At 45.2% G+C, this 461,373-nt stretch carries 352 protein-coding genes, 3 tRNA genes, 3 pseudogenes and 3 riboswitches; of the genes and pseudogenes, 132 read left to right on the top strand and 226 right to left on the bottom strand.

The window, feature by feature from the left end:
• Positions 1-34: 34 nt before the first annotated feature.
• The 5 genes and pseudogenes from P3L47_RS15870 to P3L47_RS15850 form a co-directional block, all read right to left on the bottom strand.
• Positions 35-757 (bottom strand): DUF2589 domain-containing protein, encoded by a 723-nt coding sequence (locus tag P3L47_RS15870; RefSeq protein WP_277781432.1) that lies wholly within the window; start codon positions 755-757, stop codon positions 35-37.
• 21 nt (positions 758-778) lie between these two features.
• Complete coding sequence (locus P3L47_RS15865) at positions 779-901, bottom strand: hypothetical protein (RefSeq protein ID WP_277781431.1); 123 nt, start codon at positions 899-901, stop codon at positions 779-781.
• 55 nt (positions 902-956) lie between these two features.
• A pseudogene (locus P3L47_RS15860) lies at positions 957-1,088 on the bottom strand (nucleotidyltransferase domain-containing protein); the annotation flags it as partial.
• A 74-nt stretch (positions 1,089-1,162) separates the two neighbouring features.
• Complete coding sequence (locus tag P3L47_RS15855; protein WP_075559962.1) at positions 1,163-1,561, bottom strand: type II toxin-antitoxin system HicB family antitoxin; 399 nt, start codon at positions 1,559-1,561, stop codon at positions 1,163-1,165.
• Positions 1,562-1,601: 40 nt separating this feature from the next.
• On the bottom strand, positions 1,602-1,781 hold the full coding sequence (locus tag P3L47_RS15850; RefSeq protein ID WP_075557305.1) for a type II toxin-antitoxin system HicA family toxin: 180 nt from the start codon (positions 1,779-1,781) through the stop codon (positions 1,602-1,604).
• A gap of 456 nt (positions 1,782-2,237) precedes the next feature.
• On the opposite strand from P3L47_RS15850, the gene P3L47_RS15845 reads away from it, so the two are divergent.
• From P3L47_RS15845 to P3L47_RS15830, 4 genes are all read left to right on the top strand, one after another.
• On the top strand, positions 2,238-3,296 hold the full coding sequence (locus P3L47_RS15845) for a fimbrial protein (RefSeq protein ID WP_277781430.1): 1,059 nt from the start codon (positions 2,238-2,240) through the stop codon (positions 3,294-3,296).
• The gene (locus P3L47_RS15840; protein WP_277781429.1) at positions 3,290-4,210 is read left to right on the top strand and encodes a FimB/Mfa2 family fimbrial subunit; all 921 of its coding nucleotides are present in this window, start codon (positions 3,290-3,292) and stop codon (positions 4,208-4,210) included. Before P3L47_RS15845 ends, P3L47_RS15840 begins: the two co-directional genes overlap by 7 nt.
• A 6-nt stretch (positions 4,211-4,216) precedes the next feature.
• Entirely contained in the window at positions 4,217-6,598 is a 2,382-nt protein-coding gene (locus tag P3L47_RS15835) for a hypothetical protein (protein WP_277781428.1), read from the top strand.
• A 216-nt stretch (positions 6,599-6,814) separates the two neighbouring features.
• Complete coding sequence (locus P3L47_RS15830) at positions 6,815-7,678, top strand: AraC family transcriptional regulator (protein WP_277781427.1); 864 nt, start codon at positions 6,815-6,817, stop codon at positions 7,676-7,678.
• Here the strand turns inward: P3L47_RS15830 and dnaB are convergent, their stop codons facing one another.
• Entirely contained in the window at positions 7,679-9,208 is a 1,530-nt protein-coding gene (gene dnaB, locus P3L47_RS15825; protein ID WP_258916739.1) for a replicative DNA helicase, read from the bottom strand. It abuts the gene before it with no gap.
• 195 nt (positions 9,209-9,403) lie between these two features.
• On the opposite strand from dnaB, the gene P3L47_RS15820 reads away from it, so the two are divergent.
• Positions 9,404-10,330 carry a magnesium transporter CorA family protein gene (locus tag P3L47_RS15820; RefSeq protein WP_277781426.1) on the top strand — a complete coding sequence of 309 codons (927 nt, stop codon included), beginning with the start codon at positions 9,404-9,406 and terminating at the stop codon, positions 10,328-10,330.
• 6 nt (positions 10,331-10,336) lie between these two features.
• On the opposite strand, the gene P3L47_RS15815 is transcribed toward P3L47_RS15820, so the two are convergent.
• From P3L47_RS15815 to P3L47_RS15760, 12 genes are all read right to left on the bottom strand, one after another.
• Complete coding sequence (locus P3L47_RS15815; RefSeq protein WP_122359798.1) at positions 10,337-10,624, bottom strand: HU family DNA-binding protein; 288 nt, start codon at positions 10,622-10,624, stop codon at positions 10,337-10,339.
• A gap of 12 nt (positions 10,625-10,636) precedes the next feature.
• On the bottom strand, positions 10,637-11,392 hold the full coding sequence (locus P3L47_RS15810; protein WP_277781425.1) for a tyrosine-protein phosphatase: 756 nt from the start codon (positions 11,390-11,392) through the stop codon (positions 10,637-10,639).
• Positions 11,393-11,407: 15 nt separating this feature from the next.
• Complete coding sequence (locus P3L47_RS15805; RefSeq protein ID WP_277781424.1) at positions 11,408-13,774, bottom strand: GumC family protein; 2,367 nt, start codon at positions 13,772-13,774, stop codon at positions 11,408-11,410.
• A gap of 12 nt (positions 13,775-13,786) precedes the next feature.
• Positions 13,787-14,569: a polysaccharide biosynthesis/export family protein gene (locus P3L47_RS15800; RefSeq protein ID WP_075559961.1), complete on the bottom strand. Its 783-nt coding sequence runs from the start codon at positions 14,567-14,569 to the stop codon at positions 13,787-13,789.
• A gap of 16 nt (positions 14,570-14,585) precedes the next feature.
• Positions 14,586-15,791 (bottom strand): carboxypeptidase-like regulatory domain-containing protein, encoded by a 1,206-nt coding sequence (locus tag P3L47_RS15795; RefSeq protein ID WP_277781423.1) that lies wholly within the window; start codon positions 15,789-15,791, stop codon positions 14,586-14,588.
• Between the two features lie 55 nt (positions 15,792-15,846).
• On the bottom strand, positions 15,847-17,073 hold the full coding sequence (locus P3L47_RS15790; protein ID WP_277781422.1) for a YjbH domain-containing protein: 1,227 nt from the start codon (positions 17,071-17,073) through the stop codon (positions 15,847-15,849).
• Entirely contained in the window at positions 17,070-17,819 is a 750-nt protein-coding gene (locus tag P3L47_RS15785) for a YjbH domain-containing protein (protein WP_277781421.1), read from the bottom strand. Before P3L47_RS15785 ends, P3L47_RS15790 begins: the two co-directional genes overlap by 4 nt.
• Before the next feature lie 12 nt (positions 17,820-17,831).
• A complete protein-coding gene (locus tag P3L47_RS15780; RefSeq protein WP_075557293.1) occupies positions 17,832-18,101 on the bottom strand; it encodes a DUF4248 domain-containing protein in 270 nt (89 codons plus the stop codon).
• Positions 18,098-19,285, bottom strand: a complete 1,188-nt coding sequence (locus P3L47_RS15775; RefSeq protein ID WP_277781420.1) for a DNA primase — start codon at positions 19,283-19,285, stop codon at positions 18,098-18,100. Before P3L47_RS15775 ends, P3L47_RS15780 begins: the two co-directional genes overlap by 4 nt.
• Complete coding sequence (locus P3L47_RS15770; RefSeq protein WP_242507057.1) at positions 19,282-20,664, bottom strand: replicative DNA helicase; 1,383 nt, start codon at positions 20,662-20,664, stop codon at positions 19,282-19,284. The genes P3L47_RS15775 and P3L47_RS15770 overlap by 4 nt, the downstream gene beginning before the upstream one ends.
• Entirely contained in the window at positions 20,664-21,167 is a 504-nt protein-coding gene (locus tag P3L47_RS15765) for a hypothetical protein (protein ID WP_129733996.1), read from the bottom strand. The genes P3L47_RS15770 and P3L47_RS15765 overlap by 1 nt, the downstream gene beginning before the upstream one ends.
• A 312-nt stretch (positions 21,168-21,479) precedes the next feature.
• Entirely contained in the window at positions 21,480-21,923 is a 444-nt protein-coding gene (locus tag P3L47_RS15760; protein WP_129733997.1) for a hypothetical protein, read from the bottom strand.
• A gap of 350 nt (positions 21,924-22,273) precedes the next feature.
• Between P3L47_RS15760 and P3L47_RS15755 the strand changes: the two genes are divergently transcribed.
• Genes P3L47_RS15755 through P3L47_RS15745 form a run of 3 tightly spaced genes read left to right on the top strand, consistent with a single transcriptional unit; the run spans position 22,274 to position 23,530 of the window.
• The gene (locus tag P3L47_RS15755) at positions 22,274-22,720 is read left to right on the top strand and encodes an HU family DNA-binding protein (RefSeq protein WP_075557288.1); all 447 of its coding nucleotides are present in this window, start codon (positions 22,274-22,276) and stop codon (positions 22,718-22,720) included.
• A gap of 4 nt (positions 22,721-22,724) precedes the next feature.
• Positions 22,725-23,186, top strand: a complete 462-nt coding sequence (locus P3L47_RS15750) for a glucosaminidase domain-containing protein (protein ID WP_075557287.1) — start codon at positions 22,725-22,727, stop codon at positions 23,184-23,186.
• 26 nt (positions 23,187-23,212) lie between these two features.
• A complete protein-coding gene (locus tag P3L47_RS15745; RefSeq protein ID WP_277781419.1) occupies positions 23,213-23,530 on the top strand; it encodes a hypothetical protein in 318 nt (105 codons plus the stop codon).
• On the opposite strand, the gene P3L47_RS15740 is transcribed toward P3L47_RS15745, so the two are convergent.
• The 33 genes from P3L47_RS15740 to rfbA all read right to left on the bottom strand — a co-directional run bounded on the left by P3L47_RS15740 (position 23,520) and on the right by rfbA (position 62,626).
• On the bottom strand, positions 23,520-23,924 hold the full coding sequence (locus tag P3L47_RS15740; protein ID WP_277781418.1) for a WbuC family cupin fold metalloprotein: 405 nt from the start codon (positions 23,922-23,924) through the stop codon (positions 23,520-23,522). The genes P3L47_RS15745 and P3L47_RS15740 overlap by 11 nt on opposite strands.
• A gap of 10 nt (positions 23,925-23,934) precedes the next feature.
• On the bottom strand, positions 23,935-25,077 hold the full coding sequence (wecB, locus tag P3L47_RS15735) for a non-hydrolyzing UDP-N-acetylglucosamine 2-epimerase (RefSeq protein ID WP_277781417.1): 1,143 nt from the start codon (positions 25,075-25,077) through the stop codon (positions 23,935-23,937).
• An 11-nt stretch (positions 25,078-25,088) separates the two neighbouring features.
• Positions 25,089-26,237: a capsular polysaccharide biosynthesis protein CapF gene (locus tag P3L47_RS15730; RefSeq protein WP_277781416.1), complete on the bottom strand. Its 1,149-nt coding sequence runs from the start codon at positions 26,235-26,237 to the stop codon at positions 25,089-25,091.
• Positions 26,238-26,252: 15 nt separating this feature from the next.
• Positions 26,253-27,326 carry a polysaccharide biosynthesis protein gene (locus P3L47_RS15725; protein WP_277781415.1) on the bottom strand — a complete coding sequence of 358 codons (1,074 nt, stop codon included), beginning with the start codon at positions 27,324-27,326 and terminating at the stop codon, positions 26,253-26,255.
• Positions 27,327-27,339: 13 nt separating this feature from the next.
• Complete coding sequence (locus P3L47_RS15720) at positions 27,340-28,311, bottom strand: MraY family glycosyltransferase (RefSeq protein WP_277781414.1); 972 nt, start codon at positions 28,309-28,311, stop codon at positions 27,340-27,342.
• A gap of 25 nt (positions 28,312-28,336) precedes the next feature.
• Entirely contained in the window at positions 28,337-29,554 is a 1,218-nt protein-coding gene (locus tag P3L47_RS15715) for a glycosyltransferase family 4 protein (protein WP_277781413.1), read from the bottom strand.
• Positions 29,555-29,775: 221 nt separating this feature from the next.
• Entirely contained in the window at positions 29,776-30,387 is a 612-nt protein-coding gene (locus P3L47_RS15710; protein WP_277781412.1) for a DapH/DapD/GlmU-related protein, read from the bottom strand.
• Between the two features lie 167 nt (positions 30,388-30,554).
• On the bottom strand, positions 30,555-31,649 hold the full coding sequence (locus tag P3L47_RS15705) for a glycosyltransferase family 4 protein (RefSeq protein ID WP_277781411.1): 1,095 nt from the start codon (positions 31,647-31,649) through the stop codon (positions 30,555-30,557).
• A gap of 279 nt (positions 31,650-31,928) precedes the next feature.
• Positions 31,929-33,032: a glycosyltransferase gene (locus tag P3L47_RS15700; protein ID WP_277781410.1), complete on the bottom strand. Its 1,104-nt coding sequence runs from the start codon at positions 33,030-33,032 to the stop codon at positions 31,929-31,931.
• A gap of 152 nt (positions 33,033-33,184) precedes the next feature.
• Entirely contained in the window at positions 33,185-34,132 is a 948-nt protein-coding gene (locus tag P3L47_RS15695; protein WP_277781409.1) for an EpsG family protein, read from the bottom strand.
• A gap of 21 nt (positions 34,133-34,153) precedes the next feature.
• Positions 34,154-35,107, bottom strand: coding sequence for a glycosyltransferase family 2 protein (locus P3L47_RS15690; RefSeq protein WP_277781408.1), 954 nt, complete (start codon positions 35,105-35,107; stop codon positions 34,154-34,156).
• Positions 35,108-35,180: 73 nt separating this feature from the next.
• On the bottom strand, positions 35,181-36,185 hold the full coding sequence (locus P3L47_RS15685) for a glycosyltransferase family 2 protein (RefSeq protein ID WP_277781407.1): 1,005 nt from the start codon (positions 36,183-36,185) through the stop codon (positions 35,181-35,183).
• The gene (locus P3L47_RS15680) at positions 36,178-37,143 is read right to left on the bottom strand and encodes a polysaccharide pyruvyl transferase family protein (RefSeq protein ID WP_277781406.1); all 966 of its coding nucleotides are present in this window, start codon (positions 37,141-37,143) and stop codon (positions 36,178-36,180) included. Before P3L47_RS15680 ends, P3L47_RS15685 begins: the two co-directional genes overlap by 8 nt.
• A 24-nt stretch (positions 37,144-37,167) precedes the next feature.
• The gene (locus P3L47_RS15675) at positions 37,168-37,947 is read right to left on the bottom strand and encodes a hypothetical protein (RefSeq protein ID WP_277781405.1); all 780 of its coding nucleotides are present in this window, start codon (positions 37,945-37,947) and stop codon (positions 37,168-37,170) included.
• A 293-nt stretch (positions 37,948-38,240) separates the two neighbouring features.
• The gene (locus tag P3L47_RS15670; RefSeq protein WP_277781404.1) at positions 38,241-39,779 is read right to left on the bottom strand and encodes an MATE family efflux transporter; all 1,539 of its coding nucleotides are present in this window, start codon (positions 39,777-39,779) and stop codon (positions 38,241-38,243) included.
• A gap of 559 nt (positions 39,780-40,338) precedes the next feature.
• A complete protein-coding gene (locus P3L47_RS15665) occupies positions 40,339-40,632 on the bottom strand; it encodes a nucleotidyltransferase family protein (RefSeq protein WP_277781403.1) in 294 nt (97 codons plus the stop codon).
• A 34-nt stretch (positions 40,633-40,666) separates the two neighbouring features.
• Positions 40,667-42,583, bottom strand: a complete 1,917-nt coding sequence (locus tag P3L47_RS15660) for a UDP-N-acetylglucosamine 4,6-dehydratase family protein (RefSeq protein WP_277781402.1) — start codon at positions 42,581-42,583, stop codon at positions 40,667-40,669.
• Between the two features lie 461 nt (positions 42,584-43,044).
• On the bottom strand, positions 43,045-45,288 hold the full coding sequence (locus P3L47_RS15655; protein ID WP_277781401.1) for a GH92 family glycosyl hydrolase: 2,244 nt from the start codon (positions 45,286-45,288) through the stop codon (positions 43,045-43,047).
• Positions 45,289-45,359: 71 nt separating this feature from the next.
• On the bottom strand, positions 45,360-47,534 hold the full coding sequence (locus P3L47_RS15650; RefSeq protein ID WP_345799078.1) for a beta-N-acetylhexosaminidase: 2,175 nt from the start codon (positions 47,532-47,534) through the stop codon (positions 45,360-45,362).
• A 456-nt stretch (positions 47,535-47,990) separates the two neighbouring features.
• On the bottom strand, positions 47,991-48,335 hold the full coding sequence (rplT, locus tag P3L47_RS15645; RefSeq protein WP_022455800.1) for a 50S ribosomal protein L20: 345 nt from the start codon (positions 48,333-48,335) through the stop codon (positions 47,991-47,993).
• 105 nt (positions 48,336-48,440) lie between these two features.
• Positions 48,441-48,638 carry a 50S ribosomal protein L35 gene (gene rpmI, locus P3L47_RS15640; protein ID WP_122359765.1) on the bottom strand — a complete coding sequence of 66 codons (198 nt, stop codon included), beginning with the start codon at positions 48,636-48,638 and terminating at the stop codon, positions 48,441-48,443.
• 53 nt (positions 48,639-48,691) lie between these two features.
• Positions 48,692-49,333 carry a translation initiation factor IF-3 gene (infC, locus tag P3L47_RS15635; RefSeq protein ID WP_277781399.1) on the bottom strand — a complete coding sequence of 214 codons (642 nt, stop codon included), beginning with the start codon at positions 49,331-49,333 and terminating at the stop codon, positions 48,692-48,694.
• A 33-nt stretch (positions 49,334-49,366) separates the two neighbouring features.
• Positions 49,367-51,322, bottom strand: a complete 1,956-nt coding sequence (thrS, locus tag P3L47_RS15630; protein ID WP_122359763.1) for a threonine--tRNA ligase — start codon at positions 51,320-51,322, stop codon at positions 49,367-49,369.
• A gap of 156 nt (positions 51,323-51,478) precedes the next feature.
• Positions 51,479-53,566, bottom strand: a complete 2,088-nt coding sequence (locus P3L47_RS15625) for a tetratricopeptide repeat protein (protein WP_277781398.1) — start codon at positions 53,564-53,566, stop codon at positions 51,479-51,481.
• A 225-nt stretch (positions 53,567-53,791) separates the two neighbouring features.
• Positions 53,792-54,118: an acyl-CoA carboxylase biotin carboxyl carrier protein subunit gene (locus P3L47_RS15620; RefSeq protein ID WP_277781397.1), complete on the bottom strand. Its 327-nt coding sequence runs from the start codon at positions 54,116-54,118 to the stop codon at positions 53,792-53,794.
• A 29-nt stretch (positions 54,119-54,147) separates the two neighbouring features.
• A complete protein-coding gene (locus tag P3L47_RS15615; protein WP_122359760.1) occupies positions 54,148-55,695 on the bottom strand; it encodes an acyl-CoA carboxylase subunit beta in 1,548 nt (515 codons plus the stop codon).
• 19 nt (positions 55,696-55,714) lie between these two features.
• Complete coding sequence (def, locus tag P3L47_RS15610) at positions 55,715-56,272, bottom strand: peptide deformylase (RefSeq protein ID WP_122359759.1); 558 nt, start codon at positions 56,270-56,272, stop codon at positions 55,715-55,717.
• Between the two features lie 3 nt (positions 56,273-56,275).
• Positions 56,276-56,698: a Holliday junction resolvase RuvX gene (ruvX, locus tag P3L47_RS15605; protein ID WP_122359758.1), complete on the bottom strand. Its 423-nt coding sequence runs from the start codon at positions 56,696-56,698 to the stop codon at positions 56,276-56,278.
• A 69-nt stretch (positions 56,699-56,767) separates the two neighbouring features.
• Complete coding sequence (locus tag P3L47_RS15600) at positions 56,768-58,165, bottom strand: undecaprenyl-phosphate glucose phosphotransferase (RefSeq protein WP_122359757.1); 1,398 nt, start codon at positions 58,163-58,165, stop codon at positions 56,768-56,770.
• 99 nt (positions 58,166-58,264) lie between these two features.
• Positions 58,265-59,401, bottom strand: a complete 1,137-nt coding sequence (locus P3L47_RS15595; protein WP_122360470.1) for an OmpA family protein — start codon at positions 59,399-59,401, stop codon at positions 58,265-58,267.
• Positions 59,402-59,513: 112 nt separating this feature from the next.
• On the bottom strand, positions 59,514-60,665 hold the full coding sequence (gmd, locus tag P3L47_RS15590) for a GDP-mannose 4,6-dehydratase (protein ID WP_122359756.1): 1,152 nt from the start codon (positions 60,663-60,665) through the stop codon (positions 59,514-59,516).
• A 15-nt stretch (positions 60,666-60,680) separates the two neighbouring features.
• Positions 60,681-61,754 carry a GDP-L-fucose synthase family protein gene (locus P3L47_RS15585; RefSeq protein ID WP_277781396.1) on the bottom strand — a complete coding sequence of 358 codons (1,074 nt, stop codon included), beginning with the start codon at positions 61,752-61,754 and terminating at the stop codon, positions 60,681-60,683.
• Entirely contained in the window at positions 61,751-62,626 is an 876-nt protein-coding gene (rfbA, locus tag P3L47_RS15580) for a glucose-1-phosphate thymidylyltransferase RfbA (protein ID WP_277781395.1), read from the bottom strand. Before rfbA ends, P3L47_RS15585 begins: the two co-directional genes overlap by 4 nt.
• A 256-nt stretch (positions 62,627-62,882) precedes the next feature.
• Between rfbA and P3L47_RS15575 the strand changes: the two genes are divergently transcribed.
• Entirely contained in the window at positions 62,883-63,455 is a 573-nt protein-coding gene (locus tag P3L47_RS15575; protein WP_122359753.1) for an HdeD family acid-resistance protein, read from the top strand.
• 135 nt (positions 63,456-63,590) lie between these two features.
• On the opposite strand, the gene P3L47_RS15570 is transcribed toward P3L47_RS15575, so the two are convergent.
• Positions 63,591-64,691, bottom strand: coding sequence for a T9SS type A sorting domain-containing protein (locus P3L47_RS15570; RefSeq protein WP_277781394.1), 1,101 nt, complete (start codon positions 64,689-64,691; stop codon positions 63,591-63,593).
• A 167-nt stretch (positions 64,692-64,858) separates the two neighbouring features.
• Here P3L47_RS15570 and P3L47_RS15565 point away from each other — a divergent pair, with 167 nt between their 5' ends.
• From P3L47_RS15565 to P3L47_RS15540, 6 genes are all read left to right on the top strand, one after another.
• A complete protein-coding gene (locus P3L47_RS15565) occupies positions 64,859-66,856 on the top strand; it encodes an OPT family oligopeptide transporter (RefSeq protein WP_122359751.1) in 1,998 nt (665 codons plus the stop codon).
• Positions 66,857-66,864: 8 nt separating this feature from the next.
• Positions 66,865-68,178: a SpoIID/LytB domain-containing protein gene (locus tag P3L47_RS15560; protein WP_277781393.1), complete on the top strand. Its 1,314-nt coding sequence runs from the start codon at positions 66,865-66,867 to the stop codon at positions 68,176-68,178.
• Positions 68,179-68,483: 305 nt separating this feature from the next.
• Complete coding sequence (locus P3L47_RS15555; RefSeq protein ID WP_277781392.1) at positions 68,484-69,944, top strand: sodium:solute symporter; 1,461 nt, start codon at positions 68,484-68,486, stop codon at positions 69,942-69,944.
• Positions 69,945-69,948: 4 nt separating this feature from the next.
• Entirely contained in the window at positions 69,949-70,551 is a 603-nt protein-coding gene (yihA, locus tag P3L47_RS15550; protein WP_277781391.1) for a ribosome biogenesis GTP-binding protein YihA/YsxC, read from the top strand.
• Positions 70,552-70,755: 204 nt separating this feature from the next.
• The gene (locus P3L47_RS15545) at positions 70,756-71,058 is read left to right on the top strand and encodes a hypothetical protein (protein ID WP_233576948.1); all 303 of its coding nucleotides are present in this window, start codon (positions 70,756-70,758) and stop codon (positions 71,056-71,058) included.
• A complete protein-coding gene (locus P3L47_RS15540) occupies positions 71,043-71,366 on the top strand; it encodes a type II toxin-antitoxin system RelE/ParE family toxin (RefSeq protein ID WP_277781390.1) in 324 nt (107 codons plus the stop codon). Before P3L47_RS15545 ends, P3L47_RS15540 begins: the two co-directional genes overlap by 16 nt.
• Before the next feature lie 42 nt (positions 71,367-71,408).
• Here the strand turns inward: P3L47_RS15540 and P3L47_RS15535 are convergent, their stop codons facing one another.
• The 3 genes from P3L47_RS15535 to P3L47_RS15525 all read right to left on the bottom strand — a co-directional run bounded on the left by P3L47_RS15535 (position 71,409) and on the right by P3L47_RS15525 (position 74,826).
• Positions 71,409-71,840: an HIT family protein gene (locus P3L47_RS15535; RefSeq protein ID WP_122359746.1), complete on the bottom strand. Its 432-nt coding sequence runs from the start codon at positions 71,838-71,840 to the stop codon at positions 71,409-71,411.
• A gap of 99 nt (positions 71,841-71,939) precedes the next feature.
• The gene (locus tag P3L47_RS15530) at positions 71,940-74,240 is read right to left on the bottom strand and encodes a TonB-dependent receptor (RefSeq protein WP_277781389.1); all 2,301 of its coding nucleotides are present in this window, start codon (positions 74,238-74,240) and stop codon (positions 71,940-71,942) included.
• A gap of 232 nt (positions 74,241-74,472) precedes the next feature.
• Positions 74,473-74,826, bottom strand: coding sequence for a hypothetical protein (locus P3L47_RS15525; RefSeq protein WP_233576946.1), 354 nt, complete (start codon positions 74,824-74,826; stop codon positions 74,473-74,475).
• Between the two features lie 89 nt (positions 74,827-74,915).
• Between P3L47_RS15525 and P3L47_RS15520 the strand changes: the two genes are divergently transcribed.
• Genes P3L47_RS15520 through P3L47_RS15490 form a run of 7 tightly spaced genes read left to right on the top strand, consistent with a single transcriptional unit; the run spans position 74,916 to position 86,743 of the window.
• Complete coding sequence (locus P3L47_RS15520) at positions 74,916-78,152, top strand: DUF4132 domain-containing protein (RefSeq protein ID WP_277781388.1); 3,237 nt, start codon at positions 74,916-74,918, stop codon at positions 78,150-78,152.
• A 7-nt stretch (positions 78,153-78,159) separates the two neighbouring features.
• Positions 78,160-80,085, top strand: coding sequence for a DUF4132 domain-containing protein (locus P3L47_RS15515; RefSeq protein WP_277781387.1), 1,926 nt, complete (start codon positions 78,160-78,162; stop codon positions 80,083-80,085).
• A gap of 37 nt (positions 80,086-80,122) precedes the next feature.
• Positions 80,123-81,235 carry an ATP-binding protein gene (locus P3L47_RS15510; protein ID WP_233576945.1) on the top strand — a complete coding sequence of 371 codons (1,113 nt, stop codon included), beginning with the start codon at positions 80,123-80,125 and terminating at the stop codon, positions 81,233-81,235.
• The gene (locus P3L47_RS15505) at positions 81,196-83,589 is read left to right on the top strand and encodes a DUF5682 family protein (RefSeq protein ID WP_277781386.1); all 2,394 of its coding nucleotides are present in this window, start codon (positions 81,196-81,198) and stop codon (positions 83,587-83,589) included. Before P3L47_RS15510 ends, P3L47_RS15505 begins: the two co-directional genes overlap by 40 nt.
• Entirely contained in the window at positions 83,574-84,722 is a 1,149-nt protein-coding gene (locus tag P3L47_RS15500; RefSeq protein ID WP_277781385.1) for a VWA domain-containing protein, read from the top strand. Before P3L47_RS15505 ends, P3L47_RS15500 begins: the two co-directional genes overlap by 16 nt.
• Complete coding sequence (locus tag P3L47_RS15495; protein WP_277781384.1) at positions 84,698-86,455, top strand: SWIM zinc finger family protein; 1,758 nt, start codon at positions 84,698-84,700, stop codon at positions 86,453-86,455. The genes P3L47_RS15500 and P3L47_RS15495 overlap by 25 nt, the downstream gene beginning before the upstream one ends.
• A gap of 18 nt (positions 86,456-86,473) precedes the next feature.
• Entirely contained in the window at positions 86,474-86,743 is a 270-nt protein-coding gene (locus P3L47_RS15490; RefSeq protein WP_122359738.1) for a hypothetical protein, read from the top strand.
• Positions 86,744-86,772: 29 nt separating this feature from the next.
• Here P3L47_RS15490 and P3L47_RS15485 read toward each other — a convergent pair whose 3' ends face one another.
• Together P3L47_RS15485 and P3L47_RS15480 are read right to left on the bottom strand one after the other, a co-directional pair.
• Positions 86,773-87,579 (bottom strand): alpha/beta hydrolase, encoded by an 807-nt coding sequence (locus P3L47_RS15485; RefSeq protein ID WP_122359737.1) that lies wholly within the window; start codon positions 87,577-87,579, stop codon positions 86,773-86,775.
• 120 nt (positions 87,580-87,699) lie between these two features.
• Positions 87,700-88,800, bottom strand: a complete 1,101-nt coding sequence (locus P3L47_RS15480) for a cytochrome-c peroxidase (protein WP_427910517.1) — start codon at positions 88,798-88,800, stop codon at positions 87,700-87,702.
• 131 nt (positions 88,801-88,931) lie between these two features.
• Between P3L47_RS15480 and P3L47_RS15475 the strand changes: the two genes are divergently transcribed.
• Complete coding sequence (locus tag P3L47_RS15475; protein ID WP_122359736.1) at positions 88,932-90,278, top strand: MATE family efflux transporter; 1,347 nt, start codon at positions 88,932-88,934, stop codon at positions 90,276-90,278.
• A 46-nt stretch (positions 90,279-90,324) separates the two neighbouring features.
• Here the strand turns inward: P3L47_RS15475 and P3L47_RS15470 are convergent.
• Both P3L47_RS15470 and P3L47_RS15465 read right to left on the bottom strand, forming a co-directional pair.
• Positions 90,325-90,412: transfer RNA gene (locus P3L47_RS15470), tRNA-Ser, on the bottom strand.
• A gap of 102 nt (positions 90,413-90,514) precedes the next feature.
• Complete coding sequence (locus P3L47_RS15465) at positions 90,515-92,737, bottom strand: TonB-dependent receptor plug domain-containing protein (RefSeq protein ID WP_277781383.1); 2,223 nt, start codon at positions 92,735-92,737, stop codon at positions 90,515-90,517.
• A gap of 200 nt (positions 92,738-92,937) precedes the next feature.
• Here P3L47_RS15465 and phoB point away from each other — a divergent pair, with 200 nt between their 5' ends.
• Together phoB and phoR are read left to right on the top strand one after the other, a co-directional pair.
• The gene (phoB, locus tag P3L47_RS15460; protein ID WP_277781382.1) at positions 92,938-93,624 is read left to right on the top strand and encodes a two-component system response regulator PhoB; all 687 of its coding nucleotides are present in this window, start codon (positions 92,938-92,940) and stop codon (positions 93,622-93,624) included.
• A 16-nt stretch (positions 93,625-93,640) separates the two neighbouring features.
• The gene (phoR, locus tag P3L47_RS15455) at positions 93,641-95,407 is read left to right on the top strand and encodes a two-component system sensor histidine kinase PhoR (protein WP_277781381.1); all 1,767 of its coding nucleotides are present in this window, start codon (positions 93,641-93,643) and stop codon (positions 95,405-95,407) included.
• 122 nt (positions 95,408-95,529) lie between these two features.
• On the opposite strand, the gene P3L47_RS15450 is transcribed toward phoR, so the two are convergent.
• The 5 genes from P3L47_RS15450 to aspT all read right to left on the bottom strand — a co-directional run bounded on the left by P3L47_RS15450 (position 95,530) and on the right by aspT (position 104,186).
• A complete protein-coding gene (locus P3L47_RS15450) occupies positions 95,530-96,876 on the bottom strand; it encodes a citrate/2-methylcitrate synthase (RefSeq protein WP_277781380.1) in 1,347 nt (448 codons plus the stop codon).
• 19 nt (positions 96,877-96,895) lie between these two features.
• Positions 96,896-98,155, bottom strand: coding sequence for an NADP-dependent isocitrate dehydrogenase (gene icd / locus P3L47_RS15445; protein ID WP_122362934.1), 1,260 nt, complete (start codon positions 98,153-98,155; stop codon positions 96,896-96,898).
• 215 nt (positions 98,156-98,370) lie between these two features.
• Entirely contained in the window at positions 98,371-100,617 is a 2,247-nt protein-coding gene (locus P3L47_RS15440) for an aconitate hydratase (RefSeq protein WP_277781379.1), read from the bottom strand.
• A 197-nt stretch (positions 100,618-100,814) separates the two neighbouring features.
• Positions 100,815-102,464: a bifunctional aspartate transaminase/aspartate 4-decarboxylase gene (locus P3L47_RS15435; protein ID WP_277781378.1), complete on the bottom strand. Its 1,650-nt coding sequence runs from the start codon at positions 102,462-102,464 to the stop codon at positions 100,815-100,817.
• Between the two features lie 24 nt (positions 102,465-102,488).
• A complete protein-coding gene (gene aspT / locus P3L47_RS15430; RefSeq protein ID WP_122362937.1) occupies positions 102,489-104,186 on the bottom strand; it encodes an aspartate-alanine antiporter in 1,698 nt (565 codons plus the stop codon).
• A 143-nt stretch (positions 104,187-104,329) separates the two neighbouring features.
• Positions 104,330-104,525: riboswitch (cobalamin riboswitch) on the top strand.
• A 93-nt stretch (positions 104,526-104,618) separates the two neighbouring features.
• Between aspT and P3L47_RS15425 the strand changes: the two genes are divergently transcribed.
• The 5 genes from P3L47_RS15425 to cbiD all read left to right on the top strand — a co-directional run bounded on the left by P3L47_RS15425 (position 104,619) and on the right by cbiD (position 111,961).
• A complete protein-coding gene (locus tag P3L47_RS15425; protein ID WP_277781377.1) occupies positions 104,619-105,533 on the top strand; it encodes a sirohydrochlorin cobaltochelatase in 915 nt (304 codons plus the stop codon).
• Between the two features lie 99 nt (positions 105,534-105,632).
• Entirely contained in the window at positions 105,633-107,045 is a 1,413-nt protein-coding gene (gene cobJ / locus P3L47_RS15420; RefSeq protein WP_277781376.1) for a precorrin-3B C(17)-methyltransferase, read from the top strand.
• On the top strand, positions 107,042-108,250 hold the full coding sequence (cbiE, locus tag P3L47_RS15415; RefSeq protein WP_122362939.1) for a precorrin-6y C5,15-methyltransferase (decarboxylating) subunit CbiE: 1,209 nt from the start codon (positions 107,042-107,044) through the stop codon (positions 108,248-108,250). The genes cobJ and cbiE overlap by 4 nt, the downstream gene beginning before the upstream one ends.
• 7 nt (positions 108,251-108,257) lie before the next feature.
• On the top strand, positions 108,258-110,102 hold the full coding sequence (gene cobM / locus P3L47_RS15410; RefSeq protein WP_277781375.1) for a precorrin-4 C(11)-methyltransferase: 1,845 nt from the start codon (positions 108,258-108,260) through the stop codon (positions 110,100-110,102).
• A 17-nt stretch (positions 110,103-110,119) separates the two neighbouring features.
• Positions 110,120-111,961, top strand: coding sequence for a cobalt-precorrin-5B (C(1))-methyltransferase CbiD (gene cbiD / locus P3L47_RS15405; RefSeq protein WP_277781374.1), 1,842 nt, complete (start codon positions 110,120-110,122; stop codon positions 111,959-111,961).
• Here cbiD and P3L47_RS15400 read toward each other — a convergent pair.
• Complete coding sequence (locus P3L47_RS15400) at positions 111,948-113,504, bottom strand: ATP-binding protein (protein WP_277783711.1); 1,557 nt, start codon at positions 113,502-113,504, stop codon at positions 111,948-111,950. The genes cbiD and P3L47_RS15400 overlap by 14 nt on opposite strands.
• A 92-nt stretch (positions 113,505-113,596) precedes the next feature.
• Between P3L47_RS15400 and P3L47_RS15395 the strand changes: the two genes are divergently transcribed.
• The 8 genes from P3L47_RS15395 (at position 113,597) to P3L47_RS15360 (ending at position 123,835) form a co-directional block, all read left to right on the top strand.
• Positions 113,597-114,874 (top strand): site-specific integrase, encoded by a 1,278-nt coding sequence (locus P3L47_RS15395; RefSeq protein ID WP_277781373.1) that lies wholly within the window; start codon positions 113,597-113,599, stop codon positions 114,872-114,874.
• A 509-nt stretch (positions 114,875-115,383) separates the two neighbouring features.
• On the top strand, positions 115,384-115,944 hold the full coding sequence (locus tag P3L47_RS15390; RefSeq protein WP_277781372.1) for a DUF3575 domain-containing protein: 561 nt from the start codon (positions 115,384-115,386) through the stop codon (positions 115,942-115,944).
• Positions 115,945-115,959: 15 nt separating this feature from the next.
• Positions 115,960-117,483, top strand: coding sequence for a DUF3868 domain-containing protein (locus tag P3L47_RS15385; RefSeq protein WP_277781371.1), 1,524 nt, complete (start codon positions 115,960-115,962; stop codon positions 117,481-117,483).
• Complete coding sequence (locus P3L47_RS15380; RefSeq protein WP_277781370.1) at positions 117,476-118,429, top strand: FimB/Mfa2 family fimbrial subunit; 954 nt, start codon at positions 117,476-117,478, stop codon at positions 118,427-118,429. Before P3L47_RS15385 ends, P3L47_RS15380 begins: the two co-directional genes overlap by 8 nt.
• A gap of 18 nt (positions 118,430-118,447) precedes the next feature.
• Positions 118,448-119,227: a DNA-binding domain-containing protein gene (locus P3L47_RS15375; protein ID WP_277781369.1), complete on the top strand. Its 780-nt coding sequence runs from the start codon at positions 118,448-118,450 to the stop codon at positions 119,225-119,227.
• Between the two features lie 136 nt (positions 119,228-119,363).
• Positions 119,364-121,064: an Lcl domain-containing protein gene (locus P3L47_RS15370; RefSeq protein WP_277781368.1), complete on the top strand. Its 1,701-nt coding sequence runs from the start codon at positions 119,364-119,366 to the stop codon at positions 121,062-121,064.
• A gap of 172 nt (positions 121,065-121,236) precedes the next feature.
• Entirely contained in the window at positions 121,237-123,522 is a 2,286-nt protein-coding gene (locus tag P3L47_RS15365) for an FISUMP domain-containing protein (protein WP_277781367.1), read from the top strand.
• A gap of 34 nt (positions 123,523-123,556) precedes the next feature.
• Positions 123,557-123,835: an HU family DNA-binding protein gene (locus tag P3L47_RS15360; RefSeq protein WP_075557690.1), complete on the top strand. Its 279-nt coding sequence runs from the start codon at positions 123,557-123,559 to the stop codon at positions 123,833-123,835.
• 49 nt (positions 123,836-123,884) lie between these two features.
• Here the strand turns inward: P3L47_RS15360 and P3L47_RS15355 are convergent, their stop codons facing one another.
• A complete protein-coding gene (locus tag P3L47_RS15355; protein ID WP_122362951.1) occupies positions 123,885-124,562 on the bottom strand; it encodes a hypothetical protein in 678 nt (225 codons plus the stop codon).
• Positions 124,563-124,694: 132 nt separating this feature from the next.
• Between P3L47_RS15355 and P3L47_RS15350 the strand changes: the two genes are divergently transcribed.
• Complete coding sequence (locus P3L47_RS15350) at positions 124,695-125,603, top strand: Rpn family recombination-promoting nuclease/putative transposase (protein ID WP_277781366.1); 909 nt, start codon at positions 124,695-124,697, stop codon at positions 125,601-125,603.
• 149 nt (positions 125,604-125,752) lie between these two features.
• Here P3L47_RS15350 and P3L47_RS15345 read toward each other — a convergent pair whose 3' ends face one another.
• From P3L47_RS15345 to P3L47_RS15335, 3 genes are all read right to left on the bottom strand, one after another.
• Entirely contained in the window at positions 125,753-126,751 is a 999-nt protein-coding gene (locus tag P3L47_RS15345; RefSeq protein WP_277783710.1) for an ABC transporter ATP-binding protein, read from the bottom strand.
• A gap of 2 nt (positions 126,752-126,753) precedes the next feature.
• Positions 126,754-127,791 (bottom strand): iron ABC transporter permease, encoded by a 1,038-nt coding sequence (locus P3L47_RS15340; protein WP_277781365.1) that lies wholly within the window; start codon positions 127,789-127,791, stop codon positions 126,754-126,756.
• Between the two features lie 165 nt (positions 127,792-127,956).
• Positions 127,957-129,117, bottom strand: coding sequence for an ABC transporter substrate-binding protein (locus P3L47_RS15335; protein WP_277781364.1), 1,161 nt, complete (start codon positions 129,115-129,117; stop codon positions 127,957-127,959).
• 49 nt (positions 129,118-129,166) lie between these two features.
• Positions 129,167-129,369: riboswitch (cobalamin riboswitch) on the bottom strand.
• Positions 129,370-129,437: 68 nt separating this feature from the next.
• Between P3L47_RS15335 and cobI the strand changes: the two genes are divergently transcribed.
• Positions 129,438-130,136 (top strand): precorrin-2 C(20)-methyltransferase, encoded by a 699-nt coding sequence (gene cobI / locus P3L47_RS15330; RefSeq protein WP_277781363.1) that lies wholly within the window; start codon positions 129,438-129,440, stop codon positions 130,134-130,136.
• A gap of 88 nt (positions 130,137-130,224) precedes the next feature.
• Here the strand turns inward: cobI and P3L47_RS15325 are convergent, their stop codons facing one another.
• Entirely contained in the window at positions 130,225-130,677 is a 453-nt protein-coding gene (locus tag P3L47_RS15325; protein ID WP_277781362.1) for a hypothetical protein, read from the bottom strand.
• A 392-nt stretch (positions 130,678-131,069) separates the two neighbouring features.
• Here P3L47_RS15325 and P3L47_RS15320 point away from each other — a divergent pair, with 392 nt between their 5' ends.
• Positions 131,070-132,737: a formate--tetrahydrofolate ligase gene (locus P3L47_RS15320; protein ID WP_277781361.1), complete on the top strand. Its 1,668-nt coding sequence runs from the start codon at positions 131,070-131,072 to the stop codon at positions 132,735-132,737.
• Between the two features lie 81 nt (positions 132,738-132,818).
• On the opposite strand, the gene P3L47_RS15315 is transcribed toward P3L47_RS15320, so the two are convergent.
• On the bottom strand, positions 132,819-134,120 hold the full coding sequence (locus tag P3L47_RS15315) for a zinc-dependent metalloproteinase lipoprotein (RefSeq protein ID WP_122362956.1): 1,302 nt from the start codon (positions 134,118-134,120) through the stop codon (positions 132,819-132,821).
• 192 nt (positions 134,121-134,312) lie between these two features.
• On the opposite strand from P3L47_RS15315, the gene P3L47_RS15310 reads away from it, so the two are divergent.
• Entirely contained in the window at positions 134,313-136,598 is a 2,286-nt protein-coding gene (locus tag P3L47_RS15310; RefSeq protein ID WP_277781360.1) for an NADP-dependent malic enzyme, read from the top strand.
• A gap of 84 nt (positions 136,599-136,682) precedes the next feature.
• Here the strand turns inward: P3L47_RS15310 and bamJ are convergent, their stop codons facing one another.
• Positions 136,683-137,129, bottom strand: coding sequence for a BamJ family beta-barrel-assembly machinery protein (bamJ, locus tag P3L47_RS15305; protein ID WP_277781359.1), 447 nt, complete (start codon positions 137,127-137,129; stop codon positions 136,683-136,685).
• 220 nt (positions 137,130-137,349) lie between these two features.
• Between bamJ and P3L47_RS15300 the strand changes: the two genes are divergently transcribed.
• The 4 genes from P3L47_RS15300 to P3L47_RS15285 all read left to right on the top strand — a co-directional run bounded on the left by P3L47_RS15300 (position 137,350) and on the right by P3L47_RS15285 (position 144,791).
• Positions 137,350-138,747, top strand: coding sequence for an efflux transporter outer membrane subunit (locus P3L47_RS15300; RefSeq protein ID WP_277781358.1), 1,398 nt, complete (start codon positions 137,350-137,352; stop codon positions 138,745-138,747).
• 26 nt (positions 138,748-138,773) lie between these two features.
• Entirely contained in the window at positions 138,774-139,892 is a 1,119-nt protein-coding gene (locus tag P3L47_RS15295) for an efflux RND transporter periplasmic adaptor subunit (protein WP_277781357.1), read from the top strand.
• Between the two features lie 7 nt (positions 139,893-139,899).
• Entirely contained in the window at positions 139,900-143,034 is a 3,135-nt protein-coding gene (locus tag P3L47_RS15290) for an efflux RND transporter permease subunit (protein WP_277781356.1), read from the top strand.
• A 290-nt stretch (positions 143,035-143,324) separates the two neighbouring features.
• Positions 143,325-144,791 (top strand): catalase, encoded by a 1,467-nt coding sequence (locus tag P3L47_RS15285; RefSeq protein WP_075557238.1) that lies wholly within the window; start codon positions 143,325-143,327, stop codon positions 144,789-144,791.
• A gap of 92 nt (positions 144,792-144,883) precedes the next feature.
• Here the strand turns inward: P3L47_RS15285 and dnaJ are convergent, their stop codons facing one another.
• Positions 144,884-146,044, bottom strand: coding sequence for a molecular chaperone DnaJ (gene dnaJ, locus P3L47_RS15280; RefSeq protein WP_277781355.1), 1,161 nt, complete (start codon positions 146,042-146,044; stop codon positions 144,884-144,886).
• Positions 146,045-146,081: 37 nt separating this feature from the next.
• Positions 146,082-146,666: a nucleotide exchange factor GrpE gene (locus P3L47_RS15275; protein WP_122362962.1), complete on the bottom strand. Its 585-nt coding sequence runs from the start codon at positions 146,664-146,666 to the stop codon at positions 146,082-146,084.
• A 218-nt stretch (positions 146,667-146,884) separates the two neighbouring features.
• Here P3L47_RS15275 and P3L47_RS15270 point away from each other — a divergent pair, with 218 nt between their 5' ends.
• Genes P3L47_RS15270 through corA form a run of 3 tightly spaced genes read left to right on the top strand, consistent with a single transcriptional unit; the run spans position 146,885 to position 151,890 of the window.
• The gene (locus P3L47_RS15270) at positions 146,885-148,312 is read left to right on the top strand and encodes a DUF4136 domain-containing protein (protein WP_199715751.1); all 1,428 of its coding nucleotides are present in this window, start codon (positions 146,885-146,887) and stop codon (positions 148,310-148,312) included.
• A gap of 14 nt (positions 148,313-148,326) precedes the next feature.
• Positions 148,327-150,795 (top strand): endonuclease MutS2, encoded by a 2,469-nt coding sequence (locus P3L47_RS15265; protein WP_277781354.1) that lies wholly within the window; start codon positions 148,327-148,329, stop codon positions 150,793-150,795.
• Positions 150,796-150,807: 12 nt separating this feature from the next.
• Complete coding sequence (corA, locus tag P3L47_RS15260) at positions 150,808-151,890, top strand: magnesium/cobalt transporter CorA (protein WP_277781353.1); 1,083 nt, start codon at positions 150,808-150,810, stop codon at positions 151,888-151,890.
• Here corA and P3L47_RS15255 read toward each other — a convergent pair.
• Positions 151,887-152,486: a recombinase family protein gene (locus P3L47_RS15255; protein WP_122362965.1), complete on the bottom strand. Its 600-nt coding sequence runs from the start codon at positions 152,484-152,486 to the stop codon at positions 151,887-151,889. The genes corA and P3L47_RS15255 overlap by 4 nt on opposite strands.
• 286 nt (positions 152,487-152,772) lie before the next feature.
• Between P3L47_RS15255 and P3L47_RS15250 the strand changes: the two genes are divergently transcribed.
• The 4 genes from P3L47_RS15250 to P3L47_RS15235 all read left to right on the top strand — a co-directional run bounded on the left by P3L47_RS15250 (position 152,773) and on the right by P3L47_RS15235 (position 160,208).
• Positions 152,773-153,162: an HYC_CC_PP family protein gene (locus tag P3L47_RS15250; protein WP_122362966.1), complete on the top strand. Its 390-nt coding sequence runs from the start codon at positions 152,773-152,775 to the stop codon at positions 153,160-153,162.
• A 189-nt stretch (positions 153,163-153,351) separates the two neighbouring features.
• A complete protein-coding gene (locus P3L47_RS15245; RefSeq protein WP_277781352.1) occupies positions 153,352-157,098 on the top strand; it encodes an efflux RND transporter permease subunit in 3,747 nt (1,248 codons plus the stop codon).
• Positions 157,088-158,566, top strand: a complete 1,479-nt coding sequence (locus tag P3L47_RS15240) for a TolC family protein (protein ID WP_277781351.1) — start codon at positions 157,088-157,090, stop codon at positions 158,564-158,566. The genes P3L47_RS15245 and P3L47_RS15240 overlap by 11 nt, the downstream gene beginning before the upstream one ends.
• Before the next feature lie 4 nt (positions 158,567-158,570).
• Positions 158,571-160,208, top strand: a complete 1,638-nt coding sequence (locus P3L47_RS15235) for an efflux RND transporter periplasmic adaptor subunit (protein ID WP_277781350.1) — start codon at positions 158,571-158,573, stop codon at positions 160,206-160,208.
• An 81-nt stretch (positions 160,209-160,289) separates the two neighbouring features.
• Here the strand turns inward: P3L47_RS15235 and P3L47_RS15230 are convergent, their stop codons facing one another.
• A complete protein-coding gene (locus P3L47_RS15230; RefSeq protein WP_122362969.1) occupies positions 160,290-160,517 on the bottom strand; it encodes a winged helix-turn-helix domain-containing protein in 228 nt (75 codons plus the stop codon).
• Between the two features lie 294 nt (positions 160,518-160,811).
• Between P3L47_RS15230 and P3L47_RS15225 the strand changes: the two genes are divergently transcribed.
• Positions 160,812-161,111 carry a GNAT family N-acetyltransferase gene (locus P3L47_RS15225; RefSeq protein ID WP_122362970.1) on the top strand — a complete coding sequence of 100 codons (300 nt, stop codon included), beginning with the start codon at positions 160,812-160,814 and terminating at the stop codon, positions 161,109-161,111.
• Between the two features lie 14 nt (positions 161,112-161,125).
• Complete coding sequence (locus P3L47_RS15220; protein WP_122362971.1) at positions 161,126-161,347, top strand: (4Fe-4S)-binding protein; 222 nt, start codon at positions 161,126-161,128, stop codon at positions 161,345-161,347.
• A gap of 83 nt (positions 161,348-161,430) precedes the next feature.
• On the opposite strand, the gene P3L47_RS15215 is transcribed toward P3L47_RS15220, so the two are convergent.
• Entirely contained in the window at positions 161,431-162,066 is a 636-nt protein-coding gene (locus tag P3L47_RS15215; RefSeq protein ID WP_277781349.1) for a hypothetical protein, read from the bottom strand.
• Positions 162,067-162,243: 177 nt separating this feature from the next.
• On the opposite strand from P3L47_RS15215, the gene P3L47_RS15210 reads away from it, so the two are divergent.
• Positions 162,244-163,452 (top strand): DUF4861 domain-containing protein, encoded by a 1,209-nt coding sequence (locus tag P3L47_RS15210; RefSeq protein ID WP_277781348.1) that lies wholly within the window; start codon positions 162,244-162,246, stop codon positions 163,450-163,452.
• A 390-nt stretch (positions 163,453-163,842) separates the two neighbouring features.
• Here the strand turns inward: P3L47_RS15210 and P3L47_RS15205 are convergent, their stop codons facing one another.
• Genes P3L47_RS15205 through P3L47_RS15195 form a run of 3 tightly spaced genes read right to left on the bottom strand, consistent with a single transcriptional unit; the run spans position 163,843 to position 166,250 of the window.
• Positions 163,843-164,187 carry an MGMT family protein gene (locus P3L47_RS15205; RefSeq protein WP_277781347.1) on the bottom strand — a complete coding sequence of 115 codons (345 nt, stop codon included), beginning with the start codon at positions 164,185-164,187 and terminating at the stop codon, positions 163,843-163,845.
• A gap of 5 nt (positions 164,188-164,192) precedes the next feature.
• A complete protein-coding gene (locus P3L47_RS15200) occupies positions 164,193-165,053 on the bottom strand; it encodes a DUF6599 family protein (protein WP_277781346.1) in 861 nt (286 codons plus the stop codon).
• Positions 165,054-165,065: 12 nt separating this feature from the next.
• Positions 165,066-166,250, bottom strand: coding sequence for an aldo/keto reductase (locus tag P3L47_RS15195; RefSeq protein ID WP_277781345.1), 1,185 nt, complete (start codon positions 166,248-166,250; stop codon positions 165,066-165,068).
• Positions 166,251-166,402: 152 nt separating this feature from the next.
• Here P3L47_RS15195 and P3L47_RS15190 point away from each other — a divergent pair, with 152 nt between their 5' ends.
• The 6 genes from P3L47_RS15190 to P3L47_RS15165 all read left to right on the top strand — a co-directional run bounded on the left by P3L47_RS15190 (position 166,403) and on the right by P3L47_RS15165 (position 172,114).
• On the top strand, positions 166,403-167,680 hold the full coding sequence (locus tag P3L47_RS15190; protein ID WP_277781344.1) for a carboxypeptidase-like regulatory domain-containing protein: 1,278 nt from the start codon (positions 166,403-166,405) through the stop codon (positions 167,678-167,680).
• 53 nt (positions 167,681-167,733) lie between these two features.
• Positions 167,734-168,285 (top strand): RNA polymerase sigma-70 factor, encoded by a 552-nt coding sequence (locus P3L47_RS15185; protein WP_277781343.1) that lies wholly within the window; start codon positions 167,734-167,736, stop codon positions 168,283-168,285.
• Complete coding sequence (locus P3L47_RS15180) at positions 168,282-169,151, top strand: FecR family protein (protein ID WP_277781342.1); 870 nt, start codon at positions 168,282-168,284, stop codon at positions 169,149-169,151. The genes P3L47_RS15185 and P3L47_RS15180 overlap by 4 nt, the downstream gene beginning before the upstream one ends.
• A 74-nt stretch (positions 169,152-169,225) precedes the next feature.
• Positions 169,226-170,752 carry a carboxypeptidase-like regulatory domain-containing protein gene (locus P3L47_RS15175; RefSeq protein ID WP_277783709.1) on the top strand — a complete coding sequence of 509 codons (1,527 nt, stop codon included), beginning with the start codon at positions 169,226-169,228 and terminating at the stop codon, positions 170,750-170,752.
• Between the two features lie 497 nt (positions 170,753-171,249).
• A complete protein-coding gene (queD, locus tag P3L47_RS15170; protein ID WP_277781341.1) occupies positions 171,250-171,582 on the top strand; it encodes a 6-carboxytetrahydropterin synthase QueD in 333 nt (110 codons plus the stop codon).
• Positions 171,569-172,114 carry a 7-carboxy-7-deazaguanine synthase QueE gene (locus P3L47_RS15165; protein ID WP_122362981.1) on the top strand — a complete coding sequence of 182 codons (546 nt, stop codon included), beginning with the start codon at positions 171,569-171,571 and terminating at the stop codon, positions 172,112-172,114. The genes queD and P3L47_RS15165 overlap by 14 nt, the downstream gene beginning before the upstream one ends.
• A gap of 174 nt (positions 172,115-172,288) precedes the next feature.
• Here P3L47_RS15165 and P3L47_RS15160 read toward each other — a convergent pair whose 3' ends face one another.
• From P3L47_RS15160 to P3L47_RS15150, 3 genes are read right to left on the bottom strand one after another with little or no spacing between them, the layout of a single operon-like run.
• On the bottom strand, positions 172,289-173,629 hold the full coding sequence (locus tag P3L47_RS15160) for a dihydroorotase (protein WP_277781340.1): 1,341 nt from the start codon (positions 173,627-173,629) through the stop codon (positions 172,289-172,291).
• 45 nt (positions 173,630-173,674) lie between these two features.
• Positions 173,675-176,455, bottom strand: coding sequence for a polysaccharide lyase family 8 super-sandwich domain-containing protein (locus tag P3L47_RS15155; RefSeq protein ID WP_277781339.1), 2,781 nt, complete (start codon positions 176,453-176,455; stop codon positions 173,675-173,677).
• Between the two features lie 18 nt (positions 176,456-176,473).
• The gene (locus P3L47_RS15150) at positions 176,474-177,211 is read right to left on the bottom strand and encodes a polyprenol monophosphomannose synthase (protein ID WP_122362984.1); all 738 of its coding nucleotides are present in this window, start codon (positions 177,209-177,211) and stop codon (positions 176,474-176,476) included.
• 181 nt (positions 177,212-177,392) lie between these two features.
• Between P3L47_RS15150 and mfd the strand changes: the two genes are divergently transcribed.
• Genes mfd through P3L47_RS15135 form a run of 3 tightly spaced genes read left to right on the top strand, consistent with a single transcriptional unit; the run spans position 177,393 to position 185,300 of the window.
• Complete coding sequence (gene mfd / locus P3L47_RS15145) at positions 177,393-180,740, top strand: transcription-repair coupling factor (RefSeq protein WP_277781338.1); 3,348 nt, start codon at positions 177,393-177,395, stop codon at positions 180,738-180,740.
• Positions 180,741-180,752: 12 nt separating this feature from the next.
• Positions 180,753-182,654, top strand: coding sequence for an AMP-dependent synthetase/ligase (locus P3L47_RS15140; protein WP_277781337.1), 1,902 nt, complete (start codon positions 180,753-180,755; stop codon positions 182,652-182,654).
• Positions 182,655-182,696: 42 nt separating this feature from the next.
• Positions 182,697-185,300, top strand: a complete 2,604-nt coding sequence (locus P3L47_RS15135; RefSeq protein WP_277781336.1) for a beta-mannosidase — start codon at positions 182,697-182,699, stop codon at positions 185,298-185,300.
• 48 nt (positions 185,301-185,348) lie between these two features.
• On the opposite strand, the gene P3L47_RS15130 is transcribed toward P3L47_RS15135, so the two are convergent.
• Both P3L47_RS15130 and P3L47_RS15125 read right to left on the bottom strand, forming a co-directional pair.
• The gene (locus P3L47_RS15130) at positions 185,349-185,675 is read right to left on the bottom strand and encodes a helix-turn-helix domain-containing protein (protein WP_122362987.1); all 327 of its coding nucleotides are present in this window, start codon (positions 185,673-185,675) and stop codon (positions 185,349-185,351) included.
• A 3-nt stretch (positions 185,676-185,678) separates the two neighbouring features.
• Positions 185,679-186,026 (bottom strand): type II toxin-antitoxin system RelE/ParE family toxin, encoded by a 348-nt coding sequence (locus P3L47_RS15125; RefSeq protein WP_122362988.1) that lies wholly within the window; start codon positions 186,024-186,026, stop codon positions 185,679-185,681.
• 179 nt (positions 186,027-186,205) lie between these two features.
• Here P3L47_RS15125 and P3L47_RS15120 point away from each other — a divergent pair, with 179 nt between their 5' ends.
• The 4 genes from P3L47_RS15120 to P3L47_RS15105 all read left to right on the top strand — a co-directional run bounded on the left by P3L47_RS15120 (position 186,206) and on the right by P3L47_RS15105 (position 194,068).
• Positions 186,206-188,797: a DUF5686 and carboxypeptidase-like regulatory domain-containing protein gene (locus tag P3L47_RS15120; protein WP_122362989.1), complete on the top strand. Its 2,592-nt coding sequence runs from the start codon at positions 186,206-186,208 to the stop codon at positions 188,795-188,797.
• Entirely contained in the window at positions 188,775-190,097 is a 1,323-nt protein-coding gene (locus tag P3L47_RS15115; protein ID WP_277781335.1) for a Na+/H+ antiporter NhaC family protein, read from the top strand. Before P3L47_RS15120 ends, P3L47_RS15115 begins: the two co-directional genes overlap by 23 nt.
• A gap of 87 nt (positions 190,098-190,184) precedes the next feature.
• Positions 190,185-190,375, top strand: a riboswitch (cobalamin riboswitch).
• A gap of 73 nt (positions 190,376-190,448) precedes the next feature.
• The gene (locus tag P3L47_RS15110) at positions 190,449-192,764 is read left to right on the top strand and encodes a TonB-dependent receptor (protein WP_277781334.1); all 2,316 of its coding nucleotides are present in this window, start codon (positions 190,449-190,451) and stop codon (positions 192,762-192,764) included.
• Between the two features lie 8 nt (positions 192,765-192,772).
• A complete protein-coding gene (locus P3L47_RS15105; RefSeq protein WP_277781333.1) occupies positions 192,773-194,068 on the top strand; it encodes a PepSY domain-containing protein in 1,296 nt (431 codons plus the stop codon).
• A 916-nt stretch (positions 194,069-194,984) separates the two neighbouring features.
• Here P3L47_RS15105 and P3L47_RS15100 read toward each other — a convergent pair.
• On the bottom strand, positions 194,985-195,938 hold the full coding sequence (locus P3L47_RS15100) for an NAD-dependent epimerase/dehydratase family protein (protein WP_122352562.1): 954 nt from the start codon (positions 195,936-195,938) through the stop codon (positions 194,985-194,987).
• 251 nt (positions 195,939-196,189) lie between these two features.
• Between P3L47_RS15100 and kbl the strand changes: the two genes are divergently transcribed.
• On the top strand, positions 196,190-197,380 hold the full coding sequence (kbl, locus tag P3L47_RS15095; RefSeq protein ID WP_277781332.1) for a glycine C-acetyltransferase: 1,191 nt from the start codon (positions 196,190-196,192) through the stop codon (positions 197,378-197,380).
• 84 nt (positions 197,381-197,464) lie between these two features.
• Here the strand turns inward: kbl and P3L47_RS15090 are convergent, their stop codons facing one another.
• Positions 197,465-197,635 (bottom strand): hypothetical protein, encoded by a 171-nt coding sequence (locus P3L47_RS15090; protein WP_199715755.1) that lies wholly within the window; start codon positions 197,633-197,635, stop codon positions 197,465-197,467.
• A 125-nt stretch (positions 197,636-197,760) separates the two neighbouring features.
• Here P3L47_RS15090 and P3L47_RS15085 point away from each other — a divergent pair, with 125 nt between their 5' ends.
• Positions 197,761-198,615, top strand: coding sequence for a histidinol-phosphatase (locus P3L47_RS15085; RefSeq protein ID WP_277781331.1), 855 nt, complete (start codon positions 197,761-197,763; stop codon positions 198,613-198,615).
• Positions 198,616-198,769: 154 nt separating this feature from the next.
• On the opposite strand, the gene P3L47_RS15080 is transcribed toward P3L47_RS15085, so the two are convergent.
• The 8 genes from P3L47_RS15080 to P3L47_RS15045 form a co-directional block, all read right to left on the bottom strand.
• A complete protein-coding gene (locus P3L47_RS15080) occupies positions 198,770-201,217 on the bottom strand; it encodes a glycoside hydrolase family 38 N-terminal domain-containing protein (protein ID WP_277781330.1) in 2,448 nt (815 codons plus the stop codon).
• Between the two features lie 26 nt (positions 201,218-201,243).
• Complete coding sequence (locus tag P3L47_RS15075) at positions 201,244-203,259, bottom strand: RagB/SusD family nutrient uptake outer membrane protein (protein WP_277781329.1); 2,016 nt, start codon at positions 203,257-203,259, stop codon at positions 201,244-201,246.
• A 13-nt stretch (positions 203,260-203,272) separates the two neighbouring features.
• Positions 203,273-206,725, bottom strand: coding sequence for a TonB-dependent receptor (locus P3L47_RS15070; protein ID WP_277781328.1), 3,453 nt, complete (start codon positions 206,723-206,725; stop codon positions 203,273-203,275).
• Positions 206,726-206,917: 192 nt separating this feature from the next.
• Positions 206,918-207,982, bottom strand: a complete 1,065-nt coding sequence (locus P3L47_RS15065) for a FecR family protein (protein ID WP_277781327.1) — start codon at positions 207,980-207,982, stop codon at positions 206,918-206,920.
• A 91-nt stretch (positions 207,983-208,073) separates the two neighbouring features.
• A complete protein-coding gene (locus tag P3L47_RS15060) occupies positions 208,074-208,676 on the bottom strand; it encodes an RNA polymerase sigma-70 factor (RefSeq protein ID WP_277781326.1) in 603 nt (200 codons plus the stop codon).
• Positions 208,677-208,833: 157 nt separating this feature from the next.
• Positions 208,834-209,406: a cob(I)yrinic acid a,c-diamide adenosyltransferase gene (locus P3L47_RS15055; protein WP_277781325.1), complete on the bottom strand. Its 573-nt coding sequence runs from the start codon at positions 209,404-209,406 to the stop codon at positions 208,834-208,836.
• 1 nt (position 209,407) lies between these two features.
• Positions 209,408-211,036: a flotillin family protein gene (locus P3L47_RS15050; RefSeq protein ID WP_277781324.1), complete on the bottom strand. Its 1,629-nt coding sequence runs from the start codon at positions 211,034-211,036 to the stop codon at positions 209,408-209,410.
• 19 nt (positions 211,037-211,055) lie between these two features.
• Entirely contained in the window at positions 211,056-211,550 is a 495-nt protein-coding gene (locus P3L47_RS15045; RefSeq protein ID WP_122363001.1) for a hypothetical protein, read from the bottom strand.
• Positions 211,551-211,651: 101 nt separating this feature from the next.
• Here P3L47_RS15045 and P3L47_RS15040 point away from each other — a divergent pair, with 101 nt between their 5' ends.
• Positions 211,652-212,359, top strand: coding sequence for a DNA alkylation repair protein (locus P3L47_RS15040; protein ID WP_277781323.1), 708 nt, complete (start codon positions 211,652-211,654; stop codon positions 212,357-212,359).
• On the opposite strand, the gene P3L47_RS15035 is transcribed toward P3L47_RS15040, so the two are convergent.
• Positions 212,352-213,683 (bottom strand): cobyrinic acid a,c-diamide synthase CobB, encoded by a 1,332-nt coding sequence (locus P3L47_RS15035; RefSeq protein WP_277781322.1) that lies wholly within the window; start codon positions 213,681-213,683, stop codon positions 212,352-212,354. The two genes, P3L47_RS15040 and P3L47_RS15035, sit on opposite strands and share 8 nt — an antisense overlap.
• A gap of 189 nt (positions 213,684-213,872) precedes the next feature.
• Complete coding sequence (gene panB, locus P3L47_RS15030; RefSeq protein ID WP_075557868.1) at positions 213,873-214,700, bottom strand: 3-methyl-2-oxobutanoate hydroxymethyltransferase; 828 nt, start codon at positions 214,698-214,700, stop codon at positions 213,873-213,875.
• Positions 214,701-214,850: 150 nt separating this feature from the next.
• Here panB and P3L47_RS15025 point away from each other — a divergent pair, with 150 nt between their 5' ends.
• From P3L47_RS15025 to P3L47_RS15015, 3 genes are all read left to right on the top strand, one after another.
• On the top strand, positions 214,851-215,366 hold the full coding sequence (locus P3L47_RS15025) for an outer membrane beta-barrel protein (protein WP_075560016.1): 516 nt from the start codon (positions 214,851-214,853) through the stop codon (positions 215,364-215,366).
• Positions 215,367-215,528: 162 nt separating this feature from the next.
• Positions 215,529-216,605 (top strand): GNAT family N-acetyltransferase, encoded by a 1,077-nt coding sequence (locus P3L47_RS15020; RefSeq protein WP_277781321.1) that lies wholly within the window; start codon positions 215,529-215,531, stop codon positions 216,603-216,605.
• Between the two features lie 31 nt (positions 216,606-216,636).
• Positions 216,637-217,104, top strand: a complete 468-nt coding sequence (locus P3L47_RS15015; protein ID WP_277781320.1) for an alanyl-tRNA editing protein — start codon at positions 216,637-216,639, stop codon at positions 217,102-217,104.
• Between the two features lie 77 nt (positions 217,105-217,181).
• Here P3L47_RS15015 and P3L47_RS15010 read toward each other — a convergent pair whose 3' ends face one another.
• Genes P3L47_RS15010 through P3L47_RS15000 form a run of 3 tightly spaced genes read right to left on the bottom strand, consistent with a single transcriptional unit; the run spans position 217,182 to position 220,029 of the window.
• A complete protein-coding gene (locus P3L47_RS15010) occupies positions 217,182-218,138 on the bottom strand; it encodes an ABC transporter permease (RefSeq protein ID WP_277781319.1) in 957 nt (318 codons plus the stop codon).
• The gene (locus tag P3L47_RS15005; protein ID WP_075557871.1) at positions 218,131-218,871 is read right to left on the bottom strand and encodes an ABC transporter ATP-binding protein; all 741 of its coding nucleotides are present in this window, start codon (positions 218,869-218,871) and stop codon (positions 218,131-218,133) included. Before P3L47_RS15005 ends, P3L47_RS15010 begins: the two co-directional genes overlap by 8 nt.
• 3 nt (positions 218,872-218,874) lie before the next feature.
• Complete coding sequence (locus tag P3L47_RS15000) at positions 218,875-220,029, bottom strand: COG1470 family protein (protein WP_075557872.1); 1,155 nt, start codon at positions 220,027-220,029, stop codon at positions 218,875-218,877.
• Between the two features lie 322 nt (positions 220,030-220,351).
• On the opposite strand from P3L47_RS15000, the gene P3L47_RS14995 reads away from it, so the two are divergent.
• The 5 genes from P3L47_RS14995 to P3L47_RS14975 all read left to right on the top strand — a co-directional run bounded on the left by P3L47_RS14995 (position 220,352) and on the right by P3L47_RS14975 (position 227,456).
• Positions 220,352-221,623 (top strand): phosphoglycerate kinase, encoded by a 1,272-nt coding sequence (locus P3L47_RS14995; protein ID WP_075557873.1) that lies wholly within the window; start codon positions 220,352-220,354, stop codon positions 221,621-221,623.
• A gap of 95 nt (positions 221,624-221,718) precedes the next feature.
• Positions 221,719-222,342, top strand: a complete 624-nt coding sequence (locus P3L47_RS14990) for a DUF6563 family protein (protein WP_277781318.1) — start codon at positions 221,719-221,721, stop codon at positions 222,340-222,342.
• A gap of 75 nt (positions 222,343-222,417) precedes the next feature.
• The gene (proS, locus tag P3L47_RS14985) at positions 222,418-223,899 is read left to right on the top strand and encodes a proline--tRNA ligase (protein WP_277781317.1); all 1,482 of its coding nucleotides are present in this window, start codon (positions 222,418-222,420) and stop codon (positions 223,897-223,899) included.
• Between the two features lie 134 nt (positions 223,900-224,033).
• A complete protein-coding gene (locus tag P3L47_RS14980) occupies positions 224,034-225,593 on the top strand; it encodes a DUF4435 domain-containing protein (RefSeq protein WP_122363008.1) in 1,560 nt (519 codons plus the stop codon).
• Between the two features lie 96 nt (positions 225,594-225,689).
• On the top strand, positions 225,690-227,456 hold the full coding sequence (locus P3L47_RS14975) for an ArnT family glycosyltransferase (RefSeq protein WP_122363009.1): 1,767 nt from the start codon (positions 225,690-225,692) through the stop codon (positions 227,454-227,456).
• Positions 227,457-227,458: 2 nt separating this feature from the next.
• Here P3L47_RS14975 and P3L47_RS14970 read toward each other — a convergent pair whose 3' ends face one another.
• The gene (locus tag P3L47_RS14970; RefSeq protein WP_277781316.1) at positions 227,459-228,835 is read right to left on the bottom strand and encodes a 3-keto-disaccharide hydrolase; all 1,377 of its coding nucleotides are present in this window, start codon (positions 228,833-228,835) and stop codon (positions 227,459-227,461) included.
• Positions 228,836-229,031: 196 nt separating this feature from the next.
• On the opposite strand from P3L47_RS14970, the gene P3L47_RS14965 reads away from it, so the two are divergent.
• Positions 229,032-229,667 carry an HAD family hydrolase gene (locus tag P3L47_RS14965; RefSeq protein ID WP_277781315.1) on the top strand — a complete coding sequence of 212 codons (636 nt, stop codon included), beginning with the start codon at positions 229,032-229,034 and terminating at the stop codon, positions 229,665-229,667.
• A 152-nt stretch (positions 229,668-229,819) separates the two neighbouring features.
• On the opposite strand, the gene P3L47_RS14960 is transcribed toward P3L47_RS14965, so the two are convergent.
• The 6 genes from P3L47_RS14960 to P3L47_RS14935 form a co-directional block, all read right to left on the bottom strand.
• Positions 229,820-230,326, bottom strand: coding sequence for a porin family protein (locus P3L47_RS14960; protein WP_277781314.1), 507 nt, complete (start codon positions 230,324-230,326; stop codon positions 229,820-229,822).
• Positions 230,327-230,365: 39 nt separating this feature from the next.
• A complete protein-coding gene (locus tag P3L47_RS14955; protein WP_277781313.1) occupies positions 230,366-232,006 on the bottom strand; it encodes a dipeptidase in 1,641 nt (546 codons plus the stop codon).
• Between the two features lie 10 nt (positions 232,007-232,016).
• On the bottom strand, positions 232,017-233,426 hold the full coding sequence (gene nhaD / locus P3L47_RS14950; protein ID WP_122363014.1) for a sodium:proton antiporter NhaD: 1,410 nt from the start codon (positions 233,424-233,426) through the stop codon (positions 232,017-232,019).
• A 102-nt stretch (positions 233,427-233,528) separates the two neighbouring features.
• Positions 233,529-234,365, bottom strand: a complete 837-nt coding sequence (nfo, locus tag P3L47_RS14945) for a deoxyribonuclease IV (RefSeq protein ID WP_277781312.1) — start codon at positions 234,363-234,365, stop codon at positions 233,529-233,531.
• 37 nt (positions 234,366-234,402) lie between these two features.
• Complete coding sequence (locus P3L47_RS14940) at positions 234,403-234,879, bottom strand: PaaI family thioesterase (RefSeq protein WP_122352533.1); 477 nt, start codon at positions 234,877-234,879, stop codon at positions 234,403-234,405.
• Between the two features lie 173 nt (positions 234,880-235,052).
• Positions 235,053-235,592, bottom strand: coding sequence for a pyruvoyl-dependent arginine decarboxylase (locus tag P3L47_RS14935; protein WP_122352532.1), 540 nt, complete (start codon positions 235,590-235,592; stop codon positions 235,053-235,055).
• Between the two features lie 293 nt (positions 235,593-235,885).
• On the opposite strand from P3L47_RS14935, the gene P3L47_RS14930 reads away from it, so the two are divergent.
• Entirely contained in the window at positions 235,886-236,551 is a 666-nt protein-coding gene (locus tag P3L47_RS14930) for a superoxide dismutase (RefSeq protein ID WP_277781311.1), read from the top strand.
• Between the two features lie 202 nt (positions 236,552-236,753).
• Positions 236,754-237,119, top strand: a complete 366-nt coding sequence (gene trxA, locus P3L47_RS14925; RefSeq protein WP_122363017.1) for a thioredoxin — start codon at positions 236,754-236,756, stop codon at positions 237,117-237,119.
• Positions 237,120-237,209: 90 nt separating this feature from the next.
• On the opposite strand, the gene P3L47_RS14920 is transcribed toward trxA, so the two are convergent.
• Positions 237,210-238,616: a Gfo/Idh/MocA family protein gene (locus P3L47_RS14920; RefSeq protein ID WP_277781310.1), complete on the bottom strand. Its 1,407-nt coding sequence runs from the start codon at positions 238,614-238,616 to the stop codon at positions 237,210-237,212.
• A gap of 229 nt (positions 238,617-238,845) precedes the next feature.
• On the opposite strand from P3L47_RS14920, the gene P3L47_RS14915 reads away from it, so the two are divergent.
• Together P3L47_RS14915 and P3L47_RS14910 are read left to right on the top strand one after the other, a co-directional pair.
• Positions 238,846-238,919 (top strand) — tRNA-Thr (locus P3L47_RS14915).
• A 102-nt stretch (positions 238,920-239,021) separates the two neighbouring features.
• A tRNA-Tyr gene (locus P3L47_RS14910) sits at positions 239,022-239,104 on the top strand.
• A gap of 418 nt (positions 239,105-239,522) precedes the next feature.
• On the opposite strand, the gene P3L47_RS14905 is transcribed toward P3L47_RS14910, so the two are convergent.
• From P3L47_RS14905 to P3L47_RS14795, 23 genes are all read right to left on the bottom strand, one after another.
• A complete protein-coding gene (locus tag P3L47_RS14905; protein ID WP_277781309.1) occupies positions 239,523-240,521 on the bottom strand; it encodes a glycoside hydrolase family 130 protein in 999 nt (332 codons plus the stop codon).
• 33 nt (positions 240,522-240,554) lie between these two features.
• Positions 240,555-242,501, bottom strand: coding sequence for a sodium:solute symporter family protein (locus tag P3L47_RS14900; RefSeq protein ID WP_122363020.1), 1,947 nt, complete (start codon positions 242,499-242,501; stop codon positions 240,555-240,557).
• Positions 242,502-242,676: 175 nt separating this feature from the next.
• Positions 242,677-243,564, bottom strand: coding sequence for a beta-propeller domain-containing protein (locus P3L47_RS14895; RefSeq protein WP_277781308.1), 888 nt, complete (start codon positions 243,562-243,564; stop codon positions 242,677-242,679).
• Positions 243,565-243,643: 79 nt separating this feature from the next.
• Entirely contained in the window at positions 243,644-244,516 is an 873-nt protein-coding gene (gene lsrF, locus P3L47_RS14890; protein ID WP_122363022.1) for a 3-hydroxy-5-phosphonooxypentane-2,4-dione thiolase, read from the bottom strand.
• A gap of 36 nt (positions 244,517-244,552) precedes the next feature.
• On the bottom strand, positions 244,553-245,167 hold the full coding sequence (locus tag P3L47_RS14885; RefSeq protein ID WP_122363023.1) for a DAK2 domain-containing protein: 615 nt from the start codon (positions 245,165-245,167) through the stop codon (positions 244,553-244,555).
• A 9-nt stretch (positions 245,168-245,176) separates the two neighbouring features.
• The gene (locus P3L47_RS14880; protein ID WP_122363024.1) at positions 245,177-246,193 is read right to left on the bottom strand and encodes a dihydroxyacetone kinase subunit DhaK; all 1,017 of its coding nucleotides are present in this window, start codon (positions 246,191-246,193) and stop codon (positions 245,177-245,179) included.
• A gap of 37 nt (positions 246,194-246,230) precedes the next feature.
• Positions 246,231-246,551: a hypothetical protein gene (locus P3L47_RS14875; RefSeq protein WP_122363103.1), complete on the bottom strand. Its 321-nt coding sequence runs from the start codon at positions 246,549-246,551 to the stop codon at positions 246,231-246,233.
• A gap of 39 nt (positions 246,552-246,590) precedes the next feature.
• Positions 246,591-249,035: a cytochrome c biogenesis protein CcsA gene (locus tag P3L47_RS14870; protein WP_277781307.1), complete on the bottom strand. Its 2,445-nt coding sequence runs from the start codon at positions 249,033-249,035 to the stop codon at positions 246,591-246,593.
• Positions 249,036-249,148: 113 nt separating this feature from the next.
• Positions 249,149-253,159: an SUMF1/EgtB/PvdO family nonheme iron enzyme gene (locus P3L47_RS14865; protein ID WP_277781306.1), complete on the bottom strand. Its 4,011-nt coding sequence runs from the start codon at positions 253,157-253,159 to the stop codon at positions 249,149-249,151.
• A gap of 44 nt (positions 253,160-253,203) precedes the next feature.
• On the bottom strand, positions 253,204-253,923 hold the full coding sequence (locus P3L47_RS14860) for a cupin domain-containing protein (protein ID WP_122363027.1): 720 nt from the start codon (positions 253,921-253,923) through the stop codon (positions 253,204-253,206).
• Positions 253,924-253,992: 69 nt separating this feature from the next.
• Complete coding sequence (locus P3L47_RS14855) at positions 253,993-255,087, bottom strand: chorismate transformation FkbO/Hyg5 family protein (RefSeq protein ID WP_277781305.1); 1,095 nt, start codon at positions 255,085-255,087, stop codon at positions 253,993-253,995.
• 12 nt (positions 255,088-255,099) lie between these two features.
• Positions 255,100-256,872, bottom strand: coding sequence for a YncE family protein (locus P3L47_RS14850; RefSeq protein WP_122363029.1), 1,773 nt, complete (start codon positions 256,870-256,872; stop codon positions 255,100-255,102).
• Positions 256,869-257,690, bottom strand: coding sequence for an IclR family transcriptional regulator (locus P3L47_RS14845; protein WP_277781304.1), 822 nt, complete (start codon positions 257,688-257,690; stop codon positions 256,869-256,871). Before P3L47_RS14845 ends, P3L47_RS14850 begins: the two co-directional genes overlap by 4 nt.
• A 99-nt stretch (positions 257,691-257,789) precedes the next feature.
• The gene (locus P3L47_RS14840; protein WP_277781303.1) at positions 257,790-258,884 is read right to left on the bottom strand and encodes an ABC transporter permease; all 1,095 of its coding nucleotides are present in this window, start codon (positions 258,882-258,884) and stop codon (positions 257,790-257,792) included.
• Between the two features lie 10 nt (positions 258,885-258,894).
• Complete coding sequence (locus tag P3L47_RS14835) at positions 258,895-260,037, bottom strand: ABC transporter permease (protein ID WP_122363032.1); 1,143 nt, start codon at positions 260,035-260,037, stop codon at positions 258,895-258,897.
• Position 260,038: 1 nt separating this feature from the next.
• Positions 260,039-260,773: an ABC transporter ATP-binding protein gene (locus P3L47_RS14830; RefSeq protein ID WP_277781302.1), complete on the bottom strand. Its 735-nt coding sequence runs from the start codon at positions 260,771-260,773 to the stop codon at positions 260,039-260,041.
• A 220-nt stretch (positions 260,774-260,993) separates the two neighbouring features.
• Complete coding sequence (locus P3L47_RS14825) at positions 260,994-261,896, bottom strand: ABC transporter ATP-binding protein (RefSeq protein ID WP_277781301.1); 903 nt, start codon at positions 261,894-261,896, stop codon at positions 260,994-260,996.
• A 14-nt stretch (positions 261,897-261,910) separates the two neighbouring features.
• Positions 261,911-262,825, bottom strand: a complete 915-nt coding sequence (locus tag P3L47_RS14820; protein WP_277781300.1) for an HlyD family secretion protein — start codon at positions 262,823-262,825, stop codon at positions 261,911-261,913.
• 12 nt (positions 262,826-262,837) lie between these two features.
• Entirely contained in the window at positions 262,838-264,130 is a 1,293-nt protein-coding gene (locus P3L47_RS14815; protein WP_277781299.1) for a TolC family protein, read from the bottom strand.
• Positions 264,131-264,138: 8 nt separating this feature from the next.
• Positions 264,139-264,780, bottom strand: a complete 642-nt coding sequence (locus tag P3L47_RS14810) for a TetR/AcrR family transcriptional regulator (RefSeq protein WP_277781298.1) — start codon at positions 264,778-264,780, stop codon at positions 264,139-264,141.
• A 141-nt stretch (positions 264,781-264,921) separates the two neighbouring features.
• Positions 264,922-266,124: an L-serine ammonia-lyase gene (locus P3L47_RS14805; RefSeq protein ID WP_122363038.1), complete on the bottom strand. Its 1,203-nt coding sequence runs from the start codon at positions 266,122-266,124 to the stop codon at positions 264,922-264,924.
• Positions 266,125-266,151: 27 nt separating this feature from the next.
• Positions 266,152-267,285 (bottom strand): acyltransferase family protein, encoded by a 1,134-nt coding sequence (locus tag P3L47_RS14800; protein ID WP_277781297.1) that lies wholly within the window; start codon positions 267,283-267,285, stop codon positions 266,152-266,154.
• A gap of 11 nt (positions 267,286-267,296) precedes the next feature.
• On the bottom strand, positions 267,297-268,412 hold the full coding sequence (locus P3L47_RS14795) for an acyltransferase family protein (protein ID WP_277781296.1): 1,116 nt from the start codon (positions 268,410-268,412) through the stop codon (positions 267,297-267,299).
• A 100-nt stretch (positions 268,413-268,512) separates the two neighbouring features.
• Between P3L47_RS14795 and P3L47_RS14790 the strand changes: the two genes are divergently transcribed.
• Entirely contained in the window at positions 268,513-269,994 is a 1,482-nt protein-coding gene (locus P3L47_RS14790) for a cobyric acid synthase (protein ID WP_277781295.1), read from the top strand.
• 13 nt (positions 269,995-270,007) lie between these two features.
• Here P3L47_RS14790 and P3L47_RS14785 read toward each other — a convergent pair whose 3' ends face one another.
• The 3 genes from P3L47_RS14785 to P3L47_RS14775 all read right to left on the bottom strand — a co-directional run bounded on the left by P3L47_RS14785 (position 270,008) and on the right by P3L47_RS14775 (position 272,344).
• A complete protein-coding gene (locus P3L47_RS14785) occupies positions 270,008-270,733 on the bottom strand; it encodes a tyrosine-protein phosphatase (RefSeq protein ID WP_277781294.1) in 726 nt (241 codons plus the stop codon).
• 266 nt (positions 270,734-270,999) lie between these two features.
• Positions 271,000-271,872 carry an urea transporter gene (locus P3L47_RS14780; protein ID WP_277783708.1) on the bottom strand — a complete coding sequence of 291 codons (873 nt, stop codon included), beginning with the start codon at positions 271,870-271,872 and terminating at the stop codon, positions 271,000-271,002.
• On the bottom strand, positions 271,859-272,344 hold the full coding sequence (locus P3L47_RS14775; RefSeq protein ID WP_233577218.1) for a UpxY family transcription antiterminator: 486 nt from the start codon (positions 272,342-272,344) through the stop codon (positions 271,859-271,861). Before P3L47_RS14775 ends, P3L47_RS14780 begins: the two co-directional genes overlap by 14 nt.
• 96 nt (positions 272,345-272,440) lie before the next feature.
• On the opposite strand from P3L47_RS14775, the gene P3L47_RS14770 reads away from it, so the two are divergent.
• Both P3L47_RS14770 and P3L47_RS14765 read left to right on the top strand, forming a co-directional pair.
• A complete protein-coding gene (locus P3L47_RS14770) occupies positions 272,441-273,763 on the top strand; it encodes a Gfo/Idh/MocA family protein (protein ID WP_277781293.1) in 1,323 nt (440 codons plus the stop codon).
• Between the two features lie 105 nt (positions 273,764-273,868).
• Positions 273,869-276,031, top strand: coding sequence for a sensor histidine kinase (locus tag P3L47_RS14765; protein ID WP_277781292.1), 2,163 nt, complete (start codon positions 273,869-273,871; stop codon positions 276,029-276,031).
• 60 nt (positions 276,032-276,091) lie between these two features.
• On the opposite strand, the gene P3L47_RS14760 is transcribed toward P3L47_RS14765, so the two are convergent.
• The 9 genes from P3L47_RS14760 to P3L47_RS14720 all read right to left on the bottom strand — a co-directional run bounded on the left by P3L47_RS14760 (position 276,092) and on the right by P3L47_RS14720 (position 297,411).
• Complete coding sequence (locus P3L47_RS14760; protein WP_277781291.1) at positions 276,092-278,374, bottom strand: GH92 family glycosyl hydrolase; 2,283 nt, start codon at positions 278,372-278,374, stop codon at positions 276,092-276,094.
• A 6-nt stretch (positions 278,375-278,380) separates the two neighbouring features.
• On the bottom strand, positions 278,381-280,723 hold the full coding sequence (locus P3L47_RS14755; protein WP_277781290.1) for a GH92 family glycosyl hydrolase: 2,343 nt from the start codon (positions 280,721-280,723) through the stop codon (positions 278,381-278,383).
• 248 nt (positions 280,724-280,971) lie between these two features.
• Complete coding sequence (locus P3L47_RS14750) at positions 280,972-283,821, bottom strand: glycoside hydrolase family 38 N-terminal domain-containing protein (RefSeq protein ID WP_427910572.1); 2,850 nt, start codon at positions 283,819-283,821, stop codon at positions 280,972-280,974.
• Between the two features lie 54 nt (positions 283,822-283,875).
• Entirely contained in the window at positions 283,876-285,021 is a 1,146-nt protein-coding gene (locus P3L47_RS14745; protein ID WP_277781288.1) for an MFS transporter, read from the bottom strand.
• A 12-nt stretch (positions 285,022-285,033) separates the two neighbouring features.
• Positions 285,034-287,397 carry a GH92 family glycosyl hydrolase gene (locus tag P3L47_RS14740; RefSeq protein WP_277781287.1) on the bottom strand — a complete coding sequence of 788 codons (2,364 nt, stop codon included), beginning with the start codon at positions 287,395-287,397 and terminating at the stop codon, positions 285,034-285,036.
• Positions 287,394-288,518 (bottom strand): ROK family protein, encoded by a 1,125-nt coding sequence (locus P3L47_RS14735; RefSeq protein ID WP_277781286.1) that lies wholly within the window; start codon positions 288,516-288,518, stop codon positions 287,394-287,396. The genes P3L47_RS14740 and P3L47_RS14735 overlap by 4 nt, the downstream gene beginning before the upstream one ends.
• Positions 288,519-288,549: 31 nt before the next feature.
• A complete protein-coding gene (locus P3L47_RS14730; protein WP_277781285.1) occupies positions 288,550-290,301 on the bottom strand; it encodes a class I mannose-6-phosphate isomerase in 1,752 nt (583 codons plus the stop codon).
• A 4-nt stretch (positions 290,302-290,305) separates the two neighbouring features.
• Entirely contained in the window at positions 290,306-291,604 is a 1,299-nt protein-coding gene (locus P3L47_RS14725) for an amylo-alpha-1,6-glucosidase (protein ID WP_277781284.1), read from the bottom strand.
• Positions 291,605-291,771: 167 nt separating this feature from the next.
• On the bottom strand, positions 291,772-297,411 hold the full coding sequence (locus P3L47_RS14720; RefSeq protein WP_277781283.1) for an alpha-2-macroglobulin family protein: 5,640 nt from the start codon (positions 297,409-297,411) through the stop codon (positions 291,772-291,774).
• A gap of 239 nt (positions 297,412-297,650) precedes the next feature.
• Between P3L47_RS14720 and pbpC the strand changes: the two genes are divergently transcribed.
• Positions 297,651-299,987 carry a penicillin-binding protein 1C gene (gene pbpC, locus P3L47_RS14715; RefSeq protein ID WP_277783707.1) on the top strand — a complete coding sequence of 779 codons (2,337 nt, stop codon included), beginning with the start codon at positions 297,651-297,653 and terminating at the stop codon, positions 299,985-299,987.
• Between the two features lie 77 nt (positions 299,988-300,064).
• Here pbpC and P3L47_RS14710 read toward each other — a convergent pair whose 3' ends face one another.
• The 7 genes from P3L47_RS14710 to P3L47_RS14680 form a co-directional block, all read right to left on the bottom strand.
• A complete protein-coding gene (locus P3L47_RS14710) occupies positions 300,065-305,671 on the bottom strand; it encodes a T9SS type A sorting domain-containing protein (RefSeq protein ID WP_277781282.1) in 5,607 nt (1,868 codons plus the stop codon).
• Positions 305,672-305,683: 12 nt separating this feature from the next.
• A complete protein-coding gene (locus P3L47_RS14705; protein WP_277781281.1) occupies positions 305,684-307,066 on the bottom strand; it encodes a hypothetical protein in 1,383 nt (460 codons plus the stop codon).
• Positions 307,063-308,085 (bottom strand): FimB/Mfa2 family fimbrial subunit, encoded by a 1,023-nt coding sequence (locus tag P3L47_RS14700; RefSeq protein ID WP_277781280.1) that lies wholly within the window; start codon positions 308,083-308,085, stop codon positions 307,063-307,065. Before P3L47_RS14700 ends, P3L47_RS14705 begins: the two co-directional genes overlap by 4 nt.
• Before the next feature lie 19 nt (positions 308,086-308,104).
• Positions 308,105-310,015, bottom strand: a complete 1,911-nt coding sequence (locus P3L47_RS14695; RefSeq protein WP_277781279.1) for an Mfa1 family fimbria major subunit — start codon at positions 310,013-310,015, stop codon at positions 308,105-308,107.
• 24 nt (positions 310,016-310,039) lie between these two features.
• Positions 310,040-311,470 (bottom strand): DUF3868 domain-containing protein, encoded by a 1,431-nt coding sequence (locus P3L47_RS14690; protein WP_122363056.1) that lies wholly within the window; start codon positions 311,468-311,470, stop codon positions 310,040-310,042.
• Positions 311,471-311,483: 13 nt separating this feature from the next.
• Positions 311,484-312,077 carry a DUF3575 domain-containing protein gene (locus tag P3L47_RS14685; RefSeq protein WP_277781278.1) on the bottom strand — a complete coding sequence of 198 codons (594 nt, stop codon included), beginning with the start codon at positions 312,075-312,077 and terminating at the stop codon, positions 311,484-311,486.
• A 555-nt stretch (positions 312,078-312,632) separates the two neighbouring features.
• Positions 312,633-313,616, bottom strand: a complete 984-nt coding sequence (locus tag P3L47_RS14680; RefSeq protein ID WP_233577221.1) for a tyrosine-type recombinase/integrase — start codon at positions 313,614-313,616, stop codon at positions 312,633-312,635.
• A 194-nt stretch (positions 313,617-313,810) separates the two neighbouring features.
• Here P3L47_RS14680 and P3L47_RS14675 point away from each other — a divergent pair.
• A pseudogene (locus P3L47_RS14675) lies at positions 313,811-314,845 on the top strand (AAA family ATPase).
• Positions 314,846-314,889: 44 nt separating this feature from the next.
• Here P3L47_RS14675 and P3L47_RS14670 read toward each other — a convergent pair.
• Complete coding sequence (locus tag P3L47_RS14670) at positions 314,890-315,291, bottom strand: hypothetical protein (RefSeq protein WP_277781277.1); 402 nt, start codon at positions 315,289-315,291, stop codon at positions 314,890-314,892.
• A 708-nt stretch (positions 315,292-315,999) separates the two neighbouring features.
• On the opposite strand from P3L47_RS14670, the gene P3L47_RS14665 reads away from it, so the two are divergent.
• Positions 316,000-316,440: a DUF5053 domain-containing protein gene (locus P3L47_RS14665; protein WP_122363060.1), complete on the top strand. Its 441-nt coding sequence runs from the start codon at positions 316,000-316,002 to the stop codon at positions 316,438-316,440.
• Positions 316,441-316,575: 135 nt separating this feature from the next.
• On the opposite strand, the gene P3L47_RS14660 is transcribed toward P3L47_RS14665, so the two are convergent.
• A complete protein-coding gene (locus P3L47_RS14660) occupies positions 316,576-316,776 on the bottom strand; it encodes a tyrosine-type recombinase/integrase (RefSeq protein ID WP_233577223.1) in 201 nt (66 codons plus the stop codon).
• A gap of 32 nt (positions 316,777-316,808) precedes the next feature.
• Positions 316,809-317,264 carry a phage integrase SAM-like domain-containing protein gene (locus P3L47_RS14655; protein ID WP_233577225.1) on the bottom strand — a complete coding sequence of 152 codons (456 nt, stop codon included), beginning with the start codon at positions 317,262-317,264 and terminating at the stop codon, positions 316,809-316,811.
• Between the two features lie 1,023 nt (positions 317,265-318,287).
• Between P3L47_RS14655 and cas6 the strand changes: the two genes are divergently transcribed.
• The 8 genes from cas6 to P3L47_RS14615 all read left to right on the top strand — a co-directional run bounded on the left by cas6 (position 318,288) and on the right by P3L47_RS14615 (position 326,858).
• Positions 318,288-318,947, top strand: coding sequence for a CRISPR-associated endoribonuclease Cas6 (cas6, locus tag P3L47_RS14650; protein WP_122363061.1), 660 nt, complete (start codon positions 318,288-318,290; stop codon positions 318,945-318,947).
• A 10-nt stretch (positions 318,948-318,957) separates the two neighbouring features.
• Entirely contained in the window at positions 318,958-319,551 is a 594-nt protein-coding gene (locus P3L47_RS14645) for a hypothetical protein (RefSeq protein WP_233577227.1), read from the top strand.
• Complete coding sequence (gene cas3 / locus P3L47_RS14640; protein WP_122363063.1) at positions 319,548-321,701, top strand: CRISPR-associated helicase Cas3'; 2,154 nt, start codon at positions 319,548-319,550, stop codon at positions 321,699-321,701. Before P3L47_RS14645 ends, cas3 begins: the two co-directional genes overlap by 4 nt.
• A 12-nt stretch (positions 321,702-321,713) precedes the next feature.
• Positions 321,714-323,033 carry a hypothetical protein gene (locus tag P3L47_RS14635; RefSeq protein WP_122363064.1) on the top strand — a complete coding sequence of 440 codons (1,320 nt, stop codon included), beginning with the start codon at positions 321,714-321,716 and terminating at the stop codon, positions 323,031-323,033.
• A gap of 20 nt (positions 323,034-323,053) precedes the next feature.
• Entirely contained in the window at positions 323,054-324,121 is a 1,068-nt protein-coding gene (locus P3L47_RS14630) for a CRISPR-associated protein Cas7 (RefSeq protein WP_277781276.1), read from the top strand.
• A 215-nt stretch (positions 324,122-324,336) separates the two neighbouring features.
• Complete coding sequence (locus P3L47_RS14625) at positions 324,337-325,611, top strand: hypothetical protein (protein WP_277781275.1); 1,275 nt, start codon at positions 324,337-324,339, stop codon at positions 325,609-325,611.
• Between the two features lie 132 nt (positions 325,612-325,743).
• Positions 325,744-326,391: an outer membrane beta-barrel protein gene (locus P3L47_RS14620; protein WP_277781274.1), complete on the top strand. Its 648-nt coding sequence runs from the start codon at positions 325,744-325,746 to the stop codon at positions 326,389-326,391.
• A 29-nt stretch (positions 326,392-326,420) separates the two neighbouring features.
• The gene (locus P3L47_RS14615) at positions 326,421-326,858 is read left to right on the top strand and encodes a Riean_0653 family protein (RefSeq protein WP_277781273.1); all 438 of its coding nucleotides are present in this window, start codon (positions 326,421-326,423) and stop codon (positions 326,856-326,858) included.
• 9 nt (positions 326,859-326,867) lie between these two features.
• Here P3L47_RS14615 and nhaA read toward each other — a convergent pair whose 3' ends face one another.
• From nhaA to P3L47_RS14580, 7 genes are all read right to left on the bottom strand, one after another.
• Positions 326,868-328,223 carry a Na+/H+ antiporter NhaA gene (gene nhaA, locus P3L47_RS14610; RefSeq protein WP_122363069.1) on the bottom strand — a complete coding sequence of 452 codons (1,356 nt, stop codon included), beginning with the start codon at positions 328,221-328,223 and terminating at the stop codon, positions 326,868-326,870.
• A 59-nt stretch (positions 328,224-328,282) separates the two neighbouring features.
• The gene (locus P3L47_RS14605; RefSeq protein WP_277781272.1) at positions 328,283-329,485 is read right to left on the bottom strand and encodes a cation:proton antiporter; all 1,203 of its coding nucleotides are present in this window, start codon (positions 329,483-329,485) and stop codon (positions 328,283-328,285) included.
• A gap of 102 nt (positions 329,486-329,587) precedes the next feature.
• Positions 329,588-330,184 (bottom strand): IMPACT family protein, encoded by a 597-nt coding sequence (locus P3L47_RS14600; protein WP_277781271.1) that lies wholly within the window; start codon positions 330,182-330,184, stop codon positions 329,588-329,590.
• Positions 330,185-330,187: 3 nt separating this feature from the next.
• Positions 330,188-330,406: a hypothetical protein gene (locus P3L47_RS14595; RefSeq protein ID WP_028726734.1), complete on the bottom strand. Its 219-nt coding sequence runs from the start codon at positions 330,404-330,406 to the stop codon at positions 330,188-330,190.
• An 89-nt stretch (positions 330,407-330,495) separates the two neighbouring features.
• Positions 330,496-333,336: an excinuclease ABC subunit UvrA gene (gene uvrA / locus P3L47_RS14590; RefSeq protein ID WP_277781270.1), complete on the bottom strand. Its 2,841-nt coding sequence runs from the start codon at positions 333,334-333,336 to the stop codon at positions 330,496-330,498.
• Between the two features lie 82 nt (positions 333,337-333,418).
• Positions 333,419-334,390 carry a transglycosylase SLT domain-containing protein gene (locus P3L47_RS14585; RefSeq protein WP_277781269.1) on the bottom strand — a complete coding sequence of 324 codons (972 nt, stop codon included), beginning with the start codon at positions 334,388-334,390 and terminating at the stop codon, positions 333,419-333,421.
• Positions 334,371-335,732: a T9SS type B sorting domain-containing protein gene (locus P3L47_RS14580; RefSeq protein ID WP_122363074.1), complete on the bottom strand. Its 1,362-nt coding sequence runs from the start codon at positions 335,730-335,732 to the stop codon at positions 334,371-334,373. The genes P3L47_RS14585 and P3L47_RS14580 overlap by 20 nt, the downstream gene beginning before the upstream one ends.
• 80 nt (positions 335,733-335,812) lie before the next feature.
• Between P3L47_RS14580 and P3L47_RS14575 the strand changes: the two genes are divergently transcribed.
• Both P3L47_RS14575 and P3L47_RS14570 read left to right on the top strand, forming a co-directional pair.
• Complete coding sequence (locus P3L47_RS14575) at positions 335,813-337,612, top strand: LysM peptidoglycan-binding domain-containing protein (protein WP_277781268.1); 1,800 nt, start codon at positions 335,813-335,815, stop codon at positions 337,610-337,612.
• Positions 337,609-338,274, top strand: a complete 666-nt coding sequence (locus P3L47_RS14570; RefSeq protein WP_122363076.1) for a porin family protein — start codon at positions 337,609-337,611, stop codon at positions 338,272-338,274. The genes P3L47_RS14575 and P3L47_RS14570 overlap by 4 nt, the downstream gene beginning before the upstream one ends.
• Positions 338,275-338,285: 11 nt before the next feature.
• Here P3L47_RS14570 and P3L47_RS14565 read toward each other — a convergent pair whose 3' ends face one another.
• Entirely contained in the window at positions 338,286-342,212 is a 3,927-nt protein-coding gene (locus P3L47_RS14565; RefSeq protein ID WP_345799047.1) for a hybrid sensor histidine kinase/response regulator transcription factor, read from the bottom strand.
• 520 nt (positions 342,213-342,732) lie between these two features.
• Between P3L47_RS14565 and P3L47_RS14560 the strand changes: the two genes are divergently transcribed.
• Both P3L47_RS14560 and P3L47_RS14555 read left to right on the top strand, forming a co-directional pair.
• Positions 342,733-345,045: a beta-N-acetylhexosaminidase gene (locus P3L47_RS14560; RefSeq protein ID WP_277783706.1), complete on the top strand. Its 2,313-nt coding sequence runs from the start codon at positions 342,733-342,735 to the stop codon at positions 345,043-345,045.
• 467 nt (positions 345,046-345,512) lie between these two features.
• Positions 345,513-348,620, top strand: a complete 3,108-nt coding sequence (locus P3L47_RS14555; protein WP_277781266.1) for a glycoside hydrolase family 2 TIM barrel-domain containing protein — start codon at positions 345,513-345,515, stop codon at positions 348,618-348,620.
• A gap of 93 nt (positions 348,621-348,713) precedes the next feature.
• On the opposite strand, the gene P3L47_RS14550 is transcribed toward P3L47_RS14555, so the two are convergent.
• The 11 genes from P3L47_RS14550 to P3L47_RS14500 all read right to left on the bottom strand — a co-directional run bounded on the left by P3L47_RS14550 (position 348,714) and on the right by P3L47_RS14500 (position 360,139).
• On the bottom strand, positions 348,714-349,028 hold the full coding sequence (locus P3L47_RS14550) for a helix-turn-helix domain-containing protein (RefSeq protein WP_277781265.1): 315 nt from the start codon (positions 349,026-349,028) through the stop codon (positions 348,714-348,716).
• 4 nt (positions 349,029-349,032) lie between these two features.
• Complete coding sequence (locus P3L47_RS14545) at positions 349,033-349,380, bottom strand: type II toxin-antitoxin system RelE/ParE family toxin (protein WP_277781264.1); 348 nt, start codon at positions 349,378-349,380, stop codon at positions 349,033-349,035.
• A 355-nt stretch (positions 349,381-349,735) separates the two neighbouring features.
• Positions 349,736-350,185, bottom strand: a complete 450-nt coding sequence (locus P3L47_RS14540; RefSeq protein WP_277781263.1) for an HU family DNA-binding protein — start codon at positions 350,183-350,185, stop codon at positions 349,736-349,738.
• Between the two features lie 108 nt (positions 350,186-350,293).
• Entirely contained in the window at positions 350,294-350,695 is a 402-nt protein-coding gene (locus P3L47_RS14535) for a hypothetical protein (protein ID WP_277781262.1), read from the bottom strand.
• Between the two features lie 120 nt (positions 350,696-350,815).
• Positions 350,816-352,867: a RagB/SusD family nutrient uptake outer membrane protein gene (locus P3L47_RS14530; RefSeq protein WP_277781261.1), complete on the bottom strand. Its 2,052-nt coding sequence runs from the start codon at positions 352,865-352,867 to the stop codon at positions 350,816-350,818.
• A gap of 12 nt (positions 352,868-352,879) precedes the next feature.
• Complete coding sequence (locus P3L47_RS14525; RefSeq protein WP_277781260.1) at positions 352,880-356,167, bottom strand: SusC/RagA family TonB-linked outer membrane protein; 3,288 nt, start codon at positions 356,165-356,167, stop codon at positions 352,880-352,882.
• A 364-nt stretch (positions 356,168-356,531) separates the two neighbouring features.
• Positions 356,532-356,993 carry a DUF4293 domain-containing protein gene (locus P3L47_RS14520; RefSeq protein WP_122363082.1) on the bottom strand — a complete coding sequence of 154 codons (462 nt, stop codon included), beginning with the start codon at positions 356,991-356,993 and terminating at the stop codon, positions 356,532-356,534.
• 158 nt (positions 356,994-357,151) lie between these two features.
• Positions 357,152-357,484 (bottom strand): DNA-directed RNA polymerase subunit omega, encoded by a 333-nt coding sequence (locus P3L47_RS14515; protein ID WP_122363083.1) that lies wholly within the window; start codon positions 357,482-357,484, stop codon positions 357,152-357,154.
• 25 nt (positions 357,485-357,509) lie between these two features.
• Positions 357,510-358,322 (bottom strand): outer membrane protein assembly factor BamD, encoded by an 813-nt coding sequence (locus P3L47_RS14510; protein ID WP_277781259.1) that lies wholly within the window; start codon positions 358,320-358,322, stop codon positions 357,510-357,512.
• A 67-nt stretch (positions 358,323-358,389) separates the two neighbouring features.
• On the bottom strand, positions 358,390-358,815 hold the full coding sequence (locus P3L47_RS14505) for an amino acid-binding protein (protein WP_028726750.1): 426 nt from the start codon (positions 358,813-358,815) through the stop codon (positions 358,390-358,392).
• Positions 358,816-358,837: 22 nt separating this feature from the next.
• Complete coding sequence (locus tag P3L47_RS14500; protein WP_277781258.1) at positions 358,838-360,139, bottom strand: phenylacetate--CoA ligase family protein; 1,302 nt, start codon at positions 360,137-360,139, stop codon at positions 358,838-358,840.
• Positions 360,140-360,279: 140 nt separating this feature from the next.
• On the opposite strand from P3L47_RS14500, the gene P3L47_RS14495 reads away from it, so the two are divergent.
• Entirely contained in the window at positions 360,280-361,449 is a 1,170-nt protein-coding gene (locus P3L47_RS14495; RefSeq protein ID WP_277781257.1) for an MFS transporter, read from the top strand.
• Positions 361,450-361,609: 160 nt separating this feature from the next.
• On the opposite strand, the gene P3L47_RS14490 is transcribed toward P3L47_RS14495, so the two are convergent.
• From P3L47_RS14490 to P3L47_RS14475, 4 genes are all read right to left on the bottom strand, one after another.
• Positions 361,610-362,629, bottom strand: a complete 1,020-nt coding sequence (locus tag P3L47_RS14490; protein WP_427910571.1) for a metallophosphoesterase family protein — start codon at positions 362,627-362,629, stop codon at positions 361,610-361,612.
• A 104-nt stretch (positions 362,630-362,733) separates the two neighbouring features.
• Positions 362,734-364,221, bottom strand: coding sequence for a SusD/RagB family nutrient-binding outer membrane lipoprotein (locus P3L47_RS14485; RefSeq protein ID WP_277781255.1), 1,488 nt, complete (start codon positions 364,219-364,221; stop codon positions 362,734-362,736).
• Positions 364,222-364,236: 15 nt separating this feature from the next.
• Entirely contained in the window at positions 364,237-367,419 is a 3,183-nt protein-coding gene (locus P3L47_RS14480; RefSeq protein ID WP_277781254.1) for a SusC/RagA family TonB-linked outer membrane protein, read from the bottom strand.
• Positions 367,420-367,521: 102 nt separating this feature from the next.
• Positions 367,522-368,058: a hypothetical protein gene (locus P3L47_RS14475; protein ID WP_122363089.1), complete on the bottom strand. Its 537-nt coding sequence runs from the start codon at positions 368,056-368,058 to the stop codon at positions 367,522-367,524.
• 441 nt (positions 368,059-368,499) lie between these two features.
• On the opposite strand from P3L47_RS14475, the gene P3L47_RS14470 reads away from it, so the two are divergent.
• Positions 368,500-368,646, top strand: coding sequence for a hypothetical protein (locus tag P3L47_RS14470; protein ID WP_167369474.1), 147 nt, complete (start codon positions 368,500-368,502; stop codon positions 368,644-368,646).
• A 47-nt stretch (positions 368,647-368,693) separates the two neighbouring features.
• A complete protein-coding gene (locus P3L47_RS14465) occupies positions 368,694-369,002 on the top strand; it encodes a DUF6169 family protein (RefSeq protein WP_235848750.1) in 309 nt (102 codons plus the stop codon).
• A gap of 56 nt (positions 369,003-369,058) precedes the next feature.
• Here P3L47_RS14465 and P3L47_RS14460 read toward each other — a convergent pair whose 3' ends face one another.
• Entirely contained in the window at positions 369,059-373,081 is a 4,023-nt protein-coding gene (locus P3L47_RS14460) for a GLUG motif-containing protein (RefSeq protein ID WP_277781253.1), read from the bottom strand.
• Between the two features lie 770 nt (positions 373,082-373,851).
• Here P3L47_RS14460 and P3L47_RS14455 point away from each other — a divergent pair.
• The 8 genes from P3L47_RS14455 to P3L47_RS14420 all read left to right on the top strand — a co-directional run bounded on the left by P3L47_RS14455 (position 373,852) and on the right by P3L47_RS14420 (position 379,802).
• Positions 373,852-374,343, top strand: coding sequence for a hypothetical protein (locus P3L47_RS14455; protein WP_277781252.1), 492 nt, complete (start codon positions 373,852-373,854; stop codon positions 374,341-374,343).
• A gap of 336 nt (positions 374,344-374,679) precedes the next feature.
• Positions 374,680-375,144 (top strand): hypothetical protein, encoded by a 465-nt coding sequence (locus P3L47_RS14450; protein WP_277781251.1) that lies wholly within the window; start codon positions 374,680-374,682, stop codon positions 375,142-375,144.
• 17 nt (positions 375,145-375,161) lie between these two features.
• Complete coding sequence (locus P3L47_RS14445; protein WP_277781250.1) at positions 375,162-376,559, top strand: replicative DNA helicase; 1,398 nt, start codon at positions 375,162-375,164, stop codon at positions 376,557-376,559.
• On the top strand, positions 376,556-378,076 hold the full coding sequence (locus P3L47_RS14440) for a CHC2 zinc finger domain-containing protein (RefSeq protein ID WP_277781249.1): 1,521 nt from the start codon (positions 376,556-376,558) through the stop codon (positions 378,074-378,076). Before P3L47_RS14445 ends, P3L47_RS14440 begins: the two co-directional genes overlap by 4 nt.
• Before the next feature lie 98 nt (positions 378,077-378,174).
• Positions 378,175-378,426: a hypothetical protein gene (locus tag P3L47_RS14435; protein WP_277781248.1), complete on the top strand. Its 252-nt coding sequence runs from the start codon at positions 378,175-378,177 to the stop codon at positions 378,424-378,426.
• Positions 378,427-378,499: 73 nt separating this feature from the next.
• Positions 378,500-378,814 (top strand): nucleotidyltransferase domain-containing protein, encoded by a 315-nt coding sequence (locus P3L47_RS14430; RefSeq protein ID WP_277781247.1) that lies wholly within the window; start codon positions 378,500-378,502, stop codon positions 378,812-378,814.
• Positions 378,811-379,218: a HEPN domain-containing protein gene (locus tag P3L47_RS14425; RefSeq protein ID WP_122362497.1), complete on the top strand. Its 408-nt coding sequence runs from the start codon at positions 378,811-378,813 to the stop codon at positions 379,216-379,218. The genes P3L47_RS14430 and P3L47_RS14425 overlap by 4 nt, the downstream gene beginning before the upstream one ends.
• 134 nt (positions 379,219-379,352) lie before the next feature.
• Complete coding sequence (locus tag P3L47_RS14420) at positions 379,353-379,802, top strand: HU family DNA-binding protein (protein ID WP_122362498.1); 450 nt, start codon at positions 379,353-379,355, stop codon at positions 379,800-379,802.
• Positions 379,803-379,832: 30 nt separating this feature from the next.
• Here the strand turns inward: P3L47_RS14420 and P3L47_RS14415 are convergent, their stop codons facing one another.
• Positions 379,833-380,060: a DUF4248 domain-containing protein gene (locus P3L47_RS14415; protein WP_075557144.1), complete on the bottom strand. Its 228-nt coding sequence runs from the start codon at positions 380,058-380,060 to the stop codon at positions 379,833-379,835.
• A gap of 98 nt (positions 380,061-380,158) precedes the next feature.
• Between P3L47_RS14415 and P3L47_RS14410 the strand changes: the two are divergent.
• A pseudogene (locus tag P3L47_RS14410) lies at positions 380,159-380,596 on the top strand (glucosaminidase domain-containing protein); the annotation flags it as partial.
• A gap of 177 nt (positions 380,597-380,773) precedes the next feature.
• Entirely contained in the window at positions 380,774-380,917 is a 144-nt protein-coding gene (locus P3L47_RS14405; protein ID WP_165359923.1) for a hypothetical protein, read from the top strand.
• Between the two features lie 111 nt (positions 380,918-381,028).
• Here the strand turns inward: P3L47_RS14405 and P3L47_RS14400 are convergent, their stop codons facing one another.
• A complete protein-coding gene (locus tag P3L47_RS14400) occupies positions 381,029-381,700 on the bottom strand; it encodes a response regulator transcription factor (RefSeq protein ID WP_277781246.1) in 672 nt (223 codons plus the stop codon).
• Between the two features lie 10 nt (positions 381,701-381,710).
• A complete protein-coding gene (locus tag P3L47_RS14395) occupies positions 381,711-383,183 on the bottom strand; it encodes a sensor histidine kinase (RefSeq protein ID WP_277781245.1) in 1,473 nt (490 codons plus the stop codon).
• Between the two features lie 162 nt (positions 383,184-383,345).
• On the opposite strand from P3L47_RS14395, the gene P3L47_RS14390 reads away from it, so the two are divergent.
• The 3 genes from P3L47_RS14390 (at position 383,346) to P3L47_RS14380 (ending at position 386,680) form a co-directional block, all read left to right on the top strand.
• Positions 383,346-385,490 (top strand): outer membrane beta-barrel family protein, encoded by a 2,145-nt coding sequence (locus tag P3L47_RS14390; RefSeq protein WP_277781244.1) that lies wholly within the window; start codon positions 383,346-383,348, stop codon positions 385,488-385,490.
• 213 nt (positions 385,491-385,703) lie between these two features.
• On the top strand, positions 385,704-386,435 hold the full coding sequence (locus tag P3L47_RS14385; RefSeq protein ID WP_277781243.1) for a tetratricopeptide repeat protein: 732 nt from the start codon (positions 385,704-385,706) through the stop codon (positions 386,433-386,435).
• A complete protein-coding gene (locus tag P3L47_RS14380) occupies positions 386,420-386,680 on the top strand; it encodes a hypothetical protein (protein ID WP_277781242.1) in 261 nt (86 codons plus the stop codon). Before P3L47_RS14385 ends, P3L47_RS14380 begins: the two co-directional genes overlap by 16 nt.
• 6 nt (positions 386,681-386,686) lie before the next feature.
• On the opposite strand, the gene P3L47_RS14375 is transcribed toward P3L47_RS14380, so the two are convergent.
• The 7 genes from P3L47_RS14375 to P3L47_RS14345 all read right to left on the bottom strand — a co-directional run bounded on the left by P3L47_RS14375 (position 386,687) and on the right by P3L47_RS14345 (position 399,978).
• Positions 386,687-388,414: an endo-alpha-N-acetylgalactosaminidase family protein gene (locus P3L47_RS14375; RefSeq protein ID WP_277781241.1), complete on the bottom strand. Its 1,728-nt coding sequence runs from the start codon at positions 388,412-388,414 to the stop codon at positions 386,687-386,689.
• Between the two features lie 52 nt (positions 388,415-388,466).
• Positions 388,467-391,502, bottom strand: a complete 3,036-nt coding sequence (locus P3L47_RS14370; protein ID WP_277781240.1) for a glycoside hydrolase domain-containing protein — start codon at positions 391,500-391,502, stop codon at positions 388,467-388,469.
• Between the two features lie 20 nt (positions 391,503-391,522).
• A complete protein-coding gene (locus P3L47_RS14365; protein WP_277781239.1) occupies positions 391,523-393,031 on the bottom strand; it encodes an endo-alpha-N-acetylgalactosaminidase family protein in 1,509 nt (502 codons plus the stop codon).
• A gap of 94 nt (positions 393,032-393,125) precedes the next feature.
• Entirely contained in the window at positions 393,126-393,614 is a 489-nt protein-coding gene (locus P3L47_RS14360; protein WP_122362507.1) for a DUF5018-related domain-containing protein, read from the bottom strand.
• 30 nt (positions 393,615-393,644) lie between these two features.
• A complete protein-coding gene (locus P3L47_RS14355; RefSeq protein ID WP_277781238.1) occupies positions 393,645-395,498 on the bottom strand; it encodes a RagB/SusD family nutrient uptake outer membrane protein in 1,854 nt (617 codons plus the stop codon).
• 15 nt (positions 395,499-395,513) lie between these two features.
• A complete protein-coding gene (locus P3L47_RS14350; RefSeq protein WP_277781237.1) occupies positions 395,514-398,828 on the bottom strand; it encodes a TonB-dependent receptor in 3,315 nt (1,104 codons plus the stop codon).
• A gap of 262 nt (positions 398,829-399,090) precedes the next feature.
• Positions 399,091-399,978: a FecR family protein gene (locus P3L47_RS14345; protein ID WP_122362510.1), complete on the bottom strand. Its 888-nt coding sequence runs from the start codon at positions 399,976-399,978 to the stop codon at positions 399,091-399,093.
• A gap of 312 nt (positions 399,979-400,290) precedes the next feature.
• Between P3L47_RS14345 and P3L47_RS14340 the strand changes: the two genes are divergently transcribed.
• On the top strand, positions 400,291-400,854 hold the full coding sequence (locus P3L47_RS14340; RefSeq protein WP_122362511.1) for an RNA polymerase sigma-70 factor: 564 nt from the start codon (positions 400,291-400,293) through the stop codon (positions 400,852-400,854).
• Positions 400,855-400,999: 145 nt separating this feature from the next.
• Here P3L47_RS14340 and P3L47_RS14335 read toward each other — a convergent pair whose 3' ends face one another.
• From P3L47_RS14335 to P3L47_RS14305, 7 genes are all read right to left on the bottom strand, one after another.
• A complete protein-coding gene (locus P3L47_RS14335) occupies positions 401,000-402,577 on the bottom strand; it encodes a glycoside hydrolase family 43 protein (RefSeq protein ID WP_277781236.1) in 1,578 nt (525 codons plus the stop codon).
• 145 nt (positions 402,578-402,722) lie between these two features.
• A complete protein-coding gene (locus P3L47_RS14330) occupies positions 402,723-404,372 on the bottom strand; it encodes a glycoside hydrolase family protein (RefSeq protein WP_277781235.1) in 1,650 nt (549 codons plus the stop codon).
• A gap of 205 nt (positions 404,373-404,577) precedes the next feature.
• Positions 404,578-407,490, bottom strand: coding sequence for a glycoside hydrolase family 2 TIM barrel-domain containing protein (locus P3L47_RS14325; RefSeq protein ID WP_427910516.1), 2,913 nt, complete (start codon positions 407,488-407,490; stop codon positions 404,578-404,580).
• A 104-nt stretch (positions 407,491-407,594) separates the two neighbouring features.
• Positions 407,595-409,202, bottom strand: a complete 1,608-nt coding sequence (locus P3L47_RS14320) for a RagB/SusD family nutrient uptake outer membrane protein (RefSeq protein ID WP_277781234.1) — start codon at positions 409,200-409,202, stop codon at positions 407,595-407,597.
• A gap of 39 nt (positions 409,203-409,241) precedes the next feature.
• Positions 409,242-412,553: a TonB-dependent receptor gene (locus P3L47_RS14315; RefSeq protein WP_129734205.1), complete on the bottom strand. Its 3,312-nt coding sequence runs from the start codon at positions 412,551-412,553 to the stop codon at positions 409,242-409,244.
• A 227-nt stretch (positions 412,554-412,780) separates the two neighbouring features.
• Positions 412,781-413,758, bottom strand: coding sequence for a FecR family protein (locus P3L47_RS14310; protein ID WP_277781233.1), 978 nt, complete (start codon positions 413,756-413,758; stop codon positions 412,781-412,783).
• Between the two features lie 98 nt (positions 413,759-413,856).
• Complete coding sequence (locus P3L47_RS14305; protein ID WP_075559945.1) at positions 413,857-414,399, bottom strand: RNA polymerase sigma-70 factor; 543 nt, start codon at positions 414,397-414,399, stop codon at positions 413,857-413,859.
• A gap of 150 nt (positions 414,400-414,549) precedes the next feature.
• Here P3L47_RS14305 and cysK point away from each other — a divergent pair, with 150 nt between their 5' ends.
• Both cysK and P3L47_RS14295 read left to right on the top strand, forming a co-directional pair.
• Positions 414,550-415,497, top strand: a complete 948-nt coding sequence (cysK, locus tag P3L47_RS14300; protein ID WP_129734209.1) for a cysteine synthase A — start codon at positions 414,550-414,552, stop codon at positions 415,495-415,497.
• 460 nt (positions 415,498-415,957) lie between these two features.
• Positions 415,958-416,398 carry a MarR family winged helix-turn-helix transcriptional regulator gene (locus P3L47_RS14295; protein WP_122362517.1) on the top strand — a complete coding sequence of 147 codons (441 nt, stop codon included), beginning with the start codon at positions 415,958-415,960 and terminating at the stop codon, positions 416,396-416,398.
• A gap of 105 nt (positions 416,399-416,503) precedes the next feature.
• Here P3L47_RS14295 and P3L47_RS14290 read toward each other — a convergent pair whose 3' ends face one another.
• Together P3L47_RS14290 and P3L47_RS14285 are read right to left on the bottom strand one after the other, a co-directional pair.
• Complete coding sequence (locus P3L47_RS14290; protein WP_277781232.1) at positions 416,504-417,154, bottom strand: LuxR C-terminal-related transcriptional regulator; 651 nt, start codon at positions 417,152-417,154, stop codon at positions 416,504-416,506.
• A gap of 85 nt (positions 417,155-417,239) precedes the next feature.
• Positions 417,240-417,389: a hypothetical protein gene (locus P3L47_RS14285; RefSeq protein ID WP_277781231.1), complete on the bottom strand. Its 150-nt coding sequence runs from the start codon at positions 417,387-417,389 to the stop codon at positions 417,240-417,242.
• A gap of 357 nt (positions 417,390-417,746) precedes the next feature.
• Between P3L47_RS14285 and P3L47_RS14280 the strand changes: the two genes are divergently transcribed.
• Positions 417,747-418,139: a DUF4956 domain-containing protein gene (locus P3L47_RS14280; RefSeq protein WP_345799077.1), complete on the top strand. Its 393-nt coding sequence runs from the start codon at positions 417,747-417,749 to the stop codon at positions 418,137-418,139.
• Between the two features lie 117 nt (positions 418,140-418,256).
• Positions 418,257-419,018 (top strand): exodeoxyribonuclease III, encoded by a 762-nt coding sequence (locus P3L47_RS14275; protein WP_277781230.1) that lies wholly within the window; start codon positions 418,257-418,259, stop codon positions 419,016-419,018.
• A gap of 98 nt (positions 419,019-419,116) precedes the next feature.
• Here the strand turns inward: P3L47_RS14275 and P3L47_RS14270 are convergent, their stop codons facing one another.
• Together P3L47_RS14270 and P3L47_RS14265 are read right to left on the bottom strand one after the other, a co-directional pair.
• On the bottom strand, positions 419,117-419,671 hold the full coding sequence (locus tag P3L47_RS14270; RefSeq protein WP_277781229.1) for a GNAT family N-acetyltransferase: 555 nt from the start codon (positions 419,669-419,671) through the stop codon (positions 419,117-419,119).
• Positions 419,672-419,893: 222 nt separating this feature from the next.
• Positions 419,894-420,565, bottom strand: a complete 672-nt coding sequence (locus P3L47_RS14265; RefSeq protein ID WP_277781228.1) for an SGNH/GDSL hydrolase family protein — start codon at positions 420,563-420,565, stop codon at positions 419,894-419,896.
• A gap of 92 nt (positions 420,566-420,657) precedes the next feature.
• Here P3L47_RS14265 and P3L47_RS14260 point away from each other — a divergent pair, with 92 nt between their 5' ends.
• Together P3L47_RS14260 and P3L47_RS14255 are read left to right on the top strand one after the other, a co-directional pair.
• Positions 420,658-421,326: a DUF2490 domain-containing protein gene (locus tag P3L47_RS14260; RefSeq protein WP_277781227.1), complete on the top strand. Its 669-nt coding sequence runs from the start codon at positions 420,658-420,660 to the stop codon at positions 421,324-421,326.
• A gap of 99 nt (positions 421,327-421,425) precedes the next feature.
• Positions 421,426-422,109, top strand: coding sequence for a queuosine precursor transporter (locus tag P3L47_RS14255; RefSeq protein ID WP_277781226.1), 684 nt, complete (start codon positions 421,426-421,428; stop codon positions 422,107-422,109).
• Between the two features lie 5 nt (positions 422,110-422,114).
• Here the strand turns inward: P3L47_RS14255 and P3L47_RS14250 are convergent, their stop codons facing one another.
• From P3L47_RS14250 to P3L47_RS14220, 7 genes are all read right to left on the bottom strand, one after another.
• The gene (locus P3L47_RS14250) at positions 422,115-423,095 is read right to left on the bottom strand and encodes a FimB/Mfa2 family fimbrial subunit (RefSeq protein ID WP_277781225.1); all 981 of its coding nucleotides are present in this window, start codon (positions 423,093-423,095) and stop codon (positions 422,115-422,117) included.
• A gap of 101 nt (positions 423,096-423,196) precedes the next feature.
• A complete protein-coding gene (locus tag P3L47_RS14245; RefSeq protein WP_183669422.1) occupies positions 423,197-423,802 on the bottom strand; it encodes an HAD family hydrolase in 606 nt (201 codons plus the stop codon).
• 17 nt (positions 423,803-423,819) lie between these two features.
• Positions 423,820-425,148 carry an ABC transporter substrate-binding protein gene (locus P3L47_RS14240; RefSeq protein WP_122354909.1) on the bottom strand — a complete coding sequence of 443 codons (1,329 nt, stop codon included), beginning with the start codon at positions 425,146-425,148 and terminating at the stop codon, positions 423,820-423,822.
• Positions 425,149-425,170: 22 nt separating this feature from the next.
• Positions 425,171-425,962 (bottom strand): ABC transporter permease, encoded by a 792-nt coding sequence (locus P3L47_RS14235; protein ID WP_122354911.1) that lies wholly within the window; start codon positions 425,960-425,962, stop codon positions 425,171-425,173.
• Complete coding sequence (locus P3L47_RS14230; protein ID WP_277783703.1) at positions 425,959-426,732, bottom strand: ABC transporter permease; 774 nt, start codon at positions 426,730-426,732, stop codon at positions 425,959-425,961. Before P3L47_RS14230 ends, P3L47_RS14235 begins: the two co-directional genes overlap by 4 nt.
• 38 nt (positions 426,733-426,770) lie before the next feature.
• Entirely contained in the window at positions 426,771-428,153 is a 1,383-nt protein-coding gene (locus P3L47_RS14225; protein ID WP_277781224.1) for a polyamine ABC transporter ATP-binding protein, read from the bottom strand.
• Between the two features lie 140 nt (positions 428,154-428,293).
• Positions 428,294-429,484 (bottom strand): uracil-xanthine permease family protein, encoded by a 1,191-nt coding sequence (locus P3L47_RS14220; protein ID WP_122362527.1) that lies wholly within the window; start codon positions 429,482-429,484, stop codon positions 428,294-428,296.
• Between the two features lie 63 nt (positions 429,485-429,547).
• Between P3L47_RS14220 and msrA the strand changes: the two genes are divergently transcribed.
• Positions 429,548-430,054 (top strand): peptide-methionine (S)-S-oxide reductase MsrA, encoded by a 507-nt coding sequence (gene msrA, locus P3L47_RS14215; protein WP_122354919.1) that lies wholly within the window; start codon positions 429,548-429,550, stop codon positions 430,052-430,054.
• A gap of 82 nt (positions 430,055-430,136) precedes the next feature.
• Here msrA and P3L47_RS14210 read toward each other — a convergent pair whose 3' ends face one another.
• The 6 genes from P3L47_RS14210 to rbsK all read right to left on the bottom strand — a co-directional run bounded on the left by P3L47_RS14210 (position 430,137) and on the right by rbsK (position 435,322).
• Positions 430,137-431,069 (bottom strand): glycosyltransferase family 2 protein, encoded by a 933-nt coding sequence (locus tag P3L47_RS14210; protein ID WP_122354921.1) that lies wholly within the window; start codon positions 431,067-431,069, stop codon positions 430,137-430,139.
• Between the two features lie 5 nt (positions 431,070-431,074).
• Positions 431,075-431,455, bottom strand: coding sequence for a GtrA family protein (locus P3L47_RS14205; RefSeq protein ID WP_277781223.1), 381 nt, complete (start codon positions 431,453-431,455; stop codon positions 431,075-431,077).
• Positions 431,430-432,185 (bottom strand): hypothetical protein, encoded by a 756-nt coding sequence (locus P3L47_RS14200; RefSeq protein WP_122354923.1) that lies wholly within the window; start codon positions 432,183-432,185, stop codon positions 431,430-431,432. The genes P3L47_RS14205 and P3L47_RS14200 overlap by 26 nt, the downstream gene beginning before the upstream one ends.
• 155 nt (positions 432,186-432,340) lie before the next feature.
• Positions 432,341-433,342 (bottom strand): GRP family sugar transporter, encoded by a 1,002-nt coding sequence (locus P3L47_RS14195; protein WP_277781222.1) that lies wholly within the window; start codon positions 433,340-433,342, stop codon positions 432,341-432,343.
• 7 nt (positions 433,343-433,349) lie between these two features.
• On the bottom strand, positions 433,350-434,363 hold the full coding sequence (locus P3L47_RS14190; RefSeq protein WP_277781221.1) for a nucleoside hydrolase: 1,014 nt from the start codon (positions 434,361-434,363) through the stop codon (positions 433,350-433,352).
• 29 nt (positions 434,364-434,392) lie between these two features.
• Positions 434,393-435,322, bottom strand: a complete 930-nt coding sequence (gene rbsK, locus P3L47_RS14185) for a ribokinase (protein ID WP_122374412.1) — start codon at positions 435,320-435,322, stop codon at positions 434,393-434,395.
• 297 nt (positions 435,323-435,619) lie between these two features.
• Here rbsK and P3L47_RS14180 point away from each other — a divergent pair, with 297 nt between their 5' ends.
• From P3L47_RS14180 to P3L47_RS14160, 5 genes are all read left to right on the top strand, one after another.
• A complete protein-coding gene (locus tag P3L47_RS14180) occupies positions 435,620-437,155 on the top strand; it encodes a hypothetical protein (protein WP_277781220.1) in 1,536 nt (511 codons plus the stop codon).
• Between the two features lie 72 nt (positions 437,156-437,227).
• Positions 437,228-438,952, top strand: coding sequence for an ABC transporter ATP-binding protein (locus P3L47_RS14175; protein ID WP_277781219.1), 1,725 nt, complete (start codon positions 437,228-437,230; stop codon positions 438,950-438,952).
• A gap of 3 nt (positions 438,953-438,955) precedes the next feature.
• Entirely contained in the window at positions 438,956-440,722 is a 1,767-nt protein-coding gene (locus P3L47_RS14170; RefSeq protein ID WP_277781218.1) for an ABC transporter ATP-binding protein, read from the top strand.
• Between the two features lie 80 nt (positions 440,723-440,802).
• On the top strand, positions 440,803-441,066 hold the full coding sequence (locus P3L47_RS14165; RefSeq protein WP_277781217.1) for a hypothetical protein: 264 nt from the start codon (positions 440,803-440,805) through the stop codon (positions 441,064-441,066).
• Entirely contained in the window at positions 441,056-441,394 is a 339-nt protein-coding gene (locus tag P3L47_RS14160) for a type II toxin-antitoxin system RelE/ParE family toxin (protein ID WP_075557049.1), read from the top strand. The genes P3L47_RS14165 and P3L47_RS14160 overlap by 11 nt, the downstream gene beginning before the upstream one ends.
• 89 nt (positions 441,395-441,483) lie before the next feature.
• On the opposite strand, the gene P3L47_RS14155 is transcribed toward P3L47_RS14160, so the two are convergent.
• From P3L47_RS14155 to P3L47_RS14085, 15 genes are all read right to left on the bottom strand, one after another.
• Entirely contained in the window at positions 441,484-442,212 is a 729-nt protein-coding gene (locus P3L47_RS14155) for a nitroreductase family protein (RefSeq protein ID WP_277781216.1), read from the bottom strand.
• 46 nt (positions 442,213-442,258) lie between these two features.
• Positions 442,259-442,858: a DUF1062 domain-containing protein gene (locus P3L47_RS14150; protein WP_277781215.1), complete on the bottom strand. Its 600-nt coding sequence runs from the start codon at positions 442,856-442,858 to the stop codon at positions 442,259-442,261.
• Between the two features lie 363 nt (positions 442,859-443,221).
• Positions 443,222-443,707: a hypothetical protein gene (locus P3L47_RS14145; RefSeq protein WP_277781214.1), complete on the bottom strand. Its 486-nt coding sequence runs from the start codon at positions 443,705-443,707 to the stop codon at positions 443,222-443,224.
• A gap of 107 nt (positions 443,708-443,814) precedes the next feature.
• Positions 443,815-444,096, bottom strand: coding sequence for an HU family DNA-binding protein (locus P3L47_RS14140; protein WP_122362706.1), 282 nt, complete (start codon positions 444,094-444,096; stop codon positions 443,815-443,817).
• 115 nt (positions 444,097-444,211) lie between these two features.
• Positions 444,212-445,054 carry an Rpn family recombination-promoting nuclease/putative transposase gene (locus tag P3L47_RS14135; RefSeq protein ID WP_277781213.1) on the bottom strand — a complete coding sequence of 281 codons (843 nt, stop codon included), beginning with the start codon at positions 445,052-445,054 and terminating at the stop codon, positions 444,212-444,214.
• A 479-nt stretch (positions 445,055-445,533) separates the two neighbouring features.
• The gene (locus tag P3L47_RS14130; RefSeq protein WP_277781212.1) at positions 445,534-448,125 is read right to left on the bottom strand and encodes a BACON domain-containing protein; all 2,592 of its coding nucleotides are present in this window, start codon (positions 448,123-448,125) and stop codon (positions 445,534-445,536) included.
• Between the two features lie 45 nt (positions 448,126-448,170).
• Positions 448,171-449,334 (bottom strand): BF2992 family fimbrillin-A clan protein, encoded by a 1,164-nt coding sequence (locus P3L47_RS14125; protein WP_277781211.1) that lies wholly within the window; start codon positions 449,332-449,334, stop codon positions 448,171-448,173.
• Between the two features lie 25 nt (positions 449,335-449,359).
• Positions 449,360-450,475 carry a fimbrillin family protein gene (locus tag P3L47_RS14120; RefSeq protein WP_277781210.1) on the bottom strand — a complete coding sequence of 372 codons (1,116 nt, stop codon included), beginning with the start codon at positions 450,473-450,475 and terminating at the stop codon, positions 449,360-449,362.
• Positions 450,476-450,496: 21 nt separating this feature from the next.
• A complete protein-coding gene (locus tag P3L47_RS14115) occupies positions 450,497-451,792 on the bottom strand; it encodes a fimbrillin family protein (protein ID WP_277781209.1) in 1,296 nt (431 codons plus the stop codon).
• A gap of 43 nt (positions 451,793-451,835) precedes the next feature.
• Positions 451,836-452,810, bottom strand: coding sequence for a fimbrillin family protein (locus P3L47_RS14110; protein ID WP_277781208.1), 975 nt, complete (start codon positions 452,808-452,810; stop codon positions 451,836-451,838).
• Between the two features lie 66 nt (positions 452,811-452,876).
• The gene (locus P3L47_RS14105; protein WP_277781207.1) at positions 452,877-453,869 is read right to left on the bottom strand and encodes a fimbrillin family protein; all 993 of its coding nucleotides are present in this window, start codon (positions 453,867-453,869) and stop codon (positions 452,877-452,879) included.
• A 12-nt stretch (positions 453,870-453,881) separates the two neighbouring features.
• A complete protein-coding gene (locus P3L47_RS14100) occupies positions 453,882-454,835 on the bottom strand; it encodes a DUF5119 domain-containing protein (protein WP_277781206.1) in 954 nt (317 codons plus the stop codon).
• A 14-nt stretch (positions 454,836-454,849) separates the two neighbouring features.
• Positions 454,850-456,322 (bottom strand): DUF3575 domain-containing protein, encoded by a 1,473-nt coding sequence (locus tag P3L47_RS14095; RefSeq protein WP_277781205.1) that lies wholly within the window; start codon positions 456,320-456,322, stop codon positions 454,850-454,852.
• Between the two features lie 490 nt (positions 456,323-456,812).
• On the bottom strand, positions 456,813-457,730 hold the full coding sequence (locus tag P3L47_RS14090; protein ID WP_277781204.1) for a tyrosine-type recombinase/integrase: 918 nt from the start codon (positions 457,728-457,730) through the stop codon (positions 456,813-456,815).
• A gap of 966 nt (positions 457,731-458,696) precedes the next feature.
• Positions 458,697-461,270, bottom strand: a complete 2,574-nt coding sequence (locus tag P3L47_RS14085) for an SIR2 family protein (RefSeq protein ID WP_277781203.1) — start codon at positions 461,268-461,270, stop codon at positions 458,697-458,699.
• Positions 461,271-461,373: the final 103 nt, after the last annotated feature.

Raw genomic sequence — 461,373 nt, 5'->3', positions numbered from 1 at the left:
CTCTTCCTGATTAAACAATTAATTATCAAAACCTTTAAGACTCAGGTTTAGGGTCAGGCTCAGGCTTAGCTGATGCCGGTATCGGCTCGATGCAACTTGCCATAATATCCATCAGCTTCGATAAACCTTCAGTTTGACGTTGCTGGCTGGCTGACACATGCACCTGATACTTTGCAGTCTGATTCGTTGAACGGGTATTTTCACGGGAAGAACCATTTGGCTGAATATTGGTGGATACATCTGCAGAGGAGGTAGACTTTTCTGAATTTGTCTCCGTCACTTCCATCTGGAAATCGATATCGACACGGTCAATCAACAAGGATGGAATAGGTACTAATCCGATAAAGGGGGCCTCCACTGTTTGCTCCATTGGTTTAATTGCTCCGTCTTGTTCAACAGGGCGATTTAGTTTGAACTTTAAGATACGTGTATCTCCCTTTGTTCCTTCTTCACCCTCTCCATAGAATGCATCTAATGCAATAGCAGCAAGCTTCTCCTGTGCCTCAGCAGCGGCAAACAACGGGCCACCGATTAATTCACGCATAGGTAATCCTTTGAATTTATCAGCCGCACTATCACCAACATTCTTTTGGGGATCAGGATTTGGTGCGGGTGTATCATTGCCACCATCTACAGATTGAACCTGAGGTTTTTTTATCAGATTTGTAATCGCTTGCTCCACTACTGGCTTGCCAGCAGAATTACCTTGTTCAGGCTCCTGTTCGGGATTTTCCTGTTTCTTTGTTTCTTCATTCATGATCTTTGATTTTTAAGATTATTAAATCTGTTTATTATATTCATCCATCAAGCGGGCTACGTCTTCGGGTGTATCTTTTACTTTGAAACGGACCGTGATATCCATTGTATCATTAGCATCGGCTTTGATACCGTCCATATTCATCTGCAAGTCTGTTCTATTTTTTCTGTGAAAGGGGAAATTATAGGGAAATTGGGAAAAGGAAGAAGTCTATATCACTATCAGGCCGTGCGTCGCCACGTGCTTCACTGCCATAAAGAATTGCAGTAGCATCGGGAGCCACCTGTTTTAATACTTTCTTTATTGCTTTCACTATTTCCGGACGTTTCATAAACCTGATATTATATCATACAACAATCACAAAGGTAACATAAAGCAAACAAAAATAATGGTATCAAGATATGACTATAAAGTTATACTAAGAAGTTCGTTCGCGAACTTATGTAGTCCGTTGGAGATACGTTCGACCTGTTCACGGCGAGGTTTGCTCTTATGGTTCAAATAATTGGATAATTGTTTTTGATTTATGCCTGTGATCTTTTCAAGACCCGACAGGGAAAGAATACCGGAATAATATTCCAGAAAGCTTTGTACATCCAGTTTAAATTCCAACTTATACTCCCCTTTTATTTGATCCGGCCATTGTGAAACCGGCAGATCGGACTTGATAAGTCGTATCGCTTCCAGTATATTATCTTTCACAGCCTGAATACTGTCGCCAGCTCCATAGATGCCATCACAGTTATCAGAATAGCCACTGAAATAATCGGAAGTCTTCTCAATAACAATCTTAATCGTTTCCATATCTTTCATTTAATTGTTTATCCTTACTGAAGTATGAGGCTTAAATTCCATACTTTTTAATAATCTTGTTCGCTAATCCCTTACCCATTTCTTTTGCTCCATGGTAAGGAATCGGTTCTGACTTAATCCCGTTCTTTTCATAGAAATAGTGAGAACCCTCGGCATAAAGGAATTTCCATCCTGCCGCAATAAAACGTCTGTGAAGTTCTGTTGATTTCATAACTATCACTTATTGTTTTACATTACAAATGTAGTAATATTTCTATTGATACAACAATAATAATAGAAATATTACCACGATTTCATATAATCCAAAGGGGTTACAGCTGAAAGTATTTCAAACTGCCATTCAGTAGTCATCGAAACATATATTCGTGAGATTTAGGGTACGGAGGGCTTTTAATCTGTATTTTCATAGTTATTCATGTTTTAATTAAACAGAAGCAAAGATAAGGAATACGAATAATATAAACACCATACATTTGCCAAATATATTCCCTAACCACTGATTTTTACGCCATCATATTTAATTGTTCTTTAAATATTTATATTATTAGATCGGAATATATAAACGAACGCCACTTTTATATAAGAGCAGAACTATTGCAACATCGTAGATTTGCAGAATCAAAACCATAAATAATATAAAGAGTGTTTATTTCAATCTATTAAAAAAATGAGAACAACGAGTAAATTAATCACAGGAATGCTTGCACTGGCTTTATTGAGTGCCTGCAGCAACGACGAAATGAATGAAGGAGGTAACGGAGAGAAAGCATCTATCACGATCACTTTGAAAGGTGAAAACCTGTCATCGAAAGCGACGGGCAACACTTCGGATACCGAAACCGACGAACGGAAGATCGTAAACTATAAAGTCTACGTTTTCAGTTATAACAGCGGCGTATTGGAAAAAGAGGTAGACGGTGCTGTCAGTAATGGTATAGCAGGATCAACACAGGTTGACGGGCTGAATACTGCCGGTACGAAACGCGTAGTAGTTATCGCCAACCTCCCCGCCGGATTTCCAGCCGTCAGCAACTATACTGACTTTGAAACGGCTACTTTCGACCTCGGATTACAAAACCCGGCGAACCGTGCAACAACAGGTCTTGTCATGAGCGGCGAGTCCTCAGAATTGACATTGACCAGCGGAAGCCCTGTCCCGGTAACCGTAAGCATCAGACGCGTAGTTGCCAAAATCGAACTGGGTTCGGTCACCATTACCCCGGAAACCGGACACACCGAACCGTTTGTCCTGACCCATGTCAGTATCCAGAAAGCAAAGTCGAAAGCGACTATCGGACCGAAGACAGTCCTGTCTGAGATACCGTTTTACGGCGGATTCGGTGGTACGGAAAGTGCTGTCCCCACACCCGACAACTATCTGTTGGACGCCATCACAACCGATCAGCCGAACGGAACTGCCAAATCTTTCGATAATTTCTTCTATGTATTCCCGAACGAGGAAACAGGAGCAGAAACCTTGCTGACCATCAGCGGAACATATAAAGGGACTATCACCCATTTCCCGTTCCGTATCAACAGCATCGTTTCCGGTACCGCCGACGGAACACTCATCAAACGGAACACCCGTTATATACTAAATGTAACGTTGAAGAAATTAGGAAGCGGAACGACCGATCCCGACGGTCCGGGTGATCCGGCAGCAGTCGAGGTAACTGTCACTACCGAAGGTTGGGAAGGTCCGCTGGTACAGGATGTAGAATGGTAAGATCGACAATCAGGACTATCGTTCTGTTGTTGTTGATTTTGGGGCAGACAAGCTGTATTCGCGAAGGTTTACAGGAGTGTAAAGAAGAGTATTTCGTGACTATAAAAGTGGTGGATGCACTCACCGGAGAAAATATCACCGACTCCGGAGAAGTCAGCCACGCCGATCTGTTCGTCTTTGATGCGGACGAGCAATATCGGTACACCGTCAGAGCCGACTCGAACCAGATCCGGCAAAGAATACCGATACCCATCACGCTCGAAAATATCGATCACTACTGGCTGTCCGTCTGGGGAAACCTGGATGGGAACCAGTATATCACTAAGCTGGAACCTTCCAATACCCTCGATAACTCGACAGTCTCCGCATCCGTCAAAGAAGACGAAAACCAGTCTCAGACATTGGACGACCTCTTTTTCGGCTTTGCGCAGATCAGCAAATCCTCTAAATCCCCGATCAGAAATGAAGAAATAATCATTTCCAGGAAAAATGCCCGGATGTATCTGACTGTCCGGGGTCTTCCTATCCTTCATAAGGCGGTAGATTATTACTTCACGATCCATCTGAACAACAACGGATATAATTTTAAAGGGACACCGATCCCGAATGCAATAGTAATCAAGCAAAACGGCATCACGCTCGCAAACAACGATTTTGTCTCTCCCTCCTCCTTCAACCTGATCCATACAGACAGCAGCCGGGAGGATTACGCGACTGTCAATCTTTACAGAAGATCGGATGCAGAATACGGAGAAGACATACTTATAGCTAGTATAAATTCTGATTTAAATGGAAATCCCATTGTTCTTCCGGCCGGCCGGACAACCAATCTGCTGATCGACCTGCGCCAGGAGATCAGTGTTCACATCAAAACAAGCCCCTGGGACAAGACAGAGCAATGGGTCGAATGGTAATTAATTATGAATAAAAGATATCAAGCTTTCAACCGGACAACAATCTGGCTACTGCTTCTATTGACATTCGGTCTGACGACCGTTTCCTGTACCGACGAAACGTTTGTCGGCGAAGGAAGCAGCAAGCACACGGAAGACCGGATGGCAGTCCGGCTGACCATCAGCACACCTGCTGCCCAAAAGCCGGAAACCCGGAGCACGAAACAGGAAGAACAGATCGAAGAAATATGTATACTGGTGCTCTCCCGGCAGTCGGCGGATGCCGAATATCAGTTTCTTTACAGCGTAGAAGGAATAAATATTAATCGCCCCAACAGCAATACGACGACCTTCACCGCTATGCTCAAATCATCAAACGACCCGGTCAAGCTCATACTGATCGCCAACGCCAGCCAAACCATAGCAGAGAAATATCCCGAAGCAGGCGATACGGAAACCCGTCTCAAAGAGAAGCTGGTGTACGAACTGGATAACGGCAACGGCAGTCCGAAACTGATCACCGGCTATCTGCCGATGTACGGCGAATACTCGCTTCCGAAACTGGATGCAGGGCAGGTCAATGCCGATATACAGATCAGGATGTTGCGCTCCGTAGCGAGAGCGGATGTCTATAATAACGATGCGACAGGACATTTCCGTTTGCAGAGCATACAGGTGTTCCGTCCGTACGATAAACTGCAGCTTATCCCTGCCCACACGACTGTCAACAGCGAAGGAGGGCCGAAAGTCGATGCACCTTCCCTACCCGATCAGTCGGTTTTCTATCCAGTCGGATTCCCCATGCCGCAACAGAATATTACAGGTGGCGATACTTCGATCGAACAGATATATCTTCCGGAAGCCCCGGCTCCGACTACCGAAAAGCAGATCAGCGATGCGACCTGCCTTGTAGCCGGAGGTATCTATGATGATGGTGTCCATCCTGCCAAAACAGTATATTACCGGATCGATTTCAAGCCGTCCGGACATCCGTTCGGACAGATCCTGCGAAACCACCGGTATATGTTTGTTATCCAGAAGGTATCGACTGCAGGTTGGGAGACACCGGAAGAAGCTGCGGTAAATGTTCCGTCGGGTATTGTCGCCACCGTCGAACCATGGGATGAGAATACCACTGATATGTATTTCGACGGAGAGCATCATTACGGCGTTTCCTCCCGTCATGTCAAGCTACAATACCGGTTGGGCTCGCAGGAGGTTGTCTACATCGACACCGATCTGACGGGCGACCTTTTGCAATGGGTGGATGCGGAAGGTAATCCGCTTGATGGCGGTAAACTATCCACCTCTTTGTCGAGCAACCGTTTTGAAGTTTCCCTGATCGAAGGGACGGACACTTACAACAAAATACAAAAACAATTGCTGTTCCGTGCCAAACAAGCGAATACCACCTATTCCGATTACTCGGAATATATGATGATTCATGTCAACCGCTGGAAAATATTGATCACGATCACCCAAACGGCCAACAGAAACGGCAACGAGATCGTCCGCGTGTTAAGCTCCGACGAGATAGGCGGTTTACATCATACGACCGCTAAAGCCATGCGTGCCATACTTGACAATCATTTCGGTCCCGGAAAAATGGTACAACTCGGAGGCATAGAATACACCTCCGTCCCTCCCGGAATAACGATCAAGGATGCGCTGACTTACGAAAAGCTGTCGCAACAAGATATCCTGGTCCTGTCCAACAACACCCGCCCCGACTCTGCCACAGCCCGCCGCATACTGGACTGGCTCGGGGCACGCAAGAACAGGGTGCTTGTCCTGGGCTTCGACTGGAAAGATCCAGGTATCACCGACAGTTATAGTAACGGTCATCCCGAGTATGCCACAACAACCAATTACCAGGTCTTGAAACTGCTGCGGGATGATGTAACACCTTACTGGTACAACGGAGGAACGAACACTTCGATCGGCGACACAGGCCCGGTTCGTGAGGATATGATCGCTTCGTTTGATATCAATGCGGACAATAGTTATTTCTTCCGGACAGGTCCTTTCACGGCACCGGAAAATATCGAGATCACCAGTTGCGGATACTGGCTGGAAGATGTCTGGTGGGGACGTATGGAGGTACATAATCCCGATATCGTGCCGCTTATTGTCTTCAAGGACATAGTCAGGGACGATGGTTCAGGCCGCCTTCCTGTCTATACACCCAATCCGGGAGGCGACGGCCGGATGATCATGGGGATAGACAAGAAAAAACGGATCGTATATGTCGGCGATATGCAATTTTTCGGTGTCGGCATCGGCAATGACCTGAAGAAAAGCTCACGGATCGACAACACGAACGGCAACCTGACAAACAACTATTCGCGGATCATGGCAAACCTCTGGGCATGGATGATCGAAGAGGTTGTCCTGGGAAACAGCGAATAAGGCGTTTTTCGAAACAAGAAAACAGGATGATGTTTCTAATTTCGACACAAACAGGATTTTTAGCATCAAAATAGGCTTTTGTCACAAGCTGATTTTGTTCTAATTCCGAATAATACGTTGGGAAGTCTTATTCAAACTTAGTTATAGCACTTAAAGATCAGAGGACGACATCTAATTTTGTGGAATTCTGATAAATACAAAAAGCAATTATCGATTATGGGAATTCTTTATAAACACGAACACGTTGCCTGCAACGATTTTCAGTTCCCTGTGCAACGGACTTTCCAGGTTTTCCGTCCGCAGCCCGGGGTAAAATGTACCGAGCCGGATAATGCCCGCTCCATCCTCCTTTTTCTGCTGGATGGAGAGATAGAGTTCAGTAACGACTCGATCCAGAAGCATATCCTGCAAAAGAATGAGATCGCCTTGATACCGGCGGGGAGTACCTATTCGGCAGAGATAAAAGTGCCATCCCATGTGGTCGCCTGTTGGTTCAGCAACGATATCAGGCTGTGCAACCGCATTCATCTGGAGTCTTTATCGGAACACAAAAAAGACATCACTTACAGTTATAATACACTTCCTTTCCAGGGCGAGGTAAAGACTTTCCTCTACTTGCTCAACGAGTATATGGAAAATGGTATCGGATGCAAGCACCTGCAGGAAATGAAACTGCAGGAGTTGTTTATCCTTTTCAGGGCTTATTATGCGAAGGAACAGTTGGCCGCCTTCTTCTATCCGATCCTGAGCCGGGATACGGATTTCAACCATTTTGTACTCTCCAACTACAAGAAAGTGACGAATGTGGAAGAGTTTGCCCGCCTGGCTCATATCAGCCTGTCGGCATTCAATCGCAAATTCAAGAAGCATTTCAGCGAACCGGCTTACCAATGGATGCTACATCGTAAGACAGAAGGTGTGCTGGACGATATCCGGAGCACGAACAAGTCCTTCCTGACGATCTCGCTCGACTGGAATTTCTCATCACAGGCACACCTGACAAAGTTTACCAAACAACAATGCGGCCTGTCCCCTTCGCAAATCCGGGAACAGGCCGCACATGATCTTATCCTCGACTGATCAGAACGGAACCTCGCTGCTGCTGCCCTGGTTCAGGAAATCTGCACCGGCAGGCGGTATCGGAGGTAACGGGTCGCTACTGTTCATATTCGATGAAAATTCGCGCACAGCTACATCCTCATCTATATTCATAAACTTCGCATAATCACCTTTAAAGCGCAGACGCACATCACCTGTCGCACCGTTACGATGCTTGGCGATAATGATCTCTGCCAGGCCAACCAGCGAGTTACCACGCTCATCTTCCGTGATCTTATAATATTCCGGACGGTGGATAAAACAAACCATATCCGCATCCTGCTCGATCGCTCCCGACTCACGAAGGTCGGCCAACTGCGGACGCTTTCCTTCGGCTCCCTGACGGCTTTCCACACCACGGTTCAACTGCGACAGTGCGATGATCGGTATGTTCAACTCCTTCGCCAACCCTTTCAATGAACGGGAGATTGTACTTACCTCCTGCTCACGGCTACCGAAACTCATACCACTCGCATTCATCAACTGAAGGTAGTCGATGATGATACATCGTACCCCATGCTCACGCACCAGACGGCGAGCCTTGGTACGCAACTCAAACACCGAAAGACTCGGCGTATCATCCACATAGATAGGTGCATCATACAACTCCTTGATCTTGAAGTCCAGCTGTTCCCACTCATAACTTTCCAAACGTCCGCTCTTGATCTTCTCGCCCGGGATCTCACATACGTTTACGATCAGACGGTTTACCAACTGGACGTTACTCATTTCAAGCGAGAACAAAGCAACCGGCACATTATGATTCACCGCCATATTCTTCGCCATGGAAAGAACGAACGCCGTCTTACCCATCGCAGGACGGGCAGCAATAATGATCAAGTCGGAATTCTGCCATCCCGAAGTGATCTTATCCAGCGCATCGAAACCGGTACGCGTACCGCTCAGACCCTCCTTCTGGTTCGCCGCTTTCTGCAACAAATCCATCGCATCCTTGATAACGGGATTGATCTGGGTTACGTCCTTCTTTACATTCCGCTGGGATATCTCAAACAGTTTTCCTTCCGCTTCCTGCATCAGGTCTTCCACGTCGATCGTTTCGTCAAAAGCCTTTCCCTGGATCATCGCAGTGAAAGAGATCAACTCTCTCGCCAGGTATTTCTGGGCGATGATACGGGCATGATATTCGATATGCGCGCTACTGGCAACCTTGCTGGTCAGCTGCGAGATATAAAACGGTCCGCCCACCTGGTCCAGTTCGCCGCGCTTCCTCAACTGCTCCGTCACCGTCAGCATGTCGACCGGCCGCTGGCTGGCTGCCAGATCCACAATAGCCGCATAGATCATCTCGTGCGACTTTTCGTAAAAGCATTCCGGCTTCAAGATCTCACTGATGATCGAATAAGCATCTTTTTCAAGCATCAAGGCACCTAAAACGGCCTCTTCCAACTCACGAGCCTGTGGCTGCAGACGTCCCATATCAGACACTACAACAGGTTTTTGTTTCCCCTTTCCGGAGTTTCCTCTTCCGGTATTTTTAGTTCCTTCTGCCATTCTCTTTAGTAATTTTCGAATGCCAAAAATACGATTTTTATTTGGTATTCATTCCTTTTTTCTACCTTTGCAGCCGTAAAAAGTAATTAACTAATTATGGACGACAGTATTCCGCGAGAAACATTAACAAGTAAAAATTAGCGGACGGAGGTTTCTTATTACCTCTGTTCGTATCAACAACGAAAGGAGGCAATAATGAGATCGTTTCTTTATTGTGAAGCCGGCTTTGTGGAAAAAGACAAGTGGCTTCCCGACTGCTGGGTAAATGTAGAATGCCCTACCCCCGAAGATATCCAATACCTTTTAAACCAGTTTCACGTACCCCAATCATTCCTGAGCGATATCGAAGATACCGACGAACGTCCGCGTATCGAGTATGAAGGGAACTGGTTGCTGACAATCCTGCGTATCCCGGTACAGAGCACCGAAAGCGGTATTCCTTTTACAACTGTCCCGATCGGCATCATCACGAATAACGAGATCATTATCTCCGTCTGTTATCATAAGACGGAGTTATTGCCCGATTTCATTCGTTACAGCCGGCGCAAAGAGCTCGTCGTACGTCATAAATACGACCTGATCCTGCGACTGATCCATTCGTCTGCCGTCTGGTTCCTGAAATATCTGAAACAGATCAACAACGAAGTGGCACGTGCCGAAAAAGCGTTGGAGAAAAGTATCCGTAACGAAGACCTGCTGCGGTTGATGAAGCTGGAGAAAAGTATGGTTTATTTCAATACGTCCATCCGTGGAAATGAAGTGATGCTCTCGAAGCTGCAAAGTATTTTCCAGGAGCCGATGTATATGGATGCCGAACTGGTGGAAGATGTGGAAACCGAGTTGAAGCAGGCGCATCTCACAGTGAACATCTACAGCGATATCCTTACCGGAACGATGGATGCCTTTGCCTCCATCATCTCCAACAATGTGAACACCATCATGAAACGCATGACCTCCATATCGATCATCCTGATGGTTCCGACACTGATAGCCAGCTTCTACGGGATGAATGTGATCAACTATGTAGAAGAACTGCCGCACGGATTTGTCGTGATCGTACTCTTTTCCATCACCTTGTCGGCACTGGCATTCTTTGTCTTCAGGAAGATCAAGTGGTTCTGATCATATTTACTTTTCTTCCCCGTTCAGCTTTCGGACCAGATCATCTGCCGGTCGGAACTTCACCGAATTTCTAGGTGCAAGTACGATCGGCTCCATGGTTTGCGGGTTACGTACAGGGCGCGACTTCTGGTACAGAAGAGAAAAGACCCCAAGTCCTCCGATCCTCACCTTATGATCCGATTTCACCTCTTCAAAGACAGTACTTATAAATGTGTTCAATATGTTACGTACTTCAGTCTGCGTATATCCCGTCTGCTCTGCAATAGAATATATCAACTCTCTTTTGTTCATCATATCTCTTATAAATTAAATTATTTGTTTTGGCAGTGATCCGCTGTGCCAAAGCGAATCGTTATTTTCAAACAGTTCACCGACCTGCCGTATCCGGTTCGCTGACAAATACAGGTTTTTCAAGCCTTTCTCATAATCACCCAGCCGGCGAAAATCCGAACCGACATAATCGTAAAACCCTTTATCCAGTAAATTACGGGCAACCGTCCTGGACAGTTTCCCATACAGTCCGGCCAACGAAAATAAATTCAGCTGAAATTTATACCCCTTGTCTTTCAGGAAAAAATAATCATCCTGCGTCATATACCGGTACAGCTCCGGATGCGCGATAACAGGTTTATATCCCTCCAGGACCAGGTCGAATAAAAATGTCAGGAATCTCTCCGGAGCCGACGAACAGGAAGTCTCCACCAATATCTGCTTTCCGGGGAAAGTCAGTATTTCTCCCCTTTTACGGGCATCAAACCCACTATCCAGCATATATTCGCCAGCCAGGTATAATTCCATATCCGGCGGACAACACTCTTTCAGAATAGAATATTTAGCCTGTAAAAGTTCCGGCGAATTATTCTTGCACTCATCTGCGATATGGGGAGTAAGGAAGATGCGTTTCACCCCCACCTCCTTCATTCTCTTCAAGGCAGCCATCGAGTCCATCAAAGACTCCGATCCTCCGTCCACACCGGGAAGCAGATGTGCATGCACATCTGTCATTCCCTCAAGCAATGTGGTATAAAGAATGTTTCTCTTCGGTACAATCCAGGTCAACATGACGAAAACCTATAATTATTTTTTCTTTTCATTTCCATAGCCGTACCCATAACCATACCCGTAACCATATCCATATCCGTAACCATAGCCATAACCTGAATGGCTATAGCGTACACCATTCAGGATCAAGCACATATTCTTGAATTTCTCCTGTCTGTACAGCTTTTCCAGTTCCGGTAGCTGACGGCGGTCCATCAATCCGGCACGCAAGATATAAATAGTCAAGTCGGCCACCCGATTCACAATGGCAGCATCGGCAACCATACCGGCAGGCACATTATCCAGAATGATATAGTCATACCGTTCCTTCAGCGCCTCCATTAAAGTCTCCAGACGACTGCTCAACAAAAGTTCCGAAGGATTGGGAGGAACCGGTCCTGTATGGATAATATCCAGGTTTTCCGCAAGTTCCCCTTTCTGAATGATAGCATCTATATCATCCACCTTCCCGGATAAATAATTAGTTACCCCCATGTTAGCGGCGCCGCTAACATGGCTTGTAAGGGTACCCTTACGGATATCGAGGTCGATCAGTATCACCTTCTTGCTGGTCAGTGCAAAGCTCATGGCGAGGTTCATCGACACAAAGGTCTTACCCGCATTCGGATTGAAAGAAGTGAACATCACCACTTTCATATCTTTCGCTTTCACACGCATGAAATCCATATTCGTACGCACGATACGGAAAGCCTCCGAGATACTGTCGCGACCGTTTTCACGCACGACTATCTCATCCTTATTCTTCTTGTCGCGCAAAGGGATCTCTCCCAAAAACGGAATCGATACGGCATCCTCCACATCCTTACGCGTACGCACAGTCGTATTCATGACCACTTGCAGCCAGATCACGCCCGCCGGAATAGCCAGCCCCAACACCATAGCCGCCAACAGGATCATCATCGACTTCGGAGCAACCGGAAGCCGGCTTCCCTGTGCCGCATCGATCACACGGGCATTACTTTCCGTAATCGCCTGCGACAAGGCGTTCTCTTCCCGCTTGTTCAACAGGTAAAGATACAGCTCTTCCTTGATCTTCTGCTGGCGTTCGACCGACAGCACATATTTCTGCTGCGTCGGAACTGCCGAGATACGGCGTGACGTCTGCACCTCCCGCTCCTTGATATTTTTGATCTTGATATTCAGACCGACAATCAGGTTGTCCACCGCCCGGATAATGGTCTGTTTCATCGCATTCAACGAATTGTTCAGGTCCATCACCACCGGATTCTTGTTACTGCTGTTGCTGATCAATTTATCCCGTTTCAGCAACAGGTTGTTGTACTCGCTGATCTGTCCCTCGATATTCACATCGGCAATGCCCGTATTGGCAGGTATCAGATCCGAACTTTTATGCGGATCGGTCAGATAATCGCGGATATATTTGGCAAGCGTCCGCTGGTTCTCCAGCCCCAACCCCTCTTTGCTGTACTGGCTGCTTTCCTGCAAGTACATGCCCGTTTCCGAACTGATGTCCGTCAACTGGTTTTCACGCTTGTAAGTCTCGATATCGGCATCCACGCTCCCCAACTCCTTCTCAATAATGATCAGACGGTCATTGATGAAGTTGGACGTGTTCACCGTCACCTGGTTCTTGTCGTTGATCGCATCCTCGTTGTAAACGGCAATCAGCATGTTCAGTACATCTTCCGCACGCGGGATGGAGACATCCTGCAAAGTCAGGTTAATGATCGTCGCCGTCTTACTGGCCAGTGCCACCTGCAGCGCATTGCTATAGCTCAAAGTGACATCCTCCCGGTTCTTCTTGCCGACAGCGACCGGCTTGCCGAAGTATTTATCCGAGTAATACAGCGTCGGAGTCACCACCAGCTTGCCGACAGGTGTAGTTACCGTATCGTTCAGTGCGATCTTCTGCATCTTTCCTTCGTCCGTGGAGAAGTCCGACAGCATCACCTCCTTTTCCGACAAAGGGGTCACCGTCAAAGAAAACGCCTGTACCACCTCCGTTTCCGGAAACTGTACGGCAACGGGCGACTGCGTATACAGCTCCACCGTACGCAATCCCTCCTTCACCGTATAGCTGACATCCAGATTCAGCCGTTCGGCAACAATATTCATCAAACGCTTCGACTTGAATACCAGTACCTCGTTGTCCACATTGCTTTTTACATTGAACATGTTCAACTCTTCAAAAGCAGCCGACTCACTGAGACCGCCCCCCTTTGCATTATCCTTGATCAGAACGGAAGCCGTACGCGTATACACTTTCGGTGCCCATTTCAGATACAGGAATGCCGCCCCGCTACAGAGCAGGACAGACAAGAGAAACCAATACCAGTTAGCCCGGACAATATTGAAAAGATCCCTCAGATTCAGTTCGTTTTCTTCTTCACGCAGATAAGTTGTTTCTTGTTCAGAATTCATTGGATCATCCGGTTATTTAAAGATTAATACTGCGATGGTCGTCAGGAGGGAGATGACGGAAACCCAGACTCCGATTGTGTTATTCTGGTTGATGCCGCTCTGTCCCGACTTCGCTTTATTCGGTTCCACATACACGATATCGTTCTGCTGCAGATAATAACAGGGCGAATTAAATATCTCCGCCGAGCGCAGGTCGTGGAAAAGGATCGTACGCTTTCCGTTGTTTTCACGGATCACGCCTACCCGGTCACGTCGTCCGTAGATGGTCAGGTCGCCCGCCATACTCAACGCTTCCAGTAGCGTAATACGGTCGCCGGAGATAGTAAAACTACCCGGACGTCCCACCTCTCCCATGACGGACACCTTAAAGTTCAGGAACTGTACCGTCACGATCGGATCCTTGATCAGATCCCCTTCTATCAGCTTGTTCTTCACCAGCTCCGTCAACTGCATACGGGTCAGCCCCTCCACATGGATCTTTCCCAGGATCGGGAAATCGATATCCCCGTTCGTATCGACCAGGTATCCCAAGACGCGCTGTTGTCCGGTACTGTTCGATCCCAGCTGATAGGTCACCATCGGCATATTGAAAGGCAGTGCCAGTTCCGGATCGCGGCTGTTCACCATGATAGCCAGCAGGTCATCGCTATGGATAATCACTTCGTATTTCTGCTCGATCTCCTGCTGCTTCAACGGGACGACATCCTGTAAATAGAGTATCTTTTTTGTCGATGTGCAGGCGGTAAAAAATACCGCCACACACACCAACAGATAGGTCACATATTTTCTCATCATATTCATTTACGGGGTTTTAGTTATGTTCGGGTTTCATATTACCCTGTTCCTTTTCGATGCTTTGTGACACGGTTCCGTATTTTTCGGCAGTAATGCTTTCAGTCCCTGCACTTGTCTCTACCTGGAAAGTATACTTCACCAATGCCTGCTTGAAAGCAACCGACATCTTCATATCCCCGCATACTGCCACCTCTTTGGATATTTCCGTTTCAGAGATACCTTCACCGCTGGATAACGTATTGGTCAGGGCTGCCATCAGCTTTGCCTCGATACCGCCTGTCACACCTGCGCTCTTGGATACGATCCTCCAGCCGTCTTTCATCTTGAAAGAGAACGTCTTCGATACGGCAGTCGTCTTTCCCAGGTTATCTATCACTTCGGAGAAAACGGATTCACTACCCGGTTCGGCAGAAAAGTCGGTAGCGACCTTCACTTCATGCACGGAGAAACCATTCAGGCGAATCACATACGATTTATTTTCCGCATCGAAATCGGCTTCCCCTTCTTCCGTACCGTTTACATAATGTTTCGCTTTCGTGAAATAAACGCCGTTCTCAGCCTCTTCCGCCTTCACCTTTATCTCCACAGGCTTGTCGAAGGTCAGACCGTCCGGTTCACAACTCAGGCTGGTCAAAGAGAGGGCAGACGATGTTTCCACCGGTGTAGAAGTAGCGATCGCCTTATCGGCAGCCTCTTTCACCTTCTTATCGGCAGCAGGCACAAACGGAGTAATCGTCACATCTGTTTCCGTCTTCACAGCCCCGGCAGGGATAGCCACATCGACATCCTCCGAAGCAGTCACCTGCGTATCTTTCTCCGGATCGACTTTGACAGCATCCGCTTTCTTTGTCAATACCTGTGAATAAGAGACGATGGTTCCTTTATCGGCATCGTTGTCGATGGTTACTTCATTTCCGATCGTGATATAGCCGTCTTTTGCGAAGCTCAGTTCAAATGTACCTTTCTTGGTCACTTCTATCAGATAAGTACCTGCTGCATCGGTTTTCGCCGATACACTTCCGGCCGATACAGCTACATCAGCCAGGGCATTTACCCCGTCCGTCACCTTACCGGTGATGAAATAGGCATCTTTCTCCAGCGGGTTTTCCACGATTTCCGGAACGGGTTCCACTTCATCGTCTTTACAGGAATTAAAAAATAATCCGCCAAACACCAGCGTTGCAGCCAACAGGCCCAACGAACAATAATTAGTTGTTTTCATACTTGATAAGTTTAATATTAATATTTAGTATATATTTTGAGTTCAGTTGGTTTTATTATCTTGTAATGATCTTTAAAACCTCTTTTCGAACGAAGTCCGGTGCATCATACCCCCGGCTGCCGTTCTCATCGGGACGGACCTCATAGCTGTAGCCCAGCAGCTCATCGCCGTAGGAACCACCATGTCGCGCCCTGTATTCATGGGCGAAGTATTCCGGTAAGCGGAAACGGACCGCCCGGCGTTTCCCCCGCTTCGTCCCCGGAATGGGAATAGCAAAATGGAAACCGCCATTCACTTCCCCGCCGGTCAGCATCCCATACACACCGACCGTCACCTCTCCGAAATGACGACGGCAATCCAGCCGTGCCCCCATATCTCCGTACACCAGCCGCACAGCCGCCAGGTCGATCTGCAAATCATACCGCGGTTCATTATATCGTCCCCATACCGATCCCGTCACTTTCCTCCAGGTTGACACCACCCATTCCCCGCCATAGCAGGTACTCGATCCGGTCAGTCCGACATTCGCCCCGACCATCCACCGTCCCCGGGCAGGCTGATAACGCAAAGCAGCATCCACCCCCATCCGGTTACCCGTAAAGTTACCCGCCGTCAGCCGTCCCAGCACACCGCCCGGCAAACGGAACTCCTGCCGGAGCGTGATCACTCCCGGACGTATGTATTTCCGATAATCCGTCATATTCGTATAAAGCGGCAATATCACCTGCCCTGTCAGTACCGCCCCTTTCCAAAGGTCCATCTCGATGGCAGGCGAGAAATTGACTGCCACCCCATACAACTTGTCGAGCCACGAATTTTGCAGGAACAACTCCGGATACAGGACCACATCGACCCGTCCCGCCATCCGGTTCCGGCTCTCCTTTCCTTTCAACCGGCGCATCGCCTCGTCCGTATCGTAGCTGACCTCCAGGGCCTCCACCTCCCGGGGCAATGTCAGCAGCAACCGCGGTATCCGGTCATCCAACACCACCAGCTCATATCGGACAGCCTGTTCCGCCTCCGGCAGTTTCCGCAAACTCTCCGCCACCGCAGCCAGTCCCCGGTAAGTCCCCCGGTAAATATTATCCTCGTAAGCGACAGTGCAAACCGAATCGGTCCGTGCCACCCTCACTTCCTCCATACCCAGCGACAACAACACCTGCTCTGCCGCTTCCTCCACCGACCTGCCCGTAGGCAGATGATTTTGCGAATGCTGCCCCTGTACAGCCACAGCCATCCCCCACAACAGCAGGAGACTCGTCATCCAACACCTCCGCCTCATGGTCTGCCCCCTTTCTTACCCAGTAACACCAGTTCGTACCGTACCCCGCACGACACCGCTTCCAGGTCATAGCAAAACACATGCACCGTAAAATGATTGAAAAGCCGGACACTCCCGCCCATATTCACCGCGTTTCCGTCATACTCCGCCATCAGGGAAAGCGGACGGCAAAAGGCCGGTGAATAACTCATTCCTCCGAAAACCCCGTCACGAACGGCATGTTTGCGGAACGGGATATTCCATCCGAACGTGAATGCCAGGTCATGACCGCCGGGCAGGAAATGCTTCGTCGCTACTCCGTACACCGACGAGAAATAACGGTTTCCGGTAACTTCACTGAACGTATTCAACTGTCCGGTCGTCAAAGCGTCATTGCTCCCCACGACCACCGACGGCCAGTATTTCCCCTCTTTCAGCGGACGTATCCTGAGCGACACCGAACGATCCTGGTTCCACTTCCCGGTCTTGAGTTTCAGCAGCGTACAGCGATACCCTATTTCCAGGCAAGGCAGAAAAGTCATATTCAGGAAATAATTCCCCGAATTATAATCCCAATACTCGGGAAGCATCTGTTCCGGCAGGTAATTCACCCCCGCCATAAATGTCCCGTCCGCCTGCATATCCGCCGTCGGGATATTCAATAACCCCGTCACTCCCATCGAATGTTGGGCGTGAAGACCGCCTGCCATCAGCAGCCAACAGGCAGACAGAATCAGTTTCTTAAACCGGATCGATATATTCATCATAAACACATTTTTTTAAGGTTCCCCGAGCACCTCCACAATACACCCTACCTGACGTGGTGTCAGAATACGTTGTGTACGGTTCCAGCCCGTCTTTGTCAGGCTACGGATCAGACCGCCATTCGCTATCACCCAGGCTTTCAACCGGCGGGAAGCAGCCGCGGGAGTCAGTGTCGGACTATACAACACGCCTAGTTCCATCCAGGTAAAACTGCGGTTCTTCCACTTCTTTTCCTCTTCTTCTTCCACAGATTTTTTCTTGTCTTTTTCATCTTCCCGTTTCATGCCCACCTCCAATCCATAGTAGCCGGACGTTTCTGCCTCTGCGACAGACCGGTCAGGTGAGCAATCCCGGTATTCAGGCGACGAAGCGCCTGCATCCTTTCCGTCATATCCGTAATGCCAGACAACGTCTGTATCCCTGTCCGGATACGTTCCAATAACAAAGCCTCTTCCGAGGGCGAGTTCTCTGCAAGCTTTTTCCGGAGATAACCGGTAAACCGCTCTTTTCCCCAAAGCCGGAACAACGAGTCGGGATCTTCCCCCTCCGGCAATTCTACCCCGTAAGCCCGTATACCCTGCATCCTTAGAAGCGAAACGGCCTTTTCCGAAGCATTTCTTCCAGCCGTATCCGCATCCAGCATCACCAATACCCGCGATGTATATTTCTTCAGCAGCGCAATATGGCCGTCGCATAAAGCCGTTCCACAAAGCGCCACTGTATTTCCGAATCCCGCTGCATGCATCGCCAGCACGTCTTTGTAGCCTTCCACCAGTATGGCATATCCTTTTCCCCTAATTGCCTTGCGGGCGATATTCAATCCGTAAAGAAGCTCGTTCTTACGATAAAGTTCACTGGTCGGCGAATTGATATATTTAGGAGAGCCCGGTACCTCCGTCAGTCGACGCGCTCCAAATCCTACCAGTATGCCTTCTTCATCCCGTATCGGGAATATCAGCCGGTTACGCATCGCTTTCCATTCCCCGGCAACCATAGCCGGGGAAGTTCCTACCTCAAAATCAAGCCAGGTCGGAGTCAGGTCCGAATCTCCGGAAGCGGCAGGAAGGAGAGACGAAAAAAACTGAAGGTTTTTTTCAATTGAAAATTGAGAATTGAAAATTGAAAATTTTTCTGTTTCACAAACGGGGTTTGTCAATTTGAGTCCGGGTTTGACTTCGGATTTAATTTTCAATGTTCCATTTTCAATTTTTAATTTCTTCACCGCTTCCTTAAACGACAGCCCTTCTATCTTCTGTAAAAAATGGATCACATCCCCTTTCTCCCCGCATGCAAAACAGGTAAAATATTGCTTCTCCTGGTTAACAACCAAAGAAGGATGATGATCTTCATGGAACGGACAAAGCCCCAGCAGGCTTTTGCCTTTCCGTGTCAGCTGCACATATCGTCCGATGACCTCTTCGATCTGCAGAGCCGACTGTTTTATATGATTTATTTCCTGATGCGTCATGATGTTACGGTATTACAATAGTTTGTGATTTTTGTATACGAAGGATTATAACGGAACCGTGCAATGCCGGTCGCCCCGTTCCTATTCTTCACAATATAGAGTTTGCCTACTCCTACCAGGCTTTCACCCGTCCGTTCATCTTTCGTAATGCCATGCTTCTCGGGACGGTAAACAAACACGACACAATCCGCCACCTGCTCGATCGTACCCGAATCTCTCAGGTCGCTCATCACCGGGATATGTGCCCTGTCGGCACGTGTATCACAGGCCCGGTTCATCTGCGAAACAAGCAGTACCGGACAATCGGCCTCCAGGGCCAGCTGTTTCAGGGCTACCACATTACGCCCCACGACCTGATCCTGTGTTTCATTCTTCTGTCGGACAGACGACAGCAGGTGCAAATAATCGATCACCACCAAATCACATTCCCCTTGTTTGCTTTTCAGCATCACCTTGGCACGTATATCGCTGACGGTGTTGCAAGGCGTATAATCCATATAGAGAGGAAGATGTTCCAGTTTGCGGCTTGCCTCTTTCAATTGCTCCAGTTCCTTCCCGGTCAGTCCGCTGATCCGCAAATGGTCCGGATCCACATCCGTCATACCGGCCAGGATACGGTTCAGCATCTGCAAATCCGACATTTCGAGGCTGAACAAACAGACATGCTTCCCTTCCTTCGCTGCATTGACGGCTATATGAAGTGCCACCGCAGTCTTCCCATCACTCGGACGGCCCCCTAGAATGATGATTTCGCCCCTGTGCAAACCTCCCGTTACATAGTCGAGCTCCTCTATCCCGGTCAACAAACGGGTCACATCCTCCGATGCCCCGGCACGCCTGCTATGCCATTGCAAAGCTTCCTCCGCCAATTCTCCTACCGTACGCATCGCTTTTCCACCGGCAGTGTCGCGCCGAAGCTCCTGCAACGACTGTTCCGCTTCCGCAATCAGCTTGTCGGGATCGGCATCGAATTTCCCGGAACTAAAATTTAACGTCACGAACAACTGCATCAGGCAGCGTAACTTATATTGCCGTTTCACCTCTTCGGCATAACGTATTACATTCTCCGCATTGCGCACATTCAGCATCGCCGGAAGCAGGAACGACAGTCCATTCAGTTCCTTCCAGCGGGCTTCATCCTGCCGGCGCATTCCGGTTTCTACCGTCACCATATCCGGCTGCACGCCCTGATCGTACAAATCCATGATTACCCCGAAGACAAATCCCAGCGATTTATCCGAAAACATCTCCTCACGTAACATCGTGGAGACCTGCATCGGAGCATCCAATGAAGTCATCAGGCAACAAACCAGCGTACTTTCCAGTTCGACAATGGTCATACCACCCATTTCCATATTATTCGTCTTATCCGCATCCATCAGGCATTCCCCCTTTCCTCCGGATTCAAATCCTGCATGTTCCGACCTCCCATCGCACGTTCCACGTCGGCCATCCTGCGCCCGGCTTCTCCGGCCGAAGCATCCTGCCAGTCATTCATTTCCGGCTCGTGCCCGGAAAAAAGATCATAATTGCAAATCCCGATACGGGTACCTCCCTTTACGACGTTCAACACGATCAGTTTGTCCATTTCAAGCATCTTCAGATAATAACCTACCGAACCGAGGCTGATAGCCGTGAAACGAGCCAGTTCCGAATGAGTACCCACATATTCTCCCCTGCGGCAAACATGTTTGTTTTTTCCCAGCATCACAGTTCCATCACGAAAGAAACTCAATGTGATCAGCGCCATATACATACAGGCCAACTGACGCTTTTTTTTCTCCGGATGCAAAGACAGGTTTAATAACTTGCGCGGCATTTTGACAAACGCTTTTCCCAGGAAATCTGTTACCCGGCTACTGTTTTGAAGATCTTTGTTCATAACCGTAAATATTAATATCTATTAGTATTTACGTTGTTATACGATTTCTATTTGCAAAAATCATTGAATTATCTTGCTTCTTCCTTACACGCTATTTGCTTTCTATCCGACCGGAAGCGGTTCCTCTTTAATATAGTAAGAAGTATTTCTTTTTATAAGAAATTTATAAATACAAGATTTTTCCATTTTTTCGGAAAACAAGACCGTATATCAACGACTAAAACAAAGGTAGACAGTAGCTTTCGTATATAAAAAACTGTTTTTCGCGTATATTTCACAATCCAACAGGCAATATATCAACCGGTTAATTATTTAAATTCCTTCTCTCCTGGCAGGTTCCCGCTTTATTTCCATCCTGATCCCATCATGGATATGCTGATAATCCTCATGAGCCACTTTCAGCAGGTTGCAAACAGAACTCTGTTCGTAACCCGTATCAAACACCAGATTGATAAATTCAGCCAATTCCTCATACGAACTCTCTTCAAACATGCCGTTTCGAAACATTCCCGACATATACTCGATAAATAATTTCGGCTCCATTACCCGGATACGCTCCAAATTAGCCGGTCCGATATCATATCCGCAATACAGCAATATCATCTCCCTGTAATTCGTAAAAAACGATTTAGCCAAAACGTTCCATGTTTTCTTTTCCCTTATCTCCGGATCACCCAACAATAAAGCCAGCAATAAAATATAATGGCTGTTATTCTTCACTCTTCCAATCGATTCCTCCAGGGAAGGATACGACAAATATTTCCCTGTTATTTCACGGACGGTCTTTTTAAAAAAGCGATTATCCGTTGTTCAATTTGCTTGTTTATTTTGTTAATCATATTCATTCTCCAATTAGGCATCCATATAGCCTGCGAGATTGTGAAATGATATATCCTTTATATGTAAAACATACATGTTTCGCGTTTAAAACATATATGTTTTAACGTTGAAACACCCGTGTTCTGAAGCCTGTTAATTAACTGTCGTTATCTGCTCCTATCCCACTCTTGCTGCACCTATCTGTCTGTGGGTTTTCAGGCCGCCGTACCTTTGTAATGTTATCGATAACCAACAATTTTCAATTATTAATTTTTAATTTCCCGACTATGCCATTAAAGTACAGACTTGTAAAACGCAAGGACATGAGCAAGGGGGCTGCCGAAGGAACCGAGCTCTACTTTGCCCAGACCAGTATTACCAAAAAAGTAGATCTCAACCGTATCTGCGCCCGTATCAGCAAATACAGCACAGCCAGCCGCGGTGATATCCTACTTGTTTTAGACGGTTTTATCACCGTCATGAATGAATCCCTTGCCGATGGCGAATCGATCCATTTGGGCGATTTCGGCAGCTTCCGTATGGTAGCCGGCAGTAAAGGGGCTACTACAGAAGAAGAGTTTAAGACCTCTTTGTTCAACCGTGCTCATATCGTTTTCTATCCGGGAACGATGTTGATGAATCTTGTTCGCGATGCCAGTTTTGAAAAATGGACCCTTCCCGGTTCAGTGACTCCTCCCTCAGGCGGGGAAGACGACCGTCCGGTAATCGAATAACGTTATGACAAAGCAAAATTACATCAAACAGTATCTGCCTCTCGCCCAAAAGGCGGGAGAGCGGTTCGGGATGAATCCGATCATCCTCCTGGCCCAGTCGGCCATTGAAACGGGTTGGGGCGAAAGCTCGCTGGCCGTGGAGTATAACAACTTTTTCGGTATCACTGCCTACGGCCGTCCGAATCCTTTCTGGGATGGTGGTCGCACAGACTTGTCTGCCACAGGAGACCGTCCGGCTCTCTGGTTCCGTCGGTATCTCACTGCCGAAGATAGCTTCCTCGACTTTGCCCGTTTGATCCACTCGGCTTATCCCATAGCCGCAACCCTCACCTTCCATCCCGAAGCCTACGCCAAGGAGATCGCTTACAGCAAATACATCAGCGAAGTAAATGGCGACAACCGCGCTGCTTATCAGCGGATGCTGGTGTCGATCTGCCGGTCGATCGAGCGGTTACCGGCCAATTAATTTTCAATTTATAATTTTCAAATTCCATGAATGTCCTTGAAACAATTCTCAACTTCCTCACCAGCCTTGCCCGGATCATCTTCCCCCGCAAGCGAAAACCGGCAGCCGGTGACTGCCCCTGTCCTCATCCTCTGCCTGCTCCTCCTGAGCCTCCTCTCCCTCCTGATGAGGGAAACGGAAGTGACCCTGACCTGCATCGGGGCGATACTCTCGCTCTCGCCCAGGGAGACTGGGGAAACCGGCAAAAAACTCTGCCGTCCGGAGCCGACTGGCTCGGAATGTCGGGATATAGCCTGATGCTGATGGGCGGGGTTGGGTGTTTGTATAAATGGTTTATTGCGTAAGCTTCAATACATCGTTTTCCCCTAATGGAGTATAAGGACCGTCTTTTACTTCAAACAATACAGAACCGGCTTCCAGTACTTCCAATGTATGCCACTGGTTAGCCGGTATATGTACACCATAGTTTCCAGCCAACGGATCCAATAGGGTTGATTCGATTTCTTCTTTCTCATCAGAATAAAACATAACCCGAATCTTTCCCCGCAACAACAGGTACGTTTCCGCCGTATGCGGATGGCGATGGATAGGCAATATTGTACCCGGTTCCAATGCATTCAAAAGGCGTTGTGCCTTCGCATCCAAAGAATCATGAAAGTTATAATTCATACGCAAGCGCGGAGAGTCCTGGGCTTGCTTGGTTACTTCGTTTAATAAGGTAGAGTTAATAAGTTGCATAACTGTGATTTTAATATTTTCTCCACACCATCTTATTTACGACTCCGGTATAGCTTTGTATTAGTTTAACAACCTTCACCGATACATTCTCATCCACATAGTTAGGAACAGGGATTCCTAAAGCACCGTCTTTATTCATTTCAACAGCTACATCCACAGCTTGTAATACCTGTTCTGTCGTAATGCCTGCTAAGATGAAATTCCCCTTATCCAATGCTTCCGGACGCTCCGTACTCGTACGGATACATACCGCAGGAATAGGATTACCGACAGACAAGAAGAAACTGCTTTCTTCAGGCAGCGTACCCGAATCGGATACCACAGCGAAAGCATTCATCTGAAGATGATTGTAATCATGGAATCCCAACGGTTCATGTTGTATCACACGCGGATCGAACCGGAAACCACGTTGTTCGATATATTTCTTTGAACGAGGGTGACAAGAGTACAGGATCGGCATATCATACTTCTCGGCCATCGCATTTACCGCATTCATCAGATTGAAGAAGTTTGTTTCCGTGTCGATATTCTCTTCCCTATGGGCAGACAGTAAAATATATTCTCCTTTCTTCAATCCCAAACGTTCCAGTACATCGCTAGCCTTGATCTTTTCCAGGTTATTATGCAATACCTCTGCCATAGGTGAACCGACTACATAGGTACGTTCTCTCGGTGTACCGGCAGCATTTAGATACCGGCGTGCATGTTCGGAGTAGCACATATTGACATCGGCTGTCACATCCACAATGCGACGGTTTGTTTCCTCCGGAAGACATTCATCGAAACAACGGTTACCCGCCTCCATATGGAAGATAGGAATATGCAAACGCTTCGCCCCGATAACCGACAGGCAAGAATTTGTATCTCCCAGCACCAGAACGGCATCAGGCTTCACCTCCACCATCAATTTATACGATTTGGCAATGATATTTCCTATTGTTTCCCCCAGGTCCGCACCCACTGCATCCAGATAATAGTTAGGAGCACGAAGTCCCAAATCATCAAAAAAAACCTGGTTCAGTGTATAATCGTAATTCTGTCCGGTATGGACCAAGATTTGATCGAAGTACTGATCACATCGTTTGATAACGGCAGCCAACCGGATGATTTCCGGACGGGTGCCGATTATAGTCATTAATTTTAGTTTGCTCATAGTGTTATCTTTTATACTTCCTCAAAATAAGTATCCGGACGGTTTGGATCGAATGGTTCATTGGCCCACATAAAAGTCACCAACTCTTCCGTATCGGAAAGATTAATGATATTATGCGTATAACCGGGAATCATTTCGACCACTTCTATCTTTTCTCCACTAACTTCGAAATCGATTACTTCATCTGTTCCGATCTTACGAAGCTGGATCAAGCCATGCCCGCTTACGACCACAAATTTTTCATTTTTGGTATGATGCCAATGTTGCCCCTTAGTTACCCCCGGTTTAGAAATGTTCACAGAGAACTGACCACGATCCGGCGTACGGATGATCTCTGTAAAACTACCGCGATCATCTGTTTTCATCTGTACCGGATAACAGAATTTCTCTTTCGGTAAATAAGATAGATAGGTCGAATATAACTTCTTCGTAAAAGGATCACCCAGATCGGGTACACCTAAGTTACCCGGCATCTCTTTGAATGAATAAAGCAGATCGACAATACCTCCCAATGTAATCGTATGAACCACAGGAACGACACAAAAGTCTCCCTCGTGATGTTCATTACCAGATAAAGCAGCAATCAATTCGTCTACTACATCATCCACATAGACCAAATTCATCACCACACTCGGATCATTCACCCGGATAGGCAGATCATTGGCTATATTGTTACAGAAAGTTGCCACCGCACTGTTATAATTGGGTCTGCACCATTTTCCGAACACATTCGGGAAACGATAAACCAATACTTTCGCCCCGGTTTCTTTCGCATACTCGAACAACAGGTTCTCTCCTGCCCTTTTCGATTCGCCATACGGATTATCCAATGCCGCCTGCGTAGATGATGAGATCATCACCGGGCAAGTATTGTTATACTTTTTCAATGTATCCAGTAAAGTAGATGCAAAACCGAAGTTACCCTTCATAAATTCCGCCTGGTCTTTCGGACGGTTCACACCTGCCAGGTTAAAGACAAAATCGGCTTTCTTACAATAGACATCCAGCTCAGCCGGATCGCTGTCTATATCATATTCGAAGACCTTTAGATCAGTTCCCGAAACAGGATAATTCCGGGCTTTCCCCGATTGGATATTATGGAGTTGGGAAACAAGGTTCCGACCGACGAATCCTTTGGCACCAGTAACTAATATGTTCATTACATTAAAATTGATTTATTCGCTTCTGATTTCTCTTGGTTTTGCCCGTTCGATCAGTCCAAGATCTTCCTGAATGAAACGTAAGCGGAGTAATAGTTTTTTCATGCCTTCCACATCCAGACGTGTGGTGTTATGGCTGTGATAGTCTTCAATCTTAGAGAGACATTCGCTTCCTTCGGTAAAGAACTTATCATAATTGAGATCGCGTGTATCGCAGGGAATACGATAATATTCGCCCATATCGATTGCCTTCGCCATCTCTTCCCGGGTAACCAGTGTTTCGTATAGTTTCTCTCCGTGACGTGTACCGATTACCTTCACTTCCGTATCCAGATACTTCGGATCGATCTGTGCGTATGTCTCTTTCAAGGCTTGTGCCAGAACAGATAGAGTAGCTGCCGGAGCTTTCTGAACAAACAGATCACCGTTATGGCCATGTGTAAAGGCATAGATCACCAAATCGACTGCATCATCCAGGGTCATCATAAAGCGGGTCATTTCCGGATCGGTAATAGTGATCGGTTTCCCTTGTTCTATCTGTTCCACCCAAAGAGGGATCACCGACCCACGGCTTGCCATCACATTGCCATAGCGGGTACAGCAGATAGTAGTCTGCGCCCCTTCGCCCAACTCACGTCCTTTAGCAATCGCCACCTTTTCCATCAAAGCCTTGGAGATCCCCATCGCATTGATCGGATAAGCGGCCTTATCGGTCGAAAGAACGACTACATTCTTTACGCCATGTTCAATAGCGGAAAGCAGCACATTTTCCGTACCTTCTACATTTGTACGCGTAGCTTCCATCGGAAAGAATTCACAACTGGGGACTTGCTTTAATGCTGCTGCACTAAACACATAATCCACACCGCGCATAGCGACATCCACAGATGTTTTATTACGCACATTCCCAATATAGAATTTCACTTTAGGATTTTGTAAAGCGTGACGCATATCGTCCTGCTTTTTTTCATCTCGGCTAAAGATTCGGATTTCTTTGATATCGGAGTTGATGAAACGCCGGAGGACGGCGTTACCGAAGGAACCGGTACCGCCGGTGATTAAAAGGGTTTTACCAGCAAAAATGCTCATAATATAGTTTTTATTAATTATTTAATGATCTTAAATAGGATTCATGTAAATGATAGTAACGTTTCATGAAAAAGAGATACCCTCCACATAAAACGACTAATACTGTTACCAAATACAACCAATGATTCATTGATAATAGAACCATTCCAAAAGAGACAAGTAATTGTACAATCATATAAAATGAAGATACTACTACATGCGGAATCTTCAATTCATTCGCCATCAACTGATAAGCATGTTTACGATGTGCTTGTCCCAAATTTTCATGTAACAAAATGCGATGACAAATCGTTAATACCGAATCCACACCATACAACGCCAGGAACACAATATAAGTAAAATCCCCAGTCTGCAAGATTAATTTTCCAAGTGCAAACACGATAATAAAAGCTATGCTCAATGAACCTACATCCCCTGCGAAACACTTCGCCCACTTACGGAAGTTGAAAAAACAAAAGACTAACAAACTCAGTAGTGTTACCCACAGAAAATTCGCATCAATAAACGACATTTTATGGTTAAGAAAAATTAGAGGCAATAATACCGCGATGGAATATCCCCCTGTAATACCATTGATACCATCCATAAAATTGTAGGCATTCGATATTCCCACACAAACGATAAGAGCCAAAAGAATAATCCACCAACTCTGCCAGTTGAGAATACCAAACTGATAAAACATCAGGAACATTGCTACAAACTGCACAATCAAGCGCACACTATCCGGTAGAGAACGAATATCATCTATAAAACTAACCAATGCCACTAAGGTCACTCCTACCAAAAACCATGGATATTGAAACCTGAAAATGACACTCCAAATCCAGACTCCAATCAGAAAGATAATACCACCACCACGTAGGACTATTCGTTTGTGTGAACTGCGTTCGTTAGGTTTGTCAATGATGTTAAATTTATCAGCAATACGAAAATAGAGTAATTCTGCCAGTAAAAGAGTAAAAAAAAGAAGAATATAAATCAACATAAAAACAGATTATTTAGAATAAAATTTATGATAATTCCATTATTCGATCTAAATGTTCAAGACATTTTTCTTTTATAAAATACTTGTTATAATATTCCAGTCCTTTCATACCTTTTTTTTCTAATAATACTCTATCAGACTGCGATAGTTCTATTACCAATCTTGCAAAACCTTCAGCATCACCTGAAGACAAACACCATCCACAACCAGCTTCATTTATAACATCAGCCCCTTCACCATTTAACACAGCTATTATAGGTCGTGCTGCAGCCATATAAGCTGAAATTTTAGCTGGAGCATACAAGCGAAACAAAGGGTCATCATTTAGTGTCACTAACATAACATCAGCCTGCTTAAAAAACAAAGGCATAGTTTCAACAGGATAACGACCAAGAGTAAAAACAGTTTCTTCCAAACCATGTTTCTCCACAAAGTTTCGTACCCAATCCAATCGACGGCCATCTCCTACGATTACCCATTTAATATCTTTATATTCTTTTGTCAACAAAGCAGCTCTCATAGTACATTCAAACCCATGAGCATCCCCTACCGCACCAGCAAACATCAATTTAAAACCATTTGGCAAATCTGGTATTTGGTGATTCTGTTTTTTTACATTAGAATCTATACTTTCAGACCACTGCGGATAATAGATTATTTTATCTTGATAATTTCCATACTTTAGTATATTATCAAAAAAACTACGCGAACTAATCAATATACAATCTGAATACTTATATTCACTTTTTACAAAATAGTCAAAAAAAGACAGTATCCACTTATTATTAATACCTCCTGCCGCTTTTAAACTCTCCGGCCATAAATCTAGAACCCATGTATATAAAGGAATTCCACGTAAACGTTTATACAATACACCTGGAGCAGACATCATTACCGGTGACAATTGTTGTACAAATACCTTGTCATACTTATGCCCTATAGAATGAAATAATATATAAATCCAAGCAATGATAAAGAAACTAAAATAATTAAGCATCAACATAATTTTATTGTTTCCACGAGGAATAATTGGAAGACGAGTTACTTTCACCCCATTTATAATTTCATTTCTTTTTCTGAACCAACTATACCCTTTAAAAAAAGTGCCAACAGGATAATTGGGAATTCCCGTAACTACATGCACATCATGCCCTTTTTCTGCTAAATAAAAAGCAATATCATTACCACGAAACGTCTCTGGATAAAAATATTGACAGATATAAAGGATTTTTTGTCTGTCCATATAACTAACAATAATTAATTAAATTTCCTCTGTGGAACATGTAATACTCTTATTCTATGAAAATTACTTTCTTATTTATCTATGTTTATATTGAATCATTCTAAAAAGTTCTCATTTCTTTCAGTATAGGATTCTTACCTATGTAATACTCTATCTCCTCCATTTTGTATCTATAAGACCCCTACAGCAAATTCAATCAAACTATTCTCGATTAAATATTATTATTTCAATTTTGTATTTAAAAATATATTCTCCAAATCTATACGAGAAAATCGATCTTTCTCTGAGTATAGAACTTTTTCATGTTGGAGAATCTCATCAATCGTCCATTTAAATTTTATTGGTTTGGCAGGAACACCACCTGCGAGACAATAGGGAGGTATATCTTTCGTCACAACAGCTCCTGCTGCTATTGTACAACCTCGTCCCACCGTAACTCCTGATAATATTGTAACGTTTCTTCCAATCCAAACATCAGATTCAATAAGAACATCTTTATCTAACCCTTTAGGCTTTTCATCTTCTTTCACCGAACGATAAAAACGTCCTAAAATCATCGCGTGATTTCCTGTACTCACTTTTAGACCTTCGGCTGCTCCTGAATGAGGCTTCATAATAAATTTTGCATTTGCAGTTAGAATATTAGCATTTGTCAACCCATTATCGCCATATAAAAAAACATTTTTAGGATTGGAAAACCACAAAGGAGGGTTCAACATTACATCTTCTCCACAGAAGCCGAAAGATTTTTTGGAATATCCAAAATAAAATTTATACAAAAAATAAAAACCACGTACAAATCTATTATTCTTTATTTTTCTTATCAAATTCATAAAAATGTTTGATTATTTAAATTTTAGAATTAAATAACGCATCAATTACAGACAAAAAATCAACCTCTACATATATATTGATTCTCCTGTATCTTTTAGTATTTGAACCAATATTGCCATTTGAAACTGGTTCCATAAATACTAATTATTTATCAACAAAAGTGTTCTCATTTGCCACTATTCCATATATTTATTAATTGTTTCCATATAACATGCATAGAATAAAGATTTATAACTCTCTCTGCTGCTTTTTTCCCCATTTTTATTGATTGCAATGGATTATCTAGTAAGTGCTGTAATGCATTCTTTAATGGAATCACCGTTTGAGGCTCTACTAAAACTCCAATATCATTAGCTAACATCTCAGGAATAGCACCTACAGAAGTAGCTACAATTGGACATTCACAAATCATACTTTCTAATATAACATTCGGAAAACCTTCGGTATAACTAGGAAGCGCAAATACTGTTGCAGTACGCATCTCATATACAACCTTATCATAAGGTTGTTCGCCCATAAAAGTAACCCAATTAGTCGACCCTTTTCGCAAAGCTATTTGCTTAAGATCTCTATCTAATCCATCCAAAATTCGACCAATCAAGACTAGATGAATATCCGGGATATCAAGACAAGCCTCTACTAATTCAAAAACCCCCTTTGTCTTTACCACATGCCCTACATATACAATTTTACGAGATTCGCGATTTACTAATCCTTGTTTATTCATTATTTGTAAAATCCGAGGGGAAAGAGGATTTGGTAGATAAACAATATTATTAAAACCTTCTAATTTAAGAGTTTTGTAAGACATATTATCAATCACAACAATTTTATCTGTCATCAACATAACCTTACATAACATTTTCCATTCCCAGTTTCGTCTTTTCGATAATTCTGGAATTCTTCCAAAATGAAAATGAATTATTGTTTTCTCCCCTTTTTTACGTGCATACCATAACATTATCATATCCTTAAACAGACTTAGAGATCCACTTGATGTTAAATGAAATACCTCTGGAGAAAAACGATTCACTTGCTTATAATAATTATATAAAATTTGTCTGTAATCAACCCAAATACTACGAAGCCTAAACCACATTGACACATTAGTATTCACAAACATTGAACGTCCCATTGGAACAATACACAAATCAATTTCACTATTCTCAACTGAATCATAATATTGTTTTATATGTTCAGTCCAACGAGTAATTCCACCGGGAATACCACCATAAGGGGCACATAACAAAACTTTAAGCATTTATTCTAATTTTAAAAATCAATAGATTTATATACAACTTCCTTTTCTTTGAAATTTAAGTCCACTTTTCTAATGTATATCGATTATATCTTAGAAGAAGATGAATGAGAAAATTCTTCTATGTAATGAAAATGAATATTTTTTATAAACTAGTCTGTTTTGTGATATAAAAACAAACAAAAGAATTATCTAATATCACTAAAGAATGATAAAAAAAATACACTTAATTGTCAACCATTTCAGGGTATCTAGCTATTATCTATCCATTAATGAATTTTCTTATTCTTTATGATTCACTTGAGAAAACAGTTGTAGATATTGTTTTGTACACTCCTTAATACTATAAGGATAATAACTTTCTAACGTTTTTCGCTTCATTTTTAAGAAATCTTCATCAGACATATTTAAAAATCGTTTTAATACATTATAAACAGCTTCCTCTGTCAAGTCTTCCGCTAAAAGCCCATTTTCTCCATCTTTTACTACATCAACAATACCTCCAACAGGAGTACAAACAGGAATAGCCCCTGTACCTAAAGCCTCTATTAAAGAAATAGGCATTCCTTCAAAAGAAGAGAATAAACAGTAAGAATCTGACATTTTTAAATATTCTAAAGGATTTTTCTTTTCTCCAAGAATATGTAATATTTCACATTCACATAATTTTACCTGATTCAATATATCTGTCCGAGAAGTTTTTCCAATCATTAAAAATGAAAAATCATATCCTTCTTCATATAATCGTTTAACACATTTCGCAATTAATGGTTGTCGTTTTATCTCTGAAAATCTTGCTAAATTAATGAGTACACGTGTTTTTGACGTACGCCTAAATATTTTAAATTCATTCAAAACAGCTTCTGTAATATCAATTTTCTCAGGAATGACTCGACCATTAAAAACTATTGGTGCTTCTATTCCATAAAATTTTCTAAAACTTTTATTAGATTCTTTAGATATAGTCACCGGAATCACTAAGCCGCTTTTAAAACACAACTTTCTAATAAAACCTCCTCTAAAACCTTCTGCTTCTTTATCTGCATCATTATGTATTGTCAATAAATACAAAACATTATGATTAAAAAATATAGATGGAAGAGCATAGTAAATAGCAGATAAATGAAGATGTACTACATCAGGCTTCATTTTACGAATAACAGATGAAACCGATATAAAGGCCTTAAAAGATAAACCCAATTCCTTCCCTAATGTAATGTGGGTAACAGCAGAAGATAACTCATGAGCATAAAAATTCAAATTATCCTCTTTGTAATAGGTTAATAAGATAACTTCATGGGATTTTGCCAATTCATTAGACAAATCAACTACTAATCTTTCAGCACCCCCAGAAGCTAATTGTGGAATTATTTCAATAATTTTCATATTTTCAAACACAAATCACCAATAATTATTTATAAACAATGAAATTTGCAATATATCGTTGAAAAATATTAAACCAATCGAAAATTTCACCAACTTATTTCTTTTGGTTGTAGACAAATAATAGGCAAACACAATTGTCAACGGAAAACACATCATATGTAGTGTTCTACTTGCAACAAAAGAAGATGTTTGTTGTCCCAAAAATAACATTGCAATATAAAATAAGACAAATGAGTACCTAAATAAATAAATAATATATTTAGGTACTTTCTTTTATTAATTACATACTCCTTTATTAATAAATAGAACAATATGAATCTAGGTATATATTGAAAAAACAAATGTATTATTCCATTTAAGTTTGCTAGACTTTTTTCTTTTTCCAAATATAACATAGAAAAATCTGTAGTTCGAGTTGCAAGAAAACCTGTATTTAGAATATCAAAAACAAAAGGAACAACGAATCCTCGTAATATAGGATATACTAAAAGCATCATCCAAATAATCCGCTTGTTTATAGGAAACAACATGCAGACTGATATAATAACAAAAAGAACTATACTTTTATGTAGATAGAGCGAGAAAACACATCCTAAGATTGCTAATATATTATAAATTATTTTAAGGTCAGAAGGTGGCTTAATAAAAAAAGACGAGCAATATAAAAATAAAGATATTCCAAGACAGCCTCTTGTAAGTGTAAATTGTTGAAGTAAAAGTAAGGCAAAAACAAAACTAACCGAACGAATATTCAACTCATAGCGACGGAAAGTTGCTATTAACAGTATCAAAGCAGTTCCCCATACAGAAAGCCTCCAAATATAATAATTATTAGGCAAAAAATCTATTAACCAATAATAGAAAGGTTCTACGTGTATTGGAATCTTTGCATAAAGCATTTCATTATAAAGATATTCATAATGATAAGTATCAGCCTCAGTATAACCCAATACTGAAAAAGAAAGAACAAAAATTACTAAAGGGAAATATCCTACATTATTACAGCTATATCTATTATATTCATCTCTATATTTACACAAAAACAATATAAATATAAGCAAATTTATTAAAGCTAATTGCCCATTATAATTAAATTCCATAAAGAATAAATATATTTTTAGCTATAGTTTGAAAAAATATAATCCCAAATCTGTTAATATTATTTTCAATTTCATCCTAAAAGAGATTTTTGCAGTCAATGTATCAATTATACTCACATCAGGAAATGCCTCATTCCATATTCTATACCCATCTTGACTATTTGATATTTTACATAATTCTTCCTTAATTAACAGCTTCAATATTACAATTTCCCTACTATATTTACTTACTAAATCGTGTCTTTGTAGAAATGTCAAAATCTTATAATAATTATTACATGACTGCTTATATCGATTATAAATTTTATCAACAGTAAATGCATTAGATATTGAAAATTCATTCATATAATAATAATACATAGACATAGGTAAATACCTAATAGATTTAGCATTATATACTAGCTGTATTGTACAACACAAATCTTCTCGCATATTATCTTCTGGATAAATAAAAGTCTCGTTATATAATATTGAACGTACCATTTTTGTACAGAGAGAGCTATGAACTTTACCACTCAATAAATCACCTAATAAAATAAATTTATCCTCATTAATGTTTGACTTACATTCTTTCAATATACTTATTTCATTTGCCAAACAAAAGTCACACATCGTGATATCATAATCACCACTCTTCGCTTCAACATACATTATTTCATACATGTCTTGTTTTACCCAATCGTCACTATCACAATGTATCACATACTCTCCAGTAGCATTAAGTATACCCCACTTACGAACTGCAGCCTGACCGCTATTTTGCTCCATACGATGTATTACTACTTGATTTTTTCGGAAAGGATATTCTTCAAGTATCTTAAGAAGTATTTTTATAGAATTATCAAGTGAACAATCATCAATAAAAAGATATTCTATATCTTCCAATGTCTGCTCAAATAGAGAACGAGCACAACGCTCTATATATTTTTCAACCCCATAAACAGGAACTATAACGGAAACTTTAGGAGTCTTCATTTTGTTAACCTAATATTGTACAAGTTATAGAATACATCAATTTTTTTTATGCTACAACTTTTCTACATCAAATTTATCGACAAAACTCCCTTCTCTTTATTATTCTCCAAATAATAGAATAAGATATAGTAAAAAGTCGACTCTTATTCAAATACTTCAACAATTTTATAGGGAAAATATAATATAAATAAACATAAAAGGAACAGAGATAAAGATGATCTTTATGTGTAGACTGATATAAATGAAAAATCAAATCTTTTAATCGTGGATACAAAAATGAATTATCATGAATTACATTTACTAAATTACGCACAAATTTTAAACAAAAATGATATCGAAATAATGTTTTTCCACGCAATAGAATATCTTCACAAATAATTATAAGACTATATATTCTTTTATCTTTACTATTTCCTCCAGTTATACCTTCAGGATTCAGATAATAAACATAAATAGGAACGAAACAGATAGCAATACTCTGAGCTGCTTCTGCCAAAAAATAATTAAAATGTTCATCCTCATGATAAATACCTTCTTTGAAAGACAAAGTATTATTTCTTATAAACTCTTTTCTTAAGAGTTTATTCGGAGCTGTCATGCTTACATGACAGCCCAAAAGAATGGTCGAAATTATTTCATTAGAATTGTTTATGTATTCTTTCAAAGCTACATTATTTTGAAGAGAATTATAACGCCTTGCCACATACCAGTCACCATAAACTATATCCACTCCCGGATATTTGTTAGCCAAGGTCACAAGCGTACTTATGGCATGGGGCATTATCTCGTCATCACTATCCAAATAGAATATATAATCACCTTTTGCTGCCTGTGTCCCTGTATTTCGAGCGGCAGAAAGTCCTCGATTACGTTCATGACGAAACTTTCTGAATACGATATTACCGCCATAAGACTCAAGTAATGCTTCTACTATCTGCATACTTTTGTCTGGTGTACAATCATCAACCAGTATACATTCAAGTTCTCCTTGATAGTCCTGTCTTAGGACAGAACGCAAACACCGTTCAATGTGTTTCTCTACGCCATAAACAGGTACTATTATAGATACACTAATCATTTTTCGAATATATATATATATTATCACAGCCTTTCAGCCATGCATCATAGCATCCACTAATTTTACCGTAACTGTTATCCAAGATATAGATTTCCTTGTCTAATAGGAAAGAAAGTATCATGACATGTAACCGAGTAGTATAAATGGTTTTATAGGAACTAATAAATCTAACAGCATCACGAGTAACAACACAACGATGACCATATTTCATCAATAGAGTAATCAAACATCTATAAAACTTGTTCTTCCTTTTACTCAATCTTAAATATAGAGCACATACCACACGCATGCTGAAACTATAATTTCCACTCATGGCCGGCCAATCTTTTCTCTCCACATTTTCTCCAATTATATCTGCTTTATCTTGGACCAATTCCTTATCATTACGTTTTAAATATAATACTTTATCAGTTTGTTTTACTGCACAACGATATAGCAGGTTAACGTCCATATGAAAAGCTAAATCCGGAACAAATAAAGTCTTCGCAAAAGAAAAAAATGTTGTCGCATAATCAAATGATTGCTTATCACGTGTGCAAATAGTCAAATTCTTACATTTAGCCAGACGCTCAGCGTCTTCTTTTGCAACAATCGGATTTTGGTAAAAAATAGATTGAGGCAGAATCATGATAGGGTTATCAGGGTATCGAGTTATGATATCCATTACTCCACTCCAAGCTTTTCTCCATAAGTCACCAAAGAAACCACCTCCTATGATAAGAATTACCGTATCTTTATTTAATGGTTGATAGCGGTACTCATCCCAGCCACACGTTCCGATACATTTATGTGGACATCCTTTAAGCAGAGACAATGCACCATTCCAAATCAATGTGTCACCAGGATTGATGTAATAAGGAAGTCCCCAAAGTACATAATCAGAGGTTATGAGCGGAAGTATTTTCTCATCTATCAATGTTCTTAATTCAAATATACGTTGCTGTCTATTCTTTTTCATTCAATTCAGTTTATTATTTCCTCATCACCTGAACATTCTTTTTAGCTTGTTGACAACTCTTTGTTCAAATATGTGTGTACGGGAAATCAATTTTTGTGAGACAGAATATTCAGTATTACTTTCCTCTAATTTACTATTAAAAAAAGCTTTCAACTCCGGTTGCAACCAACGACCACCATCTGTACGCTCACGATCTCTAATATCGCCATAATGTACATCGTTTGCATGAGGTATCAAACCAAGAGTCAATAAAGAATGACCATTATAACAGTGAGCCAAAGGACAATGCCCAACAGGTTCTTCCGGCAATGGCAGTTCAGGATGAGCAAATACATCCCCCAAAGACCTACCGCAATAACAAGGAGTGGCATTACCTGTTGTAAGGTCAATATAAAGACTCCATGCACCAGCATAACAAAAATCAGTTTGCCGCTTGCCGAATATTTGCGACTTATATTCCCAAAAGTCAGAATGGAACTGTCCCCATACTTTTTCATACTCTTCAAGAGAAAGATTCGTTAATCGATCAGTCCTTTTAGTTCTGTCATCTCTCGCAATTGTAAGTTGTGGAAGTGCACCAAAGTTTTTCATGGAGAAATCCTTGATTTCATCTATATAAGGAATTAACTCATCGGTAGGAACTAATTCAATATTGGCAGAAGCTCCAGCATCCCATATTTTATGGACGTTCTCAACAAAGCGATTTAACCATTCTTTTTTCTTTAATTCCAAATAATGAAAGGAACATTTAAACTCAAGACGCTTCAACTGTTCCTTATCCCAAGAGAGGAACTTTTCAAGCATATTTGTCACTGTTAGGTTAGTAACGACCTCGGCATAATGACCTTGTTCTATCAAAGCCTTTACATACAAATCTATATCTTTTGTCAAAAGCGTTTCACCATCGGCACAAAAGTTCGCGTAGCATACCCCCCCCCAATCTGCTGATATTCAAAGCATTACCAACCTGCCATGGTGTGTATTTCATTTTTGGTTGAATGCCTTGATAATGAACAGGACGTTGTGCTAAATAACAATAGTGACAACGGAAATTGCATATCGACATCGGTATGCGAAATAATAAGATTTTTTTGTTCTTATCCATTATTTTTTCTGATTTTAAGAATTTTAAAAAGGATATCCCTTTCGTTCTTGTTTAGGTAATAATAAATGTCTATCAATAGAGTAAATACTACAGTTAATCCACACATGATGAATAATCCAAGCCAACCTTCCAAATGAAAAACGAATACAAATAATAGCGATATGAAAACATTAATACTACAACACAATAAAGTTTGTAACACATCCTTATAAAACTCAAACCATTTCATATTCAACAAATAAGCTGTATAAGGCAGTGTAACTATCATATTTCTAAATATGGAAAGTGTAGTGCTACATCCGGCAATTACATAAATTCCATACTCTTTAGAGTAAGTAAGCCCCAAAAATACAACTAAAACATTCAAAAGCCCCATGAAAATAAAGCTAATGGAGTTTACACGAAGTTTATTAGTCGCTGTAAACACATTATACAACGTTTGCGTTCCTGAGACAGGAATAAAAGCCATACAACCCAGTATAGATATTACTGTAAGCTCTGTTGCAGGTAACGTAGGTTGCCATAATTTATAAAAATCGTATCCAAAACAACAGAATGTCACAATAGGCACCGATACGATAATGGTAGAAACCTTCATAGCTATCCTTAATTCACGAAGTAAAGCTTCACGATTACCCTTAGCCCATGTTTGAGTTACAGAAGGTGAGAAGTTTCCATTGAGAGTTGTTGAAAGTTGAATTATAGCCGAAGGTATTATCTTAGAAATAGCCAATAATCCCATTGAAAACGGACTAATAAACCAATTAGCCAACAATAAGTCCAAACCGGTGTTAAGAAGATGACCACATTGATTCACTGTATTCCAAATACCTGAGGATAATAATTCTTTCACATAGAGAAAAGAAAAATTCTTATATTGAAAACATACCTCAGGAAGTAATCTGGCTTGCAACCTTCTATATATAGGTAACATCATCATTGTCAGAAATGATGCAACCATTGAAATATAAAATATTTTAGCTGGAAAAACAGAAAACACGACTAATAAGAGTGTAGCATTTAATATGGCTTTAACTGCATTTAGAAGATTACTATGGAATACCTTATTCTTTACATACATGGCCAGAGAAAAAAGCGACATCACTAAACTCATAAAGAAATTCAAAAACACACAAGCAAAAAGAACTTTTACGTCCAAAACATCAGCATTCTCTATTACTACCACATGTTCCAAATTAAAAATTATTAGGGCTGATATTGGCAATAGCAAAATACATATTAATACATCTACAATGAATATAGAGGAATACAACTTATTTGCTCTATCAAATTCATTTTGATGATATGCCACTGATACAAATCGAGCTGCCATAGAGTTGAAAGCGATAGTAAGCAAAGAGGCATACATTACGAAGTTGTTAGCCAATTGAGAAAAGCCATTCGCTTCTGCCCCTAATGTACGCACAATAAATGGTGACAAAAAGAAACTAACCGCAAATTGAACAACTACAGCAAATAATCCTGTAACAACATTTAAAGCCGTTTGTACTTTATACGATTGAAAATTCATAAACAAATGAAGCAATCTATTTAGGGCATATTCTTAATTAATGCACTTTGTAGTTCCTTAAACTGAGTAATATTAAAAGTTAGCATCCAATTTTGACGTATCACATAGGGAAAGCCAACAGACGGCAGTTATCCATTAAATAAGTTCAAAAAAGGAGTTGATATTTAAAGTTTATTATTACCTAGTCCAATAGTCATTGGAAGAAGGCTCTCATAATTCCTACGTCCGTTAACTATTGCTTGAAAAAACATCTTAAAGTATTGCAAGGCAGAAACACCCTGTATCTTGCAAGTGGATATGATCGTATGGTAGACTGCCAATACTCTCGTCATCACTGCCAAAGAACAAGGAGTTCTTACGCTCACCTGACAGGGAACGTATGAATCGTTCGGCAATAGAGCCTCCGATAGCTATCAATTTTATGCAAATACTATCGAGAAGAGTAACACCACTCTCACTTGACAAAAAATCATTAGGTGAATGAATAGCAGAAGAACGCTTTATGATTTGTATCAAAGAGTCATGAAGCAACTGCAAGATATGGAGTACCACTGGTTTATTATACATAAATACCCTCCTTTAAAATTCGGTCACGCAAAAAAGAGTCCATTTGCTTTCGCAAACGTACGATATCTACTTTACAACCTAATAGTTCTTCCAATTCACATTTAATGCCTGACAAAACAAAGAAGCCACGTAACTCTCCCTCCACATATATATCTACATCACTATTTTCAGTCTGTTCATTATGCGCAACAGAACCAAATATACCCATCCGGGTAATACCGTAATAGTCGGCATTCCTTTGCATATATCCTCGCAGTAAAGCGATGTATTCTGTTGTTAATTTCATATGTTATAAATTTCTTATTTAAAAAGATAGAAATTTATTCCTTATCCAACACCTCATACTCCGAATTCTTACTCTTGAACTCCGGTACAATCCCTTTCATATACTTAACTGTACCCATTTTATCCACTTTGATCGCCAAATCGATTAACGGACTCATGACCTTACAAATGTCTTCGTAGTCATATTCTCTCACCTGGGCACGGTATATTTTGGCGTTATTCGTAGGGAGGGTATTTTCTTTCGTTGCCAGAAGTTCTTCATATAGTTTCTCGCCGGGACGAAGACCTGTGTACTGGATTTCTATATCTTCATCGGGGATAAGACCTGCCAGTTCAATCATACGGCGAGCCAGATCGGCGATCTTTACAGGAGAACCCATATCAAAGACAAATATCTCATTTCCCTTACCCATAAAAGCTGCTTCCAGTACCAAGCGACATGCCTCCGGGATCGTCATGAAATAACGGATAATGTCCGGATGGGTGACTGTTAAAGGGCCGCCTTTCGCTAATTGCTCACGGAAACGGGGAATAACGGAGCCGTTACTGCCTAATACATTTCCAAAACGGGTGGTAATAAAATGGGTTTTACCCGGATGCAAACCTTTACTGATAGCGATGCTCAGACTTTGTACATAGATTTCTGCCAAACGTTTGGAAGCTCCCATCACATTCGTCGGATTGACAGCTTTGTCGGTAGAAACCATAATAAACTTATCGACATTATACCTGACTGCCATATCCGCTACATTACGCGTACCGTATACATTCGTATGAACGGCTTCACAGGGATTCTCCTCCATCAGAGGTACATGCTTATAGGCGGCAGCATGAAATACATACTGAGGCTGAAAACGACGGAAAACAGATTCAACACGATCAATCATCCGGATATCTCCCATTACAGGAGTAAATTCTACCTGAGGGAATTTTTCTTCCAGTTCCAGACGTATATTGTGCATGGGGGTTTCGGCACTGTCGAACAGGACCAGCTGCTTCAAGTTAAAGGAACATAACTGACGGCAAAGTTCGCTGCCTATAGAACCGGCTGCTCCGGTGACTAATACGACTTTTCCTTTCAGGGAAGCGACGATCTCTGTCATATTGATACAAATCTCCTCACGACCCAGCAAATCTTCTATATGTACTTCAGGCAGGTTATGAAAGTTGATTTTTCCTTTTTTCAGTTCGTCAACCGAAGGAAGTATCAACATACGAACTTTTTTCTTCTCACAGTAGCGGACAAGACGTTCACTCTCCTCCTTTACCAAACGATAGTCGGTGAACAGAATAGCCTTGATATCTTTCCGGTTTACCAAATTGTTGAAATCAACCTGCTCTTTGATCGAATAGATACTGTATTTACCTGCACGCAAGGAGGTTCGATCACCAAAACGCAGGAATCCCGATACTTTATACAACAGTTTGTCACTCAGGGATGCATCGAATAAAAAAGTTCCGGTTTTGTCTCCCTGATAAATCAATAAATTCCCTTGGTTAGAAGAAACACTATTGACTATGATTGCATAGAAAACAATCATGAATACACGGAGAATTGTTAAAAGAAAGAATGTCAGAAATAAATCGACTACGGCTCCTAACGCCAATTCACGGGGAGATTGAAGCGTTGTAGTCATATAGACTAAAACAACAATGAAGAGTATCTTTATTAAAGAGGATAATGCCAGGCGACCGGCTTCCGTAAATGCGGAATGACGGATCACACCTTTATAGGTCCGGCATAGGTAGAAACTGCACAGACTGGCACAAAAGGATATAAATAATATGTGGAAAATGGATTCGTCTACAAGCTTTGTTCCCAGGATATACCACAAGAACGACAGAGAGGTCGAAGTAGCCAGTATTGACAGAAATAAATCAATAAATAAGACAATCCAACGGTTAAAAAATTTAACTCGCGACAATACTAGTGCAAAATCATTGATAATCATAAGTTGTAAATTAGGGGTATTATGTAAAAAAGTTCGTCAGTCCCAAACGGCCAACCTACATAAACATCTGAATAACTTATACTTAAAGGTTATTGGAATGACTAAAAAAAACGTTCCTTTTTTCTAGTCATTTTTGTTTGGTGAATTTTTGTTAACCCATGATTGATGCGGTATCTTGAAAAAAGTAGATTAAAACATTGAATAACAAATAGATAAAATTACCGAAATGCTTTGTATTTCAACAAATATCGATTACATTTGCAGCACAAAAAAAATGACTAGAAAAAAGGAACGTTTTTTCTAGTCATTTTGAATTTTAGGGCTTTTCAAAACCTTAAAATATTTACATTTTGAAACATTTCAACCCTCTATATTTATATACAACATAGTTTTTTCAATACAAAAAAGCCCTGAGAAGCATTATTACTCCCCAGGGCTTTCTTCTAAAAAATAGCTATCTTTTATTTATGTGTATCTTCCAATGTAAATTTCAACGTTCCGGCATTTACCAGCTCTTCCTGTGAAATGGTGTAACCTTTCAGTTTCTTTCCGTCGGCAGTCACATCTTTGATGTAGATGTCTTCCGGTGTCTGGTGCATAGATTCGATTACCAACTCACCTTTGGGATAGAATTTCTTATTCAAATCGATGGTTACCTTGTTGAAGGTCGGTGAAGTTAGTACATAGTCCATATCTCCCGGACAAGCAGGATAGAATCCCATCATGGAGAATACAGCCCAGGTAGACATTGTTCCGGTATCGTCATTGCCGGGAAGACCATTCGGTGCATTGTGATAATACTTGTTTAACAGTTCGCGGACTGTTTTCTGGGTACGCCATGCTTCGCCTTTGAAGTAGCTGAACAGATAAGGATAAGCGATATCCGGTTCGTTAGCCATATCGTAGTGGCCTTCGTCGAACACCATCTGCAGTTTATCGACAAACTTCTTCTGACCACCCATCAGCTTAACCAGGCCAGGGATATCGTGAGGAACATAGAATGTATAGTTCCAGGCACTTCCTTCATGGAAACCAGGATTCGGTTCGAAGTTCTCTCCCTGTTTCGGGTTGAACGGAGAATAGAATGTACCGTCAGGCAAAAGCGGACGAAGGGTTCCGAACTCTTTGCTGTAATAGTTCTTATATCCCATCGAACGGTCATAGAAAAGTTTGGCATCTTCTTTCTTTCCTAAAGCTTTGGCAAACTGGGAAAGGTTCCAGTCGGCGATATAATATTCCAGGGCATGAGATACCGAATTGTCGTATTGTTCACGCAGAGGAACATAGCCCTTGCTCATATAATCGTTATTGTCCGGACGAAGCAGATTGAACTCACCCGGAGTCGTAGCTCCTTTACGCATCGCTTCGTAAGCAGTTTCAACGTCGAAATCACGAAGACCGCGCATCCAGGCATCCACTATATAAGGTATAGAAGGATCGCCTTCCATCGTGAGGGTCTCACGTCCGTAAAGCTCCCACTTGGGCAGCCATCCGCTTTCCTTATACATATCGACCATCGTACGGATAATGTCGAGCTGGCGTTCGGGGAAAAGAAGAGTCATCAGGGTACTTACGTTACGGTAGGTATCCCACAAGGAGAACACCGTGTAACGGTTGCCTGTCGTATGACCTACTTTCAGACTTTCCATCATCGGATATTCTCCGTTTACGTCCTGGATAATGTTCGGATGGATCAACAGGTGATACAAAGCTGTATAGAAGATCGTTTTATCGTCTTTGGAGCCACCTTCTACCTTTACGCGGGACAGATCGCTGTTCCACATATTGCTGGCTGCCGCTTTGACTTTATCGAAGTTGAAGTCCGGCTGTTCCGTGTTCATGTTCAGGCGGGCATTTTCGATGCTGACGAAAGAAACACCCATCTTCACTTCGATGACTTCGTTTTCTTCCGTATCGTAGGTAAACCATACACCGATATCATCACCGCTCATGTCACGATTATACTTGGTATACAATTTATATTTACCGGAATAAATATCCCATTCGGCTTCCACGCCTTTCATCTCACGCTGTTTCTTCCAGTATCCCATCGACTTGGGGGCTTTGCTGACTTTCATAACGAAATAGATCGGGAATACCGCCTGCGGATTATAGCAGAAAGTGCCCAGCAACTTGCTTCCTTCAATCTCGGTTTCGTTGACGATACGGACAGTCGCACCGGTTTCGTTGGTCAATCCTTCACCCAGGTTCAGGAGGATATTGCCCTGACCTTTCGGGAAAGTGAAACGGCTAAGGCCAGTACGCATAGTGGCTGTCGCTTCTGTCTTGATATTATATTTTGTCAGGACATTGCTGTAATAACCCGGATGGGCTACTTCGTCTTTATACTTACTGCCATACTCACGGTAATCGACCTTCAGATCGCCTGCTGTAGGCATCAGCAGAAGACTGCCCAGTTCAGGACAACCGACACCGCTCAAATTGACATGGGCAAACCCTGTCATGAAATCATTGTCGGAAGAGTATGGAGTGGACCACCACTGGCTGTCTTTATCGAAACGGTTACTCTCCGATCCCATCACATTGAACGGCGTGACACTCATCATACCCTGGGGACAGATAGCTCCGGGATTGGTCGTCCCGTAGTTGCTGGTCCCGATAAACGGGTTTACATAATCTACCGGCTGTTGCGCTGCCGCCATCAGGCTACCACACAGCAGGAGGCTCATTACTTGCTTCTTCATTCTCGATTTATTTAATTAATTAATAATATGCTAATTTGAAAATGTGCCAATATGCCAATGAGAATACAAACTTACCAGACAACGATTTCATCCACAAAGATAAATCCTTTGTTGGCTTCGTCGGCTTTCAGGCGGACGTAACGGGCTTTCCAGTCTCCCAGGAAGGTATATTCCTGGAAAGAGAGGTCGGAATCCTTGTTGGAAATGGTTGTCGGGATAATTCCCCTGGAAGTGAAGTTCGTTCCGTCTTCGGAAGTCAGCAGCTCGACACTTGCCGGTTGGTAAACACCCGGACCGATCAATTGCATGAAGCGGGCGGATACTTTGCGGATATCGGTCACTTCCTCCATATCGATCACACAGTCGAGGTCGTTCAAGTATCCCTGCCAGCGGCCATCCAGATAAGTCAGTCCGCCACGGTATCCGTCGATCAAGGCATTCATACCTCCTGCCATATAACCGGAATATAACTTACTATTATAATGTATAGGCTTATTGATCGCGCGGTGATAGTCGACTTTCTTTTCTGTCGGGGTTCCCTGCAACTCGCCGTTGCGGAAGATAGCAGCCTTGACATCTGCAGAGTCTTTCACCAAAATCATACCGTCATAAAGAGCAGAAGAAGCAGTCGGAACCGTACCGTCTGTCGTATAGCGGATCTCTGCCGGATATTTCTCGGCATCCAGGAATACTTCGATCTGTTTATTGACCGTATCGACAGACATGGTCACTTCCAGTTCGTCAGAAAGGGTAAAGGTGTTGATACCCATCTGTTGCAATTTCGAAATATGAGCATTCATACGCGGTTTGAAGTCATTCCATTCGCGTTTCTCCTGGGGAGTCCAGCCTATCTCGGCAACAGCTAGTGCACGGGGGAACATCATATATTCCAGATGTTTCTCATTGGTGATGTATTCTGTCCAGGTGTTGGCCTGTACACCCATAATGTGCCGGCTTTCCTCTGCAGTCAGCGAATCGACCGGAACAGGATTGTAGCTATATACTTTCTTGATCGGAGTATAGCCGCCTATAGCATAAGGCTGTGTTTTCGGGTCAGCCTGATAAAAGTCCAAATACATATAATTACCCGGTGTCATCACGACATCATGTCCCATACGGGCCGATTTGATTCCACCGCTTTCACCCCGCCAGGACATAACGGTCGCTTCCGGAGCAAGACCACCTTCCAGTATCTCGTCCCAGCCGATCAGCTTACGGCCTTTGGAGATCAGATGTTCTTCTGCCTTATGTATCATATAGCTCTGCAGCTCATCCACACTCTTCATGCCGTTCTTTTTCATCAAAGCCTGGCATTTAGGACAGGTTTTCCAGGCTCCTTTACCTGCTTCATCACCTCCTACATGGATATATTCGGAGGGGAAAAGTTCGATCACTTCATCCAGCACATCTTCCATAAAGATAAATGACTTCGGATTGCCGATACAAAAATCGCCATTCTTATAAGGTTGACCGGAACAGCTTAACTCCGGATAAGCGAACAGCACTTCTTCGGAATGACCGGGAAATTCGATCTCAGGTATTACATTTATATGTTTAGAGGCTGCGTAAGCAACGATCTCGCGTACATCATCCTTGGTATAGTAGCCGCCATAAGCTCCCTCAGTCCCCTCGGGAAGGTATTTACGGTCTTTTCCGTCCCACCATTTCCGCCAGTCGGATTCCGTTCGGAAAGCAGTCTCTGTCGTCAGCCTGGGATATTTATCCATCCGGATACGCCAGCCACCGGCATCCGTAAGATGCATATGCAGGTTATTGAGCTTGTAAAAGGACATCACATCCAGCAACTTGAATACTTCTTCTTTCGGGAAGAAATGGCGGGATACGTCCAAATGTAATCCGCGATACTTGAGACGAGGTTCGTCCTGTATGGAAACATAAGGAATGCCCTGGGGGGTAAATAACTGGCGGAGAGTTTGTTCTCCGTAAAAGAGTCCTGTTTCGGTAGCCGCTTTCAGGTCGATACCTTTGTCAGATACTGTAAGCTGGTATCCTTCCAGATTTCCGCCTATGGATTGGTCCACGGTAAAATGAACATTTGCAGGTTTTTCCGCAGAGAAGACTGCTGCACTGTCAACTTTGAAAAAACCACCTGACGCAGCAAGCTGTGCCGGCAAAGGGATTACATTCAACTGCACTGTTTCCTTCGGAGCGCAAGCCGCAAGGAACAAAGAACATGCAATGGTAAGACCCGCCATCGTCATGCGCGATTGTTTTGGCAATAACATCATACTTTATTTTTTTGTGTATTTATTCTTGGTGCGGTAAATATACAAAAAAAAGGGAAAATCCTGTAAGAGATTTTCCCTTTATATGAGAAGAAAGCCGCACCGTAGATATGAACAAACTCCGTATGACAGGATTTGAGTGCTTTGCCACCTTTGTAATCCGCTGTGCGATGCATGCCCCGAAGGGTGCGGCCCGCCATTGGCGACAAGAGCTATGTCTCGGAATTAAAATAAACTGATGAGTTTCCCAATCGAACAAGTGCGGCTAACTCATTTTTCTTATTACAAAGATATGTAAAGCCTTTGAATCTTCCAAACAAAATGTCAATATTTTCCCCTTAAATAATGAATAAAAAAGTGAAGTGTCAGTGTTTCAGAAGGTATGAATTGTAAAAAGCTAACAAAAAAAGGGTCCCGATATCGGGACCCTTCTCCTATTGACATTTATATATCAATTTACTTTACTTTCGCTACGATTGCTTTGAAAGCTTCCGGATGGTTTACAGCCAGGTCTGCCAACACTTTACGGTTGATCTCGATACCTGCAGCATGCAAAGCGCCCATCAAACGTGAGTAAGACATACCTTCCAGACGAGCGGCAGCATTGATACGCTGGATCCACAATGCGCGGAAGTTACGTTTCTTGTTACGACGGTCACGGAATGCATAAGTCAAACCTTTTTCCCAGGTATTTTTAGCTACGGTCCACACATTCTTACGTGCACCATAATAACCTCTGGTAAGTTTTAAAATCCGTTTTCTTTTTGCTCTTGAAGCAACATGATTTACTGATCTAGGCATAATTCTAATCTGTTTTGAATGTTAGCGTCATCCTTTAGATGATCTTACTTGCTAAATACATTCGGTTAATAAAAATCTTTGTAAAACTCGCTTAATTTAAGAAGATTACTTCATGCCAAGCATTAGCTTAACAGTGTTTACATCTACAGAAGCAACAAGGCCAGTGTGAGTAAGGTTTCTCTTAGCTTTTTTAGTCTTCTTAGTCAAAATATGACTTTTAAAAGCGTGTTTTCTTTTGATCTTTCCTGTTCCGGTAAGGGCGAACCTCTTTTTGGCACCGGAATTAGTCTTCATCTTAGGCATTTTCCAATTTTGTTTTAATTATTAAACTTGACACCCTCTAACGGGCGGTTTTTTTATTCTTTGTTTCCTTCTGCGCCGGATTCATTTCTCGGCTTCAAAGTTATAACTTTCTTAACCACAGGCTTTGCAGGCTCACCGGAAGCTGCTGGTTTCGGAGCGGCAGCAGGAGCTCCGGCCTTTTTCGGTGTCAGCATGATGATCATGCGTTTACCTTCCAATACCGGCAATTGTTCTACTTTACCGTAGTCTTCCAAATCATTGGCAAAACGAAGTAACAATACTTCCCCCTGCTCCTTGAAAAGGATCGAGCGTCCTTTAAAGAACACATAGGCTTTCACCTTAGAACCTTCTTCCAAAAATCCTTTGGCATGCTTCAGTTTAAAGTTATAATCATGATCGTCAGTCTGAGGTCCGAAACGAATCTCCTTCACTACAACCTTAACTGACTTCGCTTTCTGCTCTTTCTGTCTTTTCTTCTGCTGATAGAGGAATTTCTGGTAATCGGTTACTCTACAAACGGGGGGCGCAGCATTGGGTGAAATCTCAACCAGGTCCAGTCCCAAATCTTCAGCTATTTTTAAAGCCTGCGATGTCGGGTATACGCCCTGTTCTACATTGTCACCTACTAGACGAACTTCACGAACACGAATACGTTCGTTGATTCTATACTGTTCTTTCAGATTGTCATTCTTCATTCAAAAAGATTTATTCTCCTCGTTATTAGTTATTTATTTATTACTTTTTTGCCAACGATTCATCATGTCCTCTACTTCATCGTTCAAAAGCGCTGCAAAGGTAGCAATTTTCATCGAACCTTTATCACCTTCGCCCTGTTTTCTTACAGAAACTTCATTATTTTCTGCTTCTTTTTCTCCGACGATGAGCATATAAGGAATGCGTTTCAACTCGTTATCACGAATTTTACGACCAATTTTCTCGTTTCTGTCGTCTACCAGCACACGAATATCCTGTTCTTCCAATTGACGGGCGATATCCCAGGCATACTCATTGAATTTTTCACTGATAGGCATAATACATACCTGATCCGGAGTCAGCCACAGCGGGAACTTACCGCCTGTATGTTCGATCAATACAGCTACGAAACGTTCCATTGAACCGAATGGTGCACGATGGATCATTACAGGACGATGCTTTTTGTTGTCTTCGCCCGTATATTCCAGTTCGAAACGTTCCGGCAGGTTATAGTCTACCTGGATAGTTCCCAGCTGCCAACGGCGACCGATCGCATCTTTCACCATAAAGTCGAGCTTCGGACCATAGAAAGCTGCTTCACCATATTCGATCTTCGCCTTCAGGCCTTTTTCCTGACAAGCTTCAATGATCGCTGTTTCTGCTTTTTCCCAGTTTTCTTCCGAACCGATATATTTATCTCTGTTTACTTTATCACGCAAGGAAATCTGTGCTTCGAAGTTTTCGAAATCCAACGCCTTAAAGATGATAAAGATAATATCCATTACCTTCAGGAATTCGTCTTTCAACTGATCCGGACGACAGAACAGGTGAGCATCATCCTGGGTAAAACCACGAACCCTTGTCAAACCGTGCAACTCACCGCTCTGTTCGTAACGATATACTGTTCCGAACTCAGCAAAACGCAAAGGCAGGTCTTTGTATGAACGCGGGAACGACTTGAAGATCTCACAGTGGTGAGGACAGTTCATCGGTTTCAACAGAAATTCTTCGCCTTCCTGCGGAGTATGGATCGGCTGGAATGAATCCTTACCGTATTTTGCATAGTGACCGGAAGTTACATACAACTGTTTTCCTCCGATGTGCGGAGTCATCACCTGCTGATAACCGTATTTCTTCTGGATACGTTTCAGGAAATCTTCCAATTTCAGACGCAACTGAGTACCGCGAGGCAACCATAAAGGCAGACCTGCTCCTACTGCAGTAGAGAATGTAAACAATTCCAATTCTTTACCGATCTTACGGTGGTCACGTTTTTTAGCTTCTTCCATCAATGCCAGGTATTCATCCAGCATTTTCTTTTTCGGGAAAGTGATACCATACAAACGAACCAGCTGTTTACGTTTTTCATCGCCACGCCAGTAAGCACCGGCTACGCTCAGAATCTTAACAGCTTTCAGATAGGATGTGTTAGGCAAGTGAGGACCACGGCACAGATCGGTAAAAGAGCCCTGTGTATAAGTGGTAATCTTACCATCTTCCAATTCACTGATCAACTCAGTTTTATATTCTTCACCTCTGTCACCGAACATTTTCAGGGCATCAGCCTTGGAAATATCCTGACGTTTGATTTCTTCTTTTCTGGCTACCAGTTCAAGCATTTTTGCTTCAATAGCAGCAAAGTCGCCTTCTTTGATTGTAGCTTCACCCGGATCTACGTCATAGTAGAATCCATTTTCGATAGCCGGACCGATACCGAACTTGATACCTGGATAAAGTTCCTGCAGGGCCTCTGCCATCAGGTGGGCACTTGAGTGCCAGAATGCATGCTTACCTTCTTCGTCATCCCACTTCAGCAGTTTCACTGATGAATCCTGCATAATAGGACGAGACAGGTCCCATGTTTCTCCGTTCACACTTGCGGCCAAAACTTCCTGAGCTAAACGGGAACTGATACTTTCTGCGATCTGCATGGCAGTAGTTCCTTCAGCGTATTCTCTTACGGAATTATCCGGAAATGTAATCTTTATCATAATCTGTTCTCTATAATTCTTTATAATTAGGATGCAAATTTAGCATTCTTTTTCGTAAAATGATATTTTTAACCTAAAAGATATATGCTTTAAACCCAAAACAGGCATGTTTTGTTGGAAAACATACCTGTTTTGATTCTAAAAATCTGATTTATATCAATTGCTTGTCATACGTTTGATGATACTATAGGCATTAATAATGCCCAGCTCACCGGCTTTACTCAAGTCGGCAATACCTTGGTTGGCATCTCCCAAAGACAAGCGGGCCAGTCCGCGGTTGAAATAGGCTTCCGCGAAATCGGGATCACGCTTGATAGCCTCGTCATAATCCTGTATGGCAGCCCGGAAATCACGCTGTACACAACGCAGGTTTCCACGGTTGAAATAGGCGTATACAAAACCCGGATTCAGACGAATAACCATATCGTAATCGCGTGTAATCATTTCATGCTCGTAAGCTCTCTTCTTATCTTTTACCTCGGCAGAGGTCGGATCGGATACAGGAGATTTCGGTGCAGCACTCTGTCCCATCTTGAAGTTCATGCTACCCATCGACATAGCCAGATCATCGGTAGTAGTCGCCTGCGACATATTATAAACCAACTGCTTGTAGCGTACTACCGCACGATTAAAATAAGCCATGGTGTAGGTCGGATCAAGTTCCACTACCTTGTTGAAATCCTTAATAGCTTCGGAAAAGTCCTGTACCAACATATAATCGACCGCACGTCCAAACCATGCATCCGCATTGTTCGGCTGAGCTTCTATCTTGGATGAATAATCATTGATAGATGAGAAATGCACGGATATCTGATCTTCGGTAAGAGCTGCTTCTTCATTCGTGATGCGCAACTTACGGGAGAGAACCATACGGGCGTTATATTCCTCGATCATCTTATCGTAATAGACTAGTTTCTTGACCGGGTCTATCTTCTCATAATAAGTCAGGACAAACTGGGGTTCAAGGTCTACACGTACATTACGATCCTGCACACGTCCACGGACATCGCTTTGATATTTGTTCCTGCGTTCTTCATCCTTGTCGTATACTACCAGACGGTTAAACTTACTGATATTTTTATCTGATTTCTCACGTGTATTTTCATCAGTGTTGTTGGATGCCATAGCGTTACCCGACTGACCGGAAGATCCTTTCTTGGCATTGTTCTCCATTTCGATGGCAGTCCAGTAATCACGGTCGGCACCTACCTGATCGTTCATCTTACGCTTTGCCTCCGAACGGCTATAATACCCCGGAGTAAAGTTTGGATATTGTCCCAAAACGGCATCGAAATCACTTACAGCTCCCCGGTAATCACCTGTTTCAAAACGCAGAAGAGCACGGTTATAATAGGCCATGTAGTTATCCGGTTCCAACTGAAGAACCACATCGAAATCTTCGATGGCACGGTTGTTGTCACCTACCTGGTAACGGAGCAATCCACGGTTGAAACGGGCTATCAGATTGTTTTTATCCATACTGATTACCTGGTCGTAATCGTCCATCGCCCCACGAAGATCGTTCTTCTGGTAGCGTACCAAACCACGGTTTATATAATAACCGCTTTCACGCGTATTCAAACGGATTGCTTCATTCAAATCGGCCAGTGCACCGTCCAGATCATTAGTCTGATAAAGCAAAATAGCACGGTTCCCGTATGACGGAGCATAATAAGGATCCATTTCAATCGCCTTATTGTAATCGGCAAGTGCTTTCACGGTGTCACCCTTCTCGCTGTACATCGCACCACGAGTCAAGTAATTCATAGAATATTTAGGATGTGCTTTCATCAGCACATCGAATGTCTTTTCCGCATCGTCATAGTCTTTCCGCTGGATATTGGCTACGGCTTTATTGACAAGCATCTGCCGGTCTTCTGGCTTAAACTCCAGCCCCTTGTCATAATCTGCAATCGCGTCTGCATATTTCTCCTGACTCTGGCGAGCAATACCGCGGGCATAATATGCCTGTACTAAAAAAGGATTCCGTTCAAGACACAAAGAGCAGTCTTCTTCCGCCCCTTTGTAGTCATCGAGGTTAATTTTAGCTACAGCACGATAAAAATAGGGTTCTGCAATCCAGGGCTTCGCTTTGATCACCTGATTAAAATACTGTATGGACAGCACATAATCTTCAAAATATAATGCATTACGTCCGATAGCCAGCACACGGTCCGTATTGATCTGGGCCGACATCGCCAACGAAAATGTTATAAAGGTCAGAAAAAGAACTATTTTTTTCATCAGATTGCCTTAAGTGTTAAAAAGAGGTGCGTCAAAAGATTTCAACGGACTTTCGACACCCCTCTTTGTTCAGCGAACAAAAATAAGCAATTCGGACGAATGTTAAAAGGTTCGGAGCTAAAAGTATCTTAAAAGGTGATATGTCTATACAGAATCATACAGAAAAGGAGCTGCATCAATTTTTTTTGACGCAGCTCCTTTCACTTATTCAAATATAGCCGTTGCTTACTTCGGCTGTATTTTAACCATCAAATGATCTTTTGTGATCTTATCGCCTTCCTTTACCTCCAACTCGGTGATCACTCCGGATATCGGAGCTACGATCCGGTTGTACATCTTCATCGCCTGATGAATGAGAAGCAACTGGCCGGCTTCAACTTCCTGGCCCTGCTCCACATAAATCTTCACGATGGTTCCCGGAAGATTGGAAATCACATCACCGACGAAGGGCTTATGCCACATCTTACGGTTCTTATATTTCTCTGTCAGCAGCGTTTTGTATTTACGGGCGGTAACTACAAAATCTACATATTCATTTTCTTTATTTTCCATATTTTCAAAAAGTATATGTACGGATTTAATTAGAACGGAGGGATTCCGTGCTTTTTAGCCGGTCTGTATTCCTCTTTCAAAATAGAAAGTTTCAGAGCGTGGAGCAACAACGCGCGTGTTTCTTTCGGCTCGATAACAGAATCAATAAATCCTTTTGAAGCAGCCACATAAGGATTAGCAAACTTCTCAATATACTCTTTTACTTTTTCCTGACGCATTGCATTCTGGTCTTCAGCTTCCATGATTTCCTTACGGAAGATAATGTTTGCTGCACCTTCCGGTCCCATAACAGCGATCTCTGCACTCGGCCATGCGAACATAAAGTCAGCACCCAGGTGACGTGAGTTCATAGCGATATAACCACCACCGTAAGCCTTACGTAAAATCACTGTGATCTTAGGAACAGTAGCTTCAGAATAAGCATACAGTACCTTCGCTCCGTGACGGATCACACCGGCATGTTCCTGGTCTACGCCCGGCAGATAACCCGGCATATCTTCCAATGTAATAATAGGAATATTGAATGAGTCGCAGAAACGGATGAAGCGAGCAGCTTTATCGGCACTGTCGCAATCCAATACACCCGCCAGTACCATCGGTTGGTTAGCTACGAAACCGACCGTCTCGCCTGCCATACGGCCAAAGCCGACTACGATATTGGCAGCCCACAATTCCTGAACTTCGAGGAAGTCAGAATCATCGACAATACATTTGATCACATCGCGTACATCGTACGGCTGCTTAGGATCGGCAGGAACCACTTCTTCGATGTTCAACATAGCTGTCGGCTCTTTCGGTTCAACAGTCTTGGCACGCTGCTGGTTGTTCCAGGGGATAAAGCTTACTAGACGTTTAACCTGTTCGAAACATTCCTGTTCGCTCAAGGCATAGAAATGAGCGTTACCTGTTGTTTCAGCATGAACACGGGCACCACCCAGGTCTTCCATAGAGATGTCTTCGCCCAAAACAGTCTTGATCACATTCGGACCGGTGATGAACATCTTGGAGATGTTTTCTACCACGAACACGAAGTCTGTCAAGGCAGGAGAATAAACGGCACCACCGGCACACGGTCCCAGGATCAACGAGATCTGAGGGATAACACCTGATGCGATTGTATTTCTATAGAATATTTCACCATATCCGGCCAAAGCGCCAACACCTTCCTGAATACGTGCACCACCCGAGTCATTGATACCGATGATCGGACATTTCATCTTCAGTGCATGATCCATGATCTTTGTGATCTTGCGAGCATGTTGCAAACCTAATGAACCACCGGCAACAGTGAAGTCCTGTGCATAGATACATACCGGAGCACCGAAAATAGTACCCGTACCTGTAACTACACCATCACCCGGAAAGTCTTTCTTATCCATTCCGAAGTCGCGGCCATCATGCTTTACAAACAAATCGTACTCATGAAAAGAGTTCTTGTCCAGCAAGGAAAGAATACGATCACGGGCAGTCAATTTACCCATCGCGATCTGCTTTTCGATAGCAGCTTCGCCTCCACCCATCTCAACGACGGCTTTCTTCTCCCTGAGGGCCTGAATGTTTTTACTTAAATCTGTCATATTATTTAATAGATTTTTATTATTTACCGACAGCTTTTGCTCTGTACGAACAACGAGCAGTCCCTTTAATAATACTATTTAGTTTTCCTTTATTCAACTGGCGGCGGATAGCCGACACATTGTCGATGAAGACATGACCTTCCAGGTGCTCGCATTCATGCTGTACAACACGGGCTGCAAAACCATCGACCACTTCGTCATGTTCTTCCAGGTTTTCATCCAGATATTTCACACGGATCTTGCTGGCACGGGATACTTTTTCATGTACGCCCGGCAGACTTAAACAGCCTTCTTCCATGGAAATTTCTTCTTCACTACGTTCTACTATGTCCGGATTGATCATGGCACGCTTGAAACCTTTGCATTCGGGGAAATCATCTCCCATTACATCAGCATCGATCACCAGCAAACGGAGCGACAGACCAACCTGAGGAGCGGCCAAACCTACTCCATCGGCATTATACATCGTGTCGAACATATTTGCTACTAACTGCTTTAAATCCGGATAATCTTTGGGTACATCTTCAGCCTCTTTTCTTAATACGGGCTGTCCATATAAATATACTGGTAAAATCATAAACTATAACTGATATTTTTTATTTTCTAAATATGATTGCAGGATAATAACGGCACTGATTTCATCCACCAACCCTTTATCCTGTCTTTTTTTCTTCTTCAAACCTCCGTCCAGCATGGCTTTATGCGCCAGGACAGATGTAAAACGTTCATCGTAATATTCAACCGGGATATCCGGAATTGTCCGTTTCAGATGTGTAACGAATGCTTCCACATACTTCATATTTTCCGAAGGTTCATTATTCATCTGTTTCGGCTGGCCGACCACAAACAGTTCAACCGGTTCCTTTGACACATAAGCTGACAACCAGGAAACAAGTTCACCACTCGGCACTGTCGTCAACCCGTTTGCAATCATTTGCAAGGTGTCCGTAACTGCTATTCCGGTCCGTTTCCGACCATAATCAATTGCTAGTATCCTTCCCATCGGTTGCAAAGATAGCACAAATATGGATTTATATTACACAAATACACAAAAAGTGTGCAATTTATAAATTTAATAAGCATTCTTTTCTCCTTTCGACATATTCAAAACCGTCACCACAATGATCTTCAGATCCAGGAAAAACGACCAGTTCTCGATGTACCACACATCTCTTTTGACACGGCCTTCCATCTGTTCCAATGTCTTTGTTTCTCCGCGATAACCGGTTACCTGCGCCCATCCTGTAACCCCCGGCTTCACCAAATGACGCACCATATATTTATCGATAAGAGCCGAATACTGTTCGGTATGCTTCAGCATATGAGGACGGGGACCGACTACCGACATTTCCCCTCTCAGTACATTGATAAACTGCGGAAATTCATCCAGGTTTGTACGGCGCAGAAAGTCTCCGACACGCGTTTTACGGGGATCGTCTTTTACCGCCTGCAATTTATCCGCATCGGAATTTACCCGCATAGTACGGAATTTATAGCACTCAAACTCCTGCCCGTACAGACCAGTCCTTTTCTGTTTAAAAAAGATCGGTCCCGGAGAAGTTATTTTTATCAATGCTCCGACAATGATATATAATACCGGATAAACAGTCAACAGAACTCCCAATGAAAAAACAATATCAAAGGATCTTTTTAATGCACGATTATAAGCAGCCTGCAACGGTTCGCGACGAATCGCCAATAACGGAATAGACTCCATTATTTCCATCACAAGACTCTTCTTGATATTCCTATAAAATTCGGGAACGATGTAAAAGCGAATCATATGCTTTTCCGCAAAATTGATAATCCGCAGGATCTTTTCATCCTGTGTTCCCGGCAAAGTACAATAAATCTCGTCTATATCATTAGCAAGTACATAATCCTCCACTTCATGAGTCATACCCAAATAATTGGGCAAAACACTCTGTAAAGATAAATTATCATCGAAAAAACCCATCACATGGAATCCATAAGAAAGATCATCTTTCATGACCCGATACAATTCCATACCGTTCTTTCCGGCACCGACAATAATAATTTTCTTGAAATTATGCCCTTTCCTACGATACATCTTCAACGTAACACGAACCAACACACGCCAAAGTGCAAAAATGACAATCGTTATAAGATAATACACAATCAGGAAAGTAGCCAGAGCATCGCCTATATTTAAAAATATCAGACAGGTAGCAAATAAAAATACCAATATGGAAACCAGCGCAAAGGCCCTTTGGACGATTTTATCGATAAAAACAACAGCCACATGCAATTGCATGGGAACAAAATAAAGAGAAAAGAAATAGCAAAAATTCAACAAAAGCACCACCTCTCTTAAACTATAAGACAGCGCTTTTGTATATAATATATCTAATCCATTATAAACAGCGAAGAACAATAGGTTTAATACTAACAAATCTCCTATTCCTATCAGCCATTGGATAAGGTAACCATGTTTTTTGTCGAATTCCATAACTGTGTTCTAAAATTCCACAAAAGTAATGAATATTCCGTGCAAAAAAAAGGCTGCACAACATAATGTGCAGCCTTTTTAGGATATAATCGAAATTAATTAATTGTTTGCACGCATGATAACAACACGGTTCCAGTTGTTTTCGCTGTACGGCTGTTCGTCTGAGCCTCTGTATTCGATCGAGATCTGTTCAGAAGAAACACCATATTTTTCAATTAACTCTTTAGCTACAGCTTTTGCACGTTTTTCAGAAAGCTGCATATTATATGAGCTTGTTCCTGTCTTCTTGTCTGCATAACCGATCACCTTGATAGGAGCATTGTTTTCTTTTACAAACTCAGCAGTATTGTAAATATTGATCTGCTGGTTCTTATCGATCTTAGCACTGTTCAGACGGAAGTAAACTACATTGTCTACATAGTTATTAACTACATTCGTTACAACTTCTTCGCATTCAGGACAGGATTCCGGACGTTTGCTCAATTCATCATTAGCAGCACGCAGTGAATTGATCTGATTGTTCAGGTCGTTCAACAATGCGTAATCCATCGGTTCCAATACTTCGAAATCAGTTTTACCCAGTTTGAATGTCAAACCAGCACTTAACTGAGCGATACCGTCAGTCAGGTGGAACATATTAACACGGTTGAACTGTTCGTTCAGCAAAGAACCCTGAACTTCCACGTTCAAGTCAACACGTTTGCTTAAACGGAAAGCAGTAAGGATACCTGCATTCAATGTAGGAGATTCTGTTCTTGCACGACCCTGGTTTTCGAAACGCTGTGCATAACCGAAACCTACCCAAGGAATCAAACGGAATACTCTTTTTTCATTATATACACCCCAGAAATTGGTAACATCCCATAACAAGTCTACATGAGCTGCTGCATATTTGTTATGCTGCATAAACTCTGCATTGTTACCTTCAAATCCGTGAAGGATACCTCCGTTCAACTGAGTACGGAAAGCCAGATACGGATTGAACCATTTACCAAATGAGAACTGCGGAGCAAAATTCAGACGGTTTCCAAAATCCGCTTTATTATTTTGGTCACCTAACAAAATACTTGCACCACCGGCAACAGAAATAAACCAATTGTCGCCAGCTTTGTTTTTCTTGAAATTTGTCTTATAACCTTTTTCAGTACTAAAACCAACTTGTGGTTTAAATTCCTGTGCAGACACAGAGAAAACAAAACCTGACAACAAAGCTAAAAGTAATACTTTAGTCTTCATATTCATCAACATTTTAATTAAACAATCAATTACCTTAGATAACGCTCAAATATAGAGCAAAATTAACTCTTTTTTTAACTAAAACAAAATTAATCTACATTTTGTTCTTAATTTATTCAAAATAATTCAGAATTTTATATCCACCTTCTTTCAGGTAAGATTCTTTTTTCATCAGCTTAATATCATTTTGCATCATATCCTGAATCAGAGCATCAAGGGTGTATTTCGGCTCCCATCCCAAGCGGGCACGAGCCTTGGTAGCATCCCCGATAAGCAGGTCTACCTCGGTCGGACGAAAGTATTGAGGGTCAATACCAACAACTTCCTCACCCATCCGTCCTTTAAAATGTTCGAGATAAGCCTCACCTACTTTCTCTATAAACATTTTTTCGTCAATATAGTTTAATACTGCGACCTCATTAACATTTTCCCCTTTGAAAATAATTTCAACGCCTATTTCTTTAAATGCTTTCAGGATAAAATCACGAATAGTCGTCGTAATTCCAGTAGCTATTACATAATCAGAAGGTTCATCCTGCTGAAGAATGGCATGCATCGCGCGTACATAATCTTTAGCATGTCCCCAGTCGCGTTTGGAAGATAAATTACCCATATAAACTTTGTCCTGCATTCCCAAAGCGATACGCGACACAGCCCGGGTTACTTTACGAGTCACAAAAGTTTCTCCGCGAAGAGGTGATTCATGGTTGAATAAAATACCGTTCGAGGCATGCATCTTATAGGCCTCGCGGTAGTTGACCGTAATCCAGTAACCATATAGTTTGGCTACGGCATACGGACTTCTGGGGTAAAAAGGTGTTGTTTCTTTCTGAGGAACTTCCTGAACCAGCCCGTATAACTCTGAAGTGGAAGCCTGGTAAATACGGGTTTTAGGAATCAGATTCAAAAGGCGGACAGCTTCCAGAATACGCAGAACGCCTAACCCATCGGCATTAGCTGTATATTCCGGCGTATCGAAACTTACTTTCACATGGCTCATGGCAGCCAGGTTGTATATTTCATCCGGCTGTACTTCGCCAATAATACGGGTCAGATTCAAACTGTCGGTCAGATCACCGTAATGAAGGATCAGATTCCGGTTCTCGACATGTGGATCCTGATACAAGTGATCGATACGATCCGTATTGAACATGGATGAACGACGCTTGATACCATGTACCGTATATCCTTTTTTCACAAGATATTCTGCCAGATAAGCGCCATCCTGCCCTGTTATACCCGTTATTAAAGCAACTTTACTCATTAAATACGATGTTTATTATTGTTTGTTTAAATACCAATTATATAAAAGCTCTACGCCTTCATTTATTTCGATCTGATGATGCCAGCCCAATGCATGCAACTTGCTTACATCCGTAAGCTTCCGCAACGTCCCGTCGGGTTTGGATGCATCAAAAGCAAGTTCACCTTTGAAGCCGACCGTATCCTGTATCAACATGGCTACTTCCCGGATGGATAATTCCTTTCCCGTACCTATATTAATATGGGTATTACGCACTTCGTTTCCTTCCGGACGTACATCGGAGAAATCGATATGCTCCATGACATAGACAGATGCATCCGCCATTTCTTCACTCCATAAAAATTCGCGAAGAGGTTTTCCCGTACCCCATAGCTGCACTTTTCCGGGGTAAATACCGTATTTTTCCAGAATTGTCAGGATCTCTTTCTCCGGGGCATTCCCCGATATTCCTTCTACCGGACGGGTATTTAAATCCTTACGCAAAGCCTCCCAATCACCCGAATGAAGACATTTGGCGAGATGGATTTTACGAATCATGGCAGGAAGTACATGCGAAGTTTCAAGATTAAAGTTATCATTCGGACCATAGAGGTTGGTCGGCATCACGGCTATATAGTTCGTTCCATATTGCAGGTTATAACTTTCGCACATCTTTATACCGGCAATTTTTGCGATCGCATACGGTTCGTTGGTATATTCCAGCGGAGATGTCAGCAAACAATCTTCCGGCATCGGCTGCGGGGCTTCACGCGGATAGATACAGGTACTTCCCAAAAACAACAACTTCTTTACATTATTCATATAAGAAGCATGGATCACATTATTCTGTATCATCAGATTGATATAAATAAAATCTGCACGATACAGGCTGTTCGCCATGATACCTCCTACATGGGCTGCCGACAGGAAGACATATTCCGGCTTCTCGGTGGCAAAGAAGTCATTCACCGCACGTTGGTCTGTCAGGTCCAGTTCAGCATGGGTGCGCAAAATAAAGTTTGTATACCCTTTCTGTTTCAGGTTCTTCAGGATGGCCGAACCGACCAGCCCCCGATGTCCCGCTACAAATATTTTACTGTCTTTATTCATTCCTTTATCAATTTCAATAAATATTGACCGTACTGGTTTTTAACCATTGGAGTTGCTGCTTCTTTCAGCTTCACATCATCGATCCAACCTCTCCGGTAAGCAATTTCTTCCAGGCAGGCCACCTTCAACCCCTGGCGTTTCTCGATCACTTCCACGAAAGTGGAGGCTTCCGACAGAGAATCGTGCGTGCCGGTATCGAGCCATGCAAAACCGCGTCCCAACAACTGTACTTTCAGTTCGCCGTCTTTCAGAAATTCCTGATTCACTGTCGTGATCTCCAGTTCTCCGCGAGCCGACGGCTGAATCTGTTTCGCCACTCCGACTACTTTATTCGGATAAAAATAGAGTCCGACAACAGCATAATTCGACTTGGGAGACTGAGGTTTTTCTTCAATACTCAGCACATTTCCGTCAGTATCAAATTCGGCGACACCATAGCGTTCCGGATCGTTGACGTAGTAACCGAACACAGTCGCTTTTTGTTCGTTCTCCACATTGTTAACGGCCTCTTTTAACATAGCCGTAAAGCTCTGTCCGTAAAAGATATTGTCGCCCAACACCAGGCAAACAGAGTCATTTCCAATGAATTTATCCCCTATGATAAAAGCTTGTGCCAGTCCGTCAGGCGAAGGTTGTTCGGCATATTCGAAATGCACGCCGTAATCCGAACCATCTCCCAGCAGCCGTCGGAATCCCGGTAAATCCTGCGGGGTGGAAATGATCAGTATCTCCCGTATCCCGGCAAGCATCAGGACAGAGATCGGATAATAGATCATCGGTTTATCATAAATTGGCAATAATTGCTTCGACACACCTTTCGTAATCGGGTACAAACGGGTACCGGAGCCTCCGGCCAGTACTATTCCTTTCATAGGTTCAGACTTTTAAATTATTAAATATAGGGTACAAATGTATATAAAATATTCGATTTGTCCTTATCCGCAAAAGACCTCTTTCCGATGTGTTTAAAGGGAATAAGGCATTCTGCTGTATAACCGTTTATAATGTATATAAAATAAGTTTTTTGAAAGATGATGAAAGATAAAAGAAGTCATATTTGCATGCATCATTGCAACCTTTCATTCTACCCTCTTGTTACAGTAGAAATAATTTTAATAATAACTTGATATGAATACATTTGACGAAAGAATTAGTTCCGCCGTAAAAAACTGGTGGGTTTCACTTTTACTGGGATTATTATATATCCTGATTGCCATATGCCTGATGTTTACACCAATGGCAAGTTATGTCGCTTTAAGCATCCTGTTCAGCGTCGCTATGTTCGTAAGCGGTACGCTTGAAATCCTTTTTGCCGTATCCAACCGGAAGCATATTTCCAGTTGGGGCTGGTATCTGGCGGGCGGTATTATCGACCTGATACTGGGTATTTACCTGATGGCAAGTCCGGGGTTGAGCATGACTGTCCTGCCGTTTATTCTAGCATTCTGGCTGATGTTCAGAGGTTTCTCTTCCACCGGTTACGCCATGGACCTGAAACGGTTCGGAACCGGAAACTGGGGTTGGTATATGGCATTCGGAATCCTGGCTATTATCTGTAGCATCGCCATCATATGGCAACCGGGCTTAGGCGTCTTCACGCTTGTTTACATGATCGCTTATGCACTGCTTATCATCGGTATCTTCCGCGTAATGCTCTCTTTCGAACTGAGAAGCCTGCATAAAAAACAGGAAAAAGAATAAGAAAGAACTGAAAACTTCTGCAGAGAAGCGATCAGTATCATATATTACAAGAAGATAGTATCATAATATATAAGAATCAGTTCTCATATATTATGGTACAAATCTTCCATTATCCTCTGTAGATAGAATTCTATATTATCGAATAATTACCCGGCGGGACTGTTCTCCCTGAGAGGTATAAATATGAATTATGTAAAAACCGGAAGCAAGAGTGTTTAGCGGAATGCTATGCTGACTGTTACGAACTGTTGCCCGACGGACAATAGCACCGGATGCATTTATAACACTTACCTTTCCTTCCTCAATATCTCCTAAATCAAATTCCAGGGTGCGGGAAGAAGAATTCACTGCGATCTTATAATCACGATCAACTCGTATAGTTTCATTATGCGTAATCGTATTGTCGGAATAGAAGTTTTGGAACCGAATATAGAAAGTAAAGCCATCGTTTTCCTTATCCGTTTCACGTATCATATTCCGATGCTCATCATATTGATACGTATATTCAAAACCAAAGATCCACTCACCATCTTCCATAAATTCAGTATATTGACTGATTACATTGCCCTGATCGTCATAGGTTAGTTGTGCCTTTTGTGAAGGGATCCAATCCTTCAATTCTTCACTCCAATCATAATTAGTTCCGCCTAAAACAAGACCGCCATCACTATAAACCGCATCCATTTTGTAAATTTCAAGACTTCCATCCGCATGAAAAGTAGTATCCATCACAACCAGAGGATTTCCTTTATCGTCAGACTCAACAGTCGCCCAAATCCAGTCTTTTACCCATTCACCATTTTCATTCCGGTAGCTTCTCATTGCCGTTTGGGTAGCAGAAGCATTATAAGTATTGAAAGTTTTATAAACCGGCATCCACTCCCCGTCTTTATAGGAATAGACTCTTTCTTCCGTTTCATAAGAAGTATTTCCAATGTTTTCAGGATAAATATATTCTGTTTTCGAGGAAAGGCTCAGGTCACCATCAGAACTATAAGCAGACTTCGTTTCCATTTTTATTTTTCTACCGGATTCATCATAAGTATAATAGGCGATATCCGTCAACTTATTATCACTCCCCTGATAAGTATATGTCGAATCCAAGGCTGTATTCGACATCCTTAACGATGAAACGGTTTGTGTTGTCCGGTTAAATACTTTCAAAAAATGCCCCGATGTTTGCTGGGCAAAACTAATAACTGGTAATAAACAAATACAAAGTACTAATTTTTTCATTCTCTTTTATTTTATGATTATATCGATAAGACACGAATAAATTCAAAACCCCTATCGCAACGAAAGAAATTTATCAGAAGTAAATTTCTTTTGTGCATTAAAAGAAATAACCTAGCTTTGTAATCTTGTAAGTAACGGATTAAATCTAACTAAAAATAATACTCACAGTGAAAAAGGAAGATGAAGAAAAGGTAAGCGGGCTACCGGAAAATGCCTATAGAGAACTCAAAGAAGGAGAAGTATATAACCCTATCATGTCACCCAATAAACAGTACAAAGAAGTGACACCCTGGTCTGTATTCTGGGGACTTGTGATGGCTGTGATATTCAGTGCGGCAGCTGCTTATCTGGGGTTGAAAGTCGGACAGGTATTCGAAGCCGCCATACCGATCGCCATCATTGCCGTCGGACTGTCGAGCGGTTTCAAAAGAAAGAATGCATTAGGGGAAAATGTAATTATCCAGTCTATCGGAGCTTGTAGCGGCGTGATCGTAGCCGGAGCTATTTTTACTCTTCCCGCCTTATACATCCTACAGGATAAATATCCGGAAATCACCATCAACTTTTTTGAAGTATTCATGAGCTCGTTGTTGGGCGGTATCCTCGGTATCCTGTTGCTGATTCCTTTCCGGAAATATTTCGTTTCGGACATGCACGGTAAATATCCGTTCCCGGAAGCGACAGCAACCACACAGGTACTCGTTTCCGGTGAAAAAGGCGGAAACCAGGCAAAGCCGCTTATCATGGCAGGACTGATCGGAGGTTTATATGATTTTATCATCGCCACATTCGGATGGTGGAGCGAAACGATAAGCACACGGATCGTCAGCGCCGGTGAAATGCTGGCAGACAAGGCTAAGGTCGTATTGAAAGTAAACACAGGAGCTGCCGTATTGGGCCTCGGCTATATTATCGGACTGAAATATTCCATGATCATCTGTGCCGGTTCATTCCTGGTCTGGCTGGTGATCATCCCGTTGATGTCTGTCTTTTTCGGTGCAGACGTACTGACATTAGGTAACGATGCGATCACGGCTACAGTCGGAAGCATGAGTGCCGAACAAATCTTTACGACTTATGCCCGTCATATCGGTATCGGGGGTATCGCCACAGCCGGTGTGATCGGTATTATCAATTCCTGGGGAATTATCCGGGGAGCCGTAGGACTTGCCGCCAAAGAACTGAAAGGAAAAAATACGGAAGCCGATACGGAAACCATACGCACCCAGAAAGATTTATCCATGAAGATCATTTCGATCGGTATCTTCGCGACGCTGATCGTGACCTATTTATTCTTCCATTTCGGTGTACTGGATAACTGGTATTATGCGCTGATCGGTCTGCTGATCGTTGGGATTATCGCTTTCCTGTTTACGACCGTTGCCGCCAATGCGATCGCTATTGTCGGAACCAATCCGGTTTCGGGAATGACATTGATGACATTGATCCTGTCGTCGATCATCCTGGTTGCCGCCGGACTAAAAGGTACAGCCGGTATGGTGTCGGCACTGATCATCGGAGGTGTGGTATGTACGGCACTTTCCATGGCGGGAGGTTTCATTACCGACCTGAAAATCGGTTACTGGCTGGGAAGTACACCGGCTAAACAGCAAACCTGGAAATTCCTCGGTACGCTGGTTTCTGCAGCTACCGTAGGCGGCGTTATCCTGATCCTGAACCAAACTTACGGGTTTACCACCGGACAGCTGGCAGCTCCTCAGGCAAATGCGATGGCAGCCGTTATCGAACCGTTGATGAGTGGCTCGGGAGCTCCCTGGGTATTGTATGGCATCGGGGCTGTATTGGCTATCATTCTGAATTTCTGCAAGATCCCGGCACTCGCCTTCGCATTGGGTATGTTCATTCCGATGGAACTGAATACACCGTTGCTGATCGGCGGAGCTATCAGCTGGTATGTAGGAAGCCGGAGTAAGGACAAAGCATTGAACACCGCTCGTCTTGAAAAAGGGACATTGCTTGCTTCCGGATTCATTGCCGGCGGAGCCTTGATGGGTGTTATCAGCGCAGCACTGCGTTTCGGGGGCATCAACCTGGTGAATGAAAAATGGCTGGAAGGGAACTTTGCCGAACCTCTGGCTGTTCTTATGTATATTGCATTGATGGCTTACCTGGCGATAAGCTCTATGAAAGCGAAAAAAGAATAATATAAATAATGGATGCACCGCTAGTTAATGTTGGGATTATGACGGAGAAGGCGCTCTCGTTCGTATTCAACGGAGAATATATCCATACGGAGAGCAGCTCTTTTCTAACGGGAGAACAACGGGCGTTGTTCGTCAACGGAAATATTGTATACAACGGCAAGCTGTACAAGGAACTGTTCTTTGAACCGGCTTCGCCCGAATCGTCGTTCGATCTGAAGGCCGTCACGATCGGAGTTGATTTTCACTGGCAAAGACAGGAAGATCAGCGCTTCAAAGGGGCGCTTAACCTGGTTGCGGGAAATGAGGGGATCGTTGTGATCAACAGTATCGACGTGGAAGAATATCTTACCAGCGTGATCTCGTCGGAAATGAGTGCCACAGCTTCGAAAGAGTTGTTGAAAGCTCATGCCGTAATCTCCCGCAGCTGGCTGCTGGCGCAGATAGAAAAAACGTTCCGCCTGGGAAATGCTCCGGATAAATACAAGAGTTGTGAACGCGACCACGAACAACTGGTTCGTTGGTACGATCGTGAAGACCATCATATGTTCGATGTCTGTGCCGACGATCACTGCCAGCGTTACCAGGGTATCACCCGTGCTTCCACTCCGATAGTGAAAGAGGTGATCCACGAAACCCGCGGCGAAATACTGACCGACGGCGAGTCGATTTGCGATACCCGCTTCTCTAAATGTTGCGGAGGTGTGACCGAGCAGTTCGAACATTGCTGGGAACCTGTTCCTCACTCCTATCTGACAGCCGTGCGCGACAGCCGCGAGACTTCCTTTCCCGATCTGACCGATCCGGTCGAAGCTGAAATGTGGATACGCAACACGCCCGATGCATTTTGCAACACAACGGATAAAAAGATATTGAGCCAGGTACTGAACAATTACGACCAGGAAACAACCAACTTCTATCGTTGGAAAGTGACCTATACACAGGAAGAACTTGCCGAACTGATCCACCGAAAGAGCGGCATCGACTTCGGCGAGATACTGGACTTGATTCCTTTGGAAAGAGGGACTTCCGGACGCATCGAAAAGTTACGGATCGTAGGTACACGCCGTATATATACCATCGGCAAGGAACTGGAAATACGGCGGACTTTGTCGGAGACTCACCTGTACAGTTCGGCTTTTGTGGTAGACAAAGAGGATATGCATGCTAGCATTCCACAGCGTTTCGTACTAACAGGGGCAGGCTGGGGACATGGTGTGGGACTTTGCCAGATCGGTGCGGCAGTCATGGGTGAACAAGGATATTCTTATACGGAAATACTGGCTCATTATTTCCGGGGAGCGACGATAGAAAAAAGATATTAGCTCCTTTCCGGATTTCGAATGAACCTGTTAAAAGCTAAAAAGGTCGCTAATCTCACGATAGCGGCCTTTTTCTGTGTTTACCTATCTTTCCCGGCACCTAAAGGTCGCCGGGTTGTCTTTACTCTCACGAGCTCTAACTGGATACAAAGGAATAAATAACTCTGCAACTAAACAAGGGAAATAGATTAATAAGGGTATTTTCCCCACAAAACGGGGGAAAATGCCGATAAAATGTTATTATCTTTGTATCCGAACGTTCGACCAGGGATCAGACGCCCCTGCTCTACTTAATTAAATACCGGTTAATGAACAGCTATATCATCCTTTCTATAATTGCCGTTTATTTTGGCATACTGTTGCTGATTGCCTGGATTACGGGTAGAAAAAGTACAAGTAATGATGCCTTCTTTCTGGGTAACCGCAAATCGCCGTGGTATATCGTTTCCATCGGAATGATCGGGACATCGCTTTCCGGCGTGACTTTCGTCTCCGTCCCGGGAATGGTCCGTAGCATAGACATGACGTATATGCAGACGGTTTTCGGCTTTTTCTTCGGATACATACTCATAGCCCAAGTTCTGTTGCCTCTTTATTATAAACTTCAACTGACATCGATCTATTCGTATCTCGGAGACCGTATCGGGCGGAGAAGTTATAAGACTGGAGCGTCTTTCTTCCTGCTTTCGAAGATTGTCGGGGCGGCGGCACGGCTTTACCTGGTTGTTCTGATCCTGCAGCATTACGTATTCAGTACCTGGAATATCCCTTTTTGGGTAACTGTCATTATCAGCATTTTCCTGGTATGGCTATATACGTATCGCAGCGGCATAAAGACGATTATCTGGACCGATACGCTACAGGCGCTTTGCCTGGTTGCCATGCTGGTCGTTATTATATGGAAAGTGAAAGACGCCATGGAGCTCGATATGGGTGGCATGGTACGGACACTGACCGAGAGTCCGCATTTCCGTATTTTTGAGTTCGACGACTGGCATAGTACGCAACATTTCGTAAAACAGTTTTTCAGCGGTATCTTTATCACTATTGTCATGACCGGACTCGATCAGGATATGATGCAAAAGAACCTTTCCTGCAAAAGTCTGAAAGATGCACAAAAGAATATGTATACCTATGGCTTTGCCTTTACACCGGTCAACTTCCTGTTTCTGGCTCTCGGCGTATTGTTGCTGAGCCTTGCCTCACAACAGCATATTGAACTGCCGGTATTAAACGACGATATCCTGCCGATGTTCTGTACTTCCAGTATATTGGGACATTCCATCCTGATCTTCTTTACGATCGGTATCATAGCGGCGGCATTCAGCAGTGCAGATTCGGCATTAACAGCGCTGACCACTTCATTCTGCGTCGATATCCTGGGTGTGGAAAAAGAAGAAGCGACACGGGCAAAGCGTACCCGCCTGATGAGCCATTTGCTTATTTCTGTCTTATTTGCCCTGATTATCCTTATCTTTAAGGCGGTAAACAGTCGTAGCGTAATCGACGCCATCTATATGATCGCTTCCTATACGTACGGTCCTTTACTGGGATTATTTGTCTTTGGCCTGTTCACTAAAAAACATCCGCGCGACAAATATGTTCCTTATATATGTATCTTCTCACCGCTGATTTGTTTTGCGACGGATCAGCTGGTGAAACAACATACAGGCTACGCCTTCGGTTATGAAATGCTGATGCTGAACGGAGCAATCACATTCTTCGGACTATGGGCGGCTTCGGTCAAACACAAAACAATAAAAACGTAAGAATATGGAAATCAAAAGTGCAGAATTTGTTATCAGTAACACAGACGTAAAGAAATGTCCCGCAGGTAACTTTCCGGAGTATGCCTTTATCGGGCGAAGCAATGTTGGCAAATCCTCCCTTATCAATATGCTGACAGGTAAGAAAGGTTTGGCGATGACTTCACAGAAGCCGGGAAAGACTTTGCTTATCAATCATTTTATGATCAACAACAACTGGTTTCTGGTCGACCTTCCCGGTTACGGTTTTGCCCAGCGCGGCAAAGAAGGACGGGAGAATATCCAGCGGATTATTGAAGATTATATACTGGAACGCGAACAACTAACCAATCTCTTTGTGTTACTCGACTGCCGTCACGAAGCACAAAAGATCGACCTGGAGTTTATGGAATGGCTGGGAGAAAATGGCGTACCTTTCTCAATCATCTTCACCAAGATCGACAAAATAAGCAAAGGACGTCTGAAGGAGAACCTAAAGGCCTATCAGGATAAATTACTGGAAAGCTGGGAAGAACTACCTCCTATCCTCCTATCCTCTTCCGAGAAAAAAGAGGGTCGAGAAGAAATTCTCAATTATATTGATGAAATAAATAAAAGTTTGAAAGGTTAGATTATCCGGGAGCGACATGGTTCAGGTCGCATGGATATCGCCACTATTATACCGGAGCGGATCAAGATCCGCTCCGTAAGGTTTCGCTTCACCAAGTATAATTGCCATGTGACCACTGCCCCCTGAAAGAAAAGAGTTATTTCATTGTTCTTATCAAAAAAATAAATACATTTGTACTTCATCAAAACCGAAAGGAGCAAACATATGAAAGTAATGGAATTACAGGGTGAACACCTGGAACTGTTCAACGAAATTATCAACCTTGACACAGAAAGTATCGAGAGAGTAAAGAAGTATATCAAACGGATTGCATCTAACAAATATAAAATATCCCGTAGAGTAACTGTTGACGAGATAGACTTCGTTACCGATGAAGAGATAGAAAGTGCCATGCACCCGTTGTCCCATGAAGAAAAGATGGAAAGTCTTAGGTTGGCAGAGGAAGATTCTGTCTATTACACACAAGATGAAATGCGAAAAGCTGTCGCTTCATGGAGGAATCTTTAGTTATTGCATGGAAACGCACAGCAAGAAAACAAGCTCGAACAATTTATGCCTGGTACAAAAAAGAAATGGGACTTAGAGCTGCGGATAAATTCATTAATGGCATTTTAGAAACCGTAGACTTGCTGGCATTAAATCCCAATATGGGATCTTATGAACCGGAAACCGAAACATGTAAAAGAAATTATGGTTCCTTTGTCGAACATAGAAACCATAAAATCCTTTACTATGTAGAAAAAAAGACAATCTACATTGTTTGCATTTGGCCTAACAGCCAGAATCCAAAAAGCTTTATCGAACAACTAAAATAAACAACAAAGGAAAGCCCGGCAGCTTTCCTTTTGTTTTTATTTTTATACCAACGCATCCTTTAACTTCGCAATCATTCCTTCATATTCCTGATCCGACAAATAAACCTTTTGAGGGTTCATTATGAACGTTCCTCCGAAGTCGGGACCATCCTCATATTTAGGAGCCAGGTGGAAATGAAGATGAGAAAGTTTATCGGAATAAGCACCGTAATTTATTTTTTGTGGATTGAAAACCTTCTGCATGGCACGTGTTACCTTTACCACATCCGCCATAAACGCATTCCTGTCCTCATCACTTAACATATTCAGATCATGTACATGGTCCTTGTAAGAAACCAGGCAACGTCCATAGTAAGTTTGTTCCTTGAAAAGAAACAGTCTGGATACGGATAAAGGAGCTATTTCGATCATTAGATCGTGTAATGTCTGATTGTTCGTGCAATACAGACAATCCTTGGGATCACTTAAATTCATGTTATATCAGATTTATTAAATTGCCGCTAAAGTAAACATAAAGCCCGGTAAAAGCAAGGAACTTCTACCGGGCTTTCCCGAATATTTTATATCAGCCTGTCAATAACTGATCTTACATCCGATAAAATAACTGCGCGGAATACCGGGACCATAGATATATCCGGCATCACGCTGGGGACCCTTGTCAAAGTCATCCTGATAAGAGTTAAAGATATTCTGAACACCCGCATTCACCTGCAAAGTGACAGACTTGTAAAGAGGAAAATCATAGGCTACCTTCACATTCAGATCAAAGAAATCCTTCGTCGTCTCCTCCCTGTCTTCCGGTATATAGCCTGCCAGGTGCTGCACCAGCATACTTCCAGTATACGTTCCGGTCAACGAAGCTGTAAAGCGTTTTACCGGAGTAAATGAAGAGGTAAAATAACCATACACATCCGGCGAACGGAACATCTTCTTCTGAGGTACCAGGTTTTTATTCTCGCTCCAGCTTTCCGGCTCTTTGTAACGGCTGCGCTGGATCGTTGCACCCGCCTGTATCTGCATCCATGAATATACCGCCTTTGCTTCCAGGTTGATACCCATTACACGGGCACCTTTCCCGTTACGCCGTTCCATCAGCAGGTTGTTATCATCATCACGGCCAATCTCTTCCAAAATGAATACATTTCGTAAATCCGTATAGAAACCTTCTATCAGAAAATTAGTCTGAACCGGACCGAAACGGCGATAGAAATCAGCAGAAAGACTTACACTCTGCGAATTTTCCTCTTTCAGGTCCGGAGATATCTGTATGATAGCCACATCACCACCTACAGCCGTGATATGCAAATCCTCATCGAATGCCTGCGGCGCACGGAAACCGCTTGAATACGACATACGCAGATTCACATCGCTGATCGGATTGAAACGCACATTGGCACGCGGGCTGAATATGGCATGATCGATCAGGTTATGTTTATCCATACGGGCTCCGACAAGAAAGCTCCATTTCTCATTCTTCCATTCGTTTTGCAGGAACACACTTCCGATATGTACAGTCTGCTCGATCGTACGATGATAACCCAGCATCTTATCCTGCAAATCATCATAGTTATATTCAGCACCGCCGGTAAATTCAGCCGGCATGAACAAGCATTTGTCCCATTCGTATGAATACTGCGCACCACCCACAAAGGTCATATCGGTCGTACTTCCGTATGCATTCGGATTCTTTTCGGCACCGTAATAACTGCTTCTCTGTGTATGCTGGGCTGAAGTGTACACGTTCAAACGATGTTTATAATCTTTCGAAAAGAGGTCGAATTTCAAACCGCCGCCATTGATATTATGCTCTGTCTGTTCGGCGATATCCGCTTCATGGGGAGGCAGGTCCAATAAGTTACCGCCACGACGGTATTCATTGATATTATGATATTCGAAAGTCAGCTTCGAATACATGCTCGTCTTCAGATAAGATCGGAAGCCCAGCGTACGGGCGTTCAGTTTGCCTAATTCGGTAAAGCCGTCGCCATCATGATCGTAAGCACCGCGGTAACGGTTCTGCCCGAACATATAGATACCTGCCTTATGGTCGTCAGTCACCAGCGAAGCATTAATGGTCGTGTTATTGTCCGGACGGTCGCCGCCGACCATTGTTAGTGAATGGGATATCTGTGCGGAATTTCTCAAAGGTTCCTTTGTAATGATATTGATTGTACCGGCAATAGCGGAAGAACCGAACAAGGCAGAACCTCCCCCACGCATGATCTCCACCCGCTCGATCATATTCGCCGGAATCTGCTCCAGCCCGTATACACCGGTCAGCGCACTGAATATCGGACGGCTATCCACCAGTATCTGCGTGTAAGGACCTTCTAGTCCGTTGATACGAACTTGCTGGAATCCGCAATTCTGACAGTTGTTTTCCACACGTACACCCGGCTGGAAGTTCAGTCCGTCCGCCAGGGAAGTGGCATGCGTTGTTTCAAAGGTTTTCGAATCGAGCACATTCACAAGCGAAGGAGCCAGACGGCGCGTTGTCTCATTACGGTTTGCCGATACGACCACCCCGTCTAATGCCACCAGGTCTTCTTCCGCATCGAAATTTATTTCCAGTGTTTTTCCTTTCTTTAAAGTAACAGGTTTCTCAACAGTTTTAAAACCCAATGTTTTCATCACCAGTGTATACTTGCCTTCGGGCAGGTTTTTCAGATAATAATGACCGGTTGCATCGGTCGACGTACCGATCGTTGTTCCTTTCAGGAATACATTAATAAAAGAAAGATGCTCCCCTGTTTTCTTGTCCAATATATGTCCTACGATATTGGCATCCGACGGGTTCAGCGACGGAGCATCATCAGCCCATGCAGTCGTAAAGACACAGCACAGGCATAGTATAAGAGTAAAAATCTTATTCATTGCGATTTGTTCTGATAAATAGGTAATGTTATAATGTAAGGCACAATACTTTTTAAGCCAAAGTACCTGACATTTTATATATTCGACCCAGGTCGAATACATTTTTGACCTTGGTCAAACATGTTTTTGGCCTGGGTCAAATACATTTTCGACCAAGGTCAAAAAGTTAGAAAGAGAGTATGTTTTCATTAGAAACACCTATCCTTATCAATTAAAGTATTACTATCTGTTATCAGAAAACGGGAGGAGCACGAAGAGAAAGCAGCCCTTTGTCGGGGAGCATATAGTCCGGATAAACCGGCTGTTCAACTATTTCAGCTATTTGTTGTGCACTAAAATTCAGATAGAGGGCATGTACGGCTCCGTCTTCCACACTGAGAGTCGTCAGTATGTGGAATAGTTGTATTTCAGATAAGGAAGCATGATGATGGCAGACACCGCCCTTCAGCTTTCCAAAGGGATGCGAATGGACAATCGTCGTGCCATGTTCGATATGGACATGAATAAACAACGTGATACTGCTGTAGTAGGCGATAAAAATCACCGGTAACAACCATTTCAGATATTTATTCATTGTTTCTCTCACACCCATATTGTTTAGAAGGTGCAAAATTACAAAATATTTTTTATACATTTGCTTTTATATTAAATCAAAAGCAAACTTTAAAAGATATCATGACAAAAGAACAAATGCTCGAACAATGGTCCAGGATCTATGAGCAAGGATATTACAAATGCGCCTTTACCCCTAAAGTATATGAATATCTGGAAGAGAAGATCGATCAGGTACCCGAAGTGATTATTTCGGGCCCCAAAATATATGTCAGTTACGACGGCTGGCTCCTACACGAGTTGAACGGAGAAAATGCAGAACTGGCACGCCGCATGTTAGTTATCATCTCAAAGATACGCCGTGACGGACCTATCCACAAATGGGGCTTGAAAGACGAGTTGGAACTCTGCCTGCGTATCGGCTACGGCCATGACTTCAAAAACTTAATCAAAGAGTCGGTAAGCCGTCACAAAGCACAAGGCCCGGAATTATACGAAATAGCAGAGATATTGCTTAAATATTGCCCAGCGGAATCGGAGGCTTTTGCCGACCAACTTCTTTCCAACAAGCTGAAAGAACTGGAGGAACAACGAAACAGCAACCACGAACTGTATCTGGCATTATATCTGATGATACTGTTATTGGAGCAGGATGCCGGTAAATATGCCCGTTACCTGCCGGTGTTGACGGCTTTAACCGGCAAATATTCCGGTCCGAGCTTTACATATATCCTGTATTTCAGCTATAAGTTCAGCCCCGAGTTAAAGGAGCGTTTACTCCACTCCCTCAAAGACAAGATCTCGGCACGCGCCTTGTTCTATCATCTCAACCCGCATAAAATGCCCGCATTCCTGCAATCGATCGGAGCACCGCTGGATATATATTACTATCTGGTCCTGACCGAAAATAACGATATAGATAAACCGTCCCTGTTTCACACATTGTATAAAGAGAACAAGGAACTGTTCATGACTGTCTACCGGATGTTAGCAGAAACGACCGCCGTCCAGCAAGCGGTAAACAGCCTTTATCTATTGGCAATCCTTTTAGAAAATGGCGAGGGAACGGAAGAACTGGCTGCAAGCAAGGAGCTGCAGGCCCGTTGCATGCTGAATATTCTAGGAGAATCTTTAGGCAATGCCGACAACCTGATCTCGGCAGCCATGAATGAATCCACTCCGCTGGTCGCCTGGGAAAACCGATTAAAGCTTTGCAGTAACTTCGGATATAACTACGGAGGAAATGCTCCGGGCCTGTTGATCGGAGCTTTGGCCCTTTTATACGAACAGTCGGAACTGGCCAAGCGATTTATCAATATATTAATGATCCAGGTTCGTACAAGTGTCACAGCAAACAATTCAATCCTTACGGCTTATATTTTCCTTGAGACACGGAAAAAGTGGCTGAACCGCCCATCCCGTAAAAGCTTACAGCTTCTATTGAACACGGCTAGCAATTTCACGTACGCCCAAGTCTTCAAAGCCTATGCCTATAACCCGTACCGGATGCAGGATACTCTGGAAAAAGAAGATATCATCGACAACCAGTCGACCGCACTGGATCTATTAAACAGCGGCGAGCTGTCGATCGAAGAGACACAAAACTGGCTCGACATGATCTACGGCACCTGCAAATTGACCGATATCAAACCGCTCATCGGATTATTATCCAATAAATCGAAGATACTCCGCAAAACAGCCGAAGAATTGATAAACGGCCACGAAGAAGCAACCCGCCCGTTGCTGGAATCAAGCCTGCCCAAACTGAAAGGAGACGCTTTGGCTGCCGGAAAGCGCATCATCAAACGTTGGGATAACGAACGGAAGTTCGGTGCCGACTTCACCTTCACAAAAGAAAGCGTCGTCGAATACTGCAACGACAACTTCGACAAAGACAATGAAAAGTTCATCACCTGGATACCCGAAGACATGTTCACCGATGTCCGCTTTGCCGATATGACGGAGAAAGCACCGGCCATCGTCACCCGTTATATCCTTTCCGAATACCTGAGCCTGGAAGAAGCCTATAAGGTCAAAGCCTGCGACAAAGTGGTAGAACAACTGCACGCTCCCGACTTCCAGCAGATGATGGAAAATATTTACCTGTTCTGGAAAGAGAACGGTGCGGAAGCCAAAAAGAAGATGGTTATGGTTCCGTATTGCATCTACGGCTCCGACACACAGATCCTTCGCCTGAAAACGCAGTTGAAAGACTGGGCCGAAGCTTCACGCGGTGCCATTGCTGCCTTTGTTGTCAATGCCATTGCCATGAACGGAGGAAGCGTAGCTCTGGTTATGATCGACGGTATCTCTGTCAAGTTCCCGAACAACCAGGTAAAGAATGCAGCAAAAGCCGCCTTTACGTTTGCCGCCAAAGCACTGGAAATACCGGAAGACGAACTCTCCGACAAGATAGTCCCCACGTTGGGTTTCAACAAAGAAGGAGAAAAGATACTCGATTACGGTCCGCGAAACTTCACGGTTACGCTGATGCCTGACTTCTCGCTGTCCATCTTCGACAATGAGAAACAAAAGACGATCAAGTCCATGCCAGCTCCCGGAGCAAACGACGATGCAGTAAAAGCAACGGCTGCCAAAAAAGAATTTTCCGAATTAAAGAAACAGATCAAAGCCACCGTACAGTCACAAACCAACCGCCTGGAGAAAGTACTAATGAACGGACGCCGCTGGACGGTCGATTCCTGGAACACGCTCTTTGTGGAAAACCCGATCATGCACCGCTTCGCTACCGGTCTGATATGGGGTGTGTACGACGGGGACAAACTGACCGGTACGTTCCGTTATATGGAGGACGGCACATTCAATACGGTGGATGAAGAAGAATATACATTACCCGAAAAGGCTGCTATCACACTCGTTCACCCCATTGAACTGGAAGAAGATGTTCTTGCCGGCTGGAAGGAACAACTGGATGATTATGAAATAGTACAGCCCATCCCGCAACTAACCGCTCCTATAATTGTTTTAGGAGAAAAAGAGACGAATGGCAACAAGATTACACGTTATAACGGTCTGATTGTCAAGTCAGGAAAGATAAGCGGTATTGCCAGGAAGCACAACATGGTGCGCGGAGAAGTCTGGGATGCAGGAAGCTACACCTGTTATCACCTCGTGGACAAGTTTCTGAATATTGCAGCCCTGCTGAATTTCGAATACATGTACATGGGACAGGAGTATGACGATGACGTAACGCTCGGAGACGTTATTTTGTATCGTATGGGAGAAGACCAAACGACCGACGACGAGCCGAAGAACAACGTAATCCTCTCTCCCGAAAGCGTTCCCGCCCGTTTCCTTTGCAGCGTACTGGGTATTTTTGATGTATTGAAAGAAGAATAAAAAGGATATGAAGAAAAAGCAACAACCGGATTTAGCAGCATTATTCGACACCTATTGCGAAGCATATAGTACTTCCGACTGGGAACTTCTGAACACAGCGAGGGAGATCCCCATCGACGAGTTGATTCGTAAAAACAAACAGGTAGCATACGACTATTTATATAGCGATATTCCACTTAAAAAGAAACTGATCTGGTTGGATAAGCTGTTTTCCGATTGCGGCTTGCAGAACTACGGACAGTTGCTGGAGCTACTGAAAGAAAACTCAAAGCTGATCCGCAGGAAAATCGAAAAGATCATCCTCAACAAGGAAAAGAAAACCCGCCCTCTGCTGGAACAATTATATCCGGAACTGGATGAAGAGTTGCGGAACTGGAGCAGACAGCTATTCAAATACTGGGATAACTCACATGCCTCCGCCGCTAAAATCAGGTTCAGGAACAAGAAAGCCGTTCTCGACTATTGCAGCGAACATATCGAACTGTATTGTACGCAGCAAATAGCCTGGTTACCGCAAAAGCCTTATACCAGGATTCATTGGGCGAACGAAACCGATGTGGACGAGTTCGTCCCCCGTCATGTGATCCGGTACATCTTAAGCGAATACGCATCGCTTGTCCAGGTAACCCGCCTGCATGCCTGTGATGCGATCGTTCCTTTCCTCGATGAAAAAGAATGGCAGGCAGCTTTGGAAGAACTGTATCAGTATTGGTTGTCGGACGGAGCGGAAGCCGGCAGAAGAATGCTCCTGCTCCCCTATTGTTTTTACGGGGGAGAAGAACAGATCGCCCGGTTAGCTCCGCGGATCAAAGCATGGTCGAAGGCTGCCCGCAAACAACTTGTCAGATTCACGATGAAGCTGCTGGGATTAAAAGCCAGTCCGAATGCTCTTATTCTCCTGAATGAATGGATGGAGACTGCTCCGAGCGGCACGTACAAACGTTCTGCCTGGGAAGCATTCCGGCAGGCGGCGGTCCGGAAAAGACTGCCCGTCGAAGTCCTGGCCGACCAGATCATCCCGACTTTCGGATTCGACCGGCTGGGAGAAAAAGTGGTAGACTATGGTACACGCACTTTCCATGTAACATTGCTGCCGGACTTCACTGTCTCGGTATTGGATATTGAAAAGCAGAAAGTAAGCAAATCCCTTCCTGCCCCCACTAAAAGAGATGACCGGGAAAAAGCAGAAAAAGCCAGGGCTGAACTTGCCGGGCTAAAGAAACAGGTCAAAACACAGACCAATATCCAAAGAAAGCGTCTGGAACAAGCCCTGAAGAACGGACGGAGCTGGTCCAAAAATTCCTGGTTGGCTACTTTCATCGAAAACCCAGTCATGCGTTATCTGGCAAAAGGACTTATCTGGGGTGTCTACAAAGAGAGGAAGCTTCAAAACTCCTTCCGATACATGGAAGACGGTACATTTACCACTGCTTACGAGGAAGAGTTTATCCTCCCCGACGATGCAGTCATTTCCCTGGTGCATCCGATCGACCTGACGGAAGAAATACTGGCACGCTGGAAAGAACAGCTGGACGACTACGAGATCGTCCCTCTCATTCCTCAGTTAAATACTCCGGTCCATCCTTTGAAAGAAGAGGAAAAACAGGGAGACACTCTCTTCCGTTATTTCGGAAAGAAAGTATATATCAGTAACATCTATGATTTCGAAACGGCAGATGTCACCACCCGGATGGAGAATAATATCCTTTATATACTGGATAGATCGTTCAATGTCATGGCGCAACTTTCTTATATAATAGAAGGGGGCAATTGCCATCTGAACGAATTATATTTCTCAGCGTTAGAGGAAGGAGAAGATATCAACACGATCCGGTTACCCAAAGAGGAAAGGCTGCCGATATCGTCCATACCGGAACGGTTTGTCAGCAGTATACTGGATATCCTGGTCAAAGCCTTCTCCCTGGAAGACTAACCCGTCAGTTATAAAACAAAAAGAAACAGATTAATCTATGGATAACAAAATACAAAAACCCTTGATGGAGATGCGGTATGCCGACGAGCTTGCCGCTCTCCGCAAACAAGATACGGGAGCCAGACCCACCAACTGGCAGCTCTCCCCACGTGCAGTCCGTGCCTTTATCCTCGGACAGAAGGAACCGATCGAACTGGACGGACGACAGATCACCATCACTCCGAAGTTCTTCGGCGACGATGCACTGGTGGAACGCTCCATTATTACCCTTGCTGGCAACCGGGGTCTTATGCTCGTCGGCGAACCGGGCACGGCAAAGACCATGTTAAGTGAACTACTCTCTGCCGCCATCTGCGGTATCAGTACCAATACGGTACAAGGCACGGCGGGAACCAGCGAGGACAATATCAAATACTCCTGGAACTATGCGCTCCTCCTGGCAAAAGGTCCTGTCAAAGAAGCACTTGTCCCCTCTCCCGTCTACATCGGTATGAAACGGGGCATTATCACTCGCTTCGAAGAGATCACCCGTTGTCCGTTGGAAATACAGGACAGCCTGATCAGTATCATGAGCGACCGGGTATTGAACATCCCCGAACTGGGAGAAGAAGGACTGCTCTTCGCCTCTTCCGGCTTTAACGTGATAGCGACCGCCAACACCCGCGACAAAGGAATCAATGAAATGAGTAGCGCCCTGAAACGCCGTTTCAACTTCGAGACCGTAGAGCCGATCCGGAGCGTGGCACTCGAAAGCCGTATCATCACCGACCAGTGCGAAGGCATGCTCGCCGCCAACGGCCTTGAAATGCCAATGCAGGAAGAAGTGGTCGATATCCTCGCTTCCACGTTCAATGAGTTGCGCAACGGCACCTCCTTCGAGAAAGCCAAGATACAAAAGATGTCAGGCGTGATGAGCACGGCGGAAGCTGTATCCGTTTATTACCAGTCCGCCCTGGACGGCTATTATTACGGGGATGGGACAGTCAGTATGCGTTCGCTCGTGCAGAACCTGCTGGGTGCCGTAATGAAAGAGAACAAAGACGATCTGCCCAAACTGAAAGATTACTTTAACGGTGTGGTCCGGTTGAAAGCCGAAAGACAAGGAGGAAAATGGAAGGAATACTACGACAACCGGACCTGGTTGAAATAGACCGCCTCTTCACCGGTAGTTTCGATATAGAAGGACAGGTGGTGTACTTTCCGGTACGTCACCACTCTCCGGCCTGTGCGTTGCATCTGCAACGTACGATCGAGCGTTTCCGTCCGGAACTGATCCTAATAGAAGGTCCGTCGGACTCAGCAGAACTGCTTCCTTACATTGCCGACGAGCAGTCGGTCCCTCCCTTCTGTATCTACTACAGCTATGACGACAAGGATGGAAAAGTAAACGAGGAAAAAGAAAAGTATCGTGCCTATTACCCTTTCCTGGCCTATTCGCCGGAACTGGTAGCCATTCGTGAAGGGGCACGAAGACATACGCCGGTACGTTTCATCGACCTGCCTTATGCGCTCCGTCTGATAAACAAGATCGAGGAAGAGCCGCAGACACAGTTCTATTACAACGAAAATAAAGAATACGAAGTAAATACCTATACGGCTATGATTGCCCGTAAGGCAGGATGCCGGAGTTTTGCAGAGTTCTGGGAAAGCCGCTTCGAACTGGACGCTGCCAACCTGGAAACGCAGGCTTTCGTCCGCAACCTCTTCCACCTCGGTTACTTTATGCGTCTGGCAACGCCCGAAAACGAGATATCCCTGAAAGAAGACCGGCTACGGGAAACTTATATGGCAGAAGAGATACGGAAAGCACTACCCGACAATAAAAGGATATTGGTAGTAGCCGGTGCCTTCCATATCTCCGGACTTATGGAAACGCTGCAATCGGACAAAAAACCATCGCTCAGAACCTGCAACCGGGAACATGTCGCTTCCTACCTGATGCCTTATACTTTCAAGGAAGCAGACAGCAAAAGCGGTTATGCTGCCGGCATGCCTTTTCCGGCTTTCTACCAGGAAGTCTGGGAAAAGATAGAAAAGCAGAAGAAAGACCCGTTCGCCTCCACCGTCCTCGAATATATCATCAAGACAGCCCGGTATGCCCGTAAGACACAGATGATCTCGCTACCCGACGAGATCAATGCCCTCAACATGGCACGCTCACTGGCCGTATTAAGAGGCAAGCAAAGTACAGGTGTTTACGAATTGCTGGACGGTGTACGAAGCTGTTTCGTGAAAGGTGACTTGAATGCCACCTCGACCTTCGAAGTGGACTTCCTGTATCGTCTTCTTTCCGGCATGGGGACAGGAAAGATCGCAGATAATGACTGCATCCCTCCCGTCGTACACGAGTTCCGTGTCTTGTGTTCGCTCCACCGGTTAAAGACATCTACCATCGAGCGACAGGAAGTAACGCTCGACATTATTAAGAACCCGGCTCATTACAGGAAAAGCCGCTTCCTCCATCAGATGGAGTTTCTGGAAACAGGCTTCGCCACACTCCAGTCGGGTCCCGATTATGTGAATCAGAAGAATAAAAACCTTGTACGGGAACAATGGATATGCCGCTATGCCACGGGCGTTGAAACCCGTCTGATCGACTTGTCTGTCTACGGGGCTACCTTATCACAAGTCTGCAATTCGCTGATAGAAAAGAATTTCAAAGATAATATGACGGCTGAGGAATTGGGGAAACTGCTCCTCTCCGTCCAGGTTATGGGTATAGAAGGTTTCTATCTTCAATACGAAGATGCTATCCGGCTGGTGGTGGAAAGCGAAGGGAATTTTATCAACCTTTGCAAACTGATCAACAGCCTGTTATACCTTGCCAACATGCAACAGCTGATGGACGGGAATATCCAGCCCGTCATTGCCGAACTGGCACGGACCGCATTCAAAGGAGCCGTCGTTCTGATCCCTTCTCTGAAAAGCACGACGGAAGAAGAGGAACAGGAGATCTGCGAACAGATGCGTAACCTTTACAGTTTCACAATGGATGCGAAAGGCTGGTTCGACACCGCCGCCTTCATCGCTGCCGTAGAGAAAGTATTGAACGACAGTTTCAGCAACAGCCGTCTTTTCGGTTTATGCCTCGCTATACATTATAAAGAAGGGCGAACCGGACAAGCCACTTTTTGCCAACAGATAGCCGCCTACCTCGAAAGCAGCATTACCCACCCGGAACAGGCCGCTTCATTTATCTGCGGATTGTTCCTGATCGCCCGCGACGTATTGTTTGTCGACCCGCATATCCTGGAAGCTATAAACCGGGTCATAGCCAATGCCGACCAGGAGACTTTCCTCACTATCCTGCCGAACCTGCGTTATGCCTTTACCGGTTTCCTTCCGGCAGAGATCAGCCGACTGGGACAACAGGTAGCGGAATATCACCAGGTATCGGAAGCCCGCTTAACAGGAAGCATCACCGTCTCGCAGGAAGAAATAACAGAAGCCATGCGCCTGGACAGCCTTGCCGCAGAAGCGCTTAAAACATGGAGGATCGCATGATGGACAACCCGAATAACAAACAGGAAATAGTCAACCGCTGGCGACTCATACTGGGTGACTTTGCAGAAAATAGCCTGCCCCTCGATCCGGAAAATGCAGAACTGGACGGCGCACTTTATTTCCTTTACAACCGCGAATATACCGATGAACAGGGAATACGCAACGACTTCCCGAACCGGGGAGGCCGCGGAGGTTCCGTACTGACTGTTCCGGGATGGCTGAGAAGAGTAAAGAAGTTATTCCCCAAAAAGACCGTCGAGATCATGCAGAAGCAGGCGTTGGATAAATACAACCTGACCCAACTGCTGACCGACGAATCCGTCCTGAGCCAACTCGAACCGAACCTCGGTTTGCTGAAAAACATTCTGACATTCCGCAATATGATGCCGGAGCCTGTCCGTAAACTGGCTTACTCGATCGTGGAACAGGTCATCCGGGATATCCAAAAGAAACTGGAAATAAACGTCCGGAAAGCTTTCTACGGGAAGAAACTGCCGCACACCAATTCAAGTTACAAGATATTCCGGAACTTTGACTTCAAGCAGACCATCGAGAAAAATCTGAAGAATTACAGTCCCGAACACGGTACAATCATCCCCGATCGCCTCTATTTCAATCAGAACGTACGCCGTTACAATCCCTGGCATATCGTGATCCTGGTCGATGAGAGTGGCAGTATGCTCGATTCGGTGATCTATACCGCCGTCATGGCTTCCATCTTTGCCAAAATGCCGTTCCTCTCGGTCAAGCTGGTGATATTCGACACTTCGGTAGTCGATTTGAGCGACTATCTCGATGATCCGGTCGGTATCCTGATGAAAGTACAGCTAGGTGGTGGAACCGACATACACAAGGCGTTGGAATACGGAAAGAAACAGATTACCGCACCACAGAAAACAATCGTGGTACTGGTTAGCGACCTGTATGACGGAACGAATTACAGCTATATGTTCCGTTCCTGCCACGACATTATCGAAGCCGGAAGCAAGTTGTTTGTATTGCCTGCACTCGACTATTCCGGTACCCCTTGTTACGATGCCCGAGCCGCCCGTACCATTGCGGGCATGGGTGCCGATGTAGCTGCAATAACCCCTGAAGAGTTAGCCGAATGGATAGGAAAGATTATATCATAAAAGGAGACGGATGCCATTCATCCGCCGGACAGTTCGTCCCCTACGCCAACGAAGCCTTCCTGGTTACGCTGGCAAACAAAGGTTTGTATAAACGTGCCCTGAAAGACCTGGAAACAACAGGACAGGTCAAACTGGTCGTAGCAGGCGACCACCTGCAAGTTCAGTTGGACGAGATAACAGTCTCCCTGAATCCCAATATATCCCAAAGTACCTGTAGCTGTCCCTCTAAAACAGTCTGCAAACATATCCTGATGGGAATACTTGTTGCGGCTGATTATGCGGCGAAGGAAGTAGAAGAAAAGACAGAAGAAGCCGCCACCGAAGAGAACAAGCAGGAAGCCGTTTCGGAAACTGTATCCCGACAGTCATCAGCCAACGATTGGGAAGAGTTGAAGAAGGTAGACTTGGCACAGCTCCGCAAGCAGGCAGGTAAAAAGCTATTTGAAGATACGCTCCGTCTTATCCAGGATGGTTGGACGGCGGACTTCATCGAAAGCGACATGCTCGAAGCGACCATCAACACAGAAAATATAACGGTCTATTTCCCAAAAGATGACAGCCTTAATCGTTCTGTATGCAAATGCGGAGAAAACGGATTGTGCAAACACAAATTGATTGCTATCCTGTCATACCTAAGTAGCCAGGGAATATTATCTTCCGAATCTAACGGTAACCAACCCGAACTGTCCCTGCTGACGGAAGAGACGATAGACGTCTTACGGGGAGCTTCCCGCTTCATTACCGGCATATTCGAAAAAGGGTTGATCGGTTGCGGGGAAAATGAGGCGGAGACAGCCATACAATATTCCATCCGCCTGGAGACATGCGGGATAGGCAATCTGGCACGTTTGTTCCGTTCACTATCCTCCGACATCGAAAATATGCTCGCCAAGCATGTCGGCTTCCAGCCTTTGACTACCTTTGCCACATTGTCGCGGTTACATAACACACTTAGGCTGATCTTACGGAACACACAGAACAACGAAATGCTCAGTAAACTGATCGAAGGGACACGGTCGGATTATTATACAACCCCCATCGGACATTTTACAGGTCTGGGAGCTTATCCGTGGCAGACCCGTTCAGGATATTTCGGTATTACGGCTTATTTCTTCTACCATGAGAAACAGAGTATCTGTACCCTGACTTCGAGTATGGCTGATTATTATGAGCATACCCAAACACTTGTCACGCCGGAGAATATGCGACGCCAACTGGAAATACAAAGTTTTTGGGGCAGCAACACCTCATTAGCCCGGCTATCGACATCTACACTGACTTTGCGTAATTTCAAAATGAACAGGCAGAACCGTCTCTCATCCTCCTCGCAGACGCAATGTGAAATAGACGACAAGGTTACGATCAGCAGTCTGGATACCTTACTTGCCATCCCTGAGTTATCCGACCTGACAATACGCCCCGAACAGCGGTACGATTATTTCCGCAAGAAGCAGCCGGAACAACTGGCCTTGGTCCCGTTCGCACATCTTTCAGAAGTGAGCTTCAATACTGCCGAACAGAAACTGTACTTCACGATGGCGGATGAACAACACGAAACAGAAGGTTCATTGGCATATAACGAGCTGAACCGGAATGCCATCCGCCGATTGGAACAGATGGGACAGTGGTACGCAGAAGCAAAACAGCGGTATATGGTTTGCCTGAAACGTCCGGATACATTGATCCCGGTCAGTATCGTCACAGCTTCAGAGACCGACAATTTCTATTTCTAACTCTTAAAATCGAATGAAATGATACTTAAAAACCTCCTTGCCGAATTGGAACTCCTGCTTTCCGACATCGCCTTCTCCGGCTTACGCAACATACAGCCTGTCACCCTCCAAAAACTAGAGGATCTCAAACACTGGATGAATGAACTGAACATGACGGAAGCTATCCGCCTGACGGATAGCTTCATCGATTCTGTTTATGCCTGGCAAGGCGGACAGGTAGCAATAGAGGTCATAGCGGATAATCTATGTGCATTGGAGTTTTATGAAAAGAATGTAATCAACAATTAAGCTAGTGGTTATCCCTCTTATCCGGTCCTTTATTTCCTGTCAAAGAACTTCTTGAAAAACAATATCTGGTAATCGATAGAATTATTCCAGTATTCACCGTTATGCGCACCCGGTCGCACAATGAAATCATGGTCGATCTTATATTTCAACAGTTTTTTATGGAAATCATTATTCACCTCAAAGAAGAAATCGCTGTAACCGCAATCGAAGATCAACGCCAGATCACCATTTTTCAGGCGGTCTACCTGATTGATCACCGTATGATTATCCCATACTTCCTGGTTCTCACTCTCCTTTCCCAAACGCTCACTCATATTCCAGTTATTCGGAAAAGGACGGATATCGACACCGCCGCTTGTACTTCCTGCCGCACCAAAAATATCCTTATGACGGAAAGATAGCCACATGGCACCATGTCCTCCCATACTCAAACCAGTGATAGCACGCCCTTTACGGTCTTTTACAGTCGGATAATGGGTATCTATGTAACTGACCAGTTCTTTGGAAACAAATGTTTCATATCGATAGGAAGGATCGACCGGGCTATCCCAGTACCAACTGTTCTTACCATCCGGACAGACAAACATGATCCCATACTGGTCGGCGATCTCCGGCAGATTCGGCTTGACATTGATCCAGGTCTTGGCATTCCCACCATGACCGTGTAGTAAATAGATAACCGGAACCGTAGTCTTCCCGCTCCCCGGTAAAACAATGACAGTCTGAACATCCTTGTTCATCGCATCACTGCGAACGTTTATGGTATCGACAACTGCTGCCTGTGCCGACAGGACAAAAAACGCGACAAGCGACAATAAAAATATCTTTGCTTTCATGATCTATATAGAATTTATTTATTGAAAGCAAAGATATTCATTTTTTTCTTTTATGTTTTGCTTTATAAAAGAACTATGGCAGAATGCAAAATGTTTTGAAAACAGAAGAAAGATTATAACCTAGTCCGCCCGATATCCATCTGTTAGCGTCGACAGGAAAGCAATAATAGCAGCTTCTTCTTCGGGTGTCAGACCGAGGTTGCCTAGTTCGTCTCTGTTGACAGTTGCGGCAAATTCAGGCTGTGGATATTCTTCCACATCACGGACATTATAAAAATGTATTATTTCTTCCAACGTATTGAAATAACCATTGTGTCCGTAAGGGGCTGTCAAAGTTATGTTTCGCAGGGTCGGGACACGGAACTTTCCCGCTTCGGCAATATCCTTGAGAGTACTACCCAGCCCCATATCGACCGTATCGCGCCCACAAGGATTATAAGGAGCCGGTGTAGTGAAAAAAGGATTATCCGGGTTAGACGGGATACCCAAATTGTCATAGGTATGGTCTGTGAACAAGACCTTTCCTGCCCGTTCATCGGGTTCCAAAATATGACATTCGGCACAAAGCCCTTTCTCCTTGAACAGTTCCAATCCGAGTTGCTCCTGTGCTGTCAGTTCACATTTACCCGCTTCCCAAGCATCGTATTTGGAAGTGAACGGATTCATTTCAGCCGAACGTTCATAAGCGGCAATGGCATTTGTTATGTATGAAAAGAGAGAATCGTTGGAGACTGGCTCTCCATAGATCTTAACCAAATCCTGATAATAACCGGCACGACGGACTTTCTCTGAAACCATTTCATTGTCGTTGTTCCCCATCTCCAACGGATTCGTAAACGGTTGGGCTGCCTGTTCTTCCAGCGTGTTGACACGACCGTCCCAGAAAAGTCCTCCGACATAGGTTTCGTCCTCATCACTGTAATGCAGCGGCGGGACATAACAAGCATAAGCAGAGGTCATCGAGTTACGATTGCTAAAGCGTCCCTTGACTGCTCCTTCAGAAGTGACACGGGAATATATATCTGCAAAACCTTTCTCTGTCGTGTGACAGGTTGCACAGGATTGCCCTGTAGGTTCCGAAAGATTCTCGTCAAAGAAAAGTTGCTTGCCCAGTAGCTCTTTTTCGTTTAATCCGGTCTGTTTATCAGGCTGACAAGCAAACAATAAGGTAACACAGACAATCATTCCGGTCAACTGTTTCGCGTTTGTAAAACTATGCATATAAGATGAATTGCTTTGTTCGTACAAATATATGATTTATTGGGTTACTCAGCAATAGATTTTATAAGTGTATCTTAATCCTTTTTACTATAAAATAGTTACCTTTGCGGCGATTGTTTAGGGAAATTGTTATGGGAACTTCAAAAGAAATGACATCGGGGGCGGCATTGCCCTTGATCTTCAGTTTTGCTATGCCGGTACTGTTGGCAAATCTGCTTCAACAAACTTATTCTTTGATAGACGCGGCTATTGTCGGTAAATTTCTGGGAATCGATGCTTTTTCTGCTGTCGGAGCAAGTACGTCTGTCATATTTCTTATTATAGGATTTTGTAACGGATGCTGTGCAGGTTTCGGTATTCCGGTGGCACAGAAGTTCGGTGCCAGGGATTACAGCACGATGAGGAAATATGTTTCCATCAGTTTACAACTGGCGACTGTTATGTCGGTTATCATTGCGGTCGTTACAAGTATATATTGCAAAGATATTCTGAGGGTTATGCAAACGCCGGATAATATTTTTAAAGATGCCTATTTCTATTTACTGGTTACTTTCATCGGCGTACCTTGTACTTTCTTTTATAATCTGCTGTCAAGCATTATCCGGGCACTGGGCGATAGCAAGACACCTTTTTGGTTCCTACTTTTTTCCACCATTCTGAATGTGATCCTCGACCTGGTTTGCATCCTGGTATTTAAATGGGGCGTTGCCGGAGCGGCCATAGCCACACTACTTTCCCAGGGAATATCGGCAGTCCTCTGTTTCGTTTATATGCACCGTCGTTTCGATATATTGAGAAGTACGCGGGAAGAAAGGAAGTTCCAGTCTAAGCTGGCAGGAAACCTGATGTGGATCGGTGTCCCGATGGGACTTCAATTTTCCATCACAGCCATTGGCAGTATCATGTTGCAAAGTGCCAATAATGCGTTAGGATCAGCGTGCATTGCAGCCTATGCGTCCGCCGTACGTATCAAATCCTTCTTTATTTGTCCTTTCGAAAGTCTCGGAATTGCTATGGCTACCTATACCGGGCAGAATTACGGGGCTGGCAAACCGGAACGTATCTGGCTGGGCATCAAAGCCAGCGGATTGATGATGCTTGTCTATGCTGCCTTCTCATTCCTTATATTGATGCTGGCTTCACGTGAACTGATCCTGATATTTGTCGATCCGGCAGAAACGGAAATTATTAAAGATGCGATCCAGTTCCTGCATATCTCCTGCTCCTTCTTCCCTATCCTGGGTATTCTCTGTATTCTTCGTTACACAATCCAGGGAGCCGGATTCACCAACCTGGCAATGCTTTCCGGCGTATCCGAAATGATCGCCCGGACATTGGTCAGTATCTATGCAGTACCGGCATTCGGTTTTCTGGCTGTCTGCTTCGGTGACGCAACGGCATGGATGGCTGCAGACTTGTTTTTGATTCCTGCATTTATATATGTGTATCGGAAAATAAAAAAACCTACAAGCATCTAGCCTGTAGGCATCCCTTAGATATCTAACCTTCCACTATTGTTTTCCGCGGAGAGAGCGGGATTCGAACCCGCGAAACCCTTTAGGGGTTTACACGCTTTCCAGGCGTGCCTCTTCAACCACTCGAGCATCTCTCCTTCTAAACCGGCGCGAAAGTACAACATCTTTTTTAACTATGCAAGTTTTTTTCTTGTTACACCCTATTATTTCAAGTTCCAACCCCAATAATATGGAACAAATCAGCGGACAACGAACGGTAATCTGTAGGAATGGACCTCCCTTTTGTTGGTCACCAAGTCAATTAGCAAGTCATATAAACCGGGGGTAGACGGAGCCTGGATAGTTTTATCGGAAAATTTCTTCCCTTGCACAAGCCCACGGGGATAATAATAGAAGCCTTTACTGGTGATTTCGGCAGAACGTCCTTCTTTTTTGGTTGTAACCAGTACAGCTCCGTTGACTGCTCCAAACGTTACAGCATTTGTTTGCCAGGGTTTAAGCAACTCAACGGATGAGACATCCCGGACTGAAAGCAAATTGACTACTTCTTCCAAAGGGATCCTTTGTCCGTCTAACAATATGACCAGGTCACCTCCTTTCAATGTACTGAATCCCCTCGAACTAATTAACCGGGGCATTCTTTTATCCATACCCTGTTCATCCTTCACGGTAGACCAAAAGAAAGAGACACCGGGCATATCCATAAAGACATTTTCCATATCCACGTAGTTACGTCTATCCAGTTCTTCTTCATCCAGATATGTGACATTATAGAACTTCTCGGTGGATACGGCTTTGTCTTGTCTGCTCCTCGCTTTTACAGTTATTTCAGGCATGATATAATCCCTGTTACCGAACTCGTCTACCCGGTAAGTAAAACCGGAACTATCCTGATAGCTTGCACTTACTTCAGCATATTTATGATCCAGACGATAATAATGCAAACGATTGACAACAGACGGGAATGTATCGTTGTCGGGAATATATTCGTAAAAACCGGCAGTACCTTTCGCCGGATGTGCCTGCAGAAAGAAGTAATCACCCTCTTTAAAGTCCGTTATAGAAATAAGGTAACGCCCCTTCGAATCTATTTCACCGGCATCGACTTGATTCGTCACCGAATTGTACGCCACAATACTTCCACCCTTTAACGGCTTACCGCTTTTATATGTAACCCGCCCCGTAAACATATTCATTATTTCAGGTTGAAAACGATAACTGAATCTCTTATCGACAATCTCCGTCGGATTGAAACGAATAAAACGGGCGGTACGCAGCCATGCTTCTATATCCGGCTTAGTCATACCGGATTCATCCGACAGGTAATGTTTGGGAAAAATGACAGGCGAAAAGAGTTCGTTTTCCAACTCCGCCTGTAGAATGGCAGGCTTGGCGATCTGCCTTCTTTTTACAATACGGTGGAATAAACGAATACTATCGGTTGAAAAATCAGCCGGCAGACAGATCGTTTCGCCGACTAAGTATTCTTTTTTATCCAGTCCCAAAGAAGGGCGTTCGTCATTTCTCCAATGAACAGTTTGAGCTATAACATTGGCAGATTTATCTGTCAGGAAGAGAACGAATAACCCTGTCTCTTCCGGTGGCAGGCTCAAGATTCCAGTATTTAGCTGTTCGGTCAGCTTTATCTCTTCCAGACCGTTTGCCGGTCGAAAAACAAAAAGACGCTCGCTGGTGATCCCGGCTCCGTCAGAAATCACTCTATAGCTTATTTTGTTTCGGTTCATAGCGCTTTGCAATGTGTGTCCCTGTATCCTTTCCGGCAAAGTGAACAGGAATTTCTCCCCCTCATACGTTGCATACAAAACAAACTGATCACCTTCCTTCGGAAGAAGACGGATCGTTTGTAAACCGGAAGATAAGGATGTCGTACTGATAATCGTATCGGTGTTATTCAGTATATAAAAAGGAACCTGCAAAGGAGTACCATGACTATCAGCCAGGTAGACTGTCATATTCTGAACCTCTCCATTCACCCACTGACCGCCTTCCGGAAAGAAAAGACATTTTACACCCGGGACATTCGCTTCCGGAATAAACAACTCCATTCCAATGGGTAATTCTATCTGCGGAAAGCTTGCCGAATGAAAGTTTTGCATCATCCGGGTGTAGGCTCGTAAATAATAAACAGAGCCGGGCCAATCATACTCCGTCTGAAAGGGAAAGGTAAAAGCGCCGTCAACATCACATTTCGTCTTTTGCCGGATAAGAACAGAATCTTTCTCATCGAACAGTTCTGCATAAATATAATTGCTGTACCGGTCATACTGCCTGCCGGATGCTAACAACTGACCATGAATTTGTATGGTATCACCCTGCTTATATACCGGTTTATCCGATAACAGGAATATACGCTCATCCGGTAATTCAATGCGTTGTGCGCTTAGCTGAAAAAAGGAAAACAACACCGATAAAAAAGTCAAATAGTATTTCATCTTACTCATCAATAGTGGTTTATACTTATGGCAAATGCATACAAATATATAATATTTTTCGATATAACATCCATCAAAAGACCCTTTTGTAACATAAATGTAACAGTTATTTCACTTTGCCGAAATACCAAATGCCTTCCTTTGCAGGAAAATAATTAATTTTGTAAACAATGAAATGAGCTTTTCATTTCAATTAAATAAAAAAGACTATGGATATGCCCCGAATTCTTGTTGTAGACGACGAAGAGGACTTGTGCGAAATCCTCAAATTTAATCTGGAAATTGAAGGTTACGAGGTGGATACGGCTTTCAATGCGGAAGAAGCATTGAAAAAGGACCTGTCTGTTTATCAGCTGCTTTTACTGGATGTCATGATGGGAGAAATCTCCGGATTCAAGATGGCGAGTATTTTAAGGAAAGAAGAAAGCACCTCCGACATCCCGATCATCTTCCTGACAGCCAAAGATACGGAAAACGATATGCTGACAGGTTTTAACCTGGGGGCAGACGATTATATTTCAAAACCATTTTCGATCCGCCAGGTAGTCGCACGCGTTAAGGCCGTGTTACGAAGAACAACCGAAAAGGAAAAGATCGATACAAACGAGCGTCTCGACTATGAAACATTAGTGTTGGACACCAAACGTATCAAAGCATCGGTCAACGGGCAGGAAGTTCCGCTGACCAAAAAGGAATTTGAAATACTCAAATTACTGCTGGAAAATAAAGGGAATGTTTTCTCACGCGAAGAGATACTGTCACGTATCTGGAAAGACGAAGTGTATGTATTGGATCGCACTATTGATGTAAATATTACCCGGTTACGGAAAAAGATAGGCCCTTACGGAAAAAACATTGTCACCCGCCTCGGCTTCGGTTATTGTTTTGAATGCTAATCCTGTTATTTGAATTATGGTAAGAGTAGAAAAGATGAAAAACCGGATACCGTTCAGCCAACGGTTATTCTGGTCTATTTTTGTGATGTTCCTTGGATTCACGGTTTGTTTCCTGTTGTTTCAGTATCAACGGGAACGGGAATTTTCGCAGGAAAAGTTGAATAATGTATTGAGTAACTATAATTACCAACTGTTTAGCCGTACCCAGCAAGAGGGAGATATCGACAAAACCGTACAACAATTTATCGAAGAGATTCCTCAGAAAGAGTTACGTGTAACCATTATAGATCCCGAAGGTAAAGTCTTGTTCGATAATAGCGGGACAGAAGAATTCAATAATCATAACGATCGTAGCGAAGTACGTAAGGCTCGTTTGTATAATGAAGGGTTTGCCATCCGAACTTCCGGATCGACAGGCAGACGGTATTTCTATTCGGCCAGCAACATCGGTAGTTATATCTACCGTTCGGCACTTCCTTATGATCCGTATGTACAAAGTGCCTTATCGACGGACAAGGATTTCATATACTTTATGATCCTGATGACGTTGATCTTTTTCTTCGTCCTCTCCCGCTTCACTTTCAGTATCGGGCGGACCATCTCCAAGTTGCGTGATTTTGCCCTGAATATTGAAAAAGACCGGATACCGGAGACTGATTATACCTTTCCAAATGATGAGCTGGGCGATATTTCAAAGAATATCGTCACCTTATACCATCAGCAGCAAAAGGCAAAAGACGAACTCTCCATGGAGCGCGAAAAGCTGATAAAGCACTTCCAATATGCCAAAGAAGGATTTGCCATGTTTACACCTGAAGGAAAAGAAATATTATCGAATATCCTGCTCATTCAGTTCTCAAACGTCATCTCCGACAATCAGATACGACAAGCCGAAGAAGTAATAGATATCCAGGAGCTGGAACCTATCAAGGCGTTTCTGAATAAAAACATCCCCAATACCAATCGTAAACGGAAGGTTTTGCGCGACTCCGTTACGATCGATAAGAACGGAAAGATATTCCTGATCGAATGTATCCTGTTCCTGGACAACAGCTATGAAATCTCCATCAACGATATTTCACGTCAGGAAGAAGAAAGCCGGATGAAACGCCAGCTTACCCAAAACGTGGCACACGAGTTGAAAACACCTGTCAGCAGTATCCAGGGATATCTGGAAACAATCATCAGCAATCCGGAGCTTACTCCCGACAAACGTCAGTTCTTCCTGGAACGTTGTTACTCGCAAAGTACCCGCCTGACAGGATTATTACGGGATATTTCCGTTCTGAACCGGCTGGACGAAGCATCCGACATGTTCGACCTGTCCGACATAAATATTCCGAAACTGATCGCGGAGATTCAAAAGGAATGTTCGAAAGAGATGGAAGAAAAGCAAATCTCTTCCGACATCATTCTACCCGGTAATCCTACGATACACGGCAATTACTCATTATTATATTCTATTTTCCGGAATCTGTATGACAATGCGATAGCCTACGCCGGAGAAGGAAGCCTAATCATTGTGAACTGCTATAAGGAAGACCCTAAATTCTATTATTTCAGTTTTGCCGATAATGGTGTCGGTATCTCGGAAGAACATATCAACCGTATCTTTGAAAGATTCTATCGGGTAGATAAAGGACGAAGTCGCAAGGTGGGCGGAACCGGACTGGGATTGTCTATCGTTAAAAACGGGGTCAATTTCCATAAAGGACAAATCTCCGCAAAAAGCAGTCCGGGGAAAGGAGTTACTTTCTTCTTTACCCTGAAGAAAAAATTGTAACTTTCAGTTGACAGTTGACAAGTGAAAGTTGACAGTTGACAGTTAAGCTTTGCGCCAAGTTTGAATGAATCGGCTGAAAGCCGAAACAACTGCCATCTGTCAACTTTCATCTCTGTCAACTTTCAACGTTCGGATATCGGAACATAAGTTGTTTCATCCAATACATTCTTATAGGCCGGACGGATAATACGTTTACCGTCGAAATGAAGCTCTTCGATACGGTGAGCTGTCCAACCGACGATACGCGCCATGGCGAACAGCGGTGTATAGATTTCCTGCGGCAGGCCGATCATTTCATAAACGAAGCCGGAATAGAAGTCCACGTTTGAAGAGACACGTTTCTTCGTTCCTTTATGTTTGGCGAAACATTCGATAGCACGTTCTTCCAGCAGTTCAAGGAAGTCAAACTCTTCTTCACGCCCTTTTTCCTTTGCCAGATCGCGGGCGAGCTCTTTCAGAACGACGGCACGTGGATCGGAAATGGTATAGACCGCATGACCGATACCATAAATCAAGCCGGTCTTGTTATAGGCTTCCTTATTCAGCATACGCATGAAATACGTATCGATTTCATCCACATTCTTCCAGTCTGCAATGTTCTCTTTCAGATGATGGAACATATCGACCACCTGGATATTGGCACCTCCGTGCAACGGGCCTTTCAGCGAACCGATACCTGCCGCAATGGATGAATAGGTATCCGTTCCGGTCGAACTGGTTACACGAACAGTAAAGGTCGAGTTGTTACCGCCACCGTGCTCGGCTTGCAAGACAAGCAATAAATCGAGTGTACGTGCATCGAGTTCGGTAAAGTCTTTTTTCAGCATGTGCAGGAAGTTTTCTGCAAGCGACAGGTTTTCATGCGGATGGCGGATATGCAAAGAACGTCCGTGTGTACTATGACGGAAGATATTATATGCATAAGCGATGATAGTCGGGAAACGAGAGATCAGTTCGATGGACTGGCGCATCAGATTGTCGCGCGAAGTATCGTCCGGATTCGGATCGAAAGTGTACATTTCCAAAACGCTACGGGCAAGGATATTCATGATATTCTGTCCTTCCAGGTCGAGGATATTCATTTTGGTCTTCTGCTCCAACGGCATGTTATCACAGATCAGGCCTTTGAAAGAGGCTAGTTCTTCCTTATCGGGCAGCTTACCGGAAAGCAGCAGATAAGCCACTTCCTCAAAACCGAAACGTTTCTCTTTAATCAGGGCATGTGCCAAATCTTCCACATCGTAGCCTCTGTAAAACAGTTTACCGGGGATAGCCTTCAGACCACCGTTATCCGGCAGACGTTCGTAACCTACTACGTTACCGATCTTGGTTAATCCGACCAAAACACCACTGCCGTCTTCGTTACGCAGACCACGTTTCACATTATACATCGGAAAAAGTTCATTGTCGATCTTACAAGCATCCTTTGATGCATCCGACAGCTTATAGATAAGATATTCTTTCTTCATGACTAATTATTTTATGAGGTTACAATAAAGATATGATACAATCACCAAATTCCCTGGTGCCAAGAGATTTTCCTGCCGGCATGAAACGAGCCAGGTCATTCGTTGCTTCACCTTTCGAAAAAGCATTTTCCATAGCAGCCGTAATCAGGTTGGCTGCTTCATTCCATCCCATATATTCAAGCATCATCACGGATGAAAGCAAGAGGGACGACGGGTTTACAATATCTTTTCCGGCAATGTTAGGAGCCGTGCCGTGTGTTGCTTCGAAAATAGCATAACCGCTGTCGTAATTGATATTGGCACCGGGAGCAATTCCGATACCGCCCACCATAGCAGCCAGCTGATCGGAGATATAATCGCCGTTCAGATTGAGTGTTGCGATGACGGAATATTCTTCCGGGATCAATAAAGTGTTTTGTAGAAAGGCATCGGCAATAACATCTTTGATGATGACTTTTCCGGCTGCAGAGGCATCGAACATGGCTTTAACGGCCTCGGCTTCGCCTTTCTCCTTTTTGATCTTTTCATATTGTGGCCAGGTGAATGTCTTGTCGGCAAACTCACGTTCTGCCAGGGCATAACCCCAAAGTTTGAAACCACCTTCAGTGAACTTCATAATATTGCCTTTATGTACAAGCGTTACACTCGGTAATTTATTGGTCAGGGCAAATTCGATAGCAGCACGCACCAGGCGTTCGGTTCCTTCTACGGATACGGGTTTTACGCCGAATGAAGAGGTTTCGGGGAAACGAACTTTGGTCACTCCCATTTCTTCCGTCAGGAACTTCAGAAACTTACGTGCTTCGGGTGTTCCTTGTTGCCATTCGATACCGGCATAGATATCTTCGGTATTCTCACGGAAAATATACATATCGACCTTCTGCGGTTCGCGTACCGGAGAAACAACCCCTTTGAACCAACGGACGGGGCGCAGACAGACATAAAGATCCAAAGTCTGGCGCAAAGCGACATTCAGCGAGCGGATACCACCGCCGATCGGAGTGGTCAACGGACCTTTGATACCGACCATATATTCGCGGAAAGCATCCATCGTTTCATCAGGAAGCCAGCTTCCGGTCTTGTTGAAAGCTTTCTCACCCGCCAATACTTCTTTCCATTCGATGGACCGTTTACCGTCATAGGCTTTTTCGATAGCTGCATTTACTATCTTTTGGCAGACCGGCGTGATCTCTGCTCCTACGCCATCTCCTTCGATAAAAGGAATAATGACCTTATCAGGGACGATCAAATGGCCTTTTTGTTTTGTTATTTTATTCATTATGATAGTTTATTTATTAATTCAGATGTTGTCAAATATGAACTACTTTATAGTGTCTGTTTATGGCGACTGATGGTAACTGATTCCCCTCTCGAGAGGGGATAAGGGGTGTGTTAAAGCCAGTTATATGCCGAAACTATAACACACCCCCTGCCCCCTCTCAAGAGGGGAAAAGTTACTCCCGTCACTGTAAATGGATAGCTCACCTTTTTCTATTAATGTGCTACATTCAATGCCGCCCCAGCCTTGAACCATTTGATCTGCAAATCGTTGTATGTATGATTTACCGGGAATGATTCCTGCGAACCGTCTGCATGTGTAAGAACGGCTGTCAATGGCTTGTCGGATGCAAAGTCTTTCAGACCGACGATGGAGATATGATCGTTTTCACGGATCTTATTATAATCATCTTTATTTGCAAACGTCAGGGCAAGCATTCCCTGTTTCTTCAGGTTCGTCTCGTGGATACGGGCAAAGCTCTTGGCAAGGATCACCTTTACATTCAGGAAGCGGGGCTCCATAGCAGCATGTTCGCGAGAAGAACCTTCGCCGTAGTTCTCTTCGGCAACAACGATGGACGAGATTCCTTTTGCTTTATATTGCTTGGCAACGGCAGAAACAGCTTCATATTCATCAGTAAGCTGGTTCAATACGGCATTTGTCTTTCCATTGAAAGCGTTGATAGCTCCCATCAACATATTGTCGGATATATTTTCCAGATGACCACGGAAACGGAGCCAAGGACCTGCCATCGAAATATGGTCTGTCGTACATTTTCCTTCCGCCTTGATAAGTAATGGCATGTCCAACAGGTCGTTGCCATCCCACGGAGCAAAAGGCTGCAAAGCCTGCAAGCGGTTTGACTCAGGATTGATCTTTACATCCGTATTCTTTCCGGTCGGAGCTAGATAACCATTATCTTTTACATCAAATCCTTTAGGTGGGAAATCGGTTCCCTGCGGTTCACGGAGCTTTACTTCACGACCATCTTCCGTCTTCAACGTATCGGTCAACGGATTGAAACAAAGGTCACCGGCAATAGTCAGTGCCAGCGTCAGTTCCGGAGAAGCGACAAAGGCATGTGTGTTCGGATTGCCATCCGCACGTTTGGCGAAATTACGGTTAAAGGAGGTTACAATAGAATTTTTACGGGTATTATCGTCGGTATGACGTTTCCACTGGCCGATGCATGGTCCACAGGCGTTTGCCATGATGGTTGCTCCCACCTTCTCGAAGTCGCCGATAATACCATCGCGTTCGGCAGTATAGCGGATCTGCTCCGATCCCGGATTGATGATCAGCGGAGCGGCAACAGGAATCTTATCTTCAAAAGCCTGACGGGCGATAGAAACGGCACGGCTCAAATCCTGATAGGACGAGTTCGTACACGAACCGATCAGGCCCACTTCCATCTTACGGGGATAACCGTTCGCTTTTACTTTAGCAGCAAATTCAGAGATAGGCGTTGCTGCATCCGGAGTAAACGGACCGTTGATATGCGGTTCCAGTTCAGACAGGTTGATCACGATCACCCGGTCGTAATATTCGTCCGGCTGCGCCCTCACTTCCATATCGGCTTCCAAATAATCCTGGATAGCATCGGCCCAGGCAGCAACCGTATCACGTCCGGTTGCACGCAGATAAGTAGCCATATTCAGGTCGTATGGGAATAACGAAGTTGTTGCTCCTACTTCAGCACCCATATTACAAATAGTAGCTTTCCCGGTTGCGGAGATAGAAGATGCGCCTTCACCGAAATATTCGATAATGGCATTCGTTCCTCCTTTTACGGTCAGGATACCCGCCAACTTCAAAATGACATCTTTGGGAGAAGCCCAGCCGTTCAAACGTCCGGTCAGTTTGACACCGATCAATTTAGGCATCTTCAGTTCCCACTCCATACCGGTCATGACATCGACCGCATCAGCGCCACCGACTCCGATAGCAACCATTCCCAAACCACCGGCATTCGGTGTATGAGAATCCGTACCGACCATCATTCCGCCGGGGAATGCATAGTTTTCCAGCACAACCTGGTGGATAATTCCGGCTCCCGGTTTCCAAAAACCGATACCGAACTTATCGGATACGGATTTGAGGAAGTCATACACTTCACTGTTTCCTTTGGTAGCCGTTTCAATATCCGCTTTCGCTCCGATATTCGCCTGGATCAGGTGATCGCAGTGGACGGTTGCCGGAACAGCGGATTTGTCTTTCCCTGCATTCATAAATTGCAGTAAAGCCATCTGAGCTGTTGCATCCTGCATCGCCACACGGTCGGGACGGAAGTTTACATAATCATCCCCACGCCTGAACAAGCGGAGTGCTTCTTCATCATATAAATGAGCATATAAGATTTTCTCGGCCAATGTCATCGGACGACCGATCTTTTCACGCGCCGCATCTACCCGTTTCGGGAAATTGGAATAAAAGCTTCTCAGCATTTCAATGTCGTACACCATATTATAATCTTATTAGTTGTTTGTTTATCAGAATTAAGACACGCTAATGTATATATAAATAAAACACCTTTCATTCAATAATGTCTATGAGACCATAGAGGTTGTCTATACCAAATAAAAAAGTTCGCCTTACGTTCATTTATAAAACGCGCGGCGAACTTATTTTGTTCAATAGATATTAACGAAATCTATGTTTATTATTTTTTAGATTCTTTCCACTTATCGGCATAACTATGAAGAATGGAGGCAATTCCCTCTCCGATCCGTACATAATCACCTTGGTTCAGATTTGCCAGCGAAGCGCGGATAGACCATTCCGGAGCATCGAAACCACCTCCGTTCAGAAGGACAAGCGCCGTTTCCTGCGCCAGGCGGAATACGACATCAACCGGTTCGTAATTGGCTTTCAGATACTCTACAAACTCATCACCGTAGAACTTCTTTGCCCAAACTTCCATATCGATCTCACTGTAATAACCGGCACGCAGCGGATCATCCAGCAAGGTAAATCCTGTACTTTTCCAAAGTGTATGCAGACGTTCGTGGATAATATCCACCATCCGCGACTGATACAGGTTTTCGGTATCCAGGATAGAGAAGGAAGCGAACAGAGCCATCTGGGTCTGTTGCGGCAGGGAAAGACCGGCTGTATGATTAAGTGCCACCTGACGGCTGTCGGCAACCATACGGTCGATGAACTTCATTTTCGACGGATCGAGCATGATGCTGCTGTAGCGTTTTGTCAAAGCAGCTTTCTTGTCATCCGGCAGCTCGGCGATCATCCGGTCGTAGATATTCTTTTCGTGCAAAGAGACAACAGCCAGACGCCAGCCTGTCGCCCCGAAGTACTTGGAGAAGGAATAGACACATAAAGTATTGTCTGGCAATTCAGCCATCAAGGAACGGAAACCAGGAACATAAGTTGCATATACATCGTCCGTAATGATCATCAGATCGGGATTGTAATTAGTTACGATATCGACCAGGCGTTCCGTCAATCCGTGTGTCAGTGCATAAGAAGGCGGATTGCTCGGGTTGACGATAAAGGCAGCCTTGATCGATTTATCTTTCAACAGATCCAGGTCCTTTTCCTGATACTGCCAGGTATGATAACCGTCACCTGTCATTTTCAGAGCATGTATTTCGGTTACGTCAAACAGATAACGAGCCTGCTCGGGTATTTCGATATACGGTGTAAAAACCGGGGCGAAAAGGACAATCTTATCCCCTTTATTCAACAGAAAGTTCTGCTGCAGGGAATCAAAGATGTAACACATAGCTGCCGTTCCGCCTTCGGTAGCGAAAAGGTCAAATTTACCTTCCGGAGGAAGACCGTTACAAAGAGCCTGGTCCAGATAATCACGGACAAGGACTTCCGTATATTTTAAAATACGATCAGGTATAGGATATTGATCGCCTATTACGCCTTCCGCCCATTCATGGACCAGGTCGTTTTCATCGACACCTTTTTCGCGTACCATATAATTATAGGTATCACGCAAAAGCTTCGAGCCGGGCGTTCCTTCGTGCTTATCCAGAAATTCCCGGAAACGATAAGCGATACTCGGTTTCTGAGGAACACCGGCAAGGCCGACCATACCGTCTTCCAATTTCGTTCCCCGGCGACATTCTTCCAAACCGAACTGACCGAGCAGGAAAAAGGCTTCACGGGGTGTAGTGGCAATCCAGTTCGGATTACCGCGTCCGGCATTCAACATGATGTGTGTGCTTTTACGTGCACTTTCATCTGCGAGGTCGATCAGGATATTCTTCAATTCGAACGGACTGATCTCCGACATCTTCTTTTCGTATTCACGGGTAACTACGATTTTCTTTTTCTCTTCCATATTATATAATGTATAGTTTATGATTTACATCAACAGCACGATAACCACTCCCCAAATAATCAAAAGAGTATTACCTACTGCATAAGTGACTGTATAACCTAATGCAGGTGTCTGGCTCTCTACCGCATCTTCCACAGCTCCGAGAGCGGCAGTCGTAGTACGCGCACCGGAAGTACAGCCGAGAGTGATGGCGGGATGAAATTTAAAGAGATAACGCCCCATCAGGACACCGGCTATCAGCGGAATAGTCGTAGCCAGGGCACCGATAACAAACAGGCTCACTCCTACTTCTTTGAATCCGGTCACGAAACTCGGACCAGCCGTAATCCCGACGACGGCAATGAACATATTCAGCCCGACATTATTCAATACCCAAAGTGAAGGTTCCGGAATACGTCCGAATGTAGGATGTTTGGAACGAAGCCATCCGAACACCAAGCCGGCAATCAATGCCCCTCCACTCGTACTCAGACTGACAGGAATATCCCCGAAGTGGATAGCCAGCGAACCGATTATCCCACCGATAAAGATACCCAATCCGACAAAGATCATATCCGTCTGATTCGTCGGACGGTCGGCATAACCTAATGTGGCAGCCGCCTCGTTCACCTCCAGCTTGGTTCCGACCAATTCGAGCATATCGCCCGGATCGATCCGGGTCGCAGCCAATACCGGAATACTGATTCCGGCACGTTTGATATTCTTTATACTGACACCATGCATCACCTTTTCCTTACGGAGCTGTGCCACCGTCATACCGGCAAATTTCTTACGGGAGATCAATACCGGCAATGTCTCAGCAGGGAAGTCCAGCAAATCGATATCGTTCACTTCGTCACCTATCCAATCTTCCTCACCGATCACGAACTCCCGCCGTCCGCTCAGGACTACCTCGTTTCCTTTCTGAAGCATCAAGTCCGGTTTCACGTCATAAATGACATTATTGATACGGACACGCTCCACAAATAAGCGACGGCCCTGCTCTTCCAGGTAATCTTCCAGTTCCTGCACGGTCTTACCTGCACCAAACCAGTCGTTGCTTATCTTATAAGCCCGGAAAGTGATAGGACGTGCTGCAGGCATAAATCCCGGTTGTTCGCTCTCGTCGTCATTCCCCATTTTAGCTTCCAGCTCTTTACATGCTTTCTTCACGGATGCCAGTCCGCCCAGCAGGCGGGGTGCCACATCACTCATGATCCACGCCGAACCTGCCGTACCGAAAATATACGAAACGGCATAAGCGACAGGCATCACGTTAATCATAGCCGTTTTATCGGCAGCACTCAGACTGCCCTGATTGATTGTATCTTCCGCAACTCCCAATACGGCTGAAATTGTCTGCGAGCCGGCCAGCAATCCGGCAGCTTCACCCGCATTATATCCCATCAGCTTGGCCAGAAGGAAAGGGATGAACAAGCAGAACAGACACATCAAGGCAGCAAAAAGCATCTGCGGAAGTCCTTCCTTCTTCAGTCCGCGAAAGAACTGTGGCCCTACGCTGTAACCTACAGCGAACAGGAATAAAAGAAAGAACACCGATTTAATAGGTGCACCGATATCAATGTGCAATTGCCCGATTAATACTCCGACCAGCAGAACACTGGTTACTGTTCCCAAAGAAAATTTCCCTATTTTAAATTTACCGATCCAGAAGCCCAATGCCAGCGTCAAAAAGATGGCGAGTTCCGGATAATGTTTGAGTAAATCTGCAAACCACTCCATATATTAATTGTTTGGCGTTAATATTACAGGCATAATTATATGCCCGGTTTTCACTGTGGTAGATGGAACAGTATCTGTAAGGAAGTTGTTCCAAAAGATTCAATTAAGAGAACATAAAATCCACCTTATTTTAAATAAATTTCTATCTTTGTCTCCGCTTTGGTGATACGGTAACATTCCGTTATTCGTATAAAAGGGAATCCGGTTAGAATCCGGAACAGTGCCCGCTACTGTGAAGCCCTCAACAAAGGAAAGCATTCTTACACCACTGTCCGACAAAAGGATGGGAAGGTCGCTTTCCGGGCAAGTCAGGAAACCTGCCAAAGTTATTATATCATATTCTCCCGGGGTCAGGAGGCTGATAAGAAAAGGGTTACCGACAGCCGGTATGTGATTTGTCGCATTCGTACGTTATCTCTTAATTTATTATATATGAAACATTTACTATTATTTATTGCTTGTATGCTGACACCTATGTGCTGGGCACACGACGGCGAGAACTTCGAGGCATCAGACATGCTCGCTTCTATGCAACCGGGCGACAAAGCTGCCCTATTAATGGTGCATTTCGGTACCACGTACGACAACACCCGCGCTCTCACTATCGACGCGATCAACCAAAAAGCAAAAGCCGCCTTCCAGGATATGGAAGTACGCGAAGCCTATACTTCCCGTATCGTTGCACGCCGCCTGAAAGCACGCGGCATCGAAAAGCTGAATCCGGTCGAAGCCTTGGAAAAACTGAAAGCAGACGGATATACACACATCCTTGTCCAGTCCACCAACATTATCGAAGGAGTGGAAATGGAATCACTTCGTAAAGACATTGCTCCGCTGGAAAAGAACTTCAAAGACATACGCATCGGCAACCCGTTGCTTTATACTCCCCACGACTTTGAAAATGTAATAGCAGCCGTTACAAAGAACGGAACCAAAGAAGGCGCAACAATTCTTGTCGGACATGGTACTTATACACCTGCCACAGCACAGTATGCCATGATGGATTACATGCTGCAGTCCAAAGGATATACTAATTACCATGTAACAACCGTAGAAGGTTATCCCTCTTTCGGCGATATGGTTGCCAAACTGGATGCAAGCAGCGTAAAGAAAGTATTACTGATGCCTTTCATGTTCGTTGCCGGCGACCACGCCAACAACGACATTGCCGGTGATATGAAAGAGGAACTGGAAGGCAAAGGTTATCAGGTATCTGTCTTTATGCAGGGGCTGGGACAAAATCCGGAAATCCAGGATATATTTATCGATCATGCCAGGTTCGCAGCCAAACATAAGATGATCGATATAACCAGTAAGAAGAAAAAGTACGCAGCAGAAAAAGATTAATACTTAGACTTAGAACATCTGACAATCCAATTATTCCAATAAAATACATTATCTTTGTTGGTACTGATGAAATCAGAATCAATAACTCAAAGCTAAAAGATGAGCACAGGAAAAATAATCGTAGCCGGGATCGGTCCCGGCAGCGAATCAGATATTACACCGGCAGTTCTATCCGCCATCCGCCAGTCGGATGTTATCGTTGGGTATAAATATTACTTCCAGTTTATTGAATCAGCGATCCGTCCTGATGCGATCTGCATCGATTCGGGAATGAAACGGGAAAAAGTACGTGCCGAAGAAGCATATAATTATGCAACCGAAGGCAAAGTAGTAACAGTTATCAGTTCCGGTGATGCAGGTATTTACGGAATGGCTCCGCTTATTTATGAAATGCAGCGCGAAAAAGGAAGCAACATCCCTATCGAAGTTCTTCCCGGTATCAGTGCATTCCAGAAAGCAGCCTCCCTGCTGGGCGCTCCGGTAGGTCATGATTTCTGTGTGATCTCCCTCTCCGACCTGATGACTCCCTGGGAGCTGATAGAGAAGCGTATCAAAGCGGCAGCGATGGCCGACTTTATCACAGCGATCTACAATCCCAAAAGCGAAGGTCGCTACTGGCAGCTGTATCGTCTGATCGAACTTTTCCTGCAGGAACGCGATCCGCAGACACCTGTCGGTTTTGTCCGCCAGGCAGGACGTGAAGAGCAGAAAGTGACGATCACCACCCTGGCAGAGTTCGATCCGGAACAAGTAGATATGTTCACTGTTGTTCTGATCGGCAACTCACAAACTTACCGGTTCGACAACAAGATGATTACACCACGCGGCTATTACGGTGAAATCAAGATGGGTAAAGCAGAAACTGGTATCGGACAAGATATTATGATCCGCAGTTTTCGCACCATCGAGAAAGAACTGAAAAACAAAGATATTCCGTTAGATAAAAAATGGGCATTGCTGCATGCGATCCATACGACAGCCGATTTCGATATGGAGAATATATTGCGAATCGATGATAATGCCGTATCCTCTTTATATGAGAAACTGAGCACCGGCACTGTCCGTACCATCATCACCGACGTTACCATGGCAGCATCCGGTATCCGTAAAGGAGCTTTGCAGCGTATGGGCATCGAGGTGAAATGCTATCTGCAGGATGAGCAGACTGTTGCTCTTGCTTCTGAAAAAGGCATCACCCGCACACAAGCCGGCATCCGGATCGCCGTCAGCGAACATCCGGACGCTTTATTTGTCTTCGGCAATGCACCGACGGCACTGATGGAATTATGCGACCTGATCCGCAAGGGGAAAGCAACTCCTGCCGGAATTATCGCAGCCCCCGTCGGTTTCGTGCACGTGCAGGAATCCAAACATATGGTGAAACCGTTTACCTCCATTCCCAAACTGATCGTGGAAGGACGTAAAGGCGGAAGTAATCTGGCCGCAACACTAGTAAATTCTATACTTTGTTATAACGATGCTATTCATTTAAAACCAGGAAGAGACGTATGAGAACTCAATTTATCGTCATCGGCATCCCCGATGACCCCAATTACATCAGCAAGAGTAATAAAATCGTAGATATAATCAATGGCAACACCTATTTTTCAGGCGGAAAAAGACATCATGAGATACTGAAGCCTTTTCTGCCGGAAGATGCTGTATGGATCGATATAAAAGCACCGCTCGACGATGTTTTCAACGAGTACGAATATCATCAGAAGATTGTCGTATTTGCTTCGGGCGACCCTTTGTTCTACGGATTCGCCTCAACGATCCTCAAACGGATGCCGGATGCTGAAATAACGCTCCTGCCCTCGTTCAACTCGTTGCAAATGCTTTCACATGAACTGAAAATATCCTACAACGACATGAGCATGGTTTCCCTTACCGGTCGCCCGTGGCATGAACTGGACCGTGCGTTGATAGAGAACAGGGCCAAAATCGGTATTCTGACCGATCACGTACATACACCGGCAGCCATTGCTATGCGTTTGCTGAAATATGGTTTCACACAATATAAAATGTATATCGGTGAACACCTGGGAAATCCGGAAAAGCAACGCGTCTCACGTTCGCTTGCTCTGTCGGAAGTGGAAGAACATCCGATCGACAGCCCGAACTGCGTAATCCTGCAACGGATGTATAACGACATCACATATCGTCCTTTGGGCATTCCCGACAAGATGTTCGAACTGCTCGACGGACGGGAACGGATGATCACCAAAGCTCCTGTCCGCGTACTCGATATGAGTGCCTTGATGCTCCCTATGTGTGATCATTTCTGGGACATCGGTTTCTGCACCGGCTCTGTATCCATCGAAGCGAAACGCCAGTATCCGCATCTGCATATCCACGCGTTTGAAATACGCAAGGAGTGCTGGACGCTGATGGAGAAAAACAGTTCCAAACTGGGAGCACCCGGTATCGATGTGCATATATGCGACTTCATGGAGGAAGATGTTTCCGACCTGCATGCTCCCGATGCTGTATTTATCGGAGGACATGGCGGAAAACTGAAAGAGATCGTACAGAAAGTAGCCCGATACCTGGCTCCCGACGGTCTGCTGGTATTCAACTCCGTATCGGAAGAAAGTGAAAAGCTGTTTGTCGAAGCCGTCCGCGAAGCCGGATTAAAACTGGACGATCCGCTGGATGTAAGTATCGGCGATTATAATCCGATCACCATACTGAAGGCTTTCAAAGAAGCAAAATAAGTAAACTATGAATAAGAAATCTATAGCAATTGTCGTGGTATCGGTCAGCAGCCTGCCCCTGGCACGACAAATCAAGAAACAATATCCCGACGCGGTTATCTACAGTAAAGAATCGCAAGAGGAAACGGTCGTGATGGAGTCTATCGATTCCATTGTAGGAGACCTGTTCCTCCAGTCGGATGCCATTATTTTTATCGGGGCAATGGGAATATGTGTACGCTGCATTGCACCTTATGTAATGGATAAGCATACCGATCCTGCCGTGGTTTGCATCGACAGTACCGGCAAATATATCATTCCGGTTTTATCCGGACATATCGGAGGCGCAAACGAACTAAGCATAGAACTAGCACAGATACTGGGAGGGAACGCGATCGTCACCACCCAAAGCGACAACACCGGCCTATGGGCACTCGATACACTGGCGGAGAAATTCGGCTGGTCGGTCGTAGCCGACGATCTGACTGACAATGAAAATGCAATGAATGCCTGTATCGCTGCTTTCGTCAATAAAAAGCCGACAGCTCTGTTACTGAATGTCCGCGATAAAGGAACGGAATATCTCGAACAAAGCTGTCCTGAACACGTTCAGATATTCAATAAATTCTCCGACATTCCGCTCGACCAGTTCGAGCTGGTGATTACTGTCGGACCGTTCATTTATGAGGCAGAGATTAAGATGGTATCTTATTTCCCGAAAGTATTGCATCTGGGTATAGGTTGCCGGAAAGGGCTGAAAGGCGATCCGATAGAAATGCACCAGCATATCATCGCCACGCTGATCGATAACAACCTCTGTCCCGAATCCTTGGTGGACCTCTCTTCCATCGATCTGAAAAAGGACGAAGCCATACTCGCTCTGCTGGCATACGGCATCATGGATTGTCCTTTCAAGACATACCCGGCGGATGTCTTGAACAAACTGTCCGTTCCGAATCCTTCCGCTAAAGTAAAAGAGGTGACCCAGTCGTCAAGCGTTGCTGAAGCTGCTGCCATACAAAGTGCAGGAGGAGGTTTGCTGCTGCTGGAGAAACAAAAAGGGCAGTTAGGCGAACAGAATGATTATACATTCGCAGTGGCAATGGATAAATCCGTTCAGCGGCAAGGCCATATCGAGATAGTCGGTGCCGGTCCCGGCGATCCGGAACTGATCTCTATCCGTGGCCGTAGGATGCTGGAAAAGGCGGATCTGATCTTATATGCCGGAAGCCTGGTTCCGAAAGAGCTTACTTTCTGTGCCAAACCGGGAGCTACTGTACGCAGTTCGGCAGACATGAACCTGGAAGAGCAGTTCATGCTGATGAAAGAGTTTTACGACAAAGGCAAATTCATTGTCCGACTACATACCGGTGATCCTTGTATCTATGGAGCGATACAGGAACAGATGGCTTTCTTCGATCAATATAATATGAGTTATCATATCACACCGGGGATTTCCTCTTTTCAGGCTGCTGCCGCCGCCTTACAGTCGCAGTTTACCATTCCGGAAAAGGTACAGACCATTATTCTAACCCGAGGTGAAGGCCGTACACCGATGCCGGAAAAAGAGCAACTGCACAAACTAGCAGCCAGCCAAAGCACGATGTGTATTTATCTCAGTGCCGGGATTGTGGATAAAGTGCAGGAAGAACTTCTTCAACATTATGCGCCTACCACACCCGTTGCCGCCTGCTACAAACTGACCTGGAAAGACGAACGTATCTATCGGGGCGAATTGAAAGACCTGGCAAAGATAGTCAAGGACAATCATCTGACATTAACGACCTTATTGGTAGTCGGAGATGCGATCGACAACCGGGAAGGCTTATCGCGTCTGTACGCCGACGAGTTCAAACATCTGTTCCGCAAATAACATTATCAGAAAGAACGATGATACTGATATTAGGAGGGACAACGGAAGGACGTGCCAGTGTACGCATCGCTGATGAAGGAAGCGGACCTTATTATTATTCAACCAAAGGATCGCTTCAGGAGATAGAATGCGCACACGGTATCCGGCTGACCGGAGGCATGGACACGGCTAGTATGGAAATCTTCTGCCGTGAAAAAGGTATCCGCCTGCTGATCGATGCCGCCCATCCTTTTGCCACAGCCCTGCATCGGACAGTGGCAGAAGTTTCTACCTCCCTCCAACTGCCGGTTATCCGCTACGAACGGCGTTATCCGCCGCGCGACCCGGAATTGATATGGTGTAACGACTATGCCGATGCAATCCGTAAATTGGACGAACAGGGTACACACAATTTACTTGCACTAACCGGAGTCAACACAATTGCCCCTCTTCGTCCCTGGTGGGAAAAATATCCCACATGGTTCCGTATACTCGAACGGGAAGAATCGCTCGCCATTGCCATGAAGCAAGGATTTCCGTCAGAGCATTTGCTTTTCTATCAGGAAGAAGATGATGCCGGCGAATGGATGGATCGGCTACAGCCGGATGCCATTATCACCAAAGAAAGCGGACAAACCGGTTATTTCACGGAAAAAGTAACTGCCGCCCGTAAGCGTTCGATCCCGGTATTTGTCGTTAAACGTCCGGCACTTCCCGAAACATTCTACTTTGTTTACGGAGAAGACGGATTGCGCAAGCAAATAGAACGGCTATTGCCGGAATTCTTCCCTTTGCATCATGGCTACACGACCGGAGCTTGTGCCACAGCAGCTGCCAAAGCGGCACTAATTGCACTGCTCAATAAGGAGAAACAAACCCAATCCTCCATCACTTTGCCATCAGGCGAATTGATCACTTTACCTGTCGCAGAAACCGAATGGGAAAGCGACAGTGCCATCTGCTCAGTCATCAAAGATGCAGGGGACGACCCGGACGTGACCAACGGCTCTAAAATCGTAACGAAGGTAACTCTCTCGAAAGAACCCGCCTCTGCTCCCATCCGTTTTATTGCAGGCACGGGAGTCGGCACGGTAACATTACCTGGCTTGGGACTGGAAGTCGGTGGTCCTGCTATCAACACAACACCCCGCAAGATGATGACGGAAGAGTTGACTGCCGTTTTAGAAGAATACCGGCAATCTATTCCCCATAATGCAAAAACGACAGAAGTCTGCGGACTGACAGTCACTATCTCCGTTCCCGGAGGTGAAGAGTTGGCAGCAAGAACATTCAACCCGAAACTAGGTATCGTCGGCGGCATCTCCATTATCGGGACATCGGGCATCGTACGCCCTTTCTCGACCGATGCTTTTATCGCCTCTATCCGTAAAGAAGCGGAGGTTGCCAAAGCTATCGGTTGCACGACACTCATAATAAACTCCGGTGCTAAAAGCGAACGGTATCTGAAAGCCCGTTACCCCGAACTACCTCCACAGGCATTCGTTCATTACGGAAACTTTATCGGCGAAACCCTAAAGATAGCCTCATCGCTCGACTTCCCCCAGGTAGTTATGGGTATCATGATCGGTAAAGCAGTCAAACTGGCCGAAGGCTTCCTCGATACGCACAGTAAAAAGGTAGTGATGAATAAAGACTTCCTGAAAGATTTGGCGCATCAGGCAGGCTGTGCCGAAGACACAATCCAAAAGATCGACACCATCACGTTAGCCCGCGAACTATGGCAATTGCTTCCTGCAGAAGAACAAGAAGCATTCTTCAATCTCTTATTGAAAAGATGCCATGAACATTGCACCCCACTCCTGCCTAAAGGAGAATTATCTATCTTATTGATAACGGAAAAAGGAGTTATTTGGAAATAACCAACCACTTTTCGATGATACGAGTCTTTGCATTGAAATTCACTCCGATGCGGAACAACGTACGCGGGTCGGATGCGAACGGAAGGGCATAGCCTTTGTCGTCAATTTGTTGCAATGCCTCTTCTGCTGTGCCGTCGAGTTTGAATTCCATGACATAAATGAAACGGTCGGTCTGCAAGATCAAATCTACACGGCCCTCGGAGGTATGGTATTCCGCTTTTACATAGAAGCCCAACAACTTAAAAACAATAAAGAGCACATTTTGGTAATGTAGCTCCAGATCACGAACCAATTCATAAGGTGTATCGGCAAAGAAACTTTGCAGTCGCCGGAAAAAGGCATCGTAATTGCCTTCGTAAACTTCCTGGGCAAACTTCTTAATTTGGAAAGTAGTATCGACTTTGCTCACCGGAGTATAATAAGGAAGAAGATATTTGACAAACCCTTCTTCTACCTCTTTATTGGGAAAGCCCAGACGATAAAGGCCAAAGGTCTTGTCGTATCCCTTGATCGTCAGGTAACCGCTTTGATAGATTACCGGTATGGGATTTCTCGAAATGGCATCGATGCTGTTCAGTACATCGGCATCGGTCTCGGTATGTGCCATCCGGTAAAGGTCGTAGTTTGATTTTTGCAACAACTTCACCAAATAGGTTGGAGTTCCGGTTTCGAACCAGTAGCTACCGAATTTCTTCTTTGACAATGTATTCAGTAAGCTGAATGGATTGTAAATACCCACAGAATTTTCAACGAAGTGATAGCCGTCATAAGAAGCCTCCAGTTCCGTACAAGTTTCTTCATACGTTATATCGAGCGCGGAAGCCAGTGCCTGGATATCTTCTTCAAAATCACGATGCAACTCCTCTTCGTTTATACCACAGATGGAAACATAAGGCTTCCACATTGATATATCATCCAAATTATTCAGATCGCTGAACACACTTACTTTGCCGAACTTGGTTACACCTGTGAGGAAAGCAAACTGGATATACCTGTCCATACTCTTCATCACACCGTAAAAGGCTTTCAGGGTATTGCGGTATTCGTTTTGCAACTCCTCATTGTCAATGGCCTGCAACATAGGTTTGTCATATTCGTCAACCAGGATGACTACACGGCGTCCTGCCTGCATGCTGGCTCGTTCAATGACACCGGCAAAGCGTAAAGCCAGGCTTTTTTCTGCCGGATCGGAACCATATAATTCCTCCCAGGCAGATAACCTACGGTTCAGCATGTCGTCCAAATCGTTTACCTGATCGTATTTTGCAGCATTCAAATCGAGATGAAACACCGGATAGGTCAGCCAATCTTTTTCCAATTGTTCAACAGCCAGTCCTTCAAAAAGTTCTTTTTTACCTTTAAAATAAGCTTCTAATGTGGAGATCAGGAGACTTTTGCCAAAACGGCGGGGGCGGCTCAGGAAATAGTAGCTACCGGTTTTTACCAATCGATACATCAATTCGGTCTTATCTATATACAGATAACCTTCTTTTCTGATTTTCTCGAAATCCTGTATCCCTATCGGGTATTTTCTGGTATACATTGTTTCCATATATCCGCGCATTTTAAAAGTACAGATACAAAGATAGAAATAATAAAGGCGTTACCTTTATATTTATTATAAAAGAACTTGTTATGAATAAAATTTCAGTAAAGATCAAACGAAAGAAGTCTGCGAAACCGGCTCACCCTATGCCCGTTTACCTGCAAATCATCTATTGCCGCAAAGTGGCGCGCATACCTTTGGGGATCAAACTGTCCGACAACGAATGGGACGAACAAGAAGGATGTATCCGCATACCTCCCGGCACTCTGCCGGAACAAGTGTTGCACCTGTATTCATTAGATACCCAAATAAAAGAACGGCAGCAGTACCTCTTCAATCTCATTCGTTTTCTGGAGAGGAACAACACCCTGTCGGTTGCCAACCTGCTGTCGGCCTGCAAGGAAAACGAAGATAAGAGGTCCCTGTATTCCTTTATGGAACAACTCAGCGAGCAATTCGCCCGGGAGGGAAAGAAAGCCACTTCGCATCATTACCGCAGTACGCTCAATACGCTTACTCTCTTTTCGGAAGGGAAAGACATACGGCTGGACGATATCGACGAAACGAAAGTGAAACAGCTGGAAACCTGGCTTATCGAAAAAGGACTCGCCCCCAATACCGTCTCCTTCTATCTCCGTATCACACAATCCTGCTGGAACAAGGCGGTCAAAACCGGACTTATCCCCAACGCCTCCTCCCCTTTCACAAAGGTCAATACCCGGGTGGAGAAGACCGCCAAACGTGCCGTAGAAGAAAAGGTGATCATACGGCTGGCCAAACTTACCGACAAGGAATTACAGTCGCCCGCCCTGAAATTCGCCCGCGATATGTTTCTCTTTTCCTACTATGCACGGGGCATGTCGTATATCGACCTCGCCCACCTCAAAAAGGAAAACATAAAAGGGGATACATTGACCTATAAGCGGCAGAAAACCGGACAGGAATTAAAGATACGTCTGCTTCCGGAAATGATCGCAATCATAAAACGTTATGCCTCCAACAGTCGCCGGAGACTATTCCCCATACTCAGCGATGATGCCACTTATATCAATTATGAAAGTGCCCTCCGGCTACAAAACAAACAGCTTAAAAAACTGGGGGAACTGGTAGGCGTGGAAAATCTCACGACCTATGTAGCCCGTCACACCTGGGCCAGCATTGCCAATCAAAAGGGAGTTCCGATAGAACTTATTTCTAAAGGGCTGGGGCATTCTTCCACGAAAGTGACGCTTATCTATATCGGTCTACTCGATAACCCGCGAATGGATCACGCGAATGATGTGGTAATATACGGTAAAATGAAGTATAAACACAAAAGTAATATGAATGCCTTTAGATATTCAGATGGGTATTCTGTCTCTTGGTAAGAGACGGAACGGATAGATATAGTATCTGTTAAAACGTCACAAATGTAATAACCTTTTTTGATATACTCTAGTTTTTTATCCATTTTTTGCACAAAGGAGCCTTAATATTCATACGGATGCCAATATGAATACATATTTTAAGGGAAGGAACCATTCAGTAAAATCTTTCCTTACATTCTCCAATATCCTGATTTCAACTAGTCACCCATCATTTAAACTACTGTAATTTAACTGTTTACAAATTGTTTTATGTTTTTACTCTTTCAAATCTTCACTTTTCTTACGGGAAGAAGGCCAACTCCGGTTGATTTTTAAGCCTTACTAAAAAGCGTCAATCGCAACCAGTACTTATTTATACACTTTTTGTTTACCATTTTGTTTCACCGTAGCTTATAAACCACTTTTCCTTTATAAAAATCTCCCCATATAGTCAAAGCATCACACACCTCCTGCTTTCTTCGTTCCGTCTCTTACCAAGAGACAGAACGGACATAAAGCAAGAAAACAACATGTATAAACAGTTCTCCTTACTGCTACTATTATTACTCCCGTTCACTGTCAGCATATCCGGACAGCAGGTTGCACTGAAAACGAATGTATTGTTTCTGGCAACGGCAAGCCCTAATGCCGGTGTAGAGATCGGCATCGGAAAGAAGTTCTCTGTCGATATATGGGGAGCCTACAATCCCTGGAAGTTCAATAATAAAATGCATCTTAATTTCTACCTGGCTCAACCGGAAATGCGCTACTGGTTCTGTCGCAAATTCGAAGGACACTTTATCGGCCTGCACGGTCATTACGGTCATTTCAATATCGGACAAATCCCTTTTATCCCCAACCTGGAACAACACGAACTATGCGGCACCCTCTACGGAGGCGGACTATCCTACGGCTATCACTGGGCTATCGGACGTCATTGGGGATTGGAGGCTACCATCGGAGCCGGCTATGCCCGGATGGAATATACCCGCTACAAATGCGTTGAATGCGCCGAACCGATCGGCTTCTATACGCGCAGTTACATCGGCCCCACACGGGCAGGACTTTCCATTATTTACTTCCTACGCTAATACAACAACGAGCTTATGAAACATCTATTAGTATATATACTAACGTTACTCCTTCTCCTACCAGATAAAGCCGGTGGACAGGAGTTCCGCATTATTCCGCAGGAAATCAGCGTTCACAACGACAGCCTGCATCTTGTCCTCTCGATGGACTTGAACAATATAAAGACCGGCAGTCTGACGGCACTGACTTTCACACCGGTATTGACAGATAAGACCCATCAGTTGCCGTTGCCTCCGGTCGTTGTCAGCGGAGCAAAACGCTACCGCTACGACCAACGCGAACAGGCTTTATCGGGAAAAGCCGCTCCTGCTCCTTACCGCATTCTCCGGGGGAACAAGTCGAAACTGATAGATTATACAGTATCTATTCCTTACACCTCATGGATGGCTCATGCCTCCCTCTTGCTTCAACAAGAAATCAAAGACTGCTGCGACCTCCGGTTGCTGGGGACGGATACACTGACAGACAATCTCGCCCTGAGCAACATCCCCTCCCCGGACATTCCTGCACCTTCCGCGGCTCCGCACCAAACACGAAAACCGGGTCACACGACGGTTGCCCTTTCCGGTGAAATGCTGGCAAGTTGCATACCTATGGTCTCTTTCCTTACCCCACTGCCGGAAAAAGACGGCAAGCAACGTTCCGGAAAAGCAACCTTATATATAGATTATCCGTTAGGCAAATTCGAGATCCTCCCCGACTTCAAAAACAACCGCAAGGAACTGGGCAAGATGGACAGCCTGCTGACTCCCGTACTGGAAAGCGGCTATACAAAGATCGAACAGATCGATATATGCGGATACGCCTCGCCCGACGGCCCCTATAAACACAACGAAGAGCTTTCGTCCAACCGTTCGCAATATTTCACCCATTATATAAGAAGCACCTACCGGCTTCCTCGGAAGCTCTTCAACGTCTCGTCGGTAGCCGAAGACTGGGACGGTCTGGTCGTACTGCTCGAACAAGTCGATCCGCCTTATAAGCAGGAAGTACTGCAAACGATCCGGCAGAACGGCATATTCGAAGGGCGGGAAAAACAACTGATGGAATTGCCGGGCAACGTATATAAGAAGCTCTGCCACGACCTCTTCCCCCTCCTGCGCCGCCTCGAAGTAGCTGTAGATTATCATGTGGCACGGGTGGAGACAAAAGATGCCGCCACGCTGATCTATTCGCATCCCGAACTGCTCAGTCTCGAAGAAATGTACGAAGTGGCACGCTACTATCGTCCCGGCACCGTGCAGTACAGGGAAGTGTACGAAATAGCAGCCTTCCATTTCCCGCAGGATGTGGTAGCCAATGTCAACGCAGCCTCCGCCGTAATGCTGGATGGTGACCTGAAAGCGGCATGGAACTATCTGAGCAAAGTGGAAGACGATCCCCGTGCCTGGAACAATATGGGCGTACTGACCCTGCTGGAAGGCGATCCGGAAGGAGCAGCCGTCTGGTTCCGCAAAGCGATAGGCGTAGAACCGCTAAAAGCAAGGGCGAATTTACAAAAGATTGAAAACGGAGAATCGGATACCGGACATGAATAAGACGAACCCAAAAACATATTCGCTCTGTATAGTATGCCATCTCATGCTGATGGTACTCGACTCCTGTGCCTTCGACGACGAATTATGCATTTGTCCCGACCGCACCCATATCGAATATTGGTATGCCGGCAATAGCTCCGACAATCAGCTTCCGCATTATGCCAACAACCTCCGGCAATATCTTTTCGATGCCGAAGGCCGTTTGCTCGACACCAATATGCTGCGCGGCGACAGCCTGACCGCATGGGAAGCCAAACTACCCGCCGGCGACTACACGGTAACGGCCTGGGGAAATATGGAAAACAGCGACATCGAGACAACAGGCAATTCGCAGCTAGGCTCTCTTCGGCTCAGTGCCGAACAGGCTGGCGTACCTCCCGGATTCCGTGGAAACGTAGGTCGTCTGTACTATGGCACTGCCACCTTTACCGTAGAAGGCGGGCTCCCCTGCCGGCAACGTGTCTATCTCTCCCATGCTCATGCCCTTCTCTCTGTCACCGTCCGCTGGATGGAAGATGAAGAACGGCCCGAAGCCGGAGGAACCTACCGGATGCAACTGAAAGATATCCCCGCGCGCTACGATTTCATCAAAGGCTGGGAAACGGATCTCCCTTCGGGCGACGGGGTCTACGCCATTCCCGGCATCAGCAACAACACGCTGGTCAATCACGAGACAAAGGCGGCAATGACCTACGACCAGGAAGTGGAAGGACAGTTCACCACCTTCCGCTACACCGGCAGCACCCACCAGTTATGGAGCCTTTGGCGCAACGGAAAGCAGATCGTCAAAGAACTCGACCTGCATAAGTTTTTCAGTTCGCTACCGATGGATATGAACCGGAACATCAAGCAGGAATTCGACATACTGATCAGCATTTATAAAGACAAAATAACCGTCACTTTCGCATCCGCTTCCGACTGGAGCGAAGGGGGCGTTATCGGATAAACAAATAAATAAAACATTATGGACAATTACGAAAAAGACCATTACTGGGAATTCACACTGCGTGACAACCCATTGACAAAGGACAACACGGAAGACTGTGTTGCCGAAGTGAAATCCGGCCCGAAAACGTTGCGCAATGACGACATTGCCAAGGAAATCAAGCATACCGGCTCCGAGCTCAAGTATGCGACGCTCCTTTCGGTCACCTCACAAAGCAACGAGATCATCCTCGAAGCGTTATTGAACGGCAATAGTGTGATGACAGACCTCTGCCAGTTTATCCCGCGCATCACAGGTGCGTTCGACAGTCCGGAAGCCCCGTTCGACCCGGCTATTCACAAACTGACATTCGACATCATTCTGACAAAATCCGTACGCGAAGCCCTGGCAAAAGTGAAAACGATCAACCTGGGAGCCAAAGGCGAGACAGCCGGTATCGGTCTTGTCACCGATACGTTGACCGGTGCGACCAACGGTGCGATCACCCCGAACGACGATATCATGATCGCAGGCAACAGCATTAAAATTGCCGGCGACGATGCCGTGGCCGGTGTCTTTTTTGTTGCCGAAGACGGCACTACGACCAAAGTAGCGCGCCGCCTCACCCAAAATGACCCCAGCAAGCTGATAGCCCGCGTTCCGGCTCTGGCCGACGGCAACTACACCCTACGCATCGTGACACAGTTCAGTACCAACAAACAGCTATTGAAGGAGCCCCGTACCATTGAATACAAAAAGCTCCTGACAGTAGGATCCGGTGGTGATTCCGGCGAAGACGATCGTCCGGTGATCGAATGATTTTCATCGGAGGCTTCGATACGTCCATATCGACCCGGTAGATAAACGTTTATCGATACCATCGATACGGGAACATCGAAGCCTTCGATAAGCACCATGCACAATAGCGATTATTAACCATGTCAATTAATATAAAATGAAACTAGTATTAAAACAATTCCTCCTCTCGACAGCGATCCTGTTGACAGGAGTCGCTTGTACAAGCGAAACGCACGAAGGGTTGGATAACCCTTCATCCCCGTCTGACGGGGACGACCCGACCCGAAGGGAGGTCGTTGTCACTCTCAGAAACCAGTTATCGTTGGCCAAAGGGACGAAAGCAGGCGAAATCGCCACAGTAGAGGAAAACAAGATCGCCTCACTCGATGTCTACGCATTCGGATCAGACACGGAAGACGGCACCTACACCCTGCAGGAACGTTTCGCCTATCGCGAAGACCCGGCAGACCTGCCCGCAACAGCGACACCTATCGACCTCGAACAGCCAGGCGACGGCAAAGAAGCTTCCGTCAGCCTCAAACTGCAAAAAGGACTCTTCGTAAAACTATATGCAGTAGCAAACCAACCGGAATTGGTAGACCCCTCCGGATTAATCGGTAAAGATACAGAGGTCGGAACAGGAAAAGTGATGCAGGACGGCGACTTCAAACCGCTATCCCTCACCACTCCGGGACAGGCGGGTACAACCGTTCAGACCCCAGGTGTTCCTACCGAAACACAGTTTCTGACATTCCACAGCCTCTTGCTCGACGCTGCCACACCTGCCGATGTCTTGGAATCCCCCCTCCCTATGTCGGGAGCCTACACCATCCCGCTCGACCTGACAGACTTCGAGTCTTTTTCACGCTTGCAGGCTGGTTTCAAACTGACGCGCACCGTCGCCCGTTTCGATGTCATAAACAACGCTACTGACAGCCGATTCACCATCACCGGTATTTCGATGGGAAACGCACGTCGCGGAACGACTTTCTTCCCGGCTAAGCCGTTCGGTACAACTCCGGCAGACCCGGTAGACCTTATCACACTACCGGCACGTACTTTCACCGGCCAGACGAATGCCAATGCAGGTGTTACCGCTTCCGCTTTCTACTCCTATCCCAGCCCACAGGCGGACAACGGATATATCATACTCGAAGGAACATACAGGATGAACGAAACAGACCCCGAAAAAACAGTCTCTTACCAAATCCCTTTCAAACAGGAAGTAAACGGCACTGGCTCCCATATCGAAGTGAACCCGAATCATCGTTACACGATTACCATATCGAAAGCAGACGATTATCATATCGACTTCGACCTCACCGTGGCCGACTGGTCGGATGCAGGCGATGAACTCGACGGGTTTGAACCGACGGTACCGCCGACAGTAACATTCTCTGTTACGGTTAATCAGGACTTAGCGGATGCTTATAAGAATGCTCAGTCAAATCTTACTGCGTATCCTCCATTTAATTACGACGGAGGTGCGTCTACTGGTACAACAGGTTCGGATAGGAATGGTGTATCTTCTAGTTGTACTGTGAGTAAAACGTATTCTATAGAAGTAGAGAAGACAGAGAAGGGATCGTATTCTAATTATGCTACTGCTATAAGTTATTGTAGCGATAAAGGTTCCGGTTGGCGTGTGCCAACTATGATTGAATTAAAGGCTATATATGATAATAAGACAACATTACAGAATAATGGCTGTGCTACGTTCGACAGCAGTTGGTACTGGAGTAGTTCGGTCTACAATGGTAATAGTGGCAACCGTTGCGTACTGCACTTCTATTATGGCGATTTCGATGGCATCAGCACGAGCAGCGGTTACTATGTTCGCTGTGTCCGGGATATCTAACAATTTATCAATTTAAAACCCAAAGACCGCCGTAAGGATAATTATAGTAACAATGAAATCGGTTGTTCCATTTGATTGAGTTGATTATTTCTTAATATCCGTCGTAAGGCGGGTTGATTTTGGTCTAACAAGTAATAAAAGGTATAATGAACCTGAATAAACACATAATAAAATGAACATAAAACTAAAGAACATATTACTGCTCCCGGCACTCGCCATCGCCTGTACGGGATGCAACAACGACCCCGTCGACGGTGAAATATCCTTGACAGGAGCAGCCAACGAAATACAGTTGGTTATCGCAGGCAACGGCGAAGGTGTAGACTACACAAAAGCCATCGCCTCAGAAAGTGAAAACAAGATAGAGAACCTCGACGTCTATATCTTTGCCTCTGACGCACAGACAGGTACATACAGATACCTCGACAAATGGGAAAGTGCTGCGGCAAACGACAAAGTACTGAATAAGTTTCTCCTGCAAGCATCCGGTTCCGAATGGAACGCTTCCATCTTCCCGACCGAAATAGCAGGTTACCCTTATCTGAAACTCTTCCTCGTGGCAAACCGCGAAGACGATCTCTATCAGGAAAACGGAGCGACCGCACTGACACTTACCCCATTCACTAGTAGCGACAATTTTGATGCCGCCACCGACGAAGCAACCTTCCTGCAATCGTACACAAAGGCACTTACAGCAGAAAAGGTTTTGTACCCGTCATTATTAATGACCGGTAACGGCGCAACAAAAATGTTGGGAACCGTCTCGAACGTGAAGATCGAACTGAAACGTGTCGTTGCCCGTTTCGATATCGACAACACCGCACGCACCTCCAACCTGACCATCCAGTCTATCGCCCTCAAACAGGGACGCAAGACGGGTACACTTTGGAGTAGCGGCACACTGACACCGATAGTCGAAGCAGATCTGGGAACCTCTCCCCTTCTGATGGAATACAAAGAGGTGGATTACACCGCCTTAGCGAATGCCAATACAGGAGTAACAGAAAGTGCCATCTACACCTATCCCACGCTCGACACCGACAAGACCAGCCTGATTATCAAAGGGACATATCACGACCCGGTAACCAACAGCGACAAACCGGCTACCTATACCGTCCCCCTTCAAAAGACGGACGGTGCTACGGGCACCACGGCCGACATCGCCATCCTACGCAACAACCGCTACAAACTGCGCATCATCGACGTAACCAGCACCACAATGGCAGCCGCCTTCGAAATCGAAGACTGGACAAGCAGCGGTGGTATCATCGTTAAGCCGGAACCACCGGTATTACCGATAACATTCACCGCAGACAGTGCCGATGTAGCAGAAGTCGGAGACGACAAAATACGTGTAGATGTGGACGGCGGTACATTCACCCTGACAGTCTCCCATATCAACAACAAGCCGGTCACCATCGAAACCACTCCCGAATACGAGCCGACCTATGGTGACGGCAATAACAACTGGATCACGATCGCTCCTGTCACAAGGGCTACTGCTACCGATGATACAAAAACAATCACCATCGCAGCAAACAGCAGCATAGATACGGATCAAAGACCGCATGAAGTCCACATCGGCTACATCACTGTCAAATGGGGAGATACAGCAGAGGAACAAATGAAACTGGAAATCTACCGAGGAGCTTCAATGGTGACTTATTTGGATCCGAATGCCGGACAAACAGTACGCTTTGCAGCCGTAAAAATGAAGGAGAACAGGTATTGGGCGCCCATTAATGTAGGGGCAATTACAATAAAGAATAAAGCGATCAGAGATGAAAATACAGACATCACAGATGATGCAGGTAAACTATTCCAATGGGGACGTTCGCAAGGGCTGAATGCGACAAACAATGCAGCGATTTGTACCGAAGAGGCCAATCTCGGAGATCTAGGTCACCCGACAAGGGAAGATCTTGCTGATATGAGTAAATGGAATGGAAAGTTCATCAATGGTGACGGTACTCTACACAACAACTGGTTGCAGATCAATGGTGACGGTCAGCCAAATCCACCAGAACAAGGAAAATATGTAGAAGATTCCTGGTACCTACAACTCTGGAACGCCAACAATGGAAAGGATAATGCCAATCCTGTTAAGGGAGCTCACGATCCTTGTCCTGCAGGCTGGCGTGTTCCGACTGATTCTGAATGGAAAGATTTAGGTGTATCATCCGATTCAAATCCATCCGGTGCGACCTGGGATGATGTAAATAATCGCATAATCATTCCTGGAAAAGAAAACGGAAAGAACCTTATCTTGCCTGCCGCGGGCTGTCGCGAGTGCTATAACGGACAATCCGATATGCAGGGAACCTATGGCTATTACTGGCAATCTTTAGCTACCAGCCAAGAAGTCAATTACGTAACCGTCAATAATAACAGCAAGCCCCTCGGTTGGCACTCAAACTCGGCAACCTCTGCCTTCTCGGTGCGCTGTATCCAGGAATAACCGTTCGGTCATTACTAACAAAAACAAATTTGATATGAATAAAGCAGATATGGTTAAAGAGTTATCCTCCCGGCTCGGTTGTACACAGACCGAAAGCCTCCATATAATCAATACGTGGCAGGAGGTAATCAGGGACAACCTGAGTCAGGGGAATAATATCGTACTTCAGGGATTCGGCTCCTTTGCCTGCTGGCAACAGACAGAACGATTGGGCCGCAATCCACGAACCGGCAAATCCTGCATGATCCCTTCACGCGTTAGCGTCAAGTTCAAACCGGGAAAGTTTTTATTACAATGTCTGAACAAAAAGTAACCTTGTAGAAATGAGGGCGAGACCTATTGATGTCTTGCCCTCATTATTTTTATTCCAGCGTAATCTCCTTGCTTTGAATATAGGAAACATTCAGCTGCCCCCCGGCATTTCCGTTACTCTCCTGCAAAGGATGAGTTTTTGCACGGCTGAGCGACAGGGCACCTTTAGCTGGTAAAGAGGAATTACCGAAATTGATGTTGATGGATTTGCTGCCTTCAGTACGGTTAAACACGTTATATGATCCTCCGGCGTAAGTGACCCGCACTTCGACCAGTTCATCCTTTCCTACCGGATCTCCCTCCCAGGTAAGCGTAGTCGTACCTGTTATTTTAGCTGAAGTAAAAGACTCGGGGATAGCGATCGGCTTCACATCGTTTATGGAAGCGACATTTGTATAGATACTGTCTTTTGCCCGCGTAAAGACAAAAGTCATATCATCCAATCCTGGGAATGAATAAGTATAAAAATAAGTACCTACATTGTCAAAGTCCGGAGTTTTACCATTGATTGTAATGGAAGCCGGACCGTTCAGTCTGATATTGATGCCGGCACTATCCAGTTTATTGAAATTAGCTCCGACACGCGTCGTATTATTGGTCACATCGTAAGCGACACCCAGATTCTGATAAAAGGGAACATCCGCATCGATATCGGGAGCGTCATCATTATCACAGGAGGTAAATACCCATGCAGAGACGAGAAAGGCAAACAAGAAATACTTTTTCATGACGTTTAATATTTTGAATTACCTCTATATAACAAACGAGATGAAAAAAGTTTATCCTGTTAACATAATAACCCTTTGTCTATCATAAAATAATCACTACATTTGCCAATGAATATATAAAACTTTATAACTATGAAGTATCTAAATCCAAAAGCTGATTTGACATTCAAGCGGGTATTCGGCGAGCATCCCGATCTGGTAATGAGCCTGCTTAATGCATTGTTGCCTTTGAAAAACGGCGAAGAGATAACCGAAATCGAGTATTTAACTTCCGAAATGGTGCCGGAAAATCCTTTACGTAAATACAGCATTGTCGATGTCCGCTGCAAGGACAAGAAAGGCCGTCAATTTTTGGTCGAGATGCAGATGTTATGGTCTCCTGAATTTTATCAACGTGTATTATTCAATGCCTCCAAGGCTTATGTCCGACAGCTGGATAAAGGGGAAACGTATGAACTGCTACAACCTATCTATTCGCTTAACCTGGTGAACGATATCTTTGAACCGGAACTGGAAGGCTATTATCACCATTATGAACTGGTGCATGTAGAGCACAGCGACAAGGTGATCGACGGACTTCAGCTCATTTTTGTAGAGCTTCCCAAATTCACTCCGCATAATTATGCTGAGAAAAAAATGCAGGTGCTCTGGCTTCGTTACCTGACGGAGATCAACGAGAATACGCGTAAGGTTCCGGAAGAATTGCTTTCCAATCCGGAGATAAGCAAAGCACTGAACGAACTGGAAGAATCTGCCTTTACCGAAGAGCAGTTGGCCGGCTACGAACATTTCTGGGATGGCATTAGCGTAGAAAAAACAATTTACAACAGCGCCATCCGAAAAGGATTAGCGGAAGGCAAAGCAGAAGGACTAGCGGAAGGACTAGCAGAAGGCAAAGCGGAAGGACTAGCAGAAGGTGAAGCAAAAGGCAAAGCGGAAAGCTTACTTTTTGTAGCTGCTAATTTGAAAAAGAAAGGTATAGACCTAGCTTCCATTATGGAGTGCACCGGATTGGATGAAAAGACAGTTAATGCGCTATAAAAGCTGGCATTAAGAAGAATATAATCATATAACGAAACAAGCTCAGCCGAAAAATGGCCGGGCTTGTTTTGTTATTCGGAGATAATAACGAACGTTCATCTCTGGAAATAATTGAGCTATTTACATAATGATACACAATGGCATGCAGATTACAGAGATAACAATAATTCTTCGATGGAAGCAACCTGTCGCTGCTGCCCGTTCGAAAAATAAAGGGTGATGGCAGATGTTGCGGCATCACCGACATCGATCCAGCTCTCCGATTCTATTTCAGAACCGGCATAAATGCCGTTTCGCAAAAGAGCCTTACGCACCATTGCATATTTCTGGCCGTCACCGACAAGACGGATTTTCTTATCGTATTGGTTGTCGATACGGAACAATCCGGTTTCCATATCGAAGATAATCCCTTTACGGGCAAAGAAACCGCTCAGAGAACCACTCAATGCCAGGTCTTCGGGCGTACCGGTACTGATCCCTTTCTCCCTATCCATCAGCCAGATCTTATCAGCTATCTGAAGGGCGAGTTCGAGATCGTGAGTGGAAAGGAAAATCGTTTTATTGGTGGAACGGGTAAGACTATGCAACAATTGCATGATCTCGACTTTGCTGGGGAAATCGAGAAAAGCCGTCGGTTCATCGAGAAAGATGACAGGTGTCTCCTGCGCCAGCGCTTTGGCGATCATAACCTTCTGCCGCTCGCCATCAGAAAGGGTGTGCACCATGCGCGAAGCAAGGTTCTCGATACGGACCAGGGAGATAGATTCTTCTACGATCTGCTTGTCTTCTTTCCCTAACCGTCCCCAAAAGCCGGTGTACGGACTACGTCCCATCCCGATCAGTTCCCGGACAGTCATGTTACGGATCTCACACTTATCTGTCAGTACCACTCCCACTATAGTGCTAAGCTCCTTGTCACTATAGTCCTGTATATCGCGGGACAGTAGTGCTATTTCGCCGGATATACGAGGCTGGAAAGCGGACAGGGTACGTAATAAAGTAGACTTCCCGACGCCATTGGCTCCCAATAGGCAGGTTAATTCGCCACTGTAGATTGTTGTCGTTATATGGCTAGCTACCAGCTTTGTATCATTCTTGGAATGATAGCCGATAGAGAGATCGTTTATCTGAATAGTTGCCTCTTTCATACTCATTCGTTCAGTTCGTTTTTACGTCTGCGGAATAATACGGAAGCAACGACCGGAGCACCGACCAATGCGGTTACCGAGTTGACCGGCAAAGCTCCCTCGAATCCCGGCATACGTGCAATCAGGTTACAAGCCAATGCCAGGGCTGCCCCCACAAATAAGACACCGGGCATCAATATGCGATGATCGGATGTCTGGAAAATGGCACGGCAAAGGTGAGGAACAGCAAGTCCCAGAAAGACGATCGGACCACAGTAAGCGGTCACGATAGCAGTCAATACACCGGCAGAGGTGATAACGAGTAGGCGTGCCCGTTTGATATTCAGTCCCAGGTTACGGGCATAACCGTCGCCGAGAAGCATCAGGTTTAATGTCTTTATTAATAGGAACGAAAGGGGGATCAGGATAGCCATAATCGCCACGAAAAGCATCATCTGATTACCGGAGACACGTGAGAAACTTCCCAGCCCCCAGATTACATAAGCACGGATATCTTCTTCCACACTAAAGAATTTCAACACACCTATCACAGCATTTGCCACATAGCCGATCATCACTCCGATAATCAATAGCGTCACATTCCCTTTTACCTTCTGCGAGACATAAACGATCAGTGCCATGACAGATAAGGAACCGACTATGGCCGCAATAGATAAGGCAATCTCCCCCATAAAGCCCAGCTTACTCAACGCCACGCCACCCAGGCTTCCGCTCAGTAAGACAACGAAGGCGACTCCCATACTTGCACCGGAGCTAATCCCCAACACAGAAGGTCCCGCCAAAGGGTTACGGAATACGGTTTGCATCTGAAGCCCGCTGATTGCCAATCCGGCTCCGGCAACCAAAGCCGTCAAAGCCTGCGGGAAACGTGATTTCCAAATAATATTCTGCCAGGTGACCGGTTCGTCACCATTGCCGCAGATGATATTCCAAACCGAATGGAAGGGAATGGATACCGATCCCAGCACCAGGTTCAGAAACAGCAGAACCACGATGGAGACAAAGATCAGAAACATCAGAAGAGAGTTTGAGTATTTCATTCTATTGTTATTTTAATCGTTCTTTTGCTCACGTCGCATGAGCGCTTCGGCTCATGTTGTATGAGCCGAGGCCCGCAGGTTGCATGAGCCGAGGCGCTCACGATGTGTGAGACGGGGCGCTCATGCTGCATGCATCGGTCGGCGCAGGCTGTCTGCGCAAAAAAACTATTTAAGCAAATCATAATAGGCAGGAGTATGGTTGGGTAACAGGCTCGGATGAAAGATATGCAGTAGGTCGGCCAGCAGCACTTCCGGCTCGGTCGGCATACTTTCGTAAAAAGGTTTCTCCCGCATATTACAGTAGATCACTCCTTTTTCCTTGAAGGCACGGAAGTCTGCATAACGGGGATCCTGATCTTTCAGTGATTTATAAGTATATGTTCCCGGATAGCTGTTTACGATACGCCAGTAATCGGCTTCATCCGCCTGGTTATAAACCGTCTCGAAGTCGAGTGTCACACCGCCGGAGCGATCGTCGTCTTTCAAAAAGTAATCAGCGCCGGCATCTTTGAAAAGCTGTGCAAGGAAGCTCTTCCCTCCTACCGCATACCAGTTACCACCATGTATTTCGCCACTGAACACGATAGGACGTCTCTGCACTTTACCTTCGGCAGTCAGCTCTTTCAGTTCGTTGTAGCGGTTTTCTATAGCTGAGAATTTATCATTGGCTTCCTGCTCCATCCCAAGTAACAGACCGACAAACTTAATCCATTCAGCCTGTCCCAGCGGTGTCATTTCTTTATATCCCAGATGAGGAATCAGAGGGATACCGACATCTTTCATCGTCTCGTATCCGCCACGTTTAAAGGGAGAGATCAGGATCAGGTCGGGATTGATACTCATAATCACCTCATTATCGAAATTACCTTCGATCCCGATCTTCGCTGTCTTTCCTTCCTTCAACTGTTCATTGATAGTCTTATTAAACAGATGGCGCGTACTCGTGATACCGACCACCTTATCCTCCGCTCCCAACTTAATGAAATTGGAGAGCTGCAGGGAGGTCATACAAATGGCACTGCGCACAGGTGTTTCGATCACCGTATAATCAGCAGGAAGACCTTCCGGCTTCGTCCCGCGGGGAACCAATGCATACAGGAAATGCGTGCTTTCTTCATTCTGCGGGTCATGTATATCTACCAGGACATAACCGTCGGCATAGGTCAACTGAAAACCTTCGGCATATTCAGGTTTAACCTGGACCATCCTATCCGTCGTAATCGTTTGTTGCGACGATGCATTCTCTTTCTCCTGCTGATTTCCTTTCGATGCGCACGATGTAGCCATTAACGCTAACAGGCAGCCACCGACTAAATACTTATTCATATTCTATTTGTTTTTATCCGACACAAACCGTCCAAACCCACGAGGACAATCGTTATGCAAAAAAATGGCAGGTCTTCTGACTTACTTCCATCCCGAATGCCTTCCCGATCGCAAAGACCAGTGGCAAAAGGTATTATCAGGATGTTTATAAAGCTTCACAGCAGCGTGGACTGTCCGGGATTTACACCCGGTTCCCTTTTAATCTGTCTCCATGGACAGGAGTTTTACAGAACCGATTTCGAGCGCAAAAGTAATAAGAAGTTTGCAACTTTACACTATTTTCAGCACATTTGCATCCCAAATAAAAGAACAAGAATAAAATGACTTATCCGATCAGTTTTGTATCATTAGGTCCCGGCGAACCGGAACTTATCACGGTGAAAGGTCTCCGCCAACTCCAGAAAGCAGATATTATCTACTGTCCCGCCACCCGCAACAGACAACGCGAGAGCATTTCACGTGCCGCTGATATCGTACGCGCCCTGGAGATAAATGAAACGGCTATCCACTGCTTTATACTCCCCATGAGCAAAGACCGTACGGAGGCCTGGAAAGTCTACGATACCCTCTACAACGAAGCTGCAACCCAATATGTGGAAGGCAAACAGATCGTTATCGTTGCCGAAGGCGATGCCGGATTTTATTCGTCCATACAATACCTATACGATAAATTTACAGGTGCAGGGATTGCCGTACAACGCATTGCCGGTATTCCGGCTTTCATTGCTGCCGGAGCTTTGGCAGGCTTGCATATCGTCAAACAGGAAGAGCAAATCGTTGTCATTCCCGGTACACCTTCTGCCGCAGAACTGAGCGAAAAGATAAACGCCGGATATGTTATCGTCATCATGAAACTGTCACAATGCGTAGATGCCGTACACGAATGTATCCGCAAGCATCCGCAGACACAGTTCCATTACTTTGAAAATGTGGGGACAGAGAAAGAATATTACACGTCCGACAGAAAAGTCATAGCTGATAAAGTGTACCCCTATTTCTCACTGATGATCATACAATAATCCCCTCCATAATCCGGAGGCTTGACAGCATCCGGAAATGAAGGGGATATTCACAGATACGATCTATTCCGATATTGTTTTGCAAAAACTAGGCAGATTCTATAATACCGCTCAGGCGGTTCATATGATAGCGAAGCGACTGAACCGACTCCCAGTTCTGGTGTCCCGACTTGCACAACTCCCGTGCACTTACCAACACCCCTGAAATATGACAGCTGATCTCCTCTATCTTTTTATTCGTTTCAGTATAAAGAGACTCCACTTCTTCCGGTGAATAGATGGAAGCCGACTGCGCCAGCGATTCAAGCAGATTCATCTGATAAATTCCAGCCTTTGGGATCAAGTTACAGACGGCATAGTGATGAAGATCCTGAATTTCTTTCTGTTTGGTGGTATCCCAACCAACATTACTTGTACTTACCGAAGGACTCATCTTCGAAAACATACGGATCCCCAAACAATCTGCAATTGTTCTTAACCATGATCCTGTTTCTGCTTCTCTTGCGGCTACCCCTGCCATACTAAATCTCATTGTTGTCATAATCAAATCTCCTTAATTACATAAACCGAAGTTTTTAAAATTGTTATACACTTTCTTTTTATCACCATAAACTTGCTGTCAGCTTCATTTTGTTATCGTGACAATGCAAAATTAGACAAATTATCATATACAGCAATCTTTAATCCATATTTTAAAATACTTTAAGACAGAAGCTGTCTAAATGCGCCGATATTGTCAACTGAAGATTACAAATAACACGAAAAACGCGAACTTTACTTACCAAACAGTCATTTTTACTCTATTTTTAGTAACTTTTATCAATATAACACAAATAACACGTAGTTATCCAGCTTCACAACCTTTCATACTATCATTTTGTTATTTAATTAAAAATAATATACTTTTGTTGCCTCTTAAACTTACATAAGCACATGAAATCGGATATAGAAATTGCAAGAGAAGTCTCCCTTCGTAAAATAAAGGAAGTAGCCACAGGTTTGGGTATTCCGCGCGAAGAAGTACAAAACTATGGTCGGTATATCGCCAAAGTGCCCCTTCATCTGATCGATGAAGAGAAAATCAAAGAACATAACCTGATCCTGGTAACGGCCATTACGCCTACCAAAGCTGGTATTGGTAAAACAACCGTATCTATCGGCCTGGCCCTGGGACTGAACAAGATCGGAAAAAAAGCAGTTGCCGCCCTGCGTGAACCCTCACTGGGTCCATGCTTCGGTATGAAAGGTGGAGCAGCCGGCGGCGGATACGCACAGGTCCTGCCGATGGAGAACATCAACTTGCATTTCACCGGCGATTTCCACGCCGTTACTTCCGCTCATAATATGATCACAGCGTTGCTGGACAATTATATCTATCAGACCCGCCATACCTGCGAAGGTCTGAAAGAGATCAAATGGAAACGTGTACTCGATGTAAACGACCGTAGCCTGCGTAACATCGTATCCGGTCTGGGCGGCTCAGCCAACGGCGTGCCTACAGAAACCGGATTCGACATCACTCCTGCTTCCGAAATGATGGCAATCCTTTGCCTGGCTACCGATTTGGAAGACTTGAAGCGCCGCATCGGTAATATCCTGCTGGGATATACCTACGACGACCAACCGTTCACAGTCAACGACTTGGGTGTAGCAGGAGCAATCACCGTATTGCTGAAAGACGCCCTGCTGCCCAACCTCGTACAGACAACGGAAAATACTCCTGCATTCGTACACGGCGGTCCGTTCGCCAACATTGCCCACGGCTGTAACTCGATCATCGCCACAAAGATGGCACTTACTTACGGCGACTATGTCATCACAGAAGCCGGTTTCGGTGCCGACCTGGGTGCAGAAAAGTTCTTCGATATCAAATGCCGTAAAGCCGGACTGAAACCGAAACTGACCGTTATCGTCGCTACGGCACAAAGCTTGAAACTACATGGCGGCGTTCCGGAATCACAGATCAAGGAACAGAACATCGAAGGTCTGCGCAACGGATTTGCCAACCTCGACAAACACGTAGCTAACATGAAACGTTTCGGTCAGGAAGTAATCGTTACTTTCAACCGTTACGCAACCGATACGGACGAAGAAATCGCCCTGGTTGCCGAGCATTGTAAAGAGTTGGGTGTCGGTTTTGCCATGAACAGTGTATTCGCAGAAGGCGGAGAAGGTGGCGTGGAACTGGCTAAACTGGTAGTAGATACAATCGAAAACAAGCCGTCAGGCCCGCTGAAACTCATTTACGAAGATACAGATAACGTACGTGATAAAATCCGGAAAGTATCTGAAGAAATCTATGGCGCAGCATCAGTTACTTATACGACACTGGCAGATAAAAAGATCAAACAGATCGAAAGTTTGGGAATCTCCCACTATCCTATCTGTATCGCAAAAACCCAATATTCATTCTCTTCCGACCCGAAAGCCTACGGCGTTGCGAAGAATTTCGAACTGAAGGTACGTGACATCGTCATCAACAACGGTGCCGAAATGATCGTCGTCATTATGGGCGAGATCATGCGTATGCCGGGACTTCCCAAAGACCCGCAGGCAAAACGGATCGATATCGTCAACGGACTGGTCGAAGGACTGAGCTGATACATATTCCAATAATAAAAAACCGGGCAACGAGGAGATGACATCCTGTTGCCCGGTTTTTTATTTGTCAGATAACGACAGTTACTTTATCACGCGTATCGGCAAATCAAGCGGAGTTGCAGTTGCCGAACGTGTCTTGGTAACTCCTTTCTTAGGCCCCGGAATAAGCGGACTATACGTCAGGACGTGACGGATACGGTCACGCTGATCATCCGTAAACCGATCGGAATAAGAGACCGAATAGTCCATAATATTATAAGAAGTAAATGTTATACCGCTACAATTCGTCCGCCTCACCAAATAATCAAATGTAAACTTCGACGGTTCATATTGAGCAATATAAGCGTAATCAGCATCATATTTTACCTTGTTGTATGTCGGTGTATCATCGCAATAATCAGAATCGATGCAATCGTCTGCCACTCCTTTCTCATCTTCTGAAAAAGCATGGTGTAACCCCAGATAATGACCTAGTTCATGGGCCAAAGTAACTGTAATATCAGCAGTACTATATTGGGTTTGACTGGATTGATCATTAATAAACAAGCTATTAACAGATACGCTATATGGAAACTTCAGATTAGCGAGTTCGAGATACGACTGCTTGGTTTCGCTAAGTCCCTCCAGGTAGTTACTGCCCGTTGTTGAGAAAGGAATGTGGGCAATCCCCAATGTGGTAGAATTTGTAGTCGCATCGTCTTTAAAATTATATATCATCACATTGATATATTGATTAGGATCCCACAAATATTTGACATATTTACCGGATTCGTCATTCATAAACTCATCACAGTCGATCGGATACTCTTCTGTGTATTGAATATACTCTACCCCTGGAGTGCTCAAAGTATTCCCGGCCGGATCTGATGCGGCAAGCACAAAAGAGAGATTCATATCTACACTTTTAGCATTGTCGTTGTAGAGTTTGTTAACAGCAGTAAGTATCTCCGCCAAACGGCTTTGGCTGACATACTGAAGCCGGTCCGACTGATCCTTATACAAAACATGGAAAATGACAGGTAGCTTGTAATGTAACTCTCCTGTGGCAGCATTCTGATGAATCTGTATCTTCTTTTCTGTTCCGCCACTGACTATTGCCACGGTAGCTGTTCTTTGCGTCGTCTCCAGGTTACCCTCAACCGCTATCGTCAATGATTGATTACCCGTGCCCTTTTCCGGAAGCGGCCTGCACCAATCCACATCGGAAGAAGCCGTCCAGGTCGAACCGGTTGTGATTTCCAGTTTTAATGTAGCCCCTTCATTGCTGACATCATTAAACTCTGATTCGGAAAGATCGATGGGCGGCGAATCCAATTCCGAATCTTTACACCCGGTCCAAAAGCCGGTCAGGATAATCAGCAGAAACAAATATTTGATTCTCATATTGATTTATATTCTTTTCATTCATTAGACAGGAAAGCAAAGATAATTATTTTTCCGCAACCTGAAAAAACACCGGGGATAAAAGCAATTATTTCCAACTAATTGTAAGCATTCAGCACTATATATCTAATAATTTGTTACTTTTGTGGTCGATTTCAAAACATGAACTGAATCTACTAATATCATAAGTCTATGGCAAAAGTAACAAAAGAGGAAGCACTTCGGTATCACTCCGAAGGCAAGCCCGGAAAAATCGAAGTAATCCCGACAAAGCCCTATAGTACACAGACCGATCTATCACTGGCCTATTCACCCGGTGTAGCAGAGCCTTGTCTGGAAATTGAGAAGAATCCGCTCGATGCATACAAATATACATCCAAAGGAAACCTGGTTGCCGTTATCTCCAACGGAACAGCTGTCCTGGGATTGGGTAATATCGGTGCACTGGCCGGTAAACCGGTTATGGAAGGCAAAGGACTTCTCTTCAAGATCTTCGCCGGCATCGACGTGTTCGACATTGAAGTAAACGAAAAAGATCCCGATAAATTCATCGAGACAGTCAAGGCGATCGCCCCTACTTTCGGCGGTATCAACCTGGAAGACATCAAAGCACCCGAATGTTTTAAGATCGAGCAACGCCTGAAAGCGGAACTGGATATTCCGGTCATGCACGATGACCAGCACGGTACGGCTATCATCTCAGGAGCCGGCCTGGTCAACGCACTCGAAATAACCGGCAAGAAAATCGAAGACGTGAAGATCGTCGTCAACGGTGCCGGAGCAGCTTCCATCTCATGTACTAAACTATATGTGATGCTGGGAGCACGCAAAGAAAATATCATCATGTGCGACAGTAAAGGCGTTATCTCCACACATCGCACAGACCTGAACGAGTCGAAGAAAGAATTCGCTACGACAAAAGATATCAAGACACTGGAAGAAGCCGTTGTAGGTGCGGACGTATTCCTGGGCTTATCCGTTGCCAACGTCCTGACACAGGACATGGTACGCAGTATGAACGACAACCCGATCGTATTCGCGCTGGCAAACCCAAACCCGGAAATATCCTATGCTGATGCCATGGCTTCCCGCGAAGACATCATCTTTGCAACCGGACGTTCCGACTATCCGAACCAGATCAACAACGTACTGGGATTCCCGTATATCTTCCGCGGCGCATTGGACACACATGCCAAAGCGATCAACGAAGAGATGAAGCTGGCAGCCGTCCATGCCATCGCCGAGCTGGCAAAAGAGCCTGTTCCCGACGTTGTCAACGCTGCCTACAAACTGAAACGTACTACTTTCGGACGCGATTACATCCTGCCTAAAGCACTCGACCCGCGTTTGCTGACACGTGTATCCGTTGCCGTAGCCAAAGCAGCCATCGAATCGGGCGTTTCACGTAAGACTATCACCGACTGGGACGGCTATGCCAACCATCTGCGTGAAATGATGGGATACGATAACAAGATGCTTCGTTCCTTTACCGATATGGCAAAAGCCAATCCAAAACGTGTCGTATTTGCCGAAGCCAACCACGTCAATATGCTGAAAGCTGCCGTAGAAGCGAAAGCCGAAGGTATCTGCCATCCGATCCTGTTGGGTAATGAAGAGCGACTGGAAAAATTGGCAGCCGAAGAGAACCTCAGCCTGGAAGGCATTGAGATCATCAATCTGCGCCATGACCGCGAAGAAGAACGCCGCGACCGTTATGCCCGTATCCTGTCGGAAAAAAGAGCACGCGAAGGCGTCACTTTCTCTGAAGCCCGCGAAAAGATGGTTGGTCGTAATGCATTCGGTATGATGATGGTAGCGACAGGTGATGCGGATGCATTCGTGACCGGTGTTTACAGCCGCTACTCGGAAGTAACGAAACTGGCAGAAGAGATTATCGGTATCCGTCCGTCCTATAAGCATTTCGGTGCCATGAACATTATGACTTGTAAGAAAGGTACTTTCTTTATTTCCGATACACTGATCAACCGCCATCCTTCCACGGAAGTATTGATCGACATTGCCCGTCTTACACATGATGCAGTCAAATTCTTCGCACACGATCCGGTAATGGCGATGTTGTCTTATTCCAACTTCGGTTCCGACAAGCAGGGCAGCCCGCAGAAAGTACACGATGCGATCGATTATCTGCACAAGAACCATCCGGAAATCATGATCGACGGAGAAATGCAGGTTAATTTCGTACTCGATAAGAAATTGCGTGACGATATGTACCCGTTCAACAAACTGAAAGGGAAGGATGTCAACGTCCTGGTATTCCCGAACCTGAGTTCCGCCAACAGTGCCTACAAGTTACTGGATGCACTGGGTATCACCGAAACGATCGGCCCGATCCAGATGGGATTGAACAAACCGATCCACTTCACCGACGTAGAAAGCTCCACACGCGACATTGTCAACCTGACTACTGTTGCCGTCGTAGATGCTATCGTACAGGAACAGATCGAAAAAGGAGAATAAAATAACCCATAAAACAAATGTCCGGATGATCATAGAGATATGATATCCGGACATTTTTATTTTTCAGCAACGACTGAACCTCAATTAAGCGATCCCCAACAACTCCACCTCAAAGATCAGGGTAGAAAATGCAGGTATCGGACCGGAAGCCCTGTTTCCATATCCGCAAGTATAAGGTATATAGACAATCCATTTATCTCCTGCATGCATTTGCTGAAGTGCAATCTGCCAGCCCTCTATGACCTGGTTCAAGCGAAAAGCCTCCGGACAATTCCGTTTATAGGAATTGTCAAATTGGCGCCCATCAATCAAAATCCCCCGATAATGAACGGAAACAACGCTATCCAAACGAGGTGAAACGGTCCCGTTCCCCTGCTCTATCACTTTGTATAATACCCCATCCGCCAACTTCTTCACACCTTCCTGCGAAGCGATTTCTTCCAGGTACTGCAGATTCTGCTCCTTATATTCTTCTTTTTTATTCTTTGCCATCTCAGTCAATCTTTCTTTTACTGCGCAAAGATAAGGCATTCTTAAAAATGAACCTAAATCTCGTTTAAAACGAGATAAAATTCATTTAAAACGAGCTGAAATTCGTTTTAAACAAGTATATAGCCCGTTTAAAACGAATTTTCGTTCGTTTTAAACGAGAAAAAAGTTCCCCTATGACTATTGCCTGGTGAAAATAAGCCTCTTATTAAACCAAGCATGACTTTTTTGTGTTTATGTGTAGAATCTAAACAAAAAAGTTATGCACATAAGTACATGGTGTTATACTGTGCTTTGCCTCTTTCTGCCGATAACGCTAACGGCACAGGTGAAACATAAGTACCTCGATCACGCATTGCCGGAAGCGTGGCAGGAGAACGACAGTAATTTCCAACAGACTTTGCCCGTTGAAGACAACTGGTGGAAGAATTTTGATGATCCGGTATTGGATTCCCTGATCGATGTAGCCGTGAAGCAGAACTATTCTGTGCAGATGGCAGCCGATCGTATCGCTATGGCAAAAGCCAACCTGCGCATACAACAGGGCAGTTATTCGCCTACACTGGGGCTCTCAGCCGGATGGAACCGGCAGCAGAGCAGCGGCAACACCAGCAGCCTGCCGCAGACAGTTACCCAATATGCCGACGCTTCGCTCTCCATGAGCTGGGAACTGGATGTGTTCGGCAGTATCCGTAACCGTGTGAAAGCCCAGAAAGAAAACTTCGCAGCGTCTAAAGAAGAGTACAACGCAGTCATGGTATCCCTTTGTGCCCAGGTCGCATCCGCCTATATCAATCTGCGTGAACTGCAACAGGAGGTCGATGTCGTAACGCAAAACTGCCTCTCACAACAGGCGGTCGTCGAGATCACGCAGAAAAGATATGAAACAGGACTGGTTTCAAAGCTCGACGTAGCACAGGCCCAGTCCGTCTATTACAGCACCAAAGCCTCACTGCCCATGCTGGAAGCAGGCATCATCCGGTACACAAATGCACTGGCCGTCCTGATGGGACTTTACCCGCAAGATGTCAAAGGGTTGATCGACAGCCCCCGTCCCCTGCCCGACTATATCGAAACAGTCGGAATAGGCTTTCCGGCAAATCTCCTGCTTCGCCGTCCGGATATACGCTCTGCCGAACGCCAGGTAAATGCACAGGCTGCAACACTGGGGGCTTCGAAGTCCGACTGGTGGCCACAGGTATTCGTCAAAGGCTCCATCGGATTCGCTTCGCATGACATCGATAAAATAGCCAATCACAACAGCCTGACCTACGAAATCGCACCCGCCATCTCCTGGAATTTCTTTCAGGGAGGTAAACTGGCACAGGCAACACGTCTGGCAAAAGCCCAGCTGGACGAGACGATCAGGCAATTCAATGAAACCGTCCTCACCTCCGTACAGGAAGTCGATAATGCGATGAGCTCATACAAGAACTCGATTAAACAGATCGTCGCCCTCCGCGAAGTGGTCAACCAGGGACAACAGACACTCGACCTGTCCCTCGACCTCTACAAGCAAGGGTTGACACCGTTCCAGAATGTACTGGATGCCCAACGCTCTCTGCTCACCTACGAGAATCAGCTGACCCAGGCTAAAGGAAATTCCCTTCTCGATCTGATCCAACTCTACCAGGCACTGGGCGGAGGATGGAGTAATTGATAATTAAAAATTGAAAGTTGAAAATTATGATAAAGACATTTGCCAAATACAGTCTAATCACCTTGTCGGTATTCGTTCTGGCATCGTGTAAAGGGAAAAAACAGCCGACGGAGACACAGGCTCCTTCCATCAGTGTAACAACACCGGAAGTCAAAGATATTACACTGACAAAAGATTATCCCGGTTATCTGAGCTCTGAATTAATGGTCAACCTAGTGGCCCGGGTAAACGGTTATCTTCAGACCTCGCACCTGGTAGCAGGCAGCAAAGTGAAAAAAGGAGATCTGATCTTCGTGATCGAACCCGATACTTATAAAGATAATGTGACACAGGCAGAGGCGGCACTCAAAACCTCCAAAGCGCAGCTCGATTACGCCCGCAGCAATTACGAGCGGATGAAAGAAGCGGCAAAAAGCGGGGCCGTCAGCCAAATCCAGGTCCTGCAGGCCCAATCGACCGTAGCCGAAATGGAAGCCTCCGTACGTAATGCGGAAGCCGGACTGAACACCGCCCGGACCAATCTGAGCTATTGCTATATCCGCGCCCCGTTCGACGGACGGATCACACGCGCCAGTTACGATATCGGCAACTATATAAACGGAGCCGTGCAACCCGTCACACTGGCTACCCTATATAAAGACGATCTGATGTATGTAAACTTCAACATCGAGGACAACCAGTTTATGAAGATGATGATCACAGCCGCTCAGAACGACTCCACCGTAAAACTTCCCGAAACAATCTCCGTACACCTGGGAGATAACGGACGGCAGAACTACACAGGCCGGCTGGATTACCTTTCTCCCAACGTAGACCTCTCGACCGGGACACTGAATGTCCGTGCCAATCTCGATAATAAGGACGGGGAATTGAAAAGCGGATTATACGTCACCATCACCCTCCCTTACAGCGAAAAGAAAGACGCCGTCCTGGTGCGCGATGCCTCCATCGGTACCGACCAGCTGGGAAAATACCTTTATATTGTCAATGATTCCAATATCGTACGATACCGCCATATAGAACCGGGACAACTAGTGGACGACACGCTACGGCAGGTCATCAGCGGGATCGAACCGAACGAACGTTACGTCACCACCGCTTTATTGAAAGTTAGGGACGGAATGAGTATTACCCCCATAAAATAAGAACGTCATGGTAAAATTCTTTATAAACAGACCGATCTTTGCCACCGTTCTTGCCCTGATCATTGTAGTAGCAGGATTGGTCACACTCAACGTATTACCCATCGCCCAATATCCGGATATCACACCGCCTACCGTACAGGTCTCGGCCGTTTATCCGGGGGCGGATGCACAAACGGTCTCACAGACCGTCGGATTACCGATCGAACAACAGGTGAACGGGGTGGACGGAATGCTCTATATGAGTTCCAATTCCTCCAGTTCAGGCGCCTATTCACTGACCATCACATTCGCAGTCGGTACGGATATCGACATGGCGACCGTCATGGTACAGAACCGTGTCAGCATTGCGCAAAGCAGCCTTCCTGAAGCCGTGATCGTACAAGGTATCACGACCCGCAAACAATCGTCGAACATTGTGATGATGCTTTCACTGACCTCTAAAGATCCCCTCTACGACGGGCTCTACCTGAGTAACTATGCCAGTCTGAACCTGACAGACCAATTGGCCCGTCTGCCTGGTGTGGGTTCAGTAAGTGTAATGGGGGCAGGTAATTACAGTATGCGTATCTGGCTCGATCCCGAAGTCATGCGTATCCGTAACCTGACGCCCGATATGGTCTTTCAGGCCATCTCTACGCAGAACAGGCAGGTATCCGCCGGTTATGTCGGACAACCGATTGCGCAGGCAAACAATCCTTACCAATATACCCTGACGGTAAAAGGTCGCCTGACCACTCCGGAAGAGTTCGGAAATATCATCATACGGACCGAACAAGGCGGCAAAATACTCCGCCTGAAAGATATAGCCAGCATCGAGTTGGGCAGTTCCTCTTACAATGTGACCTCCCAGCTAAAAGGACAACAGGCGGCAGCGATTGCCATCTACCAGTTACCGGGTTCCAACTCGCTGGAAGTATCCAAAGCCGTACGGGCGAAAATGGAAGAAATAGCCGCTACCCTGCCGCAAGGTGTTGAATATAACGTAACACTCGACACGACGGAAGTCATAAACGCCTCCATCGACGAAGTATTAGTAACCTTCCTGGAGACAACTGCATTGGTCGTCCTGGTTATCTTCCTGTTCCTCCAGAACTTCCGGGCAGTAATCATTCCTTGCCTCACCATCCCTGTTTCATTGATAGGAACACTGGCTGTAATGGGGGCGCTGGGATTCTCGGTCAATACCCTGACATTGTTCGGGTTGATCCTGGCTATTGCCATTGTGGTGGATGATGCGATCGTGGTCGTCGAGAACTCGTCGCGATACATGGACACGGGGAAATATACGGCACGCGAAGCAGTGACCAAAGCGATGGGCGAGATTGTCGGACCGATCGTCGGTGTCGTACTGGTCTTATTGGCGGTATTTATCCCGACGACCTTTATTGGCGGTATCTCCGGGCAGCTTTACAAACAATTCGCCCTAACCATCGCAGCCGCAACCGTATTGAGCGGTATCAACTCACTGACGTTGACACCGGCTCTCTGTGCCTTATTCCTGCAAGTCACCAAAGATCCGACCTTTTTCGTATTCAAAGCGTTCAATAAAGTATATGACAAGACACAAAAGGTTTACGACGATGTAGTCGACCGCATGCTGAAACATCAGATCGTCACACTGGTTATCTTCCTGATCGTCTCAGCCGCAGCAGCTATTATGTTCATACGCTGGCCGTCTACTTTCATTCCGGAAGAAGACGACGGTTACTTCCTGGTTTCAACCCAGTTGCCTCCGGCAGCCAGCCTGCCCCGTACACAGGAAGTAAGCCGGAAGATCAACAAGATACTCGACAGTTATCCGGAAGTCAAGACCTATATGGGTATCAGTGGTTTCTCCGTGATGGGAGGCGGCGAATTATCGAATGCCGGAACCTATTTCGTCGTACTGAAAAACTGGAATGAACGGAAAGGGAAAGGTCATACGGCGCAAGATGTCGTCACTCGCTTCAACCGGGAAGCCTACGGTATCCAGGAAGCGCAGATATTCGCCCTGGTCCCTCCTGCCATCCCCGGCCTGGGTGCTTCCGGCGGCCTGCAATTACAGCTGGAAGACCGCAAGAACCTGGGACCGACCGAAATGCAGCATGCCATCGAGACGTTGCTGGAAACCTATCATACCAAGCCTCAGCTCCTGAGTCTATCCAGTATGTATCAGGCCAATGTGCCGCAATACCGGCTGAACATAGACCGCGATAAGGTACAGTTGCTGGGATTACAATTGAGCGATGTCTTCTCGACATTAAGTTATTACATGGGAGCCGCTTATGTAAATGACTTTGTCGAGTTCGGACGTATCTACCAGGTGAAGATCGAAGCCAGCGGACAGGCTCAGAAAGTGATCGACGACGTTATGCGGTTAAGCCTGGAGAACAGTGCAGGTAAAATGGTTCCTTTCTCCGCCTTTACAGAAGCCGTACAACAATTGGGACTGGACCAGATCAACCTGTATAATATGTATTCCTCCGCCTCCATCACCTGTATCGCCAACCCGAAATACAGTTCCGGAGAAGCCATACAGGCCATGGAAGAACTGATACAGGAACAACTGGGCGATAACTTCGGTTACGAATGGACCTCCGTCGCCTATCAGGAAACGAAAGCCGGATCGACTACGATCCTGATCTTCGGTATGGCATTACTGGTTGCATTCCTCGTTCTTTCGGCACAGTACGAAAGTTGGACAAGCCCGCTGGCGGCCATCCTGGGATTGCCGATTGCGTTGCTGGGTGCTATCCTGGGTTGCTTTATTATGGGCGTACCTGTCAGCGTCTACACTCAGATCGGTATTATCCTACTGATAGCTCTCTCCGCAAAAAACGGTATCCTGATCGTCGAGTTCGCCCGCGACTACCGTGCCGCCGGTAATTCCATCCGCGAATCGGCTCTCGAAGCCGGACACGTCCGCTTGCGCCCGATCCTGATGACTTCGTTTGCTTTCGTGTTGGGTGTTATGCCGTTGCTGTTCGCTACCGGAGCCGGAGCAGCCAGCCGTGTCTCACTGGGGGCAGCCGTTGTATTCGGTATGGCGATCAATACGATCTTCGCCACCGCTTTCATTCCGAGCTTCTACGAATGGATGCAAACCATTCAGGAAAAGTGGCTGGATAAAGCGTCGCCCAACAGCTCCGGGGGGAAGAAGTGATCCTTTCAGATCGTATTAGGGGACGCAGAAAACGCAGACGCTCGCAGACTTTTTATTTTCTTTTAAACAATAATTTATCTGCGTTACTCTGCGTTTTCTGCGTCATTTGCGTCCCCTAATACAAACCATTAATAAATAGCCCCTATGTACCTATCAAAATTACCTATTTGACTTCTGTTTAATAACATTTTACTTTTGTTGAGTAATCTAAAACAAATCACGTATAAGGTTGGTTACATGAATATTCAAGGTAAGATGTTGTCGGCTTTATACTAATAAAAAAATTATTTATGGAAAACAAAAAACTAACAGCTGCCAACGGTCGCCCCGTTGCAGACAATCAGAACTCACAGACAGTGGGTCCGCGCGGACAAATGGTGATACAAGATCCCTGGTTCCTGGAAAAACTAGCTCACTTCGACCGCGAAGTCATTCCTGAAAGACGTATGCATGCCAAAGGCTCCGGAGCATTCGGAACCTTTACCGTGACACACGACATTACTAAATACACAAAGGCTGTAATTTTTAGTGAAGTCGGTAAAAAGACAGACTGTTTCGTCCGCTTCTCTACCGTTGCCGGCGAACGCGGAGCTGCAGATGCAGAACGCGATATTCGTGGTTTCGCCATGAAGTTTTACACAGAAGAAGGTAACTGGGATTTAGTCGGAAACAATACACCGGTATTTTTCCTGCGCGATCCGTTAAAGTTCCCCGACCTTAACCACGCCGTCAAAAGAGATCCGAAAACAAACATGCGCAGTGCAAACAACAACTGGGATTTCTGGACATTGCTTCCGGAAGCATTACACCAGGTTACCATTACCATGAGTTCTCGCGGTATCCCTTATTCTTATCGCCACATGCACGGTTTCGGTAGCCATACATATAGCTTTATCAATGCCAAGAACGAACGTATCTGGGTGAAGTTCCACCTGAAAACATTGCAGGGAATCAAGAACCTGACCGACCAGGAAGCGGAAGCGATCATCGCAAAAGACCGTGAATCGCACCAGCGTGACCTGTTTGAAAGCATTGAAAAAGGTGATTTCCCCAGATGGAAATTCCAGATCCAGCTGATGACGGAAGAACAGGCAGAAAACTACCGTATCAATCCGTTCGACCTGACAAAGGTATGGCCGCACGGCGACTTCCCGCTGCACGACGTTGGTATCCTCGAACTGAACCGTAATCCGGAAAACTATTTCGCAGATGTGGAACAAGCTGCCTTCAACCCGATCAATACGATAGAAGGTATCGGTTTCTCTCCGGATAAAATGCTTCAGGGCCGTCTGTTCTCTTATGGTGACGCACAGCGTTATCGCCTGGGTGTAAACTCTGAACAAATACCGGTAAACAGACCTCGTTGTCCTTTCCATGCTTACCATCGCGACGGAGCTATGCGCGTAGACGGTAACTACGGTTCTGCCAAAGGATATGAACCTAACAGCTACGGCGAATGGCAGGATTCTCCCGAAAAGAAAGAACCGCCTTTGAAAGCCAACGGCGATATCTACAATTACAACGAACGCGAATACGATGACGATTATTACAGCCAGCCGGGCGACCTCTTCCGTCTGATGCCTGCCGACGAACAGCAGCTCCTGTTCGAAAACACTGCCCGTCAGATCGGTGGAGCCGAATTGTTCATCCAGCAACGTCACGTACGCAACTGTTACAAAGCCGATCCGGCCTATGGCAAAGGTATTGCCGATGCACTCGGCATCAGCCTGGAAGATGCTTTGAAAGAAACAAGATAGTTTAAGCAACCCCTTGATAAGCTCTGTTCAAAAAAAGAATGCCCACGATACCGGATGGTAAAGGGGCATTCTTCATTTTATTTTGAAAGAAATCAATCAAACATATGCCTGAATTTGCTGAATATCTTCTCTTTCATCGTACGGTTCGGCTGGAAGTTAGGTGAGTTTTCCAAACCGGTCAATGTTTCTTTTTCTGATGCGGACAACGTTTCCGGGATATATACACTTACATTAACCAACAAGTCGCCTGTCCCGTAACTATTCACCGAAGGAAGTCCTTTGTTCCGCAGACGAAGTACTTTACCCGGTTGTGTACCTGGTTCGATTTTCACCTTCGCCTTACCATCGATAGTCGGAACTTCAACATTTCCTCCCAAGGCAGCCTGAGGTACGCTGAGTAACAGATTATATAACAAATCGTTCTCATCACGGATCAATTCCGGATGCGGCTCTTCTTCGATCAGGATCAACAGGTCACCGTTTATACCTCCATGACGGGCAGCATTTCCTTTACCACTCATCGACAGTTGCATACCTTCTGCAACACCAGCCGGAATATTGATTGTAATGATGTCGTCATCACGCATGATACCTTCACCGTTACATTCACTACATTTCTTTGTGATGATTTTTCCTTCACCCCCACAAGTCGGACAAGTAGACTGCGTCTGCATCTGCCCCAGGATCGTATTGGCAACACGTGTTACTACACCACTACCATGGCATGTATCACAGGTTTTGCTGCTATGATCATCCTCGGCACCACTCCCGTGGCATTTGCTACAAGGAACATATTTCTTAACCTTTATCTTCTTTTCCACTCCGTTAGCGATCTCTTTCAGGTTCAGCTTTACCTTCACACGCAAATCTGACCCACGGTTCACACGACGGCCGCCACGTGAGCCACCGCCAAAACCACCGAAACCGCCAAATCCGCCAAAGTGTCCGCCAAAGATGTCTCCGAACTGAGAGAATATATCTTCCATTGACATTCCGGCTCCACCAAAGCCACCCCCCTGAGAGGCACCTCCTACTCCGGCGTGTCCGAACTGGTCATAACGCTGACGTTTCTGTGCATCGCTCAGTATGTCATACGCTTCGGCAGCTTCCTTGAATTTCTCCTCTGCTTCCTTGTCACCAGGGTTCTTGTCCGGGTGGAACTGGATCGCTTTTTTTCGATATGCTTTCTTAATTTCTTCTACTGTGGCGGTTTTTGACACCTCCAGCACTTCGTAATAATCTCTTTTAGCCATCTTTGTATTTGTTGTTATTTGCTCTCCGGCATGTTGCTTATTCTCCTACTACTACTTTAGCGTGACGAAGCACTCTATCATTCAAAGTATAACCGGTCTGTACACAATCCAGGATCTTTCCCTTCAAGCCAGGTTCCGGAGCAGGAATAGTAGCTACAGCTTCAAACATTTCGGTGTCGAATGGTTGACCTACCGCTTCAATAGCTTTTACTCCCTGCTGGGCCAGATAAGCCATAAATTTGGAATAGATAAGCTCTACTCCTTCTTTCACGGCTTCCACATCCTCCGAGTTGCGGATGTTCTGCAATGCACGTTCAAAATCATCTACAACCGGAAGCAAGTTCTTCAGGGCGGCTTCACCACCATTCTTGATCAGGTCTGCCTTTTCACGCAAAGTACGTTTACGGTAATTGTCGAATTCTGCCATCAAACGAAGATGAGAGTCGTTCAATTCGTTATACTTCTTTTTCAACTCTTCCAGTTCTTCGGTCACAATGTCAGTCTGCGCACATTCTTCTGCCGCATTTTCCTGTTCCTGCTGCAAATTTGTCGCTTCTTCGTTGTTCTGACACTCATTCTTTCCAGCCGTTTCTTTCTTTCCGTTAAAATTCATCTTGCTCATAACTATCTTAATTTTTTTATTATTACCTAATTGTCAGCATAATACGACAACCTTCATCTACTAACATTCTGTATGTAGAAAAAGTTATCCCGATGATCATACACCGGAATAACATCAAATATGCTGCCAACTATTCATACTCAACAAAAATATCTTTACCTTTGCCTATACATTTAGGTATAAACAGGTATTATTAATACTATAATAGAATTACTGGCATGATGAAAAGAGTTGTTTTATCCATATTACTGTTGTTTGCAATCTTAACCGGCTATGCACAGAACCGGAACGCGTCGATCTGTAGATTAGGATTTACTTACGATATCAGTCAAAGTAATAACTGGGGAAAATATAAACCCGTTGTTACAGGGGTTATCCCTTATTCTTCGGCAGAACTTGCAGGAGTAAAACAGGGTGACATCCTGGAAGCAATAGACGGAGTGCAATCGGCTGAAGTCTCTCCGCAGGAAATTGAGGAGCTATTGAATCCTGCCGGTAAAAACGATGTGATACTGACTATCTCCAATCTTGCCGTACCGACCAAGCAGGTGATGGTAAAGAAAGATTGCAAGAAGGTCAACTCGATCACGGAAGATCAGCTGGCATCGGCTTTTTCCATGTACAGCCTGGAGACTACCAGCGAACGGAACTTCACCTGTCCGTTCAAGACCGTAGTAACACCGGATTCTGTCAGCTTTGGCAAGTTCAAGACATTTGCTTTCGCTTCGATCGACGAAAACAACCGGAAACTGGAAACGGCTATCAACGAATGTATCGAAAAGGAAATGACCAAGAAAGGCATGGTGGTAGACATCACCCAGCCGGATATCCTGATACAAACATTCTACTTCTTCGATAAGAATCCCAATTTCAAGGGAGTGAACAAAATAATGATAGAGAAGGAACCGACCTATCGTTATAATTATACGTTGAGTAAAATGGATACATTCCCGTTCCTGGGTAATTCGGCTGCAGAAGCGGAAGCGGAATATTTGCTGCAATTCGGATTCCGCATGATCGACCAGGCTTTTGTTCCGGGACGTATCCTATGGGAATGCGAAGCAAACGAACTGCTGGAAGACTCCTACAAACTGGAAGAATATGCCCGTGTACATGTGCCGTTGATGCTGATGCAGTATCCGTATGTAAAATACGGCAGGAACGTATTATATAAGGTCAATCAAAAGACCTATAATTACACAGGTATCAGCTATGACATCGACCGCCTGGAACTGATTACGGACGTCGACCGTAATTCGCCGGCTTATGCAGCCGGACTGCGTCCGCGAGATGTGATCGAGAGGATCAACGATAACAAGATGAATTATTCCGCCGAAGAATTTACAGCAGGCTATAAGAACTTCATTTCCAAAACAATGAAATACCGTGACCCCAAAACACAGTTCACGGATGCCAATGGTTTCAAACGCTGTATGTACTGGGATACATTCAACTACCCTAAAGTAGCCGACGCTTTACAAAGTTCCGGCAATGTAGGAGCCTTCTCCTACTTATTTTATTATGCTCCCTATGTCAATCCGGCAGGAAACAATGCCTGTACGTTCGATATCAAACGGGGCAAGAACAAAATGGAAATCATCGTCCGCCCTACTATCCGCAGAGAGGTTACGGTGGAGATAAAATAAGCATATAAATTAACGTGATATACCCACAAAACTTTGAACAAAAAACGGGGTTCGATAAAGTTCGCCGTTTAATTTCCGATAAATGTTTAAGCCCGCTGGGACAAGAGCGGGTCGCAGAGATGGAATTCTCTGCCGATTATACAACCGTTATTGAACGCCTGGAACAGACAGATGAATTTGTCCGTATCCTGCATGGAGAAGTGGAGTTTCCTGCCAGTTTCTTTTTCGATGTGCGTTATTCACTGAAAAGAATACGCCCTGAAGGGACCTGGCTGGATGAAAAGGAGCTGTTCGACCTGAAGCGTTCGCTGCAGACCATCAACGATATCGTCCGTTTCTTCCGTCCGACAGACGAGGAAGAAATCGCTTATCCTGCCCTGACGGCATTGGCGGGTGACATACTGGTGTTTCCGCAGCTGATCGGAAAGATCGACTCCATTCTCGACAAGTTCGGGAAAGTGAAAGACAATGCCTCGCCTACCCTAGCACAGATCCGAAAAGAGATCACGGCAACGATGAGCGGTATTTCCCGCAGCCTGCAATCCATCCTGCGAAACGCCCAATCGGAAGGTGTGGTCGATAAGGACGTGACGCCGACCATGCGTGACGGTCGTCTGATGATCCCTGTCGCTCCGGCTTTCAAAAGGAAGATTAAGGGTATCGTGCATGATGAGTCGGCAAGCGGTAAAACGGTCTTCATCGAGCCGGAAGTGGTCGTGGAAGCCAATAACCGGGTACGGGAGCTGGAAGGCGACGAACGCCGGGAGATCATGAAGATCCTGACGGAATTTACCAATATCGTACGTCCCATGGTGCCGGATATCCTGCAATCGTATGAGTTTATGGCGGATATCGATTTTATCCGTGCCAAAGCTCTTTTTGCAGAGCAAGTGAAAGGGATCAAGCCGGTGGTCGAGAATATACAGCAAGTAGACTGGGCGCGTGCCGTCCATCCGCTGCTTTACCTCTCCCTACAGAAACAGGACAAACAGGTTATTCCGCTCGATATCACTTTGACCGAAGAGAAACGCATACTGATCATTTCCGGACCGAACGCCGGCGGTAAATCCGTTTGTCTGAAGACGGTGGGACTGCTGCAATATATGTTGCAGTGCGGTCTGCTGATCCCGCTGCACGAAAGTTCGCGTACCGGGATATTTGCCAGTATCTTCATCGATATCGGCGACGAGCAGAGCATCGAGAACGACCTGAGTACCTATAGTTCCCACCTGACCAATATGAAGCATTTCGTCAGGAACTGTAACGAAAAGACGATCATCCTGATCGACGAGTTCGGTAGCGGTACGGAACCCCAGATAGGCGGTGCGATAGCCGAAGCACTGCTCGACCGGTTCAACCGGAACCGCAGCTTCGGCGTGATCACGACCCACTATCAGAACCTGAAACATTTTGCAGAAGATACAGAGGGGATCGTAAACGGTGCCATGCTGTATGACCGCCATCTGATGCAACCGCTGTTCAAGCTGTCGATCGGAAATCCGGGAAGCTCGTTTGCCGTCGAGATTGCACGAAAGATCGGGTTGCCGGAAGATGTGATTGCAGATGCTTCCGCCAAAGTCGGTTCCGATTATATCGACATGGATAAATACCTGCAGGACATTGTCCGGGACAAACGTTACTGGGAAAGCAAGCGCCAGAATATCCGCCAGCGCGAAAAGAAACTGGAGGATATCACCGAGCGCTATGAAAAAGACCTGGCAGAGGTGAACAAACAGCGGAAAGAGATCATGCGCGAAGCCAAGGCGGAAGCGCAACGTATCCTTTCGGAAGCCAATGCCAAGATAGAAAACACCATCCGTGAGATCAAGGAGGCACAGGCTGAAAAGGAACAGACCAAACTGGCACGCAAAGCACTGGATGAGTTCAAGGCTTCGGTCAGCTCCACCGGAGAAGAAGACGATAAGATCGCCCGCAAGATGGCGAAGCTGCAGGAACGGAAAGAGCGCAAGAAGCAAAAGCAGAATGCACCGACCAAACCGGTATTCAACCGCGACGTGATCGAGGTCGGCGACAATGTCCGCCTGAAAGGACAGGTTTCGGCAGGTACGGTGATGGAGCTTCAGGGCAAGCAGGCTGTCGTGGCATTCGGGATGATCAAAAGTACCGTCAAACTGGAGCAGCTGGAAAAGGTCAGCAAAGGTCAGATCAAGAAAGAAATCCAGAAAAGTACGTTCGTCAGCTCGGATACGGCCGACCATATGCACGAAAAGAAATTGAACTTTAAGCAGGAAATAGATGTTAGAGGTATGAGGGGCGATGAAGCACTACAAACTGTCACCTATTTCATCGACGATGCCATCCAGGTCGGAGCATCTAAGGTACGTATCCTGCATGGCACGGGTACAGGTATCCTGCGGCAACTGATACGCGATTATCTGCATTCAGTGCCAGGTGTCCGCCATTACCACGATGAGCATGTCCAACTGGGAGGTGCCGGTATCACTGTTGTGGAACTGGATTAAACAATTATATGCATGAGACGAAAAGAGGCTACATATCTGCACAAGCGCAGACATATTTCAAACCGGCATCTGTCGGACAAATATTACTATGCCGGAGAGCATGAGACTGCTACCGATATTCGTCTCACGCAATACAACCAGGATACACTTCATACCAGCGAGGTCAAAAAAGGGACCACGACTTTCGGCAAGTTGGTGGATCCGAATAAGATCAACTGGTTTCAGGTTAGCGGACTGACCGACTCCGATACCATCACGCGTATCGTAAAAGAGTTCGGACTGCATAACCTGGATGCCAAAGATATATTGACCCCCCAGCACGTCGTAAAGATCGAGGAGTATGCGAACCACGTGCTCATTATCCTGAACTCCAGCTACTACGATGCCAATATGGAGATACATTCCGAACATATCAGCATCCTGGTGACGGGCAATGTGGTTATCACGTTCACCGAAAGTAACAATCCGGTGTTTGCCAATACAATGAAAGCGCTGGAATCGGATATGTTGAGCCTGCGGAAAAAAGGCAGCGGACTGCTGCTCGCTTTCCTGTTGAATACGATCATCGCCAATCTGGTCGAGACGGCATCCAAGGTGGAGGAAATGCTGGAAGATATCGAAGAGACATTACTCGATATCAAAAGCGACCAGGGAAATATGGGCTCGATGATCCAGCAGCGCCGGCACGAATACATGCTTATCCGTAAAAACAGCCAGCCTCTGAAAGAACAATTCCCCAAACTGCTGCGCACCGAGAACGGGATAATCACTCCCGACATGCTCCCGGTATATACAGACCTGTCAGACCAGTTGCAATTCGTTATACAGACAACTGAAAGTTGCCGGGAAATCATATCTTCCCTGGTGGACCTGTATATCTCCAACAACGACCTGCGCATGAACGCGATCATGAAACGGCTGACAGTCGTATCGACCCTGTTCATCCCATTGACCTTCCTGGTAGGCGTATGGGGGATGAACTTCAAACTCATGCCCGAACTGGACTGGGAATACGGCTATGGCATCGCCTGGGGAGTCATGTTCCTGACCGGCCTGCTGACCTGGACATATATGCGGAAAAAGGACTGGTTTTAAAGTCCGTAATTCTTTTTGAACTGATAATATGTATTTCTGGAAACGTTGAAGTGCTTACAGATCATGACGATCGTATCTCCCCTTTCAAGCATGTTCATGACCTCTTCCTTATTGGCATCCAGCATCGACTGCTTGGCATCGGTACCTTTCGGACGTCCCAGTTGCAGACCTTCCTTATCCTTCTTGTGATTCAGTGCCTCTTTTGTCCGGACAGACATCAGATGATGCTCGATATCCGAAACCAGGTTACAGGTATTCGAAACAACCTCCATATTCACGCTGTCATCCAACAGATAGCGGTCATTTATACTATATACATGAATGCCTCGCGCCATACACTTCGCCAAAAGGGTCATTACTTCCGACAGGGTACGACCAAACCGGGCGATATCCGTCACGATCACCTTGTCGCCCTTTTTCATTCTGTCCATTATCCGGAATAAGGCAGGTTCGCTCTCTTTTCTCCTTCCGTCTACTATATCAGTTATCCATTTACTGATTTCCAAACCATTTGCTGACGCATAACGAGTAATTTCATCTTTTTGTGTTTCAAGATGTTGCTTGTCAATAGTTACTCTCAAATAAGCTATTACCATAAAACTTCTGCTACTTACTATTTTGAATGTACAAAATATCATTTTTTGTTCACGCGGTGAAGATACAATAAAGTAACGACAGGTCATATACTATTTCTCTTTTCCTGAGTAAAAAAAACGCTAAAAAGCGAACTGTAGCAAGTTAAAAAACAAGGCTTTGCTATTTATGCTAAACTTTCCCTTTTATTGAAAGAAAATGTTATCGGAAACAAGATAAAACATTATTTAATAAGCGCTCCATACATTTTATAATTATATCCGGTGAAATAAACCTATCTTTGCAGTTATGAAAAAGTATCTTCTAGTCATATTAACCATCCTCTATGTCGGGGTTTCCAGCGGAATCATCCTGAATATCCATCATTGCATGGGTAAGATAGTGGAAGTCGAATTATGGCAAAACGATACCTGCCCTTCATGCAAGGAAAAGAAACAAGCGGGCCATTGCTGCTCTACGGAGACGCAATTGGTCAAGATGACGGTCGACCAGGATATCCATCAGGTACCGGTCATCGATTATACGCCGGTAGCCCTGTCCTTACTTTTCAATATGCATAATTTGCTGATTCTCTCCGAAGCAGACGAATCAGGCATATCCTATCCTTATTATACAACCCCACCTGACGAATGCAGCGGTACGGAACGATGCATTCTAAACTGTTCTTTTCTGATTTAGTTGATGTTGGCTATACAGCCGACAGTATCTTTTGTTTATAATCCATAAACAAAAAATTATAATAATCTGTTCCTTTTGTGTAACACAAGAGAAAATTGAACGTGTATAGCCATTCTTTGTAAAACAAAGTCTGCCTGTAGGCGCAGATTATAGACATCAATTAATCCATCAGAATAAAAACAGTACTCTATGCTAAATAAAATAATTCGTTATTTCCTTGAGAACAGGGTAGTAACCATGCTATTATTAATACTGGTTGTTGTGTGGGGAATATCGACCTCTCCTTTCAACTGGCACGGGGGCATTATCCCGCGTAACCCGATCCCGGTGGATGCGATCCCGGACATCGGTGACAACCAGCAAATTGTCGCTACCGAATGGATGGGACGGTCACCCAAAGACATACAGGACCAGATCACTTATCCGCTGACCACCTCGCTGCTGGGTATTCCGGGGGTGAAAAGTATCCGGAGCTCCTCCATGTTCGGTATGTCGTTCATTTATATCATTTTCGATGATGATATCGAATTTTACTGGAGCCGTTCACGTATCCTGGAAAAGCTGAACTCATTACCTCCCGGAACATTACCGGAAGGTGTACAACCTGCCCTGGGACCTGATGCAACGGCTTTGGGACAAATCTACTGGTACACGCTGGAAGGCAGGAATCCGGAAACAGGCAAACCTACCGGAGGATGGAATGCCGAAGAACTGCGCACGATCCAGGATTTCTATGTCAAATACAGTCTTTCGGCAGCCGAAGGGGTATCGGAAGTGGCTTCTGCCGGAGGTTTCGTGAAGGAATACCAGATCGAACTCAATCCGGATGCCATGCGGGCATTCAACATATCGGTCATGGATATTATGAATGCCGTTAAAAAGAGCAATCTCGATATCGGTGCGGAAACGATGGAGATCAATAAGGTGGAATATCTGATCCGGGGATTGGGATATATTAAAGATGTATCTGACCTGGAGAAAGCGGTCGTCACCGTTCGCGACGGTGTCCCGGTACGTATATCGGACGTTGCTTTCGTGAATATCGGTCCGGGGACACGCCGCGGAGGTTTGGACAAGGAAGGGATAGAAGCAGTCGGCGGTGTCGTCATTGCCCGCTACGGAGCCAATCCGCTGGAAGTGATCGACCATGTAAAAACGAAGATACGGGAAATAGAAGCCGGACTTCCACAGAAAACGTTGGAGGACGGGACAGTCTCCAAGGTGACAGTCGTGCCTTTCTACGACCGGACCGGACTGATCAAAGAGACGATCGGGACACTGGAGACTTCACTCTCGCATGAAATTCTGATTTGTATCATTGTAATCATCGTGCTCGTACTGAATCTGCGCGCTTCGGTCATTATTGCAAGCATGTTGCCGATAGCGGTGCTGGCGACGTTCATTATCATGAAATATACCGGGATAGAAGCGAATATTGTCGCCTTGTCCGGTATCGCGATTGCGATCGGTGTCATGGTGGATGTCGGTGTCGTTTTCGTGGAGAGTATTATACGGTATATGGAGATGCCCGAAAACAAAGGCATCCGGAGTGGCAAAGCATTTGTAAACCTTATTTACAAAGCGGTAAGCGAAGTATCAGGAGCTATCACTACGGCGATGATCACAACGATTGTCAGCTTCCTGCCTGTTTTTGCCATGGAAGCGCAGGAAGGGAAGATGTTCTCTCCCCTCGCCTACACAAAAACATATGCACTGGCTTCTTCCTTTATCCTGGGGTTGATCTTATTGCCCACTCTCTCCTATTTGTTATTCTCTGTCCGGATACATTCGAAAGCGATACGCAGGATCGCCAATTATCTGCTGGTTGTTGCCGGCATCGCGCTTATGATCATTTACGGAAGTGTTCCGGCTCTCGGCTTGACGGCTGTAGGGTTGAATAACCTGTTCGCTTCCTGCTGGAAAAATCCGAAGATGGCAACTTATATTAATATAGGTATCACACTATTGGTTGCCATATACTATCTGTCGGAAGAATGGCTGCCGATGGGACCGCAAGCCGGGCTATCAGCCAATATCCTGTTTGTTGCTGCTTGTATCATCACCATTCTGTCTCTTCTGTGGATACTGGTTATCTATTACGAACGGATACTGAGATGGTGTCTCAGCCATCGCTGGCTGTTCATGACCGTTCCGGCTGCAACGATCGTATTCGGTTTCATGATCTGGATGGGAATCGGGAAAGAATTTATGCCCAGCCTGAATGAAGGTTCTTTCCTGCTGATGCCCACCAGTATGCCTCATACCGGAGTTGCCCAAAACCTGGATTATATTGAAGCACTGGATAAACGCCTGGCAGCCATTCCGGAAGTAGAGACCGCCATCGGAAAATGGGGACGTGTAAACTCGGCTCTCGATCCGGCACCGGCACAGATGTTCGAAAATACGATCAATTACCGTCCGGAATATATCTTGAATGAGGACGGCGCCCGGGAACGATTCAAGGTGAACAGCCGGGGAGAATATCTTTTAAAAGATGGCGGTACGTACAATCCCGCCGACGGCTTCCGGCTTATACCTAAAGACAGCCTGATTCCCGACCGGAAAGGAGATTACTTCCGTCAATGGCGGCCGGAGATCAAAAACACAAACGATATCTGGCAACAGATCGTAAATGTCACTCATTTACCGGGGCTGACCTCCGCTCCTAAACTGCAACCGATAGAAGCCCGTCTCGTCATGCTTTCGACCGGAATGCGTGCGCCGATGGGACTGAAGATATACGGACCGGACCTGGAAACGATCGAACAAAGCGGGAAAGCGATCGAGCAGGCATTGAAAGAGGTACCGTCCGTGATCCCTTCTTCCGTCTTTTATGACCGAGCTGTCGGTGCTCCTTATCTGGAGATCCAACTGAACAGGGACAATATGGCGCGCTATGGAGTGAATGTGGAAGACCTGCAGGAAATATTGAGTGCTGCTGTCGGCGGCATGGTTTTAACGACAACTGTGGAAGGCAGGGAACGCTTCCCCGTCCGTCTCCGTTACGCACGCGAACTGAGGGATAATCCGGAGGCTTTATCCATGTTGCTGGTTCCAACCGCAACCGGTGCACAGATTCCCCTGAAGGAGCTCGCCGATATCGATTATACCCGGGGAGCACAGATGATCCAAAGCGAGAACACCTTCCTGGTCGGTTATGTCATATTCGATAAACTGTCCGGCAAGGCGGAAGTGGATGTAGTCAAAGAGGCGACACGCGTGTTGGAGCAAAAGATAAAAGACGGCGAACTGACACTGGCTAAAGGGGTCTCTTATAAGTTTGCCGGTAACTACGAGCAACAGGAACGTGCCACTCAACGGCTGGCAATCGTAGTCCCGATGGCACTGCTTATTGTCCTGCTGGTCCTGTATTTCCAGTTCAAAACGGTGACGGCTTCCCTGATTCATTTCTCCGGCGTGTTCGTTGCCTTTGCCGGCGGTTTTATTCTGCTTTGGCTGTACGGACAGGATTGGTTCATGAACTTCTCCGTCGGAGGAGAAAACATGAGGGATCTTTTCCAAATGCATACGATCAACCTGAGCGTGGCTGTCTGGGTAGGATTTATCGCCCTGTTCGGAGTGGCGACAGACGACGGAGTGCTGATGGGTACTTATATCCACCAAACATTCCTGCAACAGAATCCGACCACAAAAGAAGCCATCCGGGAGGCTGTCGTTACAGCCGGTCTCAAACGTGTACGCCCGGCTGCCATGACAACCGCCACGACGCTGATCGCCCTCCTGCCGGTACTGACTTCGACAGGAAAAGGAGCGGATATCATGGTCCCGATGGCAATACCGACTTTCGGAGGTATGTTGATCCAGTCCATGACTATGTTCGTCGTTCCCGTCCTGCAATGTTGGTGGCGTGAAAGTGCCATAAAGAAAGAACAAAAGAAACAGAATCTTCAAAACAATAGAAACGATGAAAAATAAGATCAGAATACAAACATATATAACAGGGATAGCCTTGCTGCTCGGCATTCTTCCCGCCTTTTCACAACAGGCGGACAGCCTGTCATGGTATTTGGAAACGGCAGCACGTAACAATCCGTTGATAAACTCCAATTTCGCTTTATACAAAGCATCACTGGAAAAGATTTCGCAAGCCGGAGCGTATGCCGACCCGGAACTGGATATAGGTCTTTTTGTCAAACCGATGGAGACACTTAGCGGCAAGCAAATTGCCGACTTTACCCTCATGCAGATGTTTCCCTGGTTCGGGACACGTAAAGCCGCCCGCAACGAAGCGACCGAGATGTCGCGTATGGCTTACGAGCAATTCCGCGAGGCCAGGAACAATCTGTTCTATGAAGTAAAAAGCCAGTGGTACCAGTTATGTAACCTCAACGAGCAATACAAGAACACACAGGCAAACCTTCTGTTGCTTGAACAACTGGAAAAACTGGCACTCAACCGTTACTCGGCACCTTCAGCCAATGCACCGACCCCGACAACAGCAACCGTTGTCAGTGCCGTTGCAACATCTCCTATTACAACAGGGAACAGTATGGATAATATGGGAGGAATGGGAAGCAGTCCCCAAACGACAGCACAGGGAACATCGGCAGGAAACGCTTCCATGCAAAGTATGGGAGCCAGTTCGATGGGCAGTTCAATGGGGTCAGGCAGTTCTTCCGGCAGCATGTCGGACGTATTGCGCATACAGATAGAAAAAGCCGAACTTCAGAATAATCTGGAAATCCTCGCATCCAGCAGGATAGCAGCCGAGGCTCGTTTCAATGCTTTACTGAATCGTAAACAGGATATGCGGGTAGCCGTTCCCGATTCATTGGAACAACTGCGTTTTCCGATCGACGACCAGGCAATGACCGACAGTATCATCACTGCCAACCCTATGTTATCGATGCTTGAAGCCGAAGCGAACGCTTACCGCGCCAAAGCCGTCATGGATAAAAAGATGAGCTATCCAATGTTCGGTATCGGCCTGCAATATTCGCTTGTCGGGAAATCAAACAACAAGATGGTTATGGACGATATGAACGGGATGGATATGTTTATGCCGATGTTCAAGATCAGTATCCCTATTTTCCGTAAAAAGTACCAGGCACAACAGAAAGAGAGCCAGCATTACCGCCGGGCAAGCGAACTGAAATACGAAAATACGTTGAACCAGCTGCAATCCGAATACCAGACAGTCAAGCAACAACTGGCTGATGCCGCCCGCAAAATAGCTCTTTATAAGAAACAGCAGGAACTGTCGCTTTCCACCTGGCAACTGATCGTACGGGAGTTTTCAGCCGGTACGACAAGCCTGACAGAAGTGATACAGGTAGAACGACAGCTATTGGATTACGGCCTCAAGAAAAGTGAAGCCATTGCCGAATACAATACGATGGTAGCCGGAATGGAAAAATTAGTAGCAACTTCAATAAACGAATAAAGATATGAAAAAGATAAAAGAATGGTTTAAGACCAAAGAAATCCGATATATAGTATTTGCCTTGGCCGGTTTATTTCTCGGCTGGCTGTTCTTCAGTCCGTCCTCTGCTCCATCACCGGCAAACGATGAACATCACCATAGTCATGACAGTATTGCGGGACATGCCCACAGTCATGACCTGCAACAGGATGAGAATGGGGTTTGGACCTGTTCCATGCATCCCCAAATCAAACAGGACAAACCTGGTAAATGCCCGATTTGCGGCATGGACCTGATCCCCTTACGTAAAAGCGGCAACGATCACGGGAATGTCGATCCTTCGGCTATCCAGTTATCGGAAGAAGCAATCGCTTTGGCGAACGTACAGACCTCTCGTGTCAATAAGGAAAACCCGGTGAAGGAAGTCCGCTTATATGGTAAGATCGCACCGGACGAACGGAGCCTGCAGTCGCAAACAGCCCATGTCGGAGGCCGTATCGAAAGCCTGGCAGTCGACTTTACCGGCGAAACAGTCCGAGCCGGACAAACCCTTGCGACCTTATACTCACCCGAATTGTTCACGGCACAGCAGGAATTGACAGAAGCCCTGAAAATGCAACAACCTGCCCTGATCAAAGCTGCCCGTGAGAAACTACGGCTCTGGAAGATGACGGATGCGCAGATAGCAGCCATCGAACAGTCGGGTACCATCTCTCCCACCGTAGAGATCAAATCGAACACCAGTGGTATCGTGATGTCGAAGCGTGTCAGCCAGGGAGATTATGTATCGCAGGGAGCCGTTTTGTTTGATGTAGCCAACCTGTCAAAGGTATGGGCAATGTTCGATGCTTACGAAACAGACCTGCCGTTCCTTAGCAAAGGCGATCCGGTCACATTCACCATGCAGGCATTTCCCGGCAAAGCGTTCAAAGGACGTATCGCTTTCATCGATCCGATCGTCAACCCGACCAGCCGCACCTCCCGTATACGTGTCGAAGTGGCAAATCCGGGCATGGAATTAAAGCCGGAAATGTATGCGACGGCTATTGTCGATGCTCCTTTGAAAGGATATAAAGATCAGATCGTCGTTCCGCAGACAGCCGTTCTCTGGACCGGCAAACGGTCGATCGTTTACGTAAAACAACCGGACACCACAACTCCGACATTCCTGATGCGGGAAGTAGAATTAGGACCGTCATTAGGCAATGCCTACGTGATATTGAAAGGACTGGCAGACGGAGAAGAGATCGTGACGAACGGCGTTTTCTCTATCGATGCCAGTGCACAGCTGGAAGGAAAAACTTCGATGATGAACAATGACGGGAATGCGGCTCATCCGATGACGGGACACGCAGGACATCATATGCACGGAGAAGCAGCAGCTCCGAACACAGCTCAAAGCGAACATGCAATGTTCGGAGTAAAAGGTGCCTGCGATATGTGTAAACAGCGGATCGAAGAAGCAGCCAAAAGTGTCAAAGGAGTCACCTCCGCCTCCTGGGATAAAGATGCCCAAATGGTTCATTTACAGTTCGACCCGACACAGACTTCTGCCGATGCCATTGCCAAAGCAATAGCCAAAGCCGGCCACGACAACGACAAATACAAAGCAGACGACAGTATTTACAACAAGCTCCCGGCTTGCTGCAAATACCGTCAATAGATCACTGAAGCGCAAACAAAAAGGGCTACAATTTATTTTGTATCCCTTTACCGTTGCGCTTCTAATAATATCCTCTTCTTTTCAATAATACGTCTCTGTCAGTGGAATATTAACTTCTACGGATAGCATACCAGTGCCATCACTACAAAAACGTACCTTATTTTCCCGGGCTAACCACCCCAATGCAAGAAAAATAACTGACTCTTTACACTGAGTCATTTCACTGATCTTTCGGATAGACATGTTACCTCTCTCTGCAAGCAAACGCCAGATCTGACCGGCATTTGAACCAACGTCATTCTTATTCATAACACTCCATTTTTGATATTTGACTTAAAACTAATCATAATAAGTCAACTAGTACTGTTCCATTTGACTCTTATATTAGTCATTTATACCATTTTTCAACTCTCGCACAAAACAAAATGACTTTGCTTTGTTATAAAACAATCCTTGGATTGATAATGTTTTGAAAAAAAGCAACTTCCGCCCTTATCCTTTTACTTTCCGGAGTTCTGATGAATTAATTGGGAGAAACCGTAAACAATGCTTTCTTTAAAAATGTTTGATTGATATAAAACTTAAATAAAAAGATTAGGCGATATGGACGATTACGAATTAATTGATAACGAAGAGAACCACCAATACGAATTTCATATTGGTAAATATGTTCCGAGAATTGAGTATATAAAAACCAAGAACGGCGAAATCTATCTCACACATACTGAAGTTCCTGTAGCCCTCGAAGGAAAAGGCGTAGGCAGCCAGCTGGCTGAAAAGGTACTGAAAGATATAGAAAAGCAGGGATTACGCCTGGTACCGTTGTGCCCCTTCGTAGCCGGATACATTCAAAAGCATCCGGACTGGCGACGTATAGTTATGAAAGGTATTAATGTAGGATAAAGCGATTATAGAGTATGGGAAAGAAAATTGAATATTCAAACGGTGAGCTGACCATTATCTGGCAGCCCGAACTGTGCAAGCATGCCGGTATTTGCGTAAAAACATTACCGCAGGTATACAACCCCAAGGAAAGACCCTGGATTAAAATAGAAAATGCAACTACGGAAGAGCTGATCGCACAGATCAACCAATGTCCGTCAGGCGCACTTAGTTACAGATTAAATAAAAAAGAATAAGAAATAAACAGGCTATAACTTAATAATTATCAGGCTTCCGTCAGGTTCGTTCACAGACCGGCGGAAGTTTTTTTATTTACCGGTCAGGGCATCGAATTATAATAACGCCAGGTATTATCCCGCTTGCGGTTCCTGCGTTTATTTCTTTCCTTTTTTGAAAAGACCCATTCCAGCACGTCATTCAGCGAGAAATACAGTTTTACAGATCCGCCTACGGTTCCCCGCTTCTGCCCGTCTTTCACTATATCCGAAGAGTAGAGGTTCCTCGCTCCTGCCGCAGCCGTCACCGGAAGTTTTCCTACCTGTATCTCCTTTTTATCGATCAGGCGCGTAGGAGGCGGCGTATAGGCTTCTTTGTTTATTTTCAGAGTAGTATCCAATTCTATCGCATACAGACGATAGACACTCGGAGGCATCGACCTGTAATCCAAGTCTTTGTGCACACTATTCGTATCCGCATGCAGGTAATCGGAAAAGTCTTTCAGAATGGGTAACTCAGCCGGCGCTTCCAATATCTGCTGTCCGGGTTCATCCTCCATATGTATGAATGTTCCTTCCCGGATCGCTTTCTGAAACTCCGGATTGATACGTATCGTATCCTTTCCGGATAAAATGCCGGATAACCACACCGAATCCTTCTCACTCCAATTCTGTCCGCATAAATCCACCGGCAAGAATCCCGTCAACATCAAAATAAATAAACACAGCTTCAAGTTCATACTATAGAAACGACGGGATAAAAGATTTACTGCATAAAAAGAAACAGAATCAAACAGAAAAAACATTTGTTTACTATCGATGAGCTTTGTAAACTTCACGAATATTCATACTTTTACTGCGGTTTTAAACAAATCGTAATCAAGGCGGAATATTTATAAACTAACAATATAATATGTATGAAAAAGATTATCAGCTTATTTTTGGCGGCTACGGCTTTTGCCTGTACGCAGGAACAAAGCGTGGACGTAACGGTAACGAACCCGTCGGCCATGAACCGTTCGAACGAGATCACGGAAATATCAATGGATGCCGTTGCTAAACTGAACGGTGCGTCGTTCATTATCTCCGACAACAACGGAACACAGATTCCTTATCAGATCACATACGACAAAAAAATTATTTTCCCTGTTGATGTGAACGCAAACAGCAGTGTTACTTACCAAATCAAACCGGGCACTCCGGAAGAAGCTGCCACTATTGCCTGCGGTAAGTTCTATCCCGAACGTGTGGACGACATCGCCTGGGAAAATGACCGTATCGCTTTCCGTACCTATGGTCCGGCTTTGCAGGCTACGGGCGAACAGGCTTTCGGTTACGACATCTGGGTTAAATGTGTATCGGAACCTGTTGTCGACATGCGCTACAAGACGGAGTTGAATCCGGAATCAAGAGCTAAAATTGCAGAATTGAGAAAGACTGACAAGAAAGCGGCACAGGAACTGGCAAACTCTATTTCCTACCACATCGACCATGGCAACGGACTGGATTATTATAAAGTAGGTCCGACATTGGGTGCGGGTACTTCCGCTCTTTTGTCTAACGACTCTATCGTTTATCCGTATTGCTACAAAGAGTATAAAATACTGGATAACGGCCCGTTGCGTTTCACTGTCAAGCTGGTTTACAATCCGTTGAAAGTAAAAGACAATGAGAATATTGTCGAAACCCGTCTGCTTTCGCTGGATGCCGGTTCGCAGTTGAACAAAGTAACACTTTCATTTGCCAATCTGAACGAACCGACACCGCTCGTAACCGGTATCGTACTGCACGAACCGAGCACGGACTATCAGGCTGATGCCGCCAGCGGTTACATTGCTTATGCAGACCCGGAAGATCCGACAAACGGACAGATATTCATCGGTGCCGTATTCCCTGAAAAACTAAACGATGCTAAAGCGGTGAACTTCTCCGATGCAGAAAAGAAACAACGCGGAGCAGACGGTCATGTACTGGCGTATACTACTTATGCACCGGGAAGCGAATATACCTATTATACAGGAGCCGGATGGAGCAAATGGGGCTTCCGGAACTCAGCCGAGTGGTTTAAGTATATCCAGGATTTTGCACAAAAAGTAAAACAACCGTTGCAAGTAACAGTAAAGTAAAAACATATTCTATGTAAATGTACCCTATAAACCGTTCACCCTTCACCAGCCGTTCATATCTCATTGTTATATGAATAGTTACGTTCGATATACAGGGTGAATAGTTGGTGAAAGGAGGTGAATGGTTGAATCAAACCATTCACCTCCTTTTCATTAAGGCTTTTCCAGTAAGGAACAAAGATTAAAGCTCTTAACTACTAAGGTAAAAGATATGTCCTGATAGCTTTGCGACGGCGCTCGTTAAGCTTACCGACGTCCGTCAAAAAGATTAACGACCTTGGTCGACAAGGTTACCGAGCCTGGTTTAAATCTTACCGGCATATATCTTTCAGGTTAAAAAGAAAGGACTTTGGGGTTAATAACCCATAGGCTGATTGCTAGTTGAATACTTTAGGGAACAAATAATATCTCATCCAGCGGATTCCAAAAAACCTTCTTCCAGTCTTTGATACGGTTGTTTTCTACCCGTATGCCTTCTTTTTCCAACTTTTCCTGCATCTCGGTCGGCGTACTGAAAGCATCTTTACCGGATAACACTCCCTGACTGTTCACTACCCGGTAAGCAGGAACACCTACCTCCGAACAATTCCCCATTACCTTGCCGACCATCCTCGACATATTCGGATAGCCGATCGCACGGGCTATCGCACCATAACTGGTGGCACGTCCATACGGAACAGTCTTCACCATCTGATGGACGGCTGCTACAAAATCTTCCTTATCAAAATCAGACATATCATTTATAATTTATCTGCCAGCTCTTCCAGTAATGCATCAGTACCGGCAATCGTGTCTCCATTCTCATTATAAAGACCAACCAGATAACGCCCTTTCCAAAGAACCGGTATATCTCCGTTATAACGGTCTTTTATCAATAAACCGCCCTCTTTCAACTCATCCGACTGTTTGGTGAAAGCCACATATTGGGTCAAAACAGATTTGACCCCATCCGGCGATCCCCCATCTAAAACAAACAACTGGAAAGCCTGACCGTCCTTCTCGTACTTCATTGTATAGACAGCCCGTAAAAACTCGTGGCCGATATAATTAGAGGTAATATAGGCAGCCGAATAAGGTACTTTTCCCTGTTCCGGAAATAAACGGATAACGGCAGGATAACCGGCTCCGGCATCGATCTTTCCGGCAAGCGCCTGACCGATAGCCTGTAACTCTTTCGAGACATCCCCCGAAGCATTGCTCCACATCTTCAGATACATATTTCCGGCAAAGAAGTACAGATTCGTCTTGTCTCCCTGCGCTTCTCCCCCTACGGGCAGAAATTCGAGATCGGAAGAACGTTCGGACGAATACATACCGAAAGCATCCTCCGGCGTAGCATGACGGTAGGCTTGTATCGTGATATAATCGGTCCCTTTTTTATATTCCATAGAAGTCATCTCCCTGAAGTTATTCTCCAAAAAAAGCGGAGCCGCTCCGTTTATACGGTCAAAGAGATTATCCGGATTGAAAACCTCTATCTCGCCGGAGATAGTCCAGCCGTCCACAGACGGTAACCACGACTTCAGTTCATCCGGTGTCTGCGCCTTTAAAGAGCAGAAAGACAGCAGGAAAAAGAGTAACAAATAATTGATCTGCTTCATACGTTCAATTCTTTAAGTCAGAAATTCATCGGGCACCTGCATCACCGGAGTGATCGCCGCTATCTTCGCTGAGACATCAAAGCCGGAAGGACATTTCACCAGGCAGGTATCACAATCAGAGCAAATATCCGCCGAAAGATTCAGCTCACCGAGCGTTTCCTTCGACATTCTCGAATATTTATAACCGTAAGCATACATATAAGCCCGCATAATATCCGGGATAGGCAGATGTTCGGGACATTGCGACCGGCATATACCGCACTGTTGGCAATACAACATTTCCTGTCCGCAAAGGGAGGCGAGATATTCCGCATCGTTGGCAGTCAGTTCCGGTGAACGGGCAGCAGCCAGGCACTCATCCAGTTCATCATAATTAGAGAATCCGGGAATCGCAGTCGTAATATGCTCATTCTTCCACGCCCATTTCAGGCAGGCTTGCGCATTGATCTTTTTCTTTCCTTCCGCATCTTCCGTACCTCCTGTCATCGTCTTCATGGCAACCAGTCCGATACCGGCTTTGGCGGCACGGGCAATGGCTTCTTCCGTCTCTTTCAGATTCGATAGTTTAAAATTATAACTCAGCAGGACAACATCATAGATACCTGCCTCGATAGCCGCATCCAGCAATTCCGGTTTCCCTGCATGGGCAGAAAAGCCCAGAAAACGGGTTTTACCATCTTCCTTGAACTTCTTCAGAAGAGCAATGACGCGTTCGTCCTTTATTTCTTCCACCTTACTCAACGCATGTGTATAGAACAGGTCCACCTGATCCATATTCAGGCGTTTCAGGCTCTGGTCCACCAGTTTTTCATACGTTTCTTCAAAATCATCTTTCAGAGGATAGTCAAACTTCCCCTTTGTCGCAATAAAGAAGCTGTCCCGGGGTTTTCCGGTAAAGAACTTTCCCAGCATCTCCTCATTCTTTCCGTTCTGATAGCCATGAGCCGTATCAAAATGAAATATACCGGAATTATAGGCAGCACGCACCACATTCGGATTGTCGGCACGCATCACTCCCATACTCAGGATAGGCAGCTTTATCCCCGTCCTTCCAAGCGTGCGGACAGGAATTTCATTTTCATTAGCAGTCCCCAGAGAAGCTCCGGCAGCTTTAGCACCCGGAATTAACATTGCACTCACGCCAGCAGTGGCCGAAAGCCGAAAAAAATCTCTTCGATTTACACGTTTGGTTTTCATAGGATAATTATATTAGTATATGTACTTGTCCGACTGTGCTTTACAAATATAGAAAGATTTATCAAAATAAATCGCTTTTTCCATAGGGTATTTGTTCCCTGAACGATCTTATATATACAAACAAGAATATTCACCATTAAAACAATACAAAGATGAAAACACTGTATAGACAATCCATCGGTTTTTTGCTGATCTTATTATTGATCGCAGGTATAAGTCCGTTGCAGGCACAGGACCAACCGGTACGTGACGACGAGAATCCGGACTTCATCACGATCAGCGGAGTTGTGAAAGACAAAAATAATAAGAAACGGCTGGAGTATGTAAACATTTCCATCCCCGGCAGCACTTCGGGTACGATCACCAATGAAGACGGGGAATTCTCTTTCAAGATCAAAGATGCTTCCCATGTGAAAGCAGTCGAGATCTCCCATATCGGATACTACAATAATAAGGTAGAAGTGAACGGGAACAACCTCTCCGACCTGACTGTCTGGATGACACCTTACGAAAATATGCTCGACGAGATCATCATCCATGCTCAGGAACCACGCTATCTCGTGGAACAGGCGGTCAAGAAAATCCCTGCGAATTACAGCAAGAAAACGAACATGCTGACCGGCTTTTACCGGGAAACCGCCCAAAAAGGCAGACGGTACATCAATATATCGGAAGCAGTGATCGACATCTACAAAACACCCTACAACGAAGGTTCCGACCGCGACCGCGTACAAGTATACAAAGGCCGTAAGCTCTTGAGCCAGAAAAGGACCGATACGCTAGCCGTCAAACTGCTCGGCGGTCCGAATATGTCAGTCTTCTGCGATATTGTGAAGAATCCCGACGTATTGCTCGACAGCGAATGCCTGCCTTATTACCTCTTCAAAATGGAAGAATCGACCAATATCGACAACCGTCCGCAATATGTAATCAGTTTCAAGCCGCAGGTCATCATGCCTTATGCCCTGTATTACGGTAAACTTTACATAGACAAGGAACGACTCTCATTCACCCGTGCCGAATTTAACCTGAGTATGGACGACCGCAACAAAGCGACCCAGGCCATTCTCAAAAAGAAACCGTTCGGATTACGCTTCCGCCCGCTCGAAGTAGCTTATCTGGTCAATTACAAAGACCGCGACGGCGTAACTTATCTGAACTATATCCGCAACGGGGTACGTTTTAAATGTGACTGGAAACGTAAACTGTTCTCGACCAACTACACCATCATCTCTGAAACAGTGGTGACGGACGGACGGGAAGAAAACGTAACCACTATTCCGTACAAGATGGCATTCAAGGAATCACAGTCGTTGTCCGACAAGGTGGAAAACTTTATGGACGAAGATTTCTGGGGAGCCTACAATATCATCGAACCGACGGAATCACTGGAAAGTGCTGTAAACAAATTAAAAAAGCAACAGAAATAAGTTTCAATATCTTTTCGTACATTTGAAGGACTCTAATCATTAAGATCTACGGCATGCTGAACGATTTATTCGTACTAACTAAGATTAAAGAGGGGGACGTCAAAGCTTTCGAAGGTATCTTCCGGCTCTACTACTCCCCCCTTTGCCTCTATGCCGCAGGCATTACCGGAAACCGGGATGTAGCTGAAGAGATCGTGCAGGAGCTATTCTACGTATTCTGGAAAGAAAAAGAAAAACTGCAAGTGTTCCTCTCCCTGAAAAGTTACCTCTACGGGGCGGTACGCAACCAGTCTCTCCAATACTGCGAACATCAGGAAGTACGCAACCGTTACCGGGAAAGCGTTTTATCGGGCAACCAGGAAAGCAAGCCTTCCGATCCGCAGGACCAGCTGGAATACAAAGAATTGGAAGATCTGATAAACAAGACGCTCCAAAAGCTGCCCGAACGCCGCTTACGCATCTTCCGGATGCAGCGCTTCGAAGGAAAGAAATATGCGGAGATAGCCTCCGCCCTCTCTTTGTCCGTCAAAACAGTGGAAGCTGAAATGACCAGGGCACTTCAAACACTCAGAAAAGAAATTGAGAATTATACACAAACAGTATGACTCGTAAAGAAAGGGACAATAGAAGAACGGATCAGGCGTGGAACAAGGTGTACCACCGCCTGGAAAAGGATGGCCTGCTCACCTGTAAAGAAAAAGAGGGTGTGATGCCTTATGGGGACATCCCCCGTCTAACTACCCGAAAAATTGTATTATTAGGTTTGCAGGTAGCTGCAATCATATCCTTTTTCCTGATTATTCATTTTAATCGAACAGAAGAGGAAGCCGACCGCACCCTGCTCACCCGGCAGAATACGGAGACGACAACACTTGCCACGACACTTGAAGATGGCTCGATCGTGTATCTGGCAGGAAATGCCGCTATCCGTTATCCGGAACATTTCCAACCGGACAAAAGAGAAATCTCCTTACAGGGAAATGCTCTTTTCGACATTGCCGGCAATCGTCAGCGTCCTTTCCTGATCGAAACGGAAGATGCACGCATCGAAGTGCTGGGTACCGCTTTTAATATAAAGAGCGATGGCTTCCAGCCTTTTGAACTATCCGTACAAAGAGGACTGGTGAAAGTGACGTTGAAAAAGAGCGGACAGGACGTACATGTAAAAGCGGGTGAAACCGTTACTGTCTCTTCCAGAAAGCTACAGGTGACCCAGACAAAAGATTCCGGACAATTCGATGAGTATGTCCGGCAAATACGTTTCAAGGATGAACGGCTGGCCGATATCCTTCGTGTTATCAATCTCAATACGGGAGACATCAGTCTGAAGACAACTCCGGAACTGGCGGACAGGACACTGACCGTCACTTTTGACAACAACTCACCGGAGTCGATCGCAGAATTACTCTGTTTCGCGCTCAACCTGAAAAGTACGCGTATTAATAATGTGATAACTTTGCATGAGAACTAACCGGATAAAAGGAGTACAAGGTGAAACGAACCGCTACATATCGTCTGTTATTTGCCCTCATCGGATTATTGCTGATGACGGCTATCCCTTTGCGGGCAGACGACAAGGGCGACAAAGATAAAAATGTACTCGAACGTCTTATCCATATCCCTAAAAGTAAGGAAACGGTTTACGAATTATTGGGAAAAGTATCCGAACGCTCCGGCTACCTGTTTATCTACGACAGTAACATCATCGACAATGAGCAAGTCGTAAAAATACCGGGAGGCAAGTGTTCCGTCAGGGAAGCGATCTATCGGATCACCGGTGACCGGAGTTTGAACCTCCGCGTGATCGGCAACCATATACTTATCTCCCGCCCAGTACAGGAAATAGCAGTCAAAGAAGAACTCCCGGTTCTTCCGGATACCATCGCTTATTTCACTCTGGAAGGCATCCTCCGGGATAAATATACGAATGAACCGATCCCGTTCGCCACCGTCAGTGTGAGCGACGACGGTTCCATCGGAAACGTCACGAACCAGGCCGGAGAATTCAGATTACGACTGCCGGATACGTTGAATCGATCGCGGATCAACTTTTCGCACGTCGGCTACCAACCCTACCAAATAGAAAGTTCCCTGCTGGCAGAGCGCTACAGTATGCTGACCCTGGAACCGAAAGTTATCCCTATACAGGAAGTGGTTGTCCGTATCGTGAATCCCCTGCGTTTGCTGCGGGAGATGGAAGAAAAGAAAAGCATCAACTATTCCCAGGAACCAGTTTATCAAACCGCTTTCTACCGGGAAGGGATCGAACGGAAAAACAAATTCGTCAGTCTGACGGAAGCCATCTTCAAAATATACAAAGGTTCTTATACCCAACGTACAACAACCGATCAGGTGAAACTGCTGAAGATGCGCCGGATCAGTAATAACCAGGAGCGGGATACGATCATTGCCAAAATGAAATCGGGGATCAATGCCAGCATGCAGCTGGATATCATCAAAGATGCCCCGGACTTCCTGATCCCGGAAAGCGATGTGAATTATCCGTATGTATATGCCCACTCCGATATAACAGTAATAGACAACCGGATGGCAAACGTAATCTCTTTCGAACAACGTGAGTTCATCACAAGTCCGCTTTTAAAAGGCAACCTGTATATCGATTCGGAAAACAGTGCACTGTTGCGGGCTGAGTTTGAAATACATCCTAAATATGTAAAGAATGCCGCCAATATGCTGGTGGAGAAGAAAAGCCGTAACCTGAAGATAATCCCTCAGAAGGTAGTCTATACGGTTTCTTATAAACCCTGGAACGGCATCTATTATATCAGCCATGTAAGAGGAGACCTTCATTTCAAAGTAAAAAAGAGAAAACAGCTGTTCGGCAGTTCTCCCCTTCATGTATGGTTCGAAATGGTCGTATGCAAAACGGATACGGATGGTGTCAGCCGCTTTGGCAGAAAAGAGACATTGTCTACCCGGACTGTATTCTCTGAAACAAAATTTAATTATGATGAAGGCTTCTGGGGTAACTTCAATGTGATCCCACCGGAAGAGAAACTGAACGAAGCAATAGGAAAAATATCGTCAAAAATAGAAGAAACCGGCTACTAAATGGTTAAAAATCATAAAGAGGGCCTTTTCTCAAAGGCCCTCTTTATAGGTTTTAAATAGGTATTAGTCTTTAAGGCAAAAAGATTGTTTAGGTTATCTGCATGCAAAGATGCGGCATTTTATATTACTGAACAAATAAAAAAAGATATTATAAAACACATTTTTAAGATTATCGAAACTTATTTGCAGCTTCTTCTATTTTTTAACAATTGGATCTCGGCTTTTAATTATCGGTTTATACGGGAAGTATTTCCGATTTCCCGTTGATTAACAATCAGTAAGCAGGTATACTTTTTACTTGTTATTACTGTATGCCTTTTTTAGCATTCCTAAACTAAAAAATCCAACTTTCTAACACATGCAAAAATATAAATGTTTTTTTAATAAATCCTATAATAAGGTATAGTTTACCTCTTCGGGATTTTATGTATTTTTGCCGCCGTATCGAGGTGACATTTAGATACAATATATAAACGTCTTAAATTGCATAATTTAGCATGTATACCGTAATTAAAAGAATGGAGATATCGGCTGCACACAGTCTGAAACTCTCTTATTCCAGCAAATGTGAGAACCTGCACGGTCACAACTGGATCATCACTGTCTACTGTCGCTCGAAAGAATTGAACGCCGATGGCATGGTAATAGACTTTAGCCATATCAAAGAATCGATAAAAAATAAGCTGGACCATCAGAATCTGAATGAAGTCCTGCCTTTCAATCCGACGGCCGAGAATATAGCCCGATGGATATGCGACCAGTTACCTAATTGTTATAAAGTAGAAATTAAAGAGTCAGAATCAAACACTGCGATCTATGAGAAAGATTAATCAAATTTTTTACAGCCTGCAAGGGGAAGGCTATCACACCGGCAAAGCCGCTGTTTTCATCCGTTTTTCCGGATGCAACCTGAAATGTTCGTTTTGTGATACGGAACATGAAGAAGGAACACCGATGTCGGATGAAGAAATATTGGAGGCAATCTCTGCCTATCCGTCGAACATGGTCATACTGACCGGTGGTGAACCGGCGTTATGGATCGACGATACATTTATCGACATGCTTCACAAAGCGGGTAAATATATATGTATAGAAACAAACGGTACACGTCCGCTGCCTAAAGGAATCGACTGGGTGACCTGTTCTCCGAAAGAGGGAGCACCGCTCAAAATCGATCATATGGATGAAGTCAAGGTAGTTTATCTGGGACAGGACCTGTCCTCTTACATCCAGCTGCCTGCCAAACACCATTTCCTTCAGCCCTGTTCCTGCCGGAATACAATGGAAATAGTGAACTATATCCAGCAACATCCGGAATGGCGGCTCAGTCTGCAGACACATAAGTTGATCGATATTGCATAAAAACAAAGAAGCGGCTGTGTCAAAATAGCTATTACCGAACGCAGACCACGCAGAATACACAGAATTACGCAGATTATTTTATTAAAATCAATATTGTCTGCGTTGCTCTGCGCCCTGTCTGCGTATTCTGCGTTCCCTAATATAGAATTTTGACACAATTAGTATCTTTTCTTATTAAATATACCGAACTTCCATCCCTCGTACGTCGTCATTGATAACGCCATTGTCATACACCAGCTGTCCGTTGACAAAGGTATGGGTGACACTATGATGGAATGTCGTACCTTCAAACGGCGACCATCCGCATTTGTACAATATATTTTCAGGAGCCACCGTCCAGCATTTTTCCGGATCAACAAGAACCAGGTCGGCATAATAACCCGGACGGATATAACCGCGACGGTCGATATGGAACAGCTCAGCCGGCATATGCGCCATCTTTTCCACTACTTTCTCATACGTAAAGCAACCTTCCACCACCATCTCCAACATGCCTGCCAATGAGTGTTGCACCAACGGACCACCCGAAGCCGCTTTCAGGCAACTGCCCTCCTTTTCCGCGGGCAGATGCGGAGCATGGTCGGTAGCCACAATATCGATCGTATTATCATTGACGGCATTACGCAAGGCAGTCCGGTCCGCCAATGTTTTAATAGAAGGATTCCATTTGATCCGATTGCCATACCGGGCATAATCGCCGTCATGAAACCAAAGATGATGCACGCAAACTTCACCTGTAATCTTCTTTTCACCCAAAGGCACTGCGTTGCTTAACAAAGTCAGCTCCTTCGCCGTAGACAAATGCAGAATATGCAAACGCGAATTTAACCGGGTTGCCAATTCGACCGCTTCGGCAGAAGAGGCATAACAGGCTTCCTCGCTTCTGATCTTGCTATGGAAAGAAATATCGAGATCTTCTCCGTACTTCTCCGTATAATAGGCAATATTGCGTTTGATGACTTCTTCCTTTTCCGCATGGATGGCGATCAGCATGTCCGCCTCACCGAAGATACGTTCCAGGCTCTCTTTCTTATCTACCAGCATATTCCCCGTAGAAGAACCGAGAAAAAGCTTCAGGCCCGGCACACGGCTACGATCCAGTTTACGTATCTCATCCATATTATCGTTCGTTCCCCCGAAGAAGAAAGAATAGTTGGCTACGGAAGTTTCCGCACCGCGCTGAAGTTTCCATTCCAGATCGGCAATCGTAGTAGTCTGCGGCTTGGTGTTCGGCATATCCATAAAACTGGTTATACCGCCAGCCACGGCAGCACGGCTTTCACTGGCAATGTCTCCTTTATGCGTCAGACCCGGTTCGCGGAAATGCACCTGGTCGTCGATCGCTCCCGGCAACAGGAGTTTCCCTCCGGCATCGATCACCTGCACAGCAGAAACTGTCTCGGGCACGCTTCCTTCATATACCTCAGCTATTTTATCTCCATCGATCAGGACAGCACCTCTAAACATGCGTCCTTCATTCACTATATGAGCGTTTTTTATCAGCGTCTTATTCATATGCTTTGTGTTTATTTGTCACAAATGTACAAGATTTTATTCAAATCACCTTAATTTCAGCACCCCCAAAGAAGAAGGAATATGGAAATCCGGCTGGGTGGCATCGGGAATGATCCAGGACGACCAGATCACTTGTTCCTCTTTCGGTCCGTAATAATCGGCACGGTACACGCCCATGCGTATTTCTCCTTCCGAAGAGATCACTCCCATTTCTTCCAGGCTTTTCAAAGGGATGGAACCTTCCACGATATAAGAATCCGTACCGACATGGGTTCCCAGCTTCAATCCTTTAAAGTTCCAGCTGAAATCAAACTGACGGTAGAACTTCGCATGATAGTCCATCACCTTGCCGTGCGGGTCGATCTCGGCACAATAGTAATCCTTCATGGCAGGGTCTTTGCTGAAGAAGAACTCGATGCGGTCGCTACTGCCAACCGAGGCTTCGGTCTTTTCATTATTATATATGATCGTAGAATCGGACACCTCGTAGATGAAATACAAATTCTTCCGGTCATGGCAGACGGAGAATGTCGTCCGGTCTTTCACAGCCCCGTCCCACGGAGCGGTCAAACCGGATACGGCAACAGGTATCTGCGCCCAGTCGTCTTTCTTCCCGTCTACCGAAATCGATTTTACCGACGGGGCACTGATAACAGGGGTAACCGATATGCTCTGTCCCGGAGCCTGATCGGACGGCTGCATGATCTTCAAATCATAGTTGTTGATCTTCAGCGATAAAGAAGACTGCGTATGTGTCGGATCACTAGCTACGACACGGATCGTTCCGTTTTCTGTTGAAAGCATATAAATACCCGGTGTCTGTATCTCCAGCAGCAGATTATCCGCCAGGCGGATCTTCCCCTTCTGATAGGCAGTAATATAAAAACGATGACCGATCTCCACCGCCTGCATGGCCTCATCGTTACAAAGCAAATGGATATTGTCGGTCGAGAAAGAGGCAGTCCGCTCAGCCGAAACGGCAGGTAATATCAGGTATTGATAAGAAGCCGGCGATTCTTTCGGATGACGTATATACAAAGAAACAACCTCCCCTTCTACCTGCTGCGGCGTATAGGATCCCATAAAATCGGACCAGCTGCCGGAACGCTTTTCGGAGATGGCTACACTATTCGCCTGTTGCATCAGGATGTATCCTGTACTGTCATGATAAAAACGTAAAGCCTTACCGTTTGACTTAAAAGTGCCGTTCACCGTATGCCAGCGGTTATTCTGAAAATAGGACAACTCTCCTCGCTTCTTCCGTTGGTCGACCGAAGTTGTCAGACTCAAAGTGCTGTCTGTCTTTATACCGGCACCCAGGCACAAAACATAATCGTCCGTCATCACCCACGCTTTACGGGCGTGTACACCGTCGCGATTGACAACCATGGCGGTCATGCCTGTACCTCCATCCGTTACGCCGCCGACAAACGCACTCTCATTGCGGGTATGCGCTCCGTATTTGCGCGGCGAAGGAACCGGAGCATCCGTTTCATAAGAGGTGATTCCCGGTATTTTGCGCCAGTCCCAAAAAGGAAAGACATTCAGATATTCATCCCCATGACGGTAAATATACGTGGCACCGTCGCCCATATAGAAACCTTTCAGGTTATCCTCGTTCACCAGCTCGGTGCCGATCACGCGTTCGGAAGCCATCTTGACGGAAGCCATCCACTTCGGTGCCCGATGGACGGTCTGATCCGAATCCCAAAAATGTTTTTGTCCGGTGAATGAAGCCTCTTCCGAGGATTGGGGCGGGAAGTTATCATTCAGGAAAGCATCCAGCTTGCTGACATCAGCCGGTGCACTGCCTTTCTTCAGCGAATTGGCGGCATTCCCGATGGCAAGCGCTTTATGGATGGGTGCATTATGAAATAACTGACGGTCAAGTGCATTCACATCCATATATCCCCGCCAGATAATCCAGCGATAACCTTCCGTCAGTAAATTATTCAATATAGATTGCTGTTCGGCATTCAAGGCAAATGACGTTCCGGCAAACAGCCCCGAATAGAAGCTCATTTCCCCCAAATAAGCCAACCCGTAATTACCGAACTGCTGCTGCGGTCCGTGCTGATGAAAACTCCAGTCGCTCTTAATACCCTCCTCACGTTCGGTCGTTATCTCAGAGACGATCGTATCGCGCGCCGCCTTTACCAGTTCGTAATCATCCAGTAACAAACCTTTCATCAGCACGTTACCAGCCAGCCAGACTTTGTTCTGTCCGGTCATGCCGAAGCGGGCATTATCCATTACCTTCACAGCTTCTTTCAATTCATCGGGACGCATCTGCGTGCGAAGCAAAAGAAAAGCAGGTCCGAATGTCTTCGGGATGCCAATCTCGTTATACCACCAGTTTTTACAAACCGGCTTCGTACGGAACCAATAATCGAGTGCCTGGTGGATCACCGTCGAGAAGCGGGGCGACCAAGTGCAGGAAGGTCCTTCGGCATGATAGAGTTTAGCCAACTCCAACACGCGGTCTGCATGTTTCTTGGCATCCCAGCCCGAACGTTTGGTATCGTTATAGTTGATATCCGCCCAGGAACCGTCTTCACGAATGCTGTCCATATACTTCTTGATGTTATCCAGGTTAAAAGGATAACGCTGATGCAGCTCCACGACTACCTGATCGGACATTTCCGTCTCCGGCGGAATACTGGCAAGTATGCGGTTCAGCAAATCCGATTCATTATTGGAGTCAATCAATGATTGCGTATAATTCTGCCGTATCTTCTCCAGTTCTTCCTGCGGTGTCTGCGAGAACACTTTTACGGGCAAAAACAAGAATGCGGCTAACAAGAATGTGTTTGTAAGGAGTCTCATGGTATTCGGTTTAATATTCTATTTCTTCTGCGGATACTTACGGAAGAAGCTCCACCATTTCAGTTTAAGCACACCAAACAAGGCTTCGCCGAAAATAGAAGAGTTCATCTTCGATGTTCCCAGTACACGGTTAATAAAGATGATCGGCACTTCAACCAGTTTGAAGCCGCACTTATAAGCCGTGAACTTCATCTCTATCTGAAAAGCGTATCCCTTGAAATGAATATGATCGAGGTCTATCGTTTCGAGCACTTCCCGGCGATAGCATTTGAAGCCCGCCGTCGTATCCTGTATCTTCATACCTGTAACAAAACGGACATAGACCGATGCATAATAAGACATCAGCACACGTCCCAGCGGCCAGTTTACCACATTCACGCCATTACTGTAACGTGAACCGATAGCCACATCCCCGCCCTGCTCCGTACAGGCTGCATATAGTTTCGGAAGATCGTTCGGATTATGGCTGAAGTCGGCATCCATCTCGAAGACAAAATCGTATTTATGTTCGATAGCCCACTTGAAGCCGCAAATGTAGGCAGTACCCAATCCCAGCTTTCCTTGTCTTTCTACCATGAAAAGACGTTCGGGGAACTCTTTCTGCAAACGTTTCACAATATCTGCTGTCCCGTCGGGTGAGCCGTCATCTATAATCAAAATATGAAATTCTTTCTCCAACCCAAACACCGCACGGATAATATTCTCAACATTCTCTTTCTCGTTGTAGGTAGGAATAATAACAATACTGTCTGACATAATCTACTTTATAATTAGGTGACAGTTGACAGGTAACCGTCAACTTAAACGCGAAGGTACATATTTTAGTTGATTTAAACTTATCAGCCTATATTATTTTGAACAAAAAGTCTACCTTTGTGAAACATTACGGTGACATTTGTATCTGTCAACTGTCACTTGTCAACTGTCAACTATTTTAATGGAGGTACAAGAATTACTTAAGATATTTGCCGCCCATCCACAAATAACCGCATTAGATACCCTTTTGAACGGTAATACGTCAAACAATATATTCCTCAAAGGGCTAAACGGTTCGGGCGCAGCAATGATGATCGCTTCTCTTTTTTTAAAAAGAAGGGGAAGCTATGTGTGCGTGCTTAACGACCAGGAAGAAGCCGGTTACTTCTATCACGACCTGATGCAACTGACCGCAAGCAATGATATTTACTTTTTCCCGTCCGCTTACCGGCGTGCAATCAAATACGGACATATCGATCCGGCAAACGAAATACTTCGCACGGAAGTGCTCAGCGTGCTCCAGGATCCGGAAGCTCCGTTCGTGATCGTCACCTATCCCGATGCGCTGGCGGAAAAAGTGATTTCGCGTGAGGACCTGAAACAGAACACACTGAAGATAAGCGTCAGGGAGAAGCTGGATAATATGTTCGTATCCGATGTACTGGACGAGTATGGCTTCAAGCAGGTCGATTATGTATACGAGCCGGGGCAGTATGCCATACGCGGCAGTATCCTGGACGTGTTCTCTTTTTCATACGAGTTTCCTTATCGTATCGACTTCTTCGGAAGCGAGGTGGAAACGATCCGTACGTTCGATGTAGAGACGCAGTTGTCCAAAGAGAAACTGGACAGTATCTATATCGTGCCGGAGATGAATAAAAGCAACCGGACGAATACGTTATTGCTGGATTCACTGCCTCCGAAAACCCTGCTGGCGACGAAAGACCTGGCATGGACCAAAGAGCGTATCGACAGTTTGTGGAACGAAGAACCCGTTGTCGGTGATGAAGAATCGTTCACCGACATCAGTAAGATGCGTGCCAAACTGGTTACCGGAGATGATTTTCTGCGGGCAGCACTGAACTTCCGCCGGATACATTTCGGGGTGCGCCCGACCGGCGTAGCGGATGCCACCCTCACATTCAGCACACAGGCACAACCCATTTATCATAAGAATTTCGAAATGGTGAGCGAGTCTTTCCGGAATTATCTGGAGAGCGGCTATACAATCTATATATTAAGCGACGTAGAAAAGCAGGCGACACGTATCCGCGCCATCTTCGAAGACCGGGGGGAAGACATTCCTTTTACTTCGGTCAACAAGACGGTACACGAAGGGTTTGCCGACGATACATTGCGTATCTGCCTCTTTACGGATCACCAGCTCTTCGACCGTTTCCATAAGTTCAACCTGAAAAGTGAGAAGGCACGGAGCGGAAAGCTCACCCTGTCGCTGAAAGAACTGAACCAATTCACAACCGGCGATTACATCGTGCATATCGACCACGGTGTCGGACAGTTCGGCGGACTGGTACGCACCGAGGTAAACGGCAAGATACAGGAAGTGATCAAGCTGATCTATCAGAACAACGATATTATCTTCGTCAGCATACACTCGCTGCACAAATTATCCAAATACAAGGGGAAGGACAGCGGCGAGCCGCCCAAGCTGAACAAGCTGGGAACCGGTGCCTGGGAGAAGATGAAGGAGAAGACCAAGAAGAAAGTCAAGGACATTGCCCGCGACCTGATCCTTCTTTATTCCCAGCGCAAACAGGAAAAAGGTTTCTCTTACTCTCCGGACAGTTTCATGCAACATGAGCTGGAGGCAAGCTTCATTTACGAAGATACGCCCGACCAGATGAAAGCAACCAGCGAGGTGAAGGAGGACATGGAAAGTGCCCGCCCGATGGACCGCTTGATTTGTGGTGACGTTGGTTTCGGGAAGACCGAGGTGGCGGTACGTGCAGCATTCAAGGCGGTATCCGACAATAAACAAGTGGCGGTATTGGTGCCGACAACGGTACTTGCTTTCCAGCATTTCCAAACATTCTCGGAACGATTGAAAGATTTCCCCTGCAAGATCGATTATATCAGCCGGGCAAGGACAACGGCGCAAATCAAAGCGACATTGAAAGAGGTTGCCGACGGCCAGGTGAACATTCTGATCGGTACGCACCGCATCGTCAGCAAGGATGTCAAGTTCAAAGACCTGGGATTGCTTATCATTGACGAGGAACAGAAGTTCGGCGTATCCGTTAAGGAAAAACTCCGTCAGATGAAAGTGAATGTGGATACGCTGACGATGACGGCAACGCCTATTCCGCGAACATTGCAGTTCTCGTTGATGGGTGCCCGCGACCTGAGCAGCATCACGACTCCCCCACCCAACCGTTATCCGGTACAGACGGAAGTAGAACGTTTCAATCCGGACATCATCCGCGAAGCCATCAACTTCGAGATGAGCCGTAACGGACAGGTATTCTTTATAAATAACCGCATTCAGAACATTTACGAAATAGAGACGCTGGTCCGTCGGGAAGTGCCGGATGCCCGCGTGGCAGTCGGACACGGACAGATGGAGCCGGAGAAACTGGAGAAGATCATCCTCGACTTCGTCAACTACGAATATGATGTGCTGATCGCTACCAGTATCGTGGAAAGCGGCATCGATGTACCGAATGCCAACACCATCATCATCAACAACGCACAGCAGTTCGGCTTGTCCGACCTGCATCAGTTGCGCGGCCGTGTGGGACGAAGCAACCGCAAGGCGTTCTGTTACCTGCTCTCTCCGCCTCTGTCCTCATTGACTCAGGAGGCACGCCGCCGTCTGCAGGCGATCGAGAATTTTTCCGAACTGGGAAGCGGTATTCATATTGCCATGCAGGACCTCGACATTCGTGGGGCGGGTAATATGCTGGGGGCTGAACAAAGCGGCTTCATCGCCGACCTCGGATATGAAACGTATCAGAAAATCCTGGAAGAGGCAGTCGATGAACTGAAGAGCGAAGAGTTTGCCGACCTGTATGCCGACTCGGAAGAAGGGAAACGAGATTCGGGCAGCGAATATGTCCGTGAAACCTATATTGAAAGCGATCTGGAACTGATGTTTCCTCCTACTTATATCCCTAACGACTCGGAGCGTATTTCGCTGTATCGCGAACTGGATAAAATGGAAGAGGAACGGGATATACTGGCTTTCACGGAACGGCTGAAAGACCGTTTCGGCAAGATACCGAAAGAGGGTAAAGAGTTGATCCGCATCGTCCGTCTCCGCCGGATGGCAAAGAAGCTGGGTATGGAAAAACTGGTTCTGAAGAAGGGGCAGATGAGTATCTTCCTGATCAACAATCCGGACAGTCCGTACTATCAGAGCGAGGCTTTCGACAAGTTGCTCGCTTTTATCCAGAAACATCCGCGCGAGTGCAACCTCCGCGATCAGAACGGCAAGCGCAGCATCGTGATAAAGAATGTCCGCACAGTAGAAACCGCCTGCGCATTAGTGGAAGAAATAGAAAAATCATAAAATGAAGATGTCATGAGAAGAACATTGGTAGACCTTTTTGAGAACTCGGTGAAATTATATCCCGACAACCCGTTCTTATGGGAAAAGACAACAGACAAATTCGTGCCTACCACCTACACACAGGTTAAGGAACAGGTGTACACGCTGGGAGCCGGACTGGTTGCCCTCGGGGTAAAGAAAGGCGATAACATGGCTTTACTCAGCGAAGGCCGCAATGCCTGGATCATCGGCGAACTGGCTATGTTCTATGCCGGAGCGACCAATGTTCCTCTTTCCATCAAACTGGAAGAGGCTAACGACCTGTTGTTTCGTCTGACGCATGCCGACGTGAAATATATCATGGTTTCCGGCAACCAACTGAAGAAGATACGCTCCATCGTCGACCGGCTGCCGTTGCTTCAGCAAATCATCCTCTTCGACGAACAAACAACCTATCAGGAGAAAGAAATCTCCCTGTCTGAAGTGATCAGGATGGGAAAAGAGTACCTCGATACGCATCCGTTGGACGAGTTCCTGGCTATCGGGCAATCGCTAACCAACGACGACTATGCCACGATCACCTATACTTCGGGAACGACTGCCGATCCGAAAGGGGTCATCCTCACCCATCGCAATTACACGGCGAATGTGGAGCAGTCGCTTACCTGCGTGGACATCGACGATACCTGGCGTACGTTGGTTATCCTGCCACTCGATCATTGCTTCGCGCATGTGGTAGGGTTCTATATATTTATGTATAAGGGCGCTTCGGTCGCTACCGTACAAGTCGGGAAGACGGGTATGGAGACATTGAAGAATATACCTGTAAATATCAAAGAGTTCAAGCCATACTTAATACTGAGCGTTCCGGCTCTTGCCAAGAACTTCAAGAAAAACATCGAACAAGGCATCCGTGCCCAGGGCAACCTGGTTAATCGCCTGTTCCATATGGGACTGGACGTAGCCTATACCTATAACGGTGACGGAGGCGATGACAAAGGACGCGGCTGGCGGTTTTTACTGAAACCGATAGTCAGCCTGTTCGACAGCCTCATTTTCTCCAAGGTTCGCGAGAACTTCGGTGGCGAACTGAAGTTCTTTATCGGCGGCGGTGCCCTGCTGGACAAAGACCTACAGAAATTCTACTATGCTATCGGACTGCCGATGTATCAGGGATACGGATTGAGCGAAGCGACTCCGGTTATCTCGACCAACGGTCCGCGTCATCACCGGTTCGGCAGTAGTGGCGTATTGGTTCAGCCACTGGATCTGAAGATATGCGATTCGAACGGGAAAGAACTTCCTGCGGGCGAAAAGGGCGAAATCGTTATCCGGGGTGAAAATGTAATGGCAGGTTACTGGAAGAATCCGGCGTCTACCGCTGAGACGATTAAAGAGGGCTGGCTCTATACCGGGGATATGGGCTATATGGGAAAAGATGGTTTATTATATGTATTAGGCCGTTTCAAAAGCTTGCTGATCGGTAGCGACGGAGAGAAATACAGTCCGGAAGGTATCGAAGAGGCTTTGGTCGAGCACTCATCCTGCATAGACCAGCTCCTGCTTTACAACAATCAGAATCCTTATACGGTAGCACTCCTTGTCCCGAACAAAGACCATCTGAAAAGACATCTGACACACCAGCAACTCGACCTCCATACGGAGAAAGGAAAAGAAGAAGCGATCCGCATCATCCGGAAACAGATCGACCGGTTCCGGAAAGGCGGCGACCTGGCATCTATGTTCCCCGACCGCTGGCTGCCGACGACATTTGCCGTCCTGCCCGAACCGTTCACCGAACAGAACGGCATGGTGAACAGCACGATGAAAATCGTCCGCGGGAAAGTCGAAAAAGCGTATGCCTCCCGCATTGACCATCTGTACACCCCGGAAGGTAAGAATCCGGTAAATGCAGAAAACCTGAAGTCATTATAAATAATATTGCTAAATCCAAATAGTTCACTAAACACAATAATTATGCGTTACAAAACTGTATTATCCGCTGTCGCCCTTGCCGCTTTGGCTACGACCACTCCGGTCCTGGCAGATGGTGTCGCTAAACAAAACATCGATAAAGGCTGGACCTTTAAGCAGGTCCGCGGTAATAACTGGTATCCGGCAACCGTTCCGGGTGTCGTTCAAACCGACCTGATGGATAACAAGATCATTGAAGATCCGTTTTTTCGTCTGAACGAACGGAACATCCAATGGATAGATAAAGAAGACTGGGAATACAAAACAACATTGAATGTATCCCCGGATATCTTCAATAAGGACAACATCGAGCTGGATTTCAAAGGTCTGGACACGTATGCCGATGTCTACCTGAACGACTCGTGTATTCTCAAAGCCGACAATATGTTCCGCGAATGGACGGTAAACGTAAAGAATCTGCTGAAAAAGGATGATAACGAACTTCGTGTCTATTTCCATTCGCCCATCAAAGTAGACCTGCCTAAGTTCGAAGCCTTAAAGTTTCCCGTCGAAGCAGGCAACGACCAATCGGAGAACGGGGGTATCTTCGACAAAAAGGTAAGTATCTTTGCCCGGAAAGCCGGTTATCATTATGGTTGGGACTGGGGTCCACGTATCGTCACCAGCGGTATCTGGCGCCCTGTTTATCTGGTCGGATGGAACGATGCGCGCATCGACAATATTTTCTATGACCAGACCAACGTAACCGCCAAACGTGCCGATATTAAAACCCGCGTACAGGTCATTGCGGACAAAGACGGAGAAGTAACGCTTAACATCAAAGCAGACGGTATCAAAAACAACTGGACGAAAAAGGCACAGGTGAAAAAAGGTACCAACGTGATCGAGACGGAGCTGACCGTCAACAATCCGAAACTCTGGTGGTCGAACGGTCTGGGTGAAGCGCATTTGTATCCGTTCACCGCCACGATCAGCATGGACGACAAGATTGCCGACAGCCACACAACAAACATCGGTATCCGCAGTATCCGCGTCATCAATAAGCCGGACAAAGACGGTCATACGTTTTACTTCGAACTGAATGGTGTGCCGGTATTCATGAAAGGTGCCAACTATATCCCGCAGGATAACTTCCTGCCGCGTGTTACTGCCGAACAGTATAAAACGACTGTCATGGATGCGGTCAATGCCAATATGAACATGCTCCGTGTATGGGGAGGCGGTATCTATGAAGAAGACCTCTTCTACGATCTTTGCGACAGGCACGGTATTCTGGTTTGGCAGGATTTCATGTTTGCCTGCAGTGTTTATCCGCTGACACCGGAGCTGGAAGAGAATATCCGCCAGGAAGCGATCGATAACGTGATCCGCCTGCGCAACCATCCAAGTCTGGCTATCTGGTGCGGAAATAACGAAATCCACACAGCCTGGTTCAACTGGGGTTGGATGAAAAAGTTCGATCAATATGGCGTAACGGAGCAGTTGCGTAACGATACCAAAAAGTTATTCAACGGTATTCTGGCAGATGTCGTAAAAGAATATGACCCAACTATTTTCTATTGGCCGTCCTCTCCCTACGGAGGTGATCCGGATGCTAAATGCGAAAGTGGCAAACCAAACTGGAACCCGAACGGTGACGCTCATTACTGGGGTGTATGGCAAGGTATCGATTCTGTTGCCCACTTCAACAAGGTGAAAGCCCGTTTCTTCTCTGAATATGGCTTCCAGTCCTTCCCGGAATATCAATCCGTACTGAAATATGCTCCGGAAGAACGTGATCATGATATTTATTCAGATGTCATGATGGCGCACCAGCGTGGCGGACAGATAGCGAACTCACGTATCGAAAATATCACTTTGGAAGAGTATCGTAAACCGAAAGACTTCCCCAGCACGCTTTATATGAGTATCCTGCTCCAGGGAGATGCCATGAAAACAGCCATGGAAGCTCACCGTCGCATGATGCCTTATAATATGGGTTCTCTGTTCTGGCAGCATAACGACTGCTGGCCCGTCGCTTCCTGGTCGAGCCGTGATTATTACGGACGTTGGAAAGCACAGCATTATTTTACGAAGAAAGCCTTCCGCGACATTCTCGTTTCACCGATAGCAGAAGATGGGACATTGAATGTATGGGTTATATCCGACCGTTTGAAAGCCGTGAAAGGGAAATTGGATATACGCGTTATGGACCTGAAGGGCACTGTTTTATTTTCAAAGAACAGCAATGTCACATTGCCTGCCAATACGAGCAAGATTCAATTCTCTGCTCCGGTGGAAAGTTTGCTGGCTGGTAAGAACCTGAATGAGGTTGTGGTTAATGCTCGCTTCATCGAAAATGGCAAAGAAAGCGAGGTGATTTCCAACAATTACTTCTTTACCCGCTACAAAGACATCGACTTCCCGAAAGCGGATATACAGATGACTTCCGTTCCTGCCGCCGACGGTTTCGACGTAACAGTTCAAAGTGACGTTTTTGCCCGTGCCGTATTCCTGAGTATAGACGGTATCGACAATTTCTTCTCTGACAACTATTTCGACTTATTACCTAATGAACCGGTAACAATCCACGTCACAACCAAACTGGATAAAGCTTCATTCGATAAACAGTTGAAGAGCCAAAGTATAGTAGATGCTTATAATTAAAACAAAGAAGGGTCCTGATCATCTGACTAGGGCCCTTCCTTTTTTAATTTAAAGAATAGTTACACTAACACGCTTTCCCAAACCTCGGAATATTTTGTATAATGTCGGTAACCGCACATCACATTTCCCATTTTCAATCCGTGAGATATAACTTTTCTTCGTTCCGATCCTCTCTGCCAGTTGCTGTTGGGTAAGACCTGCTTTCAAGCGTTCTTCTTTCAGACGTTCGGCCAAAATAAAAGCGTCGGATTCTTCCTCAAACTGATCACGCTCGGGAGTACCGACAGGACCGTATTTTACGTTCAATAATTCATCAAAAGTATCACACTGCATTATTTGTTGCTGTTTCTCTTTGCTCAAATATTCTTCTTTCATAACTTATTTTCCTTTCTTCTCCTTAAAATACTCATTCATAATTTTCTGGGCTTTCTTTATTTGTCGATGCGGTATTTTCTGAGTTTTCTTCTGAAAACCATTAAACAACACCACAACCTGCCCCTCATCTAGGCAACAGAAAATCCGATAAATATTACTTTCACTTTCTATACGAATTTCATATAGACCTTTCACTTCTACTATATGCTTAAAGTATTTTGCAGGAATCATATCCTCAGTCAAAATTACTTTCATCACATAATCGACTTTTTTCTCCACATCTACTGATAACGCATTATAAAACTCGTTGAAATAATGCCTATACAAAAGAATCTCTCGTCTCTTTTTCATAGCTAAGATATTATTAATACTAGTTGCAAAGTTAACTAATTAATCAACTTTGTCAACAAATTTGCCTATCATTATCACCCTCCTTGATTAAATATTATTAATAAGGCTTACACCGCTCCTACCGGGAAAAATACTACCTTTGCCAACTGCATTATCCGAGAAGGAATAACGTTAGTTTCATGGTAAAAAGAATTCGATTAATATTACTGTTGGTTCTGTTACAAACAGTGACCGGTATTTCCATTTTATGTGCACAGAGCATCACCTCTGCCTCCGGTATTGTAAAGGATTCAATCACCGGAGAACCTCTGGGGTTTGTTTCCGTCTATTTCGAGGGTTCCACCATAGGTGCAATGACCGATGACAACGGAGCTTTCACTTTACAGAACGACAAAGGATACAACAAGTTAGCTATTGCATCATTGGGATACGATACAAAAACATTAGATCTCAAAACAGGACAGAAGAACGACGGTCTGATGATTGCTCTCCGTCCCACCGCATTTGAAATATCCGAAGTCGTAGTAAAACCCAAAAAAGAAAAATACACCCGTAAAGACAATCCGGCAGTCGAACTGATCAAGAAAGTAATCGAACATAAGAACGATAACCGTATCGAGTCGAAAGACGAATACCAAACGGAAGTTTACGAAAAGCTATCCCTCTCTTTGGACGATTTCAACCCGAACTTTGAGAAAAACAAGTTCATGAAGAAATTCAAATTCATCAAGAACTATTTGGATACGTCTGAATTTAACGGCAAGCCTATCCTAACCCTTTCCGTTCGTGAAACAATTGCAGACAGGTATTACCGGAAACAGCCGAAGACCGAAAAAACGATTGTCAAAGGTAAACGCATGCAGGGTGTCGACCAGACATTAGACGATGGCGGCGGCATCACTTCCAACCTGGAAGAGATATTTCAAGGAATCAATATTTTCGATAATAATATCAATATCCTGCTAAACCGTTTTGTCAGCCCGTTATCCTCTACCCTTGCTACCAGCTATTACAAATACTACATTATGGATACGCTGGATATCGGAGGCGATCGATGCGTCGATCTGGCTTTCGTTCCGGTCAACAGCCAAAGCTATGGTTTCACCGGAAGATTATACATAACACTGGACGGCAATTATGCACTGAAGAAATTTCTGCTTAACACGCCGGTCAATATCAACCTCAACTGGGTCGACAAACTCCGTATCGAACAGGAATTCGAACGGATGCCGGACAGCACCTGGGTAGTAAAGAATGAGAACACCTATGTCAACTTCTACCTGGTAAAAGGAGCACAGCAACTCTATGCGCACCAGCTCCGCAATTACGATAAATACAATTTCAATATAGAACAAGCAAAGGCTGATTCGGTTTTTAATCTGTTAGGCTCGCTTCATACATTACCTATAGCGATCGAACAAACAGATACATTCTGGATCAATAACCGCCATGTACCGCTGAAAGAAAAAGAAAATGCCCTGGACGATCTGTTGGCACAACTCCGGAAAGTTCCGGCATTCAACGTAATCATCAAAACAGCGGAAATCCTTATATCCGGTTATATCCCGACAGCCGGAGACAAGAAATCAACCAAATTCGACTTCGGTCCGATGAATACCACCATCAGCGGTAACAGTCTGGAAGGTGTCCGCCTGCGTGTCGGCGGTATGACAACGGCAAATCTGAGTCCTTACTGGTTTGCCAGCGGCTATCTTGCTTATGGGACGAACGACCGTAAATTAAAATATAACGTAAAGCTGACCCACAGTTTTAACAAGAAACTCTACCATGAAGGAGAAAGTCCGGTCAACAACCTCTCTTTCATCCAGGAATATGACGTATATACTCCCGGACAGGATTTCCTATTCACCAGTAAGGATAATATCTTCGTTGCCTGGAAAGTCGGTGAACCTGTGACAAAAATGCAGTACATCCGCAAATCCATGCTCCAATACGAAAAGGAATGGCTGAATGGCCTCACCTGGAGATCATGGGTGTACAACCAGAACAACCAGGCAGCCGGAACACTTAAATATATCCAGCAGGAAGCAGACGGCACATTGATCCACAAAAAAGACATCACCACGTCTGAAATCGGTACACAATTCCGCTTTGCCCCGGGTGAACGTTCCTACGACGGACGTTCGGGAAAAGAATCGGTATTCAACCTGTCGAAAGACGCCCCCATCTTTAAACTGTCGCACCAGTTGGGTATTAAAGGCGTTTTGGGAGGAGAATATAACTATAATCATACGGAGATCAGTGCCGAAAAGCGTATTTGGTTATCCTCATTCGGTCACATCGATACACAGTTGAAAGCTGGAAAAGTATGGAACAAAGTTCCTTTCCCGTTACTGATACTGCCAAATACGAACCAGTCTATCACGATCCAGCCGGAAGCATTCCACATGATGAACGCACTGGAGTTCGTGACCGACCAGTATGTATCATTCAATGCAACCTATTATATGAAAGGCTGGATACTGAACCGTATCCCGGGTGTCAAATGGCTACGTCTACGTGAAGTAATCTCTTTCAACGGTATTTATGGCGGACTGACAGACAAGAATAACCCGACAATGACTCCCGGATTGTTTGTCCTGCCTGACGGCACACGTCCTTTAGGCAAAACTCCATATATGGAAGCCAGTGTCGGTCTGGAAAATATTTTCAAGATTCTTCGTATAGACTATTATCGCCGGTTAACTTACCTGGACGAACCTAATATTAAGAAAGGAGGGGTGCGTATTGCGTTACGATTCTCCTTCTAACTCCCCTTTGAATCATGCACCGAATGCATGGGCTTTGATACCCTTGCTGGTATTCCTGTTCACTTATCTGGTTGTTTCCATACTGGCAGGAGATTTCTACAAAATGCCGATTACAGTTGCCTTCGTCATCTCTTCGGTAGTGGCGATTGCCATGTCCAAAGGGGGAAAACTATCCAATCGCATCGAACAATTCTGTCGCGGAGCGGCCAACAGCAACATTATGCTCATGGTCCTTATCTTCATATTGGCCGGAGCCTTTGCCCAGACAGCCAAGGCAATGGGAGCCGTAGATGCAACAGTGAACCTGGCAATGTCCATACTGCCCGGAAACCTGCTGGCTGCCGGTATCTTCCTGGCCGCTTGTTTTATATCCATCTCTGTCGGAACCTCTGTGGGAACAATCGTAGCCCTGGCACCGGTAGCCGTCGGGATTGCCGCAAAGACAGGGATGCCTGATGCTTTGATGTTGGGAGTTGTCGTGAGCGGTGCCATGTTCGGCGATAATTTGTCTTTCATCTCCGACACGACTATTGTGGCTACCCGTACACAGGGATGCAACATGAACGATAAATTCAAAGTGAATATCCGTATCGCCCTCCCCATCGCGATCCTGACAGGTATTATATATGTAATAGTAGGAAGCGGCATAGACAGTAGTTATACTGCAGGAACAATCGAATGGGTAAAAGTGGTCCCTTATCTGGTCGTTCTAGTTGCAGCCATTTGTGGAGTAAATGTTATGCTGGTATTATTCATCGGTATACTGCTATCGGGTGTTGTCGGACTGCTGACCGGCAGCTTCGATATATGGGGCTGGACGGCATCGATGGGTCTCGGTATAACCAATATGGGAGAACTGATCATTGTGACCCTATTGGCTGGTGGCATGCTGGAAATGATTCGTTACAATGGCGGCATCGACTGGATCATCCTCAAACTGACTTCACATATCCGCTCTTCGAAAGGTGCAGAATTAAGCATTGCCGCATTGGTCAGCTTTGCCAATCTGTGTACGGCAAACAATACGATCGCCCTGATCATGGCCGGACCGATAGCTAAAGACATAGCAGACCGTTTCAAAGTCGATCCGCGTCGTAGCGCAAGTATCCTGGATATCTTCTCTTGCTTCATACAGGGAATTATCCCCTACGGAGCACAATTACTGATGGCTTCCGGACTGGGCAACGTCTCCCCCATCGAGGTTATGCAATACTTGTATTATCCGTACTTATTAGGATTCGGAGCACTATTGGCGATACTCTTAGGATATCCAAGAAAATACAGTAACCTGAAAAAATAAACCTAGCTAGAACTATCACACTGGGATATCTCATTTTATTTTTGAGTATAAAATGCTAAAATCTTAGAGTTATTTAAACCATTTTCATATATTTGCAATCGTTTTGGTGATAGAATCGTTTTCAACGATTCTATAAAAGGGAATCCGGTTAAAATCCGGAACAGTACCCGCTACTGTGAAACTCATAAAAAGGAAAGTTCCTCATACCACTGTCTTTTCAAGATGGGAAGGTTGCTTTCTGAGTTAGTCAGGAAACCTGCCAAATTAGTGATAACCAATTTCTCCCGGGGTTTGGAGAAGTTATTGAAAAAGAATATTTTATATTCAATACACTTAATTCATTAATTATTCATGAAACAATCTTTATTGTTCCTGCTCACTGTGTGCGGGATTATTTTGTCGGGCACGAATGAACTTGCAGCCCAGAAGAAAATAGCGGAAGAGGATACAACTTTTGTACTTAGTGATGTACACATCATTTCCAAAAAAATCAATAAAAGTTCCATCCTCCCTATTCCTGTTCCTGTCAAATTTGTTCCTTTAAACACTTTAAAAGTCAATGCCGACTTTCTGGAAGCACGAGAAATCACCGATATTGTCAATGCTACGCGCTTCATGCCTTCTGTAAAGACACAAACGTTATACGGAGGTTTCCAGGTCGTTCATATCCGTGGTTTCTCTCACCAGTTGATGACCATAGACGGTGTCCCCGACCAACGTTCATTCATCACCTCCATGCCGATACATGACTTATCGAATATCGAAAGTATGGAGTTACTGAGAGGTCCGGCTTCTGTTTTATTCGGTCAGTCTGTTGTAGGCGGGGTTCTGAATGTCACACGCAAACAACCGACAAGAGATACGCATGTCAAAGCAAAAGTCGGCGTAGGGTCATTCAACGAGAAAAATGCTTACTTTGGCATGTCCGGCAAGCTGGTTGGACCGCTCACCTACTATGCATCAGTGAACTACTCCAACTCGGACGGATGGCGTGACAACGGGGTCGAACGCTTCTCCGCCTATTTTACAACCGAAGCACAACTGACAGAAAAAGATAATCTTCAATTGACCTACAATTTCTCGAAAGATAAATATGACACCGATGCAGGACTGCCCAAACTCATGGCAAATGACATATACGACCTGTCCGGTAAATTGTACCTGAATAAATTTGAAAGCCTGCCGGGACTGGACAGGTCTGCCCGCTATAATAACGAATCCGACTTTCTGAAAAACAGGTCGCAGGATATCACTTTACGATACGAACACATATTTAATGACAACATAAAACTACGTGATGTGGCCTCTTTCCGATATGACAATATCGACTATTTCTGCACGGAAGGTCTTTCTTATCTGGAAAGTAACGATCCTATCTATAATCATTATTACATGAAAAACGATAAAAAGGTCTACATTAATTTAGATACCGTCACCAACTCAGGACCATTGCGTTTCAATCATGTGACCTACGGTTATTCCAATCAATTGGATCTGCTGGGCAAATTCGAAATCGGTTCGATAAAAAACAATTATAATATAGGCTATTCTTATAATTACCTGCATCGCCCTTCTTACGGTTGGACCAGAGACAAGGATATTTATGGTCCCGGATACAAATCCCTAATCCCTGTCCACAATCCCTATTCCGGAGGTTTTATCGGAGCCAACCTGTCTAAAGTGTCAATCTCAGACAGAAAAAGCCACGGTATTTATCTATCCGATATCGCCGACATACTTGAGAACTTCAAGGTTATGTTATCAGGCCGCTATGATATTTATCGGTATCGTTCGGTCTCCTCTATTCCGCTTATTGAAGGAACAATGGATTGGGAATCTGTCCCGGATGATAAATACTCATCCATTCGCAACAATGCATTTTCCTATCGTGTAGGTGCCGTTTATCTTCCTATACCGGATTTGTCCCTTTATGCATCTGTCGGCTCGTTCTTTAAACCGAACAATACGATTTATACCGACAACACGGTCTATCTAAATAAAAACGGAGATCGGTATAATCCTAAAGACGGTGGTGAAGTATTCGTTCCGGAAGACGGATATCAGGTAGAAGCCGGCTTCAAATACGACTTCAAAGGTTTTGCTGCCAACGCTTCCTATTTTTATATCCGGAAAAACAATATCGTAACCAGCCTGGGAACCATAGAAGAGGATAATGCAACCAAAACAGTAAAAGGTCAGGTCGGAAAGATGAGTTCCCAGGGTTTCGAAGTCGACCTGTCTTACACGTTCCGGTCATTGCTTCTGAAAGCCGGCTATTCCTATACAGATGCTCATATAGGAAAAATTGCATCCAACGACTATCTGGAAACGAACAGCGACAGAGGAAATCAATATACATACGTCCCTAAAAACCAATTCTTCTTCACAGCCGACTATACATTCATAAAAGGATTTCTCAAAGGACTGGGAGGCTCTTTCTCTCTGAACTATCAGGATAAAGTCTATGCAAATATCACGGACAACCTGACTTTCGACAGTTATTGGATGACAGATTTATCTCTGCATTACAAACTGCTCAATAACATCACCATACTGGGTACCATCAATAATCTATTTGATGCACATTACACAGCATCAGCTTTGGGAACTCAGTTCATGCCTGGTGCAGAACGTAATTACCGACTTTCATTAACTTATTCTTTCTAAACTACAGAATGAAAAAAGTATATTCAATCATTTATAAATTGCATAAGATACTGAGTATTCCACTCAGTATCTTATTCATATTATGGTATGTGTCCGGGCTGGTCATGTTATATCATCCTTTTCCGCGGCTGAATGATACGATACGCCCCGTCAAAGAAGTCGACTATGCCGTAACTGATTCTCTGTGGCAGCAAGTACCCGCGACATTCAGGAGTTGCCAGTTCATTTTTTCAGGGAATCATCAATTAATAAAAGTGGACGGGGAAGTTCTAGGAGCCTATCACCCGACCAAAGATGATATCCTCTCGATAGCCGATGATTACAACATCATAGTTCATCATATCGATACACTCGCAGATATCGACAGATGGATTCCATTTAATCGATTAATGAGTCACCTCCCTATTTACCGACTGGTCAGTAACGAAGAAGATTATCTGTATATTTCCTCACAAACGGGCGAAATACTCCAGTATAATACTAAAAAAGCACGGTTGTGGGCATATGTCGGAGCAATTCCCCACTATGTCTATTACAAACCGTTAAGAAGGGATTCCGAGTTATGGAAAGATGTAGTAATCCTGCTGTCAGGTATAGCGACCATCTCGGTCATCCTGGGACTTATTATATCCATCCGCTTCCTGATCAAAAGAAAAAGATTGAAACTTTTTCGAAAAGCAACCTGGCAAACCCATTACCTGTTCGGGCTTATATCCGGTATTTTCATGTTCGCTTTTATTTTCAGCGGAATGATGTCGCTAGCCAAAGTTCCGGAAATATTGATCGAGAGACATCCTTATAAAGCACCTCTTCTTGAAAAAAGCCATTATGACATACAGGCTTTGCCGTCTCATTTCAAAAGATGTGATTTGGCAGACGACATAAAACCGATATTTCGAAGTTATATCACAGAAAAAATGGAAATATCTCCGGCTACACTAACCAACGGGGTATCCATCACCTCCAATGAAGTGGAAGAAATAATTAATAGCAGATTACAAGAGGACGTCTTATCGACTGAAACAGTGGTTAATGACTGGTTTTATTATCAGAATGGAGAAAAAGGATTCAAAACAGAAACTACTCACCATTCCGTTTACTGGAACGAGAAAGGTTATTTTAAAGTAATGGATAGGAATTCAAAAGCCAGATATATTTGTTATCAGGTACTGCATACATTCAAAATACCTTTCTTAAATACAAAAGAGCCACTGCGACTGACAGCGATGTGGATACTATTATTATCCGGATTAGTGATTGTCATATCAGGAACTATTTTATCCTACCGGATTGTCAGGAAATAAACGCAAAAAAGGCTATCCATCACGGACAGCCAATCTTCATTGTTAACCTTAAATCTAATACCATGAAAAACACAGTGCAAATATAGAGGTTTTATGTTATGCAGCATAACATTTGGTTTGTTTTTCTCATTTGATTAATATAGTTTAACAAAAAACATGCTGCAAAACATTGTTTTTGCAGCATGTTTGTCCTTCATATAGTATGAGGTCCCGGGTCAAGGCCGCCAGGACAGAGCTGACGATCTGATTGACTCATATCTGATAATATCTTCTATCAGGTATTCGCTCTTTTTTCATTTACAACAAATATCCGTCCTTTTCTTATTATTTATATATTTGTTTTCTAAAAACCAATCGTTCGATAGCCGTCCTCTATTCATTCGACAGTTATCGAACGAATGGATGACAGCCGTTGAACAAGTAGAGAACAGCTATCGAACGATTAGTTTTTAGTGAGAAAAGAATTTGTTACTTTAAAATAACACCATATAATCTATGAGCGCACAGTATGACCTGTATGAAACACCTTCACCTAAAGGAAAAGAGACAAGAAATCACCGCACGCCCGCATTTATCCTAAAAATGTGGCTAAAGCCGAAAAAGAGAAACATCTTGTAAACCGTCAGTTAAAACTGACGACAAATGAACCTGTTATGGTGAAGTCCTATAATGGTGAAGCCTGATATAAACGCAAAAAAGGCCATCTTCACAGACAGCCAATCTTCATTGTTAACCTTAAATCTAATACCATGAAAAACACAGTGCAAATATAGAGGTTTTATGTTATTCAGCATAATTTCAGCGAGAAAAATGCTTTATCTTAACATTGTTTAGCTAAAACATGCTCTACAACATAAAAAAAGAAAGGGACATCCGAAACCGGACATCCCCTCTCATCACCATACCTCTTATAATATTATTTACCGAAACGTTCTTTCAGTTTAGCGATCATGTCACGAGTCATTGTATCCAGATCGTAAGTAGGTTTCCAATCCCATTCTTCACGTGCACAAGTATCGTCCAGTGAATTAGGCCATGATTCAGCGATTGCCTGACGCAACGGATCGACCTTGTACTCCATCTGCAATTCAGGAATATATTTCTTGATGTTGTTTGCGATAATTTCCGGATCGAAGCTCATAGAAGCAATGTTGAATGAGTTACGATGTACCAAACGAGTCGGGTCAGCCTCCATGATCTGGATAGCAGCATGCAAAGCGTCCGGCATGTACATCATATCCATAAATGTACCGGCAGCAATCGGACATTCGAACTTTTCACCCTTTACAGCTGAATAATAAATATCCACGGCATAGTCAGTCGTACCACCACCCGGAGGAGTTACATAAGAAATCAATCCCGGGAAACGAACCGAACGGGTATCGACACCGAAACGGATGTTATAATAGTCGCTCAACAACTCACCGGAAACTTTAGTAACACCGTACATCGTACGCGGGTTACGGATCGTATCCTGCGGAGTTTTGTCTTTCGGAGTGTTGTTACCGAATACACCTATAGAACTCGGAGTAAATACGGCACAATGCATTTCGCGAGCCACTTCCAAAACGTTAAACAAACCACCCATACCGATCTTCCATGCCAACTGAGGCTTTGCTTCAGCTACGGCAGACAATAATGCAGCCAGGTTATAGATCGTGTCGATTTTATATTTGGACACTGTTTCAGCGATCTGCTGTTCATTTGTTATATCAACAAGTGCAGAAGGTCCTGATTCCAATAGTTCACCTTTGGGTTCCGCACCGGAAATATAACCTGCTACAATGTCACCATTGTAACGTTTTCTCAACTCCATGGTTAACTCTGAGCCGATCTGACCGGTAGAACCGATAATTAATACATTTTTCATTGCGTTTCTATTGTTCTTTTAAGTTTTTTCTGCGGCAAAGGTATAGAGAATAAAATTGTTCTTGCACGATTTTCTTGTGTTTTTTCATGCTAATATTCAAAAAAAAATATGACCTTTGCTTCATCAGTTGACAGTTGACTATTAACAGTTGACAGTTCTTTGTAACAAAAACGAACTAACTGTCACTTTCCACTTTCAACTGTTAACGAAATTGTCTACTTGATTCAAAAATACTAACAAAAAACAAAGTTATGTACGGTAAACTGAAAGATTTCCTTACACAGGAACTGGCTAACATCAAAGCAGCCGGATTGTACAAAAACGAGCGTATTATTACTACGCCTCAAAGAGCCGACATTAAAGTAAATGCCGGAAGTGATGTTTTAAACTTCTGTGCCAACAATTACCTTGGTCTGTCAGACAACCAACGTCTGATCAAAGCTGCAAAAGATGCTATGGATACTCACGGATACGGAATGTCGTCCGTTCGTTTCATCTGCGGAACACAGGATTTGCACAAACAACTGGAAGCTGCTATTTCCGATTATTTCAAAACGGAAGATACTATTCTGTATGCTGCTTGTTTCGATGCAAACGGAGGTTTGTTCGAACCGTTGTTCGGCGAAGAAGATGCTATCATCTCCGACTCACTGAACCACGCTTCTATCATCGACGGTGTACGTTTGTGTAAAGCAAAACGTTATCGTTATGCAAACGCCGATATGGCAGATCTGGAACGTTGTCTGCAGGAAGCTCAGGCTCAACGTCATCGCATCATTGCAACAGACGGCGTGTTCTCTATGGACGGCAATGTTGCTCCGATGGATAAGATCTGCGAACTGGCAGAAAAATACGATGCACTGGTAATGGTTGACGAATCTCACTCTGCCGGTGTTGTCGGTCCGACTGGCCACGGTGTGGCAGAACAATATAATGTATATGGAAAAGTAGACATCTTTACAGGTACATTAGGAAAAGCATTCGGTGGTGCAATGGGTGGTTTCACTACAGGTAAAAAAGAAATTATCGACATGCTTCGCCAGCGTTCACGTCCTTATCTGTTCTCTAACTCGGTAGCACCTGCTATTGTCGGAGCTAGTCTGGAAATGTTCAAGATGCTGAAAGAAAGCGATGCACTGCATACCAAACTGATGGGTAACGTGGCTTATTTCCGCGATAAGATGCTGGCTGCCGGCTTCGATATCAAACCGACTCAGTCTGCTATCTGCGCTGTTATGTTGTACGATGCTAAATTATCTCAGGATTTCGCTGCCAAGATGCAGGAAGAAGGAATCTATGTAACAGGATTCTACTATCCGGTAGTTCCGAAAGAACAGGCACGTATCCGTGTTCAGTTGTCTGCCGGACATGAAAAAGAACATTTGGACAAGGCGATCGCTGCATTTATCAAAGTTGGTAAAGAGTTGAACGTTATCAAATAATAAATAAAAAAAGAAGCGGGACATCAGATGTTACCGCTTCTTTTCTTTCTAAAACAATCTATTAACCTATAAATATACGCGTTTTCAATAATTATTATCTTCCTCGCCATCCACGAGGTTGTTCAGTTCAAACTCCAGACTTACCAGGTCTTTCTTCCACGAACTCAAAATATGGGAAGGAGTATCCTTCGAAGCTTTATCTATCTTTGCCTGAATATTGGAAACTTCCAACTCCAGCCTTTCTCGTCTGTTCATATCTCTTATTATTTATCGCCTGTTTAACAATCTCTCAACTATTAAACAACGGTGCGGAGCAATATGTTTATGATAACCCGGAAAGATTTCCTATCTTTGTGATCCAAAATAATCGACAATAATTTATGCAGCTTAGTAACTATCACAGTCATTGTACATTCTGTGACGGGCGTAGTACGCCTGAAGACTTTGTCAAGTTCGCTATATCCCATGGATTCCGGGCGTATGGATTTTCATCGCATTCACCCCTGCCCTTCGAAACATTCTGGAATATGTCGAAAGATGATATGCCCGAATATCTGACAGAAATAAACCGGTTGAAAGCTAAATATAGTGACCGGTTGGAAATATATACAGCTCTGGAGATCGACTATCTGGATGAAACTTATAATCCTTCCATCGCCTATTTCCAGGAGTTACCGTTGGATTACCGCATCGGCTCCATTCATTTTCTTCCTGTTTCGGAACATTTGAGTGAAGAGAATATGGTCTGCATCGACGGCTCTTTTACGGATTATAAAGCAGCCCTCGACCGATATTTCGATGGTGATATCCGTAAGTTGGTGACCCGCTATTTCGATTCGACCCTAAAGATGATCCAGGCAGGAGGAATCGATATTGTTGGGCATATGGATAAAATCTATATGAACGGACACAAATGCGAAAGCTTCTCTTTTGATGCGGACTGGTATCAGAAACCGTTCAGGGCTACTCTCGATCTGATCGCTGAAAAAGGATTGATGGTAGAAGTAAACACCAAGAACCTGGTTAAGAAACAGCAGATATTCCCCCGGAAAGAATACCTCGAATTACTGAAAGAGATGAATATCCCGGTAATGGTCAATTCTGATTGCCATTATCCCGATCTGGTGAATGACGGACGGGAAGAAGCATTTAATATACTAAAAGAACTCGGTTTCAAAACTACCCGCGAGCTGGTGAAAGGGAAATGGGAAGATATACCTGTTATTTCTGACTAATGGTTCAATAATTATAACTGAAAGTTCCCGACTATATACGACACCGATATTGACTATTTGTACAGAATAGACAAAGTAAAATCCTCTAACAAGTTTGCTGAAATTTATTCCAATAAACTTATTAGAGGATTTTATTTTATCGGGCAGAATTAGCTCAATCAGACAACGGATTCAAGTCATTCATTCTTTTATAAATATGTTGATTTTCCTTTGTAGACGGATTAAGCATAACAGGGATTGACAACTGATAAGTTTCAACCAATCGGTCTATTTGTTCTACTTTCACGGCATTCCGGTCAAACATGATATCAAAATCAAATACCATTTTACCCGGACAATCGACTAAAAAATTAACTACCCATACATTATTATATAGCATAGCATAAAGATCCTTATTTTCCGGAGCTGTTTTAATTCGCGAACAAAAATGATGTCCTCCGAAATTTATTAAAGGAGTTGAAACAGAAGACCAAATTCGACTTCCATCCTTTGCCCCATATTTAACCCAGTTGTCTGTAACGAAAAAGTCTTTACAGGAATTAGGCAAATGGTCTTCATAAGGGACAAAAGGTACTCCCCCATTTGTCGCTAACAATTGATCGGCTTCTTTGGGAAAAGGAAATCTAAGATAAAAGATTTCCGGATCTTCTGAAGAAATTCTGTCAAATACAAAATTAATGTGTATACGCGGAATTTCTTTAAATATCTCAGCCGTACGTACCATACCTTTTACCCTGGGGTGATTGAGCGGTTGAGAAATTAACCAACTATGAGGTGTTTCAGTTATAGTTGCTTTTCCCGCAGCCGAAGCCCAAAGCTCACTTGTTATGTCCTTTACCTTCGTACTTCTGGCACTATCATCCAAATGTATGTACTCACCTAACGACCAGCGGTTTGAATCTTTGATATCCAATGTCATAAAATCAGCCAGACCTTCTGTGAATAATGGTTGATTCATTCCTTTCCAAATAGCAGAAGTGATCCAGTTGTTTGCATCGAATGTTAGTACCGGCAGATCTGATACCGTTTTTTCTACAATAGACTCTTCCTTCTGTAAATGAAAATATTTATAACTTTCCGGCTGAAAATTTTCTATCCAGAAACGTGTACCCTTTTCATTATGCAAAGGAATAACCTGTCCCGTCTCCACTTCTTTCACTGATTTATAATCTATCCCTCTGAAGCCATATTCTTCAAGAACAACCCAACCAGTATAGGGTGTTTTGCCAGTATTAGCAACATATAAACCTCCATCCTTCAGAGAATAAGCAGTTCTTAACTGGCGGGCAAGAAGCCACTTGGCTCTCTCCAAAGGACGATATGCAAATGTTCCCTTTTCGTTTAACTGTCCCATATTAAATAAGCTGTATGGATTACCAGATGTCTCATTGGAGGCAAATGTATGTTCGTAATAACGGCATAACATACGATTGATCTCTTTAACTTCCTGGTTTACTCCATCTTTACTATTTCCCCATACAGGTGATTCGGCTGCTTTAACAAAAAGTTTTGCCTGTCGAGCCGCTTGAAGCTCCCTGGGAGATGCCGCCAGGCCAAAGGACCACCAGTCCTGCCATTCACCGGACAACGTTTCTATCTGATTGCCGGCTTCTTTCTCAATCCTCTCCATTGCATTTGCTGCTGTTGTCAGATTCAGATATGGCTTCAGTCCCAGTTCATTCCATTTTTTCACGAAAGGAAGCAATTCAGCTGTAGGCCCGTCATTATCCATCCTCCACTGGTTCGTGAAAGAAATCGTTATAAAATCATAGGAATATCCTTTTTTCCTTAATTCCTCAATACGCTCAATGCACCTTTTATTCGCTTTTCTCACAGAGGTCTCATCGGCATTCAGCATATCTCCCTGACGAGGCCATGAAAACTGGGTTTCATTAGCCTGGTGTTGTCCCATACGCCACTCCTTATCTGCAAAAAACACATATCCTTCCCAATAAGGATATCCGGCCCACACCAATAATTTCCGGTTATCCGGCATTTTCCACCAAAAGGCTGTAGGCAATTTAAACGGCGATCCTCCCCAATGTGGATTGATACCGGTCCAAATGTACCGGATACCTTTATCCAGCAACCGTTTTGCTGCCGCACGCGGAAAACCGTTTACATCATGTTGCATACCTATCTGTGGAGTTATGGCGCTATCCAGTTCCTTCGGGATCCAGTCAAACATCTCATCCCACAAATTACTATTGATAAACGGAGCAATATGGAAAGGCATGTTATTCACTGCTATCTGTCCGTTCTTTATCATTTTCAGCATATCCTTTCTGCGTGAGGCGGAAGCCTCTTTCCACCATAAATAGAAAGGATCCAGCGCTTCGGCTGTCCACGTAAAACGTTCTCCGGGTTTATTATGCTGACTTTCCAAAGCCAAATCCAATGCTACATCGAGATATCTTTTATGTAAATCCACCGCTATTACAGGATGATCTGTATACCCATAATCTGTATGAGTACAGTGTACTATATCTACGTACTTAATACCTAGGGTATCCCGCTTGTTGTCGGATATATCGCTTTTCAGAGTAGCCTGCGCACAAAATGCGCAGGACAACACTGATAATACAATCAAAACATGTTTCATGTAAATACAAATTAAAATATGAATTACTATTTTATATCCGTTGCCCCTTGGTTGGCAACCATAGGCCAACCCGGATTTTGATAAATAGGCGAGTTAGAAACATCACCTCCTCCGGCAGAAATCATAAAATGCTGCATTGCAATCGGATATAAATAATGAGCCATCGTCCATTTATACCCGTCAATTGCCAACGACTTCGAATTTATCTCATAAGGTCTCAGATATTTGCTTAACTCAGGAGAAGACACATTCGCATTGGCCAAATCGCGTCCATAGATCAATTGACTAGTACCATTCTTGTCTTTATACCAGTCTTGCATGGTGCCCCATAATTTAAAACCCTCTATATGGTAAGGAGTGGTCATCATCTGATCCATTGCTCTCCATCTTTTCAAATCCATAAAGCGTAAAGCTTCAGCCATTAACTCACACCGACGTTCACGGCGGATATTATATAATGTAGCATCGATCAGAGATCCGGCGGAATAAGCTCCCCAGTCGTTTTTAGCTTCTTCCGCCATATTAGTTGCCGCAATTGTCAAATTATAATCTTCGTTTACATTTGCCCGGCGACGGATTGCCTTCCAATAGGCCGATGCCGTATTATCGATCGATCCGGTCTTTTCATAACAAGCTTCAATATAATTCAAATAAGCTTCTACTCCCCTAAAAGTAATAGAACCGGTAAAACCACCTCCGTTTACACATTGAGCCTGATCGAAACTACCCCCTTTTCTCAAACTATAGCCTGTAGAATAAGTTCCTTCAGCCGATGGTTTCAATATTTCAGGATAAGGTTCAATAGGTATGGCGAAATCGCCTTCACTGGATTCATAAAGGATATTTTTCTGACCCGGTTCTTTTAAGAATAATGTCAACCGGTCGTCTCTATCCTTACGTACATCGAATATTGTTTCATCTCCCGCATATCCCGAACCGGAAACATATACAGGTAATCCGTTATTCATCAAAAAGCCATCAACCATTCCACGTGTCAATCCAATGCCATAGTTTCCATGTTGTGCATCTACCGGAACATTATGTGTGACTCCCAGCCCTTTATTATATTGCCGCCAGAGGAGCACCTCGCTGTAACCTGACATGTCTACATCGCTAAACATCTCTACGTAAGGGTTTATCGGGTCGGTAACGCTTTGTTGCAAAATTCCATTATTAGAAACCAGTTGAACATTGTCAGCCACAAGTTTTGCCGATTCCATTGCAATACTCAAAAAATAATCTATCTCCGCATCGATATCGCCCGACTGAAAAGTATAAGACGCATTATACTCTTTCTCTTTTCCCGGCCATCCCGGTCCATTAGGAACAAACGCCGTATTTTTAAAATACTTCAACCAAGTACCTTCATAAAGGGCAACTCTTGATTTAAAAAGCAATGCGACTTCTTTAGATATCCTGTTTTTATTTTTATCCGGATTATTAGCCATTAATACAATGGCAGAATCCAGGTCTGAAATAATAAAACGGGCAACTTCCGTATGAGGAGCACGTTTACTGGCCTCTACCAAAGGCTCCATCTGATCAGGAAGCACATCCCGGATAATCGGATAATCACCAAACAATTGCATTCTTTTAAAATATTCGTGAGCCCGCAGGAAATAAATTTCACCAATATAATGGTTGATATACTCTTTATTCCCTGTTATTTCTCCGGATTTCCATTTAGGTAATACATTTCCCAGAAAATAGTTACAGCTATATATCACACTGAAGTTCCAGTTATTGGCATCATTCTGCTCTACCTTCCATTGTCCCGGAACATACTTGTTATCGTATGTCTTACTTGCCATATTATCAGTATTCCTATCTTCCCCGAAAGAGCCATATCCTCCACTATGAGAAGGAAGAACCGTCGGATACAAGCCATTGGCATAAGCTGCTAACTGGGATTCTTCCGTCAGATACTTTTCTGGCGTCACCAAAGATAAAGGAGACTGATCCAGATAATCATTACAAGACGCTAGAGTGGTTGTCAATACAATAGAGAAGACAGACCTTATTATATTATTTATTTGTTTCATGGTTTTCTACAAATTACAAATTAACACTCAGACCCAAAGAGATGGTTTTAGATAACGGATACACACTACCACTGTAACTATCTCCATTCTTCCAACCTCCATCAATTGTTTCAGGGTCAAATATTTTACTCATCCGGGTTCCGGTCCAAAGATTCTCTCCCGATATATAAAAACGTAGTTTACTTATATGAATCCTCTCTGTTAACGAGTTAGGCAATGTATAGCCAATTTGTAGATTCTTTAAACGAATATAAGAGGCATGTTGCAAATAGCGAGTTTGAGTTTGCAGATTCTTCCCATTACCAAAATTAGGTCTGGGATAATACGAATCCAAATTTTGACCTAATGGATGATCTGCGCTCAAACGAAAATAATCTTCATGCTGAACAAACCCTGTAGATGCCCACTGATTACCAGTAGCCCCCCAGAAGAAATAACTACCCTGGAAATAATCACGTTTCATTATTCCCTGGAAAAATGCTCTGAAGTCAAAACCTTTCCAGTCAGCATTCAGATCGATACCAAATTGATAACGAGGGGTCGAGTTTCCTATCTTTTTCAAATCACCATGACTATTCAGGGTATTTGCTCCGTTATCTATTTTGCCGTCTCCATTAATATCGGCAAACATTATATCGCCAGCCTCCCATTTATTACCCAATGCATCTTGTCCTCCGTTTGGAAGTGAAGCCAGGTAAGTGTCCATTTCTTCCTGCGATTTTGCGATACCGAGAGTTGTATATCCCCATATCTCTCCCATCATTTGTCCGGTACGATACGTATCCAATCTTCCGGTTGTATTCGGATAACGGGTAATCTTTGTCTGAGAATCAGATAATATGAACTTCAGTCCATATCCGAGTCCATTTTTTAAACGGTCTGTCCATGCGATTTCAAAATCAAAACCATAGGTTCTTAAGTCTGTATTATTCGCTTTCGGGACAGCCGTACCTAAACTGACCGGTAGCTCAGGAGCCGGACCAACCATATCCAAAGTATTTCTAGTGTAATAATCAAAAGAAGATGTCAGGCGGTTGTTGAATGCACCGATATCCAAACCTATATTCCACGACTTCACTCTTTCCCAGGTTAATAAAGAACTGATAAGTCCCGGAGCCAATGCAGTATTAGGCTTAGCACCGTTAATCAGCCAACTGCCATTATTTGCCTTTACATCCATAATCTGATAAGTAGGATACCACGAACTCGTATTTTGATTTCCCAATTCGCCATAAGAGCCTCTCAGCTTCAATGTCCCCACATAGTCAGCCAAAGTTTCCCAGAACTGCTCACGAGCGATATTCCATCCCAACGAGAATGAAGGGAATAAATTCCAACGCTGTTCCTGTCGGTAACGGGAAGTTCCATCATACCTTAAATTTACTTCTGCCAGATATTTTCCATTAAAATCATAATTGATACGACCAAAGAAACCTGCAGTTGTCCAACGTTGATATTCGCCATTCACAGCAGGTGTCACCATACCTCCGTTACTATCAGTTCCTGTTGTCAGGTCTACTGACGGTAAAGATGGGATAATGATGCCGTCCCGTTGTAATCCGAAAGCCGACTTCCTCATCATTTCAGACTGAAAACCGAACATTCCTTTAAAATTATGTCCCGATGCTAGGGAATGGCTATACTCTGTATAGGCATTTATATTCATGTAGTTTTCTTTCAGCTGATCCTCATGCACATTCGATGCTGTCTGATACAAATAAGGTTCACCGTTCACATCATGATTAAACAATTGCTGACTATCCCAATGACGATTAGCTGATTTAATTCGGTAATTAAAATCAACATACGTTTTCCAGTTCTTTATCGGTTCAATTGTCAATTGTCCTTGTTGGTAAAGATAATCGGTCTGAGTCCGATCCCGTCCGCCATCACGCAATCCTAAAGCCGGTGAAGGAGTAGAATAAAGATATCCGTTGGGGTCATATAAAACCAGGGTAGGCCATCCCTGACGGGCTACATCCGAAAAGAAGGTCTCGGTCAAAGCTGAAGGACGTCCGAAATCCTCACGTATAAAACGATTACTATAATTCAGAGTAACCCAGTCATTTAACTTAATATTCATTTTAGCAGTTGCAGAATACCGATCATAGGTGTCCTGATTAAATACCATCAAGCCGTTTTGATCCAAATAGTTAAGCGAAGCATAATAATTAATACGTTCACTACCGCCATTTACACTAAAATTATGCTCCTGCGAAAAAGTCCAGTCTCTATATAAGGCTTTATACCAATCCACATTATCATTACCATCAGAATATCCATCAGCCCAATACTGAGGATTTGTAGGACGGGGAATAGTAGAATTGGTTATTTTACCCTGCTGATAATCAAGAATACGCTGAAGGTGATCCGGAGAGAATTGCGGTTGTTGCCCATTGTTGGTACATGCATCATTAAAATAAAGAGCAAATGTATACGAATCCATCATCTCTGGAAGCATTGTCGGTTGATTCCAACGGAAACTATTGTTATAGTTAATTACAGGTTTACCGGTTTTACCCGTTTTTGTCGTTACCAAAATAACACCGAACGGGGCACGCGAACCATAAACTGAAGAAGCAGCAGCATCCTTCAAGACGGATATATTCTCTATATCCTGAGGATTGATAGCATTAATATCCCCTTCCATCCCATCGATAAGGATAAGAGGTCCTCCCGTTGAACCATCTCCAATAGTAGCCGTTCCACGAATATTTATACTGGCCCTGTTCTCCAATCCTCCATTATTCTGTACGATCTGTAAACCGGGAACCATTCCTTGCAATGCCTGGGCGGCAGTCATTACAGGCCGTGCTTCCAAAGCTTCTGCATTTACCGTACCAACAGCACCTGTCAAGTTCACTTTTTTCTGAGTACCAAACCCGATAACTACCACTTCATCCAGCTTTTGTGTATCTTCATCCAGCATTATTGAAAAAGTACGTCGTGAACCAACTGGAACCTGCTGCTTGGAGTAACCGATATAAGAAACAATTAATACGGCATCTTGACCAGGTACCTTTAAATTAAAATGCCCATCCATATCGGTTACAGTTCCGCTGTTCGATCCTTGAATGACAATACTTACTCCAATCAGAGGTTCTCCTTTACTGTCAGTTACCATACCTGAGATTTCCGAATCTTGCTGATGTACGACAGGAGATGCCTTGGGCATAATAACAATCCTGTTATTATCCAGAATCTTATAAGTTACCGGGGAACTTGAAAACAAAAAATTGAGAATATCTTCCATCTTCTTGTCTTTCACATTTAGAGAGACCTTTCTCTCTAAATCAAGAAACTGATCATTATAAAAAAAACGGAATTCACTCTGACTCTCTAACTTATCAAACATTTCTTTCACTGTGATATCCACATAGTTCACAGTAAATTTCGTATTCTGCGAATATACAGAGGCCGAAACACCCATAATAAATATCAAATTGAACACTAGAAATAACTTCATTATGCGCAATTGTTTTTTTTGTTCAATGCTTTTCATATATTTGTAATAGTTTTAAGTTTGACTTACCGGCTTATGACTAGTACTCCGGAAGTCAGATTCATAAATTAAATTTGGGGTGTGAAAGGTCTGCCAACCTTTCATGCCCACTTTTTTTCACATTCATGCATTCCCCATAGGCAGTCCTCCTTCATTTTATTGTTTAATTAATTTCTCAAACTTCTCCTGTTGTTTCAGGTTCATCTTTATAATCACTTGTCCATTATCCATAGAATAGTCAATAGGAGATGTTAGTTTCACCATATCCAAAACTTCTTCAAGAGTTTCATCTACAATTGTTCCGCTAAATGTATGTTGTTGCAATTTATCTGCCGGATAAGTAATAGTTACGTGGTACCGGCTTTCCAGCATTTTAAAGAAATTCCCCAATGGTTCTTTTCTTATAGTCCATCGGGATTCTTTCCAGGTAGTATATTGAGCTGAAGGAGCATTCTCTACCGTAAAGTGATTCTCCCCTTTCAGATAAGAAGCAACCTGGTTGGGAGTCAATGTGACTGAAGTGACCTCTTTTCCATCGACAGAGTGAGCCGTTAACAACACGGATCCCTCCTCCAATGCTGTTTCCACTTTATTATCTTCGGGATACGACCTGACATTAAACATAGTTCCTAAAGCCTGAACTGTGATTCCGGAAGTATGAACAATAAAAGGCAATTCCCTATTTTTTGCCACAACGAAATAAGCTTCCCCTTCCAGTTGAATATCACGTTCGCTTACACCATAATTCTTTGAATACCGGACATTCGATCCGGAGTTAAGCCATATACGCGTACTGTCAGGCAATGTTATATAGGCTTTGGATTTATCGGGAGTCGACATTTCGACCAGCATTGTAACATCGGAGGTATCTTTTTCCCAATAACCTTTACTGATAATACCTAACGAAAATGCCAGAATTAGCATCGCTGCTATTCGCAGCCAGGGTTTCAGGCGGATAATAAAAAATACCGGAGTTTTCTTCTTTACAGAAATTGCTTGCAACACATTCGTCCAGGCCTCATTGGCATCAAAATCCGGTTTATCTTTCAAAATGGAGGATACTTGCCAGATTTCACTTATTTCTTTCACCAGATTCCGATGCTCCGGAGCTTCCTTCATCCAACGCTCTAAATGGTCTCTGTCCTTTCCAGAAAGAGTTCCTGACAGATAGTCGATCAATAGCTGTTTGATGTGATCCGGTATATTAGTTTTATCTTCCATGTCTATTCTATATGATGCGCACATATTTGTTGTGCTCTATATAGAATGACACACATTTTTTATTCCGGTTTACAAACCGGATGGATTATTTTTACAAAAAAGGATGAATTATTAAAATAAGATATGGAAAATAGTCTGACAGCTCCTTTCTCAATTTAGTTAAAGACCTAAATATTTGCGACTTAACAGTGCCCACCGATAAGTTAAGTTTTTTAGCAATTTCTTCATTCGAATAGTTTTCAATTCTACTAAGAATAAATATTTCACGGCATTGGGGAGGAAGAGTATCTACTACTTTTTTTATTTTTTCATCCAACTCCCCCACCAGAAGAAGATCCATAGGGTAATCGTCGGAAACTGGATGATATGATGCATTTTCATCAGAGAGTATAATATCCAAATCAGAAGAAATCATTTCTGTCTTCTTCTTTTCCCTCTGTAAATAATTGATGCAATGATTACGAACGCTTTTGTATAAATATCCATCCAGGGATATCTCTATTCTTAAATCAGTACGTTTCTCCCATAAATTGATAAACACATCATTCACAATGAGTTTTACCTGTTCCGCATCATGAATATAACCATTAGCGTAAATACATAAACGATTATAATAAGTCTTGAATACAATTTCGAAAGATTTAATATCCCCCGATCGAATTGATTCAATCATATAAGAAGCAAGTTTATCCATTCGCTCAATTAAATTTATAAGGTAACAAACGATCTCTTGAGTATAAAAAAGTAAACAAACTTACACAATACTTTCTTTATACCAAAAGTGACACCAGATTATAATCGCGGCATCACTTTTGAAACTATTGAAACTTATGGCAAAACAAAAACGAATATTATTCTTTCTTTTTTCTCTTATACAAGAAAGAATTCCAACGCTCCTCCGCATGATCTTGTTTGAACATCTCATACCGTGCCATCGTAAAGAGTAGATCGGACAAGCGATTGGTAAATTGAAGGATATTCTCTTCGACGGGATCTTGCCTGTTCAACGTCCACAAACGACGTTCGGCACGACGGACAATCGTACGGGCCAGTTGCAGATGGGCGGAGATCAATGTTCCTCCCGGAAGGATGAAAAATCCGTTATCTTCCATCTGCGCGGTCAGGGTATCGATCTGCTGTTCGCAGAAAGACACCAGGTCTTCCGAAAGACTGTTCGGATTCTTATCACGGATAACCGACGGGGTCGCTACACGCGACATAACTACCATCAGTTCCCGCTGTATCTTACCCAAGACATCCTGCCATTCATGTTCAGGAGGCAATAAAGCCCGCACGATACCGATTTGTGCATTCACTTCATCCAATGTACCGTTCGCTTCGATACGGATATCGTCTTTGTCTACCCGTTCGCCGCCGTGGATACCGGTACGACCTTTATCTCCTCCTCTGGTATAAATTCTCATATTACTTCTTCGTTGTATCTTTCTTTTCTTCTTTTTCTTCCGGATGGATGATTCCTTTTACAGTATCACCGATAGGCAATTTATCCAATACGCCCAGACTCGGAGCCACTGTTTTAACTAACTGATTCAGGAAATTACCGGTTGTACCCTGACCACCGTCAAAGACAGTAATATCACCCAGCTGCATATGTTCGAATGCTTTCACCTGCTCACCAGCTATTTCTTTCCACTGATCCACCATCTTATACTGAATAGCGATAGCCGGATTCGATTCGGCAGCCTCAACCATCGCCTTGAAACCATCGGCTTCAGCAAGCAAGGATTTCTTTTTACCTTCAGCTTCGGCTTCCAGTTTCATCTGGATAGCTCTTGCTTCGGCTTCGGCCTGTGCCAATGTTGCCTTTGCTTTCGCTTCAGCTTCACGAATCATCTTTTCGGCAACAGCTTCAGCTTGCAGGATCGCTTCCTGACGGGCAATCTCGGCCGGTACGATCTTTTGTGCTTTCAGGGCAGATTCTACCTTTTTGGCTTTCGCTTCTTCCACTTCACGTTGTGCAATTTCGCGGGCAGCCTGTACAGAGGCTTCCGATTTGGCTGCTGCTTCACCGGCCTGTTTATTGGCTTCCGCCTGAGTTACGGCAAGTTCGGCATCCGACTTCGCCACTTCCTTGTTTGCTTCGTTTCGTCCTACGGCAGCTTTTCTTCCGGCATCGGCTTTCTTGATTTCCATATCGGAATTCAATTCAGCCACGCGGCTTTCCTTATCAGTGTTCGCTCTTTCGATATTGATATTCTTATCGGCTTCGGCACGGGCAACCTGCGATTCCTTTTCTGCATTGGCTACGGCAACCTGTGCGATACGCTCCTTATCGGCATTAGCCACAGAAATTTCCTGTTGTTTCTTGGTTTCAGCAATCGCAATATCCTGATCTTTGCGCGTCTCGGCAACAGTAGTTTCACGTTCACGAATCTGGTTGGCAATCTTGATGGCACCCAGCTTTTCCTGTTCTTCGATATTTGCCTGGGCTTCGTTCAAAGCCTTGCTTTCCGCTTCTTTACCGAGGTTGACGATATAGTTGGCGGCATCACGGATATCACTGATGTTGATGTTCATCAGGTAAAGACCGAATTTGCGCAGCTCCGTATCGATATTGTCGCGTACCTTAGACAGGAATTTATCACGGTCGGAGTTCAGTTCCTCGATTGTCATGTCGGCGATAACCAGACGCATCTGACCGTACACGACATCGGTAATAAGGTTCTGTTTATCTTCCGGTTGCAACCCCAACAGACGTTCGGCTGCATTCTGCATCACTTCGGGGTCGGTACTGATCGCCACCGTAATGGTTGTCGGAACATCCACACGGATATTTTGGGCAGACAAGGCTCCGGTCAGTTTGCAGTCTATCTGAAGAGGTTTCATGGAAAGGAACTCATACCCCTGAATGATAGGCCAAACGAAAGCGGCCCCACCATGATAAAGTTTAGCGGATTTCTCACCGGATGTCTTACCATACACTACCAGCACTTCATCACTCTTACATTTACGATACCGGGATAATATTCCGATAAAAGAAAGGATGATAACCACTACCAGAATGGCTACCATAATTAACATTTCCTGTGTCATAACTTAATCCTTGAGTTTGTTATTGTATATAAATTGTTCCTGATTCTACTTTGCAGATAATCGTACGATCTCCTGTCTGATACTTTTTTCCTTCCAGAGAACGGACTTCCACCTCACGCAAGGCTCCATTCTGAGCTACCTGCACGAAATAGCGAACACCGTCTTGTGCATAAATCGAACATTCACGACCGACAAGGGCTTCCGTCTTCTCCGGTTTATTCTCTTTCTGAAGCTGATAGGCTTTTTTATAAAGGAACCATAAGACGAAAACGAAAGCCAATCCGATCAGTATACCGATCAGGAAAGTCGATATGGATGTACTTTTAGCAATATACATATACCAACCGAAGCCGATACAAAAATGAGTAAAACCTTTGAATGATACGGCACTACTAAGATCTGCATCGATATCCGTATCTGTATCCAGGTCACCGAAAAAGATAGACATGATAAACTGTATCAGAAATATAGCTGAAGCAACTATTGCGATACCGAGAAAAATAGTATTGACCATGGTATGAATTATTAGTGTTCACGAAAATAAGGATTATTTCGATAAAACCGGCATATATAATAAAAATATGTATGTTTGCAGTAAATTATTAAGACTACCTTATGCAAACAATCATAGAAACAGTACAACAGGCACTCATTGAAAACATAGACGAAAAGACTCGTGACAATGCCCAGAACTTCTTCAAGGAAAATATCCTGTATCATGGTGTAAAGGTTCCTCTTGTCAACAAGATCAGTAAAGAACTTTTCACGTCGATCAAAGAACTTCCTAAGAACGAAATCTTTTCTTTATGTGAAGCACTGTGGGAATCCGGTTATTCGGAGGAATCATACATTGCATGTAACTGGTCTTACTATATTCATACACAATACCAACCGGAAGACTTTACCGTATTTGAGAAATGGGTAAACTCGTATGTCAACAATTGGGCATCCTGCGACACATTATGCAATCATACGGTCGGGACATTCCTTGAAATGTATCCGGACTATATATCCCGGTTGAAAGAATGGGCACGGTCGGATAACCGCTGGACCAAACGTGCGGCTGCCGTTACCCTGATTATTCCTGCCAGGAAAGGGATGTTCCTGCAAGATATTTTCGAGATCGCAGATATTCTTCTTTACGACCCGGACGATCTGGTACAAAAAGGATATGGCTGGATGCTGAAAGCTGCCAGCGAAGCTCATCAGGAAGAGGTATTCGATTATGTGATGTCGAAAAAAGCAACTATGCCCCGTACCTCATTAAGATATGCCATCGAGAAGATGCCCAAAGAACTGAAAGTACAGGCTATGGCTAAATAAGTCCGTTCAAATAGTCTATAAACCATTTATTATTCGTATTGTCACCCCAATACAGGTGTGTATAACCTGCCAGCACGTTCTTATACCTGTAAAGTGGAGTATCGACAGAGACTCCTTTTGCCGTTTGCGCGGTAGCAACTGATGCAAGATGTTCTTCGCAGGGCAAGACACAGGAATAATGAAATTCATGTCCTTTCATTGTATAGTCTTTATAATGTAAGGTACGATATCCCAGGCGAAGCTTCATCTGTTCCATAGTAGCCGACTGATTGAACAGGCCAACCATCGGGTAAATAGTTCCTTCTATCGATCTTATCTCATTACATAAATACATCATTCCGCCACATTCCGCCAACAGCCTCCCTCCTGCTTCCACATATTGTCGGATTGACCGGAGCATTGGCTGGTTGGAAGACAACTCAGATAAATATAATTCAGGATATCCTCCGGGTAAATAGACAAAATCAGACGCCGGCAATGTCGTATCTTTCAGAGGACTGAAAAAGGTAACCTTACCTAATCGATGCAACAACCGGATATTCTCTTCATAAGCAAAATTGAAAGCGGCATCCCTGGCAATCGATATTCTTAAGGAAGGCGGTGTATTTTCTCCTGATTGAGTAAGAAGATGGGAGGTCGAGGCATCAGACTGATAAGCCGTCAGCTCCAAAAGCCGGTCTATATCGACATGCTTTTCCACCAAATCTGCTACACGATCGGCAAACGTATCGAAACAAAATGCCTCATCTAATGATAGACCTAAATGACGGCTGGGAATCTCTACATCCGCTTGTTTAGGGAGATATCCTAACGCTTCCACCCCGGCATCGAGACATGCTTGCTTCAGAAAAGAATAATGATTCTCCGAAGCGACAAAATTGAAAACCGCACCAACCAGATTAAGTTCTTTATGGAAGTTTTTGAATCCATATAATAATGGAGCGACAGAGTAAGCCGTACTCTTTGCATTGACAATCAGTATGACCGGAATACCCAACAGACCTGCTATTTCAGCACTACTGCCTTTCATTCCGTCGTATCCGTCAAAAAGCCCCATCACTCCTTCGGTCACTGCATAATCGGCTTCGGAAGTATAATGCCGATACAGTTCCTTTATATGTTGCTCCGACATCATGAAACTATCCAGATTTACAGAAGGGAAGCCGGCGGCCATCTTATGGTGGCGTGTATCGATATAATCCGGTCCGCATTTAAAGGGTCTGACTACCTCTCCCCGGTTCTTCAATGCCCGAAGTAGTCCGAGTGTAAATGTTGTCTTCCCACTTCCCGAAGAAGCGGCTCCTATTAAAAGGTGCGATTTCATGATCTATAAGATGTTCATCAATAATAATGGAAAGGTTTTATGCTAAGCGAACGATTCTGCCACTAGGATGGCAGAGTCCTGCCACCGTAATGGCAATGTTCTGCCATCCTAGTGGCAGACATTTGCCATCACGGTGGCAAAACAGAATCAACAGCACGAAACACGTGCTTCTTATAAGTTCAATCAGTATTAATACTGCTCTTTTTCGTTCGGGAAATCCTGTGTCTTCACATCCTCGATGTAAGCCTGTACGGCACGAGTGATCTCTTCGCCGATATTAGCATATCTACGAAGGAAGCGCGGAGAGAATCCCATGTTGATACCCAGCATATCATGCATAACCAAAACCTGGCCGTCTACACCTCCACCGGCACCGATACCAATAATAGGAATAGTCAGCTCAGAAGCGACACGTGCTGCCAACTCTGCCGGAATCTTTTCCAACACGATGGCAAAACAGCCGATCTCTTCCAAAAGGTGAGCATCGTCAATCAGCTTCTGTGCTTCAGCTTCTTCACGGGCACGAACTGTATAAGTACCGAATTTATTGATAGACTGCGGAGTCAAACCCAAATGTCCCATTATAGGTATACCTGCACAAAGGATGCGTTCAATAGATTCTCTTATTTCACTTCCTCCCTCCAGTTTAATACAATCGGCATGTGTTTCCTTCATGACACGGATAGCGGAAGCCAAAGCCTCTTTCGAATTACCCTGATAGGTACCGAAAGGCAGGTCTACTACTACCAACGCACGATTAACGGCTTTCATAACAGATTTACCATGATAAATCATTTGGTCCAGTGTTATAGGAAGCGTTGTTACATTTCCGGCCATCACATTCGATGCAGAATCGCCGACCAGGATAACATCCATACCTGCCTGATCGATCAGTTTAGCCATTGAATAATCGTAAGCTGTCAACATGGATATTTTTTCTCCACGTTGTTTCATTTCCATCAGGCGATGTGTAGTCACCTTTCTTGTATCATCTAAATCCCTCTTTGCAACTGACATAATGCTTTTTTGTTAATTGTTACGGCGGCAAAGTTAAGGATATTCTGTAATAAGCAAGACAAACAATAAAATATTTATGTCGTACAACATATGTTTATTTTTGTTTATCTTTGCGCCCGTTTACATTTAACGTTTAAAATACAAGCAAAGATGAAAAAGTTGATTTTTACTTTGGTGGTTGCATTTATGGCAATCGTCAGTGCTGATGCACAGGTTTATGTAGGTGGTTCTTTCAATCTGACTCACGACAAGAACGCAGATGTCACCAATTTTACTATCGCCCCTGAAGTCGGTTATAACCTGAACAAGACCTGGGCTATCGCTGCAGAAATCGGTTATACTCATTTCAAGAATGGCGAGTTAAAGGCTAACGCATTCAATTTTGCTCCTTATGCACGTTTCTCTTTCTTTGAAAAAGGTATTGTCCGTTTATTCGTGGATGGTGGTGTAGGTGTTTCTACTTATAAAAAAGAAAGCAACGACAGTGTCAACGGCTTTGAAATCGGTATTAAGCCGGGTATCGCTCTTGAGATATGCAAGAACCTTACATTCGTTACTAAATACGGATTTGCAGGTTACCGCGATGATTACAAATATGGCAACAGTACATCCGGTATCAGCTTGAGTTCTGAAGACCTGACATTCGGTTTCCACTATGAATTTTAATCGATCAAGATAACTACGGAAGATGTGCCAAAATAAATAAACCAGACGCAGATATCGTCTTTTTGGCACATCCTCCTTCTTCCCTCCCCCTACTTCTTCAAAAAATATCCGATTGCCCGAAATATATCATTATATTTGCATCTGCTGAAATATAAGTATACTATGGACAACAGGAAAATCGCTTCAGACTTACTATTCAGAAAAGCTGAAGAAACAGATATCGAACGTATCTGGGTTATTATCGGACAAGCAAAAGAACAAATGCGCCGGCTCAACAGCCATCAATGGGACGAAAGCTATCCGGCTCTCGAAACGATCAGTCAAGACATTAAGACCGGCAACGGTTATGTCTTCTGCAAAGGAAATAAAGTGGTTGCATACGGTGTTATCTCTTTTGACGGAGAACCTGTATATAAAGATATCGATGGAAAATGGACGAATGAATTACCTTATATGATTGTCCATCGTTTGGCTGTTGCCGATGAAATGAAACATCAAGGAATAGCTAAACGTTTTATGCTGGAAGCCGAAGAGGTCAGTCGTCAGAAAGGAATCTATAACTTTCGCGTCGACACAAATTACGACAATGAATATATGCTTCACCTGATCGATTCGCTGGGATTCCAATATACAGGAGAAGTTCGTTACAGAGGCAATAATATAAGGAAAGCATTCGAGAAATGTATTTATCCTCATGTCTCGTCTTTCGGTGTTCCGGGTTATACCATCCGTGAAGCTATTTACGAAGATGCCGGAATCATTTTCGATGCAATAGATAAAAATCGTGACGACTTACGGACCTGGCTACCTTTTGTCGATGGCCTGAAAAGTGTTGGCGATGAACAAGCCTTCCTTTCATCTTCGTTACAGGTTCCGTATGAAGAACGGGATATCGTCTATATGATTGAGAAAGGGAAAAGTATTTGCGGACTGATCGGTTTTCATTTCTCAGACCGTGCCAACCATCGTACGGAAATAGGTTATTGGCTACTTCCTGAATACAGAGGAAAAGGTCTTGTTACCAGGGCCGTACATCATTTATGCCTGTTAGCTCTCTGTGAAAAAGGATTCAATCGTATTCAAATAAGATGTGCCATAGGCAATACAGCCAGCAATGCCATTCCCCAACGCTTAGGATTCAAACAAGAAGGAACGGAACGCGACGGTGAACTTTTAATAAACGGTGAATACACAGATATTAATGTATATAGCCTTTTGAAAAAGGATATTGCAGAATAAATAATCAAAAACAGAGATATTCAATTTATTTATGGAACAAGAACTTCAATTAAACGAGCACAACAAGGCCGAGTATCCACCTATGCACACGGCCGAACATATTCTTAACCAGACGATGGTCCGAATGTTCGGTTGTCCCCGTTCCAGGAACGCCCATATAGAAAGAAAAAAGAGCAAGTGCGATTATGAATTGTCAGAAGCGCCTACTGCTGAAATGATGGCAGAAGTAGAACGACGGATAAACGAAGTGATAGATCAACATCTACCTGTAACAGTCGACTTTATCCCGAAATCGGAAGCCGGTGCCATTGTCGATCTCAGCAAATTACCGGAAGATGCCAGCGAGACACTACGTATCGTTCGTGTTGGAGATTACGATACTTGTGCATGCATTGGCGCCCACGTCGGCAATACCTCCGAAATTGGACGGTTCAAACTGCTTAACTATGATTATGCAGACGGAAGATTACGCCTGCGCTTTAAGCTGGAAGCCGTATAACCAAAAGGTAGATATACAATGAATAAAGAAAGGCTCTCATCCCTACATCGGATAAGAGCCTTTTCTAATTTATCAAATTACCGGGAACGAACTTCTCTCCTCATAAAAGATACATATGATAAAGCGAAACAAACAACCGTCGCCGCAATCAGCCCGGTCAATTGCGGCCAGACAACCATCAGGCTCTGTCCTAAAGGCAACGGACTGGGAATAGCTCCATGAACCTGTTCCATAGTCAACGGCCCCAAACTTCTGACAGAAGGCATCAGCAATGTGGTCGTTGCGTCACTGAACAACTGGCTCGGTGCGAAACGTAACAGATTAAGCATAAAGCGCTGGTAACTGATTATCTGATAATCGCTGGCAAATCCGGAAGGACTGAGTGCTTTTCCTATCAGATTAATGATCATATTATAAAAAACACTGAAAAACAACCAAATTGCCACACAAGCCAATGCAGAAGTCGCCGCCTGACGGAATTGTATGGAAAAGAATATCGACAAATTCAGCCAAAAGGCCACGTAGAAGATACTGACAATAATAAAGAACACCATCCTCAGAAACTCTTCTGCCGTTGGCGGAATACCGATAGCAATCAACCCAAAACCCATCACCAAAAAGCCTAACGAAAACAGCATAATCGCTATCACGATCAAAGCTCCCACAAACTTCGCATTGATCAGATAATCCCGATGAATCGGTTGTGACAGGATACGACTAAGCGTACCCCTGTTTTGCTCCGAATTGATCGCATCGAATCCGAGGGCGATTCCTAACAATGGCCCTAAAAAGCTGATAAATACGACAAAGGAGGGCAACGTCCCATCTGATACGGTAAACAGCTTCAGAAACAAGAATGCATTATCCGGATCATTCGGTTTAATAGAAGCACCGATATTAGTAAGGGCAGTGTACAACGCCCCCATACAAGTCAACGCAATTATGACGATCAGAATGATAAACCGCCAACTTCTCACATGGTCGGAGACTTCCTTGTTTACAATTACCCAAAAAGGATGATATATTCTATTCATGATCTTTACCTCCTTCGAAATAACGATTATAAATATGTTCGAGCGCATGTTCTTCTTTTTGCAACTCGGCCAGCCTGATATCAGCCAGTAGTTTACCACCGCTAAATAACCCGACCCGGTTGCAAACCTGCTGAACCTGATCCAAATGATGGGAAGAGAATAAGACCGTCAAACCGTCCTCATGGCTCAACTGATGAATTAAATCCATAAATTCGCGTACACCGGACGGATCTATTCCCGATGTCGGTTCATCCAAAATAATTACTTCCGGCTCTTTTATCAACACATCCGCCAGTCCCAGACGCTGACGCATACCCCGGGAATATTTCCCGGCTTTCTTCTTTCCTTCATTAGTCAAGCCCACCCTGTCTAGTAGCTGCTCCGCTTTCTGTATCGCTTCGCTTTTAGGAATACCATTCAACTGAGCCGTGTAAACCAGGTTCTCTATTCCGGTCATATCATCATAAAAACCTACGTCTTCGGGTAGGTAACCGACTTTCCTTTTTACCTCTATCGGGTGGGTAGTCGAATCTATACCACAGACCTTTACTGACCCGGAAGTAGGTTCGGTCAGTCCGAGCATCATCAGGATAGTTGTTGATTTACCGGCACCATTAGGGCCAAGCAAACCAAATATATCACCTTTCTCAACAGTGAGATTCAAATCGTTCACTGCCGTAAAACCTCCGTACTTCTTTGTCAAGCCGGTTAGTTCGATAACATGCTGGCACATGGCTTACCTCCTTCCGTATTTGCGGAACAGATAATACACACCACCTAATACTACCACTATAATAAATACACCGACCCATCCCCAAACCATCGGGGTCTTTACGGAGATACGGAAATCTGCAGTAGCATTAACTTCCGGCGTCTTTGCTTCCATTTTTGTAACATAATCGCCCGGAAGCGCCTTTTTGGAAGCCTTTACGATAGCCACCACATTTGTGCTCTGTCCTGCCCCCAGTTTTACGACCTTGGCAGGATCGAAAGAGACTTCCCAGTCTACCGGTTTGCTTGCTGAAAATGTTACATCTTTCAACTCACCGGAACCGTTATTTTTTACTACCAGATCTATCCGCTTGGTATCGCCAGCCGTTATATCCGAACTAAGCAATCCCCTCGGTGTCGTCAGTTCCATTTCATAGGAACCGGTGATGACTACTTCCAGTTCCAGATCGGCAGAAGTAGAACCAGTCGATGCATGAACGGGGATTTTATAAGTTCCTGCTGCTACATTTGCCGGCGGATTGACATCGATCGTTATATTTTGAGTCGCGTTCGGTTCTACCTGTGCAGATGTCGCCTGCTTATAATTAGGCTTAAACACCACATTCCAACCTCTTTCCACTTCAGCCGTCAGGGCATAAAGTTGTTGTTCCGCAGTACGATTCTTGATCGTTGCATTAAAGGTAAAAGTAGATTTGGAATTACCTTCCATATTTGGCTGGGTAGTTGTGAAGTCTGTCTGATAAGTTCCCTGCTTGGAAACGGTAATAGTAAGCGGAAGTTTTGCCATGCCATCAGCCGAAACCGTAAAATTATAAGTTCCCTTATTCACTTTCACCGGCACTTCCACCTTCAGGGAAAAATTCTTCTTCTCATCCGGAAGGACCGAAAGCTGGCTGATCGAATATCCCCCGGACTTTACTTCATAACTCCATCCCCGAGGCATTCCCTCGACAGAGATAGTTGCGTTTTTCACTTCGTCACTTTTGTTAATGACGTCAATACTGTAATCGATCGACTCCCCCGGCGGAACCGCTATCTTTGTGTAGGGAGTGTACAACATCACGCTCTTTTCAGAATCATCAGCGTGGACTTTACTACAAGGGATTATCCCCAATAACAGTACAAATAATAGGTTTAAACAGTTAATTTGCATTTTCATAATGATTTTTATAGAGTATACAAAAATGATTACTTATTAGCCGGAGGCAAATATATAGACAGAGAGTATTAGATACTTTTAAAAGAATTAAAAAAAAACTATCGTACAAGCATTTCCTTTCCTAATCCGTTAAAGCTCTGTTATGGATGCGATAACAAACGAACCTTTCCTATACATTATATATAGACAACCCTAAAAGAAGCCATTTGTATGCTAAACAGACCGAATTATTCTGCAAATGTAACATTGAAATAAAATATTTTTGTGTAAGTTTGCGAGCGCTAAGAAAGACATTTTATACAGAAATTTAAATACAAGAGTTATGCAATCAATTGACAATTTCAATTTTGCCGGCAAAAAGGCATTTGTAAGAGTTGACTTCAACGTTCCATTGGACGAAAACTTCAACATCACAGACGACACCCGTATTCGTGCCGCTCTTCCTACTCTTAAGAAGATCCTGGCAGACGGTGGCAGTGTAATCATAGGTTCTCACCTGGGTCGTCCGAAAGGCGTTACTGATAAATTTTCACTGAAACATATTTTGGGTCGTGTATCTGAATTACTGGGCGTAGAAGTTCAGTTTGCTAACGACTGTATTGGTGAAGAAGCTGGTGCTAAAGCTGCTGCTCTGCAACCGGGCGAAGCTTTATTGCTGGAAAACCTTCGTTTCTATGCAGAAGAAGAAGGTAAACCCAGAGGTTTGGCTGAAGATGCAACAGACGACGAAAAGAAAGCTGCTAAAAAAGCAGTAAAAGAAAGCCAGAAAGAATTCACTAAGAGATTGGCTTCTTATGCAGACTGCTATGTAAACGATGCATTCGGTACTGCTCACCGTGCTCACGCTTCTACGGCGCTGATCGCTGATTACTTCGATGCTGACCACAAAATGTTCGGTTACCTGATGGAAAAAGAAGTAAAAGCTGTAGAAAAAGTAATGAACGACATCGCTCGTCCGTTTACCGCTATCATGGGTGGTTCTAAAGTTTCTTCTAAAATCGAAATCATCGAAAACCTGCTGAACAAAGTAGATAACCTGATCGTAACAGGTGGTATGACTTATACTTTCACTAAGGCTATGGGCGGCAAGATCGGTAACTCTATCTGCGAAGATGACAAACTGGATCTGGCTCTCGACCTGATGAAGAAAGCAAAAGAAAAAGGTGTAAACCTGGTATTGGCTGTCGACGCTAAGATCGCTGATGCTTTCAGCAACGACGCAAATACTAAATTTGCTAACGTTAACGAAATTCCTGACGGATGGGAAGGTCTTGACATCGGTCCTAAGACTATCGAAATCTACGCTGACGTTATCAAGAAATCTAAGACTATCCTTTGGAACGGTCCTACAGGCGTATTCGAATTCGAAAACTTCACTGACGGTTCTCGTGCAGTAGGTAACGCTATCGTTGAAGCTACTAAGAACGGTGCATTCTCTCTTGTTGGTGGTGGCGACTCTGTTGCTTGCGTTAACAAGTTCGGTATTGCAAGCGAAGTATCTTATGTATCTACAGGTGGTGGTGCTTTGCTAGAAGCTATCGAAGGTAAAGTTCTGCCGGGTATCGCTGCTGTTAAAGGCGAACCGTACAAATAAGAATTAATTTTCAATATTATAAAAAGGCAATCTTATTTTAAGGTTGCCTTTTTATTTCTATATTTCGCCCCTAATTCAATCTAACTCGATATACAATGAGAACAACTTATCTTATTTTATGCCTTTTCCTGCTTACGCAAGGTCTTTTTGCCCAGAAACCATGTAAATCGTACAACAGTATTACCGATCTATTAAATGGAAACTATGATACAACATTAAGCGTGATTGTTGAAAAACGGACCAAGAACCAGATATTCATGTCCGGAGGTGCTGACTATAAAATATACAACGGAGATAAAGAGACTGACAAATTAATTAAAACAAAAATTTACGCAATAGAGGTCAATGATTCTCTATACGTAAACTGTCGAAAATTGAAATTCAAAAAACGCGTTATCGGAGCCTGGTTTGCCCCTGCAATAGTCTGTCAGGGAAAAGTTTATTTCTATGCAATCTCGGTTGGTCCGAGTGCTGCTGCAGCATTCGGGGTTATTGGAGGTGCCGTTCAAGCTGCCAATGAAGCCTCTTCCCGCGTTTATTACGAAATGGATCCAGCAACGAAAGAACTGGATAAAGTTGGCTCCGAAAAGATGATGACACTTCTTAAAAATTATCCCGATTTACTGGAGCAATACGGAAAGGAAACTCTCAAAGAACATATTGAAATTATACATAAGTATTTGCAGAAAATCAATCAGCTAAATAAACAAAGCCTGTAATCGCATTCTAAATATTTTTGTACCTTTGCGCGATATTATTTGGAATCATTGAAAATAACATAGAATTAAAGAAAGATGGCAAAAGAGCTGAAAGAACTGACCAAGAGAAGTGTAAACTACTCCCAGTGGTACCAGGATCTGGTTATTAAAGCGGATTTAGCAGAGAACTCTGCTGTACGTGGCTGTATGGTTATCAAACCTTACGGATACGCTATTTGGGAAAAAATGCAACGTATCCTCGATGATATGTTCAAAGAAACAGGACACGTAAACGCTTACTTCCCGCTGTTGATCCCGAAATCATTCTTAAGCAAAGAAGCCGAACACGTAGAAGGTTTCGCCAAAGAATGTGCAGTTGTTACACATTATCGTCTGAAAACAAATCACGACGGTACAGGTGTTGTTGTCGACCCGGCAGCTAAACTGGAAGAAGAACTGATCATTCGCCCGACATCAGAAACAATCATTTGGAATACATACCGCAATTGGATCCAGTCTTATCGCGACCTGCCTATCTTATGTAACCAGTGGGCAAACGTAATGCGTTGGGAAATGCGTACCCGTCTGTTCCTTCGTACTGCCGAATTCCTGTGGCAGGAAGGACATACCGCTCACGCAACCCGCGAAGAAGCAGAGATCGAAGCAAAGAAGATGCAGCAAGTATATGCAAACTTTGCCGAAAACTATATGGCTATGCCGGTCGTTAAAGGCGTAAAGTCTGCCAGTGAACGTTTTGCAGGAGCTTTGGATACCTATACGATCGAAGCTATGATGCAAGACGGAAAAGCATTGCAGGCAGGAACTTCCCACTTCCTGGGACAGAACTTCGGTAAGGCATTCAACGTTACTTTCATCGACAAAGAAGGAAAAAGCGACTATGCATGGGCTACTTCATGGGGGGTTTCCACCCGTCTGATCGGTGCGCTGATCATGTCTCACTCAGACGATAACGGTTTGGTATTGCCTCCTCATCTCGCTCCGATCCAGGTAGTGATCGTTCCGATCTACCGCAGTGAAGAGCAACTGGCACAGATCAGCGAAAAGGTGAACGGTATCGTTGCCAACCTGAAGAAGATGGGTATTTCCGTTAAGTTCGACGATGCAGACAATAAGAAACCGGGATGGAAGTTCGCCGAATACGAACTGAAAGGTGTTCCCGTACGTCTGGCCATGGGTGGACGCGATTTGGAAAACAATACGATTGAAGTAATGCGTCGCGATACGTTAGAAAAAGAAACCATCACTTGCGACGGTATCGAAGAACACGTACAGAACCTGTTGGAAGAAATCCAGCAGAACATCTTCCAAAAAGCACTCGACCATCGTACAGCTTGCACGGTCACAGTCGACACTTACGAAGAATTCAAGGAAAAGATCGAAGAAGGCCTCTTCATCATGGCTCACTGGGACGGTACTCCTGAAACAGAAGAGTTGATCAAGAACGAGACGAAAGCAACTATCCGTTGTATCCCTCTGGAAGGAGACAAGACACCGGGTAAATGTATGGTTACCGGCAAACCTTCCGCACAACGCGTATTGTTTGCACGAGCTTACTAAGCAAAATACATATAACTATAGAGAGGGGATATGCTTGCAGAAGTATATCCTCTTTTTGTTTTCCATCAGTACAAAAAGAATGACAGAATACGAATAAATTAATTACCTTTGGGAGAAAAATAAGCTGTACTTGTATGGAACTGATTCTCCCCACCAAATTGAACGCTTTGGAACCGACTGTGCTAGAAACAAAAGTGCTGGTCGTAATCGGAGCCAACGGAGCCGGTAAAAGTTCGTTCGGCAGAGATTTGCTGGAACGCTATGCAGAAAATGCAAAAAAGATATCGGGAATGCATTCGTTGTTCTTATGCAGCAACGAAGAGACAGTACCGTCCGAAGGCAACGAACTGGCCCGTATGCAGTCAATGATAGCAGAACGTATCTTCATGCCCCGGCTATCGGACTATGAGAAACTGATTCTCCGCCTACAAAGCGAAGAGTTTGAAGCAGCAGTAAACTATAAAGAGGCATGCAAGCTGCATCCGGACCTTCCCCCACCCGTTACCAAGATCGACCAGATACAGACGATCTGGGAAAAGATGTTCCCACATAACCGGCTGGTACGAAAGTCCGGCTTCATCGAACTCGCTTCAACCAGCCGTGACAGCAATTCCTATACAGCTGGTCGAATGAGCGACGGAGAAAAGATTGTCTTTTATCTGATCGGTGCCGTGCTATGCGCCAATCCGGGTGAATTACTGATCATCGAAGAACCGGAAATACTACTTCATAACTCGATCAAAAACCTATTGTGGGATGAGATAGAAGCTCTGCGCCCCGACTGTACATACGTCTATCTGACTCATGATATCGATTTCACCACCTCCCGCCCGGAAGGCAAACGGATATGGATCAGGGATTACAATGCCGATGCCCACGTTTGGGATTATCAGCTGATAGAAAGCAACGACAGTCTTCCCGAAGAGGTCTATATCGATATACTCGGAAGTCGCAAGCCAATCCTCTTTATCGAAGGTACCGATTCCAACAGCATCGACAACCGTCTCTACCCGCTTATCTTCCCCGACTTTATGGTCAAACCGATGGGAGGCTGCCAGAAAGTGATCGAAACGACAAAAGCTTTCCGCCAGTTGCAGGATTTCCACACATTGGAATCGATGGGTATCGTCGACCGTGATCGTCGTACACAGGGAGAGATAGACTATCTGCGTGACCAGCACATCTTCGTTCCCGACGTAGCTGAAGTAGAGAACCTGCTAATGCTTGAACCGGTCATCAAAACAGTTGCCCGCCGCCTGATGAGAGACCCCGAACAAGTCTTCGGGCAGGTAAAGGAAAATGTGATCAGGCTGTTCGAGAAAGATCTGGAAAGCCAGGTGATCCTGCATGCCAAACACCGTGTCCGCCGGAAACTGGAAACAACTGTCGACCGCAAAATAACGACCGTCGAGCAACTGACCGAGCATGTGGAAAGCATCCGCTTCAACGTGCATGTGGATGAGATATACAGCGGTATAAAAGATAAATTTATCCAATACACCGAAACGGGTGATTACAAAAATATCCTCCGCGTGTACAATCAGAAAGGAATGCTCCCGCAAAGCCGCCTGTGTAACATTTGCGGAATCAGCAACAAAGAAAGCTACCTGAACCTCATCCTTTCCATATTAAAGGAAAATAAAGAAGATGCAGAAGTGATCCGCTCATCTATCAAAGAATCTTTAGGGACATAAAAAGTTATCAAAAATGCGGAAAAAGTCCGTAAAAAATTGTTCTTTTGCAAATTGATATAATGACATTAACTGGTTTAGTCCTCTTACAAAAAGAATATGCGCACACCGACATTACAATATCTCTACCTGCAAAAGCCGGTAACAATGGTTATCATAATCTGTATAATCTCCGTCCTTCCCTGGATAGGCTTGGGAGATTTTTCGACAAAAGGGGAGCCACGTGAAGCATCTGTTGCCATATCCATGCTTGAAACCGGCAACTGGGTACTGCCGCAGGTTTATGCCAACGAGTTTGCTTACAAACCACCGATGGCACATTGGCTGATGGCTGCTTTCTCCTATCCCCAAGGGTATGTATCGGAGTTTACTTCGCGCTTACCGTCTACACTCGCTTTTATCTGCCTAATGGGATGCACGCTGGTCTTTTTCGGGCGAAGAATAAAGTTTCAACAGGCATTCATTGCGACCCTTCTTCTGCTGACTTGCGTGGAGATGCACCGGGCGGCTATGACCACCCGGGTCGATATGTTACTGACAGCCTTTATTGTCATCGGACTCTATCAACTGTTCCGATGGGAAGACAGACTGGAACTGAAAGGCTTGCCGATCATTATCCCTATACTGTTAGGCTGTGCCGTGCTGACCAAAGGTCCCGTCGGTGTCATCCTGCCCTTGTTTGTGTTCGGAGCCTATTTGCTGATGCTTCGCAAATACAGTCTGCTGACTATATTTAAAGCACTTCTTTATATCGGCGTTTCATCCTCATTCCTGCCGTTATTATGGTATATAGCTGCCTGGAAACAGGGAGGCGACCGATTCATGGATGTCGTACTTGCCGAGAATTTCGGACGCTTCTTCCATCTCGACACACCCGATATTAATTATGATTTAGGACACGAAAACGGTGTATGGTACAACTTTGCCACTTTAGCAGGCGGCTTTATTCCCTGGACTATCTTCTTTTTCTTTTCTATATTCGGGTTGAAATGGCAACTAAAGAATGCCTCTTTCAAACAGATAGCCAAAGACAGCTGGAACAATATTCTCTCCATGGAAAAAGAGAAACTGTTCAGTCTTGTAGCATTGGTCTGTATTATCTTCTTCTACAGCATTCCTTCCAGTAAGAGAAGTGTATACCTGATGCCTGCCTATCCGTTTATTGCTATATTCTTAGCTCAATATGCCATCTACATTACGGAATACAGGACAAAGGTTACCCGTATATTTGCGGCATTCCTAGCCTCTGTCACGACTGTTGTGCTGATAGCTATCGGACTGACAATGGCCGGTGTCATCGATCCGGTTGCCATTGCTTCACAATACACAAGCCGTCCTTCTACGCTTGCACAGGTAGAAGCCGTATCCAATATGTTCTCTTCCAGTTGCGGACTGACCGTCTGTATCGTTATTATCGTGTTGCTGGCTTTGCTGACCGTGCTTTATCAAATGTTCAAGAAGATAAACATCAAGATACTGTATGCGACGATAGCCTTGACCTTTACGATCAATTTGCTGGTCGACGGAGTTATTATGCGTGGTATCCGCCAGGATGGATCAGCCCGTCCTTTTGCCGAAAGGGTAATGAAAGAATATCCTTTGAACAAGGATAATATGTTCGTCATGAACAACCTCAAAGTATACAGGAATCTATACGGACTGAACTTTTATCTGGGTAACCGTTTCCATAATTTCGAACAGGAGATGCCGAAGGAAGGATTCTTCTTTGCCACTCCCAGTGACCTGGAAGTTGTTCTGAAAAATTACGAAGGCCAATATACATTTAATATATTGACCTCCTCTGAACGTATCATTCACGAAGTACGCCGACCAATTGTCCTGTGCAGTTTCCTTCGTATAGAATAAGCTTACTTCAGTTCTTTGATTTTGATACTGCGGAAAGCAACTTCATCGCCATGATCCTGTAAAAGGACATGTCCTTGGGGAGCTTCACCGAAACGGCCTGCCTCGTTATAAGACGGGGCAGCATATTTACTGCCCTTTACCATTTCGCGGAAAGCATCCGAACAGCGTTCATATTCCAATGTTTTGAAGCCATTCAACCAATGTTCCACATGGTTATTGGGAAATACTTTTAAAACAGCCTGATTCCATTTTCCAACCCCATTGAAGCGTTTATTCTGTGCCGGCATCATATCGTAAAGACTTGCCAATGTGCGGCTGCCGGGAACGGTAGTATACAATTTGGCATCCGGATGAAGCTGGTCGTCCAGTATCTGATATTCCAAGCCATAAGCAGAGCCGCTCGGTTTTTCCGATTCCGTTACAAAGTATTTGATACCGCTGTTGGCTCCCGGAGTAATTTTAAATTCCAGGCTCAGTTCAAATGCGGCATATTCGTTGTCGGTTACGATATCACCACCGTTTGTAGATTCTCCGCCGCCTGATTTCAATACGATCAACTGTCCGTCTTCCACTTTCCAGCCATGATCGGGAAATGCTTCTTTATGGGCACCGCGCCAGCCTGTAGTTGTCTGACCGTCGAATAACAGATTCCAGCCGTCCGCTTTTTCCGTATCGGTCAGATAATTGGGGATACGGTTCACTTCCGGAGCCAACGTACCCTGCATACGTTCTGCTTCCAGATTTTCAGTCTTTATGCGGATATTACGCCATTTGATTTCTTTTCCTTCCAGGTCGGCATTCTTTCCGATACCATGTACCTGAAATGCAATAAAGCCTTTTGCCGTTTCATCATCATACAAATTTGCCGTATTCACGCCGTTCAGCCAAATACGGATATTATTGCCGATAGCCTCAATACGATATTTGTTCCAGTCCGTCTTCTTATAAGCTTCCTGTCCCGGTTTATTATCGACAAGCGTCACCAGCCAGCCGCGACGGGCTTCGTCATAAACACCTCCGCTCCAAGCTCTGTCGGACGGGTCCATCTCACACTGGTAACCATGCACACGTCCGTTCTGATAGTCCGGACGGCTTTCACTACGGAACTGCACACCCGAGTTCAGCGACGGATCACACAAAGCCTCAAACTCCAGGATAAAATCACCATATTCCTGTTCGGTAGCCATAAAGCTATTCGGCTGACCCGTCACGGAAGTTCCGACCAGACAACCGTCTTCCACCCGATAAGGGGCTTCCCCATTTAATTGTTTGAAACCGGTAAGGTCTTTACCGTTGAATAACTGTTGCCAGCCATCATTCGACTGACAGGAACAAAGCAGCGCAAGAGACAAGGCTGCAAACTTCAAAGATGCTTTCATTCTGTTCTTCTTTTAGGTATTATAATAAGTCAAATAGTCTTTACTGGTCTGCAAAGCAACACATGTGCACGGACACAAAGATAAAATATTATTCATAAACGCACAGCAAAAGCACAGCTATTTTACAGCAGATGAATCTTTTTCAAAGAAATAGGCTTATCTTTGCCCGCAAAATGTAATCAATAAAGGTATTTTTATGAAATTAAAAACGGCTCTCTTTGACTTTGACGGCGTGATAGTCGACACTGAACCTATCTACGATATTTTCTGGGATGAAGCAGGTGAACGTTATGGAACTGGTATCGACCACTTTGCAGCTGTTATCAAAGGCACAACACTCCCTTACATAATGGAAACGTATTTTTCCGACCGTTCGGAAGAATTTCGTCAGATGGTAATTAAGGAATCTACCGAATATGAAAGTACAATGCCTCTCCCTGCAATGCCGGGCTCGATAGAGTTCCTGCATTTACTAAAAGAGCAGGGTGTACAGATGGGTCTGGTTACCAGTTCCGACAATACGAAAGTAGAACGTGCTTTCAAGCTACATCACCTGGAGAATATTTTCGACACGATCGTAACAGCCGACCGCATCACAAAGGGCAAACCCGATCCGATGTGTTATCTGCTGGCAGCAAAAGACCTGAACGTTTCCCCCGCCGACTGTATCGTCTTTGAAGATTCCTTTGCCGGCATACAGGCCGGAACGTCTGCAGGCATGCGAGTGATCGGACTAACGACCACCAATCCGGAAGAATCCCTAAAGGATAAAGTATATGAAGTGATACCGAACTTCGAGAAGATTACTTTCGAAGATTATTTGAAGTGGTAAGAACAAAAAGATTCCTTTCGGATGAAACGGCATTTTCTTCCGAATGAAACAGTGTTTTCTCTTGGGCAAAACTATACTTTCTACCGGACGAAACTAAAAAACCTCCCAGATGAACTATTTCTTCCGGAAGGTTTTTCTTTATTTTCTGTTTATCAGAAATTATATCCGACACGAATACCTAAGATAGGTTGATCGAAATCTTTAATGATATTATATTTGAATTCCAAACCTACAGTCAGCTGATCCGTTGCATATACTTCGCCCCCCAAACCGATGTTTGCACCGAAACGTGTTTCATTCATGCTCACATCAACCTTATGTCCGTCAACATGTCCGCCTCCACTCCATTTCCAGAAAGAAAGGTCAAGACCAGCCAACGGATAGAAACCGAACATATCGCTCAGTTTAAACACGTAATGAACATTCATGTCAATCGCCCAGGCACTTATTCCATTATCCTTTACGAAATAGGTCAATGAAGGAGCCAAACGAACTTCGTCAGTCAAATTATAACGATAATCAAGTCCTAACAGAGCATTACCGTTATCATTAAACCCATACCCCAGATTAAAACCGAAAGACGATTGTCCCTGTTGGGTCTGTGCAAAAGCACTCATGCTGATAATCGCCAGCATACACATAACAATTAATTTTTTCATACTCTCAATTAATTTAGTTCAACATTGCAACAAATATAATCATTTTACTTTAAGTCTGTCGCCTGCACTCTTCACAATACTACGATAATAGTCTTCATCATAGCCAGGAAAATCAGGATATTCAGACAACCCATAACCATTTTGCTTGAACTTGCCGTTTTCTTCTTTCTTAACGTTTCCGTCCATATATTTTACTAAAAGATACTCACCGAGTTTCTTCCAGCGAGCCGTTGCCTGATCGGCTGTCGTCGTACTGAACCAGGTCAGGAATTTGATAGCTTCTGCCGGATCCTTCGCATACAATTCGGAGGCAGCCTTGTCGATAGCCGGGATTGTTTCTTTATAACCGTTCTCCAGTTCCTGTTGAACCGGACGGATATCTTTGATCATGAAACTATACTTGCCGTAAGCCTGGTTAGCCACCCAGTTATGAATCCAGAAAGCGGAAGTCCATGAGAAGTTCATGATATCGCCGTTCCCAACCCGATAACATTCGGGAGACTCGGTAATAGAGCAATAGAGCGGAGTAAAGACAGCCATATCGGCATCATCCACGCCAAACCAAAGGATTCCGCCGATGGCATCCGGCAACCAGTTACGCATCTGCGGAACGATCACAAAACCGGTCTGCTGTGTAGCGATAGCACGCTCGTTCGTATATTCTTCGCCATCTACCTTGAACGTCATCGGACGCCAACGATAGGGCACCTTATAAGAACCTGCTCCGGCATCTTTCGTCATATCCAGGTCTGTTCCTTCATAATGATCGCGCATACCGTTCTGAACATCCTGAACGGACAACAGACGGTTCGGCTTCACATACAACGGCATAGGCTCTTTGGTAGGATCGCCTTTGATAAAATCGGTATATTTATCCATCGAAGTATCATACTTGCGGAAGAAAGACCATACACGTGCCTCACAACCTCTCAAACCACTGAAGTCATACGGGCAATAAGCTTTCTGAAAGCTGAAATCTTTATCTTTTCCACTGAAATAGCCTTTTTCGCGAGCGAAAGAAACCACATCGGGCGAATACATACAGTTTTCCTTGTCATCGAAAGGAATCTGCTGGATACGTGACTGGTTGGCATGTGCAGAGATACAATCGTCCGGAATGCGGATCGCAACCCAGACTGCCCCTTTATTTCCTGTTCCCTTACCGATCAGCTCCATCACCCATGCTTCGTTCTTGTCGGCAATGGAAAATGTCTCGCCACTGCTGTAATAACCGTGTTCTTTCACCAGGTCGGTCATTACCTTAATCGCTTCGCGGGCCGACTTGGAACGCTGTAGCGCGATATAGATCAGGCTTCCGTAATCCATAATACCTGTTGTATCCACCAATTCGGGACGGCCGCCGAACGTACTTTCCGTGATAGCCACCTGGTGTTCGTTCATATTGCCGACTACCGAATACGTCTGCTCCACCTGCGGAATCTGTCCCAGCGGTTTATTCGTATCCCACTCCCTGACTTCCAGCATCGCCCCTTTCGGCCAGGTAGCCGCCGGCCAACGGTATAACTCGCCATACAAAGTATGTGAGTCTGCTGCATAACTGATCATGACCGATCCGTCGACCGATGCCTTTTTTCCAACCAGCAAACCCGTACAAGCCATTGCCTCCATTCCGGAAAGCAAAACGGCACAGGCTGCTGCGATAATCCATTTTCTTTTCATATAAATAAGTTTAAGCGAATAATAGCATATATACTGCCGCACCGCAAATATAACCAATCAATGCCAAAATAGAAAATCGCTTGGTATAGTACATGAAATCAATCTTTTCCAGTCCCATTACCGTGACACCTGTTGCCGAACCGATAATCAGGATGCTACCGCCCGTTACGGCACAGTAAGCAAGGAATGTCCAAAACCCGCCGTCGGAAACGAAGAACTGGGCATAAGGAGCCAGATCGGGAGCCTGCTGCACAATCGGATACATACCCATCGTCGCCGCCACCAAAGCCACGTTATCCACACAGGAAGACAGAACACCGATCACAAAACTGATCAGATAAGGCTCATGTACATGCTGGTCGAGATAGGCAGACATGATCCCCAGTTGTCCGGATGTTTCCAGTGCACCTACCGCCATCAGAATTCCGAGAAAGAAAAAGATCGTTGCCAGGTCGATATTAGGCAACAACTGTGTAATACGCAGCTTCTCCGATTCATGAACTCGCAACCGGCTATACATGATATCGGTATATACCCAAAGAATAACCAATCCTAGCAAGACCCCCAGGAACGGAGGCAGATTCGTCAACATCTGGAAGACCGGAACCAATGCCAACGAAAGCACACCGATCACAAATATCACACGGCGGGCGTGATTAGGTATCTCCGGAATAAACTCATCAGCCGCTTCTTCTTCACTCATCACACGCAAGCGGGCATCTTTCTTGAACAGCCAGAAGTGGGCAATGGTGAGCGGAACCAGCATATTGATCAGCGCAGGAATAAATACATGGGAAATCTGATGCATGGCCGTCACGTTCTTTCCTACCCAAAGGAGAATTGTCGTCACATCACCGATCGGTGACCACGAACCGCCGGCATTCGCCGCAATAATCACCATACAGGCGTACTTCAGACGGTCGGTCCGGTCGGGCACCAGCTTACGGAGCACTGCCATGATTACGATCGCAGCCGCCAGGTTATCCAACAACGCGGAGAAAAAGAAAGCGGCAAAACTAATGTACCATAATAATTTTCTTTTGTTAGAAGTACGGATATACCCGGTAACAGCCCTGAAACCACCATGTTTATCTACAATATCGACGATCAGCATAGAACACATCACAAAGAACAATGTCTCTGCCACATTTCCCAAATGGTAAACAATGGAACGATTGGAAATAAAATTAATGAACTGGTCTTTTGCCGGCAGGTTGGTCATTTCGGGGTTCTGTACTAGAAACTCCTCGAACAAAGGGTTAGAGCGTTCGACGAAGATGTTATAAGCATCGAACATCAATATCATCCATAAGGAAATAGCCATAAAAAGAGCTGTTGCTGCTTTATTGATCTTAATCTTATCTTCAAGCGCAATGGCGAGGATGCCTACGACAAAAATAATTGGCATTAATATAAACATACGTGTATTTTATTTAGTCTGCCCTTTCATTAAAGGGGCTTATTAATATATGGAAAAAGAGGAGACTTGCTCAAGTGCCCCTTCTCCCGGTTTATTCTCTACTTATAAAGTGTACAAATAGCTGATCTCCTCCGCCCAGATTGATTCGTCCGGCGTTTCAAGTATCAGAGGTATATCGTCAAAACGGGTATCCTGCATCAACATCTGAAAAGTGGTCATTCCCATAACACCTTTCCCGATACTGTCATGCCTGTCTACGCGGGTTGCCAGGTCTTTCTTCGAATCGTTGATATGCATTCCACGCAGGTACGAAAAACCGATCACTTCATCGAAATGGCGGAATGTCTCCATAAAGCCCTGCTCCGTTTTGATATCATAACCGGCAGCCAGCGTATGGGCGGTATCGATACAAACACCTACACGGGATTTGTCGTCCACCCGGTCGATGATAGCCGCGATTTGCTCGAAAGTGTATCCCAGGTTTGTACCCTGTCCGGCCGTATTCTCTATAACGGCACATACTCCCACAGTCTGCTCCAGTGTCCGATTGATCGATTCGGCAATACGTGCCAGGCAATCGTCTACCGAAATTTCATTCAGATGGCTTCCCGGATGGAAGTTCAGTCGGTCCAGTCCCAGCTGTTCGCAACGCTGCATTTCATCGAGAAAAGCATCACGCGATTTTTGCAGACCGTCCAGATCCGGATGTCCCAGATTGATCAGATAACTGTCGTGAGGCAAAATATGCGCGGCTTTGTAGCCGAACTCCTCACAACGTTCTTTAAATAAGGAGATGCTTTTCTTCGTCAACGGGGAAGATTTCCATTGACGTTGGTTCCGGGTAAAAAGGGCAAAAGCTTTCGCCCCGATGGCATTAGCATTTAGCGGAGCGTTCTCAACTCCACCCGACGCGCTTACATGAGCTCCAATGTACTTCATTTGTTAATCGTTTACTTTATTCTTTTCGTCCAGTGTTTTATTTTTCATCTTCGGTTTTACAACCGCAAAAATGAAACTTCTCCGTTGCCTGTTCTTTAGTGACAACAAAATATATAATGTCCGCGCGTGAACAAAGTTCGTTCTGCGAATTGTATATCTCCGTCTCTATGAATATGGCATTCCGTTTCTGCTCTTTGATACGCCCCCGTATCATCAAGCGCGGTTCGCGTGTCGAGATACTTTTCAGGAAACGGGCATCCAGCCGTGAAGTCACGCCCGATGTCTGTAATTTCCTCAATACTACCCAACCGGCCAGTTCATCCATCATTGTCGTCTGGATTCCCCCGTGCAATGTCTCCAACCATCCCTGGTAATGACTTTCCGGTTCCCAGAAAGCAACGATGTCATCGCCATCCTCGTAAAATTCCATGTGCAGTCCTTGCGGATTTCCGGGTGCACACCCGAAACACATATAGCCCTCCAGCCCCTTCCAGGGATTAATAATCTTTTTCATACAACAACAGCTTTAAACGGATTGTTTCTTAAATAAAAAGAATTTTATGACCTAAGTCGCTTACAAATATAACAAACTTATGCCGTTTTTTCCCGTAAGGACAAAAAAACAGAGATAAGAACCTGCGCCTTACCTCTGTTTTCCATACTGATTATCGGGTATATTATCTTTCTTTAGTCCTCGATCTCAGGCATTAAGAAATCCACGAAACACAGAGCAGCCAAAGCTGTACCGTATCTCTTTTCGATGGTAATACCTTCGGTAATAAAGTTCAGTTCACCCAGATAATACTTTCCGTATGTTTTCTGGTGCAGGTCGTTGATTACACGGATCAGACGTGACTCCAACTCCTCGATACGATAACGGCCGCTAACCTCGCATACCAGGGCTCCAACCTTCTCATCGAAGTTTTCGTCCTTGTACATCCAGGCGTAAACCACACCGGCAGATACGAACTCATCCTGATAACCATGCGAAACCGCCATAATGGTTTTCAATTCCGTACCGAATGGAGGAAGATCAATCTCATCCATGGTTGCAAGATGCGCTGTTGCAGGGATTACAGACGAATAAGTCATAATGTTAAAGTCTGAAATACCAGCATCATAAAGGGCCATGTGATAAGAACCTGCGTGTTTTTCCAAGTCTGAATCACCACTACCCTTCGTAATAAAAAAGGTGTTTGGAATTAAATTCCCAACTTTCTTTACCATCTACAAATATGTGTTACTTAATTAATAATATGCGGGCACAAAAATAGAAACTTCTTTGGGATTTTACTCTTTACAGACGACAAAAAAACAGCTTTTTACATATTATTATTCATTTTGTTTCGGCTGATTTCCAAAAAAGTATAAAAATCAAGTGTTAGAAGACAGCTGGTTAAAGGTCATAAATTTTATTTATCCTTTAATCAATAAAAGTTATGGTTTTTGGACCGGTTTCTTTGAACAAATAACAAACCCGCCCTGTTAGAATAGTAGAAACAACATAAAACTTAGTAGTCATGCTTACATTATGTCTTAGTTTATTATTGTTGGTAACTAATAATAGTAATAATAGTAGTAGTCAAATAACAGATAAAAAAGAAGAAATTATGAAATTCGAACTAATTAAATTGCCTTATGCAGCAGATGCATTAGAACCGGTTATCAGTAAAGCAACCATTGAATTCCATCACGGAAAACATTTACAGGCTTACGTAAACAATCTGAATAACCTGATCCCGGGAACAAAATTTGAAAACGCTCCCCTGGAACAGATCGTAGCAGAATCTGACGGTGCTATCTTTAATAATGCCGGACAGATACTCAACCATAATTTGTATTTCACCCAGTTCTCCCCTAACGGCGGCGGCGAACCTAAAGGAAAGTTTGCGGATGCTATCAAAGCTACCTGGGGTTCATTCGAAGACTTCAAGAAAGAATTCAACGCAGCAGGAGCCGGTCTGTTCGGTTCAGGATGGGTATGGCTGGCAAAAGATAAAGACGGCAAACTTTCAATTACCAAAGAAGCTAACGGTAGCAACCCTGTTGCCAAGGGGCTGACTCCGATTTTGGGATTCGATGTATGGGAACATGCTTATTACCTGGATTACCAAAACCGTCGTCCCGATCACCTGAATGCCCTGTGGCAGATCGTTGATTGGGATGCCGTTGGCAAACGATATTAATATTAATAGTAGTGTAGTTTAAAACCAAATAAGGCCGTCCGGAGTAACAATCCCCGGACGGCTTTTTGTTTACGAACTACCCTCAAGGGAAAAATGCCAATTATTAAGGAAATACAGTAAATAGTTACAGGAATATTAGGTTGTAACTTTGTTATGTAAAACAGAAGTAAGAATAATAACTAAACAATAAGGAGTTAGAATCATGAAAGTGAAAGAGTTGACAAAACAGGAATTTCTGAATAAAGTAGCTAATTACGAAGCAAGCCCCGAAAAATGGGTGTATGAAGGCGACAAACCTTGCATCGTCGATTTCTATGCTACCTGGTGCGGTCCGTGCAAAATGATCGCTCCTATTCTGGAAGAGCTGGCTGGCGAATACGAAGATAAAATCGATATTTATAAAATAGATACGGAGAAAGAAGAAGAGCTGGCTGCAGCTTTCGGTATCCGGAGTATTCCTTCCCTCCTGTTCTGTCCGATGGGCGAACAGCCACAAATGGCAAGAGGTGCCATGAGCAAAGTCGACTTCAAGAAAGCGATCGACGAAGTTCTTCTGAAAAATAAGTAAGCAACGCAATAATCTTACTGAAAGGACTCCTGAAAGTGCAGGCAGATAAAAACAAAACTGCCGGCTTTCAGGAGTTTTTATGTTTACAATTTATCCGTGCAATACATCCTTCATATCAATGACAGGCCACGGCTTGTAATTGCGCCAGGCTCCGCGGGTAAAGTCAGGTATGGCAACCGAACAGCTTTTATTCAGTACGGAACGTTCGCTTAACTCGACGATAGATGACCAGGCAGCTGCGTCATACACGCTCTGGTCGAGCGGATAACCGTTACGCAGGCAGTAGATCAGACGCCAGTCCATGATAAAATCCATGCCGCCATGACCGCCGACTTTTTTCGCCCGTTCGCCGATATATTTGCTTAACGGATGTTCATATTCAGCCATCACATCTTTCTGCGGTCCCTCTTTCAGGAACGAATGCGTATCAGGCTGGATAGCTACTTTTCTCTCCGGATACTTGACAGCCATGCCTTTGGTTCCCTGTACCAGATGGATGCGGGAATAGGGACGCGGGGAGGTCGTGTCATGCTGGATCATGATGGATTTGCCATTGACGGTATGGATGATAGTTGTATTCATATCGCCCAGCGCATAACGTTCCGAAAGGGTTATACGTTCATCATCTGTCAGGTTTTCTTTTGCCCAAAGTGCCAGCCCGAACTGGTTGGTGGAGACAGACGAAAGATAATCCATCCGGTCTCCCTGATTAATACCCAGTATCTGGGCCACCGGCCCCAAACCGTGTGTCGGATACGGATTTCCTGTATGGTATTTACTGTATTCCAGACGCCAGTGTTTATAATAACCTTTAAACTTCGATCCTCTCAGATCATGGATATAAGCGCCTTCGGTGTGAATAATTTCTCCCAACAATCCCTGTCGCGCCATATTCAAGGTAGCTAGTTCAAAGAAGTCGTAACAACAATTTTCCAGCATCATACAATGAAGCTGGGTTTCTTCCGCCTTATCGACCAATGCCCAACAGTCTTTTACCGTCAGTGCGGCAGGGACTTCGATAGCGACGTGTTTTCCATGATCCATAGCGTAAAGGGCGATAGGCACGTGCAGTTCCCAGGGAGTGGCGTTATAGATCAGGTCGATGTCATCGCGTTCGCACATCTTTTTCCAGTCTTCTTCGCCCGTGTAAGCGACAGCTTCTTTCCGGTTACTGTTTTTAAGGGTTTTCTGGCTATTGGCTATCCGTTCCGGGTTCAGATCGCAGATAGCAACGATCTCCGCTCCTTCAATCTGTGCCATGCGTTTTACGGCTCCGGCTCCCCTGCCCAGACCGACGACACCGACACGGACGGTGCTCAAGGGTTTGCAACGTAATCCTAAAACAGATTTTCCTTTTGCCGGAGGTGATAAATCCTCCACGGGAGAGAAAGAGGTTGATACAGCCGGTGCGGAAGCAGCACTCAGGTCCTTGCCTACAACGATAGCTGCGCTTCCGGCCAATGATTTTCTTAGAAATTGCCTTCTGTTAATGCTCATGATAATAGATTTTAGATTAAGTGACATTGATATGAGTTGACAAAATAAGAAATAATTTTCACATCTGCTATTTTTCTAAAAAAATGTAGTTTGTTTTCTTATTATTAATCAGGAAGATAGACTACATCAGAAATAGGACATGAAAAAAAGTATGCAAAAAAGTTCGCACAGTTCTTGCGAGATCGAAAATTATCACTACCTTTGCACTCGCAAAACAGAAATACTGAATGCCTCTTTAGCTCAGTTGGCCAGAGCACGTGATTTGTAATCTCGGGGTCGTTGGTTCGAATCCGACAAGAGGCTCAAAAAAGTTGACAGTGGAAAGTTGACAGTTGACAGTTGACAGTTAATGTCGCTTTCCAGTTTTAAATCTGTCAACTGTCAATTATCAACTGTCAACTTTTAGGGCAGTTACCAGAGTGGCCAAATGGGGCTGACTGTAACTCAGCTGTCTTTCGACTTCGGTGGTTCGAATCCATCACTGCCCACAGAGAACCTCAGGAATTTATTTTCTGAGGTTTTTCATTTTACCAAAGTTTCGTTTGTAAAGCATCCACGTTTTCATCTGAAAAAACGTAAGTATTTCCCTAAATCTCCCGGCGACTTTTTGTAAATGGATAGGCATCGCTTTATCAATGGGTAAGTACTTATTTTCAAGCTCTGCCTACTTATCTATGTTTTTACTCAATCGGAATCACCTCAGTGATTTTGCTTGTTTACCTATTGATAATCTTGGCATAAGCAGGTGACGCCGCATCTAAAAACAGCGTCACCCTCCATCAACAAACAGGTGACGCCGGACAAAACTCCGGCATCACCTATCAGTCATTGAATATCAACGTATAATCTCTGTATTTCGAAAGATGACGCTGAAAATCGTTCAAACGTTGAAGTACAGCGCGAATTTTATACAATAGAATTCTTCTTTGTAAATTCAATGATCTCGCTGATATAGCCAAAAGCAAGACCTGTCACCGTATCAGCACAACCATAATAAATAGCGATACGATCCGATTCGGGATCATGCAAGGCGGCACATGGGAAAGTAACGTTAGGAACATCTCCCATACATTCATACTCTTTCTGCGGAGAAAGCAGATAAGGACCTGTGCGATATTTAATCTTCCAGGGCTGATCCAAATCCAACAAGGCAGCACCAAAGCTATATACATAGCCGTTACAAGACTGTAACACGCCATGATAGATCAGCAACCATCCTTCCGATGTCTCGATAGGAATAGGACCTGCACCCACCTTCAGGCATTGCCATGCACTCACTTCGAACGGAGCCGGAGCCATCACATGACGATGTTTTCCCCAGAAACACATATCGGGAGATTCGCTGTAGAAGATATCGCCGAACGGTGTATGCCCGTTATCACTCGGACGACTCAGCATGGCAAAATTACCGTTGATCTTACGCGGGAACATCACACCGTTACGGTTAAAAGGCAGATACGCATTTTCCAGCTGGTGGAATGTTTCGAAATCGAACGTATAAGCTACACCGATTGTCGGGCCGTGATAGCCGTTGCACCAGGTGATGTAATAACGGTCTTCGATGAAGCAGACGCGCGGATCATAAGCGTAAACAAACTTTCCGATCTCTTCGTCATCACATTCGAACTCCAGCTTTGTTTCAGAAATATTCCAATGGATAGCATCGGCACTGAAACCTACATGCAAACGCATACGGCGGTTCGTGTCGTCACAACGGAATACACCAGCATAGCCTCCCTTGAAAGGAACGACTGCACTGTTGAATACACTGTTGGATGTCGGGATGATATCACGCGGTATCACCGGGTTATTCGAATATCTCCAGATCACATCCTTACAATCGGCCGGGCGGTCTTCCCAAGGCATGTCAGGCTGCGGTTCGCCAATAATTTTCAGTTTATCCATTTTATCGATTTGTTTTAATTTGACAATACAAAGTTACTTCTTTTCGTCCAATTTCAATTCTTTCATCAATTCATTATATTCCACTTCATCTTTGCTCATCTTGTCATACCAGTTCTTCTTCAGAACAAGCGTTGTGATGGCAAGGATCAGTACACTGGTCAGCAACGGCATACCTTCACGGATCACGATATACATCGGGATAATGGTCAGGCACATCTGCCAAATAATACCGATCGCCACATTGAACATATCACGTTTGAAGTTTTTGTTGGCTTTCACCTGCGGATATTTGGCAACCACCTTATCGTGAACCGGCTTCCAGAAACCCCACGGACGTATGGTAATATAGAAACGTTCAAGTGTCTCGTCTTCTACCGGAGGAGCGGAATAGGTACCGACCACACAACCGATCAAAGACACAACCAGCAATACCGGGAAGTAGAACAACGGCAACATCGGAGCATTGTTGGCATATTCCCCTACTCTTTCTACGAAATGACCGTCCACCATCGTGTAACCGTCAAAGATAAACGGACAAACCATAGCAGCCAGGATACCTGTGATCATTCCCCAAAAATAACCGTTACCATTGAAACGCCACCAGTGCCATTTCAATAAGTTAGCAGCAATATAACCTCCGTACAGAGCCGAAGTAATCCATTGCAGCACGGAGTTCACACTCTCTACAAAGAATCCGATCACAACACTAACGACCACCACGCCGACTGTCACTATGTAGCTGGCACGGATCATCGTCTTGTTACTGGCATTCGGATTGATATATTTCTTGTAAATATCATTCACAATATAAGCGGGAGCCGCATTAGCGGTGGAAGCGAAAGTAGACATAAACGCCGCCAGCAATCCCGCCAGCAACAAACCACATACGCCAACGGGCACGAACTGGTTGATTGCATTCGGAAGAATCAGCTCAAAGTCGATCGCGCCTGTCTTTGTTGTCAAATCCAAATCCTTGAAGAAAGCCAGGGCAAGAATCGTGAAGCCCATGATCATCAGATAACGCGGGATCAGCAAGATTACGGGAACCGAACCACTCATCAAAGCAGCCTCTTTACCGCTACGGCAGGAAAGAATCTTCTGCATATCATAGTTAGGCGCAGGACCTGCCATACTATTGAATACTCCTTTAAAGAGCATCATCATAATAAAGATTCCAAACAGGCCATACTGGTCATTCATAATCTTTTCATTCACGTCGCTGAAGATATCCGTCCATTTCAAGTCTAGCGTCCATCCGGGCATCAGACTGTCCCATCCGGCAGGCACGATAGAAGCCAGCATTTCCGGGCTTACCTTCATCATAGCGATAACGGCTATCGTAATACCAGCAACCGTCATTATGGCGAACTGCACCACATCGGTCCACACGATACTCAGCATACCGCCCAGCATCACATAGATGGTGGCAATAGCAGTAAAGAAGATACCGTAGGCATGCGGCACATATTCTGCCGGAATATCGAATGGAACAAACTGGGAAACATAATCCCAGGGGAAGAATATTTCCATAAACTTACCCACACCGATAAAACCGTAGCTAAGGAATCCCAGCACACCGATCAGGGCATAGATAACAACAATTGTGTGTGACAAACTAGCACCTCTGTTCTTTCCGAAACGTGTCTGAATCCATTCAGCTCCTGTCAGCACATTCGAACGGCGCAGCCATACAGAAAGATAGACCATCAGAAAGATCTGGTTGAACACCGGCCACAGCCAGGGCACCCAGGCACTTTTAATTCCATAAATAAAGGCCAGTGTAACCATCCACATAGTACCAGAGATATCGAACTGGCCGGATGCGTTAGACAAGCCTAACATATAAAAAGGAAGAGTTTTACCTCCTAAGAAGTAGGAGTCCATGTTTTTCGACGCTCTTTTCTTCAGAATTAATCCGATTACGATCATTGCCACCAGATAAAGTCCGATGATAAAGATGTCGATTGGTTGCAATTTCATGATATTGATTTTGTTTTTAGGTTTAACGTTTGGCAAAGATATATAAATAGTTGACAGTCGACAAGTGACAGTTGACAGTTATTCCGGCTTTCAGCCGAATAGGTTCATTTTCATGAAACAAACTGTCACTTGTCAACTGTCAACTGTCAACTGTTAATTGTCAATTGTCAACTTGTTAGTCGATCGGACAAACAGAAGAGATCATGCCAAATGTGTCATTATCATTCAAGCTCCAGATCACTTTATTGTTACCGTCGATCTCCATCAACTGCGGATTGTTCGATTCCTTTGCACTCGGATCGTGTCCCTGCCAGTTGCAGATATACAGACCGTTGTTTGACGTAGGCAACAACTGGGCTACGAAGAACAGGGAAACGCCTTCAATATCGTTAGCACCGATCTTACGGATCACTTCACCCTTATCCAGATTTACTTCCATCAAAGAATGTCCGTCACCGCAAGCGACCATATAATTGCCGTTGTCCAGCAATACAGTACTATACGGAGTACCTTCCAGCTTGGTTGTCCGAACCAGTTCGCCGGCAGAAGATATTTCACGCACTTCAGAAGTAGCGAAAAGAGGCATCAGGTAGTTGCCTGCCTTGTTCTTATTCACCTGGCGGAACTGAGCATGCGGATGGTCGATACCTGTTTCGTATTCTGTTTCAGAAAGAATTTCACCCTTCGGGCTTACTTCCATGATCTTAGCCGGGTGTCCGCACCATGCCAGCAGGTAGTTACCGTCAGGCAGGATACGTGCAGTCTGCATTTCACAAGTATCAGGAGCAGCGATGTTCCATATTTCCTTCTGATCGCGGGAGATCAGCTTCGCACCTTTTTTATAAGCAAACAAAATGTTACCGTCCGGAGTAGCTACAGCCGAGTTACATTCCCAACCTTTTTGCAAAGGATGTTCCCATTCAATCTGTTTGGTATTCTTGTCGATGATAACGACTTTATTCCAACCGGAACCGGCTAACAACAATTTCTGAGCCTTCTGCTGGCAGGATGTAGCGGCAAGCAGGAAAAGAGCAGAGCACAATAATGTGAATATTTTCTTCATGGCAATTTCTATGTATTATGTTATGATTCAGATACAACAAGGGGCAGAGTAGCGCCCCGCCCCTTTGAAGTATAATTAATTATTTAGATAAATCCTGGAACATTTCAAATCCTTGCTGCGGAGTCAAACCGTCATGAACCACTGCATGAACAGCCTGAATCATAGCAACCGGGTTTTCAGACTGGAATACATTACGTCCCATATCCACACCGGCAGCACCGTCGTTGATTGCTTTGTAGCACAGATCCAATGCTTCCAGTTCTGGCAATTTCTTGCCACCTGCGATCACAACAGGAACCGGAGTAGCGGCAACAACCTTTTCGAAACCTTCGCAATAGTAAGTCTTCACGATATTTGCACCGTTTTCAGCACAGATACGAGAAGCCAGACCGAAATAACGAGCATCGCGAGCCATCTGTTTGCCGACAGCAGTTACACCCATTACTGGAATACCATAACGTGTACCTTTATCTACTGCCTTATACAAGTTTGCGATTGTTTTAGCTTCATGTGCTTCGTCGCCGATAGCCAACATAACAGCCATAGCTGAAACGTTCATACGGATAGCATCTTCTATATCGATCAGAACATTGTCATTCAGTTCTGTCAGAATAGATGTTCCGGCATCCGAACGCAAACAGATTGGTTTGTTTGTTGTAGTCGGGATAGTAGACTGAAGAATACCGCGTGTACACATAATACAATCAGCATAATCAATCAGCGGTACGATATTCAGGTCGATACGTTCCAAACCTGAAGTCGGTCCCATAATGAAACCATGATCGAATGCCAACATTACAGCTTTGCCTGTCTTCGGGTTGAAGATACGGGATAAACGATCTTTCATACCCCAGGGAAGGTTTTCAGCACCCTTCACATGGAAACTTTGTTGTTGAGAGTTAACACCTAAACCGAAGTTTGAGCCTTCTCTCAAATCATCTAAATCTGCCATTTTTCTATTTTCTATATTAAAAAGTGAATTATTCAATTATAATGCTTCTGCAAAAGAGGCTAACATGCAGCTCCATGATGTAGCACCGCTATCGGCATAACCGATAGAACGTTCACCGTAGTTACGGGCACGTCCGAAGTTCGCTTTCATATCTACTGTTTTCTTTGCACCTTCCAAAGCTGCGTTGGCACCAGCTGTCATGATTTCCTTGATGTCGTCCGATTCACAAGCCTGAATAGCTTCGATAGCAGGAACCAAAGCGTCCATCATCGTTTTGTCGCCCGGTTGTGCTTTTGTCTGTTTCTGCACGTTGGCAAGACCGCCGGCAAACATTTTCTTCACACCTTCGGCATCCAGTTCGGTTCCGGCAGCGCTGTCGCTCATGCCAAGGAAGAATGCACCTAACAGGGTACTTGTCGATCCGCTGGTTTCCAGCATTACGCCAAATCCCATATCATTCAGCATAGATTTAAATTCCGTTCCTTTTTCCGAGCCTTTAACGACAACAGAGAAAGCAGTTACGATAGCCTGTCCGTGATCGCCGTCACCGATTACCGCATCCAGTTTGGAAAATTCGTCTTCGCGGGCTTTGATATGCGTTAGGGCGTTATTCAGCATACCTTTGAAAGCCTCAATAGTCAGTTGTTTCATGTTATTTGTTTATTTACCAATAGTTGTCCAATACGGTGCGTTTGCACTCTTGTTCTTCAAATAATCGATGTGGTCTGCATCCAAAATACCCATGATCATCTGGAAACCAGCCTGTTCCTGAACTGTCAGGATTTCCTGGATACGGCCGAATACTACTTCCAAACCACGAGCTTCCAGTTCTTTGTAAGCTTTGCGGAAAATAATATTCAATTCCATGTGAGTAGTTGCACCTACACCATTAATGATAAGCATCATCTTATCACCGGCTTTCGGCTGCAGTTGCTGGCAAAGCAGATCAACCATTTCAGCAGCTGTAGCGTCGGCAGATACTAACGGTTTCTGACCGCCACCACCTTCACCGTGCTGTCCCATACCGATTTCCATAACACCGGCAGGCAGGTCAGTGATTGTAGCATTGTTCTGCGGATGTGTACAAGAGCGCATAGCAACAGCCAAAGTAGCTACTTTTTCGTTATAACGTTCGCCGATCTCGATCAATTCATCCAAAGACTTGCCTTCGTCTGCAGCAGCACCCAGGATTTTATACAAAGGAACGCAACCAGCCAGACCACGACGATCTTCTGTCGGTGCACCGATACCTGCACTGATATCATCATGAGTCAGGATCTGTTTTACTTTGATACCTACGCGTTCTGCCAACTGGCATGCCATGTTTGCACTCATCACGTCACCAGAATGGTTCAATACAACCAACAGGATACCGGCTTCACGTTTCATCAACTGCAAAGCCTGGAACAGACGCTGTGCACCCGGAGCTGCGAATACGTCGCCCACTACAGAGCAGTCCAGCATACCGTCGCCAACGAAACCGCTCAATGCAGGTTCGTGACCGGAACCGCCCAAAGTAACGATAGCTACTTTATCTTCGCTTTTCGGATTTGCACGTACTACGATATTTTCTCCAGCCAGTTTAACCTGGTCAGGATAAGCCAGTACATAACCTTCCAGCAATTCCGGAGTTATTTGTTCAGGATCATTTATAAATTTAGTCTTAATTTCTGCCATGGTGTTTTTCCTCCTTGTTTCGTTTTAGGTTTATAAATTATTTAATTTCCATTAATTCGATAGCGATGCCTTCTTCTTCGATGAAAGCAATAGTAAGATGTTCGTCGCATACAGCCGGACCGAAGATAACTTTTGCATCTTTCAGCGCTTCTTCCAATGAAGGAACCGTGTAAGCGATATGACCATTCGTTTTAACCAGATCAGGCAAGCAGCTGGCAGCAGGATCGTCAAATTTCAGAAATTCGATCTTGTTAGGACTCTTGCTGTAATCGGTTAACCATACGTTCAAGCCTTCGTTGAACATTGCACCTTCTTTCTGTTCGTTGGTAAGGATACCTACATGATTATAAGTTCTCATGATCATTAAAATTTAATGTTAAACTTGTATATTAATAATTCATTCATTTTCCTTTATCTTATTATACCCGATTCTCGATAATATCCCCAAAATCACCACTACGATTCCAACCATATAGAGATATGTAAAGATTCCGTGTACATTGTCGTTCTGTCCGTATGAATGCATTCCGCTCAGGAAATAATTCACTCCGAAGAATGTCATCAGGACAGAAGAGAAAGCCACTACCGAGCAAAGGTTAAACAGCCAGTCGCTATACCAGCGTTTTACCAGATGCAGGTGAGTAACGACCGCATACACCACCATCGTGATCAGTGCCCATGTTTCTTTCGGGTCCCATCCCCAGTAACGTCCCCATGATTCGTTTGCCCACACAGCTCCCAGGAAAGTTCCGACCGTCATCAACGCCAAACCGACCCAAAGCGCCATTTCGTTTACGATGGTCAATTCTTTGATACGGGCTTTCAGCAAGGCTGTATTTTTCTTTCCGGCAATACTTGTTAGTACCAGATTGGTCAGTCCGATCAGGCAACTGATACCGAAGAAACCATATGCAGCCACAATAACAGCCACATGGAACATCAGCCACGGCGATTTCAATACGGGAACCAGCGGGTTGATCTCCGGATCCATCCAGTTCAGTCCGGAAACGAACAGGATAATTCCACCGAACAAAGTAGCCAGTGCAAAGGTCACCGTACTGCGGCGCACGAATAACAAACCAGCCAGGACAGTTGCCCAGGCCACATACACCATTGTTTCGTATGAATTACTCCACGGTGCATATCCGCCGATATACCAGCGCATCCCCATTCCATACATATGGTAAGTAAATACGAGCAACACCCCTACCCCCAATATCCAGATACCGAACTTCATCCACTTCTGCTGCTTGAACAGCATAACGAACGAAAGGACCAGCAACAAACCGCCCAGGATCAGATAACCTATCTTACACTGACGGAATACATCCATCTTATTATATTTAAGCTCAGCTTCAATCCTTTTAGCCGAGATATCGAGTGTCTTGTTCTTTGCCTGCTGATACGTGCCGATCATATCGATCACCTCGTCAGCCTTCGACCAGTCACCTTTCTGCAAGGCATCCTGCACTTCTGCCAGATACCATCCCATAATACGGGAAACGAACATGGAGTCTTTCCCTGTAAATGCAGACAGATCGTCACCGGCAGCATACCATTTATGATTAGGATCGTCCTCTTTCGGAAACAGATTCAGCATCTGGTAATTGATCAGCTGATGAAATATATTGATCTGCTCATCGAGTTTAAGCAAGTCTTTATCGAAACGGGTACGCTGGGCAGGCATCTTGTTATAGGCTTCTTCCAGCTTTTCCTGTAATTTATAATCTCCATTCTTATCGAACACCTGCAGATAAGCACATTCACCGTCTGTCAAATCATAATAATTTGCCAGCTCCGGATTGGATAAAGCGATGAAAGGTACACGCATCCACATGTCCGGCATAGCCAGCAGGCTCAACAGGAACTGATCGGAATTTAATTTACCGATCTTATCCGCTTTGTGCAGTTTGCGCAGGATCTCCGAAGAGAATGTATTGATAGGCATCATACGTCCACTATGGGACTGAATGGGCAATGCCCCGAATTTTGCCGCATGTTCCGGAGATACCGCATATTTCTGCACGGCATCCAGCATGGGCGAAGTTTCTTTTTTTGCGTCCACCGATACCGATAAAGCCAGTAACGCAAGGATCATGGTTGCCGATTGAGCAACAGAACGCAGCTCCTTTAAACGACGGCTCAACGCCATAAAACGGGAGTTCTTCCCTACCAAGGAAATAATAAGTCCGATCACCAACAGCAGGTAACCGGTATACGTTATGTTCCGTCCTGCCACATCACGGTTGACGGAAAGTACGGTACCCTGTTCATCCGGATCGTAAGAAGCCTGGAAGAAACGGTAGCCTTTTATATCTAATACGTTATTCATAAATACCCGTTCGCGACGTGTCTGACCATCTACATGTACCAGCAATTCGCTTTCGTAGGAAGACGGGCTGGACGAACCAGGATAGCGGGTCAAAGTAAATTTCTCCAGTTCCACAGTGAAAGGTAAGGTATGGAAAGTAGTCAGATCGCCCTGGCGGACTGCTATCTGATCTGTTGATTCTCCTTCGCGGATATGAAGGATTCCTTCTTCACCGAACTGGAAAGAAGTAAGGGCGCCAAGAAGGATAATAATAAAGGAAGTATGAACGAGCATCAAACCCCATCTGCGGAGTTTTAAATACTGATACTTAACAGCAATGACGAGAAAATTAGCGACTAAAAGAAATTGCAACAAAAAGAATAAAGGAGAATAATAAATCATCGCTTTGGCAGCAGCCGTACCATGATACTTTTCAATAAAAGTGGCAACAGCCAGACCAAAACCATAAAGAAGTAACAAAACGATCGTTGTTACAAAGGATGAGAATATTCTTTCGAGAGTTGCTTTCATTTGATGTTCTAATTAAGTTATGCCGTCAAAGATAAGAATTTTCAATTAAGTGACCCCGGCCTTTCCGGGGCCACCTAATAGATATTATCTATATCTGGGACATATCTTAGAGATTAGTCTTCGATAATTACACGGAAACCTACGTTAAATACACGCTGATACGGATAGTATGCCTTACGTGCATAAGAAGTAGAGAACTTCGGACGTTCGATGTATGAACCACCACGAGCCACTTTATGGTCTGAAGTCAGTTTTGACTTCGGATTGTATGGATAAGGTACATAATCTGAACGAGTCCATTCTGACACATTACCGTGCATGTTATACAAACCGAACGGGTTCGCTTCGTAAACCTTCTCGCCTGTCTGGATCAACTGACCATCGTCTACACCTTCTTCTTTCGGCAGATAAGTATAATACTTATACCACATAGAATTCGGAGACATAGGTTTCGGGTCAACACCACTTACCGCGAACAGTAAAGTAGTTTTGTCAGCCAAGTTCTCATATTTACCGAAGTCCGTATTCATATCACCATACCAGAAATCACTGTTGCTACCTGCGCGACAAGCCCATTCCCATTGTGCTTCTGTCGGAAGCGTAATGTTCAAGCCTGTCTTTTCGCTCAGTTTCTTACAATATTCCATAGCATCGTTGTAGCTTACACGGATAACCGGTTGATTCGGCTCGTTAGCCGGATAACCCTGTACCACGTGGTCTTTCCATAACTGGTCTACGAAACGGCTGTCGTGATCCGGATTGATTACATTAAACTGCTGGTTGGTTACTTCCATTTCACCCATCCAGAACGGTTTGTCGATCTTCACTTTAGCTGTAGGATAAGCATCCGATTCGCCATTGTAGCTACCCATTACGAATTCACCTGCAGGAATACGAACGAAATTGATCTTCACACCCGGAGCGATTTCCACCTCTTTGCGATTGCTGGTTTCCTTGGCAAGCATGTCTTTGATAGCAGCTTTGTCGAACGGCCAACCTTTAGCCTTCACTTCTTTCACCTTTACAGGAGCCGCCTTTTCAGGCATAACCGGAGTAATCGGACCCTGCGCTTTCAAATAAGAAGCATAGTCAGCGATTTCCTTCTTCCAGTCTACACCCATACCGTTAGCATACTTGTCAGTCAGTTCCTTACGACGTTCGATCTGATCGAATCCCTGGTATGGAATAATTTCCTTACCCAGAACATTGGCATCGAAGTAACCTTTATCAGGAGCGTTATAGTCAATCCAGTTGTACAGTTTCAACCATTCTGCATCTGTCAGTTTCACGTTATGGTGACCTTTCTTCAGGATACGAACCAATTCACTGGTGTTCGGATGATATTCATACGGCTGAAGAACAACCATATCACCTTCACCGCCCTGACGATGTACGTACGGATGGATATTCAAGTAAGAAGTACCATAACCCAGTTTGTCTTTCTTACCGCCGCGCAAGTCGAATGCTTTGCCTTCGCCATTGTGACAAGCGATACAAGCACGATCCAGGATCGGCTGAATTTCCAGGTCGAATGTAAATGAACGAACGCCACCTTCCGGAGCTTTCAAAGGAGCAGCAGCTTTCTGAGAAGCCATTACACGCTTAGGAATAGGAATCTGGTTCTGGTCTTCGTGACAACCGATACAAGAAACCACTTCACCCGGCTGACCAGTTACCCAACTACGCATCCACTGAACAGCAACGCCATCCTTATCGATTGGCTGGATAGAGATCGGTGTATTAGCCGGAACTTTGAAGATTGCTGAACCGTCTTCTTCAACAGGTACAGTACCTAACAAACGTTTGATATCCCAACCACTCTGAATACCATGCCAGTTATGGTCAGAACGAGTCTTCACATAAGCATATTCGTAAGCATGCAGACGAAGCTCCTTTACAGTTCCGCGAGGAATACCGCGCAGACCTTCACCTTCATAAATATCCTGAATAAAGATAGTAGCTTCTTTTTCATTCAGCTTCACACGATCAGGAATTGCCGGAGGAGTTTTAGTTTCCTTCACCAGGATCGGGCTGATATAACCTTCACCCTCTGCCTGCATCAGACAAGTTACGTTATCATAGATGTCGACCAGATAAAGTCCCCACAATGACTGAGGATTCAATTTGGCAGCAACCAGGAAATATTTGTCGTTCAACGGAGTCGGTTTTACGAACTGCGGCCATACACCATTTACCAGTTCGTCTTTGATCAGCTCCTGGATAGGACGGTTACGATGAGGAATTTCCTGCACCATACCCTGAACATTCTTACGGCCTTTTGTCGGATCGAAGATAATCAAACGTCCTGAACGGGCAACACCGTGGTGACCGGAAATGATACCTACGAAAGCAGAGCCATGTCCTGGCAACGGTTGGATATCGAATGTACTGTTCGGGAACATTGAACCGCTACCATACAGTGCTTTGTTCTCCGTTCCGTCCGGGTTCATATGCATTACGATACGAGAATAGTAGTGAGTCAGGTCAGTATATTCCCAACGAGTGTACATCACACGTCCGTTGTTCATAACAACCGGGTTCCAGTTTGCATCCTGGTCGAAAGTCAAACGACGCAGGTTCTTTGTCTGCGGAGTATACAGAACCATATTACCTACCGGGTCATCACCGCTTACACAAGGAACACCCTGGTAACCGATGTTAGAGTTAGCGATAATACGTCCGTCCGGCAGATAAGTACCGTCATAAAATTCCAAATCCGGCTCTTCGTTTTCTACCAGTTTTTTGCAACCTGTTCCGTCCAGCTTCACTTCATATACGTTCCAACGTTTATCGTTTTCACCCATCAAAGTCGTGAACATTACGCGGTCAGCATTCCAGTGCATTCTCAGGTCAGCGATAGAAGCATCAGCTACGATCGGTTTGAAAATGCTCTTCATCTGCATATCGCCACGAAGGTTTGTCAGCTCGATGATCTCTGCATTGAAACCACTACGACGTGCAGATTCCTGGTTACTCCAGTTATTAGCCTGTGTACCCAGGTCCGGCGCCATTGCCTGACGTGCTCTTGAACCTAATTTATAACGTACAGCAACGATCTTGTCAGCATCCAGCAGCGGGTTACCCACCAAGATAGCCTTTTTGTTTTCCAATGCTTTGCGGGCATCAGCCATTGCTTGTTCGTCACCTTTATAAATACCGCTGAAACCTTTCTGCTGAAGTTTTACCAATTCGTCCAGCATCGGCTGATATTTGGCAGCATCAAAACCTTTCTGCTTGCTCATATCTGCAAATGCCAACTTGATAGCATCGACATTCAGCCATTCCAGGTCACCCTGCAATGCATAAACATCCTGAAGTTTTTCAAACAATTCCAAATATTTGCGGATCTGAGTATTTACATCTTTCTCGTTGGCGATCTGCTGAACGACACTCTTATAATAAGAACCGTCTTTCAACTTTCCGATCATAGCGTCTACTGCCTGTTTTTCAACAGAAGCATCCGGAGTGATCAGCCATGTATCCAAACCGTCCATCATAGCGCCCAGCATACCGATCTGTTCCGGATATTTAGCGATCAGTTCGTCGCCAACAAATTTCGGAACCACATTCAATGCCTGGAAATACACGCTACCGCCGGAAGAAGTATCGTCGATACCTACTTCAGCTTCAAAGCGAACGTATTCACCTTTAACAGGATAAACCAAAGTTCCGTTTGCATGGCAGAAAACACCGTGTTTGTATTCTTTGCCGGCAATGAAAATCTCATGGTCGTAAGCGTTAATATTCATTTTAGGCTTTGCCCAACCGGCAACACCATATTCGAAAGGAACTTCATCCAACCAAACAGCAGTACCGTCCGCTTTGATCAAACGAGCGTTACCCCAAACAGCCTGGTCGTAATCAGTACCATCGGGACCTCCGGCAGTGATAAGCACCAGCTTATCCACGCCTTTCAAATCCACAGCAAAAGGCTCTGCTTTTTCTTTATGCTTCTTCCAAGTGGAAATAACTGGCATATTAGCCTTCTGAAGCTGAGTCTGCAGTTCTGTTTTTGCTTTAATTGACGCATCAATCCAGGTATCCGCCTTCTTCTGTTTCGGACCAGCCGAAACAAAGAAGGATGTGGATAAAAAGAGTGATACTAATAAAAAATATTTATTCATGTATCTTTATTAAATAAGGTAATAACAACTACGATTGAATATCATTAAAGAGAAGCCTTAGGATTTGTAAAACGAAGGCCGTCGTTATCATGGTAACATGCCCATTCGTCAACAATAGCACCTTCCGGACCTGCCATCATGAAGTGGAATGATTCCAGTTCTTTCAAGCGTAATACATCGCCTACATTCTGAACAACAAAGTTTTTGCTCTTGATAGCGCCATGACTTGCAGGAATTGCCGGAGCATTCGGAGTTTCGTCACCAATTACAGAGAAGTTATAAACCCATCCCTTTTCAACCATCCATGATTCATGTTTTGCAGGGAATTTAGTTTTTACGTGAGCGTGTTCAGGGATCATCTGTCCCGGAAGCAGGTAGATAGCGTGAGCAAAATATCCGTGTTCTGCATCGTTGATCCAGAAAATACCGCCCATACCAACGTTTTCAAAGTCACCCAGACCGAAGTCGGTAACCCACATGTCTTTAGCCATCAGTTCTGTGAAAGGTACATCATAAAATTTAAACATGTCTTTCATAGCTTCGATAGCTACTTTCTGATCGAATTTGCCGTCTTTGTAGAAGTCGGCGTTTGTGTACTTCTTAGAATACTTCATTTCCTTATTATTTTTAGTGTTATCACAAGTGCATTGTTCAGGACATTCAGTCGCATCGGCTGTCTTGTTAGCAGTGTTTCCTGTACAAGCGACCATAGAGCATAAAGCCAGCCCCATAGTCATCATTTTTAAGTTCAATCCTTTTTTCATTTTGTTTTTAATTTATGTTAGTAATATTTGCTATTTTTCATCAAACGGTCAACATCATCCCAAACAGGATTACAACACTGCTATTCCCTCAATCTCTATTAATAATTCATCCCGGCAAACATCAGCCCACATATAAGATATGGGGATATTCAACCCGTATGCATTTAAAAGTCTTTCTGACTCTTCATAGAAAGACTTATCTTTCAGATAGACCCGGAGCATTTTAAGCTTTGCTTCACCTATCAGCTCCGCTATATTCTCCATCGTGATATGAAGCTGACGATCCAGCCCCACTCCTATCAGGCTTTCTTCGCCACGAATGGCAGCCGTACCCGATATATAAACCAACTCACGATCACCGAACGTCATACTTTTGGCACGTTCGAACTTCGGAGTCGTCTTCTTGCAATGAGCTGCTTCCAGCACACCTTCTGAATAAGCATGGGCAGCTACTTGCAATTTGTTATCGATCGGTGTTGCATAGCAATCCGGATTCGAGAACAAGGCTGCATCCAGATCAACCAATATACCTCCCAGGTTTGCACCGATACCTGTTGCTGCCGGATAGCCGTTCTCCCAAGTCGTCATAGCATAATAGTCGCTACGGGCATTATTGAATATCTGGTAATGCTGGTCTTCCCCATCAAATTTCGTGATCTGCTCGATATAATTCCACTGACGGATGATACTGTTAATAGGGAAACCTTCCTTTCTCAACAAGTCGGATACCAGCTTGAACACTTCCTTCGACTGCTGCTCGATACCAAAATTAATAACATCGCCATGGAAACCACCGGCAAACAGGAAACGGCCACTGCCATTTTCCAGCAACACATACGGGAATGCCCCGATATGTTTATAGGTTATATGGTCACCTTCATCCGGTGTATACATATGAGCTTCCAATACCAGCCCACCGTTCAACGGAGGCTGAGAGACATAAGTCAATACCGGCTCATGGTTCCCATAATATTTACGTACCCTCTCACGCAGTATGATACGACGTGAAACATATTGTTCATTATCACTCGGTGTGCCGAAAAAGGCCAACCTGAATATTTGTTTGTCACGCGGTAATTGAGCTAATAGCTTATCTACCATTATTTCAAAACCCGCCTTCTCCGTAGAATAAATGTTATAGTGTATCTTATCGCAATAATTCATCGATCCCTCCTTTTAGAGTGAATTTACATATTCAACCAAAGCCTCAATATCTTTCTTGGACACTTTCTTATCGATTCCATGTTTGTGCACTTCAAAGACTTCTTCCATCGTAGCTGCACGGCCATCGAAAAGATAAGGAGCCGTACGCCAAACTTCCCTTAAAGTCGGAGTATCCCATCCCTTTTCAAATTCAACATCTTCACCAATGCGATGATATTTCATATCTGTATAATAAGGTCCGCTATGACATTCGCCACATTTCAGTTTTTCAAACACCTTGCGTCCTTCTTTTGCCAGATCCGACAGTTCTCCATTTACCAAAAGAGGACTTGGTACCGGACGCAATGCTTTCAGATATTCATCCACACAGACGGCATCTTCTTCAGAAATATCAAAGAACTGAATGAAATTATATCCTGCACGTACAGCAATCTCTGCATGGGCACGGATACCGGAGATCATATTCGGAGGTGTCACATGGCTAAACAACATGCTCTTGCAATTCTTGGAATTACCAACACCGTCATTCATCAAATCCCAGTTCATACCGTCCGTACGCGCATCACCCGGATGGCAGCCGTTACAGCTCTGCCAGTTCTGGAAACAGTGGGAGGCATCATTGAAATACTTTTCCCCTTTATTGATATCGGATTCAGTACGTCCCGGATTCAGCTCCGTAGCAGTGATTTCCCGTGTGTTTATATCCATCACGTTCAGGACATCCGCAAAATAAGTAGGAATGATCAACTTTCCATCGGTAAGTACCATCGAACGCGGACCGTTGCCCTGCAAAGGAATACGTTCGCGAATACCATACAGGAAGTTCAGGTCATAATCCAATACAGCTTTATTGGGATATGCTTCAAACTTCTCACGCAAAGCCGGGTGATCGATCACACTGACTTCGTGCGTTCCCGAATGAGATATATAAATATGGTCGTTATCACAATCGATACTCCAGATACCGGCAGCACCTCTTTCCGGCTCGTCGACAACAACGGCACCGACAAATTCCTGCTTTTCCGTATCAATGATACTGAAAGCACTTGTATTCATCCAGCCCTGTTGCAACTGTGAAGTCGGCACGGCAAAACGTCCGAGGTTGTGAGAAACATAAACATACTTTCCGTCCGGTGTAATACAAATGCCACGCAAAGCATTACTACCGTTAGCCAGCTTAATATCTTTTACTTTGGTAAAACCATCCATTTCGATCACGGAAACACAGGCAGCCACATAATCCAGGTCCGCACGCTGTGCCGGAAGGAAATTGGTTACGTACATATATTTACCGTCCTTGCTGAACACGGCGGACTTCGGTTCACGCAATACTTTTACCTTGCGCAATACTTTATGATTGACAGGATCAACTTCCGATACACTGTTATCAAACTGGTTACATACATAAATAGCCTTCTTGTCCGGTCCGAACATCGGATGGCAAGCTCCCGATCCTGTAGGGATAGCAGCTTCTATCCTGCCCGACTCCAATAACAGTATCTGCAGCTTTCCGGTCTCTTCAAAAGTTGTCACATACGCCTTGTCGCCATCAACCAGGATACCGGTCGGTATTTCGTCCATGGGATAAGAATGCAACAATTTGCCGTCAGGAGAAAAAATATCAACCCGCTTCACACCTTTCTCGGTCAGAAACATTTCTCCTTTATTATTCAGTTTTATATCGGTCGTAAAAAACGGAGGATTGTCAGCCGATGCCAATGAGACACAGCAACTGACAAAGCAAGCCATTAACGAAGTTTTTAATATGTATTTCTTAGCTTTCATGGTATGTTGTTATTTTTTTGTGTTTTACTATATCCTAATTCTCCTGAGATGTTTTGTGCCACCTCCTTGATATTCGCAACCGTCGAACGGAATATCTCTTTTGTCAGCCTGTCTTTGGGTCCGGATATCCAAATCGCCCCACAAGGATATCCTGTATAATTAAATATAGGAGCGCCAACACATATAACTCCATTCAATTCTTCTTCATTATCCATAGCATAACCTAACTTACGGACTTTTTCCAGTTCCTCCAGATAGGCTTCCCGGGTAGTTATTGTCCGCGCATTATACTTCTCAAATGTCATATACGACAAATAACGGTCGCGGACCGTGTTTGGCAGATAAGCCATAATCGCTTTTCCGGGTGCTGAACAATGCAGCTCGAATGGTTTTCCCGGTGATAATACAAAACGGAACGTATGATGTCCCTGCGCTTGTTCTATAAAAATACCCTTTTGATCTCCTAATACACCAAAACAGGCAGTCTCACCCACTTTATCACGCAAATCGCGCAAACAAGGCAATACTGTCTCCAACAAATTATGTTCATTCAACGATCTGAAGCCCAAAGTTAACAATTTTCTCGATAACTTGTATCGCTTTGTGTCTTCATTATAGTTAAGGTAATCCAAACGAACCAATGTATTCAAAATACGGTAAGCGGTAGTCTGTGAAATATCCAGCTTGTTTTTAATATCCTGAAGCGCCTCACCTTGCGGATGGAGCGAAAGATATTCAAGCACCGCTATCCCTTTTTCCAGATTCGGCACCTTATAATTCTCTTCACCTTTTTCCATATTTGGAATAACGCTTTCCATATTTGAAATATTGTTTCAGATTTGAATCAAATATAAAAGAGTCGCGTTAATAAAGCATATATTTGGTGCAAAAATTGGTTAAGTCTGCTGTAAAGCATATTATTTCTTCCTATAACTAGCTACCGCCAGTACATTAAAGAAAAGAGCAAACAAGCATACGATCACAAAATGTCCTGTTAAATCAGTAAACTGGCTGCCTTTCAGGTAAACCATACGCATCACTTCCACAAAATAACGCACAGGATTGAACAAAGTTATATTCTGTGCCCATTGCGGCATACTACTGATAGGTGTAAAAAGACCGCTTAACAATGCAAAGATAATCAGAAAGAAGAAAGCCGTAAACATTGCCTGCTGCTGGGTGGAGGAAATAGAAGAAATGGCTAGTCCCAGACCGGTAAAAGCAATCAGGTAAACCGCCGCAAACAAATAGATGATGCCGATATTACCGACAGGCAACAAACCGTAAACAACCCAGGCAACAATGACCCCGATCGTCAGAAGAATAAAACCGATGATCCAAAAAGGGATCAGCTTCGACAGAAGGAACAGTGTCTTAGGCACTGGTGTCACGTTGATCTGCTCGATCGTGCCTTTCTCCTTCTCACTGACAATGTTCAGTGCAGAAAGGAAACCTCCGATGATAGTCAGCAAAAAGACCATAATCCCCGGAACCATGTAATTCTTGTAATTCAGATGCGGATTGAAAAGACTCGTAGAACGTATTCCACCGGATTGCAAGCCGGAAGTAAAACCTTTCTCCTGATTAAAATCCTGAATGATCTGCGAGAGATAAGAACTTCCCATGCCTCCTTTTGTCCCGTTCACGGCATTGGCGGCAATCAGCACATCCACTGCACCTTCCCGCCCCAGTTGCTGCTCAAAGTTCACAGGAATCTCCAGAAGCAAATCCGATTCGTTGCTTTCGATAGAGGTTATACCCTGGCCGTAACTATCCGAAACATTCGTCAGGCGGAAATAACCGGAAGCAACGACCTTCTCGATCAATTGGGCAGACAGGACAGAATGATCATTGTCTATCACCCCCAAATTGATATTGCGCATTTCAAAATTCGCTGCAAAAGGCAGGATGATCAGCTGCATCAACGGAACCCAAAAGATGATACGAGGCAGGAAACGGTCACGCTTGATCTGCTTAAACTCTTTCTCCAATAAATATCGTAATGTTCTCATAACTTTCTTGTTATAAACGAATCTTAAAACGTTTTACACTCAGAATCACCAGGAATACGACCATAAATAACAATATCCCCACCTCTTTTAGTATAGCCCCGGCACCCAGCCCTTTGATCATGATATCCTTCACGGCTATGATATACCATTTGGCCGGTACGATATTAGAGATCCATTGCAATATATCGGGCATATTCTCTATCGGGAACATCATTCCGCTAAGCAGGATCACCGGCAGCATCAGCACCATCGCACTGATCAGCATAGCTGCCTGTTGCGTATCGGCAATCGTAGAGATCAGCAAGCCCAAACAAAGGGAAACCAATGCATACAGTATGGATACAGCCACCAGGAGGGTCAGGCTTCCGGCAATCGGCACTCCCAACAGGAAATAGGACAAAAAGAGGATTGTTGCCACATTGACTATACTCAGCAACAGATAGGGTATTGCTTTGGCTAAAATGATATAAACCGGCTTCATCGGAGAAACCAGCAATATCTCCATCGTCCCCATCTCTTTCTCCTTTACAATGCCGACCGAGGTCATCAACGCACAGATCAGTATCAGGATCAATCCCATCACGCCCGGTACAAAATTGTAAGCTCCCTTCATTGTCGGATTATAAAGCAGATGAGTGACGGGGAATATTCCAGTTGACAGTTGACGGTTGACAGTTGACAGTTTCTCGTCGCTTCCTATATCTGTCAACTGTCCACTGTCAACTATCAACTGAGCCCTCTCCTGTTGTATCACAACAGTCGCATACGATGTCAACTGAGTCGCTTCATTCGGGTCGGTCGCATCCGCCAGCAGTTGTACTTCCGCATCCGGCGAAGAAGCATATTGGGGCGGAAAAACAATAACCATTTTCACTTTACCCTGCTTGAAAAGCGATTCGGCTTCCGACTGGCTGTCGATCATTTTATAAAGCTCGAAATATTCGCTGGCTGCCAGATGGGCGCCGATCTTTGTCGTAACCTCATCGCGGCTCTGATCAAATATAGCGATCGGCACGCTCTTGATTTCCGTCGTTATGGCATACCCGAAAAGTAATATCTGGACGATAGGCATAACCAGAATGATCAGCATGGTCCGTTTATCACGGAAGATGTGATAAAATTCCTTTTGTATAAAAGATAAAAATTGTTTCATACTATTCTCCTCTTTTCGCTTTTCGTGCCAGGGCATGGAAAACGTCGTTCATATTATCCACATGGAAAGAAGACTTCAAGGCAGCCGGACTGTCCAGCGCTTCGATCTTTCCGTCAACCATGATAGATACCCGGTTGCAATATTCGGCTTCATCCATATAGTGGGTAGTGACAAAAACAGTGATATTCCGCTCCGCCGCCTGATAGATCAGTTCCCAGAACTGACGGCGGGTAACCGGATCGACACCTCCGGTCGGTTCATCCAAAAAGACGACACGGGGCTCGTGGATGATAGCTACAGAGAAGGCAAGCTTCTGCTTCCATCCCAAAGGGAGTGCATCAACCAGCGTATCCCGTTCGGATTCGAGATCCAGCACCTCAAGCAACTCATCCGTTTTCTCTGCCAGCTTTTTCTCTGAAAGGCCGTAGATTCCACCGTACAAGCGAATATTCTCCCACACTTTCAGATCACCGTACAGAGAAAACTTCTGACTCATATAGCCGATATGACGTTTAATCTGTTCTGTCTCCTTATATACATCGAAACCTGCGACACGGGCCTCGCCGGAAGTAGGAGTCGACAACCCGCAAAGCATACGCATAGCAGTGGTCTTACCGGCACCATTGGCACCGAGGAAACCGAATATCTCTCCCTCTCCTACCTCAAAACTTATATGGTCTACTGCCGTAAAGTTTCCGAAGCGCTTCGTCAGGTTGTTTGTTTCTATTACGTTCATTATATATCGAATTAATGCATCTTTTACAGTTGCAATGAATTTTACACGAAGTAGGCAAACTCCGATTCTGCAGAAGACTTTGCCAACACTTTGCCATGCCTTTGGCAGAGCCCTGCCATCCTATTGGCAAACTTCTGCCATCACTATGGCAAGACCCTGCCATCGTATTGGCAAACCTATGCCATCCTATTGGCAAAACATTGCCTTTCCAATGGCAAAATCACAAAGCCATGAAGCAATCTTCCACACTAGGCATCACCGGTTCTATCGTCACATCGGTATATCCCTTTCCTTTCAGATACTGCTTCAGTGCATCCATCTCACGCCCATCCTCTTTTAATGTCAGATGATGCGCATCCCCAAAGGCATAGCAGGAATAAGTACCGGGAAAAGCCCGCAGGTCGACCAACAGCTTATACATAGCTGCCGAGCGGACAATCCACAGCTGCCTGCCAAAGGAAGCACGGATACCTGCCGGCGTATCGACGGACAAACACCGGCCGGAACGCATCAATGCTATACGGTCACAGCGGGAAGCCTCATCCATATAAGGTGTAGAAACCAGGATGGTAATACCTTGTTTCTTCAGTCGGTCCAGCATCTCCCAAAACTCCACACGCGAAACCGGATCGACACCCGTTGTCGGTTCATCCAAAAAGAGCACCTCCGGACGATGGATCAATGCACAGCACAATGCCAGCTTTTGCTTCATACCACCGGATAACTTTCCGGCTTTCCGGTTCTTGAACGGTTCTATCTGAACGTATATGTCACGAACCAGTTCATAATTCTCAGCTATTGTCGTATTGAATACCGTAGCGAAGAAGTTCAGGTTCTCCTCTACCGTCAGGTCCTGATATAGGGAGAAGCGACCGGGCATATAACCGACCATCGTACGGATCTCCTTATAATCACGAACGACATCCAGTCCGCAAACGGTTGCTTTTCCCTTATCCGCCAACAGCAAAGTCGTCAGGATACGGAACAAAGTCGTCTTCCCTGCCCCGTCCGGTCCGATCAGCCCAAACAGTTCTCCCGAATGTATATCCAGGGAAATATCCTGCAAAGCTTCCACATTGCCGTAGTTCCTGAAGATTCCTTCTATCCGCACTTCGTTGTTCATATCCCGTTCTTTATTTAATTAAACACCGTTTCCCCGTATTGCCCGATCTTGAGATAGCCGTCATTCTTAACAGCAATCTTGATGGCATAAACCAGGTTGGCACGTTCATCTTTCGTTTGGATCCCTTTAGGGGTAAACTCCGACTTATCGGATATCCAAGTGATCGTTCCCGGATATTCGCGCTGTTCATCCGCTCCGTAATCGGCAAAGACACGGACAGTCTGACCCTGTTTCAATTTTGAAAGCTGGTCGGCTGTGATATAAGCCCGGAGATAAAGCAGGTCGGTATCGGCTATTTTATACAAAGGCTTGCCGGCAGCCGTCACTTCACCCGGTTCTGCATATTTGACAAGGACCGTTCCCGCCTGGGGAGTTACGATGCGGCTTTTTTGTAACTGATCGTCGAGCTGCATGATCTGATAAAGGATGCTTTCTGCTTCGGCATCCGCTCCACCGGTCGTTTTATTCAGGGTGGAATACTGCGCATCGAGTTGCTTCTGCAGATATTTGATATTATTTACGATGTCGTCCACCTGTTTTTGGTTGCCGGCTTTTGCCTTTACCAGGTTCTCCATTCGCTGCTGTTCCGTACGGGCAGTAGCGATCTGCTGCTCCAGAGCTGCGATCTGTTTACGGATATCCGGTTTACGAATATCCACCGAGCGTAAACCTGCCGAAAGCTGCATCTTTTTCAGATATAACTGGGTACTGTCGATATATCCGACCATTGCCCCGGCATCCAGCCGGTCGCCTTCCTCTATATTCAGTTCCATGATCTTGCCGTTTGCCTCGGAAGACACCAGAATCTCCGTTGCTTCAAACGTACCCGTCGCGTCGAAGTTGCCATCTCCCCTGTTGCATGCAGCAAGGCTCAATAGTACAGTTGCTATCAAAGTGTAAGAACTCAATCGTTTCATATTACTTTTCATGATTCTTTTTGATTATTCATTATTCGTCGTATACATATAATTATAAACCGCATTCAGATGTTGGATGCGATGGGCCGCCGCCGTCTGCTTTGCCATATCTTCCGCATTGATCTCACGGATCAGGTCGGTAACGGAAATGACCCCGTTCTCCAGCTTCACTTCTGCCGCTTTCTTGATACTGGTGCGGAGACGGATTATTTCATTGTCCGCTTTCATCAGGTCGGAAATCTTCTGTATCTCCGTATTCTGCTGCATCAACTGCAGAGAGGTATTGAAGAGGAAAGTCTCACGCTGTACTTCTACCTGCTGCAGTGTGGTTGCGACTTTGCGACGATCATTCTTTAATGTATATAGTTTACCCATATTCCAGGAAAGGCGCACACCCGCTATATAGAACGGATCAAAGCTATCCTCCAGCATATTCAGTCCCGGTCTGCCGTATCCGCCCTGGACAAATGCACCGATACGCGGCATCAAACCACTTGTGATCTGCTTGTTCTGCAATTCCAGCAAATAACTTTTAGCATCCAACGCCTTCAGTTCGGGACGATTTATTTCTCCGGATAACGGATTACCCGGCACGTTCGGCACCTCCAGTATCCTGTTCGGATCATAAGGCTTCCCTATCATCGTACTCAGCATCCTGCCGAAAGCGACACGGGAGGCTTTCAGTTCGATTTCCTTCTGGCGGGCATTCAATAGTTCCACTTCCATGCTCTCGCGGTCGGACAGGTTGGCAACTCCATTAGCCATCATCGCCGTTATACGATCGATATTAATCTGTAGTTCTTTCTGCAGCAACACATTCTGGCGGATCAGTTCCTCCTGAAGTAGACAACCGAAATAAAGTTGGTTCACCCGATCGTTCAAGGTATAGAGGTCGCTTTCCAATTGTTCCCGATCTGCTATAGCCTGTGCCTTGGTCAGTTGGCGGGAAGTATGGATCGTGCCGCCGTCCCATATATTCTGGTTCAGTTCGGCAACAACCTGATACTGGTCTTTGCTCAATGTCGGTATTTCCAGTCCCGGCATGACAGCCGACAGTTTGTCCGCATCGAACGGGAGCTGGGTCACATCACTCTGATAAGTCGCTTTCGCATTCACCGTTACCTGAGGCAACCAGCCCTTGACGGCATTCGACAGATTATACTGCTCGGTCTGCCCGATCAGCCCGTACTGGCGTATCTGGGGATAATTAGCCCGTGCCCATTCGTAGCACTGCGCCAAAGTAATCTTCTCCTGCCCTTTCATGCTACCCGGCAACAGGAGAAAACATAAAAATAGAATTACACAAATCCGTTTCATAGAGGTAATTATTTATTTTGTGTATGATCGTCCGGTGTCAACAGCCGGATCATTATATCGGTAACGAAAGGGATACGTTCCTGCAGGAACTTATCATATTCCCCGACATTGCCATCCATAAATATAGCAGTAACAGGATTTCGTATCAGCATCGGAAAAATCAGCAGGCTGACCAGGGTCGTTGCCATATAATACAGCGGCATTTTCTTTATCATGCCTCTCTCCATTTCGTCCACCAGTTGAGCATGCAGATGCATGATCGGCTCTATCCGTGGCAGATCTTTCAACACCGAGTGATAGATGTGTTCGGGGTCCCGCTGTAATTCGTTTAAGACGAAAATCGGGAATAAAGGATTTTTCTGCAGCGTATTCACATACCGTTTGATAATCTTCGGCAGCTTCTCCAGAAAAGGGAGTTTCTCATCAATAATAATACCCAGGTCAGGCAGCAGGCTGTCCATCAACTGGTCGAAAATCGCATCGAACAGCATATCCTTCGTGCGATAATAATAATGTAAAGCCGTACGCCCGATTCCTGCCTCGGCAGCCACGTCACCCATCTTTGTCGCTTCGTATCCTTTCCTCACAAAGACTATCTTTGCCGCTTCCAGGATTCGGTTCTCCATTGTGATTACTTCTTCTGTATCCATTGTATATCTTGTTTTTACTTCATTTGTCAATAGTGTCTGCCAAATATGTCTGACATTATTGTTTGACAGACGTGTCAAATGTAGTATAAAAAAATAAGGGTGCAACTATTACACCCTTATTTTAATATATTTTACAGAATCTTATTCTCCGTACTTCTTGGCAAGACCGCCTTCTGAAGTCTCTTTATACAAGCTGGGCAGGTCGTTACCGGTCTGACGCATTACTTCCACCACCTGGTCGAAACTAACCCGGTGCTTTCCGTCCGAGAAGTTCGAGAATGTATTTGCATCCAGCGCACGTGCTGCGGCAAAAGCATTACGTTCGATACACGGAATCTGTACCAGTCCGCAAACGGGATCACAAGTCAGCCCGAGGTGATGTTCCAATCCCATTTCGGCAGCATACTCGATTTGGGCAGGTGTTCCACCGAACAGCTGACTGGCAGCTCCGGCAGCCATCGCACAAGCCACTCCGACTTCACCCTGGCAACCAACTTCCGCTCCTGAGACGGAAGCATTCGTACGAACCACATTCCCGAACAGTCCGGCAGTCGCCAAAGCGCGCAGGATACGGGAATCGCGGAACTCACGCGTATCTTTTAGATGATACAATACAGCCGGCATAACCCCACAGGAACCACAAGTCGGTGCCGTCACGATCTTACCGCCGCAGGCATTCTCTTCGGAAACAGCCAGGGCGAAAGCATACACCATGCCACGGCTTTTAATACTGCTGCCATATCCCTTGGCACGTATCAGATAATCCGAAGCTTTCCGGCGTATTCCCAGACCTCCCGGCAGGATACCTTCCGCTTCCAGACCGTTCTGTACGGCTTTCTGCATCACCTCCCAAACTTCCGCCAGGTAATCCCATATTTCAGGACCTTCACATTGCTCCACATATTCCCAGTAAGAATGTCCGGTCTTTTCACACCAGGCCTGAATATCCTTAATGGTACTCATCTCATAGACCTGAGCTGTTTTAAGCTCGTTAAAACTTTCATTCGCCAGTGTTCCGCCACCGATACTGTACACCGTCCATGATTCCAGCTCTTCATCTCTTTCATTGAACGATTCGAATAACATACCGTTCGGATGGAACGGCAGGAAGACTTTAGGCTCCCAGATAATATTCGTTTTAGCAACAGGCTGCAACACTTCCAGAATGGCAGCATCGGTCATGTGACCTTTTCCGGTAGCAGCAAGACTACCATATAATGTTACGTTAAAGCGCACAGCTCCCCTGTTACGTTCCAGAAACATTTGTGCAGCACGCATCGGTCCCATCGTATGACTACTCGACGGACCATGACCGATCCGGTATATCTGTCTGATTGATTCCATTTCTCTTTTTCCCTAATTTTGTGTTTTCTATACTTTAAGAAATATGTTACGTTTATATAGCAGCCACAAAATTACATAAATAACCGATACGTTTGACAAGCTGATCAAAAAGGAATAATAATTGCCGAGATATTGCTCCAAACCATAAAATAAGGATTGTCCCAGGCAACTGAAATTAATGACATTTGCCAGCATATAAGCGACGATCGAGTTCATTCCGTATACTTTCAGCCAGGTGATATTCTTATTATATCCTTTATAATCTATCAGATAATAGAACAACCCCATCAACAAGAAGCAATAGCCGCTGCTCACCAGCACCATCGAACTGGTCCAGATCGTCTTGATCACCGGCATCTGCAATCCCCATAGCCATCCGGCAGCAACCATCGCCGCACCTGCTCCGAAATACCATTTCAGTTTATAGATATCGCTTGTTTTATCTTTGGCAATATAGCCTGCAAACAAACCGGTCAGCACCGTCACCCCAAAGTTCAGCGTACTTAATATCCAGGTATAGTAATATCCTCCGGCAAAAACGACTTCACCGTCCACCACTTTCGCTCCATCACGGAAACGTCCCAGTACGGTACGGTCTATCCATTCCGCCAGGTTTCCTTCGGGTGTATAATTACCTCCGCCATAACCGCCGACCGTGATAAACTGCATCGCCGCCCAATAGACAAGCAGCAAAGCTACCGCCACTCCTATCTGCGTCCGCCGGCTGGTATACAGAAACAATACAGCCGTGATCAGATAGCCGGCAGCGATCGACTGCAACGTATTTGAATATAGATAAATCCGATCCGGATCGAATCCCAGCAAATTACCCTGACACATCATACCGAATATCCACAGTAACAGGATACGTTTTCCCAGACGACGGAAAAGAGCTTTCTTATCGGAAACTCCTTTGTAGCGTGACAGCGCAAAAGGCATGGAAGCTCCTGACATAAAAAGGAATAACGGCATGATCAAATCCCAGGGAGAGAAACCCTCCCAATGTACATGGCTGAATGCCCACATACAATCGTTCAACCATCCCACATCAGCAGCCCTTGCCAATGAATGAGCCAACGGTCCCAATGCGACCAGAAAGAATAAATCAAATCCGCGTAAAGCATCAAGCGATTCCAATCGCTTGTAAGTAGTTTTTTCCATTTGTTATTATTTTAGACCTTTAAGAAAATACGTTGACGATACAGGAAATACAGGAATCCCCAGCAGACGGCAATATAGGCAACCGCCCCTAACAATGGCTGTGCCGTTTCAGGGAACAAACCGATGAAACCTCCGAAAATGGCATTCGCTGTAAAAGTGAAGTTAATGAATACTTGTGCCAGATAGATAGTAATCGAATTAGTTCCGATCACCGTAAAGAAAAGCGTCCATCCCCGGCATTCTTTCACATCGACAATATAATAGAATAGCGCAAACAAGATGGCAGAAATGCCTCCTACCGTACAAACGAACGAGCTGGTCCACAAATATTTATTAATCGGAAAGAATAATCCCCACAACAGACCGACCACCAACAGGCAGCCACCTGCAACCAACATATATCCTACTTTCTTCGTTTCGCTCAATCCTTCTTTACGTAGTTTTATAAATTCGCCGGTAAACATCCCCAACAAGGCGGTACCGATAGCCGGCAAAGTAGACAAAATACCTTCCGGATCATAATTACCTCCATGCAAACGTCCCGGCAACAGCAGCCGGTCGATATAGCAAGCCAGATTTCCTTCGCGCGTAAACAGTTCTGCCCCATTCCCGTCAGGTGCCGGAATAAACAGCAACAACCAGTAGCCGATCAAGATAGCCGCCACGATCCATACTCGTGTGATTGTCCGTGTATTGACAAAGATCAATGCACCGAACATCCATCCCAGACCGATACGGGCGAGTACACTGGCATAGCGTTGGGTCTCAAAATTCAGATTCAGCAATCCGTTATAAACGAATCCCAATACGACAAGCGTAATTCCACGCCGGACAATCTTCTTATAGATAGCCGCTTCCGACATGCCCCGCTCCCGCTGCTTCTCCAGTGAAAAAGGAAAAGAGATACCGGCAATGAACAAAAACAAAGGAAAGATAATATCCTCGAAAGTGAATCCCGCTCCCCATTTGGCATGGTTCATCTGGTCCGCCAAAGATTGAAAGAAAGGAGTAGGTATCAATGTCGCCAGCCCGACAAACAGGGCCCCGCCTCCCATAATAAAGAACATATCAAATCCCCGTAAAGCATCCAGCGACTGAAGCCGCCGGCTCTGTTTCTGTTTTTCCATGGTATTTAATTTAAATCGTATATAATTTAGAAATAAGTAAGCGCAAATATAGAAAATAATATAAGAACTGTCCTGCTTTTTCATTAGTTTTGCAGCCATTATGAAACAGCACTTAAAACCGATCATGTTCGTTGGCACTTGTTCCGATGCAGGAAAGAGTGTGATCAACGCTGCTTTTTGCCGCATCTTTAAACAAGATGGATATCAACCTGCTCCCTTCAAGGCGCAGAATATGTCGCTGAACTCCTTTTCCACCCCTGAAGGCGGTGAGATGGGGCGTGCCCAGGTGGTACAGGCAGAAGCGTGCGGTATTGTCCCGCATACGGATATGAACCCGGTTTTACTGAAACCGACCAACGATAAAAGCTCGCAGGTGGTCCTGAACGGTCGTCCGGTCGGCAACATGTCCGCCAAGGACTATTTCGGTGTGCAGAATCAGAAAGAAGCTCTTTTCAGAGAGGCCATCGAGGCATTCAAACGTCTGGAAGCCCGCTATAACCCGATCGTACTGGAGGGAGCCGGAAGTATCTCCGAACTGAACCTCCGCGACCGCGATATCACCAATATGCGCATGGCGATACAGGCGGATGCCTCTACCTATCTGGTAGCCGACATCGACCGCGGCGGCGTATTCGGTTCCGTTTACGGCACGATCGCCTTACTCAAACCTGAGGAACGGGCACAGATGAAGGGGATCATCATCAATAAGTTCCGCGGAGACGCATCTCTGTTCGAAGAAGGACGGACACTGTTGAAAGAGCTGACAGGAATCCCGGTCGTGGGTGTCATCCCCTGGTTTCGGGATATCAAGATAGAGGAAGAAGATTCGGTAGCGCTGGATATGAAAACGAATACCTGGCAGGACGGCAAGATCAATGTCGCCATTATCCTGTTGAAGCGTATGTCAAACTTCACGGATTTCGACGTACTGGATATGGACCCACGTTTCAATCCTTACTACACAAGCAATATAGACGAAATAGAAAAAGCGGACATTATCCTGTTGCCAGGGTCAAAGAATACTCTCGCCGACCTCCAAAGCATCCGCGCCAACGGTATTGCCGATGCTGTCGTTCGTGCATTCAAGAAAGGGAAAAAAGTGATCGGTATCTGCGGCGGCTACCAAATGATGGGTGCCCGCCTGGAAGATCCGGAAGGAATAGAAGGGAACATTCCTGCCGTGCCGGGATTAGGGTTACTCCCCCAATGCACCGTTATCGAGCAGGAAAAAGTAACGAAACAAAGCCGTTTCACCTTCCGTTCCGGTTCCCCAATGGCATGCAAAGGATACGAGATACATATGGGACAGACTGTCCTTTTCGGAAATGCTCCCGAAAGCCCGGTCGCTTTGCTCGAAGACGGCAGGAAAGACGGTTATTATCTGAACGACCGCTGCTGGGGCAGTTATATGCACGGCATCCTCGACAACCCGGAAGTACTCGACAACCTCGCCGAAGGTTTCAACAAGGAAACCGATTCCGCCCCATTCGATTATGCGGCATTCAAAGAAGAACAGTACGACAAATTAGCAGAACTGGTCAGGAGACATGTGGATATGGAGTATATTTATAGTACTTTATAATCTATATAAAATATCACCTCCATAACCCGTCATTTCCATGCACTAATTTCTCCACCTCTCCATATTGATCTTTTTTGAGTTGAAGGGAGTTGTAAGAACGGCGATAATTCAGGGAATGGATATCTGAACCGACAAAATCATAATGGCTGTTTTTCAGTAGAGAAACAGCTGTCTTATGAGATAACGGGCCATAGAAGCCCATTAAGGAAAAAATATTCAATTGAAATTTACATCCGTGCTCTTTTAGTTTCAGCAACTCGTTTATATTCCAAAAACCATAACGCTCAGGATGCGCCATTACAGGAATATAACCATTCAGTTGCATATCATACAGCTTCTCAAACAAATCTCCCGGAGCCTGCAAGCAGGAGACTTCCACAAGGACATGCTGCCCGTCATACGATAACAGTCCCTCCTCCATCCGCTCGTAGAAACATTCATCCAGCATATATTCGGCAGCCAGACGCATATCCACATGTATATGTGCACAACTTTCCCTGAAAGCCCCGAACCGTTCTTTCAAACTTACAGCACGGTTTTTCGTCAAATCAGCCATGATATGAGGCGTAAGGAATATACGTTCCACACCACGCTCTTCCAGGAAAGTCAGCATTTCCCTACTGTCATCCAAAGAGGAAAACCCATCATCCACCCCCGGCAACAAATGCGTATGAACATCTGTCATACCAGGCCATAACTCCTTCTTTCCGAAAAAAAGAGAAGAAAACAATGCACACATAAATATTTACTCTTATTGAATAATGAATCATACAAAAGTAGTCTAAAATAAACATTTAGCAAATTATTCTCAAACCAAGAACCTAACTTCTCTAATGTCACACCAAATGTCCACTGGCGGTATTTTATCCAATCACCGTATTTTCAAAATCTTTATATTTGTACCGATGCATTTAGTTAGTATCATAATAACTATAGATAATTATTATTTTACTGTTTATAAAGGAAAATGTCCAAAATGGTATTACTTGTGAAAGTGATGCCATTTTATTTTATAGAAACCTTTCGAATATGCATCATTCCCAATACGATCCACACAGAAAGAACAAAGGGGGCAGTCAGTGTTGTCAAACCAGCCTTCATACCTGCAATCTGTAGTAAGACTGACAATAAGATCGCAATCGTAGCCCATCCTGCACTTTGCCAGTTATTTCTTCCAAGCGCAATCCCGCACAAAACTCCATTATACCCTAATAAGCCGGCATTCAATACCTCATAATCCGTCCAAAACGGCAAAACAATTCCTATCGGCAGCAAGGCGCCCCAAACCGTATACAAAGCATCCCAACGGGAATTCACACAGATGGCTGCCAGGAAAAATAAACCCGACAAGACCGTTCCCCCCTGAAACATCACCTGCCCTACATTCAAGCTGAAAGCACGGAAAAGGTCAGCATGCGATTCTGCATCTGACGCTGCGGAAGGGAATAATAATGAAGGAAACAGAAACCTGCAGCCAACCAGCAGCAACCAGACGGAAAGAATAAAAGGCGCAGTAAAACCCGGTATTTTATTCCGGCAATTAAACCCATGGGCAATCCAGGTCGAAAGCACAGACCCAAATAACAGCAGCAACACAGAGCTCACCGTCACCGGCATAAATACACCTACAGCAATTCCCACGAGGGTTCCGTTAAATCCATATAAACCATCCTCAATCTCCTGTCGGTCGTATCCTAACAACCAGGCAGTCAGCGTACTGATAAGATTACCAACTACGGCCAAAACTGCCAACAGCCATGAATTACAAGCTATTCCGATCAGCATCAATAAACCGGAAAGCGCATTGTTCTGAAACATCACTTGCCCAATACCACGAGCTAAAAAAAAAAATACTGATACATAATTATTTAAGACGATTCACTCGGGCTACCTCATCCAGCTTCACGCATACGGTAGCTCCCAACTGTTCCAAATATAGTAATAAATGATTCTTCTTTATCTTCTTGACCTTTCCGGATACATGCTTCATGGCTCCCGCCAAAATTTCAACCTCTTCACCGGGGCAAAGGGCATGTTCGGCTGCCTGGTCCAGAAACTCCTGAATGGCATCTATCTCTTTCTGGCGGACTATCGCCGGTTTCTTGTTATAAAAGACAATACGGACAACGCCATAGACACGAAGCAAATCGCGCAATACATCATCGGGGCAACGGACAAAAATATAGGAATTAAACAATGGGACTTCAACTATTTTTACCCGGTCAGACCATACACGGGGTGTACGGTGCAATGGCAAAAAACATTCAACACCTAAAGCTTCAATGCGTTCTTTCACCTGTTTTTCTGCCCGGGGAGCAGTATATAGTACATTCCAGTTTGTAGTATTCAAAGGGGGTGTCATTATCTTTTTTTGTTTAAAGGCACAAATATAGGACTATTTTTCGTATAATTGCAAAACTGTTTGCGAACACAAGAATTTAATACCATGAATAGAAGAAGTTTTTTACAGAAATCAGCCATATCAGCGGCTGGCCTCGGTTTATCACCGTTATTCGGAAACGCTTACGGAACTGTTTACGGACAGGCGGCTCCGAGTAACAAAGTAAAAGTAGCCCTGATCGGATGTCGTTCGATGGGATTCTCCAACCTGAGCAATTTTCTGAAATATCCGGAAGTAGAATGTGTCGCCCTTTGCGATATCGATGACGAATGGCTGAACAAACGGGCTGCCGATGTGGAAAAAAGTACCGGAAAGAAGGTGCCCTACCTATATAAGGACTGGCGCAAGGTGATCGACAATAAGGATGTAGATGCAGTCATCATCGGAACGCCCGACCATTGGCATTGCCTTCCGACCGTTTATGCTTGCCAGGCAGGTAAAGATGTCTACGTCGAAAAGCCGCTCTCCAATACGATCGAAGAATGTAACCTGATGGAAAAAGCCGCCCGCAAATATAACCGGATCGTCCAAGTCGGACAATGGCAGCGCAGCGACCCGCACTGGGACGAAGCAGCCAACTACCTGAAAGCCGGAAATATCGGTCGTATCCGTACGGTAAAAGTATGGGCTTACCAGGACAGCAAACCGACATTGCCTGTTATTGCCGACAGCCCTGTTCCTGCCGGAGTAGATTATGACATGTGGCTCGGACCGGCTCCGAAACGTCCGTTCAATATCTACCGTTTCCATTATAACTTCCGTTTCTTCTGGGATTATGCCGGAGGACTGATGTCCGACTGGGGTGTCCATCTGCTGGATTATGCACTGGAAGGTATGGGAGCCGACCTGCCTGCTCGTGTTTGTTCCGGAGGCGGCAAGTTCGCTTATCCCGACGATGCGATGGAGACTCCCGATACATTGATGGCAACTTATGCTTACAAGGATTTCAATATAATCTGGGATCATGCCTGCGGAATCAATCACGGTCCGTTCGATAAGAAAGAGGGACTGGCGTTCTTCGGCGAAAACGGTACGCTGGTGCTCACCCGTGCCGGTTGGGAAGTTCTTCCCGTTATTGCCGGAAAAGAAGCACGCATGGAAGCTGTTCCGTTCAAAAAAGGCGAAGGGAAAGGATTGTATAACCATGTCGGGAACTTCCTGAGTTGCATCAAGAGCCGGGAATTGCCCCATGCCGACATTGCCATCGGTTCACGGGTAGCCAAGATGTCTCATCTGGCAAATATATCCTGCCGGCTGCAACGTGAAGTGCATTGGGATGATGCCAATAGCGTGTTTATCGGTGATAATGAAGCGACTGCCTTATCAAAGGCTTATTACAGGGCTCCGTGGGAATTGCCTAAATTGTAAAGAGGGAAAATATAATTCGCAGAAAACGTTCAGTATCTTTTGAAAATCAATTATTATATGTACATTTGTTCCATATACACGAACATATAAAATTGATATACCTAAATGAACAGCGTATATGCTAATTATTCGAGAGAAGACCTGATCGGCGAAATCGAGAGGTTGAAAGCGACAGGCTCCTCCGTTACTGATGAAAAAGCATATAGAAATCGTATTCTGACCAATGCTATTGCATTGAGGAAAACCTTCTCGGATGTTTTGTCATTATTAATGAAACCAGGAGAAAAGGACATTATCGACCGGTCTCTACTGATTGTCCTGAAGTTTTTTGATGTAGACAGGGTCTATATCGGAAATTACAAAAATGACGAATCGACTTTCGGCTTCACGCATGAAGTTACCCGCCAGGGTATTATCTCCATGCGTGAAGATCTTTTAGTCGGTATGTCCAAGGATGATTTTCCCTGGTGGATAAAAACAATCGACGATAAGAAAGACATTGTCATCAACGACATTGCTCAAATGCCGGAGGAGGCTGCAGCCGAACAAAAAATAGTCATGCTTCAGGATGTAAAATCACTGCTTGTGATTCCTATTTTTTTCGAAGGGAATATCAATGGTTTCATTGGTCTTGATTCAGTAAAAAAGTATCGCAACTGGACTGCACTGGATATTGAAAACCTGAGAATGCTTACCGATATCATATCGATCGCCATCGAACGCGAGATGGCGCAAGGGATGATGGAACATTCTATGAAACAGGTTTTGAAAAGTGAAGCCAAGTTTCAGATCATCTTCGACAAACTGCCCTGGGGGGTCGAGTTGTATGATGAAAAAGGCATTTTGCTGGATATCAATAATGCCGACCTGGAGATATTCGGAACGACACGCGAGGCTGCAATCGGTCTGAATGCGTTTGAGAATCCTAATATACCGGAATGGGCGAACGTTAAACTGAAAAACGGAGAAGATGTTGAATTTCTTCTGGAATATAACTTCGGCAAAGTGGCTGAAAAGAAATATTTCTCCAGCACGGTAACCAACCAAATCAAACATTTAAGGGTGAAAGGCGTTGTGCTGAAAGACCAGCAGGGCGAACAGCTCGGTTTTTTCTACATCGTCTTCGATGATACCGAAAATTACCACAAGACAGAGGAAATACAATATAACCTGACCAAGCTGAAAGCTGCCGTAGATACCGGCGAATCGGTTATTTGGGAATATGATATCGCAACAGACAGACTGTCGGTCGATTTCAGCCTGAACGACGATGTAGAAAGCAGTCTCTTCCTGACTTATCTGAAACAGGACAGATTCGGCTGTATTGCGGACTTTATCGAGACGTTGCATCCGGACGACAAGTACAAGGTTTACGACCGGCAGTTCAAACGTCTTCTCACCGGAGAGATCGATAAATACGTGTCGGTATATCGCAGGATATTCGATGGCAAGGTGTACTGGCTTAATTCAAATGTTCGTGCTTACAGATATTCTGAAGACGGGAAACCCAGTAAAATTATCAGCTATACATCCAACATTACGGATCAGCGCGAAATAGAAATTGAGTTATTGAAGGTAAAGGAAGCCGACAAGCTGAAATCTGCTTTCCTGGCAAACATGAGCCACGAAATACGTACACCGCTGAACGCAATCGTCGGCTTCTCCGACCTGGTGGCAGAAACGGACGATCCGGAGGATCAGGCTACTTACCTCGACATTATCCATAAAAATAATGACCTGCTGCTTAACCTGATCGGAGATATCCTGGACTTCTCCAAAATAGAATCGGGCATGCTGAAATACAATATCGAAGATGTCAACATCAGAGAGTTGTGCATGGAAGTATATATGGGAGCTACATTAAAGGTGAAGCCCGGAGTAAAACTTGTCTTCGACAGGAATTTACCACAGATTATCATACGAACAGACCCCCAACGGATCACACAGGTAATCACGAACTTCCTCAACAATGCGATTAAATTTACCGAGGAGGGCAGCATTACTATTTATTACGAGAAGATAATGGATACACTGAAGGTCAGCGTCCGGGATACCGGTATCGGTATTTCTGAAGAGAACAGGACACGTGTATTCGAGCGTTTCATCAAGATCAATGATTTTCATCAAGGGACAGGTCTTGGTCTGACCATCAGCAAAACGATCGTTGAATATCTAGGAGGTACCATAGGGGTAGACTCCGTGCAAGGCGAAGGTTCCACTTTCTGGTTTACTTTACCTTTACATTATAAAGGAACTCCCGTGAACTGAAAATAGAAAAGCCGGTTGAAGCAATTTTCAACCGGCTTTTCCATTTATACGGATATCTTTTTATTGAGGCATCGGAGCAGCTGAAGGAGGAGGTGTCTTTGTTCCCCATTCCTTATTGGCTTTCGGGCCCATCTCCAGTTCCAGCAAACCACCCTGTGCAATGTCGCTATGATTGAACCACGGCTGGTTCAGCACTTCACCGTTCAGGCGAGCAGACTGTACATATTTGTTTTCCGGAGAGGCATTATTCGCTTTGACCTCGAAGGTATTGCCATTACCCAGGTCGACCTTTACGTCCGTAAATACCGGGCTACCGATATTATAAGTCGGAGAACCTGGAGTAACCGGATAGAATCCCATCTGGCTGAATACCACGAAAGCAGACATACCGCCACCGTCTTCATCACCCGGAACACCCATTACGTCGTTACGGAACCATTGGTTCAACAACGTACGGATACGTTTCTGCGTCTTCCAGGGCTGGCCGGCATAGTTATACAGATACGGGATATGCAGGCTCGGTTCATTCGCCATCGAGAACATACCCACGTTACCGGTATGGTCGGGCAGGAAGGAATAGAAACTCCATTTAGACATTCCCAGCGGTTCGTTGAACATAGAATCGAGTGCCGAAGTGAAGACTTTGTCTCCGCCGATCATGGAAATCAGGTCGCCGATATTATGCTGTACGTCCCAGCGGTATACATAGCCGTTGTTTTCATCGTAGTAATCACGTGCACCCAGTCCACCGTCGTAACGGTAATCCATCGGTTCGATGAACTTGCCGTCCTTATCTTTCGGGTGGAAGAAACGGGTTTCCGGATTGAACACATTACGATAGTTGTACGATTCGCGCAGATAATGTTTAGCTTCGTCTGTCTTGCCCAGTTCGGCTGCGATCTGTGAAAGACACCACTGGTCGTAAGCAGTACCCAAGGTAACGGCTACCGGCTGGCGTTTCTCCCAAATAGAGACATTGGCTACGGTTTCTTTTTCGCCGGGCTTCAATGCCGGGATATAACCGTGTTCCTTATAGAAATCGTCCAGCCATCCGGCAGGAGCAGCAGACCAGGGAATCAGTGTTTTCTCTTCGATACCTTTCTTTGAGGCTATATAAGCCTTTTCGAGGTCGAAACCGCGTACGCCTTTCTTCCAGGCATCGATCACGGTTGCTACGGCATGATTGGAGTTCATACGACGGGAATCACCGGTTACTTCGGGGAAGGTAGGCATCCAGTTCGTACCCATCTGTTCCGCCATCAGCAGAAAGGAATTGATCATATCGCTTTCACGTTCGTTATCGATCAGGATACGCAACGGGTGGGTTGCACGGTAGGTATCCCAGATCCAGTCGTCGGTATAGAACGGACGACCGCCGTCTTCATGTATCTTGCCGTCGAAAGCACTGTAATAGCGTCCGTCTTCGCTCAGGTTGACCGGACGTTCGTAGCAACGGTACAGGGAAGTATAGAACACCACCTTGTCGTCTTCCGTTCCGCCTTGTGCCTGTATCTTGCCGAGGGCTTCGTTCCAGTCGTTACGGGCGATCTTGGCTACCACATCGACATCATAGGCTGCTATTTCACGTTCGAGGTTCTTCTTTGCCTGTTCTTCGCTGATAAACGAGATACCATAGCGGACACCCAGCTTCTTCACATCGTTTCCGTAAGAGAGGACAAGAGCTGCGTCCTTACCTTCTACTGATGTTTCGCCGTATTTCACGGTATTATCGCTTACTACGCCGCATTGCTGCGGGGTCTTATCGGTTTCAGCATACAGGTAAACTTTCGTTTTCCGGTCGACAAACTGGTAACCGCTGACGCTTTTGCCATCGCTCTTCAACTGTCCGTTACGGCTGTTGAAGATCAGATAGGCAGGACCTTCTCCTTCAAACGTAATGCCATATACGGCACTCTGGTGAGACGGGGCAAAGTCGACATCGATATTGTTGTCGTCCAGGTATACCTGATAACGATACGGATAGATCTTTTCCTGGTCATAGCTGTAGTTGATCACCGGCTTCAGTCCGGATTCTTCTCCCTGGTACGGGCTCAGGTTGAAAGCGGAACTTCCGCGATGGCTGGTCACGATGACTGGCAGTCCGCTTAACATATCTCCTGTAAAGTCAGCCCGCTCCGGATATACGCGCAGCATGCTGTTAGGCAGATGTACGGTCGGATAGGTCGGAACCAGCAGGTGACTGATATTTCCCATATACGGGTTCACATAGTCCACCGGACTTTTTTGCGGGGAAGACATTTCCCCGCCGGGGGTACAGGATGCCAGCAAGAATACAGAAGCCAGCAAAGCTATACCCGTTTTCACATTTTTGTTTACATTCATATACGTTTATTTCTTCTTTGTTTTACCGATCAGTTTGCTCAACCCCTCTTCATTGACAGAGAATGAATAAGGCAGATCTTCCGGATTGACACCTCTGTTCAGGTTAGGCTTGTCGCCCATTCTGATATCGAGTACGCCGCCTTTCAGCAGTTCGTTATGGTCGAGGTAGTTCTTGGTATAGTTCACGCCGTTGAACGACATCGATTCGATATAGATATTCTTGTCGCTGTTCTCCGGTGCGTTGATCACCAGGTTCTTGCCGTTTTCGAAATGCAATGTCGCCTTTTTAAATAACGGAGCGCCCAACACATACTGGGTCGTTCCTGGAGCAACCGGATAGAAACCGAGAGCAGAGAATACATACCAGGCAGAAGTCTGACCGTTATCTTCGTCACCACAATAACCGTCCGGTGTCGGAGTGTACATCTTGTTCATCACTTCACGCAACCAATACTGAGCTTTCCAGGGTTGTCCGGCATAGTTATACAGGTAGATCATATGCTGGATCGGCTGGTTACCGTGAGCGTAGTTACCCATGTTCATGATCTGCATTTCGCGGATTTCATGGATCACCTGACCGTAATAGCTGTCGTCGAACAAAGGCGGAACGGCAAATACGGAGTCGAGCATCATTACGAAAGAATCTTTACCCCCCATCAGGTCGATCAGTCCCTGCGGATCGTGGAAAACAGACCAGGTATAATGCCAGCTGTTTCCTTCTGTAAAGGCATCCCCCCATTTCAACGGAGAGAACGGAGCCTGGAAAGTACCGTCGGCATTCTTGCCACGCATCAGCTTGGTTTCCTTATCGTACAGGTTCTTATAGTTCATGGCACGCTTAGCGTACAGCTCAAGTTCTTTCTTCGGACGACCCAGTTCTTTCGCGATCTGGTAAATACACCAGTCGTTGTAGGCATATTCCAGCGTACGAGCTGCGTTCTCATGGATCTTCACATCGTAAGGCACATACCCCAGTTTGTTGTAATATTCATGTCCCAGGCGACCGGTAGAAGAAACGGTCGGATGTACATTCTCCGTACCATGGATCAGGCCTTTGTACATCGTTTCCAAATCGTCGACCTTCACACCCTTCACATAAGCATCCACCAGGATGGAAGCCGAATTGTTACCCACCATGCAACCACGATGTCCCGGACTTGCCCATTCAGGGAAGAAGCCGCTTTCCTTATAGGTATTGATCAAACCTTCCTGCATCTCCTTGTTCATCGACGGATACATCAGGTTCAGGAACGGAAACAGGGCACGGAACGTATCCCAAAAGCCGGTATCCGTAAACATATATCCCGGCAATACTTCACCGTTGTACGGGCTATAATGAACGACGTTTCCGGCTGCATCTATTTCATAGAATTTACGCGGGAACAACAGAGAACGGTACATGCAGGAATAGAATGTACGGTACTGGTCTAACGTACCGCCTTCCACTTCGATCTTACCTAGCACATCGTTCCAGGCTTGTTTACCTTTGGATACCAGGGTTTCGAAATTGTCGTTACCCAGCTCTTTCATATTGACGGCAGCCTGGTCGAAGCTGATGAACGAAGAAGCTACTTTGGCATGAACGATTTCTCCTTTCCTGGTCTTGAAACCGATCACGGCTCCCACATGCTTCGAAGTCTGTTCTTTTGCACCTTCTTTCAATGAATTGTCGGCAAAAGTAGCTTCGTAAGTGAAAGGTTTATCGAACTCAATAATGAAATAGTTCTTGAAATTATCAGGTACACCACCGCTGTTCTTGGTCGAATAGCCGATGATCTTGTTCTCTTCCGGAACGACTTTGATATAAGAACCGTTATCCAGCGCATCGACAACGATGTAGGAATGGTCGTTTTCCGGGAATGTGAAACGGAACAGAGCCGCACGGTCGGTCGGTGTCAGTTCGGTTATCACGTCATGGTCTGCCAGATAGGCTTTATAATAATAGGGTTTAGCCACCTCGCTCTTATGAGAGAACCAGCTGGCGCGTTTATCCTGGTCGAACTCGGGAGCACCTACTACCGGCATAATAGCAAACTGTCCGTAATCATTGATCCAGGGACTGGGTTGGTGGGTTTGCTTGAACCCGCGGATTTTATTTGCCGTATAGGTATACTGCCATCCGTCTCCCATTTTTCCTGTCTGTGGCGTCCAGAAGTTCATACCCCAGGGGCGGGCAATAGCAGGATAGGTATTTCCCGTCGACAACTCAAAACTGGACTGAGTTCCCATCAACGGCATTGCATACTCTACCGGATCGAAAGCATTCGTACCGGAAGCTGCCATAGCAGGCTTCCCTACCCACGCCATCATCGTGACCAAAGCGAGAGCCAATACATTTTTCTTATTCATGTTTTACTTATTTTTAGTTGATACATCACAAGTTTAAATTTAGCCAAATCATCAAATACATTATTCACACAAATATAAAGACAATCCGGTACAGATGGTACACAAATATATTTAATTCGCATACAAAATCACTGAAAGGGGCTCTTTTTATGAAAAAGGGAGGAGTAAACCTACTCCTCCCCTCCCTATCCGGATGATCCGGATACTCAAATACCAACTAAAATGAAAACACTTTTTATCCTATTTTATTACCAGGATAATTTTATAAACTTATTCTCCCACGGAGCAAAGTCTGTCGATCCGTTACCTGAAACCGGGTCTCCTACGACATCACATACAGTGATTTTCGTAAAGTTGACCTTGTCGGATTTAACGGCAAAGGCAGCCGGTTTACCATCTACCTCACGCAACTGGAGCATGACGGCCTTTTCTCCTTCGACCGGCTTCATATTTACCAGCAACAGGTTCGCAGGGGTAATCGTAAAGATGGATGCCGGGGTTATCACTTCGGTTCCTTTGGCTCCTGCCGGTAAGACACGGGTCAGGAACGGAATACGGTTCTCCCAGGCAAAACGGGTGGCATAGCCGATAGAGTTGTCTTTATCGGAATTGATGAAATAGCTCCATTGTAACTCACCCATCTGGTCGGCATTGAAATTGGTTACCCAATAGTTGTTCATCGGCCAGGAGTACATGTTGGTCGACTGAGGAACGGCCCCCGCTTTATAACGTCCCGTATTGATCGCACCGAACTGCATCAAAGGGATCTCAGGGCTACCCATAACAACCTGCGACTCGCTGTTGCGTGCCGTGGCAAAGTTCTGCACCGTATACCAGTCGTTCGATGATCCGGGGATCTGGTCGACACCAGCTTCGATGGTACCGCCGGGAACGTCGAGCATGATCTTCCCCTGATTTACCTCAAACGGGAACGAGATATAGACTGCTTCCGGATCGGTAATAGCTTTCTTACGGAGGCGGTACACGATTTCAATCTTCTTGGTCACGTTGAAGACACGGAACTCTACCATCAGGTTGTTCGGCTCGCGACCTGCCACTGTCTCACCACGGAAGCGGTAAGTATCCCAAATATCTCCCTTTTCGTAACGCTCGAAACGGATCCGTTCCGGACGACGACGGAGGAATTGCGGAACGCGGTATTGTTCCATCGGGTGACGGCTGTCGATGATCTCGTAGATGAACTCTCCCATCTCCCACTCTGCATTGGGAGTCGTCAGTTCCTTATTCAACTCTTTGTCGAAGAGTTTGCTGATAGTCCCCTTGCGCGGATTGAAGTCAATGGCATACCAGGGATTTTCCACATGTGCATTCTCCAACTTCTCTGCAGACTGTATAGCAGGACGAGGAGCGTCCTTTACCTTAATATAATACTGGGCATATCCCAAAGCCGGTACGTCTTTCACATAAAGAGACCAGTACGTTCCGTCCGAACGGCTTTCCGCCGGTTGGGCGGGAATGACATTACCCGAAGCATCCACTATCTCGAATGCCTTTTCACGCGGCAGGATCTGGTGGTCAATATAAACTTTGGCTATGCCGCTATAGGTCCAGTTCAACGTGTTGAAGACGGCGACGGACGGGTATTCGGCTTTCGGCACGAAAGACTGCAACAATCCCATCGTCACCTCTCCCAGCAGACCGGAATGGCGGTAAGCTTCCCAGGCATACGATTGCTTCAGGGAACGTTGTTCCCAGGTCTCCTTGCAGTAGGCATCACGCACACTTTCACTGTAGCCGAAGGTGTGTTCGTCATAAAACAACAGGGCTTTGTTGATATCGTATATCTGATCGTCTATCTGCGCAGGAAGTTTGGCTCCGAGCATACCGGCAAAAGACAATCCTGCCTGATTGGCGATGATGTCCGAATGGGTGATACGGGAAATAGCTGCTTCACGTGCTCCGGAACCAAAGCCGTCGGTCCACCAGTCGGGCCATGCACCACGGATGGTCTGTATCTTATCGGCATAGTTCGATTCCACCTCCTTGATGAACTCGCTGGCTACGGCTGTACGTATTTTAGGCCATTCGTATTTCTCGTTCCACTTCATCAGCATCTCGCAACTCTTTGTCGAAGGGGGCGAGTTGTCCGTGAAATAACCGGAATGCTGGGCGGCAACGATATCGTACGGATAGTTTTTCGCTTCCATCTCTCCCAGATAATTCAGTACACGTTCTTCGAACTGTTCGAAGTTATCGGTATGGATACCGAAGAAATTACCCTGGTTATAATGTTCGGCACGGTAGGTCAAGACCTTCTTTCCCGAAGGAGACTGCCACCAGAAGACGGTCGGGATATCGAAACAGATCAGGGCACGGTGACCATGTGTTCCCATATTGACATACTTCACACCGGCATCGGCAAAGAACTCGCTGAAACACCAGCCGATACCGTTCACATCGTTCTGCATGGCGACTTCCGCCTTCAAACCGGCATCACGGAATTGTTTCAGGGGATACAAGGAAGCGGCCAATGTCTGCTCGTCCGGCAGTTCGTCGAAGTTCAGGTACATAGCAGCCAGTTCGATACGTCCTTCCGCTACCCGTTTCTTTAACCGGGCAATCTGTTCGGCCGGACGGCATTTCAAGTATTCGCTGACAGCCCAGGCGATCTCGCAAGTCCAGCGGAACTTGGCAAAGTCGGGGTAATTGTCGGTTGCATCGCAATAGTCGAGGGCATAGTCGATGTAGCGGAGATGTTCCGCCAGAATCTCGGTCTGCGAACGGGTGTAACCGATATCGGTATGGGTATGCTGTACCATATTCATCTGCCAGTGACGGACTGGTTTCACATCTATCTGAGCAGACTCTTTTTCTTTTCCAACCGTTACCGTCAGAGGCAGTTGCACGGCAGACTGCACAGCCGGTATCTCAAAAAAGAATTGGTTAGTGCCGTCATTCAGTTTTTCCTTTCGCGACTGGTTCCCCAACGTAAGTGTTGCAGTAACAGGCGCACCGCTATGCTTCACGGTTACCCGTACTTTCTGTACCGGACCTTTCGCCGTTTTATATAAGGCAGGGAAAAGATGAGTTTCGATCCCCGGAGGTGCGGTCGATGCACTCCACACGGCGGAAGACATCGTAAACAATGTCAGCCCTGCCAGGAACAAGTTTTTTAATGTTTTCATAAGCATCTATTTTTTATCTATTCGAAAAGAGATAAGACAAATATAAAGGAGACAGAGCAGGAGGATGGATAATCCCGCAACCTGCCCGAAGCCATCTGCTACGACTCCCATCAGCGGAGTAATCAGCGCACCTCCGGATACTCCCATGATCATCAGAGCCGATATTTCGTTTGACCGTTCCGGTTTATGCTGAAGGGCGAACGAGAAGATGATCGAAAAGACATTCGCACAGGCCAGTCCTACAATAACGATCATCACGAACATGCTCCATGTAGCAGGGACAGCCAGCAACAGGATAAATGCCACGATTGCCACAAACATGCTATATTTCAGGAAGCGGCTTGCCGAAAGTTTTGCCAGCAGGAGAGCACCGACAAACGATCCGATCGTACGGGCTGCGAAGTACAGGCTGGTTCCCAATCCGGCTTCCGAAAGAGGCATACCCGTACGGTCTATCAATAATTTAGGGATAGTCGTATTCAGACCGACATCTATGCCGACAATAAAAAGGATTCCGAGGAACAAGGATACAATATATTTATCATTGAAAAGGGATACTGTCGTACCAAAGGTCACATGGGCTTCCTCCAGCTTTTCCTTTCCCGGAATAATGGAGATAAGCCAGATTGTAGAGATCAGTGTCGTTACAGCATATACGGCAAAGATTAGTTTCCAATCCCCACAGAAAGAAGCGGCAACACCGGCAATGATCGGGCCCAGGAAAGAAGAGATCGCCTTGATGAACTGCCCCAGGGTCAGTACACTGGTTATGCGGTCCGGATTGACGACATTGGCGACCATCGGGTTCAGGGAAACCTGAAGGATCGTATTACCGATACCCAACAGCGCAAAAGTCAATAAAATACAGGGGAAGTCATAAAAGAACAAAGGCAGCAGCATGGCGAGGGCGGTTATGGCCAACGCTATCACTACGGTATTACGCCGTCCGACTTTCCCCATCAGGATACCTGTCGGAATGGAAAACAGGACAAACCAAAGGAAGACCATCATCGGCAACAGGTTGGCAAGCGTATCGGAAAGGGAAAAGTCCACCTTTACGTAATTGGTCGCAATGCCTACAACATCTGCAAAGCCCATCACAAAGAATCCGAAGAGGATGGGGTAAATGGCTTTTGAATTTTGTTTATTCATGGTATATATTCTTTATTTATAATCATCCACTGCACGATTACCCATATCCATCTCCAGACGCCCTCCGGCAGTGATTGTTTCAAAAGGAATACGAATGGCAGGATACACCTCGCCATTCAGGCGGTATTGCTGCACATAGACATTTTCCTTACTATTGTTCTTTGCTTCGATAACGAACTCTTTTCCTTTATAATATTGGTTGTTGAGTTGGATGGTTATCTTGTCAAATACCGGACTGCCCAAAGCAAAGGAAGGCGTTGAATCCGTCAGGCCCTTCACGTCGAACATTCCCAGCGAAGCGATCACGTACCAGGCACCTAACTGGCCCTGATCTTCATCCTGTCCGTAACCGTAGCCATGTATTCCGTCCGTACCGTAGAACTCATCGAGGATGGCACGTACCCATTTCTGGGTTAGCGAAGGGCGGCCGGCTTCATTGAACAACCAGGAGATATGCAGGCAAGGCTGGTTACCGTGGTTATACAGGGTTTGCAGGCCGGCAAAGGCACCGACTTCCGTACCACCGCTGAATATCAGTTTTTGAGAAACCGTAAAGATACTATCCAGGCGCTGATTGAATACGTCCGCTCCTACCTTGCCGGCTAATGCTTCCGCATCATGAGGCACATAGAATGTGTACTGCCAGGCATTTCCTTCCTGGAAACCGCGCCAGACCTGCATCGGGTTAAAATCACCGATAAACTGTCCGTCAGCCTTTTTCGGGCGTACGAAATTGGTCGAAGGGTCGTAGATACGTTCCCAGCCTTTGGACAGCCACATCAGCCGATCGTAATCTTCCGTCTTACCGAGTTTCTTTGCCCACTGGGCTACGGCCCAGGCGCTATAAGAATACTCCAGGGTGTGGGAAGCTGAGAACATAAACGCTTCGTCCGGTCCGTCGCCTTTATCTATGTGGGGGACATAACCGTATTTGAGGAACATGTCCGTATCGACCTTACCAGCACCCAGCGGACGGTTGGTTCCGTCGAGTTCATTCTTGAGGGAGGCTTCGTAGGCCAGGTCTACGTCAAAGTCGCGGATACCGCATTGGTAAGCACCTGCTACAATCGTACTCAGCAGGTTTGTGCCGACACCCGATACGTAACGGCTGTTGGCAATACCGTCCGCCAGCCATCCGGCATCTTTATAGACCAATAAATGGCTGCTGATGTAATCGGAAGCATATTCAGGATAAGCCAATACCCATACCTGCGATAGGTTCCACTGGGCACCCCAGGCGGCATCGGTATTATACAGGTTATGCACCGGCTTGCCGTCTTTCACAGGAATCTGTCCGACACTGCCGTCGTTGCGGGGATAAGCTCCGTTCACGTCGCTCGCCAGCCCGCGTCCGAGCAGGGCATGATAGAGGCCGGTGTAGAATTTCACCTTGTCTTCTTTCACAGGAGTTTCTACGCGGATACGTCCGAGGTAGTCTTCCCATTGCTGATGGGCAGCTTCTTTTGCCTGGTCGAAGGTGAGTGTAGGTGCTTCCGTCGCCAGGTTCAGGCGGGCATTCGCTACGGAAGTGTATGAGAGGCCGACCTTGGCCGTAATACTTTCGCCTTCGTTCGTTTTATAAGTGAGGTACAAACCGGAGCCAATACCTGAAATATGCCGGGCGTCCGGCTGCACCTTTTCTCCGATAAATGTACCGTAACCTTCCGGCTGTTTATCCAGCCGAGCGAAGAAATAGAGAGGTACTTCTGCTCCAGGCTGATATTTCTTTACGTATCCCGGCAGAGTGATTACCCAGCCTTCTACTGTTCCATCTTCGTTCAGGGTGACGGAGGCATCTTTCACAGCACCACTCTCCCCCTGCCTGTTACCGATATCGAATAGAATACGGCTCTCGTCGGATGCCGGGAAGGTATAACGCTGGAAAGCCACACGGGGCGTAGCGGTCAGTTCTGCACGTATATCGTAATCCTGTAGATTCACGGAATAATAGCCGGCCGTTGCGATCTCTTCCGAATGGTCGAAACGGGAACGATAGCCAGTTCCGGTTGAATCGTCCACAGCACCGGGGACAGTCTTCAACTCGCCCACTGTCGGCATCAGAACGATACCGCCTACCTGGAACTCATGCAGGCAGGGGAAACCTTCGATCGAAGTATCCCGGTAATCATAGCCGGTAGCTTCCCAGCCGGAGTTATTCCCCAGATGCCCGTTAGTCGACGGGGCAGGCTTTGCCATTCCGAAAGGATAAGCTCCCGGAGTGAAATGGAACCAGCGGCAATGGGCTGTCCCGATACGCGGCTCCACATATTGGGACAGTTCTTCGGCAGCTTTCTCCTCCTTTACCGACGAACAGGCAATAGCCAGTCCACCTGCCAGCAAACAAAGGGCCGCACTTAATAGATTGTTTTTATTCATGACGTAACTTGTTTTAATTGACAATTGACAGTTGACAATTGATTTAACGCGTAAACATAAGCACCCAAAGCTACCGAACGGCTGGCTCCCTGCTTACTGATCATGACTCCGATACGTTTACAAGGGTCATAGTCTACTTCACGGCCTGAACCGGGGACACGTATCTTCACTGCTTCTCCTTTTGCAAACAGATTGAACTCAGCCTCGTCATCCAGATTATAGGCTTTACTTTGCAAGCGACAGAAACGACTGCCGTCCATCATACCGGTCTGGCTGTTCATCTCCTGTAAAAGTGCAGGAAGAATATATTTGGCTGCACCGGTCAGACCACCGCCAATCACGACCAGGCCGTCGATCAACGTGATAGCTTGTGCAATGGCATCTCCTGCCATCTCTCCCAACTCGGCAAAAGCACGAAGGGCTGCTTCCTGATTACCCGGGCGGATACCTTCTGCCATATCGAATATATCTTTCGGAGTATAAACATGGGGGTCCCCGGAAAGCTCCCGGTACACGCGTTGTACAGCACGGATACTCACGCTTTCTTCCACGATATATTGCTGATATTTCTTATTGCGGAAACACCAGATGTCACCTCCGGCAGCATTATCGCCCATCAGCAGATTGCCATCGATAACGACTCCGGCTCCGAAGCCTGTGCCCAGTGTGACACCCAGCAGGTTTTTATAACGTTTGATACTGCCTGCTTTTTCCAGACGGTTGTTTATCTCCGGTAAAGCACCGGTCAATGCTTCCCCGTAGGCAAAAAGGTCACCGTCATTATTTATGAAGACAGGGATATTAAATATATCTTCCAGATACGGGCCTAATGCCACACCTCCCCGGAAAGAAGGGAAATTCGGCAGGTCACCTATGATACCTGCCGGATAGTCTGCCGGACCGGGAAAAGCGAAGCTGATAGCGACCGGTGGTTCCGGCAATTGCTCGCGGATACGGCTGAAACCTGTTGCCAGTTGTCCCAGGCATTGTTCCTGACTACAGGCACAGGAGGGTAAAGTGATCGGGGTCACGATCTCGTCGCCCCCGCGGATAGCCGAGAAGACCAGGTTGGTTCCTCCGGCGTCGAGGGTCATTACTATGCGGTTATCGTTACTATACATTATATATATGTGTTTTAATTGGTATTCGATTTTATCCTTTCACCCGAACGTATGCCTTTATCGTCCCACAGGTTTTCCCTTCGGAAATACCATACGGGCGAATGGTGTAATCGCCGACGATGGCAGGAACGATAAACGTTTCGGCATAATGGACAATGAACGGTTCGAACGCATTCGTCGGACTTTCCACGATCAGCTCATCCCCTTCGATCACATTAAAAACGTTGACTCCCCCACCCGTATTGTGCGGCACCTTTCCGGTAAACCAGTGACGACGGGTTTCGATAAACTCATTCTCATGCAAGCCGGTACGTTCTTCCACCCAACCTTCGCCTTCGGCACACGGCTCGAAATGGTTGACCAGCTGGTCGCGTACGAAATCGGTCTGCCGTTCCCACTGGATCACATGGGAGCCGTGTTTGATATTGATCGGGCGCGGCTTACCGTCTAGTCCCAGACGACCCCAATCCCACAGTTTGAAGGTGAAAAGGCTGGGTGTCGCACTGATCTCAAGCACCATCGCATTCGAACCCGAACAATGGATAGTCCCGTTCGGGATCAGGTAATGGTCATGTTTCTTTGCCGGCCATTTGTTCACATACTTCTCCGTATCGAAGGGTTCGCCCGATACCTGTGCTTCATTCAAAGCGGCGATCATCTCTTCCGGATCGACACCGGTTTTCAGTCCGAGATAAACAGTTGCATCCTCTCCGGCATCCAACAGGTAGTAACTCTCGTCCTGCGTGTACCAGATACCGAACGTATCATGGATATATTGAGTTGTCGGGTGAACCTGTAAGCTCAGATTACCCCCTCCCATCGTATCGAGGAAGTCGAAACGTATCGGGAAGTCCTGTCCGAAACGCGATTCTACCGGACCACCCAATAAGTTACGAGTCTGATAGAACACCAGGTTATTGGAAGCCATCTCGAACAGTTCGCCTGCGACTTTCAGATACAGACTATTCTCTTCCGGCACACAGTCGAAGCACCAGCCAAAATTCTCCTGTTCCTTATCCAGGTCGCATACTTCTTTCATCCACTGGCCGCCCCAGGGTGCAGGGTCGAAGAAGGGAACCACACGGAACGGCTGATGGGCAGTCTTTTCCAGACCGGCGCGCATCGTCTCACCGGTGATCATCTTCGGCATATCAGGAATATGGGTATCCAGCCAGTAATCGACCTTAGGCAGTAATTCTTTCTTCAGGGCATCACAGACATTCCAGTCGATGAAATACCCCCGTTTATAATGGTATGAAGGAGCCTCTTCACGGTTCTTCACGCCTAGCCCGTCGATCTCACCCCGACGGAAACGCTGCTGGATCTCCCAGCGTGCCATATCGACATAGACCAAGACATCGGCTTCGCGGACAATCTCCGCCGCAGCATGTCCGTAAACAATAACCAGGCCGGTAGCCGCTGCAATCTTTTCGCGGCATTCTTTTACTTTGTCTGCATCCAGGAAGTCCGCATAGTAAAACGGTGCGCGACGTCCAAAAAGGCGATCGTCTGTCAGATAAGGATAAGTCATCTTCTCAATGTCTCTTACGCCTTTAAAACACTGATCCGAATGAATCATCAATGAAGGCTCCAACGCTACCAGGTGTTCAGCCAGTTTATCTGTATACACACCATGATAACACTCGATAACAACGACCTTTCGTGCCAACTCTTCCGGGACGTTGCATACTTCCTTCAACTTATCTAGAACAGACTCCCAACCTTTCCAAAGAGCCCCGTCGACTGTTGTCGAGGGACTTTTATCGTAATTACTCTTTCTCATTATTTTATTTATTTTCTTCTGACCATTCATTAAACATCTCGATAGCTTTCGCCAGTACTCCTGCCGATCCTTTGAAATGACCGGAACCACTGGGCACACCACCCATACCGTACCATTCATAGAAACCCTTATTCTGGATCACCCGGTCGATCATCGGTCGTACCTCTTCGTAGGCTTCCTTTACCATACCGTTAGCAATAAGCTGCTGGATCATACGGCCACCGAACCAGGTCCAGTCGCCACCATTCTGATAGATATAGGCTTTCGACATTCCTCCACGGAAAAAGTTTTCCGGATAAGTAGGATACAGGGTCAAACCGATACTCGGCATTCCCGACAGACGGACGTTCTCAAGCATCTGTGCATTGACGATTGCTACCTCTTCCGGTGACAAAAGTCTGGCTTCGATGGCAATGGCTGTTCCTCCGTGATAATGCACGTCCAATTCATTAAAACCTTCGGGTATCGGGGAGTTTTCAGGATAGATATGCGGGATAAACTTCTGCCGCTGTGCATCCCAAAGGTGCTTACGTACATTCGTTGAGATATGCTGGCGGAGTTCTTTCCAACGGAGCTTATCGGCTTCATCGGTAGTCATTTCATCCATATAGTCGAGGGCGATAATGAACATGGCATTATCGTATACGTCGATAGCCGGGTCGGACAGTTCGTTCATATCACAACCGAAGTCATCATTGGGCTGCACGTCTCCCCAGTCCGCCGTCATAGCACCGTAGAGAAGGCCGTATTGTTCATTATACCGTTCCCGCATCAGATAGTCGATCATTCCGACCATACGCTGGTAGACGGTACGACCGGCAACCGTTTCATTCAGGATAGAGGTATCACCGGTCTTACGGATATACTTTCCTACGATATGGATCAAAGAGGATTCCTGGTCGGTCTCTACCGTATTCTTAAAAGCGACATGATCGGGGGCTGCCTCCGAATAATACGGATGGTCATCCCCCCAGTTGAAGTCTGTTTTCAGGACATAACCGTCTATCATTTCGTCATTCGGCTGCTGCAAAGCAAAGAACAACAGGATGGCATTACGCAGGTCGGACGGGTTGCTTTCCTCGCAGGCTACCTCGATAAAAGTATTCATATCGCGTGCCCAGATTTGGGAGTAACCGCTTCCGGCGTTGAAACCGCTACGGATTACGGAACGTGCCATACTGTCGACCACATGGAAACTCTGATCGGCAAGGATTTCTTTGGCTAACTGCTGTGTCTCCGTAGGGGCTGTACAAGATAAAAGTCCCCCACAAAACAGGGTAAATAGTAAGTGTCTCTTCTTCATGAATCTGTTATATAAATATATTGCAAAGATAGAGAGGTTGCTTCTGATTAAAGCATTCATTTGTTTCGATATACTTATACTATCTTACGATTCTTATAACTATAAAAAAAGACTTACGGCTTTTGAGTAAAAACCGTAAGTCTTTTTCCTGATTTCCCGGCAGTATTTTATTCAACGACTACCTCTTTCCCTTCCGTATTCGCCCGGATCAGATTATCATACATCGCTTCACAATAGACCGGCGGCAGATAGAACCGTCCCGGATAGACGGCACAAAGGTTGATCTTGACCGTCACCTGGCGACCGGAAGGCAGCTGATCGATATAACTATACACCTTGTCATCGCGGATATCCTGATAGTTGATACCGGCAGTCTTGCTGTCGGCTGCCCCTTCGTTGAGGAAACGGGTATTGAGGATTTCCCAGCCGGCAGGGAAGATTTCTGTCAACACCAGGTTGTTGTAACCACGTGCAGACGGGTTCTTTACGGTGACTACGCAGGCGAAGTTCGTTCCCTGCGGCAGCTTGGTGATATCTACCGCACGACCATTCGGATCGGTATAGCTGACGGCCATCGACAGACCGTTGGCATAGGCTTCCTCCTTGCCTTGTGCCGGAATGCCTTCGGTAATGACACGGGCGAACAAGGTCGATTTACCCGTATTCTTCAATTCTAGAGAAGCAGATACTCCGGCTTTGTCGAGCAGGACTTCCGTCCAGATATTTTTAGTTGTACTTACTTGGCTCGCCGTACTGCCATAAGCATAGGTAAACTCCATCGTTCCGGATACCTTATATTTAGTCATATACTCGGAAAGCGAAACGAGGGCAAAGGCTGTCGACTGCGTACTCAGCCAGTCGTCCGATGAAAGCACTTTCGAGATATCGCGAGTCAGTATGGCGGCCTCTTTGCCGTCGCCCAATAAGGTCAATGTCATCAGCCGGATGGATTGATCGCGCAGGTCGCTACCGAAAGTCAGGTCGTAATCGGAATAATCCGTTTTCACTTCCGTTGTTTTCTCGATCAGACCTTTCGCCACATCGGTACGGCCCACCAACGCATAGGCGGAAGCCAATAGCCAACGACTCATCGGAGCCAGCGATTTGTTTTCCTTCAGACGGTTCATCGCCCCTACTTCGGGCACCTGTCCCAGAGCCAATACATATAAACGATAAGCCTGTGTCATTTCTTCCGAACGGGAATAGTAAGAGCTTACCGGCTTCCAGTCGCGGGCGACGCGGCGCAGGTTGTTCAAGACGTTACGCTTCATTCCGTCGGGTACCAGGTATCCTGTTGCTTCGGCCGACAACAGGAAGTGGGTTGCATAGACTGTTCCCCATCCGTTGCTGCTCGTACCGCCGGGCCAGTAAGAGAATGCTCCATCTACGGTCTGGTAAGAACGCAGACGACGGATCACCTCTTTCACTGCATTTTCGGTCGTATTCTGTTGCTGCTTCGTCAAGGCGGCAAACTCACCTACATAGAGTTGCGGGAAGCCCTTCGATGTGATCTGCTCCACGCATCCGTGCGGATATCCGATCAGGTATGACAGGCGGGAAGAAAGATTCAACGGCGGCACATCCGACATTTCCAGCGACAAGGAGTTGGTTCCTGCCATGCCGGGGAGCTTAACGGTTTCTTTCCAGGACTTGCCGGCTTCGAGGGTAACGGGCAGTACCTTCACCTGCGGACGGCTGACGGAACGTATCTCGATATCGGTTGTGTAGACGGACTTGTCGCCCTTGCCCGATGCCGTAATAGTCACCCGACCGGCACCCGGCTGGTCTTTTACTCGAATGCGGAACAGGGCCTGTTTGTCACTCTTCTCCGTAAAGTGAAGCTGCTGGCTGGGGTCTCCTATCACTTCCATATTAGCAGAACAGGTGATAGAGACATTGACATTACCTACCCCGTTTTCAGTAGCAAAGACAGTGGCCGGAACAACCATCTCCTCTCCTACACCGATCACACGCGGCAAAGTACCCAATAGCATGACCGGCTTACGTACGAATACGCTCTTGTCGGCATGCCCGTAAGCCTCACCGTTTCCGGCTACGACCATTACTTTGACACGACCGTTATAATTCGGCATTGTATAGATATGACGCTGTTGCTTTCCCTTCCGCAACAGGAACGGACCTTCGAACTGCACCACCGGTTTGAAACGGTTGACGATGGCTTTCGGCCCTTTGTTCAGGGCATCGTCGCCACCGATACTGAACAGTTGCTCGATGCGTCCGCCGTAAGCACCGACTACATAGTTATACATATCCCAGGTACTTACGCCCAATGCTTCACGGGCATTAAAGGCTTTCCAGGGTTCGGGTGTGCGGAAGCGGGTAAGGTCGAGCAGGCCTTCATCGACGATAGCCAGCGTATAAGCCATTTCGCGGCCGTCCTTTTCCGAAACGACCACTTCGTATTTGGCTTCCGGCTTGATCTCGTCAGGCACACTGATCTGTGGATACAGATGGCTTTCAGGAGAAGTTACCGTGAAAGGTACAACACCGTACATACGGATCGGCAGGTCGTTCTGTGTAAGCCCGTGAGGTTGCAGCAACGTGACGTAGACGTATGCATTCGGCTGCATCTCTTTAGTTACATCCAGCTTGATCGTTGTCTGCTGGTCGTCGCAGGTATGTTCGGTAACGGATAGTACCTTCGTCCCATTCTCGATACTGACAACGGCACGGCTTCCCTTGGCGGATGGGATGGTGATAACCAGTTTCTCGCCCGGTTTATAGTTGTCTTTATCTGTCTTGAAGCTCAGCATATTAGCCGATTCGCTGCCATCGGCGTTGCGGCGTCCTTCGTTATACGGCCAGTCGAAATAGCTCATTACTCCGGTGGAGTGTTTGCTTTCCTTATCCTTCACGGAGATAAAATAAGTACCCCATTCTTCGTTGCTGAACGAGAGTTGGAAAGTGCCCCGGCCGTTCTCGCCGGTGCGGACGGTTAATTGCTTAACCGGCTTATTATAAGAATCGGATACGTAGTTAGCCAGACTGCTGTTGTCCGAACTCCACCACCAGTACCAATATACCTTATACACCTGCACATCCAGTTCCGTGTTGGCCTGCGGATTTCCCAGATAGTCGGTCGAAGCGACTTCGTAGGTATAATTGCTTCCGGTATTCAACTGCTCACGTGTCTGCTGCGGCGATTTGATACCGGCATAGCGTTTGTAAGGAGAATAAAGCATCCTGTTCGCATCGATACTGAAATCGCCCGACTCTTCATAGACACGGGTCACGAAGTTAGCCATCAACATGCCCGGGGCGGTCGTACCGATCTCGAACCTGGTCTGTATGGTTGCATCTCCCTTGTCGTCGGTCGTACCGGAGATCAGTTTACTTTCTTCACTGTTGAATGTCTTCGACGGATCATCGAAATAGAAATCCTTATAGCCCGCAAAGGTGGTCGGAGTCGAGATAAAGGTGCCTTGAATGTCGTATTTCAGATTTCTTGCTGTGGCTCCCTGCAACCATTCCACATGCAGGCGCCCGTTCAGAGGTTCGCCCCGCAATACCGTAGGGGCGGTTCGCGAACCGCCCGTACCGAGGCTGGCCCTATCAATAGCGCCATTATCCATGCTGGCCTTATCCATGCTGGCCTTATCCATGCTGCCTTTATTGGTTCCGCCGGCAAATGTTAAATCTATTTTCAGCCGGTTCGGTTTGATCGATTCCACGCGCAGACGTTTGGTGAAGCTGACGCCACCGACGTTTACATTCACATTCCAGGCTCCGGTCGGAGCATCCGGTTCGGTCGGCATAGCGAAAGAGTAAACGCCCAGTTCGCCGCGTGTCTGTGTCTTACGCTGGTAAAGCTGCCCCAACGGATTATAGAGTTCCATCACTACCGGATGGTTCGCCGGAAGTTTCTTTGCCCGGTCGTTCAGCATAAAGCTAAGGAAAAGCGTATCGCCCGGACGCCATACGCCCCGGTCACCGTAGATAAAACCTTTGATGCCTTTCTGTACCACTTCACCGGACACGTCGAACGAGCTTAACGATAAGGCCGAACCTCCATCCACACGCAAGTAGGAACGTTGGTATCCCTGCGAAGCAATCACGTAGAAAGGTTTGCCGGAAGCGATCTTCAATTTCACCTCTCCTTTGCTGTCGGTCGTACCGGAAGCCAGTACCTGGTTCTGGTAATTATAGATGGATACATTGACACCGTTTTCGGGAGACGTACTGAGCAGGTTATGTACCAAGACTGTCATTTCGTTGTCTTCGCCCGCCATTGCCATCAGTCCGAGGTTGGTGGCCAATACGTTCTTGCCTTCTACCTTATTATAATAGTAGCTGTTCGAACAAGGGTCATTCCGTTCGCTGTAGTTGTAATCGTTCCAGTTGAAATCGCCGTTATAATAATAATAACCGCCATCATCGAAGCGGGAGCTTTCTTCTTTGAACTTGATCTCGTCTTCAGCCAGTAGTTGTTCGCGCGATACTTTTATCGAGTCGTCACAAGGGTAGGCCGACAGGTCTTTATTGAAAGAAAGCTCTACCCGGTAGATGGCTCCGGGCTCCGGCTCCATCAGTTTTTTCAGGTCGACCGCGTATGTATTCCATTGGGAAAGGTCGCTGCCGTCTTCATCCAGGAAGATCGTCTTACGGGCAACCAGTCGGCCTACGCGCATCAGGTCGGAAGTCCCGTCCAGGTTGTTCACTTGCAGGAACTGGCCGATATTCTGTTCCAGTATCTTTATCACGCGAACCACCACTCCCCGAAGATAAACGGCCTGGAATGGTACCAGCAGTTCGGTGGATTGCGGGATGACTACTCCCTGTCCGATAAACTTAACGTCGGGCAAAGAGGTATTGATCTCGATCTGGCGGGTGACGTCTTCTTTCAGTGTCAGCCCGTTCTTACTACGAATCTGACGCGTCAGGTGTACATTCATAACGCCCTTACGTTGGCTGTCGGGATATAAACGCAGGCGGTTGCCCTCCACGTTGACCGTCTCGGATGTATTTCCTGCGATGAAAGCCAGTCCCTGCATGTCCTGCGAAGAGTCCAGGTCTTTGGTAAACGTCACTTCCACATAGCGTTCAGGCTCTGTCACATAGGTCACGTCATATACGTCGAAATCGTTCATATCCGGAATAGAGACGGTAAGCAATTTGTCTTCGGCTACTCCTGATTTATTGGGAGCTACCGAAAGGGTGAATGTCCGCGTGCCGTCATTCCCGGCTTGTACATTTTGCAAGGTCACCTGATGTTTCTTACCGTCGGGACTGTGCTGCCATACCGCATCCGCTTTCTCCGAGTAGCGCACAAGTGGCTCGACCGTCTCCGGTGTTTCCTTATCCGGAGTAAGCAGGGTACAGACTATATCATAACCGTTCTCATTTTTTGCATTGATATCCATCGACTCCAGGTTTGCACGAAGTGCCAGCGGGAAGGTGGAAAATTCAAAGGCGAACTCTTTATCTTTACCTGTCACGTCGAACCATTCGGAGAGGTTGGCGGTCAGCTTATAGGTTGTATTCCGTTCAAATGCTTTTGTCGGTTTGAATACGATAGTCCGGTTATTCTCAAAAGAAAACTCACCGGCCACCTCGGGCTTTATACGGACAAACTTACTTAGTTGATCACTCTTCAGTTTATCCTGTGCGATATCCTGATTAAAGATCAGATAGACCGGCGTATACCGAGATATCTTGCCGGAAGTAAATGCTTCTACATGCGGATTGAAAGGCAACTCCTCCGCCTCTCCCCCGCCACTTTTTGTATTACAACTACTAAACAAGCACAACAAATAGCATAAACACACCCAATAAAGATACCTTGCCATAGTTTATTCAATTAACGGTTACTACTTATTTTTAGCCAATGAGATAATTCACGAATATACGCATTTATTCGTTTCAGAGAATAATGTATATAATAAAAAGAACTATCTTTGTATTAGTTGATACCATACCGTCCTGTTTTAATAAAATGCGTCATACGGCACTCATCACTTCACTAAAAGCGAATCGAAAGAAGATACTTCTTTTCTTTCTGCTGTTTGTCATTCTTTTGTGGGGAGGAATGTACCTATTGGTTCCCCGTGTTTTATTTCCCGTTCCCTATTCTACTTTACTTTATTCTTCGGAAGGCAACCTGTTGGGAGCACGTATTGCGCCGGACGGGCAATGGAGGTTTCCGGCTACGGACTCGCTGCCGGAGAAATTTGTCACCTGCCTGACTACCTATGAAGACCGGCATTTCTTCTATCATCCCGGGATCGATGTGACAGCTATCTTGCGTGCCGCCTACCTGAATGTCCGGTATCACCGTGTCGTCAGCGGAGGAAGTACACTGACGATGCAACTGGCACGTATCGCCAGAGGAAACAAAGACCGTACCGTTTATGAGAAAAGCATCGAAATGTGCTGGGCCCTCTTCCTTGAAACGACCCACAGCAAAAAAGAAATACTGAACCTATACGCCTCCCATGCCCCGTTCGGCGGCAATGTAGTCGGCATCGAAACAGCCGCCTGGCGTTATTTCGGACGCAATGCCTCCGAACTGTCCTGGGCGGAGAGCGCCACACTCGCCGTCCTGCCCAACTCCCCCGCCCTGATCCATCCGGGGAGAAACCGCAGACAACTGAAAACCAAACGCGACAACCTCCTTTTTACTCTAAAAGAAAGAGGTATCATCGACTACACCGAATACGAACTGTCCTGCATGGAACCCCTGCCGGAAGCCCCTGTCCCCCTGCCCGACGAATCCCCTCACCTGTTGGAACGGCTTGCCGCCCTTACCCCCGGAACACGTATCACGACTTCGGTACACTACTCCCTGCAAAAACAGACACAGGAGCTGGTCAACCGTTACGCCCTTGAATATAGCTCCAACCATATCCATAACCTCGCCGCCATCATCGCCGATGTCGAAACCGGCGAAGTACTGGCCTATGCCGGCAACGCCAGCTTCAAAGCCGACGAGAAACGTGGAAACCAAGTAGATGTCATCACCTCTCCCCGCAGCACGGGAAGTATACTGAAACCCTTCCTCTATGCCGGAATGCTCCACGACGGACAGATACTCCCTTCCACCCTCGTTTCCGATGTCCCGCTGAATATAAACGGCTTCATGCCACAAAACTATAACAAGACATTCAACGGAGCCGTCCCTGCCCACCGGGCTATCGAACGTTCGCTGAATGTTCCCCTCGTCCGCATGTTATCGCAATACAACACCGGACGTTTCATGACACTGCTGAAAGCATTGGGAATGACCACCCTCCGCTTTTCGGAAGAACACTATGGGGCTTCGCTCATTCTCGGAGGAGCCGAAGGAACCTTATGGGATCTCTCGGGGATGTACGCATCCCTCTCACGCGTGCTCACGCATTACCGCCTTTACAACGGACGATATAATCCGGGGGATATTCATCCTTTGATCTGTACGGGCGGTTCGCGAACCGCCCCTACGGGCACAGGCGGGGCATCCCCCACGAAAGCAATCCAATCAATCGCAGACCCACGTCTCACCGACAAGCCCCTTCTTTCAGCCGCTTCCATTTGGTTCACTTATGAGGCAATGTCGGCACTCAACCGCCCGGAAGAGGAAGCCGACTGGCAACAATTCGAATCGATGAAACAGATTGCCTGGAAAACAGGGACCAGCTACGGAGGACGTGATGCCTGGGCCATCGGTACAACTCCCCGTTATGTGGTCGGTGTATGGGTAGGAAATGCTTCGGGCGAAGGCCGCCCGGGACTGACCGGTGTAGGCAATGCCGCCCCTGTCTTGTTCGATCTGTTCTCCTTGCTTCCCGGCGGTGATTGGTTCGACATACCTTACGACGAACTGGAAAAGGTAGCCATCTGCCGCAGCAGCGGTCACAAAGCATCGCAGATATGCGACCAGGTAGATAGTTTGTACATTCCCCGTTCAGGCATCAATACCCCTGTCTGCCCTTACCATCAGTTGATACATCTCTCGGCTGACGGACGTTTCCGTGTAAACAGCTCCTGCGAGTCGGTCGACCGGATGATCACCCGCCCCTGGTTCGTCCTCCCTCCGTCCCAGGAATATTATTACCGCAATTACCATATCGACTATGTTCCCCTCCCGCCCATCAAACCGGGATGCGAACAAACAAAAAGTTCCGGGCAAATCGAACTGATCTACCCGGAACATAATGCCGTCTTATACCTCCCGAAAGGCTTCTCCGGCAAACGCGAAAAGTTTATCTTCAAGGCCGCCCACGCCCGTGAAGAGGCAACCATCTACTGGCATCTCGACGACACCTACCTCGGCGAAACCACCGGCAACCACCAGATCGCCTGCCGGGTCTCGTCCGGCAAACATGTACTTACGCTGATCGACAACTGGGGCAATCAGCGCAAAATACTGTTTACATGCACGATGTAATTTTCCGAGCATCTACCGGGACGCCGGGCGCATCATCGATTCCCCAATTTGATATCATTTACATAAGAGTTACACTTTTACTTCACTTCTACCTTTTCACTTACGACTTGCGAACCGCTTTCGGCACGGACGACGTAGATGCCCGGTGCGAGGTGATCGACAGAGACGGTCGGGGTATTCAGGTTGCGCAAGGTGCGCAGGGCACGGCCGGAGATGTCGTAGACCGTCACTTCGCTGAGTGCATCGACCGAAGAGACGTCGATGCGGCCAGGCGCACTGTTGTAGAAGATGATGCGGCCCTGGGCGATGATCTCGTTCGACGTGGCGATGGAGCCGTTCAAGAAGTAGCGTCCGTAGGTGTTGCCCGGGACGGTCAGTGTCAGGCCGTCGGTCACGTCATAACGCTTGCCGGTCTGTTTGTCTACCAGCTTCACGTTCTTCATGGCACCTGACAGTTTGAAGCTCAGCTCTACCGGGGTCGCGTCTTTGCCGTGGATACCGACGGGGATTTCAGCCAGGTCGGGTGTCACGTTGATGGCTACCATCTGATTACCGGCAAGAGTATACACCTGTGGTGCGGCGACTTCCTCGTTGATCAGCAAGGCAGCGTCTTCACCCTCCACATAGCTGTCCGAAGCGGTGGCAAGACCGGCAACGACGGCGGTGTTGCGTATGCCGTCACGGGTGGCAGTGATGCGCAATTGCGGCAGGGACTCTTCGGCCGGAGCGACGGTTGCGGAGCGCAAACCGAGCTTTCCGGTTGTCGGGGCTTTCGCAATCATATCGGTTGTGAAAGTGGCAGAAGCCAGATCTTTCACGATGAATGATTGGAGAGGGGCGACAAACTTAGGATCTGCGTCACCTGTTGAGATGGAATATTCATCACCCAAGATATTGGTAGTCGTACCTGTAGCGGTCATGATATAGTAAGTTTTTTGTGACTTACCTTGTAAGAACTTTGTCATATCCAAATGCGACATGAACGGATTACCGAACATACCGCCGGTAGAGGATGCCGAACAAGAAGTAACAGCCTTTTGTCCTTTTTCATCAGGGCTGATATGGAAGCGGCCGTTATCTTCACGATTTGTCAACTTTGTTTTATCTCCTTCTGTACCATTACTACTACCATAATACGTATATTCAGTATCAACCTTTGGCAGACGAAACAATACTTTATCGTTAGTTAATGTTGTAGTTCTATCCGTCTTTGTCCCAATCGAGAATCCAGTACCCGGAGTAAACGGAACATCTACATCATTATAGAGGTTTGACCAACTACCTGTAATCCCGTAATTGGGCTTAGTACCATCCGGGCGAACAACCGTAGCTGTAGCCTTATCCCATCCGCGCATATAAACGGCAGGTTTCCAACGGGAATAGTTTGTATTATCCACATAGGTAATATCCGTAAACGCGGGTGTTTCCTGGCGTGCATAGCTACCTACCTTTGGAGTTTCTGTACCTGTCGGCAAATACATATCCCCCGACACTACGCCTTTCAAAGGTGAAGCGAGCATGTACCAGCGGTTCGGAGCCATTTCGTAGTCTACCCGTGCCGTGTTGTAGGTCAGGTACTCCGTATGCAGGATTTCCGATTCGGGCTTGATGTAGATCTCGTCGCAGATGTTGCCGTAGAAGCGGACACAGGAGTAGTTGTGATTATCACCTGTAGTCGACTTATCCGGATTCGTAACACTTCCAAACAACTCCCGTTCATAATCCGGATCGGCAAGCAAGTCGTATTCGATATTCTTGGTGGCGGCACCGATAGTTGCATCCATACCTGCCGGAGCCATATCTACTAAGGCTGCTGGAGCTGTCGTCCGTTTACTCAATCTGTACAAATACGGATAGGCGGCATAAGCGTTTCCATCAGTACTATAACTACCATTCTTATCTTTCGCTTTCCCGTGAATAGTCACTTTCGTGAAACGCATCGGAGTGTAGGCTTCAGTATGCTCACCGTTTTTGTTTGCAATGTTCATTGTATAAAGTTCATTATCCGTAGACCGTCTCCAATGCTTTGGTCCGTCGTTATTCCAGTTGTGCATATTCTCGGTACTTCCTACCCACGTCACATATTCGGGGACGATTTTGAGGGTGAGTTGGAAAGAACTGGAATAAGTAATCTTATCTTCTTTATCCTTTACAACATAAGGTATATCCACCATATACCAAAAACCTTCTTTGAAGTTGTTAACAGCATCTGAGGTGAATTTGATTTTGAAATAATTCGTAGTCCAGGCTACTGTTGTAGCATCATCGACAAGTTCCTCCAAAGTAGCAACCGATTTTGATTTATTCCATTTCGTGTCAGAAGTCTTCAAAATCGTTATATCGGTCTTTGTATCCTTGGCAAATGTCTCACCATCTGCCGACTTCCGGAGATGAATCGGAATACGCAATGTACCACCACTCTGCTGCATATCCCGTATCTGGACTAATCCGACACGGACGGAACGGACATGTTTACCTCCAAAATCATCGGGTTGGTTCGGATTATTCGGATCCTCCGGATCTTTGGGATCCGGGTCTTCAGGGTCTTGGGGATCATCCGAGTCCTCTGGATCGGGCACGTTGGGATCACCCGGCTCGATAGTCGGAGGATTCGGACCTAATTGGATTACGACAGGGTCAGGGCAATACAAATGGTCATCAATCACATTACCATTACCATCTTTTTGTTGAGCTTGTGGCAAACCTATAATTGTTTGGTATTTGTTTGCCATTGTGTATTCAAAGAATGGTTGACTAAAAACAAATTTTCCCCTCGCATTGTCTTTACAATATTCTTCTCCATAAGTTGTTAAAGCATTTTTTATAACCTCACTCCCATCAGGATTCGTAGAAATCTCCCTTAGTGCCTGTGCTATTGTGTATGTTTGACTATTCACAGTCACTGTTGATGCATTAAACTCTACAACATCTCCTATAAACCAATCAAACTTGGCATTTTCTACTGTTTCCCATCCATTCTCACCCAAATAACGGAAATTACCGGCTATTTTATATCTTTTCCCCTGCTCCGCATTTTCCGGCGATGAGATTTCAGTATTCAAATCATCCCCTTCAAATATCTTAAAGCGATCTCCCGTAAGAGAAATACTAAACGGATCTCCGGTTAAAGCACAAGCATCACACTTAACAGGCACACTTGGGTGACCTATCGGTTGAGCGGAAATTCTGGCTATATATTTTTTATTGGGATCAAAAGACTCACCAATATTAAGAGGAAGAGAATAGATTTTATCTCCCGAAGTTTTCCCATCCGAACCAAAAGACGAATCCACCCATTTCATATCTTCCTTACGAGTGGAAAGATAAGACACACGACATGATTCCGGGATGCCGTCACCATCGTAGTCGATTTCAATAGGACTATTTAAATTATCCTCCGCATAAACGGAATAATAAATTTTTGTAAAATATTCTACTGCATCACTTTCGCCATTAGGATATTTTTCACTTATATAATCCTTCAACTCCTGAGGCAACTTGTCATCCCATTCAACGTCTTTATTTATACCTTCCACTTTTGTGTTCGCAGTCAACCCCATTACACTCATTATATTACTATAACTTGTTGCATATTTGACTGTTTTTAATTCCGTATCACACAAGTCACCGGCTTGGATAATTTCAACTTCCGGTTTTCTTTTAAAGATACGGATATCGTCAATGGCATAGTCGGCTCCATCGGTGTGGGGCTCGTTGTTTTGGACTTCCAAATAAAATTCGGTACAGCCGGCGATCTCATCTTCCGAAACGACAAATTTGTAATGGAATTGTTGCCATTTCATAAGGTTATAATTAAATTTATCTCTGGTCTCTGTATTTACATTAGAAGCATTTGAATGACCAAGCTTATTATCTTTATAATCCGTTAATGCATCTCCTGTTGTAAACCTGTGAAGTACAACTTCTTCTTGACCTTTTACTCCTTTTAATATTATATTCAAATTAGGAACCAACGGAAGAGGATTACCATCAGCCCATACGTCACATCCCGGGCGCGTCATATCGGCTAACCATCCGGTTACGGTCAACTCCGTATTTCCACAAATAGAACCTTCTATTGGTACGGAAACCAAAGTTCCCGGTTCATCAGTTGCATCAATATAACAAAAATAACCGTATTTTGTATCGCCTGCTTCCTTGGTTACTGTATAAGTTCGATCATACAATTCTCTGTTTTCATAAATTTTACTTCCATAATTATACGCTTTTTCTATATAAGGTGTTACCCACTTATAGTATCTATTTACATCGCCAGTAGAACAAAGACCATCATGTTTAGACTTACCTTCAACATTCGCACTTCTAAACAAGCCATACATTCCAGGATATGAAGTATAACACTTTGAATTTTGGTCTAATAAGGACTTACCGTTTTTATATATAAATCCGTAACTTGTTTCAGACTGGTTGAAAGAACCCAAAGGATTATTTGACATATTATCACCTGCTTGAATCTCATTTACAATAGAATTTTGGTCAAAATCAACAATCCCTATTTGTTTATATTTCTTAATATTCCCTCTGGGCCATCTGTCACTATCCTTATTTATCTCATCTTCCAATATGAACTTAGCATTCTCAATCGGATGAAAATTGAAAGTGGCAATAACCCCACTCTGATGGGGAGTGTTTTCATTACAAATGGCTCGTATATCAACCTTAAAATCATTTTTAAGCGCATCGTTTATTTCTATTTTCTGCGTCTGTTGCAAATCCAAGTCTGCCTTTCTTGTTACAAGATGAAAATCTTTAAAATCGGCATTATCATCACTATTTATTCGATATTGAAATTTTGATCCTTGGTGAACCTTCCCATCGTTCCAAAAATAATTATCCGGTGTATAAGGCATAGATAAGTTTATAGATTCTGCATCTTTCGGAAAATCGATATGATAAATTGTTTTCTCCTGAATATAAGAAGGACACTCTTCCGCTTTTTTTATTACATACTTGTATCGTTTAAGCAAGGTGGGTTCTGCATATGTTCCTTTGATGTCAGAAGAACTTGAAGGTGTCCAAGTTCCATCCTGATAAACACTTACATCACAATACACAACATCACCATCTGCATAGTCCTCCGGCAATGTATAGACAATGGTAGAGGCGTCGATTCCCAGACCACGCTTATATTCACTCAAAATCCCGTTGGTTTGTTCCGGAATGACATTTGAATCTTTTAATCGATTCGACCAAATTAAGCCATCGGTTTCTTTGACTTTGATAAAATAATCATGTGTTATGTACAAATCTGCATTTCCTGTATTTCCTACTGAGTTTTCATTACATATACTCAAAGATCCACCTCTATTAGCAGACATGTTTTTAGTAACAGTTACTGAGTGATGTCCTATTCTTTCTTTGACAAAATTATCCCCATTTTTCACATACCAATGAACAAACCAGTTGTAGGATTGGTCATTATTGTTCCTCGTATTTACATTCAACACTGGTATCGACAATACACGTGGCTTAGTTGGATCAACATAAATAATCTCTTCTTTCACATGAACTTTATCATGATCTTCTGAAAACATTAGGCTAATCACCGGTCTAGTCGTCGTTTCCTGTCCCCAAGCCATCCCGACACCTCCGCCTGTGAGCAGGGCAAACGACAGGAATAACGTTCGGAGCCATTTGTCATATATTGTTTTTTTTCGTTTCATCGTATTCTGAATTTAGTTTTTATCTGTTGTCAGTTCAAATAGATCCGCAAATCGTAACTGGATTTGGAAAGTGGCTAAAACACTGTCGTCTTTCTTTGCAATCAATTCGAAGGTCGCGCTTTGATCCTTAGTGGCTGCACCGACCATGCGACCGCCTGTTATTTGATAACGTGATGCACCATCCATTGTGGCTTGCTCGATTTTATTAGGAGCTTCTGCCAACAAATCTCCCTTATCTACCTTTCCGATACTCCAAGTTACCTGGTCAGAAAGATCTACATCTCCGTTTTCCTCCTGCGAAACTAACTTTTCGATTATAATAGTAAACGGACCACCGCCATATACAGTGCAAACCAAATCGGTTATACCTTTGCTTGTTACCGAAGATTCCGGATACCCGCCGATCGGAGGATTTTCATTACTTACGGCTAAAAGCGTCAATTTATAAGGCGTGAACTCAATATTCAGATTCCAAAAATGGTTGCGGGGGATCTGGCGAAGAGCGGTGTACTTCGTTCCTTGATGGGGGTTATCACCTGTTAAATGTTTGTCACTACTCGTTTCCAACTCCACCTCAAAACCGTCGGTAGCTTCCGATTCGTTCACGTAATACCAATCGGATTCTATGGATTCGCTTACTGCAAGTTGCTTGTTATCTTCGAAAGGCTTGTCAATCGAATAACCGCCTCCCGTCAGAGCCAAATACTTATCCGCTTCAAAAAGATTTCCTGCCGTGTTGAACTTGCCTAAAGTTAACTTTGTAACAGTAATCGTATGGCTCGTTCTGTTGAGCATCTTGACTTTCAAACGACTTATTAAACGAACCAAACAAATCGGTTTCCCCCCTTTTGCCGGAATCCACTCTTCCTGCACGCTCATGGGGAGGAATTTTGATGTCTTAGAAATGTCATTAACACCGGATTCCCAAGAAACGGATACGGGAAGCGACGGCATATCTTGTCCTTCCGGTATATTTACAACATTTTCCAACGGATTGTCTTTTATCGACTCCCAGTTGGCAAACGCATAAATCTTCTTCGGACCACCGGTAATCTCGAAAGAGCCGGACTTCCAGCTTGTCAATTCGCCTTTTTTCGCTTCCTCGTCACCAGTCAAATCCGGTTGGAATTTCTTTTCTATCTTATCGGAAGCATTGACGATAAACACGACCAAAGAGTTGATCTGTTCACCGGGCAACGCATTTGCATCTGCGGCTTTCGTCTGCAACGACTTCGAAGTCTCAGAGATACCCACCTGCAAATCCACCTCCAGCATGTCAGGAAGGTCGGGGTCGCCCCCCGCACCCCGTTCGCCGCTCACGCAACCGAACGCGATGAGGGCAAACAGGCTGGCAAGCAGTGGCAAGCTCTTGTATTGGTTCAATCTGTTTTTCATAATCCCATCTCCTCATTACCAAGTGTCACGTCTTCGAGACGGACGATCCAGTCGTCCACTACTACATAGAGGCAATGAGCCCGTCCGCCGGCGATATCCACGTATGCGGTGAGCACATATTCGTCCTGACGATCCAGATATTCCTGTCCGTCCAGTTTGTGCGACTCGATCTGCGTCAACTTCAACAGACCTGCCAGATCGACATTGATAAACGGCGTCTTTTCGCTTGCATAGCGGACACTCAGCGTACCGGTCGCGTTGTCGATCAGGCGCAAGGTGTTCAGCTCGGTGCAGACGGCATCGTAGGCAACGGTTGCATTATCAGCCGATTTGACCGTTTCGACCTGTTGCAGGTAGGGCAGCCAGGTGATGCGCTTGTCGGCGATGGGCTGGTTGTGCGCATCGAGGTCGCCGTTGGTAGTGGTGACTACAAAGTCGAAGGCGTCTTTCGACAGCTCCGTACCCCGGTTGGCATCCACCAAGATGAAACGGATTTTGTTGGTGTTTTTCACGAGCGGAAACTCGGTGTCGGTCGCGCCGCCCGCCGGGATCGTATAGTCCAGCTCACCCTGGAAGAGTCCCGACAACTCGCGGTCCACACGGTTCTCCGCCGCCTTCACCGCCATACGGAAGTCTTCGATCGTAGAGCCTGCGGCGGGTTCCATCCAGGTATAATCCGTATCGTTCAGCCCCGCCCAAGCCAACAGGCGGTAATCACCCGGAGCCAGTTCGCTGAGGTCTACTTCGTTCTTTTTCAGTTCCTCGCCCTCGATCAGACGGGAAGATAGGAACGCCCCCTTGTCGTCGTAGATGTAGAGGCGGACGTTCTTTTCGCGCTCCTGGTTCACCATTTCGTAGGCAAACGCATCGGCGTGTTTGATGTTATGCCGGTAGACGAAACGGAGCGTGTGCCGGCAAAGAGGCAGTTCGTCATGGATATAATCGCATGAAGCCAGTCCGGCGAGGCAAAACACCGCCAGCACCGGGAATAAAAGATATAGTATTTTATGATAGTTCATTGTTCTCCAATTTTGCACGTTAAAAATAAATCGTCTCGTCCTGAAGCGGTCCCCAAGGCTTGACAATCACTTCGATTTCGATTTTTTCCGGTTCATCGGGTTTGTTCGGTTCATCTGGATTGTCGGGATCTTCGGGGTCTTTCGGATCATCCGGGTTATCCGGATTTATCGGGTCCTTAGGTTCGGGATCGAACGGCGGTTCGTAGGGAATATCGTCTCCCAGGCCGTAGAAGTCACGGATGCGCAACTTGTAGACGTTGTTGCGCACAATGGCATACTCCATGATGCCCTTCGACGGAGCATTGTTGTTAGAATGGCGAATCCAGTGTGTGTAGAAACAAACACCGTCCACATAGGTATGCAGACCATAGCGTGCCAACAGACGACGCGTGTCTTTACCGCCCTGATTGACCTGCGGCGTGCCATCCGTGCGTGAGGCATATCCGAACGTCGTATACATATATTCCTTCCACGCCAATGCCGAAACTTCGGCAGCAGTCAGAGCAGCTGAAGAATCCTTGTCTTTCAACTGCCTTGAAAGGAAACGGCGGTATCCGGTCGGGTCGCCCTCCTTCAAGCTCGATGCCAGCGAACGCACGTCGCCCCAGGTCTTGCCCGTGAAGTCGTAGGTAGAGACGTCCAGTGCCCCTTCAGTGAAAGCCAGCATCGCTGCTTCGGGCGAACCGTAAATTACGCCTTTGAAAGCAAAGAAGGTAAACGGCGAACCGTCCAATCCTTTGCGATAGTCGGTCGTTCCGGTAGCGGGATCATAGAAGAGACACCTTCCGGGTCCGTATAATGTCCTGAACACCACGCCTGTGCAATAGTAAGGCGACTGGTCGGCACGCGCTACCGTATTTTCTTTCGTGTAGCCCACGCAGTACCATTCGCCCACGCGGTCACCCATACCGTTGGTGAAACGCCAGTTACCTGCCGAAGTACCGAAACTCATAAAGTAGTTTTCATAGAGTGCTTCGACCGGTTTGCCGTCCGAAGCGGGACGCTCCGGCCAGTTAGGGTTGAACATCTCGCTGTTCACATTCGCCATCGTCTTGTAGCGGCTCCACGGGTCGAGCACGTAGTTAGTCTGGTGGTCGCCCCATTCAGGCAACTCCAAGCCTAAAAACTCAACTGCGCTTGCCGGTCCGAACGCATCGTTGGCCACCGCTCCGACCACTCGTTTGACCATGAATGAACCTGCATCCAGCTTGTTGACGATCATGGCACCGGTAATCGACACGCGGGCTGCTCCCGCCGTCTTGTCCATCACATCGAAATAGTCATGTACCGGCAGGTAGTCGATGCGTGCCGCATGGCGTTCGACCTCGACCGTTGCGAAAGCGGGGTTATCGATCGTGTTGTCGCCACAGATATACACCTTCTCGTCCAGGTGGCCGTCCGAAGCCATCACGAAATGTGAATACTCGCCGTTTCTTTCCATCCACGCACGCTTTTGCAGGAAGTCACGTACTTCTCCGAGCGTCAAGTCTTTGAGCTGCGGGCGGATATTGCCGGTGTTGGTAATAACCAGCAGGTCGTACCATCCGGCGGGCAATCCCACCAACACCGGTTCGGTGCGGTTGTCGCCCTGCATAGCGTCGCGGTCGAGATAGATAATCTTGTCTATCGGGGTCAAGGCAGGCGAGTTCACCCCGTCTGTCCCTTGGTAGAAGAGCAACATCAGGTCGTCGATGCGCGTCTCGTAGTCCTGCCCCGGCTCGTAGCCGTCGCCGTTCTCGCCTCCTGTAGGATTCGAGCGGGTGAGCGGTGCCTTGGCATCCGGACAACGGAGCGTCAGTCGGAGATAGTTCTCCTCCACCGGCTTGTCGCCGTCGTCGTCCCGTTCCGTCCGGTACTCATCCGAACATGCGGCAGACAAAAAACAGCCCGCAGCACAGGCATATACTAATAATTTATGTATAATATTCATACGCTATCGTTTTTTGAAAATATCTCATTCTTCGCGCTTCGCCTTGATCTGTTCGAGGTTCGCACGGGCGGCTTCGCCTGCTACCGAGCTGTTTTCCAATCCTTTCAGGATCGCTTCCGCACCGTCGAGATCGCCACGCAGCATCCGGACGGAGGCAAGTGCCAACTGTTTCTCGTCGCCTTCGACAGCTTTCGCAAGGTAGCTTTCCGCACGGTCGAGCTGGCCTGTCCGAATGGCGATGTTGGCGGCATTCAAATTAGACACCGGGTCGTCGGGGAACATGCGGACCGCGATTTCGAACACTTCGTTATACTTCTCGCTGCCGGCTTCGAAAAGCTGCGCCACCATGAACATTTCGTTCAAGCTGAGCTTCTTCGGGTCGGTGTAGATGAGCGACTTCGCCTCTTCGGCTGTGAAGTTGCGGATGTTGTATTTCACCACGTAATCCGAGTGGCGCAAGGCGGGATAGATGTCGCGCAACAGGATCTTGTAAGAGGTTCCGCCGTTCAGCGTCTTTAGCTTCCATTCCTTTTTGTCTAAGTCGCGCGGTTCCGGGTTGCGGATGATGGCGAGCAGTTCCGCCTTGTCGGGCAAGTTCATCTCTTCCAGCCGCTTTTCCAACCCTTCCCAGTCTTCCGGCTCGAAGTCGACGCTGAAGGTAGCATGTTCGAAGCGGTAAAGGCTCTTCACATAGTCGCACAAAGCCTTGGCACGGTTTTCTGCCAGATAGGTGTTGTTGGCGTAAGTTCCTTCGGGAGAGGCGAAACCTTTGATCCACACCTCCGTGATAGTGGCGTAAGGATCGTCCTTCACCGACTCGATCGTGGCACGGATGGCGGCCAGTTCGCGCGGGTTGTTGCGATAGTCGGGATAGATGGTAATCTTATTAACCGGGAAGTCAAGGAACGCCTTGCCTTCGATCGAACGCGCCTTGACTGCTTCGGCTTCGGGCGTACGGTAGGCAAGCAGCGGTTTCAATACCACCGGCTCTGCCATGTTAATCGGAAAAAGCGGTGAGCGGTCGTTCTGCAATGCCTCCCAACCGCAACCACATTCGTCGATGACGAGGGCGACTTCCGACTTCTTCATCCACGGTGCCATCGGTGTGCGGGTGGTGTATTCGAAGGTCTGTGGCTTGCCATTCTCGCGGAGCAGTTCGTATTCATCGTGTGTCGTATAGGTGCGCTCTGTCCGTTCATATAATATATGTCGGTCGCGTCCGCTCAGGATGACCGGTGTCAGGGGACGGATGCTGTCTCCTGCCGATATGACCGGTGTGCAAACCAGGCTACGGTCTGAAGGGACTTTGATTTCTCCGAAGTCGAGCGTCATGCCGATCAGCAGGGTACCGTCCGACTTCTCCACAATCTTATCTTTTACTTTAATCTCTTGTGCCTGCAAGGTGGCTACCGCCAGCAGACTTGCCACAATCCATGTATGCTTGTTCATTTTCATAAGGCAGCGATGTTTAGAATTGATAAATCAGGTTGATAGCGGCCTGCGTGGGACCGAAATAATGTTTCTTCACGTACTCTTGGCGGCGTCCGCAGTTAGTACAGGGGTACTTCTCCGATTCGAGGTAGAGGTAACCCACACCGACAGTAGCTTCTAAGTTCCAGTGTTTGGAGAGCAGCCAGGAATATCCGTAGCTGACGCCCACGCCTGCGCCCCACCCCTGGTGGCGTTCGTCTTCGGTACCGAGCAGTTTGATGTTCGATACATTATATAATATGTACGGGACATGCAACCCGATGAAATGTTTATAAAAGGTTTCACAGAACCAATAGCGCATCTCCGGATGGAGTCGCCAATGTTTGAGAGATTTGCCATAGCTCCCGTCGTCCTTCTTTCCGTCGAACGGATTGAGGCCGGTCTCTATGTCCAAACTCCAGTGACGTGCCAGGCGGAACTCCGCGCCGGCATTAAAAGTTACCATTGCTCCCCAATATGGAATATTGGTCTTGATCCCGACGGTCGAACCTTTTTCTCCGGTCAACCTGTCCTGTGCGTAGAACGACAGAGGGATCACAAACAGGAACATCATCAAGATAAGTTTTCTCATCATACTAGTTATGTTTTATTATAGTTATTTTATTCGCTGATTCAAAAATCGCGGAGTAAAGGTTCTAATACCAGGTAAACTCACCATGAACCTAAACTTATTTATGAAATAAGAAATAGCTTATTTATGAAATAAGTTTAGGTTGTCTATTTTAGAATATAAATTCTGAAGAAACGACAGCTATTATGAAGAGTAAAAAACCAACAATGGAAACTCAAACATGTTTAATTCTACAAAAATCGGTAAGGATATCTTTACTAAAGAAAAGTTAAAGCGTGATGGGGTTAACCGGCTATGTCTAAACATTCTGCCATTTAATATTAGTATAGATTTAGCGGTTGAATTTATATAAAATATAGTATAAATTTCGAGAAGTCTTTATCTAACCTGAAAACAAACCTAAAGATGTAGATAAAATAGTAAGAAAATGTTTCTTTTTTAACAACTAATATCTTAACTTTGCATTCAGTAATCATTTTGAGATAAATGATAATGCGTGATTTTCAAAAGACTTTATGATATTATTCTTATTTCATAAATAAGCTATTTCTTATTTCATAAATAAGTTCCTTCCATCCGAAAAACACCTCTACCTTTTTGTTTGTTTATCAGTATTTTACTAATGGGATCCGTAATCTTTTGATTGGCCTCATTCAGTTCCGGCTGTTCCATCCGATTAAAATATCCGCGGGTGGTCTTTTCATTGGTATGTCCTAATGCCTGGCTGATCACGGCGATGTCCACATGTAAACGACGAGCCTCCGAAGCCCAGGTATAACGCATTACATAAGAGGTCAGGTTATCAGAAATCGACAGAAGCCGACCCACTTCTTTCAATGCAGAATTATGATTAGAGAGCATCCCCTTGTATTGCCGATAAGTAGCAGATGCAAACATCACAGGAAAAAGATAATCCCTCTCGGAAGACTCGTATTTATGAATAATTTGCCACATACCGGAAGTAATCTCAATACATATCTCGATCCCCGTTTTATGACGGTTATATACTATAGCTTGTCCTCGGATATTCTTTCGAGTCAGACGAACCATATCAGCAAAAGGCATGCCATAAGCCATGAAACTGAATAGTGCCAAATCGGTAGCCAGAGTCAGATCGGGACGGTCACGAAAATCAGCTGCCGCCATTTTCTTTACTTGCTGATCAGATAAAGGTTTTTTGACTGTCAGATCACGTTTCAGTTTCAACTTGCGAAACGGATGATACCTCATTTCAAACGGCTGTTCGTCGAAAGCTGCATTGTAGACAGCCCTCAGGCTACTCAGATAACTATTAATCGTATTGATCTTTAATCTTTTTGCCTGCAAATAGGCTTGAAAATCATTTAACAAGGTGGAAGTCAGATCACGAATCGGTATATCCTTGTTTCTTTGAAATCGGTAAAAATGACGACCGGCTGCCAAATAAAGGTCAGCTGTACTGTTTTTACCCATCAGTTGTTTACTTTCCGCCCGCTGCCGAATATAGTCGTACAACAAAGGACCTTTTCTTTTTCGATTGTTTTCTTGTGTTACTTTCATTTCCATACTATTTATAAATTACCCATTACCGTCCTTATAACAGCAAATACGCCCCCAAAGATATCTACCCCTACCCCCTTTTCCAAATAAAAAAGGAACCGATCCGGTTGGTCGTTGACAAATGTATTAGTTATTATTTGCACACTTCGATCTTTATTACGCAATTTGCGTTACGTAATTTACGCAATGAAGATATGTCAACAATTCAACCGAACAATCCTTTCCTGATAGCAGGATATTACGGCCCCGATTATTTCTGTGACAGACAACAGGAAACCGGGCAAATAATCAATGCTCTATACAACGAACGCAACCTGACGCTTGTTGCTCCCCGGCGTATGGAAAAAACAGGATTGATCAAACACGTTTTCTATAAGTTACATGAACAACAACCCGACATTATCACTCTTTATCTCGATATTTATTCGACACAAAACCTGAATGAATTTGTACAGGTATTCGCCAGCACCGTATTAGGCAGTGTCAGTATCGATATTGCGACAGATAAAGAAGAAGCTACTTTAAAAGAGATATTCAATTACCTGCAATCGTCGGAAAAACGTTGCTATATCGCCATCGACGAATTCCAGCAAATCACGGAATATCCGGAAAAAGGGGTGGAAGCCTTGTTACGTTCTTACATCCAGTTTTTACCTAATGTCCGTTTTATTTTTGCCGGCAGTAAACAGCATGTTATGTAGGAAATGTTTTTGTCGACCAAACGTCCTTTTTATCAAAGTACGCAGACAATAACCATCGGGTGTATCGACAGAAAGGCTTATTACGATTTCTCCGCTACTTGGTTTGCCAGACAAAACCTTCTTATAAGTGAAGATACTTTTTCCAGCATTTACGATGAGTTCGAAGGGCATACATGGTATATCCAAGCCATATTAAACCGTCTGTATGGATATTCCGTAAACCCCGATCAAGAAATGGTGAGTCGTGCTATACGCGAAATCGTCGCAGAAAATGAATATGGTTATCAAAACTTACTGGCAGCTTATACTTCCGGTGCTATACGTTTAATCAAAGCGATAGCAAAGGAACGGATCGTACCGGAGATCAATGTCGGTTCTTTCATTTCCAAATACAAGCTGAAAGCCGCCAGCAATGTAAATTCTGCTCTTCGTACACTTACGAAAATGGAAATGGTCTACCGGACAGAAGCCGGTTATATCGTTTACGATCGCTTCTTTGCTATCTGGTTACGCCAACAGCCTTATTAACATCCGACCGTATTATCGTCATTCATTCCATAGCTGTTTTATACTTATTTCACCTTAGACTGCTTGTGTCCCGGCTCATTGGCAATCAGAGTCTTGTCGTTCAACATATTGAGGTCTTCAGCGGTGAGCCATTCCTCACGCAGCTTGTTGCCCAGGTACTCCACCGATCCCTTATAAGAGAGGGTCAGAAGCAGGGAAAATGCCAGGTGGACCAAAGAGGGGTTGTAATCGGGTCTGCGTTTTTCCATTTGGGCGATAAAACGCAGGATGATGTCCGGTTGCTGAAGGTCGAAACGTAAGGTGCCGAGTACGGTGTATTCCAGCAGGAAATTAAGTGTCCGCTCCCAATCGCGGGTAAACAGACGGGTGAGAAAGACCTGGAAACGTACGGTCATTATATCCCATTCGTTGAAGGCTGCTTTGTAAGCTAAGCGGAGGTAATACAAACGGTAAACGTGCGCTTAACTTGAACATCGCTAAACGCTTACGAGATTGTTTCGGAATTCCTGCAGATTTTATACTTGACAATATCTAATACAAAAAACCGGCTAACTTCACAGTTTGCCGGTTTTTTTTGCTCAATCCACTATTCTGAATCAGATCCTTTAATTTATTGATATTCATTTGCAAGTTTATTCATCTGATTAACGAAAGTTTATTTGAAATTAACAGCAATTTTATTTGCACTTCATGAGACCTTGCTTTAATTTACACTATAAAGTTGACGCAATCCGTTGGGAATCGCCAAATAAAACGGATGCAAAATGACGCAAATAGATTATTAAACTCTATAAAAAAAGGAGATCACCCAACATTGATAGGAATATCAATCTTCCCAGAAGAGTAAAAATAAATATGAAAGCCTTTGTAGATAAACAAATGTTTATCTACCTTTGTTGTGTCAAGATCTTTTAGATGGATGATAACCAAAATGAGCTAAAGGCTCTGATAGAACATGAAAAGAACAATCTTCTGTTCTATTCTCTTTACTGGGATATTTTAGTACAAAGTACCTCGGAAAGAGAACTTGAAAAACAAATCGACCAGCATTTAGACCGGTTGATATTGTTACTCAAGTTGAAAGGTTAGCAGTTAGTACCCCTTCGGGGGTACTCTCTAAAAGATCTTTTCACTAGACTTTAAATACAAAATATATGGCAAATAAGGAACAAATCAATCAGGAACTGGAAGCATTGAAAAGTAAGTTCATGCTCTTGAATACAGACGAAGAACGTAACGCGTTTCGTTCTGAAGTGAAGGCGTTTGCCAACTCAAAAAGCGACGAAGAAAAGCAGTTGGTTAGTGAAGCTTTTATCGAAGGAGCGAATAAAGCTTGCGCAAGAGTCGATAAACTAATCGATGACGTGCTTAGGAATAAACTTGATGGCATATATGAATCAGTATCCTGGTCTTACATTGCCCGTACCTATTTCAACAAAAGTCGTGCGTGGTTAAGCCAGCGTATAAACGGATTAATGATTCATGGCAAAGAAGCGCAATTCACCAATGAAGAAAAACAAACATTATTACAAGCACTCCGCGACATAAGCGGAAAAATAGAACGAACAGCTCGGGTTATCGAGCAAACCCTCTGAAGATCTTGACACATTTACAGAGAACAAAAGCCCGGCTAACTTCACAGTCTGCCGGGCTTTTTTGCCAAAATTCAAAATTCGTCACTATAACCAAACATTCTCTACTCTATTTTAATATATACTATCACCGGACTATTATTCCAGATTGATCACTTTGTGGTTCAGTCTTTTCATTACGCCTCCGTCGAACGAATCCAGATAGATTTGCGTGGTCCGTTCGCTGGCATGTCCCAGGTAAGAGCTAATGACGGCTGTAGGCATCAGTTTATTACGTGCTGCCGTAGCCCATGAGTGACGCGCCATATAGGAGGACAGGGATTCGGTGATATCTGCCATTGCCGCAATCTTTTTCAAGTGGCGGTTGAAGGTTACCAACGCACTCCGATAGTGTTTATAGTTTTCCGCGTCGTCGGCATCGTCGGATAATACTGGCCAAACATAACGGCTATCGGTACGATACCTCTCGATGATTTCCTGTAGCGGAGATTCCGCAAAAAAGGGTTCATACGGGGCCTGATCACTTTCTCTTTCACGGCTTTGTTATAGATGGCTCGCAGGTTCCGCAGATAGTAATGTACGGTATTCTCACAACATCCTTCCTGCAGCAACCAGCCCTCATAGGCTTTCAGCATCTCGAACCGAAACAACTGAAACGGTACCCGTTGACTCCCGGTAAACTGCACCAGCGATTTCACGCTATTCCGATAGGCCTGTGCCATCCCATAGCGTCTTCCTCTCTCCATCTCATCTATCACCCCCAATGCATAAACCACAAACCCATTCCGCGCCATTCCTTTTTTCTTCATCTGATTGTTCTCTTCCATATTCATTTTCTTGTTTAAATTGTTATTGGCATGGAATATAACAGAAAAAGAGAGGGGATGGGTTTGGAGAGGATACCAAGATGGTACAATTAAGTTAATACTTCGATCCGGGCACGAAACTCATCTATGCGATTTTTAAATACCATTGAGGTACGATTAAACTTTGCTACGCTCTTACAATTCCGCGAATACGAATGGTTTTAAATACCACTAAGGTACAATTATACTATGCAAATATAAAAAACACTTGGACAAATTGGATAATAAAACTTACAGATATATTAATATAATGTATATTTGGAAGCGTTATTCTACTCTAGTGACCTATGATGTAAAATAGGTTTTTAGTACAGTAGAAACATATGGCTTGGAAGGTATAAGAGTTATATGATAGTTGTCGATCCCCGGGGTATTTTATACAATTGAAGGTCGACAACTTTCATTGATAAATAAAGAAGGGACAAACAGGCTTAGAGAGTGTTTAGAATAAGGAGAACCTAAAAATTTTATAGGGGTTTAATTGTACCTTAGTGGTATTTAAAGTCGCAAAGCACTCAAGTCGGTACAAACCGTATTCCGGTTTAATTGTACCTTAGTGGTATTTAAAGGAGACAATAGTGTCTCCATCTTCCATTTCCTTTTTGGTTTAATTGTACCTTAGTGGTATTTAAAGTGTTTATAGCGGATGTAGTCATCGGTGGCATTAATTGGTTTAATTGTACCGTATGGTATTTAAAACGGAAATAGATAGTCGGCAGTTCGTCGATAATGTACTTTAATCGTACCTTGGTGGTATAAATCTTATTCTAACTTTTTCTAATAGCGAAATCATCTGTTAATCAAAGACAATCCTCTCTTCAATGGGAGTACTCGTCATTTAAAGTCATAAATAAAGCAAGAGATTCATAGGTTATGCCAAAATTATAGTTATATTTGGGAGAAACACAGTATACTATTAACTTACTTAGATTATATCTATACATTATATAATATATAACCTAAATATAATACCAGAATTACTATATGAGAATACATCTATCAACGAGCGCCAACAACGAACTCGTTCCTTTCAATTACCAGCAGAAACTTATTGGAGTTTTGCACCGTTGGCTTGGGACAAACGAACTTCACGATAAAATATCCTTATACTCTTTCTCATGGTTAAAAGGAGGAAAAAGATATAAAAACGGACTCAATTTTCCTTATGGCGCCAACTGGTTTATCTCTTTTTGTGAAGAGAAATATGTCAAGACCATAATAAAAGCAATAATGGACTCACCGGATATGTTTTGCGGAATGAAAGTCGAAGGGATTATCATTCAGGAAACGCCCGATTTATCCACCCAAAATCATTTTCAACTCGGAAGCCCTGTCTTTATAAAACGCTTTTATGACGACAACCATAAACACTTCACCTATAAAGACGAGAACAGCGGAGAGTTGATGGCAGAAACTCTGAGGCATAAAATGCAGATTGCCGGATTACCGGAAGATCCTTCTCTAAAGATTGAGTTCGACCTTAGTTATCCCAATAAGAAAGAAAAACTCGTTACGATCCATAACATCAGTAATAAATGCAGTATGTGTCCCCTGATTATTCATGGTACACCTCTGACAAAAGCCTTCGCATGGAATTGCGGTATCGGATCTTTAACTGGTAGTGGTTGCGGTTCAATAATCTAATAGTCACATTATGTATTACGTAGTAAAATACTCAGGCCCTTTCGGATTTATTAAACCTTGGACAGCAGTCAGAGATAGCGAAACATTCAGTCTGCAATTTCTGATCACTTCCACGATAGAAGGGATTGAAAAAAAACTTTTCCCGGAATTGCTGAATACGACGGAAAGAGTTCAGAAAATAAGCAGATACCGCCTGAACTACTGCGGGCTGGATTCGCAACAGGAACGAACGTGGTCTAAAGGAGGATTTGTCAAAGAGAAAAAGAAAGACACGCAAGGGAATGTCTATTATCTTCCTAAAAACATTAGCATCATTACCCGAGGCGTTCTTCTATATCCTCATTTGTATCTCGCCTTCGAGAACAATGACGATGCATTGCGCGCCGCCAAACAATCTATCTGCTTATGCAGGAATGAAGATATATTACTGCCGGATCGTCCGATCGAAATGTCGGCTGACGAATTTGAACAGATAGAAGGTTTCGAATGGATACCTTCCGACGAAGTGAAAGGATTCAAAGCCGGATATAACAGATATCACGGAGGGGAAGAGATGTATGGCGTATTACATGTGAAAGGTAATCCGATTAGAAGTACCCTATGAAAACCATCGACGAAATACTGGCAAAAAGCCCTGACAACGGCCATGTTTCACTCCTTGAACATTGCCTGCATACCCGGCAGGCTATCGAGGTCTTTGCCCGGCGAATAGATTTTCCCTTCGATGTAGCGATTGCTCTCAAAGGGGCAACTTTACACGATCTAGGCAAAGCGCATACGTATTTTCAGGACCGAATGAACAAGATTATAAATGGCTCCCTCTCAAACAGATGTAATAATTTCATTCATCGGCATGAGTTATCGTCACTGGCTTTCCTGCCGGCCTTTCCTTTAGAGGAATGGGACACCTTGATAGAAATGGTTGTAGCCCATCATAAGTCCATCACAGACGATCCCCGGCGAAGAGGTATATTGGATATTGCTTCCTGCGATCGACATTGGATAGACAACCATCTGCAGGACTGGGAAGAATGGAGTCAATACGGCATACAAATATTGAATAAACTTGGGTATGCCTGCACCGGAATAGACCGGAATAAATCCAGGATGGCTTTACTTTATGCGGTAGATTATTGCGAATCGCAGACTTTCGGATGGTCTGCCTGGAGAGGGTTATTAATGGCGGCAGATCATTTCGCTTCGGCATTTACTTCATCTACCGCAAAAGAACTCGAAACAACATTCGAAGTTCCGGATCTGTCCGCCTATTTTAAACCGGAACGAACAAATCCTCTATACCCATTGTCACTGATCGGAGTAGATGACACCCGACCTCATACGCTGGTGGTTGCATCGACAGGTGCAGGAAAAACAGATTTTCTATTGAAAAGATGCAGAGGACGCATTTTTTACACCCTGCCATTCCAGGCTTCCATAAATGCCATGTGGGAAAGACTAAAAGCGACTATTCCCAATAAAGATATTCGTTTGCTACATGCGACATCGAAGATAGTCGTCGGAAATAATATGGAAGAAAAGATGTTACAGCCATTGATCGGGTCGAGTATCAAAGTATTGACACCCCATCAACTATCGTCCATCATCTTCGGTACTTCCGGCTTTGAAAGTGTCATACTGGATATAAAAGGATGTGATATTATCCTGGACGAGATACATACTTATTCGGACTATTCGCAAGCGATGGTACTGGAAATCGTCAAAGCACTTCTTAAATTCGGATGCCGCATCCACATCGGGACAGCAACGATGCCTACCGCTTTATACAATCAGTTGCTGGAGATATTAGGAGGGAAAGAGAATGTATACGAAGTCAAACTATCGGATGAAACACTGGATACATTCGACCGTCATCAGATATTCAAACTCGATAAGGAGGACAGCGTCTCCCCTATCCTGGTAAATGCCTTTAAGGGAAAAGAGAAAGTGCTCGCCATTTATAATACAGTCAATAAAGCGCAGGCTGCTTTCAAGGAGTTCAGGGAAGAATTTCCAGATATTCCCATGATGCTTATCCATAGCCGTTTCAAACAAAGCGACCGCGTTAAACTTGAAAAGCTGCTGAAAGAAGAGTTCAACGGCGACAGGAAAGAATATGGGAACGGGAAATGTCCCTGCCTGGTCATTTCGACACAGGTGGTTGAAGTCAGCCTGGATATCAGTTTCGACAGGATGATTACCCTGTGTGCCCCTTTGGATAGCCTGATACAGCGATTCGGAAGAATAAACAGAAAAAGGGTAACAAGTAATAACCGGATTTACAGGCCGATTCATGTAATCGCTCCCGAAGGAAATGTGCTTCCTTACAAAATGGAACTACTGAAACGCAGTTTCGACCAACTGCCGGATAACGGGGATATTTTGCAGGAAAGAAGTCTGCAGGAAAAAATAGACAAGGTATATCGATCGGTCGAAACAAAGGAGATCGATATTCATCTGGCCGTACAAGACGGAGACTTCTCGCTCATAAACCTGACCAGCCGGACTGAAGCCATTCTCCTGAAAGCGTTGGAAATAGAAAGTGCAACCTGTATACTGGCCGCCGACAGAGATAAGTATATCACTGCCACCTGGGAAGAGCGGATCAATATGGAAATACCTGTCAACTGGAAAACAATCTCCCGGTACCGGGATAAATACGAGCAGTTGCAGGATATAGGGGCAAATCCTTTTGTCATTCCTATGCCGCAGGAAGAATATGAGATTTATGGATTACAATTAGTGGAACATGATTAATTCATTTAGAATATGTATACAAGCTACATCGGTAAAAAGTTCCTGAAGATATATAATGAGAAAATGAATACGGAGATATCCGCAGAGGAGTTCTTTGACCGGATATTTTTCAATCTGTTTTTCAATGACGAGAGGCATCTGATACACGTCAGCAACTCTCCTTTTTTCCAAAAGCCGAAAGATGAGGATGTAAAGAAATATGGAAGCAAAGCGCTGGCCCAATACAATAACCTGAAAGTCGCCATGACCTGCGATGAACCGAACATGTCGATCTTTGTCGGATATGCAGCAAAAGATGTGGCGGGAACAACGTCCGGCCAGATCTCCGATATGCAAACCTCTATCGATACAGACGAGATGTATGCTTCGTGGATCGGTGAAGCACTTGCCATCGGCGTAAGCGGAGGTTTTGCCATGTTACTGGATGAGCCGGATATTTTATGGCAACTGTTTTGCGGTTGGGAATATTATAGGAAGTATCTGAATCAGACACCTAATGTCAAAGACAAACAGATCGAAACCTGGAACGGGCATTGGTTATCCCATTGGTGCCGGAAATTTTATAATGATCTGACACCGTACAAAGGATTTCATATCGTCCCCACCGAATCGATGGGAAATCTCGCCATACCGACCAAACCCTGGCTCGAAATCATTATGGCTTTATCCAAGAAATATCCTAATAAGGTAATAACAGCTTATTCATATAATCTATCCCAGACGAACACAACGCTGGGATTTATCAACCTTTATCTCCCAGAAGTCCACTCTTTGTTCGACTTCAGGGACAAACTCTTTTTCGACGGCAAGCAAAGCATCCTGTCTGATGAGGAAATAGAGTCGTTCAACACCAACTACACCTTCAAATCAGCTTGCAAACTGGGTGTCATCGGATTAAAAGCGATTGAACCGGATAAACTGAGACAGTACTTCCCCATAGGCTCCATGCCTTACGCGCAGGGGAAAGAGTACAAATTCAACAACGAGGAATCGTATATCAATTATGAGCTATATAAAATCTGGATTATTGCTATGATAAACAAAACAGAATTACTGGAACTGGCCACTGCTGTTGCAAAGGCCCTGATAGAGTTTGAACGGACAGCAGAGAAAGGCAAGACTGTTTATTCGAATCTGTCGAAAGAGGTAAGGAAGTCAAATAAAATCGAAGTCTTCGGGCAAAAGCTCAAAGAGATAATGGAATACGAATCTTCTGATAACGAAGTATTCAGAAAAGCATTTGTAGAAGTCTACTATCTACCGAAAGATTCTTTCCCTCTATTCATGACTCTGATCGACTTTGAATATACTTATTGGAAATCAAAAAATTAAACTACTTAATACCCACAGTTATGGACAATCCCTTCATCTATTTACGTGGCCTTCGCCATGCAGAACATACAGTATTCGGCGTAAATGACGGACAGAAATACTATTTCGACCCTCAGTTCGGCAAAAGAATGGCTTATTCCAGCGGCCAACAAGTAAAACGCTCCGTTATAGAGGCGCTGAATATGCCCTTCGCAGCAATAACATTCAACTGGGAAATCGACAAAAAAGAAAATAAGGCAAACCAGAAAGAGCCTCACTCTCCATGCGATCCGACTTTTACGGATCAGTTATTGGGCGGGTATATGAAAGCTGAAAGCGGCAGTATGATCGTAAAGCATCGTAGCCCCTTGTCTGTTTCAGCCATGCGACCACTCCATCCTTTATTGGGAGGTATCGAGTCACCGACTGAAAATATCACTTTCGACAGGACCTCGCATCCGGAACATCATACCGTCAAAGTCTATTGGATGGAAAGCAAAAAGAGAGGAAGTGAATTGAGTAAGGAAGAGTTGGACGAATGGCTGACAACCAACCGGCGTTCACTCCCTAACCGAGCTTTTATCCAGGATCAGACCCGGGCTTCCGGCCTTTTTGTCTATGACATCGCTATCGATCTGAGAACTTTATTCTGTGTTTCCACCAACAAACTCGAACCGGAACTTTTCCCTGAAATCGAAACCAAGCTCCGGGAACAGGGCTGGACTGATGGTAAAAATATCTTTGGCAACTGCCTGGTTTGTCCTAAAGAGAAGAGGGATGAAATAATTCCGGCATTGGCAAAAGCAATCATCAACTGGCGCATCACTTCCAACCAGGCACGCACCTTCAGTTTAATGGAAACAGTAGCGATAGCCATCAGCAACGATGCCAATCAGATAGCGTATGCCATTCGCGGCGAATTGAAAGATAACACCGAAAGGCCGGATGCCAAACCGGTCATAGATGAAACCGCCCATGCTGATATTTTCGTTACTCCTATTGCCAACAGTTATATCGCCGGCTCGATTGGTTCCGTCGATGCCCTGAAGAAAGCCGAAGAAAGATTGATCAAACTGATCTCTTCTTTCGATTACGAAAATCAACTATAATGAATATCAAAGATACCTCTTACCTTTTTTGTAAGAGGTATCTTTGACAACATATCTCCACCGACGGAAATTCGGCGTTTGCCCGGTTTTCGGTGACCGATACCAATTATTAATATTCCAAATTTAATAATCGACATTCCATCTTTACGCAATATTCGTTCCGGTAATTTTATTCACTTACTTTTGTCCCCCGTTTGAAAATTAATTAACGAGAGATGAAAAAGACATTTTATTTAGTGGCATTAGCCTTTGTTTTTGGTTTGTTTACCGCATGTAATGACGATGACGAGAACGATACTCCGATTGTGAATCCTACACCAAAGGAACAATGGGGCAAAACACTTCGAGGTGACGATCAATCCTTATTAGCATTTCCGGATATATTCGCAGATTATTGGGAATATACCTACTCCTACAAGGATAATCCCAATATCGGACTTCGCCTGACCGGGAAATACCCCAAATCACGTTTCTTCAATTTCACAGTCTATAATGACGAGACACAGGTCGATATGTCCAGTATCGAAGATGCTAACATCCAACCGGATGAAAATTCTGTCAATCCTTATGTAAAAGAAACGGCAGATTATAGTGCTAACGGATACACCATTTACATTATTCCGAAAAGTACCCCGGAAAGTATGCGGGCATCCATGAAAAACATCTGTGAATTCCCTGATACTTTAAACATGGTATCCGTATTTATGCGCCTCTATCTGGCAAAGGAATACAACAACGGTGACACATACGGTGGTACTGATATGCCGGCAATCCAGGCATTCGATGTAACGACCGGCAAAGATGTGGATTTCCCCAAACGCGAAGTATGTAATATCCACGAAGCATTGCAGATGCCTCCGTTGGATTTCTCTTCCGACATGAAACCGCTTCCTTTTATGCGTGCCCCGTTAAGCCTGATGTACCCGAATACTCCGGCTGATTACTTATTCTCACGCATCAAGTTGAATGAAGGTGAAGTTGCTACTTTCCGCTTTATTCCTCCGACGGCTCCTAAAGGTGTAAATGAATATGCAACCTCGGATGTCCGTTACTGGTCTGTCTGCCTCGGATCACAAAAGACTTATTCTTATGTCTCTATTTATGATGAAGAAATGCCGAAAGTAGACAAAGATGGTTTTGTTACATTCATTATTGCAGATGCCAACTCTGCTAAACTAAAAGATATCAAAGCCAAAGCAGATGCCAACGACGGTACTTATGTATTGGAATGGAACCGCAAAGAACATGGCGACGGAGTTCTGGCTTTATATCGTAACATGCTTTTCAATAAAAGCTATGAACACAATATGAAAAAACTAATGAAATCAATCCCATTGGAAGCAGCCGGAGGCGATATGACAAATTTCAACCCGTTGACAATGATTGCCATGCTGGCAATGGGTAACTGGGGGCCTCAGGGTTATAAATTCACGGAAAATGATTATCTGAGCGATGAGTTTAATTATGCATCGATCAGACGTATGCAATAATAGTCCTCATATCTGAAAAACAAAGGTGCCACCCCTGCCAAGGGTTTGCGCCTTTCGTTTTTTAACTACACGGAGTATCTGATCAACCGATAATCTTTTATATATTTGTGCCACATATAAACTCTAATTCTTATGAAGCCCAAAAAGTTGCTTTACCTGGCCACATTCTGCATATTACTAATTTCCGGTTACTTGCATGCCGAGGAACCAGCAAAGATGCATTCTGTTTCTCTACATATAGGATATGCCAATATGCCAGGTGGGACAGCAGGATTAACAAATACCTCACATAGTTATGAGCGGGATCTTTGTTCCGGTATTTCCTGGGATGCACAATACTATTTACACCCTAAAGGCATGTTCGGATTCGGGCTTTTTTATTCCGGATATAGCGCAAAAGGTTCTTTGGAACATAGTTCCGATCATGTCTATACACATTATATAGCTCCGCAGTTCGCCCTCTACTGCCTGAGTAACGAGCGGGTTAATGTGCGTCTGAACATCGGTACCGGATATCTGCGGTATAAGAACAATAGCATGGTATATGAAAAAGACCGTCGTGTATCCGGCCAACGTATGGCAGGAAATATCGGAGTTAATGCAGAATATATGCTAACTTCCCACTGGGGTGTTTCTGCTGATCTGCAGTATGTGTTTACCAACCTCAGAAAAGTCGAATCCAACTATCACGGGGAGACGATCACGGTTCGGTTCCCGTCGGAAGACAGGCTGAAAGTATCCAGACTGAATATCTCACTTGGGATCGGATACCATTTCTAATTAATTGAAATCACTAAATACGTTACATCATGAAAAAATATATATTTCTTTTATGTCTCCTGCCCTTTCTTTTTTCCTGTACAGAAGATGAAACAGTCGATATCACGGTGATGCCGGACGAAACTATGGTCGGTGCCGATACTTTCGGATGCCTGGTAGACGGTTGGTTATATGTCGGAGGAAGATATAACCATATCAGCAGCTCCTCTATCAACTTTGATTACAGAGACGATGAAAGCATGCAAGTCAAAGTGTGGGTAAAACAAGATCTCGCCATCAGCTTCTGTATGGAAAAGCCGGAAGAAAATAAGGAGATTCCCTACACCCAGTTCTCTTGGGGAGACGAAACATTACCGGACGGCAAAGTCTTTATCACCCGTTTCGACACCAATGCACAGGTTATCAGCGGACGGTTTGAGGGCGAGCGCGTTACATTCGGACGGTTCGATGTGCACTTTAATAAATAATCCAGTCGGTTATTCTTTCGGGGTTTTCGATAAATGCTTCTTCAGCAATAAGTACCCGCAAAGGCCGGAAACAAACGACCCGGTGAATACTCCGAGTTTGGCTTGATTCAACAAGTCAACTCCAAGTTCATCCATTCCGGTAAACGAAAGATTGGCAATAAATAGCGCCACCGTAAAACCAATACCGCCCAACATAGACACACCGAACAGGTTCATCGGTGTCACTCCTTTCGGTAAGGCTCCCATCCTCGTACGAGCATAGAGATACGTGAAAGAGAAAATACCCAGTGACTTCCCGACAAACAATCCCATAAAGACAGCCAACGGCACATTTACCAGCGATGACGGCTGAATATCTCCGAATGTGACACCCGCATTGACAAACGCAAACAACGGAAGAATCAGGTAATTTACCAACGGATGCAATTTGTCGGCAATGCTTTGCAACGGACTGATCGTGTTATCTGCCAACGAATGGATATTATTCAGTACCTGTATCTGTGTAGGAGTCAGGACCGAAGCCTTTTTGGATTGACGAACCTCCGTATAATCCAGCATATTCAGATAACCGGTCATATCGCAAGTAAAATCCTTCAGATTCACTTTCGGACGGGCAGGAACGGTAAAGGCTACCAATACCCCGGCTATAGTCGGATGAATGCCCGATTCCAGGAATAATACCCAGACAAAGAAGCCCACAATATAATAAAACAGATTATTATTTACCCGCATCTTTCCCCCTACATATAATAAAGCCAGCAAGGCCAAAGAGATCAATAAGGGTTGATAAGCAATATGCCCACTATAGAATAAAGCAATAATAATAATACCGCCGATGTCATCTACCACAGCCAGTGCCGTCAGAAATATTCGCATGCCTAAAGGAACCCGTTTTCCCAGCAATCCCAGGACGGCAAGGGCAAATGCGATATCGGTAGCCATCGGAATAGCTGCCCCACGTACTTCCGGAGCCGTATTGCAGACAAGCAAATAAAAAAGGACCGGTACGATCATACCGCCACAAGCCGCAATAACCGGAAGGAGTGCTTTACGAACCGAACTCAATTCCCCGATCAATACTTCCTGCTTGATCTCCAGCCCGATTACAAAAAAGAATACCGCCATCAGGGCGTCATTCACAAAGGCAAGCATCGGCATGGGTTCACCATGATGGGAGAACAAATTAAAACTGCCAATCTGAAGGTCGATAGGATAAGATAATATGTGATGATAGGCGTGAGCCCAGGGGGAGTTTGCCAATATCATAGCCAATACCGTGGCCATAAACAATAAAAAACTGGCGCTCGACTTCTGTGTGGCGAATCGGCGCAACGGTTTAAGGATAACATTAATAGTACGATCCATTCTGTTTTAATATTTGCGGAGACAGCTTGCTGGTCTGTCTCCGTAATTCCTAACTGTGTTTATTGCCTTTGCTGCTCAGCTATCTCAAGCTGATAGGCGCTGCGGGTCAATTTCTCTACCCAGATTACAAATATACCAGTTAAAATTAAATTAAACACAATAGTAAGGACAGAAATCATCAGGGCCGGTCCACCCAGATTATATCCCAGGGCAATAAAAATAATACCTGCCCCTACTTCACCCCGTGTAAACATACCGATTGACAAAGCCAGACGTTCACGTTTACGTCTGTCACGATAGAAAAACAAGGGGAAAAGCTTTCCTATATTGGATAAGAAAGAGACGATCACCACATGGAGAAGGATCATCGGCCACGACATCATCGGCTGTGCACCGGTAATTGTAGACGCTTCCGCCGATTGTTTGGCAAAATCAACCCCAAAAAACACGGGCATGCTCACTCCTACCAGGAACATGAACAGGAATGAAATCGCCGTCGCCACATTGTGCTCCGTCTTCGTATCTATGTGCTTATGCTTCATGATCATACCCAGCACAAAGGCAGGCAACAGCACTTCGATATGGATGCTTGCTTCCTCACCATAAAAATGTTTGGATGCCAGATAGATTCCCTGGGTAAATGCCAACGTAACAATGGCATAAAGCAGAATAGCCTTCCAGTCCTGCCGCATATTATAAGTACCCATTTTCTTCCATCCGATCATAAGCAATACCATCACGATCAGGATGATCACCCCTAACTGCCAGCGTAGACCGACCATCATGATCTGAAGCGGGATCATCAACAGGATCGTATCGAGATCATCGAAAATAGCCAGCACCTGTACTTTTTTATATACCCAGGAAGCTTTCAACCCTGCTGCGGCCAACATGGTAAACAGAATACCAGCGGATGTGGGAGCCGCAAAACGGCTTAACAACAAGTTCTCTTTCCAGGCTTCCCCACTCGACCAATAGATGTCGGGGAGCAGGACGAACATATAATACAATGCCACAAATATCCAGGGGAAAGCGGCAGTAGCCATTGCTATGAAATAATCCTCCGTATAAGATCTCCAACGGGTCTTATCCATTTCAAACTCCCGACCTACGTTAATCATAATAAAGGCCAGGCATACATACAACAGTGAATTGGAAACAGTTTTTACCAACGAATAATTTTCTCCTACAAGAGATGGAAGAAACTGTGAGACAACCAAACCAACCACTAAGAAAAAAGAAAACAACAGAATCTTCTTCATTATATTACCACTATTTGCTTGTTTAGATTTCAGAGTACAAAAATAAAGAAATCCTCTCAAATCGAAAATAGCAGGTAACTCATGTTTCAGATTATTAATAATTTACTTCAGATAGGCCGACTCGACTTTCAATAAGCGGTTCTTCAACTTTTCCGCCTCTCCTTTGCGTATACGCAAAGTCATTTCACAGTCCATTTCAAACTTTTGGGATACAATAAGGGGGTTGTCTTCTTTTACTATACGCATGATCCCGTTCAGGTATGGATATTCGAAAGCGACCGTGATATCTTCGTCAACCGTACGTTCCTCTATCTCGGCAGCGGCAATCGCTTCGGCGGCAGCCGTCCGATATGCGACAATCAGACCACTGGTACCCAATTCGATGCCGCCGAAATAGCGAACGACCAGGATCAGGATATCCGTTAACTCGTTGGAATTGATCTGCCCCAGGATCGGTTTACCTGCCGTGGAGGATGGTTCGCCGTCATCGTTCGCACGAAAAGTCTGGCGATCGGGTCCCAGCATATAGGCCCAGCAGACGTGGCGGGCGTCGTAATATTGTTTACGGTATTTATCCAGTTGCTCCTTCACCTCTTCGACCGTACGCACGGGGATGGCATACGAGATAAAGCGGCTGCGCTTCTCTGTGTAATATCCCTCTGCTACTTGCTTAATGGTTCTGTAACTGTCGTCTGCCATCGATCAATCCGGAATATGGGTTTGCTGTTCTTCCCGGAAGGCCCGGAAGTCTTTCATTATCTCTTCGATCTCTTCAATGAAGTAAGGATCTTTAACATTTTTCTTCACCTCGGCGTAATATGTTTCAATAGCCGCCAAAGCACATATATCTTGTCCGCGCAGCAGGAAGTAGGGTTCTTCCTTCTCTACGCATTGTTTGATCATTTGGATAGGATTCTTCATATATCTGTCTTTACTTAGTTACTATTCTGTTTTAGTTATGCCGGCAAACCGGGATAGGCATATCATATTCCCAGCTTGCCTGTGCCAGGTTATCGTTTCAACTCCTCTTTCAGGAACGGAGCCGTATAACTCCTGTTTTTCTTCTTGATCATTTCCTCGGGAGTGCCGGTGAATAAGACCTGCCCGCCTTTGCGTCCGCCTTCGGGCCCCATGTCGATCAGGTAGTCGGCACATTTGATTACGTCGAGGTTATGCTCGATCACGATGATGGTGTTGCCTTTTTCCACCAGCTTGTTCAGGACACCCAATAGGACACGGATATCTTCGAAGTGAAGGCCGGTAGTCGGTTCGTCCAATACATATAAGGTATTGCCGGTATCCTTTTTGGCCAGTTCGGTAGCCAATTTCACACGCTGACTTTCCCCTCCGGATAAGGTGGTGGAAGGCTGCCCCAGTTTGATATAGCCCAACCCCACATCCTGCAGGACTTTTATCTTGGAGAGGATGGTCGGGATATTCTCGAAGAACTCCACAGCCATATTGATCGTCATATCCAACACATCGGCTATGGATTTACCACGGAATCGGACTTCGAGTGTTTCACGGTTATATCGCTTGCCATGACAGTCTTCGCAAGGAACCAATACATCCGGCAGGAAGTTCATTTCGATGGTTTTGTAGCCGTTCCCCTTGCAGGTTTCACAACGACCGCCGGATACATTGAACGAGAAACGTCCGGGTTTGTAGCCCCTGACCTTCGACTCGGGAAGATCGACGAAAAGGTTACGGATATCGGAAAAGACACCGGTATAAGTAGCCGGATTGCTTCGTGGCGAACGGCCGATAGGCGACTGGTCGACATTGACGATCTTATCTACGTTATCGATACCTTCGATCGACTTGTAAGGCAACGGATCTTCCAGCGAACGATAGAAATGCTGGCTCAGGATCGGTTGCAGGGTACGGTTGATCAAGGTAGATTTTCCACTACCGGATACACCAGTCACACAGATCAGTGTTCCGAGCGGGAAAGTCACATTGACATTCTTCAGATTATTGCCGCTGGCCCCCTTTATCGTAATGAACTTACCGTTTCCCTGCCGGCGTTCGGCAGGAACAGCAATCTCAGTCTCCCCGTTCAGGTATGCAGAAGTCAGCGTATTCACTTTCAGCATCTCCTGGGGTGTTCCTTCGTAAACTACTTCGCCACCCAAACGACCGGCTTTCGGTCCCATATCGATCACGTAATCGGCATTCAGCATCATATCCTTATCATGCTCGACAACCACTACCGAGTTACCCGTATCACGAAGCTCTTTCAAAGAATTGATCAAACGGACATTATCGCGTTGATGCAATCCGATACTCGGCTCGTCGAGGATATAGAGCACATTGACCAGCTGACTACCGATTTGGGTTGCTAAACGGATACGCTGGCTTTCCCCACCGGAAAGGCTTGCCGAAGCACGGTTGAGAGACAGGTAATCCAGCCCTACATCCAACAGGAACTTCAGACGGGAACGGATCTCCTTCAATATTTCTATGGCAATCTGCTTTTGCTTCTGGTCCAGACGCTCTTCAATACCGTCCAGCCATTCATAAAGCTCGGAAATATCATACGAAGATATCTCCGCTATATTCTTTCCCGCAATACGATAGTGCAACGCCTCTTTGTTCAGACGCTGGCCGTTACATTCCGGGCATGTAGTCATTTTGATGAACTGTCCCGCCCATTTCTGTGCAGAAGCCGAAGCCTCGCTCTCCTGCTGCATCAGGATATATTTGGCAACTCCTTCGTAAGACAGGAAATAATTGGAAGAACCCAGCGATTCGTTCTTGATCTGGAGACGTTCGTCCGTCCCGTTCATGATCTCGTCGATCGCTTCTGCCGGGATATCTTTGATCGGTGTCTTGATCGTCACGCCGTGCTTTTCGCAAAGAGCCTCGATCTGCCAAAAGATAAGGGAGTTCTTGTATTTACCCAAAGCAACTATCCCACCGTTATAAATACTGAGGGAAGGGTCGGGTACGATCTTTTCCATATCCAGCAGGTTCACCTGCCCCAACCCTTTACACTTGGGGCACGCACCTTGCGGCGAGTTGAAAGAGAAGTTATGCGGAGCCGGTTCACTATAGGAAAGTCCGGTTGCCGGGTCCATCAAACGACGGCTGTAATGACGCAACTCGTCCGTATCCGCATCCAGCAGCATCACCAGGCCATCTCCCTGCTTCATGGCAATGCGCAGGCTTTCTTTCAGCCGGCGCTCGTCGGATGCAGAGACGACCATCTTGTCGATCACCACCTCGATACTGTGCATCTTATAGCGATCCAGCTTCATACCGTGAAATATCTCTTTTATTTCACCGTCGACACGGACAGTCAGATACCCCTTCTTACGAACCTGTTCAAACAATTCTTTGTAATGTCCCTTACGGTTACGCACCAACGGAGCCAGCATATAGGTTTTCTTCCCTTCGTAATGCACCAGGATCAGGTCGAGCACCTGCTCTTCGGTGTACTTCACCATCTTTTCTCCGCTCAGATACGAGTAAGCCTCTCCCGCCCTTGCATAAAGCAGACGGAAAAAGTCGTATATCTCTGTCGTTGTACCTACGGTAGAGCGGGGATTCTTGTTGGTTGTCTTCTGCTCGATCGAGATGACCGGACTCAAGCCGGTGATCTTGTCCACATCCGGACGTTCCATATTCCCGAGGAAATTACGGGCATAGGCGGAGAATGTCTCCACATAGCGGCGTTGTCCTTCTGCAAAGATCGTATCAAAAGCCAGCGAGGATTTACCACTACCGCTCATACCTGTTATCACGGTGAGTTTGTTTCGCGGTATCTCGACGTCTATATTTTTCAAATTGTGAACGCGGGCGCCTAAAACGGAAATACGACCGCCTTCCAATGCATTTTTATCGTTCATACTTTTTATCACTGTTTTCTGTTTCTTCCGGGAGAATTTACAATTCCTTTCGAGAGAAATTCTAAATACATCCGAAAGGAATTTATCTTACTACCCAAACCGGATTATGTACGTAGGTGTTAGGTGTCTTGTAATACATTTCATTTTCTTTGGGAACCTGCAGCGTATAAGTCTTGCCCAGCGTCTGCAATTTCCGGTCGCGCAGCCAGGGATTGAAACGTTTCAGATCGGCATACGTTATATTATACTTCTGTGCGAAGGCAGACAAATCGGGAATATCCGACGATACCGCCACGTCTTCGCAGGCAATCGGCTTATACAGGTCTTCTGCCCGAAGCACGAAACCGTATTTATAGGGATTCTCGAATATCTGCTTGATCGCCATGATACGGTATACATAACGGCTTGTCTCCTCTACCAGCCAAAGGTCGAACGTGCTATCGGCTTCCTGTTTAGTCAATTCGCCGGAGATACGTCCCATGCCTGCATTGTAAGAGGCGGCGACATTTGCCCAGTCACCGTATTTGTCGTGAGCGGCTTTCAGGTACTTGCAAGCAGCTTCGGTAGCTTTGGCTACATGGCAACGTTCGTCCACCGTCGGGGTGACCGTCAGTCCGTATTGCTTACCCGTCCCTTCAAGGAACTGCCACATTCCCACGGCACGTGCCGGAGATGAGACACGCGGGTCGAGATGACTTTCTATGACGGCAAGATATTTGAAATCGTCGGGGATACCGTTGGCTTTCAATATCGGTTCGATAACCGGGAAGTACCGGTTGGCACGTTTGATCAGCAACATCGTAGTTGAATGAAAGTAGGTAAAACTACTCATCTCCCGGTCGAATCCTTCACGCATATTATATCGGGTCAGATCGATCGGCGTACCGCAGAAAGTAACCGACGAAGGAATATCGGGGGACGAGGTCATCGCCATCACCACCGGACGGCCGTCCAGCACCTTTTCCGAATCACTCGATCCGATAGACAAACATGCAGTCAGGCAGATCAGACCACCCGACAAAAAACTGAATATACTATTCTTCGATAATTTCATCTTGAATTTCTTTTGATCTAAGAATGTTAATTGAACCTTTTTTCTTTATCGTCTTACCGTTTGAACCGGTAGCCTCTATCACATAGAAATAAACTCCGGGAGCCACGTATTTCCCCCCTTTCTTGCCGTCCCAGCCTTGCGACGGGTCCGTCCAATAATACATCTGTACTCCCCACCGATTGAATATCCAACACTTGAAATTAGTAAGGGAGCGATAAGCGACCCTAAACTCGTCATTTATGCCGGGTGATGTACCGGGCGAAAAAGCATTCGGGACATCGATAAAGGAATCCGATATCGTTATAGTAATCGGTGCATCAGGCTCCCATGTACACTGGGAAGTACGATCGGACACACTTAAATGAACCGTATAAGTACCGTTTTGGTTGAACAGATAGTTCATTTCCTCTTCATTAGACTCAATCAGTTTCGTTCCTTCCGTTTCTCCGGTATCATCTTTCCGGTATATCAGCCATTTGAACAAGGCTGCAACCGGCGTATTGGTTACCGCCTTAAAATTAAACTCTACCGGAGCCGAAAGGCTATCTCCTTTCACGACCATGTTAGGAGCATTCGAATATAGCAAAGTATCTACCTGTATCACAGCTTCAACCGCCACGGCTTGATAGACATCGGCCGTCATTGTTTTCTCCACTCCGAAATGGCGGGCGAACAAATCACCTTTCAAAGTTACATCCGTATCACACAAAGGAGCAGGCAGCGGATCATTGAATGGATCGTTGATAATTTCCGTTACGGTTTCCGTGATATACGAAGTCTCATCTTCCGTCTTCTTCATCGTCTGGTAAGTGACTTCAAACTCACGTTCCACGGTTGCCGAATAACCGGTCTGAGGATAATTATACTTCATTTCCGGCATCTTTGCGCTTCCGTTCAGATACATATAATCGCAGGTACTACGCTCCGCATTTACATAAAGTCCGGTTATTTCAAAAAGATATTTACTATAATCAATAATCCAGACATACGCTTCAGAAAGTCCGCTTTCTTCTACAAAATAGCCATAACCCTCCTCCACGTTACTGACAACAGAGGTTGTTCCATTCTGAACGGAAGCAATCTTTTCGGCTTCCAGTCTTTTTGTTTTATATCTGTACCATTGATGAGAAGTTGAGGAAGAAGTATAGCTGATTTGGACATTATCCATACCATAAACAAGATATACCTCCAAACGCTGATTCTTGTTCTGAGACTTATCATCATCCACCAGCAAAGGTGTCCCCTGCCCTCCTGTCACTGTATATTCTCCGGCATGTGCTGCAAGTATCCATAACAAAAAACAGAGCGTCCCGATCACTCTTCTTAAAAAATTCCTTTGCATATATATAACCTAATTAGCTTCCAAAATTAGTATTTTATACGGACATACACTATCTTTGCCGCAAATATTCGAATCAACAAATGAATAAGATCAGTATATACGTATTGACGTTGTGCCTGAGTTTCTGCAGTGTTTCAATCTCTTCACAGAACAACAAGGCACGAATTATTACTACTAACGAATTAAATGATAATATATTTTATCATACGATTGAGCGGGGACAGACAGTATACTCAATCGCAACCATGTATGGAGTAACCGTCGATGACATTTACCGTTTGAATCCGGAAAGCCGTGAATCGATCAAAGCGGGTGCAACATTAAAGATCCCGCAGCGCGATGCAGGTTCGGCACCGATGGGTAATGCTGAAGATAATTTCCTGTATCACACCATACAACCGAAAGAAACGCTTTACTCTTTATCTATCCGGTACGCCGTACCCGGACCGGATATCATTGAAGCCAACCCGGGACTGTCTACTTCCACTTTCACAATCGGTAAGACGATCCGTATCCCGGCAACTCCTATCGAGACTCTGCCGACCAAAGAAGTAAAGTCGGTAACCAAAGATATCGAATATACGGTCGCCAAGAAAGAAACAATGTACCGTATCTGCCGGAAATTCAATATATCGAGCACTGAACTGATCAAACGGAACCCGGAACTGAAGAACGGGGTAAAAGCCGGTATGGTCATCAAAATACCGGTAGAGACGAAAGAAACCGTTACGGAAACAGCTCCGGTTATGCATGAGAGAGACGTGAATGCCCTGTTGTCAGTCCCTAAAAAGATCGAGCGGGTCAATATGATCAAGGTAGCCTTATTATTACCGTTCATGACAAATGAACCGAGACCGTCTTCCAACACGCAACGCTTCATCGAATATTACGAAGGTATGTTGCTGGCAGTCGACAGTCTGCGCAATAGCGGCTGCTCGATCGAACTGTCCGTATTCGATACAGGCAACGGAACTAAAAAGATAAAAGAAATCCTGAAAGAAGATGCCTTGAAGGAAGCGAACCTGATCATCGGAGCCGTTCAGAATGACCAGATAGCTCCGGTTGCCGAATTTGCAGAAAAGAACAATATCAAATATGTGATACCGTTCACCTCCAAAAACGATGATGTATTATCCAATGCTAATATATTCCAGGTAAACACGCCTCACTCCTACCTGTATGCCAAAGCATCACAAGCCAGTTGTGACCTGTTTGCCAACGACAACATCATCCTGCTGAAAGTTCCCGGCACCGAAGAAAAGGCGGATTTCATCAAAGCCCTCAAGGCTGAAATGAAACAGCGTAATATATCCTGGCGCGAACTGACCTATTCGGCCGATACATTCCCGATCGAAATGGAAGCCATGCTCAGCAAAGACAAACGTAGCGTCATTATTCCTACTTCCGGCAGCCTGGAAGCCCTGAGCAAGTTCAAGTCGCCTTTGCGTATGCTGGCTGAGACAAAGCCGGAATTTAACATTACGATGTTCGGTTATCCGGAATGGCAGACCTATACCAACGAATGCCTGGATGATTTCTTTGCATTGAATACCTATATATATAGCTTCTTCTATGCAGATAACCTCTCGCCGGAAGTGTCCAACTTCTACTCTAAATATAAGACCTGGTACAGCAAGAACCTGATCAACATATTCCCTAAATATGGTATATTAGGATTCGATACAGGTATGTTCTTCTTTGATGCCGTCCGGAAATACGGTGCTAATTTCGAGAACAACCTGGGTAATATCCATTACAAAGGTATACAGACCTGTTTTGATTTTGAACGGGTAAATAACTGGGGCGGATTCATCAACACCAGTACATTCATCGTTCATTACCAGAGTGATTATAACGTAACACGCAGCGAAGTAAGATGATCAGAAAGATAACAATCATATCCTTTCTATGCCTGGCGGTAATAACCGGCATCACGGCACAGAAGAAATTCGCCCAGGAAATAACAGTAGGTGCCTCTTTCGGCATGAACTTCTCTTCCGTCAGCTTCAATCCTAAGGTCTACACCAAGATGAAACAGGGGTACAACGGAGGTCTGGTATTGCGCTGGAACACGGAAAAGAACCTGGGACTGCAGACCGAACTGAATTTCAGCCAGCAGGGATGGGACGAGCAATTCGACGAACACCCGACGTATAAATATACCCGTACGATCAATTATCTGGAGATACCGTTCTTCACCCATATCTATTTCGGCAGCAACAAGTTCAAGTTTTATGTCAACATGGGTCCCAAAGTAGGTTTTGCCATCGGCGAAAAGACCGACCTGAACCCGGATGAGAAAAACCAAAATGCAGGAGCCAATAACCAGCACGATATGGCTATCCAAAAGAAATTCGACTGGGGATTATGCGGAGGACCCGGTATCGAACTCCGTACCGGCATCGGTTATTTCCTGCTTGAAGGACGCTATTATTATGCGTTGGGAGACATCTTCAACAACCGTAAAAGCGACTATTTCAATAAATCTGCCAGCCAGGTTATTTCCGCGCGGCTTATTTATCTGTTGCCTATCCGGAAATAGGTAATACCTTTTCAACAGTTATGTTCCTGACGGTATTTGGACGGAGTCATTCCGTATATCTGTTTGAATACCGTGCTGAAATACCGCTGGTTGGTGAATCCGGCTTTTTCTGAGACTTCGAGGATAGTCAGATTCTTATCCGCCAGCAGTTCCATCACACGTGCCATCCTGAACTTATTGATATAATCACCGATACTGATATCTGCCAGTGCTTTCAGTTTTGTGTACAGAGAAGCACGGCTCATCGCCATACGCGTCGCCACAAAGTTCACATCCAGTTCCGGATTATCCAGGTGTTCGCTTATCAACTCATTCAGCTTCTTCATAAACATTTCATCCGCATTGCTGATCGTGTCATTCCTGGGAGAAACAACCTCTTTCCCTTCTTTATAACGGGATTTGACAGCTTCACGGTTTCGCAGGATATTACGGACAATGGCCAGGAGGAACTCCAGGTCGAAAGGCTTCGGCAAATAAAAGTCAGCCCCTTCCTTATACCCCAGAACCGTACTTTTCGGGTCCGTCCGCGCCGTCAGCAATACAACCGGAATATGGCTGACTTCCAGGTTACTCTTCAGCTGCCGGCAGAACTCGAAGCCATCCATGCGCGGCATCATCACATCACTGATAATAAGATCCGGCAGATAGTGTATAGCCATTTCAAAAGCTTCGACACCATCAGAGGCAATATATACTTTCTTAAAATACTCTTTCAATGTGTTTTTCAGATAACCACGAAGTTCGGGGTCATCCTCCACCGCCAGTACAGAATACTTCCGGGTCGAAAAATCAGTGTCCCGATCCTCTTTTATCTCCGGCAATGCCAGTAACTCATTCAGATAAGGCCGGGTTTCAATCGAAGTCGTTACAATTTCCAAAGGCAACTCATAGAAGAAAGTTGCTCCCTTTCCGGCATTATTCTCTGCTCCTACACGGCCTCCGTGCAGCTCTATCAGCAAACGGGTATACGACAGCCCGATTCCGGAACCTTTCCGTCCATGTTCTCCCTGATAGAAACGTTCGAACAAACGGGAAATATCGACATGATCCAGCCCGATCCCCTCATCGGAGACAGCAACACGGACATAGCCCTGCATCAATCGGGTAGAGACCGTGACACAGGAGCCTTCATCACTAAATTTCAACGCATTCATGATCAGATTGGATAATGACATTTCACATTTTACCTCATCGAATGCCACCTCTTCCACCGCTTCATCCGGATTATATGCCAGACGAATATGCCTGGACTCAAACTCTCCTCTGAAAGTCTCCGTAATCTCACGCACCCATTCATTCAGACGATAGGGCCTGATCTGCAATGTCTCCCCGCCCGTTTCCATCTTGCGGACATCCAGCACCATATCGATAATATCTTTTACCCGGCGTGTCTGCTTCAATATATCCGTCAACTGCCTGCTATGGTTCGTATCGGTTATTTCTCCCGATCCCAACAGACGTTTCAACGGGGAATAAATAAGGGTTAAAGGAGTCCGTAGTTCATGATTCAGATTGATCAGGAAACGAATCTTCTCTTCATAGGTCCGCTGCTCATGTTCCTTCATCGCCCAGATCATTTTATTCTCCTGCCGTTTCATCATCAGCCAGAAAATGAAAGACAGCCCGGCTATCATGAATAACAGACAACCGCCGATAAACCAGTTTGTTTTCCACCAGGGCGGAGTGACCTTAATCGACAGAAGTCGTACAGGGATGCTCCAATCGCCATTCTTTTTGATACACGAAACCCATACCTCATAATTGCCGACAGCCAACGCATGAAAAGCGATCGTATGATTAACAGATTCTACAATCTCCTGTTGCGCCCCTTTTATATAATAACGGAATAGTTTTTTCCGCATCAGGTCATTTTCGCGCACAATGACTTTTGCCATCAGGGAGGTATAATTCCAGGGGACGGAGATTTCGTTATTGTCCGAACCAAAATTCGACCGCATGGAAACCCCGTTCAACGTTACTTCCGACAGTCCGATGACGGGGTCCGGATTCTCAGGGAAAGGAATGCCGTTTTTAATATGAACCAGTCCGATAACCCCTGCCATATACATATCTCCCGAACGGCTCATCAAAGGTGGTTTCGATATATATTCATTCGCATACACACCGTCAGACTCACCGAACATCATTATTTTTCCATCCTCCGGCGTATAAGCATACAACCCGTTATGCGTTCCGACCCATAAACGCCCAGCTTTATCAAATCCCAGCGACGTAGTCCCTAAGAAACGATTATTCTCTACAGCGGTAACCGTTTTATTCACCGGATTATAGAAGAAAAGACCGATCGTCGTCCCGATCCAGAAACATCCCTTTGCATCCTTACAAGCAGCTGCTATCGTACCTATCGAGTCGGCGGATGAATAAACGGGGTTTAGTGTATTATTCGAATAATCCAGTTCAAACAGATCCGTTTCGCCACGCAGGAAGCTGAACTCTTCTCCTTTGCCGAACTCCTGAAGGGACGAGACTGTCAATCCTTTACATTCATGCTTCACGGCGGATAAACGTCGTGTGGACTGGTCATACAGGTAAACACTGTCCGCCAACAGATAAAAATGCTTTTCATCCAACCGGACCAAATGAACCGATTTACCTTGTTTGAACAGCATATTAAACTTATCGGGATATGCTACCGAATATTCTTTCAGAGCACCGGTCTGCTTATTAAAAAGGTACAATCCTCCACCGAAACAGGAATAAAGAAGTTCCGTCGAGCTATAATCGATAATCGATACGATCTTCGAAGGATACGTAGACGGATAATGTCTGAACAGACCGGTTCGAGGATCCAGACGATTCATTCCTCCTCCGTCAGTTCCCAGCCAAATCGTTCCGTCCTTATCTTCATACATGCCGGATACCGTCTTTTCACTCAACCCGTAAGCCGAGTTCAAAAGGGCATCCCGGTATGTTTTCAGATAGACCTCTTTCAAACCCACCAACCCACAACGTATGCCACCCGCCCACATATTTCCATCAGGATCATTGTACAGGCAATAAAAAGAATCTCCGGACAAGGAGCCAGGCTTTCCGGGGACATGATTAATCACCGTCACTTCTCCGCTCGTTTTATCATAGATGTTAATTCCTCCGCCATCTGTTGCCAGCCAGATTTTACCATCCTGTTCTTTCACATCCAAAATAACGTTATAGGATAACTTCTCCGGCGCAACCAGGTGGCACAGTTTGTTCCCTTCACGATCAAATCCTAAAAGCCCTTTTCCGTAAGGCGATACCCACACGCATCCGGAAGAATCGACTAAAAGGGCAGCTATCTGGTACTCTTTGACTAAAGAAGAACGTTGTAAATTTCCGGTTTGGATATTGTATTCCCACAGGCCGTTCCAACGGGAAGCCAGTAAGAACCGATTATCATCCGGTCCAAACAACGCAGCTTTCTCAAAAAGGACTTTTGCATTTTCCTTTGTAGAAATCCGTAAAGCAGAAATCCTCTTATCCGAATAACTATATTTGAAAAACTTATTCCTCCCCAAAAATAAGAGACCGTCCTGCATCAGCACATACGAGGAGACATATAGCCTGGAACCACCCGAATCAACCGGCACAAAACAATCCTTCTCCTTATTGTATAACACTAATCCCCGCGCTGTAGCTATCCACAAATTTTGAAGAGAATCCTCTACCAAAAAACAAATATCATTATCGGGAATAGAATTGATGTCTTTCTCTTCATGATAATAATTCTTTACGTGCTCGCGGTCAAAACAATTCAAACCAAACTGGGTACCAATCCAGATAGTTCCTTCGTGATCCATCAAAACGCATTTCACCATAGATTCAGATAATCCGTCCTTGAGGGATATCTGCTTAAAATAATACTCAGGAGTGGCCTTCGCAATAGTAATGCAACAAAAAATAAATATACACAAATATATGTGTCTCCCAATAGTTAACATCCTAAAGGTTTGTTTAATAGATTAATACCAGTGTTCCGTAAGAACTTATGTCTTTTTACTGTAACTGATAGATTATTAGGATACTAATGATCGTAAGAAAAGTGAGATATACTTTATAGGTAGATTTACTGAAAGGAAAAAGCTTCTGAATTTATAGTCTTATTACATCGGTGTAGGGTATTTCTACCATTATTTTATACTTTTCATGCTAAACTTGTAATTATGAACTTTATATAGTCAATTAAAAGGAGGTAATAACTATCTGTTTCATAAAGTTTAAGAAAGATATCTTCCTGTAGTAAATCTTTTTTTATCTTTGCTTGAAATCCAAAAGACATAAGTTCTTACGGAACTCACACCATTCTTGTAACGCTCAAAAATCAACGATTCTTCCCCTTTCTGGACAATTATTGAACTTTTTTGTACAAAACCGGACATCGAACTAATCGGATACTTTTAAATTTGTTCCTGGTTAATCTTATAACAAGAATGAAATATGATAACACAACAAATAAGTCAAATGACAAAAGACAAACTCCTCCTTATCACCTTTCTCGTTTGGTTGGTTACAGGGTGTACAAACCCTGCTCCTGTCGGGATAAACATCATTCCCCAGCCCGAACAACAAATTCCTGCGAAAGGATATTTTACGTTTAATGAATCGACAACGATCCAAATCGAGAATCAGGAACAGGAACCTGTAGCCCGATTATTAGCTGATTTATTTACGACCTCTGCCGGATTCAACCCGATAATTAATGCCAATTCATCCCAAACCGCCACTATTACCTTTTCTACTAATACGGCACTCGCAGAGGAAAACTATAAACTGGAAATAACGCCTTCACATATATCCATAGAAGCAGCTGACAACCGCGGCTTTTTTTACGCCGTGCAATCGATCCGCCAGCTTCTTCCTCCGGCAATAGAAAACAAAACGCCGGCAGAAGGCATTCAATGGAACATACCGGCAGTAAGCCTGCAGGACGGTCCCCGCTTTCCTTACCGCGGCCTGTTATTGGATGTGTCCCGCTGTTTTATCCCGAAAGAGAATGTGATTAAAATCATCGATTATATGTCGATGTTGAAGTTGAACAAGCTTCATCTGCATCTGGTGGACGACAACGGATGGCGTCTGGAGATAAAGAAATATCCCCGCCTCACCGAAGTGGGAGCCTGGCGCGTAGAACGTGAAAAGGATTTCTCCCAACGCAAAAACGCAAAAGCCGGCGAACCTACACCCGTCGGCGGCTTCTACACACAGGAAGATATGAAAGAGATCATTGCCTATGCCGGCACACGACAGGTAGAGATCATCCCCGAAATAGAAATGCCCGCACATACCAATTCCGCCCTGGCTGCTTTCCCTGAACTGGCATGCCCGGTAGTGAAAGACCCGATCCGTGTAATCCCCGGAATGGGCGGACACGGTGCCGAAATCGTCTACTGTGCCGGCAACGACAAGGTTTTCTCCTTCCTGCAGGATGTGCTCGACGAAGTGATGGCTCTCTTTCCCTCCCGTTATATCAACCTGGGCGGCGACGAAGCATCCAAAAGATACTGGAAAATATGTCCGCTTTGCCAGGCCCGTATGAAAGCGGAGGGTTTTACCGACATCGAAGAGTTGCAGGGTTACTTCATGGGACGCGTGGCGGGTTACGTGAAAAGTAAAGGCCGTGAAGTGATCGGATGGGACGAACTGACCAACAGCAAAATACCCGACGACGCGATCATACTGGGCTGGCAGGGACTCGGCACAGCCGGTTACAAAGCCGGACAGATGGGACACCGTTTTATCATGACACCGGCCCGCGTCTTGTACCTGATCCGCTACCAGGGACCGCAATGGTTCGAACCGCGTACCTATTTCGGTAACAACACCCTGGAAAATGTCTACAAATACGAACCGGTACAACCTGAGTGGGACCCGGAAGTGGCTAAAAAACTGATCGGCGTACAGGGTTGTATGTGGACCGAATTTTGTTCCTCGGCTGATGATGTCGAATACCTGCTCTTCCCCCGCCTGGCTGCCGTTGGCGAAATCGCCTGGTCGGGAAAAGACCGGAAAGACTGGCCCGGATTCCTGAAACGGTTGGATATATTGACACAACATTACGACTACCTGGGTGTAAACTATGCCCGCTCGATGTTTAACCTCGACCATTTGGTGACCGGCAGTAACGACACCTTGAAAGTTGCCCTCACCTGCATCCGTCCGGATATGGAAGTTCGCTATACCACAGACGGAAGCGAACCGCAGGCCGCCTCCACGCTCTACCAGGATTCATTGATTGTGACTGGCGACCTGACTATCAAGGCTGCCACCTTTATGAACGGTGAGCAGAAAGGGAAAACACTCACTCTCCCGCTCCACTGGAACAAGGCTACAGCCCGTCCCGTAACGAACGGCAACGAACAGAGCTACCGTCTGACAAACGGCCTGAGAGGTAGCGACAAACAGTCCGACTTCGAATGGAGCGGATGGTACGGCAAAGATGCCTCCTTCACGATCGACCTGGGAAAAACAGACTCGTTCGACAAAGTGACGATCGGTTGTATGACGAACTACGGTATGGGAGCCCATCTACCCAAACAGATCATCCTCTCCGTCTCAGACAACAACCAAACGTTCACCCGGATAGCCGAACGCAGCTTCACCCCGGAACAGATCTTCCGTGAAGGTATCCGCATCGAAGACCAGCTCTTCGACAACCTGAAGGCTTCCGGCCGTTACCTCAGGGTCGACTTGAAGAACCCCGGAAAATGCCCCGAAGATCATACGCGACCGGGACAGGGTAGCTGGGTTTATATAGATGAAGTAATTATTAAATAATACTACTTTTCCCTTGATGGAAAAGTAGCCAAAAGATCAAGGCTGCACCGGCTTCGCTGCTACGGTGAAAGACTACGCTGAAAAATCCGAAACTCGCTTCGCTCAAACAACGGATTTTTTTAACCGCTTCGTCTTTCCCCTTCGCGGACGCTCACCCGCTGAGGCCTTTCCCAGGAAGCTCTGCTTCCTCTTAGGATCGCCGATACCGACACTTATATATTATAACAGGTGCTTTCTGTTTTAACAAGCAGTATCGGCCATCACAAGAGAACGCTTCGCGTTCTATGAAAGGCCTCAGCTGGCGAGCGTAAAGCGCAGCAGCCGGAGAGAGCGCCCGGAGCATCCGCTGTTTGAGCGAAGCGAGTTCGGAGGCGACAGCGAACGCAGGATGCGGAGTAGCGAGGCAGGTGCAGCCTTGATCTTTTGGTTACTTTTCTATCAAGAGAAAAGTAACAACACTAAATACAATGAAGAAAACTCTGTTATCTATTTTTGCTCTGTGCTGCCTGGGATTCACCCAGGCAGTTTCAGGCGCAACAGACAACAACCTGCCTGAATGGCAAAGCCAGTACGCAATCGGTCAGAACAAACTGGCCCCTCACGCCTACGTCTGGCCTTTCGAGAACGAAAAAGCCCTCTCCGAACGCGATCACGAGTCGTCCCCCTGGTATCAGACCCTGAACGGGAAATGGAAATTCCACTGGACAAAGAACCCCGACAACCGTCCGAAGGATTTCTACAAACCCTCATTCTACACCGGCAGCTGGGCCGACATCAACGTCCCCGGCAACTGGGAACGCCAAGGCTACGGAACGGCTATCTATGTGAATGAGACCTACGAGTTCGACGATCCGATGTTCAACTTCAAGAAAAATCCGCCTCTCGTCCCTTATGCCGAGAACGAAGTCGGCTCTTACCGTCGCACCTTCACCATTCCGAAGACATGGGACGGCCGTCGCGTCGTTCTCTGTTGCGAAGGCGTTATCTCCTTCTATTATATATGGGTCAATGGAGAAAAGATAGGCTACAACCAAGGTTCGAAAACACCCGCCGAATGGGATATCACCGACCTGCTGCAACCGGGTGAAAACACCGTCGCATTGGAAGTGTACCGCTGGAGTTCCGGCTCGTATCTGGAATGCCAGGACATGTGGCGATTGAGCGGTATCGAACGCAGCGTCTACCTATACAGCACGCCTAAGCAATATATTGCCGATTACAAAGTAATCTCCACCCTCGACAAGGACACCTATAAAAACGGTATCTTCAACCTCGACGTTCAGATTGCAGGCAAAGCCAATCCCGGCTCCCGCATCACTTATCGACTGAAAGATACCGATGGCAAAACCGTCCTGAAAGAAGAAGCCGACATCCCTGCCGGAGAAAATAACCGCATCGCTTTCAAAGAAGCGACCCTTCCCGGAGTCAACCCCTGGAGCGCGGAACATCCCAACCTCTACACCCTTGTCCTCTCGCTGAAAGATGCCGGTGGAAAAGAAACGGAACTGACCGGATGCCGCGTAGGTTTCCGTACCTCCGAGATCAAAAACGGCCGGTTCTGCGTAAACGGCGTACCGACATTGGTCAAAGGAACCAACCGCCACGAACATTCACAACTAGGTCGCACTGTGAGCCGCGAACTGATGCTGAAAGATATCAGCCTGATGAAACAGCATAATATCAACACCGTCCGCAACTCCCACTACCCCACCGATCCGCTGTGGTACGACCTCTGCGACGAATACGGCTTGTATATGATCGACGAAGCCAATATCGAATCGCACGGCATGGGATACGGTCCCGAGTCGCTGGCAAAAGACAGCACCTGGCTGCCGGCACACATGGATCGTACGCAACGCATGTACGAACGTTCCAAGAACCACCCCTGCATCGTGATCTGGTCGCTCGGTAACGAAGCCGGCAACGGTATCAACTTCGAACGTACATACGACTGGTTGAAATCGGTCGAAAAGACACGTCCCGTCCAGTACGAACGTGCCGAACAGAACTACAACACCGACATCTACTGCCGCATGTACCGCAGCGTAGACGTTATCAAGGAATATCTGAACCAGAAAGAGCCGAAAATCTACCGCCCTTTCATCCTCTGCGAATACGTGCACGCGATGGGTAACAGCGTAGGCGGCCTGAAAGAATACTGGGACGTATTCGAAAACGAACCGATGGCACAAGGCGGCTGTGTATGGGATTGGGTGGACCAGTCGTTCCGCGAAATCGACAAGGACGGCAACTGGTACTGGTCGTACGGTGGCGATTACGGCCCTAAAGGTATCCCCAGCTTCGACAACTTCTGTACGAACGGCCTGGTAAATGCCGACCGCGAACCGCATCCGCATCTGAACGAAGTGAAAAAAGTCTACCAGTATATCAAAACAAAACTGACGGACGAACGTAACCTGACCCTTTCCGTCAAAAACTGGTACGACTTCAGCAACCTGAACGAATATACCCTCCACTGGCAACTGATAACCGACAACGGCCAGATCATACGCCAGGGAACGGAAACCGTCGACTGTCTCCCGCATGAAACGACCACGCTCACACTGGGAAAAACCTCCCTGCCGAAAAACTGCAAAGAGGTATTCCTCAACCTGAGCTGGACACCCAAACAGGCACATCCGTTCATCCCGTTGACACACGAAGTAGCTTACGACCAGTTCGTCCTGACAGCCAACAAAAACTACCGGCCGAACTACCCGTCATTCCAGGCTTCCGCCCTGAAACAGAACGGCAACACATTCAGCAACAATCGTGTAAATATCTCCTTCTCACCGGAAACAGGTGCGATGACCTCTTACAAGCTCGACGGAAAAGAACTGCTTTCAACCCCGATGACGATCAGCCTCTACCGTCCGATCACCGACAACGACAACCGCGACCGTAACGGTGCACGTCTGTGGAAAGCCGCCGGACTGGATAAGCTCACCCAGCAGGCAACCTCTTTCCGCACAGGAAAGAACAGTGTGCAGACAACGCTGGCACTACTAAGTGACAAAGGCGAGACAGTAGGGACAGCCACGCAGCACTACCATATCACCCCCGACGGCATGGTAAAGGTAGCAACGACCCTTACCCCTGATACCGCCATCGTCAAGTCGCTGGCACGTATCGGACTGACTTTCGAGATGCCTTCCGAATACGCACAGGTATCCTATCTGGGACGTACCGGTGAAACCTACGTTGACCGTATCCAAAGTGGACGCATCGCCATCGATCATACGGATGCCGAGCGGATGTTCCACCAGTACGTCAAGCCGCAGTCGACCGGCAACCGCACGGACATGCGTTGGGCGGAGATCAGCAACGAGGCAGGCAACGGACTGTACGTCACGGCATCACGCCCCTGGCAGTTCAGTATCGTTCCTTTCACCGACAGTAACATTGACGCTTCCACCCATATCAACCAACTGAAAAGAAGCGGTACCGTAACCGTCCATCTGGATGCCGTACAGGCCGGTGTCGGTACAGCTACCTGCGGACCGGGTGTATTGCCGCAATATCTGGTTCCAGTAGAAGAGACAACGTTCGAGTTTGTTATTCGCCCAATGAAATAAGGGATATAAAACTTACAAAGCACAAAAAATGAGGGTACACTTCACACAGACAGTGAAAGATACCCTCATTTTATTTAATTCATAAACAATTTATTACCACAAAGCAACTTTACCTAAGTTACCAATTTCTAATCTGACACTTATCCCCATTGCCTTAAAGACCTTGGCTATAGTAGAAAATGTCAGATTTTTACCGTTCTCTATTCGGGAAATTTGTGCTCTCTGTACGCCTATTAACTTTCCCAATTCATCTTGCGTAAGATTCTTTGATTGTCGGGCTTGCTTAATCGCTTCACCTATAAGAAATGAATGTAATTCATCTTCATACTTATCTCGCTTGGGAGTTCCTTTTACCCCTATATGTTTATCCTCTATCTCATCAAGAGTATAAAATTTCATTTCTTCCATATCTTTATTTTTTAGAGTTAAAATATATTTTCCTTATTTCTTCTGCTCTTATTATTTCTTTCTGAGGAGTCTTTTGAGTTTTCTTTATGAAACCATGTGTAGCTATCACTAAAGTATCTACATCACTGGTCTTATCCCAAAATGCTAACAAGCGATATTGAATTTTGTTATAGTGTGTTCTAAATTCCCATATCTCCGTATCATCTAATTTCTTAAACAGTTCGGAATCTATAATATAAGTTGATTTTCGAATATTATAGATTACCTTATCTTTTATTTTCAAATCTAGCTTACTTAGAAAGTCGTCCGCTTCTTTAGATAATATTACTTTAAATTTTTCTTTTGCTTCCATAACCTTCTATTTACTTCGCAAAGATAAAACATTGTTTCGCTATATGGAAACAATCATCATAAAAACTACTGTTTCTTCTTAAATATCCGGATTATTGACTTCTTCATCTCACGACGCTAACCTCTTCATCTCGAAGAGCAAACTTCTTCATCTCGCGAAGCTGACTTCTTCAAGTATCGAAAGACACTTCTTCATGTTCCGATGCAAACTTCTTCAAGTGTCGGAACTTACTTCTTTAAGTTTCGGAAATTGTTTCTTCAAGTGTCGGAGTTGACTTCTTCTTCTTAAATATAAGGCATAAAAAATCCCCTCCGGATATCCGGAAAGGGATCTTTTGTCATTCAGAAAATAAAAATCATTCAATAACCGGACGGTCGTCTTCGCCTGAACCGCCACCAGTATTCGTTTTACCTTCAACCAGTTTGTCAATCCATACAAATTCCACTTTCTGCATAGCAGCTTTTAACTCTTCTCCGGGCTGAAAATTAATATTTACACAATTAATATCCGTAGCCTTCAAATCTTCTTTCTTCCCCTTTCCGCTACTATTAAGGGAAGGATAAAATGTACCCCAATCACCGAGTTTCACACTATGTCCGTCTGCCATCAAACGTTGGATTATTTTCCGAAGCTGGCGGATAGACATCAACGCTTCCGACGGATTCAGAGTCGTCTCATCGGCAATAAGTTCAGCCACCTTCGTTTCCGAAACCAACCCGGTAGAGTTCTGAACGGCATACCATTTCTTCGGAGCGTTCTTATCCCGCGGATTAGCACGCTGGATTGCTTTGATTAATATAGCCATGATAAATAGTTTTAAAGTTAAACTTAAAATACATTGTATTTCGAAAAGAGAAGCCATTCTATCACAGCATTTGAATCAATGCCGAAAGAATGTAGGTACAAACAAAAATTAAAAGTTCTTCTCATAAATAATTTCAACAACCGTCTCTGAATTAATATCAATAGTATACGTACCCCGACCAAAACCAATAATCTTACCATTTACTGTTATAGTACGTGATAAATACATATTCTCATAATCACTCACATGCAAAATTAATGTACCCGGTTCTGAGAAATAAGTAAATCCTTCGTAAGGAAAACTTATAAAAGTATCACCATATCGGCAATCTGCAGTAAAAAAAGGACCTAAGCCTGTTCCTAATTCATGTCCCCAAGAGTCCATTTGGGTAATAGTTACCTTAATTCCGGCTTTTCCTTGTTTACTATTTACATCTGACTGATTGGTTGCAAAACTTACTGTACAAACAAAAAGTAACAACAACAATGAGATAAATCTTTTCTTTTTCATAATATAAATATTTAAAGTGAAACAATAATTTAGTTCAACAATAAGAAATATAAAAGGTACCTCCTCTTCACAGAGGAGGATACCTTCCCACATCAATTATGTATGCTAATACCTATGCCATTATTCTAACTGTGACTGGTTCGGTTCCGTAGGCCAGTACGGATTTTGATAGATCGGCGAAGTCGATATATCTTTCACATCTGTAGCCGAAATACGGAAATGATTAATACAAATCGGATCCAAATAGTTAGCTTTCATCCAGTTATAACCATTATACAAACCATTATTCTTTTCAATCACCTGATACGGACGGAGATATTTACCACTCTTTTCTCTACTTGAGACATTCGGTGTCTTGCCTGGAGTTCCGGCAGGGATTAGTTTACTTTCACCTTTTTCTTCATCAAAGAATAACTTATCCTTGTACATCTCATCCCAGAAATTACATCCTTCTATAATATAATTCTTTACCTGGTCAAGGGCTCTCCAACGTTTCAGGTCATCCATACGGAAACCTTCTGCAACAAATTCAGAACGACGTTCACGACGAATGTTATACATCAAAGGAGTAACCTGAGTACCTCCGGAATAAACAGCCCAATCATCTTCTTTTGAAAAATCGGTAGCCGAAACAGTTTTCATATAATCTTCATCTATACCTGCTCTTTTACGAATACTTTTCCAGTACTGAGCTGCTGTTCCATCAATCGATGCACCATTGTTTTTCAAACAGGATGCTTCGATATAGTTCAGGTAAGCTTCAACAGCACGGAATATTACCTGACCACCATCCTGCGACATCTGTCCACCTAGTGTACCCGGATCGTAAACATAGTTTAAACCTTTACGAATATGAAAACCTGTCACTTTACGAACTTCCTCAAGGTCTACAATATTCGGTGCACCAAAGAATGCAGAAGCGGAATCAGTCGGAACAAAAACACTTCTACGGGAATGTTCAGATACCATAAATAATTGCAAACGTTCATCACGATTAAGCTTCACCTTATCTAAGGTTTCATCTTCGCCGGTATAACCTGAACCGCTGGCGTAAACAGGAAGACCATTCTTCATTAGGAATGTCCCGACATAACCGCGTGTCAAACCGGTATTACTTCCATTATAACAATATACAGACACGGCATTGGCTACATTTAGCGAAGCATCATAATCACGCCACATGATTACTTCGTCGTACTTGCTCATATCCTTATCACCAAACATCTCGAAATAGGGGTTCCACCCCGCAGTTTGTCCTGTTCCCGGATCGGTATTTCCTGAATTAACTGTCAGCGGATGATTGTCTGCCACAGCCTTAGCTGCAGCCATAGCCTGATCGGTAAAGAAAGCAATCTCCTGATTTAAATCAATAGAAAAGCCAGAATTATAAGGCATATTAGCACCTGGCCATCCTGGTTCACCCGGTACACGAGGTGTTCCGCGGTGATAAGTTTCAAATGTAGCTTCATACAAAGCGACACGTGACTTAAATAACAAAGCGGCATCACGAGTGATACGATTTTTTCCTCCTGAAGGATTATCCGACAGTAATTCAATCGCTTTATCTAACTCGGAAAGAATATAACGGGCCACCACATTACGAGGTTTACGCTGGCTGGCTGCAACCAGTTCCTCTTTTTCATCCTTCAAGACACCTTCTATAATAGGGAAATCACCGAAACGTTTCAACAATGTGAAATATTCGTAGGCACGAAGAAAATGAGCTTCACCGATATAATGGTTGATATTTGTTTCTGTTCCAGCAATAGTACCGGCTGCCAGTTTAGCCTCTACTTCCTCAAAAAAGAAGTTGAATGCACGGATGCGGGTAAAACGCCATTCCTGTTTATCCAGATCTGATTTTTCTTCATTTTCTCTGACACGCCACTGACCCGGTTCCCAATATTTAGTTTCACTGGCAGCGTTTGCCTGATTATCCGTATTATTGTCACCTAAAGCAGCCGGTCCCATATTCCACTGATCTTTTCCAATTGGAAACAGATCATACTGTTTAATCGTGAAAGAAGCCAGGTCCGCATCCGAATTAAAGTAGGAAGTTGCCGTTACCTTATCCAACGGTTCCTTATCCAGAAAATCATTACAACTCCCCAGCATCAATGAACCCGTCAACATGCACGATAGTGCAATAAGATTTTTTATATTTTGTTTCATCTGTTTGAGCTATTAGAAATTAACGTTAATACCAAAAGAAATTACTTTAGATAATGGATATACTTTACCATTATTATCTAAGTTATCCGGTTCTGTATTGTTTGTGTCCCACCAGGTTCTACCTGATACGGTTTCCGGATCAAACATCTTCGCCATTTTCGTGATTGTAAACAAGTTATCTCCTGAAATATATACACGGAAAGATTGAAGTCCGATCTTACTTATCCATTGTTTCGGGAAGGTATAACCCAATTGGATATTCTTCATACGGATATAAGCTCCATTCTGCAAATAACCTGTTTGAGTCTTCTGGTTACGGGTTGCATCGTTACCAAACAATGGGCGAGGATAATAAGCATCCAGGTTAGCTCCCATTTCATCACCTTCCGGACGGAAATAATCCAGGTGATCTACAAAACCGGCAGATTGCCACATACCTCCTACTGCACCCCAGAAATAAGGTCCGCCGACTTCTACGTCGCGTTTACCAACTCCCTGGAAGAAAGCACTGATATCAAAACCATTCCAGGATGCATCCAAGGTAATACCATAGTTGTATCTCGGCGTATTATTACCGATGACTTTCTTATCACCAGAGTCACCAACCTGACCGGCACCTTCGTCAACCTTTCCATCTCCGTTAATATCGGCATACATAATATCACCTGCACCCCAATTCTTACCCAATGCACTTTGATCTACTTTAGCTAGATGAGCATCCATTTCTTCCTGAGTTTTTGCGATACCGATAGTCTTAAATCCCCAGATTTCACCATCCATTTTACCTGCATACCAAGTACTATACTTCATTGTTTCATTCGGATAACGTGTGATTTTTTGACGAGCATCCGACATAATTGCCTTTACACCGTAACTAACCTTACCGATACGATCACGCCAGGAAAGTTCCAAGTCGAAACCATAAGATTCCATATCAGCATTATTAATCTTCGGAACATCTGCACCTAATGTAACAGGAAGCTCAGGAGCAGGTCCAACCATATCGAGTGTCTGACGTTTAAAATAATCGAACGATCCAGTCAAACGGTTATTCAAAGCACCGAAGTCCAAACCTATATTCCATGAACGAACAGTTTCCCAAGTCATTAAGCTACTAACCAATCCCGGCATCTTAGCAGTGGTCGGTTGTGCTCCGTTAACCAACCAGTCACCATTACCTGCACCTATATCCATTGACGGGAAGAAAGGATAAATATCGGTTGTATTCTGGTTTCCCAATTCACCCCAAGATCCGCGAAGCTTGAATTCGTTTACATAATCGGACCAATTTCCCCAGAAATCTTCACGTGCGATATTCCAACCGACAGAGAACGAAGGAAAGAATCCCCAGCGCTGGTCGTCAAGGAAACGTGATGTCCCATCATAACGCATATTGACTTCGGCCATATACCGCTCTTTATAGTTGTAGTTCAAACGCCCAAAGAAACCGGCAGTAGACCATTCATTCTTTTCTCCGCCATTTTTCATATTAGTTGTAGCTGTAGTCAGATACGGTACTGTAGGAGAAATCAAGCCTTGACGTGATCCCCACATACTATTGAATTTATTCAATTCAGCATTGAAACCGACCATGCCTTTAAAATAATGTCCGTTTTCTGTTTGATAGAAGTAATCGGTAAAGAAGTTCATCGTAAAGTAATTACGCTTATTCGTCGATTTATTGAATTCAGTAATACCAGGACCATGACTTTCATCAAACTTCATCAGTTGAGGTTCATTTTTTTCATTATAATTATAAACCGGTAAGACACCATATTCACGATTCATATTTTCCGTACGGAAGTTTCCTTCCGCAGTGATTTTCCAATTCTTGATCGGTTCGATTACTAACTGCATCTGCTGAGTCAGATAATCGGTTGACTTATTATCACGTCCGCCATCTTCCAACTGTATAATTTCGCTACCTGGCATATAATGACCATTCGGATCTGTTACCGGAATAGTCGGCCAGCGACGTGCAAGGTTGTGAAAGAATAAACCTGTCTGATAGTATGATTTATCATAGTCATTGCGTACCCAACGGGAAGTATAATTCATACGGATATACTTTGTGATCTCAGCACCTAACTTAGCATTTAAGGAGAAACGCTTGTAGCTATCATCTGAATGTTTCAACATACCGCGTTGATCCATAAAGTTACCGGATACCATATAATTAACCTTTTCGTTACCTCCGCTTACGCTGATATTGTGCTCGTGAGATGGAGACCAATGGCGATAATGCTCCCCAAACCAGTCTGTATTCGCATTTGCTCCGCCATATTCCTGCCAATTTCCGTTATTTGCAACCGTACCTGCAGTAATTTCACCTTTCTGATAAGCCACAATACGATCCAAAGATTCCTGATTGAACACTGCTTGTTGTCCACCATTGGCTGCTGCAGCATTGAAGTAACGCGCAAAATCGTAAGAGTTCATCATTTCCGGAACTTTCAACGGATCAGAGAAACGAATATTATTATTGTAATTAATTGTTACTCTTCCACTTTTACCAGACTTAGTTGTAATCAAAATTACCCCAAAAGGAGCACGTGAACCGTAAATAGAAGAAGCAGCGGCATCTTTCAAAATTGAAATATTTTCGATGTCCTGAGGATTAATGGTGTTCATATCGCCTTCCATACCATCAATCAAAACCAATGGTGAAGCATTAGAACCCGAACCGATCGAACCGGAACCACGAATATTGAATTTCATTTCGTTATCCAACTCTCCTCCTCCCATAGGCACTGAGAAGTTCAAACCCGGTACAACACCTTGCAAAGCCTGGCTCACATTGGCAACAGGACGATCAGCCAGTGCTTCTGCTTTTACCATACTTACGGCACCGGTTACATTCACTTTCTTCTGTGAACCGAAACCAACCACAACGACTTCATCCAAAGCTTGTGAGTCGTCCTGCAAAACGATATCCAATGTTTGCTGGTTGGTGATCTTTACATCTACATCCTTATAACCGATAAATGAAATCTTCAAGGTAGCTCCTGCAGGTACTTTCAATGAGAAATTACCATCCACATCGGTTACAGTTCCGATGGTTGTGCCAACGACAGATACGTTGGCTCCGATAACCGTTTCACCGGTAACATCTTTTACTACACCTTTGATAGTGCGTTCGTTTTGTTGGCTAACCGGCATGCCGGCACTTTCTTTAATAGTAGGATTTGAGGTTGTCAAACCTTTTCCTGTGTCCGCTTTTGATGGAGCGGCAGAAAATAAAAAAAGAAGTGCAAACGCCACATTCCAGTTTTTCATTCCCCGGAAATTCTCTCTCTTCATGTTTAATGTCATTTTCTTTTAAGTTTTTTCCTCGATAATTCTTAATTAACTCTGATTAGATCTCAAGGGCGGTTAACCCTTTCATAGTTGTGTTCTCTTTTTTTAATCATAGGCAAATTTGTATTTATTTCACACAGCAAAAGAAGTAATATGCCTCTTATTCAATATCCAATATCGTCTAAAGAATGTTCGTTTTTAAATAAATCTCTTATTATACAAGCCCTAAAAGGCATTAAAGGACATTTGATACATTATTCCGGTTAAATCCGGACTGCGTTAACAAATAAAAAACGCAGCCATGTTATCAGATAACATGACTGCGTCATTCATATATTCTTCCTCCTTCCAGAGAGTTATTTTCTGCTTATCTCAATCGGTCGAGCGAGCGAACCAAAGCCTCGTCGGCACCGATATTACGGATTGCCAGATAATCCAGGATTAAGGCAATCACCGGGAAAGACAAGGCTATCTTCAGATTCAGAGCAATGTCCGTCAGCTCACCTTCCAGCATCCAAACAAAGAAAGCGAACAAGCCATAAAAGCCCAGCATCAGGATAGCATTGAATACGCACAGGCGAATCTGCAGGATTCTTTTCTTGAATAAAAAGATAGTGACTAAGGCCAGGATGGAGATAACAGCCGTCAAAGCGAAAAGCCCCCACATCGGATAAACCAACTCCGGTTCAGCAGCGACCGTGCTGACACCTGTCGCATCGAACGAGTAAAACTGATCTCCCGCCTGCAGTATGGCAAGAGGTAAAAATAACGTGGCAACCATCAGGCCCACGATAATAAGCAAATAAACGGTTTGTATTCTTTGTAACATTTCAATTGACAATTGACAATTGACAATTGACAATGGAAACAAGACAAAAAAAGAAAAAGGACAATTGTTACATCAGGACAAAGATTTCATCCTCTTTTGTAGCAATTGCCCTTTATATTCATTTAATTGTCAATTGTCCATTGTCAATTGTCAATTAATTAAAAGTTATTCTTTTCTTTAGCAGGGTTCTTATAATAAACCTTACCTTCTTCATATTCCTGTGCAGCGATCAGCGTCGGCTTCGGAAGTTTTTCATAATAACGGGAGATTTCGATCTGCTCTCTGTTTTCGAAAACTTCTTCCAGGTTATCGTTGTAAGAGGCAAACTCCTGAAGTTTCTTTTCCAGGTCCTGCTTCATTTCAACGCTAATCTGATTAGCACGTTTGCCGATGATCATTACTGTTTCATACACATTTCCCGTGTCGGCTGACAATTTCATCATGTCACGGGTAACCGTGTTCGAAGGAGCGTTAGACTTTCTGTAATCCATTTTACTTTATTGTTAAATAATATCGTTAATACGTATCTGTTATTCTCTTGCTGGCATAATCGTAGAACTTCTGTGCCTGTTTTACGTATTTGCCTTCCGGATATTCGTTCATGTAGGTGTAGTATTCATCCACTACCTCACGATAACGACCCTGCAACTTTTCTTCCACACTTAACACAGCCTGTTCGTACTTTGCACGTAATACATAGAACATAAATTCTTCTCTATATTTAGAGTAAGGATAGTTCTTCAAAGCATTCTCAGCAGTAATTACAGCAGATAAAAAGTTGTTATCGCGCATATAATTACCCAAGTTAAAATACAACCTTACGGCAAGCAGTTCCTTGTAAGCCAGTTTCTCCTGCAATTCGAACATGATCTTCTGGGCTTCGGCAGCACGCTCGCTCTGCGGATAATACTCCAGATAGAGCTGCAACTGGTTGATAGCTTCATACGTCTGTGTCTGATCCAACCGCGGATCGGGTGAGTCCAGATACAAGCCATATCCTGAATAATAACGGGCTAACTCAGTGTATTCGCCCTTCGGATAGGTGGTATAATACGTATTAAAGTATTGCGAAGCCGTCTGATAATCTTTCTGTCCGTAATAGCTCTGGGCCAGCAGGTACAAGGATTCTTCGGCATAAGCAGTTCCTTTAAAGATTGTAACCAGTTCATCCAGCAAGGTGGCGGACTTGTTATATTGCTTTGCATTGAAGTACTTCTTTGCATACGAATATTTCAGCTCATAGTCCGTACTTTTCAGTATCTTGTTGTACTCCCCGCAAGAGGATAACAAGACCGTAATCATCATCAATAAAAATACAACCTTTTTCATTCACATACTTTTAGCGCGCAAAGTTACATTATTTTCGGTAAAATAACGAAGCGCATAACGTTAATATTTACAACTTATATAAATCGCTGGCAGCAATCAGCTCCAGTTTATTGGCTTTCAGTACCTCTGCGCACTTCTCCACATTGTCGGGACGGATGATCACATTCGCCGCCTCTCCCTGCGAGAAAGCATACATATATTCGACAAAAATACCTGCAGAAGTGATGATCTCCATCGCCTTAGCCAGCGCACCCGGCTGATTGGGGCAATGAAGGCATACGACATCGGCCACACTCACCGCATATAGTTTTTCACGAAGCACCTGAATGGCTTTCTCCGTATCCGACACAATCAAACGCAGGATACCGAAATCCGAATTTTCTGCCACCGTAAAAGCCGACATGTTCACTCCGGCTTCACCTAAAATCTTTGCTACTTCCGTAAAACGGCCTTTCTTATTTTCAAGAAAGATGGATAATTGTTTAATTAGCATAGCATTTTACTCTTTTAAGGGGTTAAACTAACTTACGATTGTCGATCACGTGTTTAGCCTTACCCATACTGCGTTCGAGGCTGCGCGGTTCCACAATCTTTATATCAGGCTGAATACCGATCACGCTCTGCATACGGGCGGCGATCTTCTTCTTCAGCGCGATCATCTTGTTCATCTCGTCCGAATAATAGTCCGGACGTACTTCTACCTGGATCTGGAAAGTATCGGTGTTGTTCACACGGTCTACCACGATCAGGTAATGCGGTTCAAATTCCGGCATTTCCAACAATACGGATTCTACCTGCGACGGGAATACATTCACACCGCGGATGATCATCATATCGTCGCTACGTCCGAGGATACGACCCATGCGGACAGCCGTACGGCCGCATTCGCATTTTTCGTAGATCAGATGTGTCAGGTCGCGCGTACGGTAACGGATCATCGGCATACCTTCCTTGGTCAATGTCGTGAACACCAGTTCGCCTTGTTCGCCCGGAGCAACCGGCTGCAAGGTTACCGGATCGACGATTTCCGGGAAGAAGTGGTCCTCCCACAGGTGCGTCCCGTTTTGGCATTCGCATTCGCCGCCGACACCGGGACCGCAGATCTCCGTCAGTCCGTAGATATCATATGCCTTGATGTTCAGCTTTTCTTCCAGCTCCTTACGCATATTTTCCGTCCAGGGTTCAGCACCGAAGGCTCCTACCCTCAACTGAAATTCTTCCAAAGGAATACCTGAACTGTGGATCGTCTCCGCCAAATACAAGGCATACGAAGGCGTACATGCCAGTCCCTTCGCACCGAAGTCGTGCATCAACTGGATCTGCTTCTGCGTATTTCCGCTACTCATCGGGATCACTGTCCCGCCGATATTTTCCACGCCGCCATGAGCACCCAGACCTCCGGTAAACAAACCGTAGCCATAAGACACCTGCACGGAGTCATTCTTCGTAATGCCGTAGGCCGTCAAGCAGCGTGCCACCACTTCCGACCAAATAGAAAGGTCCTTGCGGGTATAACCTACAACAATCGGTTTTCCGGTCGTACCGGAAGAGGCATGCAAACGAACAATCTCGGACATCGGCACAGCCATCAGCCCGAACGGGTAATTATCTCGTAAATCCTGCTTTACCGTGAACGGCAGCTTGGATATATCATCAATCGATTGAATATCATCCGGAGTAATTCCCATCTCCTGCATTTTCTTGCGATAAAAGGGCGTATTATGATAAACGTGTTCGACAACCCGTTTCAACCGGATGCTCTGTAATTTCCGCATTTCTTCGCGGTCCATACATTCAATAGTTTCGTTCCAAATCATGGTATCAGTTTGTTATCATTTAATTGTTAGTAGTGTAAAACTGTCGCAAAGTAATAACTTTTTTACTAACTGACAATAAAATAATAGCGGTAAATCAAAAGATCGTATCTTTGTCCGGCGATTCGAAGAGAGACAGCAAAATGAGACGAAACATACTGGCACTATACATTATTAAGTTATCCAAATGGTTCACACTGGTCATGCCGATCATCGTGCTCTTCTATGAAGATCATGGGCTAGGACTGCAGGATGTATTCATTCTGAAAAGCGTTTACTCGATCGCTGCCGTGGCACTGGAGATACCGTCGGGATATCTTGCCGACGTATGGGGACGACGCAAATGTCTGATACTCGGATGCATTCTTTTCTTCTTCGGATATCTTTGCTATTCTTTTACGGGGACATTTGCCGCTTTCGTTGTTGCAGAGATACTGCTGGGTACGGGGCAGACGCTGGTCAACGGGGCAGACTCCGCCTTGCTGTACGATACGACTGTGCAATATAAAAAAGAGAATCTGTATCTGCGTTACGAGGGACGCATCACCATGATCGGAAACTTTGCGGAAGCCGTTGCCGGTATCTTCGGCGGATTGCTGGCCGCCTATTCCCTGCGCTATCCTTTTTATGCCCAGGCGGTGATCGCCTTCAGCGGCATTCCTGCCGCATTTGCACTGCGGGAACTGAATATCAAAAGCAAAGTACAAAGCCCCGTACAGGAGATCATGCGGATCATCAAATACTCGCTGGTCACAAACAAGAGATTATGCTATAATATCATGTTTTCAGGAATCATCGGAGCTGCGACTCTGACGATGGCGTGGTTCGTGCAACCCTACCTGATGTATATGAATACGCCTACCTCCTGGTTCGGGGTCATTTGGACGGTGCTGAACCTGACTGTCGGTATCGCCGCCCTTTATTCAGACCGGGTAGACCGCTATTTCGGACCTAAAAAGATGGGGATACTGATCCTGACATTCGTGGCAGGCGGTTACGTGGCGCTGGCATTTAACCTGACGTATGCCGGATTGGCTATCCTGTTCGTCTTCTACATGATCAGAGGGTTTGCTACACCGATATTAAAAGGGTATATCAACCAGATGACGTTCTCGGAGATGCGGGCGACTGTCCTGTCTATCCGTAACTTTATCATCCGGCTGATGTTTGCCGCCATTGCCCCGTTTATCGGATGGCTGAATGATGTGTATTCATTGCGCACTGCGTTGCTGGCATCGGCTGCCATTATCCTGGCTCCGGGAGCGTTGTTCCTTTGGTTACAATTGACGGCAAAAGCCGAAGAAGGGGAATAAGCCTACCCGTTTAATTGACAACCGATTACAGTTTCCTCGTAGTTCCCCGGTTTGGAAATTTCAGTTCCCTGGGCAGGGAACTGGAATTTCCTCGGCAGGAAACGCGAGTTTCCCAAGCAGGGAACCGGAGTTTCCTGCCGGGGAAATTATACGGATATGCTCAGGCAAAGGGATTGCTGTCCCCACCTTTTACAAAATCCGCCGGATAATGGATGGATGAGATCACCTTATTATCTTTCAGACGTATCCATGATTTGAAGGAACGACTGCCTTCCGTCAGTTCGAATACACGGGCTCCGTTTCCTCCGGGTATGTCATGGTAGACCGTCTTGCCTCCGGTGAAACGTCCGTAACCGAGCAAGATACCTTTCCAGTTGGCCACATAATCGTTGACATGATCATGACCGACAAACGTAGCCATCACATCCCCGGCTTCGAGCATAGCCGTGAATAACCCGGAATTGACTACCGGTGCACAGGCTTTCTCCTTACGGATACCGATCAACAACGTATTCTCGTCGGAAGCTGCCTGGTTATATTCAGGCACAGGGATATGGAAAAAGGCAAGTGCCGGAAGCGGCTTGCCACTGTTCTTTGCCGTCAGCGCAGCACTGCTTTTCCTGTACCAGTCGATCTGATCCGGCTTGATCCAGTCGTAGCCCTTGGTTTCCTCTTTCCGGGAATAAGCCAGGCTGTCGAAGCCGTACAGGATAAAAGCCTCCTTCGCCCCTTTCGAACTTTGTATCGGCAAGATGAAATTGGTAACACCGTTCAACCCTTCCACCGTTCCGGTCAGACTGCCCGGCATATCCTTGATGAACGCATAGATTTCCTGACGGGTCATGTCGTGTTCGTCATCGTGATTGCCTAATGTTACGGCAAACGGGAGATTGCGGGAGATAACAGGTTCGAACGCCTTCCGAAACCCTTCCGCTGCCGGCTTGGCAAACACGATATCACCCGTATAGATCACGAAATCAGGCTTTTCGGCAGCCAGTACTTCGTTCATGCATTCGGCAGCCTCTTCCGAAGCCGGGTTGCCCGGAACCCAGTGCACATCGGTAAACTGTACGATCTTGAATTTGCCGTCCGCATTAAACTTTAACTTGTCCGCATGCGCTTTATAAGTCGCACTATCCAGGTAAGACGCTCCGGTAGCCGTCTCTGCAACCTCTTTCATCGTATCCTTTCCGATTGCTTCTGCGCCGGAAACTCCTAAAAAAGACACCGGGAGCAAAAGCCCCGATGTCCGTAAAAACTCCTTTCTATTCATGCCATTTCTTTTTATTTAATCCACCAAAGAGGGTCAGATGTCCTGTCGTTCCCTCCGAACTGCGACTGAAGGGCAGCCTGCACGCTGGCGGCATTGTTGTTATACTCATCCTGCGGATACATCCAGCGGTATGGCAGGTTCACTCCGGATGCCCGGCGAAATTCAGGATAGCCCGTACGCAACTGGTCGTAGTAAGGCATCCACATGCTGCCTTGCAGGAAAGTAGGGATATACTTTTGCAGGATGATACGTTCTATCTTCTGCTCGTTTGTCAGCGAAGAAGCATAAGCCACCTTGTCGCCCTGCAGATAGGCCTCAGCCGCATCTTCCCCCAAATATTGGGCTACGGAAGAAGCATATTTCTCATAGAAGCGGAAAGAAGCCTTGACTGCCGATTCGTAAAACTCCTTGTCATCTCCGGAAATCCAGCCGCGAACCACGGCTTCCGCCAAAAGCAACTGCTGCTCGGTGTATCCCAACAAGATCATCGGTTCATTGGTCGGATGCTGGTAATAACGGGTGGCGGGTTTGGAACAACCGCCCAATGTCACTTTATCATTGACAAGGCTGTAAGGGATCGCCGGATCGCCGCCATCATAGGAGGCGAAATCGTCCACGGCGAGTCCCGCCTTTTCCGCAGCAGGAGTCTGCGTACAGAAAGCAAACAGACGAGGGTCTTTGCGGGCAGCCAGGACAGCCACATAGGTAGAATCCATATAACGTCCCGAACCGAAGTCGCTGTCGTTGAAATAAGGATAGCGGTCGTCCTGCTGATCGAGGAAGACGAGCTGGCCGTTGTCGGCTTCGCCGGTCATCAGCGGTTCGTCCCGGAAGATACGGGCAAAGGTTGACTTCACATCTATCCCGCCTACGGTCTGTTTGTTCGACAAGGACATCAGGACACGCAACCGGTAGGCATTGATCAGGCGGCGCCATTTCAGCAGGTCGCCTCCATAGATAATATCACCGCTGATAATGCTATTATTGTCGGTCAACAACGTATTCGCTTCTTCCAGCTTGGCAAGCACGGTAGACAGTACCGTCTCCTGCGAGTCATATTTGGGTTGGTACAATTCATTCGTTTCGCCCTGCAAGGCTTCGCTGCAAGGCACATCACCGAACATCATCGTCAACATATAATAATAATGCGCTTCAAAGAAAAGAGCCAGGGCCTCATAAGCCGTCTCGTTGCTCTTCTCCGCTTCCTCTTTCATCTTCGTCACATCGCGCAGGTTACTGTAGTAACCGAAACCGCCGCGTGTCCATTTATACACCTGGTAAGGACTTTCGCCGGAGGTCAAGACCAGCTGCTTCGTTGCGTGGCAAACCTGTGCATCCGATTCTTCGAATGTTTTGAAAGACAATCCGGTAAGCAAGAGTGCCGGATCGGTGGTCGTCGGGTTGTTCGGATCGACATTCATCTCTTCCAGGTCGATACACGAGTTGCAGGTGAATGCCAAAGCGGCACCGGCTGCTATATATTTCAGATATTTCTTCATTGCTTTATCGTAAGATTATAATTTGATGGTTGCACTGATACCGATATAACGGGCGGAAGGGTCCTGCAGGTCCGAGTCGCTGGCACCGAAGTCCGGATCGAGGTAAGGCGTTTTCTTCCAAACTGCCAGGTTGTTGCCGAACAGGGTCAGATCCAGTCCTTTGATTACATTCGACTCGAAGAGGTTCTTCAGGTCGTAAGACACAGCCACACGGCGCAGCTTCAGGTAAGAGCGATTGAAAGTGTTGGCGAACAACTCGTTCTCGCTGGTACGGACCACGGCACGATACGGATAGTTCTGTGCCCAGGTCTGGATATTGACAGCCGTTTCATTCTTCTTGTACACGCGGGTATCTGTCAGGATATTCCCGTTCACGTCATAGGTAACCTCACCGCTGACGATGTTTACGCCTTCCGGTACATAGATCGCTTTGCCGCCGTTCTCATATTCTTCCTGACGGTACATGGTCGACTTCGGATGTTTTCCGCCCCACCACATCTTCTGGGTGGTAGTCGACACCAATGTGCCGCCTATCGCGCCGTCTATATCGATGTTGACGGTAAACTTTTTGATCTTAAACGTATTCTGAAGTCCGTAGCGAACGTCGGGCGACTGGTTACCGATATGGGTGGTAAATGCGCTCTTGGTCGGCATGCCGTTGGCATCCAGGATCAGCTGGCCGTCCGGGGTCTTTTCCCATTCGGTAGCGTACATGGCATCCGCCCGGTCGCCCACTTTCAGGTCACCGAACTTTTCCTGACCGCCGTAAATCTTGGTCAGCTTGCGGATGTTGCTGCTCCAGTTGGTCGACACATTCCAGGTGAAGTGCTTATTCTGTACAGGTGTGGCGTTCACGATCAGCTCGAAGCCGTTCGTCGTATATTCATTGCCGTTTACAAAGCGGTAAGGGAAACCGGATGCCTCGGAGATAGGCAGTTTGATGATACTGTTCTCATCGAGCATACGGTAGTAAGTCAGATCCAATCCCAGGCGGTTATGCAGGAATGAGGTAGACATACCGACTTCAAAGGAAGAGGTCTTCTGAGGCAGGATATCCGGATTCACCAGGGCTGTCACCGTTCCGGAGCCGGAAGGATCGGTCACGGCATTCGGATAGGTCACCGAAGGCGTACTGCCATAGAGGATACCTTTTGCGTAGGTTGCCTGCAAGGCGTACGGATCGAGGTCGCTGGATACTTGTGCCCAGGCAGCATTGACCTTCAGATAATCCATCCACGAAGGCAGCTTCACATATTCGTTCACCAGCGTACTGGCGGAAACCGAGGGATAGAAATAAGAATTGTTGGCAGCCGAAAGCGTAGACGACCAGTCGTTACGTCCGGTGAAGGTCAGGAAGAGCGCTTCGAACAGGTCGATGTTCACGGAGCCGTAGGCGCTCTCGATCGCCTTCTCGTTCATCAGGTTGGTCGCACTGACCGGGTTCAGGCTGTTTCCCATATTATATACTTTCGGGACGATCAGTCCGTCGGTAGCCTGCGTTTCCTTACGTATTTGGCGGTAGTAGAGTGAAGTTCCGAGATTGGCCGTAAAGGCGAAATCCTTGCTGACAGCGTGTGTATAAGTAGCCAAAGCATCCGCATTGATATCCAGCTGTTCGCTGTTCCAGGTCTTATAATCACCGTTACGCGAATCGCCGTAATTCATGTACGACTTCGGGCTTTTCATATCTTCAAACGTACTTTCCAGGCGACCGGCGGCACGTCCCTGCAGGGTCAGTCCGGGCAATACGTCCCAGTTGAGTTTCACCTGGCCGTTTACGGTGTTGCGGTCGTGCTTCTGTGTCAGCTCGTTGGTTGCGAAATAGGGGTTGTTATACCAGGCATAGTTATAGTTTGCCTGACGGGTTCCTTCCGAGTCCGGACGGTACAGATGCTGTGACAGTTCCTTTCCGTTCACGTCGTTACCCATCCACAACAGGATTGTGTACATGTGATTCTTAGGGCCGTAGCCGTAGCGGGGATAGTTGGGCGAATAGACCTTATTATATGAGAGGTTGGAAGAAAGCGTCACGCTATTGCTCAGATTGAACATACTGTTGAAGTTCAGACCGCCCGTATAGATGGAGGTGTTCGGAACCTGTCCGCGTTGTTTGGAGAAATCGCCGTTGAAGTTGTAATTGGCTTTCTTAGTCTTGTTTGCCACGGAGAAGGTCGCTTTGGTGATGACACCCGTACGAAGGAAATCCTTCAAGTTGTCGTGTGCCTCCCAGGTGATCGGAACGCGTTCGTAGCGTGTACGGTCGTCGTAGATAGAGCCGGAGACATCGCCCCACCAGGGGATCACTTCACCCGTTTGCTTGTCGCGGATCGGGCTGTTCCACTGGGCGATCTTCTGCCCTTCAAAACGGGGTCCCCAGGTCATATCGCCATCGGAGATACCGCCGTCGGCACCGTCCCAAAACTCATACTGTCCGTTCGAACCGGAACCGAACTCCGTCTGTGTTTCAGGAAATACGGTGAAACCGGCTGTTACCATGCTGGATATGCCGGCTGTTACCACCAGACCTTCTTCTTTCGCCAGCCTGGTAGTTATCAGAATGGCACCGTCCTTACCACGCGAGCCGTACAGGGCGGCTGCTGCCGTACCTTTCAGTACGTTGATGCTTTCGATATTCTCCGGAGAGACATCGAACAGGTCGGATTCCACGGGAATACCGTCTACGACCATCAGCGGTGTCTTGCCGCGCAGGGAGAAGCTCGGTGCCTGGAAAAGTCCGGTCGGATTGTTTACGGTCAGACCGGCTACCTGTCCGGAAAGAGCGTTACCCACATTTACCGTACCCGGCTGTTCCAGCGCTTCCGTACTTACTTGCTGGGTGGTGTAGCCCAGTTTCTTTTTCTGTTGTTTGATACCGATGGCGGTAACTACCACTTCGTCGATCAGCTTGACGTCGTCGGACATTTCTACATTGATCACTTTCAGTTCTCCTACCGGACGTTCTATCGTCTCGTATCCGACAAAGGAGAAAACCAGTGTCGCGTTCCTGGGCGCTTCAAGCTCATAGTGACCGTCTATATCGGTTACTGTGCCGACAGTGGAGTTTTTGACTACTACGGCTGCACCGATCACCGGACCTAATTTATCCGTTACCGTACCGGTCACTTTCACCGACTGGGCAAACGCCAGCGAGGTACAAAGTAGAAGCCCGCAAAGCATTAAGTAAAATTTGTTCTTCATATCCAAATGAATTAATTAAGACATACAAAGTCCCGGGGCAGGAAACAGACCTGCCCTATAACTTTATTTATCAATAAAACGTATTAGGGGAAAGAGGGGGAATTAATAGAGGTTCTTCAGTTTGACGTTGTCGAAGATAGCCAACAGGCGAGATGAATCTTTCTTGTTACCTTGAAGGGCTTCCTCAAAAGTAATCGTGTCGGAGTCGATGGCGGCCAAAGCAATCTTCAATACGTTGGCAAATTCGTCTGCCGCAGCTTCTTTCGTCAGTTTATTACTTTTCACATCCTTATTCAACTGTTTTTCGATGGAACGGACGGCATTGTAGATACCCGGCTTACGAATCACCGTACGACGGGCAGGATCGCCCGGAACGACTTCTTCCTTCACTACATACATATCCATAAATGCACTGTACAGGCATCCGACCTCTTTGCCGAACTTATGGTTGTTCGCATTGGCAAGTTCTTCCGCAGTAGGCTCCTGAACGGTGGAATAAAATTCCCATGTTTCGGCAGGAATAGCTTCCACATTGGTCTTGTCTGTCTTGTCATTATCGCCATCGGCAACAGTCGCAGCACGCAGCAGGGAGAATGAAGCTCCTAATAAAACAACTAATAACACTAAACTTTTTTTCATAACTCTTTTCTTTTGCTATTAAATTATGCTGCAAAAGTAAAGGCACGGTATTACAAAGAAGATACAAAGGGGTTAAGTTGCGTTTATCTTTATGTTACAAGGAAAGCAATCGCTCTACGGCTTCGATAAAAGCGGTTGCTTTGGGTAATAATTCGTCTATTTCTTCTGCGCTGGAATAAACAAAGTCGTCATAATAAAATTCCTTCATTAACGACATTCACATAAAAAGGAGTCTTAAACGGTCGATTCCGCCATTGTTTTTGGGTGTAGACCAATGGGCTGATACTAATGTGTTCTGCCAATTCCAAATCGTATAAAGGATAAGTGATGGATGTGATGGCGTTGTACGACAAAGCAAAATATTCGTTCCTCTTCTTTTTCAGGAGCAAATCTTTTGTTTTGTGCAGAAGAGTTCCTACCTTTGTAGAAAAATCAAGCCTAATGAAGAAGAACGTAAAAACAAAAGAGCAAATAAATATCTTTCAGCGTATGCTGGAGGATAAACGAGCTATACGTCAATGCATTCAGACAGGCGGTAACCTGAAAGAATTAGCCAAAGCCCGTGGAATCAAATTTGCAACCCCCTAGCTTTCCATTCGGTTTATACTTTCAATATCGAGCCGGAAAGTGAGTCTATGCACCCCATAGATAACAGAATAGCTATTACCGTTGTTTCCATTTTACAGAAATTCTTTTCTCGCAATGAAAATGCAATGATAATGGTATGCGATAATTGCGATGGAAAAGAGGTGAAGCGTGAGAAGCTTTTCTCCCGTTGGTTCTCACGGTATAACGACGGGAATATCAGAAAGTATGATGGTTCCTCAGCGTGTGAAGATTATACGTTATATGTCTCCTTATATATCCACAAACAAAACAGAAACGAGCAACAGCTCGTCTCTGCTTTCTATGATCTGGTAAATAATAACTTATACCCGGTATAACCGCCCTCGCTATGCCTTCCCGGATAAAGGGCGGGCAGACCCCGCCCCTACGGCGGTTATCGAACGATAACCACCTCGCTATGTGTTCCCACTATCACCAGGTAGCTGCCTTCCCTCAGGCCGCTGAAGCGCGTCGTGCCTTCCGATTCGCTGCGACGGAGGCATTGGCCGGATAGCGCATAGATGGCTATCGGGAGCCTCGTCGGGGTGTCGACCACGATGGTGCCTCCACGTTCCGTACGGATACGGATGGAGGCGGCGGCGATCTCTTCGTTGCCCACGGGGTGAAGCGCACGGAACCAAGCGTAAGCCTCGGTGTCTTCACGCAGACGGAAGGTCAGCGGCGAGCGTCGGCTGCCGTCCATCCACTCGACGAAGGCGCGATGCCTGTCGCTCACGGCCGTGAGCGTCAGCTCCGTGCCGAAGGGGTAACGGAGCGCGTCGGATGAAGGCGAAGACGAAGCGGGCGTAACTGCGATGCCCACGCCGCTGCGATAGAGGTCGTCGCCCTCGAAGAGGCTGTCGGCGGGAAGCGTCAGGGTGTAGGTGCCGTAGCCGCTCACTTCGCCGATACGGATGTCGCAATCGTCGTCGTAGACATAGACGCGGTAGTTGCCTCGCGTGTCGGGTCTGAGCGTGTTCGACCAATAGCCGTCGACGGTGACGGTCGGATACTCGCCTGTGCCTGCCGGGTCGATCTCGATGGAGAAATCGATGTAGCTGCCTTCGCGCACCTGATGCGTACCGCCGCCGTGGATGATGGCTCCCGTTATTTCGCTGGGGATCGTGACGGTGTAGTAGACAGGTTCAGGGTCGGGAGTTGGGTCAGGCGCTGGGGCTGGCTTCACTTCTTTGAAAGTAGCCGTGACGGTCACGGCCTCACCCGGCATTTCAAAAGTACGTTCGTTGCCGGAACCGGAAACATTCGTACCAGTCACATTCAGTGTTTCCAGCTCGTAGTCTTCATCAGGGGTGACCGTTAGGGTGACAATCTCGCCTTTAGAGGCTATTGTCTTATCAGTTTTAACTGTACCATTAGTAATACCAGCATCAATCGTGATCTCATAGCCTTTTTTTGTTGTAACAGCCACCTCGGAGGACAAAGAAGCAAAGCTGCTTTCCGTAGCCTTGATACGGGCATAGAAGGTGTATGTTTCGCTATGAGTAAGATCGCCAAAGGTTGGACTTGACTGCCAAGTGATTGTAGGAGACTCATCAGTATTCTCTTTCCCATATTCAATATCCCTACCTTCTATATCTGTAGTAGCTTTCAACGTAATGCTGGTTGCAGTTGTCTTGCCCTCATCCGCCGAAAGTGTCGGTGTTGCCGGGCGTGAAAGGGCGATGACATCGCTGATTTTATCTTTATCAACAGTCTTATTGCGAACATAGATAGTAGAATTGTCATTCCAAGTAATTTTACCTGACAGCAATGGATTAAACGATAAGTCTGTTGCCACTTCGTAACCTGTGTTATCTTTCACTTCCTCATTTTCGAAGTCTATCGCATCCGCTACCTCCACAGGCACCAACTCCACCGTTGGCAGCTCGCAACCCTCGAAGTATGGCAAAGTGAGAGTACCGCTTTCATAATTAGCGGAACCTGTCCAAAGATCCCCAACCAACTTCCCATCCATCACCTCAGCCAACTCTTTAGCCGTCTTCGGGGCAGCATTCTCATTACCACTATCGGTGTCATCACCAATCCCGTTCGTTGCCGTTCCGGCAAGGTAGAAGCAGTCGGTGATTTGGCCGTATTCTCCGTTATTGCCACACACGCCACCGACTTGGGCAGACTCTACCCCCTCTACCGAACCGACATTATAACAATTGGAGATCTTCGAGCCTACTCTTGCGTCATCGTTCTTACCACACACGCCGCCGACTAAAGCAGCTGTTCCCTCTACCGAACCAATATTATAGCTATTGGAGATAAAACCGTTGCTAGAGCCACACACGCCGCCGACCTTGGCTTTGTTTCCACCCGTTACCGAACCGGTATTATAGCTATTGGAGATTGAAATTGAGCTTGAGCTAGAGTTATAGCCACACACGCCGCCGACAGAGATATTGTCTCCACCCTCTACCGAACCGGTATTATAGCTATTGGAGATAGAGCCGACGCTATGGCCACACACGCCACCCACAAAGGCTGGGGATTGTGTTCCCTCTACCGAACCGGCATTATAGCTACTCAATATCGAGCCTTCGCTAGAGCCACACACGCCACCGACAGTGGCTTGCTCTCCCGTCCCCGTCACATAACTATCCACCACCCCGACATTCTCTATCTTACCGCCTTTGCCAAGATAACCGAACAGGCCTAGATTAGCACCATCGTTATTATCATTAATATAAACCCCCGACACCGTGTTACCATTCCCATCAAAGATTCCTTGAAAACGGTTCGTCTTGTTCCCTATCGGCGTCCAATGATCCTGCAGATCAGGTGGCGTGCCATTATCCAACGTATACCCCGACACCGCAATATCCTGCATCAACTTGCCATTGAGCTTAGCATTTCCAATATTCACCTTCCCTGCAAACCAGCGCAATTCCTCTGCTAAAGAGATAAGATAAACGCCACCCTCAAATTGCGGTACCTGTGAAAGGGTGGGGAAGGTTATATCTTTATCATTTGCTGTGGCTTCACCTATCCAGGGAGTATTTGGATCTAGTACCAAGCCTTTATCCACTGCGATGACAAACTCCGCAGGGTCTGCAGATGTAGCCTTGCCAGTGTCATTATCCTCATTCCCAATCCCTTTATCCGGTTCCACCGTTCCGGCAAGGTAGAAGCAGTCGGTAATTGTACCGTAGTTCTCGTTCTTACCACACACGCCACCGACAGAGGCATCGCTTTTACCCGTTACTGAACCGGCATTATAGCTATTGGAGATCGTGCCCAAAGGGTTATGGCCACACACGCCGCCGACTAGGGCAGACTCTCCACCTTCTACCGAACCGACATTATAGCTATTGGAAATCATCCCAGAGTTAAAGCCGTTGTTCATGCCACACACGCCGCCGACTTTAGCATTATCTCCTCCCTTTACCGAACCGACATTATAGCTATTGGAGATCTCGCCAAAATAGTTATGGCCACACACGCCGCCGACTAGGGCATAGTCTCCACCCTCTACCGAACCGACATTATAGCTATTAAAAATCTCGGCACTAAAGTTCTCGGAATCAGAGTTCTCGCCACACACGCCACCGACATAGGCTTGCCTTGTTCCCTTTACCGAACCGGTATTATGGCTATTGAAGATCTTGCCCTCATAGTTCTCGCCACACACGCCGCCGACAAAGGCCAACTCTCCACCCTCTACCGAACCGGCATTATAGCTATTGGAGATCTCGCCATAATAGCTATAGCCACACACGCCGCCGACAGAGGGCCCATTTACTGTCTCATTTCCTGTCCCCTTTACAGAACCGGTATTATGGCTATTGAAGATCGCGCCACGACTGCTATAGCCACACACGCCGCCGACATTGACATCATATCTTGTCCCCTCTACCGAACCAGCATTATAACTATTGGAGATCGTGCCACCAGAGTTCTCGCCACACACGCCACCGACATTGGCTTGTATCCCTGTCCCCCTCACATAGCTATCCTCCACCCCAACATTCTTTATTACACCACCTTCGCCAAGACAACCGAACAGGCCTAGATAACCGCTAATGCCACTATATTCAATATAAACCCCCGACACCTTGTAGCCATTCCCATCAAAGGTTCCTTTAAAAGATTTGTCATAGTTATTCCCTATCGGCGCCCAATCCTTAAGCTCGTCATCGCCTTGCAAATTCCCATCTTTATCCAACACTTTCTCATTAAGAACAATATTATTTTGCAATATAACCGTCTTGCCTTCAAAATTGTCCTCACCATCATTCACCAACTCCGCCAATTTAGCCAGTTGCGCTGCGGTAGAAATATGATAGATTATTCCATCCTCATCAACCGGCTCCAAGTTCTTAGCCACCTCTCCATTCCACACTCCATCTTTCCCCCAAACGGCGCAAACCATCATCACCAATATATTCAATACAAGTATCAGTTTTCTCATTTTATGCTATTCGTTTTATCGTTTCATTTTATAGTTTCAATGCTCTAAAGGGCAGGAACTAGTCTTTAAAGGACTATGATAATTACTGTTTCTTTATGGAGAAGATATCGGATTTAATAAACTAATATATTGATATATTAATATTAATTCACCTTTCAAGAAGATGGCGGATTGTTTTTTCAGTTGATGTGACGTCTCATAATTCAATGCATACACCGGTTATTTTCTGCTTTAAAAATTTTTCAATTAAATATTTTTCGTTTATCTTTATATGGAATTGAAAGGTTGTTTTTCGGTAACATGCAGACGGATTCTCACTCGTATTTCGGTCGGAAATACCGGTGAAGCAAATACCTGTTATCTACCTGTTTGTTATTGTTTATTTTGTATTAGAAAACAGGCTTACTTTTCAAGGCATAGCTTAAAGGAGAGAGAAAATGACGTAGTCCTTTAAAGACTAGTTCCCCCCTTCCCCCTCCCCAGCTCCTACACCTTGATTTTCCTCTCCGGAAAATCGATATACATTTGTCGTCACGTTTTTATTGATCAAACACGTAGATTTATTACTTAACAAAACAAACAACCACCCGATACCGGCATGGTTATCCCGTCCGAACGGCATGCTTAACCCACCGTAACGACACAGGCAAGCTACCCTGGTGATACTACCATGTCAGCCCCGCCCACGCAAGGAAAACCATCCCTCGGGATAATTCATAAAAAACACAATAACCATAGGTAGTCCTCTCTTCCCACAACATAAAAAAATCATGAGAAAAAAAAGTATTTGCAACCGAAGACTCATCCAGTCCTTCACAACCTATCGACGCTTTTTAAGTACATACACCGACCGCGGCGCACTGCTGCACGAAACCGCCCTCTTCCTGCTCAAAACCCAACCGTTGAGCGAGCAGGAAGAAGCCTTCAAAAGAAACTTCTTCGCCACCTACGCCCTCGAACTGGCCGGGCCATGCGGATGTCACGACGTCTTGCCCGCCCATTTACGCATCGACAATCCGGAGAAAACACAGATACTGATCGAACTGATGAGCGCCCTGCGACGACGGGGATTGCTGGGAGATATGACTATCAAACAACTGGCGAAAATCCTGAACTGCATCCTTCTGTCGAAATACAGCCTCTCGGGCATGAGAAGCCGCCTCAAGACCGTCCTGCCGGAACTGGAATACGTCGACGGAACCATCCATGCGCTGACAAAAGAAATCAAGCAAAAGAAGAACGAACAACAAAAACATAAATAACATTTATCCCGGGAAGAGAGGAAACCTTTCGACCGGTTTTTACGGATCGCTTTGAAAACAAGGCGTTTAACCTCCTGAAAACAGGGAAGACGACCTTCCGGATACCGACGTTATATTTGTTAAAAATTTTAGAAAAACATCTTGCTCTCTTATATATATTCTTATATAATAATGAAAAGCGTCTCAAAGATCGTCTCACGATTGTCTCCGAAGCCTGTTTTTCAACTTTGTAAAAGACTGATATATAAACCGATAGAAAGAGAAAAGACCGTCCGGAGATTGTCTTAAAGATCGTCTACTAATATTTGTTAACAGCAACTTTAAAACCATATCGTTATGCAAAACATGAACAACAAAAAAACCGACCTGTTTCTGAGAGGATTTCTCAAAGTGCCAAACACCATTCTAAGCAAGATGTATGCCGACGACTCATACACCCGCCAGTACGGCAATCTATACCTCTGCCTCTTGTTTCACGCCAACAAACGCGACGAAGATATCTCCATCCACTCGCAAACCGTCTACTGCCAACGAGGCGAATGGATCACAACCTACCGGACTATCGAAGACAAGACACAAATCTCGCGGTCGCGATTGAGTGTATTGCTGGATGATATGGTGGCAGACGGCGTGATCGCTGTGCAGCGGCTGCCCCGCTTCACGATCATTACGATCGTAGGTTACGACGACTGGATGAAGGTACCCGTCATCGGTAACCTGCCGCCGGCCATACCGGCCCGGCACATCCCGCCAGCCTACCTGAGAGAGAGTTTTCGCCCCGTTTACGTACGATTCACCTAAATAAAAACAGACAGATCATGACAAAAGAAGCAAACAAACAACAACAGTTCCCGCTCCCCCTCCCGGCTACGGAAGAGATGGAACGTGCCGTTATCCTGGCCGTTATCGCACAAAGCAATGCCATTGCCGACGTGGCGGAGCGTCTCCTGCCCGATATGTTTACCAACCCCGACTACCGCCTGGTCTACCGTGCCATGACGGCGCTCCACGACCGCGAGGCGGACATCGATATGCTGAGCATCGAAAGTGAAATGCGCCTGCTCGAACCTGAGCAGGCGGCGCGTCTGAACGGGTTGGGATTTATTGCCGACCATCTGCTGACGGTGCGCAATGCGTCGCATATCCGGACGTATGCTGCTGCGGTGGTGCGTTGCTGGGTGTTGCGCCGGCTATGTGCCGATATGAAAGAGCATGCGATCAAGGCGCACGAACCGGCGGTCGACGTGGTGTCGCTGCTCGGACAGGTGCACAAGGGCGTTCAGAAGCTGGAGGATTTCTTTGCCGTCAGCAGTACCACACACGCCGCCGGGGAGGTGAGCCGCCGCATCCTCGATACGATTTACCGCGAACAGAGCTTGCATGCCGCCGGAGAGATGCAGCAACTGACGACGGGCATCGCGGAGTTCGACCGTCATCTGGGCGGTCTTTACCGGGGCGAACAGCTGGTACTGGCGGGTCGTCCTTCGATGGGGAAGACGGCGCTGGCGCTCCACATGGCGTTGGCGGTGGCGCGCAAAGGGAAGCGGGTTTGTTTCTTCAGCCTGGAGATGACGGAACGGCAACTGGTGAGCCGCCTGCTTTGTATGCTGAGCGGCGTGGAGCCCGACAAGCTGCGTTTCAAGCAACTGGCGGAAGACGACCGGGCGAAGCTGGAGGCGGCGGCCGAGGAGCTGGATCGCCTGCCGCTTTTCCTGAACTATTGCAGCGGCTGCACGTTCGAGGAGATCCGGGCGAAGACGATGGCGCTGCACCGTCGGATGCCGCTCGACCTGATCATCGTGGATTACCTCAACCTGATACAGGTGAATCCTGCCGGGCGTGGCGAGGTGAGGGACACGATGGATCTGGCGTTGGGCGATGTGTGCCGTAAGCTGAAGAACCTGATCATGGAGGCGGATGTGGCGGGTATCGTACTGGCGCAATTGAACCGTAACTGTGAGGCGCGTCAGGATCATGTCCCGGTGATGAGCGACCTGCGTAACTCGGGCGAGATCGAGCAGATAGCGGACAGCATCGCGTTTGTCTACCGTCCGGAGCAGTACCGCGAGTATTACGACAAGCATACGAAGGAGGATATGCGCGGCGTGGGCCAGTTGTTCATCGCCAAGAACCGCAACGGGGCGACGGGCGAAGTGCGTTTCCGGTACAATGCCAGCCTGACGCAAATTTATCCGTACAAAAACAAATTACCATGAACATCCAACAATTAAAAAATGCCAACCCTATCGAACGGGTGGCGGCGCGTTATGGAAGCCTTCAGAAGGCAGGTGTAAACTACAAGATGCTATGCCCGTTTCACGACGACCATCATCCGTCACTGATGCTGCATGTGGGCAAACAGTTTTTCAAATGCCATGCCTGCGGGGCGGGAGGCGATGTGATCGCGCTGGTGATGGAGATGGAGCATTGCTCGTTTGCCGAAGCAACACATATAATTGACAATGGACAATTGACAATTGACAATGAGAAAGAGAGAAAAGGAGCCCTTCCAAGAGCAAGCAAGAAGGCCTGCATCCCCCCTCCAACACAAGCCCCATCCCACAACTGTCAATCCAAACCCTCCCCATCCCCTAATTGTCAATTGTCAACTGTCAATTGTCAATTCAAAGCCTCGCTTTTGCCCTACGCCTCCGGCCACAGCGAACTCTCTCCCACCTGGCTCGACTTCGGGGTCGGATTGGCTCCGGCCTTCGTGCCCGATACTTTCCGTGCGATGCGCAGCCGCATTGTCTTCCCGATCTACGATGCGGAAAAGATGCTGACGGGTTTCGGTGCACGCCGTATCGACAATGGCCTGCCGGACGCAGCAGCCGACAGTTCCCCCAAATACATCAACACCGCCAACAACGGGCTGTTCGACAAGAGCCGCACGCTCTATGGGATTCACCGGGCAACAGAGGCGATCCGCAAGGAGGGCTTCGTTTTTATGGTGGAAGGATATAAGGATGTCCTCGCCATGCATGCCGCCGGATTCTGTCACACGGTGGCTTTATGTGGGACAGCGCTGACCGACGGGCAGGCGGATATTCTCTCGCGCTACACCTCCTGCCTGCATCTTCTGCTCGACGGTGACGGGCCCGGACAGAAGGCTGCCGCAAAGATTGCCGCCGAACGGCAGCGTCAGTTCAGTGTACGTACTTCCTCTATCCCCGGCGGCAAGGATCCCGACGAGTTGTTCCGCCGGCTGGGGAAGGCCGGTTTTCGCACCTATCTGCATCATCTGACCGCACAGGGTTGTTATTCGGCACGCCGTCTGCTGGGGTATTGCCTGCGACAGCCGTCGCTCGCTCCTTTGCTCGAAGGGATGCTCGAAGCGGACGATATGCGGTTTGCCGACAGCGATTACAATGACTTGCTGCATTGCCTGGCGTTGCAGGAGGAGTGTCCGGAGGAGTTGCAGGTGTTCGCCGGTTACCTGGAAGAGTTGCTGCCGAAGTTGTTTCCGGCCCTCCCCGAATTGCCGGGCGTACCGGAGGGGATGACGGATGAGCAGATCCCGCTATCGCACGAGGTCATGCTCCGGATACTTCTCACGGAGTATTACGAAGAAAAGATCATCGGTGAAGGCCGCCGTTTGCGTCGGCAGATACAGTCCGTCGACCCGGCTGACCGCCCTACCCTCTTCCGCGACCTTCATCGTCAGCTCCGTCACCTCTCACAGATCACCCGCGAGGCGGAACGGACGGCGGCAGTGGATGAGAGGTGGTTTTAAGGGGCTGACGCCATAAAAAATGGAGATAATTTGTTTATCAGGAAAAGATATTGTTTCTTTGTGACAAAGGTTATATTATAAAGAAAGGAACCAAATCTATGACAAAGAAAAAGTACTCCGAACCGGATGAAACGACTTCCCGTTCATCTGTCAATGAACCCATAGCTTCTTACGGGTTAAGTGAAGTTATAGGACAAACATCGCCTGCCCAATACTCCTTAGATGAACTGAAGGCTCATCTGGCTATATCCCTGGAAGATATTAAAGCCGGACGCATACACAATCATGAAGATATTCCTAACCTGCGTCCTCAATGGTATGGGATACCCGGCAAAATCCGGCTAGTCTGAAGGTGCATTTGTAAAAGCTAACAGAATTTGCTTTTTAGGAAAAGATATTGTTTCTTTGTGGAAAAGGTAGTATATGAACAGACCTGATATTGTACATAAAATAAAAGAGATTTTACATCGGGTAGCACCTGGTGCAGAAGTTATTCTGTACGGTTCGGAAGCGAGGGGTGATGCCAGGCCGAATTCTGATATAGACATTTTAATATTGGTTGATAAAGACCATTTATCCTATAATGATATCACCGCTATCACCTATCCCCTATACGATTTAGAATTGACAGAACAAGTGAGTATCAGCCCATTGGTATATACCAAAAAACAATGGCAAAACCGACCGTTCAAAACTCCATTTTATATAAATGTAATCAATGAGGGTATCAGATTATGAAACAGCAAATGGATGAAGAAAGCATAAAAGCATTGGTTTCATATCGCTTGAAGCGGGCTAAAGAAACATTACATGAAGCTGATATCCTGATGAAAGACTGTTGCTACAATGCCGCAGTCAACAGGCTTTATTATGCCTGCTATTACGCTGTTATCGCTTTACTTGTAAAAAATCATATAGCTGCACAAACCCATGATGGAGTGAAGCAAATGTTTGGATTGCATTTCATCGTCACAGGAAAGATCGACCGGAGATATTCCCGCTTTTATAGTCAACTCTTTAATGACAGGATGAGTGGTGACTATGACGATTTCCTGTTTTATGATAGAGACATGTTATCTGAACTACGTCCCAAGTCTGCCGAATTTATAGCCTTGATCGAATCTATATTGTCAGAAGCATAAAGAATCCAAACAACCCCGAACCTCCCCCAACCCACACGAACAATCGCGAACTGCCCGCCTGCCGCATGTCGTAGCTTTGTATTGTAATATTACAACAGACAACAAAGTTATACACCATTAAAAACTTTCTAATCATGGCAGTAAAATATCGTTTAGTTCAGAGAAAGGACATGAGTAAGGATGCAGCGCCGGACGCTAAGTTGGTATATGCAGTAAGCAGTTCGACCGGGATGTGCGACACCGCCCAGATGTGTGATATCATAGCCGACCGCTCGGCAGCCACACCGGGTGACGTGAAACTGGTATTGGACGGCGTGCTTCACGTCCTGAAACAGAAACTCCCGGACGGGCAAACCGTTCAATTGGGCGACCTGGGATATATCCAGGTGGTATTGGGTAGTAAAGGGGCGGCTACTGAAAAGGACTTCAGTGCCAACCTGATTAAAAGCCGTCGTATCCTGTTCCGCCCGGGAAAAGTGCTTGTGCAGCTGGCACAAAACTTCAAGACGGAGCGTTACGCCACCTCCGGCAGCACGACAACGCCGCCGAAGGATGATGAAGACGACAGGCCGGTGATCGAGTAGTCAGACCAACGATCGAGTAGCCAGGAGCAGTCAGGGTTCCCCCAAATGATCGAAAATACATGTCGCCTGTTTGGGGGTCAACACCTTCCTTCCCGGTTTCCAGCCACAAGCCGTCAGCCGGGAAGTCAACTCGTCACTCAGTTTGATCCAGCGCCGGAGCTGCACGGAAGCACATTCGGGCTTACTGTCGGGGAAATACAACAGGGCCAGTTCCTGATATCCCCACACACGTTCGATCTTTTGTTTTTCGTCAGACATAACTCTTCGTTTTACTTGTTCAAGATGTATAAAGATACTCAATTACAAGCGAATAGACAAGAAAAAAAGAGGTTATTTAACAACAAATTCATCCGATCATGACAAAACAAGAATTTATCCGTATCTATCTGTCCGATGCTTCGGAGGCAGGCGGGAAATACCAGATCAACCCCATCGTTATCCTGGCACAGGCGGCCATCGAATCGGGCTGGGGCGAAAGCGTACTCGCCAGAGAACATAACAACCTGTTCGGTATCACCGGCTACGGCCCTAAAAACGAATACTGGCACGGCGGCAAGGTGGAACTCAGCGAAGGCGGACTCTGTTTCCGCAAATACCGTTCGACACGCGAAAGCATCTTCGACTTCGCCCGTCTGATCCGTACCGCCTATCCGGCAGCAGCCAACGTCAGCCGGAAGCCCAACGCCTACGCCTCCGAGATAGCCTACAGCCGCTACATCAGCGAGGTGAACGGTGACAACCGGGCTGCCTACCGTAAAATGCTGTGCACCATCGCCGCCAGCCTTCAACGTCTGGTCGAAATAAACGAAGCCAAATGGTACAACAACCTGTTCGCTCCAACGACAGTCGGCCGGCAGGCTTGCAAACAACTTATTCATCAACCAATAAATACACCAAGCGTATGTCAACACTCAAAGTAATCTTCGATTTCCTCCTTTCCGTCGTCAAGATCATCTTTCCCGGAAAGAACAATGGGAGGCACTGCCATCCGGATCACCCCGTTCCTGACCGTCATCACCCTGACAGCCCTGATCCTGAAGGAGACGGAAGTAGCGATGGCGGCAGTGGGAGCCATCCTGTCGATGTTGCCGAAATCCCCCCGGACGAATGCATAGATGCCGCCGACTTCACCGACAGACTAATGGGTCATGCGATGATTGCCACCGCTATTATCGGCTACCTGTACAAGATGTATCTCTCATAAACATCCGGCGTAGTACACCCTGTCATCTGATCAGCTTATACCCGATCCCCCGGACATTCAGTATCTTGATCCGGGGGTCTTTTTCCAGTTTATGCCGGAGCTTCGTGACGAACACATGCAGGCTGCGGGCATTGTAGAAGCTGTCGTTCCCCCAGAGTTCCAATAGGATATCCTTGGTGTCGACCGGAAGATTCCCGCTCTCGCAAAGCAACCGGAGCAACTCCGACTCTTTAAAGGAAAGCTCGACCGACTCACCGCCTGCCTCCAACGTCTGTGTAGACGGATAAAACGTGTACAACCCGATTTCGTGATACGCGACGGCGACAGGCTCGACCTTGCTTTTGACGATCAAAGCCTTCACCCGGACAATCAGTTCGCGCAGACTGAAAGGTTTCCGCAGGTAGTCGTTCGCCCCCAATTCGAACCCTTGCACGATATCGTCAACGGACGAACGGGCACTGAGGAACAGGACAGGTACCTCCTTATCCATCCGGCGGATACGGCGCACCATCTCGAAACCATCCACCTCCGGCATCATCACGTCGGCAATAATCAGTGCCGGATGCTCTTTGAAATAATGCTCTATCCCATCCAGTCCGTCGCGGGCTACCGTTACTTCGTAGCCTTCCTCTTCCAAGGCGTCTTTGACGATCATGGCCAGGGAAACTTCGTCTTCTACTAATAAAATATCCATATGCTTGGGGTTATTGCGGTAATGTGATTATAAAACAGGAACCCTGGCCGGACACACTCTCTACGCTGACCGTCCCGCCATGCTTCTCCACCATTGTCTTCACATAAAAGAGTCCGATACCGTAGCCTTTCACCTGCGAATGACGGCTAGAAGGCAACCGGTAGAACTTATCGAAAAGATGCCGGCGATACTCTTCGGGAATACCGGGGCCGTTGTCCTGCACACGCAGCTGCACCTTTCCTCCGGCAGCCTCCGCCTGTATCGTTATCTCCGGTTCCTTGTCTGCATATTTGATGGCATTATCCACCAGGTTGCTGATGATACTGTACAAATGTACACGGTCGGCTCTCAGGGTTATTTCCTCCGGAACAGACTCCACACGGATGCGGTAAGGGCGTGACGACTTGATCTTCTGCTGTTCCAGTATCTTGCCGATCAGGGTATTCAACGAAATATCCTCCATCACCAGGCGAATCTCTTTCCGTTTCTCCAGGCTAAGGGTCAGGATCTGTTCGACCATTCCGCCCAGCCGTTCCAGTTCCTCGTGGCAGAGGTGGAGGTATTTATCGGCCTTCTCCTTATTTCCCAGGAGGTTATAATGGATGATCGACTCGATGGCGGCATAGGATATGGCGATGGGTGTCTTCAACTCGTGCGTCACGTTATGGGTGAAGTCGTCTTTCAGTTGCTCCACCGTCTTCTGATGGATCAGGAACCAGATCATGTAGGCGAACGACAATACCAGGATCAACAGGATCAGGAACGAAGAGACCAGGATACCCGTCATTCCCGCCAGCGAAGCCAGCCGGGTCGGTTCCACATAGACGTAATAGGCTTTCGGATGATAGGTGGTATATTCCCAGGTATAACGGTCGTAACGCGCCGGGTCTTCCCCTGTGGGGACGGAAGAGGCGACCACCGTACTGTCGGCAAGCGACCGTATCTCCGTTAAATGGCGGAGGTGCAGGTTTTTCTCCCGGAGACCGGCCGTCAGCAAGCTGTCGAACTTCGCCAGGTCGACGGGAAAGATCGTATCGATCACCTCGTGGAGGCTGCGTTGCATCTGCAACCCCAGCTGGCCCAGCGAACTGAAATCGTCGCCTACCCTGACCTTGGCACTTTCGAGTACTTTCTTCAATTCTTCATCCACTTCGGGCACATAAGGGAGTCCGGCTTTTTTCTCGACGATCCGGACGGTCGCCGGTATCGAATCCTTATTCCGGAAACGGGTAGCCAGGGCGATACCTCCCCGGTCGTCGGCCTGCGAGAAAGTCTCCCGACGCTTGTTCGACAACCGGCTGATGGTGTCGGCGCGGCTGAACAATTCGATATGGTCGGCATTGCGGATCGCTTCGATGATATAGTCCCTGTTCTGCTGCTGGTGGGAATGGTACAGCCGGTCGATCCAAAACAACTGGTAGGCGAATATCCCGGATAACGACACGATCACCAGTGCAATGATATATTTCATGGATGATTTCATGCAAACAAATATAAGGATTCTCCGGCTTGCCGCCTGCCGCTTTAAACCAAAATAACACAGTTTCGGACGAATGTTATTTAGTCTTACCAAATGCAGGCGTTTTTTGGAACTGTTCAGCGCCCTTTCTACCTTTCGTATAAAAATCACGAAAAGCACAAGAACATGAAAAGAATCTATTACCTGTTATTGATAGCCAACTTGCTCCCGCTGCCCACCCGGTTATCGGCACAAAAGCAGACTGACGGTAAGGGTACGATCCTGGTGAACGACAGCATCACGCTGGAACTGCCGGAGGTATTCGTCAAAGCCGAACGCCCGTTGGTGAAGATGACCGAGGGAAAACTCCAGTACGACATTCCCAACCTGATGAAAAGCAAACCGGTGGACAATGCGTTCGATGTTCTGGGCGAACTGCCGGGCGTGGAAAAGAAAGGCGACAATATCTCGCTGCTCGGCACATCGGGCACGACGATCATCATCAACGGCCGCAAAAGCAGCATGACGCCGGAACAGTTGGCCGATATGCTGAAGTCGACCTCTTCCGATAAGGTGAAAAAGGTGGAGGTGATGTACAGTACTCCGCCGCAATACGGTGTACAGGGTGCCTCCATCAACCTGGTCATCGAGAACGACAAGAGCCTGAAGGATATCCTGAAAGGGGAAGTGTCGCTGACGGGGGAACAGGGGTATTATTTCTCTCCTTCGGGACGGATGAACCTGTCGTACACGGGAAAGAAATATACGACGGACTTCTCCTACTCGGCGGGTTACCGACACAGCCGCTCGACGGAAGATATGCATGCGGAACCGACCGTCGACGGACAGAGGTACGATATCCTGCAAAAGAACTGGTCGGAGAACAAAAGCATCGCCCACAACCTGCGGGGTGCTTTCGAATATGACTTCGACAACAAGGACAAACTCTCGGTCTCCTACACGGGACGGTATGTACAGGATGGCCCCGCTTCCCACCGGGGAGGACGGACGGAGTTCACAGGCATCGAAACGGTAAACACCGCCAGCCGGACGACCGGGCCGACTTCCCTGCACAGTGCACGGATCGATTACAACGGCCATAAGAACCTGAACGCAGGTATCGACTATACCTTCTACAAAGATAAATCGTTGCAGGAGCTGGTCAACAATTTTGAAGACGACACCGACCAGGACAGGCGCAACGAAAGCCGCCAGCAGACGCAACGGGCCAATATCTACCTGAACCATTTCGTCGTTACCGCGAACAAATGGAAACTATCCTACGGGCTGGAGGCTTCGTTGTCGGGGACGGACAACAAGGCGGAAGCGCTGCTCGACAACACGGAAGAACGCGAAGGGACATTCGACCTGACGCAGAGGGAACATTCGGTCGGCGCTTTCGGCGGTTTCTCGCGTTCGTTCGGGAAGAAGCTGACACTGGATGCTTCGCTGACCGTCCGGTATTACAAGGCTTCGATCGACTCGGCCGGAAAGAAAAGTACATTATGGGACAGGGCGGATCTCTTCCCTGCCCTGTCGCTCGTTTACCGGATCGATCCTTCCAACATGTTGCAGTTCTCCTTATCGAGCAACCGGAAGTATCCTTCTTATTGGGCGACTACGCCGAATACTTATTATATGAATGTTTACAGCGTGATCAAAGGCAATCCGGAACTGAAACCGGAGCTGAACTATTCGATGCAACTGACCTATATCCTCAAAAACAAGTATGTGCTTGGGGCCTTCGCCAATTTCCAGCCGGATAAGATACAACAGATGTCGTACCAGTCGCCCGACCGCCTGCAATCGGTCTTCCATACGATCAATCTGGATACGCACAATATGTTCGGACTGATGGCGGTCGTTCCTTTCCGTGCCGGCGAGGTGCTTAGTTCGCGGCTGACGTTGATGGGCTTCGGTATCCACGACAAAGGGACGCTGGTCGATGTCCGTTTCGACCGGAAGAAGCTCTTCGGGCGGGCCATACTGACCAACACGATCTTCCTGACCCGCGACAAAAACCTCTCCCTCGACCTCACCGGCGATTACTGTACGAAGGTGATACAGGGCCTTTACGATATCGACCCGCTCTACAGCCTGGATGCCGCCCTGGTATGGACGCTTCCCAAACAGAAGCTCCGCCTGACCCTCAAAGGCAATGACCTGCTGAACAGTCAAAAGCCGCTCACCCACATCGACCAGCAGGGTCAGAAGAGCCGCATGGAACTGTTCCAGGACAACCGTTCGGTCTTGCTGACGATCCGTTACAGCTTCGGCGGCTACAAGGAAAAGAAGGTAAAGGCGGTGGATACGTCACGGTTCGGAACGTAGAAAAAGGTTTCACCTTTTTCAGGTGACAGTTGACAAGTGACAGGTGACAGTTTGGCTTCGCGTTTGAAATTAGAAAATATTGAACCCCGCCCCTACGGTCGAACCTGCCTGTTCCATTATGACGGCGCCTGTAGGGGCGGTTCGCGAACCGCCCCTACCAACGACACTACATTCAAATTTGACAATAATTGAAACATGAAAATCTAACAAAATATGAAACAAAGAAACCTTTATTTATTCGTTATCTTTTGCTGGCTGTGCACATACGGTTCCCTGATACAAGCGCAGGATGACCCTCTGCATGCCATCGAGGAAGCGATAAGCAATTACAACTACCAACAGGCAATCGACCTTATCGGCCGACAGGATTCACTCTCTCCCGACCTGCAACGGAAGAAGCTGGCAGCCTACAAAGAACTGAACCGATACGGTGAAGCAATCCGCCTGCTGGACGAAATGATCGAAGCGGATTCGCTGAACATACATCTCTACATCGAACGGGCCAACTGTTACCTGATGCAGAACAGCGACAACAAAGCGTTGGAAGAATACGGAAAGGCGTTGAAGCTATCTCCCGAAAACACTTATATCCGGACAAAAATGGGACAGCTCTATTTCCGCAACGAACAATACACAGAAGCGAAAGCCCTTGCCGAAACGATGCTTTCCGCAGACACCACCCAGTATGCCCTGCGCCTGTTGGGCGATTGCTACGGAAAAACGGAACAACCGGATTCCGCCCTCTATCTGTATGAACTGGCACTGGAAAGGGATTCGTCGGACTATGCGGCAGTGCTCCGCCTGTCGAACCTGTATCTGGAAATGGATTCGGTAGATGCAGCGATCCGTTATACCGACAAGTACATCGGACAGGATTCCCTGAACCTGCCTGTCAACCGGGTCAATGCTTTTTGGCTAAAGGGTTCGTCATGCGCCGTGAGTTGAAAGAAGAGATCGTGGCATTGAAGACCTCCCTGTCTTATAGCCCGCAATCGTCCGTCACCCTCAATCATATCGCCTATGCTTACGATCTACTGAAGGACAACAAGAATGCCGTCAAATACTACAAACTCTTCCTCAACAGCATCAGCCGTCGCGAAAAGCTATCCGGCTATATGCAAAAGCTGAAAGAAGCCGCCGAGGAGAGGTTGCAGTATTACAGGGAGGAGGAATTCTTCAAAGGGACTTGAATTCGTTTATCGGGTAAGTGACTGCCCTGCCGGAACGATCGAAACAGCCTCTCCTTTCCCTAAGGTCAGCTTGAGAAGTCCGTTAACCACAGGTATTGCCGATGATTTCAGAGTCGGTTCATTCATGGATATGAAATAAACGTCTACGGCGTCGACCTTCTCCCAGCCTTCCGGCATCAGCCAGCTGCGGCTTTCGTATCCGTCACCGGAATAGGCGATGATCTCGTTGTCGTTCCAAAGAGCGGGAACGAACAGGTTGTCATTCTCACGCAAGATGAAATCTCCTTTACGGATGATGTTCCTTCCGTCTTCCACACGGGCAACGACACCCTCGCTGTAATACAGAGCTTCATCGACAAAGGCAACCCGTTCCAGGCGGCTCAGGTAATACCAAGGCAATGTCATGGTACAGAACTGAGACAGGAAGCCGGGCAGATTATCCAGGTCTTTCTGGAAGATCTCCTCTCCCTGCATACTGGAACCAAAACGGAAATCACCCTGTCCTTCACGGTGGGTACGTCCCCTTGCCGACAGACGTTCGGGGATCTCCATCTGGAAGTTCTTATCGTCCGGGAACCACCACGACATCGGCTGAAGCCCCACAAAACCCTCGCCGGCAGGGTGAGCCCAAAAGATACCTTCACCCGTTACGTCGAAACCCTTCTCACGCCAGTACTTGAAGATCTTTCGTTGAGTTTCCACTTCCTTATACATGTCGATACCTCCGTTCTCCGGCTTGGCATGCCAGGGACTTAACGGACGGTTCTCCGGTTGCCAGTAGGCCATGAAAGCGTCGATATGGATGGTGTGGCCGTCTTTCAGCTCGGGAATCATGTCGATCAGATGGTCGATACGCGGTTTGGCAAAGCCTTTCTCCCATTCTTTCGTATAGCTCAGGTGATAAGCTTTATGGCCTTTGACGTATTCCCAGATAGATGTCAGGTTGCCATTGGCATCACGGGCGATAATATCGTTTTTGATGTAGGTATCCCACAGGGGGCTTTCCTCGAAAGCATCGACCATGTTGATGTGCAGGCTGACGGTCGTGTTGTAAGCACGGGCTTCGCGGATCAGCCAGCGGAGGCTTTCGAGGGCGGTGGCATCTTCTTCCCGCTTCAATTTGGGATTGACGATGCTCCAGTCGGGATACAGGTGATCGTGACCACCCCGTTGCCAACCGACCAGGTAGATGATCTTGGGGATACCGCATGTCAGGTTGTCCACTCGTTTCACGACATCGAGCGCCTGACCGAATGTACAAAGGCGCGACGGGTCTTCATGTTGGAAAATCACGTTGTTCGGATCAGGTTCGTTCAGTTCACCATCATACCCCATAAAGAGTTTCAGTACCAGGGTTTGGTGATAATCACGGTAATACGGAGCGACAACGACTCTCTTTTTCGCCCGGTAAGTGGCACCGTCTTTCTGATAGACGGCAGTCACTTCAGCCAGTCCGCCATCCTTCGGGATTAACTGATCACCGGATAAAGCGACAACCTCGACATTTCCGCTGGCACTGACTGTACGTACGGATAAAGCGAGATCGGATAAGGAGAGATCGGATGTCTTTCCATTGGAATAATGACCGATAACACGAAGGGTTCCCTTCTCTCCGGGATTACGTACCGGATTCAGAGTTTCTTTATCCAGTTGGATAGAGATCTCCTCTAGTTTGTTCTGTTTACTACAAGACAGACAAAGCAGGATTGTAAGTATATACAAAGATATTTTCATGATAAAATTCAAACGTTATAAATAGGGTGCAAAATAAAAGATTATCAAGGTATCATTCACTCAAAAGGATCAGCCATCCGCGTTTCGGATCAACCGGAATCGGATCGGCTGGCGTAAACTCCCGTACTTTCTGAAAATCGGTAATATCCGGAGCCTGCATACGGACAGACGACGGATTCAGACCTAATTGTTTCCAGTCGATATTCAGTTTAACCTGCTTCTTCGTACTGGAATAATTACCGATCGACAGCAGCGTCTTTCCTTTATTCACGTACGCCGTTACTTTCACCTCTTTGTCCGAAGTGGTCACAGCCGGATTCTCTTCCCAGAAGCCGATCATCTGCGCATCCATGATCCCGAAGTCATCCCACAGCTTCCAAACATATCGCGGGTTGCCAATAGTTCCTTCCGTATACCAAGGCAAACGGTTCGTCATGCCATATTGCATTCCCAGCCATTGGTTGCCTCCACCGTGCAACATATCTCCCATTAAGCCGAAAGGAAGACCGGAGACTTCTACCAGCCAGTTGGCCGGAGACATTTCGTTATACATGAAACTTTCACCAAACCACACCTTATCCACGTATGGGAAATACTCTGCATATTGAGTAGCCGGACCACGTGAAAAGCCCGTATTCGAATGCAGGTCGATGATACATCCCGGTTTTACCTCTTCCATGGCATGCCGCATGCGCTTCAACATATCACGGCCGAAAGCGACATCATCCAGATAAAGGCCGTCGATGTCTGTATATTTTACCAGCCATGCCAGTCCCTCCACATAATAATTATACCAGCGCGAATCGCCCGTAGCCGTCAAGACGGAAGCATCGGCAATGACACCTCTTTTCTCGCAATTATCAAAATGTTGATACCATTGAGGTGTATAATCGGTTACATAATGTTCCCGGCACCAGGGGAAACCTCCTCCTTTACCGCCTTGCAATATTTCATCTCCCAAACTGCGCAATGCCCAAATTTCCGGAACGACATTGGTTAGCTCGCGGATGGTATAATACAGTTTCACCTTACAGCCTTTACTATGCCATTCATCTGCAAACGCTTTGATGGAATCGGCTGTTATGAACGGATAATTGATAAACGGATTCAAGTCGTTGGCATGGTGCACATTGATAATCTTTATGCCTGTCTCCACATCTTTCGCTTCCGGTGTCGGTGCAAATCCGTTATGGTAGTACCGGTCGGTAAACTGGCTACGGCTATTCACTTTCTTGACCGGAGTGATCAGCAAGGCAAAATCGAACGTCAGACTTTCGGCAGCATTGAGAGCACGTTCACCACTATATGCCGTTGCTATGGTCTGACTTCCGCTCCGCTGAATGCGGAAACCGCCCTTGCCGTTGTTATACCAACTTTCGGGATAAGCAGGACGATAGAGATTCAGCAAAGGACCGGTATAACTCGCTCCACGTAATTCGCAATGGATACCGGCTTTTTCTGAACCACACCAGAAGCTGTCGAAAGGCCACAGCCAGGAAGCACCTTTGTTAGTGGGTATGGATACGGCATAATCGTGTACCGTCTTTCCCTGTGTCTCCCAACCTCCGGAATAGTCGGCTGGTGTCTCTTGTCCGGGTAAACCCAGCCCCATAAAATAAGGGGCAGCTTCGCTTTTCATCGGTATCTCAAGCCGGATATCTTCGATCTGTAAATCCTTTTTAGGAGCGATGGAATAAACGTAGTTGATCCAGCCGTCAAACTCCATCGTTGCGTTGCAAGTCAGTGTCAAGTCATCATCTTCAGCCTTCCAGGTTCCCGACATTTTACCTTCGGACTGTCCGGTCAGGTCGACGGTTCCGTTCAGTTTCTTTTCTCCCGAATAGGTACGGATGATAAAACGAACGGGAGAAGCCAGCAGTTCATGCCCCCAGGAATCAATAGAAGACGGCAGAGCGGTCTGCTCATCGAGAGATACCGTACGGCCTAAACAGGAGACCCGGTTGTCGGAGAGAGACATGTCGGCATACCCTTCGGTCGGTTTGTCGCTGATTCCGCGGGTCGAATTAAGCCAGCGTAGGCGGCTATGGCGCCAAAGCTCACCATCACCACGGTCTGCCAACATTTTGCCGGATACTTTCAGTTCTATTTCTACAGGAACGGTATATCCTGTTTCATCCTTTAAAGTAACCACGCCTTTATAAGTTCCGCTTGGTTGATCCGCTTTCAAATCCACACCAAACCATAAGGGTTGAACGGCATCCGGAGCTACACTCACCTGTCTGGTAAACGGTATTCCTTTCGGATTTACTCCGTTTATATTGAAGCAAGTAATCGCTTCTGCCGGAATCAGATCGTTTCCACTTTTCAAGCCGGATGTTTCATAAGTCACACTGTTCAATTCGTCGGTTGCAGCCCATACACCCAACTGGAAGGTGTAGTATTCGTTCGGTTGGGCTTTCCCGGTAAACGACGTTTGCAGCGGACTTTGTAACCATTTATAAGGGACGGCAGCTTTCATACGTATAGGCAATGAACGATCTTCCGGGAAGACGAGGAAATGTCCTGGATTCGCTTGCTTATAATTTTCTTTCTCACTATCCGAAGCGGCAATTTCCATGGGATAGAAGCTATCGAACTGCGTACGCGACTCCACACGGTTGATAGTTGCCTCCGGTAGCTTTTTATCGGCAGAAACAGTAGCTACCCATTGCTGACCGGGAGCATCCTCTTTCGAGAAATAACCGAGATGATAATTTCCACAACCTTCCTGAATTTGATACGGCAGATAATAGAAAAAATAAATGCCTTTCTTTTTAACTGGACCAAATAAGAGTTCACATTGTTCGTTATTGACTTTCAGTCGTTGGATATTGGGAATCGTATCCCCTGTCTCCGCATCGACAATCAGAAAACGACGGTTATCCACCTCCTTGTCGGGGCGTCGCCAGTCGAAGGATAGTTTGACAGCTTCAGCCGGAGCGTTAACCGCCAGTACAACACGATGGTTACCCAGAGCTTCGTTCCACGGAGTCTCTGCTACGGCATAAGGATATGGAGCCTGAACGGTATTTTGATTACAAGCAATGCCTATGCAGGCAAATAATATATACAATAATATATGTTTCATGAAGTTAGAATTTTAAGATACTAAAGACCTGATTTATTACATCCGGTAGCAGGAAAGACGGAAACAGCTTCATCCGGTTCGAGCGACAGGCGGACAGATCCGTCAATGCAGACCTCGCTGGTTTTATAAAAGATACCGGAAGGCGTTATCTTATAAATATCCACGCTGTGTACGTCCGACCAGTCGGGTGGCAACTGCCAGGACTTACCGGAATAGCCTTTTACTGAATAGGCCATATACTCACGACCGGCACGCCAGAGAACCGGCATAAAGAGATCGTCCTTGTCCCTGAGCAAACGTTTATGATGAGTGATGGTCGAGTCCTTTAGCGAAGCGGTCAGGCCATCGTTATAGTAAACGACACGGTTCTCGCCTTTCCCTGTCAGCTTTTCCCGTTTATAACGGTTCAGATAGACGTAAGGAAGTGTTCCTGTATAGAACTGGTAACGGTATTTGTCTATCCAGTTGGCATCGGGCAAAGAGCCGTTTTCCAGGTTACCGAAGCAATCTTCACCGCGTCCGCTCATACCGAAGAGGAAGCCTAACTGGAGCTGTTCTTTCGTCAGATCCGGAAATTGTTTGGCAAAGAGATAAGATGCACCGCCGGTTGTCAGATAAGCGGGGTATTTCATATAGTCCGCTTCAGTCGCTTCAAACCACAGGTACCAGGGATTCACACCGATGAACAGGTCTTTGCCTTCCCGCAGGCGGTTGAAACTTTCGTGAGTGACATCGATACCTTTTCCCCTGAAATAGCGGAATATCTTTCGTTGATATTTTTCTTCCTCCTCCCATGAGATCTTTTCATACGGATTGTCGCGCACGAAGAAAGCATCGATCATTATCGAACCTGCCTCCTCAATGCAAGGCAGTAAATCCAGTAAGGCATTGATCCGCTTAACGGCATAACCACTCTCCCATTCGTTCTTATAACAAATCTGATAGGCTTTGCGGCTGTTCCACACACCGATCTGCATCGGGGTTCCGTCTGCATTACGGGAGATAAATCCTTTGGAGAGGTATTCATCCCAAAGGGGACTGTCGTCGTAGGCATCCGTCATATTCACATGAACACTGATATAGGTATTATATTTCCTTGCCTCTTTAGCCAGCCAAAGCAGGGACTCCCTACCGGTAGCATCACAATCCCTCTTCAGTGCGTTATTCACTTCAAACCAGGCCGGATATTTATCGTCGTGCCCGTTATATTGCCATCCTACCAGGTAGAGCGTCTTTGGAAGTCCCCGTGTGACGGCATCCATCTGTTTTACCAAAGACAAGACCTGTTCGAAAGTATAGCAAATAACCGGATTGCCTTTCTCATCCGGATAAGACAGCATGATCTTCATCAGTTGCATCTGGTGATAGGCATGCATATAAGGTTGTTCGGGACGCATCGTTTTAGTCCAGTCATATTTCTCTCCGGAGATGGCTCGCCATGATTCCGCTAAATTTTCCTGAGAAAATAATGGGTGACAAACCAGCAAAAAGGCTAAACACAATAACCTAAAAAGAACTATCTTCTTCATATTCATTTTACATTAGTTGATAAAAAAAAGGCTGTCCGAAACTTATATAGAGACGGACAGCCTCAGCACTTCAGATCTAAGGATATAAATATAGTTACTTATTTAATGCAGTAACTTGAATTGTCCAATCTTTTTTCGTACCGTTAGCAGCTGTCACCAGATACCTGCGTGTAGTAGAAAAATCACCCGGTACTCCTAATGTTGGAGCACCGTCCTGGGGAGCAATAACAGCTGCAGTGGAAAGATTAAACTTGCCGACCAGGTTTGTCAGAGCAACCGTGTTACGAATCTCTTCCGTAAAAGAACCGTCAGCCGGAGGAACTGTGATCGTACAGGTAATTGTTCCGGCTTCTGCATTGATTACTTTATTTTCGACAGTCAGTGTTACAACCTTTACAATCGGTTCACCGTCAATCCATACATCTGAAGGATCCTTATATCGAAAATCAAACTTTACATCTGTGATATTTGCTTCCTCAAATGCTGGCAAATCATCCATGTTTCCGTCCAAACAAGAGGAACAAGCAAGGAGCAGCATTAACAACAAAGCATTATTCATCCATTTTACTATATTCTTTTTCATACTTTTAGTGTATTAAAGATTAATCATCTATTACCAACCCGGATTCTGTGGGCCTAAATTTGCATTACGGTCAATCTGTCCCTGAGGAATAGGGAATAGATAGCGACGGTCTGCACGGAACTCACGAATGTTGCTATCCCCGTGTGTAACTTCCCCTATATAGAACGATTTACGATCATTCGTAATTTCCACATAAGTCGGAGCCTCTGTAAACTCTACAATTTTACCCCCCGGAGCAACTCCATTATTAGCATAACCGCCATGTTTGCCCCAACGTAATAAAGTCCAGTAATAATCGTTTTCCATCGGCAATTCGCAACGACGTTCCTGTTTGTAGAAGTCCCAGGCTTCTTCCAGACTATTTACTTGTTTTGCAGGCAATTTTCCATGAACTGTACGAGTTTGGTTACAAATATCCACAGCCTCTGAATAGTTACCTTCTCCCATACCAGCCAACCACAAAATAGCTTCAGCCTTATTCAGAAGAACACGTCCGTAACGCGTTACTACGAAATGGTAATCGGTCGGGGTTCCTGCATATACACGAGGTTGAACATTATAAACACCTTTACGCCAATAATAATTTGTCAATCCCATGTGGGGACCTAGTCCTCCATTTACTTTTCTCCACAAATTACCATTAACAGTTGTCCGAATCTCTTCGCTCCACCACGTAGAATTGTCATATACAAAACTATCATAAAAACGAGCATCCCTATTAGTGTACATTATATCACTAACTGTTCTATCTCCTTTTACATTACCATAATAGAGCACTTCTGCCTTTTCAGACTCAACAGCCCAGTCCGGAGCCTGGCCTTCAGTAACACTCACATTGTTCTTAAATTGAGAAGATTCGTACCAGGCTACACCTTTACCAGTTTCTTCATCAAGAACATCATACATGTCTACCAAATTCTGTGTCGGTGCCCACCATAACCAACCGATAAAAGGTTGACCTCCATTTGTTTTAAACTCAGGTCCACAACCATTCTTTGCTAAAACATCGTTATTAACATTCGGCATCACATTTTGTAAAGGAGCTATATGATCCGTATTTGTTGTCGCTTTATCCTTATAAATAGCAAAGATAATTTCACTTGAATAACGATCTTGTTCATTAAATATGTTACCATAATTTGAAGCCAAAGAACTACCCTCTACTCCATCTGCTGCAGCAACAGCTTCCTTCAACCACGTTTTTTTCTGTGCGGGATCGGTTTCGTAAGCTGCAGCCTGAAGTGCTATTTCCGATTGAAAAGCATAAGCCACATTTCGAGATAAGTCACCCGACTTTGCTTCTACCGGCAGATCCGGAATAGCTGCTTTTATATCATCCAAAATATAGGTATAACTTTCTGTTGTACTCTTAGTCGTCGGATACATCAGCCCGTTATTAGTCGTATCGGCCGGTGCCAACACACGGTCTACCCAAACAAAACGCCCTATAGTCCGGGCCTGTTTGTAATAAAGTAAAGCTCTTAATAATCGACCTTTAGCTACCAACTCTTTGGATTCTGCTTCAGAAAGCCCTGCTCCGACATATTCCGTTGCCTTCTCTATAATCAAATTACAACGGCGGATGTTCCCGAAATCACCAAAACCGACATCTTCATACCGGGTAGTCTGTTCTTTCACTATACCATTACCTCCATTGGAATGAACGGCATTATTGGTTCGTTCTTCCCACGTTGTTTGATTTCCATTCACATAACCATCCATAATCGCATTCACAGTACCTAACACAAATGCATCTGCCGTGGATTTAGATCCCCAAACAGTTGCTTCATCATAGGTTGTGAAAGGCTCTGTATCCAGTACATTACAAGAAGTAATACCCGTCAATAAGGCCAGTGAAAATGTTATTATATTTCTTAGTTTCATAAATATATTCTTTTATTAAAATCCTAGATTCAAACTAACTGCATATACGCGCTGTACCGGGTAGTCATAATTGTTCGTACTACCTGTTTCCGGGTCAAATCCGTATTTGGTAGCCGGTGAAATAGTAAACAAATTCTGACCACTTAATACAACCTGGCATTTGTAAAGCCATTTTACATCCTTCAATAATGTCTTCCGGAAGTCATACCCCAATTGCAATGATTTCAAACGGATATAACGACCATTGGTCAACCAAAAATCAGAAGTCTGATAGTTATTATTCCCATTCACATTCGAATTCATTGCAATACGCGGATATTTGGCATCTCGGTTATCCGGCATCCAATAATCTAACTGGTATGGATAAACGATCGAATATCCACTTGTACTCTGTCCACGCACAACATCATCCAGATACATATCACGTGAAGTTGCTCCCTGGAATAACATATTTAAAGAAAATCCTTTATAAGACAAATTGGCATAAATACCATAGTTACCACGAGGAAAGCTATTTTTACCAATACGCCACTGGTCGTTTGAATCAATAAATCCATCACCATTCATATCCTTATATTGAATATCTCCGGCTACCAAATTAGAGGAACTTTCCAAACGCGGTGAATTTAAAACCTGATCTGAATTTTGATAATATCCTAAGTTAGTATAACCATTTGTATAAAACCCTTTCTGTTGAACCAGTCTCTTATACGGATTTTTCTGACTAGCCAAGTCTTCATCCCAAGCTGTAGAGACTAATTGATCGAAATAAGTAAAATTAGCACCGACCTCATAATTGAAATCTCCGACATGATCCTTCCATGACAAAGCAAATTCATAACCAGCACGACGATGTTCTCCGTCTGATTTTACTTTTGGCAGACTCAGCCCCAAAGGATCCGTATAGTTCACGTTAGAAGGAGATGTCAAATACCCGGTTGTCTTCATATAAAAATAGTCAAAACTACCAGCCAAACGTTCTCCCAAAGAGTTAAAATCAAAACCTATATCAAATGTACTACGAGTATACCAGGTAATATCCGGACTAATCAGATTTCCTTCACTAAAAGTCGGAACAATACTTCCTCCCAATACATAGCCACGTTCTGCCAAATTATAAGATGTCAAATAGCTAAAAGACCCAACTCCATTATCAAGACCGGTTTCACCATAAGTAGCTCTTACTTTGAAATAGTTTAAAATATTACGATCTTTCAGCGGCTGGAAAAATGATTCCTCAGAAATAGCCCAGGCCAAAGACCCGGCATAGAAATTACCCCAACGGCGGTCTTTCGGGAACAAGTCGCTACCATCATGGCGTAATGAACCTTCTACAAAATATTTCTTTTTATAATTATAAGAAGCTCTGGCAACCAAACCGGCACGACCGAATTCGGATTCACTACCTCCATTTTCCATTGAATCTGAAGGTCCTGCCCCAATTTGATCGATCATGAATATATAATTTTTACGCAAAGCATTGAAACCTCTGTAAAATGAATAGGTTTGTTCAAAACCCAACGTTGCAGAGACATTATGTGTTTCATCCAGGAAAGAACGATTGTAATCTGCAAAATACTGAGTTGTCCACATACGTGCACTTCCCGTATTATAGGTCAAACTAACAGTTGCATCAGGACCTTTTACTCCGTTCAAATCATATTGAGGAGCTGTTTTATTCCAAAGTTTACTGTCACTCATGAAATAACGATAATTACCGCCGACTTTCAGCTTCAATCCTTCAACACCTTTTACACTCCATTCGGCATTAAACAATCCCATAAACATCTTATAATCCCACTTGCTGTAACCTGATTCCGGAGAGACTTCAACCATCGGATTATCTGGTCCTACATAATACTGTCCATTTTGATTGACAGCCAATTCCATAGGGCTTTTATTTTGAATATGTCCCCATGTATATCCATATCCATCAGAATAAGTAGAACGTGGACTCTGCTGCGTATTAATATAAGCATCTACCCCAAATGTCAACTTTAATCCTAGATCCTTAAAATCAGACACTTCATTAATACGCGCATTATAACGCTTGAACCATTCTGTGTCAGCCTTATACATAGAACTTTGATCGTAAGCCTGGAAAGACACGTAAAACTTATTAATATCTGATCCGCCACGAACAGCTAGTGAATGCCGGCTATCCGGTGTAAAATTCCTCAACATTAATTTCTGCCAATCCACATTGGGATAATTATATGGATCTGATCCTGTCCGATATTTTTCAACTTCTTCTTCCGTCCAACGAGGTTCCAAGTTATATAAATCTCTAACAGTGTTATCCATCAAAGCTCTCTGATAAGAATCCAGTTTCTTTTCCAGGAAAGTAGGTTCAGCCCAACTCTGATTGAAACTATAATCAACACGTAAACCCTTTAATCCATTTTTTGTCTTAATAACCAAAACACCATCGCCAGCACGTGCACCATATACAGCTGCGGCTGCGGCGTCTTTCAAAACAGACATTGACTCAATATCGTCAGAATTCAAGTTTACAAAATCATCATACTCAGACACAAACCCATCAATAACAACAAGTGGTTGTCCTCCACCTCGAATGGAAATCGTTGACTTTTTACCAATACCTCCACCAGCTTGAGTAACGATCAAACCTGCTGCACGTCCTGCCAATGCATCTGTAACATTAGAAACTGGAACATTCTTCATTTTATCAGCATCGACTGTAGAAACGGCAGAAGTAAGATTTCGTTTAGAGTTTGTACCATAACCAATAACTACAACCTCTTCCAACGCTTTTGAATCCTCTTTCAATGTAATATTAAAAATTTTCTTTCCACCGACAACTATTTCTTGTGAGGTATAACCGATAAATGAAACAACTAATACCGGATCTTTTATATCTTTTAAATCCAAAGAGAATTTACCATCCATGTCAGTCGTAGTACCAAGTCCACTCTCATTTTTAACCAAAACATTTGCTCCAATGACCGGCTCTCCGAATTCATCAATAATCCTTCCTGTAATCACAGTTGTTGATTCTTGATGGATTTCACCTTTTTTAAACAGAACAATATGTCGATCTGTGATTTTATATGCCAGTGATTTATCATGCAATAAAACATCCAAAACTTCTGATATCGTTTTATTCTGTAAATCTATTGATACATTATCGTCTAGTTTTATTTCATTCTGCTTATAAACGAATGTAAACTCCGACTGACTTTCAATAGCTTTAAGCACCTCTAAAACTGTGCCATTCACTTCGAGATTCAATTTAGTAACCTGCGAATACGAAGAGGCTGCAGTCGCACCCCAGATACTAAGGAAAAAGAACAATATGGAAAATCTCATAACAACAAAGATTCGATTATGTGTTTTTTGAGGAATATTAATCCCCGACAAAGCCTTTTTATAGCTCTGTAACACTCTGATTAAATGTTTATTCATACATTTGCAAACTCTAAATGATTATTTACTAAGGCAGTTGGTAGCTGCCATATTTATTAAATGATCTATGCGCAAGCATTAAATTGGGGATGTTGGTAGCATTCCCAATTTTTTTTTTCAAATCCTAAGAACTATTCATGGTCTATTATTTAAGGTTATACAATATCTACTTTATAAATACATCCTTATTTTTAATCATATACTCATATTTCATTGATATTTGAAGAATCGACAAGATTTCATCTAACGACTCGTTATGTGTAAATCGAGCTGTCAGACAAGTTTCTTTCAAGGATCTATCTTTCAAATGAAATTTCACATTAAATGAATGTTCCAACGTCTGAATTATCTGCCCGAATGTACTATTTTCAAACACATAATCACCTGTTGCCCAGGAAACATAAAAAGAAGTTTGAACCGGATGAACTTCTATATCTCCATTATCCCTATTGTAAACAGCCTGTTCACCCGGAATCAGAACCCGATCAGGAGTTGAACTCTTATTGTTTTTTTTATATAATGCGACAGAACCTTCCAATAAGGTAGTTTGAATAGCTGCTGATTTTTTGTGTGCCGATACATTAAATTCAGTACCCAACACCTCCACTGACATACCATCCATATTTACACGAAATGGACAATGTTGATCTTTAGTTACTTTAAAAAAGGCCTCACCTATCAATTCTATTGACCGATTTCCATCATCAAATGATTCCGGATAACGTATCCACGAATCACTATTCAACCATACCTCCGTACTATCCGGCAATAATATATAAGCTTTTGATCCAGCCAATGCTGTTGTCTCCAAATAAGAAAGAGGCTTTGATTCAGTTATATTCCAAATAAGAAAAGAAGATACACATAATAAAGCTATACAAGCCGCAACAGAAGTATATTTCCATATCGGAGAAACACCTATTCTCTGTCTTGATGTTTCAATACGGTCACGTAATCTCTTATAAACAGCATCTGTATCAACCTCCAATGGCTTAAAACGAATACGGCTTACACATTCTTCAAACTGTATTTTATCTCCTTCTTTCAAATTCATTGTTACCTGTTTTGTTATTATAGATGACAACGAAAGTGAAAAACCCTAATACAAAAAACAGTCTTAACTTATATTAACCTTAACCACCAAGTTCCTGAAGAACTAATGTCTTTTTCATAACAAAAATAGTATTTATTCACATAAAGTCTAAATTATAATGATAAAAAAGCTGTATTGATAGATTCTAGTGTACTATATCTATAGTCCATCTGAACAGTTTTCTCAAAAAAAGAAAATTTTACAGCTTTTAATTCTATACAAGTACCATAGTTCTTCAGGAACTATAATTATTTATCAGTGATATGTTGTGACATGAGGATAAGGACTCCACTAAACAATAAAAAAGATGATCTGATTTTCAATATCATTCAAGGAGACGAAAAAGCCTTTCGCCAACTTTTTGATATGTATTATCTCAGATTATACCATGTGGCTATCTACTATCTATCCTCCAAAGAATCAGCTGAAGAAGTTGTATCTGATGTTTTTTACACGATTTGGAATAGAAAAGAAACACTCCATGAAATAGAAAATATAGAAAGTTATCTCTACATTTCTACCAAAAACCAGGCTCTACATTATATAAGAAGATCTAATACTCCAGAGTGTTCACCCTTAGACTTATATAATATAGAGTTGATAGCAGACAATACCAATCCAGAATCTGTTTTACTGGACCAGGAGCAACAAGAACTGATACAGAAAGCAATCAACTCCTTGCCGGAAAAATGCAGGGAAGTATTCAGATTGTTCCTTTCCGACAAACTCAAGCAAAAAGAAATCGCCACTTTACTGAATATATCACAAAAGACAGTAGAAGCTCATATTGCAACGGCTTATAAGAAAATACATGCTTATCTGAAGAAAAGGTATTAACAAATTTCCCTTTAAATGAACCGAAATCTCGTTTAAAAGGAGTTTTTTCTCGTTTTAAACGAAGTGAGGGTCCGTTTTAAACGAATTTACACCTCGTTTTAAACGAACCCACCCTATTTTTAGAAAAGAATTATCCCATATTCTTTCAAAAGACTTTAAAGTAGTCGACATCGACAAAGCCTTTGCCGTCTGTTACGTCCGGGTTAATGCAGAAAAGTCCGACTTTAGCGCCGATCCACTGTCCTTTCGATATTTCAAAACGGTCATCCAATGTCGTAAAATGCGTACCATCCATGCTGTAAGAATACTGGCAAGTCGCATCCGGATAGACCTTTACCTGCAGCCAGACATCATTCGATGGACAGTCAGCATTCTTTATTTCATGAGGGATATAACCACAATTCTCTCCCTTTCCCTCGCTAAGGACAATTTGTTTCTTTCCGCCTTTTTGCTGTACAGACAGATAAGAGTAATTATTTCCCATCATGACCAAACCGGCCCTTTCTCCTTCCTGCAAATGACTGACATTCATCTTCACCGTCGAAGTAAACTCCGGAGCAGGTAATTTCTGAAGTAACAGATTCCCGGAATAATAAAGATTCCCGTCTTCTGTCGGAGATGAAACGGCATACAATCTCAATGCCCCTTTCGAAGCGGTCAGGGAATACCATTTAGACTGACCTGCGGCCTGCCATTGCCACTGTAAACCCAGTTTGCTGTCGTTGAATTCATCGGAAGTCTGTGGCGATTCGACCGGATATGTTTTACCGACATTCGGCTTTTTGTGAGACAGTACAGGCAACCCGCATCCTTCCCCTTTTTCATCTATACCCATAACAGGCCAGTCGTTTTTCCAGTCACCGGGTTGAAGATGGACAATACGGCCATACACCCCTTTGTCCTGAAAATGGATGAACCACCATTCACCGGTCTGTGTATCGACAAAACCTCCCTGGTGAGGTCCGTTTATGCCGTTGCCTTCCTGCAAAACTTTCTTCGATTCATACGGTCCTTCGATATTCCTTGAACGCAGTACTGTTTGCCAGCCAGTCGAAACACCGCCCGCTGGAGCCAGGATATAATACCAGCCATTCCTCTTCATCGTCTTCAATCCTTCGAGCACCGGATTTTCTTTTTCGTCCCAATAGATGATCTTCCCGTTATCGAGGATGCTCAAACCATCTTCCGACATACGGTGCAGATAGACCGGACCACCACAGAGCTTGCTTCTCACCAGATAAGCCTTTCCGTCTTCATCCCACAAAGGACAAGGGTCCTCCCACTGCGACACATGCAAGACATGCTTCAAGGTCCATTCTTTAGCAGGATCGGTCGTATAGGCAGCGAACAAACCCTCCTGCGGAGTGCAGAAATAGACATAATACTTTCCGTCGTGATAGCGGATTGCCGGAGCCCATGACCCTTGTCCGTGTGCCGGATAATCATAACGATCTAAAGGCAGACGCGGATAAACATGGTTGATGATCTTCCAGTTCACCAAATCTTTGGAATGCAGGACCGGAATACCGGGTGCACAGGTAAAACTGGATGCGACCATATAATAATCATCACCGACACGGATCACATCCGGATCAGAGTAATCGGCATGTATGATCGGGTTACGATAGGTTCCGTCGCCGTTATCGGCAACCCAAACCTGGGCTTTCAGACAGCATGCGGTTAACAGCATACCGATTAAGAGTAAGAATTTTCCTTTATTCATCTTCCTATTTATATATTAAACATTGTCCTGAATTGAGATACTTTTCACGATGAATCAGATGCACAAAGATAATATAAAAAGACGTACCTCTATATAATAATCGTTTGGGAACAGAGAGAAGCATCAACAGGATCGTTTACCTAATCTATAAAGTTGTCTGAAAACTGTAAGTGGATACAACGTTATCCGACGTACGAATGGTCAGGACAAAATCGTATGCTTTCCCTTTTTCAAACTTTATTTTATTGGTCAATATCACATTTGTTTTGCCGTAAGGTACAAGAGAAGACAATTTTGTTTGTCCGACAATCTTCCTTTTCCCATCCTGAACTTGTTCCAGCTTCAGGACTGCCTTTTTAGAAACCACCTGTCCGAAATTCTCTACTACGACACTTATATCCGGGCTATCTGATGCAAATACCGGCATCCGGGCAGAAAGGATCGGATCGTTATAGCTGATCCAAGGCAAACGGGCATATCCGTAGAGCAATTTACCGGAAGTCGTTTTTCCTATTAATTTAGGGGCGAACTCTTCGGCTGTTATGCCGTTACCTTTTGCATCGAAAGTAACAATCAGGTCTTTCCCGTCATTCTCCGTACTTTGAACTTTACAGCCTCTGCCATAATTGACCTCTGTAGATGCACCGAAACGCAAGGAATTGAGATCGATATCCGTCTGTGGGTTAAATCCTTTCTCGGCAGCAATCTTTACACGGATCGCTTTTGTTTTATCCGTAACAGGCTGAGTATCGAGAACGGTCAGCAGCAGACCCGGATTCAACGGGATACTTATATTCTTGGAGCTATGATTATCACTCGGAAGGTCTTCATTTTTCAATGTATCGATCACGGCAAAATTAGCCTGGATAGCACGACCGTATTCATCCTGTAAAATCTTGATACGCTCATACTTGAACCAGTTTTCCACCTTTCCGTCCTCATGCACGGAAACACCCGGCAGATAAGCCTCTCCCGGATCGGTTACCCAGTTCACACCGTCTTTTGAACGAAGATAGAAGGCGATACGTCCCAACCAGTCATTTACGATCAGGTGATACTGGACATGATCTCGCCAAACGACAGGGTCTTCAAATTCTCCTTTTACCGGAGGATATACCCGTTTGTCCGTAATCTGATTGTAAGGGGAAAGTCCGGTTTGGCTGATCCATACGCCACCTCCACGGCATACCATCAGGTAAGAGCCGTCCTCACGCTGTGCGAATGTCAGATTTGAAAGGCCCTCGATAATGCGGCGGTCGCGGTTGTCGAAGTCAAACTTCTTACGGGTCCACGGACCGTTCAGGTCGTCCGCCAGGTAATAGCCGTCGATAACATAAACGACCACACGTCCGTCTTTCAGGCGGAAAGCCTCCGGGTTATGTCCCGAACCGATGGTATCTTTGATTATGAACGGGCCGATAGAATTATCGCATACGGCATGATAGACCGTCGAGTTGGGCCAGAACATATGTCCTTTCGGAGAATTTTCCGGCCAACCGCAAACATACAGATGGTATTTATTATCCTCATCTTTCAGGATATTTCCTCCCCAATAGGAACGGACATTGTCTTCAATCCCGTTATCCACATAGCGCGGAACAACTTCTTTGGCTCCCCATACATCGGAGCTCAGTTTTCCGGCAGGCATAGGAAGAAAACGGTCTATGAACCGGGCACCTTCGACAAGATTATCCCACTCAGCGGGACGCGGCCTTTCTGTGATCTGTGCAGTCATACTCTGCGTTCCGATACAGAAAGCGACAGATGTACACAATAATAAAGAATAGAGTTTCATAGTATTAATAATTAAGCTTTTAATGCTTCAAATGTATAACATTTACAGATTGGATACAGCCGGTTATATGAAAAAAAACTACGCAAAGGTTTGCGTAGTTCTGATAGTCCGGTACTATAAAGCTATGGAGGTGATATGGTTAAACCGGTCGCTTGACATAGTAATGGTAACCGGCTGGCACTACTGTATCAGCCGGTTACCATTACTAATAAAGAGAGATTTCTCCCAAACCAGCACGTCCTTCGGAGACATTTTCTATTGTCAGACGAAGATATTTTATTTCACGGTCGACAGTCATCGGCTTGAATTCCCAGCCTGTACATTCCCGTTCATACAAAAGTTCCCAGCGTTCGCCATCCTGCGAAGTCTCTACTTTGTGCTTATAGGAAGAGCTGTCTTTCTGAAAAAGAATACGGCTGGCTGCCACATAGCCCGGACGATCCAACGCCAGCGTGATTACCTGCGGAAGTTTATCTTCGCCTGCGATCCACCAGGTGTGGTCATCATTATCTATGATATTCGAGGACGGATACCCGTTCTGACTGCTGCCTACCTGGACGGAAGCGATCTTCAGGCGGGGTCTTTCCAATATACGCTTCTGCCAGGAAGAGGGCTTCACGACTACATTATCTTCTTCCTGTCCTTTGAATGCCGCATGTTCTCCATCCGGCAAATAAGAGTTACGGAAGGGTTCCGACACAACCTCTGCCCTACCGGCTGATAAACCGTCCGCGGTAACTTCCACAACGATCTTACCGGCCTTTTTCGTCGTACGTATAAAGGCAAAACCGATACCGCCTTCGACTTTTTGCGGATTGATACCGATACGGCTGATCGTATCTCCGATCAGTGTACCTTCTCCCGATACCCGTATCCGGATCTCCTGCCGGGAGTTGTAGACTAAAGTGCCATTCTTATCGCAAACCTTAAAATAGACAGGGATCATATCCGAACCGTCTGCTACGGGGATAATACCATTCGTTTTGATATCTACTACCAGGTGATCCGCCTGTTCGGGTGTCGTCACATGATGTGTAGCCACCACTTTTCCATCCACAAGGGCTTCCGCTTTCAATGTTCCGGCTTCATATTCTCCGGCATTGAAGATGAATACGGGGCTGCCTCCTTTTTCAACGACCGGACGATACAGCGGTGTCCTTTCCTCGCGTGTCTGTTTTCCGATCAATTGATCGTTACGGTATAATTTTACTTCATCGCAATTGGAGAAGACCGTAATATCTGTTGTAGAAGAGGTAAAACCGGCAGATGCATTATAGGAAGCGATAAAGACCATCGGCCCATCATACAATCCCGGCTGGGAGACAGACTTGTCGCGCATACTCTGCAACATGAAATAACTGAACTTCGGATAACGGTTGATGTCGACCACACCGCTGTACATCGTTTCATCCTGGCTACCACGGGCATAATCGTTGTAACTCCATACAAAATGCCCTCCCATATGCGGATTGGCATCCAGCATGCACCAGTCGAAATACCCTTTGCCATTCAACTGTTCGATACGGCTGCGACACTGACGCATCTGTTCTTCTTCATTCTCTTTCAGACTGACACGGGGCTTCTCTCCTACGCCATCTCCCCACTCGCGGGTAAACAAGGGTTTGACCACGATGAAGTCTTCGGGATAATTACTCATTACATCGCCATCCTTCGGAAATTTGGATACCTGTTTGTAAAAGACATCGTAATAAGGTTCCATATCGGCATGCCCGAAGTAATCGCCGGCTGTGTACATCTGGTCACCCGGATATTCCGCATGGGACAGTTCCTGAATTTCTTTTGCCAATGAGACCGGATAACGGGATTCATTCAGCGCCGTTTCCCAAAGTACGACGGAAGGGTGATTCCGATCCCGGCGAATCATCCGGCGTCCTACATCATAAAGACGTTTGATAAATGTGGAATCGGGATTATAAAACTGCCAGCCGGGAATACATTCGACAACCAACAGGCCATACTTATCGCAGGCATCCAGAAAAGCCGGATCACTCGGATAATGGGCGGCACGGACGGCATTGTAGCCACCCTGCTTCAGGTCGATCGCATCCCGTACCTGCATCGAATTGGAAGCGGCATCACCGACATTGGCAAAAGCCTGGTGACGGTTGGCTCCGCGCATATACAGTTTTTCTCCATTGATAAAGAAACCCTCCTCCGCCGTGTAACGGATCGTACGGATACCGACTTTCTCCTCTGTCTCGTCCAGTACTTTTTCACCGGATAGGATTTGTGTCTGCAAGGTATAAAGATAGGGTGCGTAAGGATGCCATAAGGCGGGATTGTCGACAATCAGATCCTGCGCTACTGTTTCGTCCGACTGCTGCTGCAAATCGACCGGAGTCTTTATTCCGGCAACCACATTCCCCGTAGAATCTTTTAACTGAGAGAATAAGGTCAACGTTTCATTCGTATCCGATTGATTACGGATATGTGTGGCGACATGGACTCTTGCCCTTTCTTTCGTCACCTCCGGAAAAGTGATGAACTGGCCGCCACCGGCTACTATCTCTTCCTGCAAAGGATCGGTTATATATATTTTATCGGTAATAACCATCCTGACACCCCGGTATATACCGCTATAATAATAGAAGTCCATCTTATCCTGCGGCTTTCCCGGAGGAGTCAGCGGATCATGTTCAGCAGAGACACGGACTGCCAGCACATTATTACCGTTCCAGTCGACATGGTCTGTCAGATCAGCCACAAATCCCATATAACCGCCATGATGTTCCGTTATCTTTTTTCCGTTCAAATAAACATCACAGTTTGTCATAACTCCCTCAAAAGAAACAACGATTCGTTTATCCTTATCTGTTTCCGGGAGCTTAAAATAACGGCGATACCAACCGACACCGTCATATATCGAGTTTCCTCCGCAATGCTTTGTTTCCAGTTGCATGATATGCGGCAGGACGACAGGCATCCAGCCGGAATCATCCAAATCCATCCTGCTGCCGTCACTTACATCGCCCCGGAAGAAAGCCCAGTCAGTGTTCATATCCAATACCTGACGGCCGGAAGAGGCAGCGTTACAGCCATATCCCGAAAGCAGACCGGCAAGCAGGAAAAGGGAATAGAGTATGTTTGTGTATTTCATGTCTTCAAGTCTTTTCAATACATTTTCGATACAAAAGAAGGGATATATCAGAAATAATCCAATATATCCCTTTACTTAATCCAAATATAGTTGTTAATACCTAATTAATAGCCAGTATTCTGTTTCAGATTCGGATTCTTATCCAGGTAATCCTGCTTGATAGGCAGATAACGGTTATGAACGGCAAACGAACGGTTTTCGATCAGAGCAGTTCCGGATATCGTTGCACGCATGAAAGGATTTGATTCGCTCGCATTCACAGTTCCTGTTACGCGGGTCAGCGGGCCGTTCATCAGAGTTTCGGCCAACATTTTGCCACTATCGTCTTTCCAACGCAGGATATCGGCACGGCGAAGACCTTCACCTGCCAGTTCAGAAGAACGCTCGCGGCGGATCAATTCACGCAATTTTGCTTGTGTAGCATATTTACCACGGTCTACTGCCGGCATACCGACACGGTTACGAACCTGATCCAACATACCGTATACGTCGGCAGACGGGCCATTCAATTCGTTTTCCGCTTCGGCATAACTCAGTAATACTTCGGCATACCGGAAGATAATTACGGAGGCATTCGTAGCCCACATATCGGCATACTGTGACTTATCCAACAGATATTTTCCCCAAGTCAATCCTGTCTTGGAAGCATTATCGGCATCGTCCGGGTTATTCGGGTTTTTACTTCCGTCGATCGTAGCATCCAATGTATTCAGGATACCGCCTTCCCAATCCATACCGGGAAAAAGAACGGTCATTGCCATACGCGGATCACGATTTGCATACGGATGGGTAGCGTCGTAACCGCTTCCGGCTTCTTCCTTGGTCAGACCGTTACTCATTTCGTAGGCATCTACCAGGTTTTGAGTCGGAACCATTGATGACCAACCGCCGTCTGCATTGTTATACATCGTTCCGATCATCCAGTTATCATACAAGTTTTCGTCACGCTGGAAGGCTGCGATAATTTCTTTCGAACCTTGTCCTGCTACGGTGAAAAGATTGTTATAGTCAGGATCCAATTCATATTGTCCCAAGTCCATAATCGCCTTTGCCGCCTCTTTCGCACGCTGATAGTCGCCATAATACAAGGCCGAACGCATTTTGAGAGCCATAGCCGTTCCTTTGGCGATATAACCTCTTGCTGCAGGTGCATCGTTTAACAGAGGAATGGCCGCATCGATTTCGTCGTAAATAAATTTCTTTACTTCTTCTTCCGTATTGCGGGCTACTTTAGCTTCCTCGGCTGTCTCATACGACTCGATGATAGGCACACCGCCATACCACCAGTTCTTCAAGAAATATTGGAAAGCACGGATCGTTTTTACCTGGCCGATCATATTACTCTTCTTACCGGCATCGGCAAATTCAAGAGGTTCGATGTTCTTCAGAAAATCGTTACAACGACGGATCAATGAGAAGCCGTAATAATCTGCCACCTGGTTGCTGGCTGTCATACTGCCGTTACCGATGTTTTTCCAGTTTTCATGGATATGGTAGTTGAAACCGAAATCGGAACCGCAGTCCCAATACATGATACCGGTCTCATCACCCCAACCGTCGTAACAGCCGATCAGGAACTTTTCAGCATCGGCTTCCGTCTGCCAGGTAGTGGCGGGCGAGAGTGCATCTTTGGGTACTGTATCCAAAAAGTCTGAACAGGACGTTCCGGCCAATGTCATTCCGGCCAGCATATATATAAATAAGCGTTTCATGTTATATTCTTTTATTTTATTCATAACTAATCGTTCCTATTAGAATGTTATATTCACACCGAAAGCATGTGTCTGAGTCAGCGGGAAGCTGGAAGCACGTTCGCTGGAGATTTCCGGATCGACGCTGACAAGCATGTTATGGATCGTAAACAGGTTTTCCACAGAATAATACACGCGCAGGTTCTCGATACCGGCCGATTTCAGGATATTCTTCGGAATCGTATAACCGAACTGAAGGTTCTTCAGACGCAGGTAACTTGAATTCTGTAACCAGAAAGTCGACATTACATTTGACGATAAGCTGGGAGAGGTAGTGGAATATGCGATACGAGGCATTTTCGCATCCATATTATCTGGCGTCCAGGCATCCAGCCATACGGTTGCAGGGTGAGAGTCGTCGCCATTGAAGTAACCGGTAACTTCCTGGTTAATCAAACGATGTACACCGGCGGCACCGGCAAACATCATGGAAAGGTCGAAACCTTTATAACCGGCATTCAAACTTAAACCGAATGTAACGGAAGGGTCTGTCGATCCGCCCAGGATACGGTCGTCGGCAGTTATCTTACCATCATTATTCGTATCGTGGTAAATCAAATCACCGGCTTTAAACTTGCGGGTACCGAACGGATAACCGTCCTGTTTTGAATACTTATCCATCCAAGCCTGAGCCGCTTCATCCGATTGGAAGAAACCGTCGGCTTTATAGACGCGGTAAGAGTTCAGACGCTCACCTACACGACGGAGTTTATTACCATTATTCGGATCGACCATATCGGTCACACCACCCAGGTTCAATACTTCATTCTTATTGTAAGCAAAATTTCCGGTTGCACCGAATGACCAGTCACCCCATTTATTATTGTAGCTCAACACAATTTCGATACCTTTGTTGACCATTTCGCCTACGTTGTCTTTATAAGCTTCCAGACCAAATTCCTGCGGAACAGGAACGTCCATAATGATACCGGTCGTCTTACGGTCGTAGTAATCGATTGTAAAATTGATCTTGTTATTGATCGTTGCGTCCAAACCGAGCCCCCATGTACGAGCCTTTTCCCATGAAATGGTAGACAGCTTGTAAGACTTCTGATAATAACCTGATTGCAAAGAGCCGCCTAACGGATACTTTGCATCCAGATTATAGGTATTCATCCAGGGATAATAATCCGTCAAAGCATCCTGGTTACCCAGTTTACCCCATGAAGCACGAACTTTCAAGTTGTTCAACCAATCTTTCGTGTTTTCCATAAAACCTTCTTCACTGATACGCCATGCACCGGAGAAAGAGGGGAAATAGCCCCAACGGTTACCGTCGGCAAAGCGGGAAGAAGCGTCCGCACGGATATTGGCTTCCAGGATATATTTACCCATAAAGTCGTAGTTGATACGTCCGAACCAGGAGATCATAGCCAGCTCGCGTGAGAAACCTTCATTCTTCTGAGTAGCCGCATCACCGGCATTCATGTCGGTCAGATCGTTGGTCGGGAAGTTCTTACGTTCCATCTTATGTTCCGTATAGTCGTACTTTTCAGTATGCCATCCGGCCATTGCTTTCAAGCCATGTTTACCGAACTGTTTGTCGTAATTCAATAAAGCGTCGAAAGAGGCACGATGCCAGCCGCGAAACTCTTCGTTCAGCTTGTTCGGCTCCGTCGCTTTGTTCGGGTTATACTGGATAAACTTCTGGAAAGCCTTATAATACTGCTGGTTATTCACATACGAGCCTGTCAGCGTGGCAACCAGTCCGTCGATAATCTTATAATCGGCAGCCAGCGTTCCGGAGAAGTTCTGATTCTTACGATCGACCGTCTGATCTGCATCCAGCCAGGCAATCGGGTTACCATCGGAGATTGTGCCGTATGTACCGTCATCGTAACGGTTCACGATCCACGGAGCGATACGGTTCAACTGACGGATGATCTGGTCGGAACTACCGCTCGCATAGGATGAGTTCGGGTCGGTATAGTCATTCTTGATATAAGCTAGATTGAGGCGTACATTCAGGCGCGAATTGAGCTTCATATCCATATTGGTACGACCGTTGAACTGCTGCCGTTCGGCATGCGGCAGGATACCCGTCTGATGCAGGTAACCGACAGAGCCCATGTACTTGGCAGTTTCCGTACCGCCTGTTATGCTCACATTATGAGAGTGCTGAACACCTGTCTGATATGCTTCGTCATACCAGTCCGTATTCGGATAATTAGGATCTGTTCCGCTTTGGAACAAATTGATCTCCGCATCTGTGAAACGCGGGTTCAGGCCTTCGTTAATCAAGGATTGATTGTAAAGACGGGCATAATCGTAAGAGCTCATGCGGTCGATCGTTTCGGTCGCTTTCTGAACACCTACATAACCGTTATAAGAGATACGCGGCTTACCGGTCTTACCCCGTTTTGTCGTGATCAGGATAACCCCGTTAGAAGCTTTCGATCCGTAGATGGCAGCCGAAGCAGCATCTTTCAATACGGAGATACTTTCGATATCGTTCGGATCGACCGAGTTCATCGTACCGGTTTCGACACCGTCCACCAGGATATACGGGTCGGCGGTATTCAATGTACCGACACCACGCACACGGATCGTTGCCTGGTCCTGTCCCGGACGCCCTTGTCCGGAGGTTACCATCACACCGGGCATGATACCCTGAAGGGCTGACGATACGTTCTGCACGGGACGGCTTTCCAGTACCTTACTGTCGACTGTCGCAACGGCTCCCGACATATTTACTTTCTTCTGTACACCGTAACCTACAACGACAATTTCTTCCAGTTTCTGTGTATCTTCCACCAGATTAACCGATAATGTAGCTTGTCCTGTATAAGGAACTTCCTGCGTCAGATAACCGATGAAAGAAACCTGGATCACATCACCGTTTTTGGCTTCCAGCATAAATTTGCCGTCGATGTCGGTGATACTACCGGTCGTAGTTCCTTTGATAATGACGTTCGCCCCGATAATAGGGTCTCCACTGGCATCGGTAACAACACCGCTTACCATCTTGTTCTGCTGTGCCACACCGGCAACACCATTCATCGCTTTCACCGAATTGTCTGCTTTTACCAGTACCTGACGGTCTATGATCTGATAATTATATCCGGTATTCTCGAATACTTGCTCAAGCACCTCTTCCAAAGAGGCGTTCTTGGCTTTCACACTAGCTTTCCTGTTGACGTTTACATTATTGTCGTTAAAGAAAAACGAGAACTCACTGTTCTTCTCGATATCCTTCAGGATTTCAATGATACTACTGTTCTTTTTGTTGATCGACACTTTGTAGTTCTGCGCGTAGGTAGAGGCAGAAATACAACAGGCCACACCAAGTGAAAATAAGGTTGTGATCTTCATAATACGAATTGTTTTTCTAAATAACGGGACACAACAATCCCTGTCATTGTTTTTTTTCATAACTTTGTATTGTTTTTGATGAATACTAAATGCAAGTCCTTGGCTTCGACTCCTTTGTGACATGCATTTTTCGAAAACTCACGGATTGGAAGGTACTTGCAGGTATCTTCCAATTTTTTTAGGTTAACCCCTCTATTTGTCCATAGGCTATAAATTTAAGTTATTAATTATTTGAGCTTTATTACAAAATTTCCATTAGTGGTCTTCTGATATCCAAGCGGAGAAGATTCTCCCATTATAAATAAGATACGTTCCAATGATTCGTCCCTCACTTTGAACGTAAAACGGTATTTATCTGCTAAATCCTGCTGGCACATCACCTTGCGTCCGTACCATTGTTCGAGGCGCGGGATGATCATAGATAGTTTTTCATTCTCAAAGCTGAGTATTTTCTGCTTGCGCCAGGCGGTATATTTATCGGCATCGACAGGCTGGATGTAAGTCGAGTCGGCCCATCTATCATGTACGATCTTTTCATCCGGCGAGAGGATAAAGTCCTTCATATCTCCTTTCGGATGATTTAAATTAATTTTGACGCTACCGTTCAATAAAACAGTTTCCGATTTATTCTCTATTTCATAATCGAAAATTTCGAAGGCCGTACCCAGCGCCTCGATCTGCATATTAGAAGTATGTACGATGAATGGCTTGGCGGGATTTCTGTAGATATCAAAGAAAGCCTGTCCGTTTAACTGTATTTCGCGGGTTTCTCCGGTAAAGTCGGCGGGATAAGTCAACCGGCTACCGGGGCCCAGCTGTACAAACGTACCATCGGGCAAAGAAACCGACTGCATATTCTGAATACCGGAAGTTACGATATACATTGCAACTTCTTTCTTATTGCCGGCTATATAGAAAGCCATGCTTCCCGCTGCCAGCAATAACAGTACGGAAGCTGCTATACTGTAAATTTTATAATATAAATATCTTCTGTCAGAGACTCTACTCCAGAGTCTCTGACAGATATGGTACCATATCTGTCTTTCGTCGGCTCGGTCGGAGCTGACAGCATCAGGAGCATTCTCCCATTGGCTGAACATTTGTCGCTTCACGGTCTTCCGATCGTTCAGGGCAGCCTGTTCTTCCTCAGCCAATGCATCCTGCATCAGTTTTTTCAATATATGTTTTGTATCCTTCTGATCCATCTCTATTACTCGCTTTATAATAAATACACCCGAACAGATAGGTTCCCCCTATCCGGTCACAACTTTTTTCAGAAAATAAAAAGGGGGATGGTTTTGTCTTATACGAACAGAGATAGTAAAACGATATTCTTCCTAAGATATTTGAGTGCCTCGCTTATTTGATTCTCAACGGTCTTCTCCGATATATTCAATAAAAGCGCTATTTCCTTATAAGCTTTATTTTCTTTTCTGCTCAGATTAAAGATTTCACGGCGACGTGGCGGCAACTCGGCAATCAATAGATCGATATATTCGCTCAGGTTCTTTGCTTCTATCTCTTCTTCTATATCATACGAACTTTCCATAGCGGAAAGGACGGTTATTTTATAGAAATCTTCATTTACATTCTTTCGATGGATATTAAAGATAAGATTACGGGTGATAATGAATAATAATCCTTTGAAATTCTCCTCCTCACGCAGGAAGTCGCGCGATTCCCATACCTTTATAAAAACCTCCTGTACAACTTCTTCCGCTACACTCTGACTCGTCAGGTAAAGCCGGCTGAAATTGTACACCTGCTTCCAGTACTTTTTATATAAAGTCGTGAAAGCCTCCTTGCTACTCTGTTTTAGTAATAAAATAAGTTCGTTTTCTTCCATCTGTTTCATTCAGAATAGTACAAAGATAAGAGAATTATTTTTATCGTTAATAAACAAAAATAAAATATACCCTCTTTATGGTATGTCCGGCAACCAATTCAATGCTTATCTTTGTTGTATAAATAAAGAACAACTAAAATTAAAAAGAATATGGCAAACGTAGCACAAAAACTAACTGACTTAGTGGGTAATACTCCCTTGTTAGAGTTCTCCAATTTCAATGCAAGCAAAGGTTTAAAAGCTAAACTGATCGGAAAGCTGGAATACTTCAACCCGGCAGGCAGTGTGAAAGACCGCATCGCCCTGGCAATGATTGAAGACGCCGAAGAAAAAGGTATCCTGAAACCGGGAGCCACCATTATCGAACCGACCAGTGGCAATACGGGTGTCGGCCTGGCCTTTGTCTCAGCTGCCAAAGGATACAAACTGGTACTTACCATGCCGGAGACGATGAGCCTGGAACGCCGTAACCTGCTGAAAGCGCTCGGTGCACACCTCGTCCTTACCTCCGGAGCAGAAGGTATGAAAGGTGCTATTGCCAAAGCGGAAGCCTTGCGTGATGAAACGCCGGGATCTGTTATCCTTCAACAATTCGAAAATCCGGCAAACCCAGCCGTGCACGTAAAGACAACGGCGCAGGAAATTTGGCGGGATACGGATGGTAAAGTCGACATCTTCGTTGCCGGCGTAGGCACAGGCGGTACGGTCAGTGGTGTCGGAGAAGGGTTGAAAGCACATAACCCGAATGTTAAGATCGTTGCCGTAGAACCCAGCGACTCGCCGGTTCTTTCGGGAGGCAAGCCCGGTCCGCACAAGATACAGGGTATCGGTGCCGGCTTCATCCCTAAAACATATAATGGCAAGTTTGTAGATGAAATCATACAGGTAGAAAATGACGATGCAATCCGCACCAGCCGTGAGTTGGCACAGACGGAAGGCTTACTCGTCGGAATCTCTTCCGGCGCAGCAGTATATGCAGCGTTGAAGCTGGCTGAACTGCCAGAGAATGCGGGCAAGACAATCGTGGCTTTATTACCCGATACAGGAGAACGGTATCTGTCAACGGTCTTGTATGCATTTGAGGAATATCCGCTATAAGTAATGTGCTAATGGAGATGTCAATAGAGGTGGCAATAAGCTTACTATTTATCTTGTTTGCGTCATTGTCTTGAAGGCTGTAAGCCTGACCCCAAATTAGCTCAGGGTTTTAACCCTGGGTAATAATAATCATACTCTCCCCCCTCTAGCCCTGTAAGGGCGTCACAAGGATATATATCTTCTTGTGGCGTCCTTACAGGACTTAAAAAATACACTTAACTTACTTATACCCAAGGTTAAAACCTTGGGCTATTTTGAAACGTCCTTACAGGACTCTCAGACACTCCATCCACTTTATATACTATCCATTTCATCTGCTTTATCCATCTCATCTGATCTATCCACCTCATCTACTCCATCTATTTCATCTTCTTCATCCATCTGTGTTTAAAAAACATATTAGTCAAACATTAAACTAACATCAAAGAAATCCATATCTTTGTCCCCAAAAACAGCAAGTATGACGGATAGTGAAACAGCCCACGAACTAAACTTATTAATTTTAAAGACCCGGATGACATTCCGGCAAACGATACAACGACTGCTGAAAAGCAACAATGTCGATATGACCTTCGAAATGCTACAGGTCATGCACTGCCTGTGGAAAGAACAGGGAGTCAGCCAACAGACACTGGCGGAAAAGACAGCGAAGGATAAAGCATGCCTTACCAATCTGATCAACAACCTGGAGAAAAAAGGATGGGTCGTACGCCGGGAAGACACCAGCGACCGACGCAACAAACTCATCTTCCTCACCCCCGAAGGAATAACCGTGGCGGATAAGGTAAAATCCATCCTGAAAGACATGTACACCCTGGTAGGTGAACAGATGAACACCCGCCACATGGAAGCCTGCATAAAGCATTTAAAAAAATTGAATGAGATATTTGATAAGGTATAGTTTATTATTGTTACTGTTTATTTGTAAGCCTGTTGCGACTTATTCCCAACAGGCTTACATGCTTTCACCCGACGAGTTATTCCATTTGGGGATGGAAAAGTAGATTCAAATATAATACTCCGTCGTATCGACAATCCCGGCACGCAATGCATACTTGGTCGCTTCGTGCACATTGTTGACTTCCAGTTTACGGAAGATATTCTTTCGGTGAGTGGTGATGGTGTGGATGCTGGAGAAACGTTCGGAGGCAATCTCTTTGGTCGTTTTTCCCAGGGCGATGGCTTTTAATATCTCTTTTTCGGTAGAGGTCAGTACAGGATGCTCTTTGGGTTCGCGAATGAGATTCTTATTCGAAAGCAGGTGGTGGATTTGCTGGCAGATGAAGCGCTCGGAACGCAGAGCCGATTGCAAGGCAGCCTGTATCTCATCCGATGAAGCATCTTTCAAAACGATGCTGAATGCTTCGCTGCTGAAAAGTATCCGGCGGATGAAATCCTCGCTCAGTTCGTCGCTGAAAAGTATCCAGGATACTTGCTTGAAACGTTCCTGTATGATAAGCAGTTCGTCGGTACCTGCCAGGTCGAAAAGCGTATAGTCGAGCAGGACGACAGCCTGCGGATATCGTTGCAGGAGCTGAAGCAGTTCCTGTTTATCGGCAGCTTCGGTCACAAACGGGAAGTCCGGTATCCTATCAGTGAGATATAAGATACCGGCTTTCGTAATATCCTGATTGTCGGCTATGATCAGTATTCGCATCAGCTGATTAGGGATAAAGCATGTTCAATATCATTGTACAAATGTATGATTCATTTACATACGAAGTATACAAAATGAGCTTTTTTTACCATCCGCCCGGTCTTCCGCCACCACCGATATTCCCTCCGCCACCCGGTCCGCTGGAATAAGAGCCGACAGTTGTGACCATCGAACTAACGGTAAAAAAAGAATCTGTAAACGGGAGCTTTTTATCAATAATGAGCCAATATGCCAATTTGTCCCCATATCAAGCACGGAAATAGGATAGCCCAATCCTTATACCGAATCGTTGTTAATTCACTTATTATCAATCGCTTTACACAATATAGCCAACTAGAGAGCCCAAATCTCGTTTAAAACGAGTGAAAACTTGTTTTAAACGGACTGTAAGCTCATTTAAAACGAAAAAAATCTCGTTTTAAACGAAGTGAGGGTTCGTTTTAAATGAGTTTTTAGGGAATCTATGTCATTTGTGTTCTCTAAAATAAATAGCTCGCATTTTTCTACTAATGAATCTTTCTCTCCTACTTATATCTCAAAAAATATTTTCATGGGATAAAACCCTCACTTCACTGATTATTTTTTCCTATCAATAAAAGCATCAGTCCCTATCCGCGAAATGACGTATCTCTTCATCATTATCGCCCTATCCGTTATCAATGCCTTGTCTGCACAGATCAGTTATGTCGAACTGATTGTGACAAACTGTATCTTTATTCTTGTCACCTGGCTGCTGGAAAGCGAACGCTGGCTGAAACATGTATCCTGCCAACTGATCCTGTATGATAAAATCCAGCTGATCGTTCCGGAAAAACGCGAAGAGCTGATAGCAGACCTCCGCCACCGTACCGGACTGAATATACAAAAGATTGAGATAGGGCATATCGATTTCCTGCACGATGCGGCACTCATCAAGGTATATTATGAATCCGAAGTGAGGGAGATCAATTCGGTCGATACAGTAACCCGCTTCCTCGGGAAATAGATATTATTTATCTGTAGATATAAGGCATCTTACAGAATTATCAAACAAATATTAGCAGATCCAAACGTTAAATCGTATCTTTGAATTCATATAAAAACGGACAAACAAACAGTTCATATGAAGATCATCACATACAATGTAAACGGTCTGCGTGCAGCCGTTGGAAAGGGATTGCCCGAATGGCTCGGTGAGCAGCAACCGGATGTACTTTGCCTGCAGGAAACCAAACTGCAACCGGACCAGTTTCCGGCAGAAGCATTCGAGGCTCTGGGCTATAAAGCCTATTTATTCAGTGCACAAAAGAAGGGATACAGCGGCGTCGCCATCCTGACCAAGCAGGAACCCGATAATGTGGAAACCGGCATGGGAATAGAGAAATACGATAATGAAGGACGCTTTATCCGTGCAGATTACGGCGATATCTCTGTCGTTAGCGTCTACCATCCTTCAGGAACCAGCGGCGATGAACGCCAGGCGTTTAAGATGGAATGGCTGGAAGACTTCCGGAACTATGTAGTGGAATTGCAGAAAACACGCAAGCAACTGATCCTTTGCGGCGACTATAATATCTGCCATGAACCGATAGATATCCATGATCCTGTACGGAATGCGACCAATAGTGGTTTCCTCCCTGAAGAACGCGAATGGATGACGCGGTTCCTCGATGCCGGATTTATCGACACGTTCCGTTTCCTGAATCCCGACAAGCAGCAATATACCTGGTGGAGCTACCGCTTTAATGCGCGCAAAAACAATAAAGGCTGGCGCATCGATTACTGCATGGTGAGCGAACCGGTAAAGCCGTTACTGAAAGAAGCCTACATATTGAACGATGCCATACACTCGGATCATTGCCCGGCGGTGTTGGAAATCAAATAAAAGATAAGAAGAAATTGTATCAAAAGACGATATTTACCGGACGCAGAACTCTGCGATATCTGCGTCCGGTTTATTTGTTTTGATATGTCTACTTAAACCTATTCCCGCCAATACTCTGGCTTATCCATCGCTTCGGCACATTTAACTTTCCCTTTGGGGAAATCTTTCGTTTCCGGGATGAGGAACTGATACATCCAACAGTCTGCATAGATGCTTTCGATCGGATAAGGAGGCGGATAACCGGCCTCTTCTGCCTTTCCTTTGAATCCGTGACGGGGATAATATTCTTTATGCCCCAGAACAAATACCAACTCCACACCCATCTCCTTCAATATCCGATGCCCTTCGCGGATCAATAAACCGCCAATTCCTTGCTTCTGATATGCTGGTTTTATAGCCAATGGAGCCAGGATATACACAGAAGGAGAAGGATTGGATCCCTCCAGTAAGGCCTTGGTGAAAAGAATATGCCCTATGGCTTCCCCCTGGTAACAGGCAAGTAGCGAAACAAAAGGTTCGGCACTCACATCTGCGAGCAGATCCTTCACCAGTCGAGCTTCGTCTTCCTCGCCGAAAGCAAGCCGTTCGACGTTCATTACGTCACTGAAATCGTCGGAAGTAGCCTTCCTCACATGTACGTCATTCAAATTCATGATTATTTATATTAATGGTTATTATGCTCCCTTATGGGAACACTTTATTCGTACAAAAAAGAAAATAAAAAGAAGGTTCGGATAAAGATATATATCCGAAAAAGAAAAGTGGCCAGCCTATAAAGAGTTATAGGCTGTTATTACGCACTTATAGATGTAGAATGTAGTGTTTTCAAAAAACTGTTTTTATAATTCGGGAGCAAATATAATAAAATAATCCGGTCAATAACGTTTCAGTGCCGGAAGAAGTATTTCTTCCATTATTTTATATCCATCCAAAGTGGGATGTACACCGTCCTTTGAATATTTCTCGGGCAATCCTCCCCTTTCATCAGCCAATCGGGAATGATAATCGATATAAGTCAGCTTGTTACGGTCGGCATAAGCCTTGATCATTTTATTCAGTTCGATAATTTTACCGGCAGGTTCCAAGCCTTTACGCCATCCGAATTCGTATGCGGGTAATACGGAACAAAGGATCGCATCTATATTATTAGCCTTTGCCAACTCAACCATAGAGATTATATTTCCGAGGATATTCTCCATTGCTATATATCCGTTATTCTGCGCGATGTCATTCGTACCGGCCAGGATCACGACAGCCTTAGGTTTCAGGTTAATTACATCTGCACGGAATCTGACCAGCATTTCTGCCGTTGTCTGCCCGCTGATGCCTCTGCCTATAAATCCATTTGTCTTAAAGAATAACGAATCGGTCGACCACCACCCATCTGTAATCGAGTTTCCCATGAAAACTACTTTGGAGGGAGTTTTCACTGTCTTGTTAACCTCTGCGTAACGGCCAAACTGTGCCCAATCTTTCTGCTGGCCGAAAAGAGACGATGCAGTGAATATACATACTGCCAGCATAAAACATTTCTTAATGTTCTTCATAATATGATTTTATTAAGTTCCAAAAGAAACAAAAGTAACGCTTTTATCTTTATCTTTGCAAAGAATCTAAATCAAAAACACGTCATATTCTCATGAAAAACTATTTCAGAAGAAATCGTTTCTTTATTCTGTCTACTTTTTGGATACTTCTGTTTCATTCTTCCTTATATGCAATAGACGGAGCCGGTATGGCATTTAAGGTCAGTTTGTCGGGAAAGATTTATCATAAGTTTTCCTTTTTATTTGAAGAAGATATCCGCCCTAAATCCAATTTCAAGCAAGCAGAATGGTTTCTGACTACAGGGGAAGTCAACTATACATTCAATCCGTATGTAAAAGCCGGAGTGGCCTATATGCTGCTTTGCCAGTATAAAGTTTCGGAAGAATTACGCAATCGTTATTATGTGTATGCTTCGGCATCTTATCCGATCGGCAACCTTTCTTTCTCTTTACGGGAAAGATTTCAAAGTACTTTTAAGACGGGCGGCCAACATCCTAAAAATTATCTCAGGACTATGTTGACCGTTTCATACAAAATCGGTAAAACAGGCTTTTCCCCTTTCGTTTACGGAGAATTGTTCAATAACACCGGCCACCAAGGGAATATGTACACAGAGCGTATCCGCCTCTCTACCGGAAGCGATTATAAGATCAATAAGCAAAATACGTTACAGCTATATTATCGCTACCATATATTTAATGTATATGATCCAGTCAACTACAAACATGCAATAGGGCTGACCTATTCGCACAGATTCTAAAAAAATAACTATCTTTGCAACCTGAATAAATAAAAAGACATAATACGGAAAGCCCGTGCTTTCCCGAGTGCTTGATAAACCTCGTAAAAAACAAGAATTATGCAGAGAACAACTGTCACAATCCCGTTCATGCTGCTGGGTATTCTCTTTAATATATGCCTGGTAGCTTCCAATCTTTTAGAGACAAAAGTCGTACAGGTATTCGGCATCACCGCCACTGCCGGACTGATTGTATTCCCTATTTCCTATATTATCAACGACTGTATAGCCGAAGTATGGGGATTCAAGAAAGCACGTTTGATCATCTGGAGCGGGTTCGCATCCAATTTCCTGGTTATCGGATTTGCCCAACTGGCTGTTATGTTGCCTGCCGCCCCTTTCTGGGAAGGCGAAGAAGGATTTAATTTCGTCTTCGGGATGGCGCCGCGCATAGCCATTGCCAGCCTGATCGCTTTCCTGGTCGGTTCTTTCCTGAATGCATACGTTATGAGTAAAATGAAAATTGCGTCGAACGGGAAACACTTTTCCGTACGGGCAATCGTCTCGACCTTAGTCGGTGAAAGTGCTGATTCGATGATCTTTTTCCCGATAGCTTTCATCGGACTGATACCGGCTAAGGAGCTACTGATCATGATCGGAACACAGGCTGTCCTGAAGTCTTTGTACGAAGTGATAATCCTGCCGGTAACCGTCCGCGTTGTGAAATACATAAAGAAAGTAGACGGCAATGATGTATATGATATAGGAACATCTTATAATATATTAAAAGTGAAGGATATATAATTGAATCAGGATGCCGAAGTAGAGAAATCTATATTTTCGGTCGTTTCCGTCCAGTTCTCCACTTCAAAACCATCGGAAGAGGTCTCTTCGGAATACAGTTCACCTAATGTTATATTGAGCGTTAAGCGGTTCCCGGCTACCAAAGCATTCGTCAACGGCTTACTGAAATGTTTCTCCTGCCCGTTCTTCAGAGTCAGGAGGATGGTCAACGGAGGATTGTCGGCGGAAGGGAATACCATTACTGTCGAATTGGCTGACATAGACAAGCTATCGGCAGACATAGACAGAGGGAACTCGATCGTCTTCGTGAAATCACTGGGTTCGGCAGTATAATAATCCAGCCGGGAAGCAATATTACCGATCAGAATACGGGCGGAAGCAATGCTCGGGTTCATCTTATCACCGTCTTTATTTGTCAAAGTAATCTTCAGACCTGCTGTTGCATGCTTCAAAGTCGCCTGCATCTTTTCTGTTCCGACCTTAATAGGATTGACCGCATGCAGGAAATCATATACCGGCATATAAGTCGTATCCTGATAATTATCTTTCTGCAAAGTCATGTATAACCCTAACAAGTCCGCACCTAACCGTAGACCCGGTTCCCGGATAGCAGCCTCATCATATACGGAATCGGTCTGGCTGTTTTTAGCCAGTCCCCAATATAAAAAATTATAATCGCCCAGGGGCAGCCTGACAGGAATGGATGCTTTATAAATGGAACCGTCTTTGATGGTATATGTTGCATTAAAAGGAACCAACGTTCCATTACCGGAATAATTACCATGATACAAACTGGTATCTTCTATACAAGGATAGACCATCAGAACACCGGTAAAAGCGGTTGTAGAAGTTCCGGTCGAAACCATCATTTCGGCCAGTTCCGGACTTATTAAATCGTCATTGTTCACACAATGACAATCATCGTCTTTTGAACAGCTACCCAAAAACAGGGATAATAACAATGTAGAAAAAACTAACTTATTCATAATCACCAAATGTTTGTTTAGATTTATGCTTATAGAAACAGCATACAAACAGATTGGTTCTCTGAATCGGTCTTATTAACTTTTCGGTCAGCGGCTAAGATTTATTTAAACAGATGCGACCAGTCTTCTCTGGCCTGGGGTGTATATGTACGGATACCCAGAGATTCTGCAGTACGGCAGTTAGGGACGGAATCATCCAGGAACAGGGTCTCTTCGGGTTTTATCACAGCATCTTTCAATACATATTCAAAGATATCAGCATTGGGTTTCAGCATATTCAGCTCGTAAGAAAGGTAGATCTTATTGAAAAAATCCCCGGCATGATGACCCTGATAAGCAAAGCTGTTCTTTTCCGCCCATTGCCAATGGATCTCGTTCGTGTTGCTGAGCAGCATCGTGTTGTATTTCTTACGAAGTTCCATCAACAGTTCCAGCTTATAAGCGGGAATATCGTCGAGCATGGCGATCCAGGCAGCATCGATCTGTTCATCGGTCAGATGCTGACGGGTCAGGTGGCGGATCCCATCCCTGAACTCCGTCGATGTGATAGTGCCTATTTCTATCTGCATGAACAAGTCCTTGCTGTTCAAAATACAGTCGCGGACATTGGGTACACCGAAACTTTCAAAGGCCTCCACGCAACGGTTACGGGTCAGATTGATAATCACCCCACCAAAGTCTATAATCAAGTTTTTAATTCCATCCATACTTCATAATAATCTATTCACCAGCGTCTGCGACGTCTGTGATAACGCTTTTTCTGTTTATATTCACGTATTCTGCGGTAAAGTACCCAGACCAATAACAGGCCGAAGACGGCAAAGATCAACAAAACGATCCCCGTATTCAGGTTATCCCCTTTTACGCGGCTCCACATTTCCAGTACCAGTTCGGTCTCGTCGCCGAAATCACGGATCATGGCACACCGCTCCACCACCTTGTGGTCGGGATATTGCACCGGATTGATTTGGATACTATCGTTTCCGGGGCCAAAGAAATAGCTGAGGTTCGAGAACTCTTCAACCGTCGTGTCTATCTTTGCTTCCAGTATTTCGGGAGTAGCCACGGCACTCACATACCCATTGGCATCCATATTACGCAAAGCAATATCCGCACGACAAAGATAATCAAGAAAATAACTGGCAGCTTTTACATTACGGGCATATTTAGGGATCGCCCAGCCGTCATACCAGATATTACTGCCTTCCAGAGGGACTTCGTACCCCAGTTCGACACCGACAGCATCCGCCTCTTCCATAGCCCAAACGGCGTCACCGCTCCAGGTCAGGTTCAGCCATGCTTTGTTCTTGGTCATCATCTCCTTACCGAAGTCGGCTTCCCATCCGGCGATATTGGGTTTCATCCGTTTCAGATAATCTTCTGCGATGGCGATGGCTTCCGGCGAGTTGTCGTTCATCAGCTGTTCTACCGTAACGGTTCCGTCGGCCAACTCTTTGGCATGGGCGTAGATAATAGCCGTACCATAGGCATCGCGATAGCTGTCTTTCATCAGGATCTTGTTCTTATACCTAGGATTCCACAAACAATCCCAGGTCATTACTTCATCCTTCGATACAAACTTTTTATTATATAACAAACCGGCCGTTCCCCACATATAAGGAACCACATAGTCGGTCGTTTTCATACCCGGCTGGCTCAGTTTATTCAATTGTTCCTGAATATAGGGAGATATGTTATCCAGATAATCGGGAGTCTTACCGAAATTGCGGTCGATAGGAAGCAACAAGCCCTTTTTCAGCATTCGCTCGATAATATATTCGGAAGGACAAATCAGATCGAAATCTTCATGACCTCGTTCGATCTTGGTCAACATGATCTCGTTGATATCGAAAACCTGGTAGATGATGCGGATGTCTTCGCCGGTCTGTTCTTTATACCAGACCGGGAACTCATCCAGGATATCTTCATCGATATAATCTGCCCAGTTGTATATCTTCAATATTTTGCTGCGTTCCTTCTCCGTGCGTGCACAGGAAGACAAAACACCCAGACAAGCAACCAGCACACATATTATTTTAATCAGTCTATTCATTCTTCTATTCCTGTTTTTGATGCTACTTAGCGGATGATTTATCGGCTCTCTTATTGATCACGATCAGCAATACCAGTACGGTGACAAAGATGATCGTCGACAACGGACGCAGTTCAGGGGTAAGCCCTCCCTTCCGGGCATCCGCATAGATAAAGGTGGAAAGTGTCTCCAGCCCTTCGTTACCAATCGTAAAGATCGTAACGGCAAAATCATCGATCGAAAGAGTAAAAGCCAGGATAAAGCCACTGATCATTCCCGGACGAATCTCCGGCAGGATCACTTTACGGAGTGCCTGGAACGGGGTTGCTCCCAGATCGAGTGCCGCTTCATACACATTCTGGTTCATCTTTTTCAGACGCGGCATCACGCTCAATACCACATAAGGCGTACAAAAGGTGATATGCGCCAGCACGACAGTCGTGAATCCCTGGGAAACTCCCAAGCTGACAAACAGCAAAAACAGAGAAACACCGGTGATGATATCGGCATTCATCATCGGTATGGCATTCGTAAAATTCATTACCTGGCGCGGACGGGACCTCAGGTTAAAGATACCTACAGCCGCAATACTTCCCAGAATTGTCGAGATCGATGCTGCCAGCATAGCGATCGCAAATGTATTCCACAAAGCCCCTACCAGCGAGCGTTGTACACCTCCGGTAAACAGCGAACTATACAGTTTTGTTGAGAAACCGGTCCAGTTACCGAGCACCTTCGCCTCGGTAAAAGAGAAGATCATAATGATCAGGATCGGGGAATAAAGTAGGATAAGAAGCAGCCACAGGTAGGCTTTCGCCATTATTTTCGTCATCATATCACACCTCCTCCTTCATTTGAAGCATTATCTTCCTCATTGGTGAACAAGATCGTAATGCCGATCAGCAGCAACATGATCAGAGAAAGGGCGGCTCCATAGTTCCACATTCCGTTATTGATATTTTCCTGAACGGTCGTACCGAACAGCTTGATATTATTCATTGTCAACAACTCGGCAATGGCGAATGTCGATACGGTCGGCATAAAGACCATCACGATACCGCTCATCACACCAGGCATCGACAAAGGAAAGATTGTCTTCATAAACACCTGAAAGGGATTAGCCCCCAAGTCCTGTGCCGCCTCGATCAGGTTACGGTCCATCTTCTGCAACGTATTGTAGATCGGATAGATCATAAACGGCAGGAAGTTATACACCATACCGAAGATCAAAGCTCCCTCGCCCAGCGGCAGGTTCAGAAAGTCGAACAGGGCGACCGTTGCCAGCGTACGGATCAGGATGTTCACCCACATCGGCAAGATAAACAGTACGACCATTGTACGGGAAGTATTGAACCGGGCCTGGCTCAATATATAAGCGGCGGGATATCCCAGTATCAGGCATACTAACGTGATTATAATAGCAATCCCGATCGAATAGACAAAAGTATTCATCGCCTCGGGATGCATCATAAACTTACGGAAATTGGCAAAAGTAAAGGCTCCTTCCGTATCTGTAAACGCATACAGGACGATCAAGAGCAACGGCATGACTACGAATACTGCCAGAAATAGTGCGTAAGGAATTGTCCAGTTCCTGCGACGCATGAAAAAAGCTGCAACTTTATTTATCACTTCCTTCCCTTTTAGTTATGAATAATACGTATATTTTCAGGGGCAATCCGGATACCGACACGGTCACCGTCATCCCAAACATCTGTCGTATCGACGAAAATATCTTCGTCCCAGTCTGTAAACACGGTCAGATGATAATGGTTTCCTTTATAAAGGATAAATTTCACTTCACCCGTCAGTGTACCGTCTTCCTCATTGTCTTCCAGAATGACATGGCGGAAATCAACCTCGACTTTTACCGGAGTATCGCCTTCCACATCCGTCACTTCCTTGCATTCAAAGGTTGTTCCCAGAAACTCGACATGCGTCGGATCGATCATTTTGCCTTCAAACGTATTGCAGACGCGCTCTTTCTTCATGACATGTATATCGAAAGGTTTCACCAGTAATCCGACCTCCTGTCCCGCATCGAAACAATGATAGTCCTGCACCATAAATTCATAACCTTCGGGAGTCTGTACCATCATTTCATAATGGACTCCTTTAAAGATAGAAGATGTCACCGTACCGGTCAGCATCGCCGCTTCCGACGGATCGAAAATATAGATATCTTCCGGACGGATCACGACATCTACCGGTGCCTGCTCTCCAAAGCCTTCATCGACACACTCAAAGTCATGTCCGGCAAAAGAGACTTGTTTATCTTTGATCATCAATCCGTTTAGGATGTTACTTTCACCGATGAAGTCGGCAACGAACGAATTGATCGGTTCGTTATAAATATCGATGGGAGTTCCGATCTGCTGGATACGGCCTTCACTCATAACGACGATCGTATCGCTCAGAGTCAATGCCTCCTCCTGGTCGTGAGTTACGTAAACAAAAGTGATACCGAGCGATTTATGCATTTCCTTCAACTCCATCTGCATATCCTTGCGCATCTTCAGGTCGAGGGCAGCCAGCGGTTCGTCGAGCAGCAACACTTCCGGTTCGTTCACGATGGCACGGGCAATCGCCACACGCTGTTGCTGTCCGCCCGAAAGGGAATCCACATCGCGGTATTCGTAGTCGGTCATACCTACCATCTTCAACGCCTGTTTGACCTTTTTCTCGATCACGGCAGACGGTAGCTTCTTCAGTTTCAGACCGAAAGCAATATTATTAAAAACGTTCAGGTGAGGGAATAATGCATATTTCTGGAACACCGTGTTGACCGGACGTTTGTGCGGCGGCGTTTGCGTTATTTCTTTTCCTGCAATAGAGATCTCCCCTTCCGAAGCTGTCTGAAATCCGGCTATCAGACGTAACAAGGTTGTTTTTCCACAACCGGAAGGTCCTAAAATAGTAACAAACTCGCCCTTGCGGACAAACAAATTTACATCATTCAGCACGGCCTTGTCGCCAAAGAACTTGGAGACATGTTCCACACCGATAATGCAGTCGGACTTTTGCATAGATTTATCCCTTTTCCTTACAAGTTAAACATATAATCGCTTGCTTTCTTAAAAAGCGGCACAAAGGTATACAATTTAGGGGACATACAAAGGGTTTGGACCGTTAAGAGATGGATATATATAAAGAACAATATCCAACTTTATTGGCTTCCCTTGGGCAAGACCAGGTTCAGGATCACTCCCAGCAGAGCCGCCAGGCCGATCCCCGCCATCGTAAATTCACCAAACTCCAGGGAGGCTCCGCCGATACCAAAGGTGAGAATCAACGAGACTATGATCAAATTACGGGTATCTCCCAAATTTGTCCTGTTCTGTATCAGACTATTTATACCGACAGCAGCGATCGTTCCGAACAACAACAGCATAATTCCGCCCAGTACGGCAGGCGGGATCGATTTAAGGAAAGCACTGACCTTGCCGAAAACGGAAAAGACAATCCCTGCCACCGCTGCAATACGGATAACGGCCGGATCCGTGATCTTCGTCAGCGATATAGCTCCGGTCACCTCTGAATAAGTGGTTACAGGAGGTCCGCCGATCAGCCCGGCAGCCACACAAGCTAAACCGTCGCCCAGCATAGTCCGGTGCAATCCCGGATCTTTCACAAAATCTTTGCCCGTCACTTCGTTAATGGCATATACATCTCCGATATGTTCTATGATCGGGGCGATCGTCACCGGGATCATAAAGATCACAGCTTCCCACGACAACTCCGGCTTGACGAACTGAGGCAAAGCAAACCAGGGGGCCGCTATGATCGGCTCGAAGTCGATCACTTTAAAAAAGCATGCAGCAATATATCCGACGATAATCCCGCAGAAGATAGGAATCAGCTTGATCATCCCCCGTCCCAACAACGATGCCAGAACAGCAGTAAACAAAGCGATCAGAGCCAGCGGCCAGTTCTCTTTCGCCATATTCACACCCGAACCCGCCAACGACAGACCAATCAATATGATGACCGGCCCGATCACAACCGGCGGAAATAACCGCTTGATGAACCCGATGCCACGCCACTTCACCAACATGCTCATCAGTCCGTAGACAGCACCGACAGCCACCAGTCCCGACATTGTCCCCGGTAAACCATATAATTCAGTCGCTTTAATGATGGGTGCCACGAAAGCGAAGCTACTTCCCAAAAAAATCGGCACTTTCCCCTTTGTTACCAAATGAAAGATCAATGTTCCTAATCCGGCAGTGAAAAGGGCTGTCGAAGGATCTAAACCCACCAGTAGAGGGACTAAGACGGTGGCACCAAAGGCTACAAAGAGAAATTGAACGCCTACTACCGTCTTTTGAGCAGGGCCCAGTGATTTTTTGCTGTCCATTGCGAAATAAAAGATTATATTTGCACAAATATAATCAGAATAATCCAAACGCTAAGAAAGAATATGACACAGAATAATTTTCATAAGGAAACAGCTTATTTCGCTTCCGGCTGTTTTTGGGGAACACAATACCATCTCGAAAAAGTAAAAGGTGTAGACAGTACGCATGTCGGCTATATGGGTGGAACTATTGATAATCCGTCCTATCCCGAAGTAAAAACCGGTACTACCGGCCATGTGGAAACAGTGGAAGTGATCTTTGATCCGTCTCAAACCAGTTTCGAACAATTAGTACGTCTTTACTTCGAAACACATGATTTTACACAGGTTGGCGGACAAGGACCGGATATCGGCAGTCAATACCGTTCGGTTATCTTCTATTGCAGCGAAGAACAGAAAGCGATCGCAGAAGAATATATCAGCAAATTATTCGGAATGGGATTTAAAGTGGCTACGGCATTAGAACCTGCCGGAAAGTTCTGGATCGGGGAAGATTATCACCAGCATTATTACGATAAAAAAGGAGAAACTCCTTACTGTCATATTTATCGAAAGATATTCCATGACTGATTCCATTCCCTTCAGAAGAAAATAAAATTCCTTTCGGATGAAATTGAATTTTCATCCGAAAGGAACTATAAGAATGTATTTATCAGAAATTCTTCTTTTCGTCGATAATATATTCGGGACGCGCCTTGATCTCATCAAAGAGAATCCCGACATACTGCCCCAGGACACCCACCGTCAGCAACTGAACGCCGCCAAAGAAAATAACCGATGTCATAATGGAAGTCCAGCCGCTTTCCGCATTACTGAAACCGTATATCTTCCCGAGCGTAAACCAGGCAGCCAGAACGATACCGACCACGACGGCTATAAAACCTAAACTGGTGGCCAGACGAAGCGGTTTCTTGGAAAAATACAACATGGCTGTCGAAGCGAACTTCCACATCTTGCTGAAAGGATATTTTGTCTCACCGGCAATACGTGCTTCCCGTTCATAGTAAAACGGCACTTGCTTATAGCCGAGCCAGCTTATCAGTCCTCTGATGTATTTACCCCGTTCCTGGAAACGATCGAACTGATCCATGATCTTCCGGTCGACCATACGGAAATCACCCGTATCCAACGGGAAACTGACATCACTCATATAATTGAGCAAACGGTAAAAAGCTTTTGCCGTAAACTTCTTGAAAAGACTCTCACCTTCTCTCGACCTACGCACACAATACACGACATTGGCATTTTCCTTCTCCTGCAGTTCCAGTATGCCGGGGATCAACTCCGGAGGATCCTGCATATCGGCATCGAGTATAACGGCCAAATCCGCATCACAATTATTGATACCGGCAGTAACCGCCGGCTGATGTCCGAAATTCCTGGAAAAATGGATTACCTTCACATGCGGGTCGGAGGCGGCAATGCCATCCAGCAACTCCCGGGTTTTATCCCGGCTTCCGTCATTTATATAAATGATCTCGGTATCGATGGGCATGGACTGCAAAGCAGCTTTCGTACGGCGATAGGATTCACCGATGACTAACTCTTCGTTGTAACAGGGAACTATGACTGCGAGCTTCTTCATTTCCGTTAAGCCTTAAAGGTATAAAACTTGTTTATAAAAAAATTGATCGCTGTATAGAAAACCATTCCTATTAAATGGTTGTAGTAATGATCGATCGTTAACTGGGAATTTAATAGAAGTACCAGTCCGTATTGCAGGACATAACATACCGCAAACGCAATACCGAAGCGGATCGCACCTTTCGTCCATCCGGTAGAACTTCCCTTGAAAGTCCATTGCTTGTTCCAGATGAAACTATTCAGCAATCCTGCTACATATCCCGTTAAATTAGATAAACCTTCCCGACATCCGAAGAGTTTCATCATCACCCAGATAACAGCCATTGTTATCAAGGTGTTACTCACCCCTACCACGCCATACTTAATGGCTTGTTTTACTGTTTCCATTCTTATTTATAATATCAGTAATCTCCTGCTGCGTAAGTTCTTTTACGTTCGTTATCGTAAAGATATCCGAAAGGAAATCACCGTACTGATTACATTCATTGATAACCCTGTCGAGAGTTAACTTGATGTCTGCACGCACCGGTATCAAAAATACCAGTTCCACATATTGTTCACCGATCGTCAACCGTTCTATCTCACAGTCTGCCTGCGGCAAAAAGTAAGCGAATTCACGTTCGATCACTTTACGCTGATAGTCCAGAAAAGGGTTCCTGTCCTTGGACAACATCAATACGTAAAAGCGCAATTTTTCACCTTTGCCTCCCAGCCCTGTAGAAATATATATTTGTTTCTCATCCGACAATTCCGACTCCAACGAGATACGGCTTTCCATCAAAGCCATATATGCCCAATTGCTGACATCTTCATCGGGATGCTGCACATAATCTTCCAGCATCCGATAGGCCTTCACTTCCTTTGAAGTGGCCAACATGGATAAAATATATTTCTTATAATCGGTTGTCGCCTCCGGATTAGACAGACTTTCGCGGAAGGCTGTATAATCCATATCATCCAAATCTTGCTTCACTTTGCCTTTACGAACCTGTTCGGAATATTTAAAATATTCCATCTGAAGTTCTACCGGAACACGCTGTTCTAAAATATGGAAATGTCCGTCCATCTTACTAAAAGAGTCACGGAACCTCTTGAATACATCGCCTTCTTCTTTCATAGACCTGTTTTTTTAGTTATATACTATACCCAATAAACAAGAAACTAAGACAAAAGTAAGGCTTTTTCCCGATATTTTTGGTATTATCGTACAAAAACGGGGATAAAGGCCCATAAAAAGCACTCTATCCCCGGATTTCTTTCAATTACAAAGTATCAGGCACCCGCGTAGATGAGGAAACCCAATCCTATGACGAAAAAGATAAACATACCCAGATTCAAATAATCGGAAGATTTAGGTGCTCCCCGGAACTCATGCCAAACCAGGATCCCCCATAAGGCGGAGACTAACGTCGCTCCCTGCCCTAAACCATAGGATATTGCCGCTCCTGCCTTTTCAGATGCAATCATACTGAATGATTGCCCGATACACCAGATCACGCCTCCCAATACTCCGACAAGATGAGTCCGGATATTGCCTTTGAAATAACCGCTTATGGAAACAGGCGCACCTTCCACCGGCTTCTTCATCGCGATCGTATTGAACAGAAAATTACTGGCAAAAACACCCAAAGCAAAAATGAATACAGCCGTATAAGGTGTCAGTTTTCCGGCTGCCGGAGAGGCAAAATTATCCAGGTCCATCGAAGCTGCTACAAAACGGTAGAAGAAAGCCATAATTACACCGGCGGCAACAGAAATAAAGATGCCTTTACCGGAGACTTTCTTCGATCCGACCAGGGCTTTTTTATAAGCCAGGCCGTTCAATATAATGGCAACCGTGATCAAAGCTACACCTGCAAAGATATAGGACGGTTCTCCTTTTGCCGCACCGAAATAATTGATCAGCACGCCCAGCACCAAGGCTAACCCAACTCCCACTGGAAAAGCAACGGACATTCCGCATATAGCGATTGCCGCCGAAAGCAGAATATTGGAAGCATTGAAAATAACGCCTCCCAGGAAAGCACTGCCTATATTGTTCCAGTCTGCCTGTATCAGGTCGGGCAGAAAACTGCGCCCTTCCGAACCAAAACTTCCCAGAGTGAAAGCGGAAAGGATGGAGAATAAAAGTACTCCGATCACATAATCCCAATAAAAGAACTCGTACCTCCATGTTCTGGAAGCCAACTTCTGTGTGTTTCCCCAGGAGCCCCAGCATAGCATGGTAACGACACAGAAAACGATTGCTAAAGTATAACTTTGTACGATAAACATAACTTTTCTATTTTAATACAGGTTGATGCATCATATAATTATCCAGCAAAGCTGCCATCTGGCTGGCCGGAACTTTTTCGATCAGCCGAAGGTCCCGGCCGTTCTCATCCGGGATCCAGGTGTTGCTGCCTTCTTCATCGATTACCTTAAAGATTCCCCGTTCTACGTTATAGTACGGTTCATAACCTTTGATCGCAACCAGAACCGCCGTCAGGTCCCAGCTCATCCGACCGTCCGGATCGCCTTCTGCGAAACACTGTGCATAGGTGTCTTTGACAGGACTATTATCTATATCGGATGCCACCAGTTTCTTCCCGGTAAAAATGACATTACCGATCTCAAAGCCACTGAAAACGATCTCTGTAGGCCATTGTTCGGCAACTACTTTCGATGCCGGTGTGTCACAAAGCACATTAAACTCACGTCCCTGCGGGAACAAGCCAGCCATCGCCACGACTCTTTTTACCTTTTTAGCAACCAGTTCCTTTCCTGATAACGGGCTGTATTCATCGCCGACAGAAAGCAGCAGGTCCTTCAGATTCGTGAAAAAGCCGACAGTACAAATGACAACGCTGCCATCCGGTTGCGAACTTAATATTTTACGATATACCTGGACTGCATCCGGAGCGTCCGATGTCTTTTTAGTCTTATGCGGATATTTAGCCGGTAATATCTCCGTCCATTTTATTTTATGACCGGAAGTCATTGTTACACCACCTTCGCTTTTAGGTGCTCCCAACGGAATATCAGGGCGGTTGAAATATGTATTCAACACCTCTATACAAGGAATAACCAACTCATCGTGGTTAGAAGACAAGGTTGCGAGTATATTCACATAACCGCTGTCGGCTAGTGCATGCATAACAGCCATCGCCCCTACGTCGTCGTAATCAGGGCCCAAATCGGTATCCAGAATCAGATTCACTGGTTGTACGGCAGCTTCCTGCGTTGCTTTCTTCGCTGTTCCGTTACAGGCGACCAGCAGGGATAATACACAGATTAACAAAAAGGATTGTTTCATGGTCTACTTTATTGATAAGATTATAATGTTTACTCAAATATATCGACTTCACTCCGGTAAGGGACAGAAGATTGTGCCCCGACCCGGGTTACCGAGATTGCCGAAGCCTTACAAGCGAAACGGACTGCCTCCAATTGACTCCGTCCTTCCGATAAAGCAACAGTCAGTGCACCGTTAAAGACATCACCGGCAGCGGTTGTATCCACGGCTTCCACTTTCAGAGCCGGTACAAAATCTGCTTCCTCAGCACCATACACCAATGCTCCTTTCGAACCCAGCGTAATGATAACATTCTCCACTCCCATTTCAGAAAGTATACGGGCTGCCTTAACTGCCGATTCCCGGTCGGTTATCTTCACACCGGAAATCATTTCAGCTTCCGTCTCATTTGGGGTGATCATGTAGAGATGTTTCAGTAATGAAGGAGATAATGGATGCGCCGGAGCAGGATTCAGTATCACTTTTTTATGTTTGCGATAAGCTATTTCCGCAACATACTCGACTGTTTCCATCGGAATCTCCAACTGCATCAGGACAATATCCGCCTGGTCGATCGCCTCTTCCGCTTTTGCCAGGTCGGTCGGTAATAAATTGGCATTTGCTCCCGAGGCAACAACAATACAGTTTTCGGCATGATCGTCCACAGTAATCAAAGCGACCCCGGAAGGATGCTCCGAATCAGAAAAGATATACGAGGTATTGATGCCTTCTTCCTCAAAAAGTTGTTGCGACTGATGACCGAAAATATCACTGCCCGTTTTACATATAAAAGTGACGGAAGCTCCCAAACGGGCAATAGTGACTGCCTGGTTGGCCCCTTTACCACCGGGGTTCATAAAGAATGTCCCTCCCACAATGGTTTCCCCCGGACGGGGAAGATGTCCGGCTTTAATAACCATATCCGTATTGCTGCTACCAACCACCAGGATATTATGCCGGTCTAATTGTTCAGTGTCCATATCTATAAAATTTAAAGTCTGCAATGAAGCGATACAAATATAACTTTATATTCTCTACTATTCTATGAATAATTTGAGTATACAGATAAACCCAAATCTAAGATTTATTTCTACCATAGAACAATAAATCACTAATAAGCAAATGAATATAATTCACAAAACAAGTTATAAATATCCCTCTTTCCGAGAGTAAAACAAGAATAGAAAAAACATTTTTACAGTCTTCATATGAAAAAGTTTATTTAATTTCGTCGTGCAACAGGAACTAATATCCTGAAAGAACAATCCGATACAGATATGAAATACACAAATCCGGATCATCTGATCCTGCTTATCCAATCACTTACCAAAGCGGAAAAAAGATATTTCCGCCTGTACGCGAATTTGCAAAGCGGTGAAAAGAACTATCTCCTTCTGTTCGACCTGATCAATAAAGGGACTCCCTCCGAGGATATCTGTAAACTTTACTGTCAGGAACAGAGCAAAGGTAACTTTGAGATGGCAGCAAAACATCTTTACCGGGTGATCATGGATTGCCTGGCCCATCTACGAAAGAAAGAAGATGTACAGACAGCGATCTTCGACCATATCACCAAAGCCGAGATACTTTTTGAAAGGGAACTCTTCGATGCCGCTTTCAGCCAGTTGGATAAGGCCAAAAGCCTGGCAGTGACTTATGAGAACGACCCTCTTCTCCTTCTCATTCGGCGAACAGAACTGAAATATCTCAGTTCGCTTGGCTTTAAGGAGATTTCCGAAAGGGAGTTAGTCAGTAAGCAGATGAAAATAAACGACATTATGAAGTATTCAAGAAATACGAACCTTCATCTGCAACTATATGATATTCTAAAGCACCGCATCACCTATAAAGGATATGTCCGGTCGGACAAACAGAAAGATAACCTGAACGATCTGGTATTGAGCGAACTCAATCTGATAGCCAATAGTTCATATAAAGGTTTTGAGGCCAAGAAACTACACCTGCTGTTCCAGGCAGCCTACTATCTGAATACGGGTAATTATAAATCAGCGATCCGCTTTTATCAGGAACTTATCACTCTTTTTGAATCGAACCAGCATCTGATTCTGAATCCTCCGATCTATTATCTAAGCGCAATAAAGGGTGTACTGGACAGCCTCCATACGGCAGGTTTATATAAAGAAATGCCCTTCTTTATCGAACGGTTGAAAAAAATACAACAAGGCGACTACGCTACCGAATTTCTTCTGGAAATAAGTGCTTGCATCTATCAATACGAACAGGCTGCTCTGATAAATACAGGGAAATTGGAAGAGGTACTCCACCTATCGGAAGAAAACGAAGACAGCTTATTCAAAAAGGCCGGTTTACTCAGGCCGGAGACACAACTTAAATTGTATCTGAATACTGCGATCCTTCATCTATGTCTGGGAAATCCCGGTAAAGCACGTAAAAGCATGAAGAAGATATTCAGTGCTGGCAAACAATTCTATGCGTTACCATCCTATAAAACAGCACGTTTGATCAACCTCCTCATACAGGCGGAACTCGGGGATTACAGTTTCTTTGAGAATGAGATCAACTCCATCAAACGGAATATGCGTTATGAAAAGCAGACGTACCAAACAGAGAAACTTTTGTTCCGCTTTGTCATGGGGTATCCGTTGCCATCTTATGAGAAAGCCCGAAATAAATTGTGGATGCAATTCCAAAAAGAAATAACGAAGATCAGGCAGGATAAATACGAAAAACAGTTACTTAAAACATTCGATATCCTTTCCTGGATAGAAAGCAAACTGACCGACAGAGCGTTTGCAGAGATACTGGTGGAAAGGAATACGGAGTTACAATAGCCTGTAACTCCATATTTCAGAAACCCGAAAACATATCATTTCCCAATTATGTTCTATCTTTGTAATAACGATATGGGAAAATACTGGCAAATTCTTAAACGATATAAAGTGGGATTGTTGATCAGTCCGCTTCTTGTACTGATCACTGTGCTGTGTGAAACGGTTCAGCCGATGTTCATGGCTGAAATCATTGACAATGGGGTCATGCCGCGTGACCTGTCGGTTATTACCCGGATCGGGACCTATATGGTGTTGGTATCCGTCGGGGGATTATTGGTCAGTATTGTGAATACTTACATTTCTTCCCGCATCGGAATCGGCTTCGGTACAGATCTACGGGGAACACTCTTCAATAAAATACAACAACTATCCTTTTTCGATATCGACAAATTCAGTTCAGCTTCGCTTGTCACAAGGCTTACTAGCGATATATCCCGCATACAGCAGATCGTTCTGATGTCGATGAGACTTTTATTACGCTCTCCACTGATGCTCATCATGGCCGTTTTCTTTGTCGTCAGTATCAATAAACAACTGGCGTTGGTCCTGATAGCAGCTATCCCGATCCTCGGAGGAAGTGTATACCTGATCCTGAGCAAAGGATTTCCTTATTTCCTGAAAGTACAACAAAAAGTAGACCAACTGAATGGCGTGGTCAGGGAAAACCTCATCAATATCCGTGTTGTCAAATCTTTTGTCAGAGAAGATTTTGAGACGGATAAATTTGTCAAAAGCAGCGAAGAACTGCGTGATATGGTGATCCGTGCGTCCAACATCGTCGTTTCCATCTTTCCGGTCATGCAGTTAGTCATGAATTTATCCATACTGTCCATCCTTTGGTTGGGTGGACAAAAGGTGATGGACGGCGAACTAAAGGTGGGCGAACTGATCTCATTCGTCAATTACGTTTTCCAGGTACTAATGTCTCTGATGATGCTTTCCATGATCATCATGTCATATGCCCGTGCTTCCGCTTCCTCTAAACGAATCATGGAAGTGCTCAATACAGAACCCTCCCTGACAAACACCCGGGAAGGGCTTCAAAACAAACACCGGGTAGAGAAAGGAGAAGTAAGATTTAATGATGTCAGTTTCCGTTACATCGGTGGAGAAAATGACATTCTACAGCATATCAGCTTCCGGGCCGAACCCGGCGAAACGATTGCTCTGGTCGGTGCTACCGGCTCTGCTAAAAGTTCCTTGGTACAACTGATACCGCGGTTATACGATGTTACTGCCGGAGAAATCCGGATCGACAATATCCCGATAAAAGACTATAACCTGGATGAACTTCACCAGGGGATCGGCATGGTCCTTCAAAAAAACGAACTATTCACCGGAACGATCGTCGAGAACCTCAAATGGGGAAAACCCGACGCATCGATGGAAGAGATAGAAGAAGCCACCCGCGCCGCCGAAGCACACGATTTTATCCAGTCCTTCACGGACGGTTACAATACGTTGCTAGGACGCGGAGGCATCAATCTTTCCGGCGGACAGAAACAGCGTATCTGCATCGCCCGTGCGTTGCTCCGTAAACCTAAAATACTGATCCTGGATGACAGTACGAGTGCTGTCGATACAGAAACAGAACTGAAAATACGGAATAACCTGAATGCGTTGTTACACGACACGACTGTATTTATCATCACCCAGCGGATCAATACGATGCAATCGGCCGACCGGGTGATCGTACTCGAAGACGGCGAGATCAACGCCATAGGAACTCCGGATGAATTGATCGAAACATCTACCGTTTATCAGGAAATCTATCATTCACAACAAGTATTATTATAGGATATGGCACACGGAGATCATTTAAAAGAGAATGCAAAGCCTCGGAAAGGAAAGAAAACTTTCTTCCGGCTGATTTCATACCTGTCCTGCGACAAGCGGCTGTTGTTCGTGATCGGCTTTCTGATCATTGTCAGTATCGTGGCTAATCTATTGGGGTCATACATGTTGCGACCAATTATCAATGATTATATCCTTCCCGGAGACTTTCACGGATTGATCAGGGTCTTGGCTATCCTTGCCGCCATTTACCTGACAGGAGTCGCCGCCGTCTATATCCAATATATCCTGCTGAATAAAATAGGCCAGCGCACCGTCACCCGTATGCGTGCTGACCTTTTCCAGAAAATGGAACATCTGCCGGTCAAATATTTCGACACACACCAGCACGGCGACTTGATGAGCCGTTACACGAATGACATAGACAAGATCAGTGATGCACTGACCGACAGCCTGTCGGATATGTTGTCGAGCGCTCTTACCCTGATCGGTATCTTCAGCCTGATGTTATATATCAGTCCGATACTTACTCTGGTAACTCTGATCACCGTTCCACTAATGTTCCTCTTTGCCAAAGGGATCGTTCAGCGAAGCCGCAAATACTTCAAAGCCCAGCAGGAGTCTATCGGTACCCTGAACGGTTATATCGAAGAAATGATAAGCGGCCAAAAGGTGATCAAAGTATTCGGACACGAAAAGAAAGTACAGTCCGACTTCGATACGCTCAATGACGACCTGAAAGGCAAATCAGAGAAAGCTCAGTTCTATTCCGGTATGATGATGCCCGTCATGCAAAACCTGAACACATTGAATTACGTCTTTATCACGATTGTAGGTGCCCTACTCGCCATCTTTCGTGGTTTTGATGTCGGCGGTCTTGCAGCCTTCCTGCAATATTCCCGCCAGTTCGGACGTCCGATCAATGAATTGGCCAGCCTTTACAACAGTATCCAGGCAGCCATTGCCGGAGCCGAACGTATCTTCGAAGTGATCGACGAAGCACCGGAAACACCGGACTCCCCCGAAGCCATCGCTTTACAGCAGGTACAGGGAGATGTTTCCATGAAAGACGTTTATTTCGGATACAAACCGGAGAAAACGATCCTGAAAGGTATCTCGCTCCATGCCTCTGCCGGTTGTAAAATAGCATTAGTCGGTGCCACCGGAGCCGGGAAGACAACCATACTGAACATGCTCCCCCGTTTCTTCGATATCCAGTCGGGCGAAATTGCCATAGACGGTCACCCGATACAACTGATCAAACGAAACAGCCTGCGCCAATCCATGGCGATCGTTTTACAGGACACTCACCTGTTCACAGGAACTGTCCGTGAAAATATCCGCTTCGGACGTCTGGACGCGACCGATGAAGAAGTTGTACAAGCAGCCAAACTGACTGCTGCTCATTCTTTCATCAAACGTCTGCCCCAGGGATACGATACCCTGCTGGAAAACGACGGTGCCAACCTCAGCCAGGGACAACGTCAGTTGCTTAATATTGCTCGTGCCGCTATTGCCGACCCTCCTATCCTATTATTGGACGAAGCAACCAGCAATATCGACACCCGTAGCGAGATACTCATCCAGAAAGGTCTCGACCAACTGATGCAGGGACGCACCAGCCTGATCATCGCCCACCGCCTCTCTACCATCAGAAACGCAGACGTGATCCTGGTACTCGAACACGGACAGATCGTAGAACGAGGAAATCATGAAGAACTTCTCCGCTTAAAAGGGAAATATTACTCTCTAAATCAGGAGCAGTTCAAGTAATTTAATTGTATTTACCTATATATCATCCCTAAAAAAGTATATCTTTGTGAGAAGATTTATTTAATAGAAAGGAGTTATATATGACAGCAGTAGAATTAAGACTTACCCTCTTACAGGAAATTGCCACTATCCTCGATGATGAAGTACTCGTCAAAAAAGCTTTAACTTCTATCCGCCGTTTGAAACAAGCGACCTCCAATGTTGACCAGGAAGACCGGGAGCCAACCAAGGAAGAGATGCTGGATAGTATAAAAAATGGATTATTAGCCATTAAAGCTCGCAAGGATGGAAAAGAGACTAAGGGTATGTTCAAAGATGTAAATGAGTTACTCAATGAAATATAGGATAGACACATATATAGAGTTTGACAAAGAGTTCAAACGCTTGAGTAAAAAATACCATTCACTAAAAAGCGATCTGGCAGCACTAGTAAAAGAGCTTGAGCAAAATCCCACCCTCGGTGCCGACTTAGGAAACGGACTCCACAAAGTCCGTATGTCTATTGCCTCCAAAGGAAAAGGTAAAAGTCATGGAGCCAGAGTGATTACCCACACAGCAATTGTCAGTGTAGAAGACGGAGTAATCACTTTACTCTATATTTACGATAAAGCCGATCAGGATACTATATCAGATAAAGAATTAATAGATCTTATGAAGCGTTTTTTGTTATAACAAGACGAAGACTATCCATTCAACGAATAAGACAGTCTCCATCAAGTATTTATTTAGAAATAAAAAGGTTTATCAGTAAACGAGCAACCTCAAACCCTCCGATAAACATCCTCAAACGGCAACCTGCACCGTTCTCCCCAGATTCCTCTATTTCCGTCTCGTATTCCGCAGGGAATAGCCATATTTATTTCAGCCCCGTGAGGTAACTTCAGTACCTTTTTCAGCCGCCGGCTGTCCAGCCCTTCTAAAGGACAAGTATCATACCCTTCGTTTGCCATCGCAATCATAAACGTCTGGGCGGCAAGTGCACACGATTTATGGGCAACCACACGCACATCATTCTCAGATACTTCGAGCATCATCGGGCGGAAGATACTGATAGTATTAGCCAGCAGTTTCCTAAACAACCCCAAAAGCCCGAAGAACCGGGCATAAACAAACGGCATCAATTTCCCGTAGTATAATTCCCGGTCTTTGATACGTTTATCCTGACGTTCTTTCGGACTGTTCCGGCGAATATTCTCCCGTTCGAAATCGAGAACGAACCGAGCATGTTTTTTGTACAAGTCCCGCCGTACAACGAAAACAACGATTTGCGAAGCAGTCGAAGCCGCTTTTTGGTCGAGACAAGCTCTTGAAACATCCGCCAACAATTCGGGCTCCGTAATATGGTAAAACTCCCACAACTGCATATTCGAACTGTTGGGAGCCAATGTCGCCAGTTCCAGACAATGCTTCACCCTTTCCGGATCCATCGGTTTTTCTTTATCATACGCCCGTACCGAACGGCGGTAATTGAGGACTTCTTCTAAATTCATAATGCTGACTTATTTGATTAAAATACTTTTCTATATCACTACAAAATTAAAACATTCCCGCAATATGTTTGTTTACCAGCACAACATCTCCATCCTTTACTTTATGTTTCTTTAGCGAATACCCCTCAAGACTGAATATCGCTTTTGCCTCTATCAGCCGATTTAACTGATTTGCAGACAATCCTAAACAAATTCGAATGACAGAAGATAACTTTAACCCGAACTCAAAACGGGTTTGAATCTTGAATGTTACAAACTTATCATCCGCATTCAAGATATCATTTATCGAAATATCGTCATGCAATATCTCATATTCAACACTGCTATAATCTAACTCGACACTATTTTTTCGCCCTGTTTCGGAAGAAAAAGCATACTCCCACGCAAGTTCTTCATCGTTTTCCGAAAACTTACGAAATAACTCTTTCTTTATCTGTTCAGGTTTTGTGCGTGACAAAATCGTTAGGTTATATGTACTATCACATTCTACGCATCTATAAATCAACCAGACATCGATATTCCTTTTTTGCGCATTCATTCTGAATTTGTTACTACAATAAAACCGGTCGCAATTACAATGATTACATTTTCTTTTTAAGGCAGGAGTATTTTTAGGTTTTATCTCCCATATATATTCAGTTCCCATTTTTTATACTGTGCTTGATATTCTTTGAAATATTTGATTATGATCCACAGCATTACAGTTATAGCAAACTCAGAAGTCGCCATAAACAACCACATCAAAGGCCTATGCCCTTAAAGTTCAATGCTGTGAATGAAAAAAATTAAATAAGAAACCTGTTCAAGTAGGACTACTCAAACGAAAGAATTATCAGCCTGCGGTTTATGAGGCTAATATTAAGCCAGTATAAATTTAAGAATTGCTCCCAAAACGTGAATATTTATAATTTCGGAGCAAAGATAATGATTTATTGCTTATTTCATCCATATCACTCCATTTCTATATTAGCCTTTATATTCTCCGCACATTATGCGGTAAATACAGATATTAATACCCGCAAAACTCCACAATCGTCATCTTCCCCACCAACACCAATGCCTCTTCATAGGCAATCTCCCCTTTGCCAAGATGTCCGGCAAGTGTACCGATCTTGCCACAAATCTGGAAGCAGATCAGGACGGACATTGCGATATGGTTTACAGAGGTTTGTGCTGTGCGTTCGACAATTTCGGTTAGGTGGAGCATTCGAATAAACAAAACAGGGTAACGGAGAGGACAACGGAGGCAGGACATGACGGTTCTTTGCTGGATGAAGTCGACGTATGACTGGCGGTCGTGGATGATTACTTCCCGGATGAATTTCTGGTGCCTTTTGGGTAAGGTGGACCAGACGGTGAAAGCTATTTTGTAGATTTTTTCAAGGAAATGGTTACGACCTTCTTTCGACATTTTGTCGAGGCTTCGGTTAAAGACCTTTGCGTCCGGCACTTTTCCGTTGGGGAATAGTGCTTCTAATTTGTTTTGCTTCTTCATGATATTATGATAGGCGTTGAATAATTAATTGAGGGAAAGTCAAAAACAGACATTTAGGGACACAGAATAAAACCCATTATATGAAGATATCTGTGCCCCTATATTATCTATTTACTGGGGTTCAACTCTTCGAGTAAAAACTTTCCGGGTTTGAACTTGACACTTGTACGTGCCGGTATCATACATCCTTTGCCTGTTCGAGGATTTCGCCCCTCCCGTTCTTTTTGTTTCCAGGGAGTAAAAGCGCCAAAGCCTTGTAACATCACGGAAGTATCCTGTTTTATTACCTCTGTCAACACCTCCTGAAAGATATTGAGAAATTGTCGCGACTGGCATTGCGTAATTTGCATTTTCTCAGCCAGTTCATTTACTAAATCTGCTTTGTTCATAATTTTATTGTCTTTAATCGTTATATTCACGTGAGAGCATAAAAAAAGCCCTCAATATCTCTATTGTTCGAGACATTGAGGGTTTAAAGAAAAATATTCTTACAAAATAAATGTATTACAGCTTCGCTATTTCTTCGGAAGTCAAACCGGTCGCCTGCGAAATAAGCCGAATATCCAAACCTAACTTCTTCATATTGGCTGCAATTCCATAACGTTCTTCCATACGACCTTCCAGCTTGGCTCCGTCCAACGCATCATTCTGTATCATGATATCGCTGAGGTGTTCGTCGTAGGCGCGGCGTTCCTCATCGCTCATATTGTGATAGAGCAGCTTTTCGCGAGCTTCCTTCAAACCGGGAGCGGTGGTATCGGCACGAATCGTTCCGTCTTTCAGATATTCTATCCATTCCTCCAACGGAGTGACGGCTACCTGGTTGAATTCGTTCACACGAATCAGAAAGTACTCCGGAAAAATCTCCGCCGGCAGCTTATGCACCAGGACATCTTTCTCCTTTACACTCACCTCCAGACGATCCCCGGTATGTACACCGGTGAAGATATTTTGACCGTGATACAGATAATCGTTTCCCTTGCCGATATCGAAATAAAGAATATTTACGGAGTAAATTTTCTTCACCTCGTAATAACTATCACCCAAAGAGATATGCTCGGTAATGGCTTTCGCCACACCATAGAGGATACGTTCAAGGAAGGTCAGTTCACGTGTGTTCTGTACTTCCACGATGATGATCTCTCCTTTGCTGTTTTTAGCCTTGATATCTACCCGGTTGAATTTGTCGTCAAAGGTTTGCTGGTTGCCTTCACTTTCCAGCAGTTCGATGATCTCCACCTTTTCATCCAACAAGACAGTAAGTAGCCCTTCCAGCACACCGAAATTGGCTTTCTGCCGCAAAAGCCTCTTTATGGCCCAGTCGAAACGGATGTAATTATCTTTCATAAGGCGATACGATTTATACATTATATATATACATGCAAATGTAATCAATTCAAGGCAATATAGCCTGTAACCGCCATATTATTTTTCTTCAAACCCTCAATATGTCAAAGATCGCTTTTTATCAGAAATGAATCTGTGTGTTTCCATATCAGAACGTCAGCTCTGTCATTCCGGACTTGACCCGGGATCTCATCCTACACCATTTTTCAGTGATTAGTATGAGATGGCGGGTCAAGCCCGCCAGGACAGAAAGAGCGCCGCCTCCATAAAATAAAGGTTCACCTCTTTCTCTCTTCGATCGCGAAGCCCACTTGTCAACTGTCACTTGTCAACTGTCACCTGAAAGTGGTTTGGTAAATGCGCTTGATCGCTCTTTACCAATGGGCCAGTCTCTGCTTTCTCTGTCATAAGGGTATTCTATTGCCCTCCAAACCTCGGATCACAGACCATCATCATTCATTGAGTTAAGCTGGGCACAACTATCTGTCCCGGACACAGCGAATATAGTATGATTCAATATCGCGGGTCTTCACGCTACCGTCACCCATGTTTAATGCTTTGTGATTAGTATGGTCTTCGCAAACGGTACTACTAGTATAATACTCCCACGTTTTTTGAGCGAAATCAACAAAACCCTCTATAGCTTTTAATGTTGCGATATTTGCTCTTATCATAATTAGCTCATCAAACGTAGGTAAGCGCCATCCTCCTTCTTGGCTGGTACAGATTACACTAGCTCCAGACCATCTGGCGGAGCCTGCATCGCGCTTTTGAACCTCAATGTTACCGATGATAGGTTCCGTTATCGCTGATGCTTGTTCCACACTTATATTTGCTGTACGTATCGGGCTTGCGTCTGTCACTGTCACGATAAATGAACCTATAAGGGCACTACCATTATTGGTAGGAGCACTAAACTCTAATGTAGCTTCACCCAAACCACTGGTCGGATTTATTGTTATGCCATTATCAGTTTGGGGATTTATAGTCCACGGTAAACCTGGTGTGGCTGTAATTATACCGAAAACTTTGCCTCCTGCACTTGCTATTTTTTCAGTTGGCCCAACAACTTCAATAACTGAAGCTTCCTGTTGCACTGCGATCGTACCTGTCGGGCCTTCGGTTTCGTCTCCTACACGTACATTTATTGCTCCACTGCGCACACTGGAGTTTGGATTTACCGGGACAGTAAACGTTACATTTTGGGGTGCAGCCGTAGTCGTGCCTTCCGTTTGACCGGTCAGACTTATCCAGTTCACTTCCGACACTGCCGCTTTCCACGATAGACCGGAGGTCGCAGTAAACGAAGAAGTTGCTGCATTTGCTGCATTTGCCCCTTCGGCTGTTACTACAACCGGTTCAGCCGGACAAGTTACCGTAGAAGCAGCTTGCGTAACCGATATATTCTTTTGAAGATTATGATAATCCACACTTCCGATCGATTCTCCCCCTTCTACCGTTATATTGACGGAACGCTCCTTTGCATACGGGTTACTCGCCGTAGCTTTTACTATCAAATTCTGGCTTTCACCTGTGGCTGTATCATTACCGGTTCCCGGATTACTTGATGCCCAAGTTAACCAACTGCCATCCGACAAGACAGCACGCCATGGTAAACCTTTCGTTGCCGTAAAAGTAGAACTGCCCTCCGAACCGGAAACGGCACTTAGAGAAATCGAACCGCCAGCCTCCAAAGTCGAACCGTCCTGTACGATCTCTATCGTTTGTTCTTCACCCGTTATAGTAAGAGGAAAAGAAAAAGTACGGGTTTCCGCTTTGGGATTGGCTGTTTCCGCCTTGAACAGTAGTTGGGCAGGGCCTTGATAAGAAATACTACCACTTACGGGTACTGTAAGATTTTTATCTTTTACCTGTGCCGACAGCCAGTCCGGCAATTTAATCATCCATGGCTGTCCCGGACGAGCCGTGATCTGTAACTCCTTTTCACCGCCTACCCTCGCAGGCATATTACCCGGAGTGATCTCGACCGGAGGAATCGTACCCACCGTGATACGTTCGTCGGTTATATCTATACCCGCCAATGTGACATTCATCGTATAATGAGAGTTACGTTCGATATCGTAATTATTCTCATTACTGCCAGGATAAAAACGGAAACGGACATTCTCATAAGTCACTCCGGACTGCACCGCCTGACCGGTCAGTTCTATATAAGTGGCATTCGTCACCCCTTTACCCGTTTTCTTCTTATCTGACTTGACAGCATTCTCACCGCTTACCGTACCGGCCATATTCTCAGGCAGGTACCAATACATCGTAGCACCGTCCTTACCGGCAGTTCCGTTATATGTTTTATAAATCATATCGGCCGTCAACTGATTTACCGGAACTTTGATCTGATATCTGTCCGGTACGGAGTTCAATGTCACCGACGTTGGAGTAAATGAAAAATCTGTTCCTCCGATCAGATAGGCAAATGATATTTTTGCCACCAACCGCGTCAAATCCACATGGATATTTTCTACACCTCCCTCATCGATAGGACCACTCCATGAACCCACCATCCCGCACAATCGGTTTGAAGGCAGACCGTCTTCTTCTGATGAATACGTCAACACATGTTTCTGCAAAACTGCTTCGGTTTCGATCTTTCCCAGGTCACTGGTATTCGCTACAAACCAGATATGATGTTCCTTACCTCCGCCATCTTTCAAACGGACATCTACCTCGTTACCGGTTATTACAGAAAAATACTGGTTGAAGATACAACTGCCATCCGCATCATACTGGCCGATCCACAGGTGAGCGATCCCGCTTTCCTCCGCGTCAGGCAATGCTGTAGTTGCTTTTGTCACAACCGTATCTTTCGGATTTACCGGAATGGAATCCGTATCGACCGTTCCGTCGGCTGTAAACGCGATGCTCCGTGTCTGAGAATCCCGGTTCGCCAGCACATTCAGATGAAACGTCGCCTGAACCTCTTTACCTGCTTCGGGCAACTGCGGTCCATCCACTACTTCCGTTTGCGTACAGCCGGACAATAGATGAAAGACTGCCCAGATAAACAAACTAACAGGAAGTACGTTCCTTATTTCACTCATCCGTTCCATTCTCGTATTATTCTTAACTTGATTCTCATTCTATTTATTGACAAATTATTCTCCCTCTCCCCCTCCGGCTACCCCGCTCCAAATGATATTCTTCCAACTTGCCACAGTCATCACGATACCTATCCCCTGATGAATATCGGGGTCGGGATAAGGTTCATCGGGACCTCCCACATTTCCGTCCGTAAAAGGGACGGCATTCCATGCCAATACCCTCAGATTCAAACGGCTTTCGTCGTTCTTCACCTCCAGGGTGAATACATACCGTTTGCCCGCATCGAAAGTGATCCGTTTGTCGACGGTCGCTTTCAGGGTAGCTGTCTCGTCATCTCTCTGCACACTGATCTCCACTCCGAAAGGCCGGTCGTTTTTAGGAAGGATAACTCCTTTCACCTTGTTCAGTTTCATATTCTTTGGATCGGAACCCTCTTCCACAGGAACAAACTCGTCGCTACCGAACACTACCTCTGCCTCCGTTCCACTTCCGCCACCGGTTGGAAAGATTCCCGTATCCGCTCCGACGATCAGAGAGGCACCGGAGGAAGAGATATTGCTCAATACCAGCTTCGTTCCAAAGAGTTGTTTAAACGGAAGTGCGTTGCCCGGCGAAGGGGCGACATTGAACACTAGAAGCGCACATTGTCGGCGGAAGGTTTCCAGCTCCACCACACGCGAAGTACGCGAGATCGTGACCTCGCGGGCAAAAGAGGTCATTATGTCTTCCTTATGGGGAAGAGAGGGTATCGTATAACGATTATCGGTATCTTTCAACGGCTTTCGAGCGGGGGAAACGGCATAAAAATCATAAATGCCTCCCCTTACGATCAGTTCTCCGGCATTTCCGGGAAGCTCCGTTCCGGTATCATCCACCATACAGGGAGATAAAGACCCGTCCGCTTCCACCACATAGGTCACTTCAAACGAAGGGGCAGCCGTTGCAAAAGAAGCAGGAGCGGTAGACGTACCCGCCTCTCCCCTCAGATAGCCGCAAATACGCACTGTCGCACCTGCGGGTAAGAAGGCCAGTTCCGGAGCAGGCGTTACCGTTTCATCTGCACGGGTCAGGACGACCGGAATACCCAGATCGGGCTTTCCGAAACTGATTGCCACCAGCTGCGCCGTTTCCGGCATGTCCTCTACCGGACCGGCTGTGCAACCGAGCAGTAATCCACAAAACAGTACCCCTGTCAGATAGATCAAATATCGTTTCATGTTATAATGTTTTATGTGTGTTCCATTATTCTACCGGTATATCATATTCACCGCCATCATTCCAGCCTGCCACCCGGATATCTGTCAGTTCGATACCCTGCGCCTGCATACGGATATTGTAGATATAATTATATCCCTTTTCCCATTTGGCCGTAAACATGCCGGGATCCGTTCCACTACTCCCGGACGGCTTCATCGTAAATACCCGGCCATCATCCAGCGTCAGTTCCAATGTGACACCGGCACCCGTCACCGGAACAACCAACCCGAATGCCTGAACAGGCGTTTTATTGCCCTCTCCTGCTCCTGTTACACTTCCGATACCGCGCATATCGCCACCTGCCGTAAACACCAGTTGATCGACTGCCGTCAGCGTTCCTTCCAAAGTACCCGTCGAAAGGTTCAGTTTCGCTGAAGTCGACTTTTTAAATCCTCCGCTACTTTTCAGTACCACCTGTTTCACACGGCAACCGGCAAAAGCCTCTCCTTCCTCCGATACACGGAAACTCACTTTCGAGAGCGCATGTTGCATCAGAAGCGATACCTCCGGATGCCAGCGGTCTACCTGTTCCGCCGCCATGCAGTAGAGGTAATCGTCCTGGTCGGTTTCCCATTGCACATCGGTCGCGGCATCCACCGGGGTACCGCCGTCATTGAAGGAAAACTTTTGCTTATCCAGTACCTTGACACCGCTTATCGACGGCACTTTCGGAGTTCCCGAAAGCGACATGCTTTTCTCGGACGGGGCATAGGCATAAACAGTCCCTTTTTCCGTATACAGGCAGAGCGGCTCTTCTCCTTCCGCCAACTCCCAGGCAGGCGGCACAACCGTGGCATTGTAGGTGAACAGCTGACTTTTGACACTGCTCGCATAGAAACTGACTGCACCGCTGCTATTTTGTTTGGTGACGCATACCGCAACGGAGGTGAGCGGGTTCGGATTCTTGTCTTCCTCCCCCGGACCTCCTGTAACGACGCTCCGGGATTCCACTTCCACCCACATACCCAGACTTTTCACACCCAGAGGAGCACTTTCCTCCTTCTGCTTCCCGCCGTCGGGATGCATTACTTCCGCCTCCGTACAGGCTGTACACTGGAAAAGGAAGAAGACAGCCGAAAGTGTATATAAGAACTGTTTCATGGGCTTTGTTTTTAATGGTTTTTATAGCGGAATATCCGGCTGGTCGTCATCCTGCCACTCCTGAACGGTTACATCCATCAGCGTCAGTTTGTTACGACCGGCAGAGAAGGTGTACACACAGTTCGCTCCGGCAGTCCACTCATATCCGGGCAACGTCACTGTATAATCGACTGCCTGTTTACCTTGTTCTTGAAGCGTGATTACCACATCGATCTGGTTATCTCCGAAAGTAACAGGATACACAAGGCTGCTGACCGACCGCGAAACGACCTGTCCCGTCACCTGGGAACCGTTTGCTATAAATGCTTTTTCACTTTGGTCTCCTTCTTCTATCTGTCGCATCAGCGTATAGTTTGAAATCGTACGCGTCACGGAACCGGATATTGCATTTTCCGTTATCGCTCCATTCGAAAGGGCCATTTTTCCGTCTCCGGTCTTTAAAACGTCGCTTTCCCCATGGTTCTGTATCACGAACTGTTTGAAAGCCACATCGTCATCACTCAAATGACCGCCGTCGTACACTCGGAAAGAGATCATTGCCAGGCCGTGGTTCATATCCAGGTTGATCAGGTAGCCGGGGTTCTTTGTATCGTTATTCGTCGCACCGCCCTCAGGGTCGAAAGGAGTCTGCCCTTTGGCACGGCCGTTGTTCACATAACGTCCTTCCGATGCGAAAAAATACAGGTAGTCTTTTTCAGTAGCCTCGGACAGCTTGACATCGTTAGCCGCTAATCGCGAAGTCCAAGTTCCACCTCCAGCTGAACTCTTCCAGTACTTTTTCGCATTGTTCGTAGAGGCATCTATACTACCGGTAGCAAGAACTTTTACAGGGATTTTCAAGTCGGATTCACTGTTTATGGAAGAGGAGAAAGTATTTGTCGCATCATAAGGATAATAGGCATACACCTTACCGACTGCCTCCGTCAGGTAATAAGGGGCTTCTTTCGTTAATTTATAAGTATCTTTCTTTTCCTTGATCGAAATCCAGTTCTTTCCTGTTTCGTCACCCATATACCAGACATGGTGACCTGTATATTCTGTTCCGTCGGGAGTATACCAGCCGGTTACATCGCTGTTGGTCACCACGACTCCCAAACCGGGCGCAGCATTGTAATCGGTATAGGTAATCAGATCACCGTTCACCACCGATTTTGTTGACGCTTTGCTTCCGGCATCCACTTTCAAATTGGGAGTGATACCCAAAGATACCTGACCGCCACTACCCGGTTCAGGGTCGATTTCGGTTTCTGTTTCCGAGCAGCTCGTCGCTGTCAGAAGGGTTACCAACATAACCCACATTGTCTTAGTTGTTTTCATTTTCGTTTGTTTTAAAGTATTCATTGCATATTATTTAATCGTTTTATATCGGCATATCATTTTGTTCACGGTCTGTCCAGCCTTCTACACTGACGGAGGTAGTCTGTATCTGACTTTTATCCGTAAAGAAGAGTGTTACGACATGGCTTTTACCTGTCTGAAAGCCACTTTCGATATGGAAGGAGACTTCCGAAACTGTTTCATGTTCGGTTCCCCTGCCGTCTTTCGTTGTTGTTATCCGAAGGTGCAACGGGTGTTCTGCAGTTCCGTCCACCGGGGAAACCGGGAGCAGGAGATATCCTTGCGGTTCGGGAAGGTCTTCGCCGGATGTCACATCCGGGACCAGTAAGTTTGTTATATCCTGCACCGGGATATTTTTTATTCCATCATTCGACGATATATCGTTTAAACAGGGAGTTTCCTGCCCCAAATCCAGTCTCTGACGCGTATGTACGTCTAGCGCTTCGATCGTTTTTATTGTTCCCCAACCATCAGCACGGTCACTGTAACAAACCAAACGGACCTGTGTCAGTAAATGACGGAACGTACAGGTTTGTACCGGAACATATCCACTAGCCGTCAGGATTCCCGTTGACATAATATCCGTCGTTCCGTCAACAGTAAAGGCGACTTTGCCCGTTCCTGCAACAGCTTCCGACTCACCCTTTGCCGGATAATAGCCGTGCAGGCGGATACGGCGACCGTCCTCCGGGTATGACTGGGACTGGGCAAACACGATCGGACGGTTTCCCTTCCCGCCTCTTCGTACTGCTTCATATATACCCCATGTGCCATAACCTTCTCCTGGGACGGTCGTTTCATCCTGCCGGGCAAAGCAAACCTTTAAATCCTGTTCATAGCCGGAACCGATCACTCCGCGCGTTGACTCTCCGATCGCACCTTCCAGGCACACCGCGGTTTCCGGGACTGGCTCCGGAGTAGGATTGCTGTCTGAACAGGCGGCGAAGCCCGGAAGGATCGCGATGGAGATTGATATTGTGACTATGAAATTGTTCATGAACTTAATGGTTGTCTTGTTTTTTTAATTTACACACCCCCTGCCCCCTCTCGAAGAGGGGAAAGGTTACTCTCCGGGGATAATAGTAGTACTACCGCCATTACCCGGTTGCCACTCAGCAATGCCGGTTTCTACTGCTATTTTGCCGTCCTCCGTAAAGGTCAGTGTGATAAGGTGCGAATAACCGGCTTTCACGCCTTCGCTGATATTGGAGACAGCGACGTTCAGTGTTTTAGCATTTCCGTCATAAGTTCCTTTAACCTCCAAACTGATTGGTAAATCCTCCGTTCCCCAATTGACCGTCGGGTAAAGCAACAGATAGCCGGTCAATGGTTTTTCGGCATCGGGAAGCGAAACTTCAGACGGATAGTTTTTAACAGTCAGCGTTTGGTTGGCTTCACCCGTTGCAGCCAGTTGAGCTCCCTTGGTTTTATCGAGCGATAGCTTCAAAGCAGTATAGGTGTTTTTCACTTTGATGGAAGTAACCGACGTCCATTTTGCGATCGCTCCGGCAGAACCCGTACATTTGAACTGCAATTGGGTAAGCAGATGGTTGAAGGTGAAAGTCTCGAACTTATCCACCAGTGAACCGGTCTGCACTCCTGTTGCCATTATATCCTCCTCACCCGTAATCGTGTAAGTGACACTGACCGGATTGGCGGTTTCACTGTTCAACGCCTTACGTGGATAGTAACCGATCAGAACAGACTCGCCTTCTTCTGTCAGATAGGTTTGTTCCGGTTCAAACCTTAGAACCGTGTTACCTGTTCCACCTATGCGGACAGCATCGATAGACGGGGTATTCCATTCGGTAGTTGTACCCGGATTATCCAGACGGGCGAACGAGACTTCAAGGTCATTCACATAACCGCCGCTGATCACTGCACGGGTAGACTTCGCTATTCCGGCATTCACCTCTATTGCCTGCGCCGTTCCATCCGTTACCGGCTCTTCCGTGTTCGTGCAACCGCCTAAGAAAGCTGTTCCCAACAGACTCATGATCAATAATTTTCCTGTTTTCATTTTATACCAGTGTTTTATTGTTACTATTGTTCTCATTTTCATTCCGTTTCAGGGAGTTACCACACCCGAACCGTCACTGCCCGGTTTCCAGTTCGTCAGCGTGATCGTCAAACCGCTTATTTCATCATAGCGGACAACCAGATCCAGTATCACATGTGTCGTAACAGTTGCGGTGAACGCATCTTTTACTTCTTTCGTTATATCCGTGGATGAAGTGATTTCCTTTCCATCCGACAGCGTCATCGTAAGGCTTAGGTCGACAGAGTCTTCGCCTTCCTCTCCCGGGGATAAACCGAACAGGCTTACCGAAGAGGCATACACACCCAGACTGACCTCTTCCGGCTCGAACGTCATAAAAGCAGGCGTATCGAACAGCGGCTTGCCGGAAGGGATATGAACCCGTGACGATACACCGGTCAACCTTCCCGACAATACCGCTGCAGCGACATCCCCCTTATCCCCACCTGTAACCTTTATATTCATTTCCAATGTACGGACAAGGTTTGCCGGGGTCAATTCCTTTGCTACCGTTTCACCTCCGACTACCTCGATCTGCTCCAGACCCGTACCGTACAAGCTACCCGGACAGGCGATCTGTACGGAGCTTGATTTTAACGAAGAAAGTTGTTTCGCCCTGCCGCAGGCTTCCTCATACCCCTTCTCCATTTCAAGCGTAACACCCGTACAACCCGTATTACAGACGGCTACCCGGTAGCGCCCCAAAGGCAACGTACCCTCATATCCCGAAACGTCCCCTGTACGCATGAGCGGACTTTCCGAATCTTCCGGGTAGAAATACCAGGTCATATTATCCGGACAACTACTGTTTGACCTTCGAAGCAGCAAACGCACTTTTCCGTTCTTCTCCCAATCCTCATCCGTCATACGGTAGGCACAAGACGATACCGCCATAATCCATATGGCACTGATCGCCCAAATGACTGCCTGCATCATCCTATATTCTTTATTTCTTATACCTCTTTTATTTCTATATCTTTCCATATCCTCACCTCCTTTTATCTGATTTGAAAACGATAGGATAGACTGATCTTTAAACCAATCATAAAACCTGTCGAAGCAAAACGGGTTTCCAGATAATTACGGTTATCAAGCGGATCATACCGGTATTTCTTCCCACTGAAAACGGAGCGGTAACCGGCACGGACACGCATATCTACTCCAAAGCCACCGGCCAGAGAGAAGCGATAACCCATCGACAAACCTGCCGACCAGAAACAACCAGTTCGTCCGTAAAGCATATCTTCCGACAAATCGATCGCGCTTCCACGTACATCGAAATCTCCGTATTCGGCAAACAAACCGGTATTCAATCCGGTAAACCTACCCGAAGGAGATAGCCAGATACAAGGTTCGAGGGAGATTTCGGACACAGCCCAGTGATCGCGCGTCTTGTCTTTATAGGCAAAGTCGGAATACATGCCCGACAAGGCTACCGACCAACGACCAGCGAAACTGCACTCCACTTCCAGGTTCGGCATAAATGCACCCGTTTCTATTTTCGTTTCACCGGTTCCTAAACGAATCGACGGGGCTACGCCACACCAGGGAAGAAGGTTTGTTTTTACCCCCAGATATACAGGGCTTTGTTTCATCGGAGTTTCTTCCGTCCTTACAGATTCGGTTGGTTGTCTTTTCCGGTCTTTCTCCGTCTGTTCTTTATTATCTGCTTGCAATCCGGTTTTCTCGGAAACAACTGTTTTCCCGGTTGTCTCTTTATACTTTGTCACCTTCCGTACTGTTTCCCTGGTTGTTACGGTAGTGGCTAAAGCGATGTCCGGCTCTTCTATCCGTTTACTACGGCATACCGTATCCGTTACGGAAGCCAGACAGTAATCTTCCAGTTCCGTACGGTCAAAAAGAGGATCGTCGATACGGTACACTTCACGGTCGTAACCTCCTGTCTCACCACGACGGTACAGGTCAACATAAGGGACTGCACCGTACTCACCGATGGCAGCCTCTACAGCTACGGGATAACGACTTTCACTGTAATGGATCGAGATATTTGCAAACCAAGGAAGCGGTTTATAAACCTGATAGACATGCACCTGATCGCGATAGTTTCCGCTACGGTCGATATAGAAGGCTACACAATCATGGGGAATATCGAAACGGGTTTTCAGGTAGGCGCGGATACGACCTGCACGCAGTGAGGCTTCGTTCACCACCTCTGTATCTTCGTATTCATAGGCACTCACATGCGAGACGATCAACAAATGGCAATCACCTTTCAGGATTTGATCGCGGGATACGTCGAGTAAACCGCCCATCCGTTCCAGTTGATAAGCGTTGTCTCCGTAGTCGGCAAGGAACAGGTCGTTGTCCTGACGGAAAGAGAATAGGAACGATTCAGCCTTATAATAGGTCGTAGTCTGGGCATCCGTTTCCATCCTCAAAAGGAAGCAAAGCAGCAACAGGAAGATTGTTCTTACCTGTATTTTCCGGTGTGGACCTTTTATCCTATACATATTAATATATAATACCAGTTTGTTCAATATTGAACAGTAACTATGATTATCACTAACTCTCTGTAAATGTTCACCTTATTTATATAATAAGGGTAGAGGGTGGAAAAAGCCCTCCCCGAAAGTGTCTGCCTAGGGAGTTTTTAGGGTAAAATATGAAGGATTGATGTCTTTTTGAGTCTTTTTGGAGGAAGAAACGGAACTGCAGAAATAGCAGTTTTCTCTTAACAGATTTAAAAACGATGGCAGTCCGGGCCTGTTTTATACCATCTTGTAATGAAATTCATATTATATGGCTAAAAAATAGGTTAACTTGTGAAATTTAGTAAAATTGATATGCGTTTTTTAAGAAAACACCCTACACTCCTTGTTTTTTCATTTTTTTATTCTTACGTTTGCCACGTATTTCATTACAATTCAGGATTTTTATTATTTATAAGACACTGATTGTAAGATAGAAAGAGGATGTTTACCCTTATTATATAAATAAGGTTTACCCCACCCGCAAACAGCCTCCGACCGCTTCGGAAACCTGCCGGTTTGCTTTGGCTATTTCCGATACGTCAAACTTCTGCAAATAGATACGGGTCGTTTTTTCCGACGTATGCCCCAGTGCCTGGCTGATCACGCCGATAGCGACATGCAGGCGGTACGCCTCCGAAGCCCAGGCATGACGGAACGAATAGGTCGTCAATGTTTCCGGCAAATCCAGCATCACACTGATTTCTTTCAGGTAACGGTTTTCCGTCGCCAGGCAGCTTTTATACTGTTCGTGGGTCGCATCTTCCGGCAATACAGGAAAAAGGTAACGCCTCTCTTCGTCTTTATACCGGTCGATCAGCATCTGCATCCCCGAAGTCACTTCCATCTGGATAAAGGCTCCCGTCTTCTGCCGGTGGTATTGTAGTACCGTACCGTTCTCCACCAGATTCTCACCCGTCAGATGCACGATATCCACAAAAGGAATGCCACAAGCCATAAACGAAAACAGTGCCAAATCAATAGCAAGCTGTTTCTTCGGCTCACTTTTCAAATCCAGAGCGGCTATTTCCTTTATCACTTCCACCGGCACAGCACGTTTACGCGTCTCCTCCTGTCTGAGGTGAATCCCGGCAAAAGGCGACTCTCCCCTTTTCTCCTTCGACTCCCGACGGGCTCGGTTATACATCGCCCGAAGGTTACTCATGTAACTGTTCACCGTATTCACACGCAGCCCTTTTTCACGCAACCATTTCAGAAACGCCTCAACCAAAGCCGGTGTCACTTCTTTCAAGGATAGTTCCTTACCACCCGAGAAACATATAAAATGATTACGCACTGCCCGATACAGATCAGCCGTACTTTCATCGCCGCAGGAACGTTTATCCTCTTCCTGCAACAACATCTGTCCATAAAAATCTCTTTTCTTCATACTCTTCCTCCATTTTATTCGGATTAATCAAAAAGATAAAGATAAACATTCATAGCTTTCAGAATGTTCGATTTTTACTGATCAGGCTAACAGCGGTTTTCACTCAAACGGCTGTTCCGGAAAAAAAATCCACCTTATCACTCTGTTTTCCTCCCTTCATCACCCCTCCTTTCGGAAATCATCGCAATGATTCTTCCCTATCATCACAATGTCCCAGCAGAGTCATCACAATGACTTCACGCACTCATCACAATGAAGTGGGATAATCATTGTGATGAATATTTTAACACTACAAAATATGGGGGAATTTTCTTCAGATTATACTCTAAAAACAGGTTTACGTGTCTTTCGGAAAACTAGATGCTTTTTCTGAACAGTTCATTTTCAATTGACAAATTGCAGCAAATTTTGCTTTATCTTTATCATCTATTCTAAAATCATCATGATGATTTCTTGTTCACCTATCACTAACGTCTCCCCTAAAAAGATAAATCCCCTCAATTCGTCATTACTGAACTCTAGATTAAGAGGATAAATACTATTGAACTCTCTTTTATCTTTATACATAGCCAAAAAAATGTATACAAATTAACAGAATGTCAGAATGACAGAAAGTCCAATTTTAGTTCTCTAGTTACTTATCAACACATCAAAATAGAACATTTTTATTCACTAAATAGATTTTCAATATATAGTGGTACAGAATCTATATATTATGTATATGGTTCTATGTGTTTATTTATGGCCCAATCATTATAGTTGATTACATTATTATACTTTCCCTATTATTATTTTACAAATTCGAGTACTGTCATTCGCTTTTCATTAGCCACCTATACTCGTGATAAAATAAGATATTCCTACATTTTAGCACTAAAATGTAGGAATATCTTATATCTGATCTAAACCAAAGAATCTTTTAATCGTACTTTTTACAATTTTATTTTTATTATGTTTTTGTATATTTTACAATCCAATTAGTTCCTTATATTTTGAATTAGTATGATATTCCTCAAAAAGTATCCATTCTCGAATTCTATATTTATATGAATAATCTTCCTTAATAGCTTTTTCCAAAGCCCTTAATGCATTCTCTTTCTCTCCAAGAATAGCATATGCAGCAGCTTTATGAATTGAATCCGAATTTTCACACAAAAGCTTTTCATGAACTTTTTCCTTTTTAACAGTCTTTTTTAATTTCTTCTCAGCCAACAGATAATTTATATATAAAATAGAATTTTTGTATGACGTTTTTGTTAAATACTTAAAAGCCAAATTTTCCGCCTCGTTATATCTTTCTAATTTTAACAAATAAAATGTCGCTTGAATTATTAAATTCTCATCATACTCTCTATCTTTTCTAAGTGTTATTATTATATCTAAAGCCTCTTCATACTTATTTTCATATGATAATAATTCACATTCTCGCTCTTTATCCTTTGGAAATTCTTTATAGAATATTTCTTTAGCTTTATCTATCTGTCTATCATATAGATAATAAATAAACAGTTTCTGATAAGTAATACGATCTTTCTTTTTTATATTATCAAGTATAGCAATTGTTTCTGATAAATTGTCAAATTCATCTAACATAAACTCTGCTTTTAGCCGCCAATAATCATTATCAACTTTATATTTAGATTCAATACTATCCAGTCGCTTTTTTAACAAATCTCTATCATGAAAATGAGAATATTGCTGCAACAAATTCATTTCATTATACTTTATATATTTAGATGATTCAAATCCTTCTATTTTTTGCGTAATAAAATCATATATTAGATTTTTATTTTCTTTTTTAAGACGCATTGTATAAGCTTTTTTATAGACAAAACTGGGATGAAAAGGATCTTGTATTTCGTATTTTTTTAAAAAAGATTCTAAATGCTCAATCTTTTCTTGTACATTTTCATATTTTTGATTTATCAATTCAAACTTTAATCCCCAATATTCATTATCTATACCAGGTTCTAATTCTATACAATGATCAATTATTTCAATTACATCATCAATTGTGAAATTTAATTCATTCTTGGATATTGAATTAATATATTTAGTATGCATTAATTTAGCTTTTTCATAATATAACTTGGCCTTATATTTATACTTCTCTAATGCCTTATTTAATATTTCTATTTTAGAATTATATAATGGATACATATGAGATAAGCTTACATAATAATTAGCATTATCTCCATAACTATCAATCAATTCTTCATATATCGATATAGAATTATCATCATCAAGCATAATTCTCAGACATTTTGCTTTTCTTTCCAATAATCCTCGATGAAACAATGTACCTTTATTCGATTGCTCTAAATGTTTCTGAATTACTTTCAATGCGCTTTCATTATCACCTTGAATAAATAGAGATTGAATCTCAGCAAAAACAAGTTCTTCTGTTTTTGTTAAATTATATCTAATACCTTTCCTCTCAAATGTAGAATCATCTTTAGCATCTTCCTGATCTTCTTTATCCACTAGATATTTTAAAAAACTATTAATAACATCTTGTTCTAAAGTTTTTCTTATTCTCTTAAAATCATTTTGAAGATATGTGCAATTCGTTTTTATCAAAAATGGATTATTTGTTATTTTCTTTAGCATCTCTGTTTTTTTATTATTAAGAAGATTGCTATCAACTGGAAGCTGACAAGAAGAAAGTTTTGCACTAATTTCAGAAAACAATTCATCAAAACCATCAATTTTTACGTAAAAGACTCTATCTTTCCATAAAAGCTTTTTCAAATCATCGTTTATTTCACTATCATCTCTTAAACACCAATATATTCCATGTTTAAAAAACTCCTCATTTTTAAGAAGATAGGTGATAACATCAACAATAGATCTGTCATTTCCACCATACCCAACAACAATCAAGCCATAATCTTTAGCAAACTCAATAAATTTATTTTTAATATTTTCTTCTAAGGATTCTGTTTCTCTTAATGTACTTTTTATGTCATCAAATAAATAATCACCATGTAGCTTTACAATCTTAGGCCTTTTAGAAGTCACAGTAATACTATTTATTGCAGAATCATGAGCACATACAATTGGACGATGAATTGAGAATTGATAAAAAGCCTCATTTAATAAATCATCAAAATTCGTTGTAAAGATAGTTTTAAAATAATTACTTTCGACTAGTTTTGTCAAATAAGCATATCCAATTGAAGGTATTTTATCCCTAACCTCTTGTTCAACAAACATCCTTCTTTGTCTAGGTAAATCATACCTTTTTTCAAACAAAGAAGAATATGGATTTCTTACATTATACCAACTTGTTTTAGTTATATATTCATTAATTTCAACATCAGACAAAGAGGAGCCTTCTTCACATTCAGCAATTTCTCGCTTCCAGATTTTTATTAATTCATTAGCGGAACGTATACCTGAAGTTACTGAACAACCAGCTCCAAGTAATAAACTATAATTAGGATTGTCATCTGTCCTTGTTTTTATATAACGAATCAAATCACTAACAGAACGTTCTTTAATTTTTAGTTCTTCTCTTATATCAGTTAATGTATACATAGAATTATTTTTATGGTTTATATCACAAATATATCAAATTCTTATTTTACTACAAACAATCAGTTTGTTTTAATAGAAAAAAAATGCAAGGGTATGAAATATA

Source organism: Parabacteroides chongii, from assembly GCF_029581355.1.
GTDB classification, from domain to species: domain Bacteria; phylum Bacteroidota; class Bacteroidia; order Bacteroidales; family Tannerellaceae; genus Parabacteroides; species Parabacteroides chongii.
Note: the sequence above shows the minus strand (reverse complement) of the source record. Positions and strands in the feature narration are given on the sequence as shown.

Coding starts and splice junctions, on each gene's coding strand:
- P3L47_RS15870 (WP_277781432.1), bottom strand. CDS start 757: ATGAATGAAGAAACAAAGAAACAGGAAAATCCCGAACAGGAGCCTGAA.
- P3L47_RS15865 (WP_277781431.1), bottom strand. CDS start 901: ATGAATATGGACGGTATCAAAGCCGATGCTAATGATACAATGGATATC.
- P3L47_RS15855 (WP_075559962.1), bottom strand. CDS start 1,561: ATGGAAACGATTAAGATTGTTATTGAGAAGACTTCCGATTATTTCAGT.
- P3L47_RS15850 (WP_075557305.1), bottom strand. CDS start 1,781: ATGAAATCAACAGAACTTCACAGACGTTTTATTGCGGCAGGATGGAAA.
- P3L47_RS15845 (WP_277781430.1), top strand. CDS start 2,238: ATGAGAACAACGAGTAAATTAATCACAGGAATGCTTGCACTGGCTTTA.
- P3L47_RS15840 (WP_277781429.1), top strand. CDS start 3,290: ATGGTAAGATCGACAATCAGGACTATCGTTCTGTTGTTGTTGATTTTG.
- P3L47_RS15835 (WP_277781428.1), top strand. CDS start 4,217: ATGAATAAAAGATATCAAGCTTTCAACCGGACAACAATCTGGCTACTG.
- P3L47_RS15830 (WP_277781427.1), top strand. CDS start 6,815: ATGGGAATTCTTTATAAACACGAACACGTTGCCTGCAACGATTTTCAG.
- dnaB (WP_258916739.1), bottom strand. CDS start 9,208: ATGGCAGAAGGAACTAAAAATACCGGAAGAGGAAACTCCGGAAAGGGG.
- P3L47_RS15820 (WP_277781426.1), top strand. CDS start 9,404: ATGAGATCGTTTCTTTATTGTGAAGCCGGCTTTGTGGAAAAAGACAAG.
- P3L47_RS15815 (WP_122359798.1), bottom strand. CDS start 10,624: ATGATGAACAAAAGAGAGTTGATATATTCTATTGCAGAGCAGACGGGA.
- P3L47_RS15810 (WP_277781425.1), bottom strand. CDS start 11,392: ATGTTGACCTGGATTGTACCGAAGAGAAACATTCTTTATACCACATTG.
- P3L47_RS15805 (WP_277781424.1), bottom strand. CDS start 13,774: ATGAATTCTGAACAAGAAACAACTTATCTGCGTGAAGAAGAAAACGAA.
- P3L47_RS15800 (WP_075559961.1), bottom strand. CDS start 14,569: ATGATGAGAAAATATGTGACCTATCTGTTGGTGTGTGTGGCGGTATTT.
- P3L47_RS15795 (WP_277781423.1), bottom strand. CDS start 15,791: ATGAAAACAACTAATTATTGTTCGTTGGGCCTGTTGGCTGCAACGCTG.
- P3L47_RS15790 (WP_277781422.1), bottom strand. CDS start 17,073: ATGAGGCGGAGGTGTTGGATGACGAGTCTCCTGCTGTTGTGGGGGATG.
- P3L47_RS15785 (WP_277781421.1), bottom strand. CDS start 17,819: ATGATGAATATATCGATCCGGTTTAAGAAACTGATTCTGTCTGCCTGT.
- P3L47_RS15780 (WP_075557293.1), bottom strand. CDS start 18,101: ATGAAACGGGAAGATGAAAAAGACAAGAAAAAATCTGTGGAAGAAGAA.
- P3L47_RS15775 (WP_277781420.1), bottom strand. CDS start 19,285: ATGACGCATCAGGAAATAAATCATATAAAACAGTCGGCTCTGCAGATC.
- P3L47_RS15770 (WP_242507057.1), bottom strand. CDS start 20,664: ATGGATGCGGATAAGACGAATAATATGGAAATGGGTGGTATGACCATT.
- P3L47_RS15765 (WP_129733996.1), bottom strand. CDS start 21,167: ATGAACAAAGATCTTCAAAACAGTAGCCGGGTAACAGATTTCCTGGGA.
- P3L47_RS15755 (WP_075557288.1), top strand. CDS start 22,274: ATGCCATTAAAGTACAGACTTGTAAAACGCAAGGACATGAGCAAGGGG.
- P3L47_RS15750 (WP_075557287.1), top strand. CDS start 22,725: ATGACAAAGCAAAATTACATCAAACAGTATCTGCCTCTCGCCCAAAAG.
- P3L47_RS15745 (WP_277781419.1), top strand. CDS start 23,213: ATGAATGTCCTTGAAACAATTCTCAACTTCCTCACCAGCCTTGCCCGG.
- P3L47_RS15740 (WP_277781418.1), bottom strand. CDS start 23,924: ATGCAACTTATTAACTCTACCTTATTAAACGAAGTAACCAAGCAAGCC.
- wecB (WP_277781417.1), bottom strand. CDS start 25,077: ATGAGCAAACTAAAATTAATGACTATAATCGGCACCCGTCCGGAAATC.
- P3L47_RS15730 (WP_277781416.1), bottom strand. CDS start 26,237: ATGAACATATTAGTTACTGGTGCCAAAGGATTCGTCGGTCGGAACCTT.
- P3L47_RS15725 (WP_277781415.1), bottom strand. CDS start 27,326: ATGAGCATTTTTGCTGGTAAAACCCTTTTAATCACCGGCGGTACCGGT.
- P3L47_RS15720 (WP_277781414.1), bottom strand. CDS start 28,311: ATGTTGATTTATATTCTTCTTTTTTTTACTCTTTTACTGGCAGAATTA.
- P3L47_RS15715 (WP_277781413.1), bottom strand. CDS start 29,554: ATGGACAGACAAAAAATCCTTTATATCTGTCAATATTTTTATCCAGAG.
- P3L47_RS15710 (WP_277781412.1), bottom strand. CDS start 30,387: ATGAATTTGATAAGAAAAATAAAGAATAATAGATTTGTACGTGGTTTT.
- P3L47_RS15705 (WP_277781411.1), bottom strand. CDS start 31,649: ATGCTTAAAGTTTTGTTATGTGCCCCTTATGGTGGTATTCCCGGTGGA.
- P3L47_RS15700 (WP_277781410.1), bottom strand. CDS start 33,032: ATGAAAATTATTGAAATAATTCCACAATTAGCTTCTGGGGGTGCTGAA.
- P3L47_RS15695 (WP_277781409.1), bottom strand. CDS start 34,132: ATGGAATTTAATTATAATGGGCAATTAGCTTTAATAAATTTGCTTATA.
- P3L47_RS15690 (WP_277781408.1), bottom strand. CDS start 35,107: ATGAAGACTCCTAAAGTTTCCGTTATAGTTCCTGTTTATGGGGTTGAA.
- P3L47_RS15685 (WP_277781407.1), bottom strand. CDS start 36,185: ATGATTAGTGTATCTATAATAGTACCTGTTTATGGCGTAGAGAAACAC.
- P3L47_RS15680 (WP_277781406.1), bottom strand. CDS start 37,143: ATGAAAAAGAATAGACAGCAACGTATATTTGAATTAAGAACATTGATA.
- P3L47_RS15675 (WP_277781405.1), bottom strand. CDS start 37,947: ATGCTTGAAAAGTTCCTCTCTTGGGATAAGGAACAGTTGAAGCGTCTT.
- P3L47_RS15670 (WP_277781404.1), bottom strand. CDS start 39,779: ATGAATTTTCAATCGTATAAAGTACAAACGGCTTTAAATGTTGTTACA.
- P3L47_RS15665 (WP_277781403.1), bottom strand. CDS start 40,632: ATGAAATTAACAACAGAATACATCGCTTTACTGCGAGGATATATGCAA.
- P3L47_RS15660 (WP_277781402.1), bottom strand. CDS start 42,583: ATGATTATCAATGATTTTGCACTAGTATTGTCGCGAGTTAAATTTTTT.
- P3L47_RS15655 (WP_277781401.1), bottom strand. CDS start 45,288: ATGAAGAAGCAAGTAATGAGCCTCCTGCTGTGTGGTAGCCTGATGGCG.
- P3L47_RS15650 (WP_345799078.1), bottom strand. CDS start 47,534: ATGTTATTGCCAAAACAATCGCGCATGACGATGGCGGGTCTTACCATT.
- rplT (WP_022455800.1), bottom strand. CDS start 48,335: ATGCCTAGATCAGTAAATCATGTTGCTTCAAGAGCAAAAAGAAAACGG.
- rpmI (WP_122359765.1), bottom strand. CDS start 48,638: ATGCCTAAGATGAAGACTAATTCCGGTGCCAAAAAGAGGTTCGCCCTT.
- infC (WP_277781399.1), bottom strand. CDS start 49,333: ATGAAGAATGACAATCTGAAAGAACAGTATAGAATCAACGAACGTATT.
- thrS (WP_122359763.1), bottom strand. CDS start 51,322: ATGATAAAGATTACATTTCCGGATAATTCCGTAAGAGAATACGCTGAA.
- P3L47_RS15625 (WP_277781398.1), bottom strand. CDS start 53,566: ATGAAAAAAATAGTTCTTTTTCTGACCTTTATAACATTTTCGTTGGCG.
- P3L47_RS15620 (WP_277781397.1), bottom strand. CDS start 54,118: ATGGAAAATAAAGAAAATGAATATGTAGATTTTGTAGTTACCGCCCGT.
- P3L47_RS15615 (WP_122359760.1), bottom strand. CDS start 55,695: ATGACAGATTTAAGTAAAAACATTCAGGCCCTCAGGGAGAAGAAAGCC.
- def (WP_122359759.1), bottom strand. CDS start 56,272: ATGATTTTACCAGTATATTTATATGGACAGCCCGTATTAAGAAAAGAG.
- ruvX (WP_122359758.1), bottom strand. CDS start 56,698: ATGGGAAGGATACTAGCAATTGATTATGGTCGGAAACGGACCGGAATA.
- P3L47_RS15600 (WP_122359757.1), bottom strand. CDS start 58,165: ATGGAATTCGACAAAAAACATGGTTACCTTATCCAATGGCTGATAGGA.
- P3L47_RS15595 (WP_122360470.1), bottom strand. CDS start 59,401: ATGAAGACTAAAGTATTACTTTTAGCTTTGTTGTCAGGTTTTGTTTTC.
- gmd (WP_122359756.1), bottom strand. CDS start 60,665: ATGAGTAAAGTTGCTTTAATAACGGGTATAACAGGGCAGGATGGCGCT.
- P3L47_RS15585 (WP_277781396.1), bottom strand. CDS start 61,754: ATGAATAAAGACAGTAAAATATTTGTAGCGGGACATCGGGGGCTGGTC.
- rfbA (WP_277781395.1), bottom strand. CDS start 62,626: ATGAAAGGAATAGTACTGGCCGGAGGCTCCGGTACCCGTTTGTACCCG.
- P3L47_RS15575 (WP_122359753.1), top strand. CDS start 62,883: ATGAATACATTTGACGAAAGAATTAGTTCCGCCGTAAAAAACTGGTGG.
- P3L47_RS15570 (WP_277781394.1), bottom strand. CDS start 64,691: ATGAAAAAATTAGTACTTTGTATTTGTTTATTACCAGTTATTAGTTTT.
- P3L47_RS15560 (WP_277781393.1), top strand. CDS start 66,865: ATGGATGCACCGCTAGTTAATGTTGGGATTATGACGGAGAAGGCGCTC.
- P3L47_RS15555 (WP_277781392.1), top strand. CDS start 68,484: ATGAACAGCTATATCATCCTTTCTATAATTGCCGTTTATTTTGGCATA.
- yihA (WP_277781391.1), top strand. CDS start 69,949: ATGGAAATCAAAAGTGCAGAATTTGTTATCAGTAACACAGACGTAAAG.
- P3L47_RS15545 (WP_233576948.1), top strand. CDS start 70,756: ATGAAAGTAATGGAATTACAGGGTGAACACCTGGAACTGTTCAACGAA.
- P3L47_RS15540 (WP_277781390.1), top strand. CDS start 71,043: ATGGAGGAATCTTTAGTTATTGCATGGAAACGCACAGCAAGAAAACAA.
- P3L47_RS15535 (WP_122359746.1), bottom strand. CDS start 71,840: ATGAATTTAAGTGATCCCAAGGATTGTCTGTATTGCACGAACAATCAG.
- P3L47_RS15530 (WP_277781389.1), bottom strand. CDS start 74,240: ATGAATAAGATTTTTACTCTTATACTATGCCTGTGCTGTGTCTTTACG.
- P3L47_RS15520 (WP_277781388.1), top strand. CDS start 74,916: ATGACAAAAGAACAAATGCTCGAACAATGGTCCAGGATCTATGAGCAA.
- P3L47_RS15515 (WP_277781387.1), top strand. CDS start 78,160: ATGAAGAAAAAGCAACAACCGGATTTAGCAGCATTATTCGACACCTAT.
- P3L47_RS15510 (WP_233576945.1), top strand. CDS start 80,123: ATGGATAACAAAATACAAAAACCCTTGATGGAGATGCGGTATGCCGAC.
- P3L47_RS15505 (WP_277781386.1), top strand. CDS start 81,196: ATGGAAGGAATACTACGACAACCGGACCTGGTTGAAATAGACCGCCTC.
- P3L47_RS15500 (WP_277781385.1), top strand. CDS start 83,574: ATGGAGGATCGCATGATGGACAACCCGAATAACAAACAGGAAATAGTC.
- P3L47_RS15495 (WP_277781384.1), top strand. CDS start 84,698: ATGGATAGGAAAGATTATATCATAAAAGGAGACGGATGCCATTCATCC.
- P3L47_RS15490 (WP_122359738.1), top strand. CDS start 86,474: ATGATACTTAAAAACCTCCTTGCCGAATTGGAACTCCTGCTTTCCGAC.
- P3L47_RS15485 (WP_122359737.1), bottom strand. CDS start 87,579: ATGAAAGCAAAGATATTTTTATTGTCGCTTGTCGCGTTTTTTGTCCTG.
- P3L47_RS15480 (WP_427910517.1), bottom strand. CDS start 88,800: ATGCATAGTTTTACAAACGCGAAACAGTTGACCGGAATGATTGTCTGT.
- P3L47_RS15475 (WP_122359736.1), top strand. CDS start 88,932: ATGGGAACTTCAAAAGAAATGACATCGGGGGCGGCATTGCCCTTGATC.
- P3L47_RS15465 (WP_277781383.1), bottom strand. CDS start 92,737: ATGAGTAAGATGAAATACTATTTGACTTTTTTATCGGTGTTGTTTTCC.
- phoB (WP_277781382.1), top strand. CDS start 92,938: ATGGATATGCCCCGAATTCTTGTTGTAGACGACGAAGAGGACTTGTGC.
- phoR (WP_277781381.1), top strand. CDS start 93,641: ATGGTAAGAGTAGAAAAGATGAAAAACCGGATACCGTTCAGCCAACGG.
- P3L47_RS15450 (WP_277781380.1), bottom strand. CDS start 96,876: ATGAAGAAAGAATATCTTATCTATAAGCTGTCGGATGCATCAAAGGAT.
- icd (WP_122362934.1), bottom strand. CDS start 98,155: ATGAATAAAATAACAAAACAAAAAGGCCATTTGATCGTCCCTGATAAG.
- P3L47_RS15440 (WP_277781379.1), bottom strand. CDS start 100,617: ATGGTGTACGACATTGAAATGCTGAGAAGCTTTTATTCCAATTTCCCG.
- P3L47_RS15435 (WP_277781378.1), bottom strand. CDS start 102,464: ATGGAAGAGAAAAAGAAAATCGTAGTTACCCGTGAATACGAAAAGAAG.
- aspT (WP_122362937.1), bottom strand. CDS start 104,186: ATGGAGTGGTTTGCAGATTTACTCAAACATTATCCGGAACTCGCCATC.
- P3L47_RS15425 (WP_277781377.1), top strand. CDS start 104,619: ATGAAACATTTACTATTATTTATTGCTTGTATGCTGACACCTATGTGC.
- cobJ (WP_277781376.1), top strand. CDS start 105,633: ATGAGCACAGGAAAAATAATCGTAGCCGGGATCGGTCCCGGCAGCGAA.
- cbiE (WP_122362939.1), top strand. CDS start 107,042: ATGAGAACTCAATTTATCGTCATCGGCATCCCCGATGACCCCAATTAC.
- cobM (WP_277781375.1), top strand. CDS start 108,258: ATGAATAAGAAATCTATAGCAATTGTCGTGGTATCGGTCAGCAGCCTG.
- cbiD (WP_277781374.1), top strand. CDS start 110,120: ATGATACTGATATTAGGAGGGACAACGGAAGGACGTGCCAGTGTACGC.
- P3L47_RS15400 (WP_277783711.1), bottom strand. CDS start 113,504: ATGTATACCAGAAAATACCCGATAGGGATACAGGATTTCGAGAAAATC.
- P3L47_RS15395 (WP_277781373.1), top strand. CDS start 113,597: ATGAATAAAATTTCAGTAAAGATCAAACGAAAGAAGTCTGCGAAACCG.
- P3L47_RS15390 (WP_277781372.1), top strand. CDS start 115,384: ATGTATAAACAGTTCTCCTTACTGCTACTATTATTACTCCCGTTCACT.
- P3L47_RS15385 (WP_277781371.1), top strand. CDS start 115,960: ATGAAACATCTATTAGTATATATACTAACGTTACTCCTTCTCCTACCA.
- P3L47_RS15380 (WP_277781370.1), top strand. CDS start 117,476: ATGAATAAGACGAACCCAAAAACATATTCGCTCTGTATAGTATGCCAT.
- P3L47_RS15375 (WP_277781369.1), top strand. CDS start 118,448: ATGGACAATTACGAAAAAGACCATTACTGGGAATTCACACTGCGTGAC.
- P3L47_RS15370 (WP_277781368.1), top strand. CDS start 119,364: ATGAAACTAGTATTAAAACAATTCCTCCTCTCGACAGCGATCCTGTTG.
- P3L47_RS15365 (WP_277781367.1), top strand. CDS start 121,237: ATGAACATAAAACTAAAGAACATATTACTGCTCCCGGCACTCGCCATC.
- P3L47_RS15360 (WP_075557690.1), top strand. CDS start 123,557: ATGAATAAAGCAGATATGGTTAAAGAGTTATCCTCCCGGCTCGGTTGT.
- P3L47_RS15355 (WP_122362951.1), bottom strand. CDS start 124,562: ATGAAAAAGTATTTCTTGTTTGCCTTTCTCGTCTCTGCATGGGTATTT.
- P3L47_RS15350 (WP_277781366.1), top strand. CDS start 124,695: ATGAAGTATCTAAATCCAAAAGCTGATTTGACATTCAAGCGGGTATTC.
- P3L47_RS15345 (WP_277783710.1), bottom strand. CDS start 126,751: ATGAAAGAGGCAACTATTCAGATAAACGATCTCTCTATCGGCTATCAT.
- P3L47_RS15340 (WP_277781365.1), bottom strand. CDS start 127,791: ATGAAATACTCAAACTCTCTTCTGATGTTTCTGATCTTTGTCTCCATC.
- P3L47_RS15335 (WP_277781364.1), bottom strand. CDS start 129,117: ATGAATAAGTATTTAGTCGGTGGCTGCCTGTTAGCGTTAATGGCTACA.
- cobI (WP_277781363.1), top strand. CDS start 129,438: ATGACTTATCCGATCAGTTTTGTATCATTAGGTCCCGGCGAACCGGAA.
- P3L47_RS15325 (WP_277781362.1), bottom strand. CDS start 130,677: ATGACAACAATGAGATTTAGTATGGCAGGGGTAGCCGCAAGAGAAGCA.
- P3L47_RS15320 (WP_277781361.1), top strand. CDS start 131,070: ATGAAATCGGATATAGAAATTGCAAGAGAAGTCTCCCTTCGTAAAATA.
- P3L47_RS15315 (WP_122362956.1), bottom strand. CDS start 134,120: ATGAGAATCAAATATTTGTTTCTGCTGATTATCCTGACCGGCTTTTGG.
- P3L47_RS15310 (WP_277781360.1), top strand. CDS start 134,313: ATGGCAAAAGTAACAAAAGAGGAAGCACTTCGGTATCACTCCGAAGGC.
- bamJ (WP_277781359.1), bottom strand. CDS start 137,129: ATGCCTTATCTTTGCGCAGTAAAAGAAAGATTGACTGAGATGGCAAAG.
- P3L47_RS15300 (WP_277781358.1), top strand. CDS start 137,350: ATGCACATAAGTACATGGTGTTATACTGTGCTTTGCCTCTTTCTGCCG.
- P3L47_RS15295 (WP_277781357.1), top strand. CDS start 138,774: ATGATAAAGACATTTGCCAAATACAGTCTAATCACCTTGTCGGTATTC.
- P3L47_RS15290 (WP_277781356.1), top strand. CDS start 139,900: ATGGTAAAATTCTTTATAAACAGACCGATCTTTGCCACCGTTCTTGCC.
- P3L47_RS15285 (WP_075557238.1), top strand. CDS start 143,325: ATGGAAAACAAAAAACTAACAGCTGCCAACGGTCGCCCCGTTGCAGAC.
- dnaJ (WP_277781355.1), bottom strand. CDS start 146,044: ATGGCTAAAAGAGATTATTACGAAGTGCTGGAGGTGTCAAAAACCGCC.
- P3L47_RS15275 (WP_122362962.1), bottom strand. CDS start 146,666: ATGAGCAAGATGAATTTTAACGGAAAGAAAGAAACGGCTGGAAAGAAT.
- P3L47_RS15270 (WP_199715751.1), top strand. CDS start 146,885: ATGATGAAAAGAGTTGTTTTATCCATATTACTGTTGTTTGCAATCTTA.
- corA (WP_277781353.1), top strand. CDS start 150,808: ATGAGACGAAAAGAGGCTACATATCTGCACAAGCGCAGACATATTTCA.
- P3L47_RS15255 (WP_122362965.1), bottom strand. CDS start 152,486: ATGGTAATAGCTTATTTGAGAGTAACTATTGACAAGCAACATCTTGAA.
- P3L47_RS15250 (WP_122362966.1), top strand. CDS start 152,773: ATGAAAAAGTATCTTCTAGTCATATTAACCATCCTCTATGTCGGGGTT.
- P3L47_RS15245 (WP_277781352.1), top strand. CDS start 153,352: ATGCTAAATAAAATAATTCGTTATTTCCTTGAGAACAGGGTAGTAACC.
- P3L47_RS15240 (WP_277781351.1), top strand. CDS start 157,088: ATGAAAAATAAGATCAGAATACAAACATATATAACAGGGATAGCCTTG.
- P3L47_RS15235 (WP_277781350.1), top strand. CDS start 158,571: ATGAAAAAGATAAAAGAATGGTTTAAGACCAAAGAAATCCGATATATA.
- P3L47_RS15230 (WP_122362969.1), bottom strand. CDS start 160,517: ATGAATAAGAATGACGTTGGTTCAAATGCCGGTCAGATCTGGCGTTTG.
- P3L47_RS15225 (WP_122362970.1), top strand. CDS start 160,812: ATGGACGATTACGAATTAATTGATAACGAAGAGAACCACCAATACGAA.
- P3L47_RS15220 (WP_122362971.1), top strand. CDS start 161,126: ATGGGAAAGAAAATTGAATATTCAAACGGTGAGCTGACCATTATCTGG.
- P3L47_RS15215 (WP_277781349.1), bottom strand. CDS start 162,066: ATGAACTTGAAGCTGTGTTTATTTATTTTGATGTTGACGGGATTCTTG.
- P3L47_RS15210 (WP_277781348.1), top strand. CDS start 162,244: ATGAAAAAGATTATCAGCTTATTTTTGGCGGCTACGGCTTTTGCCTGT.
- P3L47_RS15205 (WP_277781347.1), bottom strand. CDS start 164,187: ATGTCTGATTTTGATAAGGAAGATTTTGTAGCAGCCGTCCATCAGATG.
- P3L47_RS15200 (WP_277781346.1), bottom strand. CDS start 165,053: ATGAAGCAGATCAATTATTTGTTACTCTTTTTCCTGCTGTCTTTCTGC.
- P3L47_RS15195 (WP_277781345.1), bottom strand. CDS start 166,250: ATGAAAACCAAACGTGTAAATCGAAGAGATTTTTTTCGGCTTTCGGCC.
- P3L47_RS15190 (WP_277781344.1), top strand. CDS start 166,403: ATGAAAACACTGTATAGACAATCCATCGGTTTTTTGCTGATCTTATTA.
- P3L47_RS15185 (WP_277781343.1), top strand. CDS start 167,734: ATGCTGAACGATTTATTCGTACTAACTAAGATTAAAGAGGGGGACGTC.
- P3L47_RS15180 (WP_277781342.1), top strand. CDS start 168,282: ATGACTCGTAAAGAAAGGGACAATAGAAGAACGGATCAGGCGTGGAAC.
- P3L47_RS15175 (WP_277783709.1), top strand. CDS start 169,226: ATGACGGCTATCCCTTTGCGGGCAGACGACAAGGGCGACAAAGATAAA.
- queD (WP_277781341.1), top strand. CDS start 171,250: ATGTATACCGTAATTAAAAGAATGGAGATATCGGCTGCACACAGTCTG.
- P3L47_RS15165 (WP_122362981.1), top strand. CDS start 171,569: ATGAGAAAGATTAATCAAATTTTTTACAGCCTGCAAGGGGAAGGCTAT.
- P3L47_RS15160 (WP_277781340.1), bottom strand. CDS start 173,629: ATGAATAAGACGCTGATAAAAAACGCTCATATAGTGAATGAAGGACGC.
- P3L47_RS15155 (WP_277781339.1), bottom strand. CDS start 176,455: ATGAGACTCCTTACAAACACATTCTTGTTAGCCGCATTCTTGTTTTTG.
- P3L47_RS15150 (WP_122362984.1), bottom strand. CDS start 177,211: ATGTCAGACAGTATTGTTATTATTCCTACCTACAACGAGAAAGAGAAT.
- mfd (WP_277781338.1), top strand. CDS start 177,393: ATGGAGGTACAAGAATTACTTAAGATATTTGCCGCCCATCCACAAATA.
- P3L47_RS15140 (WP_277781337.1), top strand. CDS start 180,753: ATGAGAAGAACATTGGTAGACCTTTTTGAGAACTCGGTGAAATTATAT.
- P3L47_RS15135 (WP_277781336.1), top strand. CDS start 182,697: ATGCGTTACAAAACTGTATTATCCGCTGTCGCCCTTGCCGCTTTGGCT.
- P3L47_RS15130 (WP_122362987.1), bottom strand. CDS start 185,675: ATGAAAGAAGAATATTTGAGCAAAGAGAAACAGCAACAAATAATGCAG.
- P3L47_RS15125 (WP_122362988.1), bottom strand. CDS start 186,026: ATGAAAAAGAGACGAGAGATTCTTTTGTATAGGCATTATTTCAACGAG.
- P3L47_RS15120 (WP_122362989.1), top strand. CDS start 186,206: ATGGTAAAAAGAATTCGATTAATATTACTGTTGGTTCTGTTACAAACA.
- P3L47_RS15110 (WP_277781334.1), top strand. CDS start 190,449: ATGAAACAATCTTTATTGTTCCTGCTCACTGTGTGCGGGATTATTTTG.
- P3L47_RS15105 (WP_277781333.1), top strand. CDS start 192,773: ATGAAAAAAGTATATTCAATCATTTATAAATTGCATAAGATACTGAGT.
- P3L47_RS15100 (WP_122352562.1), bottom strand. CDS start 195,938: ATGAAAAATGTATTAATTATCGGTTCTACCGGTCAGATCGGCTCAGAG.
- kbl (WP_277781332.1), top strand. CDS start 196,190: ATGTACGGTAAACTGAAAGATTTCCTTACACAGGAACTGGCTAACATC.
- P3L47_RS15090 (WP_199715755.1), bottom strand. CDS start 197,635: ATGAACAGACGAGAAAGGCTGGAGTTGGAAGTTTCCAATATTCAGGCA.
- P3L47_RS15085 (WP_277781331.1), top strand. CDS start 197,761: ATGCAGCTTAGTAACTATCACAGTCATTGTACATTCTGTGACGGGCGT.
- P3L47_RS15080 (WP_277781330.1), bottom strand. CDS start 201,217: ATGAAACATGTTTTGATTGTATTATCAGTGTTGTCCTGCGCATTTTGT.
- P3L47_RS15075 (WP_277781329.1), bottom strand. CDS start 203,259: ATGAAACAAATAAATAATATAATAAGGTCTGTCTTCTCTATTGTATTG.
- P3L47_RS15070 (WP_277781328.1), bottom strand. CDS start 206,725: ATGAAGTTATTTCTAGTGTTCAATTTGATATTTATTATGGGTGTTTCG.
- P3L47_RS15065 (WP_277781327.1), bottom strand. CDS start 207,982: ATGGAAGATAAAACTAATATACCGGATCACATCAAACAGCTATTGATC.
- P3L47_RS15060 (WP_277781326.1), bottom strand. CDS start 208,676: ATGGATAAACTTGCTTCTTATATGATTGAATCAATTCGATCGGGGGAT.
- P3L47_RS15055 (WP_277781325.1), bottom strand. CDS start 209,406: ATGAGAATTTATACCAGAGGAGGAGATAAAGGTCGTACCGGTATCCAC.
- P3L47_RS15050 (WP_277781324.1), bottom strand. CDS start 211,036: ATGACACAGGAAATGTTAATTATGGTAGCCATTCTGGTAGTGGTTATC.
- P3L47_RS15045 (WP_122363001.1), bottom strand. CDS start 211,550: ATGGTCAATACTATTTTTCTCGGTATCGCAATAGTTGCTTCAGCTATA.
- P3L47_RS15040 (WP_277781323.1), top strand. CDS start 211,652: ATGCAAACAATCATAGAAACAGTACAACAGGCACTCATTGAAAACATA.
- P3L47_RS15035 (WP_277781322.1), bottom strand. CDS start 213,683: ATGAAATCGCACCTTTTAATAGGAGCCGCTTCTTCGGGAAGTGGGAAG.
- panB (WP_075557868.1), bottom strand. CDS start 214,700: ATGTCAGTTGCAAAGAGGGATTTAGATGATACAAGAAAGGTGACTACA.
- P3L47_RS15025 (WP_075560016.1), top strand. CDS start 214,851: ATGAAAAAGTTGATTTTTACTTTGGTGGTTGCATTTATGGCAATCGTC.
- P3L47_RS15020 (WP_277781321.1), top strand. CDS start 215,529: ATGGACAACAGGAAAATCGCTTCAGACTTACTATTCAGAAAAGCTGAA.
- P3L47_RS15015 (WP_277781320.1), top strand. CDS start 216,637: ATGGAACAAGAACTTCAATTAAACGAGCACAACAAGGCCGAGTATCCA.
- P3L47_RS15010 (WP_277781319.1), bottom strand. CDS start 218,138: ATGAATAGAATATATCATCCTTTTTGGGTAATTGTAAACAAGGAAGTC.
- P3L47_RS15005 (WP_075557871.1), bottom strand. CDS start 218,871: ATGTGCCAGCATGTTATCGAACTAACCGGCTTGACAAAGAAGTACGGA.
- P3L47_RS15000 (WP_075557872.1), bottom strand. CDS start 220,029: ATGAAAATGCAAATTAACTGTTTAAACCTATTATTTGTACTGTTATTG.
- P3L47_RS14995 (WP_075557873.1), top strand. CDS start 220,352: ATGCAATCAATTGACAATTTCAATTTTGCCGGCAAAAAGGCATTTGTA.
- P3L47_RS14990 (WP_277781318.1), top strand. CDS start 221,719: ATGAGAACAACTTATCTTATTTTATGCCTTTTCCTGCTTACGCAAGGT.
- proS (WP_277781317.1), top strand. CDS start 222,418: ATGGCAAAAGAGCTGAAAGAACTGACCAAGAGAAGTGTAAACTACTCC.
- P3L47_RS14980 (WP_122363008.1), top strand. CDS start 224,034: ATGGAACTGATTCTCCCCACCAAATTGAACGCTTTGGAACCGACTGTG.
- P3L47_RS14975 (WP_122363009.1), top strand. CDS start 225,690: ATGCGCACACCGACATTACAATATCTCTACCTGCAAAAGCCGGTAACA.
- P3L47_RS14970 (WP_277781316.1), bottom strand. CDS start 228,835: ATGAAAGCATCTTTGAAGTTTGCAGCCTTGTCTCTTGCGCTGCTTTGT.
- P3L47_RS14965 (WP_277781315.1), top strand. CDS start 229,032: ATGAAATTAAAAACGGCTCTCTTTGACTTTGACGGCGTGATAGTCGAC.
- P3L47_RS14960 (WP_277781314.1), bottom strand. CDS start 230,326: ATGAAAAAATTAATTGTTATGTGTATGCTGGCGATTATCAGCATGAGT.
- P3L47_RS14955 (WP_277781313.1), bottom strand. CDS start 232,006: ATGAAAAGAAAATGGATTATCGCAGCAGCCTGTGCCGTTTTGCTTTCC.
- nhaD (WP_122363014.1), bottom strand. CDS start 233,426: ATGTTTATATTAATGCCAATTATTTTTGTCGTAGGCATCCTCGCCATT.
- nfo (WP_277781312.1), bottom strand. CDS start 234,365: ATGAAGTACATTGGAGCTCATGTAAGCGCGTCGGGTGGAGTTGAGAAC.
- P3L47_RS14940 (WP_122352533.1), bottom strand. CDS start 234,879: ATGAAAAAGATTATTAATCCCTGGAAGGGGCTGGAGGGCTATATGTGT.
- P3L47_RS14935 (WP_122352532.1), bottom strand. CDS start 235,592: ATGGTAAAGAAAGTTGGGAATTTAATTCCAAACACCTTTTTTATTACG.
- P3L47_RS14930 (WP_277781311.1), top strand. CDS start 235,886: ATGCTTACATTATGTCTTAGTTTATTATTGTTGGTAACTAATAATAGT.
- trxA (WP_122363017.1), top strand. CDS start 236,754: ATGAAAGTGAAAGAGTTGACAAAACAGGAATTTCTGAATAAAGTAGCT.
- P3L47_RS14920 (WP_277781310.1), bottom strand. CDS start 238,616: ATGAGCATTAACAGAAGGCAATTTCTAAGAAAATCATTGGCCGGAAGC.
- P3L47_RS14905 (WP_277781309.1), bottom strand. CDS start 240,521: ATGGATAAACTGAAAATTATTGGCGAACCGCAGCCTGACATGCCTTGG.
- P3L47_RS14900 (WP_122363020.1), bottom strand. CDS start 242,501: ATGAAATTGCAACCAATCGACATCTTTATCATCGGACTTTATCTGGTG.
- P3L47_RS14895 (WP_277781308.1), bottom strand. CDS start 243,564: ATGAAGAAAATATTCACATTATTGTGCTCTGCTCTTTTCCTGCTTGCC.
- lsrF (WP_122363022.1), bottom strand. CDS start 244,516: ATGGCAGATTTAGATGATTTGAGAGAAGGCTCAAACTTCGGTTTAGGT.
- P3L47_RS14885 (WP_122363023.1), bottom strand. CDS start 245,167: ATGAAACAACTGACTATTGAGGCTTTCAAAGGTATGCTGAATAACGCC.
- P3L47_RS14880 (WP_122363024.1), bottom strand. CDS start 246,193: ATGGCAGAAATTAAGACTAAATTTATAAATGATCCTGAACAAATAACT.
- P3L47_RS14875 (WP_122363103.1), bottom strand. CDS start 246,551: ATGAGAACTTATAATCATGTAGGTATCCTTACCAACGAACAGAAAGAA.
- P3L47_RS14870 (WP_277781307.1), bottom strand. CDS start 249,035: ATGAAAGCAACTCTCGAAAGAATATTCTCATCCTTTGTAACAACGATC.
- P3L47_RS14865 (WP_277781306.1), bottom strand. CDS start 253,159: ATGAATAAATATTTTTTATTAGTATCACTCTTTTTATCCACATCCTTC.
- P3L47_RS14860 (WP_122363027.1), bottom strand. CDS start 253,923: ATGAAAAAAGGATTGAACTTAAAAATGATGACTATGGGGCTGGCTTTA.
- P3L47_RS14855 (WP_277781305.1), bottom strand. CDS start 255,087: ATGAATTATTGCGATAAGATACACTATAACATTTATTCTACGGAGAAG.
- P3L47_RS14850 (WP_122363029.1), bottom strand. CDS start 256,872: ATGAAAGCTAAGAAATACATATTAAAAACTTCGTTAATGGCTTGCTTT.
- P3L47_RS14845 (WP_277781304.1), bottom strand. CDS start 257,690: ATGGAAAGCGTTATTCCAAATATGGAAAAAGGTGAAGAGAATTATAAG.
- P3L47_RS14840 (WP_277781303.1), bottom strand. CDS start 258,884: ATGAGAACATTACGATATTTATTGGAGAAAGAGTTTAAGCAGATCAAG.
- P3L47_RS14835 (WP_122363032.1), bottom strand. CDS start 260,037: ATGAAACAATTTTTATCTTTTATACAAAAGGAATTTTATCACATCTTC.
- P3L47_RS14830 (WP_277781302.1), bottom strand. CDS start 260,773: ATGAACGTAATAGAAACAAACAACCTGACGAAGCGCTTCGGAAACTTT.
- P3L47_RS14825 (WP_277781301.1), bottom strand. CDS start 261,896: ATGAACAACGAAGTGCGGATAGAAGGAATCTTCAGGAACTACGGCAAT.
- P3L47_RS14820 (WP_277781300.1), bottom strand. CDS start 262,825: ATGAAAAGTAATATGAAACGATTGAGTTCTTACACTTTGATAGCAACT.
- P3L47_RS14815 (WP_277781299.1), bottom strand. CDS start 264,130: ATGAAACGGATTTGTGTAATTCTATTTTTATGTTTTCTCCTGTTGCCG.
- P3L47_RS14810 (WP_277781298.1), bottom strand. CDS start 264,780: ATGGATACAGAAGAAGTAATCACAATGGAGAACCGAATCCTGGAAGCG.
- P3L47_RS14805 (WP_122363038.1), bottom strand. CDS start 266,124: ATGGAATCAATCAGACAGATATACCGGATCGGTCATGGTCCGTCGAGT.
- P3L47_RS14800 (WP_277781297.1), bottom strand. CDS start 267,285: ATGGAAAAAACTACTTACAAGCGATTGGAATCGCTTGATGCTTTACGC.
- P3L47_RS14795 (WP_277781296.1), bottom strand. CDS start 268,412: ATGGAAAAACAGAAACAGAGCCGGCGGCTTCAGTCGCTGGATGCTTTA.
- P3L47_RS14790 (WP_277781295.1), top strand. CDS start 268,513: ATGAAACAGCACTTAAAACCGATCATGTTCGTTGGCACTTGTTCCGAT.
- P3L47_RS14785 (WP_277781294.1), bottom strand. CDS start 270,733: ATGTGTGCATTGTTTTCTTCTCTTTTTTTCGGAAAGAAGGAGTTATGG.
- P3L47_RS14770 (WP_277781293.1), top strand. CDS start 272,441: ATGAATAGAAGAAGTTTTTTACAGAAATCAGCCATATCAGCGGCTGGC.
- P3L47_RS14765 (WP_277781292.1), top strand. CDS start 273,869: ATGAACAGCGTATATGCTAATTATTCGAGAGAAGACCTGATCGGCGAA.
- P3L47_RS14760 (WP_277781291.1), bottom strand. CDS start 278,374: ATGAATGTAAACAAAAATGTGAAAACGGGTATAGCTTTGCTGGCTTCT.
- P3L47_RS14755 (WP_277781290.1), bottom strand. CDS start 280,723: ATGAATAAGAAAAATGTATTGGCTCTCGCTTTGGTCACGATGATGGCG.
- P3L47_RS14750 (WP_427910572.1), bottom strand. CDS start 283,821: ATGTCTTCCGCCGTGTGGAGTGCATCGACCGCACCTCCGGGGATCGAA.
- P3L47_RS14745 (WP_277781288.1), bottom strand. CDS start 285,021: ATGAATAAACAAAATTCAAAAGCCATTTACCCCATCCTCTTCGGATTC.
- P3L47_RS14740 (WP_277781287.1), bottom strand. CDS start 287,397: ATGAATAAAAACAATCTATTAAGTGCGGCCCTTTGTTTGCTGGCAGGT.
- P3L47_RS14735 (WP_277781286.1), bottom strand. CDS start 288,518: ATGTATAGTAACGATAACCGCATAGTAATGACCCTCGACGCCGGAGGA.
- P3L47_RS14730 (WP_277781285.1), bottom strand. CDS start 290,301: ATGAGAAAGAGTAATTACGATAAAAGTCCCTCGACAACAGTCGACGGG.
- P3L47_RS14725 (WP_277781284.1), bottom strand. CDS start 291,604: ATGAAGAAGAGACACTTACTATTTACCCTGTTTTGTGGGGGACTTTTA.
- P3L47_RS14720 (WP_277781283.1), bottom strand. CDS start 297,411: ATGGCAAGGTATCTTTATTGGGTGTGTTTATGCTATTTGTTGTGCTTG.
- pbpC (WP_277783707.1), top strand. CDS start 297,651: ATGTACCTATTGGTTCCCCGTGTTTTATTTCCCGTTCCCTATTCTACT.
- P3L47_RS14710 (WP_277781282.1), bottom strand. CDS start 305,671: ATGAAACGAAAAAAAACAATATATGACAAATGGCTCCGAACGTTATTC.
- P3L47_RS14705 (WP_277781281.1), bottom strand. CDS start 307,066: ATGAAAAACAGATTGAACCAATACAAGAGCTTGCCACTGCTTGCCAGC.
- P3L47_RS14700 (WP_277781280.1), bottom strand. CDS start 308,085: ATGAACTATCATAAAATACTATATCTTTTATTCCCGGTGCTGGCGGTG.
- P3L47_RS14695 (WP_277781279.1), bottom strand. CDS start 310,015: ATGAATATTATACATAAATTATTAGTATATGCCTGTGCTGCGGGCTGT.
- P3L47_RS14690 (WP_122363056.1), bottom strand. CDS start 311,470: ATGAAAATGAACAAGCATACATGGATTGTGGCAAGTCTGCTGGCGGTA.
- P3L47_RS14685 (WP_277781278.1), bottom strand. CDS start 312,077: ATGAGAAAACTTATCTTGATGATGTTCCTGTTTGTGATCCCTCTGTCG.
- P3L47_RS14680 (WP_233577221.1), bottom strand. CDS start 313,616: ATGAAAGTAACACAAGAAAACAATCGAAAAAGAAAAGGTCCTTTGTTG.
- P3L47_RS14665 (WP_122363060.1), top strand. CDS start 316,000: ATGGCAAATAAGGAACAAATCAATCAGGAACTGGAAGCATTGAAAAGT.
- P3L47_RS14660 (WP_233577223.1), bottom strand. CDS start 316,776: ATGGCAGATATCACCGAATCCCTGTCCTCCTATATGGCGCGTCACTCA.
- P3L47_RS14655 (WP_233577225.1), bottom strand. CDS start 317,264: ATGGAAGAGAACAATCAGATGAAGAAAAAAGGAATGGCGCGGAATGGG.
- cas6 (WP_122363061.1), top strand. CDS start 318,288: ATGAGAATACATCTATCAACGAGCGCCAACAACGAACTCGTTCCTTTC.
- P3L47_RS14645 (WP_233577227.1), top strand. CDS start 318,958: ATGTATTACGTAGTAAAATACTCAGGCCCTTTCGGATTTATTAAACCT.
- cas3 (WP_122363063.1), top strand. CDS start 319,548: ATGAAAACCATCGACGAAATACTGGCAAAAAGCCCTGACAACGGCCAT.
- P3L47_RS14635 (WP_122363064.1), top strand. CDS start 321,714: ATGTATACAAGCTACATCGGTAAAAAGTTCCTGAAGATATATAATGAG.
- P3L47_RS14630 (WP_277781276.1), top strand. CDS start 323,054: ATGGACAATCCCTTCATCTATTTACGTGGCCTTCGCCATGCAGAACAT.
- P3L47_RS14625 (WP_277781275.1), top strand. CDS start 324,337: ATGAAAAAGACATTTTATTTAGTGGCATTAGCCTTTGTTTTTGGTTTG.
- P3L47_RS14620 (WP_277781274.1), top strand. CDS start 325,744: ATGAAGCCCAAAAAGTTGCTTTACCTGGCCACATTCTGCATATTACTA.
- P3L47_RS14615 (WP_277781273.1), top strand. CDS start 326,421: ATGAAAAAATATATATTTCTTTTATGTCTCCTGCCCTTTCTTTTTTCC.
- nhaA (WP_122363069.1), bottom strand. CDS start 328,223: ATGGATCGTACTATTAATGTTATCCTTAAACCGTTGCGCCGATTCGCC.
- P3L47_RS14605 (WP_277781272.1), bottom strand. CDS start 329,485: ATGAAGAAGATTCTGTTGTTTTCTTTTTTCTTAGTGGTTGGTTTGGTT.
- P3L47_RS14600 (WP_277781271.1), bottom strand. CDS start 330,184: ATGGCAGACGACAGTTACAGAACCATTAAGCAAGTAGCAGAGGGATAT.
- P3L47_RS14595 (WP_028726734.1), bottom strand. CDS start 330,406: ATGAAGAATCCTATCCAAATGATCAAACAATGCGTAGAGAAGGAAGAA.
- uvrA (WP_277781270.1), bottom strand. CDS start 333,336: ATGAACGATAAAAATGCATTGGAAGGCGGTCGTATTTCCGTTTTAGGC.
- P3L47_RS14585 (WP_277781269.1), bottom strand. CDS start 334,390: ATGAAATTATCGAAGAATAGTATATTCAGTTTTTTGTCGGGTGGTCTG.
- P3L47_RS14580 (WP_122363074.1), bottom strand. CDS start 335,732: ATGCAAAGGAATTTTTTAAGAAGAGTGATCGGGACGCTCTGTTTTTTG.
- P3L47_RS14575 (WP_277781268.1), top strand. CDS start 335,813: ATGAATAAGATCAGTATATACGTATTGACGTTGTGCCTGAGTTTCTGC.
- P3L47_RS14570 (WP_122363076.1), top strand. CDS start 337,609: ATGATCAGAAAGATAACAATCATATCCTTTCTATGCCTGGCGGTAATA.
- P3L47_RS14565 (WP_345799047.1), bottom strand. CDS start 342,212: ATGTTAACTATTGGGAGACACATATATTTGTGTATATTTATTTTTTGT.
- P3L47_RS14560 (WP_277783706.1), top strand. CDS start 342,733: ATGACAAAAGACAAACTCCTCCTTATCACCTTTCTCGTTTGGTTGGTT.
- P3L47_RS14555 (WP_277781266.1), top strand. CDS start 345,513: ATGAAGAAAACTCTGTTATCTATTTTTGCTCTGTGCTGCCTGGGATTC.
- P3L47_RS14550 (WP_277781265.1), bottom strand. CDS start 349,028: ATGGAAGAAATGAAATTTTATACTCTTGATGAGATAGAGGATAAACAT.
- P3L47_RS14545 (WP_277781264.1), bottom strand. CDS start 349,380: ATGGAAGCAAAAGAAAAATTTAAAGTAATATTATCTAAAGAAGCGGAC.
- P3L47_RS14540 (WP_277781263.1), bottom strand. CDS start 350,185: ATGGCTATATTAATCAAAGCAATCCAGCGTGCTAATCCGCGGGATAAG.
- P3L47_RS14535 (WP_277781262.1), bottom strand. CDS start 350,695: ATGAAAAAGAAAAGATTTATCTCATTGTTGTTGTTACTTTTTGTTTGT.
- P3L47_RS14530 (WP_277781261.1), bottom strand. CDS start 352,867: ATGAAACAAAATATAAAAAATCTTATTGCACTATCGTGCATGTTGACG.
- P3L47_RS14525 (WP_277781260.1), bottom strand. CDS start 356,167: ATGAAGAGAGAGAATTTCCGGGGAATGAAAAACTGGAATGTGGCGTTT.
- P3L47_RS14520 (WP_122363082.1), bottom strand. CDS start 356,993: ATGTTACAAAGAATACAAACCGTTTATTTGCTTATTATCGTGGGCCTG.
- P3L47_RS14515 (WP_122363083.1), bottom strand. CDS start 357,484: ATGGATTACAGAAAGTCTAACGCTCCTTCGAACACGGTTACCCGTGAC.
- P3L47_RS14510 (WP_277781259.1), bottom strand. CDS start 358,322: ATGAAAAAGGTTGTATTTTTATTGATGATGATTACGGTCTTGTTATCC.
- P3L47_RS14505 (WP_028726750.1), bottom strand. CDS start 358,815: ATGCTAATTAAACAATTATCCATCTTTCTTGAAAATAAGAAAGGCCGT.
- P3L47_RS14500 (WP_277781258.1), bottom strand. CDS start 360,139: ATGATTTGGAACGAAACTATTGAATGTATGGACCGCGAAGAAATGCGG.
- P3L47_RS14495 (WP_277781257.1), top strand. CDS start 360,280: ATGAGACGAAACATACTGGCACTATACATTATTAAGTTATCCAAATGG.
- P3L47_RS14490 (WP_427910571.1), bottom strand. CDS start 362,629: ATGAAAGAGGTTGCAGAGACGGCTACCGGAGCGTCTTACCTGGATAGT.
- P3L47_RS14485 (WP_277781255.1), bottom strand. CDS start 364,221: ATGAAGAAATATCTGAAATATATAGCAGCCGGTGCCGCTTTGGCATTC.
- P3L47_RS14480 (WP_277781254.1), bottom strand. CDS start 367,419: ATGAAGAACAAATTTTACTTAATGCTTTGCGGGCTTCTACTTTGTACC.
- P3L47_RS14475 (WP_122363089.1), bottom strand. CDS start 368,058: ATGAAAAAAAGTTTAGTGTTATTAGTTGTTTTATTAGGAGCTTCATTC.
- P3L47_RS14470 (WP_167369474.1), top strand. CDS start 368,500: ATGAAGAAGAACGTAAAAACAAAAGAGCAAATAAATATCTTTCAGCGT.
- P3L47_RS14465 (WP_235848750.1), top strand. CDS start 368,694: ATGCACCCCATAGATAACAGAATAGCTATTACCGTTGTTTCCATTTTA.
- P3L47_RS14460 (WP_277781253.1), bottom strand. CDS start 373,081: ATGAGAAAACTGATACTTGTATTGAATATATTGGTGATGATGGTTTGC.
- P3L47_RS14455 (WP_277781252.1), top strand. CDS start 373,852: ATGAGAAAAAAAAGTATTTGCAACCGAAGACTCATCCAGTCCTTCACA.
- P3L47_RS14450 (WP_277781251.1), top strand. CDS start 374,680: ATGCAAAACATGAACAACAAAAAAACCGACCTGTTTCTGAGAGGATTT.
- P3L47_RS14445 (WP_277781250.1), top strand. CDS start 375,162: ATGACAAAAGAAGCAAACAAACAACAACAGTTCCCGCTCCCCCTCCCG.
- P3L47_RS14440 (WP_277781249.1), top strand. CDS start 376,556: ATGAACATCCAACAATTAAAAAATGCCAACCCTATCGAACGGGTGGCG.
- P3L47_RS14435 (WP_277781248.1), top strand. CDS start 378,175: ATGACAAAGAAAAAGTACTCCGAACCGGATGAAACGACTTCCCGTTCA.
- P3L47_RS14430 (WP_277781247.1), top strand. CDS start 378,500: ATGAACAGACCTGATATTGTACATAAAATAAAAGAGATTTTACATCGG.
- P3L47_RS14425 (WP_122362497.1), top strand. CDS start 378,811: ATGAAACAGCAAATGGATGAAGAAAGCATAAAAGCATTGGTTTCATAT.
- P3L47_RS14420 (WP_122362498.1), top strand. CDS start 379,353: ATGGCAGTAAAATATCGTTTAGTTCAGAGAAAGGACATGAGTAAGGAT.
- P3L47_RS14415 (WP_075557144.1), bottom strand. CDS start 380,060: ATGTCTGACGAAAAACAAAAGATCGAACGTGTGTGGGGATATCAGGAA.
- P3L47_RS14405 (WP_165359923.1), top strand. CDS start 380,774: ATGGGAGGCACTGCCATCCGGATCACCCCGTTCCTGACCGTCATCACC.
- P3L47_RS14400 (WP_277781246.1), bottom strand. CDS start 381,700: ATGGATATTTTATTAGTAGAAGACGAAGTTTCCCTGGCCATGATCGTC.
- P3L47_RS14395 (WP_277781245.1), bottom strand. CDS start 383,183: ATGAAATCATCCATGAAATATATCATTGCACTGGTGATCGTGTCGTTA.
- P3L47_RS14390 (WP_277781244.1), top strand. CDS start 383,346: ATGAAAAGAATCTATTACCTGTTATTGATAGCCAACTTGCTCCCGCTG.
- P3L47_RS14385 (WP_277781243.1), top strand. CDS start 385,704: ATGAAACAAAGAAACCTTTATTTATTCGTTATCTTTTGCTGGCTGTGC.
- P3L47_RS14380 (WP_277781242.1), top strand. CDS start 386,420: ATGCGCCGTGAGTTGAAAGAAGAGATCGTGGCATTGAAGACCTCCCTG.
- P3L47_RS14375 (WP_277781241.1), bottom strand. CDS start 388,414: ATGAAAATATCTTTGTATATACTTACAATCCTGCTTTGTCTGTCTTGT.
- P3L47_RS14370 (WP_277781240.1), bottom strand. CDS start 391,502: ATGAAACATATATTATTGTATATATTATTTGCCTGCATAGGCATTGCT.
- P3L47_RS14365 (WP_277781239.1), bottom strand. CDS start 393,031: ATGAAGAAGATAGTTCTTTTTAGGTTATTGTGTTTAGCCTTTTTGCTG.
- P3L47_RS14360 (WP_122362507.1), bottom strand. CDS start 393,614: ATGAAAAAGAATATAGTAAAATGGATGAATAATGCTTTGTTGTTAATG.
- P3L47_RS14355 (WP_277781238.1), bottom strand. CDS start 395,498: ATGAAACTAAGAAATATAATAACATTTTCACTGGCCTTATTGACGGGT.
- P3L47_RS14350 (WP_277781237.1), bottom strand. CDS start 398,828: ATGAGATTTTCCATATTGTTCTTTTTCCTTAGTATCTGGGGTGCGACT.
- P3L47_RS14345 (WP_122362510.1), bottom strand. CDS start 399,978: ATGAATTTGAAAGAAGGAGATAAAATACAGTTTGAAGAATGTGTAAGC.
- P3L47_RS14340 (WP_122362511.1), top strand. CDS start 400,291: ATGAGGATAAGGACTCCACTAAACAATAAAAAAGATGATCTGATTTTC.
- P3L47_RS14335 (WP_277781236.1), bottom strand. CDS start 402,577: ATGAATAAAGGAAAATTCTTACTCTTAATCGGTATGCTGTTAACCGCA.
- P3L47_RS14330 (WP_277781235.1), bottom strand. CDS start 404,372: ATGAAACTCTATTCTTTATTATTGTGTACATCTGTCGCTTTCTGTATC.
- P3L47_RS14325 (WP_427910516.1), bottom strand. CDS start 407,490: ATGAAATACACAAACATACTCTATTCCCTTTTCCTGCTTGCCGGTCTG.
- P3L47_RS14320 (WP_277781234.1), bottom strand. CDS start 409,202: ATGAAACGCTTATTTATATATATGCTGGCCGGAATGACATTGGCCGGA.
- P3L47_RS14315 (WP_129734205.1), bottom strand. CDS start 412,553: ATGAAGATCACAACCTTATTTTCACTTGGTGTGGCCTGTTGTATTTCT.
- P3L47_RS14310 (WP_277781233.1), bottom strand. CDS start 413,758: ATGGATCAGAAGGATACAAAACATATATTGAAAAAACTGATGCAGGAT.
- P3L47_RS14305 (WP_075559945.1), bottom strand. CDS start 414,399: ATGGAAGAAAACGAACTTATTTTATTACTAAAACAGAGTAGCAAGGAG.
- cysK (WP_129734209.1), top strand. CDS start 414,550: ATGGCAAACGTAGCACAAAAACTAACTGACTTAGTGGGTAATACTCCC.
- P3L47_RS14295 (WP_122362517.1), top strand. CDS start 415,958: ATGACGGATAGTGAAACAGCCCACGAACTAAACTTATTAATTTTAAAG.
- P3L47_RS14290 (WP_277781232.1), bottom strand. CDS start 417,154: ATGCGAATACTGATCATAGCCGACAATCAGGATATTACGAAAGCCGGT.
- P3L47_RS14275 (WP_277781230.1), top strand. CDS start 418,257: ATGAAGATCATCACATACAATGTAAACGGTCTGCGTGCAGCCGTTGGA.
- P3L47_RS14270 (WP_277781229.1), bottom strand. CDS start 419,671: ATGAATTTGAATGACGTACATGTGAGGAAGGCTACTTCCGACGATTTC.
- P3L47_RS14265 (WP_277781228.1), bottom strand. CDS start 420,565: ATGAAGAACATTAAGAAATGTTTTATGCTGGCAGTATGTATATTCACT.
- P3L47_RS14260 (WP_277781227.1), top strand. CDS start 420,658: ATGAAAAACTATTTCAGAAGAAATCGTTTCTTTATTCTGTCTACTTTT.
- P3L47_RS14255 (WP_277781226.1), top strand. CDS start 421,426: ATGCAGAGAACAACTGTCACAATCCCGTTCATGCTGCTGGGTATTCTC.
- P3L47_RS14250 (WP_277781225.1), bottom strand. CDS start 423,095: ATGAATAAGTTAGTTTTTTCTACATTGTTATTATCCCTGTTTTTGGGT.
- P3L47_RS14245 (WP_183669422.1), bottom strand. CDS start 423,802: ATGGATGGAATTAAAAACTTGATTATAGACTTTGGTGGGGTGATTATC.
- P3L47_RS14240 (WP_122354909.1), bottom strand. CDS start 425,148: ATGAATAGACTGATTAAAATAATATGTGTGCTGGTTGCTTGTCTGGGT.
- P3L47_RS14235 (WP_122354911.1), bottom strand. CDS start 425,962: ATGATGACGAAAATAATGGCGAAAGCCTACCTGTGGCTGCTTCTTATC.
- P3L47_RS14230 (WP_277783703.1), bottom strand. CDS start 426,732: ATGCGTCGCAGGAACTGGACAATTCCTTACGCACTATTTCTGGCAGTA.
- P3L47_RS14225 (WP_277781224.1), bottom strand. CDS start 428,153: ATGCAAAAGTCCGACTGCATTATCGGTGTGGAACATGTCTCCAAGTTC.
- P3L47_RS14220 (WP_122362527.1), bottom strand. CDS start 429,484: ATGGACAGCAAAAAATCACTGGGCCCTGCTCAAAAGACGGTAGTAGGC.
- msrA (WP_122354919.1), top strand. CDS start 429,548: ATGACACAGAATAATTTTCATAAGGAAACAGCTTATTTCGCTTCCGGC.
- P3L47_RS14210 (WP_122354921.1), bottom strand. CDS start 431,069: ATGAAGAAGCTCGCAGTCATAGTTCCCTGTTACAACGAAGAGTTAGTC.
- P3L47_RS14205 (WP_277781223.1), bottom strand. CDS start 431,455: ATGGAAACAGTAAAACAAGCCATTAAGTATGGCGTGGTAGGGGTGAGT.
- P3L47_RS14200 (WP_122354923.1), bottom strand. CDS start 432,185: ATGAAAGAAGAAGGCGATGTATTCAAGAGGTTCCGTGACTCTTTTAGT.
- P3L47_RS14195 (WP_277781222.1), bottom strand. CDS start 433,342: ATGTTTATCGTACAAAGTTATACTTTAGCAATCGTTTTCTGTGTCGTT.
- P3L47_RS14190 (WP_277781221.1), bottom strand. CDS start 434,363: ATGAAACAATCCTTTTTGTTAATCTGTGTATTATCCCTGCTGGTCGCC.
- rbsK (WP_122374412.1), bottom strand. CDS start 435,322: ATGGACACTGAACAATTAGACCGGCATAATATCCTGGTGGTTGGTAGC.
- P3L47_RS14180 (WP_277781220.1), top strand. CDS start 435,620: ATGAAATACACAAATCCGGATCATCTGATCCTGCTTATCCAATCACTT.
- P3L47_RS14175 (WP_277781219.1), top strand. CDS start 437,228: ATGGGAAAATACTGGCAAATTCTTAAACGATATAAAGTGGGATTGTTG.
- P3L47_RS14170 (WP_277781218.1), top strand. CDS start 438,956: ATGGCACACGGAGATCATTTAAAAGAGAATGCAAAGCCTCGGAAAGGA.
- P3L47_RS14165 (WP_277781217.1), top strand. CDS start 440,803: ATGACAGCAGTAGAATTAAGACTTACCCTCTTACAGGAAATTGCCACT.
- P3L47_RS14160 (WP_075557049.1), top strand. CDS start 441,056: ATGAAATATAGGATAGACACATATATAGAGTTTGACAAAGAGTTCAAA.
- P3L47_RS14155 (WP_277781216.1), bottom strand. CDS start 442,212: ATGAATTTAGAAGAAGTCCTCAATTACCGCCGTTCGGTACGGGCGTAT.
- P3L47_RS14150 (WP_277781215.1), bottom strand. CDS start 442,858: ATGGGAACTGAATATATATGGGAGATAAAACCTAAAAATACTCCTGCC.
- P3L47_RS14145 (WP_277781214.1), bottom strand. CDS start 443,707: ATGAAGAAGCAAAACAAATTAGAAGCACTATTCCCCAACGGAAAAGTG.
- P3L47_RS14140 (WP_122362706.1), bottom strand. CDS start 444,096: ATGAACAAAGCAGATTTAGTAAATGAACTGGCTGAGAAAATGCAAATT.
- P3L47_RS14135 (WP_277781213.1), bottom strand. CDS start 445,054: ATGAAAGATAATTACATCCGTTTCGACTGGGCCATAAAGAGGCTTTTG.
- P3L47_RS14130 (WP_277781212.1), bottom strand. CDS start 448,125: ATGGAACGGATGAGTGAAATAAGGAACGTACTTCCTGTTAGTTTGTTT.
- P3L47_RS14125 (WP_277781211.1), bottom strand. CDS start 449,334: ATGAAACGATATTTGATCTATCTGACAGGGGTACTGTTTTGTGGATTA.
- P3L47_RS14120 (WP_277781210.1), bottom strand. CDS start 450,475: ATGAAACAGTTCTTATATACACTTTCGGCTGTCTTCTTCCTTTTCCAG.
- P3L47_RS14115 (WP_277781209.1), bottom strand. CDS start 451,792: ATGAAAACAACTAAGACAATGTGGGTTATGTTGGTAACCCTTCTGACA.
- P3L47_RS14110 (WP_277781208.1), bottom strand. CDS start 452,810: ATGAACAATTTCATAGTCACAATATCAATCTCCATCGCGATCCTTCCG.
- P3L47_RS14105 (WP_277781207.1), bottom strand. CDS start 453,869: ATGAGAACAATAGTAACAATAAAACACTGGTATAAAATGAAAACAGGA.
- P3L47_RS14100 (WP_277781206.1), bottom strand. CDS start 454,835: ATGGAAAGATATAGAAATAAAAGAGGTATAAGAAATAAAGAATATAGG.
- P3L47_RS14095 (WP_277781205.1), bottom strand. CDS start 456,322: ATGTATAGGATAAAAGGTCCACACCGGAAAATACAGGTAAGAACAATC.
- P3L47_RS14090 (WP_277781204.1), bottom strand. CDS start 457,730: ATGAAGAAAAGAGATTTTTATGGACAGATGTTGTTGCAGGAAGAGGAT.
- P3L47_RS14085 (WP_277781203.1), bottom strand. CDS start 461,270: ATGTATACATTAACTGATATAAGAGAAGAACTAAAAATTAAAGAACGT.